Annotated in this window: 453 protein-coding genes, 8 tRNA genes, 7 pseudogenes and 1 riboswitch (2 of these 469 only partly in view); of the genes and pseudogenes, 206 read left to right on the top strand and 262 right to left on the bottom strand. The window is 68.2% G+C overall.

The window, feature by feature from the left end:
• On the bottom strand, positions 1-81 hold the start of the coding sequence (locus EL338_RS05220) for a hypothetical protein (RefSeq protein ID WP_126332757.1). The gene continues 501 nt to the left of window position 1, outside the view; only the first 81 of its 582 coding nucleotides appear in the window; it begins with the start codon at positions 79-81; its stop codon lies off the left edge, out of view.
• 108 nt (positions 82-189) lie between these two features.
• Here EL338_RS05220 and EL338_RS05215 point away from each other — a divergent pair, with 108 nt between their 5' ends.
• Positions 190-876 (top strand): class I SAM-dependent methyltransferase, encoded by a 687-nt coding sequence (locus EL338_RS05215; RefSeq protein ID WP_126332756.1) that lies wholly within the window; start codon positions 190-192, stop codon positions 874-876.
• Positions 877-883: 7 nt separating this feature from the next.
• On the opposite strand, the gene EL338_RS05210 is transcribed toward EL338_RS05215, so the two are convergent.
• The 3 genes from EL338_RS05210 to EL338_RS05205 are packed head-to-tail and all read right to left on the bottom strand — an operon-like array spanning position 884 to position 2,617.
• Positions 884-1,825, bottom strand: a complete 942-nt coding sequence (locus EL338_RS05210; protein ID WP_126332755.1) for a DUF1214 domain-containing protein — start codon at positions 1,823-1,825, stop codon at positions 884-886.
• A gap of 31 nt (positions 1,826-1,856) precedes the next feature.
• On the bottom strand, positions 1,857-2,036 hold the full coding sequence (locus tag EL338_RS26750; protein WP_197721916.1) for an SDR family oxidoreductase: 180 nt from the start codon (positions 2,034-2,036) through the stop codon (positions 1,857-1,859).
• An 11-nt stretch (positions 2,037-2,047) separates the two neighbouring features.
• A complete protein-coding gene (locus tag EL338_RS05205) occupies positions 2,048-2,617 on the bottom strand; it encodes an SDR family NAD(P)-dependent oxidoreductase (protein WP_197721915.1) in 570 nt (189 codons plus the stop codon).
• Positions 2,618-2,721: 104 nt separating this feature from the next.
• Between EL338_RS05205 and EL338_RS05200 the strand changes: the two genes are divergently transcribed.
• The gene (locus tag EL338_RS05200) at positions 2,722-3,348 is read left to right on the top strand and encodes a class I SAM-dependent DNA methyltransferase (protein ID WP_126332754.1); all 627 of its coding nucleotides are present in this window, start codon (positions 2,722-2,724) and stop codon (positions 3,346-3,348) included.
• Between the two features lie 20 nt (positions 3,349-3,368).
• Here EL338_RS05200 and EL338_RS05195 read toward each other — a convergent pair whose 3' ends face one another.
• The 5 genes from EL338_RS05195 to ychF all read right to left on the bottom strand — a co-directional run bounded on the left by EL338_RS05195 (position 3,369) and on the right by ychF (position 6,440).
• Positions 3,369-4,193 (bottom strand): hypothetical protein, encoded by an 825-nt coding sequence (locus tag EL338_RS05195; RefSeq protein ID WP_126332753.1) that lies wholly within the window; start codon positions 4,191-4,193, stop codon positions 3,369-3,371.
• A gap of 127 nt (positions 4,194-4,320) precedes the next feature.
• Positions 4,321-4,629: a DUF5615 family PIN-like protein gene (locus tag EL338_RS26885; RefSeq protein WP_163792027.1), complete on the bottom strand. Its 309-nt coding sequence runs from the start codon at positions 4,627-4,629 to the stop codon at positions 4,321-4,323.
• Complete coding sequence (locus EL338_RS05190; protein WP_126332752.1) at positions 4,626-4,868, bottom strand: DUF433 domain-containing protein; 243 nt, start codon at positions 4,866-4,868, stop codon at positions 4,626-4,628. Before EL338_RS05190 ends, EL338_RS26885 begins: the two co-directional genes overlap by 4 nt.
• Positions 4,869-4,993: 125 nt before the next feature.
• On the bottom strand, positions 4,994-5,365 hold the full coding sequence (locus EL338_RS05185; RefSeq protein ID WP_126332751.1) for a zinc ribbon domain-containing protein YjdM: 372 nt from the start codon (positions 5,363-5,365) through the stop codon (positions 4,994-4,996).
• Positions 5,358-6,440 carry a redox-regulated ATPase YchF gene (ychF, locus tag EL338_RS05180; RefSeq protein ID WP_126332750.1) on the bottom strand — a complete coding sequence of 361 codons (1,083 nt, stop codon included), beginning with the start codon at positions 6,438-6,440 and terminating at the stop codon, positions 5,358-5,360. Before ychF ends, EL338_RS05185 begins: the two co-directional genes overlap by 8 nt.
• A 239-nt stretch (positions 6,441-6,679) precedes the next feature.
• Here ychF and EL338_RS05175 point away from each other — a divergent pair, with 239 nt between their 5' ends.
• Both EL338_RS05175 and EL338_RS05170 read left to right on the top strand, forming a co-directional pair.
• Entirely contained in the window at positions 6,680-7,783 is a 1,104-nt protein-coding gene (locus tag EL338_RS05175; RefSeq protein WP_126332749.1) for a DUF6542 domain-containing protein, read from the top strand.
• 23 nt (positions 7,784-7,806) lie between these two features.
• On the top strand, positions 7,807-8,244 hold the full coding sequence (locus tag EL338_RS05170) for a carboxymuconolactone decarboxylase family protein (RefSeq protein ID WP_126332748.1): 438 nt from the start codon (positions 7,807-7,809) through the stop codon (positions 8,242-8,244).
• Between the two features lie 13 nt (positions 8,245-8,257).
• On the opposite strand, the gene EL338_RS05165 is transcribed toward EL338_RS05170, so the two are convergent.
• Positions 8,258-9,259, bottom strand: coding sequence for a 4-hydroxy-3-methylbut-2-enyl diphosphate reductase (locus tag EL338_RS05165; RefSeq protein ID WP_126332747.1), 1,002 nt, complete (start codon positions 9,257-9,259; stop codon positions 8,258-8,260).
• Between the two features lie 65 nt (positions 9,260-9,324).
• Here EL338_RS05165 and EL338_RS05160 point away from each other — a divergent pair, with 65 nt between their 5' ends.
• The 10 genes from EL338_RS05160 to EL338_RS05115 all read left to right on the top strand — a co-directional run bounded on the left by EL338_RS05160 (position 9,325) and on the right by EL338_RS05115 (position 19,148).
• Positions 9,325-9,900: a lipid droplet-associated protein gene (locus EL338_RS05160; RefSeq protein WP_126332746.1), complete on the top strand. Its 576-nt coding sequence runs from the start codon at positions 9,325-9,327 to the stop codon at positions 9,898-9,900.
• Positions 9,897-11,123, top strand: a complete 1,227-nt coding sequence (xseA, locus tag EL338_RS05155) for an exodeoxyribonuclease VII large subunit (RefSeq protein ID WP_126332745.1) — start codon at positions 9,897-9,899, stop codon at positions 11,121-11,123. Before EL338_RS05160 ends, xseA begins: the two co-directional genes overlap by 4 nt.
• Positions 11,116-11,349 (top strand): exodeoxyribonuclease VII small subunit, encoded by a 234-nt coding sequence (locus EL338_RS05150; RefSeq protein WP_126332744.1) that lies wholly within the window; start codon positions 11,116-11,118, stop codon positions 11,347-11,349. The genes xseA and EL338_RS05150 overlap by 8 nt, the downstream gene beginning before the upstream one ends.
• Before the next feature lie 60 nt (positions 11,350-11,409).
• Positions 11,410-12,504, top strand: coding sequence for a 3-beta-hydroxysteroid dehydrogenase (locus EL338_RS05145; protein ID WP_126332743.1), 1,095 nt, complete (start codon positions 11,410-11,412; stop codon positions 12,502-12,504).
• A 110-nt stretch (positions 12,505-12,614) separates the two neighbouring features.
• Positions 12,615-14,168, top strand: coding sequence for an arylsulfatase (locus tag EL338_RS05140; protein WP_126332742.1), 1,554 nt, complete (start codon positions 12,615-12,617; stop codon positions 14,166-14,168).
• Positions 14,169-15,077, top strand: a complete 909-nt coding sequence (locus tag EL338_RS05135; protein WP_126332741.1) for an HAD family hydrolase — start codon at positions 14,169-14,171, stop codon at positions 15,075-15,077.
• Positions 15,078-15,159: 82 nt separating this feature from the next.
• Positions 15,160-16,053, top strand: coding sequence for a formylglycine-generating enzyme family protein (locus EL338_RS05130; protein WP_126336685.1), 894 nt, complete (start codon positions 15,160-15,162; stop codon positions 16,051-16,053).
• 65 nt (positions 16,054-16,118) lie between these two features.
• Positions 16,119-17,174, top strand: a complete 1,056-nt coding sequence (locus tag EL338_RS05125) for an NAD-dependent epimerase/dehydratase family protein (RefSeq protein ID WP_126332740.1) — start codon at positions 16,119-16,121, stop codon at positions 17,172-17,174.
• Positions 17,171-17,935, top strand: a complete 765-nt coding sequence (locus EL338_RS05120; protein WP_235666377.1) for an SDR family NAD(P)-dependent oxidoreductase — start codon at positions 17,171-17,173, stop codon at positions 17,933-17,935. The genes EL338_RS05125 and EL338_RS05120 overlap by 4 nt, the downstream gene beginning before the upstream one ends.
• A gap of 25 nt (positions 17,936-17,960) precedes the next feature.
• Entirely contained in the window at positions 17,961-19,148 is a 1,188-nt protein-coding gene (locus EL338_RS05115; protein ID WP_126332738.1) for an AI-2E family transporter, read from the top strand.
• On the opposite strand, the gene EL338_RS05110 is transcribed toward EL338_RS05115, so the two are convergent.
• Both EL338_RS05110 and EL338_RS05105 read right to left on the bottom strand, forming a co-directional pair.
• Positions 19,126-19,926, bottom strand: a complete 801-nt coding sequence (locus EL338_RS05110; RefSeq protein WP_126332737.1) for a dienelactone hydrolase family protein — start codon at positions 19,924-19,926, stop codon at positions 19,126-19,128. The genes EL338_RS05115 and EL338_RS05110 overlap by 23 nt on opposite strands.
• 29 nt (positions 19,927-19,955) lie before the next feature.
• Entirely contained in the window at positions 19,956-20,657 is a 702-nt protein-coding gene (locus tag EL338_RS05105) for a DUF4245 domain-containing protein (protein ID WP_372939660.1), read from the bottom strand.
• A gap of 54 nt (positions 20,658-20,711) precedes the next feature.
• On the opposite strand from EL338_RS05105, the gene glpX reads away from it, so the two are divergent.
• From glpX to EL338_RS05090, 3 genes are read left to right on the top strand one after another with little or no spacing between them, the layout of a single operon-like run.
• Complete coding sequence (gene glpX / locus EL338_RS05100; protein ID WP_126332735.1) at positions 20,712-21,764, top strand: class II fructose-bisphosphatase; 1,053 nt, start codon at positions 20,712-20,714, stop codon at positions 21,762-21,764.
• A gap of 41 nt (positions 21,765-21,805) precedes the next feature.
• Entirely contained in the window at positions 21,806-23,206 is a 1,401-nt protein-coding gene (locus EL338_RS05095) for a class II fumarate hydratase (protein ID WP_126332734.1), read from the top strand.
• A 57-nt stretch (positions 23,207-23,263) separates the two neighbouring features.
• A complete protein-coding gene (locus EL338_RS05090; protein ID WP_126332733.1) occupies positions 23,264-24,550 on the top strand; it encodes an MFS transporter in 1,287 nt (428 codons plus the stop codon).
• Here EL338_RS05090 and EL338_RS05085 read toward each other — a convergent pair.
• The 6 genes from EL338_RS05085 to EL338_RS05060 all read right to left on the bottom strand — a co-directional run bounded on the left by EL338_RS05085 (position 24,547) and on the right by EL338_RS05060 (position 31,389).
• Entirely contained in the window at positions 24,547-24,897 is a 351-nt protein-coding gene (locus EL338_RS05085) for a DUF732 domain-containing protein (RefSeq protein WP_126332732.1), read from the bottom strand. The genes EL338_RS05090 and EL338_RS05085 overlap by 4 nt on opposite strands.
• Before the next feature lie 31 nt (positions 24,898-24,928).
• The gene (locus EL338_RS05080) at positions 24,929-26,137 is read right to left on the bottom strand and encodes a cation:proton antiporter domain-containing protein (protein WP_126332731.1); all 1,209 of its coding nucleotides are present in this window, start codon (positions 26,135-26,137) and stop codon (positions 24,929-24,931) included.
• Between the two features lie 79 nt (positions 26,138-26,216).
• Positions 26,217-27,560 carry an RNA 5'-3' helicase PhoH2 gene (gene phoH2, locus EL338_RS05075; RefSeq protein WP_126332730.1) on the bottom strand — a complete coding sequence of 448 codons (1,344 nt, stop codon included), beginning with the start codon at positions 27,558-27,560 and terminating at the stop codon, positions 26,217-26,219.
• A gap of 189 nt (positions 27,561-27,749) precedes the next feature.
• Entirely contained in the window at positions 27,750-28,580 is an 831-nt protein-coding gene (locus EL338_RS05070; protein WP_126332729.1) for an acyl-ACP desaturase, read from the bottom strand.
• Positions 28,581-28,648: 68 nt separating this feature from the next.
• Positions 28,649-30,130 carry a glycine hydroxymethyltransferase gene (locus EL338_RS05065; RefSeq protein WP_126332728.1) on the bottom strand — a complete coding sequence of 494 codons (1,482 nt, stop codon included), beginning with the start codon at positions 30,128-30,130 and terminating at the stop codon, positions 28,649-28,651.
• Positions 30,131-30,174: 44 nt separating this feature from the next.
• A complete protein-coding gene (locus EL338_RS05060) occupies positions 30,175-31,389 on the bottom strand; it encodes a DUF885 domain-containing protein (RefSeq protein WP_126332727.1) in 1,215 nt (404 codons plus the stop codon).
• A 79-nt stretch (positions 31,390-31,468) separates the two neighbouring features.
• On the opposite strand from EL338_RS05060, the gene coaA reads away from it, so the two are divergent.
• Positions 31,469-32,407: a type I pantothenate kinase gene (coaA, locus tag EL338_RS05055; protein ID WP_126332726.1), complete on the top strand. Its 939-nt coding sequence runs from the start codon at positions 31,469-31,471 to the stop codon at positions 32,405-32,407.
• Positions 32,408-32,481: 74 nt separating this feature from the next.
• Here coaA and EL338_RS05050 read toward each other — a convergent pair whose 3' ends face one another.
• The 3 genes from EL338_RS05050 to EL338_RS05040 form a co-directional block, all read right to left on the bottom strand.
• Positions 32,482-32,892, bottom strand: a complete 411-nt coding sequence (locus EL338_RS05050) for a hypothetical protein (RefSeq protein ID WP_126332725.1) — start codon at positions 32,890-32,892, stop codon at positions 32,482-32,484.
• 100 nt (positions 32,893-32,992) lie between these two features.
• Complete coding sequence (locus EL338_RS05045; protein ID WP_126332724.1) at positions 32,993-34,390, bottom strand: hypothetical protein; 1,398 nt, start codon at positions 34,388-34,390, stop codon at positions 32,993-32,995.
• A gap of 3 nt (positions 34,391-34,393) precedes the next feature.
• Positions 34,394-35,191 carry a (2Z,6E)-farnesyl diphosphate synthase gene (locus tag EL338_RS05040; protein WP_126332723.1) on the bottom strand — a complete coding sequence of 266 codons (798 nt, stop codon included), beginning with the start codon at positions 35,189-35,191 and terminating at the stop codon, positions 34,394-34,396.
• 74 nt (positions 35,192-35,265) lie between these two features.
• Between EL338_RS05040 and trhA the strand changes: the two genes are divergently transcribed.
• Positions 35,266-36,018, top strand: coding sequence for a PAQR family membrane homeostasis protein TrhA (trhA, locus tag EL338_RS05035; protein ID WP_126332722.1), 753 nt, complete (start codon positions 35,266-35,268; stop codon positions 36,016-36,018).
• A 7-nt stretch (positions 36,019-36,025) separates the two neighbouring features.
• Here the strand turns inward: trhA and EL338_RS05030 are convergent, their stop codons facing one another.
• From EL338_RS05030 to mca, 4 genes are read right to left on the bottom strand one after another with little or no spacing between them, the layout of a single operon-like run.
• Positions 36,026-36,391, bottom strand: a complete 366-nt coding sequence (locus EL338_RS05030) for a nuclear transport factor 2 family protein (protein ID WP_126332721.1) — start codon at positions 36,389-36,391, stop codon at positions 36,026-36,028.
• 11 nt (positions 36,392-36,402) lie between these two features.
• On the bottom strand, positions 36,403-38,394 hold the full coding sequence (locus EL338_RS05025) for a thioredoxin domain-containing protein (protein WP_126332720.1): 1,992 nt from the start codon (positions 38,392-38,394) through the stop codon (positions 36,403-36,405).
• Positions 38,375-38,668 carry a hypothetical protein gene (locus EL338_RS05020; protein ID WP_126332719.1) on the bottom strand — a complete coding sequence of 98 codons (294 nt, stop codon included), beginning with the start codon at positions 38,666-38,668 and terminating at the stop codon, positions 38,375-38,377. Before EL338_RS05020 ends, EL338_RS05025 begins: the two co-directional genes overlap by 20 nt.
• A complete protein-coding gene (mca, locus tag EL338_RS05015; protein ID WP_126332718.1) occupies positions 38,665-39,543 on the bottom strand; it encodes a mycothiol conjugate amidase Mca in 879 nt (292 codons plus the stop codon). The genes EL338_RS05020 and mca overlap by 4 nt, the downstream gene beginning before the upstream one ends.
• Positions 39,544-39,680: 137 nt before the next feature.
• Here mca and EL338_RS05010 point away from each other — a divergent pair, with 137 nt between their 5' ends.
• From EL338_RS05010 to EL338_RS05000, 3 genes are all read left to right on the top strand, one after another.
• Positions 39,681-40,127, top strand: a complete 447-nt coding sequence (locus tag EL338_RS05010) for a DUF4307 domain-containing protein (protein ID WP_126332717.1) — start codon at positions 39,681-39,683, stop codon at positions 40,125-40,127.
• A 255-nt stretch (positions 40,128-40,382) separates the two neighbouring features.
• On the top strand, positions 40,383-40,877 hold the full coding sequence (gene greA, locus EL338_RS05005) for a transcription elongation factor GreA (protein WP_126332716.1): 495 nt from the start codon (positions 40,383-40,385) through the stop codon (positions 40,875-40,877).
• 44 nt (positions 40,878-40,921) lie between these two features.
• Positions 40,922-41,581 (top strand): GOLPH3/VPS74 family protein, encoded by a 660-nt coding sequence (locus EL338_RS05000; RefSeq protein ID WP_126332715.1) that lies wholly within the window; start codon positions 40,922-40,924, stop codon positions 41,579-41,581.
• A gap of 6 nt (positions 41,582-41,587) precedes the next feature.
• Here EL338_RS05000 and EL338_RS04995 read toward each other — a convergent pair whose 3' ends face one another.
• From EL338_RS04995 to EL338_RS04980, 4 genes are all read right to left on the bottom strand, one after another.
• Entirely contained in the window at positions 41,588-42,763 is a 1,176-nt protein-coding gene (locus EL338_RS04995; protein WP_126332714.1) for a cystathionine gamma-synthase, read from the bottom strand.
• Positions 42,764-42,861: 98 nt separating this feature from the next.
• Positions 42,862-43,806, bottom strand: a complete 945-nt coding sequence (locus EL338_RS04990; RefSeq protein WP_126332713.1) for a DUF2189 domain-containing protein — start codon at positions 43,804-43,806, stop codon at positions 42,862-42,864.
• 89 nt (positions 43,807-43,895) lie between these two features.
• Complete coding sequence (locus EL338_RS04985) at positions 43,896-45,302, bottom strand: cystathionine beta-synthase (RefSeq protein WP_126332712.1); 1,407 nt, start codon at positions 45,300-45,302, stop codon at positions 43,896-43,898.
• Between the two features lie 58 nt (positions 45,303-45,360).
• Entirely contained in the window at positions 45,361-46,413 is a 1,053-nt protein-coding gene (locus EL338_RS04980; RefSeq protein ID WP_126332711.1) for an alpha/beta hydrolase, read from the bottom strand.
• A 214-nt stretch (positions 46,414-46,627) separates the two neighbouring features.
• Between EL338_RS04980 and EL338_RS04975 the strand changes: the two genes are divergently transcribed.
• Both EL338_RS04975 and EL338_RS04970 read left to right on the top strand, forming a co-directional pair.
• Positions 46,628-47,584 (top strand): SGNH/GDSL hydrolase family protein, encoded by a 957-nt coding sequence (locus tag EL338_RS04975; RefSeq protein ID WP_126332710.1) that lies wholly within the window; start codon positions 46,628-46,630, stop codon positions 47,582-47,584.
• A gap of 36 nt (positions 47,585-47,620) precedes the next feature.
• Positions 47,621-48,838, top strand: coding sequence for an acetyl-CoA C-acetyltransferase (locus EL338_RS04970; RefSeq protein WP_126332709.1), 1,218 nt, complete (start codon positions 47,621-47,623; stop codon positions 48,836-48,838).
• 68 nt (positions 48,839-48,906) lie between these two features.
• On the opposite strand, the gene EL338_RS04965 is transcribed toward EL338_RS04970, so the two are convergent.
• Positions 48,907-49,749, bottom strand: coding sequence for a Bax inhibitor-1/YccA family protein (locus EL338_RS04965; protein WP_126332708.1), 843 nt, complete (start codon positions 49,747-49,749; stop codon positions 48,907-48,909).
• Between the two features lie 159 nt (positions 49,750-49,908).
• Between EL338_RS04965 and EL338_RS04960 the strand changes: the two genes are divergently transcribed.
• From EL338_RS04960 to EL338_RS04950, 3 genes are read left to right on the top strand one after another with little or no spacing between them, the layout of a single operon-like run.
• Positions 49,909-50,982 carry an enoyl-CoA hydratase/isomerase family protein gene (locus tag EL338_RS04960; protein WP_276005755.1) on the top strand — a complete coding sequence of 358 codons (1,074 nt, stop codon included), beginning with the start codon at positions 49,909-49,911 and terminating at the stop codon, positions 50,980-50,982.
• 13 nt (positions 50,983-50,995) lie between these two features.
• Positions 50,996-51,772 (top strand): enoyl-CoA hydratase, encoded by a 777-nt coding sequence (locus EL338_RS04955; RefSeq protein WP_126332707.1) that lies wholly within the window; start codon positions 50,996-50,998, stop codon positions 51,770-51,772.
• Positions 51,773-51,781: 9 nt separating this feature from the next.
• Complete coding sequence (locus tag EL338_RS04950; RefSeq protein ID WP_126332706.1) at positions 51,782-53,512, top strand: alpha/beta hydrolase; 1,731 nt, start codon at positions 51,782-51,784, stop codon at positions 53,510-53,512.
• Here EL338_RS04950 and EL338_RS04945 read toward each other — a convergent pair.
• Both EL338_RS04945 and EL338_RS04940 read right to left on the bottom strand, forming a co-directional pair.
• Entirely contained in the window at positions 53,477-53,899 is a 423-nt protein-coding gene (locus EL338_RS04945) for a rhodanese-like domain-containing protein (RefSeq protein ID WP_163792023.1), read from the bottom strand. The two genes, EL338_RS04950 and EL338_RS04945, sit on opposite strands and share 36 nt — an antisense overlap.
• Positions 53,883-54,422: a cysteine dioxygenase gene (locus EL338_RS04940; protein WP_179967163.1), complete on the bottom strand. Its 540-nt coding sequence runs from the start codon at positions 54,420-54,422 to the stop codon at positions 53,883-53,885. The genes EL338_RS04945 and EL338_RS04940 overlap by 17 nt, the downstream gene beginning before the upstream one ends.
• Before the next feature lie 160 nt (positions 54,423-54,582).
• Between EL338_RS04940 and lpqV the strand changes: the two genes are divergently transcribed.
• Both lpqV and EL338_RS04930 read left to right on the top strand, forming a co-directional pair.
• The gene (gene lpqV / locus EL338_RS04935; protein ID WP_126332704.1) at positions 54,583-55,038 is read left to right on the top strand and encodes a lipoprotein LpqV; all 456 of its coding nucleotides are present in this window, start codon (positions 54,583-54,585) and stop codon (positions 55,036-55,038) included.
• 7 nt (positions 55,039-55,045) lie between these two features.
• The gene (locus tag EL338_RS04930; RefSeq protein WP_126332703.1) at positions 55,046-56,044 is read left to right on the top strand and encodes a patatin-like phospholipase family protein; all 999 of its coding nucleotides are present in this window, start codon (positions 55,046-55,048) and stop codon (positions 56,042-56,044) included.
• On the opposite strand, the gene EL338_RS04925 is transcribed toward EL338_RS04930, so the two are convergent.
• From EL338_RS04925 to EL338_RS04915, 3 genes are read right to left on the bottom strand one after another with little or no spacing between them, the layout of a single operon-like run.
• The gene (locus EL338_RS04925; protein ID WP_126332702.1) at positions 56,033-56,887 is read right to left on the bottom strand and encodes a patatin-like phospholipase family protein; all 855 of its coding nucleotides are present in this window, start codon (positions 56,885-56,887) and stop codon (positions 56,033-56,035) included. The two genes, EL338_RS04930 and EL338_RS04925, sit on opposite strands and share 12 nt — an antisense overlap.
• Positions 56,880-57,938, bottom strand: coding sequence for an NAD(P)H-dependent amine dehydrogenase family protein (locus tag EL338_RS04920; protein WP_126332701.1), 1,059 nt, complete (start codon positions 57,936-57,938; stop codon positions 56,880-56,882). The genes EL338_RS04925 and EL338_RS04920 overlap by 8 nt, the downstream gene beginning before the upstream one ends.
• 32 nt (positions 57,939-57,970) lie before the next feature.
• Complete coding sequence (locus EL338_RS04915) at positions 57,971-59,602, bottom strand: long-chain fatty acid--CoA ligase (protein WP_126332700.1); 1,632 nt, start codon at positions 59,600-59,602, stop codon at positions 57,971-57,973.
• 60 nt (positions 59,603-59,662) lie between these two features.
• On the opposite strand from EL338_RS04915, the gene EL338_RS04910 reads away from it, so the two are divergent.
• Both EL338_RS04910 and EL338_RS04905 read left to right on the top strand, forming a co-directional pair.
• Entirely contained in the window at positions 59,663-59,998 is a 336-nt protein-coding gene (locus tag EL338_RS04910; protein ID WP_126332699.1) for a YnfA family protein, read from the top strand.
• A gap of 37 nt (positions 59,999-60,035) precedes the next feature.
• Positions 60,036-60,323 carry a hypothetical protein gene (locus EL338_RS04905; protein ID WP_126332698.1) on the top strand — a complete coding sequence of 96 codons (288 nt, stop codon included), beginning with the start codon at positions 60,036-60,038 and terminating at the stop codon, positions 60,321-60,323.
• Here the strand turns inward: EL338_RS04905 and EL338_RS04900 are convergent, their stop codons facing one another.
• The 9 genes from EL338_RS04900 to EL338_RS04860 all read right to left on the bottom strand — a co-directional run bounded on the left by EL338_RS04900 (position 60,324) and on the right by EL338_RS04860 (position 69,122).
• Entirely contained in the window at positions 60,324-61,394 is a 1,071-nt protein-coding gene (locus EL338_RS04900) for a YncE family protein (protein ID WP_126332697.1), read from the bottom strand.
• 476 nt (positions 61,395-61,870) lie between these two features.
• Positions 61,871-62,575 (bottom strand): helix-turn-helix transcriptional regulator, encoded by a 705-nt coding sequence (locus EL338_RS04895; protein WP_126332696.1) that lies wholly within the window; start codon positions 62,573-62,575, stop codon positions 61,871-61,873.
• 16 nt (positions 62,576-62,591) lie between these two features.
• Positions 62,592-63,413, bottom strand: coding sequence for a class I SAM-dependent methyltransferase (locus tag EL338_RS04890; protein ID WP_126332695.1), 822 nt, complete (start codon positions 63,411-63,413; stop codon positions 62,592-62,594).
• A gap of 109 nt (positions 63,414-63,522) precedes the next feature.
• Positions 63,523-64,407, bottom strand: a complete 885-nt coding sequence (gene thpD / locus EL338_RS04885) for an ectoine hydroxylase (protein WP_126332694.1) — start codon at positions 64,405-64,407, stop codon at positions 63,523-63,525.
• Between the two features lie 13 nt (positions 64,408-64,420).
• A complete protein-coding gene (locus tag EL338_RS04880) occupies positions 64,421-64,810 on the bottom strand; it encodes an ectoine synthase (RefSeq protein ID WP_126332693.1) in 390 nt (129 codons plus the stop codon).
• A gap of 34 nt (positions 64,811-64,844) precedes the next feature.
• On the bottom strand, positions 64,845-66,131 hold the full coding sequence (gene ectB / locus EL338_RS04875; protein ID WP_126332692.1) for a diaminobutyrate--2-oxoglutarate transaminase: 1,287 nt from the start codon (positions 66,129-66,131) through the stop codon (positions 64,845-64,847).
• A 24-nt stretch (positions 66,132-66,155) separates the two neighbouring features.
• A complete protein-coding gene (ectA, locus tag EL338_RS04870) occupies positions 66,156-66,620 on the bottom strand; it encodes a diaminobutyrate acetyltransferase (protein ID WP_235666376.1) in 465 nt (154 codons plus the stop codon).
• Between the two features lie 364 nt (positions 66,621-66,984).
• Entirely contained in the window at positions 66,985-67,758 is a 774-nt protein-coding gene (locus EL338_RS04865; protein WP_126332690.1) for an amino acid ABC transporter ATP-binding protein, read from the bottom strand.
• Positions 67,755-69,122, bottom strand: a complete 1,368-nt coding sequence (locus EL338_RS04860; protein WP_435404921.1) for an amino acid ABC transporter substrate-binding protein/permease — start codon at positions 69,120-69,122, stop codon at positions 67,755-67,757. The genes EL338_RS04865 and EL338_RS04860 overlap by 4 nt, the downstream gene beginning before the upstream one ends.
• 219 nt (positions 69,123-69,341) lie before the next feature.
• On the opposite strand from EL338_RS04860, the gene EL338_RS04855 reads away from it, so the two are divergent.
• Together EL338_RS04855 and EL338_RS04850 are read left to right on the top strand one after the other, a co-directional pair.
• A complete protein-coding gene (locus tag EL338_RS04855) occupies positions 69,342-69,986 on the top strand; it encodes a DUF3060 domain-containing protein (RefSeq protein ID WP_163792021.1) in 645 nt (214 codons plus the stop codon).
• Between the two features lie 39 nt (positions 69,987-70,025).
• A complete protein-coding gene (locus tag EL338_RS04850) occupies positions 70,026-70,793 on the top strand; it encodes a DUF427 domain-containing protein (RefSeq protein ID WP_126332687.1) in 768 nt (255 codons plus the stop codon).
• Positions 70,794-70,911: 118 nt separating this feature from the next.
• On the opposite strand, the gene EL338_RS04845 is transcribed toward EL338_RS04850, so the two are convergent.
• Both EL338_RS04845 and EL338_RS04840 read right to left on the bottom strand, forming a co-directional pair.
• A complete protein-coding gene (locus EL338_RS04845) occupies positions 70,912-72,405 on the bottom strand; it encodes a catalase (protein WP_126332686.1) in 1,494 nt (497 codons plus the stop codon).
• A 12-nt stretch (positions 72,406-72,417) separates the two neighbouring features.
• Positions 72,418-72,843: a Fur family transcriptional regulator gene (locus EL338_RS04840; protein ID WP_235666375.1), complete on the bottom strand. Its 426-nt coding sequence runs from the start codon at positions 72,841-72,843 to the stop codon at positions 72,418-72,420.
• 91 nt (positions 72,844-72,934) lie between these two features.
• On the opposite strand from EL338_RS04840, the gene EL338_RS04835 reads away from it, so the two are divergent.
• From EL338_RS04835 to EL338_RS04825, 3 genes are read left to right on the top strand one after another with little or no spacing between them, the layout of a single operon-like run.
• On the top strand, positions 72,935-73,348 hold the full coding sequence (locus tag EL338_RS04835) for a PAS domain-containing protein (protein WP_126332685.1): 414 nt from the start codon (positions 72,935-72,937) through the stop codon (positions 73,346-73,348).
• Positions 73,349-73,387: 39 nt separating this feature from the next.
• On the top strand, positions 73,388-73,846 hold the full coding sequence (locus EL338_RS04830; protein ID WP_126336681.1) for a MarR family winged helix-turn-helix transcriptional regulator: 459 nt from the start codon (positions 73,388-73,390) through the stop codon (positions 73,844-73,846).
• A gap of 40 nt (positions 73,847-73,886) precedes the next feature.
• Positions 73,887-75,413 (top strand): PucR family transcriptional regulator, encoded by a 1,527-nt coding sequence (locus EL338_RS04825; RefSeq protein WP_126332684.1) that lies wholly within the window; start codon positions 73,887-73,889, stop codon positions 75,411-75,413.
• Here the strand turns inward: EL338_RS04825 and speB are convergent.
• The 3 genes from speB to EL338_RS04810 are packed head-to-tail and all read right to left on the bottom strand — an operon-like array spanning position 75,410 to position 79,301.
• A complete protein-coding gene (gene speB, locus EL338_RS04820) occupies positions 75,410-76,363 on the bottom strand; it encodes an agmatinase (protein ID WP_126332683.1) in 954 nt (317 codons plus the stop codon). The genes EL338_RS04825 and speB overlap by 4 nt on opposite strands.
• The gene (locus tag EL338_RS04815; RefSeq protein WP_126332682.1) at positions 76,360-78,003 is read right to left on the bottom strand and encodes an amidohydrolase; all 1,644 of its coding nucleotides are present in this window, start codon (positions 78,001-78,003) and stop codon (positions 76,360-76,362) included. The genes speB and EL338_RS04815 overlap by 4 nt, the downstream gene beginning before the upstream one ends.
• Positions 78,000-79,301: an MFS transporter gene (locus EL338_RS04810; RefSeq protein ID WP_163792019.1), complete on the bottom strand. Its 1,302-nt coding sequence runs from the start codon at positions 79,299-79,301 to the stop codon at positions 78,000-78,002. The genes EL338_RS04815 and EL338_RS04810 overlap by 4 nt, the downstream gene beginning before the upstream one ends.
• 213 nt (positions 79,302-79,514) lie before the next feature.
• On the opposite strand from EL338_RS04810, the gene EL338_RS04805 reads away from it, so the two are divergent.
• A complete protein-coding gene (locus EL338_RS04805; RefSeq protein ID WP_126332680.1) occupies positions 79,515-79,952 on the top strand; it encodes an OsmC family peroxiredoxin in 438 nt (145 codons plus the stop codon).
• Positions 79,949-80,419 (top strand): hemerythrin domain-containing protein, encoded by a 471-nt coding sequence (locus EL338_RS04800; RefSeq protein ID WP_126332679.1) that lies wholly within the window; start codon positions 79,949-79,951, stop codon positions 80,417-80,419. Before EL338_RS04805 ends, EL338_RS04800 begins: the two co-directional genes overlap by 4 nt.
• 311 nt (positions 80,420-80,730) lie before the next feature.
• Here the strand turns inward: EL338_RS04800 and EL338_RS04795 are convergent, their stop codons facing one another.
• From EL338_RS04795 to EL338_RS04780, 4 genes are all read right to left on the bottom strand, one after another.
• Complete coding sequence (locus EL338_RS04795; protein ID WP_126332678.1) at positions 80,731-80,943, bottom strand: hypothetical protein; 213 nt, start codon at positions 80,941-80,943, stop codon at positions 80,731-80,733.
• A gap of 40 nt (positions 80,944-80,983) precedes the next feature.
• Positions 80,984-82,045 carry a YihY/virulence factor BrkB family protein gene (locus tag EL338_RS04790; RefSeq protein ID WP_126332677.1) on the bottom strand — a complete coding sequence of 354 codons (1,062 nt, stop codon included), beginning with the start codon at positions 82,043-82,045 and terminating at the stop codon, positions 80,984-80,986.
• A 239-nt stretch (positions 82,046-82,284) separates the two neighbouring features.
• The gene (locus tag EL338_RS04785) at positions 82,285-83,688 is read right to left on the bottom strand and encodes an IS1380 family transposase (RefSeq protein WP_126332676.1); all 1,404 of its coding nucleotides are present in this window, start codon (positions 83,686-83,688) and stop codon (positions 82,285-82,287) included.
• A 120-nt stretch (positions 83,689-83,808) separates the two neighbouring features.
• Positions 83,809-85,254: a hypothetical protein gene (locus tag EL338_RS04780; protein ID WP_126332675.1), complete on the bottom strand. Its 1,446-nt coding sequence runs from the start codon at positions 85,252-85,254 to the stop codon at positions 83,809-83,811.
• Positions 85,255-85,775: 521 nt separating this feature from the next.
• On the opposite strand from EL338_RS04780, the gene EL338_RS04775 reads away from it, so the two are divergent.
• Both EL338_RS04775 and EL338_RS04770 read left to right on the top strand, forming a co-directional pair.
• A complete protein-coding gene (locus tag EL338_RS04775) occupies positions 85,776-86,444 on the top strand; it encodes a hypothetical protein (RefSeq protein WP_126332674.1) in 669 nt (222 codons plus the stop codon).
• Positions 86,445-86,533: 89 nt separating this feature from the next.
• A complete protein-coding gene (locus tag EL338_RS04770; protein ID WP_126332673.1) occupies positions 86,534-87,883 on the top strand; it encodes an alpha/beta hydrolase-fold protein in 1,350 nt (449 codons plus the stop codon).
• Here EL338_RS04770 and EL338_RS04765 read toward each other — a convergent pair.
• The 8 genes and pseudogenes from EL338_RS04765 to EL338_RS04730 form a co-directional block, all read right to left on the bottom strand.
• Positions 87,878-88,729, bottom strand: coding sequence for a peptidoglycan recognition protein family protein (locus EL338_RS04765; RefSeq protein ID WP_126332672.1), 852 nt, complete (start codon positions 88,727-88,729; stop codon positions 87,878-87,880). The two genes, EL338_RS04770 and EL338_RS04765, sit on opposite strands and share 6 nt — an antisense overlap.
• A gap of 10 nt (positions 88,730-88,739) precedes the next feature.
• Positions 88,740-90,392, bottom strand: a complete 1,653-nt coding sequence (locus tag EL338_RS04760; protein WP_126332671.1) for an acyl-CoA synthetase — start codon at positions 90,390-90,392, stop codon at positions 88,740-88,742.
• 66 nt (positions 90,393-90,458) lie between these two features.
• Positions 90,459-90,908, bottom strand: a complete 450-nt coding sequence (cynS, locus tag EL338_RS04755) for a cyanase (RefSeq protein ID WP_126332670.1) — start codon at positions 90,906-90,908, stop codon at positions 90,459-90,461.
• Complete coding sequence (locus EL338_RS04750) at positions 90,905-91,765, bottom strand: formate/nitrite transporter family protein (protein WP_126332669.1); 861 nt, start codon at positions 91,763-91,765, stop codon at positions 90,905-90,907. Before EL338_RS04750 ends, cynS begins: the two co-directional genes overlap by 4 nt.
• Before the next feature lie 138 nt (positions 91,766-91,903).
• Positions 91,904-93,273, bottom strand: a pseudogene (locus EL338_RS04745) (acetamidase/formamidase family protein).
• A gap of 146 nt (positions 93,274-93,419) precedes the next feature.
• A complete protein-coding gene (locus tag EL338_RS04740) occupies positions 93,420-93,833 on the bottom strand; it encodes a DUF2628 domain-containing protein (RefSeq protein ID WP_126332668.1) in 414 nt (137 codons plus the stop codon).
• A 52-nt stretch (positions 93,834-93,885) separates the two neighbouring features.
• The gene (locus EL338_RS04735; RefSeq protein WP_126332667.1) at positions 93,886-95,802 is read right to left on the bottom strand and encodes a hypothetical protein; all 1,917 of its coding nucleotides are present in this window, start codon (positions 95,800-95,802) and stop codon (positions 93,886-93,888) included.
• 168 nt (positions 95,803-95,970) lie between these two features.
• Positions 95,971-96,492: a GNAT family N-acetyltransferase gene (locus EL338_RS04730; RefSeq protein ID WP_235666374.1), complete on the bottom strand. Its 522-nt coding sequence runs from the start codon at positions 96,490-96,492 to the stop codon at positions 95,971-95,973.
• Between the two features lie 98 nt (positions 96,493-96,590).
• Between EL338_RS04730 and EL338_RS04725 the strand changes: the two genes are divergently transcribed.
• Positions 96,591-97,259, top strand: coding sequence for a cutinase family protein (locus tag EL338_RS04725; protein ID WP_126336680.1), 669 nt, complete (start codon positions 96,591-96,593; stop codon positions 97,257-97,259).
• On the opposite strand, the gene EL338_RS04720 is transcribed toward EL338_RS04725, so the two are convergent.
• From EL338_RS04720 to EL338_RS04705, 4 genes and pseudogenes are all read right to left on the bottom strand, one after another.
• Positions 97,256-97,642: a nuclear transport factor 2 family protein gene (locus EL338_RS04720; RefSeq protein ID WP_126332665.1), complete on the bottom strand. Its 387-nt coding sequence runs from the start codon at positions 97,640-97,642 to the stop codon at positions 97,256-97,258. The genes EL338_RS04725 and EL338_RS04720 overlap by 4 nt on opposite strands.
• An 85-nt stretch (positions 97,643-97,727) precedes the next feature.
• Positions 97,728-97,801, bottom strand: a tRNA-Leu gene (locus EL338_RS04715).
• A 20-nt stretch (positions 97,802-97,821) separates the two neighbouring features.
• Entirely contained in the window at positions 97,822-99,033 is a 1,212-nt protein-coding gene (locus EL338_RS04710) for a tyrosine-type recombinase/integrase (RefSeq protein ID WP_126332664.1), read from the bottom strand.
• Between the two features lie 159 nt (positions 99,034-99,192).
• Positions 99,193-100,510, bottom strand: a pseudogene (locus EL338_RS04705) (IS256 family transposase).
• A gap of 211 nt (positions 100,511-100,721) precedes the next feature.
• Here EL338_RS04705 and EL338_RS04700 point away from each other — a divergent pair.
• The 4 genes from EL338_RS04700 (at position 100,722) to EL338_RS04690 (ending at position 103,156) form a co-directional block, all read left to right on the top strand.
• Positions 100,722-100,919, top strand: coding sequence for a helix-turn-helix transcriptional regulator (locus EL338_RS04700; protein WP_013471006.1), 198 nt, complete (start codon positions 100,722-100,724; stop codon positions 100,917-100,919).
• Positions 100,920-101,053: 134 nt separating this feature from the next.
• On the top strand, positions 101,054-102,367 hold the full coding sequence (locus tag EL338_RS04695; RefSeq protein WP_235666373.1) for an AICE element replication initiation protein: 1,314 nt from the start codon (positions 101,054-101,056) through the stop codon (positions 102,365-102,367).
• The gene (locus EL338_RS26965) at positions 102,364-102,615 is read left to right on the top strand and encodes a hypothetical protein (RefSeq protein WP_494337262.1); all 252 of its coding nucleotides are present in this window, start codon (positions 102,364-102,366) and stop codon (positions 102,613-102,615) included. Before EL338_RS04695 ends, EL338_RS26965 begins: the two co-directional genes overlap by 4 nt.
• Before the next feature lie 79 nt (positions 102,616-102,694).
• On the top strand, positions 102,695-103,156 hold the full coding sequence (locus EL338_RS04690; protein ID WP_126332663.1) for a transposase: 462 nt from the start codon (positions 102,695-102,697) through the stop codon (positions 103,154-103,156).
• 4 nt (positions 103,157-103,160) lie between these two features.
• Here EL338_RS04690 and EL338_RS04685 read toward each other — a convergent pair whose 3' ends face one another.
• From EL338_RS04685 to EL338_RS04675, 3 genes are all read right to left on the bottom strand, one after another.
• Positions 103,161-104,027 carry a hypothetical protein gene (locus EL338_RS04685; protein ID WP_126332662.1) on the bottom strand — a complete coding sequence of 289 codons (867 nt, stop codon included), beginning with the start codon at positions 104,025-104,027 and terminating at the stop codon, positions 103,161-103,163.
• Between the two features lie 118 nt (positions 104,028-104,145).
• Entirely contained in the window at positions 104,146-104,463 is a 318-nt protein-coding gene (locus EL338_RS04680) for a hypothetical protein (RefSeq protein ID WP_064927654.1), read from the bottom strand.
• A gap of 544 nt (positions 104,464-105,007) precedes the next feature.
• Entirely contained in the window at positions 105,008-105,700 is a 693-nt protein-coding gene (locus tag EL338_RS04675; RefSeq protein ID WP_126332661.1) for a TetR/AcrR family transcriptional regulator, read from the bottom strand.
• A 103-nt stretch (positions 105,701-105,803) separates the two neighbouring features.
• On the opposite strand from EL338_RS04675, the gene EL338_RS04670 reads away from it, so the two are divergent.
• From EL338_RS04670 to EL338_RS04660, 3 genes are all read left to right on the top strand, one after another.
• Positions 105,804-106,316 carry a PaaI family thioesterase gene (locus EL338_RS04670; RefSeq protein WP_126336679.1) on the top strand — a complete coding sequence of 171 codons (513 nt, stop codon included), beginning with the start codon at positions 105,804-105,806 and terminating at the stop codon, positions 106,314-106,316.
• Positions 106,313-106,984: a TetR family transcriptional regulator gene (locus EL338_RS04665; protein ID WP_126332660.1), complete on the top strand. Its 672-nt coding sequence runs from the start codon at positions 106,313-106,315 to the stop codon at positions 106,982-106,984. Before EL338_RS04670 ends, EL338_RS04665 begins: the two co-directional genes overlap by 4 nt.
• A gap of 77 nt (positions 106,985-107,061) precedes the next feature.
• On the top strand, positions 107,062-107,526 hold the full coding sequence (locus tag EL338_RS04660; protein WP_126332659.1) for a DUF6188 family protein: 465 nt from the start codon (positions 107,062-107,064) through the stop codon (positions 107,524-107,526).
• A gap of 42 nt (positions 107,527-107,568) precedes the next feature.
• On the opposite strand, the gene EL338_RS04655 is transcribed toward EL338_RS04660, so the two are convergent.
• On the bottom strand, positions 107,569-108,618 hold the full coding sequence (locus EL338_RS04655) for an LLM class flavin-dependent oxidoreductase (protein WP_126332658.1): 1,050 nt from the start codon (positions 108,616-108,618) through the stop codon (positions 107,569-107,571).
• Complete coding sequence (locus EL338_RS04650; protein WP_126332657.1) at positions 108,615-109,211, bottom strand: TetR/AcrR family transcriptional regulator; 597 nt, start codon at positions 109,209-109,211, stop codon at positions 108,615-108,617. Before EL338_RS04650 ends, EL338_RS04655 begins: the two co-directional genes overlap by 4 nt.
• A gap of 73 nt (positions 109,212-109,284) precedes the next feature.
• Between EL338_RS04650 and EL338_RS04645 the strand changes: the two genes are divergently transcribed.
• From EL338_RS04645 to EL338_RS04635, 4 genes are read left to right on the top strand one after another with little or no spacing between them, the layout of a single operon-like run.
• Positions 109,285-110,481 (top strand): cytochrome P450, encoded by a 1,197-nt coding sequence (locus EL338_RS04645; RefSeq protein ID WP_126332656.1) that lies wholly within the window; start codon positions 109,285-109,287, stop codon positions 110,479-110,481.
• Positions 110,482-110,507: 26 nt separating this feature from the next.
• Positions 110,508-110,669: a hypothetical protein gene (locus EL338_RS26115; RefSeq protein WP_163792016.1), complete on the top strand. Its 162-nt coding sequence runs from the start codon at positions 110,508-110,510 to the stop codon at positions 110,667-110,669.
• Positions 110,654-111,106, top strand: a complete 453-nt coding sequence (locus EL338_RS04640; RefSeq protein ID WP_126332655.1) for a PaaI family thioesterase — start codon at positions 110,654-110,656, stop codon at positions 111,104-111,106. The genes EL338_RS26115 and EL338_RS04640 overlap by 16 nt, the downstream gene beginning before the upstream one ends.
• A gap of 58 nt (positions 111,107-111,164) precedes the next feature.
• The gene (locus EL338_RS04635; RefSeq protein ID WP_126332654.1) at positions 111,165-112,055 is read left to right on the top strand and encodes an alpha/beta fold hydrolase; all 891 of its coding nucleotides are present in this window, start codon (positions 111,165-111,167) and stop codon (positions 112,053-112,055) included.
• 122 nt (positions 112,056-112,177) lie between these two features.
• On the opposite strand, the gene EL338_RS04630 is transcribed toward EL338_RS04635, so the two are convergent.
• Positions 112,178-113,038 (bottom strand): metal-dependent hydrolase, encoded by an 861-nt coding sequence (locus tag EL338_RS04630; RefSeq protein ID WP_126332653.1) that lies wholly within the window; start codon positions 113,036-113,038, stop codon positions 112,178-112,180.
• Between the two features lie 104 nt (positions 113,039-113,142).
• Here EL338_RS04630 and EL338_RS04625 point away from each other — a divergent pair, with 104 nt between their 5' ends.
• From EL338_RS04625 to EL338_RS04605, 5 genes are all read left to right on the top strand, one after another.
• Positions 113,143-113,784 carry a TetR/AcrR family transcriptional regulator gene (locus EL338_RS04625; RefSeq protein WP_067773629.1) on the top strand — a complete coding sequence of 214 codons (642 nt, stop codon included), beginning with the start codon at positions 113,143-113,145 and terminating at the stop codon, positions 113,782-113,784.
• Positions 113,785-114,057: 273 nt separating this feature from the next.
• Entirely contained in the window at positions 114,058-117,180 is a 3,123-nt protein-coding gene (locus EL338_RS04620; protein WP_126332652.1) for an MMPL/RND family transporter, read from the top strand.
• Positions 117,181-117,630: 450 nt separating this feature from the next.
• Entirely contained in the window at positions 117,631-118,110 is a 480-nt protein-coding gene (locus EL338_RS04615; protein WP_126332651.1) for a hypothetical protein, read from the top strand.
• 100 nt (positions 118,111-118,210) lie between these two features.
• Positions 118,211-119,458, top strand: a complete 1,248-nt coding sequence (locus EL338_RS04610; RefSeq protein ID WP_126331946.1) for an IS256 family transposase — start codon at positions 118,211-118,213, stop codon at positions 119,456-119,458.
• Positions 119,459-119,645: 187 nt separating this feature from the next.
• Positions 119,646-120,620 (top strand): ImmA/IrrE family metallo-endopeptidase, encoded by a 975-nt coding sequence (locus EL338_RS04605; protein ID WP_126332650.1) that lies wholly within the window; start codon positions 119,646-119,648, stop codon positions 120,618-120,620.
• Positions 120,621-121,036: 416 nt separating this feature from the next.
• On the opposite strand, the gene EL338_RS04600 is transcribed toward EL338_RS04605, so the two are convergent.
• Positions 121,037-121,639 (bottom strand): TetR/AcrR family transcriptional regulator, encoded by a 603-nt coding sequence (locus EL338_RS04600; RefSeq protein WP_126332649.1) that lies wholly within the window; start codon positions 121,637-121,639, stop codon positions 121,037-121,039.
• Complete coding sequence (locus EL338_RS04595) at positions 121,636-123,132, bottom strand: FAD-dependent oxidoreductase (RefSeq protein WP_126332648.1); 1,497 nt, start codon at positions 123,130-123,132, stop codon at positions 121,636-121,638. The genes EL338_RS04600 and EL338_RS04595 overlap by 4 nt, the downstream gene beginning before the upstream one ends.
• A 118-nt stretch (positions 123,133-123,250) precedes the next feature.
• On the opposite strand from EL338_RS04595, the gene EL338_RS04590 reads away from it, so the two are divergent.
• The gene (locus EL338_RS04590; protein WP_126332647.1) at positions 123,251-124,204 is read left to right on the top strand and encodes a hypothetical protein; all 954 of its coding nucleotides are present in this window, start codon (positions 123,251-123,253) and stop codon (positions 124,202-124,204) included.
• Here the strand turns inward: EL338_RS04590 and EL338_RS04585 are convergent, their stop codons facing one another.
• The 6 genes from EL338_RS04585 to EL338_RS04560 all read right to left on the bottom strand — a co-directional run bounded on the left by EL338_RS04585 (position 124,205) and on the right by EL338_RS04560 (position 128,984).
• Positions 124,205-124,738: a YdcF family protein gene (locus EL338_RS04585; protein WP_235666372.1), complete on the bottom strand. Its 534-nt coding sequence runs from the start codon at positions 124,736-124,738 to the stop codon at positions 124,205-124,207.
• Positions 124,735-125,682: a Ppx/GppA phosphatase family protein gene (locus EL338_RS04580; RefSeq protein ID WP_235666371.1), complete on the bottom strand. Its 948-nt coding sequence runs from the start codon at positions 125,680-125,682 to the stop codon at positions 124,735-124,737. Before EL338_RS04580 ends, EL338_RS04585 begins: the two co-directional genes overlap by 4 nt.
• A complete protein-coding gene (locus EL338_RS04575; protein ID WP_126332645.1) occupies positions 125,672-126,190 on the bottom strand; it encodes a DUF501 domain-containing protein in 519 nt (172 codons plus the stop codon). Before EL338_RS04575 ends, EL338_RS04580 begins: the two co-directional genes overlap by 11 nt.
• Positions 126,183-126,890: an FtsB family cell division protein gene (locus tag EL338_RS04570; RefSeq protein ID WP_126332644.1), complete on the bottom strand. Its 708-nt coding sequence runs from the start codon at positions 126,888-126,890 to the stop codon at positions 126,183-126,185. Before EL338_RS04570 ends, EL338_RS04575 begins: the two co-directional genes overlap by 8 nt.
• 19 nt (positions 126,891-126,909) lie before the next feature.
• On the bottom strand, positions 126,910-128,193 hold the full coding sequence (gene eno, locus EL338_RS04565; protein WP_126332643.1) for a phosphopyruvate hydratase: 1,284 nt from the start codon (positions 128,191-128,193) through the stop codon (positions 126,910-126,912).
• Positions 128,194-128,309: 116 nt separating this feature from the next.
• The gene (locus EL338_RS04560; protein WP_126336677.1) at positions 128,310-128,984 is read right to left on the bottom strand and encodes a lytic transglycosylase domain-containing protein; all 675 of its coding nucleotides are present in this window, start codon (positions 128,982-128,984) and stop codon (positions 128,310-128,312) included.
• Between the two features lie 231 nt (positions 128,985-129,215).
• On the opposite strand from EL338_RS04560, the gene efeU reads away from it, so the two are divergent.
• Genes efeU through efeB form a run of 3 tightly spaced genes read left to right on the top strand, consistent with a single transcriptional unit; the run spans position 129,216 to position 132,587 of the window.
• A complete protein-coding gene (efeU, locus tag EL338_RS04555) occupies positions 129,216-130,133 on the top strand; it encodes an iron uptake transporter permease EfeU (RefSeq protein ID WP_435404920.1) in 918 nt (305 codons plus the stop codon).
• An 11-nt stretch (positions 130,134-130,144) separates the two neighbouring features.
• Positions 130,145-131,296: an iron uptake system protein EfeO gene (efeO, locus tag EL338_RS04550; protein ID WP_126336676.1), complete on the top strand. Its 1,152-nt coding sequence runs from the start codon at positions 130,145-130,147 to the stop codon at positions 131,294-131,296.
• The gene (gene efeB / locus EL338_RS04545; RefSeq protein ID WP_126332641.1) at positions 131,277-132,587 is read left to right on the top strand and encodes an iron uptake transporter deferrochelatase/peroxidase subunit; all 1,311 of its coding nucleotides are present in this window, start codon (positions 131,277-131,279) and stop codon (positions 132,585-132,587) included. The genes efeO and efeB overlap by 20 nt, the downstream gene beginning before the upstream one ends.
• A gap of 5 nt (positions 132,588-132,592) precedes the next feature.
• Here efeB and EL338_RS04540 read toward each other — a convergent pair whose 3' ends face one another.
• The 5 genes from EL338_RS04540 to EL338_RS04520 form a co-directional block, all read right to left on the bottom strand.
• Positions 132,593-134,107 carry a SulP family inorganic anion transporter gene (locus EL338_RS04540; protein WP_126332640.1) on the bottom strand — a complete coding sequence of 505 codons (1,515 nt, stop codon included), beginning with the start codon at positions 134,105-134,107 and terminating at the stop codon, positions 132,593-132,595.
• Between the two features lie 4 nt (positions 134,108-134,111).
• Positions 134,112-135,038 (bottom strand): nucleoside triphosphate pyrophosphohydrolase, encoded by a 927-nt coding sequence (locus EL338_RS04535; protein ID WP_126332639.1) that lies wholly within the window; start codon positions 135,036-135,038, stop codon positions 134,112-134,114.
• A gap of 178 nt (positions 135,039-135,216) precedes the next feature.
• Complete coding sequence (locus EL338_RS04530; protein WP_126332638.1) at positions 135,217-135,726, bottom strand: hypothetical protein; 510 nt, start codon at positions 135,724-135,726, stop codon at positions 135,217-135,219.
• 195 nt (positions 135,727-135,921) lie between these two features.
• The gene (gene mfd, locus EL338_RS04525; RefSeq protein ID WP_126332637.1) at positions 135,922-139,551 is read right to left on the bottom strand and encodes a transcription-repair coupling factor; all 3,630 of its coding nucleotides are present in this window, start codon (positions 139,549-139,551) and stop codon (positions 135,922-135,924) included.
• Positions 139,552-139,639: 88 nt separating this feature from the next.
• On the bottom strand, positions 139,640-140,233 hold the full coding sequence (locus tag EL338_RS04520) for a TetR/AcrR family transcriptional regulator (protein WP_235666473.1): 594 nt from the start codon (positions 140,231-140,233) through the stop codon (positions 139,640-139,642).
• 75 nt (positions 140,234-140,308) lie between these two features.
• Between EL338_RS04520 and EL338_RS04515 the strand changes: the two genes are divergently transcribed.
• The 9 genes from EL338_RS04515 (at position 140,309) to EL338_RS04475 (ending at position 147,000) form a co-directional block, all read left to right on the top strand.
• Positions 140,309-140,380, top strand: a tRNA-Gln gene (locus EL338_RS04515).
• Positions 140,381-140,396: 16 nt separating this feature from the next.
• Positions 140,397-141,866 (top strand): bifunctional UDP-N-acetylglucosamine diphosphorylase/glucosamine-1-phosphate N-acetyltransferase GlmU, encoded by a 1,470-nt coding sequence (gene glmU, locus EL338_RS04510; RefSeq protein WP_126332635.1) that lies wholly within the window; start codon positions 140,397-140,399, stop codon positions 141,864-141,866.
• Between the two features lie 136 nt (positions 141,867-142,002).
• A complete protein-coding gene (locus tag EL338_RS04505; protein WP_126336675.1) occupies positions 142,003-142,983 on the top strand; it encodes a ribose-phosphate diphosphokinase in 981 nt (326 codons plus the stop codon).
• Between the two features lies 1 nt (position 142,984).
• On the top strand, positions 142,985-143,326 hold the full coding sequence (gene arsC / locus EL338_RS04500) for an arsenate reductase (glutaredoxin) (RefSeq protein WP_179967162.1): 342 nt from the start codon (positions 142,985-142,987) through the stop codon (positions 143,324-143,326).
• Positions 143,323-143,985, top strand: a complete 663-nt coding sequence (locus EL338_RS04495) for an LpqN/LpqT family lipoprotein (protein ID WP_126332633.1) — start codon at positions 143,323-143,325, stop codon at positions 143,983-143,985. The genes arsC and EL338_RS04495 overlap by 4 nt, the downstream gene beginning before the upstream one ends.
• Positions 143,986-144,010: 25 nt before the next feature.
• Positions 144,011-144,877, top strand: coding sequence for an oxidoreductase (locus EL338_RS04490; RefSeq protein WP_126332632.1), 867 nt, complete (start codon positions 144,011-144,013; stop codon positions 144,875-144,877).
• Between the two features lie 142 nt (positions 144,878-145,019).
• Positions 145,020-145,664 (top strand): 50S ribosomal protein L25/general stress protein Ctc, encoded by a 645-nt coding sequence (locus tag EL338_RS04485; protein ID WP_126332631.1) that lies wholly within the window; start codon positions 145,020-145,022, stop codon positions 145,662-145,664.
• 9 nt (positions 145,665-145,673) lie between these two features.
• Complete coding sequence (gene pth, locus EL338_RS04480; RefSeq protein ID WP_126332630.1) at positions 145,674-146,252, top strand: aminoacyl-tRNA hydrolase; 579 nt, start codon at positions 145,674-145,676, stop codon at positions 146,250-146,252.
• Between the two features lie 136 nt (positions 146,253-146,388).
• Positions 146,389-147,000 (top strand): AAA family ATPase, encoded by a 612-nt coding sequence (locus EL338_RS04475; protein WP_126332629.1) that lies wholly within the window; start codon positions 146,389-146,391, stop codon positions 146,998-147,000.
• Positions 147,001-147,089: 89 nt separating this feature from the next.
• Here EL338_RS04475 and EL338_RS04470 read toward each other — a convergent pair whose 3' ends face one another.
• Together EL338_RS04470 and EL338_RS04465 are read right to left on the bottom strand one after the other, a co-directional pair.
• Complete coding sequence (locus tag EL338_RS04470) at positions 147,090-148,724, bottom strand: fatty acyl-AMP ligase (RefSeq protein ID WP_126332628.1); 1,635 nt, start codon at positions 148,722-148,724, stop codon at positions 147,090-147,092.
• A gap of 292 nt (positions 148,725-149,016) precedes the next feature.
• Complete coding sequence (locus tag EL338_RS04465; protein ID WP_126332627.1) at positions 149,017-149,961, bottom strand: 4-(cytidine 5'-diphospho)-2-C-methyl-D-erythritol kinase; 945 nt, start codon at positions 149,959-149,961, stop codon at positions 149,017-149,019.
• A gap of 75 nt (positions 149,962-150,036) precedes the next feature.
• Here EL338_RS04465 and EL338_RS04460 point away from each other — a divergent pair, with 75 nt between their 5' ends.
• On the top strand, positions 150,037-150,903 hold the full coding sequence (locus EL338_RS04460; RefSeq protein WP_126332626.1) for a serine/threonine-protein kinase: 867 nt from the start codon (positions 150,037-150,039) through the stop codon (positions 150,901-150,903).
• Here EL338_RS04460 and rsmA read toward each other — a convergent pair.
• The 3 genes from rsmA to EL338_RS04445 all read right to left on the bottom strand — a co-directional run bounded on the left by rsmA (position 150,900) and on the right by EL338_RS04445 (position 153,893).
• Positions 150,900-151,787 carry a 16S rRNA (adenine(1518)-N(6)/adenine(1519)-N(6))-dimethyltransferase RsmA gene (gene rsmA, locus EL338_RS04455; protein WP_126332625.1) on the bottom strand — a complete coding sequence of 296 codons (888 nt, stop codon included), beginning with the start codon at positions 151,785-151,787 and terminating at the stop codon, positions 150,900-150,902. The genes EL338_RS04460 and rsmA overlap by 4 nt on opposite strands.
• Positions 151,784-152,911: a resuscitation-promoting factor gene (locus tag EL338_RS04450; protein WP_126336674.1), complete on the bottom strand. Its 1,128-nt coding sequence runs from the start codon at positions 152,909-152,911 to the stop codon at positions 151,784-151,786. The genes rsmA and EL338_RS04450 overlap by 4 nt, the downstream gene beginning before the upstream one ends.
• Positions 152,912-153,038: 127 nt before the next feature.
• The gene (locus EL338_RS04445; protein ID WP_126332624.1) at positions 153,039-153,893 is read right to left on the bottom strand and encodes a TatD family hydrolase; all 855 of its coding nucleotides are present in this window, start codon (positions 153,891-153,893) and stop codon (positions 153,039-153,041) included.
• Positions 153,894-153,920: 27 nt separating this feature from the next.
• On the opposite strand from EL338_RS04445, the gene metG reads away from it, so the two are divergent.
• The 5 genes from metG to EL338_RS04420 all read left to right on the top strand — a co-directional run bounded on the left by metG (position 153,921) and on the right by EL338_RS04420 (position 160,278).
• On the top strand, positions 153,921-155,471 hold the full coding sequence (gene metG / locus EL338_RS04440) for a methionine--tRNA ligase (RefSeq protein WP_126332623.1): 1,551 nt from the start codon (positions 153,921-153,923) through the stop codon (positions 155,469-155,471).
• Positions 155,468-156,820: an NADP-specific glutamate dehydrogenase gene (gdhA, locus tag EL338_RS04435; RefSeq protein ID WP_126332622.1), complete on the top strand. Its 1,353-nt coding sequence runs from the start codon at positions 155,468-155,470 to the stop codon at positions 156,818-156,820. The genes metG and gdhA overlap by 4 nt, the downstream gene beginning before the upstream one ends.
• Before the next feature lie 107 nt (positions 156,821-156,927).
• Positions 156,928-158,106: an NAD(P)/FAD-dependent oxidoreductase gene (locus EL338_RS04430; protein WP_126332621.1), complete on the top strand. Its 1,179-nt coding sequence runs from the start codon at positions 156,928-156,930 to the stop codon at positions 158,104-158,106.
• Positions 158,103-159,014, top strand: coding sequence for an RNA polymerase sigma-70 factor (locus tag EL338_RS04425; RefSeq protein ID WP_126332620.1), 912 nt, complete (start codon positions 158,103-158,105; stop codon positions 159,012-159,014). Before EL338_RS04430 ends, EL338_RS04425 begins: the two co-directional genes overlap by 4 nt.
• Positions 159,015-159,039: 25 nt before the next feature.
• The gene (locus EL338_RS04420; protein WP_126332619.1) at positions 159,040-160,278 is read left to right on the top strand and encodes an aminodeoxychorismate synthase component I; all 1,239 of its coding nucleotides are present in this window, start codon (positions 159,040-159,042) and stop codon (positions 160,276-160,278) included.
• Here the strand turns inward: EL338_RS04420 and rsmI are convergent.
• The gene (gene rsmI, locus EL338_RS04415) at positions 160,258-161,097 is read right to left on the bottom strand and encodes a 16S rRNA (cytidine(1402)-2'-O)-methyltransferase (RefSeq protein ID WP_126332618.1); all 840 of its coding nucleotides are present in this window, start codon (positions 161,095-161,097) and stop codon (positions 160,258-160,260) included. The two genes, EL338_RS04420 and rsmI, sit on opposite strands and share 21 nt — an antisense overlap.
• A gap of 25 nt (positions 161,098-161,122) precedes the next feature.
• On the opposite strand from rsmI, the gene EL338_RS04410 reads away from it, so the two are divergent.
• From EL338_RS04410 to EL338_RS04400, 3 genes are all read left to right on the top strand, one after another.
• Positions 161,123-162,667 carry a dolichyl-phosphate-mannose--protein mannosyltransferase gene (locus EL338_RS04410; protein WP_126332617.1) on the top strand — a complete coding sequence of 515 codons (1,545 nt, stop codon included), beginning with the start codon at positions 161,123-161,125 and terminating at the stop codon, positions 162,665-162,667.
• Positions 162,668-162,784: 117 nt separating this feature from the next.
• Positions 162,785-163,654, top strand: a complete 870-nt coding sequence (locus EL338_RS04405; protein ID WP_126332616.1) for a type IV toxin-antitoxin system AbiEi family antitoxin — start codon at positions 162,785-162,787, stop codon at positions 163,652-163,654.
• A 59-nt stretch (positions 163,655-163,713) separates the two neighbouring features.
• The gene (locus tag EL338_RS04400) at positions 163,714-164,538 is read left to right on the top strand and encodes a sulfurtransferase (protein WP_126332615.1); all 825 of its coding nucleotides are present in this window, start codon (positions 163,714-163,716) and stop codon (positions 164,536-164,538) included.
• A gap of 6 nt (positions 164,539-164,544) precedes the next feature.
• On the opposite strand, the gene arcA is transcribed toward EL338_RS04400, so the two are convergent.
• Entirely contained in the window at positions 164,545-165,750 is a 1,206-nt protein-coding gene (gene arcA / locus EL338_RS04395; RefSeq protein WP_126332614.1) for an arginine deiminase, read from the bottom strand.
• Between the two features lie 47 nt (positions 165,751-165,797).
• Between arcA and soxR the strand changes: the two genes are divergently transcribed.
• Together soxR and EL338_RS04385 are read left to right on the top strand one after the other, a co-directional pair.
• Positions 165,798-166,229 carry a redox-sensitive transcriptional activator SoxR gene (soxR, locus tag EL338_RS04390; protein ID WP_126332613.1) on the top strand — a complete coding sequence of 144 codons (432 nt, stop codon included), beginning with the start codon at positions 165,798-165,800 and terminating at the stop codon, positions 166,227-166,229.
• Positions 166,230-166,257: 28 nt separating this feature from the next.
• Positions 166,258-166,854 carry an alpha-ketoglutarate-dependent dioxygenase AlkB gene (locus tag EL338_RS04385; protein WP_126332612.1) on the top strand — a complete coding sequence of 199 codons (597 nt, stop codon included), beginning with the start codon at positions 166,258-166,260 and terminating at the stop codon, positions 166,852-166,854.
• Here EL338_RS04385 and EL338_RS04380 read toward each other — a convergent pair.
• Entirely contained in the window at positions 166,851-167,513 is a 663-nt protein-coding gene (locus EL338_RS04380; RefSeq protein WP_126332611.1) for a DUF5642 family protein, read from the bottom strand. The two genes, EL338_RS04385 and EL338_RS04380, sit on opposite strands and share 4 nt — an antisense overlap.
• A gap of 27 nt (positions 167,514-167,540) precedes the next feature.
• Positions 167,541-168,212: a DUF5642 family protein gene (locus tag EL338_RS04375; protein WP_126332610.1), complete on the bottom strand. Its 672-nt coding sequence runs from the start codon at positions 168,210-168,212 to the stop codon at positions 167,541-167,543.
• A 211-nt stretch (positions 168,213-168,423) separates the two neighbouring features.
• Between EL338_RS04375 and EL338_RS04370 the strand changes: the two genes are divergently transcribed.
• The 3 genes from EL338_RS04370 (at position 168,424) to EL338_RS04360 (ending at position 169,583) form a co-directional block, all read left to right on the top strand.
• Complete coding sequence (locus EL338_RS04370; protein WP_126332609.1) at positions 168,424-168,726, top strand: hypothetical protein; 303 nt, start codon at positions 168,424-168,426, stop codon at positions 168,724-168,726.
• 167 nt (positions 168,727-168,893) lie between these two features.
• The gene (locus EL338_RS04365) at positions 168,894-169,166 is read left to right on the top strand and encodes a hypothetical protein (RefSeq protein WP_126332608.1); all 273 of its coding nucleotides are present in this window, start codon (positions 168,894-168,896) and stop codon (positions 169,164-169,166) included.
• 147 nt (positions 169,167-169,313) lie between these two features.
• The gene (locus tag EL338_RS04360; protein WP_126332607.1) at positions 169,314-169,583 is read left to right on the top strand and encodes a hypothetical protein; all 270 of its coding nucleotides are present in this window, start codon (positions 169,314-169,316) and stop codon (positions 169,581-169,583) included.
• Between the two features lie 76 nt (positions 169,584-169,659).
• Here EL338_RS04360 and EL338_RS04355 read toward each other — a convergent pair whose 3' ends face one another.
• Positions 169,660-170,481 (bottom strand): shikimate 5-dehydrogenase, encoded by an 822-nt coding sequence (locus tag EL338_RS04355; RefSeq protein WP_126332606.1) that lies wholly within the window; start codon positions 170,479-170,481, stop codon positions 169,660-169,662.
• Between the two features lies 1 nt (position 170,482).
• Positions 170,483-171,478 (bottom strand): acetyltransferase Pat, encoded by a 996-nt coding sequence (gene pat, locus EL338_RS04350; protein ID WP_163792014.1) that lies wholly within the window; start codon positions 171,476-171,478, stop codon positions 170,483-170,485.
• Between the two features lie 90 nt (positions 171,479-171,568).
• On the opposite strand from pat, the gene EL338_RS04345 reads away from it, so the two are divergent.
• Positions 171,569-172,156, top strand: coding sequence for a TetR/AcrR family transcriptional regulator (locus EL338_RS04345; RefSeq protein WP_235666370.1), 588 nt, complete (start codon positions 171,569-171,571; stop codon positions 172,154-172,156).
• A 77-nt stretch (positions 172,157-172,233) separates the two neighbouring features.
• On the opposite strand, the gene EL338_RS04340 is transcribed toward EL338_RS04345, so the two are convergent.
• From EL338_RS04340 to EL338_RS04315, 6 genes are all read right to left on the bottom strand, one after another.
• Positions 172,234-172,560, bottom strand: coding sequence for a hypothetical protein (locus tag EL338_RS04340; protein WP_126332605.1), 327 nt, complete (start codon positions 172,558-172,560; stop codon positions 172,234-172,236).
• A gap of 159 nt (positions 172,561-172,719) precedes the next feature.
• A tRNA-Ala gene (locus EL338_RS04335) sits at positions 172,720-172,792 on the bottom strand.
• Positions 172,793-172,843: 51 nt separating this feature from the next.
• Positions 172,844-173,980, bottom strand: a complete 1,137-nt coding sequence (sepX, locus tag EL338_RS04330) for a divisome protein SepX/GlpR (protein WP_126332604.1) — start codon at positions 173,978-173,980, stop codon at positions 172,844-172,846.
• A 235-nt stretch (positions 173,981-174,215) separates the two neighbouring features.
• Positions 174,216-174,827 carry a GNAT family N-acetyltransferase gene (locus EL338_RS04325; protein ID WP_126332603.1) on the bottom strand — a complete coding sequence of 204 codons (612 nt, stop codon included), beginning with the start codon at positions 174,825-174,827 and terminating at the stop codon, positions 174,216-174,218.
• Between the two features lie 49 nt (positions 174,828-174,876).
• Positions 174,877-176,121 carry a molybdotransferase-like divisome protein Glp gene (glp, locus tag EL338_RS04320; protein WP_126332602.1) on the bottom strand — a complete coding sequence of 415 codons (1,245 nt, stop codon included), beginning with the start codon at positions 176,119-176,121 and terminating at the stop codon, positions 174,877-174,879.
• 49 nt (positions 176,122-176,170) lie between these two features.
• A complete protein-coding gene (locus tag EL338_RS04315; RefSeq protein ID WP_126332601.1) occupies positions 176,171-177,085 on the bottom strand; it encodes a UTP--glucose-1-phosphate uridylyltransferase in 915 nt (304 codons plus the stop codon).
• A gap of 85 nt (positions 177,086-177,170) precedes the next feature.
• On the opposite strand from EL338_RS04315, the gene EL338_RS04310 reads away from it, so the two are divergent.
• Positions 177,171-177,758, top strand: coding sequence for a 5-formyltetrahydrofolate cyclo-ligase (locus EL338_RS04310; protein ID WP_126332600.1), 588 nt, complete (start codon positions 177,171-177,173; stop codon positions 177,756-177,758).
• 98 nt (positions 177,759-177,856) lie between these two features.
• Positions 177,857-178,165 (top strand): FmdB family zinc ribbon protein, encoded by a 309-nt coding sequence (locus tag EL338_RS04305; protein ID WP_126332599.1) that lies wholly within the window; start codon positions 177,857-177,859, stop codon positions 178,163-178,165.
• 11 nt (positions 178,166-178,176) lie between these two features.
• Here the strand turns inward: EL338_RS04305 and EL338_RS04300 are convergent, their stop codons facing one another.
• Entirely contained in the window at positions 178,177-178,410 is a 234-nt protein-coding gene (locus EL338_RS04300; RefSeq protein ID WP_126332598.1) for a hypothetical protein, read from the bottom strand.
• A gap of 168 nt (positions 178,411-178,578) precedes the next feature.
• Between EL338_RS04300 and EL338_RS04295 the strand changes: the two genes are divergently transcribed.
• Both EL338_RS04295 and mscL read left to right on the top strand, forming a co-directional pair.
• Positions 178,579-179,241 (top strand): SAF domain-containing protein, encoded by a 663-nt coding sequence (locus tag EL338_RS04295; protein ID WP_126332597.1) that lies wholly within the window; start codon positions 178,579-178,581, stop codon positions 179,239-179,241.
• A 90-nt stretch (positions 179,242-179,331) separates the two neighbouring features.
• A complete protein-coding gene (gene mscL, locus EL338_RS04290; protein WP_126332596.1) occupies positions 179,332-179,745 on the top strand; it encodes a large-conductance mechanosensitive channel protein MscL in 414 nt (137 codons plus the stop codon).
• 64 nt (positions 179,746-179,809) lie between these two features.
• Here mscL and mspA read toward each other — a convergent pair whose 3' ends face one another.
• The 6 genes from mspA to rpmF all read right to left on the bottom strand — a co-directional run bounded on the left by mspA (position 179,810) and on the right by rpmF (position 185,603).
• Positions 179,810-180,442, bottom strand: coding sequence for a porin MspA (mspA, locus tag EL338_RS04285; protein WP_126332595.1), 633 nt, complete (start codon positions 180,440-180,442; stop codon positions 179,810-179,812).
• A gap of 704 nt (positions 180,443-181,146) precedes the next feature.
• Complete coding sequence (locus EL338_RS04280) at positions 181,147-181,641, bottom strand: MogA/MoaB family molybdenum cofactor biosynthesis protein (protein WP_126332594.1); 495 nt, start codon at positions 181,639-181,641, stop codon at positions 181,147-181,149.
• Between the two features lie 71 nt (positions 181,642-181,712).
• The gene (locus tag EL338_RS04275) at positions 181,713-183,095 is read right to left on the bottom strand and encodes a S1C family serine protease (protein WP_126332593.1); all 1,383 of its coding nucleotides are present in this window, start codon (positions 183,093-183,095) and stop codon (positions 181,713-181,715) included.
• A 54-nt stretch (positions 183,096-183,149) separates the two neighbouring features.
• Positions 183,150-184,667 (bottom strand): sensor histidine kinase, encoded by a 1,518-nt coding sequence (locus EL338_RS04270; protein WP_126332592.1) that lies wholly within the window; start codon positions 184,665-184,667, stop codon positions 183,150-183,152.
• Between the two features lie 13 nt (positions 184,668-184,680).
• Positions 184,681-185,367, bottom strand: a complete 687-nt coding sequence (locus EL338_RS04265) for a response regulator transcription factor (protein WP_126332591.1) — start codon at positions 185,365-185,367, stop codon at positions 184,681-184,683.
• A gap of 62 nt (positions 185,368-185,429) precedes the next feature.
• A complete protein-coding gene (gene rpmF / locus EL338_RS04260) occupies positions 185,430-185,603 on the bottom strand; it encodes a 50S ribosomal protein L32 (RefSeq protein ID WP_126332590.1) in 174 nt (57 codons plus the stop codon).
• A 196-nt stretch (positions 185,604-185,799) separates the two neighbouring features.
• Between rpmF and EL338_RS04255 the strand changes: the two genes are divergently transcribed.
• From EL338_RS04255 to EL338_RS04225, 7 genes are read left to right on the top strand one after another with little or no spacing between them, the layout of a single operon-like run.
• Positions 185,800-187,485, top strand: a complete 1,686-nt coding sequence (locus EL338_RS04255) for an acyclic terpene utilization AtuA family protein (protein ID WP_126336671.1) — start codon at positions 185,800-185,802, stop codon at positions 187,483-187,485.
• Entirely contained in the window at positions 187,482-188,639 is a 1,158-nt protein-coding gene (locus tag EL338_RS04250; RefSeq protein ID WP_126332589.1) for an acyl-CoA dehydrogenase family protein, read from the top strand. Before EL338_RS04255 ends, EL338_RS04250 begins: the two co-directional genes overlap by 4 nt.
• Positions 188,636-190,231 (top strand): acyl-CoA carboxylase subunit beta, encoded by a 1,596-nt coding sequence (locus EL338_RS04245; protein WP_126332588.1) that lies wholly within the window; start codon positions 188,636-188,638, stop codon positions 190,229-190,231. Before EL338_RS04250 ends, EL338_RS04245 begins: the two co-directional genes overlap by 4 nt.
• Before the next feature lie 3 nt (positions 190,232-190,234).
• Positions 190,235-192,208, top strand: a complete 1,974-nt coding sequence (locus tag EL338_RS04240) for an acetyl/propionyl/methylcrotonyl-CoA carboxylase subunit alpha (RefSeq protein ID WP_126332587.1) — start codon at positions 190,235-190,237, stop codon at positions 192,206-192,208.
• Complete coding sequence (locus tag EL338_RS04235) at positions 192,205-193,371, top strand: acyl-CoA dehydrogenase family protein (protein ID WP_126332586.1); 1,167 nt, start codon at positions 192,205-192,207, stop codon at positions 193,369-193,371. The genes EL338_RS04240 and EL338_RS04235 overlap by 4 nt, the downstream gene beginning before the upstream one ends.
• Entirely contained in the window at positions 193,371-194,177 is an 807-nt protein-coding gene (locus EL338_RS04230; protein WP_126332585.1) for an enoyl-CoA hydratase family protein, read from the top strand. The genes EL338_RS04235 and EL338_RS04230 overlap by 1 nt, the downstream gene beginning before the upstream one ends.
• A 47-nt stretch (positions 194,178-194,224) precedes the next feature.
• Complete coding sequence (locus tag EL338_RS04225) at positions 194,225-194,815, top strand: DUF1707 SHOCT-like domain-containing protein (protein ID WP_126332584.1); 591 nt, start codon at positions 194,225-194,227, stop codon at positions 194,813-194,815.
• 3 nt (positions 194,816-194,818) lie between these two features.
• Here EL338_RS04225 and EL338_RS04220 read toward each other — a convergent pair whose 3' ends face one another.
• Positions 194,819-196,000 carry a hypothetical protein gene (locus tag EL338_RS04220; RefSeq protein ID WP_126332583.1) on the bottom strand — a complete coding sequence of 394 codons (1,182 nt, stop codon included), beginning with the start codon at positions 195,998-196,000 and terminating at the stop codon, positions 194,819-194,821.
• A gap of 317 nt (positions 196,001-196,317) precedes the next feature.
• Positions 196,318-197,547, bottom strand: coding sequence for a hypothetical protein (locus EL338_RS26110; RefSeq protein WP_163792012.1), 1,230 nt, complete (start codon positions 197,545-197,547; stop codon positions 196,318-196,320).
• 362 nt (positions 197,548-197,909) lie between these two features.
• Between EL338_RS26110 and EL338_RS04210 the strand changes: the two genes are divergently transcribed.
• Complete coding sequence (locus EL338_RS04210) at positions 197,910-198,767, top strand: 3-hydroxyacyl-CoA dehydrogenase (protein ID WP_126332582.1); 858 nt, start codon at positions 197,910-197,912, stop codon at positions 198,765-198,767.
• Positions 198,768-198,852: 85 nt separating this feature from the next.
• Here EL338_RS04210 and EL338_RS04205 read toward each other — a convergent pair whose 3' ends face one another.
• The 8 genes and pseudogenes from EL338_RS04205 to sfnG form a co-directional block, all read right to left on the bottom strand.
• Positions 198,853-199,245 carry a DUF6632 domain-containing protein gene (locus EL338_RS04205; protein WP_126332581.1) on the bottom strand — a complete coding sequence of 131 codons (393 nt, stop codon included), beginning with the start codon at positions 199,243-199,245 and terminating at the stop codon, positions 198,853-198,855.
• A gap of 26 nt (positions 199,246-199,271) precedes the next feature.
• Entirely contained in the window at positions 199,272-201,239 is a 1,968-nt protein-coding gene (locus tag EL338_RS04200; protein WP_126332580.1) for a vWA domain-containing protein, read from the bottom strand.
• On the bottom strand, positions 201,232-202,614 hold the full coding sequence (locus tag EL338_RS04195) for a sigma 54-interacting transcriptional regulator (protein ID WP_126332579.1): 1,383 nt from the start codon (positions 202,612-202,614) through the stop codon (positions 201,232-201,234). The genes EL338_RS04200 and EL338_RS04195 overlap by 8 nt, the downstream gene beginning before the upstream one ends.
• 64 nt (positions 202,615-202,678) lie before the next feature.
• A complete protein-coding gene (gene purH / locus EL338_RS04190) occupies positions 202,679-204,244 on the bottom strand; it encodes a bifunctional phosphoribosylaminoimidazolecarboxamide formyltransferase/IMP cyclohydrolase (RefSeq protein WP_126332578.1) in 1,566 nt (521 codons plus the stop codon).
• Entirely contained in the window at positions 204,241-204,924 is a 684-nt protein-coding gene (gene purN / locus EL338_RS04185) for a phosphoribosylglycinamide formyltransferase (RefSeq protein WP_179967161.1), read from the bottom strand. Before purN ends, purH begins: the two co-directional genes overlap by 4 nt.
• A complete protein-coding gene (locus EL338_RS04180; RefSeq protein ID WP_220096883.1) occupies positions 204,881-206,374 on the bottom strand; it encodes a cell division protein PerM in 1,494 nt (497 codons plus the stop codon). Before EL338_RS04180 ends, purN begins: the two co-directional genes overlap by 44 nt.
• A gap of 52 nt (positions 206,375-206,426) precedes the next feature.
• Positions 206,427-207,266, bottom strand: a complete 840-nt coding sequence (locus EL338_RS04175) for a DUF5336 domain-containing protein (RefSeq protein ID WP_126332576.1) — start codon at positions 207,264-207,266, stop codon at positions 206,427-206,429.
• 162 nt (positions 207,267-207,428) lie between these two features.
• A pseudogene (sfnG, locus tag EL338_RS04170) lies at positions 207,429-208,560 on the bottom strand (dimethylsulfone monooxygenase SfnG).
• 112 nt (positions 208,561-208,672) lie between these two features.
• On the opposite strand from sfnG, the gene EL338_RS04165 reads away from it, so the two are divergent.
• Positions 208,673-209,524 carry an LLM class F420-dependent oxidoreductase gene (locus EL338_RS04165; protein ID WP_126332575.1) on the top strand — a complete coding sequence of 284 codons (852 nt, stop codon included), beginning with the start codon at positions 208,673-208,675 and terminating at the stop codon, positions 209,522-209,524.
• Here EL338_RS04165 and EL338_RS04160 read toward each other — a convergent pair.
• Positions 209,521-211,050, bottom strand: a complete 1,530-nt coding sequence (locus tag EL338_RS04160; RefSeq protein ID WP_126332574.1) for an acetyl-CoA acetyltransferase — start codon at positions 211,048-211,050, stop codon at positions 209,521-209,523. The genes EL338_RS04165 and EL338_RS04160 overlap by 4 nt on opposite strands.
• 226 nt (positions 211,051-211,276) lie before the next feature.
• Between EL338_RS04160 and EL338_RS04155 the strand changes: the two genes are divergently transcribed.
• A complete protein-coding gene (locus EL338_RS04155; protein ID WP_170217425.1) occupies positions 211,277-211,891 on the top strand; it encodes a TetR/AcrR family transcriptional regulator in 615 nt (204 codons plus the stop codon).
• 18 nt (positions 211,892-211,909) lie between these two features.
• A complete protein-coding gene (locus EL338_RS04150; protein ID WP_126332573.1) occupies positions 211,910-213,832 on the top strand; it encodes a S9 family peptidase in 1,923 nt (640 codons plus the stop codon).
• A 5-nt stretch (positions 213,833-213,837) separates the two neighbouring features.
• Here EL338_RS04150 and sucD read toward each other — a convergent pair whose 3' ends face one another.
• Both sucD and sucC read right to left on the bottom strand, forming a co-directional pair.
• Positions 213,838-214,740, bottom strand: a complete 903-nt coding sequence (sucD, locus tag EL338_RS04145) for a succinate--CoA ligase subunit alpha (RefSeq protein WP_126332572.1) — start codon at positions 214,738-214,740, stop codon at positions 213,838-213,840.
• Between the two features lie 12 nt (positions 214,741-214,752).
• Positions 214,753-215,916 (bottom strand): ADP-forming succinate--CoA ligase subunit beta, encoded by a 1,164-nt coding sequence (sucC, locus tag EL338_RS04140; protein ID WP_126332571.1) that lies wholly within the window; start codon positions 215,914-215,916, stop codon positions 214,753-214,755.
• 351 nt (positions 215,917-216,267) lie between these two features.
• On the opposite strand from sucC, the gene EL338_RS04135 reads away from it, so the two are divergent.
• Both EL338_RS04135 and EL338_RS04130 read left to right on the top strand, forming a co-directional pair.
• Positions 216,268-217,182, top strand: coding sequence for a M23 family metallopeptidase (locus EL338_RS04135; RefSeq protein ID WP_235666369.1), 915 nt, complete (start codon positions 216,268-216,270; stop codon positions 217,180-217,182).
• Between the two features lie 4 nt (positions 217,183-217,186).
• Entirely contained in the window at positions 217,187-217,771 is a 585-nt protein-coding gene (locus EL338_RS04130) for a hypothetical protein (RefSeq protein ID WP_126332569.1), read from the top strand.
• A gap of 1 nt (position 217,772) precedes the next feature.
• Here the strand turns inward: EL338_RS04130 and pcrA are convergent, their stop codons facing one another.
• On the bottom strand, positions 217,773-220,118 hold the full coding sequence (gene pcrA, locus EL338_RS04125; protein ID WP_126332568.1) for a DNA helicase PcrA: 2,346 nt from the start codon (positions 220,116-220,118) through the stop codon (positions 217,773-217,775).
• Positions 220,119-220,251: 133 nt separating this feature from the next.
• Here pcrA and EL338_RS04120 point away from each other — a divergent pair, with 133 nt between their 5' ends.
• Positions 220,252-220,512: a chorismate mutase gene (locus tag EL338_RS04120; protein WP_126332567.1), complete on the top strand. Its 261-nt coding sequence runs from the start codon at positions 220,252-220,254 to the stop codon at positions 220,510-220,512.
• A 59-nt stretch (positions 220,513-220,571) separates the two neighbouring features.
• On the opposite strand, the gene EL338_RS04115 is transcribed toward EL338_RS04120, so the two are convergent.
• Positions 220,572-222,020, bottom strand: coding sequence for an NAD-dependent succinate-semialdehyde dehydrogenase (locus tag EL338_RS04115; protein WP_126332566.1), 1,449 nt, complete (start codon positions 222,018-222,020; stop codon positions 220,572-220,574).
• A 28-nt stretch (positions 222,021-222,048) separates the two neighbouring features.
• On the opposite strand from EL338_RS04115, the gene pgi reads away from it, so the two are divergent.
• The gene (gene pgi, locus EL338_RS04110; protein ID WP_126332565.1) at positions 222,049-223,698 is read left to right on the top strand and encodes a glucose-6-phosphate isomerase; all 1,650 of its coding nucleotides are present in this window, start codon (positions 222,049-222,051) and stop codon (positions 223,696-223,698) included.
• 70 nt (positions 223,699-223,768) lie between these two features.
• Here pgi and EL338_RS04105 read toward each other — a convergent pair whose 3' ends face one another.
• Entirely contained in the window at positions 223,769-224,104 is a 336-nt protein-coding gene (locus EL338_RS04105) for a hypothetical protein (protein WP_435404919.1), read from the bottom strand.
• A 127-nt stretch (positions 224,105-224,231) separates the two neighbouring features.
• Complete coding sequence (locus EL338_RS04100; RefSeq protein ID WP_126332564.1) at positions 224,232-225,095, bottom strand: Fpg/Nei family DNA glycosylase; 864 nt, start codon at positions 225,093-225,095, stop codon at positions 224,232-224,234.
• 146 nt (positions 225,096-225,241) lie between these two features.
• On the opposite strand from EL338_RS04100, the gene EL338_RS04095 reads away from it, so the two are divergent.
• Both EL338_RS04095 and EL338_RS04090 read left to right on the top strand, forming a co-directional pair.
• Entirely contained in the window at positions 225,242-226,144 is a 903-nt protein-coding gene (locus tag EL338_RS04095; RefSeq protein ID WP_126332563.1) for an AurF N-oxygenase family protein, read from the top strand.
• Positions 226,141-226,821 carry a DUF4873 domain-containing protein gene (locus EL338_RS04090; protein WP_126332562.1) on the top strand — a complete coding sequence of 227 codons (681 nt, stop codon included), beginning with the start codon at positions 226,141-226,143 and terminating at the stop codon, positions 226,819-226,821. Before EL338_RS04095 ends, EL338_RS04090 begins: the two co-directional genes overlap by 4 nt.
• On the opposite strand, the gene EL338_RS04085 is transcribed toward EL338_RS04090, so the two are convergent.
• Positions 226,822-227,274 carry a nitroreductase family deazaflavin-dependent oxidoreductase gene (locus EL338_RS04085; RefSeq protein ID WP_126332561.1) on the bottom strand — a complete coding sequence of 151 codons (453 nt, stop codon included), beginning with the start codon at positions 227,272-227,274 and terminating at the stop codon, positions 226,822-226,824.
• Between the two features lie 51 nt (positions 227,275-227,325).
• Between EL338_RS04085 and EL338_RS04080 the strand changes: the two genes are divergently transcribed.
• Genes EL338_RS04080 through rnhA form a run of 3 tightly spaced genes read left to right on the top strand, consistent with a single transcriptional unit; the run spans position 227,326 to position 230,578 of the window.
• Positions 227,326-228,192 (top strand): TIGR03619 family F420-dependent LLM class oxidoreductase, encoded by an 867-nt coding sequence (locus EL338_RS04080; RefSeq protein ID WP_126332560.1) that lies wholly within the window; start codon positions 227,326-227,328, stop codon positions 228,190-228,192.
• A gap of 41 nt (positions 228,193-228,233) precedes the next feature.
• Positions 228,234-230,102, top strand: a complete 1,869-nt coding sequence (locus EL338_RS04075; protein WP_126332559.1) for a propionyl-CoA synthetase — start codon at positions 228,234-228,236, stop codon at positions 230,100-230,102.
• Positions 230,099-230,578 (top strand): ribonuclease HI, encoded by a 480-nt coding sequence (gene rnhA, locus EL338_RS04070; protein WP_126332558.1) that lies wholly within the window; start codon positions 230,099-230,101, stop codon positions 230,576-230,578. The genes EL338_RS04075 and rnhA overlap by 4 nt, the downstream gene beginning before the upstream one ends.
• Here rnhA and EL338_RS04065 read toward each other — a convergent pair.
• On the bottom strand, positions 230,562-232,823 hold the full coding sequence (locus tag EL338_RS04065) for an ATP-dependent DNA ligase (RefSeq protein WP_126332557.1): 2,262 nt from the start codon (positions 232,821-232,823) through the stop codon (positions 230,562-230,564). The genes rnhA and EL338_RS04065 overlap by 17 nt on opposite strands.
• A gap of 35 nt (positions 232,824-232,858) precedes the next feature.
• Between EL338_RS04065 and EL338_RS04060 the strand changes: the two genes are divergently transcribed.
• The 3 genes from EL338_RS04060 to EL338_RS04050 are packed head-to-tail and all read left to right on the top strand — an operon-like array spanning position 232,859 to position 234,578.
• Entirely contained in the window at positions 232,859-233,077 is a 219-nt protein-coding gene (locus EL338_RS04060) for a hypothetical protein (protein ID WP_126332556.1), read from the top strand.
• A 23-nt stretch (positions 233,078-233,100) separates the two neighbouring features.
• Positions 233,101-234,018 (top strand): non-homologous end joining protein Ku, encoded by a 918-nt coding sequence (gene ku, locus EL338_RS04055; RefSeq protein WP_126332555.1) that lies wholly within the window; start codon positions 233,101-233,103, stop codon positions 234,016-234,018.
• Positions 234,015-234,578: a TetR/AcrR family transcriptional regulator gene (locus EL338_RS04050; RefSeq protein WP_126332554.1), complete on the top strand. Its 564-nt coding sequence runs from the start codon at positions 234,015-234,017 to the stop codon at positions 234,576-234,578. The genes ku and EL338_RS04050 overlap by 4 nt, the downstream gene beginning before the upstream one ends.
• A gap of 276 nt (positions 234,579-234,854) precedes the next feature.
• Here the strand turns inward: EL338_RS04050 and EL338_RS04045 are convergent, their stop codons facing one another.
• Genes EL338_RS04045 through EL338_RS04000 form a run of 10 tightly spaced genes read right to left on the bottom strand, consistent with a single transcriptional unit; the run spans position 234,855 to position 242,624 of the window.
• A complete protein-coding gene (locus EL338_RS04045; RefSeq protein WP_126332553.1) occupies positions 234,855-235,622 on the bottom strand; it encodes a GntR family transcriptional regulator in 768 nt (255 codons plus the stop codon).
• A gap of 52 nt (positions 235,623-235,674) precedes the next feature.
• Positions 235,675-236,454 (bottom strand): 3-oxoacyl-ACP reductase FabG, encoded by a 780-nt coding sequence (fabG, locus tag EL338_RS04040; protein WP_126332552.1) that lies wholly within the window; start codon positions 236,452-236,454, stop codon positions 235,675-235,677.
• 35 nt (positions 236,455-236,489) lie between these two features.
• Complete coding sequence (locus tag EL338_RS04035) at positions 236,490-237,485, bottom strand: phosphotransferase enzyme family protein (protein ID WP_126332551.1); 996 nt, start codon at positions 237,483-237,485, stop codon at positions 236,490-236,492.
• Positions 237,485-238,150, bottom strand: a complete 666-nt coding sequence (locus tag EL338_RS04030; protein ID WP_126332550.1) for a microcompartment protein — start codon at positions 238,148-238,150, stop codon at positions 237,485-237,487. The genes EL338_RS04035 and EL338_RS04030 overlap by 1 nt, the downstream gene beginning before the upstream one ends.
• A 10-nt stretch (positions 238,151-238,160) precedes the next feature.
• Positions 238,161-238,442: a BMC domain-containing protein gene (locus EL338_RS04025; protein WP_126332549.1), complete on the bottom strand. Its 282-nt coding sequence runs from the start codon at positions 238,440-238,442 to the stop codon at positions 238,161-238,163.
• 24 nt (positions 238,443-238,466) lie between these two features.
• Positions 238,467-238,721 (bottom strand): EutN/CcmL family microcompartment protein, encoded by a 255-nt coding sequence (locus EL338_RS04020; RefSeq protein WP_126332548.1) that lies wholly within the window; start codon positions 238,719-238,721, stop codon positions 238,467-238,469.
• Positions 238,722-239,207 (bottom strand): hypothetical protein, encoded by a 486-nt coding sequence (locus EL338_RS04015; RefSeq protein WP_126332547.1) that lies wholly within the window; start codon positions 239,205-239,207, stop codon positions 238,722-238,724.
• Positions 239,204-239,809: a BMC domain-containing protein gene (locus EL338_RS04010; protein WP_126332546.1), complete on the bottom strand. Its 606-nt coding sequence runs from the start codon at positions 239,807-239,809 to the stop codon at positions 239,204-239,206. Before EL338_RS04010 ends, EL338_RS04015 begins: the two co-directional genes overlap by 4 nt.
• A gap of 5 nt (positions 239,810-239,814) precedes the next feature.
• On the bottom strand, positions 239,815-241,347 hold the full coding sequence (locus tag EL338_RS04005) for an aldehyde dehydrogenase family protein (RefSeq protein ID WP_126332545.1): 1,533 nt from the start codon (positions 241,345-241,347) through the stop codon (positions 239,815-239,817).
• Positions 241,344-242,624: a class-III pyridoxal-phosphate-dependent aminotransferase gene (locus EL338_RS04000; protein ID WP_126332544.1), complete on the bottom strand. Its 1,281-nt coding sequence runs from the start codon at positions 242,622-242,624 to the stop codon at positions 241,344-241,346. Before EL338_RS04000 ends, EL338_RS04005 begins: the two co-directional genes overlap by 4 nt.
• A gap of 296 nt (positions 242,625-242,920) precedes the next feature.
• Here EL338_RS04000 and eat point away from each other — a divergent pair, with 296 nt between their 5' ends.
• The gene (gene eat / locus EL338_RS03995; RefSeq protein WP_126332543.1) at positions 242,921-244,354 is read left to right on the top strand and encodes an ethanolamine permease; all 1,434 of its coding nucleotides are present in this window, start codon (positions 242,921-242,923) and stop codon (positions 244,352-244,354) included.
• Here eat and EL338_RS26105 read toward each other — a convergent pair.
• The 5 genes and pseudogenes from EL338_RS26105 to EL338_RS03975 all read right to left on the bottom strand — a co-directional run bounded on the left by EL338_RS26105 (position 244,351) and on the right by EL338_RS03975 (position 247,460).
• A complete protein-coding gene (locus EL338_RS26105) occupies positions 244,351-244,494 on the bottom strand; it encodes a hypothetical protein (protein ID WP_163792007.1) in 144 nt (47 codons plus the stop codon). The two genes, eat and EL338_RS26105, sit on opposite strands and share 4 nt — an antisense overlap.
• Positions 244,472-244,864: pseudogene (locus EL338_RS03990) on the bottom strand (NAD(P)/FAD-dependent oxidoreductase); the annotation flags it as partial. The gene EL338_RS26105 and the pseudogene EL338_RS03990, both read right to left, overlap by 23 nt.
• Entirely contained in the window at positions 244,851-245,363 is a 513-nt protein-coding gene (locus EL338_RS03985) for an isoprenylcysteine carboxyl methyltransferase family protein (RefSeq protein ID WP_126336668.1), read from the bottom strand. The gene EL338_RS03985 and the pseudogene EL338_RS03990, both read right to left, overlap by 14 nt.
• 2 nt (positions 245,364-245,365) lie before the next feature.
• Positions 245,366-246,415, bottom strand: coding sequence for a type III polyketide synthase (locus EL338_RS03980; protein ID WP_126332542.1), 1,050 nt, complete (start codon positions 246,413-246,415; stop codon positions 245,366-245,368).
• 52 nt (positions 246,416-246,467) lie between these two features.
• Positions 246,468-247,460, bottom strand: coding sequence for a phosphotransferase enzyme family protein (locus tag EL338_RS03975; protein WP_126332541.1), 993 nt, complete (start codon positions 247,458-247,460; stop codon positions 246,468-246,470).
• Positions 247,461-247,508: 48 nt separating this feature from the next.
• Between EL338_RS03975 and EL338_RS03970 the strand changes: the two genes are divergently transcribed.
• The 5 genes from EL338_RS03970 (at position 247,509) to EL338_RS03950 (ending at position 251,473) form a co-directional block, all read left to right on the top strand.
• Complete coding sequence (locus EL338_RS03970) at positions 247,509-248,300, top strand: SDR family oxidoreductase (protein WP_126332540.1); 792 nt, start codon at positions 247,509-247,511, stop codon at positions 248,298-248,300.
• Between the two features lie 60 nt (positions 248,301-248,360).
• Positions 248,361-248,603, top strand: coding sequence for a hypothetical protein (locus EL338_RS03965; protein WP_126332539.1), 243 nt, complete (start codon positions 248,361-248,363; stop codon positions 248,601-248,603).
• A 161-nt stretch (positions 248,604-248,764) separates the two neighbouring features.
• Positions 248,765-249,547 (top strand): TIGR03621 family F420-dependent LLM class oxidoreductase, encoded by a 783-nt coding sequence (locus EL338_RS03960; RefSeq protein ID WP_126332538.1) that lies wholly within the window; start codon positions 248,765-248,767, stop codon positions 249,545-249,547.
• A gap of 113 nt (positions 249,548-249,660) precedes the next feature.
• Positions 249,661-249,733: transfer RNA gene (locus EL338_RS03955), tRNA-Arg, on the top strand.
• A 141-nt stretch (positions 249,734-249,874) separates the two neighbouring features.
• Positions 249,875-251,473 (top strand): HNH endonuclease signature motif containing protein, encoded by a 1,599-nt coding sequence (locus EL338_RS03950; protein WP_126332537.1) that lies wholly within the window; start codon positions 249,875-249,877, stop codon positions 251,471-251,473.
• Here the strand turns inward: EL338_RS03950 and EL338_RS03945 are convergent.
• Positions 251,470-251,784 carry a TfoX/Sxy family protein gene (locus EL338_RS03945; protein ID WP_126332536.1) on the bottom strand — a complete coding sequence of 105 codons (315 nt, stop codon included), beginning with the start codon at positions 251,782-251,784 and terminating at the stop codon, positions 251,470-251,472. The genes EL338_RS03950 and EL338_RS03945 overlap by 4 nt on opposite strands.
• Positions 251,784-252,653: an alpha/beta fold hydrolase gene (locus EL338_RS03940; RefSeq protein WP_126332535.1), complete on the bottom strand. Its 870-nt coding sequence runs from the start codon at positions 252,651-252,653 to the stop codon at positions 251,784-251,786. The genes EL338_RS03945 and EL338_RS03940 overlap by 1 nt, the downstream gene beginning before the upstream one ends.
• Positions 252,654-252,714: 61 nt before the next feature.
• Between EL338_RS03940 and EL338_RS03935 the strand changes: the two genes are divergently transcribed.
• Positions 252,715-253,380 carry a winged helix-turn-helix transcriptional regulator gene (locus tag EL338_RS03935; protein ID WP_126332534.1) on the top strand — a complete coding sequence of 222 codons (666 nt, stop codon included), beginning with the start codon at positions 252,715-252,717 and terminating at the stop codon, positions 253,378-253,380.
• Between the two features lie 6 nt (positions 253,381-253,386).
• Here the strand turns inward: EL338_RS03935 and EL338_RS26430 are convergent, their stop codons facing one another.
• Genes EL338_RS26430 through EL338_RS03915 form a run of 4 tightly spaced genes read right to left on the bottom strand, consistent with a single transcriptional unit; the run spans position 253,387 to position 256,260 of the window.
• Positions 253,387-253,788: a hypothetical protein gene (locus EL338_RS26430; protein WP_235666368.1), complete on the bottom strand. Its 402-nt coding sequence runs from the start codon at positions 253,786-253,788 to the stop codon at positions 253,387-253,389.
• Positions 253,785-254,639: a metal ABC transporter permease gene (locus tag EL338_RS03925; RefSeq protein ID WP_126332533.1), complete on the bottom strand. Its 855-nt coding sequence runs from the start codon at positions 254,637-254,639 to the stop codon at positions 253,785-253,787. Before EL338_RS03925 ends, EL338_RS26430 begins: the two co-directional genes overlap by 4 nt.
• Entirely contained in the window at positions 254,636-255,352 is a 717-nt protein-coding gene (locus EL338_RS03920) for a metal ABC transporter ATP-binding protein (RefSeq protein ID WP_126332532.1), read from the bottom strand. The genes EL338_RS03925 and EL338_RS03920 overlap by 4 nt, the downstream gene beginning before the upstream one ends.
• Positions 255,349-256,260 carry a metal ABC transporter substrate-binding protein gene (locus EL338_RS03915; RefSeq protein WP_126332531.1) on the bottom strand — a complete coding sequence of 304 codons (912 nt, stop codon included), beginning with the start codon at positions 256,258-256,260 and terminating at the stop codon, positions 255,349-255,351. The genes EL338_RS03920 and EL338_RS03915 overlap by 4 nt, the downstream gene beginning before the upstream one ends.
• 161 nt (positions 256,261-256,421) lie before the next feature.
• Between EL338_RS03915 and EL338_RS03910 the strand changes: the two genes are divergently transcribed.
• A complete protein-coding gene (locus tag EL338_RS03910) occupies positions 256,422-256,655 on the top strand; it encodes a hypothetical protein (protein WP_235666367.1) in 234 nt (77 codons plus the stop codon).
• A 27-nt stretch (positions 256,656-256,682) separates the two neighbouring features.
• Here the strand turns inward: EL338_RS03910 and EL338_RS03905 are convergent, their stop codons facing one another.
• The 3 genes from EL338_RS03905 to EL338_RS03895 are packed head-to-tail and all read right to left on the bottom strand — an operon-like array spanning position 256,683 to position 259,362.
• A complete protein-coding gene (locus EL338_RS03905) occupies positions 256,683-257,366 on the bottom strand; it encodes a GAF and ANTAR domain-containing protein (protein WP_179967242.1) in 684 nt (227 codons plus the stop codon).
• Positions 257,367-257,401: 35 nt separating this feature from the next.
• Positions 257,402-257,815, bottom strand: a complete 414-nt coding sequence (locus EL338_RS03900) for a hypothetical protein (protein WP_126332529.1) — start codon at positions 257,813-257,815, stop codon at positions 257,402-257,404.
• Positions 257,812-259,362: an ABC-F family ATP-binding cassette domain-containing protein gene (locus EL338_RS03895; RefSeq protein ID WP_126332528.1), complete on the bottom strand. Its 1,551-nt coding sequence runs from the start codon at positions 259,360-259,362 to the stop codon at positions 257,812-257,814. Before EL338_RS03895 ends, EL338_RS03900 begins: the two co-directional genes overlap by 4 nt.
• Positions 259,363-259,485: 123 nt before the next feature.
• On the opposite strand from EL338_RS03895, the gene EL338_RS03890 reads away from it, so the two are divergent.
• The 4 genes from EL338_RS03890 to EL338_RS03875 are packed head-to-tail and all read left to right on the top strand — an operon-like array spanning position 259,486 to position 262,535.
• Positions 259,486-259,923 carry a cupin domain-containing protein gene (locus EL338_RS03890; protein ID WP_126332527.1) on the top strand — a complete coding sequence of 146 codons (438 nt, stop codon included), beginning with the start codon at positions 259,486-259,488 and terminating at the stop codon, positions 259,921-259,923.
• Between the two features lie 34 nt (positions 259,924-259,957).
• Positions 259,958-260,308 carry a hypothetical protein gene (locus EL338_RS03885; protein WP_126332526.1) on the top strand — a complete coding sequence of 117 codons (351 nt, stop codon included), beginning with the start codon at positions 259,958-259,960 and terminating at the stop codon, positions 260,306-260,308.
• A 9-nt stretch (positions 260,309-260,317) separates the two neighbouring features.
• Positions 260,318-260,968: a response regulator gene (locus tag EL338_RS03880; protein WP_126332525.1), complete on the top strand. Its 651-nt coding sequence runs from the start codon at positions 260,318-260,320 to the stop codon at positions 260,966-260,968.
• On the top strand, positions 260,961-262,535 hold the full coding sequence (locus EL338_RS03875) for a sensor histidine kinase (RefSeq protein ID WP_179967159.1): 1,575 nt from the start codon (positions 260,961-260,963) through the stop codon (positions 262,533-262,535). The genes EL338_RS03880 and EL338_RS03875 overlap by 8 nt, the downstream gene beginning before the upstream one ends.
• 9 nt (positions 262,536-262,544) lie before the next feature.
• Here the strand turns inward: EL338_RS03875 and EL338_RS03870 are convergent, their stop codons facing one another.
• The 7 genes from EL338_RS03870 to EL338_RS03840 all read right to left on the bottom strand — a co-directional run bounded on the left by EL338_RS03870 (position 262,545) and on the right by EL338_RS03840 (position 269,405).
• Positions 262,545-262,979, bottom strand: coding sequence for a type II toxin-antitoxin system Rv0910 family toxin (locus EL338_RS03870; protein ID WP_126332524.1), 435 nt, complete (start codon positions 262,977-262,979; stop codon positions 262,545-262,547).
• Positions 262,980-262,992: 13 nt separating this feature from the next.
• A complete protein-coding gene (locus EL338_RS03865; RefSeq protein ID WP_126332523.1) occupies positions 262,993-263,205 on the bottom strand; it encodes an antitoxin in 213 nt (70 codons plus the stop codon).
• A 45-nt stretch (positions 263,206-263,250) separates the two neighbouring features.
• On the bottom strand, positions 263,251-265,656 hold the full coding sequence (locus EL338_RS03860) for a cation-translocating P-type ATPase (RefSeq protein WP_126332522.1): 2,406 nt from the start codon (positions 265,654-265,656) through the stop codon (positions 263,251-263,253).
• A complete protein-coding gene (locus EL338_RS03855; protein WP_126336664.1) occupies positions 265,653-267,131 on the bottom strand; it encodes a serine hydrolase in 1,479 nt (492 codons plus the stop codon). The genes EL338_RS03860 and EL338_RS03855 overlap by 4 nt, the downstream gene beginning before the upstream one ends.
• A gap of 67 nt (positions 267,132-267,198) precedes the next feature.
• Positions 267,199-268,314, bottom strand: coding sequence for an MBL fold metallo-hydrolase (locus EL338_RS03850; protein WP_126336663.1), 1,116 nt, complete (start codon positions 268,312-268,314; stop codon positions 267,199-267,201).
• Entirely contained in the window at positions 268,314-269,048 is a 735-nt protein-coding gene (locus EL338_RS03845; RefSeq protein ID WP_126332521.1) for an enoyl-CoA hydratase, read from the bottom strand. Before EL338_RS03845 ends, EL338_RS03850 begins: the two co-directional genes overlap by 1 nt.
• A gap of 9 nt (positions 269,049-269,057) precedes the next feature.
• A complete protein-coding gene (locus EL338_RS03840) occupies positions 269,058-269,405 on the bottom strand; it encodes a hypothetical protein (RefSeq protein ID WP_235666366.1) in 348 nt (115 codons plus the stop codon).
• A gap of 322 nt (positions 269,406-269,727) precedes the next feature.
• On the opposite strand from EL338_RS03840, the gene EL338_RS03835 reads away from it, so the two are divergent.
• Entirely contained in the window at positions 269,728-271,200 is a 1,473-nt protein-coding gene (locus EL338_RS03835; RefSeq protein WP_126332520.1) for a carboxyl transferase domain-containing protein, read from the top strand.
• 7 nt (positions 271,201-271,207) lie between these two features.
• On the opposite strand, the gene EL338_RS03830 is transcribed toward EL338_RS03835, so the two are convergent.
• Together EL338_RS03830 and EL338_RS03825 are read right to left on the bottom strand one after the other, a co-directional pair.
• Positions 271,208-273,028 (bottom strand): ABC transporter ATP-binding protein, encoded by a 1,821-nt coding sequence (locus EL338_RS03830; RefSeq protein ID WP_126332519.1) that lies wholly within the window; start codon positions 273,026-273,028, stop codon positions 271,208-271,210.
• A complete protein-coding gene (locus EL338_RS03825; RefSeq protein ID WP_126336661.1) occupies positions 272,985-274,943 on the bottom strand; it encodes an ABC transporter ATP-binding protein in 1,959 nt (652 codons plus the stop codon). Before EL338_RS03825 ends, EL338_RS03830 begins: the two co-directional genes overlap by 44 nt.
• Positions 274,944-275,150: 207 nt before the next feature.
• Between EL338_RS03825 and prrA the strand changes: the two genes are divergently transcribed.
• Entirely contained in the window at positions 275,151-275,852 is a 702-nt protein-coding gene (gene prrA / locus EL338_RS03820) for a two-component system response regulator PrrA (RefSeq protein WP_126332518.1), read from the top strand.
• Positions 275,853-275,883: 31 nt separating this feature from the next.
• Here the strand turns inward: prrA and arfC are convergent, their stop codons facing one another.
• From arfC to EL338_RS03805, 4 genes are all read right to left on the bottom strand, one after another.
• Positions 275,884-276,276 carry a channel accessory protein ArfC, sunset domain variant gene (arfC, locus tag EL338_RS03815; protein WP_126332517.1) on the bottom strand — a complete coding sequence of 131 codons (393 nt, stop codon included), beginning with the start codon at positions 276,274-276,276 and terminating at the stop codon, positions 275,884-275,886.
• Positions 276,273-276,428, bottom strand: a complete 156-nt coding sequence (arfB, locus tag EL338_RS26100) for a channel accessory protein ArfB (RefSeq protein ID WP_170217423.1) — start codon at positions 276,426-276,428, stop codon at positions 276,273-276,275. Before arfB ends, arfC begins: the two co-directional genes overlap by 4 nt.
• 12 nt (positions 276,429-276,440) lie before the next feature.
• On the bottom strand, positions 276,441-277,400 hold the full coding sequence (arfA, locus tag EL338_RS03810; protein ID WP_235666365.1) for a channel-forming protein ArfA/OmpATb: 960 nt from the start codon (positions 277,398-277,400) through the stop codon (positions 276,441-276,443).
• A gap of 137 nt (positions 277,401-277,537) precedes the next feature.
• The gene (locus tag EL338_RS03805) at positions 277,538-277,900 is read right to left on the bottom strand and encodes an FKBP-type peptidyl-prolyl cis-trans isomerase (protein ID WP_126332516.1); all 363 of its coding nucleotides are present in this window, start codon (positions 277,898-277,900) and stop codon (positions 277,538-277,540) included.
• A 34-nt stretch (positions 277,901-277,934) separates the two neighbouring features.
• On the opposite strand from EL338_RS03805, the gene EL338_RS03800 reads away from it, so the two are divergent.
• Positions 277,935-279,500: a phytoene desaturase family protein gene (locus EL338_RS03800; protein WP_126332515.1), complete on the top strand. Its 1,566-nt coding sequence runs from the start codon at positions 277,935-277,937 to the stop codon at positions 279,498-279,500.
• 2 nt (positions 279,501-279,502) lie between these two features.
• Here the strand turns inward: EL338_RS03800 and EL338_RS03795 are convergent, their stop codons facing one another.
• The 3 genes from EL338_RS03795 to pdxH form a co-directional block, all read right to left on the bottom strand.
• Positions 279,503-280,813 carry a citrate synthase gene (locus EL338_RS03795; RefSeq protein WP_126332514.1) on the bottom strand — a complete coding sequence of 437 codons (1,311 nt, stop codon included), beginning with the start codon at positions 280,811-280,813 and terminating at the stop codon, positions 279,503-279,505.
• 102 nt (positions 280,814-280,915) lie between these two features.
• The gene (locus EL338_RS03790; RefSeq protein WP_126332513.1) at positions 280,916-281,554 is read right to left on the bottom strand and encodes a TetR family transcriptional regulator; all 639 of its coding nucleotides are present in this window, start codon (positions 281,552-281,554) and stop codon (positions 280,916-280,918) included.
• A 94-nt stretch (positions 281,555-281,648) separates the two neighbouring features.
• Positions 281,649-282,341 (bottom strand): pyridoxamine 5'-phosphate oxidase, encoded by a 693-nt coding sequence (pdxH, locus tag EL338_RS03785; RefSeq protein WP_235666364.1) that lies wholly within the window; start codon positions 282,339-282,341, stop codon positions 281,649-281,651.
• Positions 282,342-282,371: 30 nt separating this feature from the next.
• Here pdxH and EL338_RS03780 point away from each other — a divergent pair, with 30 nt between their 5' ends.
• A complete protein-coding gene (locus EL338_RS03780) occupies positions 282,372-283,490 on the top strand; it encodes a citrate synthase 2 (RefSeq protein WP_126332512.1) in 1,119 nt (372 codons plus the stop codon).
• A gap of 63 nt (positions 283,491-283,553) precedes the next feature.
• On the top strand, positions 283,554-284,018 hold the full coding sequence (locus EL338_RS03775) for a VOC family protein (protein ID WP_126332511.1): 465 nt from the start codon (positions 283,554-283,556) through the stop codon (positions 284,016-284,018).
• Positions 284,019-284,022: 4 nt separating this feature from the next.
• Here EL338_RS03775 and EL338_RS03770 read toward each other — a convergent pair whose 3' ends face one another.
• On the bottom strand, positions 284,023-285,171 hold the full coding sequence (locus tag EL338_RS03770; protein ID WP_126332510.1) for a flavin reductase: 1,149 nt from the start codon (positions 285,169-285,171) through the stop codon (positions 284,023-284,025).
• Between the two features lie 204 nt (positions 285,172-285,375).
• Here EL338_RS03770 and EL338_RS03765 point away from each other — a divergent pair, with 204 nt between their 5' ends.
• Together EL338_RS03765 and EL338_RS03760 are read left to right on the top strand one after the other, a co-directional pair.
• Entirely contained in the window at positions 285,376-286,368 is a 993-nt protein-coding gene (locus EL338_RS03765) for a Gfo/Idh/MocA family protein (RefSeq protein WP_126332509.1), read from the top strand.
• A gap of 81 nt (positions 286,369-286,449) precedes the next feature.
• Positions 286,450-287,751, top strand: a complete 1,302-nt coding sequence (locus EL338_RS03760; RefSeq protein WP_170217421.1) for a PucR family transcriptional regulator — start codon at positions 286,450-286,452, stop codon at positions 287,749-287,751.
• 6 nt (positions 287,752-287,757) lie between these two features.
• Here the strand turns inward: EL338_RS03760 and EL338_RS03755 are convergent, their stop codons facing one another.
• Positions 287,758-288,480, bottom strand: a complete 723-nt coding sequence (locus EL338_RS03755) for an alpha/beta fold hydrolase (protein ID WP_126332507.1) — start codon at positions 288,478-288,480, stop codon at positions 287,758-287,760.
• The gene (locus tag EL338_RS03750; protein WP_126332506.1) at positions 288,477-289,574 is read right to left on the bottom strand and encodes an LLM class flavin-dependent oxidoreductase; all 1,098 of its coding nucleotides are present in this window, start codon (positions 289,572-289,574) and stop codon (positions 288,477-288,479) included. Before EL338_RS03750 ends, EL338_RS03755 begins: the two co-directional genes overlap by 4 nt.
• Positions 289,575-289,844: 270 nt before the next feature.
• On the opposite strand from EL338_RS03750, the gene EL338_RS03745 reads away from it, so the two are divergent.
• From EL338_RS03745 to EL338_RS03730, 4 genes are read left to right on the top strand one after another with little or no spacing between them, the layout of a single operon-like run.
• Positions 289,845-290,900 carry an ABC transporter substrate-binding protein gene (locus tag EL338_RS03745; protein WP_163792003.1) on the top strand — a complete coding sequence of 352 codons (1,056 nt, stop codon included), beginning with the start codon at positions 289,845-289,847 and terminating at the stop codon, positions 290,898-290,900.
• A 25-nt stretch (positions 290,901-290,925) separates the two neighbouring features.
• Entirely contained in the window at positions 290,926-291,765 is an 840-nt protein-coding gene (locus EL338_RS03740; RefSeq protein WP_126332504.1) for an ABC transporter permease, read from the top strand.
• Positions 291,766-291,782: 17 nt separating this feature from the next.
• On the top strand, positions 291,783-292,856 hold the full coding sequence (locus EL338_RS03735; protein WP_163792001.1) for an ABC transporter permease: 1,074 nt from the start codon (positions 291,783-291,785) through the stop codon (positions 292,854-292,856).
• A complete protein-coding gene (locus tag EL338_RS03730; protein WP_126332502.1) occupies positions 292,849-293,592 on the top strand; it encodes an ABC transporter ATP-binding protein in 744 nt (247 codons plus the stop codon). The genes EL338_RS03735 and EL338_RS03730 overlap by 8 nt, the downstream gene beginning before the upstream one ends.
• Before the next feature lie 68 nt (positions 293,593-293,660).
• On the opposite strand, the gene EL338_RS03725 is transcribed toward EL338_RS03730, so the two are convergent.
• From EL338_RS03725 to EL338_RS03690, 8 genes are all read right to left on the bottom strand, one after another.
• The gene (locus tag EL338_RS03725) at positions 293,661-294,536 is read right to left on the bottom strand and encodes a fumarylacetoacetate hydrolase family protein (protein ID WP_126332501.1); all 876 of its coding nucleotides are present in this window, start codon (positions 294,534-294,536) and stop codon (positions 293,661-293,663) included.
• The gene (locus tag EL338_RS03720; RefSeq protein ID WP_126332500.1) at positions 294,533-295,588 is read right to left on the bottom strand and encodes an Ldh family oxidoreductase; all 1,056 of its coding nucleotides are present in this window, start codon (positions 295,586-295,588) and stop codon (positions 294,533-294,535) included. The genes EL338_RS03725 and EL338_RS03720 overlap by 4 nt, the downstream gene beginning before the upstream one ends.
• Positions 295,585-296,664 (bottom strand): amidohydrolase family protein, encoded by a 1,080-nt coding sequence (locus EL338_RS03715; RefSeq protein ID WP_126332499.1) that lies wholly within the window; start codon positions 296,662-296,664, stop codon positions 295,585-295,587. The genes EL338_RS03720 and EL338_RS03715 overlap by 4 nt, the downstream gene beginning before the upstream one ends.
• Entirely contained in the window at positions 296,661-297,743 is a 1,083-nt protein-coding gene (locus tag EL338_RS03710; protein ID WP_126332498.1) for a Gfo/Idh/MocA family protein, read from the bottom strand. Before EL338_RS03710 ends, EL338_RS03715 begins: the two co-directional genes overlap by 4 nt.
• A 26-nt stretch (positions 297,744-297,769) precedes the next feature.
• On the bottom strand, positions 297,770-298,921 hold the full coding sequence (locus EL338_RS03705; protein ID WP_126332497.1) for a Gfo/Idh/MocA family protein: 1,152 nt from the start codon (positions 298,919-298,921) through the stop codon (positions 297,770-297,772).
• Positions 298,918-299,934: an amidohydrolase family protein gene (locus EL338_RS03700; RefSeq protein WP_163791999.1), complete on the bottom strand. Its 1,017-nt coding sequence runs from the start codon at positions 299,932-299,934 to the stop codon at positions 298,918-298,920. Before EL338_RS03700 ends, EL338_RS03705 begins: the two co-directional genes overlap by 4 nt.
• Positions 299,935-300,044: 110 nt before the next feature.
• Entirely contained in the window at positions 300,045-301,721 is a 1,677-nt protein-coding gene (locus EL338_RS03695; protein ID WP_126332495.1) for an FAD-dependent oxidoreductase, read from the bottom strand.
• A 10-nt stretch (positions 301,722-301,731) separates the two neighbouring features.
• On the bottom strand, positions 301,732-302,760 hold the full coding sequence (locus tag EL338_RS03690; RefSeq protein WP_126332494.1) for an AurF N-oxygenase family protein: 1,029 nt from the start codon (positions 302,758-302,760) through the stop codon (positions 301,732-301,734).
• Between the two features lie 208 nt (positions 302,761-302,968).
• On the opposite strand from EL338_RS03690, the gene serC reads away from it, so the two are divergent.
• Positions 302,969-304,087 (top strand): phosphoserine transaminase, encoded by a 1,119-nt coding sequence (gene serC, locus EL338_RS03685; protein WP_126332493.1) that lies wholly within the window; start codon positions 302,969-302,971, stop codon positions 304,085-304,087.
• A gap of 163 nt (positions 304,088-304,250) precedes the next feature.
• Complete coding sequence (gene sepH / locus EL338_RS03680; protein ID WP_126332492.1) at positions 304,251-305,081, top strand: septation protein SepH; 831 nt, start codon at positions 304,251-304,253, stop codon at positions 305,079-305,081.
• Between the two features lie 22 nt (positions 305,082-305,103).
• Here the strand turns inward: sepH and EL338_RS03675 are convergent, their stop codons facing one another.
• Genes EL338_RS03675 through EL338_RS03665 form a run of 3 tightly spaced genes read right to left on the bottom strand, consistent with a single transcriptional unit; the run spans position 305,104 to position 306,632 of the window.
• Positions 305,104-305,376: a DUF2537 domain-containing protein gene (locus EL338_RS03675; protein WP_126332491.1), complete on the bottom strand. Its 273-nt coding sequence runs from the start codon at positions 305,374-305,376 to the stop codon at positions 305,104-305,106.
• A gap of 9 nt (positions 305,377-305,385) precedes the next feature.
• Positions 305,386-306,204 carry a TrmH family RNA methyltransferase gene (locus tag EL338_RS03670; RefSeq protein WP_126332490.1) on the bottom strand — a complete coding sequence of 273 codons (819 nt, stop codon included), beginning with the start codon at positions 306,202-306,204 and terminating at the stop codon, positions 305,386-305,388.
• Positions 306,201-306,632, bottom strand: a complete 432-nt coding sequence (locus EL338_RS03665) for an Rv0880 family HTH-type transcriptional regulator (protein WP_126332489.1) — start codon at positions 306,630-306,632, stop codon at positions 306,201-306,203. The genes EL338_RS03670 and EL338_RS03665 overlap by 4 nt, the downstream gene beginning before the upstream one ends.
• A 90-nt stretch (positions 306,633-306,722) precedes the next feature.
• Here EL338_RS03665 and EL338_RS03660 point away from each other — a divergent pair, with 90 nt between their 5' ends.
• The gene (locus EL338_RS03660; protein ID WP_126332488.1) at positions 306,723-306,989 is read left to right on the top strand and encodes a DUF2530 domain-containing protein; all 267 of its coding nucleotides are present in this window, start codon (positions 306,723-306,725) and stop codon (positions 306,987-306,989) included.
• Positions 306,990-307,003: 14 nt separating this feature from the next.
• Entirely contained in the window at positions 307,004-307,465 is a 462-nt protein-coding gene (locus EL338_RS03655; RefSeq protein ID WP_126332487.1) for an SRPBCC family protein, read from the top strand.
• On the opposite strand, the gene EL338_RS03650 is transcribed toward EL338_RS03655, so the two are convergent.
• Positions 307,440-308,294 (bottom strand): DUF3027 domain-containing protein, encoded by an 855-nt coding sequence (locus tag EL338_RS03650; RefSeq protein WP_126332486.1) that lies wholly within the window; start codon positions 308,292-308,294, stop codon positions 307,440-307,442. The two genes, EL338_RS03655 and EL338_RS03650, sit on opposite strands and share 26 nt — an antisense overlap.
• Before the next feature lie 88 nt (positions 308,295-308,382).
• On the opposite strand from EL338_RS03650, the gene EL338_RS03645 reads away from it, so the two are divergent.
• Positions 308,383-310,059 (top strand): MFS transporter, encoded by a 1,677-nt coding sequence (locus EL338_RS03645; protein ID WP_435404885.1) that lies wholly within the window; start codon positions 308,383-308,385, stop codon positions 310,057-310,059.
• On the top strand, positions 310,056-310,580 hold the full coding sequence (locus EL338_RS03640) for a DUF2771 domain-containing protein (protein WP_126332484.1): 525 nt from the start codon (positions 310,056-310,058) through the stop codon (positions 310,578-310,580). The genes EL338_RS03645 and EL338_RS03640 overlap by 4 nt, the downstream gene beginning before the upstream one ends.
• Here EL338_RS03640 and EL338_RS03635 read toward each other — a convergent pair.
• The 3 genes from EL338_RS03635 to EL338_RS03625 are packed head-to-tail and all read right to left on the bottom strand — an operon-like array spanning position 310,577 to position 312,815.
• On the bottom strand, positions 310,577-311,347 hold the full coding sequence (locus EL338_RS03635) for a deoxyribonuclease IV (RefSeq protein ID WP_126332483.1): 771 nt from the start codon (positions 311,345-311,347) through the stop codon (positions 310,577-310,579). The two genes, EL338_RS03640 and EL338_RS03635, sit on opposite strands and share 4 nt — an antisense overlap.
• Positions 311,348-311,356: 9 nt before the next feature.
• Positions 311,357-312,373, bottom strand: coding sequence for a glutathione S-transferase family protein (locus EL338_RS03630; RefSeq protein WP_126332482.1), 1,017 nt, complete (start codon positions 312,371-312,373; stop codon positions 311,357-311,359).
• A 28-nt stretch (positions 312,374-312,401) separates the two neighbouring features.
• Entirely contained in the window at positions 312,402-312,815 is a 414-nt protein-coding gene (locus tag EL338_RS03625) for a cold-shock protein (RefSeq protein ID WP_126336658.1), read from the bottom strand.
• 167 nt (positions 312,816-312,982) lie between these two features.
• Between EL338_RS03625 and EL338_RS03620 the strand changes: the two genes are divergently transcribed.
• From EL338_RS03620 to EL338_RS03605, 4 genes are all read left to right on the top strand, one after another.
• Positions 312,983-313,390 (top strand): YccF domain-containing protein, encoded by a 408-nt coding sequence (locus tag EL338_RS03620; RefSeq protein WP_126332481.1) that lies wholly within the window; start codon positions 312,983-312,985, stop codon positions 313,388-313,390.
• A complete protein-coding gene (gene moaA, locus EL338_RS03615) occupies positions 313,387-314,439 on the top strand; it encodes a GTP 3',8-cyclase MoaA (RefSeq protein ID WP_126332480.1) in 1,053 nt (350 codons plus the stop codon). Before EL338_RS03620 ends, moaA begins: the two co-directional genes overlap by 4 nt.
• Before the next feature lies 1 nt (position 314,440).
• On the top strand, positions 314,441-314,710 hold the full coding sequence (locus EL338_RS03610; RefSeq protein ID WP_126332479.1) for a MoaD/ThiS family protein: 270 nt from the start codon (positions 314,441-314,443) through the stop codon (positions 314,708-314,710).
• A 290-nt stretch (positions 314,711-315,000) separates the two neighbouring features.
• Positions 315,001-315,150, top strand: a riboswitch (cyclic di-AMP (ydaO/yuaA leader).
• Between the two features lie 8 nt (positions 315,151-315,158).
• Complete coding sequence (locus tag EL338_RS03605; protein WP_126332478.1) at positions 315,159-316,568, top strand: transglycosylase family protein; 1,410 nt, start codon at positions 315,159-315,161, stop codon at positions 316,566-316,568.
• A 113-nt stretch (positions 316,569-316,681) separates the two neighbouring features.
• Here the strand turns inward: EL338_RS03605 and EL338_RS03600 are convergent, their stop codons facing one another.
• The 4 genes from EL338_RS03600 to EL338_RS03585 form a co-directional block, all read right to left on the bottom strand.
• Positions 316,682-317,107, bottom strand: coding sequence for a molybdenum cofactor biosynthesis protein MoaE (locus EL338_RS03600; RefSeq protein ID WP_126332477.1), 426 nt, complete (start codon positions 317,105-317,107; stop codon positions 316,682-316,684).
• Complete coding sequence (locus EL338_RS03595) at positions 317,104-317,583, bottom strand: MogA/MoaB family molybdenum cofactor biosynthesis protein (protein ID WP_126332476.1); 480 nt, start codon at positions 317,581-317,583, stop codon at positions 317,104-317,106. The genes EL338_RS03600 and EL338_RS03595 overlap by 4 nt, the downstream gene beginning before the upstream one ends.
• On the bottom strand, positions 317,580-318,005 hold the full coding sequence (gene moaC / locus EL338_RS03590; protein WP_435404967.1) for a cyclic pyranopterin monophosphate synthase MoaC: 426 nt from the start codon (positions 318,003-318,005) through the stop codon (positions 317,580-317,582). Before moaC ends, EL338_RS03595 begins: the two co-directional genes overlap by 4 nt.
• Before the next feature lie 62 nt (positions 318,006-318,067).
• Positions 318,068-318,262, bottom strand: coding sequence for a hypothetical protein (locus EL338_RS03585; protein WP_126332474.1), 195 nt, complete (start codon positions 318,260-318,262; stop codon positions 318,068-318,070).
• 64 nt (positions 318,263-318,326) lie between these two features.
• Here EL338_RS03585 and EL338_RS03580 point away from each other — a divergent pair, with 64 nt between their 5' ends.
• Together EL338_RS03580 and EL338_RS03575 are read left to right on the top strand one after the other, a co-directional pair.
• Positions 318,327-320,594 (top strand): helicase-associated domain-containing protein, encoded by a 2,268-nt coding sequence (locus tag EL338_RS03580; protein WP_126332473.1) that lies wholly within the window; start codon positions 318,327-318,329, stop codon positions 320,592-320,594.
• A gap of 7 nt (positions 320,595-320,601) precedes the next feature.
• Positions 320,602-322,251 carry a DNA repair helicase XPB gene (locus EL338_RS03575; RefSeq protein ID WP_126332472.1) on the top strand — a complete coding sequence of 550 codons (1,650 nt, stop codon included), beginning with the start codon at positions 320,602-320,604 and terminating at the stop codon, positions 322,249-322,251.
• Between the two features lies 1 nt (position 322,252).
• On the opposite strand, the gene EL338_RS03570 is transcribed toward EL338_RS03575, so the two are convergent.
• The 4 genes from EL338_RS03570 to EL338_RS03555 form a co-directional block, all read right to left on the bottom strand.
• Positions 322,253-322,726, bottom strand: a complete 474-nt coding sequence (locus EL338_RS03570) for a VOC family protein (protein ID WP_179967158.1) — start codon at positions 322,724-322,726, stop codon at positions 322,253-322,255.
• Between the two features lie 128 nt (positions 322,727-322,854).
• Positions 322,855-324,000 carry a thiolase family protein gene (locus tag EL338_RS03565; protein ID WP_126332470.1) on the bottom strand — a complete coding sequence of 382 codons (1,146 nt, stop codon included), beginning with the start codon at positions 323,998-324,000 and terminating at the stop codon, positions 322,855-322,857.
• 11 nt (positions 324,001-324,011) lie between these two features.
• Complete coding sequence (locus EL338_RS03560; RefSeq protein WP_126332469.1) at positions 324,012-324,425, bottom strand: Zn-ribbon domain-containing OB-fold protein; 414 nt, start codon at positions 324,423-324,425, stop codon at positions 324,012-324,014.
• A gap of 169 nt (positions 324,426-324,594) precedes the next feature.
• Positions 324,595-325,587 carry an LLM class F420-dependent oxidoreductase gene (locus tag EL338_RS03555; RefSeq protein WP_126332468.1) on the bottom strand — a complete coding sequence of 331 codons (993 nt, stop codon included), beginning with the start codon at positions 325,585-325,587 and terminating at the stop codon, positions 324,595-324,597.
• 67 nt (positions 325,588-325,654) lie between these two features.
• On the opposite strand from EL338_RS03555, the gene EL338_RS03550 reads away from it, so the two are divergent.
• Positions 325,655-326,080 (top strand): pyridoxamine 5'-phosphate oxidase family protein, encoded by a 426-nt coding sequence (locus EL338_RS03550; RefSeq protein WP_126332467.1) that lies wholly within the window; start codon positions 325,655-325,657, stop codon positions 326,078-326,080.
• Between the two features lie 50 nt (positions 326,081-326,130).
• Here the strand turns inward: EL338_RS03550 and EL338_RS03545 are convergent, their stop codons facing one another.
• The 3 genes from EL338_RS03545 to EL338_RS03535 all read right to left on the bottom strand — a co-directional run bounded on the left by EL338_RS03545 (position 326,131) and on the right by EL338_RS03535 (position 330,711).
• Positions 326,131-328,281: a 3-hydroxyacyl-CoA dehydrogenase NAD-binding domain-containing protein gene (locus tag EL338_RS03545; protein WP_126332466.1), complete on the bottom strand. Its 2,151-nt coding sequence runs from the start codon at positions 328,279-328,281 to the stop codon at positions 326,131-326,133.
• A gap of 19 nt (positions 328,282-328,300) precedes the next feature.
• Positions 328,301-329,512 carry an acetyl-CoA C-acetyltransferase gene (locus EL338_RS03540; RefSeq protein WP_126332465.1) on the bottom strand — a complete coding sequence of 404 codons (1,212 nt, stop codon included), beginning with the start codon at positions 329,510-329,512 and terminating at the stop codon, positions 328,301-328,303.
• Between the two features lie 128 nt (positions 329,513-329,640).
• Positions 329,641-330,711 (bottom strand): tetratricopeptide repeat protein, encoded by a 1,071-nt coding sequence (locus EL338_RS03535; protein ID WP_163791997.1) that lies wholly within the window; start codon positions 330,709-330,711, stop codon positions 329,641-329,643.
• Between the two features lie 105 nt (positions 330,712-330,816).
• On the opposite strand from EL338_RS03535, the gene EL338_RS03530 reads away from it, so the two are divergent.
• Positions 330,817-332,010, top strand: a complete 1,194-nt coding sequence (locus EL338_RS03530; RefSeq protein ID WP_126332463.1) for a pyridoxal phosphate-dependent aminotransferase — start codon at positions 330,817-330,819, stop codon at positions 332,008-332,010.
• Here EL338_RS03530 and EL338_RS03525 read toward each other — a convergent pair.
• From EL338_RS03525 to EL338_RS03480, 10 genes and pseudogenes are all read right to left on the bottom strand, one after another.
• Positions 331,975-332,892 (bottom strand): TIGR03564 family F420-dependent LLM class oxidoreductase, encoded by a 918-nt coding sequence (locus EL338_RS03525; protein WP_126332462.1) that lies wholly within the window; start codon positions 332,890-332,892, stop codon positions 331,975-331,977. The two genes, EL338_RS03530 and EL338_RS03525, sit on opposite strands and share 36 nt — an antisense overlap.
• Before the next feature lie 63 nt (positions 332,893-332,955).
• On the bottom strand, positions 332,956-333,393 hold the full coding sequence (locus tag EL338_RS03520) for an SRPBCC family protein (protein ID WP_126332461.1): 438 nt from the start codon (positions 333,391-333,393) through the stop codon (positions 332,956-332,958).
• Between the two features lie 60 nt (positions 333,394-333,453).
• Positions 333,454-333,897: an SRPBCC family protein gene (locus tag EL338_RS03515; RefSeq protein ID WP_126332460.1), complete on the bottom strand. Its 444-nt coding sequence runs from the start codon at positions 333,895-333,897 to the stop codon at positions 333,454-333,456.
• Entirely contained in the window at positions 333,875-334,288 is a 414-nt protein-coding gene (locus EL338_RS03510) for a hypothetical protein (RefSeq protein WP_126332459.1), read from the bottom strand. The genes EL338_RS03515 and EL338_RS03510 overlap by 23 nt, the downstream gene beginning before the upstream one ends.
• Positions 334,289-334,365: 77 nt before the next feature.
• Positions 334,366-334,773: a nuclear transport factor 2 family protein gene (locus tag EL338_RS03505; RefSeq protein WP_126332458.1), complete on the bottom strand. Its 408-nt coding sequence runs from the start codon at positions 334,771-334,773 to the stop codon at positions 334,366-334,368.
• 42 nt (positions 334,774-334,815) lie between these two features.
• Positions 334,816-335,097 carry a hypothetical protein gene (locus tag EL338_RS03500; protein ID WP_126332457.1) on the bottom strand — a complete coding sequence of 94 codons (282 nt, stop codon included), beginning with the start codon at positions 335,095-335,097 and terminating at the stop codon, positions 334,816-334,818.
• 61 nt (positions 335,098-335,158) lie between these two features.
• Positions 335,159-336,001 (bottom strand): TIGR03619 family F420-dependent LLM class oxidoreductase, encoded by an 843-nt coding sequence (locus EL338_RS03495; RefSeq protein WP_126332456.1) that lies wholly within the window; start codon positions 335,999-336,001, stop codon positions 335,159-335,161.
• Positions 336,002-336,174: 173 nt separating this feature from the next.
• Entirely contained in the window at positions 336,175-336,663 is a 489-nt protein-coding gene (locus EL338_RS03490; RefSeq protein WP_126332455.1) for an Imm61 family immunity protein, read from the bottom strand.
• Positions 336,660-337,094, bottom strand: a complete 435-nt coding sequence (locus tag EL338_RS03485) for a TNT domain-containing protein (protein ID WP_170217403.1) — start codon at positions 337,092-337,094, stop codon at positions 336,660-336,662. The genes EL338_RS03490 and EL338_RS03485 overlap by 4 nt, the downstream gene beginning before the upstream one ends.
• 110 nt (positions 337,095-337,204) lie before the next feature.
• A pseudogene (locus EL338_RS03480) lies at positions 337,205-338,431 on the bottom strand (IS3 family transposase).
• A gap of 108 nt (positions 338,432-338,539) precedes the next feature.
• Here EL338_RS03480 and EL338_RS26425 point away from each other — a divergent pair.
• The 3 genes and pseudogenes from EL338_RS26425 to EL338_RS03465 all read left to right on the top strand — a co-directional run.
• A pseudogene (locus EL338_RS26425) lies at positions 338,540-338,902 on the top strand (rolling circle replication-associated protein); the annotation flags it as partial.
• A gap of 161 nt (positions 338,903-339,063) precedes the next feature.
• Positions 339,064-340,032, top strand: a complete 969-nt coding sequence (locus EL338_RS03470; RefSeq protein ID WP_126332453.1) for an AAA family ATPase — start codon at positions 339,064-339,066, stop codon at positions 340,030-340,032.
• Positions 340,025-342,586 carry a S8 family peptidase gene (locus EL338_RS03465; protein ID WP_126332452.1) on the top strand — a complete coding sequence of 854 codons (2,562 nt, stop codon included), beginning with the start codon at positions 340,025-340,027 and terminating at the stop codon, positions 342,584-342,586. Before EL338_RS03470 ends, EL338_RS03465 begins: the two co-directional genes overlap by 8 nt.
• Positions 342,587-342,714: 128 nt before the next feature.
• On the opposite strand, the gene EL338_RS03460 is transcribed toward EL338_RS03465, so the two are convergent.
• Positions 342,715-344,997 (bottom strand): type I restriction endonuclease subunit R, encoded by a 2,283-nt coding sequence (locus tag EL338_RS03460; protein ID WP_235666362.1) that lies wholly within the window; start codon positions 344,995-344,997, stop codon positions 342,715-342,717.
• The gene (locus EL338_RS03455) at positions 344,994-346,205 is read right to left on the bottom strand and encodes a restriction endonuclease subunit S (RefSeq protein ID WP_126332451.1); all 1,212 of its coding nucleotides are present in this window, start codon (positions 346,203-346,205) and stop codon (positions 344,994-344,996) included. Before EL338_RS03455 ends, EL338_RS03460 begins: the two co-directional genes overlap by 4 nt.
• 113 nt (positions 346,206-346,318) lie before the next feature.
• Here EL338_RS03455 and EL338_RS03450 point away from each other — a divergent pair, with 113 nt between their 5' ends.
• Together EL338_RS03450 and EL338_RS03445 are read left to right on the top strand one after the other, a co-directional pair.
• Positions 346,319-347,038, top strand: a complete 720-nt coding sequence (locus EL338_RS03450; RefSeq protein ID WP_179967157.1) for a hypothetical protein — start codon at positions 346,319-346,321, stop codon at positions 347,036-347,038.
• A 14-nt stretch (positions 347,039-347,052) separates the two neighbouring features.
• Positions 347,053-347,367: a M48 metallopeptidase family protein gene (locus tag EL338_RS03445; RefSeq protein ID WP_235666361.1), complete on the top strand. Its 315-nt coding sequence runs from the start codon at positions 347,053-347,055 to the stop codon at positions 347,365-347,367.
• A gap of 14 nt (positions 347,368-347,381) precedes the next feature.
• Here EL338_RS03445 and EL338_RS03440 read toward each other — a convergent pair whose 3' ends face one another.
• Positions 347,382-348,074 (bottom strand): GntR family transcriptional regulator, encoded by a 693-nt coding sequence (locus tag EL338_RS03440; RefSeq protein ID WP_235666360.1) that lies wholly within the window; start codon positions 348,072-348,074, stop codon positions 347,382-347,384.
• A 221-nt stretch (positions 348,075-348,295) separates the two neighbouring features.
• On the opposite strand from EL338_RS03440, the gene EL338_RS03435 reads away from it, so the two are divergent.
• The 5 genes from EL338_RS03435 to EL338_RS03415 are packed head-to-tail and all read left to right on the top strand — an operon-like array spanning position 348,296 to position 351,740.
• Positions 348,296-348,718, top strand: coding sequence for a plasmid replication, integration and excision activator (locus tag EL338_RS03435; RefSeq protein WP_126336656.1), 423 nt, complete (start codon positions 348,296-348,298; stop codon positions 348,716-348,718).
• Positions 348,715-350,037, top strand: a complete 1,323-nt coding sequence (locus EL338_RS03430) for an FtsK/SpoIIIE domain-containing protein (RefSeq protein ID WP_126332449.1) — start codon at positions 348,715-348,717, stop codon at positions 350,035-350,037. The genes EL338_RS03435 and EL338_RS03430 overlap by 4 nt, the downstream gene beginning before the upstream one ends.
• Positions 350,034-350,345 carry a hypothetical protein gene (locus EL338_RS03425; protein WP_126332448.1) on the top strand — a complete coding sequence of 104 codons (312 nt, stop codon included), beginning with the start codon at positions 350,034-350,036 and terminating at the stop codon, positions 350,343-350,345. Before EL338_RS03430 ends, EL338_RS03425 begins: the two co-directional genes overlap by 4 nt.
• A 4-nt stretch (positions 350,346-350,349) precedes the next feature.
• On the top strand, positions 350,350-350,586 hold the full coding sequence (locus EL338_RS26420) for a helix-turn-helix transcriptional regulator (RefSeq protein WP_126332447.1): 237 nt from the start codon (positions 350,350-350,352) through the stop codon (positions 350,584-350,586).
• Complete coding sequence (locus EL338_RS03415) at positions 350,586-351,740, top strand: tyrosine-type recombinase/integrase (RefSeq protein ID WP_126332446.1); 1,155 nt, start codon at positions 350,586-350,588, stop codon at positions 351,738-351,740. The genes EL338_RS26420 and EL338_RS03415 overlap by 1 nt, the downstream gene beginning before the upstream one ends.
• 38 nt (positions 351,741-351,778) lie before the next feature.
• Here EL338_RS03415 and EL338_RS03410 read toward each other — a convergent pair.
• The 3 genes from EL338_RS03410 to EL338_RS03400 form a co-directional block, all read right to left on the bottom strand.
• A tRNA-Phe gene (locus tag EL338_RS03410) sits at positions 351,779-351,855 on the bottom strand.
• A gap of 33 nt (positions 351,856-351,888) precedes the next feature.
• A tRNA-Asp gene (locus EL338_RS03405) sits at positions 351,889-351,965 on the bottom strand.
• Positions 351,966-352,002: 37 nt separating this feature from the next.
• Positions 352,003-352,075, bottom strand: a tRNA-Glu gene (locus EL338_RS03400).
• A gap of 169 nt (positions 352,076-352,244) precedes the next feature.
• On the opposite strand from EL338_RS03400, the gene EL338_RS03395 reads away from it, so the two are divergent.
• A tRNA-Lys gene (locus EL338_RS03395) sits at positions 352,245-352,320 on the top strand.
• A 196-nt stretch (positions 352,321-352,516) separates the two neighbouring features.
• On the opposite strand, the gene EL338_RS03390 is transcribed toward EL338_RS03395, so the two are convergent.
• The 3 genes from EL338_RS03390 to EL338_RS26745 form a co-directional block, all read right to left on the bottom strand.
• The gene (locus EL338_RS03390; RefSeq protein WP_126332445.1) at positions 352,517-354,124 is read right to left on the bottom strand and encodes a PE-PPE domain-containing protein; all 1,608 of its coding nucleotides are present in this window, start codon (positions 354,122-354,124) and stop codon (positions 352,517-352,519) included.
• A gap of 119 nt (positions 354,125-354,243) precedes the next feature.
• Positions 354,244-355,299, bottom strand: a complete 1,056-nt coding sequence (locus EL338_RS03385; RefSeq protein WP_179967156.1) for a serine/threonine-protein kinase — start codon at positions 355,297-355,299, stop codon at positions 354,244-354,246.
• A 56-nt stretch (positions 355,300-355,355) separates the two neighbouring features.
• Positions 355,356-355,478 carry a hypothetical protein gene (locus EL338_RS26745; RefSeq protein WP_258538448.1) on the bottom strand — a complete coding sequence of 41 codons (123 nt, stop codon included), beginning with the start codon at positions 355,476-355,478 and terminating at the stop codon, positions 355,356-355,358.
• A 244-nt stretch (positions 355,479-355,722) separates the two neighbouring features.
• Here EL338_RS26745 and EL338_RS03380 point away from each other — a divergent pair, with 244 nt between their 5' ends.
• From EL338_RS03380 to pstB, 10 genes are all read left to right on the top strand, one after another.
• Positions 355,723-356,328: a TetR/AcrR family transcriptional regulator gene (locus EL338_RS03380; RefSeq protein WP_126332444.1), complete on the top strand. Its 606-nt coding sequence runs from the start codon at positions 355,723-355,725 to the stop codon at positions 356,326-356,328.
• A gap of 82 nt (positions 356,329-356,410) precedes the next feature.
• Positions 356,411-357,409, top strand: coding sequence for an acyl-ACP desaturase (locus EL338_RS03375; protein ID WP_126332443.1), 999 nt, complete (start codon positions 356,411-356,413; stop codon positions 357,407-357,409).
• Positions 357,410-357,498: 89 nt separating this feature from the next.
• Positions 357,499-358,584, top strand: a complete 1,086-nt coding sequence (gene dusB / locus EL338_RS03370) for a tRNA dihydrouridine synthase DusB (protein ID WP_235666359.1) — start codon at positions 357,499-357,501, stop codon at positions 358,582-358,584.
• Between the two features lie 205 nt (positions 358,585-358,789).
• A complete protein-coding gene (locus EL338_RS03365; RefSeq protein ID WP_126332442.1) occupies positions 358,790-360,889 on the top strand; it encodes an LCP family protein in 2,100 nt (699 codons plus the stop codon).
• A 77-nt stretch (positions 360,890-360,966) separates the two neighbouring features.
• The gene (phoU, locus tag EL338_RS03360; protein ID WP_126332441.1) at positions 360,967-361,644 is read left to right on the top strand and encodes a phosphate signaling complex protein PhoU; all 678 of its coding nucleotides are present in this window, start codon (positions 360,967-360,969) and stop codon (positions 361,642-361,644) included.
• Positions 361,645-361,677: 33 nt separating this feature from the next.
• Positions 361,678-362,340, top strand: coding sequence for a phosphate signaling complex protein PhoU (gene phoU / locus EL338_RS03355; protein WP_126332440.1), 663 nt, complete (start codon positions 361,678-361,680; stop codon positions 362,338-362,340).
• Positions 362,341-362,572: 232 nt separating this feature from the next.
• A complete protein-coding gene (locus tag EL338_RS03350) occupies positions 362,573-363,547 on the top strand; it encodes a phosphate ABC transporter substrate-binding protein PstS family protein (protein WP_126332439.1) in 975 nt (324 codons plus the stop codon).
• 15 nt (positions 363,548-363,562) lie between these two features.
• Complete coding sequence (gene pstC / locus EL338_RS03345) at positions 363,563-364,510, top strand: phosphate ABC transporter permease subunit PstC (protein ID WP_126332438.1); 948 nt, start codon at positions 363,563-363,565, stop codon at positions 364,508-364,510.
• Complete coding sequence (gene pstA, locus EL338_RS03340; RefSeq protein ID WP_126332437.1) at positions 364,511-365,449, top strand: phosphate ABC transporter permease PstA; 939 nt, start codon at positions 364,511-364,513, stop codon at positions 365,447-365,449. It begins immediately after the preceding gene.
• Positions 365,450-365,606: 157 nt separating this feature from the next.
• Entirely contained in the window at positions 365,607-366,356 is a 750-nt protein-coding gene (gene pstB, locus EL338_RS03335; RefSeq protein ID WP_235666471.1) for a phosphate ABC transporter ATP-binding protein PstB, read from the top strand.
• A gap of 71 nt (positions 366,357-366,427) precedes the next feature.
• On the opposite strand, the gene mshD is transcribed toward pstB, so the two are convergent.
• Entirely contained in the window at positions 366,428-367,306 is an 879-nt protein-coding gene (gene mshD / locus EL338_RS03330) for a mycothiol synthase (protein ID WP_126332435.1), read from the bottom strand.
• Positions 367,303-368,070 (bottom strand): winged helix-turn-helix transcriptional regulator, encoded by a 768-nt coding sequence (locus EL338_RS03325; protein WP_126332434.1) that lies wholly within the window; start codon positions 368,068-368,070, stop codon positions 367,303-367,305. The genes mshD and EL338_RS03325 overlap by 4 nt, the downstream gene beginning before the upstream one ends.
• Before the next feature lie 107 nt (positions 368,071-368,177).
• Between EL338_RS03325 and lmeA the strand changes: the two genes are divergently transcribed.
• From lmeA to EL338_RS03290, 7 genes are all read left to right on the top strand, one after another.
• Complete coding sequence (gene lmeA, locus EL338_RS03320) at positions 368,178-368,993, top strand: mannan chain length control protein LmeA (RefSeq protein ID WP_126332433.1); 816 nt, start codon at positions 368,178-368,180, stop codon at positions 368,991-368,993.
• Positions 368,990-369,412 carry a thioredoxin family protein gene (locus EL338_RS03315; RefSeq protein ID WP_126332432.1) on the top strand — a complete coding sequence of 141 codons (423 nt, stop codon included), beginning with the start codon at positions 368,990-368,992 and terminating at the stop codon, positions 369,410-369,412. The genes lmeA and EL338_RS03315 overlap by 4 nt, the downstream gene beginning before the upstream one ends.
• 50 nt (positions 369,413-369,462) lie before the next feature.
• Positions 369,463-369,531: an Ms5788A family Cys-rich leader peptide gene (locus EL338_RS26880; protein WP_353961683.1), complete on the top strand. Its 69-nt coding sequence runs from the start codon at positions 369,463-369,465 to the stop codon at positions 369,529-369,531.
• 216 nt (positions 369,532-369,747) lie between these two features.
• A complete protein-coding gene (locus tag EL338_RS03310; RefSeq protein WP_126332431.1) occupies positions 369,748-370,581 on the top strand; it encodes a sulfurtransferase in 834 nt (277 codons plus the stop codon).
• 1 nt (position 370,582) lies between these two features.
• A complete protein-coding gene (locus EL338_RS03305) occupies positions 370,583-370,885 on the top strand; it encodes a DUF1416 domain-containing protein (protein WP_126332430.1) in 303 nt (100 codons plus the stop codon).
• A gap of 238 nt (positions 370,886-371,123) precedes the next feature.
• A complete protein-coding gene (locus EL338_RS03295) occupies positions 371,124-371,786 on the top strand; it encodes a heme-binding beta-barrel domain-containing protein (protein ID WP_126332428.1) in 663 nt (220 codons plus the stop codon).
• Positions 371,787-371,819: 33 nt separating this feature from the next.
• Complete coding sequence (locus EL338_RS03290) at positions 371,820-372,104, top strand: hypothetical protein (RefSeq protein WP_126332427.1); 285 nt, start codon at positions 371,820-371,822, stop codon at positions 372,102-372,104.
• Here the strand turns inward: EL338_RS03290 and EL338_RS03285 are convergent, their stop codons facing one another.
• Both EL338_RS03285 and EL338_RS03280 read right to left on the bottom strand, forming a co-directional pair.
• Positions 372,105-372,998: an ABC transporter substrate-binding protein gene (locus EL338_RS03285; protein WP_235666358.1), complete on the bottom strand. Its 894-nt coding sequence runs from the start codon at positions 372,996-372,998 to the stop codon at positions 372,105-372,107.
• A gap of 240 nt (positions 372,999-373,238) precedes the next feature.
• Entirely contained in the window at positions 373,239-374,102 is an 864-nt protein-coding gene (locus tag EL338_RS03280) for an aminodeoxychorismate lyase (protein WP_235666470.1), read from the bottom strand.
• Between the two features lie 45 nt (positions 374,103-374,147).
• Between EL338_RS03280 and ygfZ the strand changes: the two genes are divergently transcribed.
• Both ygfZ and EL338_RS03270 read left to right on the top strand, forming a co-directional pair.
• Positions 374,148-375,248 carry a CAF17-like 4Fe-4S cluster assembly/insertion protein YgfZ gene (gene ygfZ / locus EL338_RS03275; RefSeq protein WP_126332425.1) on the top strand — a complete coding sequence of 367 codons (1,101 nt, stop codon included), beginning with the start codon at positions 374,148-374,150 and terminating at the stop codon, positions 375,246-375,248.
• A gap of 138 nt (positions 375,249-375,386) precedes the next feature.
• On the top strand, positions 375,387-375,563 hold the full coding sequence (locus EL338_RS03270; protein WP_126332424.1) for a DUF3073 domain-containing protein: 177 nt from the start codon (positions 375,387-375,389) through the stop codon (positions 375,561-375,563).
• A gap of 21 nt (positions 375,564-375,584) precedes the next feature.
• On the opposite strand, the gene purM is transcribed toward EL338_RS03270, so the two are convergent.
• On the bottom strand, positions 375,585-376,670 hold the full coding sequence (gene purM, locus EL338_RS03265) for a phosphoribosylformylglycinamidine cyclo-ligase (protein ID WP_126332423.1): 1,086 nt from the start codon (positions 376,668-376,670) through the stop codon (positions 375,585-375,587).
• 50 nt (positions 376,671-376,720) lie between these two features.
• A complete protein-coding gene (gene purF, locus EL338_RS03260; protein WP_126332422.1) occupies positions 376,721-378,271 on the bottom strand; it encodes an amidophosphoribosyltransferase in 1,551 nt (516 codons plus the stop codon).
• Between the two features lie 311 nt (positions 378,272-378,582).
• On the opposite strand from purF, the gene EL338_RS03255 reads away from it, so the two are divergent.
• A complete protein-coding gene (locus tag EL338_RS03255) occupies positions 378,583-379,914 on the top strand; it encodes a DoxX family protein (protein ID WP_235666357.1) in 1,332 nt (443 codons plus the stop codon).
• Here EL338_RS03255 and EL338_RS03250 read toward each other — a convergent pair.
• Positions 379,868-380,293: a sterol carrier family protein gene (locus EL338_RS03250; RefSeq protein WP_126332421.1), complete on the bottom strand. Its 426-nt coding sequence runs from the start codon at positions 380,291-380,293 to the stop codon at positions 379,868-379,870. The genes EL338_RS03255 and EL338_RS03250 overlap by 47 nt on opposite strands.
• A gap of 18 nt (positions 380,294-380,311) precedes the next feature.
• Between EL338_RS03250 and EL338_RS03245 the strand changes: the two genes are divergently transcribed.
• Entirely contained in the window at positions 380,312-381,520 is a 1,209-nt protein-coding gene (locus tag EL338_RS03245) for an MCE family protein (protein ID WP_126332420.1), read from the top strand.
• Between the two features lie 11 nt (positions 381,521-381,531).
• Here the strand turns inward: EL338_RS03245 and EL338_RS03240 are convergent, their stop codons facing one another.
• From EL338_RS03240 to EL338_RS03230, 3 genes are read right to left on the bottom strand one after another with little or no spacing between them, the layout of a single operon-like run.
• Entirely contained in the window at positions 381,532-383,274 is a 1,743-nt protein-coding gene (locus tag EL338_RS03240; RefSeq protein WP_126332419.1) for an alpha/beta hydrolase, read from the bottom strand.
• Positions 383,275-383,284: 10 nt separating this feature from the next.
• Positions 383,285-385,600, bottom strand: coding sequence for a phosphoribosylformylglycinamidine synthase subunit PurL (purL, locus tag EL338_RS03235; protein WP_126332418.1), 2,316 nt, complete (start codon positions 385,598-385,600; stop codon positions 383,285-383,287).
• A gap of 53 nt (positions 385,601-385,653) precedes the next feature.
• Positions 385,654-385,995: a VOC family protein gene (locus EL338_RS03230; RefSeq protein ID WP_126332417.1), complete on the bottom strand. Its 342-nt coding sequence runs from the start codon at positions 385,993-385,995 to the stop codon at positions 385,654-385,656.
• A gap of 167 nt (positions 385,996-386,162) precedes the next feature.
• Between EL338_RS03230 and EL338_RS26415 the strand changes: the two genes are divergently transcribed.
• Positions 386,163-386,780 carry an LGFP repeat-containing protein gene (locus EL338_RS26415; protein ID WP_235666356.1) on the top strand — a complete coding sequence of 206 codons (618 nt, stop codon included), beginning with the start codon at positions 386,163-386,165 and terminating at the stop codon, positions 386,778-386,780.
• Positions 386,781-386,787: 7 nt separating this feature from the next.
• Here EL338_RS26415 and EL338_RS03220 read toward each other — a convergent pair whose 3' ends face one another.
• From EL338_RS03220 to EL338_RS03195, 6 genes and pseudogenes are all read right to left on the bottom strand, one after another.
• Positions 386,788-388,050, bottom strand: a complete 1,263-nt coding sequence (locus tag EL338_RS03220; RefSeq protein WP_126332416.1) for a M18 family aminopeptidase — start codon at positions 388,048-388,050, stop codon at positions 386,788-386,790.
• A 44-nt stretch (positions 388,051-388,094) separates the two neighbouring features.
• The gene (gene purQ, locus EL338_RS03215) at positions 388,095-388,775 is read right to left on the bottom strand and encodes a phosphoribosylformylglycinamidine synthase subunit PurQ (RefSeq protein ID WP_126332415.1); all 681 of its coding nucleotides are present in this window, start codon (positions 388,773-388,775) and stop codon (positions 388,095-388,097) included.
• A complete protein-coding gene (gene purS, locus EL338_RS03210; protein ID WP_126332414.1) occupies positions 388,772-389,011 on the bottom strand; it encodes a phosphoribosylformylglycinamidine synthase subunit PurS in 240 nt (79 codons plus the stop codon). The genes purQ and purS overlap by 4 nt, the downstream gene beginning before the upstream one ends.
• A gap of 84 nt (positions 389,012-389,095) precedes the next feature.
• The gene (gene tnpB / locus EL338_RS03205) at positions 389,096-390,514 is read right to left on the bottom strand and encodes an IS607 family element RNA-guided endonuclease TnpB (RefSeq protein ID WP_126332413.1); all 1,419 of its coding nucleotides are present in this window, start codon (positions 390,512-390,514) and stop codon (positions 389,096-389,098) included.
• Positions 390,514-391,097 (bottom strand): annotated as a pseudogene (locus tag EL338_RS03200) (IS607 family transposase). Before EL338_RS03200 ends, tnpB begins: the two are co-directional and overlap by 1 nt.
• Before the next feature lie 33 nt (positions 391,098-391,130).
• Entirely contained in the window at positions 391,131-391,802 is a 672-nt protein-coding gene (locus tag EL338_RS03195) for an ATPase (protein WP_235666355.1), read from the bottom strand.
• Positions 391,803-391,842: 40 nt separating this feature from the next.
• Here EL338_RS03195 and EL338_RS03190 point away from each other — a divergent pair, with 40 nt between their 5' ends.
• Positions 391,843-392,490, top strand: coding sequence for an MBL fold metallo-hydrolase (locus EL338_RS03190; RefSeq protein ID WP_126332412.1), 648 nt, complete (start codon positions 391,843-391,845; stop codon positions 392,488-392,490).
• A gap of 67 nt (positions 392,491-392,557) precedes the next feature.
• The gene (locus tag EL338_RS03185) at positions 392,558-393,763 is read left to right on the top strand and encodes a cytochrome P450 (protein ID WP_126332411.1); all 1,206 of its coding nucleotides are present in this window, start codon (positions 392,558-392,560) and stop codon (positions 393,761-393,763) included.
• Between the two features lies 1 nt (position 393,764).
• Here the strand turns inward: EL338_RS03185 and EL338_RS03180 are convergent, their stop codons facing one another.
• The 5 genes from EL338_RS03180 to EL338_RS03160 all read right to left on the bottom strand — a co-directional run bounded on the left by EL338_RS03180 (position 393,765) and on the right by EL338_RS03160 (position 399,688).
• Positions 393,765-395,393, bottom strand: a complete 1,629-nt coding sequence (locus EL338_RS03180; RefSeq protein WP_126332410.1) for an FAD-binding dehydrogenase — start codon at positions 395,391-395,393, stop codon at positions 393,765-393,767.
• Between the two features lie 21 nt (positions 395,394-395,414).
• Positions 395,415-396,119, bottom strand: a complete 705-nt coding sequence (locus EL338_RS03175; RefSeq protein ID WP_126332409.1) for a DUF2334 domain-containing protein — start codon at positions 396,117-396,119, stop codon at positions 395,415-395,417.
• A gap of 67 nt (positions 396,120-396,186) precedes the next feature.
• A complete protein-coding gene (locus tag EL338_RS03170) occupies positions 396,187-396,675 on the bottom strand; it encodes a glutathione peroxidase (protein ID WP_126332408.1) in 489 nt (162 codons plus the stop codon).
• Complete coding sequence (locus EL338_RS03165) at positions 396,672-398,798, bottom strand: S9 family peptidase (RefSeq protein WP_126332407.1); 2,127 nt, start codon at positions 398,796-398,798, stop codon at positions 396,672-396,674. The genes EL338_RS03170 and EL338_RS03165 overlap by 4 nt, the downstream gene beginning before the upstream one ends.
• The gene (locus EL338_RS03160) at positions 398,795-399,688 is read right to left on the bottom strand and encodes a phosphoribosylaminoimidazolesuccinocarboxamide synthase (RefSeq protein WP_126332406.1); all 894 of its coding nucleotides are present in this window, start codon (positions 399,686-399,688) and stop codon (positions 398,795-398,797) included. Before EL338_RS03160 ends, EL338_RS03165 begins: the two co-directional genes overlap by 4 nt.
• 74 nt (positions 399,689-399,762) lie before the next feature.
• Between EL338_RS03160 and EL338_RS03155 the strand changes: the two genes are divergently transcribed.
• The gene (locus tag EL338_RS03155; protein WP_126332405.1) at positions 399,763-400,371 is read left to right on the top strand and encodes a hypothetical protein; all 609 of its coding nucleotides are present in this window, start codon (positions 399,763-399,765) and stop codon (positions 400,369-400,371) included.
• Between the two features lie 107 nt (positions 400,372-400,478).
• The gene (locus EL338_RS03150) at positions 400,479-401,333 is read left to right on the top strand and encodes a type IV toxin-antitoxin system AbiEi family antitoxin domain-containing protein (protein WP_126332404.1); all 855 of its coding nucleotides are present in this window, start codon (positions 400,479-400,481) and stop codon (positions 401,331-401,333) included.
• A gap of 10 nt (positions 401,334-401,343) precedes the next feature.
• Here EL338_RS03150 and EL338_RS03145 read toward each other — a convergent pair whose 3' ends face one another.
• Both EL338_RS03145 and purB read right to left on the bottom strand, forming a co-directional pair.
• Positions 401,344-402,273 carry a tellurite resistance/C4-dicarboxylate transporter family protein gene (locus EL338_RS03145; RefSeq protein ID WP_126332403.1) on the bottom strand — a complete coding sequence of 310 codons (930 nt, stop codon included), beginning with the start codon at positions 402,271-402,273 and terminating at the stop codon, positions 401,344-401,346.
• A 12-nt stretch (positions 402,274-402,285) separates the two neighbouring features.
• The gene (gene purB / locus EL338_RS03140; protein WP_126332402.1) at positions 402,286-403,704 is read right to left on the bottom strand and encodes an adenylosuccinate lyase; all 1,419 of its coding nucleotides are present in this window, start codon (positions 403,702-403,704) and stop codon (positions 402,286-402,288) included.
• A 74-nt stretch (positions 403,705-403,778) separates the two neighbouring features.
• Between purB and relZ the strand changes: the two genes are divergently transcribed.
• The 3 genes from relZ (at position 403,779) to EL338_RS03125 (ending at position 406,469) form a co-directional block, all read left to right on the top strand.
• Complete coding sequence (relZ, locus tag EL338_RS03135; protein WP_126336649.1) at positions 403,779-405,509, top strand: bifunctional ribonuclease/(p)ppGpp synthase; 1,731 nt, start codon at positions 403,779-403,781, stop codon at positions 405,507-405,509.
• A 76-nt stretch (positions 405,510-405,585) separates the two neighbouring features.
• Complete coding sequence (locus EL338_RS03130) at positions 405,586-405,894, top strand: hypothetical protein (protein ID WP_126332401.1); 309 nt, start codon at positions 405,586-405,588, stop codon at positions 405,892-405,894.
• The gene (locus EL338_RS03125) at positions 405,894-406,469 is read left to right on the top strand and encodes a carboxymuconolactone decarboxylase family protein (RefSeq protein ID WP_126332400.1); all 576 of its coding nucleotides are present in this window, start codon (positions 405,894-405,896) and stop codon (positions 406,467-406,469) included. The genes EL338_RS03130 and EL338_RS03125 overlap by 1 nt, the downstream gene beginning before the upstream one ends.
• Before the next feature lie 17 nt (positions 406,470-406,486).
• On the opposite strand, the gene EL338_RS03120 is transcribed toward EL338_RS03125, so the two are convergent.
• Both EL338_RS03120 and EL338_RS03115 read right to left on the bottom strand, forming a co-directional pair.
• Entirely contained in the window at positions 406,487-407,911 is a 1,425-nt protein-coding gene (locus EL338_RS03120; RefSeq protein ID WP_126332399.1) for an APC family permease, read from the bottom strand.
• An 88-nt stretch (positions 407,912-407,999) separates the two neighbouring features.
• Positions 408,000-408,632: a TetR/AcrR family transcriptional regulator gene (locus tag EL338_RS03115; RefSeq protein WP_126332398.1), complete on the bottom strand. Its 633-nt coding sequence runs from the start codon at positions 408,630-408,632 to the stop codon at positions 408,000-408,002.
• Positions 408,633-408,738: 106 nt separating this feature from the next.
• Here EL338_RS03115 and EL338_RS03110 point away from each other — a divergent pair, with 106 nt between their 5' ends.
• Both EL338_RS03110 and EL338_RS03105 read left to right on the top strand, forming a co-directional pair.
• Complete coding sequence (locus EL338_RS03110; protein WP_435404917.1) at positions 408,739-409,545, top strand: alpha/beta hydrolase; 807 nt, start codon at positions 408,739-408,741, stop codon at positions 409,543-409,545.
• Between the two features lie 113 nt (positions 409,546-409,658).
• The gene (locus EL338_RS03105) at positions 409,659-410,960 is read left to right on the top strand and encodes an amidohydrolase family protein (RefSeq protein WP_126336647.1); all 1,302 of its coding nucleotides are present in this window, start codon (positions 409,659-409,661) and stop codon (positions 410,958-410,960) included.
• A gap of 9 nt (positions 410,961-410,969) precedes the next feature.
• Here the strand turns inward: EL338_RS03105 and EL338_RS03100 are convergent, their stop codons facing one another.
• The 4 genes from EL338_RS03100 to EL338_RS03085 form a co-directional block, all read right to left on the bottom strand.
• Positions 410,970-411,782, bottom strand: a complete 813-nt coding sequence (locus EL338_RS03100) for an SDR family NAD(P)-dependent oxidoreductase (protein ID WP_126332397.1) — start codon at positions 411,780-411,782, stop codon at positions 410,970-410,972.
• Between the two features lie 23 nt (positions 411,783-411,805).
• Positions 411,806-413,044, bottom strand: coding sequence for a cytochrome P450 (locus tag EL338_RS03095; protein WP_126332396.1), 1,239 nt, complete (start codon positions 413,042-413,044; stop codon positions 411,806-411,808).
• 103 nt (positions 413,045-413,147) lie between these two features.
• Entirely contained in the window at positions 413,148-414,005 is an 858-nt protein-coding gene (locus EL338_RS03090; RefSeq protein WP_126332395.1) for an SDR family oxidoreductase, read from the bottom strand.
• Positions 414,006-414,015: 10 nt separating this feature from the next.
• Entirely contained in the window at positions 414,016-415,047 is a 1,032-nt protein-coding gene (locus EL338_RS03085; protein ID WP_126332394.1) for an LLM class F420-dependent oxidoreductase, read from the bottom strand.
• Positions 415,048-415,112: 65 nt separating this feature from the next.
• Here EL338_RS03085 and EL338_RS03080 point away from each other — a divergent pair, with 65 nt between their 5' ends.
• Genes EL338_RS03080 through EL338_RS03070 form a run of 3 tightly spaced genes read left to right on the top strand, consistent with a single transcriptional unit; the run spans position 415,113 to position 417,925 of the window.
• Positions 415,113-416,630: an acyl-CoA carboxylase subunit beta gene (locus tag EL338_RS03080; protein WP_126332393.1), complete on the top strand. Its 1,518-nt coding sequence runs from the start codon at positions 415,113-415,115 to the stop codon at positions 416,628-416,630.
• A complete protein-coding gene (locus EL338_RS03075; protein ID WP_235666354.1) occupies positions 416,630-417,070 on the top strand; it encodes a lipocalin-like domain-containing protein in 441 nt (146 codons plus the stop codon). The genes EL338_RS03080 and EL338_RS03075 overlap by 1 nt, the downstream gene beginning before the upstream one ends.
• 6 nt (positions 417,071-417,076) lie before the next feature.
• A complete protein-coding gene (locus EL338_RS03070) occupies positions 417,077-417,925 on the top strand; it encodes a hypothetical protein (protein WP_126332392.1) in 849 nt (282 codons plus the stop codon).
• Positions 417,926-417,927: 2 nt separating this feature from the next.
• Here EL338_RS03070 and EL338_RS03065 read toward each other — a convergent pair whose 3' ends face one another.
• From EL338_RS03065 to EL338_RS03040, 6 genes are read right to left on the bottom strand one after another with little or no spacing between them, the layout of a single operon-like run.
• Positions 417,928-418,977, bottom strand: a complete 1,050-nt coding sequence (locus tag EL338_RS03065; protein ID WP_126332391.1) for a TIGR03857 family LLM class F420-dependent oxidoreductase — start codon at positions 418,975-418,977, stop codon at positions 417,928-417,930.
• A gap of 25 nt (positions 418,978-419,002) precedes the next feature.
• Positions 419,003-419,374 carry an ester cyclase gene (locus EL338_RS03060; RefSeq protein WP_126332390.1) on the bottom strand — a complete coding sequence of 124 codons (372 nt, stop codon included), beginning with the start codon at positions 419,372-419,374 and terminating at the stop codon, positions 419,003-419,005.
• On the bottom strand, positions 419,371-420,450 hold the full coding sequence (locus tag EL338_RS03055; protein WP_126332389.1) for a phosphotransferase: 1,080 nt from the start codon (positions 420,448-420,450) through the stop codon (positions 419,371-419,373). Before EL338_RS03055 ends, EL338_RS03060 begins: the two co-directional genes overlap by 4 nt.
• Entirely contained in the window at positions 420,450-421,559 is a 1,110-nt protein-coding gene (locus EL338_RS03050) for an alpha/beta fold hydrolase (protein WP_126332388.1), read from the bottom strand. The genes EL338_RS03055 and EL338_RS03050 overlap by 1 nt, the downstream gene beginning before the upstream one ends.
• Before the next feature lie 2 nt (positions 421,560-421,561).
• Positions 421,562-423,178 (bottom strand): flavin-containing monooxygenase, encoded by a 1,617-nt coding sequence (locus EL338_RS03045; protein ID WP_126332387.1) that lies wholly within the window; start codon positions 423,176-423,178, stop codon positions 421,562-421,564.
• Positions 423,175-423,633 carry a nuclear transport factor 2 family protein gene (locus tag EL338_RS03040; protein WP_126332386.1) on the bottom strand — a complete coding sequence of 153 codons (459 nt, stop codon included), beginning with the start codon at positions 423,631-423,633 and terminating at the stop codon, positions 423,175-423,177. Before EL338_RS03040 ends, EL338_RS03045 begins: the two co-directional genes overlap by 4 nt.
• Before the next feature lie 84 nt (positions 423,634-423,717).
• Here EL338_RS03040 and EL338_RS03035 point away from each other — a divergent pair, with 84 nt between their 5' ends.
• The 4 genes from EL338_RS03035 to EL338_RS03020 all read left to right on the top strand — a co-directional run bounded on the left by EL338_RS03035 (position 423,718) and on the right by EL338_RS03020 (position 427,603).
• Entirely contained in the window at positions 423,718-424,731 is a 1,014-nt protein-coding gene (locus EL338_RS03035; RefSeq protein ID WP_126332385.1) for a Rieske 2Fe-2S domain-containing protein, read from the top strand.
• Entirely contained in the window at positions 424,728-425,348 is a 621-nt protein-coding gene (locus EL338_RS03030) for a cysteine hydrolase family protein (RefSeq protein ID WP_126332384.1), read from the top strand. The genes EL338_RS03035 and EL338_RS03030 overlap by 4 nt, the downstream gene beginning before the upstream one ends.
• Before the next feature lie 23 nt (positions 425,349-425,371).
• Positions 425,372-427,012, top strand: coding sequence for a medium-chain acyl-CoA ligase Mig (locus EL338_RS03025; protein WP_126332383.1), 1,641 nt, complete (start codon positions 425,372-425,374; stop codon positions 427,010-427,012).
• Positions 427,013-427,165: 153 nt separating this feature from the next.
• Complete coding sequence (locus EL338_RS03020) at positions 427,166-427,603, top strand: pyridoxamine 5'-phosphate oxidase family protein (RefSeq protein ID WP_126332382.1); 438 nt, start codon at positions 427,166-427,168, stop codon at positions 427,601-427,603.
• 49 nt (positions 427,604-427,652) lie between these two features.
• Here the strand turns inward: EL338_RS03020 and EL338_RS03015 are convergent, their stop codons facing one another.
• On the bottom strand, positions 427,653-428,168 hold the full coding sequence (locus EL338_RS03015) for a CGNR zinc finger domain-containing protein (RefSeq protein WP_126332381.1): 516 nt from the start codon (positions 428,166-428,168) through the stop codon (positions 427,653-427,655).
• Between the two features lie 127 nt (positions 428,169-428,295).
• Here EL338_RS03015 and EL338_RS03010 point away from each other — a divergent pair, with 127 nt between their 5' ends.
• Together EL338_RS03010 and EL338_RS03005 are read left to right on the top strand one after the other, a co-directional pair.
• A complete protein-coding gene (locus EL338_RS03010) occupies positions 428,296-428,757 on the top strand; it encodes a VOC family protein (RefSeq protein WP_126332380.1) in 462 nt (153 codons plus the stop codon).
• A gap of 46 nt (positions 428,758-428,803) precedes the next feature.
• Complete coding sequence (locus EL338_RS03005) at positions 428,804-429,706, top strand: pyridoxamine 5'-phosphate oxidase family protein (RefSeq protein ID WP_126332379.1); 903 nt, start codon at positions 428,804-428,806, stop codon at positions 429,704-429,706.
• 22 nt (positions 429,707-429,728) lie between these two features.
• On the opposite strand, the gene EL338_RS03000 is transcribed toward EL338_RS03005, so the two are convergent.
• Both EL338_RS03000 and EL338_RS02995 read right to left on the bottom strand, forming a co-directional pair.
• Positions 429,729-430,934 (bottom strand): cytochrome P450, encoded by a 1,206-nt coding sequence (locus EL338_RS03000; RefSeq protein WP_126332378.1) that lies wholly within the window; start codon positions 430,932-430,934, stop codon positions 429,729-429,731.
• Positions 430,931-432,424 carry an aldehyde dehydrogenase family protein gene (locus tag EL338_RS02995; protein WP_126332377.1) on the bottom strand — a complete coding sequence of 498 codons (1,494 nt, stop codon included), beginning with the start codon at positions 432,422-432,424 and terminating at the stop codon, positions 430,931-430,933. Before EL338_RS02995 ends, EL338_RS03000 begins: the two co-directional genes overlap by 4 nt.
• Before the next feature lie 232 nt (positions 432,425-432,656).
• Between EL338_RS02995 and EL338_RS02990 the strand changes: the two genes are divergently transcribed.
• From EL338_RS02990 to EL338_RS02975, 4 genes are read left to right on the top strand one after another with little or no spacing between them, the layout of a single operon-like run.
• Entirely contained in the window at positions 432,657-433,802 is a 1,146-nt protein-coding gene (locus EL338_RS02990; protein ID WP_126332376.1) for a thiolase family protein, read from the top strand.
• Positions 433,803-433,827: 25 nt separating this feature from the next.
• Complete coding sequence (locus EL338_RS02985) at positions 433,828-435,087, top strand: amidohydrolase family protein (RefSeq protein WP_126332375.1); 1,260 nt, start codon at positions 433,828-433,830, stop codon at positions 435,085-435,087.
• A gap of 1 nt (position 435,088) precedes the next feature.
• Positions 435,089-436,573, top strand: a complete 1,485-nt coding sequence (locus tag EL338_RS02980; RefSeq protein WP_126332374.1) for an aldehyde dehydrogenase family protein — start codon at positions 435,089-435,091, stop codon at positions 436,571-436,573.
• Positions 436,574-436,627: 54 nt separating this feature from the next.
• Positions 436,628-437,839, top strand: coding sequence for a CaiB/BaiF CoA transferase family protein (locus tag EL338_RS02975; protein ID WP_126336645.1), 1,212 nt, complete (start codon positions 436,628-436,630; stop codon positions 437,837-437,839).
• An 87-nt stretch (positions 437,840-437,926) separates the two neighbouring features.
• Here the strand turns inward: EL338_RS02975 and EL338_RS02970 are convergent, their stop codons facing one another.
• The 6 genes from EL338_RS02970 to EL338_RS02945 are packed head-to-tail and all read right to left on the bottom strand — an operon-like array spanning position 437,927 to position 444,800.
• On the bottom strand, positions 437,927-439,120 hold the full coding sequence (locus EL338_RS02970; protein WP_126332373.1) for an acyl-CoA dehydrogenase family protein: 1,194 nt from the start codon (positions 439,118-439,120) through the stop codon (positions 437,927-437,929).
• 14 nt (positions 439,121-439,134) lie between these two features.
• Positions 439,135-440,187, bottom strand: coding sequence for an acyl-CoA dehydrogenase family protein (locus EL338_RS02965; RefSeq protein WP_126332372.1), 1,053 nt, complete (start codon positions 440,185-440,187; stop codon positions 439,135-439,137).
• A gap of 4 nt (positions 440,188-440,191) precedes the next feature.
• Positions 440,192-441,040 (bottom strand): amidohydrolase family protein, encoded by an 849-nt coding sequence (locus EL338_RS02960; protein WP_126332371.1) that lies wholly within the window; start codon positions 441,038-441,040, stop codon positions 440,192-440,194.
• A gap of 1 nt (position 441,041) precedes the next feature.
• Positions 441,042-442,670 carry an acyl-CoA synthetase gene (locus tag EL338_RS02955; protein ID WP_126332370.1) on the bottom strand — a complete coding sequence of 543 codons (1,629 nt, stop codon included), beginning with the start codon at positions 442,668-442,670 and terminating at the stop codon, positions 441,042-441,044.
• A gap of 22 nt (positions 442,671-442,692) precedes the next feature.
• A complete protein-coding gene (locus tag EL338_RS02950) occupies positions 442,693-443,928 on the bottom strand; it encodes an amidohydrolase family protein (protein ID WP_126332369.1) in 1,236 nt (411 codons plus the stop codon).
• A 14-nt stretch (positions 443,929-443,942) separates the two neighbouring features.
• Entirely contained in the window at positions 443,943-444,800 is an 858-nt protein-coding gene (locus EL338_RS02945; protein ID WP_126332368.1) for an enoyl-CoA hydratase, read from the bottom strand.
• 407 nt (positions 444,801-445,207) lie between these two features.
• Between EL338_RS02945 and EL338_RS26095 the strand changes: the two genes are divergently transcribed.
• Positions 445,208-446,935: a hypothetical protein gene (locus tag EL338_RS26095; RefSeq protein ID WP_163791993.1), complete on the top strand. Its 1,728-nt coding sequence runs from the start codon at positions 445,208-445,210 to the stop codon at positions 446,933-446,935.
• Positions 446,936-447,074: 139 nt separating this feature from the next.
• Here EL338_RS26095 and EL338_RS02935 read toward each other — a convergent pair whose 3' ends face one another.
• Both EL338_RS02935 and EL338_RS02930 read right to left on the bottom strand, forming a co-directional pair.
• Positions 447,075-448,076 (bottom strand): dihydrodipicolinate synthase family protein, encoded by a 1,002-nt coding sequence (locus EL338_RS02935; protein ID WP_126332367.1) that lies wholly within the window; start codon positions 448,074-448,076, stop codon positions 447,075-447,077.
• Between the two features lie 31 nt (positions 448,077-448,107).
• Entirely contained in the window at positions 448,108-448,905 is a 798-nt protein-coding gene (locus EL338_RS02930) for an SDR family NAD(P)-dependent oxidoreductase (protein ID WP_126332366.1), read from the bottom strand.
• A gap of 249 nt (positions 448,906-449,154) precedes the next feature.
• On the opposite strand from EL338_RS02930, the gene EL338_RS02925 reads away from it, so the two are divergent.
• Entirely contained in the window at positions 449,155-449,895 is a 741-nt protein-coding gene (locus EL338_RS02925) for a TetR/AcrR family transcriptional regulator (protein ID WP_170217419.1), read from the top strand.
• A gap of 6 nt (positions 449,896-449,901) precedes the next feature.
• Here the strand turns inward: EL338_RS02925 and EL338_RS02920 are convergent, their stop codons facing one another.
• Positions 449,902-449,967 carry the end of an enoyl-CoA hydratase/isomerase family protein gene (locus tag EL338_RS02920; protein ID WP_163791991.1) on the bottom strand. It continues 816 nt past the right edge of the window, so 66 of the gene's 882 nt are visible here — the last part of the coding sequence; its start codon lies beyond the right edge, outside the window — the gene reads right to left on this strand; it ends in the stop codon at positions 449,902-449,904.

Genomic DNA, 449,967 nt, shown 5'->3' with positions numbered 1-449,967 from the left:
GAGCACCGTGTTGGTTCGCGTGGCTTCCGGCCCGACGAACTCCGCCCAGGACCGTCGAAACCGCGTCGTGAATGTACTCATGATTCCTGCCTACCCCTCGGGGCGGCCCCGAGGGGCCCACCGATCAAACGCTTGCCAATTCGGCAAGATCGCTTGCCGACAGCTGGCCGTTGGCGTCACCATCGACTCATGACCCAAGCCCCCCACGCCTTCGATGATCCCGCCCAGGTCGACTCGTATGCCGAACGCGTCGCGCAGATGGTGCCCGCGTACCGGGACGTCCACCGCATGGCGGGTGTGCTCATCGATGAACGCGCTCCGCACGATGCCCGGGTACTGGTGCTCGGCGCGGGCGGCGGACTCGAGACGAAGGCCTTGGCCGAGACCCGTCCGGGGTGGACCTTCGACGCGGTCGACCCGGCGGCCGCCATGCTCGACCTGGCGACGAAAACCCTTGGACCACTGGCATCGCGGGTACGCATGCACCACGGTTATATCGATGATGCCCCGCACGGCCCGTTCGCCGCCGCGACCAGCCTGCTGACCCTGCACTTCCTGGAGCCCGAACTGCGGCGCCACACCGCCGCCGAGGTGCGCCGACGACTGGCGCCCGGGGCACCGTTCGTCGTCGTGCACCTGAGCATTCCGGCCCGCGACGACGCCGAGCGGGCGTCGTGGTTGCGGCGCCACGCGGCCAACCTCGTCGCCGCCGGCATCGAACCCGAGGCCGCCGAGCAGGCATGCGCCGCGATCGCCGCCCAGGTGCCCGTCCTGACCCCCGACCAGGACCGGGCGATCCTCGAGGGCGCCGGTTTCACCGAGGTCACCGAGTTCTTCTCCGCGTTCACGTTTCGCGGCTGGGTCGGCTACGCCTGAACCGCCCTCAACGCAGCGTGGGCGGCTTCCAACGTCCGTCGAGGATTTCCGGGCGAGGGCGGTAGAGCCGGATCAGGTAATTCCATCCCTCGGGGGTGAGGATGGCGTTGGCCGGGGTCTCCCCGTCGGCCGAGGCGAGGAATCGCACGGTGACCGAGCCGTCGTCGTCGCGCGCCGCGGTGACGCTGTTGACGGTGTAGAGGTCCTGCGCGTTCTTCTCGAAGAAGCCGCGCGCGTTGTAGACCGACACCGACCAGAACGCGTCGACCGGGACGTCGGTGAACACCAGGGCGTAGTCACCGGGCGGCACGCCGGGGTCGACGCCGATGTAGGTCGCCTCCGAGGTGGGTAGCCCACCCCAGCCGGCGGCGGTGCCGATCAGATGGCGGACGGGATCGACCTCGTCGCGCGTGCCGAATGTGCGGTCGAAGTCGTCGAGCCCGCGCGCAAGGTCCAGCAGCGCGTTGCGAGTGGCGTCCATGCTCGCGACGTCGTAGTCCGGCGATACGAACGGCTCCGGCGCATCGGCGGCGATCTCGAGCCGGTCCTGGAGCGCCGAGACCGCCGCAACGTCCGCAGAATCCGTGGGATCGACCAGGATTCGCACGCCGACCAGCACATGACGGGATCCGCATTGCTCGCTGGTCAGCACGTGCTCGCCGGGCTGGTGGAGGACGCCGGTGACGTAGTGGTCCTCGTTGACGACCATCGCCGACAGATACCGCCCCGCCGCGTCCGGCAACGTCAGGCGCGCGGGCCGAGCCAGATCGACGACGGCGAAGCTGTAGAGGGTGTCGCGGTTGAGCCGGATCACCGTCTGGGCATCGATGCTGGCCGGCGTGCGGTTGTGCCGGAATCGGCCGACTCCCCCGGCCTCGGCCTGGATGTCGGAGAACATCCGGTGGGTCTCGGCGCGGACGAAGTTGTCCGCGTTCACCAAGATCGTCATGGGCCGCTCGCTTCCTGGTGGTTCAACGCCTTCAGTGTGCGGTACGGCCGCCGTCGACGCGATACACCGATCCGGTCACGGCTCCGGCGAGGTCCGACGACAGGAACAGGACGGCGCCAGCGACCTCTTCGGGTTCGGCGGGACGTCCGATCGGCGAGTCGGCGAGCACCCGCGGGGCGATCTCGGGGTCGTCGAGCCAGCGTTCGGTCATCGGGGTTCGGATCAGGCCCGGCGCAAGACGTTGATGCGAATCCCCTTGTCCGCGTAGTCCAGAGCCGCGCCCTTGGATACCCCGACCACCGCGTGCTTCGCGGCGACGTAGGGGGTCATCCCCGGATCGGCGGTCACCCCGGCCACCGAGGCCGTGTTGACGATGGAACCGGTCCCCGCCTCGAGCATCACCGGGATTTGGTGGCGCATGGCCAGGAAGACGCCGGTGGCGTCGACCGACATGGTGCGGTGCCAGTCCTGGACGGTCTGTTCGTGCAGCGGGGCGGTCGGCGGCAGCACGCCGGCGTTGTTGAAGGCGATGTCGATCGTGGCGTGCTGGGCGACCGTGGTGTCGACGAGGTTCTTCACCGCGTCGTCGTCGGTCACGTCGGTCCGGACGAACGTGGCGTTGCCGCCGGCGTCGGTGATGATCTGCACCGTCTCGGTGGCGCGGTCGTCGACGTCGCCGACCACGACCTTCGCGCCGGCCTTCGCGAACTCGACGGCGGTGGCGCGACCGATGCCGGTGGCGCCGCCGGTGATCAGGACAACCTTGTCGGTGAAATCGAACGCGACGCTCATGACCGCTCCCTCAGTTGAATTGCGGCGACACCCAGCCCGTCCCCGAAGTATCCATGGTCACGGGTCCTCTGGCCACCGCAGCGCCGCGGCCTAGACTGCGCGCAATGTCCGAAGCCGAAGTCCGACAGCGCTACGGCGAGCTGGCCGAGACCTACACCCGAACGTTCGGCGACGTGGCGACCGTCGACCCGCAAGACCTGGCCTTCCTGAAGGCCAACCTCGGTGCCTGCGAAGGCCCCGTGCTGGACGTCGGCTGCGGCCCCGGCCATCTCACCGCGTACCTGGCTGGTCTGGGTCTCGACGCCAGAGGCCTCGACCTGGTGCCGGAGTTCATCGACACCGCCACCTCGAGGTGGCCGAGCATCGAGTTCTCCGTCGGTTCGTTGCGCACCCTCGAGGTTCCCGATCGATCACTGGGCGGAATCCTCGCGTGGTACTCGCTGATCCATTGCGAGCCAACTGAACTCACCGATATCCTGAAGGAGTTACGGCGAGCGATGGCACCTGGCGCGACGTTGGTGGTGGGCTTCTTCGACGGCGACGCCGTCGAGGCATTCGCCCACAAGGTGACGACCGCCTACCGGTGTCCGATCGACGAAATGTCCCGGTTGCTGGCGATCGCCGGGTTCACCGAGACCGATCGTCTGCAACGGCCCGGGACCACGGACATCCGGCCGCATGCGGTTATGGCCGCCCGGGTGCCGTCGTCGGAAAACATCACGCTTCGTTGACGAGCCGGCCGATTTCGTCGTCAATGGCCTTTCAACTCGTCCACCCACCCGTCGAAGAACGCGTCGGACAAATTCTCGGGGTCAAGAGTGTTGTGGCGCAGGCGGATCGTCGGCCTTAAGGCCGGGCCCGATGAGCACAGCTGATATTCAGCCAGATAGATCTGGCGGCGGAGCGTCACCGATCCCGGCCGTTCGACGCTGACCATGAGCGTGTAGTCGGTCGGGTGGTTGTCCCCGGGGATTCCGGGGTGGCTGGTCACCTCCGTGACCCTGCCGACGGACACTTGAGCGTCAGCGTAGAGGTCAGGTGACTGGCGTGTGCTCCACGACGGCTCACCCCGGTGACGGCCCGGTCCGTACCAACCATCGAAGAGCGCGTCGTCCAGATCTTCGGGGTCAAGAGTGTTGTGCCGGAAGCGGACCCGGTCTCCGACGTCGCTGTCGCCGACAAGCCCGCCCAACTTGCGACGGATCACCGTGCCTGACAGCGAGGCGCTCACCACGATGTCGCACGTGTCGGGGCCCTCTGCGCCGGCGTGCCTGACCACCTCCTCGACCGTGCCGACAGACACCTGCCCGTCGGCGAATCTTGCTTCGCTGAGACGGCCACTTGCGTACGAGCCACAACCCGCACAGACGAGGACCAGCACCGCCGTCACCGCGATCGCCCACCAGAAGACGGGTCCGCTGTGGCGCGCCGTGACCACACTCCAGACGACGAACGCGATCCCGCCGAGCACCAGCAGCACGCCAACCCAGAAGAAGAAATCACTCCAGCGTGACCAGCGCCGGATGCTCACACGGGTCTCCGGTGTCTTCGCGTGGCGTAACCAGTCCTCGGTCATCCAAGTTTTCCCCTTCTCGGCCCCGGCGCCCCCTCACGTCCGCCATGATCTCGCCCAACCCGCACTACCGATCACACGAAGACATGGCCGAAGGGCGGCAGGCATGGGTCAGTGGGCACCCTTGAGCTCATCCAGCAGTGCTTCGACATCGGCGGGCTCGTACGCCGGGCCGCCGGGCCGATTCGGCCATGGAGTCGGTGTCGAGGCCGGCGGCCTGTAGCGCCCCTGGCGCTCTGCCCGTGCCAAGGCCGCCATATGCGAGTGTCCGAATCCCGGTAACAACGATCCGGTCCTCAGCATCGGCGGTCTGTGCGATGACGGCGTCGCGAGACCGATTGCCACCTGGCAGCGCAGACACGTATATGACGTCGTGTTCATAACGAACGAGGAGGTCACACAGTCGTATTGGCAACTGCGCATCGCCGAGGAACCTCACGATCGCGACGGACGCACCTGTTGACCGCCAGTGACCAAGGCGCCGTATTCCAGCGCCGCTAGCAGGTCTTCGCTCTGCAGATCTGGATAGTCTGCCAACACCTCGTCAAAGGACATTCCGCTGGCCAACAGGTCCAGCACAGACTGCACCGAAAGCCTCAGCCCGCGAATCGCGGGCTTTCCGTGCAGCACCGCAGGATCGACTGTGATGCGATCCAGACGGCTTGCGGCACTCGACATGACACCCATTGTGCGCCTCCAGTCCAACGATCCAGAGACAAGTCACGATAAGTGGGAGCACCGACAAACGTGACCAGTCCTCTGCTGCAACGGAAGAGATCCTCGACCAGGCATACGCGCCTCGCTCAGAGGACCTTCTTCACCACGCTCGACTTGAGTTGCATGCGACCGAAACCAGGGACCGTGGCATCGATGTCGTGGTCGCCGACACCATCGGAAATAAGGCGGATTCCACGGACCTTCGTGCCCACCTTGATGACCCCGCCACCGCCACCTTTGACCTTGACGGTCTTCACCACGGTGACCGTGTCGCCGTCGGCGAGCAGATTGCCGACCGCGTCCTTGATCTCGGCACCGGCCTCGCCGGCGGACTCCGCCTCGGACGACGGGTCCTCCGCAGACCACTCGTGACCGCACATCGGGCACACCAGCAGCGCGCCCTGTTCATAGGTGAACGCCTCGCCGCATTCGGGACACGGCGGCAGTTCGTCAGACATTGAAGCGGAACTCCACGACATCCCCGTCGGCCATCACGTAGTCCTTGCCCTCCATCCGGACCTTGCCGGCGGCCTTGGCCGCGGCCATCGAACCGGCCTCCACCAGGTCGTCGAACGAGACGATCTCGGCCTTGATGAAGCCCTTCTCGAAGTCGGTGTGGATGACTCCGGCCGCCTTGGGCGCGGTATCGCCCTGATGGATGGTCCAGGCCCGCGCCTCCTTGGGCCCGGCGGTGAGGTAGGTCTGCAGCCGCAGGGTGTGAAAACCCGCGCGCGCCAGCGCATCCAGCCCGCGCTCGGTCTGCCCGATCGACTCCAGCAGCTCGGCGGCCGACTCGTCGTCGAGTTCCTGCAACTCGGCCTCGATCTTGGCGTCCAGGAACACCGCGTCGGCCGGGGCCACCAGCGCGCGGAGCTCGGCGATCTTGTCCGCATCGGTCAGCACGGACTCGTCGGCGTTGAACACGTACAGGAACGGCTTGGTGGTCATCAGGTTCAGCTCGCGCAGCAGCGCCACGTCAGGGCCGGCCGAGCCCGCCGAAAACAGTGTCTTGCCGCCGTCGAGCACCTCCTGCGCCGCCACGGCGGCCTCGTGCACCGGCTTGCGCTCCTTGTTGTTGCGCGCTTCCTTCTCCAGCCGCGGGATCGCCTTCTCCAGGGTCTGCAGGTCGGCGAGGATCAACTCGGTCTCGATGATCTCGATGTCGGCCTTGGGGTCCACCCGGCCATCGACGTGCACCACGTCGTCGTCGGCGAAGACCCGCACCACCTGACAGATGGCGTCGCATTCGCGGATGTTGGCCAGGAACTTGTTGCCCAGCCCGGCGCCCTCCGAGGCGCCCTTGACGATGCCGGCGATGTCGACGAACGTCACCGGCGCGGGCAGGATCTTCTCCGAGCCGAAGATCTCGGCGAGCTTGTCCAGCCTGGGGTCGGGCAGCGGCACGACGCCTTCGTTGGGTTCGATGGTCGCGAACGGGTAGTTGGCCGCCAGCACGTTGTTGCGTGTCAGGGCGTTGAAGAGGGTCGACTTACCGACGTTGGGCAGGCCGACGATTCCCAGGTTCAGGCTCACGGGGTCACAAGTCTAAAGCGTGCGCGCGTGCCGGCGAACCAGCTGCGGTCCGGGTGCGCAATCTCACGCCGGCCGCACCCAGATTGCGTCCACGGCGGCGCGCACGGCCGAAATGCCGCCCTGAGCGCAACTTCGGCGCCCCGTCGGGCGATCTGGTGGCACGCATTCCGTGATCGGCGCGACATGCAAAGGACGCCCGCAGACAGCGCTTGCCCAGCCACAGCCGGTACGGTCTACATGTGCCAGCGCAGCGGGCGAGGTCATCGGTACCCGCCGAACACCGCTCGGCGCACCCGAACATCCAAGGTGTGCCGTGGTGGGCTGCTGTGCTCATCGCGACGCTGGGCACCGCCCTGGGTTTCGCCTTTGACGCGGGTTCGGGCAACCGGGAACTGTCCGCCGTCTTCGCCGCTCTGTACCTGCTGGGCTGCGTGGCCGCGGTGCTCGCGGTGCGCCAGGAGGCGATCTTCACCGCCGTCGTGCAGCCGCCGTTGATCCTGTTCGTCGCTGTTCCCGGCGCGTACTTCCTGTTCCACCTCTCCGAGATCGACGGCATCAAGGACATCCTGATCAACTGCGGTTATCCGCTGATCGAGCGGTTCCTGCTGATGTTCACCACCTCGGTGATCGTGCTGCTGATCGGCATGGCGCGGTGGTACTTCGGCGACTCGGCCCGGCCCACCCCGGCCGCGGCAGCCCGCACCTCGAGCGCCCGCGCCACCGCTGGACCCGCGGCCCTGGCCGGCGTCCTGGCCGCCATCAAGGCCAAGCTCTCGACCCTGGCGATGCCGCGCCGCGCCGCGCCCGACGGCGAGGACCCGCGCAGGCACGCCATCGATCGCAACACCACGTCGCGCCCGCGTCCCGGGAGCCGACGGCCCACCAAGCGGGCCGCGCCGAGTCGCTCGCGCCACGTCCGGCCGCCCCTGGACGACGGGTCCGCCCCGCCGCCGCCGTCGCGCAGGCGCCCCACACATGCCCGGGACCGCGACGACGAGTTCGACGCTCCGCTGCCGCCGCGCCGCCGCGCGCCGCGGGATCCGTCCCGGCGCCCGCCGCCGGAGTACCTGCGCGAGCCGCGGCAGTCGCGCCAGCGCTCCCCGTATGAGCGTCCGATGCCGCGCCCGGACCGGTACGGCCCGCCCGCGGAGCCCTATCCCGGCGGCGATCCCTACGACATGCCACCGCCGCGCCGCCGGCCGGCGCCGGCCAACGGCAGCCACCATCCGGTGTCCAAGGTGCGGTACCGGGGCTCCGATGCCGGCGACAGCGGCGCGCAGGAGAACGTGCAGCACCGCCGTCGTCCGCGGGCGCGGCACGCCCGCTACAGCGATTACGACTGAACCCAGCACACAGGGGGCCGACGATGACACGGGTCAATCTGAGCAAGCAACATCCGGCGGCCTATCAGGCCGTGCTGGCCCTGAATCAGGAGGCCGAGGACGCCGTCGCCCGGGCCGGCCTGGACGCCAAGCTGGCCGAGTTGGTGAAGATCCGGGTGTCCCAGCTCAACGGGTGCGCGTTCTGTCTGCGCATGCACACCCGCGACGCCCTGGACAAGGGTGAGAGCACCGACCGCCTGGCGGTCGTCGCGGCGTGGTGGGAGTCGCAGTACTTCACCGAGCAGGAACGCGCGGCGCTCGCGTTGGCCGAGGACGTCACGGAGTTGCCCGTGCCGGAGCGCCACGAGTGGGACACCGGCGCGCTGGACGACGCGCAGGTCTCGGCGGTCAGCTGGCTGGCGATCGTGATGAACACCTGGAACCGCATCGCGATCCGCAGCGGCTACCCCGTGGCCCCCTGAACGCGCCCGAACCTCAGCGTCGGGCCGGGCGGATCTCCCGGGGCAGCGCGAACACCAGGGTCTCGTTGGCGGTGGTCACCGACTGTACGGTGCCGTAGCCGTACTCGGCGAGCCGCTCGAGCACGCCGCGCACCAGGATCTCGGGCACCGAGGCGCCGGAGGTGACGCCGACGGTGGTGACGCCGTCGAGCCAGGCCGGGTCGATGTCCTCGGCGTAGTCGACCAGGTGGGCGGTGTCCGAACCGGCGTTGAGCGCGACCTCGACGAGACGCACGGAGTTCGACGAGTTCCGCGAGCCGACCACGATCACCAGCTCGCATTCCGGGGCCATCGCCTTGACCGCGACCTGGCGGTTCTGCGTCGCGTAGCAGATGTCGTCGCTCGGCGGGTCCTGCAGCTTGGGGAACCGCTCGCGCAGGCGCTGCACGGTCTCCATGGTCTCGTCGACCGACAGGGTGGTCTGCGACAGCCAGATGACCTTGTCCTCGTCGCGGACGACGACCTTGTCCACCGACTCCGGGCCGTCGACCAGCTGCACGTGATCGGGTGCCTCACCGGCGGTGCCGATAACTTCCTCGTGCCCCTCGTGGCCGATCAGCAGGATGTCGTAGTCGTCGCGGGCGAAGCGCTTGGCCTCGTTGTGCACCTTTGTGACCAGCGGGCAGGTGGCGTCGATGACCTTGAGGTCGCGTTCGGCGGCGTTGGCGTGCACCGTCGGGGCCACACCGTGGGCGGAGAACACCACGATCGATCCGACGGGCACCTGGTCGGTCTCGTCGACGAAGATCGCCCCGGCCTTGGCCAGGGTCTCCACGACGTGCACGTTGTGCACGATCTCGTGCCGGACGTAGACGGGGGCGCCATGCTTTTCCAGGGCGCGCTCCACGGTTTCGACGGCCCGATCCACGCCGGCGCAGTAGCCGCGGGGTTCGGCCAACAGGACGCGCTTTCCGCGCACGGGTGCCACCACCGTGCTGGTGGCACCGGGAATGCCCATATTGACCGTTGCTGACATGACACCAGCCTACTTACCCCGGGCAACAACAAGCCAATGCTGGAGCCGGAAGTAGTCTGGCTCTCATGTCTAGTGCACCGTATGGCGTCCGGTTGCTCGTTGGGGTCGCGGCGACCGCCGTGGAGGAGACCCGGAAATTGCCGCAGACCATCCTGATGTCGCCGATGAGTCTGGCCAGTCAATTCGCTCACCTGGTGATGAAGGTGCAGCAGGATCTCGCTGACCTGGTGATCAAGGGCGACTCCACCCTCGAGACGCTGTTCCCGCCCAAGGATGAGCAGCCGGAGTGGGCCACCTTCGACGAGGACGAGGACGACTCCCCCGACGCAGCCCCGCGAGGGTCGACGGACTCCGGCGAGCGGATGACCGAGGGCCGGTTCGCGCTGTACTCCACCGACGAGGCCCCCGAGGCCGCGGCGTCGAGCCCCAACGGCCAGTCCGCGGGCGCCGACGTGAGCGCGCCCGACGTCGCCTCGCGCATCGATTACGCGTCGCTGACGCTCGCGCAGCTGCGCGCGCGGCTGCAGTCGCTGTCGGTCGACGAGCTCTCCGAGCTGCTGGCCTTCGAGGAGGCCACCAAGGCCCGCGCGCCGTTCCAGACCCTGCTGGCCAACAGAATCACCCGCGCCAGCGCCAAGTGAGCGATCCGGCGCAGGGTCAGGCACCGGAGAACCCCTACCCGGTACGGGCGGTCGCCGTGCGGGTGGCGGGCTGGATCGACAAGCTCGGCATGGTGTGGGTCGAGGGGCAGATCGCCCAGCTGAACCTGCGGTCGAGTTCGTCGACGGTGTTCATCACCCTGCGGGATCCCGCCGCGGACATGTCGCTGTCGCTGACCTGCCCGCGGAACCTGGTGCTCGACGCGCCGGTGCGGCTGACCGAGGGCGCCCAGGTGCTGGTGCTCGGCAAGCCCAACTTCTACACCGGCCGCGGCACGTTCTCGCTGCGGGTCCACGAGATCCGGGCCGTCGGCATCGGTGAGCTGCTGGCCCGCATCGAGCGGCTGCGTCGGCTGCTCGAGGCCGAGGGCCTGTTCCATCCGCGGCTCAAGCGTCCCTTGCCGTTCCTGCCTAACACGATCGGCTTGATCACCGGCCGTGCGAGCGCCGCCGAACACGACGTGACCACGGTGGCGACGCGGCGCTGGCCCGCGGTGCGGTTCGCGATCCGCAACACCGCGGTGCAGGGACCCACCGCGGTGGCGCAGATCGTGGAGGCCCTCGCGGCGCTGGACCGCGCCCCGGAGGTCGACGTCATCGTGCTGGCCCGCGGGGGCGGCAGCGTCGAGGATCTGCTGCCGTTCTCCGACGAGACGCTGTGCCGCGCGATCGCGGCGTGCACCACCCCGGTGGTCAGCGCCGTGGGCCACGAACCGGACAATCCGCTGTGCGACCTGGTCGCCGACCTGCGCGCCGCCACCCCGACCGACGCCGCCAAGCGCATCGTCCCCGACACCGCCGCCGAACAGGCCCTGGTCGACGATCTGCGCCGGCGCAGTGCCCGGGCGCTGCGCAGCTGGGTGGGCCGCGAGGAACGCCACCTCGCGCAGCTGCGCAGCCGGCCGGTGCTGGCCGACCCGCTGCGCATGCTCCGCGACCGCGCCGACGAGGTGCACCGGGCCCGCCGCACCATCCGCAAGGACGTCACCCGCCTGGTCGCCGGGGAATCGGATCGGATCGAGCATCTGAGCGCCCGGTTGTCCACGCTGGGCCCGGCCGCGACGCTGGCCCGCGGTTACGCGGTGGTGCAGGCCGGGACGCAGGTACTGCGTTCGGTCGCCGACGCCCCCGCCGGGACCGAGTTGCGAATCCGCGTCGCCGACGGCGCCGTGACGGCTGTGAGTCAAGGAGAGGCACGTGACTGAGAGTGACGACACTAGAGCTCTTAGTGAGCTCGGCTACGAGGACTGCCGCGACGAATTGATCGACGTGGTGCAGGCCCTCGAGCAGGGCGGCCTGGACCTCGACGAGTCGCTGAGACTGTGGGAACGCGGCGAGAAGCTGGCCAAACGCTGCGAGGAACACTTAGCCGGCGCGCGCGAGCGGATCGAAAAGGCTCTGGCCGCCGACGACGATTCGGACCAGGGTTAGACCCGCGAATCTTCGCCAGGGGGTCGTAACTGGAACACGTTTCAGTTACGCTTCTCGGTCATGGGTGATGCAACGTTGACCACCGACCTCGGCCGCATCCTGGTCACCGGCGGCTCCGGCTTCCTCGGCGCCAACCTGGTGACCGCGCTGCTCGAGCGCGGACTGAGCGTCCGCTCCTTCGACCGCGTCCCGTCGCCGCTGCCGGCCCACGAACGGCTCGAGACCGTCGTCGGCGACCTCACCGATGCCGGGGACATCGCGCGGGTGGTCGACGGCATCGACACGATCTTCCACACCGCCGCGATCATCGACCTGATGGGCGGCGCCTCGGTCACCCAGGAGTACCGGCAGCGCAGCTACGCCGTCAACGTCGACGGCACCAAGAATCTGCTGCACGCGGCCCGCGCCGCCGGAGTCCGGCGGTTCGTGTACACCGCCTCCAACAGCGTGGTGATGGGCGGCCAGGTGATCTCCCGCGGCGACGAAACCCTGCCCTACACCGAACGTTTCAACGATCTCTACACCGAGACCAAGGTGGTCGCCGAGCGCTACGTGCTGGAGCAGAACGGCGTCGAGGACCTGCTGACGTGTTCGATCCGGCCCAGCGGCATCTGGGGCCGCGGCGATCAGACGATGTTCCGCAAGGTGTTCGAGAGCGTACTGGCCGGCCACGTCAAGGTGCTGATCGGCAACAAGAACGCCAAGTTGGACAACTCCTACGTGCACAACCTGATTCACGGTTTCGTGCTGGCCGCCGAACACCTCGTTCCCGGCGGGACGGCGCCGGGACAGGCCTACTTCATCAACGACGACGACCCCGTCAACATGTTTGAGTTCTCCCGGCCCGTGGTCGAGGCGTGCGGGCAGCACTGGCCCCGGTTCCGCGTCTCCGGCCGGTTGGTGCGCGCGGTGATGACGGGCTGGCAACGGCTGCACTTCAAGTTCGGCCTGCCGGCGCCGCTGCTGGAACCCCTTGCGGTGGAACGGCTTTACCTGGACAACTACTTCTCCATCGAGAAGGCCCGCCGCGACCTCGGCTATCGCCCGTTGTTCACCACCGAGCAGGCGCTGGCCGAATGCCTGCCCTACTACGTGGAGCTGTTCGAGACGATGAAGGCTGGGCAGGCCGCACCCGTGGCGGCCGCCGCCCGCTGATGCGGGGAATTCACCAAATGCACAGCTGATTTCCGCCAGATCGCTTCCCCGACGGGACTAGCGTCGTCTACGAATCGACTGCACACCGTCTGCGGAGGCGAGGCCCGACCATGCCTGAGGGAAAACCCAACATCCTGGTGATCTGGGGCGACGACATCGGTATCTCCAACCTCAGCTGTTACAGCATGGGGCTGATGGGCTATCAGACGCCCAACATCGACCGGATAGCCAAGGAGGGCATGCTGTTCACCGACGCCTACGGTGAACAGAGTTGCACCGCCGGGCGCGCCTCGTTCATCACCGGCCAGAGCGTCTACCGCACCGGGCTGAGCAAGGTGGGTTTCCCCGGCGCCGACGTCGGTCTGCAACCGGAGGATCCGACGATCGCCGAATGCCTCAAGCCGTTGGGTTATGCGACCGGACAGTTCGGCAAGAACCACCTGGGCGATCTGAACAAGTACCTGCCGACCGCGCACGGCTTCGACGAGTTCTTCGGCAATCTCTACCACCTCAACGTGGAGGAGGAACCGGAGCTGCCGGACTATCCCAAGAAGGAGCAGTTCCCGGTGCTGGCCGAGATGCAGCGGCCGCGCGGTGTCATCCATTCCTGGGCCACCGACGAGGTCTCCGACGAGCCCGACGACCCGAAGTACGGCCCCATCGGCCGGCAGCGCATCGAGGACACCGGCCCGTTGACCAAGAAACGGATGGAGACCATCGACGACGACACCACCGACGCGTGCGTCGACTTCATCCGGCGCCAGGTGCAGGCGGACACCCCGTTCTTCGTGTGGATGAACACCACCCACATGCACCTGCGCACGCACACCAAACCGGAGTCGCTCGGACAGGCCGGCGTCTGGCAGTCGCCGTACCACGACTCGATGGTCGACCACGACAAGCACGTCGGGAAACTGCTCGATCTGCTCGACGAACTGGACATCGCCGAGGACACCATCGTCGTCTACTCCACCGACAACGGCCCGCACGCCAACACCTGGCCGGACGCGGCCACCACGCCGTTTCGCAGCGAAAAGAACACCAACTGGGAGGGCGCCTTCCGCATCCCGGAGGTGGTCCGCTGGCCAGGCAAGATTCCCGCGGGAGTGGTCTCCAACGAGATTGTCCAGCACCACGACTGGTTCCCCACCTTCCTGGCCGCCGCCGGCGAACCGGACATCGCCGAGAAGTTGAAGAAGGGCCACAAGATCCCGCTTCGGGGCGAGGACAGGGAGTTCAAGGTCCACCTCGACGCGTTCAATCTGCTGCCCTACCTCACCGGCGAGGTGGACCAGAGCCCGCGCAAGGGGTTCATCTATTTCTCCGACGACTGCGACGTGCTCGGGTTCCGCTTTCACAACTGGAAGGTGGTGTTCGCCGAGCAGCGCTGCGCGGGCACCCTGCAAATCTGGATGGAGCCGTTCACCCCGCTGCGCGCACCGAAGATCTTCAACCTGCGGACCGATCCCTACGAGCGCGCGGACATCACCTCGAACACCTACTTCGACTGGTGGCTCGACCACGACTTCATCGCCTTCTACGGCAGCGGGATCGTCACGCAGTTCCTCGAGACCTTCAAGGAATTCCCGCCGCGGCAGGAGGCGGCGTCGTTCACCATCAATCACGCGGTGCAGAAGTTGCATTCGTTCCTGGCGGCCGACTAGATGCTGCCAAGCTGGGTCGACGGTCCCGCGAAGTCGGCGATCGTCGAGTTCGTGAGCGCGGTGACCACCCCGGGCGGCCGGGGCTTCGTGGCGCCCGAGGACCGGGTCGCGGTGTTCGACAACGACGGCACGCTGTGGTGTGAGAAACCGGCCTACATCCAGCTGGATTTCCTGGTCCGTCGGCTCGCCGAGCAGGCCGCGGCCGATCCGGAACTGGCGGCGCAGACGCCGTACCGGGCGGCCGCCGGCGGCGATTTGGCCTGGTTCGGCGACGCCGTGACCAAGCACTACAACGGCGACGACACGGATCTCAAAACACTTGCTGCCGCGATTTTTTCGGCCTATCAGGGGTTGACCGTGGAAGAACACGCCCAGCGCGTCGCGGCGTTCTTCACCGACGCGCAGCATCCCAGCCTGGGCCGGGCCTACACCGACTGTGGCTACGCGCCGATGATCGAGCTGCTGCGTTTCCTCGAAGGCAACGGGTTCACCAACTACATCGCCTCCGGCGGTGGCCGCGACTTCATGCGCCCGGTGACGCAGCGGATGTACGGCATCCCGCCGGAGCGGGTGATCGGCAGTTCGGTCGGCCTGGACTTCACCGACGGGCAGCTGCGCACCAGCAACCGTCCGGAGTTCCTCGACGACGGGCCGGTGAAGCCGGTGCGCATCTGGGGCCGGGTCGGCCGCCGCCCGATCTTCGCCGCCGGTAACTCCAACGGCGACATCGCCATGCTGGACTACACCCGCGGTGGCGCCGCGCCCTCGATGGCCCTGCTGGTGGCCCACGACGACGCCGAGCGCGAATTCGCCTACGCCACAGGGGCCGAAGAAGCACTGGAGCGGGCTGCCGCGCAGGGCTGGACTCTAGCGAGCATGCGTGACGACTGGTCCCGTGTCTTCCCCTGACCCCGCCCCCGAGACGCCCAAACCCACCTTTGCGCCGGAAAGTGCGAGTAGCTTCCGGCAATACGTCGGTCTCGGCGAAGAACTGGTGTGGATCCCGCCGCAGACCACCGTCGTGGGCTCCGACCAGCACTATCCCGAGGAGGCGCCGGCCCGCGCCATCACGACAGCCGGCTTCTGGATGCAGCGCAATCAGGTGACGAACGCCGAGTTCGCCGAATTCGTCGCAGCGACCGGCCATCTCACCGTCGCCGAGCGCCCACTGAACCCCGAGGACTATCCGGGTGCGCCGCCGGAGAACCTGCAACCCGGGTCGATGGTGTTCCACCGCACGCCGGGGCCTGTCGACCTTCGCCACCTTCAGCAATGGTGGGCCTGGACCCCGGGCGCCTGCTGGAACCACCCCCGCGGCCCGCGTTCGGGGTTGCGCGGCCGCGAGAACCACCCCGTCGTGCACATCGCCTTCGAGGACGCCGCGGCCTACGCCGCCTGGGCCGGCCTGGACCTGCCCACCGAGACCGAATGGGAAGTCGCGGCCCGCGGCGGCCGACCCGGGGCCGTCTACACCTGGGGCGACGAACCCGAACGCCCCGGCCAGCGGCTGGCCAACTACTGGCACGGCGAATTTCCCTATCTGCCCGAGACCGGCTACGGGCAGGCCGCACCGGTGGGCAGCTTCGCCCCCAACGACTACGGCCTGTTCGACATGGCCGGCAACGTGTGGGAATGGACCACCGACTGGTACACGGGTGACCGCGACAGCCACTCCTGCTGCGCCGCAGACAGTTACGACCCGAACCAGCCGCAGTTCAAGGTCCCCCGCAAGGTGATCAAGGGCGGATCGTTCCTGTGCGCCGACAGCTACTGCCTGCGCTACCGCCCCGCGGCGCGGCGCCCCCAGATGATCGATACCGGGATGAGCCATATCGGATTCCGGTGCCTCCGCCGCGACGACACCGACCCCGCCACCCTGGCGTAGGCGTTGCCGGTAGGCAATGATTCCTGCAACGTGTTCTATGTCAGCCAACGAGGGGGAGGCAATCCATGACGGTCCTTGTCACCGGGGCGTTCGGCCTGGTCGGATCCGCAACGGTGCGGCAGTTGGCCGCCGACGGGCGGAAAGTCGTCGCCAGCGACCTGGACATCCCGGCCAACCGGGAGGCCGCGGCCAAGCTGCCGTCGGGCGTGGAGGTGCGCTACGCCGACCTCACCGACCCGGCCGCCGTCGACAACCTGATCAGCAACGTCGCCCCCGAGGCCGTCATCCACCTGGCCGCCGTCATCCCGCCGCTGATCTACGCCCGCCGGGAGCTGGCGCGCAAGGTCAACGTCGACGCAACCGGCCACCTACTGGCCGCGGCGGCCAAACAAGCAACACCCCCGCGGTTCGTGCAGGCCTCCAGCATCGCGGTCTACGGCGCCCGCAACCCGCACAGAATCACCGACCTGCTGACCTCGGACACCCCGCCCAACCCGTCGGATCTCTACGGCGCGCACAAGCTGGCGTCGGAGCGACTGGTGCGCGCGGCCGAACTGGACTGGGTGATCCTGCGTCTCGGCGGCGTGATGACCGTCGAGGTCGCCGGGCTGATGAACTTCGACAACATGTACTTCGAAGGTCTGCTGCCCACCGACAACCGGCTGAGCACGGTCGATGTCCGCGATGTCGCGCGGGCCTTCGCGGCGGCGACCACCGCCCCCGTCCTCGGCGAGACGTTGCTGATCGGCGGCGACGATTCTCACCGCCTGCTGCAGGGCGATGTCGGTTCGGCGGTGGCCGCGGCCATGGGGCTGGTCGGCGGCCTGCCCGTCGGCCTCAAGGGCAACCCGAACAGCGATACCGACTGGTTCGCCACCGACTGGATGGACACCACGCGGTCCCAGGAAGCTCTTGGCTTCCAACATCATTCGTGGCCTGACCTGTTGATCGAGACCGCCGAACGGACGGGGTGGAAGCGGCCGCTGCTGCGGCTGGCTGCGCCGCTGGCGCACGCGATCCTCCAGCGGCGCGCGCCCTACTACCGGGCCGAGGGGCCCTATGCCGACCCGTGGGGGGCCATCGCAGCCAAATGGGGCGACCCGAGTCCGGAGCACCTGTGAGCAACCCCGCACACGCCGTCGTCATCGGTGCCGCCTCCGGAATCGGTTGGGCCACCGCACAGACGCTGGCCGCCGACGGCCATGTCGTCACGCTCGCCGACCGCAACCTCGACGCCGCCCGGCAGCGCGCCGCCGAACTCGGCGACCCGCACACCGCGGCACCGGTCGAGGTCACCGACGAAGCCTCGGTGCAGCACCTGTTCGCCACCGCGGCACCGCCGGACGCCGTGATCAACTGCGCGGGCTTCTCCGGATTCGGGGTGATCGCCGATCTGGCCGTCGAGCAGTTCCGCGAGGTCGTCGACGTGTGCCTCACCGGCGGCTTCATCGTCCTCAAACACGCCGCACCACGGATGTCGGCCGGCGGGGTGATCGTGTCGCTGGCGTCGCTGAACGCCCGCCAGCCCGCGATCGGGATGAGCGCCTACTGCGCGGCCAAGGCCGGCCTGGCGATGCTCACCGAGGTCGCGGCGCTGGAACTGGGCCCGCGGGGCATCCGGGTCAACGCCGTGGCCCCCGGTTTCGTGCACACCCCGCTGACCGAGGGCGCCGCGCTGGTTCCCGGGGTCGTCGAGGAGTACACCGAGAACACCGCGCTGGGCCGCACCGGCACCCCGCAGGACATCGCGGACGCGGTGGCGTTCTTGGTCTCCCCCAAAGCGTCCTGGATCACCGGTGAGGTCCTTGACATCAACGGCGGCGCACACCTCAAGCGTTATCCCGACATCGCCGCCCACATCGCAAAGCTCGCTGCGCAGTAACGATTTCCGCATAGGATCACAGCCGATGCTCAACGAGTTCACGCTGACGCAGAAGCGCGTCCTGGCCGTCCTGACGGTCATCGCGCTGGCGTTCGGCGCCTATTTCCTGCGCAGCTACCTGGTGCTGATCGCGATGGCTGCGGTGCTGGCGTATCTGTTCCGGCCCATCTACTCCCGGCTGCGGGCCCGCTACAGCGTGGGCCTGTCCGCGACGGCCACCCTGTTGGCGGCGATCGCCATCGTCGCGGCACCGTTGAGCGGCATCGTCTTCCTCGCGGTGGTGCAGATCGGTCAGATGGTCAACGGCATCAGCCACTGGATGGCGAACACCGACCTCACCGAGTTGGGCAAGCGGCTGCTGGACACCGCCAACGAGATATTGGCCAAGGTGCCGTTCATGAATATCGAACTGACCCCGGAATCGGTGCAGGGCACAATCACCCGGATCGGTCAGAACGTCGGTGAGATGGCGCTGGGCGTCGCCCGGGACTCGGTGGGCAGCATCGCGATGGTCATCACCTCGGCCATCATCTTCCTGTACGTGTTCCTGGCGTTGCTCACCAACGGCGAGAAGGTGCTCGCGCTGTTCCGCGATCTCAATCCGCTGGGGCCGGACGTGTCGAACATCTACCTGGCCAAGGTCGGAGCCATGGTCACCGCCACCGTGCGAGGGCAGTTCATCATCGCCGTGTGTCAGGGTGTCGCGGCCGCGATCTCGCTGTACATCGCCGGTCTGCACGACGGCTTCTTCATGTTCGTCATCTTCTTGAGCGCGCTGTCGTTCATCCCGCTGGGCGCCGGCATCGTGACCATCCCGCTGGGCATCGGCATGGCGTTGTTCGGCAACGTCGTCGGCGGCATCTTCGTCGTCGTGTTCCACCTGGTGGTGGTCACCAACATCGACAACGTGCTGCGCCCGTTCCTGGTCCCCAAGAGCGCGCACCTGCACCCGGCACTGATGTTGCTGTCGGTCTTCGCCGGGCTGAAGATGTTCGGTTTCGTCGGCATCGTGCTCGGCCCGGTGCTGATGATCGTCATCGTCACCACCATCAGCGTGTACCTGGCCGTCTACAAGGGCGCCCCACTGGACGAGTCGGATGACGACGAGGACGACGAGGCCGAACGCAAGGAACCGTTCTGGAAACGCTGGTGGCCGTTCGGCCGCACGGCGACGGCCACACCGGCACCGGCTACGGCGTCAGCCGATTCTTGAGGAACTCCACGGTCCGCCGGCGCGCCTCGTAGGCGGGGTGGCCGTCGCGCTCGCGCACCTGATCGGTGAGCACCGAATGCGCCATCCGGCTCAGCCCGGTGGGATTGCCCGGGGCGGAATTGATCTCGATGACCTCGAAGGCGTCACCCAGGCGCGCCTTGAGCGTCTGGAACCGCGCGCCCGGCGACATCGGGTCCTCGCTGAAGCGCAGGCCCAGGGCACACAGGCCCTCTTCGGCGGCCCGCTTCTCCACGATCCGCAACTCGTCCTCGGAAACCCCCGGGTCGCGGCGCTGCTTGGGGGTCAACGGCAGCGGCAGCGACGGCTGACTCAGCACCGGTGCCAGCACCGCGTCGTCGACGGCGGCGGCCAACGCGAACCCGCCGGAGAAGCACTGGCCGATGACGCCGACGCCCTTGCCGGGAGTCTTGTCGTTGAGATCGCGCGCCAGCGCCCGCAGGAAGTCGCTGATCGGGCGCTTCTTGTTGGTGGCGAACGCGGCGAATTCCTTGACCACGCAGCCCTTCAGCAGCGTGACCACCGTGCCCGGTCCGATTGCCGCGCCGGGGGTGCCGTACAGCGACGGCGCCGCGATCGTGAAGCCGTTGTCCACCAGGTGATTTCCCAGGGCCAGCACGCCCGGATGCAGCCCCGGCATCTCCGGGATGAGCACCACGCCGGGGCCCTCGCCCTTGCGGTAGACGTCGTAGCTGAGCCCGCCGCCGGTGAAGGGTTCACAGGTCCACCCGCTGAGATCTGCCTCCGGTGCTGCGCTCACGGTGCTCCTCTCGGCGGGTACTGCTCGGCTCAGGCCCGCGGGACCAGCGGCGCCTGCGACTGCGTCGCCCTGGCCAGCGTACGGAACTCGTCAACAGTGCCGGCACCGGTGATCGCCAGCTGCGTCTGGCCCTGCGGGGCCGGCAGCAGCGCCGTCCACACCGGCTCGTCGCGCTCGCCGCCGTCGTAGACCACCCAGGTCAACCCGTCGACGTCGACCGTGCCCGTCGGGACCACGTCGGGCTGGATCGAGGCGACCAGCCGGGCCTCGTCGGCGTCGCTCTGGCTCAGGCTCAGGTAGTGCCCGGCACCGGTGATGTAGCCGACGGTGGACACCAGCGCGCGCACCTGGGCGCCGGTGTCCGGGTCGGTGCGGGCGGCCTCGAGGCCGCCGCGGCGCCCGGAGTTGGACTGCCAATCCTCGGGGACGGCGGGAAGCCGGATCGGGAAGGCCATGGTCTCGGCGTCGGCCTGCAGCGCGCCGACCGCGTCATAGCTGGGGATGTTGCCCATCGTGGGCCCGCTGGCCTGGAACGAACACATGCCGAGCAGCCCTGCCAGCACGATGCAGGCGACAATCAGCGGCGCCATCGACCAGAACATGTCCCGGCCGTCCTGCAGCACCCGCGGTTTGGCCTCCTTCGGGTGCGGAACCCCTGGTCCACCGGCCGCCGGCGGCTGCGGGGTCGCCGAATCGGCGGCCTCGGTCGGCTCTGGTCCTGGGGTAGTCACCCCACCAGTATCCCAGCTCCCAATCGCAGACCCTCTTCTGGGACAATCACGCACATGACTGACGGTGCCGCCACATCAGCCCAGCCCAAGCGCCGCGAGGCTCCCGACCGCAACCTCGCCCTGGAATTGGTGCGGGTCACCGAGGCCGGGGCCATGGCCGCCGGCCGCTGGGTGGGACGCGGCGACAAGGAAGGCGGTGACGGCGCGGCCGTCGACGCCATGCGCGAACTGGTCAACTCCGTGTCGATGCGCGGCGTCGTGGTCATCGGCGAGGGCGAGAAGGACAACGCCCCGATGCTCTACAACGGCGAGGAGGTCGGCAACGGCGACGGGCCCGACTGCGACTTCGCCGTCGACCCCATCGACGGCACCACCCTGATGAGCAAGGGCATGCCGAACGCCATCTCCGTGCTGGCGGTGGCCGAGCGCGGCGCCATGTTCGACCCGTCGGCGGTGTTCTACATGAACAAGATCGCCGCCGGCCCGGACGTGGCCGAGTTCATCGATATCACCTCGCCCATCGCGGCGAACATCCAGCGCATCGCCAAGGTCCGCAAGGCCTCGGTCTCCGACATCACCGTCTGCATCCTGGACCGGCCGCGGCACGCGAAGCTGATGGCCGACGTCCGCGAGGCCGGCGCGCGCATCCGGCTGATCTCCGACGGCGACGTGGCCGGCGCCATCTCGGCGTGCCGGCCGGAGTCCGGCACCGACCTGCTGGTCGGCATCGGCGGCACCCCCGAGGGCATCATCACCGCCGCGGCCATCCGCTGTATGGGCGGCGAGATCCAGGCCACCCTGGCCCCCACCGACGACGAGGAGCGCCAGCGCGCCCTGGACCGCGGCCACGACCTGGACCGCGTGCTGAGCACCAAGGACCTGGTGTCCGGCGAGAACGTCTTCTTCTGCGCCACCGGCGTCACCGACGGCGACCTGCTCAAGGGCGTCCGGTTCTTCGGCGGCGGCTGCACCACCCACTCGATCGTCATGCGGTCCAAGTCCGGCACCGTGCGCATGATCGAGGCCTACCACCGGCTGTCCAAGCTCAACGAATACTCCGCGGTGAACTTCACCGGGGACAAGACCGCGGCCTACCCGCTGCCGTAGATCGCTTCCGTAACCATCCAATTCACGACCGAAGGGCTCCCATGACCAGCGACGCCGCCGAGTACCGCATCGAACACGACACCATGGGCGAAGTCCGGGTGCCGGTAAACGCCTTGTGGCGGGCCCAGACGCAGCGGGCCGTGGAGAACTTCCCGATCTCCGGCCGCGGCCTCGAGCGCACCCAGATCCGCGCGCTCGGACTGCTCAAGGGCGCCTGCGCGCAGGTGAACAAGGACCTCGGGCTGCTCGATGGCGCCAAGGCCGACGCGATCATCGCCGCCGCGGCCGAGATCGCCGACGGTCGCCACGACGACCAGTTCCCCATCGACGTCTTCCAGACCGGCTCGGGCACCAGCTCGAACATGAACACCAACGAGGTCATCGCCTCGATCTGCGCGGCCAATGGCGTGACGGTGCACCCCAACGACGACGTCAACATGTCGCAGTCGTCGAACGACACCTTCCCGACGGCCACCCACATCGCGGCCACCGAAGCCGCGGTGCGGGACCTGATTCCGGCGCTGGAGGTGCTGCACTCCTCGCTCGACGCCAAGGCCAAGCAGTGGCGCACCACGGTCAAGTCCGGCCGCACCCACCTGATGGACGCCGTGCCGGTGACCCTGGGCCAGGAGTTCGGCGGCTACGCCCGGCAGATCCAGGCCGGCATCGAGCGAGTACAGGCCACGCTGCCCCGCCTCGGTGAACTGGCCATCGGCGGCACCGCCGTCGGCACCGGCCTCAACGCGCCGGACGGCTTCGGCCCCAAGGTGGTCGAGGTGCTGGTGACCAAGACCGGCGTCACCGAATTGCGCCCGGCGCTGGATTCCTTCGAGGCCCAGGCGGCCCGCGACGGGCTGGTCGAGGCCTCCGGCGCGCTGAAGACGATCGCGGTCTCGCTGACCAAGATCGCCAACGACATCCGCTGGATGGGTTCGGGCCCGCTGACCGGCCTGGGCGAGCTGCACCTGCCCGACCTGCAGCCCGGCAGCTCGATCATGCCCGGCAAGGTCAACCCGGTGATCCCCGAGGCCATCACGCAGGTCGCCGCGCAGGTGATCGGCAACGACGCCGCGGTCACCTGGGGCGGCGGCAACGGCGCCTTCGAGCTCAACGTCTACATCCCGATGATGGCCCGCAACGTGCTGGAGTCCTTCACGCTGCTGGCCAACTCGTCGAAGTTGTTCGCCGGCAAGTGCATCGACGGCCTCGAAGCCGACGAGGAGCGCCTGCGCACCCTGGCCGAATCCTCGCCGTCGATCGTGACGCCGCTGAACTCCGCGATCGGCTACGAGGAGGCCGCCAAGGTCGCCAAGCAGGCGTTGGCCGAGAAGAAGACCATCCGCCAGACCGTGATCGACCGCGGGCTGATCGGCGACAAGCTGTCCGAGGAGGAGCTGGACCGTCGCCTCGACGTGCTGGCCATGGCGAAGGTCCGCGACTGACACTCGGTGATTTCGGCGTGATCTCCCACGCTGATCGACGGTGATCACGCCAAGATCATGACGACGATGAAGCTTTCTCCGTGGCGGGCGGCGATCGCGAGTTTCGTCGGCACGACGGTCGAGTTCTACGACTTCCTGATCTACGGAACCGCCGCCGCGCTGGTGTTCCCGAAGCTGTTCTTCCCGGAGGCCGAGCCGTCGGTCGGCGTGCTGCTGTCCTTCGCGACCTTCGGCGTCGGCTTCGTGGCGCGGCCGCTCGGCGGGATCGTGTTCGGCCACTTCGGCGATCGGGTGGGCCGCAAGCGGATGCTGGTGTACTCGCTGCTGCTCATGGGCGGCTCCACCGTCGCCATGGGTCTGCTGCCCAGCTACGCCCAGATCGGTGTGGCCGCACCGATTCTGCTGACCGTGCTGCGGCTGCTGCAGGGCTTCGCGGTGGGCGGCGAGTGGGGCGGGGCCACCCTGATGGCCGTCGAGCACGCGCCGGCGTCGCGCAAGGGTTTCTTCGGGGCCTTCCCGCAGATGGGCGCACCGGCCGGGACCGCGCTGGCCACCCTGGCGTTCTTCACCGTCGCGCAGTTGCCCGACGCGCAGTTCCTGTCCTGGGGTTGGCGGATCCCGTTCCTGGCCAGCGCCGTGCTGATCATCATCGGCCTAGTGATCCGGCTGTCGCTGGCCGAGAGCCCGGACTTCGCCGCGGTGCGCGAGCGCGCCGCCACCGTCCGGATCCCGGTGGCCGAGGCGTTCCGCAAGCACTGGCGGCAGATCCTGCTGGTGGCCGGCGCCTACCTGTCCCAGGGTGTGTTCGCCTACATCTGCGTGGCGTACCTGGTGTCCTACGGGACGACGGTCGCCGGGATCGGACGCACCGAGGCGCTGTTCGGCGTGTTCGTCGCCGGGGTGGTCGCGGTGCTGACCTATCCGCTGTTCGGCGCACTGTCGGACCGGGTGGGCCGCAAGCCGGTATTCTTCGGCGGCGTGGTGGCGATGGGCGCCGCGGTCTTCCCGACCTTCGCGCTGATCAACACCGGCAACGCGGCACTGTTCCTGGCGGCCCTGGTGCTGGTGTTCGGGCTGGCGATGGCGCCCGCGGCCGGCGTCACCGGATCACTGTTCAGCCTGGTGTTCGACGCCGACGTCCGCTACAGCGCGGTCTCGGTGGGCTACACGCTCTCGCAGGTGCTGGGCTCGGCGTTCGCGCCGACCATCGCGGTGGCGCTGTATTCGGCCACCGAGACCAGCGACTCGATCGCGGCCTATCTGATTGCCGTATCGGTCATTTCGGCGATCTCGGTGGCATTTCTGCCCGGCCCGTGGCGCATCCGCCGGGCCTCGCCGGACTAGGGCGCGGGGCGGTATCCGTCGCCGACCGACTGGCGCAGCTGCCAGGTCTGCGCCGGGCACAGTTCCTGCGCGGACTGGCTCAGCAGGTAGGACACCTTGTACTCGTCGGGGCCGAAGTCGCGCTTGATCTGCTCGGCCATCGCCGGGTAGCTGTCGCCGGCGGCGATCCGGTCGCACAGCATGTAGCCGTAGTCCAGGGCGGCCTCCGCGTTCGGGAAGTTGTAGCCGGGGCCCAACGTCACGTTGATGACGTAGCCCAACTGATCGGCCTGCGCCACCGGCGCCACCGCGATTGCCGCGGCCACCGCGCTGCCGCCCACGAACATCGCCACCACTGACTTCCTCATGGGCGTTGAATCTACTATGTCGCCGTCGTGGTCAGGGGCCAGACCGGACAAGCCGATCGACCGACACCAGCCGGATCCCGCACGGCACGGTCACGCTGCTCAGCACCAGGCTGATGCTCACCGCGACCACCGTGACCTGAACCAACAGATCGCTGTGTTCGAGTTCGCCGCGGCCCAGCACGATCATCGCCAGCACCAGGCTGCCGATCCCGCGCGGCCCGAACCAACCGATGAACAACCGGCTGCGCAGCGGCGCCTCGGTGCCCCACAGCGCCGCCGCCACCGCGGCCATCCGCACCACCACCAACGCCAGCACCGCGAACAGCACCACCTGCCAGGTGGCGTCGCGCCAACCGGACACCAGCAGGTAGGCGCCGAACAGTGCGAAGACCAGCAGTTCGAGCAGTTTTCCCGTCGCATCGGTGACCTGGGTGGGCAGCACCTGCCCCGCGCGCCGGCTGACCACCGCGTACACCAGCCCGCCCACGAACGCCGCCACGAAGCCGCTGGCGTGCAGGGTCTCCCCCACCTGGAAGCACAGCAGCGCCACGGCCAGCGTCGCCAACTGCGCCCAGGTCTTGCTCATCCAGTGCCGCCGCACCGAGTACACGATGACCATCGAGCCCAACAGCCCGACGCCCGCGCCCACCGCCACCGACAGCAACTCGGTGCGCACCGCGAACAGCACCCACGCCGTCGCGCTCTCGTCCTCGGCGCTGCCGGAGGCCACCGCGATGGCCGCGAGCAGCGTCGCCAGGGCGAACCCGTCGTACAGCCCGGATTCCACCGACAGCGCATGCCGAACCTGCTCGGGGATCCGGCGGTCCTCCAACAGCGCCTCGATCAGCGCGACCTCGGTGGGCGCCAGGATCGCGGCCAGGCAGACCGCCTCCCACAGCGGCAGCACCGGCAGCAGAAGCAGCGCGGTGACGGTGCCCAGGATCAGCGTCAGCGGGATGCCGATCAGCAGCAGCCGACCGGTGATGCGCCCACGCAAGCCGCCGGTCACCACGGCGACGGCGTGGTTGAACAGGATGACGGTCAGCGCCAGCTGCGCCAGCACGGTAAAGGTGTCGGCGTCCTCGCTCTCGGGCAGGACCCCGAGGCCCGACGGCCCCAGCAGCATTCCCGCCGCGACGAAGATCAGGGCGGGCGCGACGTACCACCGGTGCACGATCGCCGACATCACGGCGTAGCCGAACACCATGACCGTCAGGGTGATCGCGATGGTCGAGTGCATGGCGGCTAATCATCCCCACCCGGCGCGCGATTTCGGCGTGATTTCCCATGCTGAGCGTGGGAAATCACGCCGAAATCCCTCAGGACAGCGCGCTCGGGGTGATCTCCTCGAGCATCTCGGTGACCAGCGCGGCGATCGGCGAGCGCTCGCTGCGCAGCAGGGTGATGTGCGCGAACAGCGGATGCCCCTTGAGCTTCTCGATGACCGCGGCGACCCCGTCGTGACGACCCACCCGCAGGTTGTCGCGCTGCGCCACGTCGTGGGTGAGCACCACCCGCGAGCCGGTCCCCAATCGCGACAGCACGGTCAGCAGCACGTTGCGCTCCAGCGACTGCGCCTCGTCGACGATGACGAACGAGTCGTGCAGCGAGCGGCCGCGGATGTGGGTCAGCGGCAGCACCTCCAGCATGCCGCGGGCCAGCACCTCCTCGAGGACGGCCGGGCTGGCCAGGCCTTCGAGGGTGTCGAAGACGGCCTGCGCCCACGGGCCCATCTTCTCGCTCTCGCTACCGGGCAGGTAGCCCAGATCCTGGCCGCCGACGGCATACAGCGGGCGGAAGACCACGACCTTGCGCTGGGTGCGGCGCTCCAGCACGGCCTCCAGGCCGGCGCACAGGGCCAGCGCCGACTTGCCGGTGCCGGCCTTGCCGCCGAGCGACACGATGCCCACCGACTCGTCCAGCAGCAGATCCAGCGCGACGCGCTGTTCGGCGGAGCGGCCCCGCAGCCCGAACACCTCGCGGTCGCCGCGCACCAGTTGCACGCGCTTGTCGGCGTTGACCCGGCCCAGCGCGTGCGAGGTACCGCCGAGCAGCCGAATCCCGGTGTGGCAGGGCAGGTCTCGCGCCTGTTCGAGGTCCAGCTCGCCGTCGGCGAACAGGGTGTCGACGTCCTCGGGCACCACGTCGAGCTCGGTCATCCCGGTCCAGCCCGAGGTGATGACGTCCTGGGCGCGGTACTCGTCGGCGGCCAGGCCGACGGCGCCGGCCTTGACCCGCAGCGGGATGTCCTTGCTGACCAGCGTGACCCGTTTGCCCTCGGCGGCCAGGTTCGCCGCGCAGGTCAGGATGCGGGCGTCGTTGGTGTCGGTCCGGAACCCCGCCGGCAGCACGTTCGGATCGCTGTGATTCAGCTCGACATGCAGCGAACCACCCTGCGTCCCAACGGGAATCGGTTGGTCGAGGCGCCCGTGCTCCAGTCGGAGATCATCGAACATACGCAGCGCCTGACGCGCGAACCAACCGAGTTCGTGATGGTGCCGCTTGGCCTCGAGCTCGCTGATCACGACCAGCGGTACGACAACCTCGTGCTCGGCGAACCGGGTGGCCGCCCAAGGGTCGGAAAGCAGGACGGAGGTGTCCAGGACATAGGTCCGCAGGCCTTCCGACGAGTTGTCCGACTGAGCCTTCGGTGAATCACTCACGTGGCGCTCCTCGACCCACGCGGCCCCGCGGAGGTGTTGTCAGCGGGCGCAGCGGCATCAGGACCGGGGCCGGTCCTGCCGTAGTAGCTACGGGAGATACCGCCCGGATAGCAGAGCATGTCGCTAGCCATCGCCAACGACGCTACTCCCGCAACGCCATTGCGAGGCTGCAGGCGCGCCGAAACGCGGTTACGCGCAGATGAACTCGCGGAGTTCTTCGCGGTCGTCCAGCCCGAAGGCGGTGATTTCGTCGGAGATCACCTGGCGCAGTTGCTCGGGGCCGAAGATCCCGGCCTCGGCGACGTTGGCGACCTTGCCGGCGAAGGCGTCGATGTCGGCGCCCGGAACCTGCAGTTCCTTGGCGCGCCGCGCGACCGCCGCGATCGTCTCGGCCTCGTCGTACTGCACACACCAGCGCACCAGGTTGGCGAAGAACACCTCGTGGCGTTCCTCGTCGACGGCGATCCGGTTCAGCAGCGACTTCAGGATGGGCTCCTCGGTCTGCTCGGCCGTACGCCGGCAGAACACCGCGAAGCTGCGCTCGAAGAGCGCCATGAAGACCAGGGTCTCGATCTGGGTGAAGGAACTGGCCCGGTAGCCCTTGTTCATCACGTGGTCGACGCGGACGTCCTCGTTGGCGGTCGGGTCGAAGTTGCGGGTGACCACCAGGTAGTTGCGCATCACGATGGCGTGCAGGTGTTCCTCGGCGGTCCAGCGGCCGATGAACCGGCCCCACTTCCACTCCAGGATGAAGTGCTCGACGAGTTCGCGGTGATACCCGGCGAGGTTGTCCTTGGTGATCTGCAGGATCTCGCAGGCGTCGACGACGTGCTGCGGCAGCGTCTGCTGCGAGGGCTCCCAGTCCCGGCCGCCCAGGAACGCGAAGTTCTCGCCCTGTTCGAACGGCACGTAGTCGTGGGCGAACCACTCTTCGGCGGTGTCCAGGTGACGCTGCAGGTTCTCTGCGACCACCGGCTCCAGCTCGAGGGTCAAGGCGTTGGCAATGGGGAACTCAGCCATAAAACTAACTGTAACCCGAGTTCACATGTTTCTTAAAATCGCCCCGCCGTGTCCCCCGCAGCCCGGCGCTACAGCGTCAACCCGGGGTACAGCGGGTTGGCGTCGAGCAGCTCGGCCGCCGCGGCGTGCACCCGCTCGGCGGTGCCGTCGGCCAGGGTGTACTTGGCCTTGGATACGGAACCTGCCGCGCCGCCCGATGGTGTTGTGTTCTTCAGCACGTCGACCACGAGTTCGGCCACCCGATCGAAGTCGTCGGCGCCAAAGCCGCGGGTGGTCAGCGCGGGCGTGCCCAGCCGGATGCCGCTGGTGTACCAGGCGCCGTTCGGGTCGGCCGGGATCGCGTTCCGGTTGGTGACGATGCCGGCGTCGAGCAGCGCGGACTCGGCCTGACGGCCGGTCAGCCCGAACGACGTCACGTCCAGCAGCACCAGGTGGTTGTCGGTGCCGCCGGTGACCAGGCCCGCGTCGCGCTTGACGAAGCCGTCGGCCAGCGCCTGCGCGTTGTCGGCGACGGCCTGGGCGTAGGTGCGGAACTCGGGGCGACGGGCCTCGGCCAACGCGACGGCCTTGGCCGCCATCACGTGCGACAGCGGGCCGCCGAGCACCATCGGGCAGCCCTTGTCGACGGCCGGCGCGTACTCCTCGGTGGCCAGCACCAACCCGCCGCGCGGACCACGCAGCGACTTGTGCGTCGTGGTGGTGGTGACGTGCGCGTGCGGCACCGGGTCCTCGTCGCCGGTGAAGACCTTGCCGGCGACCAGACCGGCGAAGTGCGCCATATCGACCATCAGGGTGGCGCCCACCTCGTCGGCGATCTCGCGCATCTTGGCGAAGTTCACCCGGCGCGGGTAGGCCGAGTAGCCGGCGACCAGCACCAGCGGCTTGAACTCGCGGGCGGCCGCGGCGACGGCGTCGTAGTCGATAAAGCCAGTAGCCGGATCCGTCCCGTACTGCCGCTGGTGGAACATCTTGCCGGAGATGTTGGGCCGGAAGCCGTGCGTGAGGTGACCGCCGGTGTCCAGGGACATGCCCAGCAGCCGCTGGTTGCCCAGCTTGGCCCGCAGCTTCTCCCAGTCCGCCTCGGACAGGTCGTTGACGTGCTTGGCGCCCAGTTCGGCCAGGCCCGGCGCCTCGACCCGGGTGGCCAGGATGGCCCAGTAGGCCACCAGGTTCGCATCGATGCCGGAGTGCGGCTGGGCGTAGGCGTAGGGCGCGCCGAACAGCTCGCGGGCATGCTCGGCGGCCAGCGCCTCGACGGTGTCGACGTTCTGGCAGGCCGCGTAGAAGCGGTGCCCGACGGTGCCCTCGGCGTACTTGTCGGAGAACCAGGTCCCCATGGTCAGCAGCACCGCCGGCGACGCGTAGTTCTCGCTGGCGATCAGCTTGAGCGAGTCACGCTGATCGGCCAGTTCCTTGCGGGTGGCCGCGGCGACGCGGGGCTCCACCGACTCGATGACCTCGAGCGCGGCGCGGTACGCGGCGCTCGCGGTCGCCGCGTACTCCGCACCCGGGGCGGCGGTCGAGCTGGAAACGGTGGAATCTGCAGTCATGGCCCAAGCCTAAACCGCGGCCCCGGGCGACCAAACTCGCCCGCTCAGGCCGCGGCGCGCAGGGTCGACGGGATCAGCGGCTCGTCGAGCAGGCGACCGAACCGCTGGGTCAGGCTCACCCCCTCCGGCCGGTCGTCCAGCCAGGGCCGCAACAACCGATAACCCTCGACATAGGTGCTGGTGTAGGCCCGCCACAAAGGCGAGGACAAGAACCGCATCATCTGCCGGGCGCGGGTCTCGTCGACCAGCAACCAGCGCCGTACGTAGGCGACGACGTCGTCGAGGTCGCGGTGCTCGTCGTGCAGCATCAGCGCGGCGTCCTGGCGCACATCGGCCAGCGTGGCGCGGGCCGCCGAGATCGCCTGGGCGCGTTCGGCGTCGAACCGCAGGCCCAGGTCGGCGTAGATCTCCGCGGCCCAGCTGCCCCATTCCGGACCGATCGCGGCGTAGAGCGCCAGGTCGGCCAGCCCCTCGGCCATCAGGCACTGGGGCGTGTTGACCAGGAAGATGGTCTGTTCCTGCTGATCGAGGCCCTCGACCAGCCCGGCCTCCTTGCGGCAGTGCTCGGTGTGGTGGCCCGGGTAGGACTCGTGGGCCACCAGCGACGGCAGGTTGGCCATCTGCTGCTTGAGGTCGGCATTGACGGCCACCGTCGAGCGGTAGTCCCCGTGGTAGTAGTTGAACCCCGACCAGGGCTTGTCGGTGACGATCTCGTAGTCGATGGTCTCGGCCTCGGGCAGCGGGAACTCCGCGCGCACCCGGTCGCGCAGCGCGCTGGAGAACGCCGCGATGCATTCGCCGAGGCGCTCCGGGGGGATCTCGTCGGCGCGCCGGTCGGCCTCCATCCGGTCGACGAGCGGGCCGGTGCCGCCCAGCACCTCGTCGAGCCGGGCGTGCGCCTCGCGGTAGCGGTCCTGATCGCCCTTGGTGATGTCGACGTCGAAGTAGGCGCGGACCTCGTCGACGAAGCCGACGTCGGTCCCGGCGAACTTGCGGGCCGCGCATTCCAGCGCGCGCAGGTGGGCGCCCAGATAGGCGGCGCGGGTCTCGTCGAACCCGTCGCGACGCGGCACCTCGGGCAACGCGGCCAGCAGGCGTCGGGCCTGCCGGGACAGGTCGGCGGCGTCCGGTGCGGGCTCGTCGGCAACCTGGTGGCGCAGCGCGGGGTCGCCGGTGAACGAGTCCACGTAGCCCTCTTCGATGCGGTCGAAGCGCAGGCCCAGCAACAGATACTCGCGGATCAACGAGGCGGGTTCCATATCGCTCAACGGTAGCCGCACCCGTGTTGGACGCCACCCACACGCACACGTCGTGACCAGTGCTGCAAGACTTGAGGCCATGTCGCGGCTGAGCGAGCCGAGCCCGTACGTGGAGTTCGACCGAAAGCAATGGCGAGCGCTGCGTATGTCGACGCCGCTCAAGTTGACCGAGGAAGAGGTCCTGGGGCTGCGTGGCCTGGGCGAGCAGTTGGATCTGCTTGAGGTCGAAGAGGTCTATCTGCCGCTGGCCCGACTCATCCATCTGCAGGTGGCCGCGCGCCAGCGTCTGTTCGCCGCGACGGCGGAGTTCCTCGGCGAATCGGACCAGAACCCGGACCGCCCGGTGCCGTTCATCATCGGCGTGGCCGGCAGCGTGGCCGTGGGCAAGTCCACCACCGCGCGTGTGCTGCAGGCGCTGCTGGCCAGGTGGGGCAATCACGCCAAGGTGGATCTGGTCACCACCGACGGCTTCCTGTATCCCAATGCCGAGCTGTCCCGGCGGAACATCATGCACCGCAAAGGCTTTCCGGAGTCTTATGACCGTCGCGCGCTGATGCGGTTCGTCACGACGGTGAAGTCCGGCGCCGAGGTGGCCTGCGCGCCGGTGTACTCGCACCTGCTCTACGACATCATTCCCGGCGAGAAGCAGATGGTCCGCCACCCCGACATCCTGGTGCTCGAGGGCCTCAACGTCCTGCAGACCGGCCCCACCCTGATGGTGTCGGACCTGTTCGACTTCTCGGTGTACGTCGACGCCCGCATCGAGGACATCGAGCAGTGGTACGTGTCGCGGTTCCTGTCGATGCGCGCCGGGGCGTTCGCCAACCCGCAGTCGCACTTCCACAGCTATTCGACGTTGACCGACGAGCAGGCCGTCTTCGCCGCGCGCGACATCTGGCATTCGATCAACCGGCCCAACCTCATCGAGAACATCCTGCCGACGCGTCCGCGCGCCACCCTCGTGCTGCGCAAGGACTCCGATCATTCGATCAACCGGCTGCGGCTGCGCAAGCTCTGAAACAGGCAGAACCGGTGCGGGGCGTTCAGCCGCAACCTCCAACGGCGTCACGCCACCGCACCGGGCGGCCGGAATCACGCCAGACGGCGCACTCCGAAGTACTGCAGACCCGCGAAGAACGCGGTGTAGGCGGCGCACGCCAGCGCGGCCGCGATACCGATGCCGGTCAGCGGGGCCAGGCCCGCCACGACCACCACCACGACGCCGACGGTGCAGGCCACGTTGGCGACGATCACGCCGATGCCGGCGGTGCGCACCTCGCGCAGTCGCGCCAGCGCGAAGACGACCGCGCCGTAGAGCACCAGCACGGTGCCGACGACGAAGGTGATGGTGGGCGTCAGCCCGCTCAGCGAGGCCAGCGGGCCGGCGAAGACCGCGATGGCCAACCCGATCACCCCGGTCGGGACGGCGTCCAGACGCAGGGCCAGGCGCAGCGGGGCGTCGTCGGTGTGGAGCCGGGGCGAGCCGGCGGTGGTGGCAGTCATCGATGTGCTCCTACTCGGGTGAGATGCGGTTCGGACACCATCGATGCTGCTCAGCGGGCACTGCCAGATCGATACGCGGCGCTGCCAAGCACTGCCAAACTCAGTGATTCGGGTGCGCGCGGGCGCGCTCACCGCAACCCAGCGCACCGAAATCGCCCGGAGCGGAGCGCAGGTCGGCGGCGATCACCCGGGCCGCCGCGTTCTGCCAGTTGTGCAGCGAGCGCTGCGGCACCTCGGTGACGAACCACTGCCACGCCTGCCGCGCCACCGGATCCAGGCCGGCGGCCGTCGCGCTCTGCGCATAGGCCCGCACCCCGACGACGTACGGGAAGTACAGCGAGTTGTAGTAGCGCCACTGGTCGGTGGTGCCGAAGTCGCCGCCGTCGCGGGGCTTGAGTGCCGCGATCCGGTCGGCCAGTACCGCCTTGAGTTCGTTGGCCCGCTCCAGCGGCGCATCGGGCGCCCCGCGGGCGGCCAGCCGCTCGTCGATCACCGGTAGCGCGGTCAGCGGGCTGGCGACCAGCTTGGTCAGATCGCCGTAGTGGCCCAGCGCGCGTCGCGTCACCCGGGCGAAGGCGTCGTCGTCGAGGTCGTCGAGCGGGTTGTCGGCCCGCAGTGGAAGGGCAGCCTCGGTGCCGCGCAGCGCCGCGCGATCCGCGCGCAGCGCCGGGGCGAACGCCAGCCGGTCCAGCAGCCCGGCCAGCGGATCGGCCAGCACGTTGATCGCTATCGCGACGGCCAGGCTGGTGAACAACAGCACGGTCACCACGCCGCGCCCGTCGGGACCGATGACGGCCAGCCCGATCAACGCCTGCCCGCCGAAGATCCCGGCGACCAGCACGGTGCCGACGAACGAGCGCAGCATGTCGGCCTTCAGGGCCTGACCCTCGTCGAACGCGTCCCACAGGGCCACCGCGACGCCCAGCAGCAGCACGTCGAATCCCGTTGCCGCCAGTGCTAATCCGCTGGGCACCAGCCCCAGCGGGATGATCACGATGGCGTTGGCCAGCGCGAAGAACAGCGTGGCGACCACCACGACGCCCACCACCGAACCCGGCCGCGGCCGGCGCAGCACGGCGCGCACCATGGCCGACAGCGACGCCACCGAGATCACCGCGAACATCAGCCAGTGGCCGAACCGCAGCGGTCCCTCGACACCGCCGGCCAGCGCGGCACCCACCAGCGCCAGGACCGCCACCGCGACGACGGCGGCGATCTCGGCGGATCGGCTGCGCCACTGCTCGCCGGAGCGTGCCAACTCCAGCAGCACGGCGAACCAGGCCACGCCCGGGACGGCCACCAGGAAGATCTCGATCTGGCTGAGCAACTCGACGCGGCCGACGTCGGCCACCCGCACCGCGTCCAGGGCCACCACCGCGGCGAAACCGCACAGCCCGACGGCGGCCAGCACCAGCACCGGTTTGCGCGGATCGCGGGCCAGCAGATAGAGCCCGAGCCACCAACTCAGCGCGAACACCACCGCCGAGAGCCCCACCATGGCTCAGGCCCCGAAGCGCCGATGCCGGGCGGTGTAGTCGCGCAGCGCGCGCAGGAAGTCGACCCGGCGGAACTCCGGCCAGTGCGCCTCGGTGAACCACATCTCCGAATACGCGCTCTGCCACAGCAGGAAGCCCGACAGCCGCTGCTCGCCGGAGGTGCGGATCACCAGGTCCGGGTCGGGCTGACCGGAGGTGTAGAGATTCTCCGAGATGGCGTCGACGGTGACGGCGTCGACCAGCGCCTCGCCGGTGACGCCGTTGGCCAACTCCTTGGACAGCAGCCCGCGCACCGCCTCGACGATCTCCTGCCGGCCGCCGTAGCCGACGGCGACGTTGACCTGGAACGAGGTGTCCTGCGCGCAGGCATTGGTGGAGTCGACGGCCTGGCGCAGCCGGCGGGCCGTCTCCTCGCCCAGCAACCCGAGGTCGCCGACGGTCCGCACGCTCCACCGGTTGGCGGGTGCGCAGATCTCCTCGACCACCTCGGTGATGATCTCGATGAGCGCGGCCAACTCCGCGGGGTCGCGCTGCAGATTCTCGGTGGACAGCAGGTACACCGTGGTCACCTCGATGCCGGCCTTCTGGCACCAGCGCAGCATCTCGGCGATCTTCGCCGCACCCATCCGGTAGCCGACACTGACGTCGTCGTACCCCGCGTCACGGGCCCAACGTCGATTGCCGTCGCACAGCACGGCGATGTGGCGCGGCAGCTGTGATCGCGAGCGCGTCAGGTCGTGCTTGAGCCGCATCTCATACAGCCGATACACCGGCTCTTTGAGTCGCGGGGGAATGATGTCCACGACAAATCAGACTACTGTGAGTCGGGGTGAACCCCATACGATCCGGACAGCTGGGAGCGGATACGGAGAACGACATGAGTGCTCCTTCCGACGGCAAGGCCGACGAGGGTCTCCGTCGCAGAGCGATCACACAAATCGATCTGGCCGAGGACTTTCCCGAGGCGGTCGTCGACGGCGTCGTCGAGTTCTTCGGCAAGCCGCGCGCCCGGGGCTGGATCCATGTGTACTCGGCCGTCGTCGCCGCCATCGCCGGCATCACCCTGGTGGCGGTGTCCTGGTCGGTCGAGTCGACGCGGGCCGGCATCGCCACCCTGCTCTACACGTTCACCAGCGTGGCGATGTTCACCGTCAGCGGCGCCTATCACCGGGTGAACTGGAAATCCGAGACCGCGCGCAAGTGGATGAAGCGCCTGGACCACTCGATGATCTTCATCTTCATCGCGGGCAGCTACACACCGTTCGCGCTGCTGGCGCTACCGCACAGCGACGGCTGGCTGCTGTTCTGGATCGTCTGGGGCGGTGCGCTGGCCGGGGTGGCGCTGAAGATGCTGTGGCCGGCGGCCCCGCGCTGGGTCGGGGTGCCGCTCTACATCCTGTTGGGCTGGGTCGCGGCGTGGTTCATCGGCCCGATCATGCAGGGCGCGGGTGTGGCCGCAGTGGTGTTGCTGATCGTGGGCGGCGCACTGTATTCGATTGGCGGCGTGCTCTATGCGCTGAAGTGGCCGGACCCGTGGCCGCAGACCTTCGGCCATCACGAGTTCTTCCACGCGTGCACCGCGGTCGCGGCGATCTGCCACTACATCGCGATGTGGTTCGCCGTCTTCTGACGGACCGCTACTGCTGGACGACGTCGGCGGGGCCCCAGTAGGCCTTCATCGCCGTGATCTGTCCGTCGCTGTTGAAGGTCATCACCTCGATGGGCTCGATGCGCATGGTGCCCACGGTGATCGCGAACACGAACGCGGCCTCGTGCCCGCCGGCGCGGAAGGTCAACAACTCGGTGCCGATCTCGAGGCCGTCGGTGTTCTTGTAGAAGCCGGCGATGGCCTGGCGCCCGATGTGCACCTCGCCGCCGCCCACCGGATCCTCCAGGGTCGCGTCCTCGGCGTACAGCGCGGCGACGTCCTCGGCGCTGCCGTTGACCACCGTGTCCAGGTAGCGGGTGACGAAGGCCTTCAGTTCGTCCGGCTCAAAGCTCATGGGCCGCTACGCTACACGGACGCCTCGAGCGCGGCAGCGAGTTCCCGGACGTCGGTCACCGGCAGGTCGCAGACCGTCCCGCGGCACACGTAGGCGGCGTCCGCGCCGCCGACCCGGTCCCGTCCCGCGAGCAGTTCCGAGGAGTCCACCGCACCGCCGACGACGACGGTGCCGCCCGGGGCCAGCCGGCGCGCGGCGGCCAGCAGTGCGGAGTCCGGCGCGTCGACGGCCACGGCGATCTGCAGCGGACCGCGCACCGCGGCCTCGGCCACCGCCAGCCAGTGCCCGGCCGAGCGGGCGGCGCGCGCCAGCACCGGGGTATGCACCGCGAGGGTCTCGGTGGCCGCACGCAGATAGCGCCCGGCGCGGCCGCCGTCGACCAGATGCGCGGCGGTCAGCAGCGCCTCGGCCAGCAGCGAGGCCCCGGCGGGGGTGGCCCCGTCGATCGGGTCCGAGGGACGCAGCACCAGTCGCTCGGCGTCGTCGGCGGTGTCGAACCAGCGGCCCGGACGCTCCGGATCGCCGAAATGCGCCAGCGCCGTGTCGATCAGTCCCGCCGCCGAATCCAGCCAATGTTGCTGCGCGGTCAGCTGATACAGCGTCAGCAGGCCGGTCGCCAGGGCCGCGTAATCCTCCAGGATGGCCGCGCTGTCCCCCACCTGCCCGCCGAGGCCGGCGCGACGCAGCCGCCCGTCCACCAGGTGCAGGTCCAGCACCGCGCGGGCGCAGCGCGCCGCGGCCTCGAGCAGGTCCGGACGCTCCAGCGCGACGGCGGCGTCGGCGAGCGCGGTGATGGCCAGCCCGTTCCACGCGGTGACCACCTTGGCGTCGCGGCCCGGCTGCACGCGCTCGGCGCGGGCGGCCAGCAGCGCCGCGCTGACCCGCCGCAGTCGCCCGGTGTCCTCGGGGTCGGCCGGCAGCTGCAGCACCGAGGCGCCACCTTCGAAGGTGCCCGCCGGGGTGACGGCGAAAACCTCTGCGGCCCATCGCCCGTCGTCGGGTCCGAGGACGGCGGTCAGCTGTTCGGGGGTCCACACGTAGGTCGAGCCCTCGCTGCCGTCGGCGTCGGCGTCCAGCGAGGAAAAGAACATGCCGTCGGCCGACAGGTCGCGCAGCAGGAAGTCCGCGGTCTGCCCGGCCACCCGCCGCGCCAGCGGATCGGCGGTGCGACGCGCCCAGTGCGCGTAGGCCCGCAACAACAGGGCATTGTCGTACAGCATCTTCTCGAAATGCGGTACCACCCAGGCGTTGTCGACGCTGTAGCGGGCAAAGCCACCGGCCAGCTGATCGTGGATACCGCCGCGCGCCATGGCCGCACCGGCACGCTGCACCGCGGCGAGTGCCTGCGCCGAACCGGTGCGCTCGTAGTGGCGCAGCAGGGCCTCCAGCAACCCCGCCGGCGGGAACTTCGGCGCGCCACCGAAGCCACCGCGCACGGTGTCCTCGTCGGCGAGCACCGCGGCCACCGCGGCATCGCACAGTTGCGCCGACACCGGCGGCCCCTCGGCCGGCAGCGCGCTCGCCATCTTGCGCAACTCGCCGGAGATCTGGTCGGAGGCCTGTTCGACCTCGTCGCGCCGCGAACGCCAGGTGTCCTCGACCGCCGAAAGCAACTGCAGAAACTGCTCTTTCGGGTAGTAGGTGCCGGCGAAGAAAGGCCGCCCGTCCGGGGTGAGGAAGCAGGTCATGGGCCAGCCGCCCTGACCGGTCAACGCCACGGTGGCGTTCATGTAGACCGCGTCGAGGTCGGGGCGTTCCTCGCGATCGACCTTGATGCACACGAAACCGGCGTTCATCGCCGCGGCCACCGCGTCGTCCTCGAAGGATTCGTGGGCCATCACGTGGCACCAGTGACAGGCGGCGTAACCGATCGACAGCAGGATCGGCACATCGCGGCGCGCGGCCTCGGCCAGAGCCTCCGGTGTCCACTCCCACCAGTGCACCGGGTTGTCGGCGTGCTGGCGGAGGTAGGGACTGGTGGCGTCAGCCAGGCGGTTGACCACCGGACTCCCGGGGTTCGTCGCCGACGGGGTGGTCGAGGACGATCGCGGCGGTGCCCTCGTCGACGGCCTGGTCGGGTTCGGGGTGCTCGGGGTCGAACGACTCCGGCAGATTCTTGAGGTGCCGGTTCATCGACCACACCAGACCGAACGTGCCGATCAGCAGCAGCACCACGATCAGCAGCCCGAACGGACTGGCCTTACCGAAATCCGGACCGGTGTTGCGCGGTCCCTCCTGGGCCAGCAGCGTCATCCCGGCCAGCAGCACGGTCGTCATGATTTGGTCTCCGGTTCGATCCCCGCGAACAGATCGGTCTCCGGCAGGGTGACCGGGACCCGCGAACGCGCCAATTCGAACTCCTCGGTGGGCCACAGCCGCTGCTGCCACTCGATGGGGGCGGTGAAGAAGTCGCCCACCGGGTCGATCTGGGTGGCGTGCGCGCGCAGGGCGTCGTCACGCTGTTCGAAGTACTCCGCGCATTCGACCCGGGTGGTCACCCGGTTGGCGAACACGTCGTTGTCCGGGTCCCAGTGCTTCAGCCACTTCTCGAAGGGGCCGACCCGGCCGTGGTTGGTGAACTCGTCCTGCAGCAGCTGCATCCGCTGCCGCAGGAAACCGTGGTTGTAGTAGAGCTTGAGCACGTCCCAGGGCTCGCCGGCGTCCGGGAATCGGTGGTGGTCGCCGGCCGCCTCGTAGGCCGCGACCGACACCTGGTGGCAGCGGATGTGGTCGGGGTGCGGGTAGCCGCCGTTCTCGTCGTACGTGGTCATCACGTGCGGGCGGAACTCCCTGATCACCTTGACCAGTCGCTCGGTCGCTTCCTCGAGCGGCACCAACGCAAAACACCCTTCCGGCAGCGGGGGCAGCGGATCGCCTTCCGGCAGTCCCGAGTCTACGTATCCCAGCCAGGTGTGTTCGACCCCGAGGATCTCGGCGGCCTTGGCCATCTCATCACGGCGGATCTCGGCAATGCGACCGTGCACGTCCGGCAGATCCATCGCCGGGTTCAGGATGTCGCCGCGCTCGCCGCCGGTCAGCGACACGACCATCACCCGGTGCCCCTCGGCGGCGTAGCGCGCGGTCGTGGCAGCACCCTTGCTGGACTCATCGTCCGGATGGGCGTGCACCGCCATCAGCCGCAGTTCGGTCACCGTGCGCCTTCGCTCGTTCTCGTTGCATTCGCGGCCCGCTTCGGGCACGCATTACTCTCAAGTGTCGGTGGCCATGATCCCATTCCGGCCATCGGTCACCCACACCCGATCCCCCAGCAGAGACGTACCCCACACCTATGGCGAACCCTTCCGAGCCCACCGTCGTCGCCGCCCGTCCGGAATCCCGGTACGGCAAGCCGCGGCGCGGCCCGAGCCGCACGGTCCTCGCGGTGCTGGCGGTGCTGGTCGTCGCCCTGGGCCTGTTGATCGCGTGGGCCGGTTACCAGCGCCTGGGCACCAGCGACGTCAAGGGCGAACTCGCCAGCTTCGAACTGATCGACGATCGGACCGTCGAGGTGACCCTCAGCGTCACCCGCGAGGACCCGTCACAGCCGGTGGTCTGCATCGTGCGGGGCCGCTCGCTCGACGGTAGCGAGACCGGCCGTCGCGAACTGCTCGTCGAACCCTCGACCGAGAAGACAGTGCAGGTCAGAGCGCTGGTGAAGACCACCCGCCCGCCCGTGGTAGGCGACGCCTACGGTTGCGGAACCGACATTCCGGACTACCTTCGGGCACCGTGGTGAGCACCGCGCGGCACCGGCATTTCGGTGACCCGCCGGCCAACCGCCGGCATCGCAACCGTAAAGCCTGATCGACGCCACAGTGGTATGCTTCACACATACACGGTTCCTGCTGGGACCGTGTATTGCTTCTTTAGCGCGTCGATCGCGGCTCTGAGACGGCAATACACGCGGAAGCCCGCATGCCCCGGCAGCGACGACGACAGGCAGATCGCCAACGCGGACAGCGCGGACCAACAACTCGAGGAGCGCGAGGACATGACTGATACCGACGTCACCTGGCTGACCCAGGACTCTTACGACCGGTTGAAGGCCGAGCTGGACCAGCTGATCGCCAACCGTCCCGTCATCGCGGCGGAGATCAACGACCGCCGTGAGGAGGGTGACCTCCGCGAGAACGGTGGCTATCACGCGGCCCGCGAGGAACAGGGCCAGCAGGAGGCCCGCATCCGGCAGCTGCAGGACCTGCTGAGCAACGCCAAGGTCGGCGAGGCGCCCACCCAGTCCGGCGTCGCGCTGCCCGGCTCGGTGGTCAAGGTCTACTACGACGGCGACGAGTCGGACACCGAGACCTTCCTGATCGGCACCCGCGAGCAGGGCGTCAACGACGGCGAGCTCGAGGTGTACTCCCCCAGTTCGCCGCTCGGCGGCGCGCTGCTCGAGGCGAAGGTCGGCGAGACCCGCACCTACACCGTGCCCAACGGCAACACCGTCAAGGTCACGCTGATCAGCGCCGAGCCGTACCGGGGCTGACCGCCCGTCGGGCGCTGACGCGCCCGTCGAATTACCCTCGCCGCATGGCCGTCATCGCCGACGAGCTGCTTTTGCTGCTGCTGGACAACGCGGCAGCCAAACCGGCTCTCGACCCGTCCCGCCGTCGACGGCTACTGGCCGCGGCGGTGCTGCTCGATCTGGCCTATGACTTTCGGCTCCGCCCGGCCGCCCCCGACGAGCCGGTGCCGGAGGGACGGTTGATCGCGCAAGCGGGTCCTGACGACGGCAACCCCACCTCAAGCTGGGCCTGGCAGCGACTGGCCCGCCGACCCGTCACCCCGAAGACCGCCGTCGCGGCGCTGCAGCGCCGGGTCGAGGACAGGCTGCTGACCCAGCTGGAGCACACCGGACAGCTGCGGCGAACACCGGTGTACACCAAGAGATTTCGTCGTGATCACGTGTGGGTGCTGACGGATCGCAACCGCGCGCTGCAGGTGCGCTCCCGCACACTCGCCGCGCTGGTTCGAGACGTCACGCCCACCCCGCCGACCGCGGCGCTGATCACCCTGCTGCACGCCGTCGACGGGATCGAGGAACTGTTCTCGTTCGACGGCCGGGCCCGACGGTGGGTGCATCATCGGGTCGGCGAAATCGCCAGTGGCAGTTGGGTTGCCACCGACAGCGAGTTCGCCGAGGTGAATCTCGCCGTCACCGCCGCGATGGTGTGCTCGGCGCTGCACTGAGGCCCGTCAGTCCTCCAGGGCCTGCTGCAGATCGCCGATCAGGTCGCCGACGTCCTCGATGCCGACCGACAGCCGCACCAGGTCCTCGGGCACCTCGAGTTGCGAACCCGCCGTCGACGCGTGCGTCATGGCACCCGGATGCTCGATGAGCGACTCCACCCCGCCGAGCGACTCGGCCAGGATGAAGATCTCGGTGCGGGCGCACAGTTGACGGGCGGCCTCGATGCCGCCGCGCATCCGCACCGAGATCATCCCGCCGAATCCGGACATCTGCCGCGCGGCGACCTCGTGGCCGGGGTGATCGGGCAACCCCGGGTAGTAGACCTTCTCGACCGCGGCGTGCTCGGCGAGGAATTCGGCCACGGCCGCGGCATTCTCGGAGTGCCGCTGCATCCGCAACACCAACGTCTTGAGGCCGCGCATGGTGAGGTAGGCGTCGAACGGCCCCGGCACCGCGCCGGCACCGTTCTGCAGGAACGCGAAGGCCGTGTCGAGTTCCTCGTCGTCGGTCACCAGCGCGCCGCCGACGACATCGGAGTGCCCGCCGATGTACTTGGTGGTCGAGTGCAACACGATGTGCGCGCCCAGCGACAGCGGCTGCTGCAACGCCGGTGAGGCAAAGGTGTTGTCCACCAGAACCTTTGCGTCGGCCTCGGCGCCGATCGCCGACAGTGCCTCGATATCGGCGATCGACAGTAGCGGGTTGGTGGGCGTCTCGATCCAGATCAGCTTGGTCTGCGGCGTCAGCGCGGCACGCACCGCGTCCGGATCGGACAACGACACCGGGGTGTGGGTGATCCCCCAGTGCGCGAACACCTTGTCGATCAGACGGAACGTGCCGCCGTAGGCGTCGTCGGGGATGACGAGGTGATCGCCGGGGCGCAGCACCGCGCGCAGCACGCAGTCGGTGGCCGCCATCCCGGAGGCGAAGGCGCGGCCGAAGGTGCCGCCCTCCACCGCGGCCAGCGACGCCTCGAGCGCCGCGCGGGTGGGGTTACCGGTGCGGGCGTACTCGAACCCGCCGCGCAGGTTCCCGACGCCGTCCTGGGCGAACGTCGAACTGGCGTAGATGGGGGCGTTGACCGCCCCGGTCGCCGGGTCCGGCCGGTATCCGGCGTGAATGGCGCGGGTGGCCAGCCCCTGCCAGGAGTGTGCGTCGGCCCGACTGCGTTGCTCGCTCATGGCTACCAACCTAGTCGGGCCGACGCAGCGGCTCGCGGAGCCTGCGGAGCGAACCGCGGAGGAGCCCGACCATCGGACCTAGTCGGGCCGGCCGGCCGTCAGGGCAGCGCGGGGGCCACCTCTCCGCCGCTGAGCTTGCGATAGGTGTAGACCTCGAGCAGCACGATGACCGGCACCGCGACCAACAGGCCGACGAAGCACAGCAGCACCCCGACGATCGCCAGCAGGATGGTGACCAGCCACACCAGCAGCACCGCACCGAAGTTGTTCTTCACCAGATCGAAGCTGAACTTCATGGCGTCCACCGGGCGCAGATTGCGGTCCAGCAGCGCCATGGTGGAGAACAGCAGCAGGATGGACACCAGCAGGCCGGGGATGATCCCGAGGATGCCCAGGAACGGCGACACCATGCTCAGCAGCGCGGTGCACACGAACACCGTGACCCCGGTCGCGATACCGACCAGCAGACTCAGGACCGCGAAGGCGCCGATGCGCTGCGGGCGGAAGAACGAACCGATGGTCACCGGCCGTCCGTTGGCGATGTCGAAGGCGCCCACCAGATAGGCCGAGGTGACGGCCGCGCCGACCACGAGAAGCACCAGGTAGCCGATCAGCATCACCACGATGCCGGTCGCGCTGAGGTCGCCCGTCGACGAGAAGCTGAAACCGGCGTCGTAGGACTCGTAGTCGACCGAGTCCGGCGAGGCCACCATCGACAGCCCCTGGAAGATCATCGACACCAGGCTGACGATGGCCAGCGCGATCACCGTCACCACGATCAGCGCCACGGCGTTCCTGGAGAACTTGTGGAACGCCCACGTCACCGCCTCGCCGACGTTGAACGGCCGCGGGCCGAAGCCGGGCGGCGGCGGGTAGCTGCCGAACTGGGGCGGCGCGGGGTAGCCGCCGGGTGGCGGCGGGGGCGGGTAGCCACCGGCCGACGGCGGCGGCGGCGGGTAGCCGCCCGGGGGTGGCGGCGGGTAGTTGCCCTCGGGCGGGGGCGGCGGATATCCGCCGGGCGGAGGTGGCGGGTTTTCAGTCATGAAGCGCCTTCCAGTATGAAATTTGCTGCCAAAACGGCCTAACGCTACCCGAGAACGGCCCCGATTCCGGGCCAATTCAGGCGAGTCCGCTACCGCCGCACGTTCCCGTCGGACAGGAAGCCCAGCAGGTCGCTGCGGGTCAGCACGCCGGCGGGTTTGCCGTCCTCGACCACCATCACCGCATCCCAGTCGCGCAGGGCCTTGGCCGCCTCGACGGCCAGCTCACCGGCACCGACCAGGGGCAGCGCCGGGCTCATGTGCTTGGCGACCGCATCCGCCAGGTGCGCGCGGCCCTCGAACACCGCCGAGAGCAGTTCGCGCTCGGACACGCTGCCGGCCACCTCGCCGGCCATCACCGGCGGTTCGGCACCGACGACGGGCATCTGCGAGACGCCGTACTCGCGCAGGATGCCGATGGCGTCGCGCACGGTTTCCGACGGGTGGGTGTGCACCAGCGCCGGCAGCAGGCCGGACTTGCCGCGCAGCACGTCGCCCACGGTGGGTTCGTTGGTGGAGCCGTCCAGCCGGCTGCGCAGGAAGCCGTAGGACGACATCCACTCGTCGTTGAAGATCTTCGACAGGTAGCCGCGGCCGCCGTCGGGCAGCAGCACGACCACCAGCGAGTCGGGGCCGGCCTTCACGGCCGCCTCGATGGCGGCGACGACGGCCATCCCGCAGGATCCGCCGACCAGCAGCGCCTCCTCGCGGGCCAGCCGCCGCGTCATCTCGAAGGAGTCGGCGTCGGAGACCGCGATGATCTCGTCGGGAACCTTGGGGTCGTAGGCCTGCGGCCAGAAGTCCTCGCCGACGCCCTCGACCAGGTAGGGCCGCCCGGTGCCGCCGGAGTACACCGACCCCTCCGGATCGGCGCCGACGACCTTGACCGGCCCGCCCTCGCGGCCCTGGGAGACTTCCTTGAGGTAGCGCCCCGCGCCGGTGATGGTCCCGCCGGTGCCGACGCCGGCCACGAAGTGGGTGAGCTTGCCGTCGGTGTCCGCCCAGATCTCCGGACCCGTTGTCTCGTAATGACTTTCCGGACCCATCTGGTTCGAGTACTGATCGGGCTTCCAGGCGCCGTCGATCTCCTCGACCAGCCGGTCGGAGACGCTGTAGTAGCTGTCGGGATGCTCGGGCGGCACCGCCGTCGGACAGACCACCACCTCCGCGCCGTACGCGCGCAGGACGTCCTGCTTGTCCTCGCTGACCTTGTCGGGGCACACGAAGATGCACTTGTAGCCGCGCTGCTGGGCCACCAGCGCCAGGCCCACACCGGTGTTGCCGGACGTCGGCTCGACGATGGTGCCGCCGGGCTTGAGCGCACCGCTGGCCTCGGCGGCATCGATCATCTTGATGGCGATGCGGTCCTTGGAACTGCCGCCGGGGTTGAGGTACTCGATCTTGGCGACGACGGTGCCGGCGCCCTCGGGGACCACCGAGTTGAGCCGAACCAGTGGGGTGTTGCCGATGAGTTCACTGATGTGCCGGGCGATCCGCATGCCTCTATCTTGGCCCAGTCGGTTTCCGACGGCAGCAGAGCCCGGGTAATTGCCGGTGCTAGCCCGTCGCCTCGCGGATGTAGGCGCCGATCTGCCGCAGGGACCGCGTCGCCTCGGGGATCAGCGGCGCCCCGAGTTGGAAGTCGTGGATCTGGCCGCGCCACACCCTGACCTCGGTCGGTACGCCCGCGGCCGCCAGCCGGCGCGCCGCCAGCCGGGCGTCGTGCAGCAGCACCTCGGAGCCGGACACGTGGATGAGGGTCCGCGGCAGTCCCGGCTCGATGTGGTCCAGCGGCTCGTAGATCTGTTCGGGCTCGCCGTCGACGACGCGCTTGGCCGCGGCCTTGGCCACCAGGCTGACCAACGCGTCGAACGCCCGCGGCGGGAACATCGCGTCGGTCCGCATGTTGGGGTGGGCCTGCTTGGGTTCCTTGGCCAGTTGCAGCAGCGGCGAGATCGCGACCAGGGCCGCGGGCTTCTCGCCCTCGTCCTGCAGGCGCTGCGCCAGCGTCATCGCCAGGTAGCCACCGGCCGAATCACCGGCCAGCACGATCTGCTCCGGGGAGTAGCCGCGCAGCCGCAGCCACTGGTAGGCGTCGCGGCAGTCGTCCACCGCGGAGCCCACCGAATGCTTGGGGATCAGGCGGTAGTTGACCATCAGCACCGGGGAGTCCGCGTACTGCGACAGGGAGATGCCGATGGGCCCGTGCGAGTGCACCCCGCACGTCAGGAACGCGCCGCCGTGCATGTACAAGATGACCCGCCGCTTGCCGTCGGCCGGCAGCACGCCCGGGGCGCGGACCAGCAGGGCGTCGGCGTTCGGCAATTCGACGGTGGCGCGCACCGTGCCGGGCTTGGGCGTCAGCGTGCGCGCCAACTGGTCGACGATGCCGAACGGCCACGGCAGGTGCGGGACGTAGCTGCCGATTGCCAGCACCGGCCGCAGCGTAACCCGGCAGGCCAATGAGGCGAGGTGCGCTCGCAGGCTGGTCTGGGTTTCGACGATCTCTACGGGCGCGCCGTCGCTGACCGGAAATTTCCGTGGACGCCTGGTGCTACCAGCACCGATATGCGCGCGGGATGGGCCGTGAACCTTGCTGGGTGCCGTCATTTCAACACTCCCCTACGTCGTTGTAGTGGCCTGTCTACCCGGGGTTTCGCTGGCGTTCAGCCAGTCCGGATAACTTAGCTTGTCATCTCTTAGAGTTTTAACAATCAACGATGTCGAATTGATACCGCATCCGATATCCGGCCGTGACCGCGGGCTCCGACGCACGCCACCAGCAATCCCGGGAAGCCTCAGCGTCACCAGTAAGCTCGGCACCGTGGGCATACGCGGATCGCGTCGGTCGACGCTGGCATTGGCGGCAGTGGGCGCTCTGGCTTCCACGGGCGTGGGCGTGGTGAGCGCGCGCAATCTGCTCACCGGCCAGGCCGATCAGGCGCGTCAGGTCATCCCCAAGTCGTGGGACATCCCGCCGCGGGCCGACGGCGTCTATGCGCCCAGCGGCGGACCGGTCGAGCGCTGGGAGCACGACGTCCCCTTCGATCTGCATTTGATGGTCTTCGGCGACTCGACGGCCACCGGCTACGGCTGCCACGACGCCGAGGAAGTCCCCGGGGTGCTGCTCGCCCGCGGGCTGGCCGAGCGGTCGGGTAAGCGAATCCGGCTCGACACCAAGGCGATTGTGGGCGCCACGTCGAAGGGGCTGTCCGGTCAGGTCGATGCGATGTTCGTGGCGGGCCCGCCGCCCGATGCGGCCGTCATCATGATCGGCGCCAACGACATCACCGCGCTCAACGGCATCGGCGCGTCGGCGCGGCGGCTCGGCGACGCGGTCAAACGGCTGTGCGCCAGCGGTGCCGTCGTCATCGTGGGCACCTGCCCGGACTTCGGCATCATCACCGCGATTCCGCAGCCGCTGCGCTGGGTGACCCGCCGCCTCGGCCTGTGGCTGGCGCGGGCGCAGGCCTCCGCGGTGCGCGCGGCCGGGGGCGTGCCGGTGCCGTTCGCCGACCTGTTGTCGCCCGAGTTCCTCAAGGATCCGGAGTCGCTGTTCTCCGACGACCGCTATCACCCGTCGGCGGCCGGCTACGAGCTCGCGGCCCAGCAGCTGCTGCCGGCGCTGTGTTACGCGCTCGGCGAGCATTCCGGTGCGCTGCCGTGGGAATCCGAGGGCGCCGAGAACCGCTCGCTGGGCGCGCGACTGCGGCTGCTGGCCCGCCGCTGGCCGCGCCGCACCACCGGGGTGCCCGCGCCGCTGGTCGTCACCGCGCGTTAGCGTTTGCACCTAACCCGTCTGTGTTAGGAGTACGTCATGCCCGAAGCTGTCATCGTCGCCACCGCCCGCTCCCCGATCGGTCGCGCCGTCAAGGGATCGCTGGCCACCATGCGTCCTGACGACCTGGCCGCCCAGATGGTCCGCGCGGCGCTGGACAAGGTGCCCTCGTTGGATCCGCGCGACGTCGACGATCTGATGATGGGCTGTGCGCAGCCCGCGGGCGAGGCGGGCTACAACATCGCGCGGGCGGTCGCCGTCGAACTCGGTTACGACTTCATGCCCGGCACCACGGTCAACCGGTACTGCTCGTCGTCGCTGCAGACCACCCGGATGGCGTTCCACGCGATCAAGGCCGGCGAGGGCGACGTGTTCATCTCCGCGGGCGTGGAGACGGTGTCGCGGTTCGGGGTCGGTTCCGCCGACGGGGCGCCGAACTCGAAGAACCCCCTGTTCGCCGAGGCGCAGGCCCGCACCGCCAAGCAGGCCGAGGGCGCCGACGAGTGGCACGACCCCCGCGACGACGGCAACATCCCGGACGTCTACATCGCCATGGGCCAGACCGCCGAGAACGTCGCGCTGCACACCGGCATCAGCCGCGAGGATCAGGACCGCTGGGGTGTGCGCAGCCAGAACCGCGCCGAGGAGGCCATCAAGAGCGGGTTCTTCGCGCGCGAGATCTCCCCGGTGACACTTCCCGACGGCACCGTGGTCTCGACCGACGACGGCCCCCGCGCCGGCACCACCTACGAGGCCGTCTCGCAGCTCAAGCCCGTCTTCCGGCCCAATGGGACGATCACCGCGGGCAACGCCTGCCCGCTCAACGACGGCGCCGCGGCCGTGGTCATCATGAGCGACACCAAGGCCAAGGAACTGGGCCTGACCCCGCTGGCCCGCGTCGTGTCCACAGGTGTGTCCGGGTTGTCGCCGGAGATCATGGGTCTCGGCCCCATCGAGGCCGTGAAGAAAGCGCTGGCCGGCGCGAAGATGACGATCAGCGACATCGACCTCTACGAGATCAACGAGGCCTTCGCCGTCCAGGTGCTCGGCTCGGCGCGCGAACTCGGCATGGACGAGGACAAGCTCAACATCTCCGGTGGCGCCATCGCGTTGGGCCACCCGTTCGGGATGACCGGCGCGCGGATCACCGCGACCCTGCTGAACAACCTGACCACCCAGGACAAGTCGCTGGGCATCGAGTCGATGTGCGTCGGCGGCGGCCAGGGCATGGCGATGGTGCTGGAGCGCCTCTCCTGATTTCCCGGTGCACCCCGCACACGAAAAACGGCCCGGCGCGGACGCCGGGCCGTTTTTCGTTGAAGTAGCTAGTCGCTCTGGAAGTAGCTGAGCAACCGCAGGATCTCGATGTACAGCCACACCAGGGTGACGGTCAGACCGAGGGCGATGCCCCAGCCCGCCTTCTCCGGAGCACCGGCGCGGATCATCTGGTCGGCCGCATCGAAGTCGATGAGGAAGCTGAACGCCGCCAGCCCGATGCACAGCAGCGAGAAGCCGATGGCCAGCATGCCGCCGTCGCGCAGGCCAAGGCCGGCACCGCCGTTGAGGCCGAAGATCGCGGCCCCGAAGTTGGCCAGCATCAGGACCAGCACGCCGATCATGCCGGCGACGATCATCCGGGTGAACTTCGGCGTGACCCGGATGGCACCGGTCTTGTAGACGACCAGCATGCCGAAGAAGACACCCAGGGTGCCGATGACGGCCTGCAGGATCATCGCGCCGCCGCCGCTGGACATCAGGTTGGCGAAGATGAACGAGATGGCGCCGAGGAACAGGCCCTCGAGGGCCGCGTAGCTCAGCACGATCGCCGGGTTGTCCTGCTTACGCCCGAAGGTCGCGAACAGCACCAGGCCCAGCCCGCCGAGCGCACCGATCAGCGCGAACGGCGTCGCCAGGGCCAGGTTGGCCGAGACGAGGAAATAGGAGATGACACCCACCACGGAGAGCACGGCGAGCGTGATTCCGGTCTTGGTGACGACATCGTCAATGGTCAGCGGCCGCGAAACACCGCGCTGCTGATCTAGTTGGGGCTCGTAACCCTGCTGTACCTGCGCTGCCGCAGCGGCGCCGGCCACACCAGAGCCGAATGTCGCGTACCCGCCCTGCTGCTTGGGCAGCGAGCGAAATACCGGATTGCTGGTTTCCCGCACCGTCGGTTCCTTTCCTGTGAGGTCCCTGGAAGTCTGACACGAACACTGGTCCAACGAATAGATACCCGGCCAGGTTCCGGGTAGCGCGAAGATTTCTGCAGTCAATCCTCCTCGGAACCGGGCGGGGGCGCCACCCGGCGTTCACCCGGCGATACTAGGATGTCCAACCAAATAGCTCATCCCCCACGAACAGGACGAATCCGCGTGACCGACGAGATCCTCACCCGCGTCGAGAACGGCGTCGGGATCCTGACGCTGAACCGACCCAAGGCCATCAACTCGTTGACCCAGACCATGGTCGACGTGCTCAACGAGAAGCTCACCGCGTGGGCCTCCGACGACGCCATCCGCGCCGTGCTGGTCGACGGTGCCGGCGAGCGCGGCCTGTGCGCCGGCGGTGACGTGGTGGCGCTCTATCACAGCGCCCGCGCCGACGGCAGCGCCGCCCGCAAGTTCTGGTTCGACGAGTACCAGATGAACGCGCTGATCGGCGAGTATCCCAAGCCCTACATCGCCCTGATGGACGGCATCGTCATGGGCGGCGGCGTGGGTGTCGCCGGGCACGGCGACGTCCGCGTGGTCACCGACACCACCAAGATGGCCATGCCCGAGGTGGGCATCGGCTTCATCCCCGATGTCGGCGGCACCTATCTGCTGTCCCGCTCGCCCGGCGCGCTGGGCCTGTACGCGGCGCTGACCGGGTCCCCGTTCTCCGGGGCCGACGCGATCGCGCTCGGCTTCGCCGATCACTTCGTCCCGCACGACAAGCTCGCCGAACTGACCGCCGACATCATCGCCGGGGACGTCGACGCCGCGCTGGCCAAGCACGCCACGACGCCGCCGGACAGTGAACTCCTCGCCCAGCAGTCGTGGATCGACGAGTGTTTCGCGGCCGACACCGTCGCCGACATCGTCGCCAACCTGCGCGGCCACGACGCCGGCCCGGCCAACGCCGCGGCCGACGTCATCGCCGGCCGCTCCCCGGTAGCGCTGTCGGTCACCCTGGAATCCGTGCGCCGCACCAAGAAGCTGGACACCCTGCGCGACGCGCTGGTCCAGGAGTACCGCGTCTCGTGCGCCTCGGCGCGCTCGCACGACTTCGTCGAGGGCATCCGCGCGCAGCTCGTCGACAAGGACCGCAACCCGAAGTGGTCGCCGGCCTCGCTGGCCGAGGTCACTGGCGACGACGTCGAAAGCTACTTCGCCCCAGCCGATCCCGACCTGACCTTCTAGAAGGAGTGCACACATGAGCCAGTACGAGACCATCATCGTCGAGCGCGAGGACCGCGTCGCCCTGATCACGCTCAACCGCCCGAAGGCGCTCAACGCGCTGAACAGCCAGGTGATGAACGAAGTCACCGCGGCGGCAAAGGAATTGGACAACGACGCGGGTGTCGGGGCGATTGTCATCACCGGTAGCGAGAAGGCCTTCGCGGCGGGCGCGGACATCAAGGAGATGGCCGACCTGAGCTTCGCCGACGTGTTCGGCTCCGACTTCTTCGCCAAGTGGGGCGAGTTCGCCGGCGTGCGCACCCCCACCATCGCCGCGGTAGCGGGCTACGCGCTCGGCGGCGGCTGCGAGCTGGCCATGATGTGCGACATCCTGATCGCCGCCGACAGCGCCAAGTTCGGTCAGCCGGAGATCAAGCTCGGCGTGCTGCCCGGCATGGGCGGCAGCCAGCGCCTGACCCGCGCCATCGGCAAGGCCAAGGCGATGGACCTGATCCTGACCGGCCGCAACATGGATGCCGAGGAGGCCGAACGCGCCGGGCTGGTGTCTCGCGTCGTGCCCGCGGCCGATCTGCTGTCGGAGGCGAAGTCGGTGGCGGCCACCATCTCCCAGATGTCGCTGTCGGCGGCGCGGATGGCCAAGGAGGCCGTCAACCGCTCGTTCGAGACCACCCTGACCGAGGGCCTGCTCTACGAGCGCCGCATCTTCCACTCCGCGTTCGCCACCGAGGATCAGACCGAGGGCATGGCCGCATTCAGCGAGAAGCGGGCTGCGAACTTCAAACATCGCTAAAGTGCGGGAGTGACCGACGCGGAGGCAACCGATTCCAAGCCGGACAATGCCGTAACCACGGACGCCGTAAACACGGCTGATCCCCCCGAAGCACCGCCGAACGGGCCGTGGTGGGCCCGGCATTACACCTTCTTCGGCACCGCCGTCGGGCTGGCGTTCGTGTTCCTGTCGCTGACCCCGTCGCTGCTGCCCCGCGGCCCGCTGTTCCAGGGGCTCGTCAGCGGCGGCGCCGGGGCGGCCGGCTACCTCATCGGCGTGTTCGCGGTGTGGCTGGTGCGCTATATGCGCGGAAAGGACACCAGCCCAACGGCTCCTGGCTGGGCGTGGCTGGCGCTGCTGATCGTCGGCGTGGCCGGCATGGTCGGCATGCAGTTCCTGTTCCAGCACTGGCAGGACGACGTCCGCGATCTGATGGGCGTGCCGCACCTGCGCTGGTACAACTACCCGCAGGCCGCGCTGCTCGCGGTCATCGTGCTGTTCATCCTGGTCGAGATCGGTCAGCTGGTGCGACGGCTGGTGCTGTTCCTGATCCGGCAGCTCGAACGCGTTGCACCGCCCCGGGTTTCGGGGGTCATCGCGGTGGGCCTGGTGGTCGCGTTGAGCATCGCGTTGCTCAACGGCGTGGTGGCGCGGGTGGCCATGGACTGGCTCAACAGCACTTTCGCGGCGGTCAACGACGAGGACTCCCCGGACAACGCCCCGCCCACCACACCGATGCGCTCCGGCGGCCCGGACTCATTGGTGTCCTGGGAATCGTTGGGGCACCAGGGCCGTATCTTCGTCTCCGGCGGCCCCACCGTCGAGGCCCTGACCGAGTTCAACGGCGAAGCGGGCACCGAGCCCATCCGCGCCTACGCCGGCCTCGGCTCGGCCGACAACGTCCGCGCGACCGCCGAGATGGCCGCCGAGGAACTGGTCCGGGCCGGCGGCCTGGAGCGAGAGGTCATCGCGGTCGCCACCACCACCGGCACCGGCTGGATCAACGAGGCCGAGGCCTCCGCGCTGGAGTACATGTACAACGGCGACACCGCAATCGTGTCCATGCAGTACTCCTTCCTGCCGAGCTGGCTGTCCTTCCTCGTCGACCAGGAGAACGCGCGGCAGGCCGGGCAGGTCCTGTTCGAGGCCGTCGACGAGGTGGTGCGCGCACTGCCCGAGAACGATCGCCCCAAGGTCGTGGTGTTCGGCGAAAGCCTGGGCTCCTTCGGTGGGGAGGCGCCGTTCCTCAGCCTGAACAACCTGGTCGCCCGCACCGACGGCGCGTTGTTCTCCGGGCCGACGTTCAACAACACCATCTGGACCGACCTGACCGCCAACCGCGACGAGGGCTCCCCGATGTGGTTGCCCACCTATGAGAACGGCCAGAACGTGCGCTTCGTCGCGCGCCCCGAAAACCTGAACCGGCCCGACGCGCCGTGGGGCGAACCACGGGTGGTCTACCTGCAGCACGCCTCGGACCCGATCGCCTGGTGGACGCCGGATCTGCTGTTCCGCGAGCCGGATTGGCTCAAGGAGCCGCGCGGCTACGACGTCTCACCGCGCATGCAGTGGATCCCGGTGGTGACGTTCCTGCAGGTGTCCGCGGATATGGCGGTGGCGGTCGACGTCCCCGACGGTCACGGCCACAAGTACGTCAAGGACGCGGTCAACGGCTGGGCGGCGGTGCTGCAGCCGCCCGGCTGGACGCCGGAGAAGACCGAGCGGCTACGGCCGATGGTGCACGCCAACGAGAGCGGCTGAGCACGCTGATCGGACGGCAGTCAGCGCATGGTAGCCGCCGATGACGTCGGTGGCGCGGTGCAACCCCAGGTCCTGCAGCGCCGCCGCAGCCAGGCTCGAGGTGTAGCCCTCCGAGCACAGCACCACCCATTCGACGTCGTCGTCGACGGCCTGCGGGATGCGCGCGTCGCTGGTGGGGTCGCACCGCCACTCCAGCACGTTGCGCTCGATCACCAGCGCGCCGGGCACCTCGCCCTCGGCCGCACGCTGGGCCGCGGGCCGGATGTCGACCAGGACCGCGCCGCGGGCCAGCGCGGCGGGAACCTGGGCGGCGGGCAGCCGGCGCAACCGGGCCCGGGCCGCCTCGAGCACGGCGTCGATGCGGCTCACGCTAGCCCTCCGGCGCATCGGTGAGCTCGGTGCGCTGCCGGTACAACGTGCCCCGATCGGTCACCTCGTAGTAGGACATGGTGGTCAGCCGCGGGGAGTAGGCGTGCACGCTCAGCGTCGGCTGATGGGGTTGGGCACCGACCGGGCTGGGCGCCCAGACCACGTCGTGCACCCAGCCCAGCGGGAACGCGGCCTGATCCCCGGCGGACAGCCGGCGGCGGCGCAGTTGGTCGCCGGTCCAACGGAATTCGTTCAGCGCGCCGGACAGCACCGTCAGCGCGCCCAGCGAATTGCCGTGGTCGTGCAGGTCGGTGGGATGCCCGGGCGCCCAACTGATCAACCACACGTCGAGGTCGTCGTCGGAGTGCAGCCGGGTGAACCAGCGGTCGTCGACGGGCACCCCGCCGGGCGGCAACAGGTGGTCGTAGTGGCCGTCGAGGAAGTCGGCGGCGGCGCGGTCGGTGGCCGCCAGTAGATCGGGCAGCCGCAGCCGCGGCGAATCCGAGACATGGGGATAGGTGGGCAGTACAGCGGTAGACACGGAGGAACTCCTGAAGAAGACGAAACGGGAAAGGGGACGGTCAGCGGGACCGACAACACATCCGATTCGTCATGACAGCCACCATGGCAGGCCCGGGCGGGAAGCGCACGACTTAACCTCACGATGATTCTTCGCGCCCGCGTCGCACTACATTGGTCCAATGCGCAGGTATCACGCCCCGGTCGGGCTCGCGGTGCTGGCGGTCGCGGCGACGCTGAGTGCGGGCTGTTCCTCGGAGGAATCGGCCGCGCCCCCCGAACCGGCGCCGTCGACGTCGTTGTCCGAGACGTCGACCTCCGAACTGCCGGCACCGCCGGCCGAGCCGGTGCCCCCGGGTGCCGTCGGGGTCTCCCCCGCCGGGATCACCACTCGGGTCGACGTGCCGTCGGTCGCGACGGAATCCCAGTACGGCCAGGCCTGCCTGGCGGCCACCCGGTGGATCGAGGCTCAGGGCGGCGACCCGATGGCCCAGGTCGAGCCCTACCTGAAGGTGCTGCAGGAGCCCGGCTTCGCCGATGCGGGCAACTTCCACACCCCCTGGGCGGAGCTGACCCCGGCCCAGCAGGCCGGCGTCATCCTGGCGGTCAACGCCGCGGCCGACGGCCAGTGCGGATAGCAAGATCATGCGGGTAGCTCTGGCGCTGGGCAGTGGCGGTGCGCGCGGCTACGCCCACATCGGGGTCATCCACGAACTGCTCGAGCGCGGACACGACATCGTCGGGGTGGCCGGATCCTCGATGGGCGCGCTGGTCGGCGGCCTGCACGCGGCGGGCAAGCTCGACGAATACACGCTGTGGGCAAGCTCTTTGACGCAGCGCACGGTGCTCCGCCTGCTCGACCCGTCGCTGAGCGCCGCGGGCGTGCTGCGCGCCGGGAAGATCCTCGACGCCGTGCGCGACATCCTCGGCGACGTCACCATCGAGGAACTGCCCATCCCCTACACGGCCGTGTGCACCGACCTGATCGCCGGCAAGTCGGTGTGGCTGCAGCACGGCGCGGTCGACGAGGCCATCCGGGCCTCGATCGCCATCCCGGGCGTCATCTCGCCGCATGTGCACGACGGGCGGCTGCTGGCCGACGGCGGCATCCTCAATCCCATCCCGATGGCGCCGATCGCCTCGGTCAACGCCGACATGACCATCGCCGTCGGCCTGTCCGGCGACGATCCGGAGTCCCGCCGGGCGGCCCGCGAGCGGCCCACCGCCGAGTGGCTCAAGGGCAAGTGGCGCAGCACGTCGTCGCTGCTGGAGTCCAAGGCCGCGCGGTCATTGTTGGAGACGACGACGGGTCGAGCGGTGCTGGGCCGGTTCAGCACGGTCGACGACGACGGCCCCGAATCGAGCGACGACGTCGACCTGCCCGAGTCCGTCGAACCGGCGGTGCCCCGCCTCGGTGGCTTCGAGGTGATGAACCGCACGATCGACATCGCCCAGTCCGCGCTGGCGCGGCACACCCTGGCCGCCTATCCGCCGGATCTCTATATCGAGGTGCCGCGCACGGTGTGCCGCAGCCTGGACTTTCACCGCGCCGACGAGGTCATCGGCATCGGCCAGGAACTGGCGGCCGCCGCCCTGGACACCGTGGCGCCCCGCACGGAGGCGGACCCGGGCTCAGCGGGTTAGGAGCGTCGCGATCCGCGCGGCCTCCCGGTGCCCCTGGGCGCGCCCGGCCCGCGCCGACGGGATCCGGCACGCCGGGTCCAACGGGTTGCGGCCGAAGGCAGCCAACGCGTTCGCGTCGGCGAAAATACCCAGCGCGCTTCCGAATTCGGCGATCTCGTCGGCGGTGGACAGTCCCCACGGCGACGGGGTGTCCACCCCGGACGGCACCAGGACGACGGCGGTCTCGCAGTCCGCGGCGACGGCCATGTTGACGGTGCTCGCGACGCCGCCGTCCATGTAGCGGCGCGCGCCGATAGTCACCGGGGGCCACGCACCGGGCACGGCGCAGCTGGCCGCGACGGCGTCGATCAGCTCGACGCCGGAGCTGCGGTCGAAGGCCACGAGTTCCCCGCTGGCGATGTCGATCGCGGTGAGCCGCAGGTCCCGCTCGGGCCATCGGTGCTCGGGCAGCCGGTGCGCGATGACCTCGCGGCGCACCGCCTCGCTGACGGTGTCGGTCTGCGCGGCCACCGCGCCGATCTTCTGCAGCTTCTCGGCCTTGGTGGCGCCCGGGGTGAGCATGGCGGCCAGGAACAGCTCGGCGATGTCGTCGATGGCCACGCCCGGGTCGATCTCGGCGGACTCGGCGGCCTGCTGGCGCTCAAAGAGCTCCTCGAGCCCCGTCGGGCCGGTGATCTGGGCGCCCACCGCCGAACCGGCCGAGGTTCCCACCACCACTTCCGCGTCCAGCAGCGCGCGGCCCACCTCCGGGGCCGCATCGCAGATCCCCAGCAGCACACCGGTTTCCCAGGCGATGCCGGCCAGCCCACCGCCGCCGAGCACCAACGCGAGGCGCTCAGCCACGGTCGACCGCCAGCCGGGGCGCCGCTTTCCCGGACAGCAGCGGCAGATCCAGATAGGTGGCGACGCCGGGAGCGGCGGCGCACACGGCGGGCACGGAGTTCACGCAGTGCGCCGCGGTGGCGACGATCCCGGTCTCCTCAGGGTCGCCGACCTCGCCCTGGAAGCCCTTGAGGCTCACGGTGAAGTCGGGGTTGCCCTTCACCTCGATCTCATAGCGTTGCCCCTCGGGTCCGAAAGTCCAGGCGGGGTCCAGGTTTTCCTCGCCCATCAGCCAGTTGACCGTGATCCGCACCACCGTCTCGTCGCCGACGACGGCCTCCCAGTGGAACTTTCGGGCCGCCACCTGTCCGGGTTCGATGACCCCCAGCGGCGAATCGATGGGCGCGGTGGCCACCGCGATCTCCTGGCGGGAGCCGATCTTGGGGTCGGCGGCGAACCCGACGGTGTCGACGACCATCTTCACGGCCTGGATGAATCCGCCGTCGAGCAGCTTCTGCATGGGACCGCTCAGCGCCTTGTCCGGGGTGTCCCCGAATCCCATCACGTGCCGCAGCACGTCGGGGGCGTCGTAGGTGCGTAGGTCGGAGAACTCTTCGGCCCGAACGTAAGTCACGGCCGTCGACAGCGCCGAGAGCACCAGCGGGAACTTCTCGCTGATGCCGCCGGGGGCGATGCCGGTGCCGTGCAGCGTGACCCCGCCCGCGCGGGCGGCCTCGACCAGCGGCGCGGCCTGACGCTCGCCGGGATAGACCCAGCCGACCGGGGTCACCACGTTCTTGCCGGAGCGCAGCAGCGCGGCCACCTCGTCGGGGTCGGGCAGCAGCGGCGCGTAGACGACGGCGTCGGCGTCCAGCGCCAGGATCTCCTCGACGCTGTTGGTCGCGGTCACCCCCAGCGGCGCGGTGCCGATCAGTTCGCCGACGTCCTTGCCGTTCTTGTCCGGCGAATGCACCCAGCAGCCGGCCAGTTCGAGCTCGGGATGCTCCAGGATGGCCCGGATCGCGGCGACGCCCACGCCGCCGGTGGCCCATTGCACGACCTTCAACGCCACGCGGCGCCTCCTCATCTTTCGGCGAGCAGAGCTCAGCTGAGCTTCTGGACCTCGTAGGCCCCCTCGGCGTGGCGGGACCGGATGGTCTTCTTGTCGTACTTGCCGACGCTGGTGCGCGGAACCTCGTCGATGAACGTCCAGCGCTCGGGCAGCCACCACCGAACCACCTTGTCGGACAGGAATTCCCGCAGCTCCTCGGCGCTGACCTCGGCGCCCTCCTTGAGCACCACCGCCGCCAGCGGCCGCTCCTCCCACCGGTCGTCGGGCACCCCCACGACCGCGGCGTCGATCACCGCCGGATGCGCGATGAGCTGGTTCTCCAGTTCCACCGAGGAGATCCACTCGCCGCCGGACTTGATCACGTCCTTGGCCCGGTCGGTCAGCGTGACGTAGCCCTGGGTGTCGATGCGTCCGACGTCGCCGGTGCGCAGCCAGCCCGCGACGAACTTCGACGGGTCGGTGTTGCGGTAGTACGAGCTGGTGATCCACGGCCCGCGGACCTCGAGTTCGCCCACCGACTCGTCGTCGTTGGGCAGCTGATTGCCCTCGTCGTCGACGATGCGGGCCTCGACCCCGCACAGCGGCCGGCCCTGCGAGCCGCGCAGTTCCCACTGCTTGTCCTCGGGCGTGCCCGGCGGCGGCCAGGCCACGGTGGCGATCGGCGAGGTCTCGGTCATCCCCCACGCCTGCCGGATGGGGACCCCGAACTTGTCCTCGAAGGTCTGCATCAACGACACCGGGACCGCCGAGCCCCCGCAGGCCACCAGCCGCAGCGACGAGATGTCGTGGCCGGGGTTGTCCAGCAGGTAGTTCATCACGTCGTTCCAGATGGTCGGGACCGCACCGGCCACCGTCGGCTGCTGCGTCTCGATCAGGTCGACCATCGACACGGCGTCCATGTGCCGGTCCGGCATCACCAGGTCGGCGCCGGCCATCAGCGCCGCGTACGGCATGCCCCAGGCGTTGGCGTGGAACATCGGGACGATCGGCAGCGCCCGGTCGGAGAAGCTCAGACCCATCGCGTTGCCGCCGCAGACGGCCATCGAATGCAGGTAGTTGGACCGGTGGCTGTACACCACACCCTTGGGGTGGCCAGTGGTGCCGCTGGTGTAACACATTGCGGCGGCGGAGTTTTCGTCGACATCCGGCCAGTCGAACTCGTCGGACTGCTCGGCGAGCAGGTCGTGGTAACGCAGCACCGTCTTGCCGGCGTCCTCCAGCGGCGCCAGGTCGCCCTCGCCGACGGCGATCACGGTGTGCACGGTTTCCAGCGAGCGCAGCACGCGCCCCAGCACCGGGGCCACCGACAGGTCGACGATGATCACCTGGTCCTCGGCCTCGTAGGCGACGAACTCGATCTGTTCGGGGAACAGCCGGATGTTCAGGGTGTGCAGGACCGCGCCCATCGACGGGATCGCCATGTAGGCCACCAGGTGTTCGGCGTTGTTCCACATGAACGTGCCGACCCGCTGGTCCCCGGTGATGTCGAGCGACCGCAGCGCATTGGCCAGTTGCGCGGCCTCGCGCCCCACCTGCTGGTAGGTGGTGTGCCGGTAGCCACCTTGACCCGTCGCCGTGGTGACCGTGCGGTCCCCGTGCACGCCGGTCGCGTAGCGCAGGATCCCGCCGACGGTCAACGGGAACGGTTCGATGGTGCTCTGCATCGTTGCTTCAGCCCTTCGCGTCAGGGGCCGTTGATCGGCCGGTGCCCTACGCTATCGCCGGTGACGGTCGGCAAGTCGGTTTTGTTGTTTGTGGTCGCGGCGCTGTTCGAAATCGGCGGGGCCTGGCTGGTGTGGCAGGGCGTGCGCGAGGACCGCGGCTGGTGGTGGGCCGGGCTGGGCGCGATCGCGCTGGGCGCCTACGGATTTGTCGCCACGCTGCAGCCCGACGCGAACTTCGGCCGCATCCTGGCCGCCTACGGCGGTGTGTTCGTGGCCGGTTCCTTGGCCTGGGGCATGCTGCTCGACGACTTCCGGCCCGACCGTTGGGACCTCACCGGCGCGCTGATCTGTCTGCTCGGCGTGGGCGTCATCATGTATGCGCCGCGGACCGGCTGAGGAGTGCTCTACTGGTAGTACGACGAAAGGCGAGACCATGCGGATCCTGAGCGCGACGGCGGCGACGATCGTCGGCCTGTCCGCGGCCCTGTTGTCGGCGCCGGCGGCCGGGGCCGACGAGTCGGCCGCGGACGTGATCGCCGATCTGCGCGGGCAGGGCTACAACGTGGTCGTCGACCGGATGGGCACGGGGTCGCTCGATCGGTGCGTGGTCACCGACGTCCGCAACCCGACCCAGATCGAGCGGATGCGCATCGCCATCGACGACGACGCGCCCACCCCGACCCGGCAGACCATCACCGTGTCGCTGAACTGCACCGGCTGATCAGACGGCGGCGGCCTCGAGTTCGTGCATCGGCACGTCGATGACGTCGGCGTCGAAGATCTCCGCCAGGGCGTCCTTGCCGGCCTTGGTGACCGCCAGGGATGCCACGCGGCCGTCGTAGTCGGTGACGAACAGCAGCGATCCGTCGTGGCTCTCGACCGCGGCGACCGGATCGGTGCCGGTCACGATGCGGTCGACGATGCGCCGCGTGGACGTACACAGGACCGTGATGTGGCTGCCGCTCACGACGTAGACCCGCTCACCGTCGGCGCTGACCGACACCTGACCGACGGCGGCGCCGATCTCGATGGTGCCGGTGATCTGCAGCGTGGTCGCGTCGAGGAGATCGATCACGCCGCCGAACTCGTCATCGTCGCTGATCGCGAACAGGGTGGCGCCGTCGCGGCTGACCGCGATGTCGCGGACCATCGACGGGATGGGCTCGACGCGCAGCACCCGGCCGCCCTGGACCGCCAGGACCACACCGGAGCTGTCGTCGACCGCCGCGACGTACACGACGTCGGAGGTCGGGCTGACGGCCACCGCGGTCGGCACGGTGTGCGGTCCGGCGACCAGCTCCACGGTGCTCACGTCGTGGGTGTCGGTGTCGATGACGCCGAGCGACATCGCGGTCTCCGAGGACTGCAGGGCGTAGACGCGCCGACCGTCGCGGCCGGCGGCGATGCCCCGAATGTTGCCGTGCACCGGGATCCGGGCGATGACGGCCGCGCGCTCGAGCACGGTCACCGTGTCGTAGGCCGGTTCCACCGAGGCCACGTAGGCGCGGCGGCCGGCGATCGCGATCGCGGACGGCTCGTAGATGTCGCCGACGGAGGTCACGTGGCCCAGCGTGTGGGCGGCACGAACCGAGACGGTGTCGGCGGCGTAGTCGGCGGTCAGTAGGCAGCCGTCGAGTTCGGCAAGCGCGGTGATCGGGCCGACGGTGACGGTCGCGGCACGGGCCGGCGCGAAGGACGGCGCATCCTGGACCAACGCAGCGGTCAGGGCAACCGGGGCGACATTGGCCGGGGCGCGGTTGGCGAGTGCCACCCCACCGACAGCACTGGTCACTTGCTCCACATTGGCCACTCTGTTGTTTGCCATACTCGTCTTTTTCCTCCCTCTGGCGCATGCCTCGCCACCGTGCGGGTAGCGAGATCGACGCCAGGATCGGCATCAGCCATGGTCGAGTCTAGCGACCGAATACGACATCAAATCCGTTCGCGGAGCCTCGGCCGAACGCTGCGGCGAATTTGTCTAAGCATGCGCTCAGCCCGCGTCGTTACCAAATCGTGTTGTTTGCTGGCAGCAAGACCCTACAAGTCGTCAGCCTGCTCCGTTTCAAGATCTGGCTAATTGCCATTTACGAATTCTTCGACTTCTCTTAATAAGACTTTCTCAACTGACGCCTCCGAAAATGAGTGGCAAATCACACTCTGTATTTCGGCCGTGTTACGCGGCGTCGCCCCGGAACCCCGCCCGGCCGACGCCGGCGGCGCCGCCGCCGGCCGCGAGACAAGCCACAGCGACGCGGCGATGTTCGCTGGCTAACAGCCGGACTCGGCTTCGAGCAGCAGGCTGACCTCACAGGAGCCCGCCTGCGGGTCGGGCTGCACGCTCACCCGGTAGCCGCCGCCGAGCGTTTCGGTATTGCTGTCCACGACTTCCTGGATGAGGCCCTGCTGGATGCCGCGGACCACCTCGGGGGCGTCGACGGCGATCTCGGCCAGCGGGCACGTGCAGATTCCGACGGTGACGGCGCCGAACGCCTCCACCACCGCGCGGGTCTGGAATCCGAGTTCGTCGAGCGCGTCGACCACCAGGTCGGTCACCGAGTCGGCGGTCCGCCCCGCGGTCAGCCGCGTCCGGCGGGCCAGATCGGCGCCGATGCGCACGGCCCGCTGCTCGCGCTCTTCGGCCGTCCCGCCGAGGTGGGTCGCGAACAGCGCGACGATGTCGGCATAGTCCAGCCGGGGAGCCAGCTCATAGGTCAGCCGGGGGCGGCCCGCCCCGCCGCTGCGGGTGCCCGCGCCGCGACGAATCGCCCCCTGGGCCTCCAGCGTGGTCAGGTGGAACCGCGCCGTGGTGACGTGGATGTTCAGGGCGTCGGCCACCTGGCGGGCGTCGACGGGCGCACCGGAGCTGCGCATGAGGCCCAACACCCGTCGGCGCTGTTGGCCGGCCGCCCGCTCCGAGCGGCCCGAGGAGAGGTCCTCGTGGCCACCCGGAGTCAGCGTGTCGTGCGGTGTCATCGTGATGCGGCGCCGGTCAGTTGGCGGCGCCGGCCTTCCCTTCGGGCACCTGAGCCACGATCGCGACCGCGGTCAGATCCTTGCCGTACTTGGTGAAGGTGTTGCGCATCCCCAGCACCCGCTTGCGCGCAGGCGGATTGGTGAGCACGTTGCCCACGATGCGCAGGGCGCCGAGCAGACCCTCGTCGTCGATCACGCGCTTGGGGCGCAGCAGGGCCATCGGCGCCTGGTCGACGGACTTGACCTCGAAGCCGGACTCGGTGAGCAGCGCCGACCACTCCGCGATGGTCAACGGCCGGGCGTTGACCTTGATCGAGCGGGCCAGGTCGCGACGGACCGCGTCCTTGGTGTCCTGCGGAAGGTTGTCGGGCTTGAGCCCCAGTTCGTGGATCGCGTAGCGACCGCCGGGGCGCAGCACCCGGAACGCCTCGTCGACGATCGCCTTCTTGGCCTTGTCCCCCTGCATGGTCAGCATGGCCTCGCCGACGACGACGTCGGCGCTGCTGTCCGCCAGGCCGGTTTCGGAGGCATCCGCGGTCACGGTGCGGCCACCGGTGGCGTCGACGACCTCCTGCACCATCGCCGAGGCGGCACCGCTGTCGTCGACCCCGACGTAGGAGGACGGCCGCAGCGCGCCGATGTCCTTGGCCGTGCGTCCCAGACCGGGACCCAGTTCGACCACGTCGGCGCCGGTGATCCCGGCGGCGGCCAACAGGCGGGTGGTCAGCTCGAGGCCACCCGGACGCAGCACGCGCTTGCCCAGGCGGGCGAGCAGCCAGTGCCCGGGCAGGTCGTCCCAAGAACGTTGGGCCAGCGGCAGCTGGTTCTTCTCCGTCATCTCCGGTCCCTTCGAGCGAGCCCTATTTAGAGGAAATCTCTGCGCTTAACTGTAGAAGTTTGGTTAGCCTAAGGCAAGCGCGGTCGCTGGGACCGAAGATGTGCGGAAATTACTCCCCGAACGGCTGGTAACTGCGCGCCGCGAGGTACTCCGGCCGGGGTGTTTGGGCGGCGAACGGCGCAGCGAGTTCGTTCTCCACGGAGTTGAAGACCAGGAACACGTTGGACCGCGGGAACGGCGTGATGTTCGAACCCGAGCCGTGCAACAGGTTGGCGTCGAACCACAGCGCCGTGCCGGCCGGGCCGACGAACTGATCGATGCCGTACTGCTCGGCCGCCTTGGTCAGGGTGTCGCGATCGGGCACCCCGATCTCCTGGGACACCAGCGAGGTCGCGTGGTTGTCCTCGGGTGTGGCGCCCACGCACGGGTAGAACGTCTGATGCGAACCCGGCATGACCATCAGTGACCCGTTGAACGGGTAGTTCTCGGTCAGGGCGATCGAGCAGGAGACGGCCCGGATGGCCGGCATCCCGTCCTCGGCGTGCCAGGTCTCGAAGTCCGAGTGCCAGTAGAAGCCGCTGCCGGTGAAGCCCGGCATCATGTTGATCCGCGCCTGGTGGATGTAGACGTCGCTGCGCAACAGCTGACGCGCGATCGGCAGGACGGTGTCCAGGCTGATCACCTCGGCGACGATGTCGCTGAGCAGATGCGGTTCGAACACCGACCGGATGCCGCCCCCGGGCTCACGGATCACCCGGGGGTCGTCGGCCTCCAGCTCGGCTCCGAGCCGCTCGAGCTCCTGACGCAGTGGCGGAAGCCACTGTTCGTCAAGGGTATTCGGACGAATTAGGTAGCCACGCTCGGCGTACGCGTCCAGCTCGGCCTGGCCGAGCGGGCCGTGCGCGTGATCGCCCCAGACCGCGGGATCCACCCGCGGCACCGGCGCGATCGCGTGGTCGAGTCGGGTCGGGTAGTTATCGTGCGCGACTGTCATTCGATCGGCCTCGCTATTCCAAGATTGAAGGCGGGTACGTCCCTGTCTCGTCGTGGACCTCTTTACCCGTGACCGGCGGGTTGAACACACACATCATGCGCAATTGCTCATGACAGGTGACCCGGTGCTTCTCGTGGCCGTCCAGCAGGTACATGGTGCCGGGTTCCAGCTTGAACTCGTCACCGTTCTCGAGGTTGGTCAGCACCCCCGACCCCTCGACCACCCACACCGCCTCGACGTGGTGGCGGTACTGGAACTCGCTCACCGAGTTGGCGTTGATGGTCGTCTCGTGGAACGAGAAGCCCACGCCGTCGCCGGCCAGGATGATGCGCTTGGAGCGCCACGCGGCGTCGGCGACGTCGCGTTCGGTATCGGTGATTTCGGCGGTGGTCCGCACAATCATGACTTCAAACTCCTTCTAGCGGTGTCTTTTCGCCTCAGGCGAGGGTAGCGGCCACCGCTTCGGCCAGGATGTCCAATCCGGCGTCCAGGTCGGCGTTCGAGGTGGTCAATGGCGGGAGGAGCTTGACCACCTCGTCGGAGGGGCCACTGGTCTCGGCGAGCAGGCCCCGCTCGAAGGCCACGCCACACACCGCGTTGGCGGCCGGCGCGTCCTCGAACTTCAGCGCCTGGACCATGCCGCGGCCACGGGCGCTGACGCCCTCGTGGCTGCCGGCGATGCTGTCCAGCCGGGTGCGGACAAACTCACCCTTGCTCATCGTTTCCTTGTTGAATTCGTCGGTGCGCCAGTAGGTTTCCAACGCCTTGGTCGCGGTCACGAAGGCTGGGTTGTGGCCGCGGAAGGTGCCGTTGTGCTCACCGGGGGCCCAGACGTCGAGTTCCGAGCGGAACAGTGTGAGCGCCATCGGCAGGCCGTAACCACTGATCGACTTCGATAACGTGACGATATCCGGCTTGATACCGGCCACCTCGAAGCTGAAGAACGGTCCGGTACGGCCGCAGCCCATCTGCACGTCGTCGACGATCAGCAGGATGTCGCGGGTGCGGCACAGCGCAGCCAGGGCCTGCAGCCACTCGACACGGGCCACGTTCACCCCGCCCTCGCCCTGCACGGTCTCCACGATCACCGCGGCGGGGCGGTTCAGGCCGCCGCCCGAGTCGTCCAGGACGCGCTCGAACCAGTGGAAGTCCTCGGTGACGCCGTCGAAGTAGTTGTCGTAGGGCATCGGGGTGGCGTGCACCAGCGGGATACCCGCGCCGGCCCGCTTCATCGAGTTACCGGTGACCGACAGCGCGCCCAGGGTCATCCCGTGGAATGCGTTGGTGAAGTTGATGATCGACTCGCGGCCGGTCACCTTGCGGGCCAGCTTGAGGGCGGCCTCGACGGCGTTCGCGCCGGTGGGCCCGGGGAACTGCACCTTGTAGTCCAGACCACGCGGCTTGAGGATCAACTCCTCGAAGGTGGTGAGGAAGTCGGTCTTGGCGGCGGTGGCGATGTCCAGCGAGTGCACGATGCGGTCGTTGGTCAGATAGTCGATCAACGCCGACTTGAGCACCGGGTTGTTGTGGCCGTAGTTCAGCGCACCGGCACCGGCGAAGAAGTCCAGGTACTGCCGCCCGTCCACGTCGGTGATGTGCGATCCCTGCGCGTGGTCCATCACCGTGGGCCAGCCGCGGCAGTAGCTTCGGACCTCGGACTCGACGGACTGATAAACCTCGGGCAAATCAGTTTCAGACGGGCTGAGGATGGGTGCTGACGTCATGACGTCCTTCCGGGTTGATGAGGGTTAGCAGTTGAGTTCGGCGGTGACTGGACCAATGCGCAGCAGCGGCTCCTCTTCGTGGGCCAAGTCTGCGTCCAGGAGTTCAGCTCCGTACCAGGGCAATTCGACGACCGGCACGCCGTGTCGACGGGCAAAGCCACCGAACAGCGCGCGTGACGCCGAATTGCTGGGCGCCACAGTGGCTTCCAGGGTGAGTGGGTGTCCGTGCCGATCGCGGCGCACGCGTTCGACCAGGGTGTCGAGCATCGTGCCGCCCAAGCCGGATCCGCGGGCCGCAGCGGCGACCACCACCTGCCAGACGAACAACGCTTCGGGGCGCGACGGCGGGTGATAACCCATGACGAAGCCGTGCAGTTCGCCGTCGCGATCGGCCACGATCGAGGAGTCGGCAAATTCCGTCGCCATCAACAGGTAGGCATACGTGGAGTTCTCGTCGAGAACCTTGCTCTCGACCACCAGGCGATGCATGTCGAGTGCATCGCGGCCTTCGGGACGTCGCAGGACGCCGTCCCAGGGTCGCGCCACCTGCAGTTGGCCAGATCCATCGGATGCGGCCAAAGGGGCTTGAAGTTCCCTATCAGAAGCGAACATATCTAGTTAGCTGTCACCACCGAACAAGTCATCGATCTAGGTTCAAGTCTCAGTCATCGGTGTGTTTGAACGTATGCAACCCCGGCGCAGTTATCAAACGGTCGACACCCGGTTCGGACAGCCTCGTCACGCTTATGGTCGGCGAATGACCGGCAAAACCCCTGCTCTGCGCCCTGCCGTCGCCGTTACCAAATCGTTACCAAACTCTGCGGGGCCGCTCAGGTGATACGGCGACGGTTTCCTACAGCACCTTGGAGAGGAACTCCCGCAAACGTGGATGCTTTGGATTGCCGAAAACCTCGTCCGGGGTGTCGTCCTCGACGATGTTGCCGTCGGCCATGAAGATCACCCGCGAGGCCACCTCGCGGGCGAATCCCATCTCGTGGGTGACCACCACCATCGTCATGCCCTCCCGGGCCAGCCGGCGCAACACCTCGAGGACGTCGCCGACCATCTCCGGATCCAGTGCGCTGGTGGCTTCGTCGAACAGCATGATCGATGGGTTCATGGCCAACGCCCGCGCGATCGCCACCCGCTGCTTCTGGCCACCGGACAGCGTCGCCGGCTTGACGTGGGCCTTCTCGGCCAGTCCGACCTGGTCGAGCAGGTCCAGCGCGCGCTTCTCGGCGGTCTCCTTGTCCATCTTCTTCGTCAGAAGCGGTGCGAGCGTGATGTTTTGCAACACCGTCATGTGCGGGAACAGGTTGAAGTGCTGGAACACCATGCCGATGTGTTGGCGCACCTTGTCCAGGTCGACCTTCTTGTCGGTGAGGTCGAACTCGTCGACGACCACCTTGCCGCCGGTGATGTCCTCGAGCTTGTTCAGACAGCGCAGGAAAGTCGACTTGCCCGACCCCGAAGGTCCGATGACACAGACGACTTCACCCTCGCTGATGGTCGTGTCGATGCCGTCGAGCACCACCAGATCGCCGAAGGACTTGCGGAGTCCCTCGATGCGGATCTTGACGTTCCCATCGGGTCCGGCCGCGGCGGTTTCGGGTGCCAGCTGGTTCATTTCACGAGCCTTTTCTCGAGTCGGTCCGAGAGTTTGGTCAGCGCCATGATGACGATGAAGTAGACGATGCCGATGATCAACCACATGTTGAACGACTGGAAGTTGCGGGCAATGATGATGCGGCCCGTCTGGGTCAGTTCGGCGATGCCGATCACCGACAGGATCGAGGTATCCTTCAGGGTGATCACGAACTGGTTGATATAGGACGGGATCATGGTCCGGATCGCCTGCGGCAGAATGACTTTACGCATCGTGGGCAGGTAGCCCACGCCCAGGCTGCGGGCCGCCTCCATCTGTCCCTTGTCCACCGACTGGATGCCGCCGCGGACGATCTCGGTCATGTAGGCGCCGGCGTTCAGCGACAGCGTGATGATCCCCGCGGTCATCGCGGTCATCTGGAAACCCATCGCGGCCGGGATGCCGAAGTAGATGAAGAAAGCCTGCACCAAAAGCGGAGTGCCACGGAAGATGTCGACGTAGGTGGTGCCGATCGCGCGCAACCACAGCGAGCGGGAGACCCGCATCAGACCGAAGATGACGCCGAGCAGCAGCGCGACGGCGATCGAGACCACGGTCAGGATCATCGTCATCTTCAGGCCCGCCATCAGCAGCGGGAAGGTGCTCTTCAGCAGGCCCAGGAAGGAATTGTCCGAGACCGCCGCGCCCTCACCGAGATAGCTGTCGATGATCTCGTCGTAGCGGCCGGAATCCCGCAGGTTCTGCAATCCGGCGTTGAACATGGTCAGCAGTTCCGCGTTCTGGCCCTTGTTCACCGCGAACCCGTAGTTGGCGCCCTGTTCCTTCGGCGTCACGGTCTTGAATCCATTGCCCTGGGCAATGCCGTAGTTCGGCACCGGGTAGTCGTCGAAGATGGCCACGGAGTTGCCGGTGCGGACCTCGTCGTACATCGAGGCCGAATCGGCGAAATAGACCGTGCTGAAACCGTATTCATCCTTGATGGATTCGGCGAACTCGGCACCCTCGGTGCCGTTCTTCACCGCGACGCGCTGGCCGCGCAGATCCTCGTAGGAGGTGATGGTCTCGTTGGTGTCCAGCACGGCCATCTGGACGCCGGATTCGAAATAGGGGTCGGAGAAGTCGAAGACGGCCTTGCGTTCGTCGGTGATGGACATCCCCGCGATCACGGCGTCGACCTGGTTGGCCTGCACCGCCTGCAGCGCGGCGTCGAAACCGAGGGGCTTGAACGTGACGCTGAACCCTTGGTCCGCGGCGATCTCGTTCAGCAGGTCGATATCGATCCCGACGAAATTGCCTTGTTCATCCTGGAATTCGAACGGGGCGAAGGTGATGTCGGTGGCGACCACGTAGTGCTCGCCCTGTGCGGCGGCCGTCGGCGCGAACATCCCGGCGCCGAGCCCGCCGATCAGCAGCGCAATGAGCAGATATGCAAGCCGTATTCGTCTGCCCGTGGTCTCGACGCGTGGGGGTAATCCGGCTCGCATGGTGCGCCTCCTCTGCGGTGCTGCGGACGTCTCACGCTAGCGGTCGGAACCGTGTTACGCGGGTATTCCACGCCCGGGACTTGCGCTGGCAAGCGGCCGGATCTGTGCGAGTATCGGCGGGTGAGTTTGCAGGATGACCCGGAAGCCCGGATCCAGGACCTGGAACGGTCGCTGGCCGATTCCGCCCGCACCGCAGAATCGAACACGCTGCCCTACGACGCGACGCCCCACGACGCGACCTACCCGCCGCCCACCGCGTCGTGGTCGTATGACGCCCCCGTCCCGCCGCGGCCACCGCGCCGGGGTCTGTGGGCCGCCGTCGTCGTCGCGGCGGTCACCGGGGTGGGGGTCGCGATCTACCTGGCCGTCGGCAGCACCTCGACCACGCCGGGTCGGCCCACCTTTTCCGGTGGCGGCGGCGGCTTTCCCAACACCACCGCGGCGGCGCCCACCCCGGCCCTGCCGACGCCCACGCCCACCCCCACCGTCGAACCGGGCGAGACGCTGACGGTGACGGGTATCGACGGCAACGAACCGCTGCACTGCGACAACAACGTCGTCAGCGTCAGCGGTATCGACAACATCGTCACCGTGACGGGTCACTGCGCCGAGGTCGTCGTCTCCGGGGTCCGCAATGTGATCGTCGTGGACTCCACCGACGTGATCAATGTTTCCGGCATCGAGAACCGGGTCACCTACCGCTTCGGCGCGCCGGAGGTGAACCGCTCCGGCATCGACAACTCCGTCGAGCAGGGCGAAGGCTGAGTCGCTGCGGGCCGGACGCAACGCTGCCACACTGGCTACATGGCCGCACAGGACTACCCGGCCGAGGCCGCCGAGCGCGGCCGCGTCGAACCCTGCCCGCGTCGGGTCCGCGGCTACCTGGGCACCGATCTGGTCTTCGACACCACGCGGGCGCGCTACGTGTGGGAAGTGCCCTACTACCCGCAGTACTACATTCCGCTCGCCGATGTGCGCGCGGACTTCCTGCGCGACGAGAACCATCCGCAGCGAGTGCAGTTCGGGGCCTCCCGGCTGCACGCGCTGGCGGGCGGAGGTCAGACCTTCGCCGGGGCGGCACGGGTGTTCGACGCCGATACGGACAGTCCCGTCGCCGGACTGGTGCGCTTCGACTGGGCCGCGCTGAGTTGGTTCGAAGAGGATGAACCCATCTACGGCCACCCGCGCAATCCGTACGCCCGCGTCGATGCCCTGCGGTCACACCGCCGGGTGACGGTGACGCTGGAGGGCACGGTGCTGGCCGATACCACGAGCCCCGTCATGCTGTTCGAAACCAGCCTCCCGACAAGGTATTACATCGATCGCGCCGACGTGCGCTTCGAGCACCTGGTGCCCACCGAGACGCAGACGCTGTGCCCGTACAAGGGGGTGACCTCCGGCTACTGGTCGGTGCGAATCGGCGATGCGGTGCACGCCGACCTGGCGTGGACCTACCACTACCCGCTGCCGGCCGTCGCGCCGATCGCGGGGTTGGTGGCGTTCTACAACGAGAAGGTCGACATCGCCGTCGACGATGTCGCGATCGAGCGTCCGCGGACGCACTTCAGCTGACGGCGCCGCCGACCATCACCCCTCGAGCGGTGGGCCCGCCTGCCCACACGATGGCCGGCACGGTGAGCCACCCGGCCAGTAGCGCACCGGGTGGCTCACCGAGCGTCGCGAATCAGCCTCAGGCGTCGCCCATCCCGTCGACGGGTTCGGGCACGCCGCCGGCCCGCACGGCCTTCTCGATGCGCGCACCCAGATCGGCGTCGACGTTGCGCCAGTACTGGAATGCGCGATCGAGCACCTCACCGGAAACCCCGCCCAGCAAGGCGCCGGAGATGGTTTCGACGGCCTCGCTGCGCTGCGCGTCGTTCCACACGTCGCGCACCATGGTGCCGGGCTGACCGAAGTCGTCGTCCTCGGAGTGCAGGCTGTAGGCCGCGCGCAGCAGTTCGCCGTCGGTCTCCCAGCCGTCCTCGGCCGGGCCGGTGACGTCGGCCCACGGCCGCCCGGTGCTGTTCGGTGCGTACACCGCCGCGTTGCCGGCGTGGTGATAGGTCATGTGCCCGTCGAACATGTACGAGTTCACCTCGACGCCGTCGCGGGGCTGGTTGACCGGCAACTGGTGGAAGTTGGTGCCGATCCGGTTGCGCTGGGCGTCGTTATAGGCGAACGCCCGGCCGAGCAGCATCTTGTCCGGCGACAGCCCGATGCCCGGCACCGTGTTACCCGGCGAGAACGCGGCCTGCTCGATCTCGGCGAAGAAGTTCTCCGGGTTGCGGTTCAGCGTGTAGGTACCCACCGGGATCAGCGGGTAGTCCGCGTGCGACCAGGTCTTGGTCAGGTCGAACGGGTTGAACCGGTAGTCGGCGGCCTCGGCGTACGGCATCACCTGCACCGAGAGCCGCCAGCTGGGATGCTCCCCGCGCGCGATGGCGTCGAACAGGTCGCGGCGGTGGAAGTCGGCGTCATCACCGGCCATGGCCGCGGCGTCGGCGTTGCTGAGGAACTCCATGCCCTGCTCGGTGTGGAAGTGGTACTTGACCCAGAACTTCTCGCCGCCGGCGTTGACCCACATGAAGGTGTGCGACCCGTAGCCGTTCATGTGCCGCCAGGTGCGGGGCAGCCCGCGCTGTCCCATCAGGTAGGTAACCTGGTGTGCCGATTCGGGATTGAGCGTCCAGAAGTCCCACTGCATCTGGGCCGACCGCAGCCCGGAATCCGGCAACCGCTTCTGGCTGCGGATGAAGTGCGGGAACTTCATCGGGTCGCGCACGAAGAAGATCGGGGTGTTGTTGCCGACGAGGTCGTAGTTGCCCTCGGAGGTGTAGAACTTCATCGAGTAGCCGCGGACGTCGCGCCAGGTGTCGGGGCTGCCCTGTTCACCGGCGACCGTCGAAAACCTGATCAGCAGGTCGGTCTCGGTGCCCTTCTGGAACAGCGCGGCCTTGGTGAACTGCGAGACGTCCTCGGTGACCTTCAGGACGCCGAACGCGCCCGAACCCTTGGCATGCGGGCTGCGTTCGGGAACTCGTTCCCGGTTGAAGTGCGCCATCTGTTCCAGGAAGTGCACATCGTGCAGGACGATCGGACCGTTGCTGCCGACGGTCAGCGAGTTGCGGTCACTGGCGGCCGGCGCGCCGGTCCCCATCGTCGAACCGGTGTGGGGTGTGGTCATGTCGATCTCCAATCACTTCGGGCTGGTTACGGGCTGACAGTCAGGGCATATACCCCAAAAAGTGACTTCCGCTTCATCGATCCGGAAGCCGGCGTCGTCGGAGGTGTGCAGGCACGGTGCGGTTCCGGTGGCGCAGTGCGCATCGACGATGGAGCCGCAGGATCGGCACACCAGGTGATGGTGGTTGTCGCCGGTTTCGAGTTCGAAGCGCACCGGGGAACCCGCCGGTTCGATCCGCCGCAGCAGGCCGGCGTCGGTCAGGGCGTAGAGCACGTCGTAAACGGCTTGGGTGGACAGCGATCCGAGGCGCTTCCGGGCGCCGGTGGCGATGGAGTCGACGTCGCCGTGCGGTTGCGCTTGCACCTCGGCCAGCACCGCGAGACGGGGCTGAGTCACGCGCAGCCCCACTCGGCGCAATTCCTTGTGCCAGAGGGTCACAGCTGCCGCCTTCCAATTGGAACGCTTCCAGACCCCACCATGCCCCCGAATGTTGCGGAAAGCAAGTGTTGCGTAGTGCAATACTCGACGCATGGACGAAACGAGGATCGCCACGGCCCTGCTGTCCGGCCCGGACGCGATCATGGCCGCGGACCGAAATGGCTTGATCACCTTCTGGAATGGCGGCGCCGAGCGCCTCTTCGGCTTCTCCGCCGAGCAGGCCGTCGGCGAGTCGCTGGACCTGATCATCCCCAAGCGCCTGCGCGCCCGGCACTGGGCCGGGTGGCACCGGGTCATGGAGACCGGTCAGAGCAGCTACGGCGACGGGGACATGCTCGGCGTGCCGGCCGTCCGGGCCGACGGCTCGACCATCTCGGTGGAGTTCGTCATCCATCCCGTGACCGACACGCAAGGACAACTCCTCGGTGTGGCGGCCACCCTGCGCGACGTCACCGCACGCTTCGAGGAGACCCGCGAACTACGGCGCCAACTTGCCGAACGCTAGGCGTGGGAAACTGCCGAGGTGAGCACGGGAAAGACGGAGATGACGACGGCCCCGGTCGACGAGTTGCGCGCGTTCGAGCTGGCGACCCGCGACCTGGTCGGGGTGGCGCTGCGCAGCCTCGAAGACCTCGAGGTGTCCCTGCCCCAGTTCCGGCTGCTCGCCCTGCTGCAGGAGCAGGGTCGGTCCACCTCGACGCACTGCGCGAAGGTGCTCGGCGTGGCCGGGTCGTCGGTCACCCGGTTGGCCGACCGGTTGCACGCCTCGGGACATCTGGCGCGGGTCGCCGACCCGTCGAACCGCCGCATCGTGGCCCTGGAACTCACCCCGCAGGGCCGAAAGCTCGTCCAGAAGGCCGCCGCCCGCCGCCGCCGGGAGCTGGGTCAGGTGCTGGATCAGATCCACCCGGAGCAGCGGGCCATCTGCGCGACAGTGCTCGCCACGCTGCACGAACGGTTCCTGGACCGCTCGCTGGAGCCGTCCCGGAGAGTGCCGCTGTAAGGGCCGCACCCGGGTGCCGACGGCTCGGTACTGTCGCAGAGTGCCTGTCACCATCCGCTCCCTGCTGCACCGCTGGGACGCGAGCACACGGCTGATCGTGCCCGCCCAGGACGAGACCGAACCGTCGATCGATGTCCCGGTGACCTGGGTGCACAGTTCCGAGCTACCCGACCCCACCCCCTTCCTCGACGCGGGACATCTGCTGTTGACCGACGGCTCCCAGTTCCCCCGTCGCTCGCGCGACCGGGATCCCTACGACTCCTATGTGGCGCGACTGTCCGAGCGCGGCGTCGTCGGGCTGGGCTTCGGCACACCGCTGATCCATCGACAGCTGCCCGATGCGCTCGAATCGGCCTGCCGCCGGCACGGGTTGCCACTGTTCCTGGTCACCGACCTGACCCCGTTCCTGGCCATCGCGCGCTACGTCGCCGACGAGTTGGCCAACGAACAACAGGCGCGGATCCGGTGGTCGCTGCAGGCCCAGCGGGCGGTGGCACGCGCCGCCCAGCGACCCGACGGGTTGATTTCGATCCTGGCCGAGCTGGAGAACCAGTTGGACTGTTCGGCAATGCTTTTCGATGCGGCGGGGGCCCGGATCCGGTCCCCCGGCGACCCGCCCGACCTGGACACCCCGATCCACGACGCCGTGCGCGCCGCGTTGGAGCAGGGCGTCCGCTCGTCGTCGCGGATCGTCATCGACGGGCAGGAGTTCACCGTCCAGACCATCGGCCACAGCAACCGTCTGGACGGCGCGCTCGTGCTCGGCGGTCTGGACTGGGCCGACCCGGCGGCTGCGGACCTGGCCCACAGCGTCATCGGGCTGGCCAGTCTGGCACTCACCCAGAAGCGCAGTCTGGAGAAGGCGCATCACCATCTGCGCGCGGGCCTGTTCGAGCAACTCCTCAAGGGCGATCGTGTGTTGGCCACCCGCACAGCGACATCCGTCTGGGGCGGGTTGCCCTCGGCGCCGTTGACGGTGCTGGTTGCGCGCCGACCCCACCACAGCGATTTCATCCTCGACGCGTTGGAACGCGAGGCCGAGGAACGTGGCGGCCGGGTGTTCTTCACCGAACGCGAGAACCGCATCCTCGTACTCACCGAAACCCCATCTCCCGCAGAGTTTTTGCAATTGTTCTCGCGCCACTCCATCCCGGTCGGCACTGCGGACGCAATTCCGTTCGAGGCGTTGTCCCGCGGGGTGGCCGAGGCCGAACGCGCGCTGCTGCATGCCATCCAGACCGGGCAGCCCAGCGTCGCCTTCCGGGAGTTCCTGGACCGGGGAATGCTCGGGTTACTGCGCGCGCAAAAGGTGGGCACGGTGGCGCGCGGCATCCTGCGCGTGCTGCACGACCACGACGTGGACAGGGGCGCCGAACTGCTCACGACCGTGCGCGTGTGGGTGCAGAACGAATGCGCGTGGGACGCCACGGCCCGCGAACTCGGCATTCACCGCCACACGCTGCGCAACCGTGTGCAACTGGCAGGGCGGCTACTCGGCCTGGACCTCGACCTGCTGCGGGACCGCCTCGAACTGTGGACCGCCGTGCAGCTGATGACCGAGGACTAACTACCGCGGTTGAGCTGCCCCGCCATGATGCTGATGAACTCGTAGGCGAGGCTGGCCGCGGCCACCGAGGTGATCGCCGCGTGGTCGTAGGCCGGCGAGACCTCGACGATGTCGGCGGCGACGATCGGCAGGTCGCGTAGCCCGCGGATGATGCCGAGCAGCTCACGGCTGGTCATGCCGCCGGCCTCCGGTGTGCCGGTGCCCGGCGCCATCGAAGGGTCCAGGACGTCGATGTCCACCGAGATGTACAGCGGCGCATCGCCGACCCGCTGGCGGACCCGGGCCAGCACCCCGTCGATGCCCAGTGAGTCGATCTCGCGGCAGTGCACGATGGTGAAGCCCAGCCGCTCATCGTCGACGAAATCGTTCTCGTCGTACAGCGATCCGCGGATGCCCACGTGGGCGGAGCGGTCCTTTCGGATCAGCCCTTCCTCCGAGGCGCGCCGGAACGGCGAACCGTGGGTGACCGGTTCACCGAAGTAGGTGTCCCAGGTGTCCAGGTGGGCGTCGAAATGGACGAGGGCCACCGGTCCGTGCAGCGCGTGCACCGCGCGCAGGGCCGGTAGCGCGACAGTGTGGTCGCCGCCGAGGATCACCGCCGGCCGGCTGCCCTCCATCAGGGCGGTGAACCCGAGTTCCATGCTGTCCAACGCCTCGGGAATGTTGAACGGATTGGCGTCGATGTCCCCCGCATCGACCACCTGGGCCACCTTGAACGGCGCGATCCCGACGGCCGGGTTGTAGGGCCGCAGCAGCCGCGAGGCCTCCCGGATCGCCGAGGGGCCGAACCGGGCGCCAGGACGGAACGTCACGCCGGCGTCGAACGGGACACCCACCACCGCGACGTCGAAACTGCCGACATCCTCGGCGCGGGGCAGACGCGCGAACGTCGTCAGGCCGGCGTAACGGGGCGATACCTGGCCGTCGGCGGGCCCCACGATTCCCGTCATGCTGAGAGTCCTTTCGTTGACGCGTGGCGGTCGTATACCTGGCGCCCGCCCACCCAGGTGGCCTCGACGTCGACGTCGACCAAACTCTCGATGTCGGTGTGCAGTGGATCCTGGTCCAGCACAACGAAATCGGCGAACTTCCCGGCCTCCAGCGACCCGATGGCGTGTTCGCGGTGCACCGACGCGGCGGCATGGAGAGTGTGGGCCTGCCAGGCCTCCACGAGGGTGAGGCACTGCGGGCCCGCGCCGAGGCGCTCGCCCGTCAGGGTGCGACGGTCGACGGCGGCGGTCACGGCCTCCAGCGGCCGCGGCGGGCAGACGGGCGCGTCCGAGGACAACACCACCGGGGCGCCGGCATCGCGGATCTCGCCCAGCGGTGTCAGTCGCTGGGCGCGGTCGCCGAGCACGCCGGCCAGTTCGTCGCCGTAGCGCAGCAGGTACTGCGGTTGGGTGATGGGCCACAGTCCCAGTTCGCGGCACTGGGCCACCTGTCCCGGCGTGGGCGCGCCGAAATGTTCGATCCGGTGGCGGGCATCCGCCCGGCTCCCGAGGCTCTGATGCGCGTCGAGGACCAGCTGGATGGCGGCGTCGCCTTGCGCGTGGGTGGCCGCCTGGAGCCCGAGGGTGGCGACACGGCTGATGAGTTCGGCGAGTTCACCATTCGGGTGGTAGAGGTAGCCGAAGTCGTCGACGCTGCAGCAGTACGGCCGGGAAAAGCGCGCGGTCCCGGCGGTCAGCGCGCCGTCGGCGTAGAGCTTCACCCCGGCGATCGCCAGCTGATCGTCGCCGAAACGGCCGCAGATTCCGAGGTTCTCGAGCTCGGTGAGCAGGCTCGAGATCACCAGCATCTCAGCGCGCATGGTCAGCGTGCCGGCCTGCTTGGTCCGCAGGTAGGCGCCGAACTCACGACCGGTCACCTGCGCGTCGACGATGGTGGTGATGCCGTGCGCGTGCAACTCCGCCTGCGCGGCGCACAGTTGCGCGTCAAGCGTCGCGGGGTCGTCAGGCAGGTGGAAGTTCGGGCCGTTGTTGGTGATCTTCACCCCGTGGTGGCCGGTGAGCCAGTCGGCGGCGGCATCCCAGACGGTGCCGTCGGGGGTGCCGTCGGCCTCGCGGCCGAAGTGGCCACCGGGCGGGTCCACGGTGTCGGCGGTCACCCCCATCGACGACAGCGCCCAGCTGTTGACGATGGCGCCGTGGCCGCTGGAATGGAAGACCAGCACCTCGCGATCCTGGGCTACGCGGTCGAGGTCGTGCCGCGTGAGCATCCGCTGCTCGACGACGTTGCCGTGGTGAAAGCCTTTGCCCCGCACGGGACCCGTCCCGTGTGCGGCGCGGGTTGTCAGCGCGGCGACCACGTCGTCGATGGCCGGCGCAGCCTCCCAGCTGCAGTCCACCCAGGCGTTGAATTGGCCGAACATCAACGGGTGACAGTGGGCGTCGACGAAGCCGGCGAGCACGGTCCCGCCGTCCACATCGAGGACATCGACGTCACCCAGCGCCCAGGAGCGGCAGTCGGTTTCGGTGCCCACCGCGACAATCCGATCGTCGCGGATCAGCATCGCCTCGGCCGTGGGGTGGCTCGCGTGCGGACGGATGGTGCCACCGAGCACCAGCAGTTCGCGCGGGTCGCCGCTCATCGCACCGGATCCATCACCTCGTGGTCCACCACGGTCAGCTTGCGGGTGGCCCAGACGCAGCCGGCCGCTCCGAAGCACAGCACCGCGAGGTAGGCGAAGATGAGCGTCGGCGAGCCACCGGTCATTCCGAGCAGGGTGGGTACCACGATCGGCGTCAACGCCCCCGCGGTCAGGGCCGCGCCCTGATAGGCCAGCGAGGTTCCGGTGTAGCGCACCCGCACTGGGAAGATTCCGGCCAGCACCGCGGCGATGGGACCGTAGTTGAAGCCGGTGAACAGCGCAGTGATGATCAGCATCACGGTGATGATCAGGAACGACCCGGTGTGCGCCAGCAGGTACAGCGGGACGGCGGTCACGGCGATGCCGATCAGGCCGACGATCACCACGTAGCGCGGCTGCCACTTGTCGCCGAGCCAGCCGGCCAGCGGCACGAACACCATCTCGAAGAGTCCGCCGATGATGAGGGCATTGAGCAGCAGCTCGACGGGGACACCGGCCTGTTCGGAGGCGTACGACAGGAAGAACGACGAGGTGACGTAGTAGCCGCCGGTGGCCACCAGCATCGCGCCGATGCCGATGAGCAGCGGGCGGGGTGCACGGATGACGTCGCGCACCGGCGCGGCCGAGAGTTCGGCGGCGTTGCGCGCCCGGGCGAACTCCGGCGACTCCCCCACGACCAGGCGCACGATGAGTCCGATGACCACCAACACCGCGGACAGCAGGAACGGGATGCGCCACGACCCGGCCACCAGGCCGTCGCCGATGTGCTCCGAGACGGCGAACACCGCCGAGGACAGCGTGGCCCCGACGGACGATCCGAGTTGGGCGAACGAGCCGAAGAAGGCGCGGCGCCCCTTGGGGGCGTGTTCGATGGCCAGCAGCGCGGCGCCACCCCATTCGCCGCCCATGGCGATGCCCTGCAGCAGTCGCAGGATGATCAACAGCAGCGGCGCGATGGCACCCACCGACTCGTATGAGGGCAGCAGGCCGATACCGAATGTGCCGATACCCATGAGCAGCAGCGTGGCGATGAGCACGGGTTTGCGTCCGTAGCGGTCGCCGAGGTGCCCGAAGATCAGTGCGCCGATGGGCCGCCCCAGGTAGCCGAACGACGTGGTGCCAAAGGCGACGATGGTGCCCAGGACGGGGTCCATGTCGGGCGGGAAGAACACCTCGCGGAACACCAACGCCGCGGCGGTGGCGTAGATGAAGAAGTCGTACCACTCGATGCTGGTTCCAGCCAGCGCAGCGAGTGCGGCCCTGCGAGGGCGGGCGGTGGGGACCGGAGCAGTTGTCACGGGCATTCCTCACTGAGCGGCGAGCCTTCGTCGCTGAACATGGCGTGTTCAGAAACGCTAGGGACGCGGTCCATCCGCCCGCAACCTGACATTCGTCCACTTCAGCCGCCCAGAATCGACAACTGGCCACGCCCGTTTGCCGACCCTGGTTTACCCCGCCCGTTGGGTGTAGCGTTTTTACAAACACAAATTGTAGAAACAGGGAGGGTGGCAATGAGCATCGCCGAACGCAGCACCGGAACCGTGTGGGAGGGACCGCTTACTACGGGAACCGGACGACTGGACTCCGGCAGCGGCGTCCTGACCGGACTCGATGTCACCTGGGCGGCCCGCACCGAGGCACCCGGCGGCAAGACCAGTCCCGAGGAACTCGCGGCGGCCGCGCACTCCTCCTGCTTCTCGATGGCGCTGGCACTGAAACTCGGTGAGCAGCAACTGACTCCGCAACGCCTGGACGTGCGGGCCACCGTGACCCTCGACGAGGTCGACGGGGTACCCACCATCGTCTCGTCCGCACTGGCCATCCGGGCCCGGGTCGACGGCGTGGACGCCGGCAAGTTCGAGCGGATCGTCGACGAGGCCGCCGCCCTGTGCCCGGTGTCGCGATTGTTCGCCGGCGCCAAGATCAGCGTGAAAGCCGAACTCGAATGAGCGTGGGCGGCGTTCTCGAACGCGAACACCGGATCATCGACGTCGGGATCACCATCTTCGCCGGGGCCGAACCCGAGGAGGTGACCGCCAGCCAACGCATGGCCCTGCTCGACGCCATCGCGATGCTGCGCCGGCACATCTACCTCGAAGAGGAGTATCTGTTCCCACCGCTGCGCGCGGCCGGACTGCTCGGACCGGTGATGGTGATGCTGCTCGAGCACGGGAAGATGTGGCCCGTTCTCGACGAACTGGAGCGCCTGCTGGGCGACGGCGACTTCGCCGCGACCGCCGAGTTGTGCCGAAACCTGTTGGAGCAGCTTGCCGCTCACAATTTGAAGGAGGAGCGCATCCTCTACCCACAGGCCGAAGACCTGCTCACCGCGGGCGATCTCGACGAGCTGAACGAGCTGCTGGCCTCCGCCGAGATGCCCTCGGGCTGGGCCTGTTCCGGAGTTGCGGTGGACTGAGCGCGCGGCTTCCGCGACCATGCCGCATCGACGGCCTCGCCTCGGTCACCGACGGGCTGGCATGTACCCATCACCCCGTCGAGATCCACAGACCTTTGGACGTCGGCGTCTGACCCTGCACGCAGTCCAGACTGCCGTGCCGTCTACGCCGAGGGCCACAGCCACATGCTGCCCGCAGCCCTCGGCGTAAGCGGTGGCCGTGCGCGGGGGTGAGAGCACCTCGGCTGGTCGGCGAGAAGAAGGGCTCGCGACACTGGCCTCGGAACTGCACGGCGTGCAGGCACACGATGCCCACGCACCCAGCGTTGCGGTCATGACATTGCGGTGGAGCACGCGCCGATCAGGCCGAAGATCAGCAGCACCGCGCCCATCACCGCCCAGGCCGTGCCGGTGGCCCGGTCGGTCCTGCGGTGACGCAGGCCGAAGATGAGCACGCCAACACCGAGCGCGGGGACCAGCAGCGTGCCGAGCAGGTTGCCCGCCAGGTAGGCCAAGTTCGGCTCGGCCAGCAGGTCAACAGCCACCGCTTCCCCCTCGAGAACCTCCAGCCAGGCTAGCAATGCGTCAGGAATCGTTGCCCTTGGTCTGCCGTAGCCGTCGACCCATCTCGATGTCCTTCTGGTCGGCCTTCTCGTCCTTCTCGATGCCGTGGGTGTCGCGCGGAGGAAGTTGCAGATCCTTCTCCGCCGCCAAGCCGGCCTGCAACTGCCGACCGCGTTCGAGCTCGGCGTCCAATTCGGCCCCGAACAGCAGAGCCAGATTGGTCAGCCAGAGCCACAGCAGGAAGATGATGACGCCGGCCAGCGTGCCGTAGGTGCGGTTGTAGTTGCTGAAATTGGCGACGTAGACGCCGAATCCGACGGAGGCCACCACCCAGGTGACAATGGCCACCGCGGCGCCGACGCTGAGCCAGCGGAACTTCGGCTGCTGCGCGTTGGGGGTGGCGTAATACAGGATCGCCACGGCCGCGATGACGAAGAGCAGGATCACCGGCCAGCGCGCGATGCTCCACACCGTCACCGCGGTCTCACCGAAACCGATTGCGTTGCCCACGGATTCGGCCACCGGTCCGCTGACGGCGAGCATGAAGCCGACCGCCGCGACCATCACCAGGGCGGCGACGGTGAGCAGTAGCTGGATCGGGCGCAGCTTCCACACCGGGCGCCCCTCGTCGATCTCCATGATGCGGTTCATCGCGCGTCCGAACGCCCCGATGTAGCCCGAGGCCGACCAGATCGCCGTCGCGATACCAATGACCAATGCGAAGCCGGCCGACGGAGCCTGGACCAGCTGTTCGATGGTGGGGCGCAGCGTGTCGACCACCGATGCGGGCACGAGATCGGTTGCGATGTCGAGGATCGCCTGGGTGGTGCGCCGGCCCTGGCCGAAGACGCCGAGCAGCGAGACCACCGCGAGGATCGCGGGAAACAGCGCCAGCACCGCGTAGTACGTCAGCGCGGCCGCAAGGTCGGTGCACTGGTCGTTCCGGAACTCCCGCGCCGTCTTGCGGAGCACGTAGAGGAACGACGGCTTGGTCAGGTCGGTGGGCGAATCCGGCTTGCGCGGATCCTCAGGATCCGGCGCCGGCTCGGTGTCGTCCTGGTCGCGGGTGGGCGTGGAGGCCATACCGTCCTCTACCCATTACGTCGCGGCGGTGAACGCGAACCGGTCCCGAAAACGAGTCCGGGCCCCTCCTCGCGGCGGGGCCCGGAACTACGTGGGGTTACTTAGCCTCGATCCACTGATGGATTGGGTGGCTGTGCTGGGGGTGGCTGTTGATGGTCGACTTTGGCGGTGAGCAGGTGGTATCGGCTGGTCTGCTCCAGCTTTTCCTGTGTGCTCCGGTTGGGCCTTTCGGCAGATGATCAGGTTGATGTGGGTGCAGGTGGGCTGTATCCGATGGTGTTGCGCCACAGTGTGAGCCAGTGCTGTGCCCACGGCCAATGCTGTGGTAGGTGCAGGATCGGCCGGCGTTGGGGGCGGGCCAGTCGGGCGGGGATGGTGATGAGGCGCCGCCGCAACGTTGATCCTCGTGCGACTGCGTGGGCGCCGCCGGCCAGGATGCCGGCGGCGTGCAGCAGGTTGTGGGCGATCGCGGCGCACAGGATCCAGGCCGAGTTCGCCCCGAAGCGTCCTGAGGGCATGTGGGCCAGGGGTCCGTCGATGAGGTCGGCGAACACGGTCTCGATGATGGCGTGGCGGCGGTGGGTGATGTCGGCGGTGTCGACGGGTTCGTCGGTGTCGGTGAAGAACGGGTGATACCGCCACACCGGGAATAGTGCATCTGGGTAGCGGGCGTCTTTGACGCGGCGCACGATCAGCCGGGCGGTGACCGGATGGTTGGTGGAACCAAAAGCGGTATAGGTGGTTTCGGCGACTTCGGCGTCAGAGATCCATGCGCCGGTGTCAGGATCGCGGACGGCGCCGGGGTATTTGACCGGGGTCCAGGCATCGTCGGGAATCGAGGCGATTGCCGCAGCGACGGTGGTCGATTTGGTGAGCACGAGTGAGAACCGTGCGCCGGCACGGCGGCAGGCTGCCACGACGGTGCTGTTGCCGTAGGCGGAATCACCGCGGACCAGGATCTGGCCGGTGACCCCGGCGCCGCGGGCGGTCGCCACGGCCTGGGCGATCATGCGGGCTGCGCCCTTGCCGGAGTTGGTCTTGCCTGCGCGCAGCCGTGCCCCGGTGATCACCGGGGCGGCGGTGGCGGTGCTGATCGTTGTGATCAGTGGCGAGAGGCCTTTACGCAGGATCTGTTTCCCGGCGATCTTGGTGTGTCCGTAGGAGGCGCCCTGTTTGGCGTGGCCGTAGACCGGGCGCAGCAGTGAATCGACGTCGATGAACACCCGCTCTTCGGCGCCGGGCAACAGATCGACGCGTCGGTACAGTTCGGCCAGGTGCTCCCGCAGAACTGATTCGAGTTGTCGGGCATGGCCGAAGGTGAACTCCCGCAATAGGGTTCCGATGGTCGAGGGTGCGTACACACCGTCGAACAACGTCTTCATCCCGCCTGAGCGCACGATATCGAGGTCGTCGATACCGTCAGCGCCGGCGCACATCCCGGCGATCAGCGTCGTCAGCTTCGGCGCCGGGTTTGCCGACCCGGATTTGATTCGCGGTTCGGCGATGCGAACCTTGTCGGCCAGCAGCCTTGACAGCCCGGTCTGGGTGGCCAGTGTCATCACCGGCACCAACCCTGCACACGACACGAGATGGGCATCATCGAAGACCGCCGACGACGCGGTGAACCTGTGGGACACTTGCACCGGAAGTGCCTTTCCGAGTTGTGCCGATAAGTGCGTAAGGAACACTCATCATCACAGTTCAGAGGGCACTTTCCTCATTCCGACACCCCATGACCAGCCAGTTCATCGGTGGAACGAGGCTTAGTCGGAGTCGTTGCCGCTGTCGCCGGCACCGCCACCGTTGTTGCTCTTGCTGTCGGACTTGCTGTCGCTGGCCTTGTCCTTCTTGGAGCCGGTCAGCTTCTTCAGCCCGTCGCCCACCTTCTTGGCGGCCGAGTTGATCCGCTCGTTGACCTTGGCAACATTGGCCTTGGCCTTCTCGGCACTCTTGGTCAACGCGGCAGCAGCCTTTGACTCGGCCGGCTTCTCCGCGGCGCTGTCGGCCAGCTCCTTCTTGACGTCGACCTCGGTGACGACCTCTTCGATCTCGCCGGCCGGGGTCTCGGCAACCGGAGCCTCGACGGGAGCGACGGCCACGACCTCATCGCCCGCGGGAAGTTCCACGACCTCGGCATCGATGGGCTCGATGACCTCGGCCTCCTCGCCCTCGGTGACGGTCTCGGTGCCGTCCTCCAGCGCCTCCTGCTCGTCCTGCTGAAGCTTCAGGTTGACCAGCTGCGAAGCCGGGGCGGGGTTGTTGTTGATGGCGTCGGCGATCTGGCTGGGCAGGCCGACCAGCGCCTGGTAGATCAGACCACCGGGATGTGCCGGTCCGAGGTTGCCGTTCCGATCCGGAACTTCTGGCCCCAGCGGAGCGAACAGGCCGGGCCACGCCGCGGTCGGGTCGTCCGGGTTGTAGTCGAACCCGTTGATCAGGGCGTTGGCGATCGCAGCCGGTGCGTTGAGCAGCACGTTTCCGGCCTCTTCGATCTCGCCGTCCTGGATCGCCTTGACCAGGGAGCCGACGACACGCGCGGCCTCGTAGGGCACACCGCTGGCGACGGCGAACGCCGAGTAGAAGATGCCGCGGTTGATGTTCGTGGTGTCCAGCAGCACGCCCAGGGCGTCCACCATGTTCTGCGCGGCGGTCTCGATGATGCCGGGGGCGGTCGCGGACGAGAAGATCAACCCGGAGAAGGGCGTGACGAACACCGTGAACGAGTACAGGAAGGCGGCGTTGAACGCCTCGTAGGCGGCGAAGATGTCGCCGGCCTCGAGGGCGGCCTGCAGCTTGACGAGGTTCTTGCCGACGTTGCCGTCCTCGGCGAACGACGTCTCGATCTTGGCCGGCAGCCCCTCGACCGCAGCGGCGAAACTATCGAAGTAACCCTTCTGGTTCTCGAAGACCTGGCTCAGCAGCGGCAGCGGGTTGGCCTGGATCGACGCCGCCAACGCAGTGACATTGCTCTGCGTGGTGTTGAAGAACTGCCCGTAGTAATCCAAGGGCGAATCGGTCACGCTGGCTACCAGATCGACGGTCATGGACCGTTGCTGGGCCTGAAGCATCGCCGGGCTGGTCGCGGTGACCGGGACGGCCGCAATCGCCGTTGCGCTCAGCGCTGCGACGCCGCCGATGACGACCTTTTGCTTCAGGGTCTTCGACCGCTTGGTGGGCTCGTCGGCCCCGCGGTGAAGTGCTTGTTCCACAGAGAGCTCCTCATTAACTGGATGTGAGTTTTGCGGCCCAACTGGGTTGAACCGAACCTAAAAATTAGCTGAGTTTTACCTAAGAGACAAGAGGTTTGCCTTACCTCATTTTGAATACATAACCCAGCTCATACCGCCTTGACCAGCATCTTCACATCCAGCAAAGAATCACACCGCCCATAGCCGTAACTCAGCCTATGCACTTGCTTTGCGTTCCCTGAGCAGGCCCTGTGTATTTGCTATGCGTCGGCGAGACTTCCACTTGTCACGCGATTGGCAGGCCAGCGAACCAAGTCGCAGGTCACTCGTGAACGCAGGCCAGCAGGGCGGCCCGAAATGCAAAATAAATTCATTTCGCGTCACGCCGCATACCTGGCGGGATGTGCTTGCACCCGCAACAAGTGCAGCTAATAGTGTTAGCTGAGGGCCGATCCGCCCCAGTGAACCCGGTGAGTCGATTGGAGGCCGCGTAACGGCCTCGCCTCCCAGGAATCACACGTCACTCAGGCCACAATGGTCACATGACAGCTGCTGCCGCTGAGACTCAGCAAGCACCCGAAACCGCTGCCCCGCAGGCCCCGCCGACGGCTGCACCCGCCCCGCCCCCGCGTCCGGCGCCACCGTCCTGGCATCAGACCGCGGTCCGGCAGGCCTCCACGGTGTCGTCGAAGCTCTCGCCACTGGTCCGCCGGGCCGGGGACCGAGTGGCGGCCGCGTCGGCGATGACGCTGCTGTCCTCGCTGCTGGCGGTGCTCACGACCCTGAGCATCATCGCGGCGCTGTCGTCGGATGCCTCCCTCGGCGTGACGAGCACGGTGCTGTTCGTGCCCGCGTTGTCGGCCGCACTCGGCGCCCTGGCCATGCGCCGACTGGTCGCCAGGCGCGACGAGCAGGCCGAGCGTGAGGATGCGCGCCAGGACGCCACTGAACTGCGGCAACTCGAACACACGCTGCGCTACGTGGACGGCAAGCTCACCGCGGCGCTCACCCGCTTCGGTACCGACCAGCACAACGACGCCGTCGTCGCGATGTTCCAGGCCAAGGCCGCCACCGAGCTGCTGCTGGACTCCGACGATGCGCCACACCAGGATTCAACCGAATCCCGCTACCCCCTGGCCGACTTCCTGGCCCCGGCCGCGCTGCGCGCCGGCGACTCCGCCGAACGCCCGGGGGGACTTTCGCTCGCCTGAACCGGCGCCTGGGTAGTCCGAAACGCCACGCCCGCGGCCCCGACGGGCGGATAATCACGGCTAGACAGCCGTAGCCGAGGGGGCGGGCGATGATCAGAACGCACACCGTAGTTGCCGGGGAAACATTGTCCGCGTTGGCATTGCGGTTCTACGGCGACGCCGAACTGTACCCGCTGATCGCCGCCGCCGGCGGGATCGACGATCCCGACGTCCTCGCCGTGGGACGGCACCTGATCTTCCCCGACTTCACGAGGTACCGGGCGGCACCGGGTGACACGCTGCCGTCGCTGGCGACGCGGTTCTACGGGGACGCGGATCTGGCCTGGTTGATCGCCCGGGCCAGCGGACTGCCGGAGTCGGCTGTTCTGACCCCGGGCCAGGAACTCATCATCGCCGACCTCACGCGTTACACCGTGGCACCGGCAGACACGCTGTCGGCGTTGGCATCTCACTTCTACGGGGACGCGTCGTTCTATCCGTTGATCGCCGACGTGAACGGGATCGCCGATCCTAGCGTCATCGACGTCGGGACGGAACTGATCATCTTCGCCGGTCGCGGCGACGGGTTCGGCCTGCACATCGTGGACCGCAACGAGAACGATCCGCGCCTGTGGTACTACCGGTTCCAGACCAGCGCGATCGGCTGGAACCCCGGCGTCAACGTGTTGCTTCCCAGCGACTACCGCACCAGCGGACGCACCTACCCCGTGCTCTACCTGTTCCACGGCGGCGACCAGGATTTCCGGTTCTTCGACTTCGCGGGCATCCGCGAATTGACCGCCGGCAAGCCGATCATCGTGGTGATGCCCGACGGCGGGCGCGCGGGGTGGTACTCCAACCCGGTCAGTTCCTTCGTGGGGCCACGGAACTGGGAGACCTTCCACATCGCCCAGCTACTCCCCTGGATCGACGCCAACTTCCGGACGTTCGCCGAGTACGACGGCCGTGCGGTCGGTGGGTTCTCGATGGGCGGCTTCGGTGCGTTGAAGTACGCGGCCAAGTACTACGGGCACTTCGCGTCGGTGAGCAGCCACTCCGGCCCGGCGAGTCTGCGCCGTGACTACGGACTGGTGGTGCACTGGGCGAACATCACCTCGGCGGTGCTGGATCTGGCCGGCGGGACGGTCTACGGGGCACCGCTGTGGGAGCAACGCCGGGTCAGCGCCGACAATCCCGTCGAGCGCATCGGCAGCTACCGCAACAAGCGGATCTTCCTGCTGGCCGGCACCAGCCCGGACCCGCTCAACTGGTTCGACAGCGTCAACGAGACCCAGGTGCTCGCCGGTCAGCGCGAGTTCCGCGGACACCTCAGCGCCGCCGGGATCCCGCACGAAGCCCACGAGGTGCCCGGCGGTCACTTCTTCCGGCCCGACATGTTCGTCGTCGACCTCGACGGCATCATCGCCCGGCTGCGCCCCGCGTCGCCGTCGCCGCTATGACACCAGTCGCAGGTTCATTGCCGCTGCGGTCGCGGGTCCGACGACGCCGTCGACCTTGAGTCCGCGGGTGCGGCGCTGGAACTCCCGCACCGCAGCCTCGGTCTGCGGTCCGAAGACACCGTCGATCACCAAATCACCTGCGTAATAGGGATATTCGTCGCGTAGCTGCCGCTGTAGCTGGGCGACCTGGGGCCCCTCGACCCCGCGGAACAGCAGGACCTCCGCGTACTTGCCCACCGGCACCGGCGGCCTCGGCGTCGCGGCCGGGTCCGGGATGGTGCCGATGGCGGCCTGGATGTCGCTGCGCAGGATGTCCATGTCGATGGCGCCCGGATCCCATTTGCCCTGCGCCCGGCCCGCGTACTCCTTGTGCCCGATGGTGCGGCTGGAGTTCTGCGCGAGCCGGCGGTTGATCGCCGCACAACTGCGCACCAACGCGTCGTACTGGGCGTCGGGCCAATGGGTGCGGTGCGGCGCGGTGGGGCTGGTTCCGCTGTTGGCGCACTCGATTCCGATGGTGTGCCAGTTGGCCATGTTGGTGGGCAGCCACGGGTACATGCCCACCCCGGCGTGCCAGGCGACCCCCACGGCGACGACGGTGATGGTGCCGTCGCGCGCGATGTGCAGTTGCGACAGCGGTCCGGGCAGATCCGGCCGGCCCCGCGCGATCGAGGCGGCAGAGGCGTTGTCGGATCCGGTGTGGTGCACCATCACCCCGCGGATATCCTTGAAGTCGCCGTGGCCGCGGTCGCGCCATCCGGGGTACTCGACGAGCCGAACCCCTTCGGCACGAAGCACATCCGCGAGCCAGACCGGGTCTCCGACCCACCGTCTTGTCTGCGGCACGGCCGCCTCCTCAGCTGTCGACGTCCTTTTCGACCAGCACCCGGCGCAACAGCTTGCCGGTGGCGTTGCGCGGTAGCTCGTCGATGAACACCACGTCGCGGGGCACCTTGTGCCGGGCGAGGTTGTCCTTCACGTACTGCTTGATCTGAGCGGCGTCCGGTGCGGCGCCCGGCTCGGGAACGACGAAGGCGCGCAACCGCTTTCCGAACTCCACGTCGTCGACACCCACCACCGCCACCTCGGCGACGTCGTCGTGTTCCTCGAGCAGGTTCTCCACCTCCTGTGGGAACACGTTCTCACCGCCGGAGACAATCATGTCGTCGTCGCGGCCGTCGATGAACAGCAGCCCGTTGTCGTCGAAATGGCCCATGTCGCCGCTGGACATGTAGCCGTCGATGATCTGTTTACCGCGGCCGTCGGTGTACCCCTGGAACGGGGCGCCGTTGCGGACGAAGATCCGGCCGGGACGGTTCGCGCCCTCGATGCGCCGGTCGTTGTCGTCGTAGAGCACCACCTCACAGGTGACCGGGGCCCGCCCGGCGGTCCCGGGCGCGGCACGCAGCTCGGCCGGCTGGGCCACGGTGGCGATGGCGCACTCGGTGGAGCCGTACATGTTGTAGAGGACGTCACCGAAGGTGTCCTGCACCCGTTCACTCAGCTCCGGGCTCAGCGCCGAGCCGGCGATCAGGATCACCCGCAAAGAGGAGGTGTCGTACTTGGCGAGGGTCGCGGCGTCGAGTTCGACCATGCGGTGCAGCATCGTCGGGACCGCCACCAGCATCTCGGCGCGGTGCTCGGCGATCATCTTCACGGTGTTCTCGGCGTTGAACCGCCGGGCGGTCACGATCTTGTTGCCCAGCGCGGCACCCACGGTGTAGGTGGCCCACCCGGTGCTGTGGAAGATCGGCGAGACGATGACCATCGTGCCCTTGCGGGGGAACGGAATTCGGTCGATGATCTGCGCCGTCGCCAACGGCGACACGGTGTCGCGGGGCGCGCCCTTCGGCATTCCGGTGGTCCCGCTGGTCAAGATGACCGAGCCGCCGGGGCGGGTCGGGGGCGGTAGCGGATCGGTGGGGTTCGAGGCAACGAGGTCGTCGAGGGTGTGCGCGCCCGCGGGGAGCTCGGCGCCGTCGTCGACCCAGGTGAGCACGCGGGGCAGCTCCGGAGGCAGCGCGTCGAGCAGCCCCACGAACTCGCTGTCGTGCAGCACAACCGTCACCTTCTCGCGCTCGCAGACCTGCGCGAACTGCGGCTTGGCGAACCCGGTGTTCATCAGCACCACGCGGGCGCCGAGCTTGCCGCAGGCGGCCATCGCGATGATCAGACCCCGGTGGTCGCGGCACAACACCCCGACCACGGAACCCTCGACCACACCGAGCGAGCGCAGCGCGTACGCCAACGCCCAGGACTGCTCGTCGACTTCGCCGTAGGTCAGACTCCCGCGCTCGTCGACGACGGCCGGCAGGTCCGGAAATCGGTGGCCGCCCTGGATGGTCATCGTCGCTTGCGGTCCGTAGACCTGAATGAGCTTGGCTCCCCGAAGAGTTCCGCGCAGATCCTTCAGATCGAGGATCCCGGTTTCGACGAGTCGCTTGGCGGCGCGCACCGCCTCGCCCAGATGCTGCAGCTTCTGCCGGACGCCGACCGTTGAACTAGCCATGGGCCCCCCTTCAGGCTCGATGCGCCGATACTCTCACAACGGCCGCCGAGGGGACTCGGCAATGCGTCACCAGCGGTAGTCGAGGAACTTCCCGTCGAACGTGACGACAACGCGGTCGCCGTCGGGGTCCGCCCGCCGGCTCACATCGAGCTTGAAGTTGATGGCGCTCATGATCCCGTCGCCGAACTCCTCGTGGATGAGTTCCTTGATCGCGGGGCCGTAGACCGCGAGGGCCTCCTGGAACCGGTAGATGGTGGGGTCGGACAGCAGTTCCGGGTCGACGCCGCGGGCAGGTTGCAGCTGCAGGCTTTCGCGTACCGCGTCGTCGAGTTCGAGCAGGGCGCACGCGCGTTCGGCTTGCTCGGCGGTCAGTGGATGCTGGCCCAGCAGGGCCGCGACGCACCAGGCCTTCGGGGCGTCGAGTTCCTCGGCGATCTGGGCCCAGCTGAGATTCTTGCGGATCCTGGCGGCGACGACGAGTGCGGCGGCTTCGGGTTTGGTCATGATGGGAGTCATGCGGTCACCTTCTTCGGCTCAAGGGTATCGGGCTGCGCTACGGGGGGCAGCGTGAACCTCGACGCTCCCGTGCGCGCATGGGTCGCAAACAGTGTAAGCCCGACGAACGCCACCCCGCCGACGAGATTTCCCAGCACCGTGGGGATTTCGTTCCAGACCAGGTAGTCGGCGATGGAGAAGTCGCCGCCGAGCATCAGGCCCGACGGAAACAGGAACATGTTGACCACCGAATGCTCGAAACCCATGTAGAAGAACAGCATGACCGGCATCCACATCCCGATGACCTTCCCCGAGACGCTGGTGGACATCATCGCCGCGACCACGCCGGTGGAGACCATCCAGTTGCACAGCACCCCGCGGATGAACAGCGTGAGCATGCCGGCCGCGCCGTGCTCGGCGTAGCCGACGGTGCGGCTGTGCCCGATCTCGCCGAGGCGCTGCCCCACCTCGTTGGGGTCGATGCTGAACCCGTAGGTGAAGACGATCGCCATCATGAGTGCGACGGTGAGCGCACCGGCGAGGTTGCCCAGGAAGACCCAGCCCCAGTTGCGCAGCACCGTGCGCACGGTCACGCCGCGCCGCTTGTCCAGCAGCGCCAACGGCACCAGCGTGAACACCCCGGTGAGCAGGTCGAAGCCGAGCAGGTAGAGCAGGCAGAAGCCGACCGGGAACAGCACCGCGCCGAGCAAGGGGCTGCCGGTTTGGACGGTGACGGTGACCGCGAAGGCCGCGGAGATCGCCAGGATGGCACCGGCCATGTACGCCCGGATCAGGGTGTCGCGGGTGGACATGTGGGCCTTGGACTCGCCGGAGTCGATCATCTTGCCGACGAACTGAACTGGGCTGACATAGGACATGTGGCTGCAACCTCTTCTCCGATGGCGGTTCGCGGTCCACCGTGTCGCACCGCGATTTCCACTTCGCGACTTCGGTTATGCGTCTGCGTTGCAGACTCTGCACAACGGCGTGGTGCGGGGTGTGAGATCAGCCTCCGGTCACGCCGCGAAATGGGACTTGTAGATCTGGCCGTGCACGCCCACCGTGCGATCGACCACCTGCGAGATCGCGAAATCCGCGGCGGCAGACAGATAGGCGTAGGCCGTCGCGCGGTCCATGCCCTGGTCGTTCTGCAGGAAATCCAGCGCATTGACCACGGCCCGGCGCATCGCGATGTCCAGGTCGGAGCCGTTGCCGTCGATCGCCCCGTCGGGATCCGACAATCCGATGGGCACCCAGGAGTCGTCGGTTTCGGCGAACGGATAGTGGTAGGCGACCGACGGGGCGTCGCCGGACCCCGGTTTGCACACCGTCAGGCGGTACGTGCCGCGCAGGGACCCTTCCATCGCCGTCAGCGCCACTTCACCGTCGCCCATGGCCATGTGCGGATCGCCGACGTAGAACAGTGCCCCCTCGGCGAACACCGGCAGATACAACGTGGAACCTTCGCCCAGCAGACGGATGTCGATGTTGCCGCCGGCCACGGTGGGTGGGATGGAGTTCGCGGTGGCCGCCGTGGGGTCCCGGTCCTGGGAGAAGGCCACCCCCATCATTCCCATGAACGGCGAGAGCGGGAACCGCACCCGCGCGTCGCCGTAGGACATGACGCCGTGGCCGTCTTCGACGGCGGTGAACGTCGAGACGTTGCCGTACTGGGTGGGGTCGGCGTTGGGTCGGCCGTCGGCGGCGACGGGCGGCATCACCTCGTCGAGGCTGATGCCCTCCGGCGCGGTTCCGTCGGCTTTGCGGGCCAGCGCCCCCTTGCCGTGGCGGCTGGACACCACGCCGTACGGTACGCGCGGAATGGCCTCCAGCGTCTCGATTTCAGCACGTCGCCGGGTTGCGCGCCGTCGACGAACACCGGCCCGGTCACCACGTGCGGCCCGTCCTTGTCGAAGTTGCGCGGGGTCCGGTCGTAGTCGGCGGCGACAGCGATCGCGTCCTGCAGCACCTCGGATTCGTTGACCCCCTTACTGCCGAAGTACTCGACGGGGTTGCGCCCCTGATCCTCGAGGATCCCCTCGTGCGAGACGGTGTCGACGGTGATCGTCTGGCCCGAGCGCATCCTCAGGGCCGCCGCGGCGTGCACGGTCGGCACGTAACCCCAGAGCACCTGTTCAGGATTCGATTGCAGGTAATGGTCGCCGGTGATGGTGCCGCTACCGGGTTGCAGGACCTCGAAGCCGTCCGTGGTCCCGGCCGCCACCGCGCCGGTCGCCGCCGGAACGGAATCCCGGTGCGCGCAACCGGCTCCCGCGGCGGTGAGACCCGCGCCGGCGCCCACCGCCGCGACGACACGAACGAAATCGCGCCGCCCGATTCCTTTGGCGAGGGTTTCGGCTGCGGCGTGCGCGAACGACGAACTCATACAGGCTGACCTCCGGGTAGTCGGTGGCCAGGAAGTTACCCACGCGGTGTTTCGATGTTGTTGCGGTTGTGTTCACACACGTTGACATCGGCCGCACTGTGAAGTGTTGCGGCGCCGGTTATCCCAGCGAGTGTGATCGACGCCGATCAGGCCGGGCCTTTGCGCCGAAGCCCCTCCAACGGATTCCAGGACTGGCTGCCCTCGGCCACGTGCAGATAATAGGCCCAGTTCGTCACCGTCGCGATGGCTGCGGTGAAGCCGATGGCAAATGCGCGGTCCCAGTTGTCCGGCACACCCAACAGCACCGAGGCCACTCCCAGCGTGACCGCGACGCCCAGCACCGTCAGTCCCTTGCGCCACATGCCTTTGACGAGGAAGTAGACGGGGCCGAACAGAAATGCCCAGATGTTGAACCCCAGGCGCATCCGGGCACCGAACGGCAGCGCGCGGTAAGCGGCCTTGGCCTCCGGCGTCGAGCCGACTGGACCGTACTGCTGGAAGAAGGCGAACCGCTGCTGCCAGGCAGCCGGCACCTCGGTGGAGTCTGGCACATTCGTCATGGGTTGACAGTACTAGCGCATCGGTGGTGCTTCCGACACCAAAATCGCGGCCTCACACCGGGCACTGGCCTCCGGAGAACAGATCGCAGGTGGTCTCGAGACCGTTGAGGACGCCGGCGGGGATCGCTGAGATGAAGTCGGTGACGCTGATGGCCCGCAGCGAGGTGAGGTCGCTGGCCCGTCGGGTACCGATCAGCACCGCGACGGCGTCTCCTTCGTCGGTGCTGACCAGGAACGACGTTCCGCCGTCGCCGTACTGGCCGGCGCAGTCGGCGTCCGCGAGGCACGCGCCGGTGGCGGGGTCGATGTTCTCGTCGAACATGTCGTTGATCCAGCCCGCCGACAGCGCGCGCACGGCCAGCGGGTTCTGCGGCTGCGGGAATCCGGCGATGAGGTAGGCGGCCGCCTGGATCAACGGGTTGCCGCCCTGCATCGGGTCCATGTGGACGCCGTCCTCGAGCACGACGCCGGTGAACTGGCCGGGTCGGGCCTGGGTCAGCTGGTCGTTGACGTCGCTGAACACGTTGAGGTAGTTCAGCGGAGCGCCGATCTCGTAGATCGGGATGTAGTCGTTGGGATCATCGTCGGCCGGGTCGGCGGTTCCGTTGGCCTCCAACGCATCCAGGCGTTCCATGGCGTCGGGAATGATCGATCCCATGGGCACCGCGTCGTAGATGACGACGCCGGCCAGATCGTTGGACGCCGCCGGATCGTCGTCGCGGCGGCGCAGCAGGCCCTCGGCGTAGTAGCCGGCGACACCGGGACCGAACCCACCACCGAGCGAGTGCCCGACCAGGACGAACTGCAGCGGCACCTCGATGTCGCCGGGGCGGCCGGCCTTCAGTTCGGCGTTGTCCAGGCTGGCGTTGAGCGCGGTGCGGTCCGGGTCGAGGAACAGCTGCGCGACGGCCTCGTGCAGGTTGTCGCCGCCGAGCCACATCCCGTCGGCCTCGAACGGGTTGGAGGTGTAGGTGGTGGTGACCACGATGCTGTTGGTCTGGTTCGCCAGATACGAGGCGGTGTAACTGTAGAGCGGGCCGTTGGCCAGGAACCCGTGCTGCAGATAGATCAGCCTGCTCGGCGCGGGCTGTCCCGCAGTGGTTTTGGGCAGATACCAGTTGGATTCGACTTCGTGGCCGGGCGAGACGACCAGCGTGGAGCTGCTGACCTCGACGGAGTCGCGCAGCTGCGGTGGCACCACCGGGTCCCCGCCCACAATGCGTTCGAGCGCGGCGACGGTGTCGAAGACGACGTCGCCGAGCACCGACAGCGGCTTGGGATAGTTCTGCGGTTCGGGGTTGAGCGCGAGCGCCCCCAGGCCGCGCAGCAGGTCGTGGACGGCCTCGACCGGGTCCTTGCGGGCCGGGGTGACCGCGGCGAGCTTCTCGATGGCGGTAGCCGAGTCCGCCTGCGGGCGTGGTGGTTCCAGGATGTCGGTTTCCGGCTCCGGCTGCGCTGTCGGCACATCCAGCCGGGCATGGCGCTCAGCCAGGGCCGACCGGATGCTGATGGACGGGCGGACCTTCTCCTGGACAGCATCGACGTCCTCGGCCGCAGCGCTCGGCAGCGTCGGGGCTTCCTTGAGCTCGCGTGTTTCCTCGCGGAGTTCGCGGGCGCTCTCCCGGATCTCGCGCGTCGAGTCCTTCAGGGCACCGCGGACCTTGGTGCGGACCGAGTCTGCGGCCTCGCGCAGCGTGCGGTCGGTGCGCTTGATGCGCGCCTGTCGGGCTTCGGCTCGGGTCTCGGCATCCCGTGCAGTTGCCGTATCCGAAACCTTGGACTTCGCAGCCCGTTTCAGTGGGTCGCGCTTCGTGTCAGCGGTGGACCGGTCCTGCGTTGTGTCCGATTTGGCGTCCCGTTTGGTGGCACCGTCGTCATCGGCGTGTGCGGCCCCCGCCCCGGCGAGCACTGCCGCCGAGACTCCCGCGCTGAAAACTCCGGCCCCCACCCACGCTGCTACTCGCGTCATGCCCCGCCCTCTTGATGCGCCGTCTTCGACCGTTGAGCACGCTAACGGGCCAGCGGGCCTGGCGGGCCGAAATCGGGGAGATCGACGGTACGACGACCGCCGTCAAAGCCGAGGATTACAGCCGCGACGTAGCGAGAATCCTCGGCACTAATAGCGGATGCCCAGCGCTCAGATGTCGCCGAACGGTGCGGCGTAACGAATGGTGCCGGCCGGGATGTCACTCCCGTCGAGAGCAAGCACCATGAGCGCGTCGTCGGGAACCGGGTCGCGCATCCTGACCCCGTGGGCGGACGCCCGACTGAAGCCGAATCGCGGGTAATAGCCCGGGTGTCCGAGGACGGTCACGAAGCGCTCACCCTGTGCTCTGGCGGCGGCGAGAACGTCGCGGGTAGCAGCGGATCCGGCCCCGGTTCGCTGTCCCTCAGGCAGAACAGCGCACGGCCCGAGACACAGTGCCGCAGTGTCGTCGATGTGGCAGCGCGTAAGCAGGGCGTAGCCGACGGGGTCGCCGCCGGGAGTCGTCGAAACCATCGAGAGTCCGTCGATCCATGCGGGGTCTTCGCGGAGCGCATCCACGAGATCGGCTTCCGCCGCGGTCTCGAACGCTGCGAGATTGATCCGGCGAATGGCCGCCATATCGGCATCGGTTTCGGCGCGGCTGAGCCGGCGAGTCCTCATCGCGTCGAACATTAGTCCGCGCAGCGAGCGGATGAGAGTCCTCGCCGCACAAGTGGCCGGCCCTGTGAAAAGAGTGATAGAAGTGGTTGGTGGGTATTGGTGTCCGCACGATGGCGGCCCGGGCTGCCATCGCAGTGCTGGGTGCGTTCGCTGCGGCAAACACGATCGCGGCGCCGGTGGCCTCAGCGGCACCGAAATGCTCCGACATCGAGGTGGCGTTCGCGCGGGGCACCGACGAACCAGCGGGAATCGGTGTCGTCGGCCAGGCATTCGTCGACACGTTGCGGCCCATGGTGAAGGGCTCGACGGTCAGCACCTACGCGGTGAAGTACCCGGCCACGTGGCATTTTTGGAAGGCAGCCGCCGGAGCCACCGACTTGAGCAAGCGCATCCAGGCGACCGCCGCCCGGTGCCCCGACACCAAGATCGTGATGGGCGGCTATTCACAGGGCGCCGCCGTGGTGGACGTCGTCGCCACCTCACCGATTGCCGGCCTCGGCTACACCGCACCACTGCCCGCCGCCGTCGTTCCACACATCGCCGCGGTGGTCGTCTTCGGTAATCCCTCGGCGCGCATCGGCCAGCCGTTGACCCGGATGAGCCCGGTCTTCGGATCGAGGACCGCCGACCTGTGCGCCCCCAACGATCCCGTCTGCTCGCTCGGCCGAGACTTCCACTCCCACGTCCGCTATCCGGAGTCCGGCCTGGTGAAGCTCGCCGCCCAGTGGGTCACTCGCCATGCCCAGGCACCGGCCGCGAGCCCCACCGTTCGCCGTTAGTCGAAGAACTTTCGTTGCCGAAGCTCGGCCCGGCGGCGCTGCAGCCGCCAACCAGCCGGCGTGCGGACGATCTGGTCGTGGTAGTCGCCGGTGACCGGTGAGCCCTCGTTCGGGAACCCGATGAACTTGGAGTGCGCAATGACGGTGCCGTCATCCTGCTCGCGCATCGTGGTGTTCGTGGTGACGTGCGCATACATGTTGCGGCCCTTGAAGTTCGCGACGATGTCGGGGATGCCGTGCAAGTCCGGGCGGCCCATGGCACCCATCTCGAAGACGAAGTCCTCGGCGAACACTTCGTGGGCTCGGTCCCAGTCGTGATCGTCGACGACGTGGCCATAGTCGGCGAGCAGCATCTGGATCTGTAGGGCGTCCTCAGGTTTCATGGTTGTCCTTCATCGTCGTCCTTCGTCGTTGCGGCAACGCTCAGCACAGACGATGACACGCGGCATCGTGACGCACCAGACCAAGTGCCCCCACCGGGACTCGAACCCGGAACACGCGGATTTTAAGTCCGCTGCCTCTGCCAATTGGGCTATGGGGGCGTCGCAGTTCAGAACATAGTTCAGGCCGTTTCAGCCTCATTCTGACGTCCTGAATACCGCAGTGATACCGCAGTGCTATCGATGGCCTTGCCCAGCGCATCTGCCACACCGCTCAAATCGTCGTTGAGCAGGTGGCCGTAACGGTCGAGCGTCATCGCGGCGGTTGCGTGCCCCAGGAGTCTCTGCACGACCTTGACGTTAGCGCCTGCGCTGATCGCCAGCGACGCCGTGGTGTGCCTCAGGCCGTGGGGTACCAGCCCGTCGATACCGACGTCTTCGCACGCGTTGTCGAATGCCCAGCGGTACGCACCGAGTGGTAGGAACCCGCCCTTCCGACTGGCAAACACCAGCGCGTTCGGGTCGGCGGGCAACTCAGTCTTTAGTTTCTTCCAGACAGGTTCAGGCACTGGCACGTGGCGATCCCGCTTCGTCTTGGTCGTCGACTCCACGATGCCCTTACCGGTGACTGCGGTTGCGGACGAGCGCACCGTGAGTACCCGATCCCCCACATGCCGGCGCCGCAACGCGACCGCTTCGCCGAACCTCAGCCCGCAGTAGCCCAGGACCAGTGTCAGAGTCTCGAAACGATCAGCGGCTTTGGCGAGCATCAACAGCTCTGCATGAGTCAAGTAGCGCCGCTCGCGCTCGGCTTGCTCGGGAAGGTCCTCGTCCCGCTTGATCTCGAACGCGACGTTCTTCGCCACCTTGCCAGTCCTTTGGGCGTACTTGAGGACAGCACCTACCAGCTGATGCGCTTGGGTGGTTCGACTTGCCGATAGACCGGCTCCGCGTTGCCCACCATCGACCGACAGCGACCCCAACCACGTTGAATAGGCCTCGTAGTCAAGCCTTTTCAGCGGAACACCTTCCCACTTCGGCAAGACTACGGTGTCGAGCAACGAGCGATAGCCTGCGACCGTTTTCGGCTTCCGGTGCTGTTTGGTGGCGAACCACTGCTCGGCGACCGACCCGAACGTCTCCGCGCTCTTTCGCGGATCAACGTATTCACCGCGCTGAAGATCAGCGGTCAGTCCGTTGAGGTATGCCTGCGCATCCGGCTTGCGCTGAAAACTCTTGGTGCGCTCAGCGCCCGTGCTGTCGACCCACCTGACACGCCACCGCGAAACCTTGCCGTATACCGCAGACCGCTCCGTGCGCATGGTGCCGTCTAATTCCTTGACGCGCTTGTGCCAGCGGTCATCAATTCCCGCCCGTTCGTTCCGGGTGATCACGAATCGAACATACCGCAGCAATCCGCGTCATCCGTCCGCTTTGCGATCCATCGTTCTTCGACCTTCGGCCAACTCAATCCGAAGCAGCATGACCGGAAATACTTTTCGGTCAATGTGGCTGTGGTGGGAGAAATTGTCAATACCTGTGGATCGGGTTGTTCAGGCGACCTCCGTTCCGGGTTGTTCGGCGCCGTCGGTGGGCGGCTGTGTTGGGGTGATCTCGGTGGGGCGTTCGAGCAGCTTTCCCTTGTGGAAGACCGCGCCGGCGCGGACCAAAGCGACCAGGTGTGGGGCGTTGACGGCGCGCCAGCGGGCCGCGGCGGCGTCGATGAGCTTGTAGGCCATAGCCAGTCCGGCCGCGCGTGATCCCGGGCCTTTGGTGACCTTTGGTGCGCAAACGCACTGTGGCGAAGGTGCTTTCGATCGGATTCGTGGTGCGTAGGTGAATCCAATGTTCGGCCGGGTAGTGGTAGAACTCCAGCAGGGTGTCCAGATCGTCGGTGATCTTGGCGACCGCTTTAGGATACTTGGCCCCGAAGTCGACCTCGAAGGCTTTGACCGCGAGCTGGGCCTTGTCGATATCCTCGGCGTTGTAGATCTCCTTGATCGCCGCCAACGCCGACGGGTGCGCTGATTTCGGCAGCGCGGCAAGAACATTAGCCTGCTTATGAAACCAGCACCGCTGCTCTTTGGTGGCCGGGAACACCTCACGCACCGCGTTCCAGAACCCGAGTGCGCCATCGCCGACCGCGAGCACCGGGGCGGTCATGCCGCGTCGTTTACAGTCGCGCAGCAGATCAGCCCACGACTCGGTCGATTCGCGGTAGCCGTCGGTGATCGCCACCAGTTCTTTGCGGCCGTCAGCGCGCACACCCAGCATCACCAGCAAGCACAGCTTTTCCTGGTCCAGGCGGACCTTGAGGTGGATGCCGTCCACCCACAGGTAGACGTAATCGGTGCCCGACAGGTCCCGGGCGGCGAACGCGCGGGCCTCATCTTGCCACTGACTGGTCAGCCGGGTGATCGTGGTGGCCGACAACCCGGCACCCGAGCCCAGAAACTGCTCCAGGGCCGGCCCGAAATCACTGGTCGACAGCCCGTGCAGATACAAAAGCGGCAGCACCTCGCTCATCTGCGGTGACTTGCGCGCCCACGCCGGCAGGATCGCCGAGGAAAACCGTTTCCGCTCACCAGTGTCGGGGTCGACGCGTTTGTCGTTGACTCGTGGAGCTTTCACCTGCACCGCACCGGCTGCGGTCAACACCTCACGTGGCTGGTGGTAGCCGTTGCGCACCACCAGCCGGTGCCCGTTGTCGTCGAGCTGATCGGCGTACTGGGCCACATACGCGGCGACCTCGGCCTGCAACGCCGCGGCCAGCATTTGCCGGGCACCGTCGCGGACGATCTCGTCCAACAACGAGCGCCCAGAGGCCTCGTGGCCGTTGGCGTCCTCGGCGTCGTGAACTACGGTGAGCATGGGCGTACCTTCCCGAACCAGCGCGCCAACGCCGGCTCATGATCGGACCTACTGACTTTCAGATCATCCTCGGGAAGGTGCGCCCACTTTCACGCCCCCATCCCGAGGCTCATCCACAGGTTCTGATCATTGCTCTGTGGTGGTGGACACGGCGCCATAGCCGCAGTCACTGTTGGCTCAGCCAAACCAACCGTAATTCAGGAGGAATCTGATGGAATTGCTAGGAGCCAAGGAAGTCTCGGACCTGACCGGTGTCCCGGTTGGGACGCTGAGGTACTGGCGTCATTCGGACATCGGTCCAGCGAGCTTCACCTTGGGCCGCCGGGTCGTTTATCGACGCGATGAGGTTCTGCGATGGATCTCCCAGCGGGAGAGCACAACCCGGCGCGGAGGCGGCGACGCCGCGTGACGCCGACGTATGAGAAAGACCTCGGGGTCTAGCCGAGGCCTTTCGTTCGAACCACCCGATTACCCAAAACGGAAGTTCCCCATGAGACTAACCCGTCATGCCAGCCTGCGGAAGCACCACAGGCTTGATTGCCTATGAGCAGCAACGCAGATAATGACAAGAAATCCGTCGCCGCACGCCTGGTCACTATGGCCCAAGAACGCTATCTCCTCGGAGTTTCCGAAGACGGCAAGCCCTTCGGCGCCGAACGCAGCCGGCCCCATCTGGCGATACTACTGCGCGCAGGAAAAGCTGGCCTGCGCGCCGAACTCGCCTCCCGGTACTTCAATGACACCGGGACCGTTGCCGGCGGCCAGGCCCTCACCGACGCCACCCTGGTCCTCGAAGGCTTGGCCGCCAACCAGCCCCCGGAGAAACTGCACCTGCGCATCGCCGACCACCACGGCACGAGCTACATCGACACCGGCCGACAAGACGGAAAGGTCATCCGCATCGGCCAGGGTCGATGGACAGTCGCCGACTCAGCTCCGGTTCGGTTCTTGCGGACAGCGCTGACCGCCGAGATGCCTCTCCCACCCGCCAACGGTGACGTCAACAAGCTATGGAACTTCGTTAACGTTGCCGTCGAGGACCAACCCGTGTTGCTTGCAGTGCTCATCGCTGCGCTCGTCCAGTGCGATGTCCCGCACCCTGTGTTGGCGCTGTTCGCCGAGCAAGGCAGCGCCAAAACCACGACGACGCGCATGCTGGTCGATCTCATCGACCCCTCCTCTATTGAAGTGCGCCAGGCGCCCCGCGACGCCGACTCGTGGGTGACCGCTGCCTCCGGTTCCTGGGTAGTGGCCCTGGACAATTTGTCCGCGATCCCACCGTGGTTGTCGGACTCGCTGTGTCGAGCTGCGACAGGCGACGGCAACGTCAAACGCGCGCTCTACACCGATGCGGACCTCGCAGTGATCAAGTTCCGCCGCTGCATCATCGTTAACGGCATCGACGTCGGCGCAATACGTCCCGACCTCGCCGAACGCATGGCAATGGTTGATCTGCGACGCATCGAACGCCACATGCGACAGTCTGAGGCCACTCTGCGACAACAGTGGCGCACGGCTCTACCAGGCATTTTAAGTGGGCTCCTCAACCTGGCCGCCACCGTTCATCAACGCCTCGAAACCATCGTGGTCGATGATGCGCCACGCATGGCGGACTTTGGTCGCGTGCTGGCGGCCGTCGACGAACTTTTGTCGACTCATGGCTTACGCCGCTACATGTCCCGCGCAGATCAGCTCGCGGAGGACAGCTTGTCCGGCGATCTCTTCATCGAACAGCTGCGCCACCACATATTAGAACCGCTGCGCGACAGTCCGGTGTCGACCTGCTCGCCCTCTTCACCCCGACAGGCGATCACTGGCGACGCCCCAAGGAATGGCCCAAGAACGGCCGCGATGTGACAAGCCTGCTCCGTAGACACGCGCCGGCGCTGCGAAACCTGGGATGGGCGATCGAGAACGACGGAGCCCGCAACCACCGCAACGTCCTGCTGTGGACCATCTATCCACCACACAAAGATGTGGCTGCCCATCAAGCCTCGCAGCCCTCGCGTCCCTCGCTGCTACGGCCCAGTCCCCCCGCAGCGCCCGCCCGAGAGAACCCGACCCCTTCTAGCGCCGACGAGCGCCGCGACGACCTCTCCGCATAACGGCACCCCGCGGTCCAGATTCGACGAGCTGTCGGTGCCTGCAGGCAGTATCAGGAGCAGCCGAGAGGGAGCAGCTGCGATGAGCCTTGATGACGACCTGGAGAACTTGGCCACTGCCGCGGTCAGCGATTGGCCCGAGATCGTATTCTCCGGCCGGCTTGATGCGGCGATCCGCGACCTATACCGGACGCATCTGCGGTTCCCGCCATCCTGGACCCCGGACGAGCGCGATGAGTTCATCGAGGAACGCGCCGACACCGAAGCCCAACGATTGGCCACCCGGTTCGACGACGCCATCGACGTCATGATCGACGATTTCGGCCGGCAGAACGGGTACTTGCCTCATCATGAGTACGCATCAACGATGATCACCAAAGCACGAAAGGACGCCGTTTACGAGTTGGAGGCCAGAATCGAGTACCTAGCCGATGACCTCGCTCAGACGGTTACGCACACCGCTGGCCGTACCGTCGCGAGCATGACCGGGTGCAGTCCCGCCGCACGACGTTCCCATAGAAATGGCCCTCGCCGAATCAGATGACTTCTCACCAACTACGGCGCGGATGAACGGCATTGGACAGGTCACGGGCAGCCGTCAGCGTGGCACGATCAAGTTTCTTGAGCCGAGCCTGCTCTGCCAAGCGAGTAAGCAACCCGCGTAAAGCCTCGCCATCGTCCAGGACGCTGTTGGCGGCATCCACCGGTGCGACGGGCCGGTGCGGCTCGGGTGTTCCCGCAGATTGCTTCTGCGATGCAGCGGCTTTCGGGACTTCGATCACGCGAATCGGCGCCCCGTATCGCTGTGCGGCGATACGGGCCGCCGATGCGTCCCGACGACACGTATCCGAGCAATACAGCCGGCGTCGGCCACGTCTAGGAGTGGCGTCCTCATCGAGCATCACCGCATCGCAGCGGACACACCGAGTCGGATCGTAGGCGCCGCCCTCGCTCTCATTTCTTTCAACACCATCACAGATCGGATCATCGTTGACTGCAGCGCCTTCGGGTACGACATCAGCAGCTCTCGAACGTGCTGCCGGGGAGACTGCCGAATCATGTCCACCCTCGCCCCCGGCCCGGCGCAGCTGTGCCTGAATCTCACGGACATCGACACCGACAAGCTCAGCGATCTGCGCGAAGGTCAGACCACGACCACGCATCTGCCCGACCAGCGCCTGCAGACCACGAAAGTGACCGGCCCTGCGCTTTACGGCATCAGCACGGATGTTCTCCGCCGCCTGGTCAAAACGCTTGCGCTCCCATGAATCAACAGCACCGACTCTATGCAGCGTTGCACGGATCGACTCGGCATCGGACGCATTGGCGCGATCCCGCCGAGCCCGCTCAGCATTCTTCTTGCGCTGCAGTTCGACCGCCCGATACCGGGCCTTCAGCTTCTCGTTCGCTCCCATGCCTGCAACCTACGAACCGACGGACGAAATAGTCCACCACCACAGCCACATTCGCCTACAACCCAGATTCGTGTGCGTTCGCCAACAGGCACAGCCCCGAGGCCTATGTAGCCACCGGTCAAGGCGCGTACGACACAGCCAGCCGAAGCTCATCGACTTCCAGGCCCGTTAGGTGGGCGATGTCGGCCAACGATTGTCCGGAATCAACCATCTGCTTCACCTGCTTGCTGTACGTGCACAGAGACATGGTGAGTTCCGCCGAAGCCTCAACGCGCTCATGGTCATCGATGTCATCGCCAGCCGCCGAGAGAGTCTCGAGCTTCCACACTTTCACCTCGGCAACGCCAGCCAGTGCACGTGTGAGGATCACGCCATCGGCCATATTGGCCAACTCCCGTTCGGCGTCGGCATTGTCGGTACGCGTTTTCCTATCCACGGCCGAACGATAGGACCCCGCTCCTGTCGGCGGCCACCACCACAGCCATATTCGCCCAAAGTAAAGCGAGCCACCGACAGGCTCCCCGAGGGCTACTCAACCGCACGTGATCCCGACGTGCCGTTTCCAAGGGCGTGTTGCCGCCTTCACGCACGGCCAAGCGGCAACGGCCAGACAGGCACACACCTCTTGCACTCCGGGGCCAGCACGATCACTTAACGACGGACGATATTCGGGTAAAGATCCGCGGCGCGGACACCCCGCGCCCCAAGCAGTGCGAGACCGCGGATGGGAGGAGTTGCCCGCGAGACACCTCACGGACGTAGGGGGAAGAGTTCTCAACGCGGGAAACGGCGGTCCGAACACTGGGGTGGTGCACTCACTTTGCCGGCACGAATCGTCACGCGGATGCCCATGGAATCTGCGCGCACGGCCTCGCCGATGATGGCACCGAACGGTCCTTCGATGCCATCGCCGACGCGATTTGCGAGAAGGCGAAAAGGGTCCGAAGACCAGCCGGCTGGACGCTGTGATTTCGTTCTGCCTAGCGAGCTAAGCGCGCGGGGCGGCCCGTCTTCTTGGTGGCGGTCTTCGACTCTTTGGCGTCGCTGTCGGTCTTGCGGTGGGCGGCCAGAAAGTCATCGACGATGTTCACGCAGTCATTGTGAGTGATGGTGCGAAGCCCGGTCATTCGGGCGAAGGCGAGTGGTCCGACGAGTTGGCAGAGCGCCAGTTCCCGGTCGAAGTCGTCGAGTTGGGCTTGTGCTCTCGGGCTAGTGAGTATGGCGTCAAATGGTTGACGGTATTGGTCAACGACTCGGGCCCGTAGCGCCCCGGATGTGTGGCGCTCATCCGCTTCGTTAGTGGAGCCGGTGGGCCCCAATGAGAGCCAGGCGAGTGTCGTGACATGCAGCGGCGCGTCGTTGAAGAGAGCGGCTTGGCGGCTAAGCAATTCGATCAGCTGGTCACGGAGGGGTCCGCTGGTCGGTGCCGGAGTGGTCACTTGTGGAAGCAGGCGTTCGAACGTGGCTGCGAGCAGATGCGACGAACTGTGGAAGTGGCGGTACAGCGTGGTTCGGGCCACTTTGGATGCTTTGGTGACCGCATCAATGGTGACTGCTTCCACCCCACCGGTGCTCAGAAGCGTTGCAGCAGCATCCAGCAGCCGGGTGCGTGACCGGATGCGCCGAGGGTCCACGTCGTCGTCAGGGACTGGCACTGACTGACTGTCGCTCACTCATTCACCTCGGCGGTCGATCTTTCACGCGATGCTGTCACAGCAGTCTAGCAGTGTGGTACTAACGGTAGCGCAGCGAAACCGCTCGTATTGGAGGGTGATGGTGCCCGAAAGCGTGTTGCCGCCGGAGCGGCTGCCCTCGCACACCACGACGTGCATGGGTTGCGGCCCGGACAACCCTCATGGACTGCGTTTGGTGGTGCATCGCAGCGGCGACGCGGTGTACACCGATGTGACGTTCGACGAGCGCCACATCGGGGCTCCGGGCCTGGCCCATGGCGGGGCGGTGGCCGCCGCCTGTGATGACGTCCTGGGCTTCACATTGTGGATCGCCGGCACCCCGGCGGTGACCCGCACCCTGACGGTGGAATATTTGCGGCCGGTGCCGCTGCATCAGACCCACCGGATTACTGCCCACATCACCTCTCGTGAAGGACGGGCGCTGCATGTCACGGCCACAGGCAGGGGTGAGGATGGGCTCGCCCGCTTCACCGCCAGTGCAGTGTTCGTCGTAGTCAGCCCTGAGCACTTCGCCGCACACGGCGATGTCAGCGCTTTCGGCGATCTTCTGGAGCAGTTCTCGCGCCGCGGCGGTCTCAACCCGGGGCCGTCATGACTTTCCCTCAGGCCCGCAGCCACGGCAAAACCCGACGCTCGGAAGCGAACTCGGTCGCTGCAGAGAAGCGGGCCGCTACCGCGTCGCGCTCGCGCGCCTCCGCACAGCGCCGGGAAACGATTCTGGATGCAGCTTTGGCCGTGGCTGCGTCGGGTGGTTACGAGGCGGTCCAGATGCGGACCGTTGCCGAGCGAGTCGGCATCGCCGTCGGCACGCTTTACCGTTATTTCCCGGCGAAAACCCACATGTTGGTAGCAGCGCTGACGCGTGAATTCCGTCGACTCGACTCAGCCGGGGACTGGGCAGCCGGTGACGGCACACCGCTGGAACGGCTCGAACGGCTCACCGCGCATCTGCATGACCGCTGGCAGCGCGACCCATGGCTGACGACGGCCATGACACGGGCCTTCGCCGTCGCAGACACCCGCGCCGCCGCGGAACTCGACCGCGCCGCCGATGAGATCCAGATCCTGCTGGCCCGCACGCTCAGGGGCGGCGAGCCCACCCCCACCGATCTGCACGTCGCTGGCGTTATCTCCGACATCTGGTTGGCCAACCTCGTGGCCTTCAGCGGCCACCGCGCGACAGCCGCCGACACCCGCGACCGCATTGACCGAGCCACCAGGCGCGTCGTCACCAGCGCCGCTAGGCCCACCGCGAACCGATAACGATACTACTAGTATCGCAGCGCTACCTAGCGCACTCTTTGTAAATACGGCTCAACGATGCGTCGAAAGAGACTGCCATGTACACCCAATGGATCGAAAACCTTGTCGTACAACGCCTCTCGATACGTGGAGGCCTGGTTCTGGATTTCGATGACTACAACGAAATCGTGATCTCCTGCCCCCTGCTATTGACCCTTCCTGCCGTCGGCACCTACCCCATCGAGGCGGTGCGTATTGACCCCCTCAGGATCGCGACCCACGAACGCCCACTGCTGAACCTCGCCGGCGCGGTGTGCACCCAGGCTTGGTCCGGCGACGATGGAGGGCTACACCTGGGGTTCTCGCGCGGACATCGCATCGATGTCGATCCCGACGCTGAACAGACAGCGTGGGAGCTCTATGGCATGCGCCACGGCTACATGGCCTGCCTGCCTCAAGGACGGGTACGCGTGGTCCGCCATGACCTCCCCGACACCGACGACGCCAACATCGTCAACAGCGCCACGCAATCATCGGCGGGGTCGGCGCGGCAGACCGACTAATGCGGAGGCGGCGACGGGTCGACGTGGGCGGCAATACGTGGATTAGGTTGGACGTGGACCGGACCGCCCTGGCGACATCGAGGCGGGCGAGCATTCCCGGATGATGCTGTCGAGGTTTTGCTGCACGCGTTCCGGGGCGATGCCGACCGAGGGTGAATACAGCATGATGTGGTCGAGGACGCCGTCGTAGCGTCTCAGTTGTTCACGGACTTCGTGTGCCGTCCCGGCGACACCCATGGTGTTGATCATCTCGTCGGACACCGCGGCGAACATCGCCGGGAAATCGCGCTGGGCGAATGCTTCTCGGATGGTTCGGCCTTCGCTGGCGAAGCCGTTCGCATCGAGTACCGTCTCGTAGGATTTGACCGAGGAGTAGAACGCAATCTGCTGCGCCAGTTCGCGCCTGGCGACTTCGACGTCGTCGTGGATGGCGCACATCACCATGGAAATGATTTCCACGTCATTGGGGTCGCGGCCGGTGTGCGCGGCACCCCTGGCGATAGCGGGCCGGACGATCTCCTCGACGTAGGTGGTGGTGAACAGGGGATGTCCGGCCAGGCCGTCGGCCACCCGCCCGGCCGCCTCGCACATCCGGGGCCGGACACCGGCAGTGACGATCGGGATCGGCCGGCTGGGGGGTCCCACGTCGCCGGTAGGGGTGAGATTCATTCTGTAGAAACGGCCTTCGTGATGGATCGGGCCTTCATGCAGGTTCCAGATCCGGCGCAGCAGCATCACGAGTTCTTCCATCCGCAGGGCGGGTGCGGAGGTGTCGGGCACGCCGTGCCAGTCGCTCATCATCCGTTTGGTGCCGTTGCCGATGCCGAGTACCAGTCGTCGGTTGGAGAGTTCGTCGAGATCGCGTGCCTCGGTGGCCAGCACCAGGGGGCTTCGGCCGACGCCGTAGAGAATGGAGGAACCGATCCGGCAGTTCTGTGTGCTGTTGGCCATCGCGGCCATGGAGATCGATCCGGACCGGGAGTAGAACTCCGAGGCCCATACGGCGTCGAACCCGGCCGCGTCGGCGGCCTGGGCGGTCTGGGCCAGTGACTTCAAATCCGCGCCGAGAACCGACAGGCCGTAGGTGCTCATGACTGGTCTCCTGTGCGCGGGCGCAGGCCGTCGAACATGACGGCGCTGAGGGTGCTGGCGACCACCGTCTCGTCGAGGTGGTTCCCGGTGACCAGGTACATGAGTGCATTGATGGTGACCGCGCCGAACAGCGCAATGGACGTCGATCGTGCATCGGGCTGAGCGACGAGGGAGCCGTCGCGGGCCCCTTCGACGAGCAGAGTTTCGACGGGTTGTTGGTAGGCGGTATTGATCATCTCGGCGATGGCCGGCATGCGGGCCGCTCGTCCCAGTTCGCCGATGAGTGCACGGCATACCGCTGGCCGCTGCGCCATTGCCCGCAGTTGTGCGCGGATGACGAGTTCGAGGCGTTCGGCACCGGTGCCGTCGGTGTGCACGATCGTGGTCACGGCATCGGAGATGTCCTTGAGGAGGTCTTCGAGCAGGAAGGCAAGGATGTCCTCTTTGCCGGCGAAGTAGTAGTACAGCGTCGCTTTCGGCACACCGGTTACCGCGGCGACGTCTTCGATCTTGGAGTCGTTGAGCCCCTTCTCGGCGAACAAGTCCGCCGCGGCGGGAAGCCGGTCAGAGATCTGACGTGGAATCTTGCGCATTGCCCCACCTGTCCCGTTCGGCCGGTTTAGACTGCCAGTCTAAACCGTCGTTACTTTGGTGGTAGGAGGTCTTGTGGTCTCGGTGCAGATTCGTTACGACCCGTTCGACGCCACGATCCTCAACGACCCCTATCCGACGTATCGGTTATTGCGTGACGCGGCTCCGGTGTACCGCGCCGAGGAATCCCATACCTGGGTGTTGAGCCGGCACGCCGACGTCCAGGCCGCAGGACTGGATCACGGCACGTACTCCTCGGTGGACGGCATCTTCCCCACCCCGCCGGGATCGGACTTCATCGGCTCGTTCCTGCCGATGATGATCGTGATGGACCCTCCGCGCCACGACCAGTTGCGTGCCCTGGTGAGCCGGGCGTTCAGTCCCCGGCGGGTGGCCGGGCTGCAGGGCGCCATCACACAGATGGCCGCGGAGTTGTTCGAGCGGCTCGACGAGGGGTCGGGGTCAGCGGACTTCGTGACCGACTTCGCCGCGATCTTGCCTGCCGCGGTGATCGCTGATCTGCTCGGCGTTCCCGCCACGGATCGTGATCAGTTCCGAGTGTGGTCGAGTCGGCTGGTCCAAGTCGACGTCAACCACGGACAAACCACCGACGCACTGACCGCCGCCGCCGCGATCTACGCCTACTTCACCGACTTTCTCGCCGACCGCCGCAAGAACCCCCGCGAGGACCTGATGTCGGCGTTGGCCAACGCCACAGTCGACGGGATCGGACTGACCGACGAGGAAGTCCTCGGCTTCTGCGCGCTGCTGCTCGTCGCGGGCTACGAGACCACCACCAATCTGCTGGGGAACTCCGCGGTCGTGCTGGCCCAGCATCGGCAAACCCGCCGACGCCTGGCCGCCGATCGAACACTGTTGGGGCCTGCGGTCGAGGAGTTGCTGCGTTACGACTCACCTGCACAGGGACTTTCACGAACCCTGACCCGCGACGTCACCCTGCACGAGACGACGATGCGTCAAGGTGAGAAGGTGCTGCTGTTGTTCGGGTCGGCCAACCGCGACGAGCGTGCCTTCCCCGATCCGGACGTGTTCGACATCGAGCGCACCAGTGAGCACCAGGTCGCCTTCGGTCGCGGCATTCACTTCTGTCTGGGTGCGGCGCTGGCGCGGATGGAGGCCCGCATCGCTCTGGATGCGTTGTTGGACAAGGTGCCTGACTGGGAGGTCGATCTTGAATCGGCGCGGCGGCTGCGGTCCGGACCGATCCGCGGCTACACATCGCTGCCCATCACTTGGACCACACCGGTCTAGCCCGTGCCCCTCTTCAACGACGCGTCGTGCGCTTCACCGCGACGGCCAGGTCCATCGCCGTCGAGGTCGAGCCCTCCGCCGCGCACGGCGACGTCGGCGCATTCGGCGACATGCTCAAACGATTCGCAGGCTCGAACGGTGATCGACACATGACCGGACAGGAGAAAGGGGCATGGTGGTGGCAGTGACATTCGCGCACTTCGATGAGCAGATCGCCGACCAGCTGCTCAGATCGGCGAACACAGCCGGTGGACTGTCGACGTTCCTGAGCTTTCGGCACACCGAACTCGCCGCCGGTCGGCTGGTGGCAGAGATGGAAGCCCGTGCCGAACTGCTCACACCCTTCGGCACCCTGCACGGCGGATGTCTATCGGCGATGGTCGACCACTGTCTCGGAGTCGTGTTCTACCCCGTCATACCGGCCGGATCATGGGTCGCCACCACCGAATTCAAGCTGAACCTGCTGCGACCCGTGTCCAGCGGGGTGTGTGTCGCCGTCACCGACATCGTGTCGCTGGGCAAGCGCAGCGGAGTAGCGCGCATCGACATCAGCAACGGCGACAAAGCCGTCTGCGTAGCCCAGGGCACGGTCACGATCGTAAACGCCGCGGGCACCGCACAATGAAGGCGCTTGTAGCCGGTCGCACGCTTCGGGCGGACTCCGATCTCGCCAGGAAGGTGTCATGACCTCCGCCGTGCAGCATCGGGTCCGAACCCAGGACGGGATCACCCTGGCCGCCGACTGCTACGACCACGAGGACGCCCGTCCCGTCGTGCTGCTCCTGCACGGCGGCGGCCAGAACCGGCACGCGTGGAGCACTTCAGCGCGTCGCCTCCACGCGTGCGGATACACAGTCGTCGCCTACGACACCCGCGGTCACGGCGACAGCGACTGGGACCCAGCCGGCAGATACGACATCGAGCGACTCGCGACCGATCTCCTCGCCGTGCGTGAGCACTTCAGCGCCGATACCGCCCCTGCCGTCGTAGGTGCATCCCTTGGGGGCATGACCGTGCTCGGCACGCATCTGTTGACATCCGGGGCGTCGTGGGCGGCGGTCGTCCTGGTCGACGTCACCCCGCGGCTTGAATTACAGGGCGCTCGTCGCGTGGTGACGTTCATGGCCGCACATCCCGATGGCTTTGGCACCCTCTCCGACGCCGCCGAGGTGATCGCCGCGTACAACCCCCATCGCTCGCGCCCGGCCGACGTCGACGGCCTGCGGAAGGTGCTACGGCAGCGTCACGACGGCCGCTGGATCTGGCGGTGGGACCCGGCATTCATTCACTCCAACTTCGACTTCCTCCGCGACGAATCGACCACGGGAACGGAGCAATTCGACGCAATCAGCCACCTGCTGCTCGACGGAGCCCGACGGGTCAGCGCCCCAACACTTCTCGTAAGGGGCCTGTTGTCCGACGTGGTCTCCCAAGCCACCGTCGACGAGTTCAAGCAACTGGTTCCCCACGCCGAGACCGTCGACGTATCCGGCACCGGACACATGATCGCCGGCGACGACAACGACGCCTTCGGCTCAGCCGTCACCGAGTTCCTCGGCCGGAGCTTCCTGTAGGTCGCGACGTGATCGAGCACCATCGAGCGGCCAGTAGAAAGAAGCGCGGAGCGAAGCCCATGAATTGTTCTTCGCTTAAGGCCGACTTTGACCGCGACGGGCTCTGGTCGAGCTAGACGTTACTACGCACTTTGTTGGCCACCATCGGCGTCGAAGAGTTCCTTAGTCCAGCGTTCGAGGATTTCTGCGCTGTCCCAGTCGTCGGGATGAAATCCGGCGCGGGTGTAGGAACGAAAGCGCTCAATTGCTGCTGGGCTGAATAGCGGGTTATGACGGAAGGCTCGAAGGCTGCGCAGCAACCGCACCGGGTTGTAGGCGGCACGGTCACCGGCCAGAGAGCGGGTGGTCTGGATGACCAACTCGCTGAACAAGAGGAGGCTGGCGATCCGCATCCCCCAGACCCTGGTGCGTTCGCTTCCACCGACCGTCTCGTAGACATCGAAAGCGACGGCCTTGTGCTCGCATTCTTCCAGTGCGTGCCAGAGCAGAATAGGCCGCACTTCGGTGTCGCCGATCAATTCTTGAGCTTCGTCGCTGGTGAGAATGATCTCGGCGAATGTCGCCGTGTAGTGCTCGAGGGCGGCCGTCACAGCCAGGCGCATCTTTTGAGAAAAACGCTTCTCAAGTCGGCCAACCAACTTCTTGATATGCCGATCGATACCCTCGGTGGGATAGCCCATCGCTTGGAGCCGATCGTTGAGCAGCCGATGCTGGTGTCGGTGGGTGGCCTCTTGTGCGATGAATCCCTTGACCGCCTCCTTGAGGTCAGCGTCGCTGATGTGGTCCCGGTACTCGCGGACTGACCGGATGAAGAAGTCTTCGCCTTCGGGGAACGTGGCCGACAAGGTGGACACAAAGTGGCTCATCACCAAGTCGCCGTCGACGAAGTGCTGCCGACTGGTTCCAGCAGGCATGTCGAATCGAACACGGCGGGGCTTCGGGACGACCCGCGTGGTGGGCCGTGTGGACGAATCGTCGCTCATGTTGTTCTCCCGTTCGTCAAGGGCACGCTGGCGATCTGACTCTAAGCCTTGTCAGAATTAGATGGCAAGCTATCCACGTGGTTTCGGCGCGGGTGTATAGCGGGATGTCCGCCGAGGAGCGTCACCGGAACCGGCGCACCCGTCTCATCGAGGCCGCAACGGAGTTGATCGGCACGCGCGGCGTTGCCGCCGCCACTGTGACTGCCATCTGCGCTGAATCGGGTGTCACGTCACGCTACTTCTACCAGCACTTCTCCGGCCGAGACGCACTCCTGCGGGCTGTCTACCAGCAGCTCTATGCCACCTTCCAGGAGGTGATAGTCGACGCGATCCCCGATGCCGGTGAGCCACCGGAGGTGCTCGCGTACGCGCCGATCCGCAGGCTGGTCAGCATGATCGACGACGACCCTCGGCTGGGTCGGATCCTGTTCGTGGAATCTGCAACCGAGCCGCTGCTCCGGGAGCTACGCAGCGAACTGATGGCCGGTTTCACCGACCTCGTCTTGCGCGAGGCCAGACTCCACCTCGACATCGCCGACTCCGCCGTGGGGGTTGCCCATTTGGCTTCGACCTTGGGCGTGGGAGGGCTATTCGAAGTCTTGCGCCGCCGACTCGACGGAGAACTGGAGTTCACCACCGATGAACTCGTTCAGCACTGCGCAGGTTTCCTGGGCAGCCTCGGCAATTACGTGCTGCTGCAGAACACGGGCCAGTCGGCCACGACCGAAGCCCGACCCCACAGGTAGCGGCCCGCGGCCCGCTACGCGATGTGGCCGTGCGTGCCTCGATGCCAACGTCTGGGCCAGCAACAGCAAGACCCTGAACGGCAGCCAAGGCCAGTGTCGTCGACTGAACAACGTCGGCCTGGCTTCAGAAGCCAACTGAGTTTCGACGATTCCTCTGCCGACTGTGACCGGCGGCCGGGGCCCGACTGAATAGCGGCCGCACCAACTTGCACTACATGCGGTAGCGTAGCGATACCGACAGTATCGATACGATTCGCTACCAGTGGAGGCCAAGTGACCGACGGCAGTGCAGATGCCCCAAGCCAGGCCAAGCGGCCTGGTCGGCGCGCCAACGGATCCACCGACCCGGCCGACACTCGCGAGTACAGCGAACGGTTGGCGACCCTGGCCCGGTTCACCCTCCGACACAAAGCGCTCGTCATCGGGGTATGGCTAGGCGCCGCGGTGGTTCTCGCGCTGCTGTTCCCACAGCTGGAAACCGTGGTGCGCCAACAGTCGGTGGACCTCATTCCTCGCGACGCCCCGTCCTTGCAGACGGTTGACCGCATGAGCGCCGCGTTCGGCGAAGAAGGCTCGAAAACCATGGTGTTCGTCGCCATGGAAGACCCCACTGGCTTGACTCCAACTGCACGGCAGCGCTACGGCGAACTCGTGCGCCGGTTGCAGGCCGAGGGCGACCACGTCCTGCTGGTGCAGGACCTGCTGGCCGATCCGATTACCGAAGCTCAGGCAGTCAGCGCCGACCGCAAAGCCTGGTATCTGCCCGTCGGTGTCACCGGCACCCTCGGAGACCCCACGGCAGCCGAATCCTTGAACGCGGTGCGCGACATCGCCGCGGAGGTGTTCACCGGCTCGACCACGACCGTCCAAGTGACGGGACCACCGGCGACCTTCAGCGACATGATCGCCTCCGCCGAGCACGACCTGCTGCTGATCTCTATCGCTACCGCAGGCATGATCGCGCTGATCCTGCTGATCGTCTACCGGTCGGTTTTCACCGCGCTGTTGCCGCTCCTGGTAATCGGGTTGAGCCTGGCAGTCGGGCGCGGTGTGCTGTCTGTCCTCGGCGAGTTGGGCATGCCGGTCTCCCAGTTCACCGTCGCCTTCATGACGGCGATTCTGCTCGGCGCCGGAACCGACTACACGGTATTTCTGATCAGCCGGTACCACGAGCAGCGCCGCGCCGAAGTACCCGCCGATCAGGCCATCATCCACGCCACCGCCAGCATCGGGCGCGTCATCCTCGCCTCCGCCGCCACCGTCGCACTCGCGTTCCTGGCCATGGTCTTCGCGCGGCTCAGCGTCTTCGCCGCCCTGGGCCCCGCATGTGCCATCGCCGTGCTGTTCGGATTTCTGGCCACCGTCACCCTGCTGCCACCGGTGCTGTCGCTAGCCGCCAAACGCGGCATCGGTGAACCCAAACCCGATCGCACCCGCCGCTACTGGAACAGCGTCGCCGTCGCCGTGGTCCGCCGTCCCGTGCCACTACTCATCGTCAGCCTGGTCATCCTGCTCGCCCTATCGGCAGCCGCCACAACCATCAAAATCAGCTACGACGACCGCAAGGGACAACCAGACACCACAGCCAGCAACCAGGGCTACCAACTTCTCGACCGCCACTTCCGCAAAGACGTCGTCATCACCGAGTTCCTCGTCGTGGAAAACCCCACCGACATGCGGACCGGGAAAGGACTGGCCGATCTCGACGAGATGGCCTCCCGCGTCTCCCAAATCCCCGGCGTCACCAAAGTTTCCGGAGTCACCCGCCCCACCGGAGAGCGCCTCGACCAAGCAGAGCTGGCCTGGCAGAACGGCCAGATCGGCGACAAAATGGCCGGCGCGGTCGCCGAGGGCAACTCACGCAAAGACGACCTCGCCAAACTCACCGGCGGCGCCGACCAGCTCGCCGACGGCCTCGCCCAACTGCAGGGCACGGTGCGCACCGCCCTCACGCCACTGGCCGGAATCCTCACCCAAGCCCAATCCGCGGGAACTCAGGTCAACCAATTCCGGCCGCTGCTGCAACAGCTTTCCGCCACCGCGCCCGCCGTCGACCAAGCCATTCAATCCGGCCCAGGACTACGACCGCTGGCCAACCAAGCCCAAAACGCGATCACCCAGCTCGACCCACTCGTCGGCGCCCTCAACACCTCACCGTGGTGTGCCACCACCCCACAATGCGCCCAAATCCGCGACCAGGTGAAGATCCTGGTTACCTTGCGCGACAGCGGATTCTTCAACCAGATCGCCGACCTCGGCGACCGCTATGATCCCGCCACCAACGCCACCGTCGGTGGCACCCTCGCGAATGTCCAAAACGCGGTTGCCTCACTGGACAAGGCATTCGGAGCCCTCGGCAACCCCGCCGACCTGGCCACCAACCTCCGCCGACTGCAGGACGGAATCGGGCAGCTCGCCTCCGGCGCCCAAGCACTCGCCACCGGCGTCCGCACCCTCGCCGACAGCAACATCGAAATGCTGTCCGGCATGAGCCAGATCGCCACCCAACTACAGAACTCTGCGCGCGCAGCGGCTGACTCCGACTCCTCGAGCGGTTTCTACCTGCCCGCTAACGCATTCGAGAACCGACAGTTTACCGACGTCGCCAAACAGTTCCTCTCATCTGACGGCAAGACCGCGCGCTTCATGATCGAAACCAGCAACGACCCCTACAGCGTCGAAGCCATGGACCTCGCCAACCACATCACCGACATTGCCAACACCGCACGACCCAACACGTCACTCGCCGACGCCACCGTGTCCGTCGCCGGCTTCCCGGCTGTGAACTCCGATATCCAACGATTCCTGTGGGCGGATTTCGCACAATTGGCCATCGCCACCACGATCATCGTCGGCGTCATCCTGGTCCTGCTACTGCGCGCTCTCCTGGCACCGATCTACCTGTTAGGCACAGTTCTGCTCAACTACCTCGCCTCGCTGGGCATCGGCGTTGTGGTCTTCCAATGGGTACTGGGCCAAGAGATCGCCTGGCCCGTACCGCTGCTGGCGTTCATCATCCTCGTCGCCGTCGGCGCCGACTACAACATGCTGCTCGTCTCACGGCTCCGCGAAGAATCCGGGACCAACATCCGCGTCGGCGTCCTGCGCACCGTGGCAAACACCGGAGCCGTCATCACCTCCGCCGGGGTTATATTCGCCGCCAGCATGTTCGGCCTCATGGTCGGCTCAGTCGCCATCATGGTCCAAGCCGGCCTCATCATCGGCTTCGGACTGCTGCTCGACACCTTCCTCGTGCGCACCCTCACCGTGCCCGCCATCGCCACACTCCTACGCGAAGCCAGCTGGTGGCCCACTAAAGCAACAGCCCCGCGACGTGGTCAGACCAACGCAGGAGGCATGAAGGACGCACCTCACGTGCTGGTCCAGGATCGGTGAGAAGCGAACAGGGCAATGCCCGGCGTTACATGCCGTCCAGCGTGAGGGCGTTTTCACCCTAAACGAATAGGAACCTACGCCAGCACAGTCTGCCGGTGATCGACGGACGAAGTTCGAAGGTGCATTCTTGCCGCCGGAGTCGCGAGGGTGGCGAGGCCTGAGAACGTCGGAGATCTCATCGCGGTAGAGCCGCCACGAATGACACCGAAGCGCCGTCTCTGTCAGTTCGGTTTCAAGCTCGCGAGCCTGGTTCGACACCGCCGACCCGCTACCGTGCCGTCATGACATCGACGCGTGATGCGTACGATCGCCCCACACATTGGAAGGTGACCTCCGGCTTCACCAAGCCGCCGTAATGAAGTGGCGAGAAGGAGCATCGGCTCAGTAGCCATGACACGCCAGATGCTACATTCGCCGTAGAATTTATACTCCATATGTAGTATCTCTCGCATGCAGCTCGAGCGAGATCAGGTTGACCCTTTCGCCCAGATCCTGGTTGTGGCATACCTAGGCGCAGCAGCTGGGGCCAGGAGCTTCACCGAGGAGTGGGGGATTCCACCCACGCGCATGCACAAGTCGCACTGGATGCGCTCAATCGCGCAGGCACAGGTAACGCAGTCAGAGCGCTTCATGCTCCATCCGGATTTCGCCGAGCTGGGACGGGTGCAGGTCACCGATATCACAGCGAACGACAGCTACCTGGTCAGGAGCAAGGCTGCCATCGAAATCGAGGCGGCAATGGGGCAGCCAGAACAGTTGGCGTTTCCCTTCGAACTCCGCACTCGGAACTCAACCGCCGTCCCAAACATGGTGGCTTACGGCTTCGAACGTGAAGGCATGCACCTGTGGTCGAGCGCATCGAAGCAGGCGGCCACCGGCAAGCGCCTTATACCCGCCGGGAGTCTAGTTGAGTCCCGCATAGTGGTGTAGCGCGGTTGCTGGGTTCGTCATCGTGTCGGTGATGGACGTGAAGCGGCCACCGCGTGATCCTTCGAGTCAACCTTCCACAGAATCCTCGAGGAGTCCCACGATGACCGCACCCCACATTGTCGACCCTGCCGGCCTTCTTGGCGAGGCCCTGTCCGAGGCATCCCCAGATCTGATGCGCTCGCTGCTGCAGACGGTCATCAACGCCCTGCTGTCGGCGGATGCTGATGCCGTGGTGGGCGCTGAATGGGGCCAGCCCACACCGGGGCGCCGTGCCCAGCGCAACGGGTATCGCCACCGCGGCCTCGATACCCGGGTGGGCAGCATCGATGTTGCAGTCCCGAAGTTGCGCAAGGGAACCTACTTTCCCGAGTGGCTGCTCGAACGCCGTAAGCGGGCCGAATCGGCGTTGATCACCGTGGTCGCCGACTGTTACCTGGCCGGGGTGAGCACGCGGCGGATGGACAAGTTGGTCAAGACCCTGGGCATCGACTCGCTGAGCAAGTCGCAGGTCAGCCGTATGGCCACCGACCTCGACGAGCACGTCGAGCAGTTCCGCCACCGCCCACTCGATTCTGCTGGTCCGTTCACCTTCGTCGCCGCGGATGCGTTGACGATGAAGGTGCGCGAAGGCGGGCGGGTGGTCAACGGGGTCGTGCTGCTGGCCACTGGCGTCAATGGCGACGGACACCGCGAAGTCCTGGGCATGCGGGTGGTCACCAGCGAGACCGGCCCGGCCTGGAACGAGTTCTTCGCCGACCTGGTCGCCCGTGGGCTGGCCGGGGTGCGGCTGGTCACCAGCGACGCCCATGCCGGCCTGCGCGAAGCGATCGCGGCCAACCTGCCCGGAGCCAGCTGGCAACGGTGTCGCACCCACTACGCGGCCAACCTGATGAGCATCTGCCCCAAGAGCATGTGGCCGGCGGTCAAAGCGATGCTGCACAGCGTTTATGACCAACCTGACGCGCCCGCGGTGGCCGCGCAGTTCGACCGGCTCATCGACTATGTCACCGACAAGCTGCCGGCGGTGGCTGACCACCTCAGTGCTGCACGCGAAGACATCCTGGCCTTCACTGCATTTCCCAAGGACGTCTGGACCCAGATCTGGTCCAACAACCCCGCAGAACGGCTCAACAAAGAGATCCGCCGCCGGACCGACGCCGTCGGGATCTTCCCCAACCGCGACGCCATCGTCCGCCTCGTCGGCGCCGTGCTGGCCGAACAGAACGACGAGTGGGCCGAAGGCCGCCGCTACCTCGGCCTCGACGTCCTCGCCCGATGCCGCCTGACTACCGTCACCAACGACAACCCTGAAATAGGAGCCGACGACATGCCCGCACTGACCGCCTAACCCACCGGATCACGCAGCACTACACCACTTCCCGGGACTTGACCGGGAGTCTTGAGTACGTCGGTTTCTGGCCCTTCGAGGGCGTGCCTTCACCAGATAATGGCGGCGGGCTAACTTTCGATCAAGGTGCACCGGATCCGTTTAACGATCTGGGGGACGACGTGGACTTCGGTGAGGCCGAGGGCTTGTGAACAGGCTTCGGTCATTTCGCGACATCGAGGGCATTAACCAGGCAGACCTGGCGGAAAAGCTAGGGATGTCGGTTCCCATGGTCTCTGCGATTGAAAGCGGTCGGCGAAGTTTCAATGGTGAGCTCACGGCGCTCGGCTATGCCGATCGCAGGCTGACGCTGCCCGACATGTCTGAGCCCATTCATCGCGCGCGCTCGTCCACGTCCTCCGCGGCGAAGAAGAAAGCCAAGGAGCTTCTCCGCCTGGCCGGAGAAGTCTTCGGAGAGCTGGTCGACGCGACTCCCAAGGCTCCGGACATCCTCCTGCGCCGGCGAGCACCGGTCACCAGCCGAGACGAAATTGAAGATGCTGCCACTGAAGTGCGCGCGATCCTCGGCCAGGAAGAATCCGGGCCGATCCGGAATCTGACGGCTCTGGTGGAACGCGCGGGCGTCTGCCTCGTTCCGATCCCACATTTGCCGGGCCTCGACGGGCTTTCCGCATGGGTGAACGGGGTGCCAGTGATAGGACTCGATCCTAATGTTCCCGGCGACCGTTTCCGGTTCAGCTTGGGCCACGAGTGCGGACATTTGGCGTTCCACGATCGACGCCACGACTCGGTCGAAAGCGAAGCCAACTTATTCGCAGGCGCTCTGCTGATTCCACCCGATGACTTCGACGCTGCGATGCCCGATAGGCCCAAGTTGTCCGATTTCATTGCGCTCAAGCAGACATGGGGGGTGTCGGTCGCAGCGATCATCTATCGCGCGCATGAACGCGGGCTCATCGACGACGCTCGGTACCGCGCTCTGCAGATCCAGATGTCAAAATGGCGTCGAAGCGAGCCGGGCGGATTTCAACCTGTGACGGGCGTTCTTTTCTCGCGGCTCGTTGAGCTGCACGGTGGCACTCAGGACGTCGCAAAGCAGCTTGGGGTTAACCCGAAACACCTCGGCGAGGTGTTGAATTGGAGCCATCTGCGGTTGGCGTGAACGCCGCTCAGGCGGACGCACGTCGTTGTCACGAACATCGTCGGCGCGTAACCGGATGGTCCTGATGTTTGCAGTCGGAGACACTCGAGCAGATTCAGCTCGACATGGCGAATTGCCGGGGTGGAACGAAAAGTCGTGACCCCGTCCCTCCGGGTGTGCCGCTGACTGCGCGGTCCTTCGCAGTCGGTACCGCAGCAGATACCGCAGTAAATTCGTTGCTCGCCAATCTTCACCAACACGCCCAACGCTATAGTCGCAGCTAGGGCCAATTTCTCGGTCATCAATCAGCGCGGGCGAACACAACAAACGCCCAGTTCAGAGGATTTTAAGTCCGCTGCCTCTGCCAATTGGGCTATGGGGGCTGTGCACAAGTGATGCTATTTCAGAGTGCCGCCGAAGTCCCCATCGGCTCCGCCCTAAGGCAACAACCCGATCTGCCGATACACCGCCCGCAGATACCGCCGCATCTCCTCGACATCCGGTGGATCTGGTTGCAGCACACGGTAAGTCACCGCGCCGGCCATCATGTCGATCGCCACGTCCAGGTCCAGGTCGGCGGCGACGGACCCCTCCTGCTGCGCCCGTTCGAGCAGCCGGGTCGCGACCTGCCGACGGGGCACCACATACCGCCGCCAGTACGCGGCCAGCAGCGACGGGTGGCTGACCGCCGACCCGTACACCCGGGCCACCAGCGCGCGGTACTGCGGCGCGGTCGCGGCAGCGGCCGCGCTGTCGATAGCCGCCTCCACCAGCGCGGAGGGCGATTGCGTCTCGGCCGCCTCGACCGACGCGAACTGCACCTCGTCGACGACCAGCGTCTCGATCGCCGCGGCGATCAGCTCCTCCTTGTTCGACCAGCGCCGATAGATGCTCGGCTTGCCCACGCCGGCCTGCTTGGCGATCTGTTCCATACTGGCGCCCTCAACACCACGCTCGATGAACAGCTCGAGCCCGGCCCGCAGGATCGCAAGGTCGGTGGCGCGGTCGCGGGGCCGACCCCGACCGGCCGGCGCGGTCATCGCGTGCTCCCCTCACGCAGCGCCGCGCCCAGCCACCGGTCCAGCCCCTCGACGTCGTCGCCGCGCCAGGCCAGGTGCGCATCCGGCCGCACCAGCATGGTCTCGTCCCCGTCATAGGCCAGCGGCACCACGAACTCACCGAGCCAGCGCCGCGCCACCTCTACACCCCGGCCGCCAGACGGCTCGAGCAGCGCCCAGCGGCCGCCGAGCTCGCTGTGCAGCCGGGTCGGGGCGCCGTCCCGCGTGCACGCCAGATCGGCAATGCGATCGCCGCGGCGAGGCTTGCGGCCCCGTCCGCCGAGCGGGCCCTTGCGGTAGCTCACCCACAGCTGCGACGCCGAGTACGTCGCCCAGCGCTGCACCGGCGCCAACCCAAAGATGCGGATCGCCACCTGATCCCGCAGGAACCGGCCGATCGGATTGCTGGCGACGTTGATGCGGGTCAGCGCGCTGGTGCCGCGCAGCACCTCGGTGGCCAGCGGCCGACGCTCGGCCTCATAAGTGTCAACCAACCCGTCCCCCGCCTGGCCCCGCACCACCAGTGCGAGCTTGAACGCCAGGTTCTCCGCGTCCCCCACCCCGGTGAGCATGCCCTGGCCGCCGAACGGCGCGTGCGCGTGGGCCGCGTCGCCGGCGATGAGTACCCGACCGCGCCGATACGACGACGCCAGCCGACGGTGCACCGTGAACAGCGACAACCATTCGGGCTCTCCGACACCCACCCGCCGGCCGGTACGCTGCGGCAAGATCGCGGTGATGCGGCCGAGAATCTCACTGTCGCTGGGCTTTTGATCGCCGCGAGGATCGTAGGCGAAGATCCGCCACAGGTCGTCGCGGCCGGACTCGTCGGGCATCGGCATGGCCCCGACCAGACCGTCGGGATGCACCCAGCCGGTGGTGCCGCTGCGGTCCAGGCCCCAGTCCAGATGCACGTCGGCCAGCAGGAAGCGTTCGGAGAGTTTGACGCCGGGAAAGTCGATGCCCACCAGCTTGCGCGTAGTGCTGGAGGTTCCGTCGCAGCCGACCAGCCAGCGCGCGCGCAGCCGCCGACCGTCCTCCAATTCGGCCACCACGGCATCGGATTCCTGACGCAGATCGGCCAACCCGTTGCCCCACTGCGGTTCTCCACCGACATCGGCGAACCTGTCCCGTAGCGCCCCCTCCACCTTCGCCTGCGACACCACCATCGGCGGCGCGGCCGTGCCCATCCCCGGATCCCCGAACTTCAGCTTCATCATCGGCCGATCGCCGACGTAGGTGGTGATGCGCATGGCGCGCAGCGACTGCTCGGGCAACGCACCCAGCGCCCCGAGCCTCGCCAGCACCTCCGAACCGCGCGCGTGCATGAAGTTGGCCCGCGACGTGGTCGCCGGTGCGGCCGCCCGGTCGATCACCTGCACCGACAGCCCGTGCAACCGGAGCCCGCAGGCCAGCGTGAGCCCGGTGGGGCCGGCCCCCACCACGATGACGTCCGCATCCACAGCATCAGACATGCCCATATCGTAACGGTCCCGTTCCGTAATCAAAAGAGCGAGCCAGCGCAAACGTGCCCCTCCGCCCCTCCTACGCTGCGAGAATTGCGACGCACACTCGACGCGATGGGGGGCGGCGGTGACCGAGGCGCGCGGCACCACATCGAGCCGGGCGGTGCTCGGCGTGGTGTTTCTGCTGGTGCTCGGCTTCTCCTACAGCGAGGAGATCGTCAGCGGGGTCTTCGAACTCATCGGCCAGGCGGACAACGAGGAATGGCGCATCGCGCTGATCGTTGTCGACCTGGCGATCCAGGCCGGCGTGGCCGCCTTGAAGCGATCCATCGGCCGGGCCGACGGCAGTCCCCCGCGGCTGTGGCGCGCGTGGTGGCTGGGCTTCGTGATCGTGATGGGCGCCGACCTCGTCCTGTTGGGTCTCACCGACAGCCCGCCGGTGTGGGTCGACGTGCTGTCCTCCACCCTGTTCGCGGCAGCGCTGACGGTCCTCATGACGACGTCGCTGAACGCCGATCCGTTGACGTTGTTCAGTTCGTCCCGGCGGGCGCGGACGCCCGTCGACTGGCGGCGGGTGCGGGCGATCGTGCCGCTGATGGTCGGTGTCTTCGCCTGCTATCTCGCGGCGACGATCTACATCGACTACTTCGACGTGGACGTGGTTCGCGCGCTCGACCCCGAAACGGCAGCCGAGGTCGAGCAGCTGCCGCTGACAGAACAGCTGGCCATCAAGACCCAGTTGTGTTCGGGCGCAGTCGCTCCCGCCTACTTCCAGCAGATCGTCGCCATCATCCCGCTGTTGCTGCTGACGCTCGGCGTCGAGTTCAACTATTTCCGCCGCACCCTCGAGGATCCCGCGCAGCGCGCCGCGACCGCCGCGACGGTGACCCTGCTGTCCTTGGCCCTGGTGGCCGCGTTGTCGACGCTGCCCTGGGTCGGCCAGGGATGCGACGAGATCCTGGCCGCCTGGCACGAATACCTGGCGTTCATCGTCACCGTGCAAGGCGTCTTCACCGGCTTGGCGACGCTGGTGTGGGTGCTGGTGGCCAGCACCCCCGACCGGGCCGACACCGCGCCCTGATCAACAGCCGCGTTGCACGAACGCCTTCACGAATCCCGCCCCCTGGTAGACGTACATCCACGCCCAATACGGCACCGAGAGGTCGACGGGCACGCCCACCATCACCACCTCGCCGTCGAAGCAGCGCTCCATGAGGTAGCGCGCCCGGGATACGTGCGGGGTGTAGGTCACCACCATGACGGTCTGCCAACCCCGTTCGGCGGCCAGCCGACCCAGCTCGCGGGCCTCCCCCCGCGTCGTCGGCGGATCCGGCTGGAAACACTCGACGGTGAAGTCGGACCCATCCTCGGCGCAGTACTGGTCGACCTGGCCGCCCGGGTTGGACAGCACCAGGTGCGGCGCCCAGCCGCGGTGCGCCAGTTCCAACCCGTACAAGTACCTCGCCTCGGGCGCGTCCCCACCGACCACCAGGATCGCGTCGGCCGCCCGCGGGGTGTCGACGCGCGGCTGCACGAACACCGGGAAGCCCGCGACCACCACGACCACGGACAGCAGCACCACCGCCAACAGCGTTGCCGCCCAACGCTTTATCACACGATCGACCCGATGATCCCGTCGAGGATGTCGTGTTCGCTGACCGTCAGGCTGGCGATGCCGGCGCGCTCGCCGAGTTCGCGGGCCAACTCCTGCACCACGATCGCGCCGCCGCCGATCACGTCGACCCGACCCTCGTGCATGGGCCCCAGCGCCGCGCGCTGCTTGCGCGTCATCCCGATCAGCTCGTCGCACACCGGCAACAGATCACCGAAACTCACCTGCGACAGGTGAATCGCCTCGGAATCGTAGGTCGTCAGCCGCCGCGCCAGGGCCACGATGGTGGTGAACGTGCCCGCCACCCCCACCCAGGTGCGTGCATTGTCGACCGGCACCGCCGCCAGCGCCTCGTCCAGCCGCTCGCGGATCACCGTGCGCGCCTCGGCCACCTCGTCGGCGGTGGGCGGATCGGAGTGCAGGCAGCGTTCGGTGATCCGCACGCAGCCGATGTCCGCGGAGAACGACGCGTCGACGTGCCGCTCGCCGCGCACCACCTCCGTCGACCCACCACCGAGGTCCACCACCACGAAAGGCGCTGCGGCAGCGTCCAGTTCGTCGACCGCGCCCAGGAAGGACAGCTCGGCCTCCTCGGTGCCGGAGATCACCTCGGCGACCGTCCCGGCCACGACGGCACCCAGCACCTCGGCGGTCATGGCGAAGAACTCCTCGCGGTTGGCCGCGTCCCGGGTCGCCGAGGTCGCCACCATCCGTACCCGCGACACGTCGTGACTGCGCATCAGCGTCGCGTAATCCTCCAGGGCCGCGCGGGTCCGGGCGATCGCCTCGGGATCGAACTGTCCCGTCGCGTCCACGCCCTGCCCCAACCGCACGATCCGCATCTCGCGATGCACGTCGATGACGGCGCCGTCACGCACCTCGGAGATCAGCAACCGGATGGAATTGGTCCCGCAGTCGACCGCTGCCAGGCGCGGGTTATTCGCCACTTCGCTCCTCATCGCCGTCGCTCCACAGTGCTTTGTCCAAAATCCCTGCCATGCCGGGCTCTTCGGCCAGGATGGCCAACGCCTCGTCGCCGAACGGGTTGACCCCGGGCCCCTTGGCCAACGAGTGCGCGATCACCACGTGCAGGCACTTCACCCGGTCCGGCATGCCGCCGCCGGTGAACGTCGTGCCCAGCGACTCGATGGCGTCCCGCTCGGCCAGAAAGCTCTCGTGCGCGCGCAGGTAGGCCGCGGCCAACTCGGCGTCGGTGGCCAGTCGCTCGGTCATGTCCCGCATCAACCCGGAGGACTCCAGCCGGCTCGCCGCCGCCGTCAACGCCGGATGCGTCAGGTAGTACAACGTCGGAAACGGGGTTCCGTCAGGCAATTTCGGCGCGGTCTTCACGACGGCGGGTTCACCGTTGGGGCAGCGATAGGCGATCTCGAGCACGCCGCGGGGTTCCCGTCCGAGCTGGCGCGCCACCGCCGCCAGGTCTGCGGGGTCAACCACCGGGCTGTCCCGGTTCGGGCGGCAGGACCGGCTCGGGCGGCGGTGGCACCTGCCCGGGTTCGACGGGCGGGGCCGGCGGCGGCGGGGGCGCGCCGTGCGGCTCGTCGGCGATGGTCTTCCACAGCGACGTGTACCAGGGGTCGTTGTTGACCAACGCGGTCGGCGCGTCCTCGACGTCCTCGGCGACCACCGCTCCCGGCGGCAGTTGCACCTGGTACGGAATTTCACCGGGCATCACGAAACCCAGCCGTTCGCGGGCTTGGGCGGCGATGAACGCCGGGTCGGCGAGTTTGACCTTCTGCTCCTCGAGTTCGGCGATTTCGGCGCGCAACGCGGCCTCGCTGGCGGTCAGCTGCCGCATCTCGGTGCGCTGCGCGAAGTAGGTGCGCACCGGGCCCGCGATGGTCAGCGTCAGCACGCACACCACCACGGCCAGCACGGCGGCCCGGCGGGCGGTGAAACCCATCCGCTGTTCGGACTGCAGTTCGGCCGCCTCGGCGATCGACTGCCGAACCGGCTCGATGACTTCAGGTTTCGCCTTCTCCGCGGTGGGTTTGGCGGTCTCCTTGCGCGCCGAGCCCGCGGCCGGCTTGGTGACCGGTTTGCGCGCGCCACGGCCCGGGGCCCCGCTGCGACCGGCCGCCGCCGGCCGTGAGGTCGGTGACCGTCGTTTGGGGTCGGGCCGCTTCGCGTCGGACATCAATAGGCCAGGCTACCGGCTATTTCGCCTCGTACCTCGGGAAAGCCAGGTCACCGGCGTAGCGCGCGGCGTCGCCCAACGTCTCCTCGATGCGCAGCAGCTGGTTGTACTTGGCCACCCGCTCGCTGCGCGCCGGCGCACCGGTCTTGATCTGACCGCTGCCCACCGCGACGGCCAGATCGGCGATCGTGGTGTCCTCGGTCTCGCCGGAGCGATGGCTCATCATCGTGCGGTAGCCGCTGTTGTGCGCCAGCGACACCGCGTCCAGGGTCTCGGTGAGCGTGCCGATCTGGTTCACCTTCACCAGCAGCGCGTTGGCGGCGCCGCGCTCGATGCCCTCCTCGAGGCGCTCCGGGTTGGTGACGAACAGGTCGTCGCCGACGAGCTGGACGCGGTCACCGATCGCGGTGGTCAGCGCCACCCAGCCGTCCCAGTCGTCCTCGGAGAGCGGATCCTCGATGGACACCAGCGGGTAGGCGTCGATCAGCTCGGCGTAGAACTGCGACATCTGCTCGGCGGTGCGGGTCTCCTTCTCGAAGGCGTAGCCGGTGCCCTCGGTGTAGAACTCGGTGGCCGCCACGTCCAGGGCCAGCGCCACGTCGGTGCCGAGCTTGAAGCCGGTGGCCTCGATGGCCGAGACGATCAGGTCGAGCGCCGCGCGGGTGCTGGCGACGTCCGGGGCGAAGCCGCCCTCGTCGCCCAGGCCGGTGGCCAGGCCCTGCTTCTTGAGCACAGCCTTGAGCGAGTGGTAGACCTCGGTGCCCCAGCGCAGCGACTCCTTGAACGTGGGCGCGCCGATCGGGGCGACCATGAACTCCTGGACGTCGACGCCGGTGTCGGCGTGCGCACCGCCGTTGAGGATGTTCATCATCGGCACCGGCAGGATGTGCGCGTTCGGGCCGCCCAGGTAGCGGAACAGCGGCAGCGCGGCGCTGTCGGCGGCGGCCTTGGCGATGGCCAGCGAGGCGCCGAGGATCGCGTTGGCGCCCAGCCGGGACTTGTCCGGGGTGCCGTCGAGATCCAGCAGGGCCTGGTCGACGATGCGCTGCTCGTCGGCGGAGATGCCGATGACCGCGGGCGCGATCTCGTCGAGGACGGCCTCCACGGCCTTCTCGACGCCCTTGCCGCCGTACCGGTCGCCGCCGTCGCGCAATTCCACGGCCTCGTGCTCGCCGGTGGAGGCGCCGGACGGGACCGCCGCGCGGGCGTAGGTGCCGTCGGTGAGCGCGACCTCGACCTCGACGGTCGGATTACCGCGCGAGTCGAGGATCTCCCGGGCCGCTACCTGCTCGATGATGGGCACTGAAGTCTCCTTTGCGTGTGGGGCTCGAAGGTCAGGCCCTCAAAGGCCAGCGCTAAGCCTAAAGCGTGCCGGTTACGCCCGCGGCGATGGCTCGTGATCGCGCGCTACAACGCGGCCTACAGCGAGTAGCCGTTGGCGTAGGCGGTGGCCCAGTCCCGCACCATCCGGGCGTAGGAATCGGAGTGGTTGTAGGCGCGCAGCGCGGCCATCCAGCCCTTGGGTTCGGACAGGTCCTTGCCGCGCCAGCACAGATAGCCCGCCGCCGACAGGGCCGCGTCGTCGATGTTGTCCGGATCCACCTCGCCGTCGTTGTTGGCGTCGACGCCGTAGAGCTTCCAGGTCTCCGGGATGAACTGCATGGGGCCCATGGCCCGGTCCAGGTCGGCGTCGCCGTCGAACACGCCGCCGTCGGTGTCGGGGATGTGCATGTTGCCGGCCGTGCCGTCGAGTTGCACGCCGCGGATCGGCGGGGTGACGTCGCCGTTGGGCGCGACCGTGGCGCCGCGATAGGTGCCGTGGTGGCTCTCCACCTGACCGATGCCCGCCAGCGTGGTCCAGGCCAGCTTGCATTTGGGGTTGACCACCTCGGCCACCCGGGCCGCGTACGCGTACGCCTCGAGCGCGGTGACCGGCATCTTCATCCCGGGCGCCCGCTCGGCGGCCCACTCGTGCAGCTGATCGGCGGGCCTGCCGTCGGCCTCGATGTCGACGGCCGGAACCGGGTCACCGGGCGGCGGGGGAACGCCGTCGGGAATGGGATTGCCCAGGCGCCAGGAACAACTCGAAGCCATCAGCACCGCTGCCACGCCCAGCACCGCGGCAGCCTGCAGCCAACGCTTCGACACAGGCCTCCCTCACCCTTTCGATCCGAGCCATCGTCCCATGCCGACCGCGTACATCGACGCTTCGGGAGCGCTGATCGAAGATATTCCACGCACCGAAGCCCGCTGCTAAGGTGAGGCATACCTCATGCTGGCAATTATTGCCAGCGTTGCGTGGCGTCATAGCAAGGACACCAGATGATGACCGACGGCGAGATTCCGGCCGCGCTGCTTGCTGCGAGCCCCAGTGTGTCATCGCAGGTGTTCGGGAGCGGTTTGATCGGCCTGCGCGAGGGCCTGGAAGCCGCCATCATCGTCATGGTCCTGGTGGCGTTCCTGGTGAAATCCGACCGCCGCGACGCGCTGAAATGGGTGTGGTTGGGGGTCGGCGCAGCAATCGCCATGACGGTGGCGGTCTTCGTGGGGATCCAGCTCGGCGAGAACACCATCAGCGGACTGGCCGCCGAGGCCATCGCCGGTGTCGCCTCGCTGATCGCCGTCGTCATCGTCACCACCATGGTGCTGTGGATGAAGCGGGCCGCCGCGGGCCTGTCCGGGCAGTTGCGCGCCGAGATGGCCGAGGCCCTCGAGACCGGGGCCCTGGCCGTCACCGCGCTGGCGTTCCTGGCCGTCGGGCGCGAGGGCGTGGAGACCGCGCTGTTCATGGTCGGCTACGCCGAGGCCGAAACCCTGTGGCCGCTAACGGGTCTGATCGTCGGTGTGCTGGTCGCCGCGGCCATCGCCTACGGCATGTACAAGGGCGCGGTTCGCCTGGATCTCGGGAAGTTCTTCACCTACACCGGTGTGTTCCTGGTGTTCGTGGCCGCCGGCGTGCTGTCCTACGGCATCGGTGCACTGCAGACCGTCGGATGGCTGCCCGGCCTGGCCAACAGGGCTTTCGACATCACGTGCTGGTTCAACTGGTCGTCCTGGTACGGCGAGGTCATCCAGGGCATCTTCAACATCACCCCGACCCCGACCGTGCTGCAGCTGATCTGCTGGCTGGCCTATGTCGCGGTGGTGCTGGCGCTGTTCCTGCGCCCCGCCGCGCGGCGCCCCAAGCCTGATCCGAATACGGACCCGGAACCCCTAACCGAAGCTGAGAGGTCAACCACGTGAATCGTTTCCCGATGCCCGCCAAGGCCGGTGTCGCCGCCGCGGCGGCCCTGTTGACCGGTGTTGCGCTGTCCAGCTGCACCGCCAAAGAGGCCGACACGGCCGACGGCGCATCCCCGGCATCGGAGATCACGGTGACCGCCACCGACGATTCCTGCGAGCTGTCCAGCACCGAGGCAGCCACCGGTGCCACCACCTTCGTCATCACCAACGAGGGCAACAAGGTCACCGAGTTCTATGTCTACGACGACGGCGACCGGGTGATGGGCGAGGTCGAGAACATCTCCCCCGGGTTGAACCGCAAGCTGATCGTGCAGCTCGGTCAGCCCGGCACCTACCAGACCGCGTGCAAGCCGGGCATGGTCGGCGACGGGCTGCGCGGCGACTTCACCGTCACCGGTGACGCCGTGGAGATCGACACCGAGGGCAAGTTCAAGGAGGCCGCCGACAGCTACAAGCGGTATGTGAACAGCCAGACCGATGCGCTGATCCCCGCCACGCAGCTGTTCGTCGACGCCATCAAGGCCGGCGACATCGAGGAAGCCAAGAAGCAATACCCCATCGCCCGTACGTATTACGAGCGCATCGAGCCCGTCGCCGAGTCGTTCCCCAACGATCTGGACCCGCGCATCGACCTGCGCGAGGCCGACCTGTCCGAGGGGCAGAAGTGGACCGGCTTCCACCGCCTGGAGAAGGACCTGTGGCTCGACGGCCTGCAGCCCGACACCAACGCGATCGCCGACCAGCTGATGTCCGACATCCGCGAACTCGACGCCGGGGTCAAGGATCCGGAGTGGAAGATCGACTCGACCCAGATCGCCGGTGGCGCACAGGGTCTGCTCGACGAGGTGGCCACCAGCAAGATCACCGGCGAGGAGGACATCTTCAGCCACACCGATCTGTGGGACTTCAACGCCAACGTCCAGGGTTCGCAGACCGCGGTCGCCTCGGTGCGACCCATCCTCGATGAGCGTGACCCCGAACTGGGCAAGCGGGTCGACGAGCGTTTCGCCGAGGTGGAGAAGCTGCTGATGCGGCTGCGCGCCGGTGACGGGTTCGTGTCCTACGACACCGTCACCGAACCGCAGCGTCAGGAACTGTCCCGCGCCATCGACGCGCTCAGCAAAGAGGTGAGCCAGGTGCAAGGTGTCATCGCCGGACAATGAGCCCGGCGAAACCGTAAGGGGGCGTTCGGGATTCTCCCGACGCAAGCTGCTCGGCGCGGCGGGTGTGGGTGCCGCCGTCGCCGGGGCCGCCGGGGCCGGTGTCGTCACCGGACGGGCCTCGGCCGCCGACAGCAGCACCGCGCAACTGCAGCTCCCGGTGCCGTTCCGCGGCGACCGGCAGGCCGGCATCGTCACCCCGGCGCAGGACCGGATGCACTTCGCGGCCTTCGATGTCACCACCGAGGACCGCGACGCGGTGGTGCAGATGCTGCGCGAGTGGACCCAGATGGCCGAGCGGATGGCGCGCGGCGAGGAGACCACCGAGGGCGGTGCCGTCGGGCTCAATCCGTATGCGCCGCCGACCGATACCGGCGAGGCCCTGGGTCTGCCGGCCTCGCAGCTGACCCTGACCATCGGGTTCGGCCCGTCGTTCTTCGGCACCGAGACCCGGCCGCGGTTCGGGCTGCGCGGACAACGCCCCGCGCTGCTGCAGGATCTGCCGAAGTTCCCCAACGAGACCATGGACCCGGCCCGCAGCGGCGGCGACATCTGCATCCAGGCCTGCGCCAACGATCCGCAGGTCGCGGTGCACGCGGTCCGCAATCTGGCCCGGGTGGCCTTCGGCACCGCGGCGGTTCGCTACTCGCAGTTGGGTTTCGGGCGCACCTCGTCGACCACGCGCGACCAGAGCACCCCGCGCAACCTGTTCGGGTTCAAGGACGGCACCAACAACGTCAAGGCCGAGGACACCGACGTCCTGGACAAGCAGGTGTGGGTGGCCGCCGGCGACGGCCCGGACTGGTTGACCGGCGGCAGTTACCTGATCGCGCGGCGGATCCGGATGCGCATCGAGCAGTGGGACCGCACCACGCTGCTCGAACAGGAACGGGTGATCGGCCGCACCAAGGGCAGCGGGGCGCCGATCGGACTGGCCGACGAGTTCGAGCCGCTGAACCTCGACGCGGTGACCTCCGACGGCGAACCGCTGATCGACCCGCTGGCGCACGTGCGCCTGGCCGCACCGGAGCGCAACCACGGCGCCGAGATGCTGCGCCGCGGTTACAACTTCACCGACGGCACCGACGGGTTCGGCCACCTCGATGCCGGGTTGTTCTTCATCGCATTCGTGCGCAACCCCGAGAAGCAGTTCATCCCGATCCAGGCCGAACTGGCCCGCCAGGACCTGCTCAACGAATACATCACCCACACCGGTTCAGCGGTGTTCGCGGTCCCGCCGGGGGTCCCCGACGGCGACGACGGCGCCTACTGGGGCTCCACGCTCTTCGGTTGAGGTGCTCAGGATTCCGCACCGAGACGGCCGGACAATCGCCCGTGGCGCTGCGCCGAATCCTGGTTCAGGCCAACGATGTCGACGGACTTGCCGCGGGCCCGGTACTTGGTGGTGATGGCGTCGAGCGAGGCCACAGTGGAGGCGTCCCAGACGTGTGAGCCCGACACGTCGATGATCACCCGGTCCGGATCCTCGGTGTAGTCGAACTGGTACACCAGGTCGTTGCTGGAGGCGAAGAACAGCTCCCCGGACACCCGGTAGGTGACCAGGGCGCCGTCGTCGTCGGAGCTCTCGGTGCGCTCGACGGTCATGAAGTGCGCGACGCGGCGGGCGAACAGCACCATGGCGGTCAGCGTGCCGACGATCACCCCGTAGGCCAGGTTGTTGCTCACCACCGTGACCACGACGGTCGCCAGCATCACCAGGGTCTCGCTGCGCGGCATCCGCCGCAGCGTCGCCGGGGCCAGGCTGTGCCAGTCCAGGGTGGCCACCGACACCATGATCATCACCGCCACCAGCGCGGCCATCGGGATCAGGCCGACGATGTCGCCGAGGCCCACCACCAGCGCCAGCAAGAACGCGCCGGCCAGGAAGGTGGAGATGCGGGTGCGCGCGCCGGAGACCTTCACGTTGATCATGGTCTGGCCGATCATCGCGCAGCCGCCCATCCCGCCGAAGAAGCCGGTGACGACGTTGGCCACGCCCTGCCCCCAGGCCTCCCGGGTCTTGTTCGAGTGGGTGTCGGTGATGTCGTCGACCAGCTTGGCGGTCAGCAGCGACTCCAGCAGCCCCACCAGCGCCATCGCCAGCGCGTACGGCGCGATGATCTGCAGGGTCTCGAGCGTCCACGGCACCTGCGGGAAGAACAGCGTCGGCAGGCTCGACGGCAGCTCACCCTCGTCGTGCACGTTCGGCAGGTCGAGCTTGCAGACCACCACGACGACGGTGAGCACCACGATGGCCACCAGCGGCGCCGGCACCGCGGTGGTGAGCTTGGGCAGCAGCACGATGATCAGCAGGCCGACGGCGACGAACGGGTACACCAGCGCGGGCACCCCCAGCAGGTGCGGCAGCTGGGCCATGAAGATGAGGATGGCCAGCGAGTTCACGAAGCCGACCATGACGCTGCGGGGGATGAACCGCATGAGCCGCGCCACGCCGCAGACGCTGAGCAGGATCTGCAGGATGCCGCCGAGGATCACGGTGGCCACCAGGTAGTCGAGGCCGTATTCGCGCACCAGCGGGGCGATCACCAGCGCGATCGCGCCGGTCGCCGCGGAGATCATCGCCGGCCGGCCGCCGGTGAACGCGATGGTGACGGCCATGGTGAACGAGGCGAACAGCCCGACGCGCGGGTCGACCCCGGCGATGATGGAGAACGAGATGGCCTCCGGGATGAGCGCGAGCGCGACCACCAGACCGGCCAGCACCTCGGTCTTGAGGCGCCGCGGCGAGCGCAGGGCGGCGAGCACCGAAGTGCTTGCGGCGCCGTCGGCCTCCCGGCCGGACGTAGTGGACATCGTGCTAATCCGCGTCGGCCGGCCAGGCCGACCGCCACTCGTCGGCCGAGGCCGCGCCCAGCGCGGAGGTGTCGATGTCGCCGCGGGCGGCGGCGATGGCGCGCTCGGCGGCGCGCACCCGGTCCATGAACGCCAACACCGTCGCGCGCAGGTCGTTCTCGGTGTCGCGGTCCGGGGACAGCGTGACGGTCAGCATGTCCGCGGGGAGCAACTCGTCGGGCAGCCCGGCCTGCTGCGCGCGCGAGATCACCTTCTGCGCCAACGCCAGGGCGGGCTGGGCGGTGGGCACGTCGTCCATCGCGGAAGTGCGTGCCTGCACGGCTTTTTCGGCGGCCTTGCGTTCCTCCCACTGGGCCAGCTGATCCTCGAGCGAGATCGACTCGCCGGCCAGCACCGCGGGCACCCGGTTGCCGAGCTTGCGGACCAGCGCGTCGGCCACGTCGTCGATGGTGAACGGGTGCGCGGGCGAATCCTGGGCGATGCGGGCGTGGAACAGCACCTGCAGCAACACATCTCCGAGTTCCTCGCGCAGCTGCTCGGCGTCGCCGTCGCGCACCGCGTCGAACAGCTCGTAGGTCTCCTCGAGCAGATAGCGCCGCAGCGAGTCGTGGGTCTGCTCGCTCTCCCACGGTCCGTCGGTGCGCAGCTTGTCCATCATCGCCACGGCATCGACCAGCCGTTCGCCGGGCTGTGACTCCGGCGCGGCGATGACCGTCTCCCCCGCGGCGATGCGGGCCGCCACGGCCGGGTGGTTCGGGTCCGAGGACAGCAGCACCTCGACCGGTTCGTCGCTGACCGGCCGGGCGTTGGGCAGCGACCACGGCACCTTGACCGGCATTTCCTCGGTGTACTGCACGGGGCCGGCCAGGAGTTCGACGGCGTCGACGGGGATCAGCGTCGGGCGGCGCGGGTCGACCAGGATGACGGTCATCTGGCTGGACCCCCTGACACGTTTCGACGAGACCGTTGATTTTGCTTCTACCAACTTAGTCGGGGCCCGCTGGCTGGTGAAAATCGGCAAAGCCGGGGCGGCCGGCACCTTGTTCCCCGACACGGCGATGGCCGCCCTGCCCGCAGACAAGGCGGCCACCGTGTCAGGAGTTCGTGACTCAGGACTCCGGCTCGAAGGGTTCGTCAGGGATCACCCAGTGACCCGGCGTCTCCTCGAAGAACGGGTTGACGATCCCGTTCACCGTGGGCTGTTGGGTCAGTTGGCCGGGAGGGATTCCGTAGAACGGGTTCGGCACCCCGTTGATGACCGCCGAGTTCTTCAGCTGCCCCGGGGGGATGTGACCGGGCGGAAGCCCGAAGTGGTTGTCCACCCCGGGGAACTGCACCTCCGGCAAGTCCACGTCGGGAAGGTTCACACTCGGCACGTTCACATCCGGAACATGCACTTCCGGCACGTTGACGTCGGGGACGTTCACCTCCGGCACGTTCACGTCGGGAACGTTCACAGCCGGCACGTTCACATCAGGTACATGCACGCCGGGCACGGGCACCGGCGGCGGCTCCGGTACGTCCGGTTGTGCCTGCACTAGGCCCGCACCCAAACCAAGGGCGCCCAGGCCGAGTGCACCCGTCATCGTCGTTGTCGCTGCCAATTTCTTGAGGTTCATCCGTAACTCCTTCGCCTCGTTTCACCGCGTCGCACACCACAAACTCGGTGCCCATTCGCGTGATTTTCGGTTTAGGAAATTGCTTGACCGCCCACGTCAGACGGTCGACGCCCACGGTTTGGACGACAACGCAACACCTTGACCCCCGGTGTGTATGTCGTGTCCCCGACGGGAGGCGTTAACAGCGGCGGGCGATCAATCGACCTTCGCCGGCTCGCCGTGCAGCGCCCGCAGCAGCCCAGCCACCATCTCCACCAGCTCCAGGTCCCGGATCCGCGGCGATCCGACCCCGCCGGTCCGCGGGATCGGCACCTGCACGGTGGCGGTGGTGGCCCGGTAGCTGGCCCCGGGATAGACCCGCTTGAGCCGCAGCTGGGCGGAGTCCGGCAGCGTCAGCGGCGACAACCGCAGGGTCGCGGCCTGGCCGGCGGCCCCGGTGGCCGACAGTTCGGTGACCCCGTAGGAGCGGCACAGCAGCCGCAACTGGGCCACCGCGACCAGTCGCTGCGCGGGTTCGGGCAGCGGGCCGTAGCGGTCGACCAACTCCTCGACCACCGCGCGCACCGCGTCGTCGTCGGCGGCCGCGGCCAGCCTCCGGTAGCCCTCCAGGCGCAACCGGTCGCTGCCGATGTAGTCCGGCGGCAGGTGCGCGTCGACCGGAAGGTCGATCCGCACATCCTTGGGTTCGGTTGGGCCCGAGACGGTTTGGCCGTCGGCCACGGCGCGGTAGGCCTCCACCGCCTCGCCGACCAGCCGCACGTAGAGGTCGAAGCCGACGCCGGCGACGTGGCCGGACTGCTCGGCGCCGAGCACGTTGCCGGCCCCGCGGATCTCGAGGTCCTTCATCGCCACGGCCATGCCGGCGCCGAGTTCGTTGTTCTGGGCGATGGTGGCCAGCCGGTCGTAGGCGGTCTCGGTCAGCGGCATCTCGGGCGGATACAGGAAGTAGGCGTAGCCGCGCTCGCGGCTGCGGCCCACCCGGCCCCGCAGCTGATGCAGCTGGGAGAGCCCGAAGGTGTCGGCGCGCTCCACGATCAAGGTGTTGGCGTTGGAGATGTCCAGGCCGGTCTCGACGATGGTGGTGCAGACCAGGATGTCGAACTCCCGGTTCCAGAACCCCTCGACGGTCTTCTCCAGCTGTTCCTCGGGCATCTGTCCGTGCCCGACGACGACGCGGGCCTCGGGCACCAGGGCGCGCACCCGGGCGGCGGCCTTGTCGATCGAGCTGACCCGGTTGTGGATGTAGAACGCCTGGCCGTCGCGCAGCAACTCGCGGCGCAGCGCGGCGGCCACCTGCTTGTCGTCGTGCGGTCCGACGTAGGTGAGCACCGGGTGGCGCTCCTCGGGCGGGGTCAGGATGGTCGACATCTCGCGGATGCCGGCCAGGCTCATCTCCAGGGTGCGCGGGATCGGGGTGGCGCTCATGGTGAGCACGTCGACGTGGGTGCGCAGGCTCTTGATGTGTTCCTTGTGTTCGACGCCGAATCGCTGTTCCTCGTCGACGATCACCAGTCCGAGGTCCTTCCAGCGCACCCCGGTCTGCAGCAGCCGGTGGGTGCCGATCACGACGTCGACCGTGCCGTCGGCCATGCCGTCGACGACGGCCTTGGACTCGGTGTTGTCGGTGAACCGCGACAGCCCCTTCACCGTGACCGGGAAGCCGGCCATCCGCTCGGTGAAGGTCTGCAGGTGCTGATCGGCGAGCAGCGTGGTGGGCACGAGCACCGCGACCTGCTTGCCGTCCTGGATGGCCTTGAACGCCGCCCGAACCGCGATCTCGGTCTTGCCGTAACCGACGTCGCCGCAGATCACCCGGTCCATCGGGACCGGCTTCTCCATGTCGGCCTTGACCTCGGCGATGGCGGTCATCTGGTCGACGGTCTCGGTGAACCCGAACGCGTCCTCCATCTCGGCCTGCCACGGGGTGTCCGGGCCGAACGCGTGGCCCGGCGCCGCCTGACGCTTGGCGTAGAGCGCGACGAGTTCAGTGGCGATCTCGCGAACGGCCTTGCGCGCCTTGGTTTTCGTGTTGCTCCAGTCGCTGCCGCCCAGCCGGCTCAGGCTCGGTGCCTGACCGCCGACGTAGCGGGACAGTTGATCCAGCGAGTCCATCGGCACGTAGAGGCGGTCCGAACCGCCGCCCCGTTTGGCCGAGGCGTACTCGAGCACCAGGTACTCCCGGCGCGCGCCGCCGACGATGCGCTCGGTCATCTCCACGAACTTGCCGATGCCGTGCTGATCGTGGACCACCAGGTCGCCGGCCGTGAGCGCCAGTGGGTCCACGGTGTTGCGCCGCTTGGCCGCCAGCCGCTTGCCCTCGGTGGCGGTGACCCGGTTGCCGGTCAGGTCGGTCTCGGTGACGATCACCAATTCGGCGCCGGGGATCACCAGGCCGTGGTGCAGCGGGCCGCGCAACACCCCGACCACGCCCGGCTGGGGTTGCTGACCGGGCTCCAACAGCGTTGCGGGCGTGTCGTTTTCGGACAGCTGTTCGATGACACGGTTGGCGGTGCCCGCCCCCGGGGTCACGACGGCGGCGCGCCCGCCGGTGACGACGTGGGCGCGCAGCATCGCGAAGATCTCCTCGAGCGACTGCTGGCTGCGCGCCGAGGGCGACGGCCGGACGTCGAGTTCGATGGCGGCTTCATCGGGCAGCTGGCTCAGCGTCCACCACGGGTGGTCGCCGGCCATCGCGGCGGCCCGCACCTCGCCGAGTTCGCGGAACCCGGACCCGCCGAGCTGCTCGATGTCGATCGGGGCGTCGCCGCCGACGGCGGCCACCGACCAGGACGCCTCCAGGAACTCGCGGCCGGTCTTGATCAGGTCGGCGGCGCGGGTGCGCACCTTCTCCGGGTCGCACACCAGCACCGGGGTGCCCGGGGCCAGCTGGTCGGTGAGCAGCGCGGGGTCCTCGGCGAGCAGCACCGGCATGAGCGCCTCCATGCCGTCCACCGGAATGCCCTCGGCGAGCTTGGCCAGCATGTCCGCGACGCTGCCAGCCACCGTGTTGGTCAGCGCGTCCGGCGAGGGCTTGCCCTGCATCAGCTCGGCGGCGCGGGCCCGCACGTCCTCGGTGAGCATCAGCTCGCGGCACGGCACCGCGATCACGAAGTCCACCGGGATCTCGGTGATGGAGCGCTGGTCGGCCACGGAGAACATCCGCATCTCGGAGATCTCGTCGCCCCAGAACTCGACCCGGACCGGGTGTTCGGCGGTGGGCGCGAAGACGTCGAGAATGCCGCCGCGCACGGCGAACTCGCCGCGCTTGCCGACCATGTCGACGCGGGTGTAGGCCAGGTCGACCAGCCGGGCGATGGTCTGGTCGAAGCCGGGCTCGCCGCCGACGGACAGCAGGACCGGCTCGGTCTGTTCGGCGGTGGCCAGCCCGCGGGCCATCGGCTGCAGCAGCGAGCGCGCCGTCGTCACCACCACGCGCAGCGGCGGTCCCAGCCGGGTGTCGTCGGGGAAGGCCAGCCGACGCAGCAGCAACATCCGCGCGCCGACGGTCTCCACGCCCGGTGACAGGCGCTCGTGCGGCAGCGTCTCCCAGGACGGGAACAGCGCCGCGCCCTCGCCGAAGACCCCGCGCAACTCGGCGGTCAGGTCGTCGGCCTCCCGGCCGGTCGCGGTGACCACCAGCAGCGGCCCCTGTCCAGCCAGGGCCGCGGCAACCAGGAACTGCGCGGGAGCGGGACCGACCAGCCGCAATTCGCCGGGTCGTTCGGCCGTGCGGGCCATCAGATCCACGAAGGTCGGCGCCGTCAGCGCCAGGTCGGTGAGCCCCGCAATCGGGGTTTGAACATACGGGTGCCCCGGTGCGGTCATGATGAAAGCCATTGTATGGCGCGCGAAAAAAGTCAGTCGGGCGGCAGCATGTGAAATCCGTCGGGATGGTCTGCGCCTGTTTAGGCGGTCACTCGTCCTGCAGGTGCGGGTCGGCCTCCAGGTGCGTGAGCCCGTTCCACATCAGATTCACCAGGTGGGCGGCCACCACTTCCTTCTTCGGCTCGCGGGTGTCCAGCCACCACTGGGCCGTCATCGACACCGAACCGACCAGTGCCTGCGCATACAACGGTGCCATCCCCGGATCCAGGCCGCGGCGGGAAAAGTCACCGGCCAGGATCGAACTGACCTGATTGACCGCGTCGTTGAGCAGCGTCGAGTAGGTGCCCGAGGTGATCGCCGCCGGCGAGTCGCGGATCAGGATGCGAAACCCGTCGGTGCGCTCCTCGACGTAGGTCAGCAGGGCCAGGGCCACCCGCTCGATGCGGACCCGGGAACGGTTGTTGGTCAACGACGACGTGATGCCGTCGAGCAACGCCGACATCTCGCGGTCGACGACCACCGCGTAGAGCCCCTCCTTGCCGCCGAAATGCTCGTAGACGACGGGTTTGGAGACGTTGGCGCGCTGGGCGATCTCCTCGATGGAGGTGGCGTCGTAGCCGCGCTCGGCGAACAGCGACCGGGCGATGTCGATGAGTTGACGTCGACGTTCACTGCCGGTCATCCGGGCCCGCGGCGCCCGTACCTCTTTCTCCGGAGCTCCCACGGGCACCAGCGTATAGACTGCCGACCGCAATAGTCCGTCGTGGTGTAATCGGCAGCACCTCTGATTTTGGTTCAGATAGTTCAGGTTCGAGTCCTGGCGACGGAGCAGTCGAAGGAAGCCCATGACGACACAGCGCGAATCGGCGCCCGCAACAGCATCCGAGACCGTCACCGTGGTGTTGGCCGCCGGGGCCGGCACCCGGATGAGCTCCGACACCCCGAAGGTGCTGCACACGCTCGCAGGGCGCAGCATGCTGGCACACGCGTTGCACGCGGTGGCCAAGGCCTCGCCGAGCCACCTGGTGGTGGTGCTGGGCAAGGATCGCGAACGCATCGCGCCGACCGTGGCCGAGCTGGCCGAGACGCTGGGCCGCCGCATCGACATCGCCGTGCAGGACCAGCAGCTGGGCACCGGTCACGCCGTCCTGTGCGGGCTCTCCGCGCTGCCCGACGATTTCCACGGCACGGTGGTGGTGACCTCCGGCGACATCCCGCTGCTCGACGCCGACACCCTGGCCGCGCTGACCGAGGGGCACCGCAACGAGCCCGCCGCCGTCACCGTGCTGACCACGACGTTGGAGGACGCCACCGGGTACGGCCGGATCCTGCGGACCCAGGACGGCGAGGTCATCGCGATCGTCGAGGAGGCCGACGCCACGCCGCAGCAGCGGGCGATCCGCGAGGTCAACGCCGGGGTCTACGCCTTCGACATCGACGCGCTGCGCTCCGCGCTCGACCAGCTGTCCTCCGACAACGCCCAGCACGAGCTGTACCTGACCGACGTCATCTCAATCGTGCGCGGCGAGCACAAGATCGTGCACGCCCAGCACGTCGACGACAGCACGCTGGTGGCCGGCGTCAACGACCGCGTGCAACTCTCCACGCTCGGCGCCGAACTGAACCGGCGCCTGGTGGCCGCGCTGCAGCGGTCCGGCGTCACGGTCGTCGACCCCGCCACCACCTGGGTCGACGTCGACGTCACCGTCGGACGCGACACCGTCATCCAGCCCGGCACCCAACTGCTGGGCACCACGACCATCGGCAGCAAGTGCGTGATCGGCCCGGACACCACGCTGGCCGACGTCCACGTGGGCGACGGCGCGTCGGTGGTGCGCACCCACGGCGGGCAGTCGCAGATCGGTGCGGGCGCCAGCGTCGGGCCGTTCGCCTACCTGCGGCCAGGCACCTCGCTGGGCGCCGACGGCAAGGTGGGCGCGTTCGTCGAGGTGAAGAACTCCGTGATCGGCACGGGCACCAAGGTGCCGCACCTCACCTACGTCGGCGACGCCGACATTGGTGAGCATTCCAACATCGGCGCCTCGAGTGTGTTCGTGAACTACGACGGCGAGACCAAGCGCCGCACCACCATCGGCTCGCACGTGCGGACCGGGTCGGACACCATGTTCGTCGCTCCGGTCCAGGTCGGAGACGGTGCCTACACCGGGGCCGGGACCGTGCTGCGCCAGGACGTGCCGCCGGGCGCGCTCGCGGTCTCCGAGAACGCCCAACACAACATCGAGGGCTGGGTGGAGCGCAAACGCCCCGGTAGCGCGGCCGCCGAGGCCGCCCGCAAGGCCCAGGACGAGCGGTAAGCGCGGCCGGGACTACCCCAGTTGTTGGCAATCCGGTAACCCGGCAACGCATCGCGGCCAACGCTACGTACGATTGCCCATGCGGCCGGTACCGTGCTGGCCAGTTACCAACCCCAAGGCCAAGGGCAGCGCTGAAGTGACCTACGAGTGGACCGACAACCGCAAGAACCTGATGTTGTTCGCGGGGCGAGCACATCCCGAACTTGCCGACCAGGTCGCCAAAGAACTTGATGTACACGTCACCGCGCAGACCGCGCGGGACTTCGCGAACGGCGAGATCTTCGTCCGGTTCGACGAATCGGTGCGCGGCAGCGACGCCTTCGTCCTGCAGAGTCACCCCGCCCCGGTGAACCAATGGCTGATGGAACAGCTGATCATGATCGACGCGCTCAAGCGTGGCAGCGCCAAGCGCATCACCGCGATCCTGCCGTTCTATCCCTACGCCCGGCAGGACAAGAAGCACCGCGGCCGCGAGCCCATCTCCGCGCGCCTGGTCGCCGATCTGCTCAAGACCGCCGGCGCCGACCGCATCGTGTCGGTGGACCTGCACACCGACCAGATCCAGGGCTTCTTCGACGGACCCGTCGACCACATGCGCGGGCAGTCGCTGCTGTGCGGCTACATCGGCGAGAACTACTCCAACGAGGACATGGTCGTGGTGTCCCCGGACTCCGGGCGCGTGCGCGTCGCCGAGAAGTGGGCCGACTCGCTCGGCGGTGTCCCGCTGGCGTTCATCCACAAGACCCGTGACCCACTGGTGCCCAACCAGGTGGTGTCCAACCGCGTCGTCGGCGACGTCAAGGGCAAGACCTGCGTGCTCACCGACGACATGATCGACACCGGCGGCACCATCGCCGGCGCGGTCAAGCTGCTGCAGCAGGACGGCGCCAAGGACGTGATCATCGCGGCCACCCACGGCGTGCTCAGCGATCCGGCCGCGCAGCGACTGGCCGACTGCGGCGCCCGCGAAGTGATCGTCACCAACACCCTGCCGATCGCCGAGGAGAAGCGCTTCCCGCAGCTCACCGTGCTGTCGATCGCCCCGCTGCTCGCCAGCACCATCCGCGAGGTGTTCGAAAACGGTTCTGTCACCGGCCTTTTCAATGGATCGGCCTGATATGGCCGCGAAGATCTATCACAACCCGAAGTGCAGCACGTCGCGCAAGACGCTGGATCTGTTGCGGGACAACGGCCTTGAGCCCGAGGTGGTGCAGTACCTCAAGACGCCGCCGAGCCGCGCCGAGTTGGTGCAGATGATCGCTGACGCCGGCATCGAGGTCCGGCAGGCGGTGCGCAAACGCGAGGCGCTCTACGCCGAGTTGAACCTGGCCGACGCCGGCGACGACGAACTGCTCGACGCCATGGCCGAGCACCCCATCCTGATCGAGCGGCCGTTCGTCGTCACCGACAAGGGCACCCGCTTGGCCCGACCGATCGACGCGGTGCACGAGATTCTGTGAGTCGCCGGCTGTGCGCGGCCGCGGCCGCCGCCCTGCTGGCGTGCACGGCCTGCGGGACGCCGGCGCCGGACTACCAGTCGATCTGGTCGAGCTCGGCGACGACGGCTCCGCCGACGAGTTCCGAACCGCCCGTTCCGTTCTCGCAGTATCTGGCCGGTGTCGGCGTCCAGGGTGAGGCGGTGGCGCTCGCGGACCTGACCGACATCTCGGTCACCCTGGTGCGCCCCGACGGGTGGAGCACCTACCGCAACGAGAACCTGGCACCGACAACCGAGGGCATCGCCAAGAACAACACCTACCCCACCGCGACCGTGTTGGTGTTCCGGCTCGAGGGCGGCTTCGACGTGCCCGCGGCCATTGCGCACGCCAACGCCGACGCGCTGCTCTCCCCCGGCTTCACCAAGCTCAACGAATCCTTCGACGACTTCGACGGGTTCCCGTCGGCCATGATCGAGGGCAGCTACTTCGGGCCGTCCGAACCGGGCTCCGAACCCCCACGGCTGCACAGCTACAGCCGGATCGTCATCCCCGTCACCCCCGAACCGGAGTTCCAGCGCTACCTGGTGCAGCTGACCATCACCGGCCTGGCCGACCGGGCCGTCGCCGACTCGGCGGACATCGAGGAGATCATCAACGGATTCGAGGTCACGGTCGCCTGAGCGGCGCGCATCTACGCTGGCAGTCATGAAGTGGACCGCAGCCGATCTTCCGTCCTTCGCCGACCGCACCGTGATCGTCACCGGCGCCAACAGCGGACTGGGTGAGATCACCGCCCGCGAACTGGCCCGCGTCGGGGGCTCGGTCATCCTGGCCGTGCGCAACACCGACAAGGGTGCGGCCGCCGCGGCGGCGATGCCCGGGACGGTCGAGGTACGGCGGCTGGACCTGCAGGACCTCGCCTCGGTGCGGGAATTCGCCGACGGCATCGACCGGGTCGACGTGCTGATCAACAACGCCGGGGTGATGGCCGTGCCGTTCGCGCTGACCAAGGACGGCTTCGAGAGCCAGATCGGCACCAACCACCTGGGGCATTTCGCGTTGACCAACCGGCTGCTGCCCAAGATCACCGACCGGGTGGTCACGGTCTCGTCGCTGATGCACCTGATGGGCCGGATCAAGCTCGAAGACCTGAGCTGGAAGGCGCGGCCCTACTCGGCCTGGGGCGCCTACGGCCAGTCCAAGCTGGCGAACCTGCTGTTCACCAGCGAGTTGCAGCGCCGCCTCGAGCGGGCCGGGTCACCGGTGCGGGCCGTGGCCGCGCATCCGGGCTACTCGGCCACCAACCTGCAGACGCACTCGGATGGGCCGCTGAGCAGCCGCTTCCTGCGGTTCGGCAACAGGTTCATGGCCACCGACGCCGACTTCGGCGCACGGCAGACCCTGTACGCCGCGGCCGAGGACGTGCCCGGCGATGCGTTCATCGGTCCGCGGTTCGGCCAAACCGGCCCCACCGGTCCGTCCCCGCGCAGCCCGCTGGCCCGCAGCAAGGCCAAGGCGCAGGGCCTGTGGGAGCTGTCGTCGCAGCTCACGGACACCGAATTTTCGATCTGAGCACCCCATGCGCTAATCTGGCCGGGCGTCACGGCGAGGGTGGCTCGACCACCGTTATCGACGGGGACCCGCATTCGCTGCGGTTTTTCTGCTCTGGCCGTGCCTCGAAGATTTCCCGCCCGGTCACCTAGGAGCAAACATCATGGCCCCAGCCGCCGCCTCGAAGAACAACCTGCGCGCCACCGTGCGCGCCAAGACCGGCAAGGGCGCCTCGCGCCAGGCCCGTCGTGAGGGCCAGGTGCCCGCCGTGCTCTACGGCCACGGCACCGATCCCCGGCACCTGCTGCTGCCCGCGCGCGAACTCGCCGCGGTGCTGCGCTACTCCGGCACCAACGCGGTGCTGGCCCTCGACATCGACGGCACCGAGCAGCTTGCGCTGACCAGGGCCCTGGAGATCCACCCGATCCGGCGCAACATCCAGCACGCCGACCTGCTCGTGGTCAAGCGCGGCGAGAAGGTCATCGTCGAGGTCAACGTCCTCATCGAGGGCGAGGCCGCCCCGGGCACCCTGGTCACCCAGGAAGCCAGCACCATCGAGATCGAGGCCGAGGCGCTGTCGATCCCCGAAGAGCTGATCGCGTCGATCGAGGGCGCCGAGGTCGGCACCCAGATCCTGGCCAGCGACGTTCCGCTGCCCGACGGTGTCTCGCTGATCTCGGATCCCGAGTTCCTGGTGGTCAACATCGTGCCGGCGCCCACCGCCCAGGATCTCGAGGGCGGGATCGAGGAAGAGGGCGAGGAGGCCGCCGAGGCCGCCCCGGCCGCCGAAGCCCCCGAGTCCGAGTAGCTCGCGACGATGGCCGACACACTGCTGGTGGTCGGCCTGGGCAACCCCGGACCGAACTACGCCAAGACCCGGCACAACGTCGGGTTCATGGTCGTCGACATCCTCGCCGACCGGATGCGCGAAAAGTTCAAGGTGCACAAGCGTTCCGGCGCCGAGGCGATCACCGGTCGCCTCGGCGGCCGGGCCGTGGTCGTCGCGAAACCGCGCGTGTTCATGAACGAGTCCGGGCGCCAGGTCGGGCCGCTGGCCAAGTTCTATTCGGTGGAGCCTGCGGACGTCATCGTTGTCCACGATGAGCTGGACATCGACTTCGGTCGGATCCGGCTCAAGGCCGGCGGCGGCGCAGCGGGCCACAACGGCCTGCGTTCGGTGGCATCGTCGTTGGGCAGCAACGATTTTCAGCGGGTGCGGATCGGCATCGGTAAGCCGCCCGGGCAGAAGTCCGGGGCGGCGTTCGTACTCGAGCAGTTCAACGCCGCCGAGCGCAAAGAGGTGCCCACCATCTGCGAGCAGGCCGCCGACGCCGTGGAGTTGCTGATCGAGCTCGGCCTGGAGCCGGCGCAGAACACCGTCCACGCCTGGGGCTGACTTCTTTTCTATTTGCGCGAGCGTGCCGCGTGGGTGCCCCCTTAGCGCGAGCGTGCGTGTCCGCGGCCGCCACGCCGGTGGTTTTTCGTAGTTTGCGCACGTTCGCGGTGACTGCAGCGCCTCTAAACTCGGCACGGTGCTGCTGTGGATCAACGGCGCTTTCGGTGCCGGCAAAACACAAACCGCGTTCGAACTCCAACGACGGCTGCGCCACGCGCACGTCGCTGATCCCGAACTCATCGGTTATGGCATCCATCGAATGCTGCCGGAGTCGGAGCGCAAAGACTTTCAGGATCGGCCGCAGTGGCGTTCTGCGGTCGTCGCCACCCTCACCGATGCCGTGCATGCGCACGATGGCCCCGTACTCGTACCGATGACACTCGTCGACCTGGACTACTTCGACGAGATCATGTCGGGTCTGCGGAACAATGACGTTGCGGTACAACATTTTTCGCTGATGGCCTCCCCTGCGACGTTACGAGGACGGTTGCAGTCTCGCGCAGCGTACTGGCTGGGTCGGGCGGTCGGCCGCAACGAATCGTGGGCAATGGATCAGATCGAGCGTTGTGTGACTGCACTCGCCGCGGAACGGTTCGCCACGCACGTCGACACCGATGGCCGCAACATCGACGAAGTGGTGGAGTTCATCGCCGGACAAGCCCAACTGGAACTCGTCGCGCCCCGCTTATCACCGCTGCGGTCCCAGATGCGCCGCATGGCGGTCGGCGCCCGACACATCCACTTCTAGCGCGCGCCGGCCCCGACGACCGTGCGCAAACTACGCAAAACCACCGGCGTGGCGGCCGCGAACACGCACGCTCGCGCTAAAAAGGCTAGCTAGGTGACGAGCTCGACGGAGTTGGCGCGACGCAGCTTGCCCGACGGGGTCTTCGGGATGGTGCCGGGACCGAGGACCACGACGTTGCGGGGCCGCACGTCGACCTCGGCGACCACCTCGTGGGCCACCTGGTGCTCGATGCGACGCACCTCGGCCGGATCCTGGTAGGCGTTGGATTCCACTGCGACGGCGAACGTTTCGCGGGAATGCCCGGCGTCCAGACGCACGGCCACGGCGCAACCCGGGCGCACTCCCTCGACGCGGCCGGCGGCCCGCTCGATGTCGGTGGGATAGATGTTGCGGCCGGCCATGATGATGACGTCCTTGACGCGGCCGCACACCACGATGTGGCCGTTCTCCATCGTGTAGCCGAGGTCGCCGGTGTCGTACCAGCCATGCTCGTCCTGCGCGGGCAGGAAGCCACCCATGGTGGTGTGCCCCGGCGTCATCGCCTCACCGCGCAGCTCGATCACTCCGACGCCGCGGGCCGGCTTGATGTTGCCGTGCTCGTCGACGATGCGGGCTTCCAGCCCCTCGAGCAGCGGGCCCAGCGACGCCAGCCGCTTGGTGTTGCCCTTGGTGGCCGGCACGGCCTGGCGCAGCGCGGCCAACAGGTCGGCGTCGATCTCGTCGACCACCAGACCGGCGTTGCACTCGGAGAACGACACCGCCAGCGTGGCCTCGGCCATGCCGTAGGCCGGCAGGATCGCCGACGGCTTGAGCCCGAACGGCTTGCCGGCGTCGATCAGGTCCTCGACGTCGGCGGGCTCGACGGGCTCGGCGCCCGACAGCGCGAACCGCAGCGTGGACAGGTCGAACTCACCGGGCTTGGCCTGCCGGCGCAGTCGCTTGGCGAACAGCGCGTAGGCGAAGTTCGGGGCCGCGGTCATGGTGCCCTTGTACTTGTCGATCAGCCGCGCCCACAGCAGGGTGTCGCGCAGGAAGTCCATCGGCGTGACCTTGATCAGCTCGGCGCCGAAATACATCGGGACGGTCAGGAAGCCGATCATGCCCATGTCGTGGAAACAGGGCAGCCAGCTGACCATGACGTCTTTTTCGACCTCGTACTCCGCGCCGATGAACATCGCCTCGGCGTTGGAGTGCAGGTTGCGGTGCGTGATGTGCACCGCCTTCGGCGAGCCGGTGGAACCGCTGGTCAGCTGCATCAGCGCCAGGTCGTCCTCGGCGGTCTCGACCGGATCGATGGGCTCGGAGTCCAGCAACTCGGCGACGGTCAGGACCTTCAGGCCCTTCTCCTCGAGCACCGGCGCGGCGGCCATGAACGGATCGGAGATGATGACGGCCTTGGCCTCGATCATGTCAACGACGTTCATGGTGTCGCCGGCCCAGACCACCAGGTCGGTGCGGGGGGTCGGCTGGTGCAGCATGGTCAGGCTCGCGCCGCGCATCCACAGCCCCTGGGCCACCGGCGCGATCTCGACCGGCGCTCCGGCCAGCACCCCGACGGCGTCGCCGTGGCCGACACCGGCCGCGGCCAGACCGCCGGCGATCTGGCGGGCCCGCTCGTGTACCTCACCCCAGGTGTGCCGGACCGGCTCGTGGGGTTCGCCGGTGACCATGCCCTTGGTGCTGGTCGCGGCGTTGTAGTACATCTTGTCGGTGAATCTGCTCACGAGGACCTCCTCGGATTCCGGAGCAATACTGGTGCCGGCGACGACACGATCTTGTACATGTTCCGCCTGGCTGTGGGCACCTGCTCGGAGGCGCGCGCACACAATTGCGCTGCGGTTAGATCTCGAATTGATGGCGGACGGCAATAAAACCCACCGGCTGATCCGGTGGGCTCCAATCGAGCGTCGATCAGATCGCTATCCATCACCGTCGCTCATCTTAAACTCCTCTTAAGTAACCGACAAACTTTCCAGGTACGTGAGACACAGTTCACTCCCGGAACGCCGCGAGCCGTCAGCTGGAGACGACGCGCGCGCCCGGCACCGGGCCGCTGGCCACCCGCACCGTGCGACACACCCCGGCGCCGGCCAGTTCGGTGCCGACGTCGACGGCCGAGGTCTCCGAGGCGCACAGGAAGGCGCAGGTGGGACCGGATCCCGACACGATGCCGGCCAGCGCGCCGGCCTCCTTGCCGGCGCGCAGGGTGCGACGCAGCCCGGGGTCCAGGCTCAGCGCCGCCGGCTGCAGGTCGTTGCCCAGCAGCGGCGCCAGCTGCGCCGCGTCGCCGGCGGCCAGCGCGGCCAGCACCGGCTCGGGGTCCTCGAGCCGCGGCGGCCCACCGGCGGCGCGCAATCGGTCGATCTCGCCGAAGACCGCGGGGGTCGACAGCCCGCCGTCGGCGAACGCCAACACCCAGTGGAAGGTGTTGCGGGCCAGCACGGTGGCCAACTCCTCGCCGCGGCCGGTGCCCAGCGCGGTGCCGCCGTGCAAGGCGAACGGCACGTCGCTGCCCAGCTGCGCGGCCAGCGCGTGCAGGTCCCGGCGCGGCACCCCCTGCTCCCACAGCGTGTTCATGCCGACCAGCACGGCCGCGGCGTCCGCGCTACCGCCGGCCATTCCCCCGGCCACCGGGATCGACTTGTTGATGGTGATCGCCACATCGGGGGTGCGGCCGACGTGCCCGGCCAGCAGTTCGGCGGCCCGCCACGCCAGGTTGCGCTCGTCGACCGGCAGCGTCTCGGCGCCCTCGCCCCGAATGGTCAGCGACATCACGTCGGCGGCGCGGACGATGACCTCGTCGAACAGGGACACGGCGTGGAACACGGTGGTCAGTTCGTGGTAGCCGTCGGCGCGTTCGTCACCGACGGCCAGAAAGAGGTTGACCTTGCCGGGCACTCGAACCGTCACCGAACCCGGAGTCACCCATTGCGCGGCGGTACTGCCATCAGACGCGGTCACCGCACGAGGGTACGCCGGGCGACGACGGCGGCGCCGGACGAAGTGACGCCATCCGCCGCTGACTAGGCTGTTCTGATGCCGCAGCCCGGTGAGGACCTCCGCGGCTACGTCCTCGAGCGGACGCTGGGACGTGGCGGCAGCGCCACCGTGTACCTGGCGCGCCGGCCCCAGGATTCCCGTCCCGTGGCGCTCAAGGTGCTCGACTCCGAGCATCGCGATCCGCAAGCGCTCCACCGGTTGGAGCGGGCCTTCGTCCTGACCGGGCAACTCGACCATCCGCACATCGTCACCGAGTACGAACTCGGACCGCACTGGATCGCCATGCAGTACGTCGACGGCGGTAATGTCACGGCGCTCAGCGCGCCCGCCGATCGGCTCGCCGCGCTGGCCCAGATCGCCGACGCACTCGACCACGCCCACCGGCTGGGCATCGTGCACTGCGACGTCAAGCCTGCCAACATCCTTGTCCACCAGGACTTCTCGGCGGGCGGCGCGGTGCTGATCGACTTCGCGGTGGCCCATGTGCTGGCCGAGGACATGGCCGCCCGGCTGGCCCACGGCGGCGGGCGTCGCCTGTCGTTGGACCCGGCGCGGCGCATCACCGGCCGGCCACCGGCCGCGCCGACGTCGGTGCAGGCCTCGTTGCCGTATGCGGCCCCGGAGTTGCTGCTGGGCCAAATGCCTTCGGCGAGCACCGATCAGTACTCGCTGGCGTGTACGGCCGTCGAACTGCTCACCGGCGCACCGCCGTTCACGGCGACCACGGCGGCCGGGCTCATCGACGCCCACCTGGAACTACCACCACCGCGGTTCTCGCAGCGAATCAGCGGGCTGCCCCGCGGTTTTGACTCGGTGCTCGCGACGGCGCTGATGAAGGAACCCGACGCGCGCCACGAATCCTGCGCGGAGTTCGTCGACCTACTCCAGCGGGTGCTGGCCTAGGAGACCGGGACCTCTTTGCTGCCGGGTTCCCCGGAGCGCTGGTACAGCCGGACGAAATCGGCGATGGACAGCGTCTCCCCGCGACGTGCCGGGTCGATGCTGGCGGCCAACAGTCGGCTCGCCGATTCGTTACCCGAACCCGCCCATTCCAAAAAGGCGTTCCGCGAGGTCTTTCGGCGCTGCGCGAAGGCGATGTCGACCAGTTCGAACACGCGGTCCCGGAAGGACTCGTCGGTGGGCCACGGCGAGGTCTCGTGGCGGTCGATCCGGACCAGTCCCGAATACACCCGCGGGATGGGCCAGAACACCGTCGGCGACACCATGCCGTAGCGGCGCACGCGGCCGTAGAACCGCACCTTGGCGCTCGGCACGCCGTAATCCTTGCCGCCCGGTTCGGCGGCCAGCCGCTCGGCGACCTCCGACTGCACCATGACCATCACGGTCTTGATGGACGGGAACTCCGCGAGCAGGTGCAGCAGCGCCGGCACCGCGATGTTGTACGGGAGGTTGGCCACCAGCGCGGTCGGCTCGGTCTCGAGATCCTCCCGCCGCAGCGTGAGGATGTCGCGGTTGAGCACGGTGAGGCGATGGATCTCGCTGTGCGAATGCGACGCGATCGTCTGGGGAAGCCGCTGCGCAAGCACCGGATCGATCTCGACGGCCGTCACCGTCGCACCGCGATCCAGCAGACCCAGCGTCAAGGACCCCAGACCCGGACCAACCTCGATGACCTTGTCATTGCGGTTGATGCTGGACGCCGACACGATGCGGCGCACGGTGTTGGCGTCGTGAACGAAGTTCTGGCCGAGCGATTTTCGCGGCCGGAAATCGAGTTCTTTGGCGAGGGCTCTTATCTCGGTGCGACCGAGTAGTCGAATAGTCAGCGTAAACCTGCCCTACTACTGCACGTGGGCCACGCCCCCCACCCTTGGCGCGCCTGCGTGACTTCCGCTATGGCGATCTGTTCTTCACGAGTTGCAAGATCTGCACGGGGAGCATAACGCAAACCACCTTGTCGCGCCCAGGTATTCAGATCAAATTGGACGCCACCGTAATAACCGTTACCCGTGTTAATGGACCAGTTACCACCGGCTTCGCACTGCGCCAGGGCATCCCAGATGGCCCCGTTGCGCACCGGCGGCACCTCGGTGCCCGGCTTGGCGCCGACCCGCAGCACCGAATCGCGCGCCGGGGTCACCACGGTGTTGGCGACCGGCAGCCGGCCCGTCTCGACGCCGTTGACCTTCGCCACCGCGAACGTCACGTCCTGGGTGCCCGGGGTGCCGGGATCCTCGACGACCTGCCGGCTCATGTTCATCTCCGGGTCCTCGATGCGCTGCGCATTGGGCTCCAACGGCAGCCGCTCGGTGACCTTCTCCATCCGGATCCGGGTCACCTCGATCTGCATCCCCGAGATCACCGGGCTCGAGGCGGCCGGCACCACCTTGTCGCGCTGTTCGAGCGGGGCGCCGGCCTCGGCCAGCAGGGTCTCGACGTTCGGCGCGGCCAGGTGCACGGTGCTGATGGCGCCACCGTCGTTGATCTGCACCGTCTTCGGGCTCACCACCGCCAGCGACATGCCCTCGAGCGGCACGCGCGAGCCGCGCGAGGCGGCCTCCGGGGCGTTGTCGGTCATGTCCAGTTGCGCCAGGGCCTCGTCGACCGTGGCCGCCGTCGTCCACAACTGCTGGCTGTTCTGGCCGTCCAGCGAGACCTCCAACGGCCGGCTGCGCTTGAGGACGATCGTCTCGGCGTTGCCGACGCGCTCGTCGGCCGCGGGCAGCAGGTCGTCGCGCTCGTCGACATCGAAGCCGTTCTCGTTGACGATGTCGATCACGCGGGACTTCATCGTCGTCACCGTGATCGGAGTGCCGTCGACCGACAGCGTCACGGTCTTGTGGGCGGCGACGGCGGAACCACCGGCGAAGATCAGGGCGACCAGGGTCGCGCCGACAACAATTCGCAGCATCGGTGAGCGGGCCTGATGAAGTTTGGTTAGTGCATTCACCGTGGCGTTGTCCAAATTCTCGTTCATGAGCTCTACATGCGACGGGGCCCTGACGGGCCCGCGATTATCACAAGACGGTAACGAACGTCACAGGCGCGGGCAACTGCACCGCCGCCGCGCGCCGCGTTCAATCGGCACCATTGCCGCCTAGACCGTACACACGCCGGGCGTTTGCCGACGAATCCGCGGCCAGCTCGGCGGCCGGCCGCTCGGTCAGTTCGGCCAGCGCGCGCACGGTGTAGGGCAGGCAGTACGGCTCGTTGGGCGCGCCCCGGTACGGGTGCGGGGTCAGGAACGGCGCGTCGGTCTCCACCAGCAGTTGTTCGCGGGGAATCAGACGGGCCGCCTCCCGCAGATCGGCGGCGTTCCGGAAGCTGACCGTCCCCGAAAGGCTCAGGTACCAGCCCGCATCGATGCAGGCCCGGGCCATCTGCGGGCCCGAGGAGAAGCAATGGAAGATCACCGTGTCCGGCGCGCCCTCGGCGCGCAGCACGTCGAGCACCTCGTCGTCGGCGTCGCGGTTGTGGATCATCAGCGGCTTGCCGGTGCGCTTGGCCAGGTCGATGTGCCAGGCGAAGCCCTCGCGCTGCTGCACCGGGTCGGCGCATCCGTCGAGTTTGCCGGGCCAGTACATGTCCATGCCGGTCTCGCCGACGGCGACCACCCGCGGATGGTCGGCGAGCGCCTCGATGGTGGCCCGGGCTTCGTCGTTGAGCGCGTTGGCGCGCGTCGGGTGCAGGGCCACCGCGGCGTACACCCGCGGATCCCAGTCCGCGGCGCGCACGGCCCACTGCGCGGCGTCGAGGTCATCGGCGATGGTCACGACGGCTGCGACGCCGACGGACTCGGCGCGATCCAGGATGGCCTTGACGTCGGCGGCGTCGGCCGCGCCACACGCATCGAGGTGGGTGTGGGCGTCGATCAACGGGGACAGCGGCTCCGGCAGCGGAGGCGCCGGTCGCTTACTGCTTTTCGCGGACACACCAAAAGACAATAAGGTGATCTCCTGATGAGCCAGCCCTACTACGTGACGACGGCGATTGCCTACCCCAACGGCACACCGCACGTCGGGCACGCCTACGAGTACATCGCCACCGACGCGATTGCTCGATTCAAGCGTCTCGACGGCTTTGACGTCCGGTTTTTGACCGGCACCGACGTACACGGCCTGAAGATGGCGCAGACCGCGGCGGCCGAGGGAATCCCCACCGCGGAACTGGCTCGGCGCAACTCCGATGTGTTCCAGCAACTGCAGGAGCGCCTCGACGTTTCCTTCGACCGGTTCATCCGCACGAGTGATCCCGACCACTTCGAGGCGTCCAAGGCCATCTGGCAGCGGATGAACGACGCCGGCGACATCTACCTCGATTCCTACGCCGGCTGGTACTCGGTCCGCGACGAGCGGTTCTTCGCCACCGACGAGACCCAGGAGGGCCCCGACGGCACCCGGATCGCCATCGAGACGGGCACCGAGGTCACCTGGACCGAGGAGCAGACCTACTTCTTCCGGCTGTCGGCCTACACCGACCGGCTGCTCGCGCACTATGCGGCCCATCCGGAGTTCATCGGCCCGGACTCGCGGCGCAACGAGGTGGTCAGCTTCGTCAGCGGCGGGCTGACCGACCTGTCGATCTCGCGGACCACCTTCGACTGGGGTGTGCCCGTCCCCGGCCATCCCGACCACGTCATGTACGTGTGGGTCGACGCGCTGACCAACTACCTCACCGGGGTCGGGTTCCCGGACACCGACTCGGCGGCGTTCCAGCGGTTCTGGCCCGCTGATCTGCACATGATCGGCAAGGACATCATCCGGTTCCACGCGGTGTACTGGCCCGCGTTCCTGATGTCGGCCGGCATCGAGCTGCCGCGGCGGGTCTACGCGCACGGCTTCCTGTTCAACCGCGGCGAGAAGATGAGCAAGTCGGTGGGCAACGTCGTCGACCCCATCGCCCTCGCGGACGCGTTCGGCGTCGACCAGCTGCGCTACTTCCTGCTGCGGGAGGTGCCGTTCGGACAGGACGGCAGCTACAGCGAAGAAGGCATCATCAGCCGGATCAACACCGACCTGGCCAACGAGCTGGGCAACCTCGCGCAGCGCTCGCTGTCGATGGTGGCCAAGAATCTCGACGGGGTGGTGCCGACCCCGGGCGAGTTCACCGGCGACGACGAGACGCTGCTGGCGGCCGCCGACGCGCTGCTCGACACCGTGCGCGGCCACTACGACGACCAGGCCATGCACCAGGCGCTGGAGGCCATCTGGCAGGTACTGGGCGCCGCCAACCGCTACTTCTCGGCCCAAGAACCCTGGGTGTTGCGCAAGTCCGAGCAGGCCGCCGATCAGCAGCGGTTCGGCACGGTGTTGTACGTCACCATGGAGACCGTCCGCATCGCCGCGCTGCTGGCGCAGCCGGTGATGCCCTCCTCGGCGGGTAAACTTCTCAACCTGCTGGGCCAGCCCGCGGACGACCGCACGTTCGCCGCCCTCGGCACCAGACTCAAACCCGGTGCCGCGCTTCCGACGCCCACAGGCGTGTTCCCTCGATATCAGGTGGATGAATGACTACAGGACTGCACGAAAAGCTGCACGGCCTCTACGACGACGTAGTGCAGCGCAACGCGGGCGAATTGGAGTTTCATCAGGCCGTCTACGAGGTGCTGCACAGCCTCGGACCGGTCGTCGCCAAGCATCCGGAGTACGCCGACAGCGAGGTGATCCGTCGGCTGTGCGAGCCCGAACGCCAGATCATCTTCCGCGTGCCCTGGAGCGACGACTCCGGCGCCACCCACATCAACCGGGGCTTCCGCGTCGAGTTCAACTCCGCGCTCGGCCCGTTCAAGGGCGGCCTGCGGTTCCACCCGTCGGTGTACCTCGGCATCGTCAAGTTCCTGGGCTTCGAGCAGATCTTCAAGAACTCGTTGACCGGCATGCCCATCGGCGGCGGCAAGGGCGGGTCGGACTTCGACCCCAAGGGCCGCTCCGACAACGAGGTGATGCGGTTCTGCCAGTCGTTCATGACCGAGCTGTACCGGCACATCGGCGAGTACACCGACGTCCCGGCCGGCGACACCGGCGTCGGTAGCCGCGAGATCGGTTACCTGTTCGGCCAGTACAAGCGGATCACCAACCGCTACGAGTCCGGCGTGCTCACCGGCAAGGGCCTGACCTGGGGCGGGTCCCAGGTGCGCACCGAGGCCACCGGCTACGGCACGGTGTTCTTCCTCAACGAGATGGTCAAGGCCGCCAACGACACGGTCGAGGGCAAGCGGGTCGTGGTCTCCGGTTCCGGCAACGTCGCGATCTACGCCATCGAGCAGATCCACGAACTCGGCGGCACCGTGGTCGCCTGTTCGGACTCCAGCGGCTACGTGGTCGACGAGAAGGGCATCGACGTCGGCCTGCTCAAGGAGATCAAAGAGGTCAAGCGCGGCCGGGTCGCCGACTACGTCGAGGCCCGCGCGGGCGCGGCCCACTTCATCGAGGGCCGGTCGGTGTGGGAGGTGCCCTGCGACATCGCGGTCCCCTGCGCCACCCAGAACGAGGTCAACGGCTCCGAGTCCGGTTTCCTGATCAAGAACGGCTGCCGCTTCGTCGCCGAGGGCGCCAACATGCCGTGCTCGCCGGACGCGATCAAGCAGTTCGCCGAGGCCGGTGTCATCTTCGCGCCAGGCAAGGCCGCCAACGCCGGCGGCGTGGCCACCAGCGCGCTTGAGATGCAGCAGAACGCCTCGCGCGATTCGTGGACGTTCGTCGACACCGAGAAGCGCCTCGAAGAGATCATGCGCCGGATCCACAACCGGGTCCTGTCCACCGCCGAGGAGTACGGCCAGCCCGGCAACTACGTGGCCGGGGCGAACATCGCCGGGTTCATCCGGGTGGCCGACGCGATGCTGGCCCTCGGCCTGGTGTAGTGATCCGCGCCACACCCGGCGCGGACCCTGTCACATCGGCGGCACCGGCGGTGTCTTGAGGTCAGAGCGGCTCAACGAGGAGCCGACACTGATCCCAAGGAGCACCCATGAGTGAGCAGACACCCCGGATCGTGGTCATCGGCGGCGGTTACGCCGGTGTGCTCGCGGCCAACCGGCTGCGCCGGCGCCCCGGTCTGGACATCACGCTGGTCAACCCGCGACCGCAGTTCGTCGAGCGAATCCGCCTGCACCAGTTGGCCGTCGGCAACGACGACGCCACCGAACCCTACGAGGACATGCTCGGCGAGGGCATCCGGTTGGTGGTCGACGGCGCCACCCGTATCGATGCGGCGGCCCGCCAGGTGGAACTGGCCTCGGGCGCCACGCTGGACTACGACTACCTGATCTACGCCGTCGGCAGCACCGGCGCGGTCACCGCCGCGGTGCCGGGCGCCGCCGAATTCGGTTATCCCCTTTCCGAACTCGAGCAGGCCCAGCGGCTGGCCGACCGCCTGCGGGACGTGCCCGCCATCGCGCCGGTCGTGGTCGTCGGCGGCGGCCTGACCGGGGTCGAGGCCGCCGCCGAACTCGCCGAGGCGGGTCGGCCCGTCACGCTGGTCACCGATCAGCTGACGCCGTCGCTGGCCGCCACCGGCCGCAAGTCGGTGGCCAAGACCCTGGACAAGCTGGGCGTGCACGTCATCGAGGGCGTCACCGTCGCGCGGGTCCACGCCCACAGCGTCGAACTGAGCCACGGCACCACCCTGCCCAGCGCGGTCACGCTGTGGACGGCCGGCTTCGGGGTGCCCGGTCTGGCGGCCGCGAGCGGGTTGAGCACCGACGAGTTGGGGCGCGTGCTCACCGACGAGACGCTGACCAGCGTCGACGACGAGCGGATTGTCGCCGCCGGCGACGCCGCGGCCCCGTCGGGGCTGCCGTTGCGGATGAGTTGCGCGGCGGCGATGCCGCTGGGCGCCCAGGCCGCGCACACCGTGCTGGCCCGCCTCGCCGGCGACGCCGCCGCGCCGATCAGTCTGGCCTTCGCCGGACAGTGCATCAGCCTGGGCCGTAAATTTGGCACGATGCAGCTCCTGCACACCGACGACAGCCCGCGCCGCGGCTACGTCGGCGGCCGGACGGCCGCGGCCATCAAGGAGCTGATCTGCTCGACGACCGTGTGGGCGCTGCGCCGCGAGGCCCGCAAGCCCGGTTCGTACTTCTGGGTCAAGGGCAATTGGCGCGCGGACCGGCTCGCCCGCGCCGAGCAGCCGGTGCCGGCGCCATGACCGGGTCCGGCACCGAGGAGCACGCCGAGCGATTCACCCACCTGCGCCCGCTGCTGTTCACCATCGCCTACGAAATCCTGGGCACGGCAACCGAATCCGATGACGTGCTGCAGGACAGCTACCTGCGGTGGGCGCAGGTGGACCTCGACGAGGTGCAGGACACCAAGGCCTATCTGGCCCAGCTGGTCACCCGCCAGTCGCTCAATGCGCTGCGCGCCGCGGCCCGACGCCGCGAGGAGTACGTCGGGCCGTGGCTGCCGGAGCCGCTGCTGCTGGCGGAGTCGTTGGGCGGCAAGGACGCCGCCGCGGACGTGGTGCTGGCCGAATCGGTGTCGATGGCCATGATGGTGGTCCTCGAGACGCTGACCCCCGACGAGCGGGCGGTGTTCGTGCTGCGCGAGGTGTTCGGTTTCGAGCACAACGAGATCGCCTCGGCGGTCGGCAAATCCGCGGCCGCGGTGCGCCAGATCGCGCACCGCGCCCGCGAGCACGTGCACGCCCGTCGCAAGCGGTTCGAACCCGTGGACCCCGAGCAGTCGGTGGAGCTGACCAATCAGTTCTTCCTGGCCGCGGCCACCGGCGACATGGATCAGCTCATGGAGATGCTGGCCCCGGACGTCGTGTGGACCGCCGACAGCGCCGGCAAGGTCAGCGCGGCGCGCCGGCCCGTGGTGGGTGCGGCGAAGGTCGCGAAGCTGGTGATGGGCCTGAGCCGGTTGGGCGGCCCCAGCGCCCGGGTGGAACCCGCGATGTACAACAGCGCCCCCGCGCTGGTGCTCTACCTCGACGATCACCTCGAGGGGGTGATCACCGCGGAGTTGGTCGACGGCAAGATCGTCCACCTGTACGCGATGCGCAACCCGGACAAGCTGGTCAACGTCGCGGTCCCGCGGCAGATCAGCCGCTGAGGACGGCATCTGACAAGCTGATGCGATGCGCATCGACCGCCTGGGCGCCCTCGGCACCACCGCCGAGGTGCTGCGCGCGGTCGCGGCCGGCGCCGCCGCGGTGCCCCTGCCGCCGCCGGCGGCGCTGACCGGCGAGTGGTTCGGCGCACGCGCGGTCATCGCGCCCAGCCTGGCCGTCGCGCCCGTGCGCCCCGAGGATGCGTTCGACGTCGCACCGGGCGGCCCCGCCGAGGCCGTCGGCGGTGGCTGGTTCGGCTACCTCTCCTACCCCGATCGCGCCGGGACGCGGATCCCGGCGGCCGGCGGTGGCTGGACGGACTGCGTGCTGCGCTGCGACACTGCCGGAATCTGGTGGTATGAAAGCCTTTCCGGCGCGCCGATGGCACCCTGGCTGCGTCAGGCGCTGAGTTCCCCTGCGCCGCAGCGGGACTGGCAGATCGACTGGACCGCGCCGGATCGCGACGTCCACCGCGCCGGGGTCTCGGCCTGCCTGGCCGCGATCGCGGCCGGCGAGGTCTATCAGGCCTGCGTGTGCACGCAGTACCGCGGGGACTACACCGGGTCGCCGCTGGACTTCTTCGCCGACGCGGTGACCCGCACGACGCCGGCGCGCGGCGCGTTCTGCGCCGGGCCGTGGGGCGCGCTGGCCTCGCTCTCCCCGGAGGTGTTCCTGCGCCGGCGCGGCGAGGACGTCACCTCCAGCCCCATCAAGGGCACGCTGCCGTTGCACGCCGACCCGGCGCTGCTGCGCGACTCGGTCAAGGACGTCGCCGAGAACATCATGATCGTCGACCTGGTCCGCAACGACCTCGGCCGCGTCGCGGCCACCGGATCGGTGACCGTGCCCGAACTGCTGGCCATCCGGCCCGCCCCCGGCGTATGGCACCTGGTGTCGACGGTGGCGGCGCGCGTTCCCCGCAGCACACCGATGCGCGACGTGCTGGCCGCGACGTTCCCGCCGGCCTCGGTCACCGGCACACCGAAAGGCCGTGCCGCCGAACTTCTCTCGCAATGGGAGCCGCAGCCGCGCGGGGCCTACTGCGGCACCGTCGGACTGGCCTCGCCGGTGGCCGGCACCGAGTTGAACGTCGCGATCCGCACCGTCGAGTTCGACACTTCCGGTGCCGCGGTGCTCGGCGTCGGCGGCGGCATCACCGCCGATTCCGACCCCGACGCCGAATGGCAGGAGTGCCTGGACAAGGCGGCCTCGACGATCGCGCTGACCGGTCCGGCCGGCGTCGACTCACTGAGCGCGGGCGCGTAGCACCGCATCGTAGAGTTCGCGGCGCGACGGGGCGCCCGGGTGCGCGGCGATCACCTGCGCGCACGCGTCCTTGACCCGCATCCCGTCGTCGGCCAGGGCCACCACCTCGGCCACCAGGGTGTCCACGTCGGCCACCGGCGTCGCCCCGGCGAGCACCACGGTGATCTCGCCCAGCACACCGTCGGCCGCCCACTCCGCCAGCTCCCCCAGCGTGCCGCGAACAACCTCCTCGTGGATCTTGGTCAGCTCCCGGCACACCGCGGCGCGACGGTCGGCCCCGAGCTCGTCGACGGCGTCGCGCAGGCACTCGGCGAGCCGCCGCGGGGATTCGAAGAACACCGCGGTGCGTCGCTCGGTGGCCAGCGCGGCCAGCCAGCCCCGGCGCGCCGCGGCCTTGCGCGGGGCAAAACCCTCGAAGCAGAACCGGTCGGCCGCCAACCCGGACAACGTCAACGCCGTCGTCACCGCCGACGGCCCGGGCAGACATGTCAGCGGCAGGTCCGCGCTCACGCACGCCGCCACCAACCGATAGCCGGGATCGCTGATCGAGGGCATGCCCGCATCGGTCACCGCGAGCACCGTCGCCCCGCCGCGGATCTCGTCGACCAGGGCCGGGACCCGCGTCGTCTCATTGCCCTCGAACAGGCTCAGCACCTTCCCGCGGATCCGCACCTCAAGCGACTGGGCGAGGTTACGCACCCGGCGGGTGTCCTCGGCGGCGACGATGTCCGCGGACCCCAGCGCGTCGATCAGCCGGGCCGAGGCGTCCCCGGGATGCCCCAACGGTGTGGCTGCCAGCAACAGTCGACCGCCACTCATGCCCCACAGCCTACGATCGGTGTCGATGACCGCTCCCTCGACCGTGGTGCCGGAGCGCGCCGTACCGGTGATCAGCCCCGGCCCGCTGGTCCCCGTCGCCGATTTCGGGCCGCTGGATCGTGCCCAGGGTTGGGCGATGACCGCGGTCATCGGGGCCCTGGCGGCCATCACCCGATTCCTGAACCTGCAGTCGCCGACCGACGCCGGCACGCCGATCTTCGACGAGAAGCACTACGCGCCGCAGGCCTGGCAGATGCTGCACAACAGCGGCGTCGAGGACAACCCCGGCTTCGGGCTGGTGGTCCATCCCCCCGTCGGCAAGCAGCTGATCGCCATCGGCGAGGCCATCTTCGGCTACAGCGGGCTGGGCTGGCGGTTCAGCGGCGCGGTGATGGGCGTGATCATGGTGATCTTGGTCGCAAGGATCGTGCGGCGGATCAGCCGCTCGACGCTGGTCGGCGCCATCGCCGGGCTGCTGCTGATCGCCGACGGGGTGACGTTCGTGGCCTCGCGCACCGCGCTGCTCGACGGGTTCCTGGTGGTGTTCGTGGTCGCGGCGTTCGGGGCGCTGATCGTGGACCGCGATCAGGTCCGCGAGCGGATGCACAACGCGCTGCTGGACGGGCGAATCCACGAGACCCAATGGGGTCCGCGCCTGGGCGTGCGCTGGTGGCGGTTCGGCGCCGGGGTGCTGCTCGGACTGGCCTGCGCCACCAAGTGGTCCGGCCTGTACTTCGTGGTGTTCTTCGGGTTGATGACGCTGGCCTTCGACGTGGTGGCCCGGCGGCAGTACCGCGTGTCACGGCCGTGGCTGGGCACCATCCGCCGCGACGTCGGGCCGACGGCCTGGGCCATGGGCCTGATCCCGGTCGCGGTGTACGTGGCGTCCTACGCGCGCTGGTTCGCCTCCGAGACCGCCGTCAACCGCTACGAGGCCGGCCGCAAGATCGGCGAGCGCCAGTGGTTCCAGCCGCCGGACGCCATCCGCTCGCTGTGGCACTACACCGCCAAGGCCTACGACTTCCATTCCGGGCTGACCAACGCCGCGGGCAATCAGCACCCGTGGGAGTCCAAGCCGTGGACCTGGCCGATGTCGTTGCGGCCGGTGCTGTACGCGATCGACCAGAACAACGTGCCCGGCTGCGGCGCGGCGTCCTGCGTCAAGGCCGTGATGCTGGTGGGGACGCCGGCGATGTGGTTCATCGCGGTGCCCGTGCTGGGGTATGCGGCCTGGCGCGCCTTCGTCCGCTGCGACTGGCGCTACGCGGTGGTACTGGTCGGCTACTGCGCGGGCTGGCTGCCCTGGTTCGCCGACATCGACCGGCAGATGTACTTCTTCTACGCGGTGGCCATGGCGCCGTTCCTGGTCATGGCGATCGCGTTGATCTGCGGGGACATCCTCTACAAACCCACCCGAAACCCGGAACGACGAACGCTCGGGCTGGTGGTGGTCTGCTGCTACGTGGCGCTGGTCATCACGAACTTCGCCTGGTTGTTCCCGGTGCTGACGGGAATGCCCATCTCGCAGCAGACCTGGCACATGCAGATCTGGCTGCCCAGCTGGCGATAGCTTCTCGGGCTTCTTTGGCGCGGCCGAAAATGCACACCGGGCTGTTGATCCACAGCCCGCACTGCCGTGGCGGCAATCTCGCCGAGGCCCGTCGGCACCGCGGCCGACGCTGCCGGCATGAACAGACCGTTTCTGGGCACGCAGGCGCTGACAACTGGGGCGCTCACCCGCGGGCAACTGCGGTGGAACTATCGCGCGATCCTGCCGAATGTCTACGTCCGCGCGGACACCCCGGTCTCGCTGGACGACCGCATCGCGGCCGCGTGGCTGTGGTCGGGCAAGCGCGCCGTCATCGCCGGGCGGTCCGCCGCAGCACTGCACGGCGCGTTGTGGGTCAAACAGCACGTTCCCATCGAGTTGTTGTGGCGCTGCGGTCGACCGCCCGCGGGAATCATCGCCCGCAATGAACGCGTCGAGGCCGACGAACTGGTCACCATCCGCGGCATGCAGGTGACGACCCCGGAGCGCACGGCATTCGACCTGGCCCGCCACCTCGCGCGGCTTCCCGCGGTCAGCCACCTCGACGCCCTCGCCAGAGCCACCGGGCTGCAGGCCGCGAGCGCATTACGCCTCGGTGAACGCTATCCCGGTGCGCGCGGCGTGGTCGGTGCCCGCCGCGTCATTCCGCTGCTCGACCCCGGCGGGCAGTCCCCCAAGGAAACCTGGCTGCGCCTGACGGTCCTGGATGCCGGCTTCCCGCGCCCCACCACGCAAATCCCTGTCACCGACGGGTTCAACACCGCCTACCTCGACATGGGCTGGGAAGATCCGCAGATCGGGCTCGACTACGACGGGGATCAACACCGCAAGGACCGCGTCCGCTACGTTCACGACGTCGGGCGCAACGAACTCGTCGCCCAGACCGGCTGGATGGATCTGCACGTCCTCGCCGAACACAGCCCAGCCTTCATCATCCATCGGCTGCGGCGGGCCTTCGAGCGACGAGGATGGGCGCGCGACGGCCGACGGCGCCCAGATTGCCGATAGGGTCGTGACAGGGCCTGATCGCAGTGCCCTCGACGCAATTTCGGCCGCCTAGGAGCACCATGAGCACGCGCGAGCAGGTACTGATCGGGGCCGACGAACTGGCCCGACGACTCGACGCCGGGGAACCGATCACGCTGCTGGACGTGCGCTGGGAACTCGCCCGGCCCGACGGGAGGGCCGCCTATGCACGCGGACACCTGCCCGGCGCGGTGTACGTCTCCCTCGACGACGAACTGTCCGACCATTCGGTGACCGGCCGCGGCCGGCATCCGCTGCCGTCCGGGGCCGCCCTGCAGGAGGCCGCGCGTCGCTGGGGCGTCCGCACCGGCGTGCCGGTGGTGGTCTACGACGACTGGAACCGCGCGGGCTCCGCACGCGCCTGGTGGGTGTTGACCGCCGCGGGGATCCCGGACGTGCGCATCCTCGACGGCGGGATGGCCGCCTGGACGGGTGAATTACACACCGGCACAGTGGTTCCCGAACCCGGCGATGTGACGGTGGCCCACCGCGACCTCTACGCGGGGGCGCGCCGTACCGTGACCGCCGACGAGGCCGCGCAGACGCCGGTGCTGCTCGATGCGCGGGCACCCGAGCGGTTCCGCGGCGAGGTCGAACCCGTCGACGCGGTCGCCGGCCACATCCCCGGCGCCCGCAACCTGCCCAGCACGCAACTGCTCGGCGAGAACGGGTCCTGGCTACCCGGGGCGGACCTGACCCGCCTCTTCGGCGACATCGATGACGACGTCGCGGTGTACTGCGGCTCCGGGGTGACCGCCGCGGTGACGGTCGCGGCCCTGGCCGCGGTGGGCGTGGACGCCGCGCTGTTCCCGGGCTCGTGGTCGCAGTGGAGCTCGGAGCCGTCCCGCCCCGTGGCGACGGCTTAGAGCGGGTTAGAGCGGATCGCGCGCCGCCGGGCAGGACATGCAGCGCGGGCCGCCCCGACCGGTGCCCAACTCCGAGGCCGCGATCCGGACCACCTCGATCCCCGAATCCTCGAGCCGGGCATTGGTTTCGACGTTGCGCTCGTAGGCCACCACCACGCCCGGCGCCAGCGCCAGCGTGTTGTTGCCGTCGTCCCATTGCTCGCGTTCGGCGGTCACCGGATCCAGGCCGGTGTCGATGACCCGCAGCCGGTCGATGCCCATCGCCTCGGCGGCCGCCCGCACGAACGGCACCGCGTCGTCGATCTGCACCGCGCCGTTGACGCGACGAATCGTGAACGCGGACAACGTGTCCACCACGTTGGGATACATCACCACGGCGTCGACGTCGACCATGGTGCACACCGTGTCCAGGTGCATCTGCGCCCGCCCCTGCTCGATGGGTACGGCCAGCACGGTGTGGGCCAGGCCGTCGTCGAACAGGCTGCGCGCCAACGCCTCCGCGCCGGCCGGCGTGGTGCGCTCCCCCACCCCGACGGCCACCACGCCGGGCGCGAGCAGCAGGACGTCGCCGCCCTCGACCGGCGCCGAGCGCGACTCATAAGCCCGGCGCACCCCGAGGAAGCGGGGGTGATGGGCATAGATCAGATCGGTCAACGACGTTTCGCGCATCCGCGCCGGCAGCGACAGCGAGGTGATCGCCACCCGCGGCCCGATCCAGAACGACGAATCGCGGGTGAACAACAGGTTGGGCAGCGGATCGATGACGAAGTCGCCGCCGTGGTGCATCCGCCGCACCAGTGACAGCTCGCTGTCGGCCAGCGGCAGTTCGGTGAAGGTCATGCCGGCCACCAACAGATGCGCCAGATCGCCCGGGTCCAGACCGCGCAGATAGCCCGAAAGCTCTTGCGCCAGCGGCAGACCCAGGCGCCGGGCGTCGACGGCGGCCGCGATCCCCTGCATCCGCGCGGCCCCGCTGACCAGGGCCTCGCTGAGCAGATCGGCCATCAGCAGCACCTCGACGCCACGGGCGCGCAACACCTCGGCGAACGCGTCGTGCTCCTCTTGGGCGCGCGACACCCAGGGCAGTCCGTCGAAGAGCAGCCTGTCGTTGTTGCGGGGTGTCAGGCGCTGCAATTCGGCGCCGGGTCGATGCAGGATGACCGCACGCAGCGTTCCGACCTCGGAATTGACGCTCAGCGCCGGAGCCTCCACAGTAAGCACCGTAGCGCCAATCCGTACCTGAACTATCGTTTAGGTGTATGAACACCCAAGAGTTGGCACCGGGCGAATTGGCGACCCGCGCCGGGGTGGCCATCTCGGCGTTGCACTTCTACGAGCGCGAGGGCTTGATCAGCAGCCGGCGCACCTCGGGCAATCAGCGCCGCTACACCCGGGACACGCTGCGCCGGGTGGCGTTCATCCGGATGTCCCAGCGACTCGGCATCCCGCTGGCGCGGATCCGAGAAGCCCTGGCGACCCTGCCCGCCGACCGCGTGCCCACCAGTCGGGATTGGGCGCGGTTGTCGGCGGGTTGGCGCCAAGACCTCGACGATCGCATCCTGCACCTGCAGCGCCTGCGCGACAATCTCGCCGACTGCATCGGCTGCGGCTGCCTGAGCCTGAAGAGTTGCACGCTGTCCAACCCCGATGACGTGCTGTCCGAGAAGGGACCCGGGCCGGTTCGCCTCTGATCGAACGTCTGTGCGATAGACTTCGGGTGTGACCGTGTCGCTACAGGAGGGCCTGTTCGACCACGCCGAGCGACGACGCCTGGCCCACGGAGCATGGATCGACGTTCGCGCCGGCTGGTTCGACGCCCCCGACGAGTTGTTCGACGAGCTGCTGTCCGCCATCCCCTGGCGCGGCGAGCGCCGGCAGATGTACGACCGCGTGCTCGACGTCCCCCGGCTGATCAGCTACCACGATCTGGTGGAGGAACCGGCGCCGCACGTCGCGCTCAAGCAGCTTCGCCGTCGGCTCAACGACATCTACGCCGGCGAACTCGGTGAGCCGTTCACCACCGCCGGGCTGTGCCTCTACCGCGACGGCGACGACAGCGTGGCCTGGCACGGCGACACCCTGGGCCGCGGCAAGTCCGAGGACACCATGGTGGCGATCGTCAGCCTCGGCGCCACCCGCACCTTCGCGCTGCGTCCGCGCGGCGGGGGTCGGTCGCTGCGAATCAAGCACGGCCACGGCGACCTGCTGGTGATGGGCGGGTCCTGCCAGCGCACCTGGGAGCACGCGATCCCGAAGACCGCCCGTCCGGTCGGCCCCCGGATCAGCATCCAGTTCCGCCCGCGGGGCGTGCGCTAACTGCGAATGGCCGCCACGGCGTCGCTGAGCAGCTTCTCGGCCCGTGCGGTGTCGACGGGTTCGGTCGGCTTGTCCGGGACGACCAGCGGGTTGGCGGTGACGATGACCTGATAGTCACCGAGGTGCGCGATATAGCTGTACACCTCGCCGGTCTGCACCTGTCCGTTCATCGCGGCCTGCACCACGCGGTGCACGCCCAGCGTCTCGACACCGTCGATCTGGGGCGCGGGCACCGACTCGATGGTGCCGCGGGTACCGCCGGCGACATAGGAGAACTTCTTGCAGTTGTCGGTCGGCGTGTTCAGCGGCACCTGTTCGGAGGTCTCGAGCGCGATGGCCACCAGTCGGTTGCCCATGCCCTCGGCGATCACCGCGGACATGTTGCCCTTCAGCTCATCCGGCAGGGTCTGCATGCTGGCGAACTCCGCACAGTCGGCGGGCTCGAACTTGACCCCCGCGGGCGGTTTCTGGTTCTCCAGCGCCTTCGGGTCCAGGCCCGAGGACTTCTCGGTGACCTGGAACTCCGGACCGAACGTCGAGGCGACCTGACCGATCTTGGCGATATCGATCGACTCGGAACTCGGCGGCTCCTCGGCGGTCGAACACCCCGCCACCACGCCGACGCTCAACACCGCAACCAGCACCCTGTGTGTGGACATCGGGCGCCAATCTACCCACCGCGGGGCTCAACCGCGCGCGGTGGCGACCGTGTTGACCAACAGCTCCGCGGCATACTGCGACGGCAGCGGCGGATGCGGTGAGCCGGGATCGACGATCAACGTCACAAAGACCAGGTGGGTATCGAGGAGGGCCAGGTAGGTGTAGGCCTGCGAATCGGTTTCGGTGCCGGATTCCACCACGGTGCGGATCTCGGCGGACATCCCGACCGTGACCGCCGCCTCGACGGGCGGCGCGGGAACCAGGCTCACCGTCGCCGTCGACCGCCCGTAGGTGGCACTCCACTGCGCGCACTCGTCGAGTAGGGCGGGGTCGACGCCGAGGTGCCGCCCCGGCGGCGGGGTCGCGATGACGACGTAGACCTGACCACCGTCTCCCGAACTCGCCAGGCCTCGCCCGGTACCCCCGTCGGCGCCGTTCACCAGCGCCGCGCACGCGACCGGCTCGGCCGTCCAGCCCGGCCGCATCCCCCAGTACGCCACCGGCGAGGTGACATCGACGACGTCCTGGACCTCATCTCCGGCGGGGAGTGCGCCACGCATCCGCTTGACGCGGTCGGGATCGACCGACGCCGCTGCCGCCACCGTGGGAATCGACGACGGCGCGGTGCGGTCCTCGTCGGCCGGCGCCCCGCAGCCGGCCAGCACCAGCGCCGCGCCGAGGGCAGGCAATAGCCGCATGCCCGTTGGTAGCACACTGCGACCGCGGACCCGGTTTATTCCCCGTGATTCTGCCAACTTTTCGACAACATTCCGCCAATCTCGAAAACCCCAGGCATACCCGGAATCACAGGGAAGAAAACTCTTCCCACCTCAGTTCCACTGACCAGACCCCAGGGTCATCCGCCCAGGCCGGCGGGAGAGGTAAGAGGGAACGAAGGTGCGAACTCCGATGAAAAACATTCTACGCAGCGCCGCCGCAGTCAGCGGATTCGCTGCTCTGACAATAGGTTTGGCGGCCCCGGCCGTGGCCGAGCCCACCTACTCGGCAGACACCGTGCAGATGGACATGCCGACGGCCCCCAAGGGCCCGAACGGTTACGACAGAGACGATCGATACCCGTATCACGACTTCGGTATCGCCAAGCATCCGTACTACGACTCACTGCTGCCCCGACCGAAACGCAGTGCCGGCGTGCTGCCCGGCGAGTCTCCCGGACAGGTGCCGCTGGGTCCGATCGTCGGGCGGCGGTGACCGGCAGCACTTCAACAATTGCTGCCAACCGTCCGCAATATCCCGCCATCGGTCACCAATACCGAATTCTCCGGGATGAAATCCGAACCACCCGAGGTTCAACCGAACATAGACACAATCGAATACTCCGCACAGATATGCGGAGAGAGGAAGAAGGGAAGAATCCCATGAAGAAGACCCTGCTGAGTTCCGCAGTCATCGGCGGATTGGCCGCCCTGACCATCGGTGTGGCGGCACCGGCTTTCGCGGCACCGACCATTTTGGAGCCGGGACAGGTCGCGCAGTCCGTGGGCCCCGACAATAAGCAATTTCCGCGGATTCAGAACAATACCGAAAAGGTCGACCAGCGGAACCACCAGCGTTTCAACACCGAGGTGAGCCACCCCTACTACGGTTCGCCCGGTTCCGTGGCCGGCGGCCCGATCGTCGGACGGCGGTAGTTCCTCGAGCGTGACTTTCCCCGGTGACGCAGGACACTCACATTAACGGGAAGAAAACGCGACGTGGCGGCGTTCTATTAAGTAGACGTCAATGAATTCACCGCCAAGTTTGGCGGATTCAATGGGCAGTAAAGACGAGAAGGGGAGATGAGTTCGGTCGCCGTCAGCGGATTGGTCGCCTTGACCATTGGTTTGGCGGCACCGGCAGTGGCCGCTCCGGCACTCGGTGACCAGGACTATCCGCGAATTCAGAACAACACCGAAAAGGTGGACAAGCACTACAACCAGCGCTTCGGCACTGACGTGACCCACCCGTACTCGGATTCGCTGATCCCACGACCGGAAAGTAACCCCGGTGTGCTTCCGGGCCAGTCCCCGGGCACCGTCCCGCTGGGGCCGATCGTCGGGCGACGGTAGTCCGAGAACAACTGCCTAGCACCAGCTTTCAGCGGGACGCCCACCAGGGCGTCCCGCTTCTGGTCGTGCGTGGGCGCTAGGCGCGCGAGACGGCCGAGGCCTCGGCGATCTGTTCGGCGGTGGGCCGAACTCCCGTATAGCGTTCGAACTGCTCGGCGGCCTGCAGGGCGATGACCTCGGCCCCGGTGATCACCCGCTTGCCGGCGGCCCGCCCGGCCGCGATCAGCGGCGTCTCCGAGGGCACCGCCACGACGTCGAAGACCACCTCCGCCGCCGCCACGGTGGATTCGCCGAACGGGTTGTCGTGCTCCTCGGGCCCGCCGGCCATACCCACCGGAGTGGCGTTGACGATGATCGCGGCGGTGGCCCCGCCGACGTGGGGGCGCCACCGATAGCCGAGTTCCTCGGCCAGCACCTGTCCGTCGACCGGATTGCGGGCGACGACGACTCCCTGTCGAAACCCGTTGTCCCGGAATGCCGTACCCACGGCGCGGGCCATGCCGCCGGAGCCGTGGAGCAGCACCGTCGCATCGGGTGCGAGCCCGTGGGAGCCGATGAGCCCCTCGATGGCGAGGTAGTCGGTGTTCGACGCCGTCAACACGCCGGCGTCGTTGACGATGGTGTTGACCGCGTTGATGGCCCGCGCCGACGGTTCCACGTGGTCGACCAGCGCGAGGACATCGGCCTTGAAGGGCATCGACACCGAACAGCCCCGGATGCCCAGTGCCCGCACGCCGCCGATGGCCGCGGCGAGGTCGGTGGTGCTGAACGCCTTGTAGATGAAGTCCAGCCCCAACAACTCGTACAGGTGGTTGTGGAAGCGGGTGCCGATATTGCTGGGCCGCGCGGCCAGCGAGATGCACAGCGTGGTGTCCTTGCTCAGCGGGGGTCGCGACACGTCAGCCCACCGCCTGGATCGCCTGGCGGGCCAGGGCGGCGATCTGGTCTGCCAGCTTGGTGGGCAGCCTGATCCGACTACGCTCCGGCACCGGCATCGTGGTGATCACCACTCCCAGATCCTCCCTCTCCCACACCGCTCCGTACGCGTCGAGAATCCTTCGCATGGACATGTTTTCGCTGAGGACCCGGGCGGTGAACTCCTCCACACCCGCCACCTTCGCCGCGATGGCCAACGCCTTCATCAGGAACGAACCGATCCCGTTGCCCTGGTATTCGTCGCCGACGATGAAGGCAACCTCGGCCGAACTCGCGCCGGCCTCGTCCCGCACGAAGCGCGCGTCGGCCACCACGTCGTCGTCCGCGGTGATGAGCACCCAGACGAAATGGTCCACGTAGTCGACCTCGAACAGGTAGGTCATCAACTCCGGGCTGGGCTCCCGGAAGGACATGAACCGGCGATAGCGCGTTTCGGCGGAGAACGCGACGTGCCCCTTTCCGGCAATCTCCTTGTCCCCCGGCAACGCCGGGCGCAGCAGAAACTGGGCGCCGTCGCGCATGCGCACCGAAATCGGTGCCAGGAACGCCGCCAACCGCTGCCGGGCAATCCGCACCAGATGGCGCAGCACACCGGGCAGTTGGATCAGCTCGGCGAAGGCCGCGTCGTCACCGCGCCAGCCGTGGACCTCGGTGGTCGCGGTCACCGAGGCCACCCGCGGCTGATTCTTCAGCAACGCGATCTCGCCGACGACCTCGCCGGCCGGCACCGCGATCTCGACCGTGGACCCGTTGTCGTCCTGGTGTCGGATGGCCAGCGCGCCGTCGGCGATGATGGCGAAGAAATGCGAGGTGTCGCCCTGGCGCATGAGCACGTCCCCCGCGTTCAGCCGCAGGGGCTCGAGGCGCGTGGCGAGTCCGTAAAGGTCCGCGCCGAAGCAGTCGGCGAAGACTGCCAAACCCGACAGATTATCGGCGCGCTGCGTGATCAGTTCGGCCACGACGATGTCCTTCCGATCGGACGTAACGTTACCGGAAGAGCCGGTCCGCAAACCTGATCCGCGCACTAGCCGCCCGGCTATCGTGGGAGCGTGACCACCACGGAATCCGGTCGGCGTCGACTGGGCACGGCCGCTCGCACCCCCGCCCAGAAGCGTGTCCTCGACGCGGCTCTGGACCTCATCGCCCAGCACGGGGTGAGCGGCACCTCGCTGCAGATGATCGCCGACGCGATGGGGGTGACCAAGGCTGCGGTCTATCACCAGTTCAAGACCAAGGACGAGATCGTCGTCGGGGTCACCGAGATGGAATTGGCCAATCTGGAGGACGCGCTGATCGCCGCGAAGGCGGAGTCCGATCCCGCGCGTGCGCGCAAGGTGCTCCTGACCCAGGTCATCGACATGGCCGTGGCCCGGCGGCCGTGGGTGCGCACGTTGCAGAACGACCCGATCATCATTCGGCTGCTCGGTGAGCACGAACCGTTCCGCGACTTCATCAGTGAACTGTTCGGGGTGCTGCAGGGCGACGAGGACAACACCACCGCACGGGTGTCGGCGGCCCTCTTCTCCGGCGCGATCGGCGGGGCGATCATCAACCCGTTGCTCGACGACATCGACGACGCCACGCTGCGTACCGCGCTGATGCAGTTCACCACCCGGATGATGAACCTTCCGGAGTGATCGCGGCCCCACGCCGAAAAGAACGCCGCCCCCAGCGAATTCGCTGGGGGCGGCGTTCTTGCGAAACTAAGCGTCGATCACCAGTCGCCCATGCCGGGGCCCGGCGCCCAGGGACCCTCGAAGCCCTCGGCGGTGGTGCCGTTGACGGCCTTGGTCGAGTCGCGGGACTCGCCCTGGGCGTTGATCTCACCGGCGTCGGCGAGGCGGGCCTGCGACAGACCGCGCGCGACGCTGGGGTCGACGATGCGCAGCCACTGGTCGGAGACCACCGAAGCCTGCCGGCTGCGAACCTCGGGGCCGGGCGCGACTTCCTCGACCTCGGCGTTGGCCGTTGCGGCGCCGAAGGTGATCAGACCCGCGGCGAGCGCGAAGGCGCCGATTCCAGCAGTGGCCAGCTTCTTCATGTGCGTTACCCCTTGCAGTAGGTAGAAATCTCAAGTGTTTAGGGCGAAGTCCACGATCAGCCTAACAGCGAATCGCCAACCGCGCGCGTCGAGTGAAGAGGTGGAATCAATCCAGGTCAGCGGGGTTAAAACGATCCGGCTGACCGGGTACAAACTCTGTGGAGCTAAGGGGAATCGAACCCCTGACCTACTCGATGCGAACGAGTCGCGCTACCAACTGCGCCATAGCCCCTTGACCGCTAGCAGGCTACCAGCCTGCCGGCGCTGACAAGAAATTGCCTCGTCACTGACCGGCCGCACGCGGCAGGTCGTAGTGCCGCGCGAACGGCACGTAGTCCAGGTGCTCGAACTCGGGGTCCTCGTCGTCGATTTCGAGCACCGCCGCACCGGGTTGACGCAGCCGGGCCGGCACTACGTCAAGATCGCGGTCCTGGGTGTTCTCGACGCCAAGTCGCGAGCGCGCCATCCGCTGCATCCGCCGCCGACGCAACCGCTCCTCAATCCGCGTCTGGCGACGCAGGTAGGCCAGGTACAGGACGGTGATGGTGGCCATCGCGGCGCACGCCCACCAGGCCGCCGGGGACAGCAGGAAGGCCGCGGCCGCGGAGGCCACCAGCAGGACGGCCATGACCGACAGCGTGTTCTTGCGGAAGCGGTACTTGCGCGCGCTGACCGCCGCGGCGGTCTGGGAGTGGTAGCGCCGATCGCGGGTCAGCGGCACCGCGGCCGTGGCCGGTTCGGCCTCGGCCTCGAGCCCCGAGGTGTCCTCGACATACTCGTATTCGGTTCGGGCGCCCTCGAATTCGGTGAAGTCTTCCTCTTCGGCCTGCGGCTCGACCTCAGTCTCGGCTTCGACCTCAGGTTCGGGTTCGGCCTCAGGTTCGGGCTCGGCTGCGGCCTCGACGGGGACCTCGGCCACCGGCTCGGGCTCGGGCTCTGGTTCCGGAGCGGGCGCGGGCTGCGCGTCGGCGTACTCGAGCGGAAGCTCCTCGGTCTGCAGGGCGTCACCCTTCAGTTCGGCTTTCAGCGTGCCGACCGGCAGGGCGCCGGAATCCTCGTCGACGACGTCGACGTCGAGGTAGTCCGGGCCCTCTTCGGCGGCCACCGAGGTCACGACCGCCATCGTCCGACTGCGCGACGGCTTGCCCGTCACCACCACTGGGCCGGTCGCGTCGTCGTCGTAATCATCGAGGTCGTCGTCGGCGTCGTGCTGCCAGTCGGGATCGCTGGCGTGGCCCGCCGCGGGGCGGCCACGCTTGATCAACCGCGCGGCCCGACCGGTATTGAGCACGCGGGTGGCCAGCGCGACGTCGCTGGTGCGCTTCACCGCGTCGCGCTTGTTGACGAGCATGGGCACCAGCACGAACAGCCAGAGCACCACGAGCGAAATCCACAGCAGAGATTGGGGGATGCTTGGCATGGTGGCCTGCTCCTTTCCCCTTCAGGCTAGGTCTGCGACCAGCGCAGCCGTGGACGGCGCGCCGAGACAATTACACACCTGTAATTCGCAGGTTACAAGCACCAACAGCCCCAAAAGTCACATTAGTAACACTGGTTGCACGAATTCGACGCCTGGGGCCGCGAAAATGCCGCCAGGGTTGTGCGCGCGCGGCCGGAACAGCCCTCACGCCATTCTCGACGGAAACAGCAGCCCCCTAGGCCCAGTGCGCTCGCCCGGCCCGCACCAGCGACGCGGCCAGCGAGCCGGCCACCTCCTCGACCGTGATCGCCACCAGCAGATGATCGCGCCAGCCCCCGTCGACGTCGAGATAACGCCGCAGCAGGCCCTCCTCGCGGAAGCCGACCTTGCCCAGCACCGACCGACTCGCGGCGTTCTCGGGTCGCACCGTCGCCTCGACGCGATGCAGCCGCACCGGGCCGAAGCAGTGGTCGACCCCCAACGCCAGCGCGGCCGTCGCCACCCCGCGACCCGTGACCTCGCTGTGCACCCAGTAGCCGATCCACGCCGAGCGCAGCGCGCCGTGGGTGACGTTGCCGATGGTCAACTGCCCGACGAAGCGCCCGTCGAGCTCGATGACGTACGGCAGGATGCGGCCCCGGCGGGCCTCGGACCGCAGCGCCGAACACACCGAGGGCCAGGCCGAAAGCGCGTGCCGCGCAACCCAATCCACCTCCGCGGACGGCTCCCACGGCTCGAGGAAGGGCCGGTCGGAGATCCGCAGCCGACTCCAGGTCGCGGCGTCGCGCATCCGGATCGGGCGCAGCCGCACCACCCCGGCCGCCACCCGCAGCGGCCCCACCGTCATCGGCCATCCGGGATGGATGGTGCTGGGCCCGAAGAAGAAGCGGGACAACTCAACCGCGCTGGGCGAGGAATGCGACGTCGACCACTTCGCCGGTGCGGATCTCCTCGGCCTCGCTGGGAACCTGCACCAGGCAGTTCGCCTCGGCCAGGGTCGCCAGCAGATGCGACGACACCCCGGGGGCCCCGCCGAGCGCCTGCACCAGGTACTCGCCGGTGTCCTGATCGCGCATCAGCTGCCCGCGCAGGAAACCCTTCCGCCCCGGCACCGACGAGATCGGCGCCAGGGTGCGCGCCTGCACCACGCGCCGCATCGGTTGCCGCTTGCCCAGCGACAACCGGATCAGCGGACGCACCATGACCTCGAAGACCACCAGCGCGGACACCGGATTCGCCGGCAGCAGGAACACCGGGACGCCCTCGTTGCCCAGCTGGCCGAAGCCCTGCACGGAACCGGGATGCATCGCGATGCGCGACACCTCCATCTCCCCCAGCTCCGACAGCACCGCGCGCACACCCTCGGCGGCCGCGCCGCCGACCGCGCCCGCGATCACCACGATCTCCGAACGGCTCAGTTGCCCCTCGACCACCTCGCGCAGCTTCTCCGGGTGGCTGTCGACGATGCCGACGCGGTTGACCTCGGCGCCCGCATCGCGACCGGCCGCGGCCAGGGCATACGAATTGACGTCGTAGACCTGCCCGTTGCCCGGGGTGCGGGAGATGTCCACCAGCTCGCCGCCGACCGAGAGCACCGACAGCCGCGGCCGCGGATGCACCAGGACCCGTTCGCGGCCCACCGCCGCCAGCAGGCCGACCTGCGCCGCGCCGATGATCGTGCCGGCGCGCACCGCGACATCGCCGGGCTGCACGTCGTCGCCGGTGCGCCGGACGTAGGCACCGGAGCGCACGCCGCGCAACACCCGCACCTTGGCCTGCCCGCCGTCGGTCCACCGCAGCGGCAGCACCGCATCGGCCAACGTCGGCATGGGCGCACCGGTCTGCACCCGGGCGGCCTGGCGCGGCTGCAACCGGCTCGGGGTTCGCGTCCCGGCCTCGATCACGCCCATCACCGGCAGGCTCAGTTGCCCGTGGCCGGACTCGTCGCCGACACCCAACACGTCGACGCTGCGCACCGCGTATCCGTCGATGGCGGCCTGGTCGAAGCCGGGCAGCGGCCGCTCGGTCACCACTTCCTCGGCACACATCAACCCCTGCGCCTCGGCGATCGCCACTCGGACAGGACGGGGTGCCACAGCTGCGGCCTGCACTCTGGCCTGCTGCTCTTCAACCGAACGCACTATGCGCCTTTCCGCCGTACGGCCCGGATTCTGTCGAGCCGACGGCCAACTACTGCTCGGTCAGGCCCAACCGCTCAACCAACCAGCTACGCAGTTCCGGGCCGTAGTCGTCACGATCCAAGGCAAAGTCAACCGCAGCCTTGAGGTAGCCGCCGGGATTTCCCAAGTCGTGTCTAGACCCACGGTGCACGACCACATGCACCGGGTGGCCCTCGTCGATCAACATCGAGATCGCGTCGGTGAGCTGAATCTCGCCGCCCACCCCGCGGTCGATGCGGCGCAGCGCGTCGAAGATCGCGCGGTCCAGGACGTAGCGGCCGGCCGCGGCGTACGGCGACGGGGCGTCGGCGGCGTCGGGCTTTTCCACCATGCCCTTGACGCGCAGAACGTTGGGGTTGGCCGCATCCGGGACGGCCTCCACGTCGAAGACGCCGTAGGCGCTGATCTCGTCGGGGGGTACCTCGATGGCGCACAGCACCGAACCGCCGCGCTTGGCCCGCACCTTGGACATGGTCTCGAGCACCCCGGTGGGCAGCACCAGGTCGTCGGGCAGCAGCACCGCGACGGCGTCCTCGTCGGGCAGCAGGACCGACTCGACGCAGGCCACGGCGTGTCCGAGCCCCAGGGGTTCGGCCTGCACCACCGATTCGACCTTGATCAACGCGGGCGCGCGCCGCACCTTCTCCAGCATCACCTGCTTGCCGCGGGCCTCGAGGGTGCCCTCCAGGACCAGGTCCTCCACGAAGTGCGCGACCACGCTGTCCTTGCCCTCGGAGGTGACGATCACCAACCGTTCGGCGCCGGCCGATGCGGCCTCGGCGGCCACCAGTTCGATCCCCGGGGTGTCCACCACCGGCAACAGTTCCTTGGGCACGGTCTTGGTGGCGGGCAGGAAACGGGTGCCCAAACCCGCCGCAGGCACGATTGCCGTATGCGGGATCGGTACGTCAGGCCCCTCAGACATGGTCATCACCCTAACTAGATACACGTTCACCGCTCAGTATGGCGCTGCTCGTCCCCCGTTTTGACTACCTGTCATTGTGGACGCTGTGACCCCCGACGCGAAGGCAGAACTGCGCACCCGGCTGATCGCCGCCCGCAAGGCGCTGCCCGCCCAGCAACGGGCCGCCGAGGCCGAGGCCGTGACGTCGGCGCTGCTCGGCTGGTTGCCCGCGCGCGCCCGGACCGTCTGCGCCTACGTTCCGGTGGGCACCGAACCCGGGTCGCCGGCCATGCTCGACGCGCTGGACGGCGCGGGCCTGCGGGTGTTGTTGCCGCTGACGATCACCGCGGGACCGGAGCGCACCCCACTGCCGCTGCGCTGGGCGCGCTACGTCCCGGGCGAACTGGCCCAAGCCGACTTCGGCCTGCTGGAACCCATCGGCGCGCGGCTGCCGGCCGAGGCGATCAGCGAGGCCGACGTGGTGATCGTGCCGGCGCTGGCGGTGGATCGGCGCGGGACACGGCTGGGCCGGGGCGCCGGCTTCTATGACCGCTCGCTGCCGCTGCGCGGGGCGTCGGCGGCGCTGTTGGCCATCGTGCGCGACGACGAGTTCGTCGACGAGTTACCCGCCCAGCCACACGACGTGCCGATGACGCACGTCCTCACGCCGGCGCACGGTGTGCGGCCGCTCTGAGCGCGGCAGGCCCCGCGGGAATGGGGAACGCCACATAGCGGTTCTAGCACTTGAGACGGTAGAGTGCTAACGGTCCTTATCATTTCCTGGAGGTTTTGGTGCCCACCTACAGCTACGCGTGTACCGACTGCGGTGATCGTTTCGACGCGGTGCAGGCCTTCACGGACGACGCCCTGACCAGCTGCACCAAGTGCGAGGGCCGGCTGCGGAAGTTGTTCAACTCCGTCGGCGTGGTGTTCAAGGGCAGCGGCTTCTACCGCACCGACAGCCGCGAATCCGGCAAGAACTCCTCGGTCAAGAGCGAGAAGTCGTCCGACTCCTCGTCCCCGTCCTCGTCGTCGGAGAAGTCCTCGAGCGGGTCGAGCGACAAGAGTTCGTCGTCGGCCCCGGCTTCCGCCGCCAGCTGACCGGCGACGGCTCAGCACACTGAGTCGTTGGTGCACTCATCGCCGGCGTTGACGCCGCCCACGCGATCGAGCGCCAAGTCGCGCGGGACCGCCTTGAACGACCCGCGCACGATTCCTTGCGTCGACATGATCTCGGACTGATGTTTCTTGGGATGGGCCGTCTCGGCGTGCGCCATCCCACCCAACCCGATGAGAGCCGCGATCGCCGCGGCCGCCGCGAGCCCGGCAACACCGATTGTTCGCATCTGATGGCTCCTGACTGATCGAAATTGGAAGGCCTGCACCAGTAGAAGCTACGAGCGGGCTGGCCGATCCGCGCGCCGGGCAAGCGCTCTGTACGCAACCTCGCGGCTTATCCACAGCCTGACGTTCGCGCGCACAACACCTGGGTCGCGGCCGCTTAGTGTGCGGTCATGGCCTCGGGTGGTTCGTCGCTGGATCCGACCGCGCTGACCCGGTTGCGCCAAGCCCTGCAGCCGGAGTGGGTCCACACCGTGCGGGCCCGTCGCATCGCCGCGGGCGCCCTAGTCCTGCTCGCCGGAGCCTCGGCCCTGCGCGCCAATCCCGACGGCGACCGGGCGGCCGTGCTGGTGGCCGCGCACGACCTGGCGCCTGGGGTCGCGCTGACGGCCACCGACGTGCGCGTCGAGCACCAACTGGCCGCCACCCTTCCCGACGGCGCTCAGGGCGATCTCGCCGCGGTGGAGGGCGCGACGGTGGCCGGCCCGGTGCGCCGGGGCGAGGTGCTGACCGACGTTCGGTTGTTGGGTTCGCGCCTGGCGGAGCGGACGGCGGGTGCCGACGCCCGCATCGTGCCGGTGCAATTGGCCGACAACGCGGTGCTCGACGTGATCCGCGGCGGCGACGTCGTCGACATCCTGGCGGCCCCGGATTCCGAGCCGGACGCCCAGCCCCGCGTGGTCGCCACCGATGCCGTGGTGGTGCTGGTCTCGGCTCGACCGAAGGCGGCGACGGGGGCCAACGACCGGGTGGTCCTGGTCGCACTGCCCGCGCCCGCGGCAAACAACGTCGCGGGCGCCGCGCTGACCCAGGCGTTGACGCTGACCCTGCACTGAAGCTGTTCTACGCCGATGGCGCACTTCTCGTGGCAAACAGGACTACCTTTGGCGATGCCAAACACGCCATCGTGAGAAAGGTCTGTCCCTATGTTGAAGGGGTTCAAGGAGTTCATATCGCGTGGCAACGTGATCGACCTTGCGGTCGCCGTTGTCATCGGCGCGGCGTTCACCGGGTTGGTGACCGCATTCACCGACAGCGTGGTCCAGCCGCTCATCGACCGGATCGGGGCCAACCCCGAGGAGCCCTACGGGATCCTGCGCATCCCGCTCGGTGGCGAGCAGTTCATCGATTTGAACGCCGTGCTGTCGGCGGCCATCAACTTCCTGCTGGTGGCGTTGGTGCTGTACTTCGTGATCGTGCTGCCGTACAAGAAGCTCAAGGAACGCGACGCCGAGGTCGACGAGGAAGACACCGAGCTCACGCTGCTCACCGAGATCCGAGACCTGTTGCAGCAGAACGCCAATGGTTCCACCTCCGGTCGGCACGGCGCCCCGCAGTAACGACCCCCCCAACGGAAATCGCCCCCCGGCACGGATGCCGGGGGGCGATTTCTGTGAGCGAATGTCAGTTCATGTTCCAGGGCTCGCCATAGGTGGTGACGCTGTCGCCGGTCGAGGAGATCAACCGGGCGAACGGACGCAGCAGCACACCGCCGGCAGCACCGGTCACGGTGCCGTGTGCGTTGGAGACGACCACCGCGCCGGCCTCACCCGCGACGTCCACCGAGAAGGTGGCCACTTCCTGGATGCCGGGGCCGTTGCCCAGGTCAGCGGAGATCGACACACCCGGGAACAGCGGCGGGGTCACGATGCCGTCGAATCCGAACGGGCCGCCGCCCTCGAGGCCGTCGAACGCGATGTTCGGGGTGGTGTAGCTGAAGTTGATGCCCACACCCAGCGACCAGGGGAAGCCGACCTGGTAACCGAGTTCCAGGACACCCTCGAACTCGTCGGCACCCTCGCCGGCGACGTTGTAGGAGGCCTTGCCGGAGTGGAACCACTCGCGGGTCAACCGGTTGCGGTCGAGGGGGAACACACCGTTGAGGAAGGTGTCCCACTGCTGGATCGTCAGGGTGCGGCCCTGACCGTCCACGACGCTCAGCTCATTGTCCAAGCCAGCATGTGAGGTGCCCGTGCTCACGAACATCGTGGCGAATGCGGCGAGGATCGCCACCAGCACTCGACTGAATACCTTCATGTTCTCCCTAGCTGTGTCAGCGGTGATCCGGGGGGCTCACCGAAGGGGTGTTCGCAGCCGATGGCACGTCGTGTCACCAGCCGCCACATAAGAGAGGGTCAATGAGATGTCCCACAGACCACTCTTACGTTTCGCTCATCGTTTGCGACACGAGGAACATAACGGGGTGGGCACTACCCGGCAACGCGAAGCGACCCGCGATCAGGGCACGACAGAGAGTGCCCAAAGTTTGCTGGAGAATTCCCCGTGTTGACAACACATGTTCCGACCTGCATGTACGGCGCAGCTGTGGTACGCGGCACTACGCCAGAACTTTCTTGGACGTGCGCCGACTTAGGCGACCCTTAGTGCCTAGTGAAGCAGGTAAAAAGCGGTCAGGAATGATGCGGCGGGACGTTGTCGCGCAGCCACTGATCACGGTCGCCTTCGTCGCGCGCGCCGTCCGGATCGCGCTCATCCGAGGACTCCTGCGGAATTTCAATACCGAAGATCTTGTTAACTGTATTCCGGTCTCGGGGTGACGAACCTGACACAGTCCCTCCCGTTGTGTGATGAAGATCACACGTCGCCTATTTTCCCTGTTCACGTGCACGTAACGCAATACATGCACACGGGACCACAACCGTTACGAGAAAAGCAAACGCCGGGGGTGAGTACACCCCCGGCGTGTCGGCCGAACGAATTGCGTTTGCTCGAAAACGTGTTCAGATCTCCAAGCTCGACAGCTGCCCGATGACGTGAGCGGCCAGCGGGTTCAGCGTTGCCATGCCGTCGCGCACCGCGGCGCGTGAGCCCGGCAGGTTGACCACCAGGGTGCTGCCCGAGATCCCGGCCAGGCCGCGGGACACCCCGGCGTCCGAGATGCCCGCGGAAAGCCCCGAGCCGCGCAGCGCTTCGGCGATCCCGAGCAATTCGCGGTCCAGGATGTCCAGGGTGGCCTCGGGCGTGACATCGCGCGGGGTGACCCCCGTGCCGCCCACGGACACCACCAGATCGACACCGCCGATCACGGCCGTGTTCAGGGCGTTCCGGATCTCCACCTCGTCGGCGGCGACCACCACGACGCCGTCGACGACGAACCCGGCCTCGTTGAGCAACTCGGTGACCAACGGCCCGCTGTGGTCCTCCTCGCCATGCGCGGTCCGGTCGTCCACGACCACCACCAGCGCCCTACCCACCAGCTCCACAGGCTGTTCCATAGCTGTCACCGTATATCCGGCTGCGGACAGCGGGATGACGGGATCGGTCAACAACGGCGGCAGCTGCCTCGTCACTGGCCCGCCTCGCCCAAGGTGACCTGCACCGATCCCGGTTTGCCACCCTCGTCCAGATAGCTCACCGTGATGGTGTCGCCGGGCGCCTTGGACCGCACGGCCGCCACCAGGGCATCCGCACTGGCGATGACGCGGTCGTCCACCTTGATCACCACGGCGCCGCTGGGCAGCCCCGCGGCCGCCGCGGCGCCACCCTCGGTGACCTCGACGATCTTGGCGCCGTTGGACGTGGTGTCGTTGCTGACCTGGACACCCAGCGACGCGCGTGAGGCCTTACCGGAGCTGATCAGCTCGTCGGCGATCCGCTTGGCCTGGTCCACCGGGATGGCGAAGCCGAGTCCGATGGATCCGCCCTTGGGGCCGCCGACGGCGTCGCCGCCCAGCGTCGCGATCGCCGAGTTGATGCCCACCAGTTCGCCGTTCATGTTGACCAGCGCGCCCCCGGAGTTCCCCGGGTTGATCGCCGCGTCGGTCTGGATGGCGTCCAGCACGGTGTTCTGGTTGTTGGTGTCGCCGGCGGTCGAGACCGGGCGGTTCAGCGCGCTGACGATGCCCGTGGTGACGGTGCCCTCCAGGCCCAGCGGTGAGCCGATCGCGACGACGTACTGCCCCACCTTGAGGTCGGCCGAGGATCCGATGGTGATCGGCGTCAGGTCGGACACGCCTTCGGCGCGCACCACCGCGATGTCGCTGAGCGGATCGGTACCGACGACCGTGAAGGGCGCGGTACTGCCGTCGGCGAACGTGACGGTGGTGGTGGGCTTGGCGTTTCCGCGGTTGCGCGGGATCTGCGGGCGGTCGGGGTCCAGCGGCGCCGCGCCGGGGCCGGGCACCGGGCTGTTCGCCGCGGCCGACACCACGTGATTGTTGGTGAGGATCAAGCCGTCCGAGGTCAGGACCACCCCCGAACCCTCCTCGTTCGCCCGGCCCAGGCTGGTCTCGAGCTTCACGACGCTGGGGACGACCTTCATGGCCACCTGCTCGATGGAACCCGCGGGCACGTTGGCGGCCGGCACACTCGGGGCGGCGCCGGTCACCGTCGTCATGGTTGACGACGTCTGCTCGTCGGGCTGGGCCAGAAGTGCCACGCCGCCACCGATTCCCGCCGAGACCGCCGCGATGGCCAATGCGCCGACTGCCAAAGCCGCTGTGCGGGAACCGCTCCGAGGCTTTGCCGGGCGCGGTACCGGCGCCTGCGGACCGGGCCGGTAGGGGCCGTACGGTGGGCGCGGCTGCTGCGCGCTCTGCTGCGTGGCGTAGCGCCAGTCGTAGCCCTGCTGGTACGCGCCCGGATATGGTTGCGGCGCATGCGGTTCCCCGACGGCACGCGGTCCGTGCTGGCCGTGCTGGTGCGGCGAGTACCTCGGGTCGTTCGTCATGTGTCCTGTGCTTGTCCTTCAAGTCAAAGCGCGGTCACAATGACCGGCTGTCCCCTACTTTGCCCGTGTCGACTGAGAATCCACTGAGATAACACTCTGCTGCGCTGGTGATTCGTTCCCATTGTGCTCGCCACCACTGTGCAGATCGTGGTGTGACACGGGCGGCAGTGGCGCGCCGGGCAGCAGCACGTAGATGGCGGTACCCGGCGGATCGCCGCCCGGGACGGTGTCCTCGACGCGCAGCGCACCGCCGTGTTTGAGCACAACGTGTTTCACGATCGCCAGGCCGAGACCGGAACCGGGCATGGCCCGCGCCTCCGGGGACCGGTAGAACCGCTCGAACACCAGATGTCGATCGGCCACCGGAATGCCCGGCCCCCGGTCGGACACCACCAGTTCGGCGTGCGCGGGGTCCAGCTGTGTGAGCTTCAGTCCCACCCGGCCGCCGGACGGGCTCCACTTGGCGGCGTTGTCGAGCAGGTTGAGCACCGCGCGGGACAGTCCCGCCGCGTCGCCGTAGACCTGCCACGGGGCGACGTCGACGTCGAACTCGATGTCGTTGCGGCGCCGACGAACCCGCTCGAGGCACCGGTCCACCACCTCGGTCATGTCGACCGCCTCGTGGACCACCCCGCCGGCGTCGTCGCGGGTGAGGTCCACGAGATCGCCGACCAGGGTCGACAATTCCTCGATCTGACCGATGACGTCCGTGCGCAGATCGGCCATCTCCGACTCCGGCAGCGGCGGCGCACCGGGCTGCTGTGCCGCGATGAGCAACTCGACGTTGGTGCGCAGTGACGTCAGCGGCGTCCGCAGTTCGTGGCCGGCGTCGGCCACCAGTCGGCCCTGTCGCTCGCGGGATTCGGTGAGCGCGCGCAGCATCGTGTTGAACGCCTCGGTCAAGCGCGCCAGTTCGTCGCTGCCGAACACCGGGATGGGCCGCAGGTCGTCGGTGCGCGCCACTCGTTCGGCGGCTTCGGTGAGCCGGGCGACCGGACGCAATCCGGTGCGAATGACGATGCCGCCCGAAATCGCCGCCACCGCAACGCCGATGCCGCCGACCACGAGCAGGACCCATCGCAGCTTGCTCATCACCGCGTCGGTGGGCGCCAAGCTCTTGGAGATCAGCAGCGTGCTGCCGTTGGGCAGATGCACCGCCAGGATCCGCTGGTCGGCCGCGGTGCGACGGGACATGAACAGCTCACCGCGGATGACGGCCTTTTCGGTGGCACCGATCGGCAGCGTCTGCCCTTCCTGGTTCGCGGTGTAGATCGAGCGGCCCGGGTTGATCAGCATCGCGTTGACGTCGGAGTACGCCGTGCCTTCGATGGCCTTCCCGGGATCGGCGGCCAATGACCCGCTGGCGATCAACAATTGGGCCCGGCTCTGCAACTGGTTGTCGATGTCGTCGTACAGCGCCGCGGCGACCACCGCGTAGACCGCGACCGCCATCAGGACCACGACCATCGCCACCATGGACATGGCCAGCAACATCACCCGCCACCGCAGCGACAGCGATGTTGTGGCCCGGAGCGGGGGCCGCTTGAGCGGCTGGGGTTGCAACAACGCCATCAGAACCTCAGCGTCACGGCGGCGTCTCGCGCAGCACGTAACCCACCCCGCGCACGGTGTGGATCAGCCGTGACTCCCCTTCTGCCTCGGTCTTGCGTCGCAGGTAGCCGACATACACCTCGAGGGCGTTGCCCGAGGTCGGGAAGTCGAATCCCCAGACCTCCTCGAGGATGCGGCTGCGGGTCAACACCCGCCTCGGGTTCGCGATCAGCATCTCCAGCAGCGCGAACTCGGTGCGGGTCAGGCTGATGTGCCGATCACCGCGGGTGACGTCGCGGGTGGCGGGGTCCAGGGTCAGATCGGCGAACGTCATCGCCATCGAGTCGGCCTGGTCGTCGCCGGTGGTGCGGCGCAGCAGGGCCCGCATCCGCGCGAGCAGTTCCTCCAGCGCGAAGGGTTTGGGCAAATAATCGTCGGCGCCGGCGTCGAGCCCCGCCACGCGTTCGGACACCGAATCGCGGGCGGTCAGCACCAGGATCGGCAGATCGTCGCCCGAGCTGCGCAGTTGCCGACAGACCTCCAGGCCGTCGAGCCTGGGCATCATCACATCGAGGATCACCGCGTCCGGGCGATCCTCGGCAATGGCGTTCAGCGCCTCGACGCCGTCCTCGGCCAGGCTCACGGAGTACCCGTTGAAAGTTAGGGACCTGCGCAGGGACTCGCGGACGGCGCGATCATCATCAACGACAAGAATCCGCACAGCAACCAGTGTTATCCCAACGCCTGAGACCAGGCTGAGAGGCGCGCCGCGGCGGGTTCAGGTCAGCGCTTGTCGAGATCGACCAGACCCAGGCGGGCGGCCTTGAGCAGGCGCCGCGGCACCTTGTGCTGCTGACCTGCGACAGTGACGTTGACCAGGCCGGTGGCCTCGGTCTTCCACTGCGCGCGACGGCTGCGGGTGTTCGAGCGCGACATTCTCCGTTTGGGCACGGCCATGACGTGCATCTCCTTAGCTTTTGGGGACCCGAAGGTCAGTCGCGCAAACCCAGCGACGACAGTTGCTGATCAGGATAGCGGGTGACCTGCGTGCGCCCCAAATCAAGATGTCCCTCATCTCTTGACCCGGGACCGGCGGTACCGGGTAACGTGCCGAGGTGGCCGGCGAGGGTGAGGAGTGCGCGTGACGGGTGCGGTGCGCATCGGCAACTGCTCGGGTTTCTACGGCGACCGCCTCGCGGCCATGCGGGAGATGCTCGAGGGCGGCGAGCTGGACTACCTGACCGGTGACTATCTGGCCGAGTTGACCATGCTCATCCTCGGACGCGACCGGATGAAGAACCCCGAGGGCGGCTACGCCAAGACCTTCCTGCGCCAACTCGAGGACTGCCTGGGGCTGGCCCAGGACAAGGGCGTGCGCATCGTCGCCAACGCGGGCGGCCTGAACCCGGCCGGCCTGGCCGCCGCCGTGCGCGCCCTGTCCGACAAACTCGGCCTCGGTGTCCGCGTCGCGCATGTCGAGGGCGATGACCTGCTGGGTCGCGCCGCCGACCTCGGCTTCGGCGATGTGCTCACCGCCAACGCGTATCTGGGCGCCTGGGGCATCGTGGACTGCCTGCAGTCGGGGGCAGACGTCGTCGTGACCGGGCGCGTCACCGACGCCTCGGTGATCGTCGGCCCCGCCGCGGCGCACTTCGGCTGGCGCCGCACCGACTACGACAGACTCGCCGGCGCGGTGATCGCCGGGCACGTCATCGAGTGCGGCATCCAGGCCACCGGCGGCAACTACGCGTTCTTCACCGAGGTGGCCGACCTCACCCACCCCGGTTTCCCGCTGGCCGAGGTGCACGACGACGGTTCCGCGGTGATCACCAAGCACCCCGGCACCGGCGGGCAGGTCAGCGTCGGCACCGTCACCAGCCAACTGCTCTACGAGATCACCGACGGTCGCTACGCCAACCCGGACGTGACCGCGCGGATGGACAGCGTGCGGCTCACCGAGCAGGGAACAGACCGGGTCGCGATCACCGGCGCGGTGGGCGAGCCGCCGCCGCCCACCCTCAAGGTGTCGCTGAACAGCATCGGCGGCTTCCGCAACACCGTGACCTTCGTCCTGACCGGGCTGGACATCGAGGCCAAGGCCGCGTTGGTGCGCCGCCAACTGGAGGCGGCGTTGCCGACCCGGCCCGCGGAGTTGCAGTGGAACCTGGCCCGCACCGACCATCCCGACGCCGACACCGAGGAGACCGCGAGCGCGCTGCTGCACTGCACCGTCCGCGACGCCGACCCTGCCAAGGTGGGACGGCAATTCACCAGCGCCGGAATCGAACTCGCGTTGGCCAGCTACCCGGGTTTTCACGTCACCGCACCGCCCGGCGACGGTCAGGTGTACGGCGTGTTCCGCCCCGGCTACGTCGCCGCCGGAAAGGTGCCCCACGTCGCGGTCCATGCCGACGGCACCCGCACCGACATTCCTGCGGCCGACGACACCCGCGAACTGCGACCCGTCGACGACACACCGCTCCCCGAGGCCCTGCCCGACGGGCGGACTCGGCGGGTGCCGCTGGGCACCATCGCCGGCGCGCGCAGCGGCGACAAGGGCGGCAACGCCAACATCGGCGTCTGGGTGCGCACCGAGGAGCAATGGCGCTGGTTGGCCCACACCCTGACGGTGCCCGCGCTGCGGCAGTTGCTGCCGGAGACCGCGGAGTTCACCGTCACCCGGCACCTGCTGCCCAACCTGTATGCGGTGAACTTCGTCATCGAGGGCATCCTCGGCGAAGGGGTGGCCTACGCCGCGCGCTTCGACCCGCAGGCCAAGGGCCTCGGTGAATGGTTGCGAGCTCGGCACCTCGACATCCCCGAAAGGCTGCTGCCGTGAGCATCTGGACCACCCCCGAGCGCGATCAGTTGCGCAAGACGGTGCGCGGGTTCGCCGAGCGCGAGATCCTGCCCCACGTCGACGATTGGGAACGGGCCGGTGAACTCCCCCGCGACTTGCACCGCAAGGCCGCCGAGGCCGGCCTGCTCGGCGCCGGCTTCCCGGAATCGGTCGGCGGGGAGGGCGGCGACGGGGCCGACGCGCTGGTGATCTGCGAGGAGCTGCACGAATCAGGCTGTCCGGGAGGAGTTTTCGCGTCGTTGTTCACCAGCGGCATCGCGGTGCCACACATGGCGGCCTCCGGAGATGTCCGGCTGATCGACGCGTTCGTCCGGCCGACGCTGCGCGGCGAAAAGATCGGCGCGCTGGCCATCACCGAACCGGGCGGCGGATCCGACGTCGGGCACCTGACCACGCGCGCCGTCCGAGACGGCGATCACTTCATCGTCAACGGCGCCAAGACCTACATCACCTCCGGGGTGCGCGCGGACTACGTGGTGACCGCGGTGCGCACCGGCGGGCCGGGGGCCGCCGGCGTCTCGCTGCTGGTGGTGGAGAAGGGCACACCCGGTTTTCAAGTGACCCGCCGGCTCGACAAGATGGGCTGGCGTTCCAGCGACACCGCCGAGCTGTCCTACACCGACGTCCGGGTTCCGGCGGCCAACCTGATCGGCGCCGAGAACAGCGGCTTCCTGCAGATCGCCGCGGCCTTCGTCTCCGAGCGGATCGGCCTTGCCGCCCAGGCGTATTCGAGCGCGCAACGCTGCCTCGACCTCACGGTCGCGTGGTGCCGGGACCGCGAGACCTTCGGGCGGCCCCTGATCTCCCGGCAGGCGGTGCAGAACACGCTGGCGGAGATGGCGCGACGGGTCGACGTCGCGCGGGTGTACTCCCGGCACGTCGTGGAACGCCAAGTCGCCGGCGGACCCGACGCCGCGAACCTGATCGCCGAGGTGTGCTTCGCCAAGAACACCGCCGTGGAGGCCGGTGAATGGGTGGCCCACCAGGCTGTCCAGTTGTTCGGCGGGATGGGTTATATGGCCGAATCCGAGGTCGAACGCCAATACCGGGACATGCGGATCCTGGGAATCGGCGGCGGGACCACCGAAATCCTGACCGGGTTGGCCGCCAAGACGCTTGGATATCTCCCATGACCGTGCTGCCGTCCACGCTGGACACCGACTCGGCGGCGTACTCGGAGGCCGCCGCGGCGCTGACCGCCAAGCTCGCGGAGCTGGAGGCCCAGTTGGCCGAGGCGGTCGCCGGCGGCGGGACCAAGTATGTCGACCGGCACCGGGCCCGCGGAAAGCTCACGGCACGGGAGCGGGTCGAGGCCCTGGTGGATCCGGACTCGCCGTTCCTGGAACTGTGCGCGCTGGCCGCCTACGGCAGCGATTTCCAGGTCGGCGCGAGCGTGGTCACCGGCATCGGCGTGGTCGAGGGCGTCGAATGCATGATCGTGGCCAACGACCCCACGGTGAAGGGCGGCACCAGCAATCCGTGGACACTGCGGAAAACACTGCGGGCCAACCAGATCGCGCTCGAGAACCGGCTACCGGTGATTTCCCTGGTGGAATCCGGCGGTGCGGACCTGCCCACCCAGAAGGAGATCTTCATCCCGGGCGGTCGGCTGTTCCGCGACCTGACCCGACTGTCGGCGGCCGGCATCCCGACCATCGCGCTGGTGTTCGGCAATTCGACCGCCGGTGGGGCCTACATCCCGGGCATGTCCGACCACGTCGTGATGATCAAGGACCGCTCCAAGGTGTTCCTGGCCGGACCGCCGCTGGTGAAGATGGCCACCGGGGAAGAATCCGACGACGAAGAACTCGGTGGCGCCGAGATGCACGCCCGCACCTCGGGTCTGGCCGACTACTTCGCGGTCGACGAACTCGACGCCCTGCGGATCGGCCGGCGCATCGTCACCCGACTGAACTGGACCAAGAAGGGCCCGAAGCCCCGGGCGTTCGTCGAGCCGCGGCTGGCGGCCGAGGAACTGATCGGGATCGTGCCCGCCGACCTGCGCATCCCGTTCGACCCGCGCGAGGTGATCGCCCGCGTCGTCGACGACTCCGACTTCGACGAGTTCAAGCCCCTCTACGGCAGCTCGCTGGTCACCGGGTGGGCCACCGTGTGCGGATACCCGCTGGGCATCCTGGCCAACGCGCGCGGCGTGCTGTTCAGCGCGGAATCGCAGAAGGCCACCCAGTTCATCCAGCTGGCCAACCGCTCCGACACGCCACTGTTGTTCCTGCACAACACCACCGGCTACATGGTGGGCAAGGACTACGAGGCCGGCGGCATGATCAAGCACGGTTCGATGATGATCAACGCGGTGTCCAACTCGACCGTGCCGCACATCTCGCTGCTGATCGGGGCGTCCTACGGCGCCGGGCACTACGGCATGTGCGGGCGCGCCTACGATCCCCGGTTCCTGTTCGCCTGGCCCTCGGCGAAGTCGGCCGTGATGGGCGGCACCCAGCTCGCCGGCGTGCTCTCGATCGTCAGCCGCGCCGCCGCGCAGGCACGCGGCCAGCAGGTCGACGAGGACGCCGACGCGGCCTTGCGCGCGGCCGTCGAGGCCCAGATCGAGGCGGAATCGCTACCGATGTTCCTGTCCGGTCGGCTGTACGACGACGGCGTCATCGACCCGCGCGACACCCGCACGGTGCTGGGAATGTGCCTGTCCGCCATCGCCAGCGGCCCGATCGAGGGGACGTCGAACTTCGGCGTCTTCCGGATGTAGCCGATGATCACCAAGGTTCTGGTTGCCAACCGCGGCGAGATCAGCCGCCGGGTGTTCGCCACCTGCCGACGGCTGGGCATCGGCACCGTCGCCGTCTACACCGATCCCGACGCCGAGGCCCCGCACGTCACCGACGCCGACACCCGCGTCCGGGTGGACAGCTACCTGGATGCCGAGGCGCTGGTGGCCGCGACCCGGGCGGCCGGGGCGGACGCCGTCCATCCCGGCTACGGATTCCTCTCGGAGAACGCGGCGTTCGCCGAGGCGGTGACGGCCGCCGGCCTGGTCTGGATCGGGCCGCCCGCCGCGGCGATCGCCGCGATGGGGTCCAAGGTCGAGGCCAAGAAGACGATGGCCGCCGCCGGGGTCCCGATCCTCGACGAACTCGACCCGGCCGGCCTGACCGCCGAGCAGTTGCCGGTCCTGGTGAAGGCCTCCGCCGGTGGCGGCGGGCGCGGCATGCGCGTGGTCAGCGACCTGGCCGCGCTGCCGGACGCAGTGGCCTCGGCGCGCCGCGAGGCCGAGTCCGCCTTCGGCGACCCCACCGTGTTCTGCGAGCGCTACCTGCCCACCGGCCACCACGTCGAGGTGCAGATCCTTGCCGACCACCACGGCACGGTCTGGGCGGTCGGCGAACGGGAATGCTCGATCCAGCGTCGGCATCAGAAGATCATCGAGGAGGCCCCGTCCCCGCTCGTGGAACGGGTGGCGGGCATGCGCGGCAGGCTGTTCGACGCGGCCCGCCTGGCGGCCGAGGCGATCGGCTACACCGGGGCCGGGACGGTGGAGTTCCTCGCCGACGGGCACGGCGAGTTCTACTTCCTGGAGATGAACACCCGGCTGCAGGTCGAGCACCCGGTCACCGAGGCGACCACGGGGCTGGACCTGGTGGAACTGCAACTGCGGGTGGCCGAGGGCGATCGCCTCCCTCCCGAACCACCGGCGGCGCAGGGGTATTCGATCGAGGCCCGGCTCTACGCCGAGGACCCGGCCAAGAACTGGCAGCCGCAGGCCGGCACCGTGCGGCACTTCGCCGTGCCCACCGCCCGCAGCGAGTTCGAAAGTTCGGGCCGGCCCGAGATCCGGTTGGACTCCGGCGTCGTCGATCGGACGACGGTGTCCATTCACTACGACCCGATGCTGGCCAAGATCATCTCCTTCGCGCCGACCCGTCGCCGGGCCGCGGCCATGCTGGCCGATGCACTGGTCCGCACCCGCCTGCACGGCCTGCGCACCAACCGCGACCTGCTGGTCAATGTCCTTGGGCACCCGGCGTTCCTGGCCGGCGACACCGATACCGCGTTCTTCGACACCCACGGCCTGGCCGCGCTGGCGGCACCGCGGGTGGGCGCGGCGGGCCTTCGCCTGTCGGCCGTGGCCGCGGCGGTGGCCGACGCGGAACACAACCGCGCCGCCGCGCCGGTGGCGCTCGGCGCCCCGATCGGTTGGCGCAATGTGCCGTCGGCCAACCAGAGCAAGACCTACCGGGACGGCGCCGGCGACGAGCACCGCGTCGCGTACCGGTTCGGTCGCACCGGCCTGATCCTGCCCGACGACGACGGTCTGCGCCTGGTGTCGTCGGCGCCGGCCCGCGTCGTCCTGGCCGATCCGTCCGGCGTCGAAACTGCCTACGAAATAAGCCGATACGGGGACACCGTCTGCGTGGACTCGCCCCGCGGCGGGGTCGAGTTCACCGTGGTGCCCCGGTTCGTCGAGCCCGGGACCGCGGTGGCGGAGGGCTCGCTGGTGGCGCCGATGCCCGGCGTGGTGACTCGCACGGGCGCCGAGGTCGGGCAGGCCGTGACCGCGGGGCAGCCCCTGGTCTGGCTGGAGGCCATGAAGATGGAACACACCTTGGCCGCCCCCGGGGACGGCATTCTCACCGAACTCCACGTCACGGCCGGTCAGCAGGTCGAGATGGGCGCCGTGCTGGCACTGGTCGCCGACCCCACCACAGAAGAGGAAAGCTCACGATGACGGACACCGGTTTCATCGAAAGTCCCGAGCGGCAGGCGCTGCGTTCGGCGGTCGCCGCGATGGCGGCCAACTACGGGCCCGAGTACTACCTGGAGAAGGCCCGCGCTGGCGAACACACCAGCGAATTGTGGGCCGAGGCAGGCAAACTCGGGTTCATCGGGGTGAATCTGCCGGAGGAGTACGGCGGCGGCGGGGCCGGCATGTACGAGCTGTCGCTGGTGATGGAGGAGATGTCGGCCTCGGGTTGCGCGCTGCTGATGATGGTGGTGTCGCCGGCCATCAACGGCACCATCATCGCCAAGTTCGGCACCGACGAGCAGAAGCGCCGCTGGCTGCCCGGCATCGCCGACGGGACCGTGACCATGGCCTTCGCGATCACCGAACCCGACGCGGGTTCCAACTCGCACCGCATCACCACGACCGCGCGCCGCGACGGCAGCGACTGGATCCTGTCCGGGCAGAAGGTGTTCATCTCCGGGGTCGATCAGGCGCAGGCGTTGCTGGTGGTGGGCCGCACTGAGGAGGCCAAGACGGGCAACCTCAAGCCGGCGCTGTTCGTGGTGCCCACCGACACCCCGGGCCTGTCGTGGACCAAGATCGACATGGAGATCGTCAGCCCGGAGTTCCAGTTCCAGGTGTTCCTCGACGATGTGCGGCTCCCCGCCGACGCGCTGGTGGGCTCGGAAGACGCCGCGATAGCGCAGTTGTTCGCCGGGTTGAATCCGGAACGGATCATGGGCGCGGCCAGCGCGGTGGGCATGGGCCGCTTCGCGATCGGCAAGGCCACCGAGTACGTCAAGACCCGCCAGGTGTGGAAGACGCCGATCGGTGCGCACCAGGGCATCTCGCATCCGTTGGCCGCCAACCATATCGAGGTCGAACTGGCCAAGTTGATGATGCAGAAGGCGGCCACGCTCTACGACAGCGGCGACGACTTCGGGGCCGCCGAAGCCGCCAACATGGCCAAGTACGCCGCCGGGGAGGCGTCGGTGCGCGCGGTCGATCAGGCCGTGCAGTCCCTGGGCGGCAACGGTCTGACGAAGGAGTACGGCATCGCCTCGGTGCTCACGGCCTCCCGCCTGGCCCGCATCGCGCCGGTGAGCCGGGAGATGATCCTCAACTTCGTCGCCCAGACCTCGCTGGGCCTGCCCCGCTCGTACTGATGGACGCAGCCCAGGAGCCGAGGGTCGACTACCGCGTCGAGGGGCGGGCCGCCCGACTGACGCTGAACTCGCCGCACAACCGCAACGCCCTGTCGACCGAACTGGTCAGCGGCCTGCACGAGGGGCTCCGCGCCGCGGTTGCCGATCCCGAGGTCCGGATGGTGCTGCTCGGGCACACCGGCGGCACGTTCTGCGCGGGCGCCGATCTCAACCAGGCCTCGGGTAGTTCCGCCGATCCCGAGATGCTGGCCGCCGAACGCGGCCGCGAGATGACGGCGCTGCTGCGAGCCCTGGTGGAGTGCCCGCTGCCGGTGATCGGGGTGATCGACGGGCATGTCCGCGCCGGCGGCATGGGGCTGGTGGGCGCCTGCGACATCGTGGTCGCCGGACCGAACAGCACCTTCGCGCTGACCGAGGCGCGCATCGGCGTCGCGCCCTCGATCATCTCGCTGACCCTGCTGCCGAAGCTGACCCCGCGTGCTGCAGGTCGCTATTACCTGACCGGAGAGACCTTCACCGCCCAGGTGGCCGCGCAGATCGGGCTGGCGAGCATCGCCGCCGACGACGTCGAGGCCGAGGTGGCGAGGCTGGCCGCGGCGCTCGCGAAGGGATCGCCGCAGGGCCTCGCGGCATCGAAGCGCCTGACCACGGCCACAATCCTGGCGGGGTTCGACCGCGACGCCGAGGAGTTGACCCGGGAGTCGGCGCGGTTGTTCGTCTCGGCGGAGGCCCGGGAGGGGATGCTCGCGTTCCTACAGAAGCGGCCACCGAATTGGGCCGAAACGGTCACGGAACCTAACGATTAGCCGACCTCGCTTTGCGGTTGACAACACGCGTCGTAGGCTCGTCAGCGATGAGCGATTCAGCACAGCGCGACTCATCACTACGAGCCGCGGACACCGACCGGATACAGGCCGCCCAACTGCTGACCGATGCGGCAGCACAGGGGCTGCTGGACCTGTCGGAATACGAGAGCCGCCTGAACAAGGCCTATGCCGCGGAAACCTACGGTGAGCTGGACCGACTCTCGGCCGATCTGCCCGTCATCGCCAACACTCGCCGCGGTGCGTGCAAGCCCGCCCCCTCGACCGTGCTGCTCGCGATCCTCAGCGGATTCCAGCGCCGCGGCCGCTGGAACGTCCCGCAGAAATTGACGACGTTCACGTTCTGGGGCGGCGGTGTCATCGATCTGCGCTACGCCGACTTCACCTCGCCCGAGGTGAACATCCGCGCCTACTCGATCATGGGCGGGCAGACCATCCTGTTGCCGCCGGAAGTCAACGTCACGGTCGACGGGTCGGGTGTGATGGGCGGATTCGACCACGTCGAGGAGCACGGTTCCCCCGGCGCACCGAAGATCCGGATCCACGGTTTCGCCCTCTGGGGCAACGTCGGCATCAAGCGCAAGAACCGCCGGCCGCACGGCCCGGACGACGTCAGCTAGCCGCTATCCTTCGCTGCCGGGATCGTTGCCGGCCTTGTTGTTGTCGTTGTTGCCGGCATCTTTGCTGGAATCGTCCTCGTCGTCATCGTCGCCCTGGTCGTCGTTCTTGGCACCGGTGACGCGCTCGACGACGTCCTTGACCTTGTCCCGGACGTCGTTGACCCGTTCCTGGAGGGCTTCCCGGCGTTCCTTGGCGGCCTCGCGGCGCTCCTGAAGACGCTCCGCGAATACCTCGCGGCGCAGTTCTGCCTTGGTCTTGCTCACCTCTCCGGGCTCCTCGACCGCGGCGGCCTCGGGCTGCTCGACCTCGGTCTGCGGAGCCGTGGAAGGCTGGAAGTTCTGGATGGCCGCGGTCTGATCGGCGGGCTCCTGCACCTCCTCCTTTTCCGGCAGGAACGACGGGGTCTTCACCGCTGCACTGGGATTGGCATCCGAAGGGCCGGGCTCGATGGCTTCGACCTTCTCTGCGGGTTCGGGGTCGGGGTCGAACCGCACGCTCGCCGGCCCTTCCGGCTCGGGTAGCTCCGGTTCGACGAGCAATGCCTGCGGCTGGATCGCGGACTCGTTGAGCACGACGGCCTCGGGCTCATCCGGATCGAAGGCCTGCTTGATCTCGTTGACGATCACCCGGATGACCCCCAGGGGACCGCCGTTGAACAGGAACCCTTCGACCAGTTTCGCCGCGAAGGTGAGTTCGATGTTCTCGTCGTCCAGGTCGCCGGTGCCGCCGGTGAGCCGGTTGACGGTCTCGACGAAGGTTTCGCGCAGATCCTCCCACGGCCCCTCGAGGAACTCCGCGAACTCCTCGAAGCCGGCTTGCCGGGCGATGTGGCCGGCGGCCGCGTAGGGACCCCGCTCGAAGAAGTGGTCGTCGATTTCCACCTCGGCGAGCACGCCCTGGTCCAGCAGGTAGTACAGGGCGCCCAACGGTCCCAGCACCAACGTGTCCTCGGTGACCTCTTTCCCGTAGCCGTTGAAGAAGGCCTGCAGAAGTCCGGGGAACGTCACGGCCATCAGCCGATAGTCGGCAACGCTCAGTTGCCGCAGCGAGGGATCCAGTGGCGCCGAAGTGGTTGTGACGTAGGTCTTTTCGGTTTCTTTCGGCAAGATCGCCGGTGTTGCAGCAATGATGGCCGTGGCTGCCGCGAGTGCGACGCCCGTGGTCAGGATCGGCTTGGCCCCCATGGAAGAATCCCCCAATTCTTTTGTGAACTTTTGATGCCGCTCACGGGGCGCGCCCAACGCCCCCGCCCCCAAAAACTCAAAACCCCTGAGAGGATGCTAAGTGACGGTTTGCCCGTCGGCAACAGAAGTTCGCAATCTGGCCAGTATTCAAACCCTATTTGTACCGACCATCGTGCCATTCGCGGCAGCACCGAGGGTCGGCCGGGGCGCTTCCGAACGTTTGCTGCGCAGCCCGGTGAGCGGAAAAGACTCACGCCCGCCGATGCCCCCATTTCGGGGGTTCGACGGGCGTGAGCGGGTGTTCTTCGGCCGCCGACTTAGTCGGCGCTGTCCTTCTTGTCGTCCTTTTTGTCAGCCTTCTTGGTGTCGCTGTCGCCACCGCCGGTGGCGCGCTTCACGGCGTCGCGGACCTTGTCCTTGGCGTCGTTGACCCGCTCCTTCACGGCATCGCGACGCTCCTGGACGCGTTCCTTCGCCGCCTCGCGACGCTCCTCGGCGCGCTCCTTGGCGGCCTCCCGGCGCAGTTCTGCCTTGGTCTTGGTGTCGTCGGCGGAATCGGCGAGTTCGGCCTTCGGATCCACATCGGCCTTCGGGTCCACATCGGCCTTCGGGTCGACGTCAGCCTTCGGGTCCACATCCACATCGGCCTTCGGGTCCACCTCGACCTCGACCGCCGGCGCCTCGACCTGCTCGTCGGCAACGGGCTGGAAGTCCTTGATGGCTCCGGCCAGACCGCTCAGACCGGTGGCCTCGCCCTTCTCCGGCAGGAACGACGGGAGCTTCACCCCGGCCAGCGGGTTGAACTTCGCCGTCCCGACCTCGGCCTCGGCGTCCTCGACCTCCGCCTCCGCCTCGACCTCCGCCTCGTCGACGACCGACAGCGAGACCAGCTTGGCGACCTCCGGGCCATCGAGCAGCGAGGCGTCATCCTCCTCGTTGACGACCAGCGACTGGGTCTCGGCCGGCGGCTCCGACGGGTCGAAGATCTCCTTGATCAGGTCCACGGCAATCTGGACCATCGCCAAGGGCCCGCCGTTGTGGATGAACTCGTGGACCAGCAGCGCCGGCAGCGTGTACTCGTCGTCGGTGCCGCCGGTGAGCTCGTTGACCGCGTCCACGAGGCTCGCGCGCACCTTGTCCCACGGCGCCGAGACGAACTCGACGACATCGTCGGACAGACCGGCGGATTCGGCGAGGTGCGCGGCGGCCGCGTACGGGCCGGCCTCGAACAGGTAGTTGTCGACCTCGATGTCACCCAGCAGGGTTTCCTCGCCGATGTAATACAGCACACCCGCCGGGCCGGTGGCGACGCCGTCACTGACAATCTGCCCGTACCCGTTGAAGAACGCGTCCAGGATCCCGGGCAGCGTCACGGCCATCAGTTCGTAGTCCGCGACGGTCAGCTGACGCGGGCCCTGATCGGCCACCGAAGTCGTTGCAACATAGGTCTTCTCAGCGGCGGTCGGCATGATCGCCGGGGTGGCGGCGACAATCGCGGCCGCACCCGCGAGGGCGACGCCGGTGGTCAGGATTGGCTTGGAGGCCATGTAGAAGTTCCCCGATCTTGGAGTGCGTGGACGTGCTGACGAAGTGGTACGGGTACATAGAAAATGCCTGAGAAGATGCTAAGTGACGGTTTGCCATGCAGCAACAGCTACGCCAATTGTTCACCTGCTGCTCGTCGGCCGTGGGGCGTGCCGCGGGTGCGACACTCACTCCGTTCCCGCCGCGAATCACCTCGTCCGACGCAGAACATGTGATGCATAGCACATTCGCCTCGCCGCTCGGCCTGCTCGGTGCACCGGCCGGCTATTGACGCGAAGGGAAGATTGCTGAGCGTGCTGGGGTTCCGATAGCTTCCCCGCAACATAAGCTGGCAGGATTCCGCAACGCAGAGATCGGAGCGCCGATGTCCACCCAGATCCGCACCGTCACCGTTCTCGGAGCCGGAGTGTTGGGCTCGCAGATCGCCTATCAGAGCGCGTTCAAGGGTTTCCCGGTCACGGTCTACGACATCGACGACGACGCGCTCGCGGCGGCCCGCAAGCGATTCGACAAGCTTGTCGCGACGTATCGCGCCGAGGTGCCCGGCGGCGCCGACGGCGCGGCCGAGGCAGCCCTGGACCGGCTGACCCTCACCACCGACCTGGGCCAAGCCGCAGCCGACGCCGATCTGATTGTCGAGGCCGTCCCGGAGATCCTCGAACTCAAGCGCCAGACCTACCAGGAGCTCGCCGCGCTGGCGCCAGCGAAGACCCTCTTCGCAACCAACTCGTCGTCGCTGCTGCCCAGCGACCTCAAGGACGCCACCGGCCGTCCCGACCGCTTCCTGGCCATGCACTTCGCCAACAAGATCTGGTTCTCCAACCTCGCCGAGGTGATGGGCACGTCCGAGACGGACCCGAAGGTGTTCCAGGAGGTGGTCGCCTTCGCCGAGGCCATCGGCATGGTGCCCATCGAAATCCACAAGGAGAAGGCGGGTTACGTCCTCAACACCCTGCTGGTCCCGTTCCTGCGGGCGGCCCTGGAATTGGTGGCCGGCGGCTACGCCCAGCCCGGCGACGTCGACAACACCTGGCGCATCGGCACCGGGGCGCCCGCCGGTCCGTTCCAGATCTACGACGTCATCGGCCTGCGGACGCCGTACAACATCATGGTCCACGGCGACGACGAGGCGCAGCAGTTGGCGGCGTGGCTGAAGAAGAACTACATCGACAAGGGCAAGCTGGGCCTGGAGTCCGGGCAGGGGTTCTACAAGTACACCTAGCTCCGCGCCGTGCGCCGAAAATGCTTCTACGGCTGCGGTTTCGGCACCGCTACAGCCCTAGCGGCAATCTGGTGACGACTACGACTCAGGCCGCGCGAGACGCCGAGGCCCGAACCAGAACCGCCAACACCGCGGCGACGATGAGCAGCGCCGGGACATCACCCCAGAGATGTCCGCGGTGCTGCTCGCCGCCGAGCGCCTGCACCGCCATCACCGCGGCGTGGGCGACGCTCGAAACCACGGTGAACCAGATCAGGCTGCGATGGGCCTCGGGCCGTCGGGCCGCGTTGAGCAGGAAGACACCCAACGTCGCGTACAGCGCGACGATCATCATGAAATAGTGCGATTCGTGCGGGGCGCCGGAATGCCACGCCCACCCCGACGGCCACACCACCGCCAGCGGGTAGAGCAGAATCATCAGCACGCCGATCACCGCGAGTGCGACCTGCAACAGCTTGTAGCTGAATGTCGTTGTCATCCGCGTCCCCCCCAGATCGCCGGAAATCAGCGCCGGCGTCGCGCCTTGAGGTAGTCACCCACGACGGCGGCCCCGAGCCCATCGAGGTCGGGTTCGACCACCCTGCCCTCGACCCGCCGCGCCACCTGGTCGATGAATCGGGCCAGGCCCGGATCGCTGCCCAGCCGAAAGATGGTGACCTGGGCGCCGAGTCGGGCGATCTCGTCGAATCCCCGCACCGTCAGGCCGATGGTGCGCGGGTGCGGCGGGTAGTCGAAGAAAACCTCCGCGCCGTCGCCGAAGTCCTCGAGGTGGGCGGTGGGCTCACCGTCGGTCACGATCAGCACGACGGGTTGGGCGTTCGGGTGCCGGCGCAGGTGCCGGGTGGCCAACGCCAGCGCGTGGTGCAGGTTGGTGCCCTGTTCGTAGACGCCCTCGAGCCCGGTCAGTTCGGCCGCCGACACGGTGCGCGCATGCCGCCCAAAGGCGATGATCTGCAAGTCATCCGAGCGGAACCGGGTGCTCACCAGGTGGTGCAGCGCCAGGGCCGTCCGTTTCATCGGCAGCCAGCGGCCCTCCATCACCATCGAGAACGAGGTGTCCACCAGCAGGGCCACGGCGGCCTGGGTGCGGGTCTCGGTCTCGGAGACCTCGACGTCGTCCACCGTGATGCGCATCGGTGTGGACGATTCACCCGTGCCGGCCGTGCGCAGCACGGCATTGGTCAAAGTACGTGTGACGTTCCACGGCTCGGTGTCCCCGAATGCCCACGGCCGGGTGGCGCCGGTCAACTCACCGGCCGCGCCGGCCCGTCGGGTCTGGCGTTCCCCGTGACGGCCCGAAAGCTGTTGGGCCACATCGCGAAGCGCGGCCTGCCCCAGTTGTCGCATAGCCTTCGGCGACAACCGCCATTGCCCGTCGGAGCTGCGGTCCAGGAATCCCTGGTTCATCAGCGCACGTTCCAGCTCCGCCAGCGTGCGGGCGTCGACGGCGGCCTCGTCGCCGAGTTGGCGCGCGAGCATGTCCAGATCGACGTCGTCCATGCTGGCCCCGGCGTAGCTCTGCGACAACTGCTCGGCCAACTGCTCGAGTTCGCTGATGTCCGCCAGCGCCTGCGCGCCCTCCCCCATGCCCAGCGGGTCGTCGCCGGAGAACCGCTCCGAGCCGTCCCAGTCCTCGCCGGGACGCGCGGTCTGCAGGTGCGCGTCGAGCCGGTTCAGGGCGTTCATCAATGACGGCGAACCGAACGCCTGCTGGGCCAGCGCATCGAGTTCGGCGCGCTGCTCGGGCGACAGGCTGTTGCGGAACCGCTGGGCGGCCGCGGCGCGCTTGGCCAACGCGTCGAGCAGCTCGTCGATGTTGCGCGGGTTCTCCGGGAAGAACTCGCCGTGCTTGGCCATGAAGTCGTCGAAATCCTGCTGGGTGTCGCCGTCCTTGGCGTGCTTGTCCAGCAGGTCGTTGAGGTCGTCCAGCATGTCGTTGACGCGCTGACGGTCCTCGTCGGTGGCGTTCTCCAGGGCCTGCTTCATCCCGGCGAAACGCTGATCGAGCATCTCGCGGCCGAGCAAATCCTTGATCTCGTCGTACTTCTGCCGGGCCTCGGGGCTGCGCCAGTCGTACTCGGAGAGCTCCTGCACGGCCTTGGCCGGCGACGGTGAGAGCGAATCCAGCTGCAGCTCGCCGAACCTGGCATCGTCGTCCAGGGCGCGCGCCAGCTCCTTGCGTTCGGCCAGCACCGCCTCGTCGAGCAGCTTCTTGATGTCCTGCAGGGTCCCGTCGAGGTTGTTGCGCTGCAACAGCTCCCGGCGTCTACGGTTCGCCTCCGCGGCCAGCTTGTCCGCCCCGGTCATGTTGCGGGTCCCACGGCGCAGCATCTCCTGCAGCGCCCGGCGCGGCGAGGACCCCTCCATCACGTCCTGACCGATGGCCTCGAGCGCCTCGCGCAGATCGACCGGTGGGGCCAGCGGGTCGGGCCCGCCGGTGTATCGCGAGTACCGCGAGAAGCCTTTAGCCATAGACCGTTTCACCCTCGCCGGACACCTTGTCGATGCGCTTGGCCAGGTACAACGCCTCCAGCGCCAGCTCGATGGCCGAGGCGCGCTGCCCGTCGGACTCGGCTCCCAGCCGCTCGGCGATCTCGTCGAGCACCGGCAGGTCCGGCAGGGCGGCCAGCACGTCCTTGGCGCTGACCCGCTCGCCCGTCGTCACCGGCGAACCCTCCTCCACCGCGGCCACCAGCGGCCCCACGTCCAGCCCGCCGAGGAGGCGCTGCGCGGTGTCGGCGGTGGCGCGGCGCAGCAGGTGCTCCAGCACGGCCTGCTCGCGCCCCTCCTCGCCGGACTCGAACTCCAACTTGCCGCGCAGCACGTCGACGATGGTGCTCAGGTCGACCACCCGCGCCACCGGTTCCTGCTCGCCCAGCAGCGCGCCGCGGTGCCGCGCGGAGGCCGCGACGGTCTCCGCGGCGGCAATGGCGAACCGGGCCGAGACGCCGGAACGCTGGTCGACCGAGTTGGATTCGCGCAGCGCCCGGGCGAACCGCGCGGTGACCTGCAGCAGATACTCCGGCACCTCGGCCGACAGGTGGGACTCCTGCCGGATGACGCCGACCTCGGCGTCGAGTTCCAGCGGGTAGTGCGTGCGGATCTCCGCACCGAAGCGGTCCTTGAGCGGCGTGATGATGCGGCCGCGGTTGGTGTAGTCCTCGGGGTTGGCGCTGGCGACCACCAGCACGTCCAGCGGCAGCCGCAGCGTGTAGCCGCGCACCTGGATGTCGCGCTCCTCCATCACGTTGAGCATCGACACCTGGATGCGCTCGGCGAGGTCCGGCAACTCGTTGACCGCGACGATGCCGCGGTGCGAGCGCGGGATCAAGCCGTAGGCGATGGTCTCCGGGTCCCCGAGACTGCGGCCCTCGGCCACCTTGATCGGGTCGATGTCGCCGACCAGGTCGGCCACGCTGGTGTCCGGGGTGGCGAGCTTCTCGGTGTAGCGCTCGCTGCGGTGCCGCCACTCGATCGGCAGGTCCTCGCCCGACTCGGCGGCGCGCCGCTGCGACTCGGGGGTGATCGGGCTGAAGGGGTGCTCGCCGAGTTCCGAGCCGGTGATCACCGGGGTCCACTCGTCGAGCAGGTTGGCCAGCGAGCGCAGCAGCCGGGTCTTGCCCTGGCCGCGCTCGCCGAGCAGGACGAAGTCGTGCCCGGCGATCAAAGCCCGCTCGACCTGCGGCAACACGGTGTCCTCGAAGCCGAAGATACCGGGCCACACGTCGGTGCCGTCGGCCAGAGCGGTCAGCAGGTTCTCCCGGATCTCCTGCTTGACGCTGCGCTCCTGATGGCCGGAGGCACGCAGTTCACCGAGGGTGCGAGGAAGATTGCTAGGCGAAGTCACGTCTCCACGCTACGACGAACGTCAAAGCTGGTCACCCGGTCCCCCGATAAGCCGGCGGCGCCCCCTAGTGCGCGAAGTGCCGCGACCCCGTCAGGTACAGCGTGATGCCGGCCTTGGCGGCGGCCTCGGTGACCAACTCGTCGCGCATCGAGCCGCCGGGGTGGACCACGGCCTTCACCCCGGCCTCGATCAACGTCTCCAGCCCGTCCGGGAACGGGAAGAACGCGTCGGAGGCGGCCACGGCGCCCTGCGTGCGGTCACCGGCCCGCTCGACCGCCAGCCGCGCGGCGTCGACCCGGTTGACCTGCCCCATGCCGACCCCGACCGTGGCCCCATCCTTGGCGACGACGATCGCGTTGGACTTCACCGCGCGGCCCGTGCGCCAGGCGAACTTCAGGTCGGCCAGGGTCGCCGGGTCGGCGGGCTCACCGGTGGCCAACGTCCAATTCGCCGGGTCATCACCGTCGGCGCCGAACTCGTCGCGGGTCTGCACCAGCAGTCCGCCGCTGACCTGACGGAACTCGGTGGCGCCGGGTTGCGGCTCGGAGGCCACCAGGATGCGGATGTTCTTCTTGCGCGCCAGGACCTCGACCGCACCGTCCTCGTAGGCGGGCGCGATGATCACCTCGGTGAAGATGTCGGCGACGGTCTCGGCCATCTCGACGCTGACGGTCGTGTTGGTCGCGATCACCCCGCCGAAGGCGCTGAGCGGGTCGCATTCGTGGGCCTTGCGGTGCGCGTCGGCCACCGACACCGAGGAGATCGCGATGCCGCACGGGTTGGCGTGCTTGATGATGGCCACACAGATCTCTTCGTGGTCGAAGGCCGCGCGCCACGCCGCATCCGAATCGGTGAAGTTGTTGTAGGACATCTCTTTACCGTGCAGCTGCTCGGCCTGGGCAAGTCCGGGCCACGCGCCGTCGTCGGTGTACAGCGCGGCCTGCTGATGCGGGTTCTCGCCGTAGCGCAGCACCGCCGAGCGGCGCCAGGTGCCGGCGTACCACTGCGGCAGCGCGGCCGCGGTCTCGGTCTCCTCGGGGGCCAGCGTCGACCCCATCCACGAGGCCACCGCCACGTCGTACTCGGCGGTGTGACGGAACGCCAACGACGCCAACCGCTTCCGCTCGGCCAGCGTGAATCCGCCGGAGCGCACCGCCGCCAGGACGCCGTCGTAGCCCAGCGGATCGACCACCACGGCCACGCTGGGATGGTTCTTGGCCGCGGCCCGCACCATCGACGGACCGCCGATGTCGATCTGCTCGACACATTCGTCCGCGTCGGCGCCGGAGGCCACGGTCTCACTGAACGGGTACAGGTTCACCACGACCAGTTCGAAGGGTTCGACGCCGAGTTCCTCGAGCGCGGCGGCGTGTTCGGCCTTGCGCAGATCGGCCAGCAGCCCGGCGTGCACCTTGGGGTGCAACGTCTTGACCCGGCCGTCGAGCACCTCCGGGAAGCCGGTGACCTGCTCCACCGGGGTAACCGGAATACCCTGCTCGGCAATCTTTTTCGCGGTCGAACCGGTGGAGACGATGGCCACCCCGGCCTCGTGCAGACCGCGGGCGAGATCCTCGAGCCCGGTCTTGTCGTAGACGCTGATCAGCGCGCGCCGGATCGGTTTCCGTGTCATCCGAATACTGCCTTTCGTCCACTCCAGGTCACACCGCGGGTCGCGATTGCGGCCAGCACGTCCACCAGCAGTCGTCGCTCGACCACCTTGATGCGTTCGTGCAAGGTCTGTTCGTCGTCGTCGTCGAGCACCTGCACCATCTCCTGCGCCAGGATCGGCCCGGTGTCCACACCGTCGTCGACGAGGTGCACCGTCGTTCCCGTCACGCGCACCCCGTAGGCCAGGGCATCGGCCACGGCGTGCGCACCGGGGAACGACGGCAGCAGCGCGGGATGGGTGTTCACCACGCGGCCCTCGAACCGCCGCAGGAAGTGCCGCCCGAGGATCTTCATGAAGCCCGCCGAGACCACCAGGTCGGGCTCGTAGCGGGCGACCTCGGCCGCCAGCGCCCGATCCCAGGCGTCGCGGTCGGGATAGTCGCGCAACCGCAGCGAGAAGGTGGGGATGCCGGCGGTCTCGGCGATCTGGGTGGCCCGGCAGTCGCGGTCCACCCCGACGGCCACGACGCGGGCCGGGTAGTCATCGACGGCGGCCTGCAGTAGCGACTCGAGCAGCGACCCCGTGCCGGAAGCCAGCACGACCAGCCGGGCCGGGGCACGCGGCGGGACTGGAGGCGATTGCTGCACGGCCGAAAGCTTAGTCGGACGGCTCGCGGCCCTGACTCGAGTGGGGCGCGTCATCGCCGACGTCATCGCCGACGTCGTTGCCGACGTCGTTGCCGACGTCATTGTCGGCGTCCCACAGATCCTCGGCGTCGGGCAGATCGTCGTCGCCGTCGTCGACCACCGAACGCGGGTCCGCGCGCCGCTCCGGCATGACGATGATGTCCTGCTCGACGGCGTCCTCGGGGTCCAACGGTTCGAACGCGTTGGTCTCGACGTCGTCGGTGAACAGCGCCTCCTCGAACGGCTCCTCGTCGGGCTTGGCGGGTGGCTCGGGGACCGGCTCGGCGCGGCGCTCGAGCGCGGCGAGCGGCTCCGTCGTCGGAACCGGTTTGGGCCGCCGGGTCAGGCCGCCGGCCATCGCGACCGTCAGCGCCCCGATGCAGAAGAACCACAGGAACACCCCGGGCCCAAAGGTCGTCTGGTCCACCCCGACCGAGCCGAAGTTGCCCAATTCACCGCCGCCGACCAGGCCCAGGACCGCCATCGTCACCGCGGCCAGCAGCGACGCGACCGCGAGCTTGCCGAGCGCCGGCAGCAGCGGCAGGGGTCGTCGGGCGCACTGCTGCCCCAGCGCGACCCCGGCGGCCGCGCCCACGATCAGCAGCGCCACCCAGATCGGCCCGAGCGGGGGTGCGGGGGCGGCGGCCAGCACCGGCAGCGCCGGGATGTCGCCGCCGAAAATGGTGAACGAACTGAAGGTCGCGAAGCCGATGTGGGCGCTGGACCCCACGGCGATCGCCGAGGTCCCGATGATGACGTTGGGGATGTAGAGCACCGACAGCAGGGTCAGGCTCAGCTGCCCCCACAGCGAGTCGGTGATGGCGTACAGGTCGTGCATGGTCGACCAGTGCACGACCAGTGAGGCGGCGGTGACCGCCCCGGACAGCCCGATGAGGGCCAGCACGCCGGCCACGGCCGGGCGGATCGCACCGATCAGCCAGTCGGGCAGCCGGGCGGCGGTCAGCGCCCGGCGACCGACCTTGGACCCGACGCCGATCAGCGCGCCGACGGCATGCACCCCCAGCACCGAGGTGAAGGCGTGCAGCGCACTGGGGGTCTGTAGTTCGGTCAGGACCGAGGCGGCGTCGTGGATGACCGCCAGCGCGATGGCCGCGATCAGCAGCGGGCCACCCAGAGCGGAGGCCACGACCCAACGGATCACGAACCAGCTCGAGCCGGGATTGGTGGCCGCGGCGGTGGTGCGCGCCGTGCCCCACACCATGATCAGCAGCGGCAGCAGCGGCATCACGCCGAGTTCACGGCCGCCGATCGAGATCGGCACGCCGTGCACACCGAGCCACATACTGGCGATGGCACCGAAGGTGCCGGTCATATCGCTGTTGGCGATCAGCAGCTGCAGCAGGACTACTGCCGCGATGACCACCAACGCGACGATGGCCGGGCCGAAGGCGACCCGGACCAGATCACGCGCCTGGCGTGCGCCCGCCGTGGGGTTGTCGTGCATTCACGTCCACGATGCCCGCACCCAGCGCTCGGCTAGGTGCGGGCATTCCTGGTTACGACGACGAGGGTCCGTTGGACGGCGGCTGGGTGGGCGCCTGCTGGGTCGGCGCGCTCGGGGAGACCCCGCCGCTCGAGCCGCCGACGGCCGGCGGCGGGCTGAAGCTGGGGTAACCGGTCGGCGGGGTCGGCGAACCCTGCTGCGCGGCGCCCGGCTGGGCACCCTGCTGCTGAGCGCCGTAGCCGCCGGACTGCGGCTGCTGCGGGTAGCCGCCGTACTGCGACGGGTATCCGGGGCGCTGGCCGGGGCCGGGCACCGGCTGGCTGGGCTGACCGTAGTAGCCCCCGGGCGGGCCGTACTGCCCGTACTGGTTCTGGTCGTAGCGGGGCCGCGGGGCCGGCGGGGTGATGACACCCGAGTCGAACAGCAGCGCGACGACGGCCGCGACGGCCTGCAGGATGGTGGCGGCCAGGAACACCCAGAACGCCCAGCCGACCGAGAAGCCGTCCGGCTTGCCGAGCAGGTCGGACAGCGCGAGCAGGGCGCCGAGGGTGGCCAGCACGGCAACCACGGCGTGGAAGTTGTTGGCCTTCGGCAGCAGGCTGACACCGGCCAGCAGCGCCGCGGCCAGCGCCGCGAGGATGGGCAGGCCGCTGCCGCCGGCGGTCACCTCGCTGACGAAGGGGCCAACCTCCGCGCTCAGGGTGAACATCGGGCCGAAGGTCAGCAGATAGGCGATCAGACCGAGGACGGCAACCGCGACCGACAGGTACAGCGGCAGCTTGCTCGGTCCGGACTCGGTGGCCGGGGTGTAGGCGGCCGGGGCGCCGTACGAGCCGGGTGGCTGTGCGGAGGGGTAGCCGGAGCTACCGGGTGAGCCTGGTGAGTAGGTCATGACCTCTCCTGTGTCGGTGAGCGCCGCTCCCCGCGACGCTTTCGTGGGTCGCGATCGGCGGCCGCCGAACAGTATTGCGTCGACGCGCTGACCACGATTCGCTCACCCACGCTAGCGCACCTTCGGTGCTGTGCCACTCGCCAATCCGTCGTGTCCGCGACCTCAGGCCGGGATCAACACCGGGCTGTCCGCCGAATCCCGCTCGCTGGCTTCGATTTCGCGGACCAGGGGCAGGACGCGGGCGCCGAAGTATTCGATTTCCTCCTGGAAGTGCAGAAATCCGCCCAGGATCAGGTCGACGCCGCGCTTGCGGTAGGCCGCGATGCGCTCGGCGATCTGCTCGGGGGTACCGATCAGCCCGGTGCGGAACCCGTCGTTGTACTGGACCAGGTCCTCGAAACTGGAATCGGCCCACATCCCCTTCTTGTCGCCGGTGGAGTTACCGGCCTGCTGGACCGCGCTGTGGAAGCCCTCCACGGCGGGCCGGTTGGCCTTGGCGATGATCTCCCGCAGCACCTCCTTGGCTTCCTTCTCGGTGTCGCGGGCGATGATGAACCCGTTGAGACCGAACTTGACCTCGCGGTTCGCATCGCGGGCGTGATCGCGGACCTCGACGACCTGCTCGGTGAGCCCGTCGTAGTCCTTGCCGTTGGAGAAGTACCAGTCGGCGTAGTACCCGCCGTTGCGGCGGGCCGCCGTGGAATTGCCGCCCTGGAAGATCTCCGGGTTGGGCCCGCTCCGGGGTGTTGAGCGGCTTGGGCTTGAGGGTGAAGTCGTGGATCCGGTAGAAGTCGCCGCGGAAGTCGACGTCGTCCTCGGTCCAGATCTTGCGCAACACCTGCAGGAACTCCGCGCTGCGCCGGTAGCGCTCGTCGTGTTCGAGCCACGGCTCCCCCAGGTGGGTGAACTCGTCCTTGAACCAGCCCGTGACCACGTTGACGGCGAACCGGCCGCCGGAGAGCTGGTCGGCGGTGGCGCCGAGCTTGGCCAGCACGCCGGGCTGCCACAGGCCCGGATGCACCGCGGCGATCACCTTCAACCGCTCGGTGGCCAGCAGCAACGCCAGGCTGAAGCTGGTCGATTCGTGCTGGTATTCCGCGCCGTAGCTGGCCTCGTAGCGCACCTGACTCAAGGCGTACTCGAACCCGTTGTTCTCCGCGGTCCGGGCCAACTTGGCGTTGTACTCATAGCCCCAGTGGGTGCGCTGCTCGATGTCACTGGTCACCAATCCGCCACTGACGTTGGGCACCCAGTAGGCGAACTTCACATGCTCGGCGATACGTTCAGTACTCATGGCTTGCATCAGACCCGGTGGGGTCTGCCCGGTCACCCATTTAAATCGTGAAGCGTCCAAGACGGACGCCGCGGCCTTGCCATCCTGACTAGAACACGTTCTAATTCTGGCCATGGACTTTGGGCTCGTGTTGTTCACCAGCGATCGTGGAATCACCCCGGCCGCGGCGGCCAAACTCGCCGACGACCACGGCTTCACCACCTTCTACGTGCCGGAGCACACCCACATCCCGGTCAAGCGCCAGGCCGCGCATCCCACCACCGGCGACGAGACCCTGCCCGACGACCGCTACATGCGCACCCTGGACCCGTGGGTCGCGCTGGCCACCGCGAGCGCCGTGACCAGCCGGGTGCGGCTGTCCACCGCGGTGGCCCTGCCGGTCGAGCACGACCCCATCTCCCTGGCCAAGACCATCGCCACCCTGGACCATCTCTCCGGCGGCCGGGTTTCGGTCGGCGTCGGCTTCGGTTGGAACACCGACGAACTGGCCGACCACAATGTCCCGCCCGCCCGTCGGCGCACCATGCTGCGCGAGTACCTCGAGGCCATGCGCGAACTCTGGACCAAGGAGGAGGCGGCCTACGAGGGCGAGTTCGTCAACTTCGGGCCGTCCTGGTCTTGGCCCAAGCCGATCCAGGCGCACGTCCCGGTGCTGGTGGGCGCGGCCGGCACCGAGAAGAACTTCAAGTGGATCGCCCGTTCCGCCGACGGCTGGATCACCACCCCGCGGGACTTCAACATCGACGAGCCGGTGAAGCTGCTGCAGGACACCTGGGCCGCGGCCGGCCGCGACGGCGCACCGCAGATCGTGGCACTGGACTTCAAGCCGGACCCCGAGAAGCTGGCGCACTGGAAGCAACTCGGCGTCACCGAGGTGCTGTTCGGCCTGCCGGACAAGCCCGAGGACGAGGTGGCCGCCTACGTCGAGCGGCTGGCCGGCAAGCTCGACGCGCTCGACCTCTAGGCCAGTCGCGCCTGATTGATCCCGTCGACGGCGGTCATCGAGATCCGTTGCCCCAGTGGCTCTCCGCCGCTCAGCAGCGCCACCAGATCGGCGTCGGTACTGGTCGCCATGAAGCGGCTGCCGTCGTCGAGGCGCCCGATGATGATCCCGGTGGTCTCTGGCCAGTCGTAGCGCACCGAATAGGTTTCGATGACGCCGGTGGTGTCGACGTCGCGGGTGACGGCCACCTCGGGCAGCGCCGCGATCTGCGCCTGCAGTTCCTTGCTCCGGTCGACGGCCCAGTCGGCGGGATCGGTGGAGTAGATGCCCACCGAGTACTTCGTCATCACCCCGCCGTTGGCGCCGACGAGACCGAATGTCCCCGGCCGTTCCCGCATTTCGCAGACCGTCTCGGCGATCCCGTGTAGCGAGTAGGCGTTGCCGGGTCCGCCGAAGAAGGGCAGCCCGCCGGTCAGAGTGAGCCCGCGCGGATCGTCGGCGGCGAGCCCCATGGTGTCGCACACGGTGAACACCGGGAACGGGAAGCAGCTGTACAGATCGAAGGTTGCGACGTCGTCCAGCCCGATGCCGGCGACCCGAAGCGCCTCTGTCACAGCCAGTTCGGCGGACACGCTGGCGCCCAGGTCGGCACGCAGCAACAGGTCCTGCTCCACCAGATCGGCATGCCCGCGCAGATACACCCAGTTCTCCTCGGGCACACCGAGGCGCCGCGCGGCCGCCACCGACATCACCACCGCGGCCGCCCCCTGGTTCACCTGATCGCGGGCCACCATCAGCCGCGGGTACGGGTCGCAGATCATCCGGTTCTCGGCGGTAACGGTGACCAGTTCGTCGACCGAGCGCTCCACCGGCGAGGCCGAGAAGGGGTTCTTCGCGGCGACTTTGACGAACGGGGCGAACAGCTCGGCCATCTGCCGGCGATACTCATCGACGCTCAGGCCCAGCTTGGCACGGCGGGCGTTGTCCAGCAGCCCGTACTGCACCGGAGCTCCGGTGAGTCCGTGCTTGACGGTGTACTCGCTCATGTACTGCTCGTAGCCATAGCCGCGGTCGTCGAGTTGACCGCCGACGCGCTCGGTGAAGTCGGGCTTGTCGGCGTCCGGCCGGTTGGCGAAAGTCTTGAGGGTGGAGCCGTTTTCGGAGCCGAGGATCAGCGCGACCTCGATGGCTCCGGCGGCGATCTCACCGGCGAACTCCGTCATCAGCTTCTGCGGGCCGTTGCCGCCGATGGGCTCCAGGACCGCGCGCGCCGGGTTCGCCCCCACCCGCCGGGCCACCGAGCGGACGTAGTTGTCGGAGGCGCCCAGCGGCGGCGGCATCGGCGTGCAGATCTCGAACTGCCGCAGCCCGGCGAACACCTCGATGGCTTCCGCCACGGCCGCGGGGGCGACGCCGGTGTCGGCCAGCGCGGCGCGCACCGCCTCGGTGGCCAGGGCGACCGAGGACATGCCGCGGTAGTCCGGGTCGTCGATGCGTTCGGTGAACTGCCCGACTCCGACCACCACCGGTGTCCGCGGATCGACCATGAGCAAACCTCCACTTTTCTCAACGCGAGCGGGCGCGTCCCCGGCCCGACACGCCGCAATCTGACGGGGTTTGCGCACGTTGGCGGATTACATCCACCAACTAATTCGTCAGGCTAACCGATATCCGCGCACCGACGGAAACCGCCGCCCCACCCACCGGCGTTGACAAGCCCTGTCACTTAGTGACACAGTGGCGGTGTCACTAAGTGACAGGAAGGAGGTGTCCATGACCGACAAGCGCGCCGAGGCCCGGCTGGCCGTGTCCCGTCTGGCCTGCGAGTTGTTCTGGGAGCGTGGGGTCGCGGGCACCAGCGGCGACGACATCGCCGCGGCCGCGGGACTTTCCACCCGCACCATCTGGCGCTACTTCCGCACCAAGGAAAGCTGCGTGGAACCCGTGCTGACGCGCACGGTCGATCGCTTCATCGGGATGCTGCAACGCTGGCCGGCGGAGTTGTCGCTGGCCGATCACCTCGCCGCCGACAGCGTCGCGTATCCGTTGACGCCGCAGGAGGTCGCCGACGAGATCAGCGCCATGCGCATCGCCACCATGTCGGCGGCCGAACCGGCCCTGCGAACGGCGTACCTGATGGTGCACGACCAGATGGAGCGCGGTTTCCTCCCGGTCATCGCCGAGCGCCTGAACCTCGACGAGTCCGACCTGACCGTTCGACTCTGCGCGGCAGCCGTCACCGCGGCATTCCGCGTGGTCGACGAGGACGTCAGCCGAGCGGTGATCGTCGAGAAGGAGATGGTCACCGCGCAGGAGGCACTCGCGCTCATCGACCGCGCCATCCGGGAAGCCACCAACGGCCGACTCGGCGGACCCGTCTCCACCTGATCACCCGAAAGGACTCACATGACAATGCCCGAACTGATCTCGGTGGAGGACTTCTTCAGCCCACCCGAGCGGCTCCTCGCGACGATAGCGCCGGACGGCCACCGCATCGCCTACCTGGCGCCGTGGCGCAACGACCGCCTGAACATCTGGGTGCAAAGCATCAGTGCAACAGGCGATTTGGCGGACGACGCCCGCTGTGTCACCGCCGACGCGGCACGCAGCGTGTACATCTATTACTGGACCGACGATCCGCGGTGGCTGCTGTACCTGCAAGACGGCGGCGGCGACGAGAACTGGCACGTCTACCGCGTCGACCTCGACGCCCCGGGCGCCGCGGCCGTCGACCTCACCCCGTTCCCCGGGGTGCGGGCCATGCTCACGCTACCCAAGGGGCGGCCGGGCAAGGCCATCGTCCAACTCAACAAGCGCAATCCCGAACTGTTCGATCCTTACGAATTGGACATCGCCACCGGCGATCTCACGCTGCTCGCGGAGAATCCCGGCAACATCGTCGAGTGGCTGTGCAGCCGCGACGGCGAACTGTTCAACTCGGCCATGACCGCCGACGGCGATATGGAACTGTCCCGCTGGGACAAGACTTCCGGGACACTGCGCGCCATCACCCGCTACTCCGGCGTCGACTATCCGGTGGGCGTCTCCCCCACCCAGATCACCCCGGACGGCACCGGCATCTGGGTCGGCTCCAACAAGGGCCGCGACCGCATCCGACTGGTCCGCGTCGACGTCGACACCGGCGCGGAGACCGAGGTCGACAGCCATCCCACGCTCGAGTTGTCCGTCCAGTTGGGTCTGCCGTCACCGCTGATCCTCGATGCCCGCACCGGGGATCTGCTCGGCGTGCGCTATTACGGGCAACGGCAGGTGATCCACGCGCTGGACCCGAATTTCGCTGCGGTGCTGAAGAATCTGTCCAAACTCTCGGACGGCGACCTGGCGCAGATCACGTCCGACGACAGCGGACAGCGCTGGGTGGTGAGCTTCACCGGAGATCGCGACCCCGCCGTCACCTACTTCTACAACCACACGACCGGAGCGAGCAGGCTGCTGTTCCGTCCCTATCCGCGACTGGACCCCGACACGCTGGCACCGATGACGCCGGTGCGCTTCGCCGCGCGCGACGGACTCGAACTGCACGGGTATCTGACGCTGCCGATCGGCATCGAACCCACCGACCTCCCCATGGTCCTGCTGGTCCACGGCGGCCCATGGGCCCGCGACGCGTGGACTTTCCAGCCGGAGGTGCAACTGCTGGCCAACCGCGGATACGCGGTGCTACAGGTGAACTTTCGCGGTTCCACCGGCTACGGAAAATCCTTCACCCAGGCGGCGATCGGCGAGTTCGCCGGCAAGATGCACGATGACCTGATCGACGCCGTCCAGTGGGCCGTCGACCAAGGTTATGCCGACCGCGACCGGGTGGCGATCTTCGGCGGGTCCTACGGGGGCTACACGGCCCTGGTGGGGGTGACGTTCACCCCGGACGTCTTCGCCGCGGCCATCGACTACGTCGGCATCTCGAACCTGGCGAACTTCATGCGGACCCTGCCGAACGTGGCCCGACCGTTCCTGACCAACAACTGGTACCGGTACGTCGGGGACCCGTCGGATCCGCAGCAGGAGGCGGACATGCTGGCCCGTTCACCGATCACCTATGTCGAGAAGATCCGCACACCGCTGCTGGTTGTGCAGGGCGCCAATGATTCTCGGGTGGTGCAGGCCGAGTCCGACAACATGGTCGCGGCGCTGCGCGCCCGCGGCGTGGAGGTCGAGTACCTGGTCAAGGAGGACGAGGGACATGGATTCCTCAACTCCGACAACCAGATCGAGCTGTACCGCGCGGTCGAGCGATTCCTGGCCCAAAACCTCGGCGAGCGTGCGCGTTCCGGAGAACACGCACGCTCGCGCAAGATGAAGGGGTAGTGCCCCTACAGGCTTTCCAGGATCTCCCGGGCCAGCTTGGCGGTGGCCGACGGGGTCTTGCCGACCTTCACGCCGGCGGCCTCGAGGGCCTCCTGCTTGGCCGCGGCGGTGCCCGACGAGCCGGAGACGATGGCGCCGGCGTGGCCCATGGTCTTGCCCTCCGGGGCGGTGAAGCCCGCGACGTAGCCGACGACCGGCTTGGTGACGTTGGCCTTGATGTAGTCGGCGGCCCGCTCCTCGGCGTCGCCGCCGATCTCGCCGATCATCACGATGACCTTGGTCTCCGGGTCCTTCTCGAACGCCGCGATGGCGTCGATGTGGGTGGTGCCGATGACCGGGTCGCCGCCGATGCCGATGGCGGTGGAGAAGCCGAGATCGCGCAGCTCGTACATCATCTGGTAGGTCAGCGTGCCGGACTTCGACACCAGACCGATCGGGCCCTTGCCGGTGATGTTGTTCGGCGTGATGCCGACCAGCGACTCACCGGGGGTGATGATGCCGGGGCAGTTCGGGCCGATGATCCGGGTCTTCTCACCCTTCTCGACGTTGTAGGCCCACGCATACGCGGTGTCCTGCACCGGGATTCCCTCGGTGATGACCACCAGCAGCGGGATCTCGGCGTCGATGGCCTCGATGATGGCGTCCTTGGAGAAGGCCGGCGGGACGAAGGCGATCGACACGTCGGCGCCGGTCTCCTTCATGGCCTCGGCCACCGAACCGAAGACCGGCAGCTCGACGTCATTACCGTCTTTGTCCTTGTGGGACACGGTGGTTCCGGCCTTGCGGGCGTTGACGCCGCCGACCACCTGGGTGCCGGCCTTGAGCATCAGCGCGGTGTGCTTGGTGCCCTCGCCGCCGGTGATGCCCTGGACGATGACCTTGGAGTCCTTGTTCAAAAAGATAGACATCTGCAAACTCCCTTACTTGCTCGCCAGCTCGGCGGCTTTGTCAGCACCCGAGTCCATCGTGTCGGCCTGGATCACCAGCGGGTGGTTGGCCTCGGACAGGATGCGACGGCCCTCGTCGACGTTGTTGCCGTCCAGGCGGACGACCAGCGGCTTGTTGGCCTCGTCGCCCAGAATCTGCAGCGCCTTGACGATGCCGTTGGCCACCGCGTCACAGGCGGTGATGCCGCCGAAGACGTTGACGAACACGCTCTTGACCTGGGAGTCGTTCAGGATGACGTCCAGACCAGCGGCCATCACCTCGGCCGAGGCGCCACCGCCGATGTCCAGGAAGTTGGCCGGCTTGACCCCGCCGTGGTTCTCCCCGGCGTAGGCGACGACGTCCAGCGTCGACATGACCAGGCCCGCACCGTTTCCGATGATGCCGACCTGTCCGTCGAGCTTGACGTAGTTGAGGTCGTTCTCCTTGGCCTTCTGCTCCAGCGGGTCCGCGGCGTCCTTGTCCTCGAACTCGGCGTGGCCGGGCTGGCGGAAGTCGGCGTTCTCGTCGAGGGTGACCTTGCCGTCGAGCGCCAGGATCTGATCGTCCGGCGTGCGCACCAGCGGGTTGACCTCGACCAGGGTGGCGTCCTCGGCGACGAAGACCTCCCACAACTTCTGGATGGTCACCGCGGCGGCGTCGAGCACCTCGGCGGGCAGGTGGCCCTGCTCGGCGATCGAGCGCGCGGTGGCCAGGTCGACACCCTTGACCGCGTCCACGGACACCTTGGCCAGCCGATCCGGCTTGGTGGCGGCGACCTCTTCGATCTCCATGCCGCCCTCGACCGAGCACATCGCCAGGTAGGTGCGGTTCGCACGGTCGAGCAGGAAGGAGATGTAGTACTCCTCTGCGATGTCGCTGGCCTCGGCCACCAACAGCTTCTTGACGACGTGTCCCTTGATGTCCAGGCCGAGGATGTTGCCGGCATGGGTGAAGGCGTCATCGGCGGTGGCGGCGTACTTCACGCCACCGGCCTTGCCGCGGCCGCCGACCTTGACCTGCGCCTTGACCATCACGGGCTTGCCGATCTCCTCGGCAATGGCCTTCGCGTCGGCGGCAGAATCGGTGACTCGACCCGGCGTCGTCGGAACGTTGTGCTTGGCGAATAGTTCCTTCGCCTGGTACTCGAAAAGATCCATATCTTCCTAACTAGGGCACAGTCTCTGCCGGCTTGACGGCGATGACGGTTTGAGGCTTGAAGCCTCGGGGAACTTTATCGACACGGTTGCGATCGACTCGCACCACCCACCAGTGTTGTGGTAGATGTCACCGCGCGGATACTCGTGATACAAGTCACATTCCGCCGCGGAATACCCCTTTGGGTTGCCACCTTCATTGGAATTTGGTTAACGTCTCTCCTGGCTTCGGTAACGCTTTGGTCACGACGCAAGGGACGTTTCAGGTTGGCAACGCATCGTTCGACACCGCGCTCACATGCGCAAACGTCGACGAAGGCCCGCCCGAACGATCTTGATTTCCACTCCAACGAAGTGACCGACATCGTGCCGTTCAACGAGTTCGGTCGACTCGATGACCTCGACTTCCACGGCGGCGCCTTCGGCTCGGAGGCCGAAATCCTGCGCGCCCCGGAACTCGACGACGTCGCCGACACCGACGAGATGCCGCTGACGCTGATGCGCCGGATGGACATCAACGTCATCCATGACCCCGACGCCACTGACGTCATCCCGCGCGTGAGTGGCGGCCAGCACCGCAAGCCTGCGGCCAGCGCCCTGAAGGGCCGCGTCATGATCGCCGCGATGGCGGCCGGAGCCGCGGCCGCCGCGGCCCACACCGCCATCAACCCGTCCGACGAGGCCTCGGCCAAGGCCGTGCTGGCCTCCGACACCACCGTGCCGGGTACCGCCGCCCCCGATGCCCCGCGCGGCGTGCAGGTCGTCAGCGTCACCCCCGTCGCGAGCAGCAGCGTGCACTCCGAGGAACTCGCCAAGGGCGCCGCCTACGCGCAGGAGCGTGCCGAGCGGGAAGCCCGACTGTCCGCCCCGCTGTTCGTCAAGCCCACCAACGGCATCTTCACCTCCGGCTTCGGCTACCGCTGGGGCGCGCTGCACGCCGGCGTCGACATCGCCGGCCCCATCGGCACCCCCATCTATGCGGTGGCCGACGGCGTCGTCATCGAGGCCGGCCCCACCGCTGGGTACGGCGCGGTGGTCAAGCTTCGCCACCGCGACGGCACCGTGACCCTCTACGGCCACGTGAACACCTGGACGGTCAGCGCCGGGCAGGCCGTGATGGCCGGCGACCAGATCGCCACCATCGGCAACCGCGGCTTCTCCACCGGCCCGCACTGCCACTTCGAGGTCATGCCCAACGGCACCGACCGCATCGACCCGGTGCCGTGGCTCGCGCAGCGCGGCATCAGCGTCGGCGGCTACGCCGGCTGAGCCGTTGACGGAACCCCCGAAACCCCCCTCCCCTGACGAACCGCCCTCGGGCGCGGAAACCCGCATCATTCGTCGCGCGCCCACCGGCACCGACGCCGCCCGGACCGGCATCATCCGCCGCGTCCCGACCGGAGCCATTCCCGTGGCGCCACCCACCACCGTCGTCCCGCAGGCCGACGAGTCCGCCACCGGTCTGCTGCGGCCCATAAAACCCGAGCCTGCGGGTCCGGGCACCGCGGTGGCGGCCTGCGTGGTCGCGATGATCAGCGCGTGGGCGACCCTGGTGCTGGCGACCAGCCTCATCACCGGGTGGTGGAGCACCGACCGATTGTTCTGTGCCGCAGTCGCTTTCCTGGCCTTAGTGTTCGCCGCGGCAACCGCGACGGGCATTGTGCTGTTGCTGTTGCGGCGCGGGCCGGGCCGCTACCTGATCGCGATCGGCGCCCTGGTCGCGCTGCTCGGTTTCGGCGGCGTGTTCATCGCGGGCGCGCAGATCCCCTGGGTGGTCCACGTCGCCCCGGTGCTACCGGCCGCCAGCGCGCTGCTGGCCCTGCTGCCGGCCACCCGACGGTGGGCCGAGTCCGACTGAGCTACAGCTTGCTGATCGGGGCGTGGTTGTGCATCAGCTTGACCCGCCCGGCGCTGCCGAAGTCGATCAGCGACATCGCCGACTCCCCGGCCCCGGTGACCTCCTCGACGCGACCGAGCCCGTACTTGTCGTGGGTCACCCGGTCCCCCGGCGCCAGCACGATCAGCGGGCGGTTGCGCGCGGCCGCCGGCCGGCTCGGCGCCGGACGCGACGACCCACCACCGAAGGACGTGCCGCCACCCGAGAGGCGGCCCGGTGCGCTGAACGCCGCGGCCTGCTCGGTGCGGCGCCAATCGATCAGTTCCTGCGGAATCTCGCGCAGGAAGCGGGATTCCGGGTTGAGCATCGGCTGTCCCCACGACGAGCGCACCTTGGCGCGGCTGAGGTGCAGCCGCTGCCGCGCCCGGGTGATCCCGACGTAGGCCAGCCGTCGTTCCTCGGACAGTTCGGTCGGATCGCCGAGCGCCCGCATGTGCGGGAACATGCCGTCCTCCCAACCGATCACGAACACCACCGGGAACTCGAGCCCCTTGGCGGTGTGCAGCGTCATCATGGTGACCACGCCCGCGCCCTCTTCGGGGATCTCGTCGGTGTCGGCCACCAACGACACCCGTTCCAGGAACTCGGCGAGCACGCCCGTCTCGGGGACGTCCTCGTCGACCGGGGCGTCATCACCCTCGGACTCGGCCAGCGCGGCGGCGTTGGCCCGGTCGATGCTGAATTCGTGTGCGACGCTGACGAGTTCGTTGAGGTTGTCCAGCCGGGCGAGGTCCTGCGGGTCCGACGACGACTCCAGCGATTGGCGGTAGCCGCTGCGGTCGAGCACCGCCTCCACCAGGTCCCCGAGTTCGTCGTCGAGCTTGCCGCGCAACCCGTCGAGCAACTCCACGAACGCGGCGATCGCCTTCTCGGAGCGGGTGTTGAGCATCGGCACCTTGCCCTCGGCGGCGGCCTGCAGGGCGTCGTTGAAGTTCGCGCCGGTGTTCTCGGCGTAGACCGCGACGCAGGCCTCGGCCCGGTCGCCGATACCGCGCCGCGGCGTGTTGAGGATCCGGCGCATGCTCACCGAGTCACCCGGGTTGTCCAGCACCCGTAGGTAGGCCACGATGTCGCGGATCTCCTTGCGCTCGTAAAAGCGCACGCCCCCAACGACTTTGTACGGAATTCCGGCCCTGATGAAGACCTCTTCGAGGGCGCGCGAGGAGTTGTTGGTGCGGTAGAACACCGCGACGTCGTTATAGCTGATCTCGCCGCGGTCCCGCAGCGAGTCGATCTCTTCGGCAACGAACCGCGCCTCGTCGTGCTCGTTGTCGGCGACGTAGCCGACGATCAGCTCGCCCTCGCCGGCGTCGGTCCACAGCCGCTTGTCGCGGCGCCCGGCGTTGCGGGCGATGACCGAGTTGGCCGCGTTGAGGATGTTCTGGGTCGACCGGTAGTTCTGCTCCAGCAGGATGGTCGTGGCGTTCGGGAAGTCGCGCTCGAAGTCCTCGATGTTGCGGATCGTCGCGCCGCGGAACGCGTAGATCGACTGGTCGGCGTCGCCGACGACGCACAGCTCACCCGGGGCGATCCCGTCCTGGGTCGCCTCGGTCCCGACCAGCTCGCGCACCAGCACGTACTGGGCGTGGTTGGTGTCCTGGTACTCGTCGACCAGGATGTGCCGGAACCGGCGGCGGTAGTACTGCGCGATCTGCGGGAAGGCCTGCAGGATGCCGACCGTCTCCCCGATCAGGTCGTCGAAGTCCAACGCGTTGGCGGCCCGCAGCCGGCGCTGGTACTCGCCGTAGACCGAGGCGACCGTCCGGTGCAGATCGTCGGAGACATCGCTGAGCTCGGCGACGGCCTGCTCGGGGTCGATCAGCTCGTTCTTCAGGTTCGAGATGGAGTTGGCCAGCAGCCGCGGCGAGTACCGCTTGACGTCCAGGCCCATGTCCTTGGCGATCATCATGAGCAGCCGGCGCGAGTCGTCGGCGTCGTAGATGGAGAAATTCGAGTTGAGCCCGGGCAGCAGCGAGGCCTGGTTGCGCAGGATGCGCACGCACGTGGAGTGGAACGTCGACACCCACATCGAGCGGGCGCGCGGGCCGACGAGGTCGACCACCCGCTCGCGCATCTCCGCGGCGGCCTTGTTGGTGAAGGTGATGGCCAGGATCTGCCCGACGCCGGCGTCCCGCGCGGCCAGCAGGTAGGCGATCCGCCGCGTCAGCACGGCCGTCTTTCCCGAGCCGGCGCCGGCCACGATCAACAGCGGGGTGCCCTCGTGCAGGACGGCCTGGCGCTGCTGCGGGTTGAGGCCCTCCAGAAGTTGGTCGGTCTCGCTGGCGGTCGACGGTGAAAACGAAGTCATATCGTCTGTAAACCTACCGCTCCGGCCCGACACCTTTGCGCTGGCACGACCATCGGTGGCACACTCGATTGGTGCTCGATGCGCGGTGGCGATTTTCTCTACGGGCAACAGCGAGTAGGCAGAGGATGACGCAATGAGCGTGGACAGCACCGAGACCGACGTCGATGCCCTGCGCGGCGAGATCGACCGGCTGGACGCCGAGATCCTGGCCGCGGTGCAGCGGCGCACCGAGGTATCCAAGCTGATCGGCAAGGCCCGGATGGCCTCCGGCGGCACGCGGCTGGTGCACAGCCGGGAGATGAAGGTCATCGAGCGCTACAGCACGCTCGGCCCCGACGGCAAGGACCTGGCCATGCTGCTGCTGCGCATGGGCCGCGGCCGCCTCGGCCACTGATCTACCTGGGATTTCGGTGCGCTAAGGCGCGGTGAGCGCAACCCAGCGCACCGAATTCGCTACTGGGTGAAGGCGATGTACTTGGTGTCGAGGTATTCCTCGATGCCCTCGATACCGCCCTCGCGCCCGAAGCCGGACTCCTTAATGCCGCCGAACGGCGCCGCCGCGTCCGAGATCACCCCGCGGTTGACGCCGACCATCCCCGATTCGATGGCCTCGGCCACCCGCAGCGCCCGGTCCAGGGACTGCGTGTAGATGTAGGCCGCCAGGCCGTAGTCGGTGTCGTTGGCCACCGCGATGGCCTCCTCCTCGGTGTCGAACCCCACGATCGGCGCGACGGGCCCGAACACCTCCTCCTTGAGGATGCGTGATTCGGGTGCGACGTCGGTGAGCACCGTGGCCGGGTAGAAATTGCCCGGCCCCTCCGGTGCGACGCCGCCCACGGCCACCGTCGCACCCTTGGCCACCGCGTCGGACACCAGGTCCTCGACGGTCTTGACCTGCTTGGTGTTGATCAGCGGCCCCAGCGTGGAGCCGTCCTTCAGCCCGTCCCCCAGGGTGAACTCGCTCATCCGCTTGACCAGCTTCTCGGTGAACTCGGCCCGCACGGGGTTGGCGACGTGGAAGCGGTTGGCCGCCGTGCAGGCCTCGCCGCCGTTGCGCATCTTGGCCAGGATCGCGCCGTCGACCGCGGCGTCCAGATCGGCGTCGTCGAACACGATGAACGGCGCGTTGCCGCCGAGTTCCATCGAGGTCCGCAGCAGCTTGTCGGCCGACTGCTTGACCAGGGCCTTGCCGACGCCGGTGGAGCCGGTGAAGGTCAGCTTGCGCAGCCGTCCGTCGTCGATCAGGGCGCCGGTCAGATCGCCGGGCTTGGAGGTCGGCAGGACCGACAGCACGCCCTTGGGCAGCCCGGCCTCGTCCATCAGCTTGGCAAGCAGCAGCATGGTCAGCGGCGTCTCCTGGGCCGGCTTGACGATCATCGTGCAACCGGCGGCCACGGCGGGACCGATCTTGCGGGTGCCCATGGCCAGCGGGAAGTTCCACGGGGTGATCGCGTAGCAGAGCCCCACCGGCGCCTTGCTCACCAGGATGCGGCCGGTGCCCGCGGGGCTGCCGGTGTAGCGGCCGTCGATGCGCACGGCCTCCTCGGCGAACCAGCGGAAGAACTCGGCGCCGTACTTGACCTCGCCCTTGCTCTCGGCGAGCACCTTGCCCATCTCGAGGGTCATCAGCGCGGCGATGTCGTCGGCATGGGCGGTGATGGTCTCGAAGACCGAACGCAGGATCTCGCCGCGCTCGCGCGGCGGGGTGGCGGCCCAGTCGTCCTGCACGGCCGTCGCCGCCTCCACGGCGGCGATCCCGTCGGCGACAGTGGCGTCGGCCACCTGGGTGAGCACTTCACCGGTCGCGGGGTTGAAGACGTCGAACTGCGCCGCGGCTTCGCGTTCGACACCCCCGATCCACAGGCCCGTCGGTACCGATGACAGCAGCTTGGTGGTGTCCATCCCCCCATCATTCACTAAGGTCGAGAACATGGTTACCGAGGTCACACAATCGCCTGCTTGGGCGGCGTTGGTTCGTCATCACGAGCAGGTCGGTGACACCCATTTGCGGGAGTTCTTCGACGCGGATCCCGAACGCGGCCGGGAACTGGCGCTGACCGTCGGTGACCTCTACATCGACTACAGCAAGCACCGGGTCGACCGCGAGACGTTGCGGTTGCTCACCGATTTGGCGCGCGCGGCCGGGCTCGAGGCGCGCCGCGATGCGATGTTCGCCGGGGAGCACATCAACACCTCCGAGGACCGCGCGGTGTTGCATACCGCGCTGCGGTTGCCGCGCGCGGCGAACCTGACGGTCGACGGTCAGGACGTGGTCGCCGACGTGCACGCGGTGCTGGACCGGATGGGCGAGTTCACCGACCGGTTGCGGTCCGGGGACTGGACCGGGGCCACGGGTGAGCGCATCACGACCGTGGTGAACATCGGCATCGGCGGCTCGGATCTGGGTCCGGTGATGGTCTACGACGCGTTGCGCCATTACGCCGACGCCGGGATCTCGGCGCGGTTCGTGTCCAACGTCGATCCGGCCGATCTGGTGGCCACGCTGGCCGGTTTGGATCCGGCCAGCACGCTGTTCATCGTTGCGTCCAAGACGTTTTCGACGTTGGAGACGTTGACGAATGCGACCGCGGCGCGGCGCTGGCTGACCGACGCCCTCGGCGAGGACGCGGTGAGCAAGCATTTCGTGGCGGTGTCGACCAACGCGAAGCTGGTCGAAGAGTTCGGCATCGACACCGCGAACATGTTCGGCTTCTGGGACTGGGTCGGCGGGCGGTACTCGGTGGACTCGGCGATCGGGCTGTCGGTGATGGCCGCGATCGGCCGCGAGCACTTCGCCGATTTCTTGTCCGGATTCCACATTGTCGACGAGCATTTCCGCACCGCGCCGCTGGAGGCCAACGCGCCGGCGCTGCTCGGCCTGATCGGCGTGTGGTATTCGAATTTCTTTGGCGCGCAATCGCGTGCGGTGTTGCCGTATTCGAACGACCTGTCGCGATTTGCGGCCTATCTGCAGCAGCTGACGATGGAGTCCAACGGCAAGTCGGTGCGTGCCGACGGCAGCCCGGTGGCCACCGATACCGGGGAGATCTTCTGGGGCGAGCCGGGCACCAACGGCCAGCACGCGTTCTATCAGCTGCTGCATCAGGGCACCCGGTTGGTGCCGGCGGATTTCATCGGGTTCTCCCAACCCACCGATGATCTGCCCACCGCCGACGGCGCCGGCTCGATGCACGACCTGCTGATGAGCAACTTCTTCGCCCAGACGAAGGTGCTGGCGTTCGGCAAGACCGCCGAAGAGATTGCCGCCGAGGGGACTTCGCCGCAGGTGGTGCCACACAAGGTGATGCCGGGCAACCGGCCGTCGACCTCGATCCTGGCCAATCGCCTCACCCCGTCGACGGTGGGCCAGCTCATCGCCCTCTACGAGCATCAGGTGTTCACCGAAGGGGTGATCTGGGGCATCGACTCGTTCGACCAGTGGGGCGTCGAGTTGGGCAAGACCCAGGCCAATTCGTTGCTGCCGGTCCTCACCGACGACGCCGCCCCACAGGCCCAGTCCGACAGCTCCACCGACGCCCTGGTGCGCCGCTACCGCGCCGAACGCGGCCGAGCCCAGTGACCAAAGCGGACGCGACCGCGCTTCAGCACGGCCGCGTCCGACTTGGAGGGGTCTAACTACCGGTCACCGATCAGGGTGCCGGGATGGTGGCGCAGCCGACACCGGGGATGCAGCCCGCGGCGCCGTCAGGTCCGGCCGTGCCGGCAGGCCCGCCGGGGATGCTGCCCGCGGCGCCACCGGGACCGGCAGTGCCCTCGGGACCACCGGGAATGCTGCCCGTCGCGCCCTCGGGTCCGGCCGCTCCGCCGGGGCCACCGGGAATCGCGCCGCTGGCGCCACCGGGACCGGCCTCACCACCGGGGCCGCCGGGGATCTGCCCGGCCGCTCCACCGGGACCCGCGGTGCCGATGTCGGCACACGCAGTGCCGTCCGGGTTGACGCACGGCGGCGGGGCCGGCGTGGCCATGGCCACCGGGGCGAAAGCGAAGGCCGCAGCAGCGGCGCCGGCATACAGTGCTGGGGTCAATGCTGAGAGTTTCATGCCGCTTGGTCTACCCCGGGGTCGGCGGCGAGAAACCTCTGACTCCAGATTCCTACTTGAGCAGCTTCGACATCCGTCGATCCGCCAGCACCTTGCCGCCGGTCTGACACTTCGCGCAGTACTGGAAAGACTTGTCGGCGAAGGACACCTCGCGCACGGTGTCCCCGCAGACCGGGCACGGCAGACCGGTGCGGGCGTGCACGCGCAACCCCGAGCGCTTCTCGCCCTTCAGCGTCGCAGCCTGCTGCCCCACCGAGCGCCCTACGGCGTCGGTGAGCACCGAGATCAGCGCGTCGTGCAGCGCGCCGAGTTGCGCCTCGGTCAACTTGCCGGCGGTCGCGAACGGCGACAGCTTCGCCACGTGCAGGATCTCGTCGCTGTAGGCGTTGCCGACGCCGGCGATCACCTTCTGATCGGTGATCACGGTCTTGAGCCGCCCGGTATTGCCCTTCAACACCGAGGCCAGGTCCTGCGGACCCAGCGACAGCGCGTCCGGGCCGAGGTTGGCGATGCCGGGGACCTTCGTCGGGTCGTCGACCAGCCACACCGCCAATCGTTTCTGGGTGCCGGCCTCGGTCAGGTCGAATCCCGGTGCCGCGCCGGGTGTTCCGAGGTGCACCCGCAGCGCGATGGGCCCCTTCCCGGGCTTGAGCGGAGTGGCGGTGAGGTTGTCGGACCACCGCAGCCAACCCGCCCGCGACAGATGCGTGATCAGGTATAGGTCACCGACCTGAAGGCCCAGGTACTTGCCCCAGCGACTCGCGCCGGTCACCGCCTGGCCGTACAGCGCGGTCAGCGGCGGATCGAAGGTCTTGAGCACCGACAGGGCCGCCACGTCGATGCGGCCCACCGGCCGGCCCACGGCGTTGCCGCGCAGGTACTCGGCCAGGGCTTCCACCTCGGGTAATTCGGGCATTCGTACAGTCTGCCGAGCCCGTCGGCGCATGTCACGGGCGCTGCGATAACGATTTCAAAGTACCCGGTACCGCCGGTATTGACTTTATTCCAAAGCGGTCTAACCTTCAGGTCAACGGACGTCACACGAAGGGACTCCCGTCGCCCATGACCACGTCACTGCCACAGTCACCGCCCAGCCGTGAGGAATTCGCCGAACGCCTGCTGAAGGGCTCGGTCAAGCGGTCCTACGAGCCCGTCGTCGACATCGACTGGGACGCGCCGATCGACCCGGACAAGTTCTTCCTGCCCCCGCAGATGGTCACCCTCTACGGCACCCCGGAATGGGAGGCGCTGAGCCGGTCCCAGCAGATCGACCTGTCCCGGCAGGAGTTGGTCAACGTCCTCTCGGCGGGCATCTGGTTCGAGAACATCCTCAACCAGGCCTTGCTGCGCGACCTGATGCACCGCAACCCGACCGCGAAGACCACCCACTACGCGCTGACCGAACTGGGCGACGAGACCCGGCACATGATCATGTTCGGTAAGACCATCGAGCGGGTGGGCGGGACCCCGGTGCGGCCCAAGCTGTTTCGGCGCATGATCATCAACTCGCTGCCGCTGGTGTTCCGCGGGCCGCTGCTGTGGGGCGCGGCACTGGTCGGCGAGGAACTGTTCGACGCGTTGCAGCGGCAGACCTTGGAGGACCCCGACCTGCAGCCGATCGTGCAGCGCCTCATGCGGATTCATGTCACCGAGGAGGCCCGCCACATCCAGTTCGCCCGCGACGGGCTGCGCAAGACGGTGCCGGTCATGCCGTGGTATCGAAAGATGTTGCTGGCCAACGTGCACGGTGCCGGCGGACCGTTCTACCGGATGCTGTTCACCCTGCCCATCCAGTACTCCCGGGTGGGACTCGACGGCAAGCGGATGCGCCGGGTGGCCCGATCGAACCCGCATTTCCGGGACAAGTGCGTGTCGGCCTTCGCCCCGCTGGCGGAGTTCTTCGAGGACATCGGCCTGATGGGCCGGTTCGGGCGGTGGATGTGGCGCCGGGCCGGCTTCCTGTGACATCCATTGTCCTGGGGCGAGTCTGCGACCTCGGCCCGGAGTTGAGCGCGATCAGCGCCATCGAGGTGCCGGCTGATCAGGCCCGCCTGCGCGATGCGCGGTTCGACGCCGGCACCGACAGCTGGAGCCTGACCACCGCCGACGGGCGCTGCATCAGCGCCCGCATCCTGATCGACACCCGGCCGTCGACCGAGCCCACGATCGCCGTCCACGGCATGCCGAACTACTTCCGCATTCCCGGCCCCGACACCACGGCGCAGTCCCGCCTGGTGGCCCACTGCCTGGAGTTGCTGCGGCGCTCCGGGTCCACGCGCATCGAGGCCAGGGCGCGGATCCAGTTGCGGCGCAGACCATTGCGAGCACTGGCGACCAAGTTCTACCTGACGGGTTCGATTCCCACCGACGAGCACGTGTACGACGGCGCCGCCACCCTGACGCTGGCCGAGGGGGACATCGCCGTGCACGCGCGGCTGTCCGGCCATCTCGACGCGATCGACGGCCGCTACCACTGGCGCGGATCGATCGCCGGCGAACTGCCCGACGAGGTGCTGACCAAGCAGCGCTCGGTGACGGTGTCGACCACCGGCAGCAGCGCACCGGCGCGGGTGATGGAGCGCACCCCGTGGGGCGGTTACACCGTCACCGGGGTGGGCGCGCCACCGTTCGCCATCGACTGATCACTCCTCCAGCGTCAGTTCCACCATGGGCACCGCCAGGTCGTCGGTGCCCAGCGCCTCCTGCATCACCGGCCCGAGGAACCGCCAGGCGATCCGGTGCTGGCGCTGATACTCCGCGAGCGTCCGTGCCGACTCCTCGGGGGTCATGGCCCGCGCGGTGGCGGGCACCTCACGCCGACCCCCGACGCTGACCTTGACCTCCGGGTCGGCCAGCACATTGCGATACCACTGGGACGTCTTTCCCAGTCCCGAGGCCACCACGTAGCGGTCCGGGCCGGGCCGGTCGGTGACCTCCAGGACCACCTGCCGCGGCAACCCGGTCTTGCGGCCGCGGTGCTCGAGCATCAGCATGCGGTGCCCCAGCAGGAAGCCCAGTCGGGCGCGGTACAGCGCGAGCGGCGCGCGCACCAGCCACCGCGTGCGCAACAGTCGGCCCGCCAATGTCGTGGGCATATTTCCACGTTAGACCCAGGCAAAACTAGAACGTGTTCTAGTATCGCTGTCATGCGATTCACCTATGCGGAAGCCATGACGGACTCCAGCTACTACATACCGCTGGCGAAGGCGGCCGAGGCGGCCGGCTACCACGGGATGACGCTGGCCGACAGCGTCGCCTATCCGGCCGAGTCCGACGCGAAGTACCCCTACACGCCCGACGGCAACCGCGAGTTCCTCGAGGACAAGGAGATGATCGAGACGTTCGTCCTGGCCTCGGCGCTGTCCGCGGTCACCACGACGCTGCGGTTCAACTTCTTCGTGCTCAAGCTGCCCATCCGGCCACCCGCGCTGGTGGCCAAGCAGGCCGGTTCGTTGGCCGCGATGTTCGACAACCGTCTGGGCCTCGGCGTGGGCACCAGCCCCTGGCCCGAGGATTACGACCTGATGGGCGTGCCGTTCGCCCGGCGGGGAAAGCGGATGGACGAGTGCATCGACATCATCCGCGGCCTGACCACCGGCGAGTACTTCGAATACCACGGCGAGTTCTACGACATCGAGAAGACCAAGATGTCCCCGGCGCCCACGAAGCCGATCCCGATCCTGATCGGCGGTCACGCCGATGCGGCGCTGCGCCGCGCGGCGCGCAACGACGGCTGGATGCACGGCGGCGGTGGCCCGGAGGAACTCGACGAACTGTTGGCCAAGCTCGCCCGCTACCGCGCGGAAGCCGGCAGTACCGGTGATTTTGAGATCCACGTCATCTCCGCCGACGCCTACACCGCCGACGGCATCAAACGCCTCGAGGACAAGGGCGTCACCGACGTCATCGTCGGCTTCCGGTTGCCCTACATCGTGGGCCGCGACACCGAACCGCTCGACGACAAGATCCGCAACCTCGAGCGCTTCGCCGAGAAGGTCATCAGCAAGGTGTAATCGGCGCACGACCGCCCACCTCGGCGTTGTACGGTTCCGTCATGAGCGCATACAGCGAGGCGTTCGGCGCGAGCATCGCCGACCCGGCCGGATTCTGGGGTGAGGCCGCCCGAGCGGTGACCTGGACGCGGGAACCGCAACGCATTCTCGACGACACCAACCCGCCGTTCTACCGCTGGTTCCCCGACGCCGAACTCAACACCTGCGCCAACGCGCTGGACCGGCACGTCGAGGCCGGGCGCGGCGATCAGGCCGCGCTGATCTACGACTCGCCGGTGACCGACACCAAGCGCACCTACACCTACTCCGAGTTGCTCGCCGCGACGGCACGGTGCGCCGGCGCGTTGCGGGGGCTCGGCGTCGGCAAGGGCGACCGGGTGGTCATCTACATGCCGATGATCCCCGAGGCCGTCATCGCCATGCTGGCCTGCGCGCGGCTGGGCGCGGTGCACTCGGTGGTGTTCGGCGGCTTCGCCCCGCACGAACTGGCGGTGCGCATCGACGACGTCCGGCCCAGCGTGGTGGTGACCGCGTCGTGCGGCATCGAGCCGTCCCGGATCGTCGAGTACAAGCCGATGATCGACGAGGCACTGGACATGGCCGAGCATCCACCCGCGCACTGCGTCGTGGTGCAGCGCGAACGGCAGCGGTGTTCGATGGTCGACGGCCGCGATCTGGATTGGGACGCCCTGCTGGCCGAGGCCGAACCGGCGGCGCCGGTGCCGGTGGCCGCCACCGATCCGCTCTACGTCCTGTACACCTCGGGAACCACCGGCAAGCCCAAGGGGATCGTCCGCGACAACGGCGGGCACGCGGTGGCGCTGCTGTGGAGCATGCGCAACATCTACGACATTGCCCCCGGCGAGGTCTTCTGGGCCGCCTCCGACGTGGGCTGGGTGGTCGGCCACTCCTACATCGTCTATGCGCCTTTGCTTCTGGGGGCGACGACGGTGCTCTACGAGGGCAAGCCCGTCGGCACCCCCGACCCGGGTGCGTTCTGGCGGGTGATCAGCGAGCACAACGTGAAGGCACTGTTCACCGCGCCCACGGCCATCCGCGTCATCCGCAAGGAGGACCCCAACGCCGAGCACCTGGCCCGCTACGACCTCTCCGGGCTGAAGTACCTGTATGTCGCCGGCGAGCGCCTGGATCCCGACACCTACCACTGGGCGGTGAAGAACCTCGGGATCCCGGTGATCGACCACTGGTGGCAGACCGAGACCGGCTGGGCCATCGCCGCCAATCCGATGGGCCTGGAACAGTTTCCGGTCAAGGCGGGATCCCCCACCAAGCCGATGCCGGGCTATGACATCCACATCCTGGCCGACGACGGCAGCCGGTGCGAGACCGGTCAGGACGGCGCGATCTGCATCCGGCTGCCGCTTCCGCCCGGCACGCTGCCGACGCTGTGGAACGCCGACGACCGCTATGAGGCGTCGTATCTGTCCGAGCATCCGGGCTACTACCTGACCGGCGACGGCGGCCGCTTCGACGAGGACGGCTACCTGTTCGTCATGGGCCGCATCGACGACGTCATCAACGTGGCCGGGCACCGGCTGTCGACGGGGGCGATCGAGGAGGTGCTGGCGACCCATCCGGCAGTGGCCGAATGCGCGGTGATCGGCGTCGCCGACGAGATCAAGGGGCAGGCGCCGCGCGGGCTGGTGGTGCTGAAGTCCGGCGCGGCGGCCGAGGGCCTGGCCGATGAACTGATTGCCTTGGTGCGCAAGGAGATCGGTGCAGTGGCGACGTTCCGTCTGGTCGACGTGGTGCCGGGCCTGCCGAAGACGCGCTCCGGCAAGATCCTGCGCAAGACGCTGCGGGGCATCGCCGCCGGGCGCGACGAGCCGGTGCCGTCGACCATCGAGGACCCCGCGGTGCTCGATGCGCTGAAGGGAATCCTGGGGTGAGCGAGTCCCTCGACGATCCAGTGGTCATCCACACCGACGGTGGCTGCCGCCCGAACCCCGGCCCCGGCGGCTGGGGCGCGGTGCTGCGCCAGCGCCACCACGTGCGCGAACTGTTCGGCGGGGAGGCCGGTCAGACCAGCAACAACCGGATGGAACTGACCGCGCCGATCATGGCCCTCGAGGCGCTGACCCGACCCGTGGTCGTGCACCTTTACACCGACAGCACCTACGTCCGCAACGGCATCACCAAGTGGGTGCACGGCTGGGCCCGCAACGGCTGGCTGACCGCCGCGAAGCAACCGGTGAAGAACGTCGACCTGTGGCAGCGGTTGCAGGCGGCGTGCGCGCGCCACGAGGTCGAGTGGTTCTGGGTGAAGGGCCATTCGGGGGTCACCGACAACGAACTGGCCGACGTGCTGGCGACCCGCGGGATGCAGGAAGCGATCGACGCGGCCGCGCTCACGGCTCGCGTCTGACCTCCGCCGGCGACTTGTCCGGCCGCAGCCCGCGCCAACTGGGATGCCGCAGCCGGCCGTCCGAGGTCCACTGCCCGTACCGCACCTCACCGACGACGGTGGGCTCGACGAACGTGACGCCGCGGGCATCAGGCCCGGAAAGCCGGGTGTTGAACGGGGATTCGTCGGTGTGCAACGGCGCCAGCAGCTTCTTGAGCTTGCCCAGTTCCTTGTCGGTGAACCCGGTGCCGACCCGACCGACGAAATCCAACCCGTCCTCGGCGGGGATTCCCATCAGCAGCGCCCCGATGCCGGTGGATCGGCCACCCTCCCCCTGACGCCAACCGCCGATCACGATCTCCTGGGTGTACCAGTTCTTGTCCTTGATCCACGCCGCCGACCGGCGACCGGGCTGATACGTCGAATCCCATTTCTTGGCGATCACCCCCTCCCAGCCTTGCTCCGCCGAGTACTGCAGCGCTTCGGCGCCGTCGCCGGGGATCCGCTCGGAGACAATCAGATTCGTCCCGTCGGCCAGGGTCTCGAGCAGCTTGCGCCGGTCGCGGTACTTCACGTTGAGCAACGAGCGGCCGTCGAGGTGCAGCAGGTCGAAGGCCCAGAACTCGATCCGGGTGGCCCGGGCCCGGTTCTGCATCTCGCCGAAGTTGGGCACGCCGTGTTCGTCGAGCGCGACCACCTCGCCGTCGAGCAGCACGTGGTACTCGGCGAGATCGGCGGCCAGGGAACGCAGTTGCGGATACTCCTTGGTGACGTCGCGGCCGCTGCGCGAACGCAGCGCGAGCGTCCCGTGGTCGGAGTCGAACAGCAGCCGGTACCCGTCCCACTTGCCCTCGAACGCCCACTGGGTGGCCTTGAGCTTGGCGACCGAACCGTGGGTCGCCAGCATGGGCGCCAGATCCGACGGCAGCGGCTGCGGCTGATCCTTGGTGCGGTGCGCCAACCAGTTCTTGCCGTCGGTCTGGATCAGCGCGTACCGGCCGGACACCTTGTTCCCGCGCAGTGTGACGATCACCTCGCCCTTCTGTCCGGGCTCGGGCGGATCGCGGAACTTCTCGGCCTCGTAGGTACCCGAATCCCACACGATGACCTTGCCGCCGCCGTACTCCCCCTTCGGGATGGTGCCCTCGAAGGTCGCGTACTCCAGCGGGTGGTCCTCGGTGTGCACGGCCAGGTGGTTGACCGACGGGCTCTCGGGCAGATTCTTGGGTATCGCCCAGGACACCAGCACCCCGTCGCGTTCCAGCCGGAAGTCGTAGTGCAGCCGTCGGGCGTGGTGTTCCTGGATGACGAACGTGTTGTTCTCCCCCACAGCGGGTTTGGCCGACGGCACAGGCTCCGGGGTGCGGGTGTCGTCGCGCATCGATCGGTAGGTGGTCAATCGGTCCGGCATCGGCACCGCGCCGTCGAGTCCCTCGAGCAGATCCCCGTCGCGCGCGACCCGGTCGAGCACCTCGTCGAAGCGCAGCTGCCGCAGTTCCGAATCGTCGAGCTCGTCCCAGGTGCGGGGTGCGGCGACCGTCGGCTGGGCCCGCCCGCGCATGGAGTACGGCGCGATCGTGGTCTTGGCCGCCGAGTTCTGGCTCCAGTCCACGAAGACCTTGCCCGCCCGCAGCTTCTTGGTCATGGTGGCGGTGACCTGCCTGGGCATCGCCTGTTCCAATTGCTGCGCAACGCGTTTGGCCAACACCGACGCGCCGCGCGAGCTGACCGGCTCGTCGAGCGGCACATACAGATGAATGCCCTTGCTGCCGCTGGTCAGCGGGAAGGTCCGCAGCCCGATGTCGTCCATCAGGGCGCGCACCTCGCGGGCCACCGTGCAGATCAGGTCCATCCCGACGTCCTCGCCGGGATCGAGGTCGAAGACGATGCGGGTGGCCGGGCCCGGTTTGTCGTCGACGAAACGCCATTGCGGCACGTGCACTTCCAGGGCGGCCTGCTGGGCGACCCAGGCCAGGCCGTCGACGCTGTCGATGATCGGATAGGTGGTGGTGCCCGATCGGTGCGTCACGCTGCCGCGGCTCAACCACTGCGGCGCCGACGACGCGAGTTGCTTCTCGAAGAAGTCGCCCTGCTCGACGCCGTTGGGCCAGCGTTTGCGGGTGACGGGGCGACCGGCGATGTGCGGCAGCATGACCTGGGCGACGGCGATGTAGTAGTCGAAGACCTCGGCCTTGGTGGTGCCGGTCTCCGGGTACAGCACCTTGTCGGCGTTGGTCAGCCTGACCTGCGATTCCCGCGATCCCATCGAAGTCCAACGTATACCTTGCTAGCGTGGCGGGTATGGCACGCGCCGCTGTGTTGCTGGCCGCCGTGATGATGGCAGTGTTGGGCGCGTCCGCGGCCTCGGCCGATCCGGACAATCTGCTGCCCTGGTGCTCGGGCGATCAATCGCCGATGGACAATTCGTGCAAGGTCGCCCCGTCGCAGGTGTTCACCCACGACCACAGTCCGGGGGCCGATCCCGAGATCCCGCTGGGACTCGATCCGACGTCCGGGTAGACCCGTTAGTCCATACTGGAGAAATGCGGTCCATCTGGAAGGGTTCGATTGCCTTTGGCCTGGTGAATGTCCCGGTCAAGGTCTACAGCGCCACCCAAGACCACGACCTGAAGTTCCATCAGGTCCACGCCAAGGACAACGGCCGGATCCGGTACAAACGGGTCTGCGAGGAATGCGGCGAGGTGGTCGAATACCGCGACATCGCCCGTGCGTTCGAGTCCGACGACGGCCGCAGCGTGGTGATCACCGACGAGGACATCGCGACGCTGCCCGAGGAGCGCAGCCGCGAGATCGAGGTCATGCAGTTCGTCCCGGCCAGCGACATCGACCCGATCATGTACGACCGCAGCTACTTTCTGGAACCCGACACCAAGTCGACGAAGTCCTATGTGCTGCTGGCCAAGACCCTCGCCGAGACCGACCGCATCGCGATCGTGCATTTCGCGTTGCGCAACAAGACCCGGCTGGCCGCGCTGCGGGTGATGGACATCAACAAGCGTGAGGTCATGACCATCCACACCCTGCTGTGGCCCGACGAGATCCGCGATCCGGACTTCCCGGTGCTCGACACCAAGGTGGAGATCAAACCGGCGGAGTTGAAGATGGCCGGCCAGGTGGTCGAGTCGATGGCCGACGACTTCAACCCCGATCAGTTCCGGGACGACTATCAGGAGCAGCTGCGCGAGCTGGTCGAGGCCAAACTCGAAGGCGGCGAGGCGTTCACCGTGGAGGAACAGCCGACGGCGCTCGACGAGGCCGACGATGTCTCCGATCTGCTGGCCAAGCTCGAGGCCAGCGTCCAGAAGCGGCGCGGCGGCGGGTCTTCCGATTCTGAGAAGGCCCCGGCGAAGAAGGCCCCGGCGAAAAAAGCCGCCAAGAAGGCCCCCGCCAAGAAAACCGCGGCCAAGAAAGCACCCGCGAAGAAGACCGCAAAGAAATGAGCGCGGTCAGACCCGGGCCGCGGGAGCGGCTGATCAGCACGGCCATCGCGATGGTGCAGGAGCGCGGCGTTCACGCGACCGGGCTGTCGGATCTGCTCCGGCGCAGCTCCGCCGCACGCAACTCGATCTACCAGCACTTTCCCGGCGGTAAACAGGAGCTCATGGTGGCCGCCACCGAGACCGCGGGGGCGGTGGTCGCCGCCCGCGTCGACCGGCTGGCCGAGACCGGGGATCCGGCCGCGGTGCTGCGGGCCATGATCGCCGGTTGGGTCGCCGAATTGGAGGACTCGGACTTTCGAGCCGGCTGCCCGATCGCCGCGGCCGCGCTGGCCGGCCCCGACGAACCGGCGATCACAGCCGCGGCCGCCGACGCCTTCGCCGGCCTGCGCACGCGACTCGATACCACGCTGCGTGCGGCAGGTCAGCGCGATAGCGCTCGCACCGCATCGGTGGTGATCAGCGCCATCGAGGGCGCGCTGTTGCAGGCCCGCGCGGCGAAGTCGGTACAACCGTTGCGCGATCTCGAGGCCATCCTGCCCCGGCTGTTGTCCCCGGCTTAACCGCAATAGTCGGCGGCCTGTTCTCAGGCGTCTGGTGGAGTCCTCTTTCGCCAGGGTTCGCTGCTCTCCACGCGGCTCCTCGACCGAAACGCGTCACCTCGGGGTGACGGTCATACACAGCTGGGGCGGGCCCGTCAGTCACCCTGTGGATATCCGTCACCCGAGGATGACGCCATTTCATCGAGAGACCGTCCGGAGACGCCCCGCTGCTACCCGGGCAGGCTGGTCCACGGTTGATCCGCCGTTAGCGGTCCGTTAGCTGGGACTAGCTGTGGCTTAACCGGCCTGCTGCTGCAGGCTCACCGATGCGGTGTTGACGTCCGCGTCGGCGGCGATACCCCACCCCTTGGCCGTGACCGCCAAGGCCGTGCGGTCGCCGCGGAACAGGTCCCGGGAGTACTCACACGGCGTACCTTTTTGGTCGTAGGTCACGCGGGTGATCAGCAGCAGCGCCGCATCCGGCTTGATGCCCAGCAAGGCGGCCTCGCTGCCGGTGGCATTGACGGCCTCGATCCGTTCCTCGGCGCGGCCGGTGACGAAATCGTAATGGGTTTCCAGGATTTCGTAGATCGAGCCGCCCAACTGCTGCTCCAACAGACCGGGGAAGCTGTCGGCGGGGAACTGGGCGTTCTCCAGCGAGATCGGCGAGCCGTCGGCCAGGCGCAGCCGCTGGATCTCGACGACGTAGTCATTCTCGGAGATTCCCAAGGCGGTCTGGGCGGGCGGTTCGGCCGGCGTGATGCGGGTCGAGAGCACCCGGGTTCCCGCGACGTAGCCCTGGCTGGTGAGAAATGCCGGCACCCCGACGACGTCGGACAGACTGCGCTCGACCTGGCCGTGGCTGATGAAAATGCCCCCGGCGCGGCCGATCACGCGGTGCACCAGGCCGGCTTCCTCGAGCGCGGCCAGCACCTGGCGCAGGCTCGAGCGGCTGGTTCCGTACTTCTCCGCCAGGTCCCGTTCGCTGCCGAGCTTCTCGCCGGACGCCCCGGCGTTGATGTCGGCGACGATCCGCCGACGCAACTCCTCGCTGTGACCGGACACGGCTCCCCCTCCCTGACGGCCAATTGGTACCGCCAAATCTTAGCTAGCCGATTCAGAGTTCGGCGAGTGCCTGCTGGGACTCCGGCAGAATCTGTCCGCCGTCGACAACCAGGCTCTGACCAGTGATGTAGCTGGCCTCGTCGGTGGCGAAGAACAGCGCCGCGTTGCCGATGTCGGCGACCGTGCCCAGGCGTCCGGTGGGCACCGTCGCGGCCATTTGGTCCAGGTAATCCTGACCCATTCCGTCCAGGCCCTCGGTCATGACGTTGCCCGGCAGCACGGCGTTGACGGTGATGTTCTTGTTGGCCAGCTCCATCGCGGCGGTCCGCAGGAAGCCCAGCTGGGCGGCCTTGCTGGCGCCGTAATGCGACCAGCCCGGGTAGCCGGTGATGGGCCCGGTGATCGACGAGGTGATGACGACGCGGCCGTGCCCGCTGTCGGTCAGGGCCGCCAGCGCGGCCTGCACGATGTACACGGTGCCCTTGAAGTTGACGGCGAGGACCTCCTCGAGTTGCTCGGGCGAGAGGTCCTCGAGCCGCGCCGACGGGAAGATACCGGCGTTGGCGCACACGATGTCGACGCCACCGTGGCGTTGCACGGCCTCGGCCACCACACGCCGCGAGTCCTCCGGGTTGGCCACGTCGGCCTGGCAGGCGCTGACCTTCCCCGGTGCGTCGGCCAGATCGGCGACGCTGCGGTCCAGGTCGGCCTGATTGCGTCCGGTGATCACCACGTTGACCCCCGCGTTGGCGAACGTCTCCGCGATACCGCGGCCGATACCCTTGCTGCCACCGGTGACGATGGCCGTGCGGCCTGCGAGCGAAGTGAACATTTTCGAACTCCTTCTCCAGAAGTGGTCGGCCAGGCTCAGTACAGGCGCCGGCCGTTGGAACTCAGATAGTGTTCGGCCAGCGCACAGCTGCCGGCCGCGTAACTGATTGCCTTGGTGGCAGATTCGCGCGAGTGCGCATGGCTGCCCATCCACGCCAGCAACAGCAGCCGGCGCAGCAGCACAAAGGACGCCAGCATCTCCTCGTCCGCGGCGGACATCTCCCGACGTGTGCGGTATCCGGCGACCCAGGATTCCTGCCACTCGGGCAGCGCCGGATCGTCCTCGATGAACGACACCGCGGTGCCGAAATCGTAGAAATACCAGCCGAATCCGCAGTCATCGAAATCGATCACGGTGATCTCGGGCGGATCGACCAGCAGGTTGGCCAGCCGCAGGTCCGCGTGGATCAGGCCGTAGCGCTCCGGTCCGCTGCCGTACTCGTCGAGCCGCTGCTTCAACAGCGCCTGCGCCCGCCCGAGTACCTCGGTCTCGGCCGCACCCACACCCTGGGCGTCGGTCCAGCGGCCCCACCGCGGCTGATCGCCCAGGCTGTGCTCCCAGTCCCAGGAGAACCGGCCGAAGCCTTCCGGGCGCTGCCAGCCCCGCGAATGTTCGTGCAGCCCAGCGGTGATGGTCCCGAGGGTGTGGAAGTCGTGGACCGTCAGCGAGTCCTCGTCGGGTTCGGCGCCGCCGATCATGTCGAAGTGCACGACGTACCGGTCGACCCCGCCGTCGGTCACGGTGACCAGCCGACGTCCGTCGCGGGCCGGCAGCACCGTGGGCACCGAGATGTCGCTGTCGACCTGCAGCGCCTGCAGCCAGTCCAGCTCGGACTCGATCTCGTGCGCCCGGTGGTAGTTGCGCCGGTGCACCCGCAGGATCGACTTGGTGCCGCCGTCGTCGACCAGGTAGGTGGCGTTCTCCGACAGGTTCAGCAGCTGCAGCGACGCCTCCGCCGACATGTCGTATTCGACGAGGGCCCGCCGAGCGACATCGATGTCGTCGGCGATCACGCCGTTGTCACTGCTCATCAGTGGTCCCGCCCTTCGATGTTGGCCAGCACCTCCGTGATCCGGTCCCGTGCCACGGTGACATCGGCGGTGCTGCCGCTGATGTAGAGCCGCCCCGCGGCGCCGATCATCTGCACGTCGACGAGGGTGAGGCCGGGCGCGGCCCGCTCGGCCTCGTTGGCGGCCACCGCCGCGAACAACGCCGGGGTCATCTCGTAGACCAGCAGTGACTGGCCCGGCAGGATCATTGACGCCTGCCGGTTCCGGTTCAGGATCACCGCGTGCTGATCGGTGATGTCGGTGATGATGTCGTGGTAGAGCACCCGCGGCCGCAGTTGATCGGCGGCCTTGTTGCCGGTGCCGGCCAGGATCGCCTCACCGGCCCGCTGCACGTCGGCCAGGCTGGCCGAGTGGATCTCCAGGACGCCGAACTGCCGCTCCACATAGAGGATTCCGGGCTGGATCTCCGGAACCTCGCGCAACGCCAGATCGATCACCCGCTCGATGGCGAGAGCGGGTGACACCTCGACGATCAGCGCGTGCTCACCCTGGTAAGGCGGATAGCCGCGGGCGCGCGTGGGTGTACCCAGGTAGCCGGCGAACTGCTGTTGCAGGTCCTCCACCAGCAGGTACACCCGAATGTCGGTGCGTTGTGCTGTTTCGACCTTGCTGTCGGGCGCAACCATTGTGCGCCTGCTACTTTGCGGCGACCGAGAAATGCGCCCCGAGCTCGTTGTGCGGCCGCGGGATCACATGCACGCTCACCAGTTCGCCGACCTGGGCGGCGGTCTCGGCACCGGCCTCGGTGGCGGCCTTGACCGCACCCACCTCACCGGTGACGATGACGGCGACCAGACCGTCGCCGACTTGCTGACGGTCGGTGATGGTGACGTTGGCGGCCTTCACCATGGCGTCGGCGGCGGCGAGCGCAGCCACGTAGCCCTTGGTCTCGATCAGCCCGATTGCGTTGCTGGACATGATTTCTCCTTATTTGTTGTGCGGCTACGAACCGCTGGGGTTGCTGTCGATGGATCCGATGATCAGGGCGTCGACCGGCGGCGGAGTCCCGGTGAACCAGTTGGCGGCGACCGAGCCCTGGGCGATCAGGACGCGTTCGCCCACGCCGCTGCCCAGGACGTCGAACGCGATCATCCGGGTGTCGGTGCCGTCGACCTGGACTTCCAGGAAGGCCCCGGCCGGGATGCCCTCGATGCGCCGCGACGCCCACACGTTGCCCGTCACAGTGGCTGCGATCATTTAGCGCTCCTTCTCGATCGTGATTCCCATGGCGCGGGCCTTCTCCCGGGCCAGCGGGGTCAGCACCGCGCGGCGGCCCAGCACCAGGGTGCCGCCGGCCAGGTCGGCGATGTGGCGTTCGGTGACCGCACCCCGATCGATGCGGTGGGTCGCACCTCCCCCGGCAGTCCCGGGGACGCCCGCCAGGCCGAACCGTAGCCGTCCGGCCTTCAGGTCGGCGCGGGTTTTCGGGTTTTCGAACAGCCGCAACAACTTCCGGACGAATCCGTCCAGATCGGCGTCGTTGGTCAGCCGCACCGTCTCGGTCCGGTTCTTACCGTCGACGGCGCGCGGCCCGGTGGGCTCGACCCCGATCTGCTCGGCAACCGTGGCCGGCGGCGGGACCGACGCAGGAGGGGCCGATCGGGGCGGCAGGTTCAGGCCGGCCACCGCGTCGCGCACCACCTCCCGGACCAGCGCGCGCAACTCGTTGCGGTCGATGCTCACGGGGCGCTCCGCAGCAGTGCGTCGCGGGCGGCGTCGGCGGCCTGGCGGACATCGGCCTCGGTGCCCGACAGGTACACCCGCCCGGTGGCACCGATCATCCGGAAGTCGACGACCTTGATGTCGGCGGCCTTCTCGGCCTCGTTGGTGGCCAGGATGGCATACGACGCGGGCTGCACCTCCAGCACGAACAGCGATTCGCCGGGCAGCACCATCGACCCGATCTTGTTGCGGTTGATCAGGAAGGCGTGCTGATGATCGATGCTGGAGATGATCCGCGAGGCCAGGATGGTCGGGCGCACCGCGGCGTCGATGTCCCCACCCAGCGAGTCGAGCGCGGCGTCGGCCGCGGCCTTGACCGCGCCGGTCTCGCCGTGGAACTCCAGATACCCGAACTGGCGCTCCACCACCAGGATTCCGGCCTTGACCTCGGCGTGCTTGAGCGCGACGTCGGTGACGCCCTCGATGTCCAGGCCGGGAGCCACCTCGATGATCTGGGCGGCCATGTTGGCCCGCGGCAGCGCACCCTTGATCCAGGTACCCAGGTAGGACATGGTCTGCGGCTGCAGACGATCGATGAAGATGAAGGAACGCAATTCGGCCACAGCTGTCACCTCTTGATCAGTTGAGCGAGTTCTTCGACGACCAGTGCCCGCAGTTCGGCGCGCAGCGCGTCCAGGTTGGGGTCGGACGGCCGAGCCGTCGGGGTCACGATCGGTTGCCCGCCCCGGTCGTTGGACGCCCGCGGGTACTGCGGCACCGGTCCGGCCGGCGGCTGCCACGGGTTGATCCCGGTGAAGTCGCCCATCGGCACGTCGGCGGCGCTGTTGTAGGCGATGCGCGCCCAGTTGATCAGGTTGTGCGGCTGCAGGTTCTCGCCGATGGAGCTGCGACCGACGAATCCGGTGCCGATGGTCATCGACGGCGCCAGGTTGGTGTCCAGTCCGGAGCTGCCCGTGCTGTTGCCGACGTTGACCGACACCCGCAGCACCGGCACCTGGACGGTGAAATCGGTGATGACGGACGGGTTCTCGCTGTGGATGGCCGCCGAGTGCCCGGCTCCACCGATCCGCACCACGGCCCGCGCGGCCCGGATGCCGCGGCTCGCGTCCACCGCGGTGGTCATGCCCAGCACCGGCGAGAGCTTCTCGTGGGCCAGCATCTCCTCGGTGATGACGTCGTCGAACGGCGCGATCAGCACCCGCGTCTTCGGGGTGACCCGCAGGCCGGCCTGGCCGGCGATCCAGCTGGCGTCGCGGCCGACCACCTCGGTGTTGAGGTGACCGTCGGCGAACATGTAGGCCCGCAGCCGCCGCGCGCCGTCCTCGTCGAGGATGTGTGCCCCGGCGCGGGTCAGCTCCGAACGCAGCTTGTCGGCGATGGCCTCCTCGGCGATCAGCACGGATTCGTTGGTGCACAGCACCGAGTTGTCGAAGGCCTTGCTGTCGACGATCCGCCGGGCCGCGGCGGCCACATCGGCACTCGCGTCGACGAACACCGGCACGTTGCCGGGCCCGACGCCCAGCGCGGGGTTGCCCGACGAGTAGGCCGCGCGGACCACACCCGTGCCGCCGGTGGCGACGATGACGTCGGTGCGGTCGTCGGCCATCATGGCCTGGGTCAGCTCGATGGACGGTTCGTCGAGCACCTGCACGATCCCGTCGGGCGCGCCGGCGGCCACCGCGGCGTCGGCCAGCAGCCGGGCCGCATCCGCCGAGCAGCGCTTGGCCCGCGGGTGCGGCGCGACGACGACCGCGTTGCGCGTCAGCAGCGCCAGCAGCACCTTGAAGTACACGGTGGACACCGGATTGGTGGTCGGGGTCAGCGCCAGCACCACCCCGGCCGGCCGCGGGATCTCCACGATCTTGCGGGCGGCGTCGACCCGGGGCGAGACGAAGTCCTCGCCGCGGTAGTGGTCCAGGATCCCGCGCGAGCAGGCCTGATTCTTGATCACCTTGTCGGCGACCACACCCATACCGGTCTCGGCGACGGCCTCGGCGGCGAACCGCTCGGCCTCCGCGTATCCGGCGTCGGCGACGGCAGTGGCGATCGCCGTCACCGCCGCCTGGTCGTACTCGGCGTAGGCGGCGGCGGCCCAACGGGCCCGCTCCAGCACCTGGCCGGCCTGCGCAATGCTGGTCATCGAGATCTCCGTCCGGTGGCGGCCACCCGCGCCCGGCCCACCGCGACTTCGAGGCGGTCCAGGACGTCCTCGCACAGTTCCCGTGCGAGCAGAAGGCCCGGTTTGAACTGCAGCACACGGGGATCCAGGGTCGAGAAGATCGCCCACACCCCGTTCTCGTAAAGCTCACGCATCACGAACTTGGCACCCTCGGGATGGTCGAACTCCAACCCGATCACCACGCCGTTCTGCCGGATGCCGACAAACCAGTCCGGGTAGTCGGCCTGGATGCGCCGCAGCCCCTGGTCGAAGATGTCGGAAATGTAGTGCACCATCGACCGCACCTCGGGGCGGCCGCTGATCTCGAGGGTCTTGATGGCCGCCACACAGCCCAGTTCGGCGCCGCCGAAGGTGGAGATGTGGCCGAACCCGTCCTCGTCGAGCCACTGCGCGGCCCGATCGCTGAGCAGCGCCGCGGTGATCGGATACATGCCACCGGACAGGCCCTTGCCGGTCACCATGATGTCGGGCTCGATGCCGTGCTTGGTGATGGCCCACATCTCGCCGGTGCGCATCAGTCCGGTCTGCACCTCGTCGGCGATGTAGAGGGCGCCGTACTTCTCGGTGATCCCCTTGACCGCCTCGAGGTAACCGGGCGGTGGCAGCGGGAAACCGTAGGTCGCCGGGATGGTCTCCATGATCACCGCGGCGACGTCGTTGCCGGCCAGGGCCTGCTCCATGGCGGCGACGTCACCGAATGGGACCTGGATGAACTCGTCGGGCTGGTCGGCCAGGAACATCTTGGCGAACCGGTCGTCGCCGGTGGCCACCGCCAGGCCGGTGTGGCCGTGGTACGCCTTGACGATCGAGACGATCTTGCGGCGCTTGGTGGCGTGCCGGGCGCTCTTGAGCGCTATGTCGATCGCCTCGCCGCCGCCGGAACCGAACGCCACCTTCTTCAGGGAGGCCGGCGCGGACTCGATCAACCGCTGCGCCAACGCGGTGCGGGCCACCGAAGGGAAGTGGTGGTTGCCGACGTCGAAGTGCGTCATGCCCTCCGAGATCGCCTGCATCACTTCGGGATTGCGGTGCCCGAGGTTGTAGGTGCCGCCGTTGAGGTGCATGTCGATGAGGCGGCGCCCACCCATGTCCCACAGGAAGTAGGCCTCGCGGCGGTCGATCACCAGGTCGACGCCCGAATCCGTCCAGAACTGGGTCTTGTCCGGGTTCCAGAACGTCTTGGCTCGGTCCAGCACCTGCGCTTTGGACTCGAAGGCGAACGTGCCGTAGTCGTACATGCCCACACCATAAATGGATAGTCCATTTATGGCAATGGTTCCGACGAAAGTTCTCGAACCACGACCATTGATCCCGTTCACCGACACCACCGTTTACATCGGTGTTACCTCGCGGAAGCGATGGACTGCCAACATTAATCGTCGTCGCCCGCAGAGAGGGTCCTGCATCCCGCCGGAAAACTGGACCGCGCTAGGGGTTGCGGCAACCTATTTGGTCGTGCCAATATCCAACTGTTCTGGATGTGACGTGCACCATAGCGCGGCGCGCACATGCACAAACCCTGAGGAGTCCCTAGATGACAAGTCCCCACCCACACACCGGCTTCGGTGTGGAAAGCCACGTCGAATCGCAGGACTACCTGAAGAAACGCGAGCTCAGACGCGGCACCGCGGGGTGGTTGCTGCTGGCCGGCCTGGGCGTCAGCTACGTCGTCTCGGGCGACTACTCCGGCTGGAACTTCGGACTGGGCCAGGGTGGCTTCGGCGGCCTGGCCATCGCCGTGGTCATCATCGCCGGCATGTACCTGGCCATGGTGCTGGGCATGGCCGAACTTTCCGCCGCGCTCCCGACCGCCGGCGGCGGCTACACCTTCGCCCGGCGCGCGCTGGGCCCATGGGGCGGATTCGCCACCGGAACCGCGATCCTCATCGAGTACGTCATCGCGCCGGCGGCCATCGCGACCTTCATCGGCGCGTACGTCGAATCGCTGAATCTCTTTGGCATCACCGATGGTTGGTGGGTCTATCTGGCCGCGTACATCATCTTCATCGGCATCCACCTGTCCGGCATCGGCGAGGCCCTGAAGCTGATGTTCGTCATCACCTCGATCGCCCTGATCGGCCTGATCATCTTCTTCGTCGCGGCGGCCGGGCAGTTCGACAGCGCCAACCTCACCGACATCGTCCCCACCGACGCCGCGGGCGCCTCGTCGATGCTGCCCTTCGGTTACCTGGGCATCTGGGCCGCGTTCCCGTTCGCCATCTGGTTCTTCCTGGCCATCGAGGGTGTGCCGCTGGCCGCCGAGGAAACCGCGAACCCGGAGCGCAACGTGCCGCGCGGCATCATCGCCGGTATCAGCGTCCTGATGGTCACCGCGACGCTGTCGCTGATCCTGACCACCGGCGCCGGCGGCGCGGAGGCCATGTCCGAGTCCGGCAACCCGCTGGTCGAGGCGCTCGGCGACAGCAGCTGGGCCAAGGTCGTCAACTACATCGGCCTCGCGGGCCTGATCGCCAGCTTCTTCGGCGTCATCTACGCCTACTCCCGTCAGCTGTTCGCGCTGTCGCGGGCCGGCTACCTGCCCAAGGCGCTGTCGATCACCAACCGCCGCAAGGCCCCGGTCCTGGCACTGGTCATCCCCGGTGCCATCGGCTTCATCCTGTCGCTGACCGGCCAGGGCGACCTGCTGCTGAACATGGCCGTGTTCGGGGCCGCGGTCAGCTACGTGCTGATGATGATCAGCCACATCGTGCTGCGCATCCGCGAACCGGAGATGCCCCGCCCCTACCGGACCCCCGGCGGCATCGTGACCACCAGCTTCGCCCTGGTCATCGCCGTACTGGCGGTGGTGGCCACGTTCCTGGTCAACAGCACCGCGGCGCTGTTCACCCTGGCGGTGTTCGCCGGCTTCATGCTGTACTTCGCCCTCTACAGCCGGCACCGGCTGGTCGCCAACTCGCCCGACGAGGAGTTCAACGTCCTCGCCGAGGCCGAGGACGAGTTGCGCTAACCCGCGAGGGTGTTGACCGCACCGCGGAAGACGAACGGCAGGGCCGCCGATGCCGGCACGACGGCACCGCGGCCCGCCCTCGTCGCGGTGCCCAGCACCAGCGCGCGGGTCAGCCACCGCCGCGGCCACCCCGGCGGCATCCTGGTGCAGCTCGGTCACCCGGGCCGGAATCCATTCGGTGTCAACTTCTTTGGCCCGGCTCGCCAGGGCGGCGTGCAGCGTGGTGCGCCGCACGCCGCGCCCGGGACCATCCCGGAAACAGGCCTGGACCCGACGCCGCTCGTCGAGATAGGTGATGCCCCGAAACGGCATCCCCACCGGATCCACCCCCAGTTCGGCGAGCACGGCCAGGCCACCGGGCATCAGGCCCTCCCCGCAGGCCTTGTCGATGGGCGCGGTTCGAGGTTCGGCGACGACGACCGAAAGCCCCTGCGCCCGTGCGTGCAGCGCGGCGGCCAACCCGCCGGGGCCACCGCCGACGATCAGCAGGTCGGCGTCATAGTCGGGCATCGGTGTAACCCAGGGCCGCGTTCTCGACCCGGATCCGGACCGTCAGCAGCAGCGCGTTGGCCACGGTGAAGACGACCGCGGTGATCCAGGCCGAGTGCACCAGCGGCAGCGCGATCCCCTCGGCCACCACGGCCACATAGTTGGGGTGGTGCAGCCAGCGGTACGGCCCGCTGCGCACCAGCGGTGCCTCGGGCAGCACGATCACCAGGGTGTTCCACCGCTTGCCCAGCGTCGCGATGCACCACCAGCGCAGCACCTGCGCCGCCACGACCACCGCCAGCATGGTCCAGCCCAGCCACGGCACGAACGGCCGGTCCAGCAGCCACACCTCCAGCACGCACCCGATCAGCAGGCCGGCATGGATGATCACCATCACCGGATAGTGTCCGCGGCCGAATTCCTTGCCGCCGTGGGCGAACGCCCACCGCGCGTTGCGTTTCGAGACGATCAGTTCGGCCAGCCGTTCCGCCGCCACCGCGGCGATCAGCAGGAAGTACACGCTCACCACCGCAGCAGGACGAGTTCGGCGCAGAAGCCCGGCCCCATGGCGATCATCATGCCCAGCGACCCGGGTTCCGGCGGTTCGGCCAGCGTGGCGCGCAGGACGTCGAGCACCGACACCGAGGAGAGGTTGCCGTTCTCCCGCAGCGACTTCCGCGTCCGGTCCAGGGCCGTCGGCGCCAGATTCAGCACTTGCTCGACGGCCTCGATCACCTTCGGCCCGCCCGGGTGGCAGACCCACGTCCCGACGTCCTCGGGGGTGAGGCCGAACTCGGCCAGGAACAGGCTGACGTCTTCGCCGAGATACTTATGGGCAACGGCCGGGACGTCCGCCGACAGCACGATCTTGAAGCCGGAGGCGCCGATCCGCCACCCCATGACGTCCTCGGTGTCCGGGTAGAGCCGGCTCCGGGTGGCCAGCACCTGCGGACCGGGGGCGCCGCGTTGCGCACCGACGGCGACGACGGCCGCCGCACCGTCGCCGAACAGGCTGGAGGCCACCAGGTTTGCCGTCGAGTCGTCGTCCCACTGAATGGTCAGCGAACACAGTTCGACGGCCACCAGTACCGCCACCTGGTCCGGGTACGCCAGCAGATAGTCGTGCATCCGGGCCACGCCGGCGGCCCCTGCCACGCAACCGAGTCCGAACAGCGGTACCCGCTTGACGTCGGGCCGCAGCCCGACGCGCGCGGCCAGGCGGGCGTCCAGCGTGGGGACCGCCAGCCCCGTCACGGTGGTGGAGAAGATGACGTCGACCTCGTCGGGCCGCACGTCGGCCTGGGCCAGCGCGCTGCGCAGTGCGCGCTCCGACAACTCAAGGGCCACTTCCAGATAGATCTGATTGGCCTCGGTGAAGTCGGACAGCTCGCGGTAGCGTCCGAGCGGCAGTGCCAGGTTGCGCGTCTGCACCCCGCTGCTGCCCGCGAAGCGCGTGAAGGCCTCGCCGGCGGTGGCCGCCAGAAGCGCCGTCACCTCGTCTTGGCTGTGTCGGTGCGGCGGGAACTCCACGGCCGAAGCGGCGAGCTTCGGTGCCGTGCTGGTTACCTTCATAGGGTTAACGGTAGGCCTCGAAAGGCCCTCGCACAGCACTACGTTTCGGCCGCTATCGGTGCAATAAACGTCCGCCCGAGGTCAGATACCGCTCGGCGAGTTCGCAGCTACCTTCGGCATAGGTCGTCAGCTTGGTCTGGGACTCCACCGCGTGGCGGTGCGTCCCCATCCAGGCCAGCAACTTGAGCCGGCGCAGCAGGACGAAGGAGGCCAGCATGCCCTCGTCGGCGCCGGTCACGGCCCCGGCCTCGCGGTAGCCCGCCAGCCACGCGTGCTGCCACTCCGGCAACGCCGGATCGTCCTCGATGAAGGACACCGCGGCACCGAAGTCGTAGAAAAACCAGCCGAATCCGCAGTCGTCGAAGTCGATGGCGGTGATGTCGCCGTCGTGCACCAGCAGGTTGGCCAACCGCAGATCGGCGTGCACCAGGCCGAAGCGGTCGCCGCCGTCGCCGTAGTCGCGCAGGCGCCGCTCGAGCAGATCCTGCGCGCGGCCCAGGAGTCGCCGCTGATCGCTGCCGACCCCGACGGAGTCCTGCCACCTGCCCCAGCGCGGTCGGCGTCCCAGACAGGACTCCCAGTCCCACGCGAACCGGTCGAAGCCCGGTGGCCGACGCCAGGTGCGCGCGTGCTCGTGCAGGGCGGCGGTGATGCGGCCCAGATCGCGGAAGTCCGTGTCGGTCAGCAGGTTCTCGTCGGGGTGGGCGCCGGGCACCACCTCGAAGCAGACCACGTGGCGGGGCCGCTCGTCGACGCCGTCGACGGTGACCACCCGGGTCCCGTCGCGCGCGGCGCGCACCTCGGGGACCGCCACGACACCGTCGCGGCGAATCGCCGCCAGCCAATCGAGTTCGGATTCGATCTGCTGACGCTCGTGGTAGCCGTGGCGGTGCACCCGGACCATGAGCGTTTCGCCGCCGCCGGCATCGGCCAGGCCGAAGACCGTGTTTTCGGAACGGTTGACCAGTCGCAGTTCCGATCCCGGCGCCACGTCGTACTCGGTCAACGCCTTGGCCGCGATACGCGCATCGAGATCCGGACTCACGCGAAGAACCTACCGCCAGGGGTGCGGGGCCTTGCTAGCGTGACCGCGATGATCCTCGACAAATTCCGACTCGACGACCAGGTGGCCGTGGTCACCGGGGCCGGCCGCGGCCTCGGCGCGGCGATCGCGGTGGCGTTCGCGGAGGTGGGCGCCGACGTCGTCATCGCCGCGCGCACCCGCCCCGAACTCGAGGCGGTCGCCGAACAGATCCGGGCCGTGGGCCGTCGCGCACACATCGTGGCGGGCAACCTCGCGCATCCCGAGACCACCGCCGAACTCGCGGCGGCCGCGGTCGAGGCGTTCGGCCGCCTCGACATCGTGGTGAACAACGTCGGGGGCAGCATGCCGGCGCCGCTGCTGAACACCTCGACGAAGGATCTGCGCGACGCCTTCACCTTCAATGTCGCCACGGCACACGCGCTGACTTCGGCGGCGGTGCCGCTGATGCTCGAGCACTCCGGTGGCGGCAGCATCATCAACATCACCTCGACCATGGGCAGGCTCGCCAGCCGCGGATTCACCGCCTACGGCACCGCCAAGGGCGCCCTGGCGCAGTACACCCGACTGGCCGCGCTGGATCTGTGCCCGCGGATCCGGGTCAACGCGATTGCCCCCGGTTCGATCCTGACCTCGGCGCTCGACGTGGTGGCCTCCAACGACGAACTACGCGTCCCCATGGAGCAGGCCACCCCCATGCGGCGGCTCGGGGATCCGGCCGACATCGCCGCCGCGGCGGTGTATCTCGCCTCCCCCGCCGCCGGCTACCTGACCGGTAAAACCCTGGAAGTCGATGGCGGCCTCACGTTTCCGAACCTCGACCTGCCCATACCCGACCTGTGAGCCGGTAGGGCTATACACTTCTCAGCAGACATCCAGGTTTCCAGTAGAGGGGTTCCTCCAATGCGCGTCCTGCGACTGATCGTTCCCGCCTTGATGGCGGGTGGTGCTGCCGCGGCCATCATCGCCGCGCCGGCCGCGTCCGCCAACCCGCAGTGCGAGGTAACCAGCGAGGGCGGCGGCTTCGCCGGCGGCGCCACCACCATGTGCAGCAGCCCCGGTAACACCCAGATTGTTTCGCGGCCGCCCGTGTACGCCATGCCGTGGTACGGCGACCCGTTCTACGGCGCCGGGATGGTCTTCTAAACCGCAGTCCTCCCCGCCGGATTGTCGGCCCGCATCGTGATCCAACTCCGGGATTACCGATATGTCAGCGGTACCGCAACTGGCCCAACTGCTTCCGCGCACTTGCGGTCTTCGCAGAGTTTCCTGGGCTGCCGGGAATCAGCCGGTAGCATCTTGCGGTGATGACTGTCGACTTCCGCTTCGCCGTAGGAATCAACTCCGTGCAGTCGCGCGCGGCTCTGCGGGAAACCGCTTGGCGCTGTGAGGATTCCGGGTTCGACGTGCTGAACATCCCGGACCACCTCGGTGCCCCCGCCCCGTTCCCGGTACTGACCGCGGCGGCGCAGGCGACCTCGAAGATCCGGGTCGGCACCTATGTCATGAACGCGGCGTTCTACAGCCCGGCGCTGCTGGCGCGCGATGCCGCCGAGGTGCACACGCTCAGCGATGGTCGGCTCGACCTCGGTTTGGGCGCCGGATATGTGCGGGAGGAATTCGAGGCCGCCGAGATCCCCTTCCCCAGTGCCGGGGCCCGGGTCACCCATCTCGAACACGTCGCCAAGTACCTGCGCCGGCATCATCCCGAGATCCCGCTGCTGATCGCCGGCAGCGGCGAGCGGGTGCTCACGGTCGCGGCCCGGCATGCCGACATTGTCGGGGTGACCGGGACCGAGCGCATCGAGTTGGTGCGGGCCGCCGCCGAGGGGCGCCCAGTGGTGCTGGACCTGGCGATCACCGCGGCACCCTCGGGCGACTCAGGTCTGCCGGATCTGAAGATGCCGCGCCGCTACGCGCCCGGACTGTCCGATGCGGAGATCCTGGCGCTGCCCGGAGTGCTCTCGGGTACTCCCCGCGAGTCCGCCGACAAGCTGCGGGCGTTGCGCGATGAGCATGGGTTGACGTCGTTCTCGGTTCAGCTCAAGGACTCGGCGTACTTCGCGAAGGTGATCGCGGAGTTGCGGTAGGGCGTGATGTGTTCGGCGCGGCCTTCGACTGAATCTCGTCGTTCGATGACGGTTGTCCACAGGCGCGGTCCGCAACGCGTGGTTTCGCGCGCCAAGTACACTTCCACCGGTCCGCCCCCGTAGCTCAGGGGATAGAGCACGGCTCTCCTAAAGCCGGTGTCGCAGGTTCGAATCCTGCCGGGGGCACCCTGGTTTTTGCGACTTCTTCGCAGCATTTTTCTTCACAGCAAACTCTCGACATCGTTTTTGTGATGTCTCAGGACATCGGTGACAGTTTTGCGAGATGACACTGGACAGAACTTTCCACATCCGTGTAGAATCGAACGCATGTTCGAGTCGAGCTCGCCCGATGAGCTGGTCGCGGTGGTCGAAGACACCCGCCGCGCCGAATCGGCGAACCATGCTCGACGTACGGGGGCGATCGCGGCGCTGCTGTGGGAACGCACCGCCGAAGCCGAAGGCCACGACCCCACCGACCCCGGCTACGCGTTGATCACCGGCTTCAGCCGGACCTGCGCCGAAGTCGGTGCCGCGATGAACATCACCCCGCACCTGGCCCGCCAGCTCGTCGGCCACGCCGAAGCCCTCGACACCCGCCTGCCCCGAATCCACGCCCTGCTGGCCGACGGCAAGATCAGCTGGTCCGATGCCACCGCGATCAGCACCGGCACCGACTACGTCGAAGCCGACCTGATGCCCACCGTGGACGCGGAGCTGGCCGAGAAGATCAGCACCTGGGACTGCTGGTCACGACGACGACTGCTCAACACCATCGACACCACCGTGCACGACGCCGATCCCGAAGCCGCCAAAGAACGCCGCAAAACCGCCGACACCGACCGCCGCGTCACCCTGAAGACCCAACCCAACGGGATGGCCCGCATCGACGGGAAACTCACCGCCCCCGCCGCCGTACTGTTCGACCAACGCCTCACCGCGATGGCCCGCGGAGTCTGCTCAGAAGACCCCCGCACCCTCGATCAACGCCGCGCCGACGCGATGGCCGCTCTCGGCGAAGGCCACGCCACCCTGGCGTGTGCGTGTGAGAACACCGACTGCCCCACTCGCACCACCCAAGCCGCCGGCCCCGCCACGGGGCGGGTGGTCATCAACGTCATCGCCAGCGCCGAGACCCTCACCGGTACTTCCGAGGCCCCCGGCTACCTCGATGGCTACGGCGTCATCGACGCCGCCCAAGTCCGCGACCTCGCTGATGCCGGCGCCCTGCTGCGCCCCACCACCCGACCCGAACCCCACGCCGGAGCCGACGAGCTGCTGCGCCACCAACCCAGCGCCGCCGCCACCCGCTGGGTCCGGTGCCGCAGCCTCACCTGCAGTTTCCCCGGCTGCAACCGCTCCGCCTGGCGTGCCGACCTCGACCACACCGTCCCGTTCGACCACCGCCACCCCTTCGGCGGCGGCTGGACCCTGACCGGCAACCTCGACCCGAAATGCCGAGAACATCATCGCCTGAAAACCTTCCACACCGGCCCCGACGGCTGGCGCAACAAACAACACCACGACGGCACCATCGAATGGACCTCCCCGACCGGGCGGGTCTACCGCAGCACCCCCGATGGCGCCGAACTCTTTCCCGACATCGCCGCCTGCGCCGCCCCCGCCCCGCTACCGCGCAACCGCCACGCCGAAAAAACCCGCCGCACCCTCCTGGCCCGCGCCGGAATGGCCGCCAAACGCGCCACCAACATCGAAACCCAACAGCTCAACCACGCCCGCGCCCAAGAAATCGACCTCCGCCAATGGCGCAACGAAGTCCGCCGCCGACTCCACCTCCTCAAAGGGACCCCCAGCACCAGCCCCTACTGCACCTGGGTCAACGACCCACCCGAAGACCCAACCATCACCGCCGACTGGCGCCCACCACCGCAAACACCCACCACAGACCCCGACGAACCACCCTTCTAAACCGCGTCGACTCCGATCGCGACCCAGGCGGCGAGGTGCGGCCGGGAACGCAACTGGTCACCGTCGATGTGGAGCCACCCGCGGATGTCCCGGCCCTTCATCTGCATCGGTTCCGCGGCCGTGGTTGCCAGGAGTTCCTCGGCGGACTCGGCGCCGACACGAACCATGAGCCCTCCGTGGCTACTCGCGGCGACTGCCATCCGGCCCCCGACCAGGAAACCCAGCCCGCCGAACATCGCCTGCTCACGCACATCCGGAATGTCCACGAGCAGCCGCCGCACGCGCTCCGCCAACTCGACGTCGTAGGCCATCAGGACCCATACCAGTCGCGGATCGCCGCTGCGAACCGTGCGGGAGCATCGGATTGGACAAAGTGGCCGGCCCCCTCAACGACGACGGTCTGGTGGTCGGCGAGTATCGATTCCCAGCGACGCAGTTCCTCGTCACCGAACGCGATATCACCGTCGCCCCAGATGATCAGCGCCGGCAAAGCCGCAAGACTGGGAAGGCCGGCCTCGACGTCGGCGAGAAAAGCGCGACTGCCGGTGATCTCGCGGGGAAAGACGGCCGAGCCTTCCCGTCGCGCGGGACTGTCGAGGGCCTGCCGATAGTGGGCCATCTCCTCGGCGCTGAGCTTCGTCAGCCGGTGGCCGGCCGGAATCATCGCATTGACGAAGAGATTGAGTTGGCGGATCAGCAGCCGCCCGATCGGACCACCGACCACGTGGGACATGACCTGCACGCGCAACGCGTCGATCGGCCAAGCCGCGGTGTTCGCCACCACCAGTCGGTCGACGGCCGCGGGATGCTGTTGCGCCGCGGCCAGCCCGATCGGGCCTCCCCAGTCATGGACCACCAGAGTGATTCCACTCAACCCGAGAGCCTCGATGACCGCCGCGGTCACCCGCGCGTGCTCGAGGGGCAGGAACCGGTATCCGGACCTGGCCGCAGACAGCCCGAAGCCGGGATAATCAATTGCAACACACCGGAATTCATTGCGTAGAGCGGCGATCACGTCGCGATATACGAACGACCACGTCGGGTTGCCGTGCAGGAACAGGAGTGTCGGACCCGCCCCCTCGTCCACATAGTGCACCGAGTTCCCGTCGACGTCGAGGAAGCGACTCTCGAACGGGAACAGCTTGTCGTCGACCCAACCGGGCCGCTGCGCCACCGTCATGTCCACCCCTTCGTCGAGTTGATATCATCAAGTGGACTTTAAATTATCAAGTGGAGGGGTGATGAGTCGAGACTACGGCCAATACTGCGGGCTTGCCCGCGCCCTCGACGTCGTGGGCGACCGGTGGAATTTATTGATCGTCCGGCAGCTGCTGGTGGGGCCCGCGCGCTACCAAGAACTCCGGGACGGCCTGGCCGGCATCGCCACCAACCTGTTGACCAACCGCCTGCGCGATCTCGAGGCGGCCGGCGTCGTCGAACGAAGGCTGGTCGAACGAGGACTGGGATCAGACGGCTCAGCGATCGCCTACGCACTCACCCCGTGGGGCGCCGAGCTACGCGAACCCATCGAAGGGCTGATTCGCTGGTCGACGCCGCTGATGATCCGCGGCTCCGAGGGCGACGAATTCCGCTCGGAGTGGCTGCTTCTCGCGCTGCCCGCCCTGTTCGCCGGCCGGGCGCCGAAAGACAGATCGGTCACCGTGCAACTCGCGGTGACCGGAGCCGCCGGTGGGGCGGTGCGGGTGCACGCCACGCCCACCGGGATCGATGTGACCATCCCCGATGCCGACCAGGTCGACGCGGTCCTACGCGCGGAGGCGCCCATCGTGCTGGGACTCTGCGCGGGCCTACTCGCCCTCGACGACGTCGCCGCGGTCATCGAAATTCAGGGTGAGAAGGACGCGCTGCGCGCCTTCTTCGAAGCCCCGAAATTGCAGCCGGCGTGATTGCTGTCAGGGACAGCTCTCGGTGTCGATGCGCACCACGCCGAAGTCGATCGACGTCTCGGCCGTGAAGCTCGCCCCCGGCGCGGGCGTGGATGTGCACACCTGCCAGTTGCGATCCATGATCTGATTGCGCCCCTGCCCCGTCAGGTCAGTCGACCCGCTGAAGAACACCTGGTTGTTGGTGAGCAACTGAATGGCGTCCTGAGCATCCTGCAGGTTCTTGCCGCGCAGGTCCGGCATCGTCCAGGACTGCGCGGGGGCGGGCGCGGCCGGCGCCGCCGGGACGACCGGCACAGAAGTCACCGTTTCGCGGACCGTCACCGTGGACGGCGCGGCCGACTCACCGCCGCCGCCACACGCCGAAACCACGACCGCCAACCCCGCCGCAACAAACACCGATCGAATCATGCACTCAGCCTTCGCAGCACCCTCGTCGTCACGATCCCCTGGCTCGGGCTGAACAGGTACGCCAGGGTGAAGGCAACCCCGTTGGCCAGCACCACCATCGGGCCCGACGCGGCGTCCAGGTAGTAGCTGAGGTAGATCCCGATCAGCCCGCACACCGCGGCCAGGCTCGGGGCGATCAGCATCATCCGTCCGAACCGGTCGGTGAGCAGATACGCCGTGGCGCCGGGGATGATCAGCAGCGCGACCACCAGCACCACGCCCACGGCCTGCAAGGCCACCACCGCGGTCAGCGCCAGCAGACCCAGCAGCGCCGCGCCGAGCAACCGCGGATTCAGTCCGATGGCATGGGCGTGGGTGGCGTCGAAGGCGTACAGCGTGAAGTCGCGGCGCTTGAACACCAGCACCGTCAACACGATGCCGCCCAGGATCAGCACTTGCACCAGATCCGCGCGCGAGACGCCGAGCAGGTTGCCGAAGATGATGTGGTTGAGGTCCACCTGACTCGGCGTCACGGAGACCAGCACCAACCCCAGCGCGAACAAGGTGGTGAACACGACGCCGATCGCGGCGTCCTCCTTGAGCCGACTGCTGTCGCGGACCACGCCGATCAGCGCGACGGCGAGCACCCCGAACAGCACCGCTCCCAACGCGAACGGCGCGCCGACGATGTAGGCCAGCACCACCCCGGGCAACACCGCGTGCGAGACCGCGTCGCCCATCAGCGACCAACCGATGAGCACCAGCCAGCACGACAGCGTCGCGCACACCACCGACGCCACCAGCGTGGTGATGGTCGCGCGCGCCATGAACTCCAGTTGCATTGGCTCGACCAGGAATTCGACGATGTTCATGGGCGCCCGAACGCTTTCGCCAGGTTCTGCGGTTGCAGCACGACCTCCGGCGCGTCGTGCATCAGCACGGTCCGCATGAGCAGGACGGCCTCGTCGGCCAGACCCGGCAGCGCCACCAGGTCGTGGGTGGCCACCACGATGGTCGACCCGCCGGCGGCGAGTTCGCGCAGCAGCGCGCTGATGGTGGCCTCGCTGTGCTTGTCGATCCCGGCGAACGGCTCGTCGAGCAGCAACAGCCTGGCGTTCTGCGCGATGCACCGCGCCAGGAACGCGCGCTTGCGCTGCCCGCCCGACAGTTGCCCGATCTGCCGATCCTGGTGATCGTGCAACCCGACGCGGCGCAACGCCTCGTCGACCGCATCGTGGTCGTCGCGGCGGGCTCGGCGCGTGGGGCCCAGGTGTCCGTAGCGCCCGGTCATCACGACGTCGCGCACCGACACGGGGAACTTCCAGTCGACGGCCTCGTTCTGCGGCATGTAGCCGATGACACCGTCCTTGCGGGCCCGCGCGGGCGTGCCGCCGTCGATCAGGATGCGCCCGGTGTCGGCGCGCAGTAACCCCATGATCGCCTTGAACAGCGTCGACTTGCCGGATCCGTTCATGCCGATCAGACCGCACACCCGGCCGGCGCCGATCGACAGCGACGCCTCCCGCAACGCCACCACCGCCCCGTAGCGGACGGTCACCGCGTCGACCTCCAGAACGTCGGTCACGGGCGGTGCCCGCCGGCGAGTCCCGCGACGATCGTGGACGCGTCGTACCGGATCAGGTCCAGGTAGGTGGGCACGGGTCCGTCGGCCTCCGACAGCGAGTCGACGAACAGCACGCCGCCGAACGCCGCATCGGTGTCCTCGACGACGCGCTGCATCGGGGCGTCGGACACCGTCGATTCGCAGAACACGGCGGGCACGTCGTTGGCGTCGACGAACTCGATCACCGAGGCGACGCGCCGCGGGGTGGCCTGTTGTTCGGCATTGACCGGCCAGATGTACTTCTCGGTCAGCCCCGCGTCGCGAGCCAGGTACGAGAACGCCCCCTCGCAGGTGACCAGGGCGCGCTGGTTGGCCGGCAGCCCCTCCAACGCGGCGACGAGTTCGTTCTGTACCTGCTGGAGTTCCTCCCGGTAGGCCGCGGCGTTGGTCCGGTAGTCCGGTGCGTGTTCGGGGTCCAGTTCGGCGAAGGCCACGGCCATGTTGTCCGCGTAGATGGCGGCGTTCAGCGGGGACATCCAGGCGTGCGGGTTGGGCAGCCCGGCGTAGGCGTCCCCGGCGATGTCGATCGGGTCGATGCCCTCGCTGACCACGACGTGCGGAGCGTCGGTGCCCTCGACGAACCGGGCGAACCAGGCCTCCAGATTCAGCCCGTTGTCCAGGATCAGTTCCGCGCGGGCGGCCTTCTTGATGTCACCGGGGGTGGGTTCGTAACCGTGGATCTCCGCGCCGGGCTTGGTGATCGACTCGACGATCAGGTGGTCCCCGGCGACGTTCCTGGCGATGTCGGCCAGCACGGTGAAGGTGGTCAACACCACCGGCCGGTCCGGTTCGACCTCATCGGCCGAGGTGCAGCCGCTCGCGGCGATGACGACCGCCGCCAGCGCCGCCGCGAAGCGCCGATGGGACAACCCGGCCTCCCAACCCCTAGTTCGAGGACCCGCTAATCGAAGTTCGACTGACCTTAAACTACCGCGCCCGGGTTGGTCCGGATCCTGCTGCTAAATCAGTAAGGTAGGCTACACATCGCACAGGTAATCCGATTCAGTCGGGGATTGAGCCGGAGGTTAAAGTGAGCTGGCAGAACATGATTCGCCGAAGCGCGATCGGCGTGGTGGCTGCAGCGGTGCCCCTGGGCTTTGCTACCGCCGTCGCCGCCCCAGCGTCTGCGGGTCCGAACCTTTGCGTGAGCGGCCCGTACGGGTACGCCAGCGCATGCGTGGATGTGCCGGGCGTCAACGTCTGGTACGACGGTCCGCGCGGGCACGGCAAGGGCAAGCACTGGCGTCACCACAAGGACGACTGAGTGGTCCCGCCGCCCTCGGGCGGCGGGTCACCCTCGTTTCTCGATCACCTGCTGGGCGATCTCGACCAGTTTGACGTTGGACGACTGGGACAGTTCGCGCAGCATCTCGAAGGCGCGCACCGCGTCGACGTCGAACCGTTCCATGATGATCCCCTTGGCCTGCCCGATCAGGTCACGACTGTTCAACGCCGACTTCAACTGCTCACCCTGGCGGCTGGCCAGGATGGCCGCCGCGGCATGAGCGGCCAGCACCTGGCCCAGCGCCTCGTCCTCGGGCCCGAACGCATTGGGCTGGGTGCTGAAGATGTTGAGCGCCCCGGCGTTGCGCTGGCTGGTGTAGAGCTTGAACGACAGCGCGCTGCGCAGCCCCAGATCGAGCACATCGGCCGTGAAGTGCGGCCAGCGTTGCTCATGCTCGAAGTCGTCGGTGCGCACGATCAACTCGTCGATCGCCGCCTCCATGCAGGGGCCCTCCCCGTGTCGAACCTGCAGCGCGTCGATGGTGTACATCAGGTCCGCGGTGGCGGCCTGGGTCTCGAACTTCTCGGCCTTGGTGAACAGCAGGAACCCGGCCATCTCCGCACCCGGCAGGACCTCGAGCACCGAGCGGGTCACGCCTTCGAGCACCTGATCGAGCTGCAGCGGAACGGCCAGGTTGCGGGCCAACTCCGCCATCTGGTTGGCCAGCGAGTGATCCGATTGGGCGCGCACCACCAAACTGTCGCACATCGGCCCCACCGCGATCCTCAATTACGCGTCGCGATGAGCGACCACACCGAGAACGCCACGGCACCCGCGATGCTGACCGCGGCGATGTAGAACCCGTAGCCGAGCGTGACGCCCTCGCCGACGTGCAGGTGGTAGTACAACGCGGTCAGCGCCCCGAGCAGCAGCGAGTTCACCAGCGCGACGACAGCCGCCCACTTCGCCGACAGCCCGCGCGCGGTCATCGCCCCGGCCACCAGCAGCGTCGAGGTCAGCAGGACGATCAGCTGCCCGGCGCCGAACCCCGCCGGCAGGGTCATGGCACCGGCCGTCCCGCCGATCGCGCTGGCCCGGCCACCGCCGTCGGCGCTCGTCGTCAGCCACGGCAACCAGGCGCTCACCGTCAACACGCCCGCGCACAGGGCCACCAACCAGCCGGGACGCACGCGAGTCATGCTCTGAGCGTATCCGTTTCGCGCAGTCGCCCCGGCGCCGACATTGCCCAGATCCGGTCCAGGCCGAGGCGCTCGAGGAACGCATCGTCGTGGCTGACCACCAGCAGGGCCCCGCGGTAGTCGGTCAGCGCGTCGACGAGTTGGTCGACGCTGGTGAGGTCGAGGTTGTTGGTCGGTTCGTCGAGCACGATCAGCTGTGCCGGTGGTTCGGCGAGCAGCAGCCGGGCCAGCACCACCCGGAACCGTTCCCCGCCGGACAGGGTGCCCACCCGGCGGTGCACGGTGTCGCCGCGCAGCAGGAACCGCGCGAGCTGTGCGCGGACGGTCTCGGCGTCCGCCGCCGGGGCAGCGGCGCGCACCGTGTCCAGGACGGTGGCGTCCTCGTCGAGCCCGTCGAGGCGCTGCGGGAGGTAGCCGACCCGGTCGGTGCGCAGGCCGGCGCCGCCCAGTAGATCGCGCAGCAGTGTCGTCTTGCCGACCCCGTTGGGGCCGATCAGCGCGATCCGCTGCGGCCCGGTCACCGTGAGCGTGCCGATCTGGGCGACCGTCCGGCCCGCCGGCAGCTGCGGGTCCGGCAGCTCGACGCGGATGTGCTCGTCGTCGCGGACCCGCGCCGCGGCGGCCGCGGCGGACTGGCGGGCAGCCCGCAGCCGGTCGTCGTGGCCGGTGCGCAGCTTGCCCGCCGACACCTGGGCCGCCGACCCACGCATGCTGGCCACGATCTTCGGCAGGCTGTCGCGGTTCTTCTTGGCGGTCCGATTGCGGCGGGCGAGCTTGGTCTCGGCCTCCACCCGCTGGCGCTTCTCGACCTTGACCGCGTGTTCGGCGGTGCGCACGGCCTGCCGCGCCGCCGACTGCTCGGCGTCCAACTGGGCCCGCCACTGCCGGTAGGGACCGCCGAACACCGTGAGCACGCCGTCGTGCAGTTCGGCGGTGTCGGACATCCGGTCCAGCAGCGCGACGTCGTGGCTGACGACCAGCAGCGTGCCCGGCCAGTCGGCGAGCAGGTTGATCAGCGCGGCCCGCGCGGCCCGGTCCAGGTTGTTGGTGGGTTCGTCGAGCAGGGTGACCTCGGCGCCCGTCACCCGGACGCCCGCGATGGCCACCAGCATCGCCTCGCCGCCGGAAATCGACCCGACGTCACGGTCCAGATCCAGGTGGGCCAGCCCGAGCTCGGCCAGCAGCGCGCGGGCCCGGGCCTCGATGTCCCAGTCGTCGCCGACGGTCTCGAAGTGCTCCGCGGCGGCGTCGCCGGCCTCGATGGCGGCCAGCGCCGCCCGGCGCTCGGCGATCCCGAGCAACTCCGCGACGCTGGTACCCACCTCGAGGGTCAGCGTCTGGGGTAGGTAGGCCACAGCGCCGTCGACGCTGACCGTGCCGCTGCCGGGCGGCAGCAGGCCGGCGATGACCCGCAGCAGGGTCGACTTGCCGGAGCCGTTGGCGCCGACCAGGCCGGTGCGGCCGGCACCGAAGGTGGCCGTGAGGTCCGACAGCACGACGGTGCCGTCGGACCAGGTGAAACCGAGATTGTTGAGAATGACAGACATGGCGCTCCTGCGAAGGGACGGCGGCCGGGGGTCAGCGTGCGAAGGCAACCCTGCTGTCGATCATGGGCACCACGGTAGGCACGTCGTCGGACGGCGGCAACCGAATTTCCTTAGGCTGGGGCGATGCAAGAGCTCCCGGGCTGGGCCCGGCACCTCGACCTCGCGCCGCACCCCGAGGGCGGCTTCTTCAGGGAGACCTGGCGCAGCGAACTGAGCATCGCCGCGCCCGCCCTACCTTCGGAGTACGCGGGGGTGCGCAACGCCGGAACGGCCATCCTGTTCCTGTTGCTCGGCGGGCAGCAGTCGGCGTGGCACACCGTGCGCAGCACCGAGCTGTGGCTCTATCACCGCGGCGGGCCGCTGCTGCTCGAGATTGGCGCCGAAACCGACACCGCGACAACGCATCTGCTCGGCAGCGACATCGCCGCCGGACAAAGCCCACAGATCGTCGTGCCGCCGGGGCACTGGCAGCGCGCGCGGCCCCGTGACGACGAGCCCTGCCTGGTGAGTTGCGTGGTGGTGCCGGGTTTCGATTTCGCCGACTTCACGATGCACGGTTGACCGGCAACGTCGATGCAGCTGGTAGAAACAAGCTGTGCAGCAGCTGGTGATCGAATTCAGTGAACCGTCCGCAGCGAGTGGCGGATTCGACCGTCTTCTCGAACTCGCGAGCGCGGGTGAGATCGCGATAGCCGACCTGGAGTTCGTCCACAGCATCGCCGGGGTGGCGAGCACCGTGGCCGCCGACCGGGTGGACCCGCGACTGGCCGCACTGGACGGAGCCGCCTCCGGACTGATCAGCCGACACGACCTGGACGCGGTGGCCGCCGAACTGCCGCACGGTCACACCGCGGCCGTGCTGGTCTACCGTGGTGGCGCCCTCGACGCCGCCGTGCAGGCCTGGACCGACGGCGGCTCCACGGTCAGAACGCTGCCCACGCGTTAATCTAGCCGGGTGATCTCGGTTTTCCTGGTCGACGACCACGAAGTTGTCCGGCGGGGGCTGGCCGACCTGCTCAGCGGCGATCCGGACCTCACGGTCGTCGGGGAGGCGGGTTCGGTGGCCGAGGCCAAGGCGCGCATCCCGGCCGCCAATCCCGATGTGGCCGTGCTCGACGTGCGCCTGCCCGACGGCAACGGCATCGACCTGTGCCGGGACCTGTTGGCCGCCCACGATCAGCTGCGCTGCCTGATCCTGACCTCCTACACCGACGAGCAGTCGATGCTCGACGCTATCCTGGCCGGCGCCAGCGGCTACGTCGTCAAGGACATCCGCGGGATGGAACTGGCCAAGGCCATCAAGGAGGTGGGCGCGGGGAAGTCGTTGTTGGACAACCGCGCGGCCGCCGCGTTGATGTCCAAGCTGCGGGAGGACACTCGCGGCTCCGAACCGGAAGACGCCCGGTTGCGCGATCTGACGCAGACCGAGCGCACGCTGCTCGACCTGCTCGGCGAGGGACTGACCAACCGGGAGATCGGCGAGCGGATGTTCCTGGCCGAGAAGACCGTCAAGAACTACGTCTCGCGACTGCTGGCCAAGCTGGGCATGCACCGCCGCACCCAGGCCGCGCTGCTGGCCGCCGAGCTGCGGCAGGGCCGTGAGTAGCGCCGAGGCCCGGGCCCGCAACGGCCTGGTCGACGCGCTGCTGGCGGTCACCTCCGACCTGAACCTCGAGCAGACCCTGCAGACCATCGTGCACACCGCGATGCGCCTGGTGGACGCCCAGTACGGCGCCCTGGGCGTGGCCAGCACCGAATCCCATCACCGGCTGGAACGGTTCCTGCACGAGGGCATGGACGACGCCACCCGCCGCCTGATCGGCCCGCTGCCCTCCGGTCAGGGCGTGCTCGGTCTGCTGTTCCACACCACCGAACCCGTTCGGATCGAAGACCTTTCGCAGCATCCGTCGTCGGTGGGATTTCCCCCGCACCACCCGCCGATGCGCAGCTTTCTCGGCGTCCCGATCCGCACCCGCGATCAGGTGTTCGGCAACCTGTATCTGACCGAGAAGCGCGGCGGTCGCCAATTCAGTGCGGACGACGAGGTTTTGGTGCAGGCGCTGGCCGCCGCCGCCGGCATCGCCATCGAGAATGCGCGGCTGTACCAGGCGGCGCAGACCCGGCAGCAATGGATCGAGGCGACCCGGGACCTCAGTTCGAATCTGCTGGCCGGACAGGACCCCGTCGTCGTGCACGACCAGATCGTGGACGCCGCGGCGCGGCTCACCGGCGCCGCGTACAGCGCGCTGCTGGTCCCCGGCGAGGACCACGCCCTGACCGTCGCCGCGGCCACCCGCGCGGAGCTGATCGGGCGCGCGGTGCCGGTCAACGGCAGCGCCGCCGGGCGCGCCTTCACCGAACGGAAGCCGATGCGGCTCAACGGCTTCGATGACTTTCAGGCCGCCGCGGACGGCGGCATCGCGCTGGTGCTGCCGATGCGCGAGCCGGCCGTGGTCTCCGGGGTGTTGCTGTGCGTGGCGGACGACCCGTCGGCCTGCACCCCCGAGCAACTCGACATGATGGCGGCGTTCGCCGACCAGTGCGCCCAGGCGTTGCAGTCGGCCACCGCGCAGCGGCGGATGCGCGAACTCGATGTGCTCTCCGACCGCGACCGCATCGCCCGCGATCTGCACGACCACGTCATCCAGCGGTTGTTCGCCATCGGACTGTCGCTGCAAGGTGCGCGGACCTCCGATGCCGAGGGCACCTCGGCGCGCATCTCCGGGGCGCTCGACGACCTGCAGGAAGTGGTCCAGGAGATCCGCACCGCCATCTTCGATCTGCACGGCGGGAGCGTGACCCGACTGCGGCAGCGTCTCGAGCAGGTGGTCACGCAGATGACGGCCGATTCCCCGGTCCGGGCCACCTTCCACGTCAGCGGTCCACTGTCGGTGGTCGAGGCCGGCCTGGCCGATCATGCCGAGGCCGTGGTGCGCGAGGCCGTCAGCAACGCGGTGCGCCACGCCGACGCCGCGGCGGTGTCGGTCACCGTCGAGATCGCCGACAACCTGACGATCACGGTGACCGACAACGGCGCCGGGTTTCCGGAGGTCACGAGCCGCAGCGGGTTGGCGAACCTCGACGCGCGCGCCCGCGAATGCGGCGGTGCGCTGGACCTCGGTGCCGGCCCCGAGGGCGGGGCCCGCCTCGTGTGGTCGGTGCCGCTGCCCTGACCGGGGCGCTCAGCCCGTGAAGACCTTCACAAAGTTGTTCAGCGACTCGCGGATGTCGCCCTTGAGCGCGCCCGCGACCACCATCCCGATGGGCCCGAACAGCGCCGGCCCGCCGAGGTGGGTGTCGAAGGTGACCACCGACCCGTCGCCCTTGGGCGTGATCTTGGCCATCAGCTTGATCTTGACGCCGCCGCGGCCGTCGCCGTTGAGCGTCATCGCCTGCGGGGGCTTGTAATGCACGATCGTCCACTTGACCCGGTTGGCCATCCCCTTGACCTCGACGATCGAGTCCAGGGTGGTGCCCTTTTCCAGCGTTTCCGGCAGCGCGCTGCGCCACACCCGATGGATGGTCAGCCACTCCTTGTAACGGGACAGATCAGCCGCGCACTCCCAGGCCTGCTCGGGTGGGAGCGGCACGTCCACAGAGACAGATAGCTTCGCCACGCGGGCAATTCTGTCAGGCGGGCGGAGTGTCCTTATGGTTGGGATCCGCCTGGGTGGGATCCATCTTCTGGACCGCGTCCTTGGCGGCGTCCTGGGCCTTGTCGACGTGCCCGGCGTATTTGCCGTCCGTCTTCTGGTCGACGAAATCGCCGGCCTTGTCGATCGCGCCGCCGACCTTGTCGGCGTTCTTTCCGAGCAGGTTCTTGGCCTTGTCGAGGAACGACATGGGTGCTGCGCCTCCCTTTCGATTGCGTCGGTTTCCCAGTGAACGCTAGTCCTCGACCTTCCACAACCGCCTCGGTTCGCCGAGGAATCGGCCCTGCAGCCACCACAACCCCTCGATCACACCCGCGGCGAGCAGGCCGATCAGCACTGCGCTGCTGGTAGTCGCCAGGTTGGACGGGTCCAGCATGAACAGGTGGCGGGCCAGCGGGATCGAAAAAATCACGATGTAGGCCAACCCGGACACCGCCACCAGCAGCACCCGCCACCACTGGTAGGGGCGGGCCACCGTCGCCAACACCCACCAACCCGCGATCAGCAGCGTGATCAACGCCGCCGTGGAGGCCTGGTTCTGGACCTCGCGGGAGACGTCGTTGCCCTCGTAGGCGACCAGGTAGGAGACGAAGGTCGCGATCCCGACCGTCATGCCCGACGGCAGCGCGGCCAGCATCACCCGGCGCACGAAACCGGTGTGGGCGCGTTCGTTGTTGGGGGCCAGCGACAGGATGAACGCCGGGATGCCGATGGTGAACCACGCCGCGATGGTGACGTGGATCGGCTGGAACGGGTACAGCAGCGGGTCGTAGTCGAAGATCTGCGAACCCAACCCGACGATGCCGACCAGCAGCGCCAACAACACCGAGTAGACGGTCTTGGTGAGGAACAGGTTGGAGACCCGCTCGATGTTGCCGATGACCCGGCGGCCCTCCCCCACCACGTAGGGCAGGGTGGCGAACTTGTTGTCCAGCAACACGATCTGCGCGACGGCTCGGGTCGCCGAGCTACCCGAGCCCATCGCCACCCCGATGTCGGCGTCCTTGAGGGCGAGCACGTCGTTGACGCCGTCGCCGGTCATCGCCACGGTGTGTCCGCGGGACTGCAGCGCGTGCACCATGGTGCGTTTCTGGTCCGGCCGGACCCGGCCGAAGGTGGTGTGGCTCTGCAGCGCCTCGGCCAGCGCGTCCTGCTCCTCGGGCAGCTGGCGCGCGTCCAGGGTGGCGCCGTGCAGACCCAACGAATCGGCGACCGCGCCCACCGAGACGGCGTTGTCACCGGAGATGACCTTGACCGAGACCTTCTGGCCGGCAAAGTAATCCAGGGTGTCGCGGGCGTCGGGGCGGACCTTCTGCTCGAGCACCACCAGCGCCGCCGGCGTCACCTGACCCGGGGCGTCGGGGGCGTCGACGGGACGGTCCGAGGATCCGAGCAACAGCACCCGAAGCCCCTGGGCGCCAATGCGTTCGGCCTCGGCGGCGGCCGCGGAGCCGGCGTCGAGCAGCACGTCCGGGGCGCCGATCACCCAGTTGCCGTGCTCGCCGTAGGACGTGCCGCTCCACTTGGTCGCGGACTTGAACGGGGCCGAGGCGGCGGCCTGCCAGCCCGGCGAGGTGGCGAACGTCTCGGCGATGGCCTGCATGCTGGCATTGGGCCGGGGGTCGTCGGCGGCCAGCGCGGCCAGCGCGGCGTCGATCCGGTCGCGCTCGATGCCGCCGAGCGCCTTGAGTTCGGCGAAGCGCATCCCGTTCTCGGTCAGCGTGCCCGTCTTGTCGGCGCACACCACGTCCACCCGGGCCAGGCCCTCGATGGCGGGCAGTTCGTTGACCAGACACTGGCGTCGGCCCAGCCGGATCACGCCGACCGCGAACGCGATCGACGTCATCAGCACCAGGCCCTCGGGAACCATCGGGACCAGCGCGCCCACCATCCGCAGCACCGATTCGCGCCAGCCCACGTCGGTGGTGAACAGCTGGGTGTAGATGGTCAACAGCCCGGCGGGCCACAGCAGGTAGGTGACGAACCTCAGGATCTTGTTGATGCCGCTGCGCAGTTCGGATTTCACCAGCGTGAACTTGCTGGCCTCCTCGGCGAGCTGCGCGGCGTACGCCTCCCGGCCGACCCTGGTCGCGCGGTAGGCCCCGGTGCCGGCGACCACGAAGCTGCCGGACATCACCTTGTCGCCGGCGTCCTTGGCGATCGGGTCGGCCTCCCCGGTCAACAGCGACTCGTCGACCTCAAGATTGGCCTCCTCGAGGATCTCGCCGTCGACGACGATCTGATCCCCCGGCCCCACCTCGATGACGTCGTCGAGGACCACCTCGTTGGGCGGCAGCGCCGCGGTGCCGGACCGGCGCCGCACCGTCGGCCGGGCCTGCCCGACGATGGCGAGCTGGTCCAGGGTGCGCTTGGCCCGGATCTCCTGGATGATGCCGATGCCGCTGTTGGCGATGATCAGCAGCCCGAACAGCCCGTTGATCAGCGAGCCGGTCGCCAGCACGATGCAGAACAGCACCCCGAGGATCGCGTTGATCCGGGTGAAGACGTTGGAGCGGACGATCTCCGAGACGCTGCGCGCGGCCCGGGTCGGCACGTCGTTGGTCTTGCCGGCAACGACGCGCTGGGCCACCTCTTCATCGGAGAGACCGGCGAGCGGCTCGACGACGGTCGTCTCGGTCATCGCGTGAAAGTTCCCTTGCCCTCGGCGTCGAAGTACTCGAGCTCCAACGTGTCACCGTTGAAACTAGCCTTTGAGATGGTGCCCGGCGGCGCGTTCTCGCTGAGGAAACCGAAGGTGAAGACGTTGCCGTCCCAGTGCGTCAGCGGCCACGGCTCGGCGTTGGGCCCCAGCGACAGGGTCAGCTTCCCGTCGCGTTCGGTCACGGTGGCCGGCCCCCAGTAGTCGTTGGCGTACGTGCCCGCCAGCTCCGGCAGCGGTGGTGCCGGGGCCGGCGACGTCGGCGGCGTCTTGCCCACCAGCGACCCGACCGGGGCGTCCAGGTCCGCGAACGCGTCGCGGTAGAGCCCACGCCAGTCCTCGCGGACCTCCCCGAACTGCACCAGGTCGGCGAATTCGGCGGTGAGGGTCTCCGGGACGCCGGACGGGGTGGCGTTGGTCAGCGCGACGATGCCGACGTCGGCCGACGGGAGCACGACGAAGTTGGCGGCGGCCCCGAGTTCGAAGGCCCCCGAATGGCTGAGCTGCGTGCGGGCCGCCGAGGTGGTGCCGACGTTGAACCCGTAGCCGTAAAACCCTGCGCGCATGGCCGGTTCGGTGGGCCGGCGGGACACGATCTGCGGGGTCACCGCGGGCAGCAGCGCCTCGGACCCGCCCTCGGCCAGGATCATCGTCAACCAGTGCGCCAGGTCGGCGACCGAGGAACTGACGCCGCCGGCCGGTGATTGCGGGTCGGCGTCACGCTGCAGGCGCGGCTCGTAGCGGTTGTCGATGCGCAGGTGGCCGACGGCCCGGTTGGATCGGTTCTCGTAGTCGGTGAAGCGCGAACTCGTCGAGGTCATGCCCAGCGGCTCGTAGAGCACATCGTCGGCCAGTTGCTCCCAGGACTTGCCGGCCGCGGCGGCCACCGCCTCGGCGGCGGCGGTCAGGCCGAAGTTGGTGTAGGCGTAGGAGGTTCGGAAGCCGTCGAGCGGGAGTTCGCGCAGCTTGCTCAGCACGTAGCCGCGGTCGTAGCCGAGGTCCTCTAGCAGATCCCCGGCGTGGTCGGGCAGACCGGAACGGTGGGCGAACATGTCGCCGACGGTGACCATCGCGGTGACGGCCGGATCCGCCAGCGCGAAGTCGGGCAGCTTCGAGACCAGCGGGGTGTCCCAGTCGATGGACCCGGCGCCGACCCGCCGGGCGACCACCGAGGCCGACAGCGACTTGGACAACGAGGCCACCTGGAAGACGGTGTCCCGGTTGACGCGGTTGTCCAGGGTGTCGTCCTCGCGGATGTCCTTGACGCCGAAGCCCTTGGCGTAAATGGTCTTTCCCTCGTGCACCACCGCGACCGCCATGCCCGGGATGCCCGAGGAATTCATCAGGTCCTCGGCGATCCCGGTCAGCTTCGCCACCGCGTTGTCGACCGCCGCGGCGGGCAGTTCCATGGTCGAGGGCCGCTCGGGCGCCTGACATCCGGACACGACCAGCGTCATCAGGACACCCAGCACCGCCGCGCGTTTCACACCCCAAACCGTAGCCGGTGCGGGCCGCCGAGGCGGGTTACAAGCGCCACCAGGGGTCGGTCTGCGGGGCGGCCGGCGCTTTCTCGACGCGCTGGCCGGGGCGCGGCACCGCGGCCGCGACCGCCGACTCGGTGGCCGCGGCGAGCATCCGCTCGATGGGTTCGGACCACGGGTGCGGGGCCAGCCGGAAGGTGGCCCAGTGGATGGGGACGAACAGCCCCTTGCCCGCGTCGGTGACGTCGCGGTGGGCCCGCACCGCCTCCTCCGGGTTCATGTGGATGTCCGGCCAGCCCGGGTGGTAGGCGCCCACCGGCATCAGGGTCAGATCGAACGGGCCGTGCTCGTCGCCGATGTCGGCGAAGCTGGCGGTGTAGCCAGTGTCGCCGCCGAAGAAGGCGCGGTGCCGCGGGCCGACGATCGCCCACGACGACCACAGCGTGGTGTTGCGGGTCAGGAAGCGCCCGGAGAAGTGCCGGGCTGGGGTGCAGACGATGCGCAGCTCGCCGAGCTCGCCGGCCTGGTTCCAGTCCAACTCGACGATGCGGTCCTCGGGGACGCCCCAGGTGCGCAGGTGCGCGCCGATTCCCAACGGGACGTAGAACGCCGAATTCTGGGTTTGCACAAGCTCTTTGATGGTGTCGACATCGAGGTGGTCGTAGTGGTCGTGGCTGATGATGACCGCGTCGATGGCGGGCAGCGCCGTCAGCGGAGCCGGCACCGGGTGCAGCCGCTGCGGGCCCACGCTGCGCGACGGTGAGCAGCGCCGGCTCCAGACCGGGTCGGCCAGGACGCGGTAGCCGTCGACCTCGATGACCGCCGACGAGTGCCCGTACCAGGTGACCGCCAGGTCGGCGGCCGGGATGCCGGTGTCGGGGGTGATCACCGGGATGGGCCGGCCCGGACCGCTCTTCGCGCCGTCGAACATGTCGTGGAGCAGTCGCCACTGGTCCTGGCGGGTCAGGCTGATCAGCGAGGCCGGCTCCAGGTTGTGGAAGACGCCGTCGTGGTAGTTCGACGAGCCGTCGGCGACCTTGGCGATGGCGTCCGCGCCGGCGCCCAGGGCGGACGGCGCACCGTGGAGCGCGCGCAGCAGCCAGCCGCCCGTCGCCAGCGCGGCGGTGCCGCCCACCAACCGGATCGCCGAGGAGAGCATCACGCCCCGATGAAGTTCGGTGGCCGCTTCTCGATGCGCGCCACCTGAGCCTCGATGACGTCCTTGCTGGCCCAGGCCCGGTCGAACATCTCCTTGTGTTCGGGCCACGGCTGCTCGTAGGCACCGTCGTCGTTGAGCACCCGCTTGGAGTGCTGCAGCGACAGCGGCGCGTACCCGGCGATCTCGGCGGCCCAGGCCTGCGCGTCGGCAAGGGTGCCGATCCGGTTGGCCAACCCGGTGTGCAGTGCTGTGTCGGCGGTGAGTTTCTCGGCGGCCAACAGCATGCCGCGGGCCCGGCCGGCCCCGACCAGTGAGGTGAGTCGGCGGACGCTCCAGTTGTCGATGGCCAGCCCGTACTTGGCGATCGGGAACTGGAAGTACGCCTCCGGCGCCACCACCCGCAGATCGCAGATCAGCGACAGGATCACCCCGGCGCCGATGGTCGGACCGTTGATGGCGCCGATCACCGGGACCGGGGCCTTGTCGATCGCCAGGTTCAGGGCCAGCGCCTTGTCCGGGAGTTTCTCCGCCATCCCGGCGGCGTCGGTGAGATCGGCACCGGAACTGAACACCGGGCCCGCACCGGTCAACACGATGGCGCGGATGTCCTGCTCGGCGGCGTGTTCGACGGCCTCGCGGAGGGCGTCGACGAGTTCACAGTTCAGAGCGTTGCGCCGCTCCTCCCGTTGCATCTCGAGGGTCATGACGTTGCCGTTGCGGGTGATTCCGATCATGCGCCCAGACTAACTGCGGTCTCGATACCGGCGGTGCAGCTGCTGGCGCGCTACGCCGAGCAACGTCGCGATCTCGCCCCACGACATTCCCGCCGCGCGAGCTTGGATCACCGTGTCGTCGTAGTTGGCCCGGGCCTTCGCCAACCGGTCGCGGGCAGCGACCAGACCCCGCCGGAGCCTGCCGGAGTAGAACTCCACAGTGACCGGGTCGGGCTCGTTCGCGCGTTCGTGATCGATCGGTTTGGCTTCTTCGACGGCCTTCTGGAAGTCCGCGCAGGCCTGTTCCTTGAATGCCCGGATGGTGGGATCTTCCTTCCACCAGGGTTCGCTGCTGCAGGGTTCGCTGCTGCTGTCCACGCGGCTCCTCGATCAAATCGCGTCACGTTCTGTTGACAGTCACGCACAGCCGGGACGTGCTCGCCAGTCACCCTGTGGATAACCGTCACCCGCAGGTGACGCGATTTGATCGAGAGGCCGGCCAGACAGGGCCCGGTTCGTTCAATGCACCAAGACGCGCGCCTCTCCATGCCGGTCCTCGGCTGTAACCCGTCACCCTCGGGTGACAGTCACGCACAGCCCGGGCCTGCTCGCCAGTCACCCCTGTGGATATCCGTCACCCGCAGGTGACGCGATTTGATCGAAGGGCGCTCCAGAGACGGCCCGGGCTAATCTCGTCCGCGTGAGCCGCATCAGTGCCCTGCAACTGCGCGACGCAGTGTTGGACCCGGGATCGTTCGTCAGCTGGGACGCCCCGCCCGTCGAGGTCGCGATGTCCGAGCAGTACCGCGACGAGTTGGCGGCCGCGCGGGCCGCGACCGGCCTCGACGAGTCGGTGCTGACCGGCGAAGGCACCGTCGCCGGGCGCCGGGTGGCCGTGGTGGCCGGCGAGTTCGACTTCCTGGCGGGCTCGATCGGCGTGGCCGCCGCCGAGCGCATCACCGCGGCCATCGAACGGGCCACCGACCTGCGGTTGCCGCTGCTGGCCTCGCCGAGTTCGGGCGGCACCCGCATGCAGGAGGGCACCGTCGCATTCCTGCAGATGGTGAAGATCGCCGCCGCGGTGACCATGCACAAGCAGGCCCACCTGCCCTATCTCGTGTACCTGCGGCACCCGACCACCGGCGGGGTGTTCGCCTCCTGGGGTTCGCTGGGCCACATCACGGTCGCCGAACCCGGCGCGCTGATCGGCTTCCTCGGCCCGCGGGTCTACGAACAGCTCTACGGCGCACCGTTTCCGCCCGGGGTGCAGACCGCCGAGAACCTGCGCCACCACGGCGTCATCGACGGCGTCGTCCCGCTCGAGGGCCTGCGTCAGACACTGGACTGGGCGCTCAAGGTCGTCGCCGATCCGCCCGGCCCGGCCCCCGAACCGCTACCCGAGACCCCGATCCCCGAGGTCGAGGCCTGGACCTCGGTGGAGGCGTCCCGGCGCCCCGACCGGCCCGGGGTCGGGCATCTGCTCAAGCATGGGGCCGGGGCGCGGGTGCTGCTGTCGGGCACCGGCGCCGGGGAGGCCGCGACCACGCTGCTGGCGCTGGCCCGCTTCGGCGGGCAGCCCGTGGTGGTCCTCGGCCAGCAGCGCCTCGTCGGCGGCCTGGTCGGCCCGGGCGCGCTGCGCGAGGCCCGCCGCGGCATGGCGCTGGCCGCCGGGCTGCAACTGCCGCTGGTGCTGGTCATCGACACCGCCGGCCCGGCGCTGTCCCAGGAGGCCGAGCAGGGCGGGCTGGCCGCGGAGATCGCCCGCTGCCTCTCGGAGTTGGTGACGCTGCCCGTGCCGACGGTGTCGGTGCTGATGGGGCAGGGCAGCGGCGGACCGGCCCTGGCCATGGTGCCCGCCGACCGGGTGCTGGCCGCGCTGCACGGGTGGCTCGCGCCGCTACCGCCGGAGGGTGCCAGCGCGATCGTCTTCCGCGACACCGAGCACGCCCCCGAACTCGCTGCGGCCCAGGGGGTTCGATCGGCCGATCTGCAACGCAACGGGATCGTCGACGTCATCGTCCCCGAGTCGCCGGATGCCGCCGACGAGCCGATCGAATTCTCCAAGCGCCTCGGTCGGGCGATCGCCGTCGAGGTGGCCGGGCTCTCCGGTCAGGTCGACGCCGCGCGGCTGACGGCCCGACTGGACCGCTACCGCCGGATGGGCCTGCCCTGAACCAGCCCTAAACCAGCGACCGCACCCACGCGTCGTGCAGCGCCGCGTAATGCCCGTCGCCGCGAATGAGCTCCGCCGGCGGCCCGTCCTCGATGATGCGCCCGTGCTCGAGCACCAGCACCCGGTCGGCGACCTCGACGGTGGACAGCCGGTGGGCGATGACCAGCGCGGTGCGGTCGGCCAGCACGGTGCGCAGCGCGCGCTGCACCATCCGCTCGCTGGGGATGTCCAGGGCGGAGGTCGCCTCGTCGAGGATGAGCACCGCCGGATCGGCGAGGAAGGCGCGGGCGAAGGCGATCAGTTGGCGCTGCCCGGCCGACAGGCGACCGCCGCGCTTGGCCACATCGGTGTCGTACCCGTCGGGCAGCGTCGCGACGAACCGGTCCGCCCCCACGGCCTGCGCGGCCGCGACCACCTCGGCATCGGTGGCCTCGGGCCGGCCGAAGCGGATGTTGTCGGCCACGGTGCCGGAGAACATGAAGTTCTCCTGGGTGACCATCACGACGTGGCGGCGCAACTCGTCCTGCGCCAGGTCGCGCAGGTCCACGCCGTCGAGGCGGACCGCCCCGGCGGTGGGGTCGTAGAACCGGGCGATCAGCTTGGCGATGGTCGTCTTGCCCGCACCGGTGGTACCCACCAACGCGACCGTCTGCCCCGCCGGAACGGTCAGCTCCAGACCGGGCAGCACCGGGCGCCCCGGCACGTACTCGAAGCCGACGCCGGCGAAGCGCACCTCGCCGCGGACGCGCGGCAGCGCGACGGGACGCGGCGGGTCGGCGATCGCCGGCGGGCGGGCCAGCACCCCGGCCAGCTTCTCCAGCGCCGAGGACGCGGACTGAAAGGTGTTGAAGAACTGGGTGATCTCCTGCATCGGCTCGAAGAACATCCGCAGATACAGCAGGAACGCGGTCAGGGTGCCGATCGTCATGTCGCCCTGCAGCACCCGGTAGCCGCCGTAGAGCAGCACCACCCCGGTGGTGATGTTGCCGACCAGCTTCACACCCGGCATGAAGACCGCGACCAGCTTGAAGGTCTTCTCGTTGATGTCGCGGTAGCGGTCGGCGACGCCATCGAAGATCTCCTGGTTACGCTCCTCGCGACGGTAGGCCTGCACCGCCTTGATGCCCGTCATTGTTTCGACGAACTGCACGATCACCAGCGCGGCGCTGTCGCGCACCTCGCGGTAGGTCTTGGCGGACTCAGTGCGGAACCACGCGGCCAGCAGCACCAGGATCGGGAAGGCCACCAGGCACATCAGGCCCAGCCGCCAGTCGAGCACCACCAGCAGGATCGCGGTGCCGAACATCGTCAGCACCGCGGTGACCAGGCTGTCGAACCCGTTCTGCAGCAGCTCCTGGATGGCGTCGATGTCGTTGGTGGAGCGGCTGACCACCCGCCCGGAGGTGTAGCGGTCGTGGAACGCGACGTCGAGGCGCCCGAAATGCCGGAACACCCGCCGCCGCAGTTCCAACAGCACCTTCTGCCCCACCTGCCCGGAGCGCTTCAGGAACACCACGCGGCCGACGGCCTGCACGGCGACCACCGCGCACAGCGCCGCGACCACCAGGGCGAGTTCCCGGGCCGGCCCGCCCTCGGCGATGGGCGGGATCCCGTGGTCGATGCCGCGCTGCACCAGCAGCGGAACCGACAGCCGCGCCGCGTTTTCCACCACCACGATGACCGCCAGCACCGCCACGGTGACCCGGAACGGACGCAGCAGCGAGAACAGCAGTTCGCGGGCCTCGCGGCGCCGCGGCAGCTTTTCGTCGATCGGCGAATCGTCGTCAGACTTCTCGTCGAACCGGCCGCGCCAAACCGTCTCCCGCATCGTTCACCTCCTGCAGTTGGCTCAGCCGATCCCACTGGGCGTCGGCCTCCCAGGTGGTGGCGTATTCGATGTCGTTGTTGAGTTCGTCCTCGGCGGCCAGCAGATCGCGGTACTGCGGCACGGTGGCCAACAACTCCGAGTGAGTGCCCGTGTGGGTGATGGTGCCGACGCCGTCGACCACCTCCAGCAGGGCGACCTTGTCGGCCAGCAGTACCGTCGAAGCCCGGTTTGCGACAACGATTCCGGTCACCGACCCCAACACCCGCCGCAGCGCCGCGGTGACGTCGGCCTCGGTGTGCACGTCCAGCGCCGAGAGCGTGTCGTCGAGCACCAGCACGCTCGGGGCCGCCAGGATGGCGCGGGCCAGCGAAAGGCGTTGGCGCTGACCGCCGGACAGGCTCATGCCCTGCTCGCCGATCCGGGTGTCCAGGCCGAACGGCAACTCGTAGACGAAGTCGGCGGCCGCGATGTCGATGGCGCGGGCCAGCTCCTCGTCGCTGGCCGGATTGTCAGGGCCGCGGCCCAGCCGCAGGTTCTCGGCCACCGACATCGAGAACAGCGTCGGATCCTCGAAGGCGGTCGCGACCGCGCTGCGCAACGCCGGCAGGCTGAGGTCGCGGATATCGGTGCCGTCGAGCAGGATTCGCCCCTCGCTGACGTCGTAGAGCCGGGACAGCAACGCCACCAACACCGATTTGCCCGACCCCGTCGACCCGACCAGCGCGACGGTCTGCCCGGCCTCGACGGTCAGGTCGACGTGGCGCAGCGCCCAGGCGGACTGCTGACCGTCGGTGTCCGGGAAGCGGAAACCGACGTCGACGAGTTCGAGCCGGCCACCGCGCGCGCCTGCGACCACCGGGCCGTCGTCGATCTCGCGGGGCGCGTCGAAGATCTCGGCGATGCGGTTCGCAGCCGTCATCGACTCCTGCGTCATCGACAGCAGGAAGCCCAGCGAGGCGATCGGCCACACCAGCGACAACATCATGGTGATGAACGCGACCAGCGTTCCCATCGTCACCAGCCCGTGCCCGGCGGCGTAGGCGCCGAAGCCCAGCACCACGATCAGCGTCAGGTTGGGGATGACCTCGAGCAGCGTCCAGAACCGCGCCGAGACGCCGACCTTGCGCACCTGGATGTCGTAGAGCTCGGCGGCCTCACGGTCGAAGCGGTCGTAGACGTAGTCCTCGCGGCCGAACGACTTGACCAGCCGCGCGCCCAGGGCGGCCTCCTCGACGTGCGTGGCGACCACCCCGGACTGGTCCTGGGCCTGCCGCGACAGCCGGGTGAACTGCCGCTCGAAGTGCAGCACCGTGGCCGTGATGGGCACCACCGACACCAAAACGACCACCCCCAGCGGCCAGTACATGCTCAGCAGGATCGCGGTCACCACGATGATCTGCAGGGCGTTGAGCAGCATGAAGATCAGGCCGAAGGACAGGAACCGGCGGACGGTGGCCAAATCGTTCATCACCCGGGACAGCAACTGACCCGACTGCCAACGCCCGTGAAACGACATCGGGAGGATCTGCAGCCGCGCGTACAGGTCCTTGCGGATGTCGGCCTCGACGCCCAGCGTCGCCCGCGCGGTCAACCAGCGGCGGATGAACCACAGCACCGCCTCGGTCACCCCGATGGCCAGCGCGGCGGTGCCCAGGATCCACAGCCCCTGCTGATCCTGATTGGAAATCGGCCCGTCGATCACGGCCTTGGTCATCAGCGGGATCGCGATGGTGGCGACCAGGCTGACCAGCGAAACAGTCACCATCGCGGTCCAGCGCACGCGGTACGGCAGCAGATACGGCAGCAGCCGGATCAGGTCCGAACTGCCCCTGATGCGCTGCGGCGGCGGTGCAATCAACGGCTCGTCGCTCCTTCGTGCGGGTCCACCCCTACCGATACCCGACCCCCGCGACATCAACGTCGCCAACCGACCTCCAATTCCGATGCTGCCACGACACGGCGACAGTCCGATTCCCACGGCGCGGGCGTGCCGCCGGACGCGACGTTTGGCGAGGTCGGGCCCGCCCGCACCGTGCTCATGACGCCCAACGTAGAACCCGAACTATTGTTGAGGTCAATCACCTGCGACGTTCGTGCGCGGCGATCAGGCAAAATTGAGCCCATGGACAATGCTGCAGGTTCCCCCCGGGTGTTGGTGGTCGACGACGACGCCGACGTGCTGGCCTCGCTCGAGCGTGGCCTGCGGCTCTCCGGTTTCGAGGTGTCGACCGCCGTCGACGGGGCCGAGGCCCTGCGTAGCGCCACCGAGACCCGGCCCGACGCGATCGTGCTGGACATCAACATGCCGGTGCTCGACGGCGTCAGCGTGGTGACCGCGCTGCGGGCCATGGACAACGACGTGCCCGTGTGCGTGCTCTCGGCGCGCAGTTCGGTCGACGACCGGGTGGCGGGCCTCGAGGCCGGCGCCGACGACTACCTGGTCAAGCCATTCGTGCTGGCTGAACTGGTGGCCCGGGTCAAGGCGCTGCTGCGCCGTCGCGGCGCCACGGCCACGTTCTCCTCGGAGACCATCCAGGTGGGCCCGCTGGAGGTGGACATCCCGGGCCGCCGCGCCCGGGTCAACGGCGTCGACGTGGACCTGACCAAGCGCGAGTTCGATCTGCTGGCGGTGCTCGCCGAGCACAAGACCGCGGTGCTGTCCCGCGCGCAACTGCTCGAGCTGGTCTGGGGCTACGACTTCGCCGCCGACACCAACGTGGTCGACGTGTTCATCGGCTATCTGCGGCGCAAGCTCGAGGCCGGCGGTGCCCCGCGACTGCTGCACACCGTGCGGGGCGTCGGCTTCGTGCTGCGCACGCAGTAGCTCGGCGCTGCGCACGCGGTAGCTCGACGCACTATTTCGTCTGGTTCTTGTCCCAGCGTCCGAAGCCGGCCTTGACCGCGGTCTCCTCGTCGACGAACCACACCTCGGCGATGGTCTGCTCGTACGACGGACTGTCGGTGGTGTGGTACAGCATCGAGTCCTCGTTGCCCTTGATGGTGTGTCCCGGCGGGCCGGTGCGACTGGCCTCGGCCAATCGGACCGAGCCGGCGCCGAAGGGTGCCGTATCGGCGATCTCGATGTCCCCGGTGCCGGGGTCCCGGGTGCCGACGTCGACGCCGGGCCCACGTCCCAGCGGTCCGTATACGGGCACCTCGCGGGTGACCCGCCGGATCATGAAGGCGAAGGTCAGCAGCAACCCCAGCGCGAAGGCCAACACCATCAGCCACCAGTTGACGTCGCTCATCGCTGCGCTCCAATCTCACGCGACCCCGGCAGGTCAGCGAAGGCCTCCTCCTCGCTGGTGCGCCGCACTGCCACCACGGTGATCAACCAGGCCACCAGCGAGCCGACCACGAAAGCCAGCAGGTACCACAACCATTGGATGACGAAGTCCATCTCGAATTCTCCTTAGCTGACGGTGATCTCGACGCGGCGGTTCTGGGCCTTGCCCGCAGGCGTGTCGTTGCCGGCGATGGGATTCGCCGAACCGTGCCCCCGGGAGGTGACGAGGTCAGCCGCGACGCCCTGGGAGATCAAGAACTCGGCGACGGACTTGGCGCGGTTGGCGCTCAACGGGATGTTGATGGCGTCGTTGCCGCTGTTGTCGGTGTAGCCGTCCACCGAGATGCGCGCTTCGGGGCAGGCGGTGATCTTCTCCGCGACCCGGGACAGCATCTGCTCGCTGCCCGATGTCAGTGTCGCCCCGTCGGTTTCGAAGTTGATCGGGGCATCGATCAGCGCGGTGATGTCGGACTGCAGCGTGGCGCAGTCACCGCCGGGCGCGGGTGCGGTCGCCACCTGGATCCGGTTGGTGATGTTGGCCTCCGGCCACGCGGAACGGGCGGCCGCCTCGACCGCGGCGCGCACCTCTTCGTTCGGCGCGATGCCGGTGAGCGTGACGTTGTCGCCCTCGCGTTTCCAGTTGAAATCCGGGATGTCGACCGCGGCGGAGAACACGCCCTGCAGTCCCGTCAGGTCCGGGCCGGGCGCCCCGGCCGCGATGTTGAGGTTGTCGACCAGGTTCACGTCCGGACCGTGGATCGACCTCAACAGATCGAGCAGGCCGGTGCGCGCGGCCGCGTCCGGAAGATCCCCGGACAGCATTATGTCGTTGCCGTTGCGCATGATTGACAACGCGGTGGGCAGACCCGGCAGGTTGACTTCGGGCTCCGACACCGTGGGGTCGATGCTGGGGATCGATGCGTCGAGATCGCGACCGGACTTGTCGAGCGTCCCCCAGCCGAGCAGTCCGAGCAGCAACGGAACCGCCAGTAGTGCCAGCAGCCACCCCAGCCCCGGCTTCTGCCGGTAGAACCTTGACGCAGTTTTCCACCCGGTGATCGTTCGGGTTTCGTCGGGATCCGTCATGGGACCTCCATCCTCGAACCGTCAGGATTCGCTCATGCAAGCGATCTGAAGCGTAGGACAGGAAAACCGACACCGGGGCAAATTTCAGGGAAGACGGGCGTCAGATGACGCCCGTCCCCTTTTTCTCACGTAACGCGTCAGCGAACACCCAGCAAATCGATCACGAATATCAGGGTCTTCCCCGACAACCGGTGGCCGCCGCCGGCCGGGCCATAGGCCTGAGCAGGCGGAATCGTCAGCTTTCGCCGGCCGCCGACCTTCATTCCGGGGATCCCGTCCTGCCAACCCTGGATGAGCCCCCGCAACGGGAATTCAATACTTTGTCCGCGGTCCCAGGAACTGTCGAATTCCTCGCCGGTATCAAACTCGACGCCGACGTAATGCACCTCGACAGTGCCACCGGGAACGGCCTCCGCGCCGTCGCCCACCACGAGGTCCTCACTGACCAATTCGGTCGGTGCGGCACCCTCCGGAAATTCGATCTCGGGTTTAGTCGTCATTGCAGTGACCCTACTCCGCGAGCACACTGGGCCGGTGTCAGCACAGCACTCCGACGTCGTCGTGATCGGCGGCGGCCACAACGGACTGGTGGCCGCCGGTTACCTCGCCCGCGCCGGACTCACGGTGCGGGTCCTGGAACGCGCCGAGCACGTCGGCGGGGCCGCGGTCTCGGCGCGCGCCTTCGCCGGCGTGGATGCGCGGCTGTCGCGTTACTCGTACCTGGTGAGTCTGCTGCCCACCCGGATCCTCGAAGACCTCGGCGCCCCAGTGCGACTCGCGCGCCGACGCTACTCCTCCTACACCCCCGACCCGGCGGACGGCGGCCGCACCGGGCTCTTGATCGGAGACGACGCCGAGACGTTCGCTGCGGTGGGCGCCGCGGCGGACCGACGCGGTTTCGACGAGTTCTACGCGCGAATGCGCCGGGTCACCGGCCCGCTGTGGCCCACGCTGCTCGAACCCCTGCGGTCGCGAGCACAGTTGCGCGACAAGGTGCTCGGCGCGGACCCGGCGGCCGGCTGGGCCTGGGCGGCGCTGTTCGAACGGCCCATCGGCGAGGCCATCAGCGCACTGCTGGGCAGCGACCTCGTCCGCGGGGTCGTCGCCACCGACGCGTTGATCGGCACCTTCGCCCGAACCGACGAGGAGTCCCTGCGGCAGAACGTCTGTCTGCTGTACCACCTGCTCGGCGGCGGTACCGGGGACTGGGACGTCCCGATCGGCGGGATGGGTGCCGTGAGCGCCGCGCTGGCCGCCGCAGCCACCCGGAACGGCGCCCAGATCGACACCGGCGCAGAGGTTTTCGCGGTGGAACCGGACGGTGTCGTGCACTACCGCAGCGGCGGCGCGGAGCACCGCGCATCGGGCCGGTTACTCCTTTCCGGCGTGACGCCCGCCGCGCTGGCCGACCTGCTCGGCGAGCCGAGGCCGGCCGCCGAACCGGGATCGCAGATCAAGGTGAACCTGATGTTGCGGCGCCTGCCGCGGCTGCGCGACGCCACGGTGCGCCCCGAGCAGGCCTTCGGCGGCACCCTGCACATCAACGAGACCTACTCGCACCTCGACGACGCCTATCGGCAGGCGGCCGGCGGACGCGTCCCGAAACCCCTGCCGTGCGAGATCTATTGCCATTCGCTGACCGATCCCAGCATCCTGGCGCCGGGGCTGCGCGAGTCCGGGGCGCAGACGCTGACCGTCTTCGGCCTGCACACCCCGCACCCGCTGGTGGCCGAGTGCGACCCCGAGGCCGCCCGCACCGAGCTGACCGAGGCGGTGCTGGAGTCGGTGAATTCCGTACTGGCCGAACCGATTCAGGAGGTTTTGCTGCGCGATGCGCACGACCGGCCGTGCATCGAGGCCAAGACCACGCTGGATCTGGAGCAGGCCCTGGGGATGACCGCGGGCCACATCTTCCACGGCGGGCTGAGTTGGCCGTTCGCCGAGGACGATCAGGCCGACGACCCAGCGCGCCGCTGGGGGGTGGCCACCGGGCACGACCGGATCCTGCTGTGCGGGTCCGGGGCCGTGCGCGGCGGCGCGGTGTCCGGGATCGGCGGGCACAACGCGGCGATGGCCGCGCTGGAAACGCTACGGGACTGAACTCAGCGGGTGCTGAGGTCGGCGTAGTCGCGCTCGGTGTACCCGGTGTAGATCTGCCGCGGGCGGCCGATCTTGTTGGGCTCGCCGTGCATCTCGCGCCAGTGCGCGATCCAGCCCGGCAACCGGCCGAGCGCGAACAGCACGGTGAACATCCGGGTGGGGAAGCCCATCGCCCGGTAGATCACGCCGGTGTAGTAGTCGACGTTCGGGTACAGCTTGCGCTCGATGAAGAAGTCGTCGGTGAGCGCGATCTCCTCGAGCTCCATGGCGATCTGCAGCAGTTCGTCGTCGCCGCCGAGCTTGGCCAGGATCTTGTCGGCCTGCTCCTTGACGATGCGCGCCCGCGGGTCGTAGTTCTTGTAGACGCGGTGCCCGAAGCCCATCAGCTTCACGCCGTCCTCGCGGTTCTTGACCTTCTTGACGAAGGTCTTCACGTCGTCGTCGCCGACGCGGATCTTCTCCAGCATCTCGAGCACCGCCTGGTTGGCGCCGCCGTGCAGCGGGCCCCACAGCGCGTTGATGCCGCCCGAGATCGAGGTGAACAGGTTGGCCTGCGAGGAACCCACCAGCCGCACCGTCGAGGTCGAACAGTTCTGCTCGTGGTCGGCGTGCAGGATCAACAGCATGTCCAGCGCCCGCACGATCTCCGGGTCCACCTCGTAGGGCTCGGCCGGGAAGCCGAACGTCATCCGCAGGAAGTTCTCCACCAGCGTCAGCGAGTTGTCCGGGTACAGGAACGGCTGACCCTCGGACTTCTTGTAGGCGTAGGCCGCAATGGTGGGCAGCTTGGCCAGCAGCCGGATCGTGGACAGCTCGACCTGCTTGTTGTCCAGCGGGTCCAGCGAATCCTGGTAGTAGGCGCTCAGCGCGTTGACCGCGCTGGAGAGCACCGGCATGGGGTGCGCGTTGCGCGGGAAGCCGTCGAAGAACCGCTTGAGGTCCTCGTGCAGCAGGGTGTGCCGCTGGATCTTGGTGGTGAACTCCTCGAGCTGCTGGGTGTTGGGCAGCTCGCCGTAGATCAGCAGGTAGCTGACCTCGATGAAGGTCGACTTCTCGGCGAGTTGCTCGATCGGGTAGCCCCGATACCGCAGGATGCCCGCGTCGCCGTCGATGTAGGTGATCGAGGACTTGGTGGACGAGGTGTTGACGAAACCACCGTCGAAGGTGGTGTAACCCGTCTTGGCCAACAGCGGGCCCAGCGCGATCCCGTGGGATCCCTCCGTCGCCGTCTCGATATCCAGGTCGATCTCTCCACCCGGGTACTTCAGGGTGGCGGTTTCGAGGGTTGAATCTCGATCCGAGTTGCTGGCCACGGAAACCCCTTCTGCGCTCGTTGGCAGCGACAATGCTGTCTGTACTTAGGAAAGGTAGTCGGTATGGCCGCGCTGCGCCTGCGGGGGGTTGCCCTAGCGCCCTCAGGTCAGCCCGGCGGTGAGTTCGGCGAACTGCCCGAAGACCTCCGAGATCCGCGCGACCATCAGGTCCGGCCCCAGTTCCAGGCCGTCGCGGTCCTCGACCAGATCGCCGCACGCGGTCACGATGACCGCCCCCCAGACGGCGGTGACGAGTTCCACCCGGCGGTCGTCGACATCGACGCCGAGGCGGTCGGCCAGGGCTTCCAGGGTGGCGCGCGGCTTGAACTCGGTGGCCGCGGCCCGCAGCGCCGGCGTCGAGTTCACGATGCGCAACATCAGCACGATCCGCTCGGTCGTCAGCCCCGGAACACCGCCCGAACTGACCGCACCCAGGACGTTGACGTGGGCGCGCCGGAACGCCTCGAACACCGGCACGTCGTAGGGGATGGTCGCCAACTCGTCGCCGACCTGGACCACCAGTTCTTCCAGCAGGGTCAGCACGACGGCGTCCTTGGTGGGGAAGTACCGGCTGAAGGTGCGCGGAGACACCTCGGCGACCGCGGCGATCTGTTCCACGGTGGTGTTTTCGTAGCCCTGATCCAGGCACAGTTGCACGGCCGCGTCGATCAACGTCGCACGGGTCCGCCGCTTCTTGCGCTCGCGCAACCCCACGGCGGCGCCGACGCTGGTTTCCACCACAGAAAAGAATGGTAGCCGCGGCGCGCGGGTACCGCATCGGCCAACTGCCGAGCCGGGCAGTTTGCGCTGACCGACATGTGCCGGGCGGTGCCGGTCAGGGCTGCAGGCGCTCCACCCGCCACACCCCCGACGGGCCCTCGTCGCGCAGCACCCGGATCCGGTTGTGCACGCGGTTGGCCCGGCCCTGCCAGAACTCCACGACGTCGGCCGCGACGCGGTAGCCGCCCCAGTGCGGCGGCACCGGCACCTGCTCGAGTTCGGCGAACCGTTCGGAGACCTCGGCAAACTGCGCCAGCAGGTCGGCGCGCGACGCGATGGGCTGCGACTGCTGCGACGCCCACGCCCCCAGCTGCGCCCCGCGCGGCCGCTTGGACCAGTAGTCGGCGGTCTCGTCGGCACCGACCTTGGTGACGGTACCGCGGACGTGCACCTGCCGACCGAGCGGATACCACGGGAACGTGACTGCCGCATAAGGAGTTTCGGCCAGCTCGACAGCCTTGGCCGAGGTGTAGTTGGTATAGAAGGTGACGCCGTCGGCGTCGACCCCCTTGCACAGCACCGAACGACACACCGGCAGGCCATCGCGTACGGTCGCCAGCACGATCGCATTGGGCTCGGCGATCCCGGACCGCTCGGCGTCGGCGACCCAGCTGCGCAGCAAAGTCAGCCAGCCGGTCGACGGATCGGCGCCCAGCCAGTCGACGTCGAGATCGACGCTGTCGTCCTTCTCCACGGAGCCGTACTCCACCCGCATCGCTCGCAGGCGTGCGCCCTCCGGCTCTGACATCCCTATAACGCTAGTGCGAGAATCTGCAGCATGACTGCAGGACCCAAGGATTTCGTTCCCGGCCTGGAGGGCGTCGTCGCCTTTGAGACGGAGATCGCCGAACCCGACAAGGACGGCGGCGCGCTGCGCTACCGGGGCGTCGACATCGAGGACCTGGTCGGCGACCGGGTGACCTTCGCCGATGTGTGGGCGCTGCTGGTCGACGGCCGGTTCGGCCGCGGCCTGGCGCCCGCCGAGCCGTTCCCGCTGCCGATCCACACCGGCGACGTCCGGGTCGACGTGCAGGCCGGCCTGGCCATGCTGGCACCGATCTGGGGCTACGCGCCGCTGCTGGACATCGACGACGACACCGCCCGCGATCAGCTGGCCCGCGCCTCGGTGATGGCGCTGTCCTACGTGGCGCAGTCCGCCCGCGGGATCTATCAGCCCGCGGTCCCGCAGCGTCTCATCGACGAATGCCCGACGGTCACCGCCCGGTTCATGACCCGCTGGCAGGGCGAACCCGACCCGCGCCACGTGGAGGCCATCGACGCCTACTGGGTATCGGCGGCCGAGCACGGCATGAACGCCTCGACGTTCACCGCCCGGGTGATCGCCTCGACCGGAGCCGATGTGGCCGCCGCGATGTCCGGCGCGATCGGCGCCATGAGCGGTCCGCTGCACGGCGGTGCGCCCGCGCGGGTGCTGCCCATGATCGAGGACGTCGAACGCACCGGCGATGCCCGGGCCGTGGTGAAGGGCATCCTCGACCGCAACGAGAAGCTGATGGGCTTCGGCCACCGGGTCTACCGCGCCGAGGACCCGCGCGCCCGCGTGCTGCGCGCGACTGCCCAGCGGCTGGCCGCCCCGCGCTACGAGGTGGCCGCGCAACTGGAGCAGGCCGCCCTGGCCGAATTGCGGGAGCGCCGGCCCGACCGGCCCATCGAGACCAACGTCGAGTTCTGGGCCGCGGTCATCCTCGACTTCGCCGGGGTGCCGCCCAAGATGATGCCGGCGATGTTCACCTGCGGCCGCACCGCCGGCTGGTGCGCGCACATCCTCGAGCAGAAGCGGCTGGGCAAGCTGGTCCGCCCGGCCGCCATCTACGTGGGCCCCGCGCCGCGGCGCCCGGAGCAGGTCGAGGGCTGGGAGCAGTTGCCGCGGCGATGAGTTTCGCCGCCGCGGGGTGTCTGAATACGTGCACTGTTCGAACCGCACGCTAGGAGCCCCGCAATGACTTGTCCCGATCCGTCCCAGGTCCACACCGCCGTCGTCCCGCACCTCGTCGTCGACGACGCGGCCGCCGCCATCGACTTCTACGCCAAGGCCTTCGACGCCACCGAGATGGCCCGGATCCCCGGCCCGGACGGCAAGCTGATCCACGCCGCCATCGTGATCAACGGCAGCATGATCTTCCTCAACGACGACTTCCCGGAAACCTGCGGCGGCACGCCGAGTACCCCGACGGCGCTCGGCGGCTCGCCGGTCACCATCCACGTCCAGCTCACCGAGGTCGACCGGCGCTTCCAGCAGGCCGTGGACGCCGGTGCGACCGTGGTGATGCCGCCCGAGGACCAGTTCTGGGGTGACCGCTACTGCCAGGTGCGGGATCCGTTCGGGCACCTGTGGTCGCTGGCCGAGACGGTGCGCGAGGTCAGTTTCGAGGAACTGAGCCAGGCCGCGGGCCAGCCGGGCTAACCGCTCAGACCTTCCCGCCGGTCAACGTCAGCAGTTGTCGGGCGCGCGCTTTGGCCAACTCGCAGTAGGCCCGGGCCGAGGCGCGCGCCGCGCCGGCGTCGTCGTTCTCCAGGGCCACCAGCAGATCCCGTTGCACGGTGAGGAAGCTCGCCGAGGACTCCGCGGTGATGCCGAAGCTGCGGGTCATCACGTTCTTGATGCTCAACGACGAGAACGCCTCGGTCAGAAGCGAATTGCCGGCCAGCGCGACGATCGCCTCGTGGAAGGCGTAGTTGGCGTCCAGATAGGCCTGGAAATCGAGGAACTGATCCCCCACCAGACACCGGGACATCTCGTCGAGATGGCGCCGGGCGTTCGCCAGCCGGGGCCGGTCGACTCGGCCCACCACCAGATCGATCACGCCCAGCTCGATGGCCAGCCGGGCGTCGAACGTCGCATCGGAGGTCCGCACGTCGAACGAGGCGATCACGTAGCCGCGCTCCCGGTCGCGCAGCACCAGGCCGTCGGCCGCCAACCGGGTCAACGCATAGAACGCCCGGGCCCGGTCGCCGTCGAGCCGCTCGGCGAGGTGGTCGACCGTGATGATTTCCCCCGGCCCGAACACCCGGCTGAGCACCATGTCGCGGGCCTGCTGGTAGGCGCCGTCGTTGCGTTCGAACTCGAAACGACCGAAGTCACCGCGAAAGTAGGTCAGCGGGGATCCCTCGCGCGCCGTTGCCGCCACGACGTGGCCCAGGAAGATCGAATGCGTGCCGCCGACCACCTGCTCGGTGACCTCGCACTCCAGCGCCGCGATGGCCTCGGCGAGCATCGGGACATCCGCACCGCCGCGATCGATCCGCACGCCCGCGAACTTGTCGGGGCGCGGCCCGGCGAACTGGTAGGCGAGGTCGCCGTGGTCGCGGCCCAGCACGTTGACCGTGTAGCGGCCGCTGCGCGCGATCGCGGTGGCGGTGGGCACGGCGTTGTTGACGCACGCCAGCATCATCGGCGGATCCATCGACAGCGAGGTGACCGAACTGGCGGTCATCCCGTGATCGCGGTCGTCGTGCCGCGTGGTCACCACGGTCACACCGCTGGCCAGATGCCCGACGACATGCCGGAACAAGTTGGCATCGACCGCCGGACCGGTGGCTACGTATTCCCGCGTCATGCATGTCTCCCGTCGTCGGTCCTGACATGTCCATCCAACGACGCCGTCGCGTGCGAATCACTCACGGAGTTCGTGAATTCGGCCCGTCGGCAGTGGCGTCGAAAGACACGGCCTGCACACCAATGACGCATTGCGGCAGAAGCGCTCGCGAACTTCACGGGCGCCGACAATGCTCCGCCGGCGGGAAAGCCCTTGACTGGTGGCGTGATCAACGTAGCGGTGGTGGGACTGGGCTGGTGGGGCGGGAAGGTCGTGCGCGACCTCGCCGACAGCGAGCATGTCAACGTGGTGGTCGGGGTCGACGTGGCCGCGGATGCCCGCGCCGAGGTGGCCCCGTGGGTCACCCGCAGCTACGACGAGTACGACGCCGCGCTGACCGACGCCGAGGTGGACGCGGTAATCCTCTGCACGCCACACAAATTCCACACCGAGCAGATCCTGGCGGCCGCCCGGCACGGCAAGCACGTGTTCTGCGAGAAGCCGCTGAGCGCCTCCGGCGATGACGCGCAACGCGCCGTCGACGCGATGAGCGCCGCCGGCCTGCAACTGGGCATCGGGCACGAGCGCCGCTTCGAGCCGGCCATCCGCGAGTTGCGCCGGGCGATCGACGACGGTGAACTGGGCACGCCGCTGGTCTTCGAGGGCAACTTCAGCCAGGACAAGTTCCTCGACCTGTCCGCCGACAACTGGCGGCTGTCGGCCGTGGAGGCGCCCGTCGGCCCGCTGTCGGCGACGGGCATCCACCTCGTCGACCTGGCCATCGGCGTGTTCGGCAGGCCCACCCAGGTGTGGGCGCGGTTGTCCACGCAGGCGACCACGTTCGCCAACGGCGACACCCTGGCGATCACGCTGGCCTTCGAGAAGGGCCAGACCGCGCTGATCACCGCGATCCTGACCACCCCGTTCGTCGGGCGGGTCGCCGTGCTGGGTTCGCGCGGCTGGGTCGAGATCCGCGACCGCAACCATCCCGAGGATCCCCGCGGTTGGGACATGTCCCGGCAGCTCCGGGGTGGACAGCCGACCACCACGTTCTTCGGACCGCACGCCTCGGTGCGCGAGAACATCGAGATGTTCGCGCGTGCGGTGGCCGGCGAGGTCACCTACCCGGTGCCCATGGAGGAGATGGTCCTCAACGCCCGCACCTTCGAGGCAATCACCCGTTCCGCGTTGAGCGGATCGGTCGAAGAGGTGCGTTGAGGCTGCGAACAATGGCGTTCTGCGCCTAGGATGCGGCCCAGGGGGGCCGTCGGAGTTACTCGAAGGTGTCCCTTGACCTCAATGCTCACCGATCGCACCGAAGACGTTCCCGCGGGCGAAGTTCCGAGGCCGACCCCGCTGCAACTGTGGCAGCACGACCCGCCGCTGCCCGACTGGGTCCGGACGCTGGCCGGGGGATTCGACGCCGATCGCCTGGTCGACGGGATCATCAACCGCTGCATCGCGGTCGCCTTCCCGACCCACGCCCAGGACGACGACTTCCGCGAGGCACTGACCGCCAGCACCCGCGCCAACGCCCGAACGCTGCGGTCGGTCATCGCCGGTGAGATCGCGCTGGAGGACGTCTATCTCGAACAGGTGTTGTCGTTCGCCAAAGTGCAAGCACAGCTACGCATTCCACAGATGTCCATGCAGCGCTCCTACCGGATCAGCTTTTTCACCATGTGGGAGGCCTGGAGCACCCATCTGCGGGAGCTCATCGCCGCGCGCGACATCGACCGCGACGAGGCCGCGGCCGCGCAACAACTGCTCACCCAGACCATTCTGAGCTACCAGGATTTCGTCGCCACCCAGGTCGCCGAGACCTACACCCGCGACTACGAGGCGCTGAACCGGTCCCGCGCGCACATGCGCCGCAGCCTCGTCAAGGAGGTGCTGCGCGGCGACGGCGAGGGACTGTCCGGCTCGGACGCGGCGATCCTGGCCTACGAGCTCGGCGGCCGACACATCGCCGTCCTGCTGCCCACCGTCGCCGAGGGTGCCGCCGCGCAGCTCGCCGTCGGCATGCGCGCCGCGGTCAGCTGCCAGTCCGTGCTGGTGTATCCGTTGACGCTGAGTTCCACCGTGGTGTGGTTGGGCCGCATCGGCGAATGGAAACCCTCGGCGCTGAGCGCGCTGAGCAAGGTGCTGACCGAGGCGGGTGTGCCGGCCTCGATCAGCGCCCCCGACACGGGGATCGAGGGTTTTCGCGCCGCCCTCGACCAGGCGCTGGACACCGAGAATATCCGCGCGGCCTGGGACCGGCCCGGCGCCCCGTCGGTGGTGCACCACGACGACGTGGGGCTGGAGATCCTGCTGATGCGCGATCCGGTGCGGGCCCGGCAGTTCGTCGAGCGGGAGCTGGGGCCGCTGGCCCTGGACACCGCGGAGGCCGCGCGGCTACGCGAAACCCTGGAGGCCTCTTTCCGATTCGGTTCGCACGTCGCGGCCGCGGAGCATCTGCAACTGCACGAGCACACGGTCCGCAACCGGTTGCACAAGGCCGAGGAACTGCTCGGTCACCCGATGGCCGAGCGGCGCACCGAGATGCAGGTCGCCGCCCGGCTCATCCGGTTGCTGCCGCCGAGCGAACCGGCGGACTGACGCGGCTCAGTCCGCCACCAGCCCGGTCAGCAGCGCCGCGAATTGCTCGGGATGCTCCAGCGCGCAGGCGTGCCGGCCCGGCAGCCACAGCGCAGTGTCGCCACCGGTGACCTTCGCCAACCACTCGGCGGCCTCCCGGAACGGGGGCGCGTCGTCCTCGCCGCACACCGAGAACACCGGCGGGCGCATCGACGGCGCCTGATCCCGCAGATCGACCTCGGCGAGCAGGTCGCAGGCTCGGGCGTATCCCTCCGGTTCGGTCCCGCCGAACGTCTTGCGCGCCTGCGCGATCCGCGGGTCACCGCTATCGGCGAACTCCTCGGTGAACCACATCGCGACCATCGGTTCGATCAGCGTGTCCAGGCCTCCGGCCCGCGCGGTCGCCGCACGCTCGCGCCACATCTGCCGCATTGGTTCGGGATAGGCCGCCACGGTTCCCATCAGCACCGTGGACGCCAGGAGTTCGGGTCGGGTCGCGGCGAGTTGCTGGGCGACCAGACCGCCCAGCGACAGGCCCACCAGATGCACCGGCCGACCGAGCCGTTCGATCCGCTCCACGACACCCGCCGAATACTCGGCGATACCGGATCCCGGCGCCGACGCGGGGGCCGACCCGTGCCCGGGCAGATCCAGCGCCTCCACCGGCCGGGACCCGAGTTGGTGGCACACCGGATCCCAGAAGTGCCGGTCGGCACCCAGCGGGTGCAGGAGCATGATCGGTGCGCTCACTTCGACTCCCCGGCGTTGACCAGCGGCATGACCTTCTCGGCCATCAGCTCCATCGACCGGCGCGCCAGCTCCGGATCCACCCAGTCCAGGCCGGCGTAAACGAGCTCGCCGAATCCGCCCGTCTCGTCCTGGAATTGAAGGATCTGCTCGGCGACGGCCTCCGGGGTTCCGGTGATGACGAGTTGGTCCAGCACGCTGTCGAGGGTGACCTCGTCGTCGGGCTGGTCACGGCGCGACTTGAACAGCTCGAGGCGCCCGATCTTGCGCATCTTGGTCAGCATCTGCGAGTAGTAGAAGCGGTACGGGCTGTTGGCGTCGTCGCGGGCATACGCCTGGGCCGTCGCGTCGTCGTCGGCGACGAAGACCGTCCGGGCCACCCGCCAGTCCTGCGGGTCGGCGGTCTCCCCCACCGATTCCTTGCCCTGGACATAGTTCGGCCAGTGCGTCGCAACCCATTGCGGCAACAGGAAGTTCGCCGAGAGCGGATGGAAGTTGCGCGCCCCCATCGCGATCACGCCCTTGGAGAACGGCGCGACCACGGTGCCCACGATCTCGGGCCGCGGCTGCTGCAGCGGCTTGGGCAGGATGCCCACGCCGAGTTCGGGGTCGTAGGTCTTCTCCGTCGTCACCGCGAAGCGTCCGCCCGGCTGCACCAGCGCGTACGGCGGTTCGCTGTCCCACACCGCAGTGATGACATCGATTGCCTCAGCGAACATCTCGTTGCGGTCCTGATCGAGGATGCCGAGCACCTCGGCGTCCGACGGCAACGCCCCCGGGCTGACGCCGAGGATGAAGCGGCCGTTGCTGAGATGGTCGAACATCGCCGAGTTCGCGGCCACCAGCACCGGGTGCTGCTGCGACAGGTTCGTGGTGCCGGTCGCCAGTCGGATCTGATCGGTGTCGGAGATCAGGGTCGCCAGGAACACCAGGCTGTTGGTGATGTTCTCGTGCCGGTCGGTGAGGTGCTCGCCGATGAACGCGTCGTGAAAGCCCAGTCGGTCGGCCAGGATCACCGCTTCCCGGTCCTCGCGCAGGGTGTCCGACCAGTTGCGGCCGGCGGGGTGCAGTGGCATGGCGAAGTAGCCGAGACGCATGGCGATACCTCCAATTGACAGTCGATGTCCGTCAAGTCAAGGCCGCGCACACCCGGCGGTCAGTGGCGTGCGGGACCAATTCCCGCGGCGCCGGATCACGCGATGCGTTACCGGCTATCGGCCCTGACGGGCCACGTCACAGGCCGCGCCACCTGCCACCCGAGAAATTCACGGCCACCGACATAGGCCGGGTTCCGAGCTGGCACTGTACTGAGTGGCACATGTCACAACTCCCATCCATAGTGGGTGGGCGCACAGAGGAGGACCACCGTGAAGGTCAAGAACGCCCTGCGCGCAAGTGCTGCAGCGGCACTGGCGATCTCAGTTGTCGCAGCGTGCGGGGGATCCGGCGGATCCGGCGCCGCGGCCGACGGCGAAGTCATCCGGTTCTCCTTCGCGCCGGATCCGGTGTGGGATCTGCTGAAGGACTCCGGCGAGCTCAGCAAGTGGGAACAGGAGAACAACGTCCGGGTCGAGACCAGCACCACCTGGGATGAATTCACCTACTTCGCCGGTGGACACGGCGACATCGTCTCGATGTCCACGCAGGAGACCCCGGTGCTCGAACAGCAGACCGGGATCAAGACGGTGACCTTCGGCAAATACAACTATCAGCGGGTGCCGCTGCTGAAGCGCGCCGGCGACCCGTACGAGACGCTCGAGGACATCCCCAAGGGATCGAAGATCTGCGTCTCCGGGCCGACGTCGAACACCGGCTTCTGGACGGTGCTCGCCCAGCAGATGCACGGACTGGACTACCGGGTGGGCGGCGGTGACTTCCAGCTCATCGTCAACGACCACTTCGTCAACCCCACCAACCTGCTGCGCGGCGACTGCGAGGCGGCCGCGGTGATCCCCGAGGCCGCCGTGCCGCAGTTGCGCCGCGGCGAGCTGGAGATCATGTACGGCGGCGAGCTGCCTTTCCAGCTGTACAAGGAGTTCGCGCCCAACAGCGATGACAGGTCGCACGTCGTCGGCAACAACTTCACCGCGACCGAGGAGTGGTACGACGCCAACCCTGAACTCGCGAAGAAGTTCCTGGCGCTGTGGCAGCGCGGCATCGACATGTTCCAGGAGCAGAAGGCCGACGTGGTGCGCAAGTACCCGCAGCACTTCTCCGTCGAATCCGAGGAGGACATCGACTACGTCATCGACTTCATGTCCGGGGACAACGACTGGTTCGTCGAGGAGGTCGTGCTCGAGGAGGACTGGATTCCCGCCGAGGCCGAGATCTGGACCCTGATGAAGGAACTGCACCCGGACAACGCCAACTACCTGCCGGCCGACGCACCGTCGCCGCGGTTCGCCGCCATCGATCCGAACTAAACCACTCCCACCACGAGAGGCCGCCGTGTCGACCACATTGGAGAAACCAGCGCAGTTACCTACGCGCACTAGTGAAGAGGATCTGGTCCGCGCCGCCAAGCGTAGGGACCGGGCAACCACCTGGGGTTGGCGTATCGCCGGATACGTCTTCTTCCTCGGAATCTGGGAATTCGCCTCCGGCAATCTGATGGACGAGCGGCTGTTGCCCGGACCGTCCACGGTGTTCGAGACGTTCGCCCGGCTCTGGTCGACCGGCGAGGTGCCCGGCGCATTCGCCACCACGCTGACCCGCATCGCCATCGGGTTCTCGATCGCGTTCGTCGTCGGCATCGGCGTCGGCATCCTCATGCAGAACCGTTTCCTCAACGGCTTCTTCCGGGATGCGGTCACCATCGGTGTCACCACACCGGGCCTGATCTGGGCCTTGCTCACCGCGATCATCTTCGGGAACCGCACGGCGGGACCGATTCTCGCGATCGTCCTGACCACATTCGCCATCATCACCGTGAACATCTCCGAGGGCATCAAGTCGATACCCAAGGACCTCAACGACATGGCGAAGTCCTTCGACGTCGGCGTGGTCAAGCGCAACCGGCACATCGTGATCCCGCATCTGGCGCCGTTCACGTTCACCGCGGTGCGGTTCGGCTTCTCGATCGCCTGGAAGGTCACGGTGCTCACCGAGGTGTTCTCGGCCTCCCAGGGCATCGGATTCGAGATGCGCACGGCGACACAGCTGTTCCGTCTCGACGAGTTCCTGACCTGGATCCTGGCGTTCTACGTGCTCGCGCTGTTCCTGGACAAGGTGGTCCTGGAATCCCTCGAGCGCAAGTTCTTCCGCTGGCGCGGGGAGTTGAAGTCATGACCGAAGGGACACCCTTGATGAGTAGCACCGATCTCGCGCCGGCGCGCCCCGCGGCGCAACGCCCGCCCTCGGGGCCGGCCCGGGCCTGGCGCAAGCTGCGGAACAGTTCCATGACGGGGCGGCTGATGTTCCCCCTGGTCTGCCTGCTGATCTGGCTGGTGGCGATCGACCTCGTGACCAGCATCTGGCCGTTCGCCGTCGACGTGCTGCCGACACCCGGTCAGGTGTTCAGCTTCATGTGGGACGAGATCACCGGCCACACGCTGGCCCCGCACAACATGTACGAGACCTTCGGGATCTCGTTGCAGCGGTTGGCCATCGGCATGGTGATCGCGCTGATCATCGGCACCATCATCGGTGTGGCGATGGGCCTGTCGAAGGCGGTCAACGCGTTCTTCAACGACTGGATCGTGGCCATCCTGGCGATGCCCAACCTGGCCTGGGCGCTGTTCTGCAGCCTGGCGTTCGGCTTCGGCGACACCGGCCCGATCATCACGGTGGTGCTGACCGGCATTCCGTTCGTCATCATCAACGTCCGCGAGGGCGTGCGGAACACGCCGACGGACCTGTTCGACATGGCGCGGGCGTTCGGTGTACCGCGCAAGCGGGTCATCTTCAACGTGCTGATCCCGTCGCTGATGCCCTTCCTGTTCGCCGCCGCGCGGTACTGCTTTGCGCTCGGCTGGAAGGGCCTGGTGGTTGCCGAGGTGTTCGGCGGCCAGGACGGGGCCGGCTGGACCATCAAGTTCTGGTACGACGCGCACCGGGCCTACGGTGTCGTCGGATACGCCCTGCTGTTCGTCATCTTCGCGCTGGTCTTCGAGAAGTTCATGTTCGACCAGCTCTCCAAGCGATTGTTCAAGTGGCGCCCGGCGGACGACTCCGGCGAGGTGGTCGAGGAGCGCTTCGACGGGCCGGCCAAGGCCGCCGTGCAGGCCGCGGAGTCCGCGGGCAGCGCCACCGGTGCCGCCCTCGGCAGCATCACCCTGGTCACCGAGGGACCCAAGGGCGTACCGGAACCCGACCCCAACCCCGACGTACCTGTCGACCCCGAATCCCCCCATCCCGGAAGGAACAACGAGCATGGCTGATATCAGCGTTTCGAACCTGCACAAGGAGTTCGGCCTGGGCGCCGACAAAGTGATCGCGCTGGAGAACGTCAACCTGGAGATCAGCGGGCACGCGTTCGTCTCCATCGTCGGCGCATCCGGCTGCGGCAAGTCGACGCTGCTGAACATCCTCAGCGGCATCGACACGCCCACCAGCGGACGGGTCAGCATCACCCAGAACGGCAAGGCGGCCCGGGCCGGCTACGTGTTCCAGGCCGCGCGCCTGCTGCCGTGGCGTTCGGTGATGGACAACATGTTGTTCGTCCAGACCGACAAGTCGGAGGAGACCCGGGCGCGCTGCCAGCACTACCTGGAAATGGTGCAACTCGGCGACAAGGGCAACAAGTACCCGGGTGAGCTGTCCGGCGGCATGCAGCAGCGCGTCGGTATCGCCCGGGCCTTCTCGACCGAACCCGACGTGTTGTTCATGGACGAGCCGTTCAGCCACCTGGACGCGATCACCGCCCGCACCCTGCGGGCCGAGCTGCACAACATCTGGAACGAGACAGGCAAGACCGTGGTGTTCGTGACGCACGACGTCGGCGAGGCGGTGGAGCTGTCCAACCGGATCCTGGTGTTCGCCAAGGGCGGTCGACTGGCCGACGACATCACGGTGCGGCTGCCGTTCCCCCGGGATGTGTCCGACGCCGACGTGGCGGTCACCAAGGCCGAGGTGTTCAAGACCTTCGAGGACATCGGCGCGCTGGCCGTCAGCTGAGCGGACGACAGCGAAGCGGGGCGACCGGATGGTCGCCCCGCTTTTACGTTGCCTGCTGTCTTGGCGTACTAGACAGCGCGATTCGTCAACGTGCCCAGGCCGTCGATGCTGACCTCCATCAGGTCACCGGGCCGCAGGAAGCGCGGCGGAGTGAAACCGATGCCGACGCCGGCCGGGGTCCCGGTCGCGATGACGTCGCCGGGCTCGAGGGCCACCGCCGTCGAGATCGCCGAGATGAGCCGCGGGATGTCGAAGATCAGGTCCTTGACCACCGCGTCCTGGCGCAACTCGCCGTTGACCCGGGTCTGCAGCCGCAGCGCACCGACGTCGTCGATGTCGTCGGCGGTCACCAGATAGGGCCCCATCGGGCAGTAGGTGTGCGCGCTCTTGCCGATGAAGAACTGCACGTGGCGCTTCTGCAGATCCCGGACCGTGAGGTCATTGACGATGGTGTAGCCGTAGACGTGGTCGAACGCCTCGGCCTCCCGGATGTGCCGGCCACCGGCGCCGATCACCACGCCGAGCTCGCCCTCGTAGTCGCTGCTTTCGGTGGGATCCTCGCTGACCGTGACCGGATCACCCGGATCGGCCAGCGACGACAGCGCCTTGGTGAAGATCACCGGCTCGTCGGGGATCACCTGCTTCTGCGAGGCGTCGAAGCCGCTGCCCGCGAACTCCGCGGCGTGCTCGTAGTAGTTCTTCCCCACGCACATCACGTTGTTGCGGGGGCGGATCGGGGCCGCGATCGCGACGTCGGTCAGCGGTATCCGCGGGGCCGTCCCGATCAGTGCGCGGGCCCGGGCCAGGCCGGCGTCCCCGAGGGCGACGAACTCGACCATGGCGGTGGGTAGCTCGGGATCCGCCGCCAGGGGGACGATCTCGTCGCCGTCCACGACGCCGATCGCGGTGGCGCCGCCGTGGGGTCGAAAGGTGACCAGTTTCATGGGTTTTCTCCTCTGCGATGAGATTCGACACCGAGTTCGCGAGACAGCCGGTCGAGGTCGTCCTCGAGACTGCCGGGCAGCTCGATGCCCCGCACCTGGTTTTCGGCGCGGGTCCGCGTCGAGGCATCGCCGGGCAACCGGACCCGGTCCCCGTCGACAGCGCCCGAATTGCGCAACGCCTCGAGCTGGCCGGACAGGTCCGCGATCACCTCGTCCCGCGGCCGGAACAGATCGGGCCGTAGCACCAGGATCGACTGGCCCGTATTGGTGGGGGTCCCGGCATCACGGCGATGGTCCACGACGTCGGCACCGAACGCCGCGCCGTTCATGACACCGGCCAGTAATCCGATCGCGATGGTCAGCCCGGCGCCCTTGTAGCCGCCCATCGGCACCAGGAAGCCCTCGTCGATGCGCGCCGGGTCGGTGATCGGCCGCCCGGCCGAGTCGATCAGCCAGCCGACCGGCAGCGCCGCGCCCTGCTGTGCGGCGACCTTGATGGTGCCGTGCGAGGCGGCGCTGGTCGCGATGTCCAGCACGAACGGATGTGGTTGGGCCGGAATGGCTATCGCCAACGGGTTGGTACCCAACAGCGGGTTGGTGCCGCCCCAGGGCGGCATGCCGTTGGCATTTGCGACCGCGAGGTACATCGCGACGAACCCAGCATCGGCGGCCCGCTGCGCATACAGGCCGGCGGCGCCGGCGTGGTTGGACCGCACGGTGCCGATCCAGGCGAGCCCGGCGTCGGCGGCCTTGGTGATCGCCAGATCGGTCGCGCGGGTCATGACGACCTGGCCGAGGCCGTTGTCGCCGTCGACGATCGCCGACACCGCGGTTTCGTGCCGGATCGAGATGACCGGCGTCGCATTGATTCCGCCGGCCCGAATTCGCCGAACGTAGCCGGAGAGCCGGATCAGGCCGTGCCCGGTGCGCCCGCGCAGATCGGCCTCGACCATTCGTCGGGCGGTGGTGCGGGCATGGTCGGCGGGCACCCCGACCGCGCCCAACGCCGCGGCGGCGAAGTCGCTCAGCGTTGCGGCGGCGTACCGGGTCATGGTGTCGCCGCGGCGACTCCGAAGAGTTCCGCTGCGTTCCCGCCCAGAATGCGGGCGCGGTCAGACTCGGCGACCGCGACGCCGGAGAGGAATCCGACGGGGTCGACGGTGCCCATGTCGAAGGGATAGTCGGTACCCATCAGCACGTGGTCGGCCCCGAGGTAGGCGGCCAGGTGCGCCACCATGCCGGGGTCGAATACGTTGGTGTCGACGTAGATTCGGCGCAGCACCTCGCTGGGCGGCACGTCGAGGTGATGCCGCAACTCCGGGCGCACCCGCCATGCGTGATCGGTGCGGGCGATGTAGAACGGCAGGTAGCCGCCGCCGTGCACGACCATCACCCGCAGGTCCGGGTGCCGCTGCCACACCCCGCCCAGGATCATCCGGGTCACCGCGAGCGTGGAGGCCAGCGGCATGCACATCACGTTCACCAGGTAGTAGTCGCTGAACCGCTCGCCGTGCGTGAAGCCCTGCGGATGCAGGATCACGGTCATGTCCAGTTCCACCACCGTCTGCCACACCGGGTCGAAGCGCCGGTCGTCCAGATCGAGGCCCAGCACGTCGGCGCTGATCTGCGCGCCGCGAAAGCCGAAGTCCCGGTGCGCCTCCCGCAGCGTCTCCACGGCCAGGCCCGGATGGTTCATCGGCGGGTTGGCGACCGCGGCGAACCGCTGCGGCCATGTGTGCACCACCTCGGCGAGGCGTTCGTGCTGCAACCGGTTGGCACGGCGGGCCTCGGTTTCGTCGAGCCAATAGAAGTACTCCGTGGGCGGCACCGCCAGCACCTGGGCGTCGACGCCCTGGGCATCCATGTCGGCCAGCCGCTGTTCGGCGTCCTCGAACTGGGCGGTGTTGAGCGGACTGGCGCGGTACTCGGTGTTGTAGCGCATGGTCTCCGGTGACGAGTACAGCTGCCGGGGCTCATACTCCGGCCGGAAGAACGGTTTCGCCACGGCCGCCGCGGATTTCACCGAGAGGTGGGTGTGCGCGTCGACGCACGGCCCGGGAGGCTTGGGCGCCCGCGACCTCTCGATGCGCGGTGCCAGTTCCGGCCACCACTCGGGTGGGCGGCTCATGCGCCGCTGTAGGCCGGTTCGGCGGCGAGTGCGGCGCCGACGTCGGCCGGCGACAGCGGGAGTTCGACCACCTGATTCCGCTCGGCGGACAGATCCGCGGCGAGGTAGACCTCCATGGTGACGCGCGCCAGCCGGGCGTCGACCATGACCGGGCGGTCGAAGGCAACGGCCTCGATGAAGTGCGTCGTCTCGCGTTCCATCGGCCCGGCGTAGACGTGGTCCACGAACTCGCCGGGCATGGTGGACAGCGGGAACTGCACACCGTCGGCGACGGTGTTGAGCACGATGTCGCGGTGGCTGGCGTCGGCGAGGATCGCCCCGTCGGTGCCGATCACCTCGATCCAGGTGGTCGACGCGTTGGGATAGCCTGGCGGCAGCGACATTCCGGCTCCCACGTTGACCACCACGCCGTCGTCCATGGTGATCACCAGGTACTGCGTGTCGGGGGCGCCGAGGGTGTCCTTGCGGACACCCCAGGCGTTCTGCGAGTACACCCGCACCGGCCGGCGGGGTTCCAGGCACCAGAACGCGAAGTCGAGGTCGTGGGTGGCCTCCATGGCTGCGGGCGACAGTTTGGTCCGCGACGAGATCTTGGCACCGAGGCTGCGGGTGATGTGCCGACTGAGCAGGATGCTGGTGACATCGCCGAGCGCGCCGTCGTTGATCGACCGCTTGATCATCGCCTGCTTGGCGTTGAACCGCTGCGAGTACCCGATGGTGAGCTTCACACCGCGCGCCTCGGCGAGGTCGATCAGTTCGTCGGCCTCGGCCAGCGTCAGCGCGATCGGCTTCTCCAACAGGACGTGCTTACCCGCCTCGAGGGCCGCCTTGGTCATCGGGTGGTGCAGGTGCTCGGGGGTCGCCGAGACCACGACCGCATCGATGGCCGGATTCTCGACGATGTCCTCCCACCGCGCCGTGGCGGTGGTCGGGTCGGTCTGCCGGGCCATCTCGGCCAGTCGATCGGCGTCGACCTCGGCGAGGTGCAGTTGGTCGACCAGGCCGCTGCGCGCGGCGGTCACGGCGCGGATCCCGCCGCACCAACCGGTGCCGATGATGCCGAGATTGATCTGTCGCATGCTGGGATCCTTTTCCTCGTCGGTGATCAGGGCTGCAGGCCGGCGAGCAGTTCGTCGGCCGAAACCGGTAGCGGCACCGGCTTTCCGGTGCGGGCGGACAGGTCCATGGCCATGGTGTGCAGCAGGTTGGCGTGCCCATCGGCGGCCGTCGCGTGCGGGGTGGGTACGCCGCGGCACACCCGCGCGTACCAGGTGGTGGTCTCCTCGCGCATCGGTCCCCACAGCAGGCCGTCGGAGACGTCGCCCGGCGGGTAGCTGCCGACGAAGTCGACGTGGCGGGCGGCGGGCGGTTCGAAACCGCGGCTGTCGTAGCCGGCGGGTTGGCCGATCTCGGAGGCCAGGATGACGTCGCGGTGGGTGTCCTCGATGTCGATCACGCCGCGGGTGCCGACGATCCCGACCTCCAGGCCGTACACCGCGCCGGGCCACTGGGTGGGCAGCGCCCAGTTGATGTTCATGCTGAACACCACGCCGTCGTCGAAACTGAAGATGCCCGACGTGCCGTCCTTGGTGCCGATCGGCCCCAGGGTGCGGTCGGTCGACCGGGCGTAGACCTCCACCGGTCGGCGGCCCTCGAGCAGCCACATGCTCATGTCGAGGCTGTGCGTGCCGGAGACCACCATCGGGGTCAGGGCCCCGCGCAGCGGGCCCTCCGGGATCTTGCGCAGCGTCGCCTCGGGCACCATGCGGTTCATGAACGCCCGGGTCACGACCGTCGTCACGTCGCCGATCTGCCCGTCCCGCAACCGCTGCTTGACGGTCTGGAAGCGGCGGCGGAACCGTTGGGTGTAGCCGACGACGGCGTCGATGCCGGCGGCCTCGATGGCGGCCAGCACGTGTGCGGACTCGATGGGATTGGTGGCCAACGGCTTTTCGATGAACATCGGGACGCCGAGTTCGACGGATTTCAGGATGGGCTCGACGTGCTCGCGCTCGTCGGTGGCCACGATGACCGCGCCGACCTCGGGCCGCGCGAGCAACTCGTCGAGGTTGGTGGTGGCGAAGTCGGCCTCGGTATCGGTCTCGAGGTCCTTCAGGGTCAACTCGTCGACGTCGCACAGGCCGAGCCAGCCGATGCCCGGGTACTCGCGGGCCAGCTTGGCCCGGATCCGTCCCACCGTCCCGCAGCCGATGATCGCGAGGCCGACCTCGCCGTGCGCCTTGAGTGTGTTGGTCATACGAGTCCTAGCAGTCGGGCCGCGTTGCCGCCGGCGATGAGGTCGATCTGGTCCTGGTCCAGCCCGGAGCACGCCCCGAGCAGGGCCAGCGGGTCGTCGTCCCCCATGTCGTAGGGGTAGTCGGTGCCGAGCATGACGTGGTCGGCGCCGTACAGGTTGGTCAGGTACTCGACCTGTCCGGGCTCGAAAACCATGGTGTCGAAGAAGAATTTGCGCAGGTACGTGCTGGGCGGATGCGGCAGCCCCTCCCGCACGTCCTCGCGGGCCCGCCAGCCGTGGTCCAGCCGGCCGGCGTAGGCCGGCAGGTAGCCGCCGCCGTGGACGACGACGATCTTCAGCGCCGGATGCCGTTCGACGACACCGGCGAAGATCAGGTGCGCCGTCGCCAGGGTCGCCTCGAACGCGTGGCCCACGATGTTGACGAAGTTGTGGTCGGCCAGGCGCTGCGGGTGGGTGGCGCCCTGGGTGTGCACCACCACCAGCAGGTCGAGCGCCTCGACCTCGGCCCAGAACGGCGCCAGCCGGGGGCTCGAGATCTCCTCACCCTCGACGTGGGTGCCGATCTCGATGCCCCGCATGCCGAGTTCGGTTGCCAGGTAACGCAACTCCTGGATCGCGGCCTCGGTGTCCTGCAACGGCACCGTGCCCAGCGGCAGGAACCGGCCCGGGTACCGCCCGGTCGCCTCGACGAACTCCTCGTTGACGATGCGGGCCACCTTGGCGCCGAGTTCGGGATCGGCCCAGTAGTAGTACTGGTACACCGCGACGGCCACGGCCTGGATGTCGACGCCCATCCGGTCCATGTCTTCCAGCCGGACGTCGAGCAGATCCATCTTGGGGCGGATGGTCTCGAGTTGCCGGCGGTTGACGGCCTGCGTCGTCGGATTGCCGTGTCCCAGCGCGACCTTGCCGGCCGCCCGCTGGGCCTCGGCCATCAGATCATTGGCCGGCGCGCACTCCCGGTGGCAGTGGATGTCGATAACGGGACCGTCTGTGCGGGTGGCCCTACTCATGCCCCGAAGACTAGGACGGGCAGTAGCCCGCCGCACTGTCGTGGGACGTGATGTTGGGGCGGGCCCGTTCCCGCCCACCGACATAGACCGTGGGCGGCGACGTTACCGGCCTATCGGCGCAGGCCCGCCAGAATACGTTGACGTACCGAGGGTTTCGGCGCGGCCGCGGCGGCGGCGAGCATCGACGGCACGTCGGTGAACTTGTTCCGCGGGCGGATCCCGTCGCCGCGGGCGATCTCGGCGGCGTCGATGGCGCGCCAGCCCGCCAGGTCGATCGCGGCGGGTCGGCGGGCAGCCACCAGCTTGGCCAGGGCCCCGGGGCGGTCCACCGGATCGGCCAGCACCCCGTCGTTGTAGTCGGCGACGAGTTGCTGCACCGTCTGCTGCGCGCAGGACTTGTTGGTGCCGATGAACCCGGTCGGTCCGCGCTTGATCCAGCCGGCGACATAGGCGCTGCGGGCGCCGGACACCCGGCCGCCGTCGTTGGGCACCACACCGGCGTCGTCGTCGAACGGCAGGTCCCGCACGGCCCTGCCGCGGTACCCGATCGAGGTCAGCACCATGCCCGCGTCGATGCGCCGGGACCCATCGGTGCCGGTGACGGTGAACTCGATGCCGTCGGCGCGGTCCGCGCCGACGATGCGGGCCGGGGTCAGCCGATACGCCAACCGGATGCGGGGCCGGGTCAGCGGCGAATCGCTGCTGCCCAGCTTGCTGAGCACGTCGAGCTTTGCCCGGGTCAGCCGATCCTCGGGGCCGGTCCCCAACGCGGCCAGATCGCGCTGCACCAGTTCGTGGTCGTCGGGGTCGAGCACCACCTCGGCCTTGGCGGTCAGACCGATCAGTTCGGGCAGCGTGAAGGCCGAGTCCGCCGGGCCCCGGCGGGCGGCGATGACGACCTCGCGCACCCGCGAGTTCCGCAGCCGCGCCAACGCGTGATCGGCGATGTCGGTGCGGGCCAGTTCGTCGGGGTCAGCGGTGAGGATGCGCGCCACGTCGAGTGCGACGTTGCCGTTGCCGATGACCACCACGCGTTCCTGATCGAGGTGGACCGGCAGATCGGTGAAGTCCGGGTGGCCGTTGAACCACCCCACCAACTCCGTGGCGGTGTCGGTGCCCGGCAGCCCCATGCCGTCGATGTCGAGGCGCCGGTCATTCGGCGCACCCACGGCGTAGAGCACTGCGTGGTGATGGGCCAACAGATCGCTGTGGCTCAGGTGCTCGCCGACCTCCACGTTGAGGAAGAACGTGAAGCCCTTGCGCCGGGTGATCCGGTCAAACAGCGCTGTCACCCGCTTGGTGCTGGGATGATCCGGCGCCACCCCCGCGCGGACCAAACCGTATGGGGTGGGCAGCTTTTCGAACACGTTGACCCGCACGTCGGGCTGCGTGAGCAGTTCGTCGGCGGCATACATCGCCGCCGGACCGGAGCCGACGATCGCCACGGTCAGCGGGCTGCGGCCGGAACGCACCTGCGGCGCCGGGATCACCGGGGCCAGCTTGGAGGTCGGCGGCAGCTTCTGCCCCGGCGGCCGCGGCGGGTAGAAGCCGGCGTTGAGTTCGATGAACGGCAGCTGCTCGGGCGTCAGCCGCGACGCCGGGGCGATCGCCCCGACCGGGCAGGCGCTGACGCAGGCGCCGCAGTCGACGCAGGCCTCCGGGTCGATGTAGAGCATCTCGGTGGTGGCGAACCCGGGCTCATCCGGTGAGGGATGAATGCAGTTGACCGGGCACGCGTAGACGCACGACCCGTCGCTGCAACACGACTGGGTGATGACGTGGGGCATCCGATTCCGCTCAGGCCGAGATCTTCTCGGCCACCGTCAGGTGGGCCCGCGCGGGCTCGCTGCGGTAGCGCGACGGTGCGCCGTCGATCTTGCACAGCTTCCACATCAGCTTGGCGGCCGGATTCATCAGCCCCGTGTCGTGGCACAGCATCCGCACGTCGGCGAACACCTCGGACAGCATCTGCCGGGCCTCCGGCGAGCGGAAGAACACCTCGCGCTTGACCGACTTGGGGATGTCGAACTCGCGCCAGAAGCTGCGCGGCGGCTTGAGGATCGCCGAGCACAGCACGCGCATGATGATCGGCACGTGCAGCGAGAGCATGAACCGCTTGCGCGTCCGCATCGTCGGCACCCGCTTGCGCAGGTACTCGTGCGCGAACGAGATGTGCCGGGCCTCCTCGGCGACGTGGATCGCCATCACCCGCTCCATGATCGGGTGCAGGGTGCGGCCCTCGCGCAGCACGTTCTTCTGGGTGTGGTCGATGGGTTCCTCGCCGGCGAGCACGCCGAAGAAGAACACGATGGGCAGCGGGCCGGCCGCCAGCGGGATGAAGGCCGAGAGCCACTTGAGCATCCGGGGCATGCCGGGAACGTCGGCGCCGATGCGGTTCACCATCTCCTGGAACATCATGGTGTGGTTGCACTCTTCGACCGATTCGTGCAGGCAGTAGCGGTATTCCGGGGAACCGTTGGGCACCCAGAACGCGTAGTTCATCAGGCCGCGGATCAGGATCGACTCGAAGTGCAGGCCGACCTTGGCGACATTGGCCTGGCGCCACATCCCGATCTCGATCTGCCGCTCCAACGGCTGCGCCTGGTACCAGGGGTGCCGGCCCAGCGGGTCAGTGTCGGTCAAGACCCAGCGCGGATCGTTGGGGGTCACCGCGAACTCCGGGGAATCCCAGTCGATGTCGGTGTAGGGATTGAAGTTCCGCCGCACCGACCCCTCGGACAGTGTGGTGAGCATGTCGACATACGGCTGGTCGTCGAGAACGTCCATATTGCGACGCCACCGTCGAATCATCTTCGTACGTGCCATGTGAAGCCTCCCTGAGGTTTACATCGGGCCGCTAGATGTCCAGCAACGGTACCGCAGGTATCGCCAAAACTCCATAGCCGAACCGTGCGCAATTCGCTGTGGGCTACCTCATAGTGAGGCCCGGTTGTCCACCGTTCTCACTGCGTACCCGTTTTTCGCGCCGAAGCCGCATTTCTGCCGGCGCCCGCCGCTGTCTACGCTGATGGTCATGGCTGATCAGTTGACGATTCCCGACCACCTCAAGCCCGCCGACGGCCGGTTCGGGTGTGGGCCGTCGAAGGTGCGCGACGCGCAGCTGCAGGCCCTGGTCAGCAAGGGTGCCGAGCTGTTCGGCACCTCGCATCGCCAGGCCCCGGTGAAGAACCTCGTCGGTCGGGTCCGCGACGGCGTGCGCCAGCTGTTCGCCGTGCCCGAGGGGTACGAGGTCATCCTGGGCAACGGCGGCTCGACTGCGTTCTGGGACGCCGCGGCCTTCGGCCTGATCGATCAGCGTTCCCTGCACCTGACCTTCGGTGAGTTCAGCGCGAAGTTCGCCTCGGCGGTCGCCAAGAACCCGTTCGTCGGCGACCCCGTCGTGGTCAAGGCCGACCCGGGCACCGCCCCGGCCCCGCAGTCCGACCCGTCGGTGGACGTCATCGCCTGGGCCCACAACGAGACCTCGACCGGGGTCGCGGTCCCTGTGTCCCGCCCCGCGGGCTCGGACGGCAAGCTGATCGTCATCGACGCCACCTCCGGCGCCGGCGGCCTGCCCGTCGACATCAACGACGTCGACGCCTACTACTTCGCCCCGCAGAAGAACTTCGCCAGCGACGGCGGGCTGTGGCTGGCCATCATGTCGCCGGCCGCGCTGGCCCGGGTCGAGGCGATCAGCGCCGTGGGCCGCTGGGTGCCGGAGTTCCTGTCGCTGCCGATCGCCGTCGACAACAGCCTGAAGAACCAGACCTACAACACACCGGCCATCGGGACGCTGCTGCTCATGGCCGAGCAGCTCGACTGGCTCAACGGCAACGGCGGGCTGGACTGGGCCGTGCAGCGCACCGCGGACTCGGCCCAGCGGCTGTACTCCTGGGCCGAGGCCGCCTCGTTCGCGACGCCCTTCGTCGCCGATCCGGCGCTGCGCTCGCAGGTGGTCGGCACCATCGACTTCAACGACGACGTGGATGCGGCCGCGGTGGCCAAGACGCTGCGCGCCAACGGCATCGTCGACACCGAGCCGTATCGCAAGCTGGGCCGCAACCAGTTGCGCGTCGCGATGTTCCCCGCCATCGACCCCGACGACGTCAGCGCGCTGACGGCCTGCGTGGACTGGGTCGTCGAGCGGCTCTGACCGCGCCCTTGCCGCGACTGTGCGGATCCATCCGCATCACGGGCGTTTTGCGGATCAAAAAGCACAGTCGGGCTGGGCCCCGCGTGTCACACCGGGATAACGATCGGGCTGCAGTAAGGTCCGCACCAAGCGGGTCCGGCACGGTGATCCCAAGGAGGTCGACATGCGAGATCTGAAAGTTGTTGGACTCGACGTCGACGGCCGACACATCATCTGCGAGGACGACGCTCCGGCCGCGGCCGGCGGGCCCACCAAGTTCCGGCTGCGCGTCGACGACCGGCTCCGCGCTGCCGTCCGCGGTGACGCCTCCCGAGTCGGTCAGACACAAATCGACATCGAGGTCAGAAGCGTGCTGCGTCCCAAGGATATTCAAGCCCGGATCCGTGCCGGGGCATCCGTCGAGCAGCTGGCCGAGGCCAGCGGCGCGGAACTGTCGAAGATCGAACGCTTCGCACACCCCGTCCTGCTCGAACGCGCCCGGGCCGCCGAACTGGCCACCGCGGCGCACCCCGTGCTCGCCGACGGACCGGCCGTCCTGACCCTGCTGGAATCGGTCACCACCGCGCTGGTCAACCGCGGGCTCAACCCCGACGACACCGCGTGGGACGCCTGGCGCAACGAGGACGGCCGCTGGACCGTGCAGCTGGCGTGGAAGGCCGGCCGGTCGGACAACGTCGCACACTTCCGCTTCGTCCCCGGCGCGCACGGCGGCACCGTCACCGCGCTGGATGACACCGCGACCGAGCTGATCGACCCCGACTTCGACCGGCCGCTGCGTCCGGTCGCCCCGCTGCCCCAGCTGGAGTTCGAGAGCCCGGCCCCCGGCCAGCCCGCCCCGGCCCCCAAGGCAGCCCCGAAGGCGACTCCGAAGGCCTCGCCCGAACCGGCGCCGGCGGCCGAAACGGCCCCGCCCGCCCGCGCCAAGCGCGCCAAGCCCGCGGTCCCCGCCTGGGAGGACGTGCTGCTCGGGGTGCGCTCCAGCGGCGACCGCTGAGCCCCCCGCCCAGCCCCCCAACTCAGCCCGCGGCGGCCAACGCCAACAGCGCCAGCCAGCCGCCCGCCACACCGACCGCGCTGCCCAGGACGAACCAGCGCACGACCGGGATGCGCCGCCAGCCCCACACCGTCGGGGCTAGGCCGCCGACGGCGATCAGGTTCAACCCCACCGCCAACAGCGGATGCACCCGGATCAGTCCGAGGCTGAGGACCACGATCGCGGCCGCCGTCACCGCCGCGGCGAACGCCGCCGCAGTCAGCCCGGTCCCCCAGGGGGTGCCTTCTTCGGTCACGCTGCGACCCTAATGGTCCGAGCGCGCCCGCTCATAGAAGGCCAGCGCCGCCGCCGTGGCGACGTTGAGCGAATCGGTGCCCCGCGACATCGGGATGCGTACCCGCACATCGCTGGCGCGCATCGTCGTCTCGGTCAGCCCCGGCCCCTCGGCACCGACGAGGATCGCCACCCGGTCGTCGGCCAATTCCGTCATGGCGTCGGCCAGCGTGGCCGCCCCCGGGTCCGGCGTCATGGCGAGCAGCCGAAATCCCCGCTCCCGCAACAGGTGTAGATCGGCGGGCCAGCGCTGCGCCTTGGCGAAGGGCACCAGCAGGGCGTGCCCCATCGACACCCGCACCGCGCGCCGATACAACGGGTCCGCGCAGCCGGCCCCGAAGAGCACACCGTCGACCCCGAGCCCGGCGGCGTTGCGGAAGATCGACCCGAGGTTCTCGTGATCGTTGACGCCCTCGAGCACCGCGATGGTGCGGGCGTGGGCCACCACCCCGGCCGGGCTCAACTCCGCGGGCCGGCGCGCGGCGGCCAGCACGCCGCGGTTCAGGTGGAATCCGACGGCGTCGGCCATCACGGTGGGTTCGACCCGGTAGTACGGGATGTCGGAGCCGTCCAGGTCGGCGCGCAGTTCCTCGAGTCGCCGCGCGGTACCCAGCAAGGCGTGCGGGGCGAACCGCGAGGCCAGCATCCGCTGCACGACCAACACGCCCTCGGCGATCACCAGGCCCCGACCGGTGGGCAGGTCGGGCCGCCGGTCCACCGAGTTCAGGTCGCGGAAATCGTCCAGCCGGGGATCCCCCACGTCCTCGACATCAACAACGTTGACGCTCACGCTCTTTCGTCGACGATGGTCGACATCAGCTTTGCTGCGCGCAGCAGCACCGAGCGCTCGTCGGAGTTCAGCGTGCCCAATCGGTGCTGCAACCACGCCTGACTCTCGCGCTGCTCGGTCTCCAGCAACTCGACGCCGCTGTCGGACACCGACACCAGCACCTGGCGGCCGTCGATCGGATGCGGCGTCCGCACCACCAGACCCATCTCCGCCAGCGCGGCGATGACGCGGGTCATCGACGGCGGCCGCACGCGCTCGCGGATGGCGAGGGTGCCGGGCGTCATCGCGCCCTCCTTGTGCAGGGTCGACAGTGCCGAAAGCTGGGACAGCGACACGGGCGAGTCCGGACGGCGGAAACGCAGCTGCCGCGCGAGCCGGAGCACCGCCAGCGAAAGATCCCCCACCAGTCGACCATCGACATCTATCACGAGGAAAAACAATACTTCAGCAGCAGCTTTACCCAGCACCCAATGCGAAGATCGTCTACCTAAGTTGTCGTATCGGTTACTTTGGTCCCGATGGCCGCCGAATCTCCCGAACCCCCGCCGTTGCCCACCGCGCTGACCGAACCGTGGCGGGTGATCGGTGTCGGGGCTTTGCTGTGGCTGCTGGCCACCCTGGCCGCGTTCACCGTTCCCGCGCTGGAGAGCTGGCGGCCCATCTGCCTGGCCGGCCTGGCCACCGGCGTCATCGGGACGTCGGTGTTCCTCTGGCAGCGCAGCGCCGCCCGCCGCGGTGCCCGCGGCGCGCAGACCGGTTTGATCGACCCACCGCCCACCGCCTGAATCCGAGGAGAACCATGGCCGCCCCGCTGCTGCAAGCCGAGATCACCATCGACGCACCCGTGTCCAAGGTCTGGGAGTTGGTGTCGGACTTCGGTCGGATGCCGGACTGGAGCCCGCAATGCCGGCTGATGAAGCCGCTCGGTCAGGTGCGGCCCGGCACCCGGACGCTGAACCTGAACCGGCGCAACAAGCTCATGGTCTGGCCCACCACCTGCACCATCACCGAGGTCGTCCCGCAGCAGAAGCTGGCCTTCAAGGTCGACGTCAACCGCACGGTGTGGAGCTACGAACTGGAACCCACCGCGAGCGGCGGCACTCGCGTGATCGAATCGCGGCACGCCGAGAACGGCACCACGGCGGTGTCCAACCTGTTGGTCAAGACGCTGATGGGCGGGGTGCCGAGCTTCGAGCAAGAACTCGTCGACGGCATGAACGTCTCGCTTGCGCGCATCAAAGCGGCGGCGGAACAGGGTTGAGCACGGTCGGCTCGTCGGACTGCTCGGGGTTCGGCGTGGCCGCCACCTCGAGCACCCCGTCGTCGTAGGGGTCGAACTGCGGGGACCCGGCGCCGCCCGGCGGGGCCGGTGTGTCCGAGTGGGCGCCGCAGCCGTAGGTGAAGTCCACCACGTGGCCGTCGGCGGCCAGTTCGTTACCGCACACCCCGAACATCGTGCCCAGCTCGCCGGCCATCGGAAGCAGGAAGCCGCAGTCCCGGCACACCCGCTTGGTGGCGCGCGCCATCGCCGAGGACGGGCCGAACTCCCCGTCGTGCCAGCGCTGCGCGGCGTCGTCGCGGCCCCAGGCGCTCATCACCTGGCGGCGGCCCAGCCCGATCTCGGCCGCGGTCTCGTCCATCTCCGGGTCGCCGCTGAGCAGATAGCCGGGCACCAGCCGCGGATCGTCGGCCGCCGGGGCCAGCAGATCGCCGGGGCCCAGGTCGCCGGGACGCACCCGCTCCTCCCACGGCACCCACTCCGGGGCCAGCAACGCCGTCGGACCGGGCACCAGGGCCACCTCGCTGATGGTGGCGCGGGTGGCACCGGGGTAGGCGGCCACGACCACGGCCCACTGCCAGCCGCGGTAGCCGGGCAGGGTGGCCAGGAAGCGATGGGTGGCCGCGGTCGGATCGTCGTAGCTGACGCCCAGATACTCGCCGACGGTGCCGCCGCTGAAGTCCTCGACCGCCTCGCGCGCAGCCTCCACCGCGCCGTTGAGCACGGCCGCCAAGGCTTCGGTCACCTCGGCGCCGTGGCCGGCGCCGGGCTCCGCTGTGGGTCGTTCGGTGGTTTCGGTCCCGCTGTCCATCACGGTCAATACTGCCTCAGTAACGGCGCGGTAGCCACACCGGTCACCTGGACGCGCCGAGTCGACGAAATAAGGAACAATCGAGGTCGTGTCAGGGCGTCGAGATGATCCGCGGTCCGGGGACCGGCGTCGGCCCCGTCCCGGCGAGCATCCGGGGATGGCGAACTACCCCAGCGACCCGCCGCGAAAGCCGCGTTCCTCGCCGAGCAACAACCGCTACCTGCCGCCGCTGGACGAGGACCGCCGCCGCGCGGATCGGCCCCGCGACGAGGCGGACCGGGCCACCGACGACGCCGCCCGCATCACGGTGACGCGCGCGGCCGCGATGCGCAGCCGCGAGATGGGCACCCGGATGTACGGCCTGGTGCACCGCGCCGCGACCGCCGACGGCGCCGACAAGTCCGGCCTGACCGCACTCACCTGGCCGGTGGTCGCCAACTTCGCCGTCGACGCCGCCATGGCCGTCGCGCTGGCCAACACGCTGTTCTTCGCCGCGGCGACCGCCGAATCCAAGAGCCGCGTGGCGCTGTACCTGCTGATCACCATTGCCCCGTTCGCCGTTATCGCCCCGCTGATCGGGCCCGCGCTGGACCGGTTGCAGCACGGCCGGCGGGTGGCGCTGGCCGGATCGTTCGCGCTGCGCACCGTGCTGGCCTTCGTGCTGATCGCCAACTACGACGGCGCCACCGGCAGCTTCCCGTCCTGGGTGCTCTACCCGTGCGCGCTCGGGATGATGGTGCTGTCCAAGTCGTTCACGGTGCTGCGCAGCGCCGTCACCCCGCGGGTGATGCCGCCCAGCATCGACCTGGTCCGGGTGAACTCCCGGCTGACGATGTTCGGCTTGCTCGGCGGCACGATCGTCGGCGGCGGCATCGCCGCCGGGGTGGAGTACGGGCTGACCAGCCTGTTCGCGCTGCCCGGCGCGCTGTGGGTGCTCGTGGCCGTCTCGCTCGCCGGGATCTGGCTGTCGATGCAGATCCCGCGCTGGGTGGAGGTCACCGCCGGTGAGGTCCCCGCGACGCTGAGCTATCACGACTCCGACCGCTACGGCGAGGCGCTGCGCCGCCGGCCCGACGCGGCCGCGCAGACCCCGGCCCGCGCGCCCCGCCAGCCCCTGGGCCGCAACGTCATCACCGCGCTGTGGGGCAACTGCACCGTCAAGGTGATGGTGGGCTTTCTGTTCCTCTATCCCGCGTTCGTCGCGAAGTCGCACGAGGCCAGCGGCTGGGAACAGCTGGCCATCCTGGGCCTGATCGGCGCCGCCGCCGGAGTCGGCAACTTCGCCGGCAACTTCACCGCCGCGCGGCTCAAGCTCGGCCGGCCGGCTGTGCTGGTGGTGCGCTGCGCCATCGCGGTCACCGCCGCCGCGCTGGCCGCCGCGGTCACCGGCAACCTGCTGGTCGTGGCCGTCGCGACGCTGGTCACCTCGGGTGCCAGCGCCATCGCCAAGGCCTCGCTGGACGCCTCGCTGCAGCAGGACCTGCCCGAGGAATCCCGGGCCTCGGCGTTCGGCCGGTCGGAGTCCGTGCTGCAGCTGGCCTGGGTGCTCGGCGGCGCCATCGGCGTGCTGGTCTACACCGACCTGTGGGTGGGATTCACCGCGATCAGCGCGGTGCTGATCCCGGGCCTGGCGCAGACCGTGCTCAGTTTCCATGGCGCATCATTGATCCCGGGCCTCGGCGGCAACCGCCCGGTCAAGGTCGGCCAGAACGGTACCGAACGCGAAGAAACGAGAGTGTGGTCGCAGGTGGGCAACCGCGAATGAAACGCATCATGATCGTGCTCGTCAGCCTCGCGGTGGTGCTCGCGTCCGGCGCCGGTGGCGTCGCGGCGTGGCTGCTGACCCGCCACGACGGCCCGTCGCTGCCCGAGATCAGCGCCTTCACCCACGGCGAGGCGGTGCGGGTGGGCCCGTACCTGTACTGCAATGTGGTGAACCTCAACGAGTGCTACGAGGCCGGCACGCAGGGTGAACTGGCGGTCAATCACAGTGACCCGGTGCAGCTTTCGGTGCCGTCGGCGATCGGCACGGCGCCGTGGCGGATGATCCTGGCCTACGAGGAGGTCGACCAGGACCAGATCTTCACCTTTGCCCCCGGCGAGCGGCTCGCGGTCACCATCGCCACGGTGGACCCGCAGCGCGGGCGGCTGACCGGGCTGGCCGTACAGCTGCCCACCCTGGTCGAGGTCGACGGGGAGATCCGCGAGATACCGCACGCGGAATGGTCGGTGCGCACCGTCTGGGAGCAGCGCGACGCGCCCGCGTCCGAGTCGAACTCCGACTAGGCCAGGCTCTTTCGCAGGAACGCCAGGTCGTCGGCGTGCCCGTCGGACGGGGTCTCGATGATCACGTCGCACCCGGCGTCGCGGCACACCGCGGCGATCAACTCCGAGTCGAAGGTTCCGGCGTCGAAGTTGGCGTGCCGGTCCGCACCCGAACCGAAGCCGTCGCGGGAGTTGTTGGCGTGCACCAGATCGATGCGACCGGTGATGGCCTTGACCCGGTCGGCGATGTCGGCGAGTTCTTCACCGCCGGCCCAGGCGTGGCAGGTGTCCAGCACGAACCCCGGCTCGTACTGACCGACGGCATCCCACAACATGGCCAACCGGTCGAAGCGGCGCGCCATCGCGTTGTCGCCGCCGGCGGTGTTCTCGATCAGGATCGGCAGCGGAAACCCGCCGGCCTCCTCGGCCCGCTCGAACAGCTTGCGCCAGTTCTCGATTCCGGTCTGTGGATCGTCCTTGGCGGTCACGTGCCCGCCGTGCACCACCAACCCCTTGGCGCCGATCGCGGCGGCGGCCTCCGCGTGCTGATGCAGGATCTTGCGGCTGGGGATCCGGATCCGGTTGTTGGTCGAGGCGACGTTGATGACGTAGGGCGAGTGGATGTAGATCGCCACGTCACTGTCCCGCAGCGCCTCGGCGTGCGGATGTTCGGCCGGTTTCTTCCACCCCTGCGGGTCGCCCAGGAAGAACTGCACCACCTCGGCGTCGCGCGCCGCGGCGGCGGCCAACGGGTCGGCGGAGTCGACGTGCGCACCTAGTAGAGCCATGACCAGAGCCTAGCCAGCACCGGCCCCGTGCCCGGCAGGCACCCGCTCCCCCTCGGCCGTCGGCCCGGGCGGGGTGCCGTCACCGAATGGCCTGCCGCCCAGTTCTTCTCGGCCGTGCGGGGTCAGCCAGACCGAGAGGTCGGGCCCCTTGGGCACCACCTGCGTCGGGTTGACGTCGGTGTGCACGATGTAATAGTGCTGCTTGATCTGCACGAAGTCGGTGGTGTCGCCGAACCCCGGCGTCTGGAACAGGTCGCGGGCGTAACCCCACAGCACGGGTAGTTCGGTCAGCTTCTGTCGGTTGCACTTGAAATGCCCGTGGTAGACGGCGTCGAAGCGGGCCAGGGTGGTGAACAACCGCACGTCGGCCTCGGTGATCGTGTCCCCGACCAGGTACCGCTGCCCGCTCAACCGCTCGGATAGCCAGTCCAGTGCGGTGAACAACCGGTCGTAGGCCGCGTCGTAGGCGTCCTGACTGCCCGCGAAGCCGCACCGGTACACACCGTTGTTGACCTCGGTGTAGATCCTCTTGCTCACCTCGTCGATCTCGGCGCGCAACGGCTCGGGATAGAGCTGCGGCGCCCCGGGCCGGTGATGCGCGGTCCACTCGGTGGACAGGTCCAGCGTCAGCTGCGCGAAGTCGTTGGTGACGACCTCGCCGGTGGGCACGTCGACGATCGCCGGGACCGTGATGCCCTTCGGGTAGTCCGGGTATCGCTTCAGGTAGGCGTCGCGCAGCCGCGGGATCTTCAGCACCGGGTCGAGCCCGTCCGGGTCCAGGTCGAACGTCCAGCTGCGCTGATCATGCGTGGGACCGCAAAACCCAATGGAAAGAACGCCTTCGAGCCCCAGCAGCCGCCGGACGATGATCGCCCGGTTGGCCCACGGGCAGGCCCGGGCGACGATCAACCGGTACCGGCCGGGTTCCACCGGATACCCGTCGCGGCCGTCGGCCGTGATGCGGGTGGTGATGTAGTTGGTGTCGCGGTTGAACTCCCCGCCGCTGGCTACGTAGGTATCAGGCATGCCACCAGCATGCCCGTCTCCCCGCGCTTTAAGCGTCGAGTTCGTGCGCGACCGCCTTGACCACCTCGGACACCCGGCGGGCGACCTTGCGATCGGGGTAGCGCCCCTTGCGGAGTTCGGGCTGCACCGTGCCCTCGAGCAGGGTGATCATGTCCTCGACCATGCCGTGCAACTCGTCGGGGGTGTGCTTGCGCTCCGGCGGACCGGCGGCCTCCCGCCGCGTCCGGGACAGGCTGGGCGGCGGATCGATGAGCTTGAGGCTCAGCGCCTGCGGGCCGCGGCGGCCGGCGGCCACCCCGAACTCCACCCGCTGGCCGGCCTTGAGGCTTTCCACCCCTGCGGGCAGCGCGGACGCGCGGACGTAGACGTCCTCCCCCTCCTCCTGGGACAGGAAGCCGAAGCCCTTCTCGGCGTCATACCACTTCACCCGGCCGGTCGGCACTGGTCTCACCCGCTTGTCTTACGGGCCGCCGATACTCGGCGGCCTCCACCGTCACATAACAATGCGCCCCGCCTGCGCAGGGCGCACTGACGCTTGATCCTACTCGGCTGACCCCGCCGCCAACATCCGTGTTAACTCGGTAGTCTGGCCGTACCGCTGGAGGAGAGATGCGCCTGATACTGAACGTGATCTGGTTGATCTTCGGCGGCCTGTGGTTGGCCCTGGGATACCTGTTGGCCGCGCTGATCTCCTTCGTGTTGATCATCACCATCCCGTTCGGCTTCGCGGCGCTACGCATCGCGTCGTTCGCGCTGTGGCCGTTCGGCCGCACCGTCGTCGACAAGCCCGGTCCCCGCCCCGGCGCACTCGTCGGCAACATCATCTGGATCATCCTGTTCGGCTGGTGGCTGGCGCTCGGTCATCTGCTGAGCGCCATCGCGATGGCCGTCACGATCATCGGCATCCCGCTGGCGCTGGCCGATCTGAAGATGATCCCGATCTCGCTGCTGCCGCTCGGCAAGGACATCGTGCCGGTGGATCAGGCGCGCCAGGACCCGATCGGAGTGCCGCGATGACGGTGACTTCGTTGGGGCTGCCGACGGTGTTCCGGCCGGTCGGCGCGGCACCGGCCTCCGGACCGCTGATCGACACCTTCGGCCGAGTGGCCACCGATCTGCGGGTCTCCCTGACCGACCGGTGCAATCTGCGCTGCACCTACTGCATGCCCGCCGAGGGCCTGGACTGGCTGGCCACCGAGCAGGTGCTGAGCACCGAGGAACTGGTGCGACTGTTGCGCATCGCCGTGACCCGGCTGGGCATCACCAATGTCCGGTTCACCGGCGGCGAACCGCTACTGGCCAAGGACCTCGACCGGGTCATCGCGGCCACCGCCGCGCTGCGGCCCCGGCCCCAGATCGCGCTGACCACCAACGGCGTCGCGCTGCACCGCCGGGCCCAGGCCCTGGCCGAGGCCGGCCTGGACCGGGTCAACGTCTCGCTCGACACGGTCGACGCCACCCACTTCGCGGCGATCACCCGTCGGGACCGGCTCGACGACGTCATCGCGGGACTCGCCGCCGCGCAGCGCGCCGGCCTGCGACCGGTGAAGGTCAACGCGGTGCTGGACCCGCAGACCGGCCGCGACGACGTCGTGGCGCTGCTGAAGTTCTGCCTGCAGCACGACTATCAGTTGCGGGTCATCGAGCAGATGCCGCTGGACGCGGGGCACAGCTGGGAACGCGGCAGTGTGCTGACCGCCGCCGAGATCCTCGAGACCCTGCGCGGGCACTTCACGCTGACCCCGGACACCGCGCCGCGCGGATCCGCCCCCGCCCAGCTGTGGCGCGTCGACGGCGGGTCGGCCACGGTGGGTGTGATCGCCTCGGTGTCCGAGGCGTTCTGCGCGGCCTGCGACCGCACCCGGCTGACGGCCGACGGCCAGGTGCGCAACTGTCTTTTCGCGACCAGGGAGACCGACCTGCGCGCCCTGCTGCGCGACGGCTCCGACGACGACGCCATCGAAGCGGCCTGGCGTTCGGCGATGTGGCAGAAGGCCGCGGGCCACGGCATCAACGACCCGAGCTTCGTTCAGCCGGCACGGCCCATGAGTGCGATAGGTGGATGAGATGACCGACGTACAGACCGGGATTTCGGTGACGCTGCGCTACTTCGCGGCCGCGGGCGCGGCCGCCGGCACCGAACAAGAGGTGCTGGAGTTCCGTCCCGGCACCAGCGTTCGCGACGTCGTCGCCGCCCTGGCCGATCGCGACCCGGAATTGTCGCGGGTGCTGGCCCGTTGCTCCTATCTGTGCGACGGCATCGCGGTGCGTGACCTGGACACGACGTTGAAATCCGGACAAACCCTCGACGTCCTGCCCCCGTTTGCTGGCGGATAACCGTGATTTGTGTCACATCACGACCCGGTAACGGAATGGCCACGGGCCGGTAGCGGCTGATACTGACCTGCAGCAACCAGGCCATTTCTTGGGCATTTAGAGTCTCTTTAAGGTTTGCCACCTGCGGAAACGCCGTTTGGGGCAAAAGGTGACGCAGCGTCGGCCAGCAGTTACCGTCGTCTCTGGCCGGCCGAGTGTTACCGAGCGGCGGGCCCTCCTCTTCCTGATTGCGCCGAGCTCCATCCGTCGGGCAGAGGGGCCGACGAACACCACGGATGGAGACGGGGGACCCAACCGGTCCGCCGAAATCGGACCCGGGGCCGCTCGCGGCCCCTAGGGGTGAAGCCGAAGTCAGACCGTTCGCGGGGAAGACTGCGGCCGGGCAACCTCTCCAGCCCGAACCCGACAGCTGACCTCGTGGGCGCACACAGAGAGGACTGACCGACGTATGAGCGGACGGCACCGTAAGCCCAGCGAGGCGAACAAGAACGTAGCGAAGATCGCCTTCACCGGCGCCGTGATCGGTGGGACCGGTCTGGGCCTGGCCAGTCAGGCCGGCGCAGCGACCGACGCCGAGTGGGACACCGTCGCCCGCTGCGAGTCCGGCGGTAACTGGGCCATCAACACCGGCAACGGCTATCACGGCGGCCTGCAGTTCGCCCCCGGCACCTGGTCCGGTCACGGCGGCGGCGAGTTCGCCGCCCGGGCCCACCAGGCCACCAAGGAGCAGCAGATCGCGGTGGCCGAGCGCGTGCTCGCCACCCAGGGCAAGGGCGCCTGGCCGGTGTGCGGCCGTGGCCTGTCGGGCCCGACCCCGCGCAACGTCGTCGACACCACCGAGGCTCCCGCCGAAGAGGCCGGTGCGCCGGCCCCGCTGGGCGCGCCGCTGCCGCCCGCCCCCGAGGGTCTCCCGCCGGCGCCCGAGGCACCGCCCGCCCCGCCGGTCGACATCGCACCTCCCCCGCCGCCGCCGCCGGCTCCCGACGCCGTCCCGGTCGACTTCGCCGCACCCCCGGCGCCCGAGGGTCTCCCGCCGGCCCCCGAGGTCCTGCCGCCCGCACCCGAGGCGCCCCCGGCCCCGCCCGTCGACATCGCACCTCCCCCGCCCCCGCCGCCGGCCCCCGAGGCCGTCCCGGTCGACTTCGCCGCACCCCCGGCCCCCGAGGGCCTCCCCCCGGCGCCCGAGGCGCCCCCGGCCCCGCCCGTCGACATCGCGCCTCCCCCGCCCCCGCCGCCGGCCCCCGAAGCCGTCCCGGTCGACTTCGTGGCCCCGCCCGTCGAGGAAGCCGTCGTCGAGCAGGCATCGCTCGAGGCCCCGGCCCCGGTCGTGGACCCCGCCGACTGGACGCACGCCGACCCGAACGCGGCACCCGGACCGCAGAAGTGGTCGCTCAACGTGCCGCAGGCCCCGGTCGATCCGGCCCTGCCGCCGGCGCCCGCACCCGCCCCGGCCGATCCGATGGCACCGCTGGCCAACGTCGACATCCCGGCCCCGGCCTTCGACGCGGCCAACCAGCTCGCGTCCGGCGAGATGCCGACCATCGCGGCCGAGGCCATCCCGCACCTGCCGAGCCCGGACAACCTCCCGCCCGGCGCCTCGGTCGTGCCGCCGACGCCGAACAACCAGCCGAACCTGACCTACCTGCGCGAGCTGTGGCACGCGGTGCAGACGCAGGAGATCAACGGCAACGACATGCTGCTGGCGCTGGCGCAGCGGCCGCTGACCTCGCAGCCGCCCGCGCAGGCTCCGCTGACCCCGAACACGCCGACGGGTCCCGTGGCGCCGGTTGACGCACCGGCTCCCGCGCCGCTTCCGGTGGACGCACCCGCTCCGGCACCGGTGGCGCCGCCGGCCTGAGCGTCGGCTTCGGGTTCAGTTTCGACCAAAACGCACTCAGGGTCGTGATCCCCACGGGGTCACGACCCTGAGTGCGTTTTCGGCGCGGTGTGCTCAAGCGCGGCGCGGTGCGCTCAGGCGCAGTTGACCCACTCGTCGGTGCCGTCGGCGAAGAACTGGTGCTTCCACACCGGTAACCGCTCCTTGATCGTGTCCACCAGGAGCGCACAGACCTCGAAGGCGGCCCGGCGATGGTCGGCGGCCACGGCGGCGACCAGGGCGGCGTCGCCGAGCTGTAGCGGCCCCACCCGGTGACTGGCGGCGATCGCGCGCACGCCCTGGGCCTGCGCGGCCACCTCGGCCAGCACCTCGGCCATGGTCTGCTCGGCCAGCGGATGCGCGGAATACTCCAGGCGCAGGACCTGCCGGCCGCCGTCGTGGTTGCGCACCACCCCGGCGAAGCCGACCACCGCACCGGCGGCCTCGTGGGCCACCAGCGCCTCGTGCTCGGACAACAGGATGGGCGTCTCGGTCAGCGCGGCGCGCAGCACAGCGATCATCGCGGATGGTCCTTCCCGGCGAGTTGCTCCAGGGCGTGCGGCACGACCTCGGTGAGCACCCCGAGGCCGTCGCGCACCCCGCCGGGCGAGCCCGGCAGGTTCACGATCAGCGTCCGACCGGCGACCCCGCACACGCCCCGGGACAGCACCGCGGTGGGCACCTTCGGCAGTCCCGCGCGGCGGATCGCCTCGGCCAGGCCGGGCACCTCGAAGTCGAGCACGGCCGCGGTCTGCGCCGGCGTCTGGTCGGTGGGTGAGATGCCGGTGCCGCCGGAGGTGATCACCAGATCCACGCCGTCGTCGACCGCGATCCGCAGCGCGCGGCCGACCGGATCCCCATCGGGCACCACGACGATCTCCGGTTCGGAAAATCCTTGTTGGACAAACCATTCGGAGATCAACGGGCCGCTGCGGTCGTCGTAGACGCCGGTGGCGGCGCGGGTGGAGGCGATGATGATTCGGCCGGTGCGGGTCACCTACGCCATTCTCCCGTACGGCCACCGGCCTTGGTGAGCAGCTTGATGTCGTCGATGCGCGCCGCCGGGTCCACGGCCTTGATCATGTCGTAGACGGTCAGCGCCGCGACGCTCACCGCGGTCAGCGCCTCCATCTCGACGCCGGTGCGGTCGGTGGTGCGCACGGTGGCGGTCACCGTCACCGCGGCGTCGGCCGCCTCGAACTCGATGTCGACGCCGGTGAGCGCCAGATGGTGGCACAGCGGGATCAGATCGCTGGTGCGCTTGGCCGCCAGGATGCCGGCCACCCGGGCGGTGGCCAGCGCGTCGCCCTTGGGCAGCCCGCCGGCCGAGATCAGGTCGATGACCTCGGCGGTGGTGTGCAGCACGCCCGAGGCGAGGGCGGTGCGCTTGGTGACGTCCTTGTCGCTGACGTCGACCATGTGGGCGGCTCCCCGCTCATCGAGGTGCGAGAGCGGCTGGGAACCGGGGCCCCGGACCATCGCTATCTGTTGATGACGGTGATCGGATGCACGTACGGCAGCTCCTCAGCGGGCACCGGGAACGTGATCTCGCCGAACGGGGACAGCGCCCCGGTGCGGTCGGTCGCCAGCTCGGACACGGCATGGTCGTCGGGGTCGGTAGTCGGCCAGCCGGGATCGACGTAGCGGCCCTTGCTGGTCTTCGCGATGTCAGCCACGAGTGTCATTGTGACAGGTCATGGAATCTTCGTGCGTCATGGTGGCTGCTTTACCCTGGTCACGATGACCGAACACACCCCAGGCGTGCCGTTGGGCGTCTGGCTGGCCGACTCGCCCGACGAGCGGCTGATCCGGCTGCTGGAGCGGCGACCGGACCTCGCCCAGCCGCCGCCGGGCAGCATTTCGGCGCTCGCGGCGCGCGCGCAGGCGCGCCAATCGGTCAAGGCCGCCACCGATGACCTGGACTTTCTGCATCTGGCGGTGCTCGACGCGCTGCTGGTGCTGCAGGCCGACACCGCGCCGGTCCCCGTCAGCAAGCTCGTCGCGCTCATCGGCGATCGGGCCCCCAAGGACGCCGTCCACACCGCCCTGGACGACCTGCGCGACCGGGCGCTGGCGTGGGGCGACGCCGCGGCGGTCCGGGTGGTCGCCGAGGCCTCCGCGGGCCTGCCCTGGTACCCCGGCCAGGTCGTGCTGGAGGATTCCGTCACCGATCCCGCCGAGCTCACCGCGCTGCTCGAAACGCTCGACGCGCCCCAGCGTGACCTGCTGGACCGGCTGCTGGACGGTTCGCCGGTGGGTCGCACCCGCGACGCCGCGCCGGGGACGCCGCCGGATCGGCCGGTGCAGCGTCTGCTCGCCGCCGGCCTGCTGCGCCAGGTCGACCACGAGACCGTGATCCTGCCGCGTCAGGTCGGCCAGCTGCTGCGCGGCGAAGCGCCCGCACCCGCCGAGTTCACCGCGCCCCAACCCGTCGTCGCCGCCAAGCCGGTGACCAAGAAGGCCGTCGACGCGGCCGGGGCGGGCGCCATCATCGACCTGCTGCGCGAGCTCGAGGTGGTGATCGAGACCCTGGGCGCCACCCCGGTACCGGAGCTGCGCAGCGGCGGGCTCGGGATCCGCGAGATGAAGCGGCTGGCCAAGCAGACCGGCATCGCCGAGAGCCGCCTGGCGCTGATCCTCGAGATCGCGTCCGGGGCCGGCCTCATCGCCAACGGCATGCCCGACCCCGAGCCGGAGGACGGCCCGGACGGACCGTTCTGGGCGCCGACGGTGGCCGCCGACCGCTTCGTCGAGGCCCCGGCCGCCGAGCGGTGGCACCTGCTGGCGAGCACGTGGCAGGACCTGCCCGCGCGACCCAGCCTGATCGGACACCGCGGGCCCGATGGCAAACCCTTTGCGGCGCTGTCGGACTCGCTGTACTCGACCGCGGCCCCGCTGGATCGTCGGCTGTTGCTGAGCACGCTGGCCGAGTTCGACACCGGCACGTCGGTGGACGCCGCGGAGGCATCGCGGGCGATGATCTGGCGACGGCCCCGCTGGTCGGCCCGGCTGCAGCCCGGACCCGTCGCGCAGCTGCTCGAGGAGGCGCACGCGGTCGGTTTGCTGGGGCGCGGCGCCATCACCTCCCCGGCGCGCGCCCTGCTCTCCGACGATCCGGAGGCCGCGATCGCGGCGATGACCAAGGCGCTGCCCGCCCCCATCGACCATTTCCTGGTGCAGGCCGACCTCACCGTGGTGGTGCCCGGACCGCTGGACCGCGATCTCGCCGAGGAACTGTCGGCCGTCGCCGACGTCGAGTCCGCCGGCGCGGCCATGGTGTACCGGGTCGGCGAGCCGTCCATCCGCCGCGCCCTGGACACCGGCCGCACCCCCGGTCAGCTGCACGCGTTCTTCGCCAAACACTCCAAGACGCCGGTGCCGCAGGGACTGACCTATCTGATCGACGACGTCGCGCGCCGCCACGGTCAGCTGCGGGTGGGCATCGCGGCGTCGTTCGTGCGCTGCGAGGACCCGACGCTGCTGGCCCAGGCCGTGGCCGCCCCCGCCGTCGCCAAGCTCGACCTGCGTCTGCTGGCGCCCACCGTCGCGGTCTCGCAGGCCCCGATCGCCGACGTGCTGGCCGCACTGCGTTCCTCGGGCCTGGCACCGGCCGCCGAGGACTCCACCGGCACCATCGTGGACCTGCGCACCCGCAGCGGCCGGATCCCCGTGCCGCCGTACCGGCGGCTCTACCGGCCGGCGCTCAATCTGCCCAACCGGGACACCCTGACGGCCATCGTCTCGGTCCTGCGCAAGGTGCACGACGGCGCGGCCGGCGGCGGCCGGCTGGACCCGTCGCGGGCGATCGCCCTGCTGCAGCAGGCCGCGCTGCACCAGAGCACGGTGCTGCTCGGCTACACCGACGCCGCGGGGGTCTCCACCCAGCGGGTGGTGTCGCCCATCCATGTGCGCGGCGGGCAGCTGACCGCGTTCGACACGGCCGCCGGGCGGGTGCGCGAGTTCGCCGTCCACCGAGTGACCTCGGTCATGTCGGCGGAGTCGGGATAATGCGTATATGACCGACGGACCCCTGATCGTGCAGTCCGACAAGACTGTGTTGCTCGAGGTGGACCACGAGCAGGCCAACGACGCACGCGCCGCCATCGCGCCCTTCGCCGAACTCGAACGCGCCCCCGAGCACATCCACACCTATCGCATCACCCCGCTGGCGTTGTGGAACGCCCGCGCGGCCGGCCACGACGCCGAGCAGGTGGTCGACGCGCTGGTGACCTTCTCCCGCTACGCCGTGCCGCAGCCGCTGCTGGTCGACATCGTCGACACCATGGCGCGGTACGGGCGGCTGCAGCTGATCAAAAGTCCGGTGCACGGGCTGACGCTGGTGAGCCTGGACCGCGCGGTGCTCGAAGAGGTGCTGCGCAACAAGAAGATCGCCCCGATGCTGGGCGCCCGCATCGACGACGACACCGTGGTGGTGCACCCCAGCGAGCGCGGCCGCGTCAAGCAGATGCTGCTCAAGATCGGTTGGCCCGCAGAGGATCTGGCCGGCTACGTCAACGGCGAGGCGCATCCGATCGCGCTGGATCAGGACGGCTGGGAGCTGCGCGACTACCAGGAGATGGCCGCCGAGTCGTTCTGGGCCGGCGGCTCGGGCGTGGTGGTGCTGCCCTGCGGTGCCGGCAAGACGCTGGTCGGCGCGGCCGCGATGGCCAAGGCGGGCGCGACGACGCTGATCCTGGTCACCAACACCGTGGCGGGCCGGCAGTGGAAGCGCGAACTGATCGCCCGCACCTCGCTGACCGAGGAGGAGATCGGCGAGTACTCCGGGGAGCGCAAGGAGATCCGGCCGGTCACCATCGCGACCTACCAGGTCATCACCCGTCGCACCAAGGGCGAGTACAAGCACCTCGAGCTGTTCGACAGCCGGGACTGGGGCCTGATCATCTACGACGAGGTACACCTGCTGCCCGCGCCGGTGTTCCGGATGACCGCCGACCTGCAGTCGCGGCGCCGGCTGGGGCTCACGGCCACCCTGATCCGGGAGGACGGCCGTGAGGGCGACGTGTTCAGCCTGATTGGCCCGAAGCGCTACGACGCGCCGTGGAAGGACATCGAGGCCCAGGGCTGGATCGCGCCGGCCGAGTGCATCGAGGTCCGAGTGACCCTCACCGACAACGAGCGGATGCTGTACGCCACGGCCGAACCCGAGGAGCGCTACAAGTTGTGCTCCACGGCGCACTCGAAGATCGCGGTGGTGAAGTCGATCCTGGACCGCCACCCCAAGGAGCCGACGCTGGTCATCGGCGCCTACCTGGACCAGCTCGAGGAACTCGGCACGGAACTGGACGCCCCGATCATCCAGGGCTCCACCAAGACCGCCGAACGCGAGGCGCTGTTCGACGCGTTCCGCACCGGCGAGATCCGCACGCTGGTCGTCTCCAAGGTGGCGAACTTCTCCATCGACCTACCGGAAGCCGCAGTGGCCGTACAGGTTTCGGGCACCTTCGGCTCACGGCAGGAGGAGGCCCAGCGCCTCGGCCGGCTGCTGCGCCCCAAGGCCGACGGCGGCGGTGCGATCTTCTACTCGGTGGTCGCCCGCGACAGCCTCGACGCCGAGTACGCCGCGCACCGGCAGCGGTTCCTGGCCGAACAGGGCTACGGCTACCTGATCCAGGACGCCGACGACCTGCTCGGCCCCGCGATCTGAGCTACAGCTTCGCCACCGCGGCCTCCAGGTCGGCCACGATGATCTTGCGCATCCCGTACATCGCGGTGGTCGCGGCCGTGGCGATCGCCCGGTCCGGGTGTTCGATGAGCTCGTAGAGCCGGTTGGGCACGATCTGCCAGCTCAGCCCGTAGCGGTCCTTCAGCCAGCCGCATTGGGACTCCTCGCCGCCGTCGACCAGGCGGGACCAGTAGTGGTCGACCTCGGCCTGGTCGGCGCAGCGCACCTCGAAGGACACCGCCTCGGAGAACGCGAAGGCCGGGCCGCCGTTGATGCCCAGGAATCGGTTGCCGTCCAGCACGAAGGTGCCGTAGAGCAGGTCGCCGGGTTCGCCGGGTCCCGCTTCGGTGGCGCGTCCGAGGGTTTCGACCGACGAGTTCGGGAAGATCGAGGTGTAGAACTCGGCGGCTTCTTCGAGGTTGTTGTCGAACCAGAGGCAGGGGGTGATTTTCAGCATGCCCATACCGACCGGCGCGGCGCCGAAAACTCATCGCCCGACAGCAACCAACAACAGCGCGACCGTGCGCGTTCCCGGCCGACACGCCGTTGTGCCGGCCGGGTCTGCGCACGTTCGTGCGAGAGGTGTCAGAGCGAGAGGATGGTCGCCGAGGCGGTACCGGGCGCGCCGTACACCTGAGCCAGGCCGACGCGGGGCTGCCCCGGCACCTGGCGATCGCCGGCCTCGCCGCGCAGCTGACGCACGAGTTCGTGCATCTGCCGCAGACCGGAGGCGCCGATCGGCTCACCGTTGGCGATCAGACCGCCGTCGGTGTTCACCGGGATGGAGCCGCCGATCTCGGTGGCGCCGTCGGCCAGCAGCTTCTCCTGCTCACCGTCCTTGCACAGGCCGGTCTCGGCCATGTGGATGACCTCGGCGCCGGCGTCGGTGTCCTGCAACTGCGCGATGTCGACGTCCTCGGGGCCGATACCCGCGATCTCATAGGCGGCCTTGGCGGCGTACACCGTGGGCGCGGGATCGGAATCCAGCGGGGCCGAGGTGGCGTGCACCTCGTAGGCGCCGAAGGTGCGGGTGCGAATCTCGCTGGCGCGCACGTACACCGGCTTGTCGGTGAACTTGTGCGCGATGTCGCCGCGGCACATGATCACCGCGGCGGCACCCTCGTCGGGCGCACAGAACATGTACTGCGTCAGCGGGTAGTTCAGGGCCGGCGAGTTGAGGATCTCCTCGACCGAAATGGGCTTGCGCCGGAACGCATTCGGGTTCAGCTCGCCGTTGCGGAAGTTCTTGTTGGCCACCCGGGCCAGGGTCTCCTGGCTGATGTTGTGGTCATGGAGGTACTTGTTGGCCTTCATGCCGAAGAACTTGGTGGTGACGAACTGGCCGTTCTCGGCGTACCACTGCGGCAGGGCCAGCTTGGCCGGGTCGTCGGTGAACGCACCGCGCGGGTGTTTGTCCAGGCCGACGGCCACGCCGATGTCGTACTTGCCCAGCCGGATGGTGTCCGCGGTCTGCTGAATGGCGCTCGCCGAGGTGGCGCAGGCGTTGAAGACGTTGGTGAAGGTGATGCCGGTCAGGCCCACCAGGCGGGTCACCGAGTCGGGGTTGGACACCTCGTAGCTGCCGCCGAAGCCGAACTGGATGTCTTTCCACTCGACCCCGGCGTCGGCGAGCGCCAGCCGGATGGCCTCGGCGCCCATCTGCACGGCGGGCTTGTCGAACCGGCCGAACGGGTGCAGGCCGACGCCGATGATGGCAACGTCATTAGTCATCGAAGTGCTCCTCAGACCGGCTGGAACGCGAACGTGACGACTTCATTGCCGTCGGCGTCGGTGGTGAACGGGATCATGGTGAGTTCGACCTCCTGGCCGAACTTCAGCTTGGCGGGGTCGTTCTCGGTGAGCCGGCCCTCGACGCGGATCACGTCGCCCAGCTGGACGAGGCCCACCCCGAACGGCACGAAGTCCTTGCCCGTCGGGCCGGCGTACGGGGCGCCGGGCGGGAAGCCCTGCGTGGTCCAGGCGACCACGGTGCCGCGGCGCGGCAGCAGCGTCTCGGACATCTGGGCGCTGCTGCACTTCGGGCAGTGATCCTGCACCGGGAACACGGTGGCCGAGCAGTTGCCGCACTGGCTTCCGATCAGCTGCGGGTTCTCGTCAGGCCAGGTCGAAATCTCGGGCGCGAGCGCTTTCTGCATGAACCAGATCCTCCGCAGTCGTGACCAATAATGCGCTTTCGGAATCGTACAATACTGTTGACGAAAAGCGGAAAGCCCATTCTCCTAAGCGCGAGGGTGCCCAAACTACAGGGATCCGACGGCGTGCCGGCCGGGGACGCGCCCGCTCGCGCTGAGGGGTTGGACCGGGTCAGGTGAGGGCGGGGATGACTTCGCGCTCGAAGAGTTCGACGCCCGAGCGGTCGTAGGCCGCCTCGGGGAAGTAGCAGATCACGTACTCGCAGCCGAGGTCGCGCAGCCGGCCCAGCGCGTCGATGAGTTGCGCGGGCGTGCCGCTACCGGACTGCGGGCCCTTCATCGAGTTGATCATCGCGTCGGCCGCGGCATCGCCGGTCAGGCCGCTGATCCGGGCGTGCACGCGCGCCATCCGCTCCTTGACCTCGGTGTCCGACGAGCCCAAGAACGCGTTGATGTTGGCCGAGCGGACGATGGCATCGAAGTCGGTGCCGACGTCGGCGCAGTGGTCGGCCAGGATCTGCGACTTGCGCTCGAACCCCTCGGGTTCGGAGGTGAAGTTGGTGTACTGGGCGTACTTCGCGGCGATGCGCAGCGTGACCTTCTCGCCGCCGCCCGCGATCCACAGCGGAATACCGTTGTCCTGCAGCGGTTTCGGCTCGACGATGGCTCCGTCGACCTGATAGTGCTTGCCGTCGATGCTGACCACACCGTCGCGCCAGGCATCGCGCATGATCTGGACGCCCTCGTCGAGGCGGGCCAACCGCACGCCGGCCGACGGGAAACCGTATCCGTAGGCGCGCCATTCGTGTTCGTACCAGCCGCCGCCGATCCCCATCTGGACCCGACCGCCGGAGATGATGTCCGTGGTCGCGGCGACCTTCGCCAGGTACGCCGGGTTGCGGTAGCTCATGGCGGTACACATCTGCCCGAGCTTGATCCGCGAGGTGCTCGCCGCATACGCCGCCATCAGCGACCACGCCTCGTGCGTGGCCTCCGCAGTCGGCGTCGGCACCGTGTGGAAGTGGTCGTAGACCCACAGCGAGTCCCACGCCGGGGTGTTGTCGGCGTACTGCGCAAGCTCGCGCATCACCGCCCACTGCTCGGCGGGATCAATACCCACCAGATCGAGTCGCCAGCCCTGCGGGATGAACAATCCGAAGCGCATGGAGCATGACCGTACCCCTCTGCGCCGAACCTCGGAACCTCGACACCGACAGACCTACCCTGAGGTGATGGCTCTCACCAAAGAAGAACGCGAACAGTTCCTGTCGGAGCCGCACGTCGCCGCGTTGTCGGTGGCCGCCGGCGATCAGCGCGGGCCCCTGACGGTGCCCGTCTGGTACCAGTACCGCCCCGGTGCCGAGCCGTGGGTGTTGACCGGCGCAGGCTCCCGAAAACACCGGCTGATCGAGGCGACCGGGCACTTCTCCCTGATGGTCGATCGCGTCGAGCCCACCGTCCGCTACGTCGCCGTCGACGGACCCGTCAGCCGCATCGAGCCGGGGACCGACGAGATGCTCGTCGAGGTGACCGAGCGCTATCTGCCACCGGAGGCCGTGGCGCCCTACCTCGAGATGGCGCGCCGCGAACACGGGGAATCCGTGGTGATCTGGATGCGCCCGCAGCACTGGCTCTCCGCCGACCTGGGCGGGTTCTAGCGACGAAGACGCCCCCCGACCGTCGGTCGGGGGGCGTCTTGCGGTTGTTGCTACTTGGTCAGCGACGCCGGCGGGTTGAAGCGCTCGCCGTAACGCTCGGCCAGTTGCTTGGCGCGGGCGACGAAGGCTTCCTTGCCGACGCCGAGCTCGCCCTGGTAGCCGACGATGAACTGCGCGCTACCACCGGTGTACGGCGGGAAGCCGATGCCCATGATGGAGCCGATGTTCGCGTCGGCGGTCGAGGTCAGCACGCCCTCGTCGAGGCACTTCTGGGTCTCGAGGGCCTCGGCGAACAGCATGCGGTCGATCATGTCCTGCAGCGGGATATCCGAGCTGCCGGAGTTGAACGTCTCGGCCAGCCCCTCCCACAGGCCGACGCGCTTGCCGTCGACGTAGGAGTAGAAGCCCGCACCCTTGAGCCGCGACGGACGACCGATCTCGATCATCTTGTTGACGACGGCCTCGGCGGGGTGCGCCTCGTGGGTGCCGCCAGCCGCCTCGGTCGCCTTGCGGGTCTCGGTGGCGATCTTCTGCATGAGCTCGAGGTTGAGCTCGTCGGACAGCTGCAGCGGCGCGGCCGGGTAGCCGGCCTGGGCACCGGCTTGCTCGATGCTGGCGGCGTTGACGCCCTCGCCGAGCATGGCCAGCGCCTCGTTGACGAAGGTGCCGATGACGCGGCTGGTGAAGAAGCCGCGGCTGTCGTTGACGACGATCGGGGTCTTCTTGATGGCCAGCGTGTAGTCGAACACCCGGGCCAGCGCCTCGTCGGAAGTCTTCTCGCCCTTGATGATCTCGACGAGGGGCATCTTGTCGACGGGGGAGAAGAAGTGGATCCCGATGAAGTCCTCCTGGCGCTTGACGCCGGTGGCCAGACCCGTGATCGGCAGCGTGGAGGTGTTGGACCCCAGCAGCGCGTTCGGCTCGACGATGTCCTCGATCTCCTGGAACACCTTGTGCTTGAGTTCCTGGTTCTCGAACACGGCCTCGATGACGAAGTCCACACCCTTGAGGTCCGCGGCATCGGCGGTCGGGGTGATCTTAGAAAGCAACGCAGCAGATCGTTCCTCGGTGGTTTTGCCACGCTTGAGCGCCTTGGCCTCGATCTTCTCGGAGTAGGCTTTGCCCTTCTGGGCCGCCTCGAGCGAAACATCCTTGAGCACAACGTCGTAGCCGGCCTTGGCCGACACGTAGGCGATACCGGCGCCCATCATGCCCGCGCCCAGCACGCCGATCTTCTTGATGTCCTGCTTGGCGATGCCCTCGGGGCGCGACGCGCCGCCGTTGATGGCCTGCAGGTCCAGGAAGAACGCCTGGATCATGTTCTTGGCGGTCTGGCCGGTCACCAACGACGTGAAGTAGCGGCTCTCGATGCGGCTGGCCGTGTCGAAGTCGACCTGGGCGCCCTCGACCGCGGCGTTGAGGATCGCGCGCGGTGCCGGCATCGGCGAACCCTTGAGCTGCTTCTTGAGCAGCGCCGGGAACGACGGCAGGATCGCCGCGAGCGCCGGGCTGGCGGGGGTGCCGCCGGGCATCTTGTAGCCCTTGGCATCCCAGGGCTGGGTGTGGGCCTCGGGGTTGGCCTTGATCCAGGCCTTGGCGGCCGGCACCAACTCGTCCACCGAGCCGACGAGTTCGTCGACCAGGCCGATCTCCTTGGCCTTGCCCGGGTTGAACCGGGTGCCCTGGCTCAGCACCTCCATGAACGCCTTCTGGATGCCGAACATCCGCACGGTGCGGGCCACGCCGCCACCGCCGGGCAGCAGGCCCAGGGTGACCTCGGGCAGGCCGATCACCGAGCCGCGCACGTCGGCGGCGATGCGGTGATGACAGGCCAGGGCGATCTCCAGGCCGCCACCGAGGGCCGCGCCGTTGATCGCCGCAACCACCGGAACCCCAAGGGTTTCCAGCTGGCGCAGGTCGGCCTTGATGAACTCGACCTCGGCGAACGACGCTTCCGCGTCGTCGGGGCCCACGGTCATCATGCCTTTGAGGTCGCCGCCGGCGAAGAAGGTCTTCTTCGCGCTGGTGATGACCACACCGGTGATCGAATCCTTCTCGGCCACAAGGCGTTGCACGGTGTTGTGCATCGATTCCTTGTAGTGCTCGTTCATCACGTTGGCCGATCCGGTCGGATCATCCAACGTCAACGTGACGATGCCGTCGGCATCCTTGTCCCACGCAATAGTGTTCTCAACTGTCATTTTCTCAGGCTCTCGTTCTCTAGACGCGCTCGATGATGGTGGCCACACCCATACCGCCGCCGACACACAGCGTGATCAGCGCACGCCGAGCGCCGCGACGCTCGAGCTCGTCGACCATGGTTCCGGTGATCATGGCGCCGGTGGCGCCCAGCGGGTGGCCCATCGCGATGGCGCCACCGTTGACGTTGAGCTTCTCGTCGGGGATGTTCAGATCCTTCTGGAACTTCAACACCACCGACGCGAACGCCTCGTTGAGCTCGAACAGATCGATGTCATCGACCGTCAGGCCCGCGCGATCCAACACCTTCTGGGTGGCCGGGGTTGGACCGGTCAACATGATCACCGGATCGGCACCACTGGTCGCGGTCGCCACGACCCGCGCCCGCGGGGTCAGCCCCTGCGAGGCGCCGGCCTTCTCGCTGCCGATGAGCACCAGCGCGGCACCGTCGACGATCCCCGAGGAGTTGCCCCCGGTGTGGACGTGGTTGATCTTCTCGACGTAGTGGTACTTCTGCAGCGCCACATCGTCGAAGCCGCCCATCGCACCGACGGTGTCGAAGGCGGGCTTGAGCTTGCCCAGGCTCTCCACGGTGGAACCGGGGCGCATGTGCTCGTCGTTGTCCAGCACGACCAGACCGTTCTGATCACGCACCGGAACCACCGACTTGGCGAAGTAGCCACCCGACCACGCTGCGGCGGCACGCTCCTGCGAACGCGCGGCGTAGGCGTCGACGTCCTCACGGGAGAAGCCCTCGATGGTCGCGATCAGGTCCGCACCGATGCCCTGCGGGACGAAACCCACGGTGTAGTTGGTGTCCGGGTCACTGGCCCAGGCCCCACCGTCGGAGCCCATCGGCACGCGGCTCATCGACTCCACGCCGCCGGCGTAGACCAGGTCGTCCCAGCCCGAGCGCACCTTCTGCGCGGCCATGTTGACCGCTTCCAGGCCGGAGGCGCAGAACCGGTTGAGCTGCACACCGCCGGTGGTCTCGGGCATCCCCGAGGCCAGCACCGCCGTGCGCGCGAGCACCGCACCTTGATCCCCCACCGGGGAGACCACGCCGAGGATGACGTCGCTGATCAGCGTCTCGTCCAGATCCGGATAGCGCGACCGCATCTCGTCGATCAGGCCGGTGACCAGGCTGATGGGCTTGATTTCGTTGAGTGCCCCGCCCCGCTGCTTGCCGCGCGGTGTGCGAATGGCCTCGTAGATGAAGGCTTCTTCGGACATGTAGTTGCTCCAGGTCCTGTTCAGGTTGGGTTCTGCGGGTCACCGAGACCGGCGGCCCGCAGCGGAGGGGAGTCCCCTGACAAGCCAGCCTAGCAGTCCTCCCAACCGTTTGGTTGGGAGCTGGGTAGCTAGGGCATCTCGCTGAGCAACCGCCGCGCGGCCGAGGTCAGTTCGTGGTCCTCGCCGAGCGCCGCTGCGCTGTCCCGCACCAGGGATTCGGCGTGGGGCCGAGCCGCGTCGAACCGCAGACCCCGCAGGAAGCGCTGGGTCAGGTCGTAGCGGCAGCGCAGGGCGGCCTCGGAGTTTGGGCCGTCGGCCCGCAGGGCCTGCCCCAGCGCCCGCTTGGTCTCGACGACGCCGGCCAGCAGGCCGTCGGCTCCGTCCGGTTCCCAGCGGGCGCGCTGCTCGGCGCGGGTCTGGTCCGCCGCGACCGTCAGGGGATGGCGCTCCCCCAGCGCGCGGGTGAGGTCGTCGACGAGCACCTCCCACTCCGAGAGCCGGTCGAGCGGATCGCCGCCGTCCTCGGCGCTCCACAGCGCGCTGGTCTGCCGCGCGGCCAGGGTGTTCTGGTGGTCGTGGCCGAAGGTCGCGGCCAGCAGCGGGATCAGCGCCTTGATCTCCGCCAGCGCCGCGGCCCCGTCGCTGGCCTCCCCGAGGCACATCGCGGCAGTGAAGCGGCCGGTCAGGGTGTCCGGATGGCTCTCCCCCAAGACCCGTCGCTGCGCCTCGACCACCGCGGCGGATTCGTCGCGGGCGCCGATCCGGTCGCCGAGTTCGCGCCGCAGCACAGCCACCTGGTTGCGGGCGGCCAGCGTGGTGGGGTGCTCAGCGCCGAGGACCCGTTGTTCGTCGGCGTAGAGCTCGAGCCAGCCGGCGAGCCGCTGCGCGGGCGACGGGTCGGTGCCGTCGGGATAGGAGGCCACGATGTGGCGGGCGCCCAGCGTGCCGAGATCGTCGTCCCCCAGGACCGCGGCCGCGGTGGGTATCAGCGCACGCAACTCCTGCACCGCGGCGGCGACGTCACCGGCGTGAAATCGCCAGGTCGCCGCGGCGACAGCGGTCATCACGGTGTCCGGGTGGGTGGCGCCGAGTTCGCTGCGGCGCGCCGCCAGCAGCTCTTCCGCGGTGCGCATCGCGGTCTCGGGGTCGCGCGCCGCGAGGTAGCGCGCCTCGAGGTCGTCGATGCTGGTGTCCGTCATGCAGCCCCCTGAAACGATGCCGGCCCTTCGGAAGGACATTAACGGCTGAGTGCGCGGCCGGTGTGCGGCAATTCCGACGGCGGTGCTCGTCTAGCCTCGGCAGATATGACGGTGCAGCGACTCCAGCCGTACGCGGTGACCATCTTCGCCGAGATGTCGGCGCTGGCCGCGCGCGTCGGCGCGGTCAACCTCGGCCAGGGCTTCCCCGACGAGGACGGCCCCCCGGCGATGCTCGAAGCCGCCCAGCGCGCGATCCGCGACGGCGTCAACCAATACCCGCCCGGCGCCGGCATTGCCGAACTGCGGCAGGCGATCGCCGCACAACGCAAACGGCACTTCGACATCGACTACGACCCCGACACCGAGGTCCTGGTGACGGTCGGGGCCACCGAGGCGATCGCCGCGGCGATCATCGGCCTGGTGGAACCCGGTTCCGAGGTGGCGATGATCGAGCCGTTCTACGACTCGTACGCGCCGGTGGTCGCGATGGCCGGTTGTCACCGGGTGAGCGCGCCGCTGGTTCCCGACGGCCGCGGCTTCGCTCTCGACGTGGATGCGCTGCGGCGCAGCGTCGGCCCGCGCACCCGGGCGCTGATCCTCAACACCCCACACAACCCGACCGGCACGGTGTTCAGCGACGCCGAACTGTCGGCGGTGGCGGGGATCGCCGTCGACAACGACCTACTGGTGATCACCGATGAGGTCTACGAACATCTGGTGTTCGACGGCCACCGGCACCGGCCGCTGGCCACCTACCCCGGCATGGCCGAGCGCACCATCACCATCTCCAGCGCCGCCAAGATGTTCAACTGCACCGGCTGGAAGATCGGATGGGCTTGCGGGCCAGCGCCTCTGATCGCCGGTCTGCGCGCGGCCAAGCAATACCTGAGCTATGTGGGCGGCGCGCCGTTCCAGCCCGCGGTGGCGCTCGCGCTGAACACCGAGGACCGCTGGGTTACCGCGCTGCGGGATTCGCTGCAGGTGCGCCGCGACAAGCTCAGCGCCGCGCTGACCGACCTCGGCTTCGAGGTGCACCCGAGTTCGGGGACGTACTTCCTGTGCGCGGATCCGCGGCCGCTCGGTTACCACGACAGCGCCGAATTCTGCCAGCAGCTGCCGCATCAGGTCGGGGTGGCCGCCATCCCGCTCTCGGCGTTCTGCGATCCGGACGGACCGCACTTCGCCGACTGGAATCACCTGGTGCGCTTCGCCTTCTGCAAACGCGAGGACACCCTCGACGAGGGCATCCGGCGACTGCGCGGACTACAAGGCGGCAACAACCCGCCAGAGGTCCTCTAACGCCGCCCGGTCGTCGCGCTGCAGCGTGGCGACCACGATGTCAGTGGCCCCGGCGTCGCGGTAAGCCGAAAGGCGCCGGTGCACGGTGTCGGCCGAACCGATGACGGCCAACTCGGCGGCCGACGACAGCCCCTCCCGGGCGACCACCCTCTGGTACGACGGGATGCTGTCGTAGAGCGCCAGGGCGGCCGCGGCGAGGTCGCCCGCCTCCTGCACCCGGTCGGTGACGGCCACCGGCACCCCGGCGAGCACCCGCGGCGCGGGTCGGCCCGCCTGCGCGGCGGGCTCGGTGATGGTGGGCACGATGAACTCCGCGACGGTGCGCGGGCCGGCCAGGTACGGCAGCGTCCCGTCGGCGAGTTCGCCGGTGACCCGCAACGCCTTTGGCCCCATGGCGGCCACGTAGATGGGGATCGGTGCACCGCCGGCCACGCGCACCGGCCAGCGCGGCGATGCCGTGAGGTGTCGACCGCGAAAGTCCACCTCGCCGTCGTCGAGAATCGCGCGCAGCACCGTGAGATGTTCGCGCAGCCGGTCCACCGTGTGGACCGGCGAGATGCCGAACGCCTCTCGTTCGAGCTCATGTGCCCCCAGCCCGAGGCCCAGGCTGAAGCGCCCGTGGCTGGCCGCCTGGGCGGTCTGGGCCGCCGAGGCCACGATCAGCGGGTGGCGGGGGTTGATCGGCACCACCGAGGTGCCCACCCCCAGCCCCGGCACCGCCGTGCCGATCAGCGCGGCCAGGGTGATCGCGTCGATGTCGAACTGCTGCGCCAACCACACCTGACGCACCCCAAGTTCGTGGGCGCGCTGCGCCTGCTCGACGATGTCGTCGACGACGTTGACGGCGGTGGGACTGGGCGAGAGCACGACTCCGGCAGGCATGTCAGCAGCAACGCCGTCGCGGCGCGGAGAACTTCCCTGAAATCAGTGTGAACACAACTCTGTTCAACCCCGGTTGCGGGTCACCCGGCTGCGCAGGCGGTCGATCGCGGCGTCGAGCACGATGCGCTTGGCCCGCTTGAGCAGGAAGGCCGGGATGGGCGCCGACGGGTCGACGATGATGTCGAACCGCACCCGGGTCAGATCGCCCTCCGGGGTGAGGTTGTACTCGGCGTGCTGACCCTGCTGCTGGAACGTCTGCCGGGCATCCCACACCATCCAGTTCTCGCCCCAGCGGTACTCGAGCAGTTCCTTGTCGGTGACGCCGAGCAGTCGGACCGTCGTCTTCACGTGGTGGGGCCGGCCGTCGGGATAGCGGTCGAGCACCTCCGCGCTGCGATGCAGCGTGGACCACGACGGCAGTGCTTCGACGTCGGCGAGAGTGTCCAGGATCGCCTTGGGTGAGGCGTCGATCATCACCTCGCGGGAGGCCCGTACAGCCATACCTCCGACGGTAGTAACCGCGGCGCGCTTGCGCAGAAAAAACTTCGCTGCCGCGGGCCCTCAGCCGCCCTTCTTGACCTTCAGCACCTGCTTGCGCAGGCCGTCGGTCGCGGTCTCCATCCCGCCCTTGAGCGTGCGCTTGAGCAGGAAGCCCGGGATGGGCACCGACGGGTCCACCTTCATGTCGAACCGGACCCGGGTCTTGTCGCCCTCGGGGGTCAGGGTGTAGGACGCATCCTGGGCCTTCACTTGCCCGGCCGAGACCAACGTCCAGCTGACACTCGTGTCGGTCCAGGTGTATTCGATGACCTGGTCGTCGGTCAGTCCGGCGGCCTTGATGGTCATCTTGGCCTGGCGCGGCCGCCCGTCGTCGTAGGTGTCGAGGATCTGGGCCTTCTGATACTGCGGCGACCAGGACGGCGTCGACTCGACGTCGGCGATGACGTCGAGGATCTCCCGCGGCGTTGCTTCGATGACGACTTCACGCGAATCGTTGACGGCCATGGTCAGAAACCTTAACCAGCGGTGCGCCGAAGCGGACCGCTTTGCCCGGCGGGGTGATCTGCTCGTCGTCGGTGACGACGTCGTCGCCGGCGCGGTGGTACAGCCGGATCGCGGCGCGCACCATGTGCAGTTCGCCGTGGGCGTCGCGGTGGACCACGATGCGCTTCTTGCGGAACACCCGCGGGCTGGTCGCCCGGAACGACACCGGACAGCCGGACACCGCCGGCCGCAGACCGGCGCGCTGGAGTTCGAAGATCTGCACCGAGTCGTCGAAGCGCCGGCCCAGATCGGCCTCGCCGAATTCGGCGGTGTAACAGATGGTGAACAGCCAACTGCCGTCGGCGCGTTCCTCGACGCACACGATCATCCAGTCGTCGCCGATAGTTGCCATGTCGCCTCCCCGCCGGGTGTCTTCCCAGCGTGGCGGCATACACGGCCGCAGTCATACGTAGCGGACTACTCGACGCGCTACCCGGACAGCCCGTGCTCCCGCATGACCTTGTCGAACTCGACGGCCATCTTCTCGGCGAAGGCGTTGACCGCCTTGAGCGGGCGCAGCATCACGGTGAACTCGTCGATGAGCCCGTCGCCGCGGGTGTGCAGGAAGTCGCAGCCGTTGATCTCCAGCTCACCCACCCTGGCGGTGAACATCAGGGCGTGGTCCCCGTCCTGGCCGGGTTCCAGCGGGGCGCCGATCTCGCGGTCGTAGCGCAGGTCCTCGAACACGTTGGAGACCGCCTGCAGGATCACCGCGAGTTGCTCGCGGCCGTGGTAGGGCTTGTGCGCGATCGGGCTGCGGAACACCACGTCCTCGGCGCACAGGGCGGGCAGGGCAGCGAAGTTGCCGGCCTCGACGGCGGCGCGGAAAGCGTGCATGGCACTCACGGTAACGCCAGTGCCATGCACGCTCGGCCGGGTTTACAGGTGCGGGGCTTCCTTGATGGGGCTGTCGGGGCTGCCGACGGTCTGACAGTAGGCCTCGACCGCGGCGCGGGTGCCGGTCAACTCGATGTTGGACGGCTCGTTCTTGCCCTCGTCGGTGAGCATCTTGGTGATGTTCTCGTTCTGCGTCTTCTCGTCCGCGGCGGAGAAGTCGCTGCACTTGGTGTCGCCGCCCTGGTTCATCACGGCAGACGAGCAACCGGACGCCAGCGCGGCAGCAGCAAAGCCGGCAATCATCAGGGTCATCACGCGGTTCATCACGCCTCCAAAGGTGTAGTTATCGGCAGGTTTGTTGCCCGATTACGGCCCCGTCAAACCTTTACCCACATCGGGTGATGATGTCGTCGGCAAAACGCTCGATGCCTTCGCGGTAGCGGCCGTCGCGCCACGGCGCGCACATCACCCCGGTGACGCCGATGTCCTCGGCGCGCCGATACAGGTCGACTGACGGCGGATCGCTGAGCGAGACGATGACCTCGAACGGTTCGTCGGCGCGGTCGTAACGCCGACGGAACTCCTTGAGCCGGCCGACGATCGCCACCGCGTCGTCCCAGCTGTAGTACGTGCCCACCCAGCCGTCGCAGTCCCGGGCGGCGCGCTTGAGGGCGACATCGGATTCACCGCCGCACAAGATGGGCACCGGGGCGGGCGGATGCGGTTCGATCATGATCTCGGGGACGTCGTAGAACTCGCCGCGCCAGGACACCCAGCCGCCCTGCCACAACGCGCGCAGGGCGTGGATCATCTCGGTGGTGCGCGGCCCCCGATTGTCGAAGTCCTGGCCGAGCAACTCGAATTCCTCACGCATCCAACCGGTTCCGACCGCCAGCGACACCCTGCCGTCGGACAGGGCGGCGGCGGTGGCGACCTGCTTGGCCACCTCGAGCAGTGGCCGGGCGCCGACGATGTACACCGCGTTGGAGAACCGCAGCCGGGTGGTGACCGCCGCCAGCGCGCCGATGGTCACCCACGAATCGGGCCACTGGGTCTCCGGCAGCCACGGCGGCTTGTCCCCGGTCAGCGGGTACGGCGTCCGCAGTTCGCGCGGGTAGATCAGGTGATCGGAGGTGAAGACCCCGGTGAAGCCGTTCTTATCGAGCAGGGAGGCGATCGTGGTCAGATCGCGGGTGGGGAGGAAGGCCGTGCCGGACCAGAATTGCATGCGCCCACTGTGACAGATGCCACCTGAATCGCCGCGCACCCGGGCCGCCGTTTTCCCCGGCCGCCCAGAGTCGGGTTATTCGCGGGCCTACCCGGCCGATGCGTGCAACACCACAACTTTCGTTTCGGCGAGTCGGAACGGCGGCTCCGGCGACTGCGTTCCCCGGATGTCACTCAGGTCGACGACGGAAAACCGGTGGAAACCAATGCTTCGACCTTTTCCACTGGTTCCTCCATCAAATGACTGATGATGGTCGCCTTCACGCCGGTGACGATAGCCGTACCCGCCCGGGACGAAAGCTTGTACACACCGGGCGTTTCCTCCTCGACCGCGACGGCTGGATTGAATCCCGCTGCGTACAGTGCGGCACCAAGATTTTCTGCCCCGCGGGCCGTCCGGGCGACCGATGCCCACGTCCAGATCAGATAGATCTCTGCCAGCGCGAAGGTGGAGAACCGGGCCGTGTCGTAATGTTGGCTGCCCCGATCATCGGTCTCATCAAGCGACCACCAATCGCTTTGGTGGTTCAGAGTGAAACTTCCCTCGCTTGACTTGAAGACGGCTCGGTCATTTGCGTGGTCTTCGACTACAGAAGCGTTCGGTACGCCCGATAACCCGGACCACCTGATCCAGTTTGCTGCAAGCCTGGAGTAGTCGCTCATCCCCTAACCTCCCTTAGATATTGTGCGTCGATCAGATCCTGCACAGCAGCGGTGTTTCCCTTCGGATCGACGATTCTGTACTGGACACCCCCGCCGGGTTGATGGAACCAGGGGGCAGCCTGGGATTGTTCGATGCTGTAGCCGGGTGGGAGCTTGCCAGGGTCGTCCACGATGAATCGGTAATAGGGTTTCGACACGCTATCGGGAGGTAAAGCACGCTCGGCAAATGCGACCCCTTCCGGAGATAGCCAACCCCCTCCCGGAAACCCGAATCGGTCGATGGGCGTGCCGTGCGGCAGCTGTACGTTTTCGATAACAGTCCCCGGCAGTGCGTAGGGTTTGCTGGGCAGCGAGTCGTCGGGATAGATGAGACTGCCTTCAGTGGTGGTGTAGTTCGGCCCAGGCGGTGTGGGGTCATAGCCCTCAAGCAACGGTGAATCGGACTGTAGAGCCGGGGGCGGGCCCGTAAAGCTCGGGTCCGGCGAATGACCGCTGCCTGTAGATGAGGGGTTGATCCGCCCCGGCATGTCGGGAGGTTCTCTTATCTGAGTGCCTCCTCGGCATGAGGGTGCCGTTGGCGATGGTAGTAGAGCGCTTCGGCCCGATCGGGGGTCAGGTCCTGGCAGTAGCCGTTGGGTCGCTGACGGTTGTAGAAGGCCACCCATTCGGCGGTCCCCAGCGCCAGTTCGGTGGCACCGGGATAGAGCGGCTGGCGGTCGATGAGTTCGGTCTTGTAGCTGCTGTTCACCGATTCGGCCAGAGCATTATCGAAACTATCCCCGACGGATCCGACTGAAGGCAGGATCCCCTCAGCGGCCAGACGTTCGGTGAACGCGACCGCGGTGTATTGCGAGCCCGCGTCGCTGTGGTGGATAAGTGAATCCAAAGATGCTGCACCCGAACGCTTTCTGGTGTCGATAGCGTGGTCGATCGCATCGGTCACCAGCTTCTGGGTCATCTCGGTAGCCACCTTCCAACCCACGATCTTGCGGGCATAGACATCGGTGACGAACGCCGTGTAGGCCCAGCCGGCACGAGTCCGGCAGTAGGTGAAATCGGCCACCCACAATCGGTCAGGCGCACCGGCGACGAAATTACGCCGGACCCGATCCGGGGCTCGCGTCGCTGCCGGATCGGCGACGGTGGTGCGCACCCGCCGGCGCTTGCACGCACCCCGCCAACCCATCTCCCGCATGACCCGTTCCACGACACAGCGCGATACGTCGATACCATTGGTGCGCAATACAATCCATGTTTTACGAGCGCCCAGGACTCGGTACAGACTCTGCGATTGGCGAAGCTGCCAGATCGCATCGATCACCTGCGCATCGGCCCAGTCGGCTTTCGAGGGGCCCTGACGGGCGCGGTGGGCGTAATACGTCGCTCGCGGCGATCGTGACGCCGTACTCGGAAAGCACAGCGCACATCGACTCGACACCCCACTTGAGACCATCAACGCCCACCCGCATGTGCTGGTGGGCGCTGATGAACTCCACGACTACTGAGAGGGCCGGTCGAGCTCGGCGGCGAAGAAAACCGAGGCCGCCTTCAAGATCGCGTTGGCCCGCTTGAGTTCGGCATTCTCCCGGCGCAGCTTGCGCAGGACCTCGGATTCCTCGCTGGTCTGCCCCGCCCGAGAGCCGGCGTCGATCTCAGCCTGGCGGACCCATTTGCGCACCGTTTCGGCAGTACCGACGCCCAGCAGGTCAGCAACCCGGCCCATCGCCTCCCACTCCGAAACTGTCTCGCTGCGCAGATCGGCCACCATCTGCACCGCCCGCACCTTCAGCTCGTCTGGATACCGCCTCGATGACTTCGATCCCACGTGCCCATCCTTCCCAACGGAAGAACTCTCCAGACACGCCGGGGCGGATCACTGTGGCGGCAGGCAGGTCGCGGGCCTGGCCGATTCTGGGGCGTATACGGACTCAAGAAAGCGGTTGCCGTGGTCGAGGTCGGTCAGGACGCGTACCTGGCCGCTCGACGGATCATCAGGCGGTGGTCACGGAGCCAGGCGGTCTACGCGGACACGGGCAACCGCTTTCCCATAGCCGTGGTGCCGCGCACGGCTATCCGTCTGGTCCCACGCAAGGGTCATCGAAGCGGCGTCGTGGTTCACCGGCAAGTGCGGCGACGACGGACGATTTGCAGCGGAGGCGGCCTCGCTGGAGGGTATGCACTTGTCAACCACGGCCCGACCTTTGCGTCGCAGCTTGCAGCGGGGGCGAACATCGGCTGAGCCTGCCGAATTGGAAGCAAAGACGTTACTTGAGAGAGTAAGGGCAGGTGGAGGCCCGTCGAGAACCCGACTACCCCGAATCGTCGGACGTCAAGTGTCGGATGCGGGTGGGACCGTACCATCAGGGACACGTTAATCAGCGGCGACGGAGGGAGGCGAAAATGGCTGGGCTCGGTGAGCACATCACCGCGATGGTTCGAAATCACGCGGCAGGCGACGATGCAGCCTTCTACTCCGTGGCACTGCAGATCGCGGCACGCGAAGCCCGGCAGGGGCACCACGTACTTGCCGAGAACATCAAGAAGGCCGTGGACGCGTCGCGCGAACGAAAGCCGTTGGCGAACGTCACCGCGCTTCCCCGCGTCCGCGGCGACCTCGCTGAGCTCGTCGAGGTCTCGCATCCGCAGGTCAAACTGCGAGAACTCGTTGCGCCGACCGAGCGCATTGCCCAGATCAAACAGATTCTCGCCGAGCAGCGTCAGCGAAAAAATCTTCTCGAACACGGCTTCGCCCCGTCACACCGTTTGCTTCTGGAAGGTCCGCCCGGCACAGGGAAGACAATGACGGCATCGGTGCTTGCGACCGAGCTCTCCTTACCGATGTACACCGTGCGTCTCGACGGCTTGCTGAGCAAGTTCATGGGCGAGACAGCCACGAAGTTGCGTGTCGTGTTCGACGCTGTGGCTGCTGAGCGCGCCGTCTACCTTTTCGACGAGTTCGATGCGTTGGGTGCGGATCGTTCGGGAAACGACGTCGGCGAGGCCCGCCGGATACTCAACTCCTTTCTTGTCTTCCTCGAGAACTCAAGCCCAGAGTCAATCGTCATCGCGGCCACGAATCACCGCGCGATCTTAGATAGGGCGTTATTCCGCCGCTTCGACATGGTCCTCGACTACACGCTTCCGGATGCACGTCAGGCCGTGACGGTCATGCGGGGACGGCTTGGCTCACTGGCTGCCAAGACAGATTTGACCAAACTCGGCAGGTATACCGACGGCCTAAGCCATGCTGATCTCGTCAAAGCCGCCGAGTCGGCGGCCAAAGCGGTGCTAATGCGTGGCGAAACACAGGTGGGGCGAGAGGACGTCATCGTGGCTCTGAAGGCTCGTCGATCGGCATCCCTTGGCTGAAGGGGGCGGCTCGACTGCCGGGGGAGAACAGTACGACCATCTCTATGTTCAGGGATATTCGGGTTCTGAGGAGTTCCGTCGTTACGCCGACGGAGGCGGCGGCCCTAGTAAACGGCGCAAGGTCGATCGCGCTTCGCATGGAGCTGCCCTCAACGGTGAGCTCGACGCGTCATTCACCGCCTCTGAGGCCGCGCGCGTGGCCACCGAGTTCACCGACGACGAGCTCGGGGCGCAGGGCACAATCATCGTGCTTGAGGGGGAAGGTGCCGCCTATCCGCTGAAACTTGACTCCCTCAGCAGCCTGACCAGGCACCAGAAGGTACCCAAACAGCCGAGGTGGCTGCTTCTGTCAGTGCGGCCGGCGACGGAGACAGAGCCCGAACGAGCGACGGTGTGGGTCTCGGACAAACACCGTGCGGCATTTATGAAGCTCTTCGAGGACTATCTCGCCGAGAACACGAAGAAAGGGAATCCCAAGAACCAGGACCTGATTGCCAACATCTCGCGCATCCGTTCTGCAGTTCTGGATGACTTGTGGACATCAGAGGGAGAGCCGCCTCGACATGGCCGGCACTGGTGGGAACTCTGGCTGGACACGGCCAGCCCGCACGTCGACACGATCCGTGGCTACGCTGCCGCACACGAACTCCGGATGCAGTCGCGGTCCTTCCGATTCCGTGACCGCGCTGTTTTTTGGATTGAAGCTAGTTGGGCCGAGCTCCAACCATTGCCATTCACCGCCGTGCCCGTAGCAGAAATTCGAAGGCCCGAGTTCATCGAAACAATCGAGGACCTGTCAACCGCTGAGCAGGGAGAATACGTTTCCGAACTTGCCGAGCGCGTCAGTGCGGCCGACGATGACGCGCCGGCCGTTTGCCATCTCGACACCGGGGTGTTTCGCAACCACGTACTTCTCGCCGCGTCGTTAGACCAGTCTGACCTGCACACCGTCATCGGCACTTCCGGCACCGACATGAACCCATACGGACACGGCACATCTATGGCCGGGATCGCGCTGTTTGGAGACCTCGATGCCGCGCTACAGAGTGCCGAACCGATCCAACTGCGCCATCGCCTCGAATCGGTTCGTCTGGAACCAGGGCCCAATGAAGCGAGTTTGGATCCACTGGACTACGGGAGCGCCACAGTCCAGGCCGTTGCACTGCCGGAAATTACGGCCAACCGCCCGCGAGTATTCGCACTGACGCTCAGCGCCGAGCCGGACAATCCAGGTGAGCCCACACTGTGGTCGGCTGCAATCGATGCCTTGGCCATGGGCACTGACTCCGATCGCGACGGCGACCAGTTTCGGCTGATCTCGTTACCGGACGCTGACGCTACCCGGCTGATCGTAGTTGCGGCGGGCAACGTCGACACCTACGTCGGTGATCACCTCACCAACTCGGACCTATCTGCTATCGAAGACCCCGCACAAGCATGGAACGCTTTGACGGTTGGCGCCTACACCGAAATGACAGAGACTCCCCAGCATCCCCAGTATGCCGGTTGGAAACCTCTCGCCGAGCCCGGCGAACTGTCGCCGCACAGCCGGACATCGATGTTGTTCAAACACCGGAAAGCACCGATAAAGCCGGACATCTGCATGGAGGGCGGAAATGTCCTCACCGACGGCGGGCAGATGTTCGAGGACAAACTGCCGATCCTGTCCCTGCGCTCCACCAGTAATACCAGTGACATTGCCCTGACCTCTGCAAATGCCACAAGCGCCGCCGCAGCCCAAGCCGCGCGTCTCGCCGTGCTGGCCATGGACAGATACCCCGCCTACTGGCCCGAGTCGATCCGGGGATTGTTGACCCACGAGGCGGACTGGACGCCCGCGATGGATCGGAGGATCCATCCCCCTCAAGGGAAGAAGAAGCGCCTAGAACAAATACGGCGTTACGGCTGGGGTACGCCGAAGGAGGATGCGGTGCTGAATTCTTCAACGCGGGCAGTCACTCTCGTCACTCAAGACCAGTTCGTCCCGTTCGAAGGCGCGGACTTCCACATGAGGCAGTTCCGGCTCCACACCTTGCCATGGCCGCGCGAGGCGCTTGAGGAACTCGGCGCCGCGGATGTGCGGTTGCGAATCACCCTGTCTTACTTCATCGAGCCCTCAGCTTCGCGTCGAGGCTGGCGAAATCGGTATGCATACGCTTCACACTCGCTGCGTTTCGACCTTCAGGGCCAAGTCGAGACCCGTCAGGAATTCATTAACCGCATCAATCGCGATGCGCAAGTACAGGAAGACGGAGGAGCCAGCGGAGCAACGACAACCGACCGATGGCTTCTCGGGGAGCAGCAACGCAACCTTGGGTCGCTCCACCAGGACGAGTGGACTGGATCCGGGAGTGAGCTGGCGCGCTGCAACTCAGTCGCTGTATTCCCAGTCGGGGGTTGGTGGAAGAACAACGGCCGGAGCGATCGGAAGGATCTTCCAGTCCGGTACGCGCTCATTCTGTCGTTGAGAACAGCGGAACAAGGCATAGACCTTTACACCCCGATCGCTACACAGCTGCAGGTGCCGATTGAAACCGAGATCACCGCGACATAGCTCCTCGCCCTGTATTTTTCGGCCGACTGCGCGCACCCTAAAAACTTCAGATCCAGATTGGCGCACACCACAATGGGAATCCCGAGGTTGACCAGAACACGACGTGGTGGTTCGCAAACGGATTACAACTACGGTGCAGTCGTGATAGGCACCTCGGCTGATGGCGAAAGAATTTCCCACAATGCCTCGATGTCACGGTAGTCGTCGAAGAACTTTTTGCGCTCGTCCTCGGATACGAATCTGCCGTAAACGATGCCTTCCAATTGTTCGTCCTCGCCTTGGCCAGGTGTAACTAGCAGGTACTCGGTTGAAGCAGCGTCGATCTTCAGCAGAAGATCCGCCATCAGCACATCGAGATCTTGCAGGGCGCCTTCCACATCGGCGGAATCGAACCGCAGCGCCTTATGAAGTTCTTTCAAGATGCCGACGAAGTCCACGACGAGTCCCACCTTCTTCTGAACACCCTCGCTGTCGACATATGGTCGGTTGACTCGCGCGAGTGCCTGGAGGAGTACGTGGTCACGCATCGGCTTGTCGAGATACATCGCGTACAAGATAGGCGCGTCGTAGCCGGTGAGTAACTTGTCAGTGACGATAAGGATCTTAGGTTGCTGATTGGCCTTCTTGAACTGCCGACGCACCTCTTTCTCGCGGTCATCGGAAAGCTGGAGTTCATGTACGTCAGGACGGTCGACTACATCGCTTGCATTCTTGCTGTAGACCACTTCGGACCACTCGGGTGGCAACAGCTTGTCGAGTGCGCGCTTGTACTTCGCGCATGTCTCGCGGTCAACCGCTACAAGAAATGCCTTGTGCCCCAGAGGGTCTACGTTCTCACTGAAATGGTTCGCGACGAACTCAGCCACCTGCGCTACACGACTGTCAGAGCCGAGGAAGGTGCGCAATCCAACTGTTCGCTGCAGTACTTTGTTGAGTTCATCGATGTCGGTGACGGCCTCGTCAGACGCAAGCGCGTAGAACTGCTCGTCTAAGTCCTCGGGTGCCATGGACATCGACGACGGCGCAAGCATGTACTTGATCGGCAGAGTGGTTTCGTCCTCGATCGACTCAACGATCGAATATTTGTGCAGGTAGCCCATTTCGTCCTGTGATCCGAAGATCTGGAATGAACTTGTGCCACCGCCTTGTGTCCCACCGACTGGTGTGCCTGTAAATCCGATGATGGTGGCATTTGGGACTGCGGCCATGAGATAAGAGCCGAGATCAGCAGCGACCGACCGGTGAGCCTCGTCGATGAAGACAAAGACGTTGTCGCGGTTGGAACTGTCCTTCCTGATTGCCTCGAACTTGTGGATCATCGAGACCACTAGGCCACGGAAGTCGGAATCGAAGATGTCTTGCAGGTCATACTTGCTGTTGGCACGCCGAACCGGAATGTCGTTGGCCTGCATCTCGCCGAGCAGTCTGTCGACCCACTCCTTTAGCTGGCCCTCCAACTCGGTGCGGTCAACCACGAGGATCACGGTTGCGTTCTTGAAGCGGTCCTTCTGGCTGATGATCAACTGCGCCGCCGTAAGCATGGTGAAGGTCTTGCCGGAGCCCTGGGTGTGCCAGATTAGGCCGCGGTTCTTCGCGCCGTCGGCGCAACGCTCGACCACTGCGTCGACGGCACCGCGCTGGTGCTCGCGAAGAACCGATTTCTTTGTTTCGCCGTCTTCGATATAGAAGAGCACCCACTCGCGCAAAGTTCGTAGGAAGTCGCGTGGCTCGAAGAAGGCTTGAACGGCATCACGATAGGACTCGCCCCTTGTGTGCTTCCACTTAAAAAGCATGCGGCGGTTGATGTTCCATGTGACGCCGTACCAGTAGTCAATCAGGTGGGTCTCGTTATGCAACTGAGTCTGGGCCAAGAGTTCTGGCGTCTCAATTTCGTAACGCCGGAGTTGGGTCACCGCTTTGGTCAGGGCATCGCGGTCCTTCGGGTTCTTGTGCTCGACGATAGTGACCGGGATGCCGTTGACGATGAACATGATGTCCGCGCGGTTCCCCTTTGCCCGGGCCGGCGGCTCGATCTTCCACTCCCACGTGACGTGCAGCGCGTTCTCGTGGGGCAGATCGAAGTCGACGACCTGGACCGGGCGCTGGCGCTGTTCGTTCTCATCGTGCCATTGACGTTCGCCCCGGAGCCAACGCAGTACCTCTCGGTTGCCCTCGATCGTGGGGGGTAGAGCCTCAATGCTCTCGATAATTGCTCGGGCCTGATCCTCGGTAAGCCACGGATTGAACTGCCGCAGTTTGTTCTCCAGCACCTCGGGGAACAGCATGTTCGCACGGCCACGACGCATGCTCTCGGCTTCCTCTGGAGTGAGTTGCTCCCAGCCGACAGTTGAGGCGTGCTTCACCATTGGGAACTGCACCGACTTGGCCTCAGAAATCTTGATCTGGCTCATGCTGGGCTCCCATCGGTGGATGACAGGGCGCTCAGATCGAAATCATCGACAGACACCTCGCCAGTCATCAGCTTGTGCAACAACGATTTGAAGAGTTGATCTAGGACGCCGCGCTTGAGGCGATGAAGGTCGATCTTCCGGTCGAGCGTTTCGAGGACGTTAACAATTTCGTCAGCCTCATCGGCAGTCGGCGGCGTCGGAACAACGAAGTTCGCAAGATCATGGAGGTTGAGCGTCTTGGTGCCGTGAGCCGACGTCGCGAGTTGGGAAAGGAGACGGTCTTTGCCAGCGTAGATTGCTGAACGCAAGAAGCTCCCTGAATAGCCAGCCTTGCTGACGAGTGCTTTGACGTCCTGGTTGAATGCCATCGGTCGGTTGATGACAGCAACAGGGAGATCCTTCGCAAGGCCCATACCGCGGACTAGCAACAGAACAGAATCAGCGGGTGCAACACGGCTACCGTTGTCGACACCCAGCGGTGATAAATGGTCGGTCGCGTCGTCGAGCGCGGGTTGTTTCAGGTCCTTGCCGGACACCCAAGGGATGTCTCCGTTCCAGTAGTCCGCATTTGACCTCTTGGGGGTTCCACCGCTCCACACATCGCTGAGCTCTGGGATGGGTCGGAGCTCCCAGCTCTCCGGGATTAGCCCGATTTCACTCTCCTGCAGGGGTTCTCCTCGTAGTCCCCGCGTGAACAGCTGGTGCATGGAGGCGGACTTTACTTTCTCCAACAGTTGGCCAATTTCATCTTGAACAGCGATCGCACGCTCGGCTCGACTCAGTACCGCTGCGATGTTGTGCTGAACTACCCGATCCGACGGGTAGGCGATCTCCTTCTCCTTGAGGAGGGTGAAGTGACGGTTGTAGCCTCGAGATTGCAGATCGATCGCCCGGCATGCGTAGAAGAAGAACAACGGATCGATAGAGTCGACTGGGTGGAGCAATTGGGTGCCGTCGGCTCCGCGTGCGAAGGGCTCATCGAGGTACTTGAAGGTCCGGCTGTGATCGCCAAAAACGATCAACGGGAGCGGGTTGTCGATGACCGCGTCGGGTGAGTCAGTCCATCCCGCAATTCGTTGCTGTCCTTGATCGATGATCGGATACCGGCCTGCACTCTTGTAGTCCTTCGTCTGGATTTTGGACCTACCAGCAACCGATACCGGTACTAGGCACTGGCCGACCGTTGTCGTCTCCCACTCAGCGCTCATCGTTTTGCCCCCGCCTCGGCAAGTGGCCGCAGAAGCACCTGCAACCCCGCGGTGAGTTCTGCCTCCTCTGCCGTGAGCACATCGAGCTGCGCGAGCAATTCCGGGATCTCAGCATGATCCGCCGCGGCTGCTTGCAGCGCCCAGAGTTGCGCGACCACATCGCGACGTACAAGCGCCTATCTGTTCTATACGCGGCCGTGCGAAATGCCTACTCCGAGGCGACCACTTTCACTGCCGATCTGGAGCACAAGACCAAGCGCCTGATCGAGGAGACCGCAACTCAAGAAGGTCTCGGCAGGTTCACCAAAGTTGCCACGTTCGACGTCCCAACATTGGAGGCACTGGGTAAGGACGACGGACCACCCGAGGAGAAGGTCTACAACCTTCTGCGTGGCTTACGCAAAGAGATGGAAGATAATCCGGCAGCCGCGGTGGCGCTCCAGAGCATCAAAGAAAGAGCCGATCGTGTCATCGAGAGTCTTGAAGAGCGCAAAGTCGAGGGCCTCGCCGCACTCGATGACCTCAGAGCCCTCGCGGAGGAGAAAGACAAACTGCGAAGATTCGCTGAGCAGAGCGGACTCTCGGATCGTGCCTTCGGCATCTACTCGGCACTGAGTGCCGAGCGTTCCTTGAATAATCGGAGTATCGACATCCAGCGTGTGGCCGTCAGCATCGAGGTGGCAGTGGATCAGTTCCCTCACTGGAGCCAGAATGCGGATGAGCGGCGCCGCCTGCGCAGTGGGCTCTACAAACCGCTGCTGGATAGCCATGTCCCCGCCAAGATTTGCGCCGAGGTCATCGACAACATCATGAACGTGCTGGAGAAACTCTAATGTCGAGGCCAAAGATGAGGCTGACCGCCAACCAAGTGCTCACTCGCAAAGCAATGACATGGGCAACAAAGATTCGAGTGAATCCTTCGCGCATCGTCATCGCTGAGCTGACTACGAAGTGGGGTTCGTGCGCGCCAGACGGTGTCATCACACTGGCTCAGGATCTTGTAGATACGCCAGAAAGTTTTCAGGATTACGTCGTCGTTCATGAACTGCTCCACCTGCGTTACCGCTCGCATGGCAAAGCCTTTACCGCCATGATGACTGCGCTCGTCCCCGGCTGGCGCGAGCTGGAGAAGTCAAGCGGCGCAAAGGAAGTCCACGGTTGACTATCACCGCCAAGCTAGTCATTGGCGTCTTTCGGAGAGGGGAGAGTCGACTGGACCTTCCGCATATCTGATTGATCAGAAGTACTCTGTCGCAATATCTTTGATGCTGTTTGTGCCGCGCCGCAGGCCTCCGCAAAGGCGCGACGCGCCGCCTCCATCGCGTTAAACACTTCGTTTGAGCGCTCAGGATCAAGAAGGTGCATGTGTAACCGTATGGCAAGGGCGCCGAGAATGTCAGCCTGCGCCAAGCTGATTCCCCCTAAGGCCCGTACAAGTTTGTCCACCACTGCCGGATCGCCAACCAAGAGACCCAGTTCACTTAGATCCCCCGATAACGTGTGGACGCGAGTGCGGATATTCTCTGCCTGCGCGATTATCGGGGCGGCGTCTCCCCAAGCCTTGAAATCCTGTGGTGTCGCCTCTGATGGGTAGCCCGGCTCTTGAGGCCAGACTTCTCTGATGCCAGACGCTGGGCGGACCGCGACGCCCCGCCCTGACGCAGCCACAAGAAATCCTTCCGCACGTAGTTCTTGGACTGCGCGCCTAAGGGTCATCCGTGCTACGCCGAATTGCTCCGCCATTTTGGTTTCTGCGGGCAGTCGCTCACCGGCCGTCAACTGCCCCGACGTGATCGCTCGCCTAAGCATCTCCACGATCTGCTCAAACGGGGGCACGTCACTGTCGCGGTCCACCTGGTCGAACTTCAACGAAAGCCTCCTGCCCTCAAACGGGCTAGTCACCGGTAAGCCATCCTACGCGCGACCTAGTTCTCCAGCCGGGCACCGCTGACGGACGCCATTAAATTGGAAGGTCCAGGCATGAAGGACCTACTGGCCAATCCGCCTCAGCCAACACCATTGCGTTTGTCTAGACTCAACCTATACGCTGAGTAGGTCAGTCTGAGTGTTAGATGTCTGAAAGGGAAAAAATGTCCATCCCAAAATGGCTCCAGATCGCGCACGAACAGGTGTTTCCGTGCGGCGCATTCGTTGTCTCCGAGGTAACCCCCATGATCGACTTCGACAAGTCCTCCGGCGAGAACCGCGTACAGGCGAGAGACCGCGACACTGGCTTACCGATGTGGCAGGTCGAAGTGCTCGATGGCGATCCAGCAGCACCTAAGCGCAGCCGCACGGTAACGGTGAAGTTCGCCGCACCAGCGCAACCCATCGCACCCACCAATTCCAGCGGAACACCCTTCACTCCTGTGGTTTTCGAGGGGCTGATGGCCCTGCCATACATCGAACGGTCGGGCGACTTCTCCCGTATCGCGTGGTCGTTCCGCGCGACGGACATGAAGGCGGCAGGCAAGGCGTCCACCGCTACGACCACGGCCCGGGAATCAGCATGATCCCCGATCCATTCACACCTGTCGACCCCAGCAGCCCGTTCCGAATCGACCACTTGCTGCACTTCTTGGCCAGCGTCGCATTGTGCGTGGCGGTCATCGCTTGCGTTGCCGGCGCCATACTCACCTACTGGCGGCTACGTTCACCAGAAACGTACGAGGAACGTTTCGCAACACCTGCCCGGCTGCTGCGTTGGCGGCTCTGGGCCCACGTCTCATGGCGAAGGTTGTGCAAACGCTGCGGCTTGTCCGCTTCCGAGCAGGCCACTCGCTTCGACCGCGATGGCCGGCAGGTCACATCGACACGTTGGTTCCACCCAAAGTTGTTAGGAACAGACGTATCCCGCACTACCCTTCGCCTGACGGTACGCGCAAGGATGGGGCAGACCGTCGACGAACTGGAGCGCGCTGTTCCGGCGATTCGCGATGCTGCCGGAGCGCACTCATCGCAGTCGGTGGTCATCGCGCCCGGGACGCTCAGAATCGAACTGGTCATGCGGGAGCAGCTGTCGTCAGTAGGTCACGCGGCGACGCCAACTACAGTGGCAAGCGGACGAGTCAAGCTCGGCCGATCCGAAAACGGCTCAGCCTGGACCCTGCCGTTGAGCGGCCGGCACACCCTCACGGTGGGCTGCTCGGGTGCAGGCAAAGGCTCTGTATTCTGGGGCATCGCCGGTGGGCTGGCGCCTGCCGTCGCCGCCGATGTGGTGCGCCTGGTGGGGATCGACCTCAAGTACGGCATCGAACTATCCGTCGGTTCGAGCCTGTTTACCAAGATCGCCACCGCAGAAGTCGATGCTGTGGAAACCCTTGCCGCGCTAGAGACTTTGATGGAGAAGCGCGGTAAAGCGATGACAGGTCGAACTCGCGAGCACAGTCCAAGTAAGGCGTCGCCCCTCGTGGTACTGCTGATCGACGAACTGGCCGGAGTGACCGCGTACATGAGCGATCCTGCCCTGCGCAAAGCAGCCGCCGCCTCGCTAGCACGCATTCTCACGAAGGGACGCGCACTGGGAATCGTGGTAACGGCTTTCCTGCAAGACCCGCGCAAAGAAGTCCTGCCGATGCGGGGCCTGTTCACCCAAACCATCGCACTTCGACTGCGGTCGCGAGACGAAGTCGCGATGGTGCTCGGTGATGGGATGGCCGATGTCGCACCCGCGCATCGGATCAGTCCTGACAAGCCGGGCACCGGTTACGCCATCGCCGAGGACGGGCAAGTGATGAAGGTCCGGGCCGACTTCTGGTCCGATGAGCAAATCCGCTCCACTGCAAAGCAATACGGACGGGCAAGCTCATCCGGAGGGAGTGCAGCGCAATGAAGTCCATCTTCGAACCACCCGATCAGCATCAAGTGGCGCAGTATGCAGAAAACCTGCTCCGCCGTGCCAACCTCGTCCGCAGAGACGGATGGCAGGAGTACCGGCACATCTGGTCCTGCGGCGAAGTCATTGGCACCGCCCTGATCCTGGGCGACGACGCCGAGCTCCACCACTGCGGTGAGACACCGATCTCCGCGCTGGAGCGGTGGGCATTCAACCTATGGGGACTCACCGGCGGTCAGTCCGACGTCGATGCTGGATTGCGGCGTACGCGTGCCTGGTTTGACTCGATCCGCGCGGCGAGGTGAAACGATGGTCACTCAAGGCCTCCGGGAGACTCTCGTCGCTGCAGGGAACTTTCCCGAGTTGTTGACCGCGGATCAGGTGTCGGCACTGCTCGGCGTTTCGGCCGCGACACTCAATCGCTGGGCAGCAATCCGCGAAGCGACCGGCGAGCCGATCGGTCCGCCCTGCTACACGTTGTCAGAGCGGGTACGGCGGTGGGATTGCGCCGAGGTCCGGTCCTGGTTGAAGCAGGTGCGTCGGTAATGGCCGGCAACACACCACGCGGCATCCGAAAGCGACTCAACGCCGCTGGGGAGCCCCGCTACCAAGTTCGCTACCTGATCCGCGATCCCGACGCGGCATCGGGATGGGTGGAAACGTCAGCCACGTTCCCAACGCTTCGGGAAGCGAAGGCCTTCAAGTCCGAACGCGACAATGAGGCCGCGCTCGGCGCACGTCGATTCGATCCCCGCCTCGGTCGGACGCCGTTGAACAGGATTTGGACGCAATTCTCCGAGTCCAAGAAACCGGCGGTATCACCAAAGACCTGGAGTGGCTACACCCAACATTGGGACCTCCGCATCGGGCCGAGGTTCGGTCATGTGCCCGTGGACGAGATCACCCGCGCCGATGTCCAGGCGTTCGTTGACGGCTTGACGGTTGGGCCGTGGGCGAAGGTGTCCACGCTGCGACTTCTGCGGTCCATCCTCGACGTCGCTCACCAGGATGGCCGGATCCACCGCAATCCGGCATTCGGTGTCTCGGCGGGCCGCATTCCCGAGCGCGAACGTCACCGCTACCTCACCGCGCAGGAAGTCCAGACGCTGGCTGTTGCATGTGGCGACCAGGGTGATGTTGTGACCGTTCTCGCGTATACGGGTCTGCGTTGGTCCGAGTTGGTAGGTCTCCGCGTCAAGGACGTCGACCTCGTTGCCCGCCGGCTCTACGTGCGACGTGCAGCGCCCGAAGTCGAAGGGCGCCTCGCAATCGGGCCGCCAAAGACTCGTGCGGGGATCAGAACGGTCCCGCTCCCCCAGGTCGTTGTCGACATCCTCAAGACCCGGATCGGCGGACGGGATCGTGATGAACCGGCCATCACGTCGCCCCGCGGCACCATGCTCCGATCCAACAACTGGCGGAGGCACACGCACTGGAAGAAGGCACTAGAGAAGACGGGCCTGGCACCCCTGACGATCCATGATTTGCGCCACACCTATGCGAGCCTGGCCCGGAAGTCCGGCGCTGATCTTCGCTACGTCCAGAAAACGATGGGCCACTCGACACCGACCGTCACCGCGAACATCTACAGCGATCTCTATGCCGACGAACTAGACCAGGTGGCAACCAACCTCGATCAGCTTCACGCAACCGAAATTCACACACCGAAGACCGGACAAGAACCGGACGAATCAAACTGATGGCTGAGTGCAAGAATCGTGTCTATGCAGGTAGAACGTGGTGGCCAGGGCCGGGATCGAACCGGCGACCTTCCGCTTTTCAGGCGGACGCTCGTACCAACTGAGCTACCTGGCCCGGAAGGCACCGGTGTAAACCAGAATGCCTCGCTGGCGACCCTGACGGGACTCGAACCCGCGACCTCCGCCGTGACAGGGCGGCGCGCTAACCAACTGCGCCACAGGGCCTTGCTGTACTGCTACTCCTCGCTTCCACGTATGGAAGTACCCCCTACGGGATTCGAACCCGCGCTACCGCCTTGAAAGGGCGGCGTCCTAGGCCGCTAGACGAAGGGGGCCAGAGCCGAATCTCTCCGGGGTACTCACAACGCTTCCGCTGGGAGCTTCGATAGCTTAGGGCACGTCGCCCGCAATCCCAAAACGAGGCCGGTGAACACCCCTTTTGGCGGCTTCAGAACCTGGTCCGAAAGCAGCGCCGCGGGCTCAGTTATCCTGATGGCTCGCACGGCCCCTATAGCTCAGTTGGTAGAGCTACGGACTTTTAATCCGCAGGTCGCAGGTTCGAGCCCTGCTGGGGGCACCAAGCATTGGCTTCCGCGGCTCTGGCGGCGCAGCTCCGGATTCTCAGGCCCCCTGGAGCCGCCCGAGCAGCGGGGCGCCCCTCCCGCGCCGAGGGTGGAGCTGTTGTACCGGTTCCGCGAGTAGGCCCGCGAACAAGTCAACTTTCGGCGCGGGCGTTGCGGCCGACCGAAGCCGCTGCCCAGCCCAGCGCCGCAATCTCAGGCGGCCTTGTCGTCGTTGGCGCGCTCGGTCGCCTCGTCCGCGCTCGCCGGCCCCTTCTGCTCGCGCTCGTCGGGCTCGGCGCCCTTAGCTGCGTCGTCGGCCTTGGGACCCTTCTTGGCGTCCTCGCGGGCGTCCTCGCGAGCATCCTTCTCGAGGAACTTCTTCACCGCGCTGCGCAACTCCTTCTTCACCTTCTTGGCGTCGAGCTTGGCGTCGGTCTTGACGGCGGCCTCGGAGTCGACCTCCTCGGTCGCGCCGACGGCAGCCAACTCCTCGGCGGGCTGTTCGGCCGATTCCTCGGGCAACGCCGGTTCGTCCGCCTCCGCCTCGGCCTTGACGCGCTCGGCCAATACCGACTCCGGCCGCGGCTTGGACTCCTCCTCCTGAACAACGACATCCGCGACGACCTCGGCCGGAGCGGGCTCCTCGGCGAGCGGCGCCACCGTCGTCGCCGCCGGCTTGCCGAACACGTTGTCGATGCCCTCCCCCACCGCGACGACGAGATCCTCACCGACCTTCAGCCAGTTGTTGAAGGGGTTGAAGGGCAAGAGAGACAACGGGGTTGGCTTGTCGGGGTCGCCGCTCCAGTCATAGCCCAGGTCGATCAGCACCTTGGCCGCCGGCGCCAGCAGATCGACGAGCGGCTTCACGAGGGCCGTCGTACCGGTCGATTCGGCCAGGCTCAGGATCAGGTTGGCCAACGGCAGCGAGGTGGCCGGGATCATGATGTATTTGTTCGGGCTGTTGGGGTCGTTGCCGCCGTAGCGGATGTTGTCCGGATCTGCCAGCGCCGCAGCCAGTTCCGCGTCGGTGTAGCCGTAGGGCATGGTCACGTCGGGGTCGCCGCCGTTGGGCGCCAGGTAGTAGCCGTGCACGTTGTCGAACGCCGCGATGGCATTCAGCATCGTCAGCGGGTTGCCCCAGTACCGGGGCGCGTACACCACCGGATCGTATTCGAAACCGATGTTGGTGATCGGGATCCCGCTGTCGGTGATCATCGGCGGGCCGAAGGTCGCGTCGAGCAGCAGTTCGCCGAGGATCGAGATGGGCCGAAGCCGTTGCCACAGCCCGCCGTCGGGGTTGGCGATATTGCCGATCATCACCACCTGCAGGCGTTCCTTGATCTCCGGGTCGAGTGCGGCGAGGTTGCGCAGTTCGTTGGACACCACCGCCCCGCCCTGGGAGTAGCCGAAGATGACCAGGTCCTCATCGGAGTCGGCGGCCCACTGCTCGATCCCCTCGGCGTTCAGCGCGCTGACGCCCTGGGCCACCGAGACGTTCCACTTCTCGCAGCGCCCGGGTTCGCACCAGCCAGGAAAAGGCATGGGCCAGAACGACGCCGGGTAGTTGATACCGATGAGCTCGTCGCCGGCACAGCCGTTCGCGGCGCCGTTCTCGAAGCACCGGGTGTTCGTGAGGTACCGGTTGACGGCGTTCTGCATGTAGCCGGGTATCACGTTCGCGTCGGGGTCACCGGTCCCGGGGACGATCAACGCGGTGGCCGCCATCGCGACGAACGACGTGAGGGTCCCGGCGACCGCGACGGCCACGACCCCCACCAGCGCGAGTATCAGGACGAAGATCGAGCGAACAGCTCGTCGCATTTGGGTACCCCCCACCCTGCGTCAATGTACGAATTCGCCAGACGGGCAACCACACCCGACACCGGGCGAATATCGCACACTCCGGCAGCTCCTGTACCGAAAATGCGCAACGCCGCCGCTCAGCACAAGGCCGTCACCGGGGCGGGGTCCGGCGCGCCCGCGGTGCGCTGCGTGGAGGCGCCCAGCACGAACGCGACCACCCCGACGACCGCGGCGATCAGCAGCACCGCGATCAACAGGATCAGCCGGCCACTGCGCCGCGGCGCGACGACGAGCGGGACCGGTTCGGTCGGCGGATTCCACAACTGCGACACCGGCTGTCCCGGCAGCGGGACGATCGGAATGGGTCCGGTGGCGGGGTCGCCGTAGACGTTGGCGAGTTCGGCGCGCATCACGTCGGCGCTGGCGAATCGTTGGGAGGCGTCCCGCGCCATCGCGCGGTCGACGACGGCCGCGAGTTGCGGCGGAAGGTCGGGGCGCAGCGCCGACAGCGGCGGCGGCGGATTCTCGGTGATGGCGTGCGCGAGGGCGACCAGGTTCTCCTCGGGGAAGGCCCGGCGCCCGGTCAGGGCTTCCCACCCGACCACCCCCACGGCGTAGAGATCGTCGGTGACCGTCGCCGGATTGCCGGCGAGGCGCTCCGGGCTCATGTAGGCCATGGTGCCCATGATCTGGCCGGTGTCGGTGCGGTGCGTGTCGGGGCCCTTGGCCAGGCCGAAGTCGGCGACCTGCGCGGTGCCGTCGGCGGTGAACAGGATGTTGGCGGGTTTGATGTCGCGGTGCATGACGCCCGCGGCGTGCGCGGTCGACAGCGCCGCCAACACCTCGTCGAGGACCTTGCGCACGTGGTCCGGCGCCATCGGCCCCTGGGCGATCAGGTCGCCGAGGCTGGTGCCGGGCAGGCGTTCCATCACGATGAACGGGGTGCCGTGGTGTTCGCCGCTGCCGTACACGGCCACGATGTTGGGATGCCGCAGCGCGGCCGCGGAATGTCCCTCGGCCCAGAACCGGCGCAGATAGTCGGGGTGGGTGTCGTAACCCGGGTAGAGCAGTTTGATCGCCACCGACTGGCCGGTCTGGGTGTCCCAGCCCTCGCGCACCTCGGCCATCCCGCCGCGGCCGAGGGTCCCCCGCAACTCGTAGCGGCCGCCGAGCAGTTCGGGGGCGATGAACATGGGTTCTACCGTAATCGGCAAAGGTCGACTCACGGCCGTACCGCCCGCGTCAGCGCTCAGCGCCCGTCGTGATAGCGGTGGCGGCGCTCCCAGCTTCGACAGGCGGCCTCGACGCCCTTGAGCACCAGAACCGCATACGCGATAGCCAGTGGAGTTCCGATCAGCCACGCCATGGTCATGTCATCACCCTGTCGATCCGACGTCGGTCCATCAGATGCGTCGTTCCATCAGATCACGCGTTGGCCGATCCGCTCGGCCAACGCGCCGGGGCCTCGGCGGGGCCTCGACGAACACGCCACTCGGATGCGGGGGATTAGGTGGCTACCGGGTATACGTCGGTCGTATCTTGAGTCACGGCAGACCCCGTCGGTCGAATACATTTGACTGCGGTCGTTGTCAACAAGTGTCGAACGTAGGAGTGATGTGACGTCCGGTCAACGCCAGCGCCGCTGGACCGGTGTTCCCCTGGAGGATCGCCAACTCAAGCGACGTGACGAGCTGCTCGCCGCGGGCATCGCGCTCCTCGGCGGCGAGGGCCGCCCGACGGTGACGGTGCGCGCGGTCTGCCGCGGCGCCGGCCTGACCGAGCGCTATTTCTACGAGAGCTTCGCCGACCGCGACGAATTCGTCCGCGCGGTGTACGCCGAAGTTTGCCAGCAGGCGATGGCGGCGCTGATGTCGGCGACCACGCCCCGCGAAGCGGTCGAGCGATTCGTTGCCCTGATGGTCGACGACCCGGTCCGCGGCCGGGCCCTGCTGCTGGCCCCGGAGGCCGAACCGGCACTGGCCAATTGCGGCTCGGAATGGATGCCCAACTTCATCGAACTACTGCAGCGCAAGCTGACCGCCGTCACCGACCCAGCCATCCAGGCCATGACCGCGACCAGCCTGATCGGTGGTTTGACCGCGCTGTTCGTCGCCTATCTGAACGGCCGATTGCCCACCACCCGCGAGCAATTCATCGACTACTGCGTGGCCATGTTGATGGACCGCAGCGGGGTCGCGGTCCGTGCCGGGAATCACGGTTGACAGGCCGTCGGGAAACTTGATGTCACCGGAGTACACAGATATATTGACTGCAACCACGAGATACAGATAACTGGGAGGTGTCGTGTCGCAAGACCTGACCGACCTACAGCTTCTGCATGAGCTCGAGCCTGTAGTCGAGCAGCAGATCAACCGTCATATGAAGATGACGAAGGACTGGAACCCGCACGACTACGTCCCCTGGTCCGACGGCAAGAACTTCTACGCCCTGGGCGGTCAGGACTGGGATCCGGAAGAGTCGAAGCTCTCCGAGGTGGCGCGCACCGCGATGGTGCAGAACCTGCTCACCGAGGACAACCTGCCGTCGTATCACCGCGAGATCGCGATGAACTTCTCGATGGACGGCCCGTGGGGTTTCTGGGTCAACCGCTGGACCGCGGAGGAGAACCGGCACGGCATCGCGCTGCGCGACTACCTGCTGGCCACCCGCGCCATCGACCCGGTCGAACTCGAGATCACCCGCATGGAGCAGGTCACCCGCGGCTTCTCGCCGGGCCAGAACCAGCAGGGCGACCTGTTCGCCGAGAGCCTGTTCGACTCGGTGATGTACGTGTCGTTCCAGGAGCTGGCCACCCGCGTCTCGCACCGCAACACCGGTAAGGCCTGCGCGGACCCCGTCGCCGATCAGCTGCTGCAGCGCGTGTCGGCCGACGAGAACCTGCACATGATCTTCTACCGCGACGTCAGCGCCGCCGGCCTGGACATCGCCCCCAACCAGGCGATGACCTCCCTGCACCGCGTGCTGAGCAACTTCAAGATGCCCGGCTACACGGTGCCGGACTTCCGCCGCAAGGCCGTCATCATCGCCGTCGGCGGGGTTTACGACCCGCGTATCCACCTCGACGACGTGGTGATGCCGGTCCTGAAGAAGTGGCGCATCTTCGAGCGCGAGGACTTCACCGGCGAGGGCGCCCGGCTGCGCGACGAGCTAGGTGTGCTGATCCAGGAGCTCGAGGACACCTGCGAGAAGTTCGAGGTCGCCAAGGAGCGCCGCCTCGAGCGCGAGCGCAAGGTGGCCGAGAAGAAGGCCGCGAAGAAGGCGCTGGCATCAGCGGCCTCCTGACCGACCGCCGCACCGCGGAACACGAACCGGACCGATCTGCTCTGCAGATCGGTCCGTTCGCGCTGCCCAGTCCCGTCGTCCTGGCCCCGATGGCCGGTGTGACAAATGTCGCATTCCGCACACTGTGCCGCGAACTCGAGCTCGCTCGGGTAGGCACCGTCAGCGGGTTGTACGTGTGCGAGATGGTCACCGCCCGCGCGCTCGTCGAGCGTCACCCGGTGACCATGCACATGACGACGTTCGCGCCGGAGGAGTCGCCGCGCTCGCTGCAGCTCTACACCGTGGACCCGGACACCACCTACGCGGCCGCGAAGATGATTGCTGACGAGGGTCTGGCCGACCACCTCGACATGAACTTCGGCTGCCCGGTTCCGAAGGTCACCAAGCGCGGCGGCGGGGCCGCGCTGCCCTACAAGCGCCGCCTGTTCGGCCAGATCGTCGCGGCCGCCGTCCGCGCCACCGAGGGCACCGACATCCCGGTGACGGTGAAGTTCCGGGTGGGCATCGACGACGAGCACCTCACTTTCCTCGACGCCGGCCGGATCGCCGAACAGGAGGGTGCCGCGGCGGTGGCACTGCACGCGCGCACCGCGGCCCAGCGCTATTCGGGTGCGGCCGACTGGGATCGGATCACGCAGCTCAAACAGCACGTGCGGACCATCCCGGTGCTGGGCAACGGCGACATCTTCGACGCCAGCGACGCGCTGGCCATGATGGCGAGCACGGGCTGCGACGGCGTGGTCATCGGCCGGGGCTGCCTGGGCCGGCCCTGGCTGTTCGCCGAGCTGTCCGCGGCCTTCACCGGCCGCGCCGCGCCGACGCCGCCGAACCTTGGCGAGGTCGCCGATATCGTCCGCCGGCACGGCGAGTTGTTGGCCGCCCACGTCGGCGAGGACAAGGGCATGCGGGACATCCGCAAGCACGTCGGCTGGTATTTGCACGGCTTCCCGGTGGGATCGGATCTGCGCCGGGCGTTGGCGTTGGTCAAGACCCTCGCCGAACTCGACGAGTTGCTGGGCCGCCTCGACGCCGACGCCCCGTTCCCGCCCGTCGGCAGCGGTCCGCGGGGGCGGCAGGGCTCGCCCGCGTCGGTGTCGCTGCCCGAGGGCTGGCTGGCCGATCCCGACGACTGCACGGTCCCCGAGGGCGCCGACGCTATGCACTCCGGTGGCTGAATCGAGACCCTCTCGACACCACCGCTCTCAGGAAGTCTCAGTAACATGTGTGGACCTGTTCCAGTCCGCCGCCAGTAGCGCGGCACCCGCCTGGACTGCTAGAGACATAGATGCACCCGCGTTCGTCAGCGTCGACAAGTGCGGGCGAGGCGGCACGCGCGTGCGCTGAGCAAGACCTCACGAGAGTCGGAGACCGGATACGAACATGAGTGACGGCGAGAACGCCACTCCTGGTCGCCGTGCGCCCGAACCTCACGGTGACAACCAGTGGCTTACCCGAACTCCGCGGCCGAAGCCAGACGCCGCGCCGTGGGAGCGCACCGCAGACCCGGAACCGGCACCGCGTAGCGGCCGGGCGGGCAACCCGGTCGACGGCATCACCGTCGCGGACCTGATCGCCCGCGTCACCGGCGACGTGCCCCCCACCCTGCAGCCGGGCGCCCCGGAGGACCCGGAGCCGGCCGCCGACGAGACCGAGGTGGCCGAGCACGAGGCGGCCGAGCACGAGGCGGTCGAGCACGATCCGCCGACCGTGCCGGTGCTCTCGGCCTACGCCGCGGAGATCCCCGACCTCGAAGACAGCGACGACGCGTCCGCCACCACCGTGTTGGCGGCGGTCACCGAGGAGCCGCCGGGACGGGTCCGCCCGGCCCACATCGGCCGCCGCACCTCCCCCACCGCACCACACGACGCCCACCCGCGCCGCCGCAAGACGATCCGGATCGCCGGTCGCTCTGTGGCGGCGTTGCTCGCTGTGCTGGCGCTGGTGCTCACCGGCGGCGCGTGGCAGTGGACCACCAGCAAGAACAACCGGATGAACAACATCGCCGCGCTGGATCCGAACTCCCGCGACATCCTCGACCCCAACGCCCAGTTCGGCGACGAGAACTTCCTCATCGTCGGGGTGGACAGCCGGTACGGGCAGAACAGCGACATGGGCGCGGGCGACACCGGCGACGCCGACGGCGCCCGCTCCGACAGCATCATCCTGGTCAACATCCCCGCCAACCGCGAACGCGTCGTGGCGGTGTCGTTCCCGCGCGACCTGGCGATCACCCCCATCCAGTGCGATGCCTGGGACGCCTCCACCGGTGACTACGGCCCGGTCTATGACGAGGTCTCGGGCACCTACGGCCCCGAAGAGGTCTACACCGAGACCAAGCTGAACTCCGCCTATGCGTTCGGCGGCCCCAAGTGCCTGGTCAAGGCCATCCAGAAGATGTCCGGCCTGTCGATCAACCGGTTCATGGCGGTCGACTTCGCCGGCTTCGCGAAGATGGTCGACGCGCTGGGCGGGGTGGAGGTGTGCACCACCACGCCGCTCGAGGATTACGAGCTGGGCATGGTGCTGCCGACCGCGGGCCGCCAGATGGTCGACGGGACCACCGCGCTGAACTACGTGCGCGCCCGCCAGGTCACCACCGAGGTCAACGGCGACTACGGCCGGATCAAACGGCAACAGCTGTTCCTGTCGTCGCTGCTGCGGTCGCTGATCTCCAAGGAGACCTTCTTCTCGCTGAGCAAGCTCAACAACGTGGTGAACATGTTCATCAACGACAGCTCGGTCGACAATGTCAGCACCAAGGACCTCGTCGATCTCGGGCAGTCGCTGCAGGGCGTCTCCGCCGGCAGGATCACCTTCGTCACCGTGCCCACCACCGGTTACGCCGACGAGTGGGGCAACGAACAGCCGCGTACCGCCGACATCCGGGCGCTGTTCGACGCGATCATCGACGACGACCCGCTGCCCGGGGAGAACGACCAGAACGCGACCGTCGCGCCGATGACCAACAGCTCCTCGGAGATCCCGGAATCGTCGGCGACGGGCACCAGCACCGAGGCCCTGCCGGAGAGCACCGGCACCGAAGAGCCCACCACCACAACCGAGATCGTGCACGCGGTGACCACCGAACCGGGCGAGATCGACGTGCACGTGGCCAACTCCACCAGCGTCGCCGGGCTCGGGTCGGCGGCCAGCACCGAGCTGCAGCTGCACGGCTTCAACGTCGACACCCCGGACGACTACCTCGAGGCGCTGCCGGCGACCACGGTGATGTACTCGCCGGGCAACGAGCACGCCGCGGCCACTGTGGCCGCCACGTTGGGCGAGCCGCGGATCGAGCGGGTCACCGGGCTGGGCCAGGAGGTCCAGGTCGTGCTCGGACCCGACTACGCGACGGTCTCGCCGCCCCCGCCCAGCGGTTCCCCGATGACGGTGACCGTGGCGCACGTGGACAAGAGCACCCCGACCTATCTGCCCGAGGATCTGACCATCACCAACGGCGCCGACATCAGCTGCGAATAGCCCCGGTGTGGGGGTTTCACCAGCCGTTCACCACGTCATTTGTGCCGTTTGCGGTGCCAAACCTCTAGGCTTGACACATGCGTACCGCGTACCAGGACCAACTCGAGGACCTCACCAACCAACTCGGCGCAATGTGCGAGCTGGCCGGGGCGGCGATGGAGCGCGCAACCCAGGCTTTGCTGCAGGCCGACCTGGTGCTGGCCGAGCAGGTCATCAGCGATCAGGATGTGCTGGGCGAGCACAGTGCGCGCACCGAGGAGGCGGCCTTCGTGCTGCTGGCCCTGCAGGCGCCGGTGGCCCGCGATCTGCGCTCGGTGGTCTCGGCGATCCAGATGGTGGCCGACATCGACCGGATGGGCGCGCTGGCCGTGCACGTCGCCAAGATCGCCCGGCGCCGCCATCCCGTGCATGCCCTACCCGAAGAAGTCAACGGTTATTTCTCCGAAATGGGCCGCGTCGCAGTGGAATTGGGTCGCACCGCGCAGGAGGTCCTGCTGACCGGTGACATCGACAAGGCCGCCCGGATCCGCGCCGAGGACGACGCGATGGACGATCTGCACCGGCACCTGTTCAACGTCCTGATGGACCGCGAATGGAAGCACGGCGTGGCCTCGGCGGTCGACGTCGCGCTGCTCAGCCGCTTCTACGAACGCTTCGCCGATCACGCGGTGGAGATCGGCCGACGGGTCATCTTCATGGCCACCGGCGAACTTCCCGAGTACGAGGAACTCCCGCCCGAAACGTGGCGCGACTAGCTTGCACCGAAACGCTGAACCTAGGGTGTGATGGTGCGGACCTCCTACCGTGAACAACTCGTTGCCCTCGCCGCGAAGATCGCCGAGATCTGCGGGCTGGCGACCGTCGCCATGGAGACCGCGACGCGGGCGCTGCTGCGCGCCGACCTGGTGCTCGCCGAGCGGGTGATCCGCGAGCACGACCAGATCGTCGACGCCTGCATGGCCGCCGAGGAGGCCGCGTTCGTCCTGCTGGTCCGCCATCAGCCGGTGGCCGGCGACCTGCGCACGGTCGTCACCTCGATCCAGAACGTCTTCGACATCGAACGGATGGGCGTGCTGGCCAAGCACGTGGCCCGCATCACGGTGCGCCGCCACCCGGAGGTGGCCGTCCCCAGCGAGGTCGCCCACGATTTTGCCGAAATGGGCCGGGTGGCAGTCCAATTGGGCAACGCCACCCAACAGGCACTGTTGATGCGGGACGTCGAGACGGCCACGTCGATCGACGACGAGGACGACGCGATGGATGCCCTGCACGCGCACCTGTTCGTCGTGGTGATGGGCCGCGAATGGCAGCACGGCGTGCCCGCGGCCATCGACGTGACCATGCTGGGCCGCTTCTACGAGCGGTTCGCCGACCACGCCGTCGAGATCTGCCGCCGGGTCAACTTCCAGGTGCTGGGCGAGACCACCGGCAGCGACGAGGCCCGCACCTAGCGCCGCGGGCAGACCCGCGTTGCAGGCATGCGGACACCGTTTCGACGGTGCGTGTCGAGCGGGTTACAGCTTTGCCCGAATACTCCCCCGGCGCGGCGGGCACAACCGATTCTTCGCGAAATGCGGTAGCTGTTCATCTTGCGTTCATCGAATGTCCCCCGACTCGTCGCGTGTCTTTCCTACGTTTTGCCAGTACTCAAGTAATCCTCAGCTCGGAAGTGATCGGAGAATAATGCGCAACTGGCGTTCAGCGGCCGCACTTACCGCGTCGGCATCCCTGTTCCTCGTGGGCTGCGGCGGCGGTGACAACGGCGACAGCGCGGCGGGCGGCTCGGAGGACGGCGGCCTGTCGGGCACCATCCTCATCGACGGGTCCAGCACCGTTGCTCCGCTCTCGGAGACCATCGCCGAGCTGTTCCAGCAGGAGAACTCCGGGGTGCGCGTCACCGTCGGCACCTCCGGCACCGGCGGCGGCTTCCAGAAGTTCTGCAACGGCGAGACCGACATGAACGACGCCTCGCGCGCCATCAAGGACTCGGAGATCGAGGCCTGCGAGGCCAGCGGCATCGCCTACGACAGCATCACCGTCGCCAACGACGCGATCTCGCTGATCGTCAACCCGGCCAACCCGGTGCAGTGCGTCACCCTCGAGCAGGCCCAGCAGATCTGGAACGCCGGATCGACGGTCAACACCTGGGGCGACATCACCGGCCTCGAGCTGCCCGACGAGTGGAAGTCCAACCCGGTCAACCTGTTCGGTCCCGGCACCGACTCGGGCACCTTCGACTTCTTCACCGAGGCCGTCAACGGCGAAGAGGGCGTCATCCGCGAGAACTACACCGACATCGGCGAGGACGACAACGCCGCGGTGACCGGCATCTCCGGTGACCCGAACGCCATGGGCTTCATCCCCTACTCGTTCACCCAGGAGGTCGGCGACCAGGTCAAGCCGCTCGAGATCGACAGCGGCACCGGTTGCACCGCGGGCACCCTCGAGACCGTCCAGGAGGGTAGCTACACCCCGCTGGGCCGCGAGCTCTTCGTCTACGCCAGCGACAAGGCCCTGCAGCGTCCCGAGGTCCTGGAGTTCATGAAGTTCTACATCGACAACTCCGACGCCGCCGCCGAGGCCGCCACCTACATTCCGCTCACCGATGAGCAGAAGGCCGAAGCGCACGCCAAGATCGACGAACTCGCCGGCGCGTAGCGAGATCACCCGAATATGCCCGTAAAGGACGAGACCGCCAGCGCACCGGGGACACCCCCGGTGTCGCTGGCGGCCTCCAGCCCCCGGTACGCGGAGAAGGCCATCAAGGCCGCCTTCGCCCTCTGCGCGGCGCTGTCGGTCGCCATCACCACCGCGATCGTCCTCGCCCTACTCTTCCCGACAATCGGTTTCTTCCAACACGTTTCGATCGTCGAGTTCTTCACCGGCACGTCCTGGCGGCCCGCCTTCGCGGACCCGTCGTTCGGCGTGCTGCCGATCGTCATCGGAACCCTGACCGTCGTCTTCTGGGCGCTGCTCGTGGGCATCCCACTGGGCCTGCTCGCGGCGATCTATCTGTCCGAATACGCGCCGCTGCGGGTCCGCCGGATCGTCAAGCCCATCCTCGAGGTGCTCGAAGGCATCCCGACGGTCGCGATCGGCATGTTCGGCCTGCTGTTCATGCGGCCGTTCCTCGAAGACCTCTTCCCGTTCCTGAAATGGCAGGCCTTCTCGGTCGGTGTCGCGGGAATCATGGTCGGCATCATGATCATCCCGCTGATCACCTCGGTGTCGGATGACGCGATGCGCTCGGTGCCCAACGGTCTGCGCGAGGGCGCCTACGGCCTGGGCGCCAACAAGATGCAGGTGTCGCTGCGGGTGGTCTTCCCGGGTGCGATCTCGGGCGTCATCGCGGCCATCGTGCTGGCCACCTCGCGCGCCATCGGCGAGACCATGGTGGTGCTGATCGTGGCCGGCCAGACGCCGCGCTTCGGCTTCACCTTCACCGGTTCGGTGCAGACCATGACGGCGTTCATCGGCTCGACCGCCACCGGCGACATCGCCACCGGCACCATCGTCTACGAATCGATCTTCGCCGTCGGCGCGCTGCTGTTCGTCATGACGCTGTGCATGAACATGTTCGCAATCCGCATGGTGCGGCGCTTCCGGGAGGTCTACGACTAAATGCCTGCTGAAAAGCTCCGGACCGAGCGGGCCAGGCTGGCCACCGCCGGCGCCCGCGCCGTCGTCGAGAGTTCGCTGAAGAGCAAGTCCCCGATCGGCAAGGTCACCAATCAGCTGTTCCTCGCGGTGATGCTGCTGGCGATCGCGGTCGCCGTGACCGCGCTGGTCGGCATGATCCTGTGGGCCCTGATCAAGGGCTGGCCGCGGCTGGACCTGAACCTGTTCACCAACGCCCCGTCGACGATCAACCGGGACACGGCCGGCTTCCGGCCCGCGATCCTGGGCACCATCTACCTGATCGCCGGCGTTATCCTCCTGATCGTGCCCATCGGCGTCGCCTCGGCGGTCTACCTCGAGGAGTACGCGGACAAGACCAAGTGGTACAACCGCTTCATCGAGCTGAACATCCAGAACCTGGCCGGCGTGCCGTCGATCGTCTTCGGCATCCTCGGCATGGCCTTCATCGTGCGCGGCCCGCTGAGCATGGGCTTCGTGGCCGCCGCCGGGTCGATCACGCTGGCGATGCTGGTGCTGCCCACGGTCATCATCACCGCCCGCGAGGCCATCCGGGCCGTGCCGTCGTCCATCCGCGACGCGTCGCTGGGTCTGGGCGCCACCGAATGGCAGACCATCAGCAAACAGGTCCTGCCGATCGCCATCCCCGGCATCCTCACCGGCGTCATCCTGGCCGTGGCCCGCGCCATCGGCGAGGCCGCCCCACTGCTGCTGGTCGGGGCGACCACGTTCATCACCTTCAACCCCAGCTTCTTCGAGGGTGGTTACACCGCGATGCCGGTGTTGATTTACAACTACATCCAGCGGCCTCAGGAAGAGTTCCATATTCTTGCGGCAGCAGGCGTGATCGTGATGTTGGCAGTGCTGCTGGCAATGAACTCGTTTGCGATCTGGCTGCGCAATCACTACGAGCGGAAGTTCTGATATGACCCAGGGACCAATCGCGCCCGCGAGCGGAAGCAAGCAGATGACCGATAGCACCCAGGCCGACGCTCGCGAAGCCGGAGCCATTCCGCTGGACAAGCCGTCGGCCCGCGAGAACCGCGGTGGCGGTGGCCGACTGGTGTTCACCGTCAAGGACATGGACGTCTGGTACGGCTCGCACAACGCGGTCCGCAACGTCAACCTCGAGATCGTCGAGAACGACATCACCGCGCTGATCGGGCCGTCCGGCTGCGGCAAGAGCACCGTGCTGCGCTGCTTCAACCGGATGAACGACCTCGTGCCCTCGGCCCGGGTCGACGGCGACGTGCGCTACCACGGCATCGATCTGTACGGCAAGGAAGTCGATCCCATCGAGGTCCGGCGCCGGATCGGCATGGTGTTCCAGAAGCCCAACCCGTTCCCCAAGTCGATCTACGACAACATCGCCTACGGCCCCCGGGTCAACGGCATGAAGGGCAACATGGACGACATCGTCGAGGAGGCGCTGACCGCCGCGGCGCTGTGGGACGAGGTCAAGGACAAGCTGAAGGACAGCGCGCTGGCCATGTCGGGCGGTCAGCAGCAGCGGCTGTGCATCGCGCGCACCATCGCCACGCGTCCCGAGGTGATCCTGATGGACGAGCCGTGCTCGGCGCTCGACCCCATCGCCACCTCGAAGATCGAGGAACTGATGCGCGAGATCGCCTCGCAGTACACGATCTTGATCGTCACCCACAACATGCAGCAGGCCGCTCGCGTGTCCGACAAGACCGCGTTCTTCACCGCCGAGGTGGACGACAAGGGTGTCCGGCACGGTCTGCTGGTCGAGTACGACGACACCGAGAAGATCTTCTCCAACCCGTCGGACCGACGCACCGAGGATTACATCTCCGGTCGCTTCGGCTGACCCGCGCCGCCGAAGCAGCCCGCCCCGGTCGCCGGGGCGGGCTGCTTTGTTTCGGGCGTTACTGTCAGATCTCAGCCGTAGGCGGTGTCCACGCTGAACACCTCGAAGCCCAACCGCTCGTAGGTCTTCACCGCGGCGGTGTTGTCGGCCTCGGTGTAGAGCAGCACGGTCGAATCGGCACCGAGGCGCGCCGCGAGGTGGTGCAGCCCGACCAGCGTGAGCACGCCCCCCAGACCCCGCCCCTGGGCGGCCGGGTCCACCCCGACCACGTAGACCTCGCCGAGGCCGGGTCCGTGCACCTTGGTCCAGTGAAATCCGAGCAGGCGGTCAGTAGCGTCGTCGAACGCGAGGAACAGGCCCTCGGGGTCGAACCAGGTCTCCGCGCGGCGCTCGGCGATCTCGGCCTCGGTCCAGCCGCCCTGCTCGGGATGCCAGTGGAAGGCCGCGTTGTTGACCCGCAGATACTCGGCGTCGTCGGCGGGACCGGAATAGGTCCGCAGCCGCACCCCGTCGGCCGCGCGCACCGGCGGCAGGTCGCGCAGCGGTCGGCGCATCTGCAGCAGTTCGCGCACCACCGACAGTCCCAGCGCGCGCGCCGTGGCGCGGGCCGGCTCGAGGTTGCCGTGCGCCCAGATCCGGGCGCCGTCGCCGCCCTCGGTCAGGCCCAGTCGCGCCATCGCCGAGCCCAGCCCGCGCAGGCGCGCCTCCGGATGCACGACGAGTTCGGCCATCGCCGGCGCGTCCTCGGTGGCCGCGGCGAGGTTGAGATAACCGAGGACCCGCTCACCGTCGACGGCCAACAGGTGTCGGGTCCGGTCGGCGCCCAACTCGCGCAGCACCTGATCGCCCACCGGGGCTACGCCGTCGACGGTCTCGGCCGCCTCGATCAACTCCCGGATCTGCTGCTGGAGGGCACCGGAAAGGCCGGTCTGCCAATCGATTTGGGTCACTGCATATCCGCCAACGAATCGGGTACCACCAGGGGGCCGGCGAGGTCGTCCTCCTCGTCGCCGACCTCGTCGGGACCGGGCGACGCGTTGCGGCCCCGGGCGGGGCGCACCGCCTTGTAGCCGACGTTGCGGACGGTGCCGATCAGCGACTCGTGTTCGGCGCCGAGCTTGGCCCGCAGCCGCCGGACGTGCACATCGACCGTGCGGGTGCCGCCGAAGAAGTCATAACCCCAGACCTCCTGCAGTAGCTGGGCGCGGGTGAACACCCGGCCGGCGTGCTGCGCCAGGTACTTGAGCAACTCGAACTCCTTGTAGGTCAGGTCCAGCGGCCGACCGCGCAACCGCGCCGTGTAGGTCCCCTCGTCGATGACCAGTTCGCCGAGGCTGACCTTGCCGGCGCTCTCCTGCAGCGCCGCCCCGCCGCGACGGCTGACCACCAGGCGCAGCCGCGCGTCGATCTCGGCCGGGCCGGTACCCGGCAGCAGTATCTCGTCGATCCCCCATTCGAGGTTTACCGCAACCAGTCCGCCCTCGTTGACCACGGCGACCACCGGAACCGCGGTGCCGGTGCTGCCCAGCAGACGACACAGGCCGCGGGCGGCGACCAGATCGGTGCGCGCGTCGACGATCGCGACGTCGGCCGAACCCGCCTCCAGCAGGGAGGACACCTCGGTGGGGGCCGCGCGTACCTGGTGAGCCAGCAGCGACAGCGCGGGCAGGACGGATTCCGGACGTGGGTCGACGGTGAGAAGCAGCAGATCCACTAGGTCCTCCAGTCACCGGGGGATCACTCCCCAGATTCATGGCCGACACATCGTCGTTACCGACCGAATTGGTCTAACGATAGCCTGCCACCTGCTGATCCTCCGGGTTGCGCAACAATGACCGCGTGCGGAAACTGCTGACCGGAATCGGTGCGACCGTGCTGACCGTCCTGTTGGCGGCCGTCGGCGTCGACTTCGGGGCGGCCATCACGGCCGAGTATCGGCTGTCGCGCGCGGTCCGCAGCGCCGCCCACCTCAGCTGGGATCCGTCGGTGGCGATCCTCGGTTTCCCGTTCATCCCCCAGGCCATGCGGCACCACTACGACGAGATCGAGATCAAGGCCACCGACGTCGCCCATCCGCATGTCGAGCGGGCGGCCCTGGAGGCCACCATGCACTCCATCGGGATCGCCGAGACGTCGTGGCTGATCCGACCGGACGCGAAGTTGCCCATCGGGAAGCTGGAGAGCCGGATCATCATCGACTCGGCGCATCTGGGCCGGTTCATGGACCTCAAGGACCTGATGGTCGAGGCGCCGACGGTCGAGACCAACGACGCCACCGGCGGCACCACCGAATCGGGCATCTCCGGCAGCCAGGGGTTGGTCTTCACCGCGACGCCCACCGCCTCCGACTTTCCCGAGAAGGTCAGCGTCGCCGTCGACCTCTCCCTCGTCGGCCCCGACCGCACCACCCTGGTGTTCACCCCCACCGGCGTGCTGACCGGGCCCGGGACCGCCGATCAGGAGGTGCCCGACGACAAGCTGGCCGCCGTGCTCGACGAGTTCCGCGCCACCCTGCCCGATCAGCGGTTGCCGTTCGGGGTGGCGCCCACCAGCCAGGGCGCCCGCGGCTCCGACGTCATCATCGAGGGCATCACCGAGGACGTCACCATCACGCTGGCGGAGTTCACCCAGCGATGAGCGCCTCCACTGGCCTGATCATCGTCGTCATCATCGCCGTGCTGGGCCTCGGTGTCCTGGTGGGTCGGCTGCTGACGCTGCGATCGGGGAGGGTGCGCGCGGCCACCGAGGCCGCCGACGTCGACACCAGCGGGCTGGGCCTGTCGACCACCGGACCGACGATGCTGCACTTCACCGCGGCCTGGTGCGGGCCGTGCGTAGCGGTGCGGCGGGTCATCGAGACGGTGTGCGCCGACCTGCCCCAGGTGGCGCACGTCGAGATCGACCTGGACGCCAATCCGGATGCGGCGCGGCGCCTCTCGGTGCTCTCGCTGCCGACCACGATCATCTTCGACGCCGACGGCCACCCCCGCTACCGGACCACCGGTGTCCCCACCGCCGGTGACCTGCGGTCGGCGCTGGAACCACTATTGGCCTGAGTGCGGAGTCATTGGGTAAGCTGTCGGGCGTGCCAGCCCGCCTCGAGCCGATGCTCACCAAGCGCCGCGCAGTGGATCTGTGCCGCCTTGCGGGTTGTTGCTGTTGTTGTAGCCGCTGATCAGCCGCGCGTTCGTACGCGTCGCGCCGGCGAGCAGCCTGGCGCTTGCTGACCCCAGCCCATCCGTACATCAACAGGAGCATGTTTATGTCAATCCCGGTGCCGAAGCCGACTACCAGCGACGGCCTCGTCGACGCTCGGGGTCCGCGCGCGACCGTCCCGTCCGTCCGTCCATCCCCCTGAACCAACCCGATCCACCTTCGAAAGGACCACTTCATGGCCCGTTCCGACGTCCTGGTCACCACCGACTGGGCTGAGCAGAACCTCGACGCACCGAACACGGTGTTCGTCGAGGTCGACGAGGACACCAGCGCCTACGACACCGGTCACATCGCCGGCGCCGTGCGGCTGGACTGGAAGGACGACCTGCAGGATCCGATCCGTCGCGACTTCGTCGATGCGGCCGGGTTCTCCAAGCTGCTCTCCGAGCGCGGCATCGGCAACGACGACACCGTGATCCTCTACGGCGGCAACAACAACTGGTTCGCCGCCTACGCCTACTGGTACTTCAAGCTCTACGGCCACGAGAACGTCAAGCTGCTCGATGGCGGCCGCAAGAAGTGGGAACTGGACGGCCGGCCGCTGGTGACCGACAAGGTCGAGCGCCCGCAGACCAGCTACACCGCCAAGGACCCGGACCTGTCCATCCGCGCGTTCCGGGACGAGGTCATCGCCGCGATCGGCACCAAGAACCTGGTCGACGTCCGCTCGCCCGACGAGTTCTCCGGCAAGATCCTGGCTCCCGCGCACCTGCCGCAGGAGCAGAGCCAGCGCCCCGGGCACGTGCCGGGCGCCATCAACGTTCCCTGGAGCAAGGCCGCCAACGAAGACGGCACCTTCAAGTCCGACGAGGAACTGGCCAAGCTCTACGCCGACGCCGGTCTCGACGGCGAGAAGGAGATCATCGCCTACTGCCGGATCGGGGAGCGTTCCTCGCACACCTGGTTCGTGCTGCAGGAACTCCTCGGACACAACAACGTCAAGAACTATGACGGCAGTTGGTGCGAATACGGCTCCCTGGTGGGGGCCCCGATTGAATTGGGAAGTTGATATGTGCTCAGCGCCTACCCAGGGCCAGGCCCTGCCCGCGAACGTTGACGTCGAGAAGGAGACCGTGATCACCGGCCGCGTGGTCGACGGCTCCGGCCAGCCGGTCGGCGGCGCCTTCGTGCGCCTGCTCGACTCCTCCGACGAGTTCACCGCCGAGGTGGTGGCGTCGGCGACCGGTGACTTCCGGTTCTTCGCCGCGCCGGGCTCGTGGCGGCTGCGCGCACTGTCGAAGGTCGGCAACGGCGACGCCGTGGTGGCCCCGACCGGCGCCGGTGTCCACGAGGTCGCCGTCAAGGTCGCCTGACCCGATCCGGCCCTCCGCTTTCCGCGAGCGTGCGTGGTATGAGGCGACACGCCTCAAAAAGTGAGATTTCCCGCACGCTCGCGGGGGGCACCCGGGGCAAATCGGCTCCTACGACGAACTAGACTCATGCCCGTGGTGTTGTTCTTCGAACTCATGCTCGTCGCGGCCGTCGTGGTCATCACGTGGTTCGCGATCTACACGCTGTACCGTCTGATCACCGACGAGTCCTGACCCGCCGATGACCGGCGGTAACGACGTGCCCGGCGTGGACCCCGGCTCGGGTGACCGCGCGGTGGCTGCCGCCGCCGACCGGGCTCAGGAGACGGCAGCGCGCAACGTACCGACGTTTGACGACCTTCCGCTACCCGCCGACACGGCAAACCTGCGCGAAGGCGCCGGCCTCGACGACGCGCTGCTGGCCCTGTTGCCGCTCGTCGGCGTCTGGCGCGGTGAAGGCGAGGGCCGCGACGCCGACGGCGACTACCGCTTCGGTCAGCAGATCATCGTCTCCCACGACGGCGGCGACTACCTCAACTGGGAAGCCCGCTCCTGGCGGCTGGACGACGCCGGCGAATACGCCGCGACCTCCCTGCGCGAGACCGGGTTCTGGCGCTTCGTCAACGACCCGAACGACCCCAGCGAATCGCAGGCCATCGAACTGCTGCTGGCCCACTCCACCGGCTATGTCGAACTGCTCTACGGCCGCCCGCTGAACCAGGCCTCCTGGGAGTTGGCCACCGACGCGTTGGCCCGCAGCCAGTCCGGTGTGCTCGTCGGCGGCGCGAAACGCCTCTACGGCATCATCGAGGGCGGCGATCTGGCCTATGTTGAGGAGCGGGTCGACGCCGACGGCGGCCTGGTCCCGCACCTGTCGGCCCGCCTGTCGCGCTTCATCGGATAGTCAACCAGCACCGTCTAGCTCGGGGAGATCTCTATGCGTCTGCGCCATGTCCAAGCGTTCAGCGTCGCGGGTCTGGTGGGCCTGGCGGCCCTCGTCGGCTGCGGATCGGAGTCCTCGGATCCCGCGGAGACCACCGGCGAGGAAACCGCGGTGACCACGACCGTCGAGCACGGATCGTTCGCGAACTGCCTGAGCGAGCATGGCGTCGACGAGTCGGCGGCCTCCCCCGTCGGCCCGCCCGCCGACGTCGACCAGGAAACCTGGGACAAGGCCATGGAGGCGTGCAGCACCCTGGCCCCCGGACCGGCCGGCGAGTAGTCAGCTCAGCGTCCGCGGACGCGTCCCATCGGACAGCCAGCGCCGCTCGAGCTCGTCGAGCACCCCGTCGTCGCGCAGCGCCTCGACGGCTTGCGAGACGCACCCGGTGAGCCGACTGTCCTTGTCCAGCACCATGCCCAGCTGCTCGACGGGCTCCCCCGACGTGGGCAACTGCCCCACGATGAGGCTGTCGGCCAGCTCGGCCTGGATGGTGATTGCGGTGGGCAGGTCGAGCACCAGCGCGTCGATCTGACCTTCGGCCAGCGCGCGCTTGGCCTCGACGTTGGTGTTGTACACCGCCACCGGCTCGAGGGCGCCGACCGAGCGTGCCGCCCCCGAACTCGTGGTGCCCACCTGTGCACCGATCCGCAGCGGGCGCAGGTCGTCCTGGCTGGTGGCCGCCGCGGCCGGCGAACCACGCAGGGCCACCACGGCCTGCGTCACGTCGTAATAGGGCGCGGAGAAGTCGACGATCTCGCGGCGTTGATCGGTGATGGAGAACTGGGACAGGTCGGCGTCGAAGGGCTTGGCCCCCGGCGCCATCGCGGTGTTGAACGGGATCCGCACCCACCGCACCTGCTCGGGCCCGTAGCCGAGCCGCTCGGCGACGGCATAGGCGACCGCCGATTCGAAACCCTCCCCGTTGGCGGGGTTGTCGCCGATGTACCACGGCGGATAGGCGGGCTGGTCGGTGCCGAAGGTGAAGATCTCCGGATACAGCGTGGCCAGGTCCTGATGCTCGCACGACGGCGCCGCCTGCGGTTGCCCGCTGGGGATCGCGCAACCCGACAGGGTCGCGAGGGCCATCCCGACGGCCACACCGAGGACGGACTGCGTGGCTGCCCACCGATGACCCATGGCGGCATCATCGCGCATCCGCACGGTCGGTGTCATCCGAGCCCGAACATGGGGCGGCCCCCGAGCCATGGGTCCACAGTCGGACGAACTGGGGGCTCGGGGGCCGGGTGGCTGCTGGAATTCGCCCGCGCGTCGCAGGTGATTCCTCGCCTGGCGCTGCTAGCGGACAGCCACCTCACATGTCCATAAGTCACTCAATTTGTCGGACCACCTCCTTCCCTGTGTACGGCCGACCGTACTTGAGGACCGCGCGCCCGACAAGGCATTTTTGCGCCGTCAGCGGTCGTTGACGACCGCGGCGTCGACCAGCCGCCCGAATTCGGCGGCGATCGCGCCCGCCGCCGGCAGCCGGCGCCCGTCCAGGGTGTGCACCCGGGCCCCCAACGTGATCGCCGAGACCAGCCAGATACCTTGCGCCGCAGCCAGATCGGCGGGCCGCAGCGGTTGGATATCGCAGTCGTAGCCGGCGTCGCGGGCCACGTCGAACAGCGCCTGCTGGGTGGTGCCGCGCAGGATCGGGTACCACGGCGGCGGCGTCAGCAGCGTGGTCCGGCCGTCGACCTCGGCGGCGATGACGACGGTCGAGCGTGGACCCTCCAACAGGTATCCGTCGGTGCTGACGAAGATGACGTCGTCGGCGCCCAGTCGCGCCGCGTGCCGCAGCGCGGCCATGTTCACCGCGTAGGACAGCGTCTTGGCGCCGGCCAACAGCCAGGGCATGGCGTCGGTCCCGTGGGCGGGCAGGCCCCGCTCCAGGGTCACCACGCCGATGCCGTCGCGGCGCGCGGCGGCGATCCGGTCGGGCAGCGCGCCGACGGTGACGTAGGCGGTGGGCGACGCGCCGTGCTCGCGGCCCCGGCTGTAGACCAGCCGCAGCGCGCCCTCGGCCGGGGACTGCGCGGCCCATTCGGCGGCGGCCTTCTCGATGCCGGCCCGCCAGGCGCTCAGATCCGGGGCGGGCAGGTCCAGCAGTCTGGCCGAATGCGCGAGCCGGGCCAGGTGCGCCTCGGTCAGACAGGCCCGCCCGTCGCGCACCAACAGGGTCTCGAACACGCCGTCGCCGCGCACCGCGGCCAGATCGTCGGCGTGCAACAACGGCGCGCCGGGATCGCGGATCTCGCCGTCGAGGGTGACTACCACCGCCATGGCGGCCAAGCCTATCCCCGTCGTCCGTAGAGTTGACGTGTGACAGCCGTTCCCGTTCCCGCCCCCGAAACCGACCCCGACGCCGGCGCGATCTGGCACTACGGCGACCCGCTCGGCGAGCAGCGCGCCGCGGCCACCGAGGCCGTCGTCGTGGACCGCTCCCACCGCGGCGTCCTGCAGCTGACCGGCCTGGAGCGCCAGAGCTGGCTGCACACCATCTGCACCCAGCACGTCGCCGAGCTGCCCGACGGGCAGAGCACCGAGAACTCGAGCCTGGACGGGCAGGGCCGGGTGGAGGACCACTGGCTGCAGACCGAACTCGGCGGGGTGACCTACCTCGACACCGAGCCGTGGCGCGCCGAACCGCTGCTGGCCTACCTCACCAAGATGGTGTTCTGGTCGAAGGTGGAGCCCGCCGCTGCCGACCTGGCCGTGCTGTCGCTGATCGGCCCGCGCCTCGACGATGCGGGGCTGCGGGAGGCGCTGGGCGTGACCGAACTCCCGCCGACGATGACGGCCGTGGCGCTGCCCGACGGCGGGTTCCTGCGTCGGCTGCCCAGCACCGACGGCGGCCCCGTCGAGCTGGATCTGCTGGTGCCCCGCGCCGACAAGGCGGACTGGCTGACGCGGCTGGAGCGCGCGGGCGCCCGGCGCGCCGGGGTGTGGACCTACGAGGCGCACCGCGTCGCGGCGGTGCGGGCCCGGCTGGGCGTGGACACCGACGAGCGCACCATCCCGCACGAGATCGGCTGGATCGGCGACGCCGGCCTCGGGGCCGTCCACCTCGACAAGGGCTGCTACCGCGGCCAGGAGACCGTGGCGCGGGTGCACAACCTGGGCCGGCCACCCCGCATGCTGGCGCTGCTGCACCTCGACGGGTCGACCGACCGGCCCGCCACCGGGGACCCGCTGACGGCCGGCGGCCGCGCGGTCGGCCGGCTCGGCACGGTCGTGGATCACGTCGACGAGGGGGTGATCGCGCTGGCGCTGCTCAAGCGCGGCCTGCCCGCCGACACCGAGCTCAGCACCGGCGGCGAGGTGGCGGCCACCGCCAGTATCGACGCGGATTCGCTGCCCCCGGCCGACACCGCCGGCGCGGGGAAGCTCGCCGTGGAACGGCTCCGCGGCCGCCCCAGATGAGGTGTGACGCCCGCGGCTACCGGGCCTACCAGCACTCCGCGGCGGGGCACGGTAAGCTGGTCGCAGGAAAATAATTCACACTCAGATCGGAGCCGCCTGCAATTGGGCCGCTCCGTTATTGCGCGAGGGGGTTCCCCCATGGGCCGAGGCCGGGCTAAGGCAAAGCAGACCAAGGTTGCTCGAGAGTTGAAGTACAACACTCCGCAAACCGACTTCGAGCGTCTTCAGCGGGAGCTGGGAGGGTCGTCCGACAGTGATCGCGACGACGACCTCGCCGACGATCGCTGGAGCGATGAGGACAGCTGGCGGCGCTGAGGCGCCGCCCCCTCCACGCCGCTAGAATCTCGGGTGCCGCCCCACCAACTTCGCACGCTGGGCATCTTTCTTGCCCTTCTGCACGGTGCCTAGGACCCAGCAGTTCAGATGGCGGGCGGTCAGGATCGCCAGCGCCCGGTCGGTATCCTCCGGCGCGACCACGGCGACCATCCCGACGCCCATGTTGAACGTCTTCTCCATTTCGGCCCGCTCGATGCGTCCGCGCTGGGCGATCATGCCGAAAACCGGTGCGGGCGTCCATGTCCCCCGGTCGAGTTCGGCGACCAACCCGGGCGGCATGACACGTTCCAGGTTGCCCGCCAAGCCTCCACCGGTGACGTGGCAGAAGGTGCGTACCTGGGTCTCGGCGGCCAGCGCCAGGCAGTCCTTGGCGTAGATCCGGGTCGGCTCGAGCAGTTCCTCACCGAGCGTGCGACCGAACTCCTCGACGTGTCCGGCCAGGTTCATCCGGTCGATCTCCAGCAGCACCTTGCGGGCCAGCGAATACCCGTTGGAGTGCAGCCCCGAGGAGCCCATCGCGATGATGACGTCGCCGGGCCGGACCCGGTCCGGGCCCAGCACGTCGTCGGCCTCCACCACACCGACGCCGGTCGCGGAGATGTCGTAGTGGTCCGGGGCCATCAGGCCGGGGTGCTCGGCGGTCTCGCCGCCCAGCAGGGCGCAGCCGGCCTGCACGCAGCCCTCGGCGATGCCGGCGACGATGGCCTGCACCCGCTCGGGCACGGTGCGCCCCACCGCGATGTAGTCCTGCAGGAACAACGGCTCCGCACCGCACACCACGAGGTCGTCGACGACCATGGCGACCAGGTCCAGGCCCACGGTGTCGTGCTTGTCCATCGCCTGCGCGACGGCCAGCTTGGTGCCCACGCCGTCGGTGGAGGAGGCCAGCAGCGGCTCCCGGTAGTCACCTCGCAGCGCGAACAGCCCCGCGAAGCCGCCGATGCCGCCGCGCACCTCGGGGCGGGTGGCCCGGGCCGCGAGCGGCTTGAACAGTTCTACGGCGCGGTCGCCGGCCTCGATGTCGACCCCGGCCGACGCATACGAGATGACATCAGATTCAACGGGGTCTTGAGCACGCTCGATCATCGGTGCTCAATCTACCGGGCGGGTCTCCCGCCCGTCCTCCGGCTACTCGGTCAGGGCCGCCGCAGCGCCGACGCGTTGTCGTTGTCGGCCTGCACGGCGCCGACGGCGGGGCCGCCGGTGCGCGCCGCATTGGCCAGCATGTGCTCGATGACGTTCTTGCCCAGCGCGGACTCGCTGGGCAGTTCGATGGGGTAAACCCCGTCGAAGCACGCGCAGCACAGCCGGGAGGCGGGCTGCTCGGTGGCGCTGATCATGCCGTCCAGCGAGATGTAGCCCAGGGTGTCGGCGCCGACGGCGTGCCGGACCGCGTCGAGCATCTCGTCCTGGGTGCCGTCGACGTTGGCCGCGTTGGCGATCAGCTCGGCCGGCGACGCGAAGTCGATGCCGTAGAAGCACGGCCATTTCACCGGCGGCGACGCGATCCGCACGTGCACCTCCACGGCGCCGGCCTCGCGCAGCATCCGGATCAGCGCCCGCTGGGTGTTGCCGCGGACGATCGAGTCGTCGACGACGATCAGGCGCTTGCCGCGGATCATCTCCCGCAGCGGGTTGAGCTTGAGCCGGATGCCGAGCTGACGGATGGTCTGGGACGGCTGGATGAAGGTGCGGCCCACGTAGGCGTTCTTCATCAGGCCCTGCCCGAACGGGATGCCGGACTCCTGGGCGTACCCGACGGCGGCCGGGGTGCCGGATTCCGGGACGCCGATGACCAGGTCGGCATCGATGGGCATCTCGCGGGCCAGCTGGCGGCCGATGTCCACCCGCGCCGAATGCACCGAACGGCCGACCAGGGTGCTGTCCGGGCGGGCCAGGTAGACGTACTCGAAGACACAACCCTTGGGGGTGGGGTTGGCGAACCGCGAGGACCGCACGCCGTCGGCGTCGATGGCCAGCAGCTCACCGGGTTCGATGTCGCGGACGAACGACGCGCCCACGATGTCCAGGGCCGCGGTCTCCGACGCCACCACCCAGCCGCGGTCCAGGCGGCCCAACGCCAGGGGCCGCACGCCGTAGGGGTCGCGGGCGGCGTAGAGGGTGTTCTCGTCCATGAAAGTCAGGCAGAACGCGCCGCGCACCGCCGGCAGCAGCTCCAGGGCGGCCTGCTCCAGGCTGGAGTCGGCGGCGCCGTGCGCCAGCAGCGCGCCGAGGATGTCGGAGTCGGTGGTGGCCGCCGGTGCCCCGCGCATGTCGATCAGCCCGGCGTCGCGGGCGCGCGCGGCCAGCTCGGTGGTGTTCACCAGGTTGCCGTTGTGTCCCAGCGCGACGCCGGTGCCGGCGGTGGTGTTGCGGAAGACCGGCTGGGCGTTCTCCCAGGTGGTCGAGCCGGTCGTGGAGTAGCGGCAGTGCCCGACGGCAACGTGGCCCTGCATGGCGGCCAGCGTCTGCTCGTCGAAGACCTGGCTCACCAGCCCCAGGTCCTTGAAGACCAGTACCTGGGAGCCGTCGGCGACGGCGATGCCGGCAGCTTCCTGTCCGCGGTGCTGCAGCGCGTACAGGCCGTAGTAGGTGAGCTTGGCGACTTCCTCGCCGGGGGCCCACACTCCGAATACGCCGCACTCTTCGCGGGGGGCATTCTCGAGTTCGATCGGTTCGTTGGTCACGTTGCGGGCTGCTCCCTGAGGCGGGGTGGGTGACGTGGTTCAGTCTACGGCCACCTGACGGCCAGTAAAGCCATCGGCAACCGATTCTTTGCAGGCCAGGCAGTTTACGGTGGGCAATGTCACAATCCCGGCCGGGCCCGGTCGCCCAACACTGGCACCGGACGGGTGACCTCCCCTGACTTTTCTCGAGCCCGAAACCCCCTGTGCTCCAGCAGTTTTGCGCATCCAGCCGAGATATTGCCTTGCGTCGGGGCGCCGGGGGCGGCATTGTTGCGCCCGCGCTGTCGCAACGGGGGTTGACGGAGGTACGAGTGCACACGGCCCAGTCCGACCCGGCGAGCCCGCCAGCAAACGCCGAGGATGCCCCGGTCCCGCCCTGGCGCCCGGCCACCCGGGTCGCCTTCCGGTTCTGCTTCGTCTACTTCGGCCTGTTCTGCCTGCTGTTCGCGCAGATCACCTTCGCCTTCGCGGGGATCCTCGCCACGCTGCTGCCCGACCGCGCGGTGCTGTGGCAGCTGGTGCTGCTCGACCCGGCGCTGAGCTGGGTCGGCCGCACGGTCTTCGGGGTCGACGCGCAGCTGCGCCCCGATTCCGGCAGCGGGGATCAGGCCGTGATCTGGGTGCTGGTGTTCTGCCTGCTGGTGGTGGCGGTGCTCGCGACGGCGGTGTGGTCGGTGGCCGACCGGCGCCGGGTCGGATACCCCCGGCTGCACGCCTGGTTCCTGGTGTTCGTCCGGCTGTGCCTCGGCGGACAGATGCTGTTCTACGGGATGGCCAAGCTGATCCCCACCCAGATGCCCGCGCCGGCGCCCAGCGCGCTGCTGCAGCCCTACGGCGAGTTCAGCCCGGCCTCGGTGCTGTGGCTGCAGGTCGGCAGCTCGTACCCGTACGAGATGTTGCTCGGCGGCGTGGAGGTCCTCGGCGGGCTGCTGCTGTTCCTGCCGCGCACCGCGACGCTCGGCGCCCTGCTCAGCGCGGCGAGCATGGCCCAGGTGTTCCTGTTGAACATGACGTTCGACGTCCCGGTGAAGATCCTGTCCTTCCACCTGCTGGCGTTGAGTCTGGTCCTGCTGGCACCGCAACTGCAGCGGCTGGCCAACCTGTTGGTGCTGCAGCGCCCGGCCGCACCGGCGACCCAGCCGCCGTTGTTCGCCTCGGCGCGCGCCAACCGGATCGCCGTGGCGGTGCAGGTGCTCGTCGGCATCTGGATATTGGTCGGGACCACGTCGATCAGCTGGGACGCGTGGCGCAGCTACGGCGGCGGCAGCGCCAAACCCGAGCTGTACGGCATCTGGACGGTGTCGGAATACGTCCGCGACGGTGCCGTGGTGCCACCGTTGACGACCGACGACACCCGCTGGCAGCGGCTGGTGTTCGACGCCCCCGAGGTCGCCGCGGTGCAGAAGATGGACGGCACGCTGCAACCGGTCCAGGCCGCCGTCGACGTCGCGGACCGGACGTTGCGGCTCGACGGGGACCCGTCGGGCACGTTCACCTTCACCCGCGCGGGCGACGAGCTACAACTGGTCGGCACCGTCGCCGATCAACCGGTCACCATGACCTTGCAGCGCACCGACCCGGACGGTTTGCCCCTGTTCAACCGGGGCTTCCACTGGGTTCAGGAGTATCCGTACTTCCGCTGACCACCGGCAGCCACTGGGCGATCTCGCCGGCGCGCGGACCGGAGAGCGACAGCCCGCCCTCGGCGACGGCCTCGTCGACCTGCACCAGCCCGGTCGCCAGCCGCAGCCAGGTCCGCGGGTCGGTCTCCACCACATTCGGTGGGGTCCCGCGGGTGTGCCGCGGACCCGCGATGCATTGCACCGCGACGAACGGCGGGACCCGCACCTCCACCGACGCGCCCGGGGCCAGCGCCGCCAGGGTCCGCGCGGTAAGCCGGACGGCGTCGGCGAGTTCGGCGCGTGCCGGCGCGGCCGCGGCGGTCTCGTCGCGCAGCCAGGCGGCCACCGCGGCGACCGCGGCCCGGGTCTTTGTCGGATCAGCTTTGCTACGGGCGGCCATACCCTAGGTTCTCAGACCATGGCCGGCGCACTGCGGACCTCGACGCGGCGGACGCTCGGCGCCGGGTTGGCGGCGCTGGTGCTGCTGGTGGCCGCCCTCGGGTACGGCCAGTTCCGCGGGGCGTTCACCGCGACGACGCGCCTGACGCTCGACGCCGACCGCTCAGGTCTGGTGCTGGAACCCGGCGCGAAGGTGACGTTCAACGGGGTGCGGATCGGCCGGGTGGTCGCCGTGGACACGGTACCGGCCGGCGGGGCGACCGCCGCCCGCCTGGCGGTGGACGTCGCACCGCGCTACGCCGCGATGCTGCCGGCCGACGTCGTCGCCGACATCACCGCCACCACCGTCTTCGGCAACAAGTACGTTTCGCTGACCTCTCCGGAAAACCCGTCGGCGCAACGCCTTTCACCCGACGATCCGATCCGGGTGCGGTCGGTCAGCACCGAGTTCAACACGCTGTTCGAGTCCATCCTGGCCATCGCGGAGCGGGTGGACCCGGTGCGGCTGAACGCGACGCTGTCGGCGGTCGCCGAGGGCCTGACCGGGCTGGGTGCACGGTTCGGCGCCGCCCTGGCCGACGGCAACGCCATTCTCGACGAGGTCAACCCGCGGCTGCCCCGATTGCGATACGCCACGGCCCGATTGGCCGACCTGACCGAGGTCTACACCGCGGCCGCGCCGGATCTCCTGGACGCCCTGGCCGGCGCCGCCACGACGGCCACCACCCTGAACCGGCAGCGTGACGCGCTGAGCGCCGCCCTGCTGGGCGCGGTGGGCTTCGGCCGGACGGCCACCGAGACCTTCGAGCCCGCCGGGCCGTACCTGGTGGCCGCCGCCCGGGACCTGTTGCCGACGGCGCGCGTGTTCGACGAGCACAGCCCGTCGCTGTTCTGCACGCTGCGCAACTACGCGCAGGTCGCGCCGCGGGTGGCCGGCGCGTTGGGCGCCAACGGCTATTCGCTGAACAGCTTCAGCGGCGGCGGGGTAACGGGCGCCGAGCCGCCGTACATCTATCCGGACAACCTGCCGCGGGTCAACGCCAAGGGCGGTCCGGGTGGTCGGCCCGGCTGTTGGCAGTCGATCACCCGCGAACTGTGGCCGGCGCCGACGTTGGTGATGGACACCGGCGCGAGCATCGCGCCCTACAACCACCTCGAACTCGGCAGCCCGTTGCTCGTCGACCACGTGTGGGGCCGGCAGGTGGGCGAGTACACCATCAATCCCTGAGGCGGTTTCGCTCAGCTGACCCAGGAGTACTCGGGTCCGTCGGCGCCGACGGTCCGCTCCAGCGCCCGGCGGATGCGCTCGGTGTCCGCGGCGGTCCAGTCCGGCGGCGGCGCGACGGCGACCCAGCCGTCGAGGATGACGTTGTCGTAGTTGTGCCCGTGGCCGGCGGGCATGTCCGCCGCGTTGAGCATGTCGGCACCCACCTGCGAGAACGTGACGAACGGGTACCACTGCATGGCGGCGGTGCGGTCCTGACCGGGCGGCTCGACCAGCCAGTCCGGCCGGGAGAACAGCAGCTTCGGCGACCACCAGACGATCGGGTCGGAGGCGTGCTGCAGGAACAGCACGCGGGTGTCGTCCCACGGTTCGGCGGTGTCGCGGGCGACCTCCGCGGGGTCGCCGGCCTGGGAGAACCGGACCGTGCGCCCGTTGTCGTAGCGCGGCGCGACCTCGGTGGTGCGGGGGTCGCGCCGCTCGATCAGGGCCCGCCACAGCGGGCTGGCCTGCGGCGGCCCCACCCACAGCACCGAATCGAAGCCCATCAGCGCGATGTCCGGCAGGTAGCCGAAGGCGCTCTGCCCCGCCATCGAACCCAGGCTCTCGCCGTAGAGCATCAGCTTGGGCCGCTGCTGCTCCGGCAGTTCGGCCCAGCGGTCGTGCACGGCATCGATGAGCATCTGGCCCGAGCGCATCGACTTCTGCTGATCGCCGAGGAAGGAGATCCAACTGGGCAGATACGAGTACTGCAGCGCCACGATGGCGGTGTCGCCGTTGTACATCAGCTCCACCGCCCGCGCCGCGACCGGGTTGACCCAGCCGGTCCCGGTGGTCGGGACGATCACCAGGACCTCGCGGTCGAAGGCGTTGGTGCGGTGCAACTCGCTGAGCAGCACCGCCAGCCGCGCCTCGTCGGTGTCGGCGGTCTGCAACCCGGAGTACACCCGGATGGGTTCCCTGGCCGGGGTGCCGTTGATCCGGGTCAGCTCGGCGGCGTCCGGCCCGGCGGCCACGAAGTTGCGGCCCTGATAGCCCAGCGAGTCCCAGGACGCGAAAGAGTCCGGGCTGCCCGACCTTTCGGACTCGAGCGGCTGCTCGACGCCGTCGCGGGTGGCGGTGTTCTGCGGCTGGAACACCCGGCTCGCGCCCGCGAGGAAGCCGCGCAGCAGCACACCGTTGATCAGCGCGATGACCAGGATCACCACCACCGCGGTGCCGATGAACTGGGCCACCTCGCTGTTGAGCCGCCAGCGTCGGATCAACAGCCGCGCAACCAGTTTGGTGAGGTCCAGCAGCACGCGGAAGACGGCGATCAGGGCCATCGCCACCGCGGCGGCGACCACCAGCGTGCGGGTGTAGCCGGCCGTCCCGGGACCGGCAATGCCCATCAGCTCGGACACCTGGCGTTGCCAGCGGGTGGCCGGCACCACCATCAGCACCGACGCCGTGATCGCGGTGCCCACCGTCGCGACCTTCAGCGCGGCCTGGGTGCGCACCGACGGCGGCCACCAGCTGCGGTTGCGTAACACGAAGCGGCGGAAACCCTTACCGATGAGCACCCCGATGCCGTACCCCAGCGCCGCGTTCATGCCACCGATCAGCCCGGCGAACTGCCAGCTGCGCGGCAGCAGCGATGGCGTCAGCGACAGGCAGAAGAACAGCGCGCCGAACGCGATGCCGGCGAAGTCGAGTCGAAGCAGCCCCCACGCCCATACCACCAGCGAGTGGGGTCCGCTGCGCTCGACGGGCCGGGTCATTACGCCGGCATCATCCGAACAGCTTCGGGAGTACGCCCTCCCACGTCGCTCTGAGCTCGTCGAGCGAGACGGTGAACTGACCCTGCACCTCGACCGCGGCCTCCGCACCGGGTGCCCCGGTGTCGACGACGCCGATCCGCTCCGCGGGCAGCCCCCGGGCCTCGCACATCGCGCGGAACCGGCTCTCCTCGGTGCGGGGCACCGCGACCAGCGCGCGCCCGGCCGACTCGGAGAACAGCAGGACAAAGGCGTCGGCATCCTCAGGAAGCAGGATGCGGCAACCGGTTTCGCCGGCCAGCGCGGACTCCACCACCGCCTGGATCAGCCCGCCCTCGCTCAAGTCGTGGGCCGCCGACACCAGCCCGTCGCGGGAGGCGGCGGCCAGCACCTCGGCCAGCAACTGCTCGCGGGCCAGGTCGACGCGCGGCGGCACGCCGCCGAGATGATCGGCGGTGACCTGCGCCCAGATGGAGCCGTCGAACTCGTCGCGGGTGTCGCCGAGCAGGAACAGGGTCTCCCCCGGCTCGGTGCCCAGGCCGGTCGGGATGCGGCGGGTGACGTCGTCGATGACCCCGAGCACGCCCACCACCGGGGTCGGGAGGATCGGCGTGGCACCGGTCTGGTTGTAGAAGCTGACATTGCCGCCGGTGACCGGAATACCCAGGGCCGCACAGCCATCGGCGAGGCCGCGGACCGCCTGGGAGAACTGCCACATGACGCCGGGGTCCTCCGGCGAGCCGAAGTTCAGGCAGTTGGTGACCGCGACGGGCGTGGCGCCGGTGACCGCGACGTTGCGGTAGGCCTCGGCCAGCGCGAGCTGGGCCCCGGTGTACGGGTCCAGCTGGGTGTAGCGGCCCGAGGCGTCGGTGGAGATCGCGATGCCGCGCCCGGTCTGCTCGTCGATGCGCAGCACCCCGCCGTCGGCGTGCTCGGCCAGCACGGTGTTGCCGCGGACGTACCGGTCGTACTGCTCGGTGATGAACGCCCGACTGCACAGGTGCGGGCTGCCCAGCAGCGCAAGCAGAGTCGCGCGCAGTTCCGCGCCGGTCTGCGGCCGCGGCAGGCTCTTGGAGCTGTCGGCGATCAGCGCGTCCTGGCTCTCGGGCCGCTGCACCGGACGCTCGTAGACCGGGCCCTCGTGGGCCACGGTGCGCGGCGGCACGTCCACCACGGTCTCCCCGTGCCAGGTGATGTGCAGCCGGTCGCCGTCGGTCACCTCACCGATGACGGTCGCCAGCACCTCCCACTTGCGGCAGACCGCCAGGAACGCCTCGACGTTCTCGGGCGCGACGACGGCGCACATGCGTTCCTGCGATTCGCTGGACAGCACCTCGGCCGGGGTCATGTTGGCCGCGCGCAGCGGCACCTGCTCCAGCTCGATGGCCATGCCGCCGTCGCCGGCGGAGGCCAATTCCGAAGTGGCGCAGGACAGTCCGGCACCACCCAGGTCCTGGATGCCGACCACCAGGCCGGCGGCGTAGAGCTCCAGGCAGCACTCGATGAGCACCTTCTCCATGAACGGGTCGCCCACCTGCACCGCGGGCAGTTTCTTTCGCCCCGAACCGGATTCGTCACCCGCGAAGGTCTCCGAGGCCAGCACCGAGACGCCGCCGATGCCGTCGAGCCCGGTGCGCGCGCCGAACAGGATGATCTTGTTGCCGGTGCCCGAGGCGAAGGCCAGGTGCAGGTCCTCCTTGCGGAGCACTCCGACGCACAGCGCGTTGACCAGCGGGTTGCCGGCGTAGGAGGCGTCAAAGACGGTCTCGCCGCCGATGTTGGGCAGGCCCAGCGAGTTGCCGTAGCCGCCGATGCCGCGGACCACGCCGTCGACCACGCGGCGGGTGTCGGGGGCGTCGGCCGCGCCGAAGCGCAGCTGGTCCATTACCGCGACCGGGCGCGCGCCCATGGCCATGATGTCGCGGACGATGCCGCCGACGCCGGTGGCCGCGCCCTGGTAGGGCTCCACGTAGGACGGGTGGTTGTGCGATTCGACCTTGAACGTCACGGCCCAGCCGTCACCGATGTCGACCACGCCGGCGTTCTCGCCGATGCCCGCAAGCATCCCGGCGCGCATTTCCTCGGTGGTGGTCTCCCCGAAGTAGCGCAGGTGCACCTTGGAGGACTTGTAGGAGCAGTGCTCGCTCCACATCACCGAGTACATCGCCAGCTCGGCGTCGGTGGGGCGGCGGCCGAGGATCTCCCGGATCCGCGCGTACTCGTCGTCCTTGAGCCCTAGCTCGCGAAACGGCTGCGGTTGATCGGGGGTGGCCGCGGCCAGCTCGACGGTGTCGACGGCGGGCGTTTCAGGACTGAGACCGGACTTCACGGCCACAGTCTAGTAAGCCCGCGCCGCCGCGCCCGCTTCGCCGCGACCGGCGCTCACCCGACGCAGAACAGGTTGCCGTCCGGGTCGGCGAGGACCACCCAGCGGAAGTCGTCGCCGAAGGAGTGCCGGGCGGTCTCGGTGGCCCCCAGCGACACCAACCGCTCGACCTCGGTTTCGACGTCCTCGGCCTTGAAGTCCAGGTGCAGCCGGTTCTTGCCCGGCGTCGGATCGTCGACGTGTTGGAAGCCCAGAGTCAGGCCGCCCGGTAGCGCGACGGTGACGAACTCACCCGGCACCAGCGCCGCGGCCTCGGCGCCCAGCGCCCTGGCCCACCAGTCGGCCAACCGGTCCGGGTCGTGGGTGTCGATGGTCAGGTTTTCGACAAGCAGCGCCATGGTCGGTGACTTTACGGCCGGTCTCCGACAGCGGCCAGAGATTACGCCGACCGTTGGGCAACAGCGGCGAATCGCTACCACAATCAGCGATTACCTGTAACCATTTCGCTTCGTACGTAATGTGAGGTTCCCGTCACGTTACAAATTCACATACGAAAAGGATGCTCATGCGCAACGTAACGAAGAAGACCGCGGCCGTTTCGGCCCTCGCCCTCGGCTTCGCTCTCGCGGGCGCCGGCTGCACCAGCGAAAGCACCGACGACACCGCCGCCACCACCACCGAGACCGAGATCATCGAGGAGACCGAGGTAATCGAGGAGACCACCGAGGTCGAGGTCACCGAAACCGAGACCACCATCGCCGGCGCCGACGGCACCGAGTACGTGGTCTCCGGGGTCCTGTTGGAGAAGTTCGAGAGCCTCGACGCCACCGCGCAGGGCGCGCTGGGCGCACCGATCGCGGCGCAGGAGACCAACGAGGACGGCGGCGTCTACCAGCAGTTCGACGGCGGCGTGATCATCAGCTCCGAGGAAGGCACCTACGTGGTCTGGGGCAAGATCCGCGACCTGTGGAACGAACTGGGCGGATCGCAGGGCGACCTGGGCTACCCGACCAGCGACGAGACCACCAACGAGGCGGGCCAGAAGCAGACCACGTTCCAGAACGGGACCGTCACCTGGACCGAGGGCGACGAGCAGGCCGTCCTGGTCGAGGACACTGCCGCCGAGACGCCGGCGGAGACCCCCGCCGAGACCCCGGCCCCGGCACCCGCGCCGGGTCAGTAACCCCGGGTCAGCCCGGAACGAGGAAGGCCCGCAGCGCGGCCGTGTACGCGGCGACATCCCGGGAGCCCATCAGCTCCCGCGCCGAGTGCATGGCCAGCTGCGGGGCCCCCACGTCGACGGTGGGGATGCCCGTGCGCGCGGAGGTCATCGGGCCGATCGTCGAACCGCACGGCAGATCGGCGCGGTGCTCGTAGCGCTGCAGCCGCACCCCGGCCTGCCGGCAGGCCAACTCGAAGGCGGCCGCGGTGCGACCGTCGGTGGCGTAGCGCAGATTGGGCTGCACCTTGAGCACCGGGCCGCCGTTGACGACGATCGGGTGCCCCGGCTCGTGCCGGTCGGCGTAGTTCGGATGGGTGGCGTGCGCCATGTCGCCGGAGGCCACCATCGACGCCGCGGTGCGCCGCAGGAAGTCCTCGCGGCCGCCGCCGGCGGCCAGCACGATGCGCTCCAGCACGGTCACCAGCAGATCGGATTGCGCGCCGTGATCGGAGGTCGAACCGACCTCCTCGTGATCGAACAGGGCCAGCACCGGAATGTGTGAGCCGGGCTCGGCGCCGATATCCAGCAAGGCCTCCAGCCCCGCATAGCAGGTCGCCTGGTTGTCCAGCCGGGCCGCGCTGAGGAACTCCCCGTCGGCGCCCCACACCGTGGCGGGGGTGAGTTCGTGGGTCATCAGGTCGAAACCCAGCACGTCCGCCGCGTCGACCCCGGCGTGCTCGGCGACGAAGCCGACGAACGAGGCCGGCGCGTCGCCGAGCGCCCACACCCCGTTGACGTGGCGCTGCGGGTCCAGCTTCAGGGCGGCGCGGTCCTCGGCGAGGTGGATCGCCAGCTGCGGCACCCGGAGCACCGGGTCGTCGATGCGCACCAGCGGGTGCTCGATGCTGGCGCCGGCGCGCACCGACAGCCGTCCGCTGATCCCCAGATCGCGGTCCAGCCAGGAGTTGAGCCAGACGCCGCCGTAGGGCTGCAGCGCGACCACCCGCCAGCCCGCGACCACCCGATCGGGGTTCTGCTTCACCCGCAGATTCGGGCTGTCGGTGTGGCCGCCGATCACCCGGAACGGACGGTCAGGGGCCCCGGAGCTGTCCCACGCCACCAGCGATCCGGCCCGCACGGTGAAGAAGCGGCCCGCCGCCGGCCAGGCGTCGGCCTCGGCCAGCTCGGTGTACCCGGCGGCGGTCAGCCGGGCGGCGGCGGTGGCGCAGAGGTGGAACGGCGACGGCGAGGCGTCGATGAACTCACAAAGCCCTTGGGCGCTGGCGGACATGCCTCCATCTTCGCCGCTGCGCGCGGCGGCGGGGCTCCGGGGTGTCAGCCCGTGGCGGCGAGCACCGAGTCCAGCGCCGAGTAGAACATGCCCAGGCCGTCGTCGGACGGGCCGGTCAGCGCCTCGGTGGCGTGCTCGGGGTGCGGCATCAGCCCCACCACCCGGCCGTTGGCCGAGGCGATCCCGGCGATGTCACGCTGGGAGCCGTTGAGGTTCTCCACGTAGCGGAACACCACGCGGCCCTCGCCCTCGAGCTCGTCGAGCACGGCGTCGCTGGCCACGTAGCGGCCCTCGCCCGACTTCAACGGCACCAGGATCTCGGCGCCCGGTTCGTAGCGGGTGCTCCAGGCCGTGTTCGTCGCGTCCACCCGCAGCCACACGTCGCGGCAGATGAAGTGCAGGCCGATGTTGCGGGTCAGCGCGCCGGGCAGCAGACCGGATTCGCAGAGCACCTGGAAGCCGTTGCAGATGCCCAGCACCGGCATCCCGCCTTCGGCGGCCGCGACCACCTCGCCGAGCACCGGCGCGAACCGCGCGATGGCCCCGGCGCGCAGGTAGTCGCCGTAGGAGAAGCCGCCGGGCACGATCACCGCGTCGACGCCCTTGAGGTCGGCGTCGGCGTGCCACAGGCTCACCGACTCGGCGCCCACGGCCCGCACCGCCCGCGCGGCGTCGACGTCGTCGAGGGTGCCGGGGAAGGTGATGACTCCCACCCGCGCGGTCACTGCGGCTCCCGGCTGATCGACCAGTCCTCGATCACGGTGTTGGCCAGCAGCGACTCGGCGATCTGGGCCAGCGTGTCGTCGTCGATGCTGTCGTCGACCTCGAGCTCGAAACGCTTGCCCTGCCGGACATCCGACACCCCGGCGTGGCCGAGCCGACCGAGGGCTCCGACAATGGCCTGGCCCTGCGGGTCGAGAATCTCGGCCTTGGGCATGACGTGCACAACCACCCGCGCCACGCGCGACTCCTTGTTCATTGGGGTTGGAGAACGGCTCAACTCTACCGTTGCCTTCTGGTGAGTAAACGTGAGTGTGCTCGTCCATCAGGCAGCCTCGCCTTGCGGTGAGGCGCTTCCATTGCTGGATTCAGGCTTCACTGCCACCAGCGCCGCCGGGGCGGTCGTCTTACGGTCGGCTCCACCATTAGCGAAGCAGGCACTCTGCTCCGAGCGCGCATAGCGCGCGAGGTTGATCGCAGCGTTGAGATCACGGTCGATGACCAACCCGCAGTCGCAGACGTAGCGACGTTCTGACAGGCTCAGCTTGGCTTTCACCGAACCGCAGCCAGAACATGTCTTCGAGCTGGGATACCACCTGTCGGCCCGCACCCGCACCGAGCCATACCAGGATGTCTTGTAGTCGATCTGGCGGAGGAACGCGCCCAGGCCGGCATCAGCGATCGCACGGTTCAAACCGCGCTTGCGTGCCCCACCGGAGGCCATCATGTTCTTCACCGCGAGCGTCTCGGTGCCGATCACGTCGAATCCCTGGGCGAGCAGGGTGGTCAGCTTGTGCAGCCGGTCGCGGCGCAGGTTCGCCACCCTCACATGCTGTTTGGCAATGCTCTGCTGTGTGCGCAACCACCCGTTCGACGGCTCTTGCTCAGCCTTAGCCACCGCGTCCCACCGCCCCTGCTGGCGAGCGGCCTTACGCTGCAGCGCCCGCACCTTGCGACTGGCTCGCTGGAGTTCTTTCGGTGCGCGGACCCGCAATACCTCCTGACCCTCTGGTGTGGCCGCGACGATCAGGTCTTTGACACCGAGATCGACACCGACCACAGGGGCAAGGCGTTTGGTATGAGCGCGACGGCCAACGCCGCGTTTCACCACGACCGTGAAACTGACCCGCCAACCCCCACGCTCGAACCGCACCGTGGCCCTGAGGATCCGCGCAGTACCTTGCTCCAGGCGACGCGCGAGTTTGCGGGTGGATTCGTGCACGCGCACGGTGCCGATTCTCGGCAAGCTCACGTGGTGGCGGTCCGCCTCGACGCGGATCCCGCCGGTGGTGAACGCGAACGACCTGGTCGAACGCTTCGACTTGAACGACGGGAACCCCATCCGCGGGCCGCTACGTGCACCCCTACGGGAGTCTTCCCAGTTCTTCAACGCCACCGACAGGTTCTTGACCGCGTTGGCGTACGCCTCTTTCGAGTTCTCACCCCACCATGGCGTCCCGTCCTCGCGGACCGCCACCCGGTGTTTGCGCTTGTTGAAGTCGTTGCGCAACGACTGAAACGACCACGGCAGTGTCGGCGTGAGATCAGCCTTGGTGATCCCGTAGGACCTCTCAGCCTCGCGCTGATCCAGATTGGCTTTCACCGCCCGCAACATCGTGTTGTAGGCGAACCGCGCCCCGCCCGCGTGCGATTCCATCGCAGCAGCCTGCGCCTGGGTCGGGTCGATCGCGTACTGATACGCCTGTAACACCCACCCGTCGGGCACCTCGAACTTCCCCGCCATCACAGCCCCTCGGACTGCCCCGTGGCGGTGACCGCCCACATCGCCCGATTCCCCGCGCCACGACGGCCGAACAGGCGCGCGCACATCGAGGGCAGCACCTCGATCATGGCCCCGACCAGATCGTCTTCTGCCTTACCCCGGTCGGTCACCACGATGCGACGCCCCTGCGCCGACAGGGCCGCCTCCAGATGTTCGACCCCGAAGCGCGCCAGCCGGCCACGATGCTCCACAACCACCACACTCGCAGACAGGTCAGACAAAATCCGCCGCATCTTCGGACATTTCCCGTCCAGCCCGGACCCGACCTCGGTCACCACCTCGCCCCACCACGTGCCCGTTATCGGTAGCTCAGCGGATCAGGCGCGCGACCTGCCGGTCCAGATCCGCTGCTGAACATGCGACGACACCCGTGCCTACACCACCACCCGCCCAGCAGTCGACACCTCAACCACACCAACCCAAATCGCGCCCCCGAGCCCAAACGGCGAGCCGGCACCGGCATCCGGCCCCCACGCAACCACCGATACCCAGGCTGCGGATGCACACCCCGCGTGCACGCCCACACACTCAAAGAAACACACACTCGATGGCGTTTATCCACATATCACCGAACAGTTCAAGACCCACACGAGCCCAGGTAGGCCCCGCACAGCGGGGCGTCGATGGCCTCGAGCACACGCTCGTCGGGCACCATCGGCCAGCGCACCAGCGGCACCCCGTCCGCGCCCGGAGTGGTCCACAGCACCAACTCGGCGATCGAGGCGTTGGCCGGGTTGACCACCAGATATTGGTGCACCACCTGCGGGCCGCTGATCACCGCGGCCATCCGGTCGATCTGCGCGGTGGTGATCGACGGGGAGAATTCCGGGGCGGTCACCTGACACGCTTCCAGCGCGGCCACTGCGGCGACGAACACTTGGTTCGCCACGTCGCCGCTGTGCCAGGTCTGACCCCGCCAGTGCAGCACCTGGGCTTGGAGCTGCCACTGCCCGTCCGGGTGGGCGACGACGGCCTTGGCGGCCACCGCGTAGTCCCGCGGGTCGTCGCGCTGGCGCGGGGTTCGGCACAGTTCCTCGAACTTGAATCGGCTCTGCGGGGCCGGCTGGGCCACGTCGGCCAGCCGCGGCCAGTGGTAGCGACTGTTCAGCGGGAGCGACCAGGGCTCGGGCCACGCTGTGTCGGGGATCTCATCGCAGGTGGGAGGGCAGGTCTGCGGTTCGGCGGCCGCGGGCGGCGTCACCACCGCGGCCACCCCGACCAGTACTCCCGCCAGCATGACTCGAAGCACTTAACCTCCCCGGGCCGGTATGCGCTGCACAATCGTAAGCATGGAACTGACGCACTTCGGGCATTCCTGCCTTCTCGCGAGCTTTCCCGGCACCGAACCGACGAGTCTGCTGTTCGACCCGGGCACCTTCTCCCACGGTTTCGAGGGCATCACCGGGCTGTCGGCCATCCTCATCACCCATCAGCACCCGGACCACGCCGATCCGGAGCGGCTCCCGGCGCTCGTCGAGGCCAATCCGGACGCGGCGCTCTACGCCGACCCGCAGACCGCGGCGCAACTCGGCGGCAACTGGCGCGCGGTGCACGTCGGCGACGAGTTGACCGTCGGCGGGCTGCGCATCCGCGGCGCGGGCGGGCGACACGCGATCATCCATCCGGAGCTGCCGGAGATCGACAACATTTCCTACCTGGTCGGCGACGACGAGCACGCGGCCCGGCTGATGCACCCTGGGGACGCGTTGTTCGTGCCCGACGAACCCGTCGACGTGCTCGCGACCCCGGCCGCGGCGCCGTGGATGAAGATCTCCGAGGCGGTGGACTTCCTGCGGGCCGTCGCGCCCACCCACGCGGTGCCCATCCATCAGGGCATCATCGCCCCGAACGCCCGCGGCATCTACTACGGGCGCCTGACCGAGATGACCGAGACCGACTTCCGGGTGCTGCCCGAGGAACGCGCCATTTCGCTCTGATGACGCGGGCACCCGCACTATTGTTTGAGCGATCGCTCAGCACGACGGTGTGGGACGGAGATCGCAGATGAGCACGGACACGGCCACCGACGCGGCGGTGTACTACGACCCCTACGACGTCGGCATTGTCGCCGACCCGTACCCGGTGTACGCGCGGCTGCGCGAAGAGGCGCCCATCTACTACAACGAGCGCTACGACTTCTGGGCGCTGTCAAGGCATTCCGATGTGGACAAGGCCCTGACGAACTGGGAGACGTTCTCCAACTCGCGCAGCGACATCCTCGAGTTGATCCAGTCGGACTTCGACATGCCCAAGGGCGTGATGATGTTCGAGGACCCACCCGTCCACACCATGCTGCGCGGGTTGATGTCGCGGGTGTTCACCCCGCGCCGGATGGCGGCCATCGAGGACCAGATCCGGCAGTACTGCATCAAGTGCCTGGACCCGCACGTCGGGGCCGACGGGTTCGACATCATCGCCGAACTGGCCGCCATGATGCCCATGCGGGTCATCGGCATGCTGCTGGGAATCCCGGAGTCCGAACAGGTTTCGGTGCGCGACGCCAACGACGCCAACCTGCGGACCAAGCCGGGCGCGCCCATGAAGGTCGCCCGCGCCGACCGCATCGCCGACGGCCGGATCTACAGCGACTACGTCGAGTGGCGCGCCCAGAACCCGTCCGACGACCTGATGACCGCGCTGCTGAATGTCGAGTTCACCGACGAGCACGGCGAGCACCGCAAGCTGCACCGCAAGGAGGTGCTGCACTACACCCAGGTGGTCGCCGGCGCCGGCAACGAGACCACCGGCCGGCTCATCGGCTGGTTGGCCAAGGTGCTCGCCGAGCATCCCGAGCAGCGCCGCCAGGTGGCCGCCGACCGCAGCCTGCTGGGCGCCACCATCGACGAGACCCTGCGCTTCGAACCCACCGGCCCGCACGTCGCGCGGTATCTGGCACGCGATTTCGAGTGTTACGGCACCACGGTGCCCGCCGGCAGCGCCATGCTGCTGCTGTTCGGCGCCGCCAACCGGGACCCCCGGCGCTTCGGCGACCCGGACACCTACAACATCCACCGCGGCAACATCAGCCACCTGACCTTCGGCAAGGGGTTGCACTACTGCCTGGGGGCCAATCTCGCGCGCCTGGAGGGCCGCGTCGCCCTCGACGAGCTGCTGAACCGCTGGCCGGAATGGGGCATCGACTACGACACCGCGCGCCTGGCCCCGACCTCGACGGTGCGCGGCTGGGAGCACCTGCGCATCACGTTCTGATTCAGCCCGCGGCGCGCCCGGCGGTCCGGCCGGAGAAGATGCAGCCGCCCAGGAAGGTGCCCTCCAGCGCGCGGTAGCCGTGCACCCCGCCGCCGCCGAACCCGGCGACCTCGCCGGCCGCGTACAGTCCCGGCAACGGTGTCCCGTCGGCGGTCAACACCCGCGAATCCAGGTCGGTCTCCAGGCCGCCCAACGTCTTTCGGGTCAGGATGTGCAGCTTGACGGCGATCATCGGGCCGGCCTTCGGGTCGGTCAGCCGGTGCGGGGCCACCACCCGCGCCACCCGGTCGGGCAGGTAGGCCCGCGCCCCGCGGATCGCGGTGATCTGCCCGTCCTTGCTGTAGGCGTTGACCACCTCGCGGTCGCGAGCGGTCACCTCGGCCTCCACGGTGGCGTAATCGAGGGCCGCCACGTCCGGCAGCGTGTTCATGGCCGCCACCAGCTCGGGCAGGGTGGCCGCCTGCACGAAGTCCACCCCGCGGTCCACGAACGCCTGCACCGGTCCCGGCGCGCCCGGGCGTACCCGCGAAAGCACCTGCCGCACACTGCGTCCGGTCAGATCGGGGTTCTGCTCCTGACCGGAGAGGCCGAACTCCTTCTCGATGATGCGAGCGTTCAGGATGAACCAGGTGTAGTCGTGTCCCGAGCGGGCGATGTATTCGAGCGTGCCGAGGGTGTCGAAGCCGGGATACAGCGGGCCGGGCAGCCGCTTGCCGGTCGCATCCAGCCACAGCGACGACGGCCCGGGCAGGATCCGGATGCCGTGATCGGGCCAGATCGGGTCGTAGTTGGTGATGCCCTCGGTGTAGTGCCACATCCGGTCCCGGTTGATGACGCGGCCGCCGGCGGCCTCGGTGATGCCGATCATCCGGCCGTCGACATGGGCGGGCACGCCCGCGAGGAGCTGATCGGGGACCCGGCCCATGCTGGCGGGCCAGTTTTTGCGGACCAGCTCCGGGTTGCCGCCGATGCCGCCGCTGGTGACGATCACCGCCGATGCGCCGAACTCGAACTCGCCGACCGCCGTTCGCGACGAGGCCACCCCGCGGGCGGCCGTCGTCGGCTCCAGCACCGTGCCGCGCACGCCGGTGACGGCGCCGTCGTGCAGGATCAGCTCGTCGACCTGGTGGCGGTGCGCGAAGCGCACCCGCGGGTGGCCGCGGAGGCGACGGGCGAAGATCTCGACCAGCGCCGGCCCGGTCCCCCAGGCGATGTGGAAGCGCGGCACCGAATTGCCGTGGCCGCGGGCGTCGTAACCGCCGCGCTCGGCCCAGTTGACCATTGGGAAGATCCGCAGCCCGCGCTCGCGCAGCCAGGACCGCTTCTCCCCGGCGGCGAAGTCGACGTAGGCCTGCGCCCACCGCCGCGGCCAGTGGTCCTCGGGACGGTCGAACCCGGCGGTGCCCAGCCAGTCCTGCAGCGCCAGTTCGTGGCTGTCGCGGATGCCGAGGCGGCGTTGTTCGGGGCTGTTGACCAGGAACAACCCGCCGAAGGACCAGAAGGCCTGCCCGCCGAGGTTCGCGGCGTTCTCCTGATCGACGACCAGCACCTGTTTGCCCCGCTCGGCCAGCTCACAGGCCGCCACCAGCCCGGCCAGTCCGGCTCCGACCACGATGACATCCGCGTCCATCCGGTCACGCTAACGCACGGCTCAGGCCACGTCCTGCAGCGCCGGGCCCGACTGCCAGCGGTAGACATCCGGCGCGCACCCGTGCAGCAGCGCCAGGTCGACGACGTCCAGCGAGGCCTGCAGCGGCCCGGGCTTGCTCAACTGCCGCGCCGAGACCGCCAAGCGGACGATCCCGCCGCGCCGGGCGGTGCGCTGCGCGGAGAGCACCAGCGTGCGGCACCACCAGGCCTCCGCGAGATAGCCCGCGCCGATCCCGAGCACCCGCGCGCTCGCCGTGGACCCCCGCACCAGGTCGGTGATCCCGGTGGATCCGGCCAGCAGCCGGAAGCCGTTGCGCGGCAGGGCCTTCAACACCCCGTCGGACACCGCCCAGCCGGGGGCGGCGAACAGCCGGGTCCGCAACCCCAGGTGGTCCATGATCCGGTCGGCGGCCATCAGCCGCAGGTTGGCCTCGTGGGCGGGGAGCACCGCGAACTCGGCACGCCGACGCTGGGTCGCGGCCTCGTCGTAGCCGTGCAGCACCACCGCGTCCCCGACGCGACGGCGCCCGGCGACCCACGCGACGGTCGCCGGGTCCTCGTCCAGCCGGTAGCCGCCCTTGAGTCGCGGCGCCACCAGCAGCGACACCGGTACCCCGCGATCGCCCAGATGCCAGCAGAACGCGTCCACCGCGGACAGGGTCTGCGCGCTGATTCCCGACACCGACACGATCAACTGCCCGCTCATGCGGCCAGTGTCGCAACCGCAGATGTCCAGTCCGTGTCAGACACGCGGACATCAGGTGGCGATCAGGTCAGCCGGGCAGGTTCGCCTCGATCGCGGCGATCACCTCGGGCGCATCGGGCGCGGTCTGCGGCCGGAACCGGTTGACCACGGACCCGCCGGGGGCGATCAGGAACTTCTCGAAGTTCCACTGCACGTCGCCGGCCTGCCCGTCGGCGTCGGCGGCCTTGGTCAGCTCGGCGTAGAGCGGATGCCGGTCCGGTCCGTTGACGTCGGTCTTGGCCAGCAGCGGGAACGTCACCCCGTAGGTGGTCGAGCAGAAGGTCTGGATCTCCTCGGCGGTCCCGGGCTCCTGGCCCATGAACTGGTTGCAGGGCACGCCGATCACGGTCAGGCCGCGCTCGCCGTAGTCGCGGGCCAGTTGCTCAAGCCCGCTGTACTGCGGGGTGAGTCCACACTTGGAGGCCACGTTGACCACCAGCACGGCGCGGTCGGAGTAGTCGGCCAGCGAGGTCGACCCGCCGTCCAGCGTGGTCAGCGCAATGTCGTTGAGGCTCATGGCCCGACGCTAACACGGGTCGGCGCCGCGTCCGCGGTGGTCAACAGCCACGCGTACTGGAAGGCCACTTCCTTCCAGCGCTCGTAGCGGCCGCTGATCCCGCCGTGCCCGGCGCTCATCTGGGTCTTCAGCAGCACCGGGTGGTTGTCGGTCTTGATGTGGCGCAGGGCGGCCACCCATTTGGCCGGCTCGACGTAGAGCACCCGGGTGTCGTGCAGCGAGGTCATCGCCAGGATCGCCGGGTAGTCGACGGCGGCCACGTTCTCGTAGGGCGCATAGGACTTCATGTAGGCGTAGACGTCGCTGTTGTCCAACGGATTTCCCCACTCGTCCCATTCGGTGATGGTCAGCGGCAGCGACGGGTCCAGGATGCTGGTCAGCGGGTCGACGAACGGCACCTGCGCCAGGATGCCGGCGAACAGCTCCGGCGCCATGTTCGCCACCGCACCCATCAGCAGCCCGCCCGCGCTGCCGCCGAGGGCGACGAGATTGGCCGGCCGGGTCAGCCCGGTGTCCACCAGATGCTGTGCCGCGGCGATGAAATCGGTGAAGGTGTTCTTCTTCTCCAGTAGCTTGCCGTGCTCGTACCACGGCCGGCCCAGCTCCCCGCCGCCGCGCACATGGGCCACGGCAAACACCATGCCCCGGTCCAGCAGCGAGAGCCGCGCGATCGAGAACCGTGGATCCTCGCAGGACTCGTAGGCGCCGTAGCCGTACAGCAGTGCGGGTGCGGGGAATTCGATGCCCTTGCGGTAGATCAGCGACACCGGCACGCGCGCCCCGTCGGCGGCCACCGCCCAGTCCCGGCGCTCCACGTAGTCCTCGGGGCGGTACTCGCCGAGGACGGGTTGTTCACGCAGCAGGATCCGCTCACCGGTGCGCAGGTCCAGGTCGTAGACCCGCAGCGGCACCACGAACGACGTCGCCGCGATCCGCAGCCGCGGGGCGTCCCAGTTCGGGTTGCCGGCCAGCCCGGAGGCCATCAGCTCGGAGTCGAACGCCACCTCCTCCGGGGTCCCGTACTGACCGTTGGCGGTCAACGGCCACAGCTGGATTCGCGGCAGCGCGGCGCGCCGGTAGCTCAGCACCAGGTGGCCGACAAACGCGTCGACGGCCTCGAGGCGGACGCTGTCGTCGTGCGGTACCAGGGTGCGCTGCTCGGCGGGGTTGCCGACCGGCGCCTCCACCAGGGTGAAGTTGACCGCGCCGTCGTTGTGCAGGATCAGGAAGCGGTCCTCGCCGCCCACGACGGCGTGCTCGACGGAGTATTCGACGCCGTCGCGGCGCGGCAGCACGCTGGTGAACTGCGCCTGGGGATCCGCGGCGTCGGCGACGAACACCTCCGAGGTGATCCCGGAGCCGGCGCCGATCATCACGTAGGCGTCGCTGCGGCTGCGGCCCACGCCGAGCCAGAACCGTTCGTCCGGTTCGTGATACACCTTCTCGCTGGGCAGCCCGCTGCCCAGCCGGTGCCGCCACACGGTGTCGGTGCGCCACGCGTTGTCGACGGTGGTGTAGTAGATGGTCGCGCTGTCGGCCGCCCAGGTTGCGCCCGCGGCGATGCCCGGGATCTCGTCGTCGTAGAGCTCTCCGGTGCGTAAGTTCTTGAACCGCAACGTGTAGCGTTCGTCGCCGACGATGTCGACCGAGTACGCCAGCACCTGACCGTCCAGGCTGATGGTGGCCGCGCCGAGCGAGAAGAACTCGTGCCCCTCGGCCTCGAGGTTCTCGTCGAGCAGCACCTGCTCGCCGGGGACCTCGGTGTGCTCGTCGAACTCCGGCGGGTTCCAGTCCTCCGGATCGCGGACCGGGCACCGGCAGTGCACGCCGTACTGCTTGCCCGCGAAACTGCGGCCGTAGTACCAGTAGTCGCCGCGCCGGGTCGGGACCGACAGGTCGGTCTCCTTGGTGCGCGCCTTGATCTCGTCGAAGATCTGTTGCTCGAGCGGTTCGAGGTGGTCGGTCATGGCGTCGGTGTAGGCGTTCTCGGCCTCGAGGTGGGCGATCACCTCGGGATCGGCCTTCTCGCGCATCCACTCGTAGGGATCGACGAAGACGTCGCCGTGGAACTCGCGGCGGGTCTCGACGCGCTTGGCGACGGGCGGTTCGATGTTCGCGGTCATGCATCGGCTCCGATCCAGTCCGCGAAGCGCAGACCTGAAATCCGTTCGTAGGCTTCGATGTAGCGGTCCCGGGTGGCCGCGACGATCTCGGGCGGCAGCGGCGGCGGGGGCTGGTCCCCGTTGCGGTCCCAGCCCGATTCCGGCGAGGTCAGCCAGTTGCGGACGAACTGCTTGTCGTAGCTCTGCTGCACCACCCCCGCCCGGTAGTCGTCGGCCGGCCAGTAGCGCGACGAGTCGGGGGTGAACACCTCGTCGGCCAGGGTCAGTCTCCCGTCGGCGTCGACGCCGAACTCGAACTTCGTGTCGGCGATGATGATGCCCTTGGTCAACGCGTGCTCGGCGGCATCGCGATAGATCCGCAGTGTCTCGGACCGCAGTTCCGCGGCGCGTTCGGCGCCCACGGCCCCGACCACCGCGGCGAAGTCGACGTTCTCGTCGTGATCCCCGATCTCGGCCTTGGTGGCCGGGGTGAAGATCGGCTCGTCGAACTTGCTGGCCTCGACCAGACCGTCGGGCAGTGCGATGCCGCACACTTCGCCGGTGCGCTGGTAATCCAGCAGACCCGAACCGGTGAGGTAGCCGCGCGCCACGCATTCCACCGGCAGCATCTGCAGCTTCTGCACCACCAGCGCGCGGCCCAACACCTCCTCGGGGATCCGCGGATCGTCGGGCGGGCCGGCGAGGTGGTTGGGCGCGGCGATCAGGTCGAAGAAGAACACGCTCATGGCGGTCAGGATGCGGCCCTTGTCGGGAATCTCGGAGGCCAGGATGTGGTCGTAGGCCGAGATTCGGTCCGAGGCCACGAACAACAAGGTGTCGTCGTCGATCCGGTAGAGCTCGCGGACCTTACCGCTGGACAGATGCTGATAGTCGGACAGGGAGGGTCGCATCGGCTCAGCGTAGCGGGGCGGCGCCTCGGCTCTTCGGCCCCCGCAGCGCCCCGCGACGTGTTGGGATCGACCCCATGAGTTCCCGGTATGTCCCCTACGCCTCCCGGCCGCACCGGTTCCTGGCGCAGTTCCTCAGCGACGTCGTGGTCAGCACCTGGATCGTGTTCTGGATCCTGGTCGGCCTGCTGGTCTACGACGCCGTCGCGTCGATCGCCGCGGTGGGCCGGCAGGTGGAGAGCGGAGCCAACGGGATCTCGCGCAACCTGGACTCGGCCGGCAACAGCGTCGACGGCGTGCCGCTGATCGGCGATCAGCTCAGCAAGCCGCTGACCGCGGCCAGCGAGGCGGCCATGGACCTGGCCGGCGCGGGCGCCAACCTCAACAGCACCGCGTCGTGGCTGGCGTGGGTGCTCGCGTTCGCCGTGGCGGCCACGCCGATCCTGGCCGTCGGCGGCCCGTGGCTCTACCTGCGGATCCGGTTCTTCCGGCGCAAGTGGACGGCCATCGCCCTGGCCGCGACCCCGGCTGGCGAACAACTGCTGGCGCTGCGCGCGCTGGCCAACCGCCCGCTGCGCAAGCTCACCGCCGTCAGCATGGACCCGGTCGGGGCGTGGCGCCGCGAGGACCCGATCGCGCTGCGCGGCCTCGCGGCCCTCGAGCTGCGGTCCGCCGGCCTCCGCTAACCCCTCCCCCAGCGATTTCGGCGTGATTTCCCACGGTGACCGTGTGGGATCACGCCCAAATCGCAATTGGAGGGAACCGCGGGGCGGGTTTCACCATCTAAGTAGGCATGGTCGATCAGTATCTGCGCCGCCACGACGGCGTCATCACCCTTGCCCAAGCCGCTTCCGTCGGCATGCACCCGGAAGCCGTCCGACGACGAGTGCTGTCCGGCCGCTGGCGCCGGTTGTCGCCGGGAGTCTTCTTCGCCGACGACCGTCCGTTCACCGACGCCGCGCGCATCCGTGCCGCGGTCTGGAGTTACGGCCCCAACGCAACCGCCAGTGGAGCGTCCGCCGCGTGGTGGCATCGCCTGATCGGTGCGGCGCCGGACCGGGTCGAGGTGACCGTCCCCCGCGCGGCCAATGGGCGCCGCCGGCCCGGGACGAAGCTGCGCCGCCGCGATCTCCCGACGTCCGACGTCACCGAACTGCGGGGTCTGCAGGTCACCGCACTGCCGCTGACCGCGCTCGAAGCCGGCATCCAACGCGGCGGCGTGCCGATCCTGGACCGCGCATTGCAACGCGACACCGAACTACGGGAGCTATGGCGCGCCCAACTGCGCAACAAGGGTCGGTACGGTTCGCCCCGGGCGCGGATGTTGCTCCAGGCCGCCGACGACGGTGCGCGCTCGGCCGCCGAGCGGCTGTTCATCTCGCTGCTGAAGGCCGCCGGCATCACCGGTTGGAAGGCCAACCTCCCGATCGCGGGCTACGTCGTCGACGTCGCTTTCCTGCTGCAGAAGGTGGCGATCGAGATCGACGGTTGGGCGTTCCACAGCGATGTCACCGATTTCGTCAACGACCGCAACCGCCAGAACAAGCTCGCGCTACTCGGCTGGCAGGTGCTGCGATTCACCTGGTGGGACCTGACCGAGCACCCCGAGCGCGTCATCGCCCAGGTCCGACGTGCGATCTCGGCGTGATCGTCCACGCTCACCGTGGAAGATCACGCCGAAATCCCCGGAGGAAGAGGACCGCGACGGTGCACCAGGCCGCCAGCGCGGTCCAGAAGAACGCCTCCGAGACCGGGTGGAGCCAGCCCCAGCCGACCTCGTGCCACAGCGCGAAGGTCGCCGAGGAGTACATGCCCAGCGGGAACACCATGGCCCACCACGCCGAGGGGACCGGCACGCGGCGCCGCACACCGCGCACCCCGAACAGCATCAGCGCGGGGATCCACAGCGTAGCCACCAGCCAGGTCACCACGGTCACCTTCTGCACGGCCATGCTCGGCCACAGCGCGTGGATGTGCACGCCGGCCACGGTGGCGATCGCCAGGCCACCCATCAGGATCCAGCTGTCCGGTTCGAAGCCGTGGCGGTCCAACCGTTCCCGCCCGGCGCGCAGGACGATCAGCGTCGTCATGCCGAGGTAGACCGCCAGGGCCACCACCCAGAACAGCACCGCCAGGAACAGGAGGTGCAACTCGGCGAACACGATCGCCAACCCGGAGGACGCCACGCTGGCCAGTTCCCAGGCACCCCGGGCCCGGTCGCGCAGCGCCGGCCAGCCGACGCGGCGCATCCGGCGAATCAGCAACGGCATCAACGACATCCACGCCGTAAGCCCCATCCCGGCCAGCACCCACACCACCCAGGTGCCGCCGAACCGGGTCGCCACGACCGCGCACGCCGCGACGTAGGTGAACAGGCGCAGCACCACGTCGATGTCGGTCATGTCCAGCGGGCTGCGGGCCCAGCCGGAGGCCGCGAGCACCATCAGCACGGGCAGCGCGACCGCGGCGAAGACCGCCAGGCCCACGCTGATCCCGCGCTGCGCGTGGTCGGCCGCCGAAATCGACACGATGCCGGCCGCCATCACCGCCGCGAAAACGTCCGGCGGTGGCCGCAGATCACGCCACATCGACAACCGAGATCAGAGGATGGCGCCCGGGGTGTACTTGGCGGCCTCGGGGTAGCGGCTCACCAGCTCCTCGACCGCCGCGACCACCGCGTCCACCTGATCGCCGGCCGCTCCGGTGAACGCCGCCTTGTCCGCCAGGGCCGCATCTAACGCGGCCCGGTCCAGCGGCAGCCGCGGGTCGGCGGCGAGTCGGTCCAGCAGATCGGGATCGCGGCCTTCCTCGCGCATCGCCAGCGCGACGGCCACAGCGTGCTCCTTGATGACCTCGTGCGCGGTTTCGCGGCCGACGCCGGCGCGCACGGCGGCGATGAGGATCCGCGTGGTCGCCAGGAACGGGAGGTAGCGGTCCAATTCGCGCTGGATCACCGCGGGGTAGGCGCCGAACTCGTCGAGCACCGTCAGGAACGTCTCGATCTGCCCGTCGAGGGCGAAGAACGCGTCCGGCAGCGCGACCCGGCGCACCACCGAGCAGAACACGTCGCCCTCGTTCCATTGCGCGCCGGCCAGCTCCGCGGCCATCGAGGCGTAGCCGCGCAGCACCACCTGCAGGCCGTTGACCCGCTCGCAGGACCGGGTGTTCATCTTGTGCGGCATGGCCGACGAGCCCACCTGCCCCGGCGCGAAACCCTCGGTGACCAGCTCGTGGCCGGCCATCAGCCGCACGGTGTGCGCGAACGACGACGGCCCCGCACCCAGCTGCACCAGCGCGGAGAGCACATCGTGGTCCAGCGAACGTGGATAGACCTGCCCCACGGAGTCCAGCACCTGCGCGAAGCCCAGGAAAGACGCCACCCGGGACTCCAGTTCGGCCAGCCGCGCGGCGTCGCCGTCGAACAGGTCGAGCATGTCCTGGGCGGTGCCCATCGGCCCCTTGACCCCGCGCAGCGGATACCGGTCCAGCAGGTCGCGCACCCGGTTCAGCGCCAGCAGCGTCTCCTGGGCCGCCGAGGCGAACCGCTTGCCCAGCGTGGTGGCCTGCGCCGCGACGTTGTGCGAGCGGCCCGCCATCACCAGGTCGCGGTGGGTCACGGCCCGGTCCGCCAGCCGCGCGACCACCGCGACGCCGCGGGCGAACACCAGTTCCAGGGCGCGGCGGGTCTGCAGTTGCTCGACGTTCTCGGTGAGGTCGCGGCTGGTCATGCCCTTGTGCACGTGCTCGTGGCCGGCCAGCGCGTTGAACTCCTCGATGCGGGCCTTGACGTCGTGGCGGGTGATGCGTTCGCGGTCGGCGATGGACGCCAGGTCGACGTTCTCGAGCACCCGCTCGTAGTCGTCGCTGACCCCGTCGGGGACCGGGATGCCGAGCTCGGCCTGGGCCCGCAGCACAGCGAGCCACAACCGCCGCTCGGCGACGATCTTGGCTTCCGGCGACCAGATCGCCGTCATCTCCGCGCTGGCGTACCGGTTGGCCAAGACATTGGGAATGCTCACGAAGACACAGCTTACGGCCCCGCTTTTGGGCCCGGTTGGGGCGGAGCCGGGCCCCGATGAGGCAGAGTGGACCGGTGTACTTCGTCGGTCTGGACCTCGCGTGGGGGCAGCGTAAGCCCACCGGGGTCGCCGTGGTCGACGGCAACACCGGTCGACTGAGCTATTTGGGGGCGGCCACCGACGACGCGAGCATCCTCGCCGCGCTGCAGCCCTATGTGCAGGGCGACTGCGTGGTGGGCATCGACGCCCCGCTGATCGTGGTGAACCCGACCGGGCAGCGGGACTGCGAGCGCGAGCTCAACGCCGACTTCGGCCGCTTCCAGGCCGGCGCGCACCCGGCCAACACCGGCAAGCCCGAGTTCGCCGGGACCCCGCGCGGCGCGCTCATCGCCCGCGAGCTGGATCTGGACATCGACCCACGCTCGACGTCGACCCGGCGCGCCATCGAGGTCTACCCCCATCCGGCGACCATCGCCCTGTTCCGGCTGGGTCGCACGCTGAAGTACAAGGCCAAGCCGGGACGCACGGTGGCGAAGCTGCGCGCCGAGTTGTTGCTGCTGATGGATCACATCGAGAACCTGGCCCGCCGGGAGCCGCTGCTGCGGGTGGCCGACCACGAGGAGTGGATGGAGCTGCGCGACGGCGTCGAAACCGCCGAGCGCAAAAGCGAATTGCGCCGCGCGGAGGATCCGGTCGACGCGGTGCTGTGCGCGTATGTGGCGATGCTCGCGCAGCAGCGACCCGACGACGTCACCGTCTACGGGGATGGGGACACCGGCTACATCGTCACCCCCACGCTGCCCGAGGATCTGGAACCCGCACCGCGGCGGGCGACCTCGCCGGCGGTGCACGACGCCATCGCGGCCTACGCCGAACGCCGGCCCGCCCTGAAGGAATCCACCGGCCGCTATCTCGAGCAGGTGCGCGCCCTGCTCGACGAGGCCGGCATCAACTATCTGAGCCTCACCGCGCGCACCAAGTCGGTGGCGTCCTTCGCCGAGAAGGCCGAGCGCAGCATCGACGGCCAGGTGCTCTACACCGATCCGCTCTCCGAGATCACCGATCAGATCGGGTTGCGCGTCATCACCTATCTGCGCGACGACGTGGGCGCGGTGGCCAACCTGCTGGGCGACGAGATGCGGTTGCTCGACGACCGCGACATGGGCCTGGAGACCGCGAGCACCGGCCGCTGGGGTTATTCGAGCAGGCATCTGCTGATCGCCGCCGAGGGTGAGCAGCAACCCGCGTCGGTGCAGGTGCGCACCATCCTGCAGCACGCGTGGGCCGAGTTCGAGCACGACATCCGGTACAAGGGGTCGATTCCCGAGGAGGATGCGCCGGACCTCGATCGCCGCTTCACGCTGGCGGCCGGGCTGCTCGAACTCGCCGACCGCGAGTTCTCCGCCATCCGGGAGCGGCTGCGGTCGGCGCCGATGGTGGAGCGCGCCCCCGAATCCGACAGCGAGCCAAGGATTTCCACCGCGGTGCTGGCCACCCATCTGGGCAACCGGTTCCCGGATGCGGGCTGGTCGCGCACCGAGCATTACAGCTGGATCTCCGGGCTGCTGCTCGAACTGGGCATCGACTCCCTGGATGCCCTCGACGCCGCGTTGGCCGGGGTGGACACCGACGCGGTCAATGCCGCGCTGGCCTACCGCTATCCGGCCGGTGCGGTGCGCCGCCTCGACGACGCGCTGCTGGCGGGTTTCGCCGATCGCTACGTGGTGCTCGATGGCAACAGCCATCGCACGGTGCGGCTGGCGACCCGGCTGGAGCGGCTACGCGAGGCAGATCTGGTGACGTGAACCCCTTAATCCGGTAGCCCCTGCGGCGTCTAATGGACAAGGACGCTGTCACGAGTGCACCCGGGAGGTGGCCGTCATGTCGGACATCCGCAAGCTGCAGCGCGATCTCATCGCGCGGGTCCTCGGCCGGGGCGGAAAGGCTCCGCCGGCCTTGCGCCGAGCCGCCTTTGACAACGCCGGCCTCGACGAACCGCTCAGGACGCTGATCGACAAGGTGGCCCACCGCGCGCACCGGGTGACCGACGAGGACATCGCCGAGGTCCGGGCCGCGGGTCTGAGCGAGGACCAGATCTTCGAGGTAATGGTGTGCGCGGCGGTCGGACAGGCCCACCGGCAGCACACCGCCGCCTTGGCGGCCCTGACCGAAGCGCTCGGGGGCCGGTGATGAGACTGGAAATCCTCGAGCGCGGACACCGACTGCGCAGCCGGGCGGTGTTCGCGCTGATTCGGCTGATGTCGCGGCAACCGGTGGTCGATGCCGTCAAGCTCGCCTTCTACCGTCCCGAGTTCTATGGGGCCGGGCCTCTGACGCACGAGGCCATGCGCGGGCCATCGGAATGGTCAGTGGGCGATCGCGAGTTGATGGCCGCGTTCGTCTCCAAGGTCAACGAGAGTCCGTTCTGTATCGCGGCGCACTCGGCCACGTCGCGCATCTGGTACGGCCAGGACCTCAGAGTCGCCGCCACGCTCGCCGACGTGACGACGGCGCCGATCGAGGAACCGCTTCGGGCGACGCTCATCCTGCTCGGGAAGCTCACCCGCGACCACGCCATCGATGCCGACGCCGTTCGGGCGGTGCTGGCCGCGGGTGTGTCGCCGCAGCAGGTCGAGGACGCCCTTGCGGTGTGCCTGGCGTTCAACATCACCGACCGGCTGGCCAACGCCTTCGGTTTTCACGTCCCCGGGCCCGAGGCCATGAACGCCGGTGCCCGCCAACTTCTTTCCCGCGGTTACCGGTAGGCAGCACTGCCCCACCGCTAATCCGGCGCTTCGCCCAGCTTGGTCGGGTCGACGATGCCCTCGCGGATGCCGAGTTGCTTGTTGATCGCCATGGTGAGGAAGAACAGCACCACGCCGATCGCGATGAGGATCCCGGCGAGCACGTACTGCTGGCCGGGCCTGCCCGACAGCGGCGTGACCAGATACAGCGACGTGATGAAGCCGATGACGGGGAGCGCGGTGGGCGTGGTGAAGTGTCCGCCGGCGGCGCGAACGTCCCTGCGCAACACCAGCACTGCGATGTTGACCATCGCGAACACCGCCAACAGCAGCAGCGAGGTGGTGCCGCCGAGCATCGCGATGGCGTTGGAGTTGGCGAAGGCGGTCACGTAGAAGATCAGACCAAAGGCGATGAGCGTGGTGAAGATGATCGCGGCCCAGGGCGAACGCCGCGTCGGGTGCACCGCGCCCAGCGCGCGCGGCAGCACCCGCTGCCGGGACATGCCGTAGATCAGCCGGCTGGCCATCAGCATGTTGATCAGCGCGGTGTTGGCGACGGCGAACATCGAGATGAACGGCAGGATGGTTTCGATCGGCAGGTCGGGTGCGCCCAGCTTGACCACCTCGACCAGCGGGGTGTCGCTGGCCTCCAGGGTGCCGACCGGCACCAGCGCGACCGCGACGACAGCGACGATGACGTAGACCACCCCGGCGATGCCCAGGCCCGTCAGCAGCACCTTCGGGAAGGTCCTCACCGGGTCCTTGGTCTCCTCGGCCATGTTGACCGAGTCCTCGAAACCGACCATCGCGAAGAACGCCAGCGACGTGGCGGTGGTGATCGCGAGGAAGACGTTCTTGTCCTCCGCGGTCTCGAAGGCGATGACGCGGGAGAAGTCCACGGTCTCACCGCCACCTGTGAAAGCCCACAGTCCGACGAAGATCACCAGCAGCAGGCCACTGATCTCGACGATGGTCAGGACCACGTTGAGCCGGACGCTCTCGCCGACGCCGCGGAAGTTCACCACCGCCAGCAGCGCCATGAACAGCAGCGCGACGATGACGACACCGGCCCTACCCCAGTCGAAGTCGAATGCGACGAAGAAGTTGGCCGCGAAGAAGCGCGACGCCGTGGATGCCGATGTGATGCCGGAGCACATCACGATGAAGGCAACGATGAACGTCACGAACTGGATCCCAAACGCCTTGTGCGCGTACAGCGCAGCGCCGGCCGCCTGCGGATACTTGGTGACGAGCTCGAGATAGCTGAAGGCCGTGACGGTGGCGATCAGGAATGCGATCAGGAACGGCAGCCATGCCGCGCCGCCCACCTCGCCGGCCACGTCACCGGTGAGCGCGTAGACCCCGGTGCCCAGGATGTCGCCGACGACGAAGAGCAGCAGCAGGCCCGGGCCCAGCACGCGTTTGAGCTGAGGCTCCTCGCCGGCTGCCTTCGTCTCGGCCATCTCGTCTCCCTCGGTTCGCGGCTGCGGTTCTCATCTTCAACCCGCGCGGACCCGCAACGGTGAACATTCGGCGAGAAGCGCCGTCGTGTCACCCGGCGGCGCGTTGGTGGTCATACGGCGCCAGGGCGTCGATGACGTCGATGAGGGAGGTGCGCGCGGTCGCCCGCGGTGTCCCCGATGGGTCGACGAGGGCCGATACGACCGCCCCGTCGATGGCGAACAGCAGCGTGGAGATCAGCCCCGTGCCCACCGAACGGCCCGACCGGTCGACGGCCTCCGCGATGGCCTCCGCGCGCTGCTGCATCATCCGGCGTTGGATGTCGCGCAGCGCGGGTTGGCGCGCGCAGGCGATGTAGCGCTCGTAGCGGGAGATCAACTGTTCGTGGGCCCGGGTGTTGGGTCCGTCGTCGTCGATCAGCAACTCGAGCAGAACGTCGGCGGTCGATTCGGAGCCGCGGCGCCGGCGCGGCAACGCCTTCACCCGGGAGCGCAGCACCGCGGCCTCGCGCATGCCGATGTATTCGACGGCCGCCACGATCAGGTCGTCCAGCGACGAGAAGTAGTAGGTGGTCGACGCCAGCGGCAGCCCGGCGCGACGCGCGACGGCACGATGCCGCACCGCCTCGAAGCCCCCTTCGCAGAGCAACTCGGCGGCGGCACTGACCAGTGCGCACCGTCGACGTTCTCCCTTGGGGGTGACTGCTGCCGTCACGGTTAGCATGCTGCCAGCAGGTACCTCACGCTGGGCGTTTTCGGCCAAACACACAGGCGCTGGCAAGATATCGGGGGTGTCGGAGCTGAGTCGACGTGCGGTCCTGCGCCTCGCGATGGGCGCCGCGGGCGCGTGCGCGGTGGGCTCCGCGGCCACCGCGGGCGCATCACCAGTCCCGCTGTCCCCAACCGCACCGCTGGCACCGTCTCCGAGCGCCCCCACAATGGTCACCGGATCCTTCGCGTCGGCGGCGCGCGGCGTCACTACCAATTGGGCCATCGCGCGCCCGCCCAACCAGACCGGCGCCCTGCGGTCCGTCATCGCCCTGCACGGCAAGGACAGCAACGCCGCCACCGTGATGGCCGGCGGCGTGGAGCAGGGTCTGGCTCAGGCCGTCGATGCCGGCCTGCCGCCGTTCGCGGTCGTGGCCGTGGACGGCGGTGGCAGTTACTGGCACCGGCGCGCCTCCGGCGAGGACGCCGGCGCGATGGTGCTCGACGAGCTGCTGCCCCTGCTGGATTCCGAGGGTCTGGACACCTCGCGGGTGGCGTTCCTCGGTTGGTCGATGGGCGGTTACGGCGCGTTGTTGCTCGGCGCGCGGTTGGGCGCGGCCCGGACGGCGGCGATCGCGGCCGTCAGTCCCGCGCTGTGGACCTCGTCGGGCGCCGCGGCACCCGGTGCGTTCGACAGCGCCGAAGATTACGCGGCCAACAGCGTGTGGGGCCTGCCGGAACTGGGGTCCATCCCGCTGCGCATCGACTGCGGCACCTCCGATCCGTTCTACGGCGCCACCCGGGAGTTCATCGCGCAGTTGCCCACCCCGCCGGCGGGCGGTTTCTCCCCCGGCGGGCACAACGGCGCATTCTGGAGCGCGCAACTGCCCGCGCAACTTTCGTGGCTCGCCCCGCTGCTCACCGCCTGAACCGGTGATACAGATTCGCTGACAGATGTAAAGTTCCTTTGCCCTGTCCGAACCCGTCCGCACCCGCTATCGTGGGGCGTAACGGTATGGCCGACGGGAAGGGTGGGCGCGCGGTGCACAAGGACGACATGATTTTGATTTCGGTGGATGATCACATCATCGAGCCGCCGGAGATGTTCAAGAATCATCTGCCGGCCAAGTATGTCGATGAGGCGCCGCGGTTGGTGCACAACGCCGATGGGTCCGATACCTGGCAGTTCCGGGATGTGGTGATCCCGAATGTGGCGTTGAATGCGGTGGCGGGCCGGCCCAAGGAGGAGTACGGCCTGGAGCCGCAGGGTCTTGATGAGATCCGCAAGGGGTGTTATGACCCGGCTGAGCGGGTCAAGGACATGTCCGCCGGTGGGGTGTTGGCCACGATGAACTTTCCGTCGTTCCCGGGGTTCGCCGCGCGGTTGTTCGCCACCGATGATGACGAGTTCTCGATGGCGTTGGTGCAGGCCTACAACGACTGGCACATCGACGAATGGTGCGGATCGCACCCGGGCCGGTTCATTCCGATGGCGATCCCGGCGATCTGGAATCCGCAGTTGTGCGCCCAGGAGATCCGCCGGGTGGCCGACAAGGGGGTGCACTCGCTGACGTTCACCGAGAACCCCTCCACCCTGGGGTATCCGAGTTTTCATGATCTGGAGTACTGGCGCCCGGTCTGGGAAGCCCTGGTCGATACCGAGACGGTGATGAACGTCCACATCGGGTCCTCGGGCAAGTTGGCGATCACCGCCCCGGATGCGCCGATGGATGTGATGATCACGTTGCAGCCGATGAACATCGTCCAGGCTGCTGCGGATCTACTCTGGTCGGCGCCGATCAAGGAATTCCCGACCCTGAAGATCGCCTTGAGCGAGGGCGGCACGGGCTGGATCCCGTACTTCCTGGACCGGGTCGACCGCACCTTCGAGATGCATTCGACCTGGACCAATCAGGACTTCGGCGGCAAACTCCCCTCGGAGGTGTTCCGGGAGCACTTCATGACGTGTTTCATCTCCGACCCGGTCGGGGTGAAGAACCGGCATCTGATCGGGGTGGACAACATCTGCTGGGAGATGGACTACCCGCACTCGGACTCGATGTGGCCCGGGGCCCCCGAAGAACTCTCGGCGGTCTTCGACACCTACGACGTCACCGACGAGGAGATCAACAAGATCACCCACGAGAACGCCATGAAGCTCTACCAGTTCGAGCCGTTCAACCACATCCCCAAAGATCAGGCCACCGTCGGGGCGCTACGCAAGTCCGTCGAAGGCCACGACGTCGAGATCCGGGCCCTGTCCCACGAACGCGACCGCAGCAACGGCGGCAGCGGCATGGACGCCCTGACCGCCGCGGCCCACGCAAACTCCTCGGCCCGGTAGGCGGGTGGGTCAGTCGCCCATCGCGCTGTCGATCATCTGAGTCATCATCCGAACCGCGTCGTTGCGACTCATCGACGCGAACATGCCTGCGGCAGCGGCCATGTCCGCGCCAACGTAGACGGTGGGGCCGTTGGCCATGTTGCTCATCGCGGTTTCGACCACGAGCGCGACCGGCGCGGCCCCCTCGGGGGTTTCGTCGAGCGAGGCGATGTTGCCGCGACTGTGCTCGAGCGTGCGCAACGCCGGCGTATCGGTCTTGCCCAGGATGAGGCCCACCACATCGACGCCGCTGCCGTGGAGTTCGCTCCACAGCGCCTCGGCGAAGACCATGTCGAAGGCCTTCGAGGCGCCGTAGGCCACCATGTTGGGTCCGCCGACAAACCCGGCCCCCGAGCCGAAGATCAGGATTCCGCCTCGCCCACGTTCCACCATGGCCGGCGCAAAGTGATGGCACAGCCGCATCGGCACTGCGCAGTTGCGCTCCAGCATCGCCTCGGCGCTCGCGATTGGCTTGGCGAGGAACGGACTGAACTCCGGGTCCGCCCCCGCGCAGTACGCGAGGTAGCCGATCTCCAGTCCTTCCGTTGCCGCGCAGATGGTCTCGGTCGCACCCGCAGCGGACAGATCGACCGCGACCACCTTCGTCTCGACGGCCATCCGCTCGGCGATACCGTCGGCGACCTCGCGCAGCTTGGCCTCTCGACGCGCGACGAGCACCACGTTGAGCCCGCGTTCGGCGAGCGTTTCGGCCAGGGCGGCACCCACGCCGTCCGAGGCGCCGGCAACCAGCGCCCACGGACCGTACTTCTCAGCGAAAACCATGGCTTCTCCGCTGCATCGAGGGATCAGGCGAGTTCGTAGCGTATCGGCAGATGCTTGAGCCCGCCGACGAACGTGGTCGCCACGTGCTGCGCGGGCCCGGTCAGTTCCACCGACTTCAGCCGCGGCAGCAACTCGGTGAAGAAGCTGTTGACCTCCATGCGCGCCAGCGCCGCCCCCAGACAGAAATGCACGCCGTAGCCAAAGGCGATGTGCTTGTTCGGATCTCGGGTCACGTCAAAGGTGAACGGGTCATCGAAGATGTCCTCGTCGCGGTTGGCCGACACGTAGGACAGCAGCACCGAATCCCCCGCCGCGATCCGCACCCCGCGAAGGTCGTAGTCCTGCTGCGCTGTGCGCATGAACTCCTTGACCGGCGTGGTCCAGCGGATCATCTCCTCGACCGCCAACGGCATCAAACCCGGATCCGCCTGCAACTTGGCCAACTGATCCGGGTTCTCGATCAGCGCATGCATTCCCCCGGAGATACTCGCGCTGGTGGTGTCGTGGCCGGCCGCGGCGACGATCGCGTAGTAGGACACGGTCTCGATGTCGGAGAGCGGCTCGCCGTTGATGGTCGCGTTGGCGATCGCCGAGCCCAGGTCGTCGGTGGGGTTGGCCCGGCGCGCGGCGGTCAATTCGGTGAAGTACTGGAACATTTCGAGCAGGGCCATCATCTGCTCTTCCTTGCTGTCCCCGCGTTTGAACTCATCGTCGTCGTTACCGAACATTTCCTGAGTCCACTTCAGCATCGAAGCGAAGTCCTGCTCCGGCACGCCGAGCAGGGACATGATCATGTACAGCGGATAGTTGACCGCCACCTGCTGGACGAAGTCGCACTCGGGCCCGGCCGCCACCATCTTGTCGACGAACTGCTTGGCCAGCTCGTCGGCACGGGCTTTCAACGCCCGCATGGCCTTTGGCCGGAACCAGTTGGCGCCGATGGCGCGGAAGTCGCGGTGCTCAGGGTCGTCCATGTGGATCAGCGTCCGGATCCCCACGGCCGCCTGCTGCTCGTCGGCCTCCCGCGTCACCAGCACCGGCCGCGGCGAGTTGGTGAAGATGTCGTTGGCCCGCTCGATCTCCATGATGTCGGCGTGCTTGGTGATCGCCCAGAACGGCGCGTAGTCGCCGACGTCGACATAGGAGACCGGTGCGGTGGCCCGCAGTCGGGTCAGTCCGGCATGCAGTCGCCCCTCGTCGGTGTATGCCTTTGGGTCGGCCAGCATCGCGCCGGCCGACTCGATCGTGGTCGCATCGCTCATCACAGCTCCCGCCTGCCGCCCACCCCACCACCGGGGTCCCCCTGGTGGGTGCATCCACAGTAGCAGTTGCGGTAAGACATTCAGTAGTGGGACCGCGGCCCCCTCAGCTCTCGGAAACCACCCCGGTCGCCGACTCCGCGCGGCGCGCGTAGGCGCGCCGGGCGCCCTCGTCGAAGTCCAGGAACAGCCGGTCCGATCCCATCGCCTTGTGCAGGCGCCGACGGGTGCGCGGTCCGAGTATCGCCAGGATCGGCGAGACGAACCGCATCGGATACGGCACGGCGACGTGGGTCTTGGGCTTGTTCAGCACCGCGACCACCGCGTCGGCGATCACCTGCGGTTCGACGGGTCGACTCGCACCCGACGACTTGGTCCCGGCGATCAGTTCGGTACGCGTGAACGGCGGCATCACCACGCTGACGTCGACCCCGCGTCCGGCGAACTCGTCGGCCATCGCGGTGGACAGTCCGACGACCGCGAACTTGGTGCCCGCGTAGACCACCTGCCCGGGCACCGCGACCACGCCGGCCAGCGAGGCGATGTTGACGATGTGGCCACCGCCGCGGGCGACCATCTCCGGCAGCACCAGCCGGCAACCGTTGAGCACGCCGTAGAAGTTCACCTCGAGGGCCGTGCGGATGGCCTGCTCGGACTGCTCCAGGAATGGACCCACCGGCATCACCCCGGCGTTGTTGATCAGGATGTCCACCCGTCCAGCGCCGTCAGCGCGCGCCTTGTCCAGAAAGGCCGCGAACGACTCAGGGTCGGTGACGTCGAGCGCGTGCCCCGACACCGGCCCGCGCGCGGCCAACTCGGCGACCGCCCGGTCCAATACGGGAACGTCACGGTCGCCGATCACCACCCGGGCACCCTTGGCCAGCAGCGCCTTCGCGGTGGCGTAGCCGATACCGCGCGCGGCCCCGGTGATGACGACGGTCTTACCGCCGACAGTGTTCTTCATGTCGTTCCCCTCAGTCGTCGCGCGACGCGCGCACCTCGTCGAGCACGGCCGCGATCACCGACTCGGGAGTCTCACCCGCGAAGCCCGGCAGGACCCGGTCGATCACGCCGGCACAGCGGCGCGCCAGCGCCGCACCGACCTCGTCGACGGGTGCGACGACGGCGAACGCGGACAGGACCTCGTCGTCGATCACCTCGGCCATGGCGTCCCATTCACCCGCCAGCGACAGCCGCCGCAACTCCGGCTGCAGCTCTCCCCAGCCGTGCAGTTCCAGCACCCGCCGATACGCGGGCGTCGACCCGTAGAAGGCGATCTGCTTCCGGAAAGCTGCAGCGGCGGCACTCATTTCGCGTTCGTCGCGGCCGGTCACGACGAAGACCGGGCTGGACACCTCGAAGTCGGCGCGGTCCCTGCCGCTGCCCTGCAGGCCGCGGGCCAGCGCCGGTTCGGTGACCTCCTCGAGGTACTTGCGGGTGGTAAAGGCGTGCACCAGCAGCCCATCGGCCACCGCGCCGCACATCTGCGTCATGCCCGTGCCGACCGCCGCGACGAAGACCTTGGGCGTACCGAAGTCCGAGGGCTCCGGGGTGAACATCGGCGTCATCAGGGTGTGGGTGTAGAACTCGCCCTGGAAGTCCAGGCGCTCCCCGGTGCTCCAGCAGGACCAGATTTCCCGCAGGGCCGCAATGAATTCCGCCATCCGCCGCACCGGGTGACTCCACGGCATCCCGAATCGCTTCTCGATGTGCGGCTGAATCTGGGTGCCCAGACCCAGGATGAACCGGCCGCGGGAGTACGCCTGCAGATCCCAGCCGAGGTTTGCGACCGTCATCGGGCTGCGCGCGAAGGCAACGGCGATGCTGGTGCCCAGCTCCATGGTGGTGGTGTGCTCGGCGGCCAACGTCAACGGCAGGAACGGATCATGGTTGATCTCCCCCGTCCAACAACCGTCGTAACCGGCCCGCTCGTGGGCGCGCGCGAGTTCGGGCACCCGGTCGAGTTGGCTGGGGATTCCACGGTCGATCTTCAGGGGCCCCGACATGATCGTGGACGCTACAGTAAGTAATTCGGTAGGGTCAATGTCCCATCCGGCCGGCGAGGAGAAGCATGACCGAATCGCGGCGCGCCGCGCAGGCCCAGGCCAATTCGGCGGCCTGGGCGGAGACGCTGGCCGACCTCGAGGCGCGCCGCGCACGGTCGCGGGCCATGGGTGGCGCCGACCGCCTCGCCACCCACCGCGGTGGCGGCAAACTCGACGCCCGCGCCCGCATCGAGCGGCTACTGGACCCGGGCAGCTTCCGCGAACTCGGCACCCTGGTGGGCGGCGAGGTCGCCGCCGACGGCATCGTGGCCGGCTCCGGTGAGGTCGACGGCGCGCCGATCATGGTCGGCGCGGAGGACTTCACCACCGTCGCCGGGACCATCGGCGCGGGCAGCAACTCGAAGCGCTACCGGATCGCGGAACTGGCGCTGCGCAACCGGATTCCGCTGGTGATGCTGCTCGAGGGGGCCGGCTTCCGGCCCGGCAAGCACGGCGGCCGCTCCCCGACCGACCTGATCGCCCAGGCCCGCTGCTCCGGGCAGGTGCCGACGGTCGCCGCGGTCCTCGGCCCCTCGGCGGGCCACGGCGCGCTGGTCGCCCCCGTCTGCGACTTCCGCATCATGAGTCGCCACGGAGCGATCTTCACCGCCGGTCCCCCGGTGGTCAAAGAGTCCACCGGAGAGGAGATCTCGAAGGAGACCCTCGGCGGTCCGGGGGTCGCGCTGCCCAGCGGGGTGATCCACAACGTCGTCGAGGACGACGCCGCCGCGCTGGACACTGTCCGGCATTACCTGTCCTACTTCCCTTCGAGCGCCTGGTCCTACCCCCCGTCCCGCGCCGCCGACGCCGAGCCGCGGCCCACTCCGGAACTGCTCGAGATCGTCCCCCGCGACAACCGCCGGGTCTACGACATGCGCGCGGTGCTCGACGTGGTCTTCGACGACTCGGACTGGTTGGAGGTGCAGCCGAACTTCGGCCGTGGGATCGTCTGCGCCCTGGCGCACCTCGGCGGACATCCGGTGGCGGTGGTGGCCAATCAGCCGCAGGTGATGGCCGGCTCCATCGATTCCGACGCCGCCGACAAGGCCGCGCACTTCATCATGGTCGCCGACGCCTTCCACCTGCCGATCGTCTTCCTCGCCGACAATCCCGGCATGCTGCCGGGCAGCCGCTCCGAGCGAGACGGCGTGTTGCTCAGCGGCGCCAGGATGTTCACCGCGCAGACCACGGCGACGACCATCAAGCTGCACCTGACGCTGCGCAAGGCCTACGGGTTCGGGTCAATGGTGATGTCGCTGTTGGGGTTCGACGATCAGGTCGCGACGTTCGGCTACCCCGGGGCCACCATGGGGGCCATGAGCGCCGGCGCGCTGAGCCGGGCCGCCAAGGCCGATGCCGAACTCTCCGACCGGTTGCACGACGCCGAACTGCGGGCCTCGTTCAACTCGGCGGCGAATCTCGGGTTCGACGAACTGATCGATCCGCGCGAGACCCGCACCGCGCTGCTCGGCGCGCTGCGGCACGGCCTGCACCGCCGGCAGGCCGCGGCCGAGCCGGTACTCCGCACCGCGATCCTGCCCTGATGACCAGACCGGAGGCGCCACCACCAATGCCCCTGCCCGACAATGCTCTGCACGGCGGCTGGCGACTCGACTCCTTCGTCGCCCGCGACGACGCCGGCCACACCCGGTATCCACTCGGCCGGCGGCCCCGCGGTCTCATCCTCTACACCGGCGACGGTTGGATGTCGGCGCAGTTGGCGCCGGACCCGTCCGGCGGTGCCGACGAGATCGGCGACTACATCGCCTACGGCGGCAGGTTTCATGTCGACGCGGCGGCAGGCACGGTGCGCCACGACGTCGTCATGGCCACCATGCCCGACCTGATCGCGCAGCCGCAGTTGCGGCAGTACGAGATCGACGGCGACGTGCTGACGCTGTCGGCGACCATGACCGACGACAGCGGCAGCACCCACAGCACCCTGGTCTGGCGCCGCGACTCCGACCCGACCGAGAGGCGGTAACGGCGAATGCCGAGAGACATCCGAGAACTGGCCGATGACCCGGCGGCCTATGCGGCCGAATTACGCTCCCGCTGGGGCGGTCTGCTCAGCTACCGCTATATCGGGCGCACCTATGACTCGATGGACCTGGGGCCGACCGACAACACCGTCACGGTTCGCCACGACATGCGTGATCCCGCCGGCGGACTGCTGCTGGCCGTGCTGGGCATCGCCTCGCCCGAGGGCGGCGGCATGTCGGACCTCGAGGCCGTCCCCAACCCGGTGGTGCACTCCTGCCAAGTCCTCGACCCGGGCACCGACGTCACGCGCTTCGAGGTGCGCGGCGAAACTCTCAAGCAGGGACGGCAACTGGGCTACAGCCGCTCGCTGCTGGTCGACGCGCTGCGGCCCGAGCGGGTCCTGGCGGTGACCGAGGGGCAGGGCATCAGCCTCGGTATCCCGCCGAAGGGACTGCAGAAGATGCCCGTGGACCCGATCGTGGTGGTCGACTCGCCCGAGCTGCCGCCGCTGTGGCAGGTGTTCGGCGGCGCCCGCCGACCGGACGGACACTGGGCGCTGCCCGAACTGGCCGCCGAGGTCGCCTCCCCCGACGCCGCGCTGCACATCGGGCCGCAGTTCGTCATCCTGGAGACCGCCGCGCGCGACGCCGCCGCCGCGACGGCCGGCACGGACCGCCTGGCCGCGGTGTCCTCGCACGTGATGTTCATGGCGCGCGGCAAGGTCGGGCCGTTCCGCGCCGAGGCGCAGGCGACCGCCGGTCGCTCCGCGGTGCTGGCCCGGGTGCTGCTCTACGACGAGGGCAACGACGATCGGGCGATCACGGTGGCGTCGTACCAGTTCGCGCCGGCCGGCTGACGTCAGGCGCGGTCCTGCGCCCGGTACTCCGCGACGATGGGCTCGAGTTCGTCAGGCGTGGCGCCATGCATGATCAGCGCGTCGGCGCCGTAGTCGAACTCCTTGCGGATCCGCTCGACACACTGCTGGGCGCTTCCGGTGGCCGCCGGTTCGAGCCACTCGTCGGGAATCAGCGTCGCGATGTGCTCGATCTGCTCTGCGCTGGCCTTGTGGTCGATACCACCGGGGATCGAGGTGACCACCGAATCCGCCCGGAATCGTTCCAGGACAGCGGGATCCCAGTTGTTGGTGCTGACCAGCAGGTCGCCGTAGCCCTGCAGATACGTGGCCAGCCGGGCGACGGTCTTCTTCAATCGCAGTTCCTCGGGCAGGTGGTCGCCGACCGTGGCGAAGCAGGACCACACCCGCACCGCGGCCGGGTCGCGACCGGCCTGTTCGGCGGCGTCCTTGACCGTCTTGACCGCGCGCTGCAGCGTCTCCGGGGTGAAGTAGGTGTGCAGGATGACGTCGTCGAACTCGCGGCCGCCCAGCGCCAGGGTCTGCGGGCCGAACGCGACGATGGCCAGCCGGATGTCCTCGTCGAAGTCCGGGTCCAGGAACAGCACCGGGTACTTCCCGATCGGGCCGTCGTGGTTGAAGATCAACTCGCCGTGCCAGAGCCGACGCATCACCTGGGCGAAGTCCTCCATCTGGGCGGTGGTGACCGCGGGCACCCCGAACGCGTTGTACATCGCCGCGATACCGCGTCCGATGCCGAGGGTGAACCGGCCGCCGGAGAGCCGATGCATGGTGGTCGCATATGAGCCGGTGATCAGCGGGTGCCGGGTGTTGTGGTTGGTCGCCGCGGTGGCGATCTGCATCCGGGTGGTCACCGCGCACGCCGCACCCGTCAGCGACGACGCCTCCTTGACGTTCCACCGCTCGGAGATGAACGCCGTGCCGAAGCCCAGTTCCTCACCGCGCCGGGCCTCGTCCATCAGGGAGGCCGGGCCCGCACCGCCCGCCCCGGCCAGCAGGTAGTAGCCCAGTTCGTCGAGAACCCGTTCGGTCATGCCCAAACTCCTTCGCGTTCGCCGGCTAGTGCCAGACGCCTTGTCCGTAACCACAATTCCAGACGTCGGTGATCTGCCCGTCGACCACCTTGAACACCTCGATGCTGGCGATCTTGAACTCGGTGCCGTCCTTGTTGACCAGAGTCGAGTCGTACACAATCGCGACGTGTTCGTTGTCGTCGTCGGCGATCACGGCATTCAGCGCGAAGTGCAGGCTCTCGAAGCCCGCCCAGGTGTCCTCGACACGCTTGCGGGCCTCGGCCCTGGTCAGGGTGCGGGAATCACCGACCTCGTGGCGCACCATGGTCTCGGCGATGATCTCGTCGGCGAGTTCGAAGCGCGCGTTGTTCCACAGCTCGAGGTTGTAGAGTTCGACCACCTCGCGGGCAGTTCTCATGCGAAGACCTCCAGCGCCTCGATGTCGGTGAGGGTCGCCACCGCGCGGTCGACGAGCGTGACGCACAGTTGCCGGGAACGCGGCGGCATCGAGTCCCAGCCGATCAGGATCACCACCGGCAGGACCATCAGGTAGGCCACCGCGAACCGGTAGTGCCGCCACGCCTCGTCGAACGAATAGTCGTCGACACCGTGCTGGGCCAGCGCATTGAGGTAGCGCCGCAGCAACGGCGCGTCGAGGCCGCGGCGCACGTCGGTGGGCAGTCCCTGGCTGACCAGGTAGGCGATGTCGGCGGCGCCGGCACCGCGCACGGCCATCTGGAAGTCGACCACCTTCAGGCGAGTACCGCGGAAGAACATGTTGTCCGCGCGGATGTCGCCGTGCAACAACATGTTCCGTTCCGCGAGCGCGCTCAGGGCTTGCGGGGCGAATTCCGCGAACCGCTCGGCGTAGTCCGCCACCCGGTCGGGGATCGGCTGGGTCGTGTGTTCCCGGTAGATCTGCCAGGCCGGCGCGAACACCGGCACCAGCAAGTCCCGCGCAACCGGGGTGTCCAGCGGCGGGAACTGCCGCAGCACCTCGTCGTCAGCGGTGGTCACCGACCAGGCGTGCAGCGCGGCGAGCTGATCGATGCAGGTGTGCGCCTGCTCCAGCGGCAGGCCCGCGAGATGATCCGCGTTGTGCCACTCCCGCAGGTCCTCCAGGATCAGCACGAAATCCGATGTCTCGTCGGCGATTCGAGCGACGTAGCAGTGCGGGGTGGCCATCGGGGCCGTGCCGGCGACACGCGAGTAGAACATCAACTCCTTGCGGTAGCCGCCGAGCAGTTCCATCGCTCCGCGCGCCTCCGGCGTGCCGGGCAGCTTGGCGATCAGGCTTCGCGGAGACCCCTCGCTGCCGGTCAGGTGCAGTCGGTACAGCAGCGACGAGAAGCCGGTGTCCTCGGCGATCCGTTCGGCCCGCACGTCGCTGACGGTCAGGTCCGCGGACAAGCTCGGATCGGCGCGCAGCGCGGCGGTCAGCCATGCCGGGGTGAGGTCCGCTATCTCGGCCGGAATGTCCACCGTCGCCGTCATCAGGCCCTCCGCTCCCTCTCCACCGACCGCAGAAAGCGTTCGGTCTTCCGCTGCACCCCGCCGGCGAACAGATGCCCCACGTGACCGCCTTGGTGCCAATAGATCTCGCCGCCCCAGCGTTCGTGCAACGCCAACGCCGGCGCGCGCATCGCCATCTGGTCGTGCCACGCGCCGACGATCAGCCGGCGCTGTCGCGGCGCGGTCGGTTCCAAGGCCAGCGGGTCGATCACCGAGGTCAACGCCGCCACCTCCGGCGACCCCAGCACCGCACCGACCTCATCGGCGGCCCCGCCCCAGCGATGCAGATGGTTGGCGATCATCGCGTTGAGCCCCAGGATCGGCGTGTACAGCGCCACCCCATCGACCTCCTCGAACCCGGCGACCAGCGCGGCCACCCCGCTGCCCAGCGAAAGCCCGGCCAGCGCGATGCTGCTCGCCTGGGGATGCAACCACCGGATCACCGCGCGGACCTCCGACACCGTGCGCATCATCCCCGCGACGTTGGCCACCGGGTCGGTGTCGGGGTAGGTCGGCCAGCGGCGCCGCCGTACCCCGTGCCCGGGCTGGATGGGCATCGCGACGTTGTAGCCGAGCCCGTAATGGAGCCGCCCGATCCGCGCGACCGCGAAATCGGTCAGTCCGCCCTGGCCCGCCCCGTGCACCCACACCAGCCAGGGCCGTGGCCCCCCGCGGTGGCGCACGATGTGGCACGCGGCGGTGGCCGGTCCCCCGTTGGGCTGCAGGCAGTCCGGCAGCCGCGGGTCGTGGGTGTAGGTCAGTTCCTCGAAGGTGAACCGCCCGGCCAGCCGGCGCCGAACGGAGCTCACCCGCAACGGGTCCGGGTCCGGATAAGCCGCGGGCACGCCCGCCGCGGTGAGCGCCTCGGCGACGCGCCCGTAGCCGGACACCTCGGAGCGCAGGCTCGGCGGCGGCGCGGTCAGCGTCATCCCGGTGACCACCAGCTCGTCGAGCGCGACCTCGCCGAGCTGGCGCAGCCCCCGGGGCGACCACGGGGTCCACCCCTCGGTGCCGGACAGCGCATCGGCCGAGCGGGGTAGCACGCCGCCGAGGGCGCGGGCGACGGTCCGGACGCGTTCCTGGGGCCGCATGATCAGGCCAGTTCGAAGCCGGGATAGCCGGTGGCCGCGATCTCGTCGCACCGGCGCCGATACTCGGGGATGCCCGCGGTGTAGGCCATGTAGCGGCGCTTCTTGCCGGGCACGTTCGCGCCGTTGTACCAGGAGTTGCAGCTCGGGTGGGCCAGCACCGTCGGCTCCACCAGCGAGGTGGTGTGCTCGATCCATTCCCGCTGCGCCTCGGGGGAGGCCTCGATGGTGCGGTGCCCCTGGTCCCGCAGGTGGGCGATGCAATCGCCGATCCACTCGACGTGCTGTTCCAGGGCCGCAACGAAATTGGTAGCCGCCGAGGGGCTGCCGGGGGCCTGGACGATGAACAGGTTCGGGAACCCGGCCACCGCCAATCCCAGGTACGACGTGGGGCCTTCGTCCTGCCAGACCTGGCGCAGGCTCGCGCCGTCGCGGCCGGTGATGTCGATGCGGCTCAGCGCACCGGTCATGGCGTCGAACCCGGTGGCGTAGATGATCACGTCCAGGTCGTGATCGCCCTGCTCGGTGCTGATGCCCGTCGGGGTCACCGCCCGGATGGGCCCGGACCGCAGATCCACCAGCGTGACGTTGTCGCGATTGAAGGTCTCGTAGTAGCCCTGGTCGATGATCGGGCGCTTGCAGCCGAACGGATGGGTCGGTACCAGCGCGGCCGCGGTCACCGGGTCCTTGACGATCCGCGCGATGGCCTCGCCGTAGAGCTTGGCGGCCATCCGGTTGGCCTCGATGTCGAAGAAGACGTCGCCCCAGTTCAGGGCGCCCATCACGCCGTGCTCGTCGATGGCGCGCAGTTGTTCCTCGCGGGTGGCCGACTTGATCGGTGGCCGCGCGAGCATGTCCAGCAGCAGCGAGAACGCGCTGAGCCGCGCCGCGCCGACCGGGTGTTCGCGCTGGGCCGCGCGGATCGCGGGGTAGGCCGCCTTGAGGTCATCGAGTTCGGCGGCGGGCAGCGGCCGCACGTCCCACGGCAGGGTGTAGGCAGCCGAGCGCTGGAACACGGTGAGTTGTCCGGCCTCTCGGGCCACGACGGGGATCAGCTGCACGCCCGTGGAGCCGGTGCCGATGACCCCGACGCGCTTGCCGGCCAGGTCGAACCCGGCCTTGGGCCAGCACGCGGTGAACAGCGACGCCCCGTCGAAGGAGTCCATGCCGGGCACGTCCGGTTCGAGCGGGACCGAGAGGATGCCCGAGGCCGCGACCACGTGCGAGGCGGTGAATCGGGCCCCGGTGTCGGTGTCGAGGTGCCAGCACGCCTCGTCGGCGTCGAAGGCCATGGCCGTGACCCGAGTGTTCAGCCGGATGTCCCGGCGCAGGTCGAGCTTGTCGGCGACGAAGTTCAGGTACGCCTCGATCTCCGGCTGGGCCGGCATCGTCTCGGTCCACACCCACTCCTGCTGGATCTCCTCGGAGAAGCTGTAAGAGTACTCGATGCTCTCGATATCGCAGCGCGCACCGGGATAGCGGTTGAACAGCCAGGTGCCCCCGACGTTTTCGCCGGCCTCGACTGCGATCACCGACAGGCCGAGTTCCCGCAGCCGGTGCAGCATGTACAGCCCGGAGAACCCCGCACCGATGACCAGGGCGTCGTACCGCACAGCGCTCATGTGGACTCGGTGAACCGCAGCATGGTCCGGGTCAGGTGCAGGCTGGTGATCTGCCAACGCCCGTCGCGTTTCTCGTACGTTTCGTGATAGTGCCCGGCGCCGTGCAGTTGCCGGTCCTCCCAGACCAGCAGATCCTCCATCGCCCAGATGGCGCTGGCCGTGGTCGGTGAGGTCATGTCGATCTCGGGGGTGTGACAGTGATGCATGGTCGCCGCGCCGGCGATACCGCCGAGCACCACCGGTTCGAAGGCCTCGAGGCCCTGCAGGGGCGCCATGGTCTGCGGGTCCGCACCGCCGGTGGACACCGCCAGATCGAGTGTCACGACGACGTCGGGGGCGAAGAGCGCACGCCAGGACTCGATGTCGCGGGTGTCGAGGAAACGGCAGTACTGCGCCTTCAATCGGCGGATCGCCTCGACTTCGTCCCGCGGGTCCGCGGCGGGCGGTTCACTCATCTGGCGCTACCTCCTCGATGGGTCTGCTGAAATCACTACTGTAATCTATTCCGTACTGACCGTGCGCGAGATGGGGAAGCGATAATGAAGGTCCCGTTCACCTGGAAAGTCACCGGGTGGTTCATGATCGGCTGGTCGGCCGAGTACGAGGTTGGCCACGTCAAGGCGCTGAAGTACTTCGGCGAGGATCTGGCCGCCTACCGCGACGAGAACGGCGACCTGCACGTTCTCGAGGCGCACTGCAAGCATCTGGGCGCCCACATCGGCCACGGCGGCACGGTGGTCGGCGACTGCATCGAATGCCCGTTCCACGGGTGGCGGTGGGGCCCGAAGGGCGACAACACCTATATCCCGTACCAGCCAGACCGGCCCAACCGCGGCCTGAAGCTCCGTTCCTACCCGGTCCAGGAACAGTACGGCTGCATCTTCATGTGGTACCAGCCCGAGGGTAAGGAACCGCAGTGGGAACTGCCCGATATCTTCCACAAGTTCCCGCAGTTCGAGACCGACCCGAACGCCTACTACCGGCCGTATCCGGAGTTCTCCAGCCGCGCCGACGCGATCCCGGTCCATCCGCAGATCGTGGCCGAGAACGCCCCCGACAGCTCACATTTCCGCTATGTGCACAAGGCCACGGTCACCCCGATCTGCCTGCACTGGGAAGGTGTCGACGAAGAATGGCGGTTCCTGACCGGTTGGCCCGACGTGCGCAGCGACGACCCGGACGCGATGGCCCTGCGCATCCACAGCCACTACTCGGGACTCGGGTTCGCCATGAGCGCCTTCGAGGGGGCCTCGAATCACCGGTTGATCTTCGCCTGCACCCCGGTCGACGACGAGGTCTCCGACATGTTCTATTCCATCTGGTGGCCCAAGGAACCCGGTGAGACCTCCGACATCCCGCCCGAGCACGTCCGCACCAAGGTCGAGCGTCAGTACCTGAAAACGGTGTGGGAGGACTGCGACATCTGGCGCTACCAGAAGTATGTCGAGCATCCGCCGCTGGCCAAGGTCGACGCCAAACACTATATGGCCCTGCGTAAGTGGGCGACACGGTTCTACGACGTTCCGCCCGCCGAAGTGACCGCCCACGCATGACGGCGGCGCTGGCAGATCTGGTCGCACCGGCGCACACCGCCGTCGTCACCCAGGAATTGCAGGGCGCGGTGGTCGGTCCGTCGGCGGGCCTGGCCGCGCTGGCCACCGAGGCCCGTCGGGAGGCACTGCCCAACATCGCGCGACTGCTGCCGACGGCGCGCTCGGCGGGTGCCGCCGTGGTGCACTGCCTCGTGCAGCGCCGCGCCGACGGCCGCGGCTCCAACCACAACGCCAAGCTGTTCGCGATCGGCCGTCAGGACGTCGACATCGCGCCGGGCAGCACGGGCGCGACGCTGCTCGACGAGTTCGGACCGGAGCCAAGCGATCTGGTGCTGCACCGCTGGCACGGGCTGGGCCCGATGGGAGGCACCGATCTGGACGCGATCCTGCGCAACCTCGGGGTGCGCACCATTGTCGCGGTGGGGGTCTCGCTCAACGTCGCGATCCCCAATCTGGTGATGGATGCCGTCAACGCCGGCTACCGGGTGGTGCTGCCCCGCGACGCGGTGGCCGGTATCCCCACCGACTATGGCACCGCGATCATCGACAACACGCTGGCACTGCTGTCCACCGTGACCACCACCGACGCCCTGATCGACGCCTGGGCCCGGGCCTGAGTCGTCAGAATAACGGAGCAACAATGCAATTCACCGTTCCCGCAGTGGCCGATGCGATCGCGGCGGCAATCCCGGACCGCCCCCTGATCATCCAGGGCGACCGCAGCTATACCCACGCCGAGGTCGCGGAACGCTCCAACCGGTTGGCGGCCTTCCTGCACGGCCAGGGCCTCGGGTGCCACACGCCGCGGGCCCAGCTCGCCGGGCATCAGAGCGGCCAGGATCTGCTGGGCATCTACGCCCACAACGGGCCCGAGTACGTCGAGGGTCTCCTCGGCGCATTCCGGGCCCGGGTCGCCCCGTTCAACGTCAACTACCGCTACGTCAAGAACGAGCTGCAGTACCTGCTGGCCGACGCGGGTGCCACCGCGCTGCTCTACCACGCCGAGTTCGCGCCGCGGGTCGCCGAGATCCTGGGCGACCTGCCGCAGTTGCGCGTGCTGATCCAGATCGCCGACGACTCTGGCCACGAACTACTTCCGGGCGCAATCGATTACGACGACGCCCTGGCCTCCGCGTCGGCGGCGCCACCGCCGGTGCAGGCCGATCCGGATGACCTCTACGTGCTCTACACCGGCGGGACCACCGGGATGCCCAAGGGCGTGTTGTGGCGGCAGCACGACATCTTCGTCGCCTCCTTCGGCGGCCGCGACCTCTACAGCGGCCACACCGCCGCCTCCGTCGAGGAACTCGTCGAGAAGGCCCGCGCCAACCCCGGCATGACGCTGATGATCCTGCCGCCGCTGATGCACGGCGCGGCGCAGTGGGGCGTGATGACCGCGCTGACCACCGGGCAGACCGTGTTGTTCTCCGAGGTCGCGGGCCGGCTCGATGCCGACGTGGTGCTCGCCGAGATCGCCCGGCACCGGGCCGGGGTGGTGACCGTCGTGGGTGACGCCGTGGCGCGACCGCTGGCCGATGCCATCGAACGCGGCACGGTCGACGTGTCCTCGCTCAACGTCGTCGCCAATGGCGGTGCCCTGTTGACGCCGACCACCAAGCAGCGGCTGATCGACCTCAAGCCGGGGCTGATCGTCGTCGACGGCGTCGGCTCCTCGGAGACCGGGGCCCAGATGACGCACATGTCCGCGCCCGGGGCCGTCTCCACCGGGATCTTCAAGCCGGGGCCCGACACCTTTGTGGTGGCTGAGGGGCTGGACCGGGTCCTCGAGCCCGGCCACGACGGCGACGGCTGGCTGGCGCAGCGCGCCCCGGTTCCGTTGGGCTACAAGGGCGATCCGGACAAGACCGCCCGCACCTTCCCGGTGGTCGACGGCACGCGGTACGCAATTCCTGGGGACCGGGCGCGCCACCTCGCCGACGGCACCATCCAGTTGCTGGGCCGGGATTCGGTGACCATCAACTCCGGCGGGGAGAAGATTTTCGCCGAGGAGGTCGAGACCGCGTTGGCGGCGCACCCGGCGGTGGCCGACGTCGTGGTCGCGAGCCGCCCCAGCGACCGCTGGGGACAGGAGGTGGTGGCCGTGGTCGCGCTGACGGCTGGGGCCACGGTCGACGCCGAGGAGCTCATCGCACACGCCGGCACCACGCTGGCCCGCTACAAGCTGCCCAAGGCGGTGGTCTTCCGGCCGGTGATCGAGCGCAGCCCGGCCGGCAAGGCGGACTACCGCTGGGCCCGCGAGCAGGCCGAGCAAGCCCAGTGATTTCGGCGTGATCTCCCACGGTGACCGTGGGTGATCACGCCGAAATCCCAGGGGCGTGGGTGCGGAATGGAACGGAACGCCGGCCGGTTCAAGAGAGTGCCCGCAGTTCGAGAACTATGCGATAGCAGCCGCAGCGAATGGAGCCTGGCACCAATGACCGTCTCGTCGAGCAACGACGTACTCACCGCGGACGATATTGCGTTTCTCCGCCGCCCGTTACACGGATTTCTGTCGGTTGCGGGTGGTCCGAACCCACCACAGCCTCGACCGGTGTGGTTCGAGCCCACGGCCGACGGCAGCATCCAGTTGTTCACCGGCCCGGACTCACTGCACGTCCGACGGCTGCGCAGGGATCCCCGCGCCTCGATCGTTGTTGCGGCACCCGCCACCGAACGCGAACGTTGGATTTCGGTATCGGGCCCGGCCTCGATCGAGGCCGGTGGTGCCCATGAACTCTGCGAGCGCCTCGCAGCGCTCTACTGGGACCTGGAGGACCCGGTGCGCGCCAACGACCTGAAAGTACTGCTGGGCGAGGCGGAGTGGGTCCGCCTGGTCATCCAACCCGAGCAGGTCCGCCGCTACGCCGGATGACGCCGGCCCCGAGCGACCCATCCGCGGTGACGGTCTGGCGCGCGGGTGACTACGACCGCTTGGCGTAATGCCGGGCGGCTTTCGCGCGGTTACCGCAGATCGCCATCGAATGCCAACGGCGCGCGCCGTTCTTGGATGTGTCGAGGAAGAACAGCACGCAGTCGGGATGGGCGCACTGCCGAATCCGGTCCGGCGCGGTTGCCAGCAGGTGCAGCAGGTTGTCCGCGGCGACCCAGGCGGGCAGCCAGGCGGAATCGGCCACGTCCGGCAGGTCCACTGGGCCGTCGGCGGTCAGGCGCCGGCGGATGCGGCCATGGTCGAGAATCTCGTTGAGTGCGTCCGCGTCGTCGTGCCGGATCGCTGCGAGGATCGCACTGCGCGCGGCCAACAGAGCCTCGAGCGTCCGCTCGTCGGCGGGCGCGCGGTCGATCAGGCCCGCCGACGTCAGCCAGATCCGCAGTCCGTCCACGTCGGCGAGCAGATCGCGGGGGCCGTCGTCCATCCAGCAGGTGTTCAGCAGGTCCAATGCCAGCGGTTCGCCGACGTGCGGACGCGGATCGCGCATCTCCGACCGACCTCCTCTCCCGGGCCCTAACCCCTGAACCGAAGTTTAGCGGTTGCGCGAGCGCACCGCTCGGCGTACGGTCTAACCATCAAAGTGATAGAGACCGGTTATACCGAGGAGGACTGCCATGACCACCGCCAGCACTGCCCGACTTGCGCCCGGACACGTAGGACTGAACGTGTCGGACCTGCAGCGATCGACGGACTTCTACTGCCGCGCACTCGGCTTCGAACAACTGACCGCGAGTTCCGACGACGCGAAGCGGTGGGTGTTCCTCGGCGTCGACGACAAGGTGACGCTCACGCTCTGGCAGCAGAGCAGCGGCACGTTTTCCACCGCTACCCCGGGACTGCACCATCTCGCATTCGAGGTCGACAGCATCGAGCAGGTCCGGGCAGTGGAATCGACCCTGCGCGAATTCGCCGTCGAGTTCGCCCACGACGGCGTCGTCGCGCACGGCGAGGGTCTCGACTCGGGCGGCATCTTCTTCACCGACCCGGACGGCATCCGCCTCGAGGTATACGCACCCCGGGGCGTCGAGCCGGCCCCCGCACCCGACGGCGAAGCCCCGACGTGCGGCTTCTTCTGACCGACACCATCCCGCGAACAACGGCAACGCAAAACGGGTGATACGGATGACCCCTTTCCACGCCGGCGAGCTCACCGTGCAGCAGCGCATGGGGCAGTCGCACATCGCCGAGAAGGTCCGCCGGGGTATCCGCGCCGACATCCCCGAGGTCGCCGCGAACTTCCTCGCCGAACAGCAAATGGTGGTGGTGGCCGGTACCGACGAGACCGGCCGACTGTGGGCGAGCGACCTCGTCGGTCCGCCGGGTTTCGTACGCGCCGTCGGCGACCGGACGATCGCCGTGGCCGCCCGCCCGGCCGCCGACGATCCGCTGGCAGCGCCCCTGGCCCGGTCGACCCGGATCGGCATGCTGGCACTGCAGCCCGAACGGCGTCGGCGAATGCGGGTCAACGGAGCCGTCGTCGTCCACGGCGACGGACTACTGATCACCGTCGATCAGGTGTACTCCAACTGCCCGAAGTACATCTCGCGCAGGCGCATCACATCCTTCGAACCGGATATCGCGCGGACCGCGACGCGACGCACCGGCGAACTGAATCAGCAGCAGCAGCAGATGATCGCCGCTGCCGATACCTTCTTCGTGGCCACCGCAGACGACGAGGGCAATGCCGACGCCTCCCATCGCGGTGGCAATCCCGGTTTCCTACAAGCACTCTCGCCGACACAGCTCCGGTGGCCGGACTACCGTGGCAACTCGATGTTCATGACGCTCGGCAACATCGAGGTGAACCCGCGCTGCGGAATCCTGCTGTTGGATTGGGCGACCGGCGCCAGCCTCCAGCTGACCGGTACCGCCGAAGTGCTATGGGAGCCAGACACATTCGCCGTCGGCGCCCAATGCATGATCGACTTCACCATCGTCGAGGTCATCGAACGCGCAGGACCCGGACCGCTGCGCTGGAGCAAGCCCAGTGATTTCGGCGTGATCTCCCACGCTCACCGTGGGTGATCACGCCGAAATCGCGGGGGGATCAGGGCAGCACGCGCACCGGGACGCTGCTCCAGCCGGCGACGTTCTGCATGTTGACCCGCTTGCAGCCGCTCCAGTCGACCTCGTAGCGGGGCATGAAGTCCAGCATCCGGTCCAGCGCGATGGTGCTCTCCAGCCGGGCCAGCGCCGCGCCCAGGCAGCTGTGGATGCCGTACCCCAGGCCGAGGTTCTGCGCTTCCGCGCGGTCGCGGTCGATGTCGAACTTGTCCGGGTCGGTCCAGGCCTCCGGATCCCGGTTGGCCGAACCGCCCACCAGGAACACCGGCTTGCCCGCCGGGATCGTCACGCCGTGCAGGGTGACCTCGCGCATGGAGCGGCGGACGTTGTACTGCGCGGGCGCCTCGTAGCGCAGCAGTTCCTCGACCGCGAACGGGACCTTGGCGCGATCGGCCAGCAGCAGTTCCCACTGGTCGGGGTTCTGGGCGAACACCACTGCCGCGGTGCCCAGCAGCTTGGTCACCGTCTCCGCCCCGGCCCCGCCGAGAAGCACTGCGAACTCGGTGATCTCGAGGTTGTTGAGCGGGCCCATCTCGCCGTTCTCCCGCTCGATCTCCGACTCGATCAGCTTGCTCAGCAGGTCGGGGCCCAGATTGTCGCGGCGCGCCTTGATCAGCTTGTAGTAGTAGACCGACATGTCGATGGCGGACTTCAACCCCGCCTCGCTCATCTCGACCTCACCGGGTTCGCGGTGCAGGAAGTCGTCGATCCACAACCGGATCTGCTGCCGGTCCTCCGCGGGCACGCCCTGCATGATGGTCATCACCTCGACCGGGAACAGCGCGGAGAACTCCTGCACGAAGTCGAAGCCGGCGGGGTCGACCGCCGACAGGTACCGGTCGATGGTCTCGGTGACCAACTCGCGCCGGGCCTCGATCGCCCGCGGGGTGAACACCCGGTTCAGCAGGCTGCGCATCCGGCGATGGGCCGGCGGGTCCATCGCGATGATCCCGCCGTGCTCGGTGACATGCCCCTTGCGCACCTGGGCCAGGTCGACGCCGTAGGCCGACGAGTAGGTCTCGTGGTCCTTGAACGCCGCGGCCACGTCCTCGTGCCGGGTCAAGGCGTAGAAGTCGTACTGCTCGCTGTAATAGACCGGCGCTTCCTCGCGCATGCGCCGGTAGATCTCATACGGACTGTTGAAGAAGTCCTCGGAGAACGGGTCGAATACCACCGTTGCCGTGCTCATCGTCTGTCTCCTGAACTCGAGGGTCGGGCCAACCGGCGGCGAGTCTTGTTGCGCGCCCGCCGAAGTGCGGCGTCGGCGTACAACTTCATCGGCTTGGTGAACGGTGGCGCCGCGCTACCGGTGATGCTGAACGGCAGGTCCGAGCCCACCACGGTGCGGTAATGGCTGAACCCGTCGAAGCCGGCCTTGCCGTGGTAGGCGCCCATCCCGCTGCGGCCCACGCCCCCGAACGGGGCGGCCGACGGAATCATCTGGGCGGCAAAGTCGTTGCGGGCCACCCCGCCGCTGCGGGTCCCCCGGACGAAGCCGCGGAAGTCGTCCCCGTCGGGGCCGTACCAGTACGCCACCAGCGGGGCGGGACGGGAGTTGATGTAGCCGATCGCATCGGAGAGCCGGGTGTAGGGCAGCACCGCCAGCACCGGACCGAACACCTCCTCGTGGGCGATCCGCATGTCGTCGTCCACCCCGCGGATCAGGGTCGGCGCGATCTTGCGGGTGGCCCGGTCCGGGAGTTGCTCCCCCGCCGGCGCGACGGCCTCGACCACCGCGCCCTTGGCGCGGGCGTCTTCGATCAGGCCCAGCACCCGGTCGAAGTTGGGTTCGTTGACGCTCGAGCAGTAGTCGGGGTTGCTCACGATGGTGTCGAACATGCCCTGCCAGGTGCGGCGCGCGCTGTCCACGAACGCCTCGACGTGCCCCTGCGGCACGAGCACGTAATCGGGGCACACGCAGACCTGGCCGCCGTTGACCAGTCGAGCCGCGGCGATCCGCGCGGCCGCCTTGGCGACGTCGTCGCGGCCGCCCGGGGCGACCACCACCGGGTTCTTGCCGCCGAGTTCCAGCGTGACGGGCACCAGGTGTTCGGCGGCCGCGCGTTGGACCCGCACCCCGATATCCGGTGAGCCCGTGAAGAACAGGTGGTCGAAGGGCAACGCGCTGAAGGTCGCCGCCACATCCGGCCCGCCGGTGACCACCACCAGCTCGGTCGGGTCGAAGTACTTCGGTGCCAGCTCCGCCAGCAAAGCCGCTGTGCGCGGGGTGATCTCGGACATCTTGATCATCACCCGGTTGCCCGCGGCGAACGCCGCGACCGCCGGGAGCACCACCAGGTTCAGCGGGAAGTTCCAGGGGCCGATGATGCCGACGACACCCAGCGGCGTGGGTTCTACGTCGGCGCGCAGCCCCACCACCCGGGCCGCGCGCAGCAATTTGGTGGTCCGCATCCAGCGCGCGGCGTTCTTGCGGGTGTGCTCGACGACCGGGATCATCCCGACCATCTCGGTGAACAGCGATGCCGCGCGGGAGCGGGTACCGAAGTCGTCGCCCATCGCCTCGACCAGGTCGCCGGTGTTGTCCAACACCAGGGCCAGCAGTCGGTCGATCCGATTCAGCCGCACCGCCAGCTCCGGCGGACCCTGCTCGACGAACGACTCGCGCTGCCGTTGCAGCAGCGATTCCAGCTCGTCCACCCGCAGCTCCGACCTGCTCATCGATGCCTTACGCCTTCCTGTCGCACCCCCGGCGTACCGGCTGGTCCACCACCACCCCAGCCAAATTCGGGACGATCAACGGTAAAGGTTACAGTATCTTACCCAGACGGTGCGCGGTGCACGGTTGGACAGCCCGCCGCGCCACGGCACTAGGTAAGTTACTGTAAGAGTTACGGTTGACGGCCGACGGACGGCTGCGCGCAGCCGATCCGGCACTTCAGAAGGGGAGAACGTGAACGAAGTGGCCATCATCGGCGTGGGCTTGCACCCATTCGGCCGATTCGAGGGCAAGTCGGCCATGCAGATGGGGGTGGACGCGATTACCGCGGCCGTCGCCGACGCGGGCGTGCAGTGGTCCGACGTGCAGGCCGCCACGGGCGGCAGCTGGACGGTGGCCAACCCGGACGCGATCGTGGGCATGGTGGGCCTGACCGGCATCCCGTTCACCAACGTGTTCAACGCCTGCGCCACGGCGGCGAGCGCGGCGAAGGCCTGCGCCGACGGTATCCGGCTGGGAGACTATGACATTGGCGTGGCCGTCGGCCTCGACAAGCATCCCAAGGGTGCCTTCACCGAGGACCCTGCCCTGGTCGGGATGCCCCGGTGGTACGCCGAGAACGGGCAGTACCTCACCACCCAGTTCTTCGGTATGAAGGCCAACCGCTATCTGCACACCCACGGCATCTCCCAGGCCACGCTGGCCAAGGTGGCGAACAAGAACTTCCGCAACGGCGCGCTGAACCCCAACGCGTTCCGGCGCAAGCCGATCTCCGAAGAGGACATCCTCAACTCGACGATGCTGAACTACCCGCTGACGCAGTACATGTTCTGCGCGCCCGACGAGGGGGCCGCGGCCGTGGTGATGTGTCGCGCGGACATCGCGCACCGCTACACCGACAAGCCGGTGTACCTCCGCGCCGTCGAGGTCCGCACCCGCAAGTACGGCGCTTACGAGGTCAACACCACGTTCGCGCCGGTCGACGAGGACGTCGCGCCCACCGTGTACGCGGCCCGCGCCGCGTTCGAGAAGGCCGGGATCGGGCCCGAGGACGTCGACGTCATCCAGCTGCAGGACACCGACGCCGGCGCCGAGATCATCCACATGGCCGAGTGCGGGTTCTGCGCCGACGGCGAGCAGGAGAAGCTGCTGGCCGACGGGGCCACCGAGATCGGCGGGTCCATGCCGGTCAACACCGACGGCGGGCTGATCGCCAACGGCGAACCCATCGGCGCCTCCGGGCTGCGGCAGATGCACGAGATCGTCCGGCAACTCCGCGGCGAAGCCGGCGAGCGGCAGGTCCCCGGTTCGCCCAAGGTCGGTTTCACCCAGCTCTACGGCGCGCCGGGCACCGCCGCGGCCAGCATCCTCACCACCTAGCACCGTGCCGAGCAAAGGCCTTGCCATGACATCACCCAGGACATCACCCAGCGAGCAGTTCCGGGACGCACCGATCTTCGATGCCGACCAGCACATGTACGAGACCGCCGAGGCGCTCACCAAGTACCTGCCCGAGCGCTACCAGCGTGCCGTGCAGTATGCGCAGATCGGCAGGCAGACCCGGATCATCATCAACAACAAGGTCACCGACTTCATCCCGAACCCCACCTTCGAGCGGGTCGCCGCGCCGGGGGCGCACGAGAAGTTCTTCGCCGGCAGGAACACCGAGGGCCTGACGCTGCGCGAGATGCAGGGCAAGGCCATCGAGGCGCCCGCGGCCACCCGCAATCCCGAGGACCGGGTTGCCGAACTCGACCGGCAGGGCGTCGTCGAGGCCCTGAACTATCCGACCCTGGCGAGCCTGGTCGAGCACTCCAGCGCCGACGATCCGCAACTGACGCTGGCCATCATCCACGCGCTCAACCAGTGGATGGCCGAGCACTGGACCTTCAGCTACGCCGACCGGGTGTTTTCCACGCCGATCCTCAACCTCTCCGAGGTCGATGCCGCCCAGCGTGAACTCGAATACATCCTCGACCAGGGCGCCAAGGTGGCGCTGATCAAGCCCGGCCCGGTCAACGGCCTGCACGGCTGGCGCTCGCCAGCGCTGCCGGAGTTCGACCCGTTCTGGCGCGACGTGGAGGCGGCCGGGCTGCCGATCGTGCTGCACGCCAGCTATCCGCCCCTCGATGACTACGTCAACAGCTGGGAACCGCCGCACACCCAGAACTTCATGGCGCAGAGCGCATTCCGCTGGATGGTGCTGGGACATCGCGAGATCGCCGACATGCTCACCAGCCTGATCTGCCACGGCACCCTGACCCGGTTCCCGAAGCTGCGGATCGCCAGCGTCGAGAACGGCAGCAGCTGGATCTTCCCGCTGTTCAACGACTTCGAAGACCTGGTCAAGAAGATGCCGCAGAACTTCCCCGAGCATCCGCACGACGTGTTCCGCCGCAACATCTGGGTCAGCCCGTTCTGGGAGGGCTGCGTGGCCGACGTCGTCAACACCGTCGGCTGGGACAAGGTGTTGTTCGGCTCGGACTACCCGCACCCGGAGGGGCTGGCCGAACCGAAGGGCTACTGGCACTACGCCGAGGGCATGGACGTGCGCCGGACCTACGACTTCATGGGCGACAACGCCCGCCGGTTCATGGGGCTGCCGATCGCCAACCCCGACCCGGACGCCGTCCACCCGCCCGAACTCGTCGCACCCGGAAGCTGAGATGACCCAAACACAGAGTGGCACCGGCATTCTCGCCGGTGAGCAGCGGATGCTCATCGACGGCGAACTGCGCCACACCGACGGGGGCGCGCTGTTCGACGTCGTGCACCCCGGCAACGAGGAGGTCGTCGGTCAGGTCGCCGACGGCACGACGGCCGACATGGGCCGCGCCGTCGGCGCGGCCCGGCGCGCGTTCGACGACACCGACTGGTCGCGCGATCTCGACTTCCGCTACCACTGCCTGATGCAGTTGCACGCGGCGCTGGAACGCAACAAGGAGCGCCTGCGGCGCATCGTCGTCACCGAGGTCGGCTGCCCGATCAGCGTGACCGGCAGTCAGATAGAGGACCCGATCGACGAGGTACGGCACTGGGCCGAGCACGGCCGCGACTTCGAGTACCTGGTCGACACCGGCATCCACAAGGCCCCGATGGGGACCGCCCGGCGGACCATCTCCTACGAACCCGTGGGCGTGGTCGGGGCGATCACCCCGTGGAACGTGCCGTTCTACCTCAACATCGCCGAGACGGTCCCCGCCCTGATGGCCGGCAACACCGTCGTCCTCAAACCCGCCCAGCTCACCCCCTGGTCGGGCAGCGAACTCGGCCGCATCATCGCCGAGGAAACCGACATCCCCGCCGGGGTGTTCAACGTCGTGACCTCGAATGCCAACGAGGTCGGCGCCGCCCTGAGCGCGGACCCGCGGGTGGATATGATCACCTTCACCGGCTCCACGGCCACCGGCCGCGCCATCCTCGCCGCGGCCGCGCCCACGGTGAAGCGCACCATGATGGAGCTGGGCGGCAAGTCCGCCCACATCGTGCTCGACGACGCGAAGCTCGAGAAGTGCCTGCCGATGGCGGCCATGGTCGCGTGCGTGATGTCGGGTCAGGCGTGCATCATGGCCAGCCGAATCCTGCTGCCGCGCAGCCGCTACGACGAGGGCATCGAAATCCTGAAGGCCGCCATGGCGGCCACCGCGGTGGGCGATCCGTGGGATCCGGCAATGCTGCAAGGCCCGCAGATCAGCGAGACCCAGCGGCAGAAGGTGCTCGGGCTGATCCGCTCCGGCATCGACTCCGGCGCGCGGCTGATCACTGGCGGCGGCGTCCCCGAGGCGCTGCCCGTCGGCTATTACACCCAGCCGACGCTGCTCGCCGACGTCGACCCGGACTCCCAGGTGGCGCAGGAAGAGATCTTCGGTCCGGTACTCACCGTGATCCCGTACGACACCGACGACCAGGCCGTCGCCATCGCCAACAACTCCATCTACGGGCTCTCCGGCGAAGTCACCGGGGTTGACACTGAACGCGCCTTTTGTATCGCCCGGCGGCTGCGTACCGGTAACGTGACGGTCAACGGACGAAGCCACTTCGGCATCACCAGTCCGTTCGGCGGCACCAAGCAGAGCGGCCTCGGCCGGCGCAACGGGGCCGAGGGGTTCAAGGAGTACCTGGAGAGCAAGACCATCGGGCACCCGGCGTAGCTACCCGGTGCCCGGCGCAGACCGAGCAGAGAAGGGGTTGTTGTGCTCAAGCCGATGGAGGGCGTTCGGGTCCTCGAGGTCGCACAGTTCACGTTCGTCCCGGCGGCCGGGGCCATCCTCGCCGACTGGGGCGCGGACGTCATCAAGGTGGAACACCCGGTCCGCGGGGACACCCAGCGTGGCTTCATCAACATGGGCGGGTTCCAACTCGACCCGAACCGGCATCCGCTGATCGAACACCCCAACCGGGGTAAGCGCAGCGTCGGCATCGACGTCTCGACCCCGGGCGGTCAGGAGATCCTCTACGAGATCGCCAAGACCGCCGATGTGTTCCTCACCAATTACATGCCCGCGCAGCGCCAGAAGAACAAGTTCGATGTTGAGCACATCCGCGCGGTCAACCCCAACATCATCTATGCCCGCGGCAGCGCCTACGGCGACAAAGGCCCCGAGCGCGACACCGGCGGCTTCGACGGCACCGCGTTCTGGACCCGCAGCGGGGTGGGGCACGCATTGACACCCGAGGCGATCAACGGCGCACTCTCGCAGGGGATCCCGGCGTTCGGCGACTCGATCGGCGGGATGAACATCGCGGGCGGCATCTCGGCGGCGCTGTTCCACCGGGAACGCACCGGCGAGACCGCCGAGATCGACGTGTCGCTGCTGAGCACCGCGTGGTGGGCCGCGGGCGCCAGCGTCACCCAGGGCTTGGAGACCGGCGAGACCATGCGCTCGCTGATGCCCGGCGACGTCGGCTCGGTCAACCCGCTGATGGCGAACTACCAGACCTCCGACGGCGGCACCATCAATTTGTGCATCGTCAGCCCCACGGGATATATCCGGGACACCTTCGAGCATCTCGGGCTGCCCGAACTGGCCGACGATCCGCGATTCAGCGATGTCATGCCGCTGATCGAGAACGCCGCGGCGGCCGCCAAGCTGATCACCGAGGCCATCGCGAGCAAGCCCTTCGAGTACTGGCGTCAGCACCTCAAGACCATGAAGGGCCAGTGGGCGCCGTTCCAGAGCCTGGTGGACCTGGGCACCGACGAGCAGGCGCTGGCCAACGACATGGTGGTCGAGGTCGAGGCCGGCGACGGCGGCGAGCCGTTCAAGGTGGTGCGCGGGCCGGTGCAGTTCAACCACGAGGCGCTGGAGACCACCCGCGCGCCGCAGGCCTCCGAGCACACCGAACTGGTGCTGATGGAACTGGGCGTGGACTGGGACCGGATCGCCGAGCTCAAGGACGCCGGGGCCATCGCCTGACAGGCGCCTGACACGTCGCGGCGAAAATGCAGTCAGGGTCGTGGTTCACGAAGAACCACGACCCTGACTGCGTTTTGGCCTAGGCCGCTAGGACGCCTTCTTCTTCGGCGGGGAGTAGTTCGGCTTACCCAGCCCCAACACATGCTGGGCGATCATGTTGCGGAACACCTCCAACGTCCCGCCGTAGATCCCGGCCAGCGGCGCGAAGCGGTACAGGTACTCCGACTTCCCGTCGTCGAGGGTGCCGTCGGTCTCGATCGGCAGCACCGACGCCGGCCCCGCGAGATCCATCAGGTCCGGGCCGATGTCACGCATGGTCTGCGCCTGGGCCACCCGCCCGAAGATGCTGGGCGTGGACAGCGCGGCCTCCAGCCGGGCGGCGCTGCGGCCGAGCCGATAGGCCACGGCGCCGTCGTCGATGCGGCGGCGGCCGCGGGCGTCCGGTTGCGTGGTCGACGCCGCGACCGCGTCCAGCGCCGCGGACATGAAACCGGCCTGATGCGCCATGATCGCGACGTCATCGAGGCCATCCGGGGTGGACGGCACCGCGCCGTGCTCGGCGTCCAGCGGTCCGCGCAGCACGGCCCAGCCGCCGTTGGCCTCGCCCAGCAGATACTTGTCGTCGACGCGGACGTCGCTGTAGTAGACGATGTTGGTCCGGTCGCCGTCGACGGTGCGGATGCCCTGGATCTCGATGCCCGGCAGGTCCAACGGCACGAGGAACATGCTCAGGCTCTTGTGCTTCGGGGCCTCGGGATCGGTGTTGGTGATCAGGAAGACGTATTGGCAGTTGTGGGCGCCGGTGGTGAACATCTTGGCGCCGTTAATGACCCACTGGTCGCCGTCGCGGACCGCGCGGGTCTTGCAGGTGGCGATGTCGGAGCCGCCCTCGGGTTCGGTGTAGCCCAGGCACATCCGGACGTGGCCGCTGAACACCTTCGGCAGCACCTCGTCGACCAGTTCCGGCTTGCCCGAGGCCTGCACCGAGCGGGCCACCAGCTGCGTCGTCCCCCAGGTCACCCACGGGACGTGTGCGCGTCGCTTCTCCAACTGCCAGATGCGACGGCGGACCCGAGTGAAACCGCCGTCCTCCTCGGTCTTCCACTCCTTCTCCAGGTAGCCCGCGGCCCCGAGGGCCAGATGCACACCCTCGTCAAAGTTGTCGCCGGTCTCCCGGTCGCGGCGACGGACCTCGTCGGTGACGTGGGTGTTCAGGAACTCGCGCACCTCGGTGCGAAACGCCCGGTCCTCGTCGCTGAGCTCAACAGTGCTGAAATCCATTGCGTTGTCTTCCTTTACGCGGGGGCGGCTTCGCGGTCGGCCACGATCTGGGCGACGTGTTTGGCGGTGTCGCCGGGGTCGCCGCCGGCCAGTGCCCAGCCGCGCGCACGAACGAGGTAGGCCGTGGCCGCGGCCTCGACCGAGACGCCGAGCCCGCCCTGGATGTGAACGGCCATGGTGGCGGCCTTGGGGGATTCCTCGGCCATGAACACGAAGGCGCAGCCGGGCAACTCGGGCCGCTCGTCGGGCTCGTTGTCCAGGAACCAGGCCGCGCGCCGGGCGAGGTTGCGCCCGCCCTGCACGGTGATCGCCATGTTGGCCAACGGATGCGAGATGGCCTGCAGCGTGGAGATCGGCACGCCCAGGGTGTAACGGTTCTTGGCGAACTCGGCCGCGATGTTCATCGTCTGCTCCACCAGACCGGCCAGCGCCGCGGCGGTCAGCACCTGCCATTCATCCAGCGCGCGTTGATATTCGGCGATTGCGGCCGGACCCGAGCCCAGGACCGTGCGCCGGTCGGCGGCCGCGGGGTCCACCCAGGCCATGGGCAGCCGTCCGAGGTTGTCCACCCGGTCCGGCCGGGCGTCGTAGCTCAGCAGCACCACGTCGTCGCCGTCGCGGGCGACGATCCGATCGGCCACCGCCGCGGCGGCGATCAGCCGGGGTCCCGGGGCACCGGTGCCCTGCGCGTCGAAGGCCAGCAGTTGGGTGCCCGCGACGGCGTCGGCCAGGTCGTCCTTGCTGCCGCCGAGGCGCGCCCACAGTCGGGCGGCACACACGTGGTCGATCCAGGGCACCGGCGCCACCGCGCGGCCCAACTCCTCGGCCACCAGGGCCAGGTCCACCATCGTGGCGCCGTCGCCGCCGACGTCCTCGCCGAGTGCCATGGAGGTCGCACCGGTCGCGCACAGGCGTTCCCACAGGCTCTTGTCGAACCCGGTTTCCTCGGCGGCCCAGACCACCTCGATGGTGCTGTGGGTCTCGAAGAACTGCCGGTACGCCGTCTGCAGATCCTGGTGGTCCTCGCTGAGGCTGTAGTCCAGCCTCCGCAACTCGTAACGGTCCATGCGTTTACTGCTCCTGGGTCTCGAAGAAGAACTGCTCGGCGTTGTTGTACAGGTAGTTGTCCAGCGCCTCGGCCGGAAGGTCGAGGGCCTTGGCCTCGGGCACCACGCGGTGTTGGCGCAGCACCGGCCAGTCCGAGGCGAAGATCACCTTGCCGCTGCCGCGAGTCCGCATGTAATGCAGCAGCGAATCGGGCAGTCGCTTGGGCGACCACGCCGAGGTCATCAGCCGCAGGTTCTCGTACTTGATGAGCATCCGAATCGCGATGTCCCACCACGGATCCGCGCCGTGCACCATGCACAGCTTCAGTTCGGGGAACCGCACGCACACCCGGTCCAGGTGGATCGGGTTCTGCACCTCGCCGGGGATCGGCGGGCCGGGGATGCCGGTGTTGACGCACAGCGGCAGGCCCATCTCCGCGCACTTCGCGTACAGCGGGTAGTACACGGCGTCGCTCGGCGGATACTGACCGTCGCCCCAGAAGCTGGGTCCCACAATGGAGTACGCCACCGGGAGGTCGGCGGCCACCGCGGTGAGCTCGCGCAGAGAGGCCACCGGACGGAGCAGGTTCACCCCGCCCATCGCCAGGGCGAACCGCTCGGGCTTGGCCTCGACGAACTTCCGGGCCGTCACCGACGGTTTGGCCAGGTTGTCCATCAGGATGGCCTTGACCACACCGTGCTCATCCATCTCGTCGATCAACTCGGAGAGATCCACGGGGTCGAACATGGACTTGGGGCCCTTGAAGTAGTCGTCCCGGACCTTGGTCATGAACTTCGGTTGCACCTCGGTCTCACCGAAGTGCACGTTGACCAGACAGTCGATGGCCCGGGAGCCGGGTTCGCTCTGTGTCATCTCATCCCTCGCCTTGTAGAGCCGATACCGATTGCAGCGCCGCCTCTTTGGCCCAGCGGTAGTCGGCCTTGCCGTTGCCCAGTCTGCGGACCTGCTCGACGAACAGGAACTCCTTGGGCACCTTGAACCGCGCCAGCGCGGCAGCGCACTGATCGTGCAACTCGTCGGCCCCGGCGCTCGCGTCGCCGCGCAGGTGCACCAGGGCGACGACCTCCTGCCCCCACCGTTCGCTGGGGCGGCCGATCACCACCGCGTCGGCGACCTCGGCGTGCGCGCGCAGCACCTCCTCGACCTCCTCGACGAACACCTTCTCGCCGCCGGTGTTCACCACCAGCGAGTCGCGTCCGTAAAGCCGCAGGGTGCCGTCGGCTTCGATGGCGGCCCGATCCCCGGAGATCACCACCCGCAGGCCGTCGACCTCCGGGAAGGTCTTGGCGGTCGCGTCGGCGTCACCGTAGTACCCCAACGGGATTCGGCCCCTGCGCGCGACCCAGCCGATCTGGTCCTCCCCCGGTTCCAGGAAGCGGCTGTAGTCCTCGGCGAGCACCAGGCCGCCGTCGCGGAAGGTGAACGTCTCGGTGTGGTTGCCGCGCTGGTTGTGCCCGAAACCCATGTTGCCGGTCTCCGAGGAACCGTAGCCGTTGATCAGGGTGACGTTGGGCAGATGTTCGAGCAGGGCCTGCTGATTCTTGAGATTGGTGCCGGCGCCGCCGGTGCCGATCGCGAACAGCGATCCCAGGTCGTAGCTGTTGCTGTCGAGTTCGGCCACGATGGGACCGGCGTAGGCGTCGCCGACCATCGTCATCAGCCCGACCTTCTCCCGCTCGGCCGTCTGCAACACCGCGCGCGGGTCGAACCGCTTCGAGGTGTCGTGCAGCACCACCGTCTGTCCGCTGAGCACCGCCGAGAAGGCTGTCCACAACCCGGCCGCGTGCATCAGCGGCGAGACCGCGAACCACGGGGCGCCCAGATGCTGGACCTTGTCGTGGATCTCGCTGACCGCCTGGTGATCGGCGCCGTTCATCGAGGCGACGTACATGTCGGCCTGCCGCCACAACACGCCCTTGGGGCGGCCGGTGGTGCCACCGGTGCACACCATGATCAGGTCGTCCGGTGACCCGGTGGGTGTCGCGTCGGTGGCACCGGCGACCAAGGCGTCGTCGAGTCGGACCGCACCCGGCAGTTCCGGGGCGGCGCTGCCGTCGTCGATCGAGATCATCAACTCGGCTGCGCCGGGCAGGATCTCGGCGAACTGCGCGCCCAGGGACCGGTGGTAGATGACGCCGCGCGGAGTGAGGTACTCGAAGAGTTCGGCGACCTCACGCGGGGTGTAGTGGTAGTTGACGTTGACCGGGACGACGCGCGCCTTGAGGCAGGCGAGCACCATGTCCGGGTACAGGTCGTTGTGCATGAGCAGGGCCACCCGGTCCTGCCCGCACTCCCAGTTGGACAGCCCGGCGCGCTCGCGGTGCGCCCCGAAGCCCCGGGCGGCCAGGAAGTTGGCCAGTCTACGGGTGCGCTCCGCGGTCTCGGCGAACGTACTGCGGCGCTGCCCGCACACCGTCATGGTGCGCTCGGGCACCACCTCGGCGATGGCATCGAGTACGGCGCCGAGCGTCCATTGCGTCATATCGGTGGTCAGGATCCGGCCGTCAGGCGGGGTTGGGCCGGTGAGCGCTCAGCAAGGTAAGAGCGTTGTCGCGCATCACCATTCGGGTGTCCTCGTAGCTGAACTCCGGGAACTGCGGGATGTCCGCGGTGAATGACGTCGGATCCGCCAACCCTTCACCGTGCGGCCAGTCCGAGCCGAACAGGATCTTGTCGACGCCGATGGTCTCGGCCAGCAGCTTCACGTCGTCCTCGTAGTACGGGGCGATCCAGACGTTGTTGCGCAGCTGCTCCACCGGATCTTCCTTGTAGTGGTACGGCGCGTTGTTGGCGGACTTCTTGAGTCGCTTGATCAGGCGGTAGACGAAATACGAGCCGTTCTCGATGCTCACGACCTTGAGCTTGGGATGGCGGGTGAACACCTGGTGCACGATCATCGCGGCGATGGTGTCGTGGATGGCGCGGTCGTCCATGATCACCATGTCGAGCGGGTCGCGCTTGCCGAATCCCTTGAACACCCCACTGCCACCCCACAATGCCGGGATGGCCATGTAGCCGGAGTCGGAAAGGTGGAACACCACTGGGACGCCGGCCTCGGCCAGCCGCGCCCACACCGGGTCGTGGATCGGGTCGCCGAGTGAGCGGGGCTTGGCCACCCCGGGTACCGGCGCGGGCCGCACGCACACCAGCTTGGCTCCCCGACTCAGGACGAAATCGACTTCCTCGACGGCCTTTTCGGGGTCGGCCAGCGAGATGATCGGCGCTGACAGGATGCGATGGTCGGGACGGTCGAAGCCCCAGTCCTCGTCGAGCCACAGGTTGAAGGCGTGCACCGAGGCCATGGTGGCCGGGATGTCGTGCTTGAGGCCCTCCTCCACGCCGCAGGCGAAAGTCGGCAGCATGAACACGGTTTCGAGGTTCTGCTTGTCGAGGATCGCCACCCGGGCGTCCCGGTTCTGGTACTCGGGGTGATCGGAGAGGGGGTCGACCTTCATCAGCGACGCGGGGTCCACGCCCTCGGGGATCTCGCCGCGGAACAGCAGATCCAGGCAGCCCGGTTCGATGATCGGGTCGAAGGTGGGATTCGGGATGAAGTGGTTGACCACGCCGCCGAAGACCGCCAGGGTGCGCTTGCCGTCCTGCACCATTTGCACGCCGCGGCTGCGAAATTCCTTGGGCAGGTGGCGGGTGAAGGAGTCGATGGGTTCGTAGTAGTGGTTGTCGACGTCGATCGCCGCGTAATCGAGCTTGGCGGGCTGGGGCCGCTCCAGTGTGGTCATCTCGGGATCTCCTATCAGTCCTGGGCTGCCAGAGGCGGAAAGTTGGGGGGACGCTTTTCGAAGAAGGCCGTGATGCCCTCGAGGAAGTCGGTGCGCGTCATCGACTCGTGCATGAGCTTCTCGGCCTTGTTGCTGGTCTCGATCATCGGCAGGCCGGCGTCGGCGTAGAGCTGTTGCTTCATGATGGCCATGGAGCTGGGCGCGCAGTTGGCGGCGATGTCCTCGGCGTAGGCTAGTGTGCGTTCCATCAGCTGCTCGGGGGCGACGACCTCTTTGACCAGTCCGAGTTCGGCGGCCTCCTCGGCGAGGAAGGTGCGCCCGCTGAGCAGCAGGTCGACGGCGATGCCCCAGCCGACCAGCCGGGGCAGGATCCAGGAGATGCCGTATTCGGCGATCAGGCCGCGCCGCGCGAAGGAGGTGGTGAACTTCGCGCCGGCGGCGGCGAAGCGGACGTCGGCCATCAGTGCCTGCGACAGTCCCATCCCGGCGACCGCGCCGTTGATCGCGGCGATGACGGGTTTGGAGACCTGGGTAAGGAAGTACGGATGTTTGCCGGCGACCAGCGCGCTGACGTCGGTTTTGCTGGCCGAATCGACGGTGGTCGCCGAGATGGTGTCGAGCCCGCCCATGTCCGCGCCGGCGCAGAACGCCCGGCCGCGGCCAGTCATGACGATGACCCGCACCCGCGGGTCGGCCTCGGCCTGCTCGATGTAGGAGTAGAAGCCCGACGCCAGGGCCCCACCCCAGGCGTTCATGCGCTCCGGGCGGTTGAAGGTCAGCACAGCAACGCCGGAGTCCCGGACCTCGTAGAGCACCGCGGGTGGCGGTTCGGTCGCCGCTTCGCTCGCGGTGACGCCATCGGCAACGCTCATCGAGAGCAGCCTCCTCGAATCGTTCGGGGCGGGGAACCGGTCGTTGTGTAGCTCTTACTGTATACCTATCGGTACTGGGTTCTGCAACTACGGCCGCGCATACGGTGACGGCGGATGAACGTGCAGTTCAGGCAATGCTTTTCGCGTCCAGGGCAGCCCTCACCCGCCGGTACGAAACGTTGACTTTCCCCCGCCCGTCGGCGCAGCGACCGAGACCGGGCGCTGCGGGCCACACAGGGCCGCGGTGGGCAGAACACTTTAGGGCAGACGAGCCGCAAATGGGTGGCTACCTCAGATGAATTTATTAGGTTAGCCAACCCTCTTGTCTCATAGGTTCTACACAGCTAGCGTTCATGTGTCTCACAGAGACATCCAATGTGTCCCTCTGCACTCACTCAGGAGAATTCGTGCAAACACACCTCAACGCCGAGCCCTCAGGGGGCGAGCGTGAGCCGCTTCCACCGTCGTCGTCCCGCCGCACCAAGCTGGCGATGGCCGGCGTCGCGATGGCGAGCGCGGGCGCCCTGGCGCTGACCCCTGTTATTGCCACGCCGACGTTGCCGGACGTCCAGGTCGACCGAATCGAACTGGCGCGCACCGACGCCTACGCGATGACGGCCCTCGACAGCGCATTCGGGCCCTACGCCGCGCTCGTCAAGAACCTCTACGGCGAGATCGTGGCGGGGCGCGAGGTGTACGAGCGGGTGACCGACCCGACTACTGAGTCCGGCTACCGGTGGCAACTCAAGGACCAGCCTTCTCTGATCAGCAATGTCTCGAACGCCTCGAACAATCTGGTGCAGACGCTGACCAATCCCACGGTCCACGCCGGGTTCGCCAATGCCATTCAGAACCTTGCCGACCCGGAACGCCTCCTCGGCGTGCTGGGCAACCTGCCTGAGTACGCCGAGCGCCTCACGGCCTCCGGCGATCTCGGCGGCGACTTCCTGCAAAACGCCCTCACCACGCTGCTGATCGGCACCGACGAGCAAGAAGGTGCGCTGCCGAGAACCCTCGCACTGCTGTCGGAAGGCAAGTTCTTCGCGGCATTCAGCGAGATCAACTACTGGTTCCTGGTGGATGGGCTATCCGCCGGCCGACAGTCGCAGATCGACGGCGGCCTGCTCAGTCTTCCTGGTGACATCCTGCTCGACCTCGGGCTCGAACCGCTGGCCAACGTCATCGGGCATTCCTCGATGACGGAGTACGGGATCGACGGGAAGCCTCTCAGCGCCAACGACGGGCTGCTGGGGCGGAGCATGATCGGTAACCTCGGCCGCGCGCTGATGGCCCCGCCGATCACCGCGATCTTCCAGACCATGGAAATTCTGGACGATGTGCAGGAGTTCGCCAAGAACGACCAGTTCGACCTCGCCATCGCCGAACTGATTGCCGCACCGGCGAAGATCACCAGCGCCTTCCTCACCGGATACGTGCCGGGCCCGCTGATGGACTTTGAGGCAGAAGCCGGCCGTGGTCAGGCCTTCCCTGGCATCTTCTCCCCGACCGGCCCGCTTGATTTCGTCTTCAAGCAGATCCCCGACGAGATCGTCAAGGGCCTCTCGGCGCAGAAGCTGCCGCCGGCGGACGAGGACGATGACGAAGGCGTCGACGGCGCGTCCGAATCGCCCGCCGCGCTGGTGTCGGCGACGGATACGAAGGTCGACCGGAAGACCGTCGCGATCAATGTCGACGGCTCGGCTCCCGAAACGCCCGTTACCGAGGCGCCTGCCAAGGACGCGCCGGTCACCGAGGACGAGACCGGCACGGTCGCCGAGGGCGAGGCCGAGACGGTCACCGAGGACGAGACCGGCGTGGTGACCGAAGAGGGCACCGCGGACGAGGCCAGCGACGCCAAGGAGCTGACCAGCAAGGACCGCATCTCGCTGCTGCGCGAGCAGGCCGCCGAGAAGCGTGCCGAGCGCGTCGAGCAGCGAAAGGAGCGCATCTCGAATGCCCGCGACGCCGTCCAGCGGGTGGGCTCCAACATCCGCAAGGGCCTCGGGCTGCCGGACCGTGCGCAGAAGCCCGGCACCTCGAAGGCAGGCAACGACGACTCGAGCAAGTCCGATTCCAGCTCCAAGTCGAAGTCCGAGAGTAAGTCCGACAGCAAGTCGGACAGCTCTGACGACTAAGCACTAACTGTTCCACGCCGGCGTCGCGTCACCCTTCGGTGGCGCGGCGCCGGTGCCTTTTGCGCCGAGCGTGCATCGAGTGCACGCGACACGCCGTGGCGGCGTACACCGGATGCACGCTCGGCGGAGGCGCAAGAAGTCAGACCAGGCCGAGCCGGCGGTAGGCGGCCTCGATCTGGGTCTTGGCGGCCTCGGGCAGCAGCGCCTGCGGCGGCCGGGAGTGCGGATAGCTGCCGATCGGCAGCCCGAGCACCGCGGCGGCGTGCTTGAACGCCGCGCCCCAGTGTGTGAAGTAGTCCGGCCGCCCCGGATAGCAGGTGTACCAGCTGCCCATGTCCCGCTCGAACTGATCCATCCCCGACGCCTGGGCGTGGGCGATGGCGTCCTCGATCTGGTCGGCATACACCAGATCCCAGTACTGGGTCAGGATCTTGCGCTGCGGGGTCTCGTTCAGGTAACCCACGGTGCCCAGCTGCGCGGGACACACGACGCCCTCGCGCAGCCAACCGGCGCGGTACACCATGAGGTCGCATTCCCAAATAACGAGTTCCGGCACCAGGTCGTGCAGCATCCGGCTGTTACGCGGCCGGAAGGCGCCCTCCTTGGTGGCGCAGACCGCCGGGATCTCCTCGTAGATGCGGGCACTTTCGGCGGCGGTCAGCACGTAGCCCGACGACGGCGAGTTGAACATGCCCAGGGCAATGTCGGTGCGCTCGGCGACGTACCGGAAGAACCGCAGAACGCCCTCGCCGCCATGGGTTTCCATCATCGGCGTCTGGATGTAGGCGATGTCGGCGCCCACCTGCTGCGCGTGCGCGGTGAGTTCCACGCAGTCCTTGGCCCCGGTGGCGGCCGTGCACGCCTGCACCACGAGCTCCGGATTGTGCGCGCGGCCCTCCTCGATCGCGATCTCCAACAGGCGCTTTCGCTCCTGGAGGGTCAGCGCCCAGAACTCACCGACGCCGCTGGTGCACCACAGCATCGAATGCCCGAGGTCCTTGACGCAATAGCGCACCAGCGCCCGATAGGCCTCCCAGTCGATCTCGTCGCCGTCGGCGCCCGCAAACGGCGTGTAGAGCGAATCGCCGATCCCGCGCAGCGCGTGTCGGGCCCAGTCGCGCGCTTCGCGTGCCGTTGCCACCGCGGCTCCCTTCTACCAAACACGTTGCCGCTCAGCTGAAGTCGGTACCACCGTCAACGTTGACGTTGGCGCCGGTCATATAGGAATTGCGGCGCGAGGCCAGAAACGCCACCACCGGACCTACTTCCTCGGGCAGGCCCGCGCGCGGCAGGTGTGCGGGATGGCCGAAATGCTCGGTGATGGCCTCCATCAGCCGATACGGGTCGTCGCCGTCGACGCCGACGGACTTGGCCCAGCTGACCAGTCCCTCGGAGGCCACACTGCCCGGGGAGACGACGTTGACCAGGATCTCGTCGGGCGCCAACGACAGCGACAGGTTCTTCGAGACGCTGGTCACCATCGACTTCGCAGCGGTGTAGGCCACCAGCGACGCGCCCTGACGCTTGGTGGAGCTGGCCGAGAAATTCACGATCCGGGCCCACTGCGCCTGGCGCAGCAGCGGCAACGCTGCCCGCACACAGCGCACCATCGCCATGGCCCCGACCCCGATGGCCTGCTGCCACTGGTCGTCGTTCAGGTCCTCGAAACCACCCCGCACGTTCGGGCCGACGGCGTTGACCAAGATGTTGAGTTCACCGCCCCAGCGCCGCGCCAGTTCGGCGAAGGCCGCCTCCACCTGTGCGGCGTCGGTGACGTCGGCAACCAGCCCCACCGCGTCCGGGCTGCCGCGCCGCGCGAGATCGGCGATCACGTCGTCGAGCTGGGCCTGCGACCGGGCGATCACCGCCACCCGGGCGCCGTCGTCGGCCAGGCATTGCGCCGACGCGCGCCCCATGCCGCGGCTGCCGCCGACCACCACAGCCTTGGCATCTCGGAGACCCAGATCCATCTGGAAAACGTTACTATATTTGTTACCGTAGGCAGGTCCAGAGATGTGGACCGCGCATCCGCAAACTCTGTGGCGGGCGTCTCACCATGGGGCCGTGCGGGGCTGCTACCGAAGCCCGACCGGTAGCATCGACGGGACGGCCGCCCCACCGGACACGCGAACGACGTCGCACGACGGGGCCACGGCGGCCACCAAATCCGAATAGACCAACCCCGGGCCGGGGATCCGCGCACAGCGGAAACGATCTCGATGGAGGTGCCCGTCGTGGCAAAGCAAGCAACCGCGGAGAAACGCCCCCGGCGCGAACGCGGCTCCATCAACCCTGACGACATCATCAAGGGTGCGTTCGAACTCGCCGAACAGGTGGGGATCGACAACCTGAGCATGCCGCTGCTGGGCAAGCACCTTGGGGTGGGCGTCACCAGCATCTACTGGTACTTCCGCAAGAAGGACGATCTGCTCAACGCGATGACCGACCGCGCGTTGAAGCAGTACGTCTTCGCCACCCCGTACGTCGAGGCCAAGGACTGGCGCGAGACGCTGCGCAATCACGCCTGGACCATGCGTAAGACGTTCCTGGGCAATCCGATCCTGTGCGACCTGATCCTGATCCGCTCGGCGCTGAGCCCGCGCGCCGCCCAGCTCGGCGTGCTCGAGGTGGAGAAGGCGATCGCCGGCCTGGTCGAGGCTGGGCTGTCCCCCGAGGACGCCTTCGATACCTACTCGGCGATGTCGGTGCATGTGCGCGGGTCGGTGGTGCTGCAGCGGCTCTACGAGAAGAACCTCGCCGCCGAGGGCAGCCCATCGCTCGAGGACAGCATGGTCATCGACCCGGAGAGCGCGCCGCTGCTGGCCCAGGTGAGCGCGACGGGCCACCACATCATCGCCGCCGACGACACCAACTTCGAATACAGCCTGAACTGCATCCTCGATCACGCGGCCCGAAAGATCGAGGCCGGCAAGAAGGGCAAAGGGCGCGCCCGCGACTGATCGGGCTCACTCCGGTTCGGGGACGTGAAAGTGCTCGTCCCGCAACCGGAATGCTTCCTTCGTCCCGTGCTG

It is taken from the genome of Mycolicibacterium chitae (assembly GCF_900637205.1).
Lineage (GTDB): Bacteria > Actinomycetota > Actinomycetes > Mycobacteriales > Mycobacteriaceae > Mycobacterium > Mycobacterium chitae.
This window is presented reverse-complemented; position numbering and strand designations above follow the sequence as displayed.

Excerpts from the sequence above, each read along its gene's own strand:
- EL338_RS04020 (WP_126332548.1), bottom strand. The coding sequence starts at position 238,721 with ATGATCGCAGCCACTGTGACGGGCAACGTGTGGGCGTCGCGGCGCATC.
- EL338_RS03570 (WP_179967158.1), bottom strand. The coding sequence starts at position 322,726 with ATGCTGAAAATCACCCCCTGCCTCTGGTTCGACAACAACCTCGAAGAA.
- efeU (WP_435404920.1), top strand. The coding sequence starts at position 129,216 with ATGACCGACGGCGAGATTCCGGCCGCGCTGCTTGCTGCGAGCCCCAGT.
- EL338_RS03605 (WP_126332478.1), top strand. The coding sequence starts at position 315,159 with ATGAGCGGACGGCACCGTAAGCCCAGCGAGGCGAACAAGAACGTAGCG.
- EL338_RS05200 (WP_126332754.1), top strand. The coding sequence starts at position 2,722 with ATGTCCGAAGCCGAAGTCCGACAGCGCTACGGCGAGCTGGCCGAGACC.
- EL338_RS03305 (WP_126332430.1), top strand. The coding sequence starts at position 370,583 with ATGTGCTCAGCGCCTACCCAGGGCCAGGCCCTGCCCGCGAACGTTGAC.
- EL338_RS04165 (WP_126332575.1), top strand. The coding sequence starts at position 208,673 with ATGGACTTTGGGCTCGTGTTGTTCACCAGCGATCGTGGAATCACCCCG.
- EL338_RS04830 (WP_126336681.1), top strand. The coding sequence starts at position 73,388 with ATGACGACGGCCCCGGTCGACGAGTTGCGCGCGTTCGAGCTGGCGACC.
- EL338_RS03095 (WP_126332396.1), bottom strand. The coding sequence starts at position 413,044 with ATGAGCGATGCGACCACGATCGAGTCGGCCGGCGCGATGCTGGCCGAC.
- ku (WP_126332555.1), top strand. The coding sequence starts at position 233,101 with ATGCGGTCCATCTGGAAGGGTTCGATTGCCTTTGGCCTGGTGAATGTC.
- EL338_RS03830 (WP_126332519.1), bottom strand. The coding sequence starts at position 273,028 with ATGCGGGAGACGGTTTGGCGCGGCCGGTTCGACGAGAAGTCTGACGAC.
- EL338_RS05165 (WP_126332747.1), bottom strand. The coding sequence starts at position 9,259 with ATGTCAGCAACGGTCAATATGGGCATTCCCGGTGCCACCAGCACGGTG.
- arfB (WP_170217423.1), bottom strand. The coding sequence starts at position 276,428 with ATGGACTTCGTCATCCAATGGTTGTGGTACCTGCTGGCTTTCGTGGTC.
- EL338_RS02930 (WP_126332366.1), bottom strand. The coding sequence starts at position 448,905 with ATGGATCTGGGTCTCCGAGATGCCAAGGCTGTGGTGGTCGGCGGCAGC.
- EL338_RS03285 (WP_235666358.1), bottom strand. The coding sequence starts at position 372,998 with ATGACACCGACCGTGCGGATGCGCGATGATGCCGCCATGGGTCATCGG.
- EL338_RS04210 (WP_126332582.1), top strand. The coding sequence starts at position 197,910 with ATGTCCACCCAGATCCGCACCGTCACCGTTCTCGGAGCCGGAGTGTTG.
- pcrA (WP_126332568.1), bottom strand. The coding sequence starts at position 220,118 with ATGACTTCGTTTTCACCGTCGACCGCCAGCGAGACCGACCAACTTCTG.
- EL338_RS03950 (WP_126332537.1), top strand. The coding sequence starts at position 249,875 with ATGTTCGAGTCGAGCTCGCCCGATGAGCTGGTCGCGGTGGTCGAAGAC.
- mscL (WP_126332596.1), top strand. The coding sequence starts at position 179,332 with ATGTTGAAGGGGTTCAAGGAGTTCATATCGCGTGGCAACGTGATCGAC.
- moaC (WP_435404967.1), bottom strand. The coding sequence starts at position 318,005 with ATGGTCGACGTCAGCGACAAGGACGTCACCAAGCGCACCGCCCTCGCC.
- EL338_RS04960 (WP_276005755.1), top strand. The coding sequence starts at position 49,909 with ATGTCCAACCAAATAGCTCATCCCCCACGAACAGGACGAATCCGCGTG.
- EL338_RS04630 (WP_126332653.1), bottom strand. The coding sequence starts at position 113,038 with ATGAGCGACGATTCGTCCACACGGCCCACCACGCGGGTCGTCCCGAAG.
- EL338_RS04400 (WP_126332615.1), top strand. The coding sequence starts at position 163,714 with ATGAGCACGCGCGAGCAGGTACTGATCGGGGCCGACGAACTGGCCCGA.
- EL338_RS03145 (WP_126332403.1), bottom strand. The coding sequence starts at position 402,273 with ATGTGGCGTGATCTGCGGCCACCGCCGGACGTTTTCGCGGCGGTGATG.
- EL338_RS03005 (WP_126332379.1), top strand. The coding sequence starts at position 428,804 with ATGACCCCTTTCCACGCCGGCGAGCTCACCGTGCAGCAGCGCATGGGG.
- EL338_RS03500 (WP_126332457.1), bottom strand. The coding sequence starts at position 335,097 with ATGAACCGCGTGATGACCCTGATGATTGCCGGCTTTGCTGCTGCCGCG.
- EL338_RS03390 (WP_126332445.1), bottom strand. The coding sequence starts at position 354,124 with ATGCGACGAGCTGTTCGCTCGATCTTCGTCCTGATACTCGCGCTGGTG.
- EL338_RS04420 (WP_126332619.1), top strand. The coding sequence starts at position 159,040 with ATGCGCATCGACCGCCTGGGCGCCCTCGGCACCACCGCCGAGGTGCTG.
- EL338_RS03895 (WP_126332528.1), bottom strand. The coding sequence starts at position 259,362 with ATGTCTGTCATTCTCAACAATCTCGGTTTCACCTGGTCCGACGGCACC.
- EL338_RS04955 (WP_126332707.1), top strand. The coding sequence starts at position 50,996 with ATGAGCCAGTACGAGACCATCATCGTCGAGCGCGAGGACCGCGTCGCC.
- EL338_RS03640 (WP_126332484.1), top strand. The coding sequence starts at position 310,056 with ATGAAACGCATCATGATCGTGCTCGTCAGCCTCGCGGTGGTGCTCGCG.
- EL338_RS03825 (WP_126336661.1), bottom strand. The coding sequence starts at position 274,943 with ATGTCGCGGGGGTCGGGTATCGGTAGGGGTGGACCCGCACGAAGGAGC.
- EL338_RS04695 (WP_235666373.1), top strand. The coding sequence starts at position 101,054 with ATGAGCAGCAACGCAGATAATGACAAGAAATCCGTCGCCGCACGCCTG.
- EL338_RS04835 (WP_126332685.1), top strand. The coding sequence starts at position 72,935 with ATGGACGAAACGAGGATCGCCACGGCCCTGCTGTCCGGCCCGGACGCG.
- EL338_RS03150 (WP_126332404.1), top strand. The coding sequence starts at position 400,479 with ATGGTCGATCAGTATCTGCGCCGCCACGACGGCGTCATCACCCTTGCC.
- EL338_RS04065 (WP_126332557.1), bottom strand. The coding sequence starts at position 232,823 with ATGGGATCGCGGGAATCGCAGGTCAGGCTGACCAACGCCGACAAGGTG.
- glmU (WP_126332635.1), top strand. The coding sequence starts at position 140,397 with ATGACGACACAGCGCGAATCGGCGCCCGCAACAGCATCCGAGACCGTC.
- EL338_RS04740 (WP_126332668.1), bottom strand. The coding sequence starts at position 93,833 with ATGACGAATGTGCCAGACTCCACCGAGGTGCCGGCTGCCTGGCAGCAG.
- EL338_RS03250 (WP_126332421.1), bottom strand. The coding sequence starts at position 380,293 with ATGGCCGCCCGTAGCAAAGCTGATCCGACAAAGACCCGGGCCGCGGTC.
- efeO (WP_126336676.1), top strand. The coding sequence starts at position 130,145 with ATGCCCGCCAAGGCCGGTGTCGCCGCCGCGGCGGCCCTGTTGACCGGT.
- EL338_RS04720 (WP_126332665.1), bottom strand. The coding sequence starts at position 97,642 with ATGAAACCTGAGGACGCCCTACAGATCCAGATGCTGCTCGCCGACTAT.
- sepH (WP_126332492.1), top strand. The coding sequence starts at position 304,251 with ATGCGAGATCTGAAAGTTGTTGGACTCGACGTCGACGGCCGACACATC.
- EL338_RS05050 (WP_126332725.1), bottom strand. The coding sequence starts at position 32,892 with ATGACTGCCACCACCGCCGGCTCGCCCCGGCTCCACACCGACGACGCC.
- EL338_RS04050 (WP_126332554.1), top strand. The coding sequence starts at position 234,015 with ATGAGCGCGGTCAGACCCGGGCCGCGGGAGCGGCTGATCAGCACGGCC.
- EL338_RS03890 (WP_126332527.1), top strand. The coding sequence starts at position 259,486 with ATGCAAGAGCTCCCGGGCTGGGCCCGGCACCTCGACCTCGCGCCGCAC.
- EL338_RS04815 (WP_126332682.1), bottom strand. The coding sequence starts at position 78,003 with ATGAGCGGCGACCCGCGCGAACTGCTGGTGCTCGGTGGCACCATCCGT.
- EL338_RS04270 (WP_126332592.1), bottom strand. The coding sequence starts at position 184,667 with ATGGCGTTGTTGCAACCCCAGCCGCTCAAGCGGCCCCCGCTCCGGGCC.
- EL338_RS05000 (WP_126332715.1), top strand. The coding sequence starts at position 40,922 with ATGGCCGTCATCGCCGACGAGCTGCTTTTGCTGCTGCTGGACAACGCG.
- EL338_RS03445 (WP_235666361.1), top strand. The coding sequence starts at position 347,053 with ATGAGGCTGACCGCCAACCAAGTGCTCACTCGCAAAGCAATGACATGG.
- EL338_RS03350 (WP_126332439.1), top strand. The coding sequence starts at position 362,573 with ATGCGCAACTGGCGTTCAGCGGCCGCACTTACCGCGTCGGCATCCCTG.
- EL338_RS05030 (WP_126332721.1), bottom strand. The coding sequence starts at position 36,391 with ATGAGCTTTGAGCCGGACGAACTGAAGGCCTTCGTCACCCGCTACCTG.
- EL338_RS03030 (WP_126332384.1), top strand. The coding sequence starts at position 424,728 with ATGACGGCGGCGCTGGCAGATCTGGTCGCACCGGCGCACACCGCCGTC.
- pgi (WP_126332565.1), top strand. The coding sequence starts at position 222,049 with ATGGTTACCGAGGTCACACAATCGCCTGCTTGGGCGGCGTTGGTTCGT.
- EL338_RS04665 (WP_126332660.1), top strand. The coding sequence starts at position 106,313 with ATGACTTTCCCTCAGGCCCGCAGCCACGGCAAAACCCGACGCTCGGAA.
- EL338_RS03010 (WP_126332380.1), top strand. The coding sequence starts at position 428,296 with ATGACCACCGCCAGCACTGCCCGACTTGCGCCCGGACACGTAGGACTG.
- EL338_RS03555 (WP_126332468.1), bottom strand. The coding sequence starts at position 325,587 with ATGCGCTTCGGATTGTTCATCCCGCAGGGCTGGCGACTCGATCTGGTG.
- EL338_RS04160 (WP_126332574.1), bottom strand. The coding sequence starts at position 211,050 with ATGGTCGATCCGCGGACACCGGTGGTGGTCGGAGTCGGGCAGTTCACC.
- EL338_RS04915 (WP_126332700.1), bottom strand. The coding sequence starts at position 59,602 with ATGCAGAGCACCATCGAACCGTTCCCGTTGACCGTCGGCGGGATCCTG.
- EL338_RS03980 (WP_126332542.1), bottom strand. The coding sequence starts at position 246,415 with ATGAAGGTAACCAGCACGGCACCGAAGCTCGCCGCTTCGGCCGTGGAG.
- greA (WP_126332716.1), top strand. The coding sequence starts at position 40,383 with ATGACTGATACCGACGTCACCTGGCTGACCCAGGACTCTTACGACCGG.
- EL338_RS03760 (WP_170217421.1), top strand. The coding sequence starts at position 286,450 with ATGCTCACCGATCGCACCGAAGACGTTCCCGCGGGCGAAGTTCCGAGG.
- EL338_RS03130 (WP_126332401.1), top strand. The coding sequence starts at position 405,586 with ATGTCGGACATCCGCAAGCTGCAGCGCGATCTCATCGCGCGGGTCCTC.
- EL338_RS04895 (WP_126332696.1), bottom strand. The coding sequence starts at position 62,575 with ATGACACCGCACGACACGCTGACTCCGGGTGGCCACGAGGACCTCTCC.
- arfC (WP_126332517.1), bottom strand. The coding sequence starts at position 276,276 with ATGAGCGACGTCAACTGGTGGCTGATGGTGTTGGCCTTCGCGCTGGGG.
- rpmF (WP_126332590.1), bottom strand. The coding sequence starts at position 185,603 with ATGGCCGTGCCCAAACGGAGAATGTCGCGCTCGAACACCCGCAGCCGT.
- mspA (WP_126332595.1), bottom strand. The coding sequence starts at position 180,442 with ATGAAGGTATTCAGTCGAGTGCTGGTGGCGATCCTCGCCGCATTCGCC.
- EL338_RS03600 (WP_126332477.1), bottom strand. The coding sequence starts at position 317,107 with ATGATCGCTGTGCTGCGCGCCGCGCTGACCGAGACGCCCATCCTGTTG.
- EL338_RS03295 (WP_126332428.1), top strand. The coding sequence starts at position 371,124 with ATGACCGGCGGTAACGACGTGCCCGGCGTGGACCCCGGCTCGGGTGAC.
- EL338_RS03230 (WP_126332417.1), bottom strand. The coding sequence starts at position 385,995 with ATGGCGCTGCTTGTCGAAAACCTGACCATCGACACCCACGACCCGGAC.
- EL338_RS03850 (WP_126336663.1), bottom strand. The coding sequence starts at position 268,314 with ATGCTCTCCTCGGCGATCCGGTTGGTGGGCGGCACCGCCGCGCTGGCG.
- EL338_RS03735 (WP_163792001.1), top strand. The coding sequence starts at position 291,783 with ATGAGTAGCACCGATCTCGCGCCGGCGCGCCCCGCGGCGCAACGCCCG.
- sucC (WP_126332571.1), bottom strand. The coding sequence starts at position 215,916 with ATGGATCTTTTCGAGTACCAGGCGAAGGAACTATTCGCCAAGCACAAC.
- EL338_RS04570 (WP_126332644.1), bottom strand. The coding sequence starts at position 126,890 with ATGTCCGACGCGAAGCGGCCCGACCCCAAACGACGGTCACCGACCTCA.
- EL338_RS04095 (WP_126332563.1), top strand. The coding sequence starts at position 225,242 with ATGACCACGTCACTGCCACAGTCACCGCCCAGCCGTGAGGAATTCGCC.
- EL338_RS03855 (WP_126336664.1), bottom strand. The coding sequence starts at position 267,131 with ATGACGCTGGTCGTGTCCGGATGTCAGGCGCCCGAGCGGCCCTCGACC.
- EL338_RS02950 (WP_126332369.1), bottom strand. The coding sequence starts at position 443,928 with ATGACCACACTGGAGCGGCCCCAGCCCGCCAAGCTCGATTACGCGGCG.
- EL338_RS04245 (WP_126332588.1), top strand. The coding sequence starts at position 188,636 with ATGACCGTGCTGCCGTCCACGCTGGACACCGACTCGGCGGCGTACTCG.
- EL338_RS04800 (WP_126332679.1), top strand. The coding sequence starts at position 79,949 with ATGAGCGTGGGCGGCGTTCTCGAACGCGAACACCGGATCATCGACGTC.
- EL338_RS04540 (WP_126332640.1), bottom strand. The coding sequence starts at position 134,107 with ATGTCCACTACGTCCGGCCGGGAGGCCGACGGCGCCGCAAGCACTTCG.
- EL338_RS03385 (WP_179967156.1), bottom strand. The coding sequence starts at position 355,299 with ATGTTCATCGCCCCCGAACTGCTCGGCGGCCGCTACGAGTTGCGGGGG.
- EL338_RS04280 (WP_126332594.1), bottom strand. The coding sequence starts at position 181,641 with ATGGAACAGCCTGTGGAGCTGGTGGGTAGGGCGCTGGTGGTGGTCGTG.
- soxR (WP_126332613.1), top strand. The coding sequence starts at position 165,798 with ATGAACACCCAAGAGTTGGCACCGGGCGAATTGGCGACCCGCGCCGGG.
- EL338_RS04520 (WP_235666473.1), bottom strand. The coding sequence starts at position 140,233 with ATGACCGGCAGTGAACGTCGACGTCAACTCATCGACATCGCCCGGTCG.
- rsmI (WP_126332618.1), bottom strand. The coding sequence starts at position 161,097 with ATGAGTGGCGGTCGACTGTTGCTGGCAGCCACACCGTTGGGGCATCCC.
- EL338_RS05085 (WP_126332732.1), bottom strand. The coding sequence starts at position 24,897 with ATGAGGAAGTCAGTGGTGGCGATGTTCGTGGGCGGCAGCGCGGTGGCC.
- EL338_RS04225 (WP_126332584.1), top strand. The coding sequence starts at position 194,225 with ATGAGCGATTCAGCACAGCGCGACTCATCACTACGAGCCGCGGACACC.
- EL338_RS03050 (WP_126332388.1), bottom strand. The coding sequence starts at position 421,559 with ATGCGGCCCCAGGAACGCGTCCGGACCGTCGCCCGCGCCCTCGGCGGC.
- cynS (WP_126332670.1), bottom strand. The coding sequence starts at position 90,908 with ATGACTCCCATCATGACCAAACCCGAAGCCGCCGCACTCGTCGTCGCC.
- EL338_RS04560 (WP_126336677.1), bottom strand. The coding sequence starts at position 128,984 with ATGGCTTCGAGTTGTTCCTGGCGCCTGGGCAATCCCATTCCCGACGGC.
- EL338_RS04985 (WP_126332712.1), bottom strand. The coding sequence starts at position 45,302 with ATGCGGATCGCCCGGCACATCAGTGAACTCATCGGCAACACCCCACTG.
- EL338_RS05045 (WP_126332724.1), bottom strand. The coding sequence starts at position 34,390 with ATGGTGGGGCTCTCGGCGGTGGTGTTCGCGCTGAGTTGGTGGCTCGGG.
- EL338_RS03925 (WP_126332533.1), bottom strand. The coding sequence starts at position 254,639 with ATGAACATCGTCGAATTCCTGGTCGAGCCAATGCAACTGGAGTTCATG.
- EL338_RS03075 (WP_235666354.1), top strand. The coding sequence starts at position 416,630 with ATGACCAGACCGGAGGCGCCACCACCAATGCCCCTGCCCGACAATGCT.
- EL338_RS05065 (WP_126332728.1), bottom strand. The coding sequence starts at position 30,130 with ATGACTGCAGATTCCACCGTTTCCAGCTCGACCGCCGCCCCGGGTGCG.
- eat (WP_126332543.1), top strand. The coding sequence starts at position 242,921 with ATGACAAGTCCCCACCCACACACCGGCTTCGGTGTGGAAAGCCACGTC.
- EL338_RS04030 (WP_126332550.1), bottom strand. The coding sequence starts at position 238,150 with ATGGTTGCGCCCGACAGCAAGGTCGAAACAGCACAACGCACCGACATT.
- EL338_RS04035 (WP_126332551.1), bottom strand. The coding sequence starts at position 237,485 with ATGAGCAGTGACAACGGCGTGATCGCCGACGACATCGATGTCGCTCGG.
- EL338_RS03165 (WP_126332407.1), bottom strand. The coding sequence starts at position 398,798 with ATGACCGCGAACATCGAACCGCCCGTCGCCAAGCGCGTCGAGACCCGC.
- EL338_RS03805 (WP_126332516.1), bottom strand. The coding sequence starts at position 277,900 with ATGACGACTAAACCCGAGATCGAATTTCCGGAGGGTGCCGCACCGACC.
- EL338_RS03040 (WP_126332386.1), bottom strand. The coding sequence starts at position 423,633 with ATGAGTGAACCGCCCGCCGCGGACCCGCGGGACGAAGTCGAGGCGATC.
- EL338_RS04080 (WP_126332560.1), top strand. The coding sequence starts at position 227,326 with ATGCGATTCACCTATGCGGAAGCCATGACGGACTCCAGCTACTACATA.
- EL338_RS04880 (WP_126332693.1), bottom strand. The coding sequence starts at position 64,810 with ATGATTGTGCGGACCACCGCCGAAATCACCGATACCGAACGCGACGTC.
- EL338_RS05190 (WP_126332752.1), bottom strand. The coding sequence starts at position 4,868 with ATGTCGAGTGCCGCAAGCCGTCTGGATCGCATCACAGTCGATCCTGCG.
- arfA (WP_235666365.1), bottom strand. The coding sequence starts at position 277,400 with ATGACGGATCCCGACGAAACCCGAACGATCACCGGGTGGAAAACTGCG.
- EL338_RS04700 (WP_013471006.1), top strand. The coding sequence starts at position 100,722 with ATGGAATTGCTAGGAGCCAAGGAAGTCTCGGACCTGACCGGTGTCCCG.
- EL338_RS03435 (WP_126336656.1), top strand. The coding sequence starts at position 348,296 with ATGTCCATCCCAAAATGGCTCCAGATCGCGCACGAACAGGTGTTTCCG.
- purM (WP_126332423.1), bottom strand. The coding sequence starts at position 376,670 with ATGATCGAGCGTGCTCAAGACCCCGTTGAATCTGATGTCATCTCGTAT.
- EL338_RS04730 (WP_235666374.1), bottom strand. The coding sequence starts at position 96,492 with ATGTTCGACGCGATGAGGACTCGCCGGCTCAGCCGCGCCGAAACCGAT.
- EL338_RS05215 (WP_126332756.1), top strand. The coding sequence starts at position 190 with ATGACCCAAGCCCCCCACGCCTTCGATGATCCCGCCCAGGTCGACTCG.
- mfd (WP_126332637.1), bottom strand. The coding sequence starts at position 139,551 with ATGACCGCACCGGGGCACCCGTATGTTCAAACCCCGATTGCGGGGCTC.
- EL338_RS03185 (WP_126332411.1), top strand. The coding sequence starts at position 392,558 with ATGAGCACGGACACGGCCACCGACGCGGCGGTGTACTACGACCCCTAC.
- EL338_RS03460 (WP_235666362.1), bottom strand. The coding sequence starts at position 344,997 with ATGAGCCAGATCAAGATTTCTGAGGCCAAGTCGGTGCAGTTCCCAATG.
- EL338_RS03650 (WP_126332486.1), bottom strand. The coding sequence starts at position 308,294 with ATGGACAGCGGGACCGAAACCACCGAACGACCCACAGCGGAGCCCGGC.
- EL338_RS26430 (WP_235666368.1), bottom strand. The coding sequence starts at position 253,788 with ATGATTCGATCGGTGTTTGTTGCGGCGGGGTTGGCGGTCGTGGTTTCG.
- EL338_RS26420 (WP_126332447.1), top strand. The coding sequence starts at position 350,350 with ATGGTCACTCAAGGCCTCCGGGAGACTCTCGTCGCTGCAGGGAACTTT.
- EL338_RS05160 (WP_126332746.1), top strand. The coding sequence starts at position 9,325 with ATGTCTAGTGCACCGTATGGCGTCCGGTTGCTCGTTGGGGTCGCGGCG.
- EL338_RS03530 (WP_126332463.1), top strand. The coding sequence starts at position 330,817 with ATGACGGTGCAGCGACTCCAGCCGTACGCGGTGACCATCTTCGCCGAG.
- EL338_RS04120 (WP_126332567.1), top strand. The coding sequence starts at position 220,252 with ATGAGCGTGGACAGCACCGAGACCGACGTCGATGCCCTGCGCGGCGAG.
- EL338_RS03720 (WP_126332500.1), bottom strand. The coding sequence starts at position 295,588 with ATGACCCGGTACGCCGCCGCAACGCTGAGCGACTTCGCCGCCGCGGCG.
- EL338_RS05205 (WP_197721915.1), bottom strand. The coding sequence starts at position 2,617 with ATGAGCGTCGCGTTCGATTTCACCGACAAGGTTGTCCTGATCACCGGC.
- EL338_RS03100 (WP_126332397.1), bottom strand. The coding sequence starts at position 411,782 with ATGGTTTTCGCTGAGAAGTACGGTCCGTGGGCGCTGGTTGCCGGCGCC.
- EL338_RS04750 (WP_126332669.1), bottom strand. The coding sequence starts at position 91,765 with ATGTCCTATGTCAGCCCAGTTCAGTTCGTCGGCAAGATGATCGACTCC.
- EL338_RS03965 (WP_126332539.1), top strand. The coding sequence starts at position 248,361 with ATGCGCGTCCTGCGACTGATCGTTCCCGCCTTGATGGCGGGTGGTGCT.
- EL338_RS04375 (WP_126332610.1), bottom strand. The coding sequence starts at position 168,212 with ATGCGGCTATTGCCTGCCCTCGGCGCGGCGCTGGTGCTGGCCGGCTGC.
- EL338_RS03310 (WP_126332431.1), top strand. The coding sequence starts at position 369,748 with ATGGCCCGTTCCGACGTCCTGGTCACCACCGACTGGGCTGAGCAGAAC.
- EL338_RS04360 (WP_126332607.1), top strand. The coding sequence starts at position 169,314 with ATGAGTTCGGTCGCCGTCAGCGGATTGGTCGCCTTGACCATTGGTTTG.
- EL338_RS04980 (WP_126332711.1), bottom strand. The coding sequence starts at position 46,413 with ATGACGGCACCCAGCAAGGTTCACGGCCCATCCCGCGCGCATATCGGT.
- EL338_RS04850 (WP_126332687.1), top strand. The coding sequence starts at position 70,026 with ATGGCCGCACAGGACTACCCGGCCGAGGCCGCCGAGCGCGGCCGCGTC.
- EL338_RS03415 (WP_126332446.1), top strand. The coding sequence starts at position 350,586 with ATGGCCGGCAACACACCACGCGGCATCCGAAAGCGACTCAACGCCGCT.
- EL338_RS03520 (WP_126332461.1), bottom strand. The coding sequence starts at position 333,393 with ATGGCTGTACGGGCCTCCCGCGAGGTGATGATCGACGCCTCACCCAAG.
- EL338_RS03860 (WP_126332522.1), bottom strand. The coding sequence starts at position 265,656 with ATGACCGAGACGACCGTCGTCGAGCCGCTCGCCGGTCTCTCCGATGAA.
- EL338_RS03660 (WP_126332488.1), top strand. The coding sequence starts at position 306,723 with ATGGCCGCCGAATCTCCCGAACCCCCGCCGTTGCCCACCGCGCTGACC.
- EL338_RS04325 (WP_126332603.1), bottom strand. The coding sequence starts at position 174,827 with ATGACGGTGGGGCCGCTGCGGGTGGCGGCCGGGGTGGTGCGGCTGCGC.
- dusB (WP_235666359.1), top strand. The coding sequence starts at position 357,499 with ATGGCCGGTGTGACAAATGTCGCATTCCGCACACTGTGCCGCGAACTC.
- coaA (WP_126332726.1), top strand. The coding sequence starts at position 31,469 with ATGTCGCGGCTGAGCGAGCCGAGCCCGTACGTGGAGTTCGACCGAAAG.
- EL338_RS04945 (WP_163792023.1), bottom strand. The coding sequence starts at position 53,899 with ATGCGCCGGAGGGCTAGCGTGAGCCGCATCGACGCCGTGCTCGAGGCG.
- EL338_RS03970 (WP_126332540.1), top strand. The coding sequence starts at position 247,509 with ATGATCCTCGACAAATTCCGACTCGACGACCAGGTGGCCGTGGTCACC.
- EL338_RS04025 (WP_126332549.1), bottom strand. The coding sequence starts at position 238,442 with ATGTCCAGCAACGCAATCGGGCTGATCGAGACCAAGGGCTACGTGGCT.
- EL338_RS03110 (WP_435404917.1), top strand. The coding sequence starts at position 408,739 with ATGGGCGCCGCGGGCGCGTGCGCGGTGGGCTCCGCGGCCACCGCGGGC.
- EL338_RS03630 (WP_126332482.1), bottom strand. The coding sequence starts at position 312,373 with ATGCCTGATACCTACGTAGCCAGCGGCGGGGAGTTCAACCGCGACACC.
- EL338_RS03945 (WP_126332536.1), bottom strand. The coding sequence starts at position 251,784 with ATGGCCTACGACGTCGAGTTGGCGGAGCGCGTGCGGCGGCTGCTCGTG.
- EL338_RS03515 (WP_126332460.1), bottom strand. The coding sequence starts at position 333,897 with ATGGCCGTCAACGATTCGCGTGAAGTCGTCATCGAAGCAACGCCGCGG.
- EL338_RS04535 (WP_126332639.1), bottom strand. The coding sequence starts at position 135,038 with ATGACCGTCATCCTGGTCGACCCGCGCCGCCCGACGCTGATCCCCGTC.
- EL338_RS03770 (WP_126332510.1), bottom strand. The coding sequence starts at position 285,171 with ATGACGCGGGAATACGTAGCCACCGGTCCGGCGGTCGATGCCAACTTG.
- EL338_RS04430 (WP_126332621.1), top strand. The coding sequence starts at position 156,928 with ATGAGTGAGCAGACACCCCGGATCGTGGTCATCGGCGGCGGTTACGCC.
- EL338_RS03315 (WP_126332432.1), top strand. The coding sequence starts at position 368,990 with ATGAGCGCCTCCACTGGCCTGATCATCGTCGTCATCATCGCCGTGCTG.
- sepX (WP_126332604.1), bottom strand. The coding sequence starts at position 173,980 with ATGCCAAGCATCCCCCAATCTCTGCTGTGGATTTCGCTCGTGGTGCTC.
- EL338_RS04175 (WP_126332576.1), bottom strand. The coding sequence starts at position 207,266 with ATGACCTACTCACCAGGCTCACCCGGTAGCTCCGGCTACCCCTCCGCA.
- EL338_RS04220 (WP_126332583.1), bottom strand. The coding sequence starts at position 196,000 with ATGGGGGCCAAGCCGATCCTGACCACGGGCGTCGCACTCGCGGCAGCC.
- EL338_RS03060 (WP_126332390.1), bottom strand. The coding sequence starts at position 419,374 with ATGAGAACTGCCCGCGAGGTGGTCGAACTCTACAACCTCGAGCTGTGG.
- EL338_RS04155 (WP_170217425.1), top strand. The coding sequence starts at position 211,277 with ATGACCGACAAGCGCGCCGAGGCCCGGCTGGCCGTGTCCCGTCTGGCC.
- EL338_RS03085 (WP_126332394.1), bottom strand. The coding sequence starts at position 415,047 with ATGTCGGGGCCCCTGAAGATCGACCGTGGAATCCCCAGCCAACTCGAC.
- EL338_RS04685 (WP_126332662.1), bottom strand. The coding sequence starts at position 104,027 with ATGGGAGCGAACGAGAAGCTGAAGGCCCGGTATCGGGCGGTCGAACTG.
- EL338_RS04380 (WP_126332611.1), bottom strand. The coding sequence starts at position 167,513 with ATGTCCACACACAGGGTGCTGGTTGCGGTGTTGAGCGTCGGCGTGGTG.
- EL338_RS03455 (WP_126332451.1), bottom strand. The coding sequence starts at position 346,205 with ATGAGCGCTGAGTGGGAGACGACAACGGTCGGCCAGTGCCTAGTACCG.
- EL338_RS03940 (WP_126332535.1), bottom strand. The coding sequence starts at position 252,653 with ATGACGGTGGCGCAGCGGCCCGGTTGGGTCGACGACAAGCTGTTCCCG.
- EL338_RS04005 (WP_126332545.1), bottom strand. The coding sequence starts at position 241,347 with ATGACCAGCATTGCGCAGGCCGGCCAGGTGCTGGAGCGGGCCCGTTGG.
- tnpB (WP_126332413.1), bottom strand. The coding sequence starts at position 390,514 with ATGGCGGGGAAGTTCGAGGTGCCCGACGGGTGGGTGTTACAGGCGTAT.
- EL338_RS03220 (WP_126332416.1), bottom strand. The coding sequence starts at position 388,050 with ATGTCCGCCAGCGCCCAAGGGCTTTGTGAGTTCATCGACGCCTCGCCG.
- EL338_RS04600 (WP_126332649.1), bottom strand. The coding sequence starts at position 121,639 with ATGACCGCGCCGGCCGGTCGGGGTCGGCCCCGCGACCGCGCCACCGAC.
- EL338_RS04775 (WP_126332674.1), top strand. The coding sequence starts at position 85,776 with ATGACAGCTGCTGCCGCTGAGACTCAGCAAGCACCCGAAACCGCTGCC.
- EL338_RS04315 (WP_126332601.1), bottom strand. The coding sequence starts at position 177,085 with ATGTCTGAGGGGCCTGACGTACCGATCCCGCATACGGCAATCGTGCCT.
- EL338_RS04370 (WP_126332609.1), top strand. The coding sequence starts at position 168,424 with ATGAAAAACATTCTACGCAGCGCCGCCGCAGTCAGCGGATTCGCTGCT.
- EL338_RS03545 (WP_126332466.1), bottom strand. The coding sequence starts at position 328,281 with ATGACAGTTGAGAACACTATTGCGTGGGACAAGGATGCCGACGGCATC.
- EL338_RS05070 (WP_126332729.1), bottom strand. The coding sequence starts at position 28,580 with ATGGCTGAGTTCCCCATTGCCAACGCCTTGACCCTCGAGCTGGAGCCG.
- EL338_RS04530 (WP_126332638.1), bottom strand. The coding sequence starts at position 135,726 with ATGAACCTCAAGAAATTGGCAGCGACAACGACGATGACGGGTGCACTC.
- EL338_RS04365 (WP_126332608.1), top strand. The coding sequence starts at position 168,894 with ATGAAGAAGACCCTGCTGAGTTCCGCAGTCATCGGCGGATTGGCCGCC.
- EL338_RS03695 (WP_126332495.1), bottom strand. The coding sequence starts at position 301,721 with ATGCCCCACGTCATCACCCAGTCGTGTTGCAGCGACGGGTCGTGCGTC.
- EL338_RS05010 (WP_126332717.1), top strand. The coding sequence starts at position 39,681 with ATGGCGAACCCTTCCGAGCCCACCGTCGTCGCCGCCCGTCCGGAATCC.
- EL338_RS03000 (WP_126332378.1), bottom strand. The coding sequence starts at position 430,934 with ATGAGCACGGCAACGGTGGTATTCGACCCGTTCTCCGAGGACTTCTTC.
- EL338_RS04485 (WP_126332631.1), top strand. The coding sequence starts at position 145,020 with ATGGCCCCAGCCGCCGCCTCGAAGAACAACCTGCGCGCCACCGTGCGC.
- EL338_RS04075 (WP_126332559.1), top strand. The coding sequence starts at position 228,234 with ATGAGCGCATACAGCGAGGCGTTCGGCGCGAGCATCGCCGACCCGGCC.
- EL338_RS04300 (WP_126332598.1), bottom strand. The coding sequence starts at position 178,410 with ATGCGAACAATCGGTGTTGCCGGGCTCGCGGCGGCCGCGGCGATCGCG.
- EL338_RS04000 (WP_126332544.1), bottom strand. The coding sequence starts at position 242,624 with ATGTACGACTACGGCACGTTCGCCTTCGAGTCCAAAGCGCAGGTGCTG.
- EL338_RS04930 (WP_126332703.1), top strand. The coding sequence starts at position 55,046 with ATGCGGGTAGCTCTGGCGCTGGGCAGTGGCGGTGCGCGCGGCTACGCC.
- pstA (WP_126332437.1), top strand. The coding sequence starts at position 364,511 with ATGCCTGCTGAAAAGCTCCGGACCGAGCGGGCCAGGCTGGCCACCGCC.
- EL338_RS03725 (WP_126332501.1), bottom strand. The coding sequence starts at position 294,536 with ATGAAACTGGTCACCTTTCGACCCCACGGCGGCGCCACCGCGATCGGC.
- EL338_RS03425 (WP_126332448.1), top strand. The coding sequence starts at position 350,034 with ATGAAGTCCATCTTCGAACCACCCGATCAGCATCAAGTGGCGCAGTAT.
- EL338_RS05140 (WP_126332742.1), top strand. The coding sequence starts at position 12,615 with ATGCCTGAGGGAAAACCCAACATCCTGGTGATCTGGGGCGACGACATC.
- EL338_RS26415 (WP_235666356.1), top strand. The coding sequence starts at position 386,163 with ATGCGCAACGTAACGAAGAAGACCGCGGCCGTTTCGGCCCTCGCCCTC.
- EL338_RS04100 (WP_126332564.1), bottom strand. The coding sequence starts at position 225,095 with ATGCCCGAATTACCCGAGGTGGAAGCCCTGGCCGAGTACCTGCGCGGC.
- EL338_RS03020 (WP_126332382.1), top strand. The coding sequence starts at position 427,166 with ATGACCGTCTCGTCGAGCAACGACGTACTCACCGCGGACGATATTGCG.
- EL338_RS03550 (WP_126332467.1), top strand. The coding sequence starts at position 325,655 with ATGGCTCTCACCAAAGAAGAACGCGAACAGTTCCTGTCGGAGCCGCAC.
- EL338_RS03845 (WP_126332521.1), bottom strand. The coding sequence starts at position 269,048 with ATGATCGGAATCACCCGCAACGGCAACGTCATGACCCTCGAGATGCAA.
- EL338_RS04660 (WP_126332659.1), top strand. The coding sequence starts at position 107,062 with ATGTACACCCAATGGATCGAAAACCTTGTCGTACAACGCCTCTCGATA.
- EL338_RS02965 (WP_126332372.1), bottom strand. The coding sequence starts at position 440,187 with ATGGACCGTTACGAGTTGCGGAGGCTGGACTACAGCCTCAGCGAGGAC.
- EL338_RS05135 (WP_126332741.1), top strand. The coding sequence starts at position 14,169 with ATGCTGCCAAGCTGGGTCGACGGTCCCGCGAAGTCGGCGATCGTCGAG.
- EL338_RS04635 (WP_126332654.1), top strand. The coding sequence starts at position 111,165 with ATGACCTCCGCCGTGCAGCATCGGGTCCGAACCCAGGACGGGATCACC.
- EL338_RS04060 (WP_126332556.1), top strand. The coding sequence starts at position 232,859 with ATGGCACGCGCCGCTGTGTTGCTGGCCGCCGTGATGATGGCAGTGTTG.
- EL338_RS02980 (WP_126332374.1), top strand. The coding sequence starts at position 435,089 with ATGACCCAAACACAGAGTGGCACCGGCATTCTCGCCGGTGAGCAGCGG.
- EL338_RS03120 (WP_126332399.1), bottom strand. The coding sequence starts at position 407,911 with ATGGCCGAGACGAAGGCAGCCGGCGAGGAGCCTCAGCTCAAACGCGTG.
- EL338_RS03015 (WP_126332381.1), bottom strand. The coding sequence starts at position 428,168 with ATGCGCGATCCGCGTCCGCACGTCGGCGAACCGCTGGCATTGGACCTG.
- EL338_RS03155 (WP_126332405.1), top strand. The coding sequence starts at position 399,763 with ATGAGTTCCCGGTATGTCCCCTACGCCTCCCGGCCGCACCGGTTCCTG.
- EL338_RS03705 (WP_126332497.1), bottom strand. The coding sequence starts at position 298,921 with ATGACCAACACACTCAAGGCGCACGGCGAGGTCGGCCTCGCGATCATC.
- EL338_RS04690 (WP_126332663.1), top strand. The coding sequence starts at position 102,695 with ATGAGCCTTGATGACGACCTGGAGAACTTGGCCACTGCCGCGGTCAGC.
- EL338_RS03710 (WP_126332498.1), bottom strand. The coding sequence starts at position 297,743 with ATGCGACAGATCAATCTCGGCATCATCGGCACCGGTTGGTGCGGCGGG.
- ectB (WP_126332692.1), bottom strand. The coding sequence starts at position 66,131 with ATGACGTCAGCACCCATCCTCAGCCCGTCTGAAACTGATTTGCCCGAG.
- EL338_RS04640 (WP_126332655.1), top strand. The coding sequence starts at position 110,654 with ATGGTGGTGGCAGTGACATTCGCGCACTTCGATGAGCAGATCGCCGAC.
- EL338_RS04905 (WP_126332698.1), top strand. The coding sequence starts at position 60,036 with ATGCGGATCCTGAGCGCGACGGCGGCGACGATCGTCGGCCTGTCCGCG.
- EL338_RS04845 (WP_126332686.1), bottom strand. The coding sequence starts at position 72,405 with ATGACCACACCCCACACCGGTTCGACGATGGGGACCGGCGCGCCGGCC.
- EL338_RS03865 (WP_126332523.1), bottom strand. The coding sequence starts at position 263,205 with ATGTCGTTCCTCGACAAGGCCAAGAACCTGCTCGGAAAGAACGCCGAC.
- EL338_RS02985 (WP_126332375.1), top strand. The coding sequence starts at position 433,828 with ATGACATCACCCAGGACATCACCCAGCGAGCAGTTCCGGGACGCACCG.
- EL338_RS02960 (WP_126332371.1), bottom strand. The coding sequence starts at position 441,040 with ATGACACAGAGCGAACCCGGCTCCCGGGCCATCGACTGTCTGGTCAAC.
- EL338_RS26750 (WP_197721916.1), bottom strand. The coding sequence starts at position 2,036 with ATGACCGAACGCTGGCTCGACGACCCCGAGATCGCCCCGCGGGTGCTC.
- EL338_RS03655 (WP_126332487.1), top strand. The coding sequence starts at position 307,004 with ATGGCCGCCCCGCTGCTGCAAGCCGAGATCACCATCGACGCACCCGTG.
- prrA (WP_126332518.1), top strand. The coding sequence starts at position 275,151 with ATGGACAATGCTGCAGGTTCCCCCCGGGTGTTGGTGGTCGACGACGAC.
- EL338_RS03180 (WP_126332410.1), bottom strand. The coding sequence starts at position 395,393 with ATGGACGCGGATGTCATCGTGGTCGGAGCCGGACTGGCCGGGCTGGTG.
- EL338_RS03535 (WP_163791997.1), bottom strand. The coding sequence starts at position 330,711 with ATGACGGACACCAGCATCGACGACCTCGAGGCGCGCTACCTCGCGGCG.
- EL338_RS03575 (WP_126332472.1), top strand. The coding sequence starts at position 320,602 with ATGACCGACGGACCCCTGATCGTGCAGTCCGACAAGACTGTGTTGCTC.
- EL338_RS04990 (WP_126332713.1), bottom strand. The coding sequence starts at position 43,806 with ATGACTGAAAACCCGCCACCTCCGCCCGGCGGATATCCGCCGCCCCCG.
- EL338_RS04595 (WP_126332648.1), bottom strand. The coding sequence starts at position 123,132 with ATGTCTGATGCTGTGGATGCGGACGTCATCGTGGTGGGGGCCGGCCCC.
- EL338_RS03115 (WP_126332398.1), bottom strand. The coding sequence starts at position 408,632 with ATGCTAACCGTGACGGCAGCAGTCACCCCCAAGGGAGAACGTCGACGG.
- EL338_RS05185 (WP_126332751.1), bottom strand. The coding sequence starts at position 5,365 with ATGTCTGACGAACTGCCGCCGTGTCCCGAATGCGGCGAGGCGTTCACC.
- EL338_RS03620 (WP_126332481.1), top strand. The coding sequence starts at position 312,983 with ATGCGCCTGATACTGAACGTGATCTGGTTGATCTTCGGCGGCCTGTGG.
- EL338_RS05195 (WP_126332753.1), bottom strand. The coding sequence starts at position 4,193 with ATGACCGAGGACTGGTTACGCCACGCGAAGACACCGGAGACCCGTGTG.
- EL338_RS02955 (WP_126332370.1), bottom strand. The coding sequence starts at position 442,670 with ATGACGCAATGGACGCTCGGCGCCGTACTCGATGCCATCGCCGAGGTG.
- EL338_RS03690 (WP_126332494.1), bottom strand. The coding sequence starts at position 302,760 with ATGGCACGTACGAAGATGATTCGACGGTGGCGTCGCAATATGGACGTT.
- EL338_RS03525 (WP_126332462.1), bottom strand. The coding sequence starts at position 332,892 with ATGCCTGCCGGAGTCGTGCTCTCGCCCAGTCCCACCGCCGTCAACGTC.
- EL338_RS02995 (WP_126332377.1), bottom strand. The coding sequence starts at position 432,424 with ATGAGCAGGTCGGAGCTGCGGGTGGACGAGCTGGAATCGCTGCTGCAA.
- EL338_RS04655 (WP_126332658.1), bottom strand. The coding sequence starts at position 108,618 with ATGAGCACCTACGGCCTGTCGGTTCTCGGCGCGGATTTGAAGTCACTG.
- EL338_RS04275 (WP_126332593.1), bottom strand. The coding sequence starts at position 183,095 with ATGACGAACGACCCGAGGTACTCGCCGCACCAGCACGGCCAGCACGGA.
- EL338_RS03900 (WP_126332529.1), bottom strand. The coding sequence starts at position 257,815 with ATGACTCGCGTGCGTCCCGGCTGGTTGGTGGCCCTGTGCGCGGGCGTG.
- EL338_RS03170 (WP_126332408.1), bottom strand. The coding sequence starts at position 396,675 with ATGAGCCTCAACGACATTGCGCTGACCACGCTGGACGGCGGGTCGACC.
- EL338_RS03070 (WP_126332392.1), top strand. The coding sequence starts at position 417,077 with ATGCCGAGAGACATCCGAGAACTGGCCGATGACCCGGCGGCCTATGCG.
- ectA (WP_235666376.1), bottom strand. The coding sequence starts at position 66,620 with ATGCATCGCCTGGTGGTCGAGAGCAAGGTTCTCGACGAGAACTCCACG.
- metG (WP_126332623.1), top strand. The coding sequence starts at position 153,921 with ATGAGCCAGCCCTACTACGTGACGACGGCGATTGCCTACCCCAACGGC.
- EL338_RS04105 (WP_435404919.1), bottom strand. The coding sequence starts at position 224,104 with ATGGCCACGCCGGCCCCGCCGCCGTGCGTCAACCCGGACGGCACTGCG.
- EL338_RS03470 (WP_126332453.1), top strand. The coding sequence starts at position 339,064 with ATGGCTGGGCTCGGTGAGCACATCACCGCGATGGTTCGAAATCACGCG.
- EL338_RS05060 (WP_126332727.1), bottom strand. The coding sequence starts at position 31,389 with ATGGAACCCGCCTCGTTGATCCGCGAGTATCTGTTGCTGGGCCTGCGC.
- EL338_RS04205 (WP_126332581.1), bottom strand. The coding sequence starts at position 199,245 with ATGACAACGACATTCAGCTACAAGCTGTTGCAGGTCGCACTCGCGGTG.
- EL338_RS04860 (WP_435404921.1), bottom strand. The coding sequence starts at position 69,122 with ATGTTCGCGCCGACGGCCGCCGCACAGGGCGAGCACTACGTGGTCGCC.
- EL338_RS03175 (WP_126332409.1), bottom strand. The coding sequence starts at position 396,119 with ATGAGCGGGCAGTTGATCGTGTCGGTGTCGGGAATCAGCGCGCAGACC.
- EL338_RS03125 (WP_126332400.1), top strand. The coding sequence starts at position 405,894 with ATGAGACTGGAAATCCTCGAGCGCGGACACCGACTGCGCAGCCGGGCG.
- EL338_RS04410 (WP_126332617.1), top strand. The coding sequence starts at position 161,123 with ATGACCGCTCCCTCGACCGTGGTGCCGGAGCGCGCCGTACCGGTGATC.
- EL338_RS03635 (WP_126332483.1), bottom strand. The coding sequence starts at position 311,347 with ATGGCTCTACTAGGTGCGCACGTCGACTCCGCCGACCCGTTGGCCGCC.
- EL338_RS04970 (WP_126332709.1), top strand. The coding sequence starts at position 47,621 with ATGCCCGAAGCTGTCATCGTCGCCACCGCCCGCTCCCCGATCGGTCGC.
- EL338_RS04180 (WP_220096883.1), bottom strand. The coding sequence starts at position 206,374 with ATGCACGACAACCCCACGGCGGGCGCACGCCAGGCGCGTGATCTGGTC.
- pdxH (WP_235666364.1), bottom strand. The coding sequence starts at position 282,341 with ATGTCAGAGCCGGAGGGCGCACGCCTGCGAGCGATGCGGGTGGAGTAC.
- EL338_RS03780 (WP_126332512.1), top strand. The coding sequence starts at position 282,372 with ATGACTGCAGGACCCAAGGATTTCGTTCCCGGCCTGGAGGGCGTCGTC.
- EL338_RS26105 (WP_163792007.1), bottom strand. The coding sequence starts at position 244,494 with ATGCCGCCGGGGTGGCCGCGGCGGTGGCTGACCCGCGCGCTGGTGCTG.
- EL338_RS03610 (WP_126332479.1), top strand. The coding sequence starts at position 314,441 with ATGACCGACGTACAGACCGGGATTTCGGTGACGCTGCGCTACTTCGCG.
- EL338_RS04995 (WP_126332714.1), bottom strand. The coding sequence starts at position 42,763 with ATGAGCGAGCAACGCAGTCGGGCCGACGCACACTCCTGGCAGGGGCTG.
- EL338_RS03730 (WP_126332502.1), top strand. The coding sequence starts at position 292,849 with ATGGCTGATATCAGCGTTTCGAACCTGCACAAGGAGTTCGGCCTGGGC.
- EL338_RS03090 (WP_126332395.1), bottom strand. The coding sequence starts at position 414,005 with ATGAAGAACACTGTCGGCGGTAAGACCGTCGTCATCACCGGGGCCGCG.
- EL338_RS03490 (WP_126332455.1), bottom strand. The coding sequence starts at position 336,663 with ATGAGCGACTACTCCAGGCTTGCAGCAAACTGGATCAGGTGGTCCGGG.
- purN (WP_179967161.1), bottom strand. The coding sequence starts at position 204,924 with ATGACGCGCCCCACTCGAGTCAGGGCCGCGAGCCGTCCGACTAAGCTT.
- EL338_RS03750 (WP_126332506.1), bottom strand. The coding sequence starts at position 289,574 with ATGCGTCTCGGCTACTTCGCCATGCCACTGCACCCCGCCGGCCGCAAC.
- EL338_RS05115 (WP_126332738.1), top strand. The coding sequence starts at position 17,961 with ATGCTCAACGAGTTCACGCTGACGCAGAAGCGCGTCCTGGCCGTCCTG.
- EL338_RS03045 (WP_126332387.1), bottom strand. The coding sequence starts at position 423,178 with ATGAGCGCTGTGCGGTACGACGCCCTGGTCATCGGTGCGGGGTTCTCC.
- EL338_RS05170 (WP_126332748.1), top strand. The coding sequence starts at position 7,807 with ATGACACGGGTCAATCTGAGCAAGCAACATCCGGCGGCCTATCAGGCC.
- EL338_RS03775 (WP_126332511.1), top strand. The coding sequence starts at position 283,554 with ATGACTTGTCCCGATCCGTCCCAGGTCCACACCGCCGTCGTCCCGCAC.
- EL338_RS04735 (WP_126332667.1), bottom strand. The coding sequence starts at position 95,802 with ATGACGCGAGTAGCAGCGTGGGTGGGGGCCGGAGTTTTCAGCGCGGGA.
- EL338_RS04490 (WP_126332632.1), top strand. The coding sequence starts at position 144,011 with ATGAAGTGGACCGCAGCCGATCTTCCGTCCTTCGCCGACCGCACCGTG.
- EL338_RS03580 (WP_126332473.1), top strand. The coding sequence starts at position 318,327 with ATGACCGAACACACCCCAGGCGTGCCGTTGGGCGTCTGGCTGGCCGAC.
- EL338_RS04200 (WP_126332580.1), bottom strand. The coding sequence starts at position 201,239 with ATGGCTAAAGGCTTCTCGCGGTACTCGCGATACACCGGCGGGCCCGAC.
- pstC (WP_126332438.1), top strand. The coding sequence starts at position 363,563 with ATGCCCGTAAAGGACGAGACCGCCAGCGCACCGGGGACACCCCCGGTG.
- lpqV (WP_126332704.1), top strand. The coding sequence starts at position 54,583 with ATGCGCAGGTATCACGCCCCGGTCGGGCTCGCGGTGCTGGCGGTCGCG.
- EL338_RS03065 (WP_126332391.1), bottom strand. The coding sequence starts at position 418,977 with ATGACCGAACGGGTTCTCGACGAACTGGGCTACTACCTGCTGGCCGGG.
- EL338_RS03450 (WP_179967157.1), top strand. The coding sequence starts at position 346,319 with ATGATCCGCCGCGGCTGCTTGCAGCGCCCAGAGTTGCGCGACCACATC.
- EL338_RS04085 (WP_126332561.1), bottom strand. The coding sequence starts at position 227,274 with ATGCCCACGACATTGGCGGGCCGACTGTTGCGCACGCGGTGGCTGGTG.
- EL338_RS04890 (WP_126332695.1), bottom strand. The coding sequence starts at position 63,413 with ATGACGGAGAAGAACCAGCTGCCGCTGGCCCAACGTTCTTGGGACGAC.
- EL338_RS04725 (WP_126336680.1), top strand. The coding sequence starts at position 96,591 with ATGGCGGCCCGGGCTGCCATCGCAGTGCTGGGTGCGTTCGCTGCGGCA.
- EL338_RS05090 (WP_126332733.1), top strand. The coding sequence starts at position 23,264 with ATGACGACGATGAAGCTTTCTCCGTGGCGGGCGGCGATCGCGAGTTTC.
- EL338_RS04610 (WP_126331946.1), top strand. The coding sequence starts at position 118,211 with ATGACCGCACCCCACATTGTCGACCCTGCCGGCCTTCTTGGCGAGGCC.
- EL338_RS03365 (WP_126332442.1), top strand. The coding sequence starts at position 358,790 with ATGAGTGACGGCGAGAACGCCACTCCTGGTCGCCGTGCGCCCGAACCT.
- EL338_RS04460 (WP_126332626.1), top strand. The coding sequence starts at position 150,037 with ATGCCGCAGCCCGGTGAGGACCTCCGCGGCTACGTCCTCGAGCGGACG.
- EL338_RS26110 (WP_163792012.1), bottom strand. The coding sequence starts at position 197,547 with ATGGCCTCCAAGCCAATCCTGACCACCGGCGTCGCCCTCGCGGGTGCG.
- EL338_RS03505 (WP_126332458.1), bottom strand. The coding sequence starts at position 334,773 with ATGCACGCTTTCCGCGCCGCCGTCGAGGCCGGCAACTTCGCTGCCCTG.
- speB (WP_126332683.1), bottom strand. The coding sequence starts at position 76,363 with ATGACGGGAATCGTGGGGCCCGCCGACGGCCAGGTATCGCCCCGTTAC.
- EL338_RS05080 (WP_126332731.1), bottom strand. The coding sequence starts at position 26,137 with ATGCACTCGACCATCGCGATCACCCTGACGGTCATGGTGTTCGGCTAC.
- EL338_RS04760 (WP_126332671.1), bottom strand. The coding sequence starts at position 90,392 with ATGGCTAGTTCAACGGTCGGCGTCCGGCAGAAGCTGCAGCATCTGGGC.
- EL338_RS03025 (WP_126332383.1), top strand. The coding sequence starts at position 425,372 with ATGCAATTCACCGTTCCCGCAGTGGCCGATGCGATCGCGGCGGCAATC.
- EL338_RS04150 (WP_126332573.1), top strand. The coding sequence starts at position 211,910 with ATGACAATGCCCGAACTGATCTCGGTGGAGGACTTCTTCAGCCCACCC.
- EL338_RS05095 (WP_126332734.1), top strand. The coding sequence starts at position 21,806 with ATGACCAGCGACGCCGCCGAGTACCGCATCGAACACGACACCATGGGC.
- EL338_RS04625 (WP_067773629.1), top strand. The coding sequence starts at position 113,143 with ATGTCCGCCGAGGAGCGTCACCGGAACCGGCGCACCCGTCTCATCGAG.
- EL338_RS03560 (WP_126332469.1), bottom strand. The coding sequence starts at position 324,425 with ATGCAGAAAGCGCTCGCGCCCGAGATTTCGACCTGGCCTGACGAGAAC.
- EL338_RS04805 (WP_126332680.1), top strand. The coding sequence starts at position 79,515 with ATGAGCATCGCCGAACGCAGCACCGGAACCGTGTGGGAGGGACCGCTT.
- EL338_RS04865 (WP_126332690.1), bottom strand. The coding sequence starts at position 67,758 with ATGAACCAGCTGGCACCCGAAACCGCCGCGGCCGGACCCGATGGGAAC.
- EL338_RS03960 (WP_126332538.1), top strand. The coding sequence starts at position 248,765 with ATGACTGTCGACTTCCGCTTCGCCGTAGGAATCAACTCCGTGCAGTCG.
- EL338_RS26745 (WP_258538448.1), bottom strand. The coding sequence starts at position 355,478 with ATGACCATGGCGTGGCTGATCGGAACTCCACTGGCTATCGCGTATGCG.
- thpD (WP_126332694.1), bottom strand. The coding sequence starts at position 64,407 with ATGACAGTCGCGCACGATAACTACCCGACCCGACTCGACCACGCGATC.
- EL338_RS05210 (WP_126332755.1), bottom strand. The coding sequence starts at position 1,825 with ATGACGATCTTGGTGAACGCGGACAACTTCGTCCGCGCCGAGACCCAC.
- EL338_RS03240 (WP_126332419.1), bottom strand. The coding sequence starts at position 383,274 with ATGACCCGGCCCGTCGAGCGCAGCGGACCCCACTCGCTGGTGGTATGG.
- EL338_RS03540 (WP_126332465.1), bottom strand. The coding sequence starts at position 329,512 with ATGTCCGAAGAAGCCTTCATCTACGAGGCCATTCGCACACCGCGCGGC.
- sucD (WP_126332572.1), bottom strand. The coding sequence starts at position 214,740 with ATGTCTATCTTTTTGAACAAGGACTCCAAGGTCATCGTCCAGGGCATC.
- EL338_RS03290 (WP_126332427.1), top strand. The coding sequence starts at position 371,820 with ATGCGTCTGCGCCATGTCCAAGCGTTCAGCGTCGCGGGTCTGGTGGGC.
- pth (WP_126332630.1), top strand. The coding sequence starts at position 145,674 with ATGGCCGACACACTGCTGGTGGTCGGCCTGGGCAACCCCGGACCGAAC.
- EL338_RS02970 (WP_126332373.1), bottom strand. The coding sequence starts at position 439,120 with ATGGATTTCAGCACTGTTGAGCTCAGCGACGAGGACCGGGCGTTTCGC.
- EL338_RS03270 (WP_126332424.1), top strand. The coding sequence starts at position 375,387 with ATGGGCCGAGGCCGGGCTAAGGCAAAGCAGACCAAGGTTGCTCGAGAG.
- EL338_RS05020 (WP_126332719.1), bottom strand. The coding sequence starts at position 38,668 with ATGACGACCGTGCTGCTGGCCGGGATGACGCTGCTGGCCCAGGAGGGA.
- EL338_RS03160 (WP_126332406.1), bottom strand. The coding sequence starts at position 399,688 with ATGCGACCCTCCCTGTCCGACTATCAGCATCTGTCCAGCGGTAAGGTC.
- arsC (WP_179967162.1), top strand. The coding sequence starts at position 142,985 with ATGGCCGCGAAGATCTATCACAACCCGAAGTGCAGCACGTCGCGCAAG.
- moaA (WP_126332480.1), top strand. The coding sequence starts at position 313,387 with ATGACGGTGACTTCGTTGGGGCTGCCGACGGTGTTCCGGCCGGTCGGC.
- EL338_RS03935 (WP_126332534.1), top strand. The coding sequence starts at position 252,715 with ATGAGTCGAGACTACGGCCAATACTGCGGGCTTGCCCGCGCCCTCGAC.
- EL338_RS04615 (WP_126332651.1), top strand. The coding sequence starts at position 117,631 with ATGCAGCTCGAGCGAGATCAGGTTGACCCTTTCGCCCAGATCCTGGTT.
- EL338_RS02975 (WP_126336645.1), top strand. The coding sequence starts at position 436,628 with ATGGAGGGCGTTCGGGTCCTCGAGGTCGCACAGTTCACGTTCGTCCCG.
- EL338_RS03245 (WP_126332420.1), top strand. The coding sequence starts at position 380,312 with ATGGCCGGCGCACTGCGGACCTCGACGCGGCGGACGCTCGGCGCCGGG.
- glpX (WP_126332735.1), top strand. The coding sequence starts at position 20,712 with ATGACTGACGGTGCCGCCACATCAGCCCAGCCCAAGCGCCGCGAGGCT.
- EL338_RS04295 (WP_126332597.1), top strand. The coding sequence starts at position 178,579 with ATGGCCTCGGGTGGTTCGTCGCTGGATCCGACCGCGCTGACCCGGTTG.
- EL338_RS03035 (WP_126332385.1), top strand. The coding sequence starts at position 423,718 with ATGAAGGTCCCGTTCACCTGGAAAGTCACCGGGTGGTTCATGATCGGC.
- EL338_RS02925 (WP_170217419.1), top strand. The coding sequence starts at position 449,155 with ATGGAGGTGCCCGTCGTGGCAAAGCAAGCAACCGCGGAGAAACGCCCC.
- EL338_RS04790 (WP_126332677.1), bottom strand. The coding sequence starts at position 82,045 with ATGGCCTCCACGCCCACCCGCGACCAGGACGACACCGAGCCGGCGCCG.
- EL338_RS03565 (WP_126332470.1), bottom strand. The coding sequence starts at position 324,000 with ATGACTAATGACGTTGCCATCATCGGCGTCGGCCTGCACCCGTTCGGC.
- phoU (WP_126332441.1), top strand. The coding sequence starts at position 360,967 with ATGCGTACCGCGTACCAGGACCAACTCGAGGACCTCACCAACCAACTC.
- EL338_RS03430 (WP_126332449.1), top strand. The coding sequence starts at position 348,715 with ATGATCCCCGATCCATTCACACCTGTCGACCCCAGCAGCCCGTTCCGA.
- EL338_RS04240 (WP_126332587.1), top strand. The coding sequence starts at position 190,235 with ATGATCACCAAGGTTCTGGTTGCCAACCGCGGCGAGATCAGCCGCCGG.
- EL338_RS04650 (WP_126332657.1), bottom strand. The coding sequence starts at position 109,211 with ATGCGCAAGATTCCACGTCAGATCTCTGACCGGCTTCCCGCCGCGGCG.
- EL338_RS04425 (WP_126332620.1), top strand. The coding sequence starts at position 158,103 with ATGACCGGGTCCGGCACCGAGGAGCACGCCGAGCGATTCACCCACCTG.
- EL338_RS04340 (WP_126332605.1), bottom strand. The coding sequence starts at position 172,560 with ATGAAGAAGCTGGCCACTGCTGGAATCGGCGCCTTCGCGCTCGCCGCG.
- EL338_RS05145 (WP_126332743.1), top strand. The coding sequence starts at position 11,410 with ATGGGTGATGCAACGTTGACCACCGACCTCGGCCGCATCCTGGTCACC.
- trhA (WP_126332722.1), top strand. The coding sequence starts at position 35,266 with ATGAGTGCTCCTTCCGACGGCAAGGCCGACGAGGGTCTCCGTCGCAGA.
- EL338_RS02945 (WP_126332368.1), bottom strand. The coding sequence starts at position 444,800 with ATGAGCGTTGCCGATGGCGTCACCGCGAGCGAAGCGGCGACCGAACCG.
- serC (WP_126332493.1), top strand. The coding sequence starts at position 302,969 with ATGGCTGATCAGTTGACGATTCCCGACCACCTCAAGCCCGCCGACGGC.
- pstB (WP_235666471.1), top strand. The coding sequence starts at position 365,607 with ATGGACGTCTGGTACGGCTCGCACAACGCGGTCCGCAACGTCAACCTC.
- EL338_RS04235 (WP_126332586.1), top strand. The coding sequence starts at position 192,205 with ATGACGGACACCGGTTTCATCGAAAGTCCCGAGCGGCAGGCGCTGCGT.
- EL338_RS03715 (WP_126332499.1), bottom strand. The coding sequence starts at position 296,664 with ATGAGCCGCCCACCCGAGTGGTGGCCGGAACTGGCACCGCGCATCGAG.
- EL338_RS04770 (WP_126332673.1), top strand. The coding sequence starts at position 86,534 with ATGATCAGAACGCACACCGTAGTTGCCGGGGAAACATTGTCCGCGTTG.
- EL338_RS04230 (WP_126332585.1), top strand. The coding sequence starts at position 193,371 with ATGGACGCAGCCCAGGAGCCGAGGGTCGACTACCGCGTCGAGGGGCGG.
- fabG (WP_126332552.1), bottom strand. The coding sequence starts at position 236,454 with ATGTTCACTTCGCTCGCAGGCCGCACGGCCATCGTCACCGGTGGCAGC.
- EL338_RS03055 (WP_126332389.1), bottom strand. The coding sequence starts at position 420,450 with ATGACGGCGACGGTGGACATTCCGGCCGAGATAGCGGACCTCACCCCG.
- EL338_RS03510 (WP_126332459.1), bottom strand. The coding sequence starts at position 334,288 with ATGGCAACTATCGGCGACGACTGGATGATCGTGTGCGTCGAGGAACGC.
- EL338_RS04405 (WP_126332616.1), top strand. The coding sequence starts at position 162,785 with ATGAACAGACCGTTTCTGGGCACGCAGGCGCTGACAACTGGGGCGCTC.
- gdhA (WP_126332622.1), top strand. The coding sequence starts at position 155,468 with ATGACTACAGGACTGCACGAAAAGCTGCACGGCCTCTACGACGACGTA.
- EL338_RS03700 (WP_163791999.1), bottom strand. The coding sequence starts at position 299,934 with ATGAGTAGGGCCACCCGCACAGACGGTCCCGTTATCGACATCCACTGC.
- purH (WP_126332578.1), bottom strand. The coding sequence starts at position 204,244 with ATGACACGGAAACCGATCCGGCGCGCGCTGATCAGCGTCTACGACAAG.
- EL338_RS03495 (WP_126332456.1), bottom strand. The coding sequence starts at position 336,001 with ATGCAATTCTGGTCCGGCACGGCCTTCCTCCCCACCCGCGATCTGACC.
- EL338_RS05125 (WP_126332740.1), top strand. The coding sequence starts at position 16,119 with ATGACGGTCCTTGTCACCGGGGCGTTCGGCCTGGTCGGATCCGCAACG.
- EL338_RS03080 (WP_126332393.1), top strand. The coding sequence starts at position 415,113 with ATGACCGAATCGCGGCGCGCCGCGCAGGCCCAGGCCAATTCGGCGGCC.
- EL338_RS04115 (WP_126332566.1), bottom strand. The coding sequence starts at position 222,020 with ATGGACACCACCAAGCTGCTGTCATCGGTACCGACGGGCCTGTGGATC.
- EL338_RS03190 (WP_126332412.1), top strand. The coding sequence starts at position 391,843 with ATGGAACTGACGCACTTCGGGCATTCCTGCCTTCTCGCGAGCTTTCCC.